Genomic DNA, 399,911 nt, shown 5'->3' with positions numbered 1-399,911 from the left:
CTGGCCATGAGTTCAATGGAGCAAAGCGTTGATTGCCTGTCCCAGCTCCACCGCGACCATCGGCAATGCGATAGCTACCCGCAGAGTGCCAGGCCATACGAATCATCAGGCCGCCGTAGTGACCCCAGTCTGCTGGCCACCAGGCTTGACTGTTGAGCAGCAACTCTTTCATGTCTTTCTTGAGTGCGCCTATATCGAGCTTTTTTAATTCATCTCGATAGTTAAATGACGGACCCATTGGGTTTGTCTTTGTATCTTGTTGATGAAGAATGTCTAGGTTCAGTGACTTTGGCCACCATGCCATTGGTGTGTTGCTGGATTCGGTATTGGCCCCGTGAGCAACTGGGCACATTCCTTGTGATGTCATTTAGATCTCCTAATAGGTAAATCATTTTTGGTTAAGTAACCTGACCAAATTAGGTTAACTGAAAAAACGATTTTGGTCAGTGCGGCTGAGCACGTTTTCTATTCGCCCGCCATAAATGCGATAAGAATATTCATAGAGAACCCCTTTTGGCGGATTCTGACTGCAAAATTGCTAGCAAGTCCTTTTCATATTGATGGTTGAGGAAGTACAAGCCTTCTGCAATCGTGGCCAATCTATTTTGGATTTTCATTTTTAACTCCCTTCATTGTGTGTTGCGATGGATTCATCTTGTTCTTAATGAAGTGATCTGTCTAATGAATTAATATGAAGTTGTTAATCTAATAAATAGATAACTAGATAGGGTCGTTCTTGCTGTGTGTACGCCTAAATCGGGTTGCTTGGGCTTGCGGGTAAATCAGAATGGATTGAAGCCCCATCAAAAGATAGTATTTGCCATCATTACGTGAATTCAATTTAGAACATATCCAGCGCTGACCCCGAGATAACAAGATGAGCAAGTCCCAATTAATTTCTGTGAGCTATATCAGCAAGGCGACGCAGGATATGGGCGTTTTGGCATTGATGCGCCTTACGGATCAAGCTGCACAACTTAATCAAAGGCTGGGCCTAACAGGGGTGCTCTTTTATGAGAACCAACATTTTGGTCAAATATTAGAGGGGCCTCGTGCAGAGGTCACGAAGATGTGGGAAAAAATTCAGCGAGATCCTCGCCATCAGCAGGTGCGCCTGTTGAAGATGGAAGAGATTGCGCAGAGAAGCTTTACTGCCTGGTCAATGCGCTTCTTCTTGGCAAAAGAAATTATTGCGAAGATGCCAAACCTTACCGGTGTATTAGATGGTCTGCCCGAGCATGATGATGAGTTATTAAGGCTAATGCGCACAGCAGCAAGCTAGGCCCACCATTGCTAGAAAGTAGCTTGCTTCAAGAGCAACTAAACTGTAGTTATGAAGCAGCTCCTACATTTTTTTCTTATTGCGTCCTTCGGCATCGCCTTCGCGCAAGAGGCTTCCAATACTTATGATCTAAAGGTTGCTGTCACGAGATCCGGAGATCGCTTCCAGGTGAATGCAAGCTATGAGGTACCGATTACCGTATGCGAAGCCTTTACATTTATTACGGACTACGAGGGCATTAAAAATTTACCTGGAGTTGTAGATTCGAAGGTGCTATCTAGGTCGGGAAATAAGGTGAAGGTTGCCCGCTTACTTGAAGAAAGAATTCTATTCATCCCATTTGAGATGCGGTCTGAATTAGAGTACGTTGAGGTGCCTAACAAAGCGCTGCTTTTTGAGCAGTTAAGTGGTGATACAAAATACTACAAGGGAAGTTGGCGACTGTCCCCGGAGAAAGATGCCACCCTCTTTAAATATGATGCCCAGGTTGAGCCAAATTCGATGGTGCCATCAGCAATAATTGATTTCTTCATCAAAAATATTGTGCGTCGACAGTTTGAATCAATGGCTGAACTGGCATCCCAAAGAAAGTCTTCCCAAAAGACGGCATGCAAGTTGTAATATGCAAACTTAGTTTAAAGAAATGCGAACATGACCAATCTCAATCAATTACCCACTGATTTACCTATTCCTCAAGATGATGGAGCTGCCGCTCACTTGGTGGGTATGCGCTTGCCCGCAATCTCATTGGGTACGACTAATGCTGGCCAATTTAATCTTGGCGAGAGTAAAGGCCGCTTGGTAATTTACTGTTATCCAATGACAGGGCAACCCAACGTTGCTTTGCCAGAAGGTTGGGATCAAATACCTGGAGCTAGGGGATGTACGCCACAAAGTTGCTCCTTTAGAGATCACTATCAAGAGTTACGCGATTTAGGTGCAGAGGTGGTTGGCTTGAGTGTGCAATCTACCGAATACCAAAAAGAGATGGCTGATCGTTTGCATTTGCCATTTCCGGTATTAAGTGATGCCGATTATCAATTTCAGAAAGCCTTGCAGTTGCCCACGTTTGTTGCTGCTGGAATGACTTTATTAAAGCGCATTACTTTGATTGTGAATGATGGTGTGATCGAGGCTGTGCACTATCCAATCTTTCCAAGTGACAGTGATCCGGCTTGGGTTATCAACTATTTAAAAAATATCCCTGCTTAATTTTATTTGGGCAAATTGTATTTAGCCCACGTGAATAAGACGTTGCCGACGTTTTGTCCGCCAGGCACGTAGGCAGTCTGAATGCTGAGATCTTTATAGCTGATTGAGGCAATAGGAAGGACGCCGGGGAAGGGGATGTAGTTCATGATGTCTTGCCGCGACATGATGAAAGCCGTCGCTCCAATGCCATACTTCCAGTCAGGGCTGTTGCCAATATTCCACATGGGTATCCATCCATATCCCACCATGTACTGATAAATGCCATGTGAATCTTTGAAGGTCATTCCATATATGCCTTCCCAATTACCACTCTCATTCATTAGACCCCTACCGAATCCAATTCCCATTGGATATTCGGTGTATTCATTGATTTTTTCCTGAGAATACGCGTAAGGCATGTGATAGGTGTAGAGGGGGACATAAAGCTCATTTCCACCTTTGTCCCAAACGGACTCGAGATGCGTTGTCGTGGTTTGGAACCAATCAGAGATACTTTCGGCGCAGGAGGCTGCGAATGGCATGCAAAGAACTAACAGAACAATGAATCTACGGCACATAACTAATAATTTCGGAAACAGGTGAAGCAAAACACCACTTAAGTGAGGCTTAATGCTGAAATTCATAACAAACCACTTGAACTGACAGAATTATATGTTGCCATGCAGCAATATTTCCTTGCTAAGCCCAAATTAAGCCATTAATATGGTGCAGTGCAACAAATAACCCTTTAAAGGAAATAACATGTTCAAAAATCAATTTGCAGAAAATCAAGCTAAATCCGTAGAAAGCGCCCGCGCTTTAGGTCAAACCGCCCTTGAGAATGCTCAAGAATTGGCAGAAATCAATTACCAGGCAGCGCAGCAGGCCGTAGCAAACGCGCAAGCCAAGGCTGCCGAGTTATTGAAGGGCAAAGATGCCAAGGCTGCTTTAGATCTCTTGCAAAGCCCAGAAGTACAAGAGGCTGTTGCTGAGGTAGCTGCTTATCAGAAAAAGGTGGCTGCAGTACTGCGTCGTGGTAACCAAGAATTGGTTGAGGCTGTAGAGGCGGCCATTGATCAATCACAGGATGATTTGAAGAGCTTTGTGGCTACAGCAACCTCAAAGGCGCCAGCTGGCACAGAAGCATATGTAAGTGCATTTACATCCGCATTTAATACGGCCATGCAAAACTTCGACCAAGTTCGATCCACCACTCAAGATGCCTTTGCAAACTTCGAAAAAAGTGTGGAAACAGCAATGAAGACTGCACAAGGTCAGTTTGGTCAGGCCCCTAAAGCAGCAAAAAGCCGCGCCAAGTAATTGGTAGATAATAGCCATTCAGAAAGCCCCGTGTATGCGGGGTTTTTTTGATGGTGTCACTTCAAATAAATTTGAGAAAATGCCAAGACAGTTTTTAAAAATGCTTTAAGAGGCATGCTTTTAATTCTTGAGGAAATCGTATGAATCGCATTATGTTGTTGGGAAAAATTCACAGAGCAACCGTTACAGAGGCGGATTTGCATTATGAAGGTTCTTGTGGAATCGATGAGGACTTGCTCGATGCTGCCGACATGCGTGAATTTGAAAAGATCGAGCTTTACAACATTAATAATGGCGAACGTTTTTCAACATACATCATCAAGGCAAAACGTGGCTCGGGGATTATTTCTTTGAATGGAGCTGCTGCACGTAAAGCTCATGTTGGCGATCATCTGATTATTTGTACATACGGGCAAGTCAGCAATGATGAAGTTGCAAAGCACGTTCCTAAAATTGTGTTGTTGGGCGAAGGCAATACCATTAAAGAAATTAAGAAGGTCAATTAATTTCTCAATAGACGCGGGGCTAGGTGTAAGTCAGTATTACAAAAATAATTACACAAGTTATACTGTTTACAAGCAGGAGAGTGAGGCCATAGGCCTCCACCGAAGGCGCAAACTCCCATGAACGCTCAGGTACCCACTAGGAAGGTACTGCTTATCCTAAACAGCCGTCTGGAGAGTCACCATGTTGATGGTGCACCGAAGGAGCAAGCGCTAAGCTAGGTCTTAGCGTGAATCTCTCAGGTATCAAGGACAGGGGGAGCGGCAAGCGGGTGACGCATTCAATTGCGCACGCGCATGTTAGGAGTCCTGAATGAATATCGCCCCAAGCTAGCTCAGTAAGAACGCACAACTAACCTCCATCTCCGGAGCCATTAAAAATCTTACTGAATTAGGTAAACAATATGAGCAATATCTATACAAAAGAAGCCCCGTACCATCCAGGCTATGAAGATGCATCCTTTCAACAAGAGACGCCCAAAGGTGTGTCGGAGTTAAGTGAGCTGAGAAGAGTGAATTCGCGTTACCTGAAGTTTGCAGACGCTATTGTAGATTTCTGTAAAGCAAGTCACGTGCCAAGTAAAAAAGCGACCACTGGATAATAAAATCAGAGGGTGAGCATTGAAAATTAAAAACCACCTTCGGGTGGTTTTTTGCATTCAATTCTTGATAAGATCATTTATCCAATTTAATTCTGAATACATCATGAGACTAGCACGCATCATTTCGATATTGTTTGTAACTTTATTTGTGCTTGGCGCCTGCTCCAAAGAAGAGCAGTCCAATGTGATTAAGGTTGCTATATCTCCTACGATACCCCCGATGCTTTTTGAAAAAGATGGCAAATATACGGGTATAGATTTGGAGATATTTGAAGGCTACTGTAAGTCACGGGGCTGTACATTCAAAATGACCGCCTATGATTGGCTTGGTATGTTGGGCGCGGTAACTAGTGGACAGGCTGATGTCGCATTCTCCGGGATCTCAATTACCGATAAGCGTAAAGAGGTGATGGATTTTTCTAATCCTTATTTCACCAGCACTTGGCAGTTGATCGGTTTAAACAAGCGCCATATCAAAATTACTGATTTGTCACAGCTAAAAAAATACACCATTGCCTATCCTACCGGTAGCGTGTTTGATGATTATGTAAAAACAGTCTTGCAGCCAAAGGGCTATTACTCAGTAAACCAGGTCAAGCTGTATCCATCACCTACAGAGGCCCTGATTGCCTTGCAAAATGGCAATGTGGACTTAGTATTTGTGGATAACGTTATGCTCGTCAATTACCAAAAATCCTTAAATCTCCCAGTCAGTAGCAGCTATCAAGTGGTTGGGTTTGACAATCTAGGGTTTGCCTTCAAAAAAGGCTCAAAATTGCGGGATGACTTTAATTTATATCTTGCCGAGTTGGGCCCAGAAAAGCTAAAGGCAATCATTAATCGCTGGACGCAATAATTTAGAGTAGTTTTCGTATATTGGGTTAAAGTGCTTCTTAAGCCGATTATTTCAATTATTCATAAGGAAAAATATGTCCCATCATGACAAGTTAATTGCTGCTTTTGAAGCCTACCAATCAGAGAATGAAAAGTTCCACGGTAAAGGAATCAAAGCTTCTGCTGCCAGAGCTCGTAAAGCATTGCAAGAGATTGCTGGTTCTTGCAAAGAGCGCCGCAAAGAAATCACTGCTGAAAAAGAAGCGCTTGAAGGTAAGCCAAAAGGCGAGGGCATGTCACAAGACGCTGCACGTCACGCACACATCAGAAAATAAATTCTTTCTGAAAAGTCAAAAGTCACCTACGGGTGACTTTTTTCTTAGAGGTCTACGTTTTCTAGGGCGGGCCCCTCCAGGTGGCGAGTGTCAGCCCATTGCCCCACCGACCATCCATCCCCTTGTCTATGGGAAATCCAATTTAAAGAGGCATTTGGTACCGAAGCTATTCTTTCGGCGCTGAGCGCTTGTTTACTCGCAATGCGATACATCATATCGAGCGTGCCGCCATGACTCACGATCAAAATAGTTTTACCAGCATGGCGCTCTTGAATTTTATCTAGCGCATTTTGCACTCGCAAAGCAAATTGTTGAATACTTTCGCCACCTTCAAGGTCATGCTCTAAGTCACGAGCAATATGGGCTTGCCAAACATCGGGTTGTATTGATGGCGCCTCGGTGATTGAAAGCCCTTGAAGTGCGCCAAAATGCCGCTCTCGCAGAGCCCCATCAACTTTAGCCTCGACCCCAAATATTTCAACAAGTGCATTTGCTGTATCGGCCGCTCTTTTAAGGTCGCTGGTATACAAGACATCAAATGAGAGGTTGATATCTTTTAGTGCTTGTGCCATTTGACGAGCTTGTAGAGCGCCTTTGGCATTTAGAGGAATATCGGTATGCCCCTGCAGGCGTCTTTCAGCATTCCAGGCGGTCTCGCCATGGCGTATAAGACAGAGTTTGGTTATAGACATATTGCAATATTAAGCGGAGTTATTTTTCATTGTCCAAGCGCGAGGATTATGTTCGAAACCAAGATGCTCGTAATAGGTGTTCGCTTTCGGGGCAGCAAGTAGCACAATCATGCAGCTAGGGCCCAGTCGCTTTTTAGTTTCTTCAATGAGTTGCTTGCCTATTCCTTGCCGCTGGTATTGTTCATCTACAGCAAGGTCAGCTAAATAAGCCACATAGGCAAAGTCTGTCAGGCTGCGACTGATTCCAACTAGTTTCTCATCATCCCATGCGGAAATAGTGAGGTTTGCATTGGCAAGCATTGCTGTAAAAGCCTCAATACTATTAATTGGGCGTCTTTCCCCAAGGGTGGAGCGGGTATATAGGTCGATCGCCTGCTCTGGGCTAATAGTGGCATGCTCGATATAAGTGATCATTTTTCTTGGCCGATAGAATGGGTAAGCAAGTCCCCATTGCCAAGAGTTCCGGACTCCAGCGCCTCCGCCCTAAGGCCACCCCTACTCTCAAATGCATTCATGAAGTCAGGTCTTTTGAGTAGATTGGCTGGTCGCTGGCAGGGCTCGCATAATTCAGTGCCCTTAAAAGTAAGACTCCCCAAATAGAAAGTCTTGCCAACAAGCGCATTGAGCTCTTCTGCGGAAATCCCGATGATGATCAGATTTCTTCGAGTATCGCCCGGATCAAAAACTGCTTGTTGCTTGGCAAGGAGTTGTTGATTGGCATGATCAATGCCGGATAGTGCAATCAGAGAAATATGTCGGATTTTAGGCTTGGTTTTAGAGAACGCACCTATGCCTAGTGCATAGCGATCACCAGCAATTCCCTCGCCAGCAATGATGCGGGCTTGTGCCAGCTGCATCATTGGTTCGCCTGCACGAGCTGAAACATAAATAGAGTGAATTTGAGCAGATGCTTTCATGATGAGAGCATATTACATAAGAAAAAGCCCCGGTAATTTCGGGGCTTAGCACTTAGGCTGCGACAGGCTCAGCGACAGGCGCTGGGATTGAAGGGCGCTTATTAAGAGCCCTTTGAATCTTTGCTTTCTCTTTAGGCTTGGTGCTTGAGTCAAGTAATTTGCTTAATTGAGCAGTATTCAGTGGGCCCAGTTTAGCTTTACCAGTTTTGCTAACCATGGGGTCATTTTTTCTATTTCTTTGATTTTGGCCAACAGCCATATTTTTTCCTAGAGTCTTGGAATGATGAACCTCTGAGCTTGCTCAGCAGACTCCCCTAAGTAGGGCGCGGAATAGTGATCACAAATCAGAATAACAGTTAAGCAGTCCAGGCGCTATGATTAGATGATGATGAATATTCCAAATCTTATTTTCGCCGCCATCATGGGCGGACTTATGTCATTGAGTATTACGCTGGCGACAACTTTAGTTCGAGTGGGCTTAGCGCAGAACTTCTTCTGGGTATGGCTGGAGGTTTGGTTGGTTGCCTATCCAGTTGCGATGATTTGTATTTTGATCTATCGCCCATTTGCTAGCAATCTGACCGCAAGACTGGTGAAGAGGTTTGTACTATGAGCGGGCTAATGCATTTACTAAGCAAGGGGATTCGTATGACACATCTCAAATATGTTTTGTTGCTTGGGATTATTGGATTGAGTGCTTGCGCAGCGGTTTACACCGATGCATCAGATGCGAATCATGTCACCTTTCTAAATAGTGATGGCGAATCTATCGCATCACTAACAACAAGGGCCAATGCCTATTGCGCGCAATATGGCAAAACTGCTGCTTTTAGAAAAAGCGATACTCAGTTAGTTGCAGTGTTCGATTGCAATTGGCCGCAATCAAGCCAACGCTAGATTTATCCAGCGAGGTCTGATTGGTAGATGAGGCCTGCATGCTCTCTGAGCGCATGGAATTGAATGGATTCCCAGCGCTGTTGAGCGACATCTAATTCGGATTTGTGGCTGGCCAAAAATACTGAAGCACCCACAACATCCTCTGCCATGCGATGAATATTTTCTTGTATAAATTTCTTAAGAGCTACAGGATCTTCAGAGCTGACCCAGCGAGCTAAGTTATAGCGCGCAGGCAGCAGACGTACTTCAGCGCCGTACTCTGTTTGTAGGCGATGACTCACCACTTCAAACTGCAATTGTCCAAATGCGCCAAGCAACATAGTTCCGCCAGTCATAGGGCGAAATACTTGAATAGCACCCTCTTCGCCAAGCTGCATTAAGCCTGTGCGCAATTGTTTAGAGCGCAGTGGATCTGCGGACTCAACCATGCGGAAAATTTCAGGCGCAAAAAACGGCAAGCCTGTGAATTGCAACTGCTCACCTTCGGTGAGCGTGTCGCCCAAGCGAAGTAGTCCGTGGTTTGGCAATCCAATAATGTCACCGGGAAAAGCTTCATCTAAGATGTCGCGGCGTTGTGACAAGAAAGACAGCGCATTATTGGTACGCACTTCTTTGCCGTTACGGCAAATCTTGAGCTTCATGCCGCGCTGGAAATGCCCTGAGCAAATTCTCAAGAAAGCAACACGATCTCGATGCGCTGGATCCATGTTGGCTTGAATCTTAAACACCACTGCGGAGAATTTATTTTCTGCTGGGCTGACTTCGCGCTGCAAGGCCTTGCGTGAACCTGGTGATGGTGCGAGCTCCACTAAAGTATTTAGAATCTCGCGCACACCAAAATTATTAATGGCTGAGCCAAAGAATACTGGTGATTGACGCCCAGCCAAAAAGGCTTCACGGTCAAACGCAGGCATCGCATTTTTAATGAGATCAACTTCTGCAAGTGCATTTTCGAGATCAGTGCCAAGGCGCTCTTTCAGCGCAGGGTCATTGACGTCAACAATGGCATGCGAATCTTCGGTCACACGATCTTCGCCCGCTTTGAACATGCGCATTTGTGAGTTGGCGATATCAATCACGCCGGCAAATGATTTGCCCATGCCCACTGGCCAAGTAAAAGGAACTACTTCAATACCTAGCGCAGTTTCAATTTCATCCATGAGCTCCATGGGGGGCTTTACCTCACGATCCATTTTATTAATGAAGGTCACGATTGGCGTATTGCGCGCGCGACAGACTTCAAGCAAGCGCAGGGTTTGTGACTCGACACCATTGGCGGCATCAATCACCATGAGGGCAGAATCAACCGCAGTTAAAACGCGATAGGTATCTTCGGAGAAGTCTTGGTGACCAGGGGTATCGAGAAGATTAATGATGCAGTCACGATATTCCATTTGCATCACCGAGCTCGCAACTGAAATGCCGCGTTGCTTCTCAATCTCCATCCAGTCAGAGGTTGCATGTCGACTGGCCTTGCGTGCTTTTACGCTACCTGCAATCTGAATGGCTCCTGCGTATAACAAGAGTTTTTCGGTAAGGGTGGTCTTGCCAGCGTCTGGGTGAGAGATGATGGCAAAGCTGCGGCGTCTTAAAACTTCTGCGCCAGGAGTGCTGGATGTGATGGTATCGATGGTAATTCTGCGTTTAATCTAACTGACAGAATTATAAGCGCGCTGAGCTTCTTAGAATTGCTCTTCTGGCCTCACAAAGCGCCATTTTCCAGGAGGTAGGGCGCCTAGAGAAATTCTACCCATACGCACGCGCTTGAGGCCTAAAACTCTCAGGCCAACCATTTCACACATGCGACGAATTTGACGTTTGCGACCCTCTCGCAAAACAAAGCGAAGTTGATCTTCGTTCTGCCAGCTAACTTGAGCAGGCTTCAAAACAACACCATCTAATTCCAGGCCATGCTTTAGGCGATCTAGATCTTCAAAAGAGAGGGCGCCTTCAACCCGAACCAAATACTCTTTTTCTATCGGACTGTTTTCACCAATGAGGAGTTTGGCAATACGGCCATCTTGAGTCAGCACTAGCATGCCAGTGGAGTCGATATCGAGTCGACCGGCAGGCGCCAGGCCGCGAGTATTAAATCGCGGGTTGCGGCCCTTATCAAGCGGGCTAGCAAAGTAATTGTCCGGAGTAATTAGTGAGGCAGCAGGTTGGTACTCTTGCTCATCATCATAGTGAGAGATAAAGCCGACTGGCTTATTGAGAATGACGGTAATCCGGGATGCCTGCTGAGCTTTGGCCCCGGACTGTAACTCAATCTTTTGATGACGAAAAGCACGCGAGCCCAGCTCATTGACCACTTCACCATCAACAGTAACCAAGCCCTGCTCGATGTAAGAGTCGGCCTCGCGACGAGAGCAAAGGCCTAGCTCAGAGAGCAGCTTGGAGACGCGTATTTTTTCTTCCATGACTGCATTATCGGGCAATTGCCCGGCTGAGACTAGGTTCTGACAATATGAACGCTGCAGGGGGCTTCCTCAACAATTTTTGTCATTGAAGTTCGCCAAGGCGTTACTTTATTTGGTAGCTTGTGGGACGCCCCAATCAGGATGAGCGCCGCATCATTGTCTTTTGCGAAATCCACTATTCGGGTGGCCGGATCAAGTGCCTCTAGTACGTGATACGAAATCCGTTCTGGCGGCAATTTTAGGGGTTTAGCCCACTCCATGAGCTGCACAAGATGGCCGCGCACAATGCCGCTAGCAGTTTCACTTTCCTGGTTGCCTTCAAAAGTTGGGGTGCTCGCAATAGTGCTCAGACATACGAGGCGACTTTCAGGGTAGGCCTGCAATAAATTTTTGGCAGTTGTTTGCATACGTTCACGCAAGTCCTCATCAGATTGGCGAGTATCAATCGCTGCAATCATTAATGGTGCATCGTAGTTTCCGATGCTGGGACGAGGACTTGGGGATGGCTCATAACCTGCCGCACGGAACATGCGTTTCAGGTTTTCCCAGAAACTAAGTGGGTCTACTCGATCCGCACGCTCAGTGAGGGTGACGCTCTCATGGTCGCGCAAGACCTGACGAAGACGTGCAGCGCTTTGATAGCGGTCGGCTGCTCGTGGCTCCAGACAACGTAAAACAATTTCTTGAAGCCAGCGGGGGATCTCTTTGCGGATAGCGCGCGGAGGAAATGCCTGTGCCCACATTCTTTTTCGCAAACCACTCATCGACTGTGGATTCCCAAAGGGAAGTTCGCCCGTTAGTAGCTCATACATAATGACGCCGATAGAGAAAATATCGCTGCGGTAGTCAGAGCGAATTCCAGTGACTTGCTCTGGCGAAATATAGGGAGCCGAACCAATTCCCTTGCGCATTTCTTCTGCAAGTAAGTCTGGAAAGCGAGCGTGATGCGATAAACCAAAATCAATTAAGGTGAGCTTGCCTTTATCGTCAATCAGAATATTTTCGGGCTTGATGTCTAAATGAATCGCATCTTGTGCATGAAGCGACTGCACTGCCTGTGCCAAGTCAGCTCCAATTTTTACTACCTCATCAATTGAAAAAACTTTACCTTCTTTGATGAAGTCCTCAAGCGGTCATCCTTCAACGCGCTCCATTGCAATATAGGGGCGTGTCGCCATATTGCCAGAGCCGAGATATTTTGGAACATAGGGGCTCTTCAGTGAGCGCAGAATGGTTAACTCAGTTTCAAAGCCAATGAGACTTTCAACGGGCTGGTCACGACCGACTCTCGGAATCTTGAGAAGAATGGGAACATCAATACCTTCTTTAGTTGCGGAGTACAGGCTGGCCATGCCGCCACGATGAACTTCAGCCCCCAATACAAATCCATCAACTACTTTGCCTTCTTGGAAAATCTCATCAACTGCTTCAATATCAGTATTAATCGACATAAATAAATTATTTGCCCGTGATTAGGCGGTTAGCAAGATCCTCTGGCAACCCCGCACGACGAACTTTCTCTGCTGCTGTAAATTGATCGTAAGGGGTCCGATGAAAAGTAAGCACTTCTAATGCGGGCTCAAAAACAGCAAAGCAAGCTTCGGGATTGCCATCGCGCGGCTGGCCAAGTGAGCCCACTACGCCAACCCATTGGCGATGATGCATTACCGGAACTTCGTCGCCGGGATGGGGCGCAAAACGAATGAGCTTACCAACAGCACTTTGATAGAAGAGCGCTTGTTCGTGAGCGTGGCCAACAAAGGTATATGGCTTTCCTGAACTTTGTACGCAACGCCATGCGCTCATACTGTCGGTGATGTAATTCCAGTCCGCGGGATTATGAGCCGATGCGTGAACAAAGCACATTGCATCCTCTTGAATCATTAGGGGTAAATCTTTGAGAAACTGAATCTGAGAAGAGTTGAGCTGGCTTTTGGTCCATTCAATTGCAGCATTAGCGCTTGCATTCATTTGATGGCGATGGTCTTCAAAAACCGCTTGATCATGATTTCCTAAAACAGCAATTGCTTTTTTATTGGCAACCATCTCTCCAATGCGATCAATTACAGCGCCAGGGTCTGCGTTGTAACCAACGAGGTCCCCTAAAAAAACCATGCGGGTAACGCCCAACTCTTTGGCTTGCTCCATGCAAGCATCAAAAGCTTCTAAATTACTATGTAGATCGGCAAATAGCCCAATGCGTTCAGTCATCCTTTAATGATAGGACAAAAGCGCAGCCAGAAGAAGGGCTAATAGGGGTTCGCCTCATTAAATGGACGATTTTTAAAGCGTTTATGAACCCAATAGTATTCAGCGGGCCTGAGTCTTATTTCTTGTTCAAAAATTTGGTTGAGACGTGCGGTATCTGCTTCAGGGTTCTCAGTCGGAAAATTCTCAAGCGGCTTACTAATAGCGCAAACATAGCCAGCCTCATTTTTTTTGAGCGTTGTGACCATCATGCAGACCTGAGCTCCTGTAATTTTGGCAAGGCGGGAAACGGCGGTGATCGTATTGGTTTGAATATTAAAAAAAGGAACGAAGGTTGAATCTTTGAGCCCTAAATCAATATCAGGTGCAATGATGATAAAGCTCCCTTTGCGGATTTCTCGAATGAGCTCAAGGGTGTTTCCTTGGCGGTCAATCGAGTTCCCGCCAAAGCGATTGCGCCACTCAATAATTTTTCTATTAAAGAAGGGGTTTTTCATTCTTTGGAAAAAGCCTGAGGTACGGGGCCAGCCTTTGTCGTGAGCAAGCGCACTCAAAATAATGCTGCCTTCAATACCAATAAAATGCATGTTCACTAAGATGCGAGGTTGCCTATCGCTGAGGTCGACCTCTGAGCGAACTTCAATCATATCGGCAAGTTGTTTTTTGCTGCCGAGCCAAATAATACTTTTTTCTGCCAAGCTGCGACCGAGTAGCCTCCAGTGTTCTTCTCTAAGTGCATTAATTTCTTCTGGGCTCAGCTCAGGAAAGCATAGTTCCAAATTTTTCTGAACTACGCGATTGCGCGAGCTAGGAATATGAGCTGCTAAGTAGCCCAAGCTATAGCCAATAGAGACTAGCGTCTTATAGGGAAGCGATACTAGAAATCTGAGGAGCGCTACTCCAGAGTAGTTTGAAAAGTTTTTAAACAAAACTCAATTTATTCAGCGTCGTAGCGAGATAAGGATTTAGCGTAGCGCACATTCATTTCTTCGTCGGAGCTAATCGACATGCCTAAATCATTTACCAAGCCAGTCTCCAGGCGGTAAGCCCAACCATGAATCGTTAGGTCTTGCCCTCTTGCCCATGCATCTTGAACAATGGTGGTTTCGCAAACATTGACAACTTGTTCAATCACATTGAGCTCGCATAATCGGTCTTGACGCCTTGCTGTTGGAATAGCTTCACCAAGGTAGCGCTCATGCTTTTGGTGCACATCTTTGACGTGACGTAACCAATTGTCAGCTAGACCTACACGTCTATCCGTCATCGCAGTGTGGACGCCAGAGCAGCCGTAATGACCAACAACCAAAATGTGTTTGACCTTTAAAAGATCAATTGCAAATTGAATTACGGATAAACAGTTCAGATCAGTGTGCACGACGACGTTGGCAACGTTGCGATGAACAAATAATTCGCCCGGTAGAAGATTAACGATTTCATTGGCTGGGACACGGCTATCGGAGCAGCCAATCCAAAGATATTCTGGTGCCTGTTGAGAAACTAGGCGCTTAAAGAAATCTGCATCTTGGGCGATCATGGCTTCCGCCCATTCGCGATTATTGGCAAATAACTGGTCTAAGGCGCTGGAGTTCTTCATAATCATGATTTGAGTTTAAAGTACTTTAATGATGCCCATTTGGTTAAACCAAACCCCCACCGGCATTGTTCTTAATTTACATTGCCAGCCAGGCGCTAAGCTGACCAAGATAGCTGGTCTGCATGACGGCTGCCTGAAGATATCCTTGCAGGCCCCTGCGCTTGAAAACAGGGCAAATGAGATGCTGCTATCTTGGTTATCTAAGCAGTTAAGGGTTCCGCAAAAACAAATTCAACTTCTATCCGGTCAAAATAGTCGCATTAAGCGGGTAGAAATCTGGGGTTCAATCACCCCAGAGCAAATTATTGAGGTGTTAAGCCCCTAGGGCTTACCAAAATATTGCCCACGCAATTCCTAAAATCAGAACCCATTTTCCGATGTAGTAAACGCTGCGATGTTTAGCTTTGAGCTTTTTTGCCTGCGCTCTTAAGTGGTAGAAATACTTAAAGAGGATGTTCACAAGTCCAACCCTCTCCCCTTCAACGTTTTGGGAAGAGGCGGCGCTCATGACGTAGCGTCCAAACCAGCGATTGAGTAATTGCACCAATTTGGTGTAAACGGGGCGCTCCACATCGCAAAATAAAACAATGCGCTGTTGATCGGTTTCATTTGCCGCATAGTGAATATAGGTTTCATCAAACATCACCGGCTCACCATCTTTCCAGAAATAGCGCTCCCCATCAACGTCAATAAAGCATTTAGGATCGTTTGGGGTGACAAGGCCGATGTGATAGCGCAGCGAGCCCGCATAAGGGTCCCGGTGGCGTACCAGCGTAGCTCCTGGGGGTAGCGAGGCAAACATCGCCGCCTTAATTGACGGGATTGATTTCAGAAGCGCAACAGTTTTAGGGCAATTGAGTTGTGCCGATGGCATTTCCTTGCCATACCAGTAGAGGTGAAAGCGCTTCCAGCCAGTTCGAAAAAAGGAGTTAAAGCCAATATCGTTATATCCAGTGGCTGCGGCAATGGCGCCGTCTGCATTCAAAGCAAGGGCTTCGTCACGGATGATTTGCCAATTTTCTTGAAGCGGCTTCATTTCAGGAAAGTCCGCAACGGGAATAAATGCCCCAGCTTTGGTTTTGGAGAATAAATAGAGCAGGCTGTTAATTGGTGCCAAAAGCACCTGATAGTCCGTCAGGGAGCGCACTACGCCAAATCGCACCTTGCCCCTGAAATAGACATAAATCGCTGAAATGACAAAGATCAAAAAGACGATATGACGAAGTTCCATGGGGTTTACCGATTAGCGTTAATACTGATATTTTAATTTGTATGAGGCTGCATTTCACCCCTATTTTTATAATGAATATGCTCAAATGTTGATTGGTGTCAAAACAGACCGCAATGAATGCACCCAATTAGGGCTGCAAAGATGATTTATTAAGGAAAACCACATGAATGGATTCGCAAAATGGCTTTTAAGCCTTGTATTGATTGGCTTAGCGGGTTTAGCGGCCTATACCTGGATTATGCTCAATTGGAGCTATGGTAGCGGTGAGCGTGCCGGCTACGTTCAAAAGTTTTCCAATCGCGGCTATATCTGTAAAACCTGGGAAGGCGAATTAGCGATGGTTTCTATGCCTGGCACCATGTCAGAAAAATTTCTCTTTACCGTGCGTGAAGATGCTGTAGCGCAAAAAATCAATGCCAATTTGGGAAAAAAGGTCGCACTTAAATACGATCAACATATTGGGTTACCTACAAGCTGTTTTGGCGATACCGAGTATTTTGTATCAGATGTGACAGTTATAGAAGAGTAAAAAAGCGGTAATAAAAAAATTTGCTGTGACGCAGCTTTATTTTTGTAATTTTTTGTGGTTAAAATCATGTAAGCGCAATGTGCGCTGATATCAATATCTATAAGGAGCTTCACTTGAACAAAGCAGAACTAATCGCAGCGATTGCTGACGACGCTGAGATCTCAAAAGCCAAAGCTGAATTTGCATTGAATTCTGCTATTGAGCAAATCATTAAAGCTGTTACTAAAGGCGACTCAGTACAACTGATCGGTTTCGGTACTTTTGCTTCTGGTAAGCGCGCTGCACGTATGGGCCGTAACCCAAAAACTGGCGAGCCACTCAAAATTGCTGCTGCTAAAACTGTTAAGTTTTCTGCTGGTAAAGCATTTAAAGATTCAGTTAACAAGCGTAAGAAGTAATTCTTGCTTTGTTGATGAAAAAGCCCGGCTTGCCGGGCTTTTTTGTCTCCAGAGATAGCGCAATAGTCTGCGCATACATTCAATCTGATTGCTTAGCTTTGCACCAGACGTCGATGGCGATGAATACTCATCAAAATGCCAGCCCCGAAGCCGAGCGTGACTAGAGCAGTACCTCCGTAGCTAATGAAAGGCAATGGGACGCCCACAACTGGTAATAGGCCACTTACCATGCCGATGTTGACAAATGCGTAGGTGAAAAAGATCAGGGTGACTGATGCGCCTAGCAATCGCGTAAATAGATTTGGTGCACTCGCGGAGATAGCGAGACCACGCTTAATCAAAGCAAAGAACAGTGCGAGCAAAACTAAGTTGCCCAGCAAGCCAAACTCTTCGGAGAAGACGGCAAATATAAAGTCGGTATGTTTTTCTGGAATAAATTCAAGATGCGCTTGCGTCCCTTGAAACCAACCTTTACCAAAAAATCCACCTGAGCCGATCGCGATCATGGATTGAATAGTATGAAAACCTTTTCCAAGGGGATCGCTACTTGGATCGAGCAAAGTACAAACCCGATGCTTTTGATAATTATGTACAAATGGCCATACAACATCATGCGCACAAATCGTATTGCCGAAAATAATGATGAGCAGAATCCCAAATGCGCCAATGCCTACGAATGGCAGAATCCATTTCCAAGGTAGCCCCGCCAAAATAATCACATACATGCCCGCGGCAAACACCAAGAGTGCGGTGCCCAAATCCGGTTGGCGCGCAATCAGGAGGACCGGAATTGCGAGAATGATTGCTGCAACTCCATAGTCCCAAGACTTTTGAATGCCCTCACGCTTTTGAAAGTACCAGGCCAACATGAGTGGCATTGCAATTTTCATCAACTCGGAAGGTTGAATCACAAAGCCAATATTAAGCCACCGCCTCGCACCTTTTTTAATGAGTCCAAATACGGCAACTGCGATTAGTAGCGCAACTCCAATCCCATAAATCCACACTGCGGCCATCTCTAGCCATTTTGGCGGGATGCGAGAAACGATCCACATGACGGCAAATGAAAGCGCTAAGTTACGCAGCTCATCTTCAAAACGAACAGGTGTATTTTGGCTTGCAGATAAAAATATAATAAATCCAATTCCCGCTAAGCCAAGTAAAATAAGGCCTAGCTGGCGATCAAGCCCGCTAAAAATACTCAGGAATAATTTTTTTGCTTTACCTATGGCGCTCTTTTCCATTCAGGAATCTCCCTTGGCCATTTACCCTCAAGATAAAAATCAAGTGCTTTACGTGCAATTGGTGCTGCGTGCTGCGCACCAAAACCGGCGTTCTCTACAACCATTGCAATCACAATCGTTGGTTTTTCTGCAGGAGCAAAAGCAATATATAAAGCATGGTCACGCAAAAATTCTGCAGTAGAGCCATGCTTATATTCTTTCGAATTCAAACTAAATACTTGTGCCGTTCCAGTCTTACCACCAACTTGATAGCCTGTGCCCTTAAATACAGAAGCAGATGTACCAGAATTGTTCACTTCAACCATGGCCTTCTTGATCACCTCAATATTCTCAGGAACAAGATCAATGCGATAGCTTTCTTTGGGTGTGGTGAGTGTGCGACTTCTTGTGAAAGGATCTTCGATCGCTTTTACTAAGTGCGGCTTCATGACGATGCCGTTATTAGCTAGATTTGCCATGGCATGCGCTAGCTGCAAAATCGTGAATGCGTTATAGCCTTGGCCAATTCCAAGGGAAATAGTTTCACCTTCATACCATTTTTGTTGCTCTGGTTTTTTAAAGGTATTTTTCTTCCATTCTGTGGATGGCAGTACGCCTTTAGATTCGCCCTGTAAATCGATGCCGGTAATTTGCCCAAAACCAAATGGCTTCATGAAGTCATGCATCATGTTGACGCCCATATCACGCGCTAACAGGTAGTAGTAGGTATCGCAAGACTCAACGATAGACTTTTGCATATCGACAATGCCATGCCCACCTTTTTTATCATCTCGGAAGGTGTGGTTTCCAAAATCAAAATAACCTGGATCTGAGATCGTTTGTGATGGCGTGCGCTTTTTAGTTTCTAAAGCTGCGAGCGCCATAAATGGTTTGTATGTAGATCCCGGAGGGTAGATTCCTTTGAGGGGGCGGTTGTAGAGCGGCTTCTGCGGGGAATCATTTAACTCTTTCCAAGTTACTGAATCAATGCCCTCAACAAAATCATTTGGATTGAAGTTGGGCTTAGATACAAATGCCAGAATATCGCCAGTTTCTGGCTCAATCGCTACAAATGCTCCACGGAAATTTCCATAGAGTTGTTCCACTAAATATTGCAATTTAATATCTACTGACAACACTACATTTTTTCCAGGCACTGATGGTGAGCTAGAAAGTGTGCGCACTGGTTTGCCGCCCGCAGTAATTTCTACTTGGTCATATCCTGGCACTCCACGAAGAACCGTTTCATAACTTTGTTCTAAGCCAATCTTTCCAACGTACTGTATGCCGGGTAAAAAAGATGTTTGTAGCGCATCTGGATCATCTGCCTTAGAGCTTTCAATTTCCGCCAGCATTTTCTCTTTATCTCGCTGAGAAACCCGTCCGATATAGCCAATTAAATGGGAGGCCAATTCGTTGTAGGGGTACTCTCGGAAGCTGCGGGCGCGGATCTCAACCCCCGGAAATCGATATCGATTAGCCATAAAACGGGCTGTTTCAGCTTCGGTGAGCATAGATCGGAGCGGAAAAGTCCCCATTTTTCGCGAATCTTCCAGGGAGCGCTTGAAATTTCGACGGTCCCGTGGCGAAATCAACACAATCTGAGAGAGCTCATCAATTAGCTCATCAACGTTACCTTTAACCTCCTCGGCATTCACGTCTAGGGTTAATGCGGAATAGTTCCTGCCAATCACGATGCCATTGCGATCTATCAGTAGGCCGCGATTAGCCGGAGCGGGTACCAGGGCAATGCGATTGTTCTCTGCCAGTAGGGCGTATTTCCCATGACTCACGAGTTGCAGCCACACTAATCTTGTAATTAATAATAAGAAGCAAAAGGTAACAAACAAGGTCGCAATATGAATGCGCTCTTGAAACGAGTCGAGGTTTGGTTTTTTAAATGAAACCATGCAGCGCTTTAAAGAGGGCGATTGTGATCAACGTCAATGGGTCGACGTTGGGGCGACAGCAAGATCCGGGTTGCTACTGGCCATAGCAATGCTTCAATAATTGCTTGAATGGCACCAGTGAGGGCCCACCAATACACTTCGCCACTCAATAGCCAATGAGCTAGCACTGGAAACAATGAGACCAATAAGAAGATTGGCAAAAGATGAAGTGCTTGCGTTAATACTGATAGGGCAATGATTCGGCGATGCCAAGAGATCGCAAGGTAGGCCACTAATGAATAGCTAAATGCGTGAATCCCTAATAGATCAGAGTTGTGAACATCCATTAATACGCCAAGAATGAATGCAGTGATCACGCCCACATATCGATGCTGATGGATGTTCCAGAACACGATGCAAATAATGAGCCAGTCCGGAACCCAGCCGTAATTACCAACTGGCAGTAGGTTCAGCAGTAGTGCGCAAAACAAGCTGAAATAGATAAAAACCGGATTTACCGGACGCAGAATGTAGCCGCTTTGAAAATCGATCATTGCATACCCCGCGCACGAGTTTGGCGGCGCCCCGGTGTATTTGTTAGTGGCGCACCAGGTTTGCTTATTCCAGTAGACGCTTTGGCGTCCCACTGTGGGTCATAAAGTAACGCCAAGGCCTGGCGATAGCGGTTGACGGGTGCTACTGGCACGCAAAATACATTGGAAGAGTTTTTATCGGCATTGCGCTCTATTCGACTAATCACTGCTACTGCAAATCCAGGCGGATAAATACCGTCGATACCTGACGTAATGAGTACATCACCCACTTCTAAATCGCTGGCTACTGGAAGGTAGCGCAACTCGAGTGGATTGCCGCGCCCTGCGCCAAATACTGCAGCCCTCAAACCATTTCGCGCTACCTGCACTGGAACGGCAAAGTCACGATCTTCTAGCAAAGAAACTTCAGCGGAGTTGTCATAGAGTCGCACTACCTGGCCAAGGATTCCAGAGTCGTTGGCGATAGGGTTGCCTAGCTTGAGGCCATCGCTGCTTCCGCGGTTCACCACAATTCGTTGAGAGATGGGATTCGGCGGGTTAAATAAAATTTCCACAGGCAGTGTTTTAAAAGACACTTGTTTTTGTAAATCCATCAACTGCCGGAGATTTTGATTTTCTACAAGAAGAAATTCTGATTGGTTGGCAAGCAAAGAGAGCTCTGCTTGACGTACTTTCATTTCTTGATTTTCTTTATCGAGAGTTCCACGGCTAGTGAAATATTCTGAAGTCGCTTCATACGCATTGCGCGGCATCATCATCACGTATTCAAGTGGACGCAATATCCAGTTGACGTTATTGCGAATCGGATCAAGTGCTTTAAAGCGAAAATCGATCAACATCAAGGCGATGCTGATCGATAGACAGACAATCAGTTTGACTAAAGCCGGAACGCCTTGTCTGAAAAGAGGAGGAGCGCTATGTTGCAATTCCCTAATCGACGCTTAGGTCAATTACTCTTGTGAGAACACGCCGCCCAACTTATCCATGCGCTCTAAGGCAATGCCACAACCACGAGCGACGCAAGTGAGGGGATCTTCTGCAACATGAATAGGAAGGCCAGTTTCTTCGAGCAGCAAGCGATCTAGGTCACGCAGTAGTGCACCACCACCGGTGAGCATCATGCCGCGTTCGGCAATGTCAGATGCAAGCTCGGGAGGAATTTGCTCTAGGGCTGCTTTAACTGCTGTCACGATTTGATTCAATGGATCAGTTAAAGCTTCCAAAATTTCATTACTAGTAACAGTGAAGCTGCGTGGAATACCTTCAGAAAGATTGCGACCTTTCACTTCCATCTCGCGTACTTCAGCACCAGGGAATGCAGAGCCAATTGTTTTCTTAATCAACTCAGCAGTTTGTTCGCCGATTAACATACCGTAGTTACGACGGATGTAGTTTGTGATGGCCTCATCAAACTTATCGCCACCAACGCGGACAGAGCCTTTGTAAACCATGCCGCCCAATGACATCACGCCAACTTCAGTTGTGCCGCCGCCAATATCAACAACCATCGAGCCCGCCGCTTCAGATACTGGTAGGCCTGCACCAATTGCAGCAGCCATTGGCTCTTCAATTAAAAATACTTGTGATGCGCCCGCGCCCAAAGCTGACTCGCGAATTGCGCGACGCTCAACTTGTGTGGAGCCGCAAGGAACGCAAATAATGATGCGTGGGCTTGGCTTCAGCAGCTTGCTCTCGTGCACCATTTTGATAAATTGCTTGAGCATTTGCTCGGTAATTGTGAAATCGGCAATAACACCGTCTTTCATTGGGCGAATCGCCTCAATATTTCCAGGAACGCGTCCCAACATCGCTTTTGCTTCTTTTCCGACTGCCAAAATGGTTTTTTTGCCATTTGGGCCGCCTTCGGTGCGAATTGCCACAACGGACGGTTCATCAAGCACAATACCCCGTTCACGCATGTAAATTAAGGTATTGGCTGTACCCAGGTCGATGGCCAGGTCATTAGAAAAGTAGCTGCGGAAAAAACCAAACATGATGTAGTGGGAAAATAAGTAAGTGTTAAAAAATATATATATGAATGATACTCTAGCGCCCCATGAAACTTGATGATGTCCAGCGCATTGCGCACCTTTCCAGTCTTGACTTAAGTCAGGCAGAAGCCGAGGCAGTATTGCCTCAATTACAGGCAGTTTTTGCCTTGGTTGAGGAGATGCAGGCGGTTGATACAAGTGGTCTTGCACCATTGGCTCACCCCATCCTCTTTTTGCGTGATTTAGCGCAACCTTTGCGTACGGACGTGGTTACTGAAACTGACCAGCGAGCTGAAAATATGCAATCTGCCCCTGCTGTGCAGGAAGGCTACTTCTTAGTCCCGCGGGTGATCGAATGAGTTGGCACCAAACCCCAATTGCCTTAATGGCAAAAGCATTGGCTGCTAAAGAGGTCTCTAGCACTGAGCTGACCAAGTACTTTCTGGAGCGTATTGAGGCTGGAAAACGCTGGAATGCATACCTTGATGTAAGTGCTCACTTAAGTTTAGAGCAAGCATCTAAAGCGGATAAAATTCTTGCTTCTGGTAAGGCTGGAAAATTAACAGGCATTCCAGTTGCCCATAAAGATGTCTTCGTAACGCGTGGCTGGAAATCAACAGCTGCATCCAAAATGCTTGAGGGTTACCTCAGTCCATTTGATGCCACGGTAGTTTCGAATCTCGGGATTCCGGATGAACTTAATCCCAATGGTGCCGGCATGGTTTGTCTTGGAAAGACCAATATGGATGAGTTTGCAATGGGCTCCTCTAATGAGAATTCAGCCTATGGCCCAGTCCTAAACCCCTGGAATTCAGAATATGTTGCTGGCGGATCTTCTGGAGGCTCTGCAGCGGCAGTAGCTGCAGGATTGGCTCCGATTGCAACAGGTACAGATACTGGTGGATCTATACGGCAGCCTGCCGCCTTTTGTGGGCTCACCGGAATTAAGCCGAGTTACGGGCGTGTCTCGCGCTACGGCATGATTGCTTATGCCTCATCCTTAGATCAGGCTGGCCCTATGGGCAAGAATGCGGAAGATTGCGCGCTATTACTCTCGGCAATGTCTTCTCATGATCCACGTGACTCCACCTCTCTAGCGGACTCTGGCGAGGACTACGGGCGTTATCTCACGCAGAATTGGAAAGAAGGTGGCTCCAATGCAGCTAAACCATTAGAGGGATTGCGGGTTGGTTTGCCAAAAGAATTTTTTGCGGAAGGACTTGCGCCAGAAGTGGCTAACGCAGTCAATGCTGCAGCCAAAGCACTGCAAGATTTAGGCGCAGAGTTAATAGAGGTTAGTCTGCCAAAAACCAAGTTGTCCATTCCGGTCTATTACGTGTTGGCTCCTGCTGAGGCCTCAAGTAATTTGAGTCGCTTTGATGGTGTGCGTTACGGACACCGAGCAAATGAATATCGTGATTTATCTGACATGTATAAGAAATCACGTACCGAAGGATTTGGTGCAGAAGTAAAACGTCGCATCATGGTTGGCACCTATGTCCTTTGTCATGGCTATTACGATGCCTATTACCTGCAAGCTCAAAAAATCCGTCGCATTATTGCTGCAGACTTTCAGGCGGCATTTGAAAAGTGTGATGTGATCTTGGGGCCGGTTGCCCCTGATGTTGCTTGGCGTCTAGGTGAAAAATCAAAAGATCCAGTACAGATGTACTTGGAAGATATTTATACGCTCTCAACGAACTTAGCAGGACTGCCAGCCATGAGCGCCCCATGTGGATTCAGTTCAAATAATTTACCAATTGGCATGCAATTAATTGGCAATTATTTTTCAGAGGCGCGCTTACTTCAGGTGGCGCATCAATATCAGCAAAGTACTGATTGGCATTTGCGTCAAGCAAGCGAGGTGGCATGATGCAATGGGAAATCGTTATAGGTCTAGAGACCCACGCACAGCTTCAAACGCAATCTAAAATTTTTAGTGGAGCAAGTACGCGTTTTGGAGCAGGGCCAAACACACAGGCCTGCGCAGTCGACTTGGCTTTGCCTGGTGTTTTGCCAGTCTTAAATCGTCAAGCAGTTGAGCATGCCATTCGTTTTGGTTTAGCTGTGGGCGCAAAGATTTCTCCAGCGAGTATTTTTGCGCGCAAGAATTATTTCTATCCTGACTTGCCAAAGGGATATCAGATTAGCCAGATGGATCTCCCGGTGGTTGTTGGCGGCCATTTGGAAATACTGGTTGGCGATCAAGTCAAAGTGGTTGAGCTCACGCGCGCCCATATGGAAGAGGACGCTGGTAAGTCAGTTCATGAAGAAGGTTTCTTGGGCCCACACGGTGAAGCATCAAGCGGCATCGATCTGAATCGTGCTGGCACACCATTGCTAGAAATTGTTACAGAGCCGGTGATGCGAAGTGCTGCTGAAGCAGTGGCTTATGCAAAAGCGCTGCACACATTAGTAGTTTGGTTGGGTGTGTGTGACGGCAATATGCAAGAAGGATCTTTCCGTTGCGATGCTAACGTATCTGTTCGACCTGTAGGTCAAAAAGAATTTGGCACCCGTTGCGAGATTAAGAACTTAAACTCCTTCCGCTTTTTGGAAGAGGCAATTCAATATGAAGTACGCCGACAAATTGAGTTGATTGAAGATGGCGGTGCAGTCGTTCAAGAAACGCGCTTGTACGATCCCGATCGTCAAGAAACGCGCAGTATGCGTAGCAAAGAAGATGCAAATGACTACCGCTATTTCCCGGACCCCGATTTATTACCAGTAGTCATTGATGATGCATGGATTGCTGATGTGCGTACCAAGATGCCTGCGCTCCCAGCGCAGCTTTGCGAGCAATGGCAAAGCGAGTTCGGCTTAAGCGCCTACGATGCGCAATTGCTCACACAAGATCGCGATACCGCCAAAGTATTTGAAGAGCTTTTGGCTATTGTTGGAAAACCGTTGGCAAAAGCTGCAGCCAATCTCATTGCGGGTGAGCTTGCTTCATCACTCAATCGTGCTGGCATTGCTACTGCAGATGCACCATTAAAAGCAAAGCATTTGGCACCATTATTAACTCGTGTAGCAGATGGAACTATCTCTAACAAGATCGCAAAAGATATCTTTGCAATTCTGTGGGAAGAGGCTATCGAAGGCAAAGCCATTAGCACTGTTGATCAAGTGATTGACGCAAAAGGCTTAAAACAGATTAGCGATAGTGGTGAGCTTGAAGCTATGATTGATAAGGTGTTGGCGGCCAACGAGAAGTCTGTTGAAGAGTTCCGCTCTGGCAAGGAAAAAGCATTTAATGCTTTGGTGGGCCAGATCATGAAAGCTTCAAAAGGCAAGGCCAATCCAGGTCAGGTGAACGAGCTGCTGCGTAAAAAACTGAGCTAAAAGTTAAATTAGAAAATAAGCAAGAAAGACATAGATGAGCGCAATCGATCCTAAGCAGGCCGAACAAGAAGAATTGGTGGCGGAGTGGTTGCGTGCCACCCCGGGTTTCTTTGAGCGCTATGCCAATCTATTAAATGAAATTCGTTTGAAGCATCCACATGAGGATCGCGCTATTTCATTGCAAGAGCGTCAGATGACTTTGTTGCGCACTCAGAACCAAGAATTGAATCGCCGTCTTAGTGAGATGCTGCACTTTGGTAGTCGAAATGACAAGACTCAACAGAGTTTGGTGGCTTGGTTATTGCGCTTGATGCGTGCAAATACAAAAGCGGATGTGGAGTCTGCGGTGACTGCGGGCTTGGCAGAAGTATTTGAAGTTGAGTCGGCACAACTACTGTCGCCTAATGCGGCATTTGGTCCGTGGATTGATACGCCGTTATGCGGTTCCGCTAAGGAGCTAGCAGCGGCGAGCGTAGATTTGTTGGCGACCCAAGTCAGCATTGATCCTGAGTGGCAAAGCATGGTGGCTATCGGCTTGCCACTAGGTAAAAGTATTGGCGTGGCGCAATCACCGGCCGTGCTTTTGCTGGCAAGTAAAGACGAATCTCGCTTTACTGCGGATATGGGCGCATTCTATTTACGTCAGATAGCAGAACTAACTGCTGCAGCTTTGGATCGTATCCAGGCTTATGAGCCAAGCACCAGCTGATCTTCATCCTTTGGTGCAAGAGTATTTGCACGAGCTGCATGTATTAAGGCAGCTATCACCTCATACGCTTAAAGCCTACCGCATGGATCTGGGCGAGTTGCAATTATTAGCAACAGATGATTCCATTGAATTATTAAAAGTCACAAATGCGCATGTGCGTCGCTGGGCTGGCCGTTTGCATTCCAAAGGAAAATCATCTCGTACGATTGCTAGAGCGCTCTCTGCGTGGCGAGGTTGGTACGACTGGTTGACTGTGAAGGATGCCCGTCGTGATGCGCAAGCGGGAAGGGTGACTGCAAACCTAGTCGCTAATCCAGTCGATGATGTGAAAGCGCCTAAACGTTTGAAGTCCCTACCGAAAGCACTTTCGGTTGAGCAGGCGCTTGCCCTGGTCAATCAAGCCGTAAAAGAAGCTGAAGAAAAAAAAGATCTAGAGACTGTGCGTGACGCTGCAATTATCGATTTGCTATATTCCTCCGGCCTACGTTTATCAGAGCTTCTGGGTATTGATGTGATGCAAAGCAAAGATCGTCAACATGAGTCGGCAGGTTGGTTGGACTGGGACGCCGCAGAAGTGACTGTGTTGGGTAAGGGTGGCAAGCGCCGCTCAGTCCCGATTGGTGGGCCTGCAATGCAATCCCTCAAAGTCTGGCGCTCGGTTCGCGAACAGCTGGAGCAGGCAGATGTGTCGATCGCTTTATTTATTTCCGCTGCGGGCGCGCGTTTATCTCCTCGTACAGTTCAAGCTCGTTTACGCACCTTAGCGATGCGCGCCGGGCTTCCAACCCATGTGCACCCTCACATGATGCGTCATAGCTTCGCCAGTCATGTCCTGCAATCATCCCAAGATTTGCGAGCGGTGCAGGAGATGCTGGGGCATGCCAGCATTGCGAGCACCCAGATTTATACCTCTTTAGATTTCCAACACCTAGCGCAGGCATACGATAAAGCCCATCCTCGCGCAAAGGCTGGCAAAGCTTGAGGAACTCGGTAAGATAGAAGGTTTCCCATTTGGGGAATGTATTTATAGATTTTGATAGGATCAATGATGGCGTTAATTCCGGTAACAATTCTTACGGGCTTTCTAGGTAGCGGCAAAACCACTTTGCTAAAACATATCTTGACGGAAGATCATGGCAAAAAAATTGCCGTCATTGAAAACGAGTTCGGCGAAGAGAATATTGATAACGACATCTTGGTTCAGGATAACCAAGAGAATATTGTGCAAATGAGCAATGGCTGTATTTGCTGCACCATTCGCGGTGACTTGGTTGAGGCGCTCAATTCACTTTGGGAACAGCGTAAAGATAAAAAGATTAGCTTTGATCGTGTATTCATTGAGACTACAGGCGTTGCTAATCCAGGCCCGGTGGCGCAAACCTTCTTTATGGATGATGATGTTGCGGATCATTACGTATTAGATGCGGTAGTGACCCTGGTCGATGCCAAGCATGGCCCACAACAGTTGACCGAACATGAAGAGGCTCAGCGCCAAGTGGGCTTTGCCGATCAAATCTTTATCACCAAGACCGATTTGGTGACACCTGCTGAAGTGGATGCCCTGCGTAATCGTTTGATGCACATGAATCCCCGCGCGCCGATTCAGGGAATTTCTAAGGGAGTGGTGCCTTTGGATGCCGTTTTGGATCTCAAGGGCTTTAATTTGAATGCGAAGCTCGATATAGACCCCCACTTCTTGGAGCAAGATGATCATGACCACGCTACTTGTGGCCACGATCACAGCCACGACCACCATGATCACAGCACTTGCGGTCATGATCACAGTCATGACCACCATGGCCATGCAGGCCATACAGACCGCATCCAATCCTTCGTTTTTCGTAGTGATAAACCCTTTGATCATAAAAAATTAGAAGACTTCCTGGGAGGCATTTTGGAGGTCTTTGGGGAGAAGATGCTGCGCTACAAAGGCGTCCTTTATGTGAAGGGTAGCAACCGAAAAGTCGTGTTCCAGGGCGTCCATCAGATGATGGGGAGTGATTTGGCCGGTTTATGGGGTGCCGAACCAAAGCAGACTAGGATGGTTTTTATTGGCATTGATTTGCCTAAGGACACCCTGCTGGCTGGGCTTGAGGGCTGCTTGGCCTAGGAAATATAAAGTACAATCCGGCGCCACGGTCAATATTGATAAATATTGGCAAAAGGGCAGTAAAACTTTGGCAGAATGAAGCAATAATGGTTTAGATCCATGGAAAGAATGAAATGACGGTAAAAACACCAACGAAATCTACGGCTACGGCAAAAGCACCTAGTAAGGCTGCAAGTGCGAAGGCTGCTAAGGGTGCCCCTTTAACAGAAGTTGAGTTGCTCAAGATGTCCGAAAAGGACTATATGAATGCAGCACAGCTGGATTTTTTCCGTCAAAAGCTTCTGGCCTTAAAAAACGACATTTTGAAAAACGCCTCTGAAACTACAGAGCATTTGCGTGAAAATATTTTGGTTCCCGATCCTGCTGACCGCGCAACGATTGAAGAGGAGCATGCTCTTGAGTTGCGTACGCGCGATCGTGAGCGCAAGCTCTTGAAAAAAGTAGAGCAGGCGCTAGCCCGCATTGAGTCTGGCGATTATGGTTGGTGTGAAGAGACTGGGGAGCCGATTGGTTTGAACCGTTTAATTGCCCGCCCAACAGCCAATCTTTCTCTTGAGGCGCAAGAGCGTCGTGAACTTCGTCAAAAGTTGTTTGGCGATTAATTACTAGACTGAATATAAAAGTAGCAATGACCAAGCAATCTCCATCTATTAGCGAAATCTCTCCTTTACTGAAGGCGGAGATTTTGGCCGAGGCCTTGCCTTATATTCGTGCGTATCACGGTAAGACTATCGTGATTAAGTACGGCGGAAACGCGATGGTCGAAGAGCGTCTCAAAGAAAGCTTTGCTCGCGATGTCATCCTGCTGAAGCTAGTTGGCATGAATCCAGTAGTAGTCCACGGAGGCGGCCCACAAATTGATGAGGCCCTCAAAAAGATTGGTAAGACTGGTACCTTTATTCAAGGTATGCGTGTGACCGATGAAGAAACTATGGAAGTGGTGGAGTGGGTTCTTGGCGGCGAAGTACAGCAAGACATCGTGATGTTGATTAATCACTTTGGCGGTCAGGCTGTTGGCTTGACTGGTAAAGATGGTGGCTTGATTCGTGCAAAGAAAATGTTGGTTGCTGATGAAAAGAAAGCTGGCGGAACGATTGATTTAGGTTTTGTTGGTGAAATCGAAGCCATTAACCCAGCAGTTGTAAAAGCATTGCAAGATGATGCCTTTATCCCAGTGATCTCCCCAATTGGATTTAGCGAAGAAGGCCAGGCATACAACATCAATGCTGACCTAGTGGCCGGCAAGATGGCGGAAATTTTGCATGCAGAGAAATTGGTCATGATGACCAATATTCCTGGAGTGATGGATAAAAATGGCACGCTCTTAACAGACTTAACGGCCCGTGAAATCGATGGCCTATTTGCTGATGGCACGATTTCTGGCGGAATGTTGCCAAAGATTTCTTCAGCCTTGGATGCAGCAAAGAGTGGCGTGAATTCTGTTCACATCATTGATGGTCGAATTGAGCACTCACTGTTGCTCGAGATTTTGACTGAACAAGCTTTTGGAACGATGATTCGCTCGCGCTAAGAGTTGGATAAGAGATATAGATATGCGTGATTCTTTAGACCCTAGTGCATCAGAGATTGAGGTAACAGTTGCCGAAGAGGGTAAGACACGTAAGCGTCCACGCCCTGGTGAGCGCCGCCTCCAAATCCTGCAAGTATTGGCTGAGATGTTGCAAAACCCTAAGGGTGAGCGCGTAACTACAGCAGCATTAGCCGCAAAAATTCAAGTTTCAGAAGCTGCCCTCTATCGACATTTCGCTAGTAAGGCGCAAATGTTTGAAGGCTTGATTTCATTCATCGAGCAAACAGTTTTTGGGCTGATTAATCAGATTAATCAAAAAGAAGAATCGGGCCTTGCGCAAGCTCGCGGTATTTTGCAGATGCTTTTATTCTTTGCAGAAAAGAACCCTGGCATGACCCGCGTTCTTTTAGGCGATGCTTTATTGCAAGAGGACGACCGTTTACAAGAACGAATTACTCAGGTTCTTGATCGTGTGGAGGCGTCTCTAAAGCAGTCTTTGCGCATTGCTCAAACCCAAGGCGGAGCTTGGGCGAATGTAAGTCAAGATGAGGTTAGCGTTCGAGCGGGTATGTTGATGAGTTGCGTCCTAGGGCGCTGGCATCGATTTGCTCGAAGTGGCTTTAAGAAGCTACCAACTGAAGCATCAGATATCAGCCTTCGCATTCTTCTATCCGAATGAGCGAGCTACACCTCTCTAGAAACACGATCCATTTTGCCGAGCCCTTGCCTTTGCAGAGTGGCGCCATCCTATCGGGCTACGATTTAGTTATTGAAACTTACGGCAAACTCAATGCCGATAAAAGTAATGCTGTGCTGGTTTGTCATGCACTAAATGCATCACACCATGTTGCCGGACCCAACCCAGATGATGCAGGCGATATAGGTTGGTGGGACAACATGATTGGGCCGGGCAAGCCGGTTGATACCGACCACTTCTTTGTGATTGGGGTGAATAACTTAGGCTCCTGCTTTGGCTCTACTGGGCCAATGAGTATTAATCCTGCCACCAGCAAGCCTTATGGCGCAGACTTCCCTGTAATCACGGTTGAGGATTGGGTAAACACCCAGGCACGCTTGGCTGATAAGTTGGGCATTCGACGTTTTGCTGCGGTGATGGGTGGAAGCTTGGGTGGTATGCAGGCATTAGCCTGGGCAATTCAGTTTCCAAAACGCCTTGCGCATTGCTTGGTCATTGCATCTACACCGAAACTCAGCGCACAAAATATTGCATTTAATGAAGTGGCACGTAATGCCATTTTGTCTGACCCAGATTTTCATGGTGGCAACTACTATGAGCATGGCGTCGTACCAAAGCGCGGCCTAAAACTAGCGCGCATGGTCGGCCACATCACTTATTTGTCGGATGATGATATGGCGGAAAAGTTTGGGCGCGAGCTGCAAAGACCGCAAGGCGAATCTCAAGACTACCGCTTTAGCTTTGATGTTGAATTCGAGGTTGAAAGTTATTTGCGTCACCAAGGTGATAAGTTTTCTACCTACTTTGATGCCAACACCTATTTGCTGATTACCAGAGCGCTAGATTATTTTGACCCTTCTCGTCGCTATGAAGGCAGTCTGAACCGCGCCCTAGCTGAAGTGCAAGCCAAGTTTTTAGTCGTGAGCTTCTCTACTGATTGGCGCTTCCCGCCAAATCGCAGTCGCGAGATTGTCGAATCTTTGCTCAGCAATAAGAGTGAAGTGAGTTATGCCGAGATTGATGCGCCCCATGGCCATGATGCCTTCTTGTTGGATGACCCGCGTTATCACAATCTGATTCGTGCTTATTTCGAACAAATGCTAGAGGCTAAATCATGAAACGCGCAGACTTTGCCGCAATAGCAAACTGGATTGCGCCGAATAGTGAAGTGCTTGATCTCGGTTGTGGTGATGGCAGCTTCCTAGAGTATTTGCAAAAGAAAAAACCCGTCCATGCTTACGGAGTTGAGATTGATGATGCGCGTGTACTTTCTTGCGTGCAAAAGGGCTTGAACGTCATTCAACAAAATCTTGAGGGGGGCTTAGCGCTCTTTGAGAACAACAGCTTTGATACGGTAGTGCTCTCACAGACATTGCAAACGATTCATGAAACCGAAAAGATCCTGCGTGAAGTGGTTCGGGTTGGCAAGGAGTCGATTGTTTCTTTCCCAAACTTTGGCCATTGGTCTCATCGCCTAGCGGTTGGCTTTGGTCGCATGCCCGTTTCTAAGAGCTTGCCATACCAGTGGTACAACACGCCTAATGTACGTGTTCTCACGGTGGCTGATTTTGAAAAGCTGGCTTCGAGCTTAGGATTGCAAATTTTGGATCAATGCATCTTGCATGAGGGTCGTCAGGTTACTTTGATGCCCAATCTTTTTGGAAGCCTAGCGCTGTTCCGCGTTCGACGTGCTTAGTACGATTGAGTCCTGGCTGAAAGATTTTCGGGTTTATCTCGAATGGCCTTGCCTCCGAATGCTCTTCTTGGGCTTCTCTGCAGGTTTACCTCTACTACTAATTTTAGGAACGCTGAGTTTTTGGCTAAGAGAAGCTGGCATTGATCGCAGCACAATTGGCTATCTCACTTGGGTTGGCTTAATCTACGCTTTTAAATGGGTGTGGGCTCCATTAGTGGATCGTCTATCCATTCCCTTTTTATCAATACTATTTGGTAGAAGGCGTAGTTGGCTACTCTTTGCCCAGTTGCTGATTGTTCTTGGTCTGGTGGGCATGGCCAGTATTGACCCCAAAGTTCAGCTTACACCGATTGTGTGGTGTGCGCTCTTGGTTGCTTTTGGTTCTGCAACGCAAGACATTGCTTTAGATGCTTTTCGAATTGAATCTGCCGATAGCGATCATCAGGCAGCTTTAGCCGCTACCTATCAAACGGGCTATCGATTGGCTTTAATTTGGTCGGGTGCTGGGGTGCTTTGGTTGGCTGCTCGCGCTGAGTCAGGTTCTGCTGGCTATGATCCTGCAGCATGGCAATTTGCCTATCTCTGTATGGCTCTCTCGATTGGTGTGGGTGTGATCACCACCTTGTTTAGTAAGGAGCCTGTTCGTATTGAGCTTGCTAAAGCCCGTAATGCAAAAGCATGGCTGCACCAAACTTTAATAGAGCCGTTTGCAGATTTTATTCAGCGCTATGGTTGGCACGCGATTTTAATTTTGTCCTTAATTGCCATCTATCGAATTAGTGATGTGGTGATGGGCATTATGGCTAACCCGTTTTATGTAGACATGGGATACACCAAAGATGAGGTGGCGGCGGTTAGCAAGGTCTTTGGCGTGGTGATGACATTAGTCGGCGCTTTCCTTGGTGGTGTACTCACTTTGCGATTTGGGGTGATGCGCATTTTGTTTTTGGGGGCGATCTTATCCGCCGTCAGTAATTTGTTATTTGCTTGGCTTGCCACTCAGGGCCATGATTTGCATGGCTTGATTTGGGTAATCTCTGCTGATAATTTGAGCTCCGGGATTGCTACGGCAGCCTTCATTGCATTCTTATCTGCACTGACAAACATTCAGTACTCCGCAACTCAGTACGCATTGTTCAGTTCGATGATGCTCTTATTGCCAAAGTGGCTGGCTGGATTCTCGGGCGTCTTTGTAAATAATTTTGGCTACTCCAGCTTTTTTATTAGCACCGCAATTATTGGTGCGCCAGTCTTAATTCTGATTTGGCTCACCATTCATTTCAAAGTAGTTGAGTTTAAAAAGCACGACTCACAGGTCGCTAAATAGACCAGTCGTAGTCTACAGTGAGGGGTGCGTGATCTGAAAATCGCTCATCTTTATAGACGGCAGTATTTTTAGCGCTTGCTGCAATTCCCGGGGTGGTGATGTGATAGTCGATGCGCCAGCCTACGTTCTTTGCATATGCTTGACCCCGATTGCTCCACCAGGTGTAACAGGCATCAGTTGCTTCAGGCTCTAGCTTTCTATAAACATCCACGTAGCCGACTTTGCCAAACAAGTTTGTTAGCCAAGCACGTTCTTCCGGTAAAAAGCCCGAGTTCTTCAGGTTGCCTTTCCAGTTCTTGAGGTCAATCTCATTATGGGCAATATTCACATCCCCGCACAGCACAATCTCGCGCCCTGACTTTTTGAGTTCAACTAGGTGTGGCAAGAAGGAGTCTAGATAACGATATTTAGCCTCCTGTCTTTCTGGCGAGCTAGAGCCTGAGGGCATATATACCGAGATTACTGAGAGCTTCTTGAATCGGGCCTCTACATAGCGCCCCTCCGCATCAAATTCCTCATTCCCATAGCCATAGAGCACCTCGTCAGGCTTATGTGGGGTGTAGATGCCGCAGCCGCTATAGCCTTTTTTCTCAGCATGATGAAAAAAGCCGTGTAGCCCATCCGGATTCAGAATCGCATCTTCTAAGTCATCCTGTTGAGCCTTGAGCTCCTGCATGCAGACAAAGTCTGCCCTTTGCTTTACAACCCAAGGCATAAAGCCTTTTTTGACTGCAGAACGGATACCGTTGAGGTTGGCAGAAATGATGCGTAACATATAGGCCTATGAGCTCAAAAAATTCTAATCAAGATAACTTTATTCAATTTGCCCTGGAGGCAAATGTTTTGTCGTTTGGGGAGTTTAAAACTAAAGCGGGTCGCCTTTCTCCCTATTTCTTTAATGCGGGTGGATTTAATGATGGGGCTCGCTTAAGTGCATTGGGTCGCTACTATGCCAAGGCTTTGCAAGAGTCTGGTCTGCAATACGACATGCTGTATGGGCCAGCCTATAAAGGCATCACTCTGGCTGCTGCGACTGCAATTGCTTTGGCTGATGCTGGCCGCAATGTCCCCTATGCCTACAACCGCAAAGAAGCCAAAGATCATGGCGAAGGAGGCACATTAGTGGGTGCTCCAGTTAAAGGCAAGGTAGTCATTATTGATGATGTGATTTCAGCTGGAACGTCTGTACGCGAGTCCGTAAAACTCATTCGTGATGCAGGTGCAGAGCCAGCGGCGGTATTGATTGCTTTGGATCGTATGGAAAAGTCAGGGACTGCTACAGAGATTGGTGATAAGTCAGCAGTTCAAGCGGTAGAACAGGAATTTGGATTGCCGGTAATAGCAATTGCAAACTTGGCAGACCTGATGGCCTTCTTAACCACCTCCAGCAATACCGAGTTAACAAACTATCTACCAGCAGTAAAAGCCTATCGCGAGAAATACGGTATTTAATCTAAAGAGCGGTAGCGGTAGTTTCTGCAGTTCTGCTATTTAGATTGTTGTTTCACCTTCGAACACGGTGATGGCTGGCCCAGTCATGATGACAGGCTGAGCAACTTCATTGATCATACCGCCCCAAGCAATTTGTAAATCGCCACCGCGGGTATGCACTTTGACGGGAGAGTCGAGTAAGCCGCGACGAATACCAGAGACCACTGCAGCGCACGCACCAGTGCCGCAGGCGAGAGTCTCACCAGCGCCACGCTCATAGACTCGCAACTTGATTTCATTGCGGTTCATAATTTGCATGTAGCCAGCATTTACTCTTTTCGGAAATGCTGCATCCTTTTCAATTGATGGGCCCTCTTCGAGTACGGGTGCACTATCAACATCACCTACTACTTGTACTGCGTGGGGATTGCCCATCGACAAGACGCCTATCCAGCTGTCGTGTGTAGCGGGCGTAGCAATAGGCAGCGCATAGAGCATTTCATGAAACTCTTGCTTGCTTGCTAAGCTGCCCGCATTAAATGGGATTTTGCTATGTTCAAAAATGGGCGCACCCATATCCACTTCCACCTGACCATCATCATGAGATCTCAAGGTAAGCACGGTATGCGCTACTTCTACGCGTAAGGGATTCTTGTTGGAAAGGCCTTGGTCAAGCACAAAGCGAACAAAGCAACGTGAACCGTTGCCGCATTGTTCAACTTCGCCGCCATCCGCATTAAAGATGCGATAACGAAAATCAGCATCTGAGCGTGTAGCTTTTTCAACGAGCAGAATTTGATCTGCACCAATCCCAAATTGGCGATGGGCTAGTTTTTGCCATTGCTCTCGAGTGATGTTGCTCAGATCTTGATCAATACCATTGAGCACAATGAAATCATTGCCAGCACCATGCATTTTGGTGAAGCGTAATGTGCGTGCGGACTTGTTTAAATTCGTGCTCAAAAGATTTCCAATTAGTTATAAAGACTAGGCTCGCCAGCTGGCCGATGCTTAAAGCGTTTATGTACCCAATAGTACTCTGCAGGCCTTTCGCGAACAAGGTCTTCGATATATTTATTCAGACGTGCGGTATCGGCTTCAACGTCATCGGTTGGAAAATTGGGTAGTGGTGCGCTGATATTGCAGGTATAACCCATGCGATCAGGATTTAATGTGGTGGTCATGAGGCAAACTTCTGCGCCACTGAGCCTAGCTAGGCGTGAGACTGAAGTGATCGTATTAGTTTGGATTCCAAAGAAGGGAACAAAAACAGAGTCACGGGGATCGAGATCAATATCAGGTGCAATAAAAATAAAGTTACCTGTTTGAATTTCACGAATCAAATCACGTAAGCGACTTTGACGCTCAATCGATTTACCACCGAAACGGTTTCTCCATTCAATCATCTTTTGATTAAAGAATGGGTTCTTCATGTTTTGGTAGAGGCCGGCACCACGAGGCCAATCATGCTGACTAGCCAAAACGGAAAGTGCCATAAAGCCGCCCTCAAGACCTACAAAGTGAGGATTGATTAAGAGGCGTGGCTTACGATCACCCAGCGTAATCGCAGAGTTAATGGTGACGATGTCGGTAATTTGTTTTCCGCTGCCAAGCCAAATTCGGCTTCTCTCAATGACACTGCGTCCAAATAATTTCCAATGCGCTAGTGCAAGCGAATTAATTTCACCTTCGCTCAGATTTGGGAAGCACAAACGCAAGTTCGTTTTCACAACCTTGGCGCGTTCGTTAGGAATATGGGCGGCTAGCCAGCCCAGCCCATAGCCAATATAGATGGTGAGGGCGTAAGGTAGAAAGGCAAAAAGACGCAGTAAGTTCAGCGCCAGAAAATTAAAAACGTTTTGTAACCAGGTCATGTTAAATAAATTATAAATTTATTAACTAATTGCTTGGTGGTAATTCTGCTCCGCTGGGGTGTTTGTAGCGGTTATAGGCCCAGATGAATTGATTGGGCGCTACTAGAATCGCATTCTCAATTGCAGCGTTGAGTTCGGCAGCAGCAAGCATGGAGTCTTCAGAGAGCGGCGCCAATCTCTTGGCCTGCATTAGCCAACCTTTGCCAAGACCTTTGCGTTTGGCGGTAAACATGACCACTGGTGTGTTGTTGCGATTGGCCAAGCGAGCCGGAAGTGGGGTTGTATAAGCAGGGCGCCCGAAGAAGGGTACCCAAACACCTTCGCCACCGCTAGGTACTTGATCCGGAAGAATGCCGATAGCTTCGCCGCGAGTGAGTGCTCGCGTCATTTGGCGCACGCCATTGAGGTTGGTTGGCACGAAATGCATATTCGGATATGCGCGACCCTCTTCCACCACTTCATTTAGCCAGTCTTGGCGTGAAGGGCGGTAAAGGATTGTGGCCGGGAAGTGCTGAGCTAAGACTCGGGGAATAATTTCAAAACCACCGAGGTGTGGTGTGAGCATGACTAAGCCATGCCCTTCGTTAATAGCTGTCTCGACGATGCCCCAATCCCTCACCTCGACTAGCTTGAGAGCTTTGGCTGGATTACGCCAGATCCATAGGCTGTCTGAGAAGAGTTGCCCTGATGCAGCTGCCGCACGCCAGATTTGCAGCGGTAGGTGATGGCTTTTAACGACCGCCTCATATTGGGGGCGAAAAAGCGATCGATATTGCTTCGAGCCTATATAGGCCAATATCCCTAAAGCTGCCCCAATTACCTGAACTAGGAATAAGGGCAAAACTGCAATTGCAGCGAGGGTTAGCTTGAGAAGGAGTTTGCGCACCCTCTAATGATATTCAATGCCAGCGCTAGGGCCAAATTTCCTGTGTCGCTTGATGAATAAGGCGTTTTTCGGATAGAATTCATGCATCGCTGAGTTAAGGCAACTTGCAGGGCGATTCATAAATTCTGCTAAAGCGTCGCCGTTGAAGTTCCTGGCACGTCGAGTTGTCCCATAGATCGTGTTAATTTTTAAAGGAATATGCAATGGCAAATGATTACTTCTTCACCTCAGAATCAGTTTCTGAAGGCCACCCCGATAAAGTAGCAGACCAAATCTCTGATGCCATTTTGGATTCAATCCTGGCTCAGGACCCAACTGCGCGCGTTGCGGCGGAAACATTGTGCAATACCGGCTTGGTGGTTCTGGCTGGTGAGATCACAACTAACGCCAATGTGGATTACATTCAGGTGGCTCGCAATACTTTGCGTGAAATTGGTTACGACAACACTGACTACGGTATTGATTACAAAGGTTGTGCCGTGTTGGTTGCTTATGACAAGCAAAGTCCTGACATCGCTCAGGGCGTAGATAAGGCGCATGATGACGGCTTAGATCAAGGTGCTGGTGACCAAGGTTTGATGTTTGGTTACGCCTGTGATGAAACTGCAGAACTCATGCCTTTGCCAATTCACTTGTCACACCGTTTGGTGGAGCGTCAGTCTCAATTGCGTCGTGATGGCCGTTTGAATTGGTTGCGTCCTGATGCGAAGTCACAAGTGACCTTGCGCTATGTGGATGGCAAGCCTGACTCAATCGATACAGTAGTTCTCTCTACGCAACATGATGAAGAAATTTCTCTCGAGAAATTGCGTGAAGCTGTAATCGAAGAAATTATCAAACCAGTATTGCCGAAGCACTTGATTAAAGGCGCGATTAACTTCTTGGTAAACCCAACAGGTCGATTTGTTATCGGCGGCCCGCAAGGCGATTGTGGTCTGACAGGTCGCAAGATCATTGTGGATACCTATGGCGGTGCGGCTCCTCACGGTGGTGGTGCGTTCTCTGGTAAGGATCCTTCCAAGGTTGACCGTTCTGCTGCCTATGCTGGTCGTTATGTAGCGAAGAACGTAGTTGCTGCTGGTTTAGCAAGCAAGTGCTTGATTCAGATTTCTTACGCGATTGGTGTTGCTAAACCAACTTCAGTGATGGTGAGCACCTTTGGTACCGGCAAGATCTCTGATGAGAAGATTGCGCAACTGGTATCTGAGCACTTTGACTTGCGTCCAAAAGGCATCGTCAAGATGTTGAATCTCTTGCGTCCGATTTATCGCAAGACTGCTGCCTATGGTCACTTTGGTCGTGAAGAGCCAGAATTTACTTGGGAACAGTGCGATAAGGCGCCTGCATTGCGTGCAGCTGCTGGCTTGTAATCTGCCTTCTAGGTAGTAAATTTGCAGTTTGTTTTGTATTGAGGCGAAATATGACGAAATTGATTACAATTTCGTCATACCTTCAAGGAGCGTTGCAAGGAATGCTGAGAACCAGCGTTTCCCCAGGCTTGAAGGGAGTGGACTCCTAGGTAACCCCAGAGTTTGCTAATTGCAACTGCGCTCGCTAACCCATGATTCAATGGCTAGCGAGTTTCTACTCCAGCATTGGATCGTATTTAGCTGGAGCATTCATGAGTACCGTTTCCGATTTAAACAACTTTGTAGCAACCCGTTGCGCTATTGCCGATATTTCTTTGGCTGACTTTGGTCGTAAAGAAATCGCCATTGCTGAAACTGAAATGCCAGGACTGATCGCGATTCGTGATGAGTTCGCATCACAGCAACCATTGCGTGGCGCACGTATTACTGGCTCATTGCACATGACCATTCAAACTGCAGTATTGATTGAGACTTTAGAGGCTCTCGGCGCTGAAGTGCAGTGGGCATCTTGCAATATTTTCTCTACACAAGATCACGCTGCTGCAGCAATTGCTGCTAACGGCACGCCAGTGTTTGCCATTAAGGGTGAAACCCTTGAGCAGTATTGGGATTACACCCACCGTATTTTTGAGTGGGCTGATGGTGGTTTCACCAACATGATTTTGGATGACGGCGGCGATGCTACTTTGTTATTGCACCTCGGTGCACGCGCTGAGAAAGATCAAGCTTGCTTGAATCACCCAACTAGCGAAGAAGAAACTATTTTGTTCGCAGCCATTAAAAAGAAATTGGCGCAAGATCCAACTTGGTACTCCACACGCCTAGAAAAAGTAAAAGGCGTAACTGAAGAAACTACTACCGGTGTACATCGCCTCTATCAGATGTTCGCAAAAGGTGACTTAAAGTTCCCAGCAATTAATGTGAACGACTCTGTTACTAAGAGCAAGTTCGATAACCTCTATGGTTGCCGTGAATCTTTAGTTGATGCGATCAAGCGAGCTACTGACGTCATGGTTGCTGGTAAGGTTGCAGTTGTTTGCGGTTACGGCGATGTGGGTAAAGGTTCAGCTCAAGCTCTACGTGCTTTGTCTGCTCAAGTTTGGGTTACTGAAGTAGATCCAATCTGCGCATTGCAAGCGGCCATGGAAGGCTACCGTGTTGTCACAATGGATTACGCCGCAGATAAGGCAGACATCTTTGTTTCTGCAACAGGTAACTACCATGTGATTACGCATGACCATATGGTGAAGATGAAGAATCAAGCCATTGTTTGTAACATTGGCCACTTCGATAACGAGATTGATGTTGCTGGTATCGAAAAATACAAGTGGGAAGAAATCAAGCCACAAGTAGATCACGTGATTTTCCCGGCAGCTAATGGCAATCCTGAGAAGCGCATCATCATCTTGGCTAAGGGCCGCTTAGTTAACTTGGGTTGCGGTACAGGACACCCATCTTATGTCATGAGCTCTTCATTTGCGAACCAAGTGATTGCACAGATCGAATTGTGGAATGCAGTTGGCACAGATAAATACCCAGTCGGTGTTTACACCTTGCCTAAGCATTTAGATGAGAAGGTTGCTCGTTTGCAGCTCAAGACATTGAATGCACAGTTAACTGTATTGTCAGATCAGCAAGCTTCTTACATTGGCGTAACGAAGGAAGGCCCATACAAGGCTGACCACTACCGTTATTAATTTGTACCCTTGCTGGATATTGTTCAATAGAGAAATAGAGATACAGGCCCAAGACCATGGAATTAAGCATTGAATTCTTCCCTCCAAAAACACCTGAAGGTGAGAGCAAGCTGCATCTCGTGCGCGAGCGTTTTAGTGAAACGCTCAAGCCCGCTTTTTATTCTGTGACCTTTGGTGCTGGTGGCTCTACTCAATCTGGCACATTAAAGGTGGTGAGCGACATTCATGCTGCAGGTGCAGCGGTTGCTCCCCACTTATCTTGTGTTGGTAGCTCACGTGAAAGCGTGCGCGAAATGTTGAAGCAATACCAAGCTTTAGGTGTTAAACGTATCGTAGCTTTACGTGGCGACTTACCATCTGGCATGGGTCAGTACGGTGAGTTCCATCACGCCAATGAATTGGTTGAGTTTATTCGTGCTGAAACTGGTGACTGGTTCCACATTGATGTAGCCGCTTATCCAGAAACTCATCCTCAGGCTAAGTCGCCAGCGACTGATGTGGATTTCTTTGTACAGAAGATGAAGGCTGGAGCCAATTCAGCAGTAACTCAGTATTTCTATAACAGCGATGCGTACTTCCGTTTTGTTGACGAGGCCTATGACTTGGGTGTTACTCAGCCAGTGATTGCTGGAATCATGCCAATCACTAACAGTACTCAGCTACTGCGTTTCTCTGATGCTTGTGGCGCCGAGATTCCGCGTTGGATTCGTTTGCGTTTGCAGTCCTATGGTGATGACACTGCTTCGATTCGTGCGTTTGGTGAAGAGGTGGTTACCGACCTTTGCGATCAGCTTTTAACTGCTGGTGCTCCAGGATTGCACTTCTATTCACTGAATCAGGCGGATGCTGTTCTAGCGATTGCAGACAATCTAAGTCTGAATAAGTAAGCCTGACTCAGTCAGCATGGCATCCAAAGGCTCATCATGTGTTTGGGCCTGCCATTGAGCATCATCTAATTTTTGCCAATCAAAGCCAATGCCTACACAGAGTAGGCTTGGTTTGGCTTTACGTAATTGGGCTAAGGTGCGGTCAAAGTAGCCACCCCCATACCCAAGCCGCCAATAGCGCGTTTTATCGCCCACCATCGATTCTGACCAGCCTACGCAGGGAATCAAGATGCAGTCTGGGGTGACTTGTGGTCTACGGGGATTATTGGGATCTGGCTCTGGTACACCGTGGCGACTTGGAATCAGTAGGTCACCTTCTTGCCAGGCATAAAAATCTAAATGTTTATCAGGGCGCGCAAAGGGAAGAGCTAGCGTTTTGCCTGTATGACTCTTCGCCCACGCCAATAGACTGGGGCGAGGATCAAGCTCATCTTGGATGGGGCAATACAGGGCGATAGATTGAACTTGAGAATCGTGGTCGGCTAGAAAGCTGACTAGGCTGGCCAAAATAGCTTCTTGTACCATGGGATAGCTTGCGCTAGCCGCAAACTGTTTTCTTTGGGCCAGTAAGTCCTGCCGTAGCGATTTTGGAGAATTGCCGTGCATATCGACCATTATCAGGCGAAAATTAAGAGATATAGTAAATCAACAAGGTAATACGGTGAAAAAGAGGTTTGATTTTTTTGGTGGTTGGCAAAGGGCATTGGGCGGAATGTTATTTTTGGCCCTAGCAGTTTCTGCGCCCAGCATTTCTGCGGAGAAGGCCAAGAAAACTGTTCCCGCTAAAGAAAGCAGAATTTCGGCCTTTGAGATTAATGAGGGTGATCGTACCTTTATTGAATTGCGTGAGGCTGCTAAACGAAATGATGTGGCTCGCGCGCAAACCCTAGCTGCCAGCCTCTCAAACTACCCATATGAGGACTACGTAGCCTACTTCCGCATCAAGCCCCAGTTATTTGATAGCGCAGGAGGCGCTCGCTCTGATAGCAATGCAGACCCACAAGTGATGGCATTTCTAAATCAATATCAAGGTACCGCTTTGGCTGATCGGATGCGCAATGATTGGTTGCTCGTTTTAGGTAAGCGTAAAGACTGGTCTCGCTTTGACGCCGAATATTCCAAGTTTGTTTTAGATGACGACACTCAGGTGAAGTGTTATTCACTGCAATCAAAGCTAGCCCAAGGTGAGAATCCAACAAAAGTTGCGATTGATGCGCGCGCAATATTGTTGGACCCACGCTATTTCGGTCAAGCTTGTCAGGAATTGGTGCCTATCTTGGTTGGTGCTGGAGGTATGACCCCTAGCGAAGCAAAAGCCATTGGTCGCGCTGCTAGCGAGATGGGCTTTGACACTATGTCTCGTCGCTTGGGTGGCGAAGATCCTATTGCCGATATTGTGAAAGCCGCCAAAGCCGATCCTGCAAAAGCGTTTAAAGATTTTTCACAAAATGCATCTCGCTATAGCAAAGAGAACCAGGCGGTAGCTTGGGGCGTGATTGGCCAATTTCTTGCCAAGAAATTAGATCCCAATGCAGATGATGCATATCGTCTACAACAAGAGCTGGGCTATAACGAACTACTCTCGACTGAAGGTCAGGAATGGAAGGTTCGTGCGGGCTTACGTGCCAAGGATTGGACGCTGGTAAAAAATGCAATTGAAGGCATGAATCCTGCGGTGCGTAGCAAAGATCCCGCTTGGACTTATTGGTATGCGCGTGCATTGAAAGTGGAGGGTCAAAATGAAAAAGCTCGCGAGAATCTTGAACTCGTTGCCGACCAGTACAACTTTTATGGACAGCTTGCACGAGAAGATCTAGGTAAATCAAATCATGCGCCTGCCCGCACCAAAGTTAGCGATGCAGAAATTGAGGCCATGTCCCAACGTAAAGGCTTTATCCGAGGTGAGCGCTTCTATGCCATGAATTTACGTTTTGAAGGCAACCGCGATTGGAATTGGGAGTTGCGCAATATGAGTGATAAGCAGTTGCTCGCAGCCGCTGAATATGCCAAGCGTATTGGCTTATATGACCGCGTGGTAAATACTGCAGATCGCACCAAGCAAGAGCACGACTTTAGCTTGCGTTACCCAACTCCATATCGTGATGAGCTATCACCCATTGCCAAGCAAATTGATTTGAACTTGGCTTGGGCTTATGGACTCATTCGTCAAGAGTCACGCTTCATCATGAATGCCTCTTCATCGGTTGGCGCTTCAGGCTTGATGCAGGTGATGCCCAATACTGCGAAGTATGTGGCCAAGAAAATTGGTATGACCTCCTATACCAATGACAAACTTGCCGATACCAATACCAACCTCACTTTGGGCAGCAATTACTTGAATATGGTCTTGGTAGATTTGGATGGCTCTTGGGTGTTGGCATCCGCAGCTTATAACGCCGGCCCATCACGATCTAAAACTTGGCGGGAAAAGCTCACCAGCCCAACAGAAGGGGCGATCTTTGCTGAAACTATCCCATTCAATGAAACACGAACTTATGTGAAAAACGTTTTGGCCAATGCAACGTATTATTCATCGGTGATGCATGGACAGACGCAGTCTTTAAAACAACGTTTAGGAGTAATTACTCCTAAAGCAGCAAACGCATCTGAGCTTCCTTAGTATTTCAACTACATTGGAGTTTTATGAAATATGACATTCTGCTAATTGGCGGTAACGGTTTTGTAGGCAGAGTCTTGGCTGCCCAATTGCAAGCAGAGGGCTATTCCGTTTTGTTGCCCACTAGACACTTAGCATCCGCACGTGAATTGCGCATGCTACCGAAGGTCCATTTAGAAGATGCCGACGTTCATGAGTTTAATGATTTGCAAGCACTTTGCTCACGAATTAAGCCTAATGGCGCAGTTATTAATTTGGTGGGCGTATTGCATGACAAGCCTGCACAGCCATACGGAAAAGTATTCGAAGCTGCACATGTAGAGCTCCCTAAAAATATCATTACTGCAATGCAGTTGCATGGTCTCAAGCGTTACTTGCACATGAGTGCATTGGGCGCGGATTCGAATGGTCCATCGATGTATCAGCGCAGTAAAGGTGATGGCGAAGCTGCAGTAAAAGCCAGCAAGCTCGATTGGACTATTTTTAGGCCTTCAGTGATTTTTGGTGCTCAAGATCAATTTATTAATTTGTTTTCCAAGTTAACGAAGTTATTTCCAGCGATGCCTTTGGCAAATTCTGGTGCACAGTTTCAGCCGGTGAGTGTTGATGATGTGGCTAGTGCATTTACCAAGTCTTTGAAAATGCCATCGACTATTCATCAATCTTATGATTTGGTGGGGCCTACCGTTTACACCATGAAAGAGATTGTGGAATTTGCTGCGCGCAAGGTCAATACAAAATGCGCGATCATTTCTGTGCCTGCTTTTGTTGGTTATCTTCAGGCTTTGGCTTTTGAATACCTGCCGGTTCCAACTCTGATGTCGCGCGACAATATTGCTTCAATGCAGGTACCAAATATCTTGCCGCTGAATGGTGTGGATGCCTTGACTAAAGTATTTGGCATTAGCCGTCGTACCTTAGAAGGCATGAAATAAACCCATGAAGATCTATGCAGTTGGTGGTGCTATTCGGGATACCCTCATGGGTTTGCCGGTACACGACATTGACTATGTAGTAGTTGGCTCAAGCGTAGAAGAAATGATTGCTCAGGGCTTTCGTCCGGTGGGCAAAGATTTTCCAGTCTTCTTGCACCCAGATACCCAAGCTGAATATGCCTTAGCTCGCACAGAGCGTAAAACAGGCAAGGGCTACAAAGGCTTTATGTTTTATGCAGACCCAACTGTCACCTTGGAGCAAGACTTAGAGCGTCGTGATTTGACGATTAATGCAATGGCGCAAGAGGTCGGTGCTGATGGTAAATGGGTGGGCCCTATTTTGGATCCCTACAACGGTCAGCAAGACTTGGCGGCTAGAGTATTTCGTCACGTGTCCGATGCGTTTGCTGAAGACCCTTTGCGTTTATTGCGTGTCGCTCGTTTTGCAGCGCGCTTTCCGGAGTTTACGGTTGCGCCAGAAACCATGGCTGCTTTGCAGGCTATCGTTCAGTCGAATGAATTGTCGGCACTCTCAGCTGAGAGAGTTTGGCAGGAGTTGGCTAGAGGCTTTACAGCCATCAAGCCCATGCGAATGTTCCAAGTTCTACTGGATACTGATGCAGCCAAGGTATTACTGCCGGTAATGCTGACATCCTGTTTGGCTAAAGAAGAATTCCGCGAACAGCTCATCGCACATTTACATGCAGTAGATAACCGTCTCGAAGATCGTTGCGCCGTTACTCTCATGTCTTTACCTGCTAGTGAAATTCGCTCATGGGCGGAGTGCGTCAAGATGCCAAATGAGGTGCGTGATTTCAGTGAAATATTTAGTGAGCTCAATATACTCATTGAGAAATCAGTCAATGATGCGGGTGTTAGCTATCAGCCTGCAGATATATTGACCTGGTTTAATCGTGCAGACGTTTGGCGTAAGCCTGAGCGTGGAAATGCTTTGTTGAATTTAGCAAAGCGTATTGGCTTGAATGTCAACGCTTTAATTTCAGCAATGCAAAATGCCCAATCGCTCAACACGGCCGAAATTATTGAAGGTGTTCCTGAAGACCAGAGAGCTAATGGTGAAAGAATTCGTAGTGCAGTAGATGCTGCGCGACTCTTGACTATTACTAAAGCAGTAAGTATTTAAAAGCTTACAGCCGATTTCTGCCTCGAAGGCCAGGTAGGTCTTCTAAGACGTGGTCTGGCAATACCTCAGACAGTTTCTTTGAGAATGCAAAGACTTTGAATAGCTCGCCCATCTCCGCTTCAGATAATAGTTTTTGCAGCGAGTTCGAAATAGGTAAGAAGGTTTCTGGGTTGCTAGGATCGCCAATCTCTAATGCAATATCGCCAATACCGGCATCTAGCAAATAAGACGCTTGATTGCTGAGATAGACATCATCAACTTCTTCCTTGAGTGCGCTGCGTGCAATCTGTGACCATTCCACGTGCGTTGTTAAATCGCATAGTCCCGGAAGGTGAAATGGATCTTGAATAGCGTGATGACGATGATGCGCCATGAGAGTGCCTTCTAGTCGTTGTGCATGGTAATACTCACTCTCCGGAAATCCGTAATCAAACGTGAGGAAAAGTCCGGTATCGAGATGCTTAGCTACTTGGCGCATCCAAGCATTTGCGGGCGCATGTAATTCAGTAACGTAGCCTTCAGAAAAGTTTCCGGTGAGCAAAGTCTCTGGAAGCAGTGACTGCTCAACGGGTTGTCCTGTCGACCAAGCAAGCTTGCCATCAATTACAGCGATGCCTTGTTGATACCAAAAGCCATTTTGAAAAATGATGGCGTCACAGGGGATGGCATCAATTACCTCGTTGGCCAGAATGATGCCCTTGAAGTTGCTAGGTAAAGAACTTAACCAATTGGATTGAGTAGATAGGGCTAGTTTCTCGGCAAGTTGCTTAAGGCGCGCTTCTTGTCTTTGGGTTAGGTCTGGCGAGATCTCAATGATGTCGTAGCGATCCAGGGAAAACTCAAGATCGTTCAGTCGGGTGAGAATGGATTCAGCCAATTTACCGGTGCCTGCGCCAAACTCCAGAATTTGGGTGGGGAGCCCTTGGGTTTGAAGGCCCTCCAGAATCGGTAAAAGGGTTTCTACGATGGCAGCGCCAAATAGGGGGGATAGCTCTGGGGCTGTCGTGAAATCACCGCCAGCACCCAATTTGTGGGCTCCAGCGCTGTAATAACCCATGCCTGGCTCATATAAAGCCATTTCCATATACCTTGAAAAGGGTATCCAGCCGCCATTAGAGGCGATTTCGGCCATTATTTTTTGGCTAAGAAGCTCTGTATGAGCCGTTTCTAGGCTGGTCAAGGTAATATCCATAGCTCGCTAGTCTAAGAGAATTTAAGTGAACTTGAGTTCAAACCTACAACCTCAGCAAAATAAAGCAGTTTTAGTGACCGGCGCTGCCAAGCGTCTTGGCCGAGAAATTGCCTTGGAATTTGCTCGTCAGGGCTGGGATATCGCGATTCATTATGGCCAGTCTGCCTCAGATGCCCAGGCTGCCGTTTCAGAAGTCCAAGGCTTGGGGCGTAAGGCTGTGGCATTTAAGGCTGACCTCGCTAGCGAAGCAGAAATCCATTCTCTGTTTTCCGCTGTTGTTGCTGAGTTTCAAAACCTCGAGTGTCTCGTGAATAGCGCTTCAATCTTTGAATATGATCGCGCTAATTCAGACACCCCACTCAGCGGTAAAAGTTTGCAAGACCACATGCAAGTCAATTTAGCAGCCCCTATTTTGCTATCTCAGTTGATGTTTGAATTTCAAAAGAGTCAGACAAAGAAAGCGGGGGAGAATAATTTATCAATCCCCTCGGTGATTCAACTGCTCGATCAAAAATTAATTAATCTCAATCCAGATTATTTGTCTTACACATTATCTAAAGCGGCACTGCTTACTTCAGTTGAGGTGCTGGCAGTAGATTTTGCTCCGCACTTGCGGGTGATTGGCTTGGCCCCTGGCATTACGCTGACTTCGGGCGATCAAACTGAATCAGGTTTTACTAAGGCGCATCAGATGACTCCATTAGGTAAGTCATCAACACCAAGTGATATTGCAAAAGCAGCCGTATTTTTAGCGAGCTCGAATGCGATCACTGGAACGACCTTATATGTGGATGGCGGACAACATCTGTTGCCATCATCACGCGATGTGATGTTTAAAACAAATTAAAAGTTAAAAAATTTATGCACGCTATTCTTTCTCATCCTGCTTTAGTTGATTGCCGCCGTTTATTTCTGCGTGACTATGAAATCTATATCAATATCGGTGTGCACGATTTTGAAAAGAAGGCTGAGCAGCGCGTCATTCTCAATGTAGATCTCTATATTCCTTTGAATATGAACACCCCTTCTAAAGACTTGTTGGAAGAGGTTGTAGATTACGACTTCATGCGTGAAACCATTAAGGCGCGGTCTTCCCAGGGCCATATCCATTTACAGGAAACTTTCTGCGATGACATCGTGACCGCAATGCTCTTGCATCCCAAGGTCATTGCTGCTCGAGTCAGCACGGCAAAGCCAGACGTTTATCCAGATTGCCACTCTGTTGGGGTTGAAGTATTTCGGATGAAGTAAGTTTAAAGAAAAGCCAGAAAAATTTAGTCGCTATGAGTGATATCCGTAAAGTCGTCTTCGAAGAAAACAAGCTTGAGAAAAAGCTCTGCCGTTTAGTTGGCCAGGCTATTGGTGACTTTGGCATGATCGAAGATGGTGACAAAGTGATGGTCTGTCTGTCAGGCGGCAAAGATAGCTATGCCATGCTCGATATTCTTTTGAAATTGCGCGAGCGCGCCCCAATTGATTTTGAAATTGTTGCTGTTAATTTGGATCAGAAGCAGCCAGGATTTCCGGCAGAAATTTTGCCTAACTATTTAAAAGCTTTGGGTGTTCAGTACCATATTGAAAATCAAGATACCTACAGCATCGTGAAGCGTGTAGTTCCGGAAGGTAAGACAACTTGTGGTCTTTGCTCTCGATTGCGTCGTGGGATTTTATATCGTGTTGCAGATGAGTTGGGTGCGACCAAAATTGCTTTAGGCCATCATCGCGATGACATCTTAGAAACATTGATGTTGAATATGTTCTTTGCGGGCAAGCTCAAAGGTATGCCACCAAAGTTGCGATCTGATGATGGCAAGCATATTGTTATTCGTCCTCTCGCTTACGTTCCTGAAAAGTTGCTTGAACGTTATGCGGTAGATATAAACTTCCCCATTATTCCGTGCAATCTCTGTGGCAGTCAGCCAAACTTGCAGCGCGGTGCTATGAAAGAGATGCTGCGCGATTGGGAGAAAAAGCACCCAGGGCGCGTCGAGAATCTATTCCGCTCAATGCACCATATCGTGCCATCCCATTTAATGGATGGAGAGGCTTTTGATTTCAAGAATCTCGAGATTTCTACAGAGCTATCGGGCATTGCCGCAAGATCGGCTGGCGACAAAGCGATTGATGAGACAGAAATTGATGAAATAGCCTGTGGAACGTTGATTCAGGGGTCTTATAATCCCTCTTTATGAACATCGTTATTTTGGCTGCTGGGCAGGGAAAGCGGATGAAGTCCGCATTACCCAAGGTTCTTCAAACCTTGGCCGGGAAACCCCTTCTTCAGCACGTGCTCAACACAGCCTTAGATCTGCAGGGTAAAAGCACTAAAACTGGCCCCATTGTTGTTGTTGGTCACGGCGCGGCCGATGTTAAAGAGTTTCTTCAAATTACCACCGAGCAGGATTCTCGCTTTGGCAAGGTTGGCACTGCATTGCAGGCCGAGCAAAAAGGAACGGGCCACGCTTTATTACAAGCGCTGCCTAAGCTGGATGTAAATGAACCTACTTTGGTTCTCTATGGCGATGTGCCTCTTACAAGTAAAAAGACGCTTTCTAAATTAGCTAAATTGGCTGATGGTGTACGTGGTCAAGATTCTGCTTTGGCGCTCCTGACTCAAAATCTCAGCAATCCAACAGGCTATGGCCGCATCGTGCGAGATATCGATGGTTCGGTAATGGCGATTGTCGAAGAAAAAGATGCATTGCCTGAGCAAAAGCGTATTCAAGAAATCAATACCGGCATCATGGTTCTGCCAACCAATTCACTTAAGAAATGGTTGAAGTCTTTGCGAGCCAGCAATGCCCAGGGCGAATACTATTTAACTGATGTTATCGCGATGGCGGTTAAAGACAGCGTGCCTATTCGCACTGCACAAGCCGATGCTGAGTATGAGATCGTTGGTGTCAATAGTCGAGATCAGTTGGCTGCGTTAGAGCGAGTACATCAACTCAATCAAGCGAATGCATTAATGGACGCCGGTGTTTCCTTGGCTGACCCAGCGCGCATCGATATCCGCGGAACGCTAGAGTGCGGTACCGATGTCTTTATTGATGTAGGTTGTGTATTTGAAGGTTGCGTAACTCTAGCTGCTGGCACAAAAGTGGGCCCGTACTGCATTATTCGCAATAGCGTGATTGGTAAGAATGTCACTATTCACCCATACAGCCATATTGACGGTGCAAAAGTTGGCGCAAGTTCGCTGATCGGGCCTTATGCTCGCTTACGCCCGGGTGCTGACTTGGCGAATGATGTGCACATTGGTAATTTTGTAGAAGTGAAGAACAGTAAGATTGCCGCCAGTAGCAAAGCTAATCACTTAGCTTATGTGGGTGATTCGATTGTTGGATCAAGAGTGAATATCGGTGCAGGTACGATTACCTGCAACTACGATGGTGTCAATAAACATCAAACGATTATTGAGGATGATGTCTTCATTGGTTCGGATACTCAGTTGGTTGCCCCAGTGCGTGTTGGCCGTGGCGCTACATTGGGTGCTGGCACGACCCTGACTAAAGATGCGCCACCGAATCAACTTACCGTGTCGCGCGCTAAGCAAATCTCTTTACAGTGGCAACGCCCGGTAAAGAAGGTGGTGACCAAGAAAGTTGCCACTAAAAAATCTGTGAAAGCTAAAAAATAATGTGCGGAATCGTTGGCGCAGCATCGCGCAAGAATATTGTTGAAGTATTGATCGAAGGCCTACGTCGCCTTGAATATCGCGGTTACGACTCATGTGGTTTTGCTGTAATTAATGGCGATGATGCCAAGCATCCAATTGAACGTGCCCGTACGACTGCTCGCGTTTCTGAGTTAGCAGAGCAGGGCAAGGATTTTCATGGCACTTTAGGTATTGCACATACCCGATGGGCAACACACGGCAAGCCCGATACACAAAATGCACATCCCCATATTTCTGGTGGACTAATCGCTGTAGTGCATAACGGCATTATTGAGAACTACGAATCACTGCGTACAGAGTTGAAGTCTGCGGGCTATGTATTTACATCTGAAACTGATACTGAGGTAATTGCGCATTTAGTTCATCAAGCCTATGTGTCTAGCAAGCAAGTTGATTTAGTGGCTTCTGTTCAATCGGTATTGCCGCGCTTACATGGCGCCTATGCGATCGGTGTGATTGCGCAAGATCGTCCAGATGTTTTAGTCGGTGCGCGCGTTGGCTCTCCATTGGTTGTTGCCCTTGGTAAAAATGAAAACTTCCTTGCGTCTGATGCACTAGCTTTAGCTGGCCGTGCACATTCGATGATGTATCTCGAAGAAGGTGATGTCGCCATTCTGAAGGCTGACGGTATTGAGATCCTTGATCAAGCTGGAAAATCTGTGCAGAGAGAGCATAAGGCTATGCCTGCACAAGCTGACTCAGTAGATCTAGGCCCTTATCAGCACTACATGCAAAAAGAGATTTTTGAGCAGCCAGGAGCGATCGGCGATACGCTAGCTAACATTGTCAGTTTTGGTCCGGAGCTCTTTAACGCTGATCCTGAGCAGTGGAAGAAGTTTGATCAAATTTTGATATTAGCTTGCGGCACTAGTTACTACTCTGCTTGTGTTGCTAAATATTGGTTAGAGGATTTGGCTGGTATTCCGACTCAAGTTGAGATTGCGAGCGAGTATCGCTATCGCACTACCGTTCCTAATCCGAATACATTAATTGTGGTGGTGTCCCAGTCTGGTGAGACTGCAGATACTTTGGCAGCCTTGCGTCATGCGCAGTCCTTGGGTCATCAATACACCCTGGCGATTTGCAACGTAGCTAGTAGCGCCATGGTTCGCGAAACGAATTGGAATTTCTTGACCAAGGCTGGCACTGAAATTGGCGTGGCTTCTACTAAAGCCTTCACCACTCAATTAGTTGCCCTCTATCTGCTGGCTGTTTCATTGGCTAAGCGCGCAGGCAAGGTCAGCCCCGAGCAAGAAAAAGAGCTTTTGCGTGACTTGCGCCATTTGCCAAAAGCGTTGCATGCAGTCTTAGCGCTTGAGCCGCAGATCATGGCTTGGAGTGCTGCATTTGCTAAATGTGAAAATGCTTTGTTTTTGGGCCGCGGCATGCATTACCCAATTGCCCTTGAAGGTGCGCTCAAGTTAAAAGAGATTTCATATATTCATGCTGAAGCTTATCCAGCAGGCGAGTTGAAGCATGGACCTCTTGCACTCGTTACCGAGAAGATGCCAGTTGTTACTGTAGCGCCTAATGATGACTTGCTGGAAAAGCTCAAATCCAATATGCAGGAAGTCAAAGCCCGTGGCGGTAAGTTGTACGTCTTTGCAGACCAAGATACCGAAATTACCAGTAGCGAAGGCATCAACGTGATTCGCTTGCCTGAGCACTATGGAAATCTTTCCCCAATCTTGCATGTAGTTCCACTGCAACTACTGGCGTATCACACCGCTTGCGCCCTGGGTACTGATGTAGACAAGCCGCGTAATCTCGCAAAGAGCGTTACCGTCGAGTAATTTCTCTGGGGTGGATTCACCTCAAAATTCCAAGTAACTTCATTAACCCAGGCGTAATCCAATCAACTGGGTTTATTCCCTTGATTCTGTAGGGTCTTGCAATTAGTACGAACTAGTACTAAACTAGTACGCATACAGACTAAATTGAGGTAATGAAATGAATCACCTATCCCTCGTTAAGGAATTAGTTCAGGCCTATCAGGCCTTTGAGGCTCACTCTGGAGCGCATATTAAAGAGATGGGCTTAACCACAACCCAGTTTGACATTGTGGCGACCTTAGGTAATCAGCCCCCAATGACTTGTAAGGAATTGGGTGAGAAGACACTAGTTTCTAAAGGCACTATGACGGGTGTTTTAGAAAGGCTCGAGGCGAAAGGCTTAATTGAAAAGTTTCTGAACGTTGAAGACGGCCGTAGTTACAAGATTGGCCTCTCAAAGTCTGGCGACAAATTATTTAAGAAGGTATTTCCGGAGCATGTGGAATACCTCGGCAAGGCGTTTAGCAAGCTCACCAAAAAAGAATTAGAACAAGCGGTAATGGTTTTAAAAGAAGTAAAAGCAATTTTTAATTAAACAATTTTTCAGTAAACATTACAAAGGAACATTACATGAACACATATCAAAGCATGCTTAACCTCGTTGGTCGATTGCTTATCGTTGCACTATTTTTACCGGCAGGTTTGGGAAAGATTGCTGGATTTGAGGGAACATTAGGCTACTTCGCTTCTTTGGGTATTACAGCTCCAGTATTCGCATTGGTAGCAACAATTGTGATTGAAGTTTTGGGAAGCATTGCATTGATCGTAGGTTTTCAGACACGTATCGTTGCAGTGATCATGGCGATCTTTACTTTAATCGCTGCTGCTACTGGGCATGCATTTTGGGCTGCTCCAGCAGATGCAGTATTTATCGCTCAATTGCTATTCTTTAAGAACATTGCGGTAATGGGTGGTTTATTGGTGTTGGCTTCTACTGGTGCTGGTAGATTCAGTATTGATGGTCGTAAAGCAGCGAAGTAATTTCATTCATTAAAGGAAAAGATCATGACTAAAGTAGCCGTTGTATTTCATAGTGGATATGGCCACACAGTTAAACAAGCTGAAGCCCTATCTAAGGGAGCAAATGGCACGCTAATAGCCATTGATTCCGAAGGCAATATTACTGATGCGCAGTGGGAAATTCTCAATACTGCTAATGCCATCGTATTTGGTTCGCCAACCTATATGGGCACAGTAAGCTGGCAGTTTAAGAAGTTCGCTGATGCCAGTTCTAAGCAATGGTTTTCACAGCAATGGAAAGACAAAGTATTCGGTGGTTTCACAAACTCTGCCACGATGAATGGTGATAAGCACTCCACCTTGCATTACTTCTTCACTCTGGCAATGCAGCATTCAGGTATCTGGGTTGGCACTGGTTTAATGCCTTCGAACTCCAAAGCCGCGAAGCGTGATGATGTGAACTATGTTGGCTCTTCTGCTGGTGCGATGATGCAGACTCCTTCAGACGCAAGTACTGATGAGGTAAATGTGGGCGATTTAGAAACAGCACGTCTCTATGGTGAGCGTATTGCCAAGATTGCCGCTGAACTTAAAGCTAAGTAAGCTTTTTATCTGAAAGAAATTGGGGGAATCATGAAAAAACTCATTGGTTTGCAAGGTAATGATCGAGGACACTGGGTGGGCGATGGATTTCCTGTGCGCACCCTATTCTTCTATCAAGACCTGGGAAAGCAAATGAGTCCATTCTTGATGTTGGACTATGCGGGTCCAGCAGAGTTTCCCCCAACAACTGAGCGTAAAGGCGTGGGCTCGCACCCTCATCGTGGATTTGAAACAGTCACCATTGTTTACGAAGGTGAGGTAGCTCATAAAGATTCAACAGGTCAGGGCGGTACTATTGGTCCTGGAGATGTTCAGTGGATGACCGCCGGCTCTGGCATCTTGCATGAAGAGTTTCATTCTGAAGACTTCGCCAAAAATGGTGGCAATCTAAATATGGTGCAGTTGTGGGTGAATTTGCCAGCAAAACTCAAAATGACTAAGCCTGGCTATCAAGCCATTCTGGATAAACAGATTCCTGCGATTGATTTGAAGAATGGCGCAGGACAAGCGCGCATCATTGCTGGAGAGTTTGATGGCCATACAGGGCCAGCCAATACCTTTACCCCTCTCAATGTGATTGATTTGAAGTTGAAGAAGGGTTCAACAACTATTCCTGTGCCTGAGGGTTGGAATACTTCCCTAGTTGTGCTGAAGGGTGCCGTCGAGGCTGGTGAGGGCGTGGTGGCCAAGGATGCCCAGATGCTGATGTTTGGCAATCAGGGTCGGGATATTCAAGTTAATGTGCTGGAGGATTCCATTGCATTGCTACTGAGCGGCGAGCCGATTAATGAGTCTATCGTGGGCTACGGCCCATTCGTCATGAATACCAAAGAAGAAATTGCTCGGGCAATGCAGGATTTCAATAGCGGAAATTTTGGAAAAATTGCTCATTAAGAATGTGGCTGCAGCCTAAAAAATCCGTTTGACTTCTACGCTTAGCTGTGAACAAAATTCATTAGTTAAATCAAGGCTTTACACAGACTGGATTGAAAAAGTATGTTCAAATATCAGCTGTAGAAAAGGAAATTTGTCACAGTACATGTTTGGTTCAAAAGAATTCTTTATTTTGCGTTGGCTTCCGTTGTTATCCGCGGGGTTTCTCTCTGCGTGTGCTGTTGGTCCTGACTTCAAGCAGCCTGATGCTCCAAATACATCTCGATATACCGAAACCGCACTTTCACAGAAATTGGCTACTGCACCGGGGGTGCCCGGTGGAACTGATCAAGAGTTTGTTGAGGGTGCCGATATTGAGGCTCAGTGGTGGGAATTATTTAAATCTCCCGAGCTGGATTTATTGATCAAAAAAGCTTTGCAACAGAACCCGAACTTAGGTGCAGCTGACGCTGCCTTGCGTTCCAGTCAAGAAAATGTCAGCGCACAAATTGGTGGTCAATACTTCCCAGCAGTTGGGCTAGGTGGTAACGCTACACGCCAGTTACAGCCGTCAGCTATTTATGGATTGCCTTATGGCTCCGATACCTACAATCTCTATAACGCTTCCGTAAACGTCACCTATAAGCTTGATGTTTTTGGTGGTGCGCGTCGTGCCGTTGAGGGGGCGAGAGCACAAGCAGAAATTGCCCAGTTTCAGTTAGAAGGCGCATACCTGTCTTTAACGGCCAATATTGTGACTAGTGCTGTACGTGAAGCTGCACTCCGTGCACAAATGCAAGCCACTGAAGAAATTCTAAAAGCGCAAACCAATTTGGCTGAAGTAACAGAGAAGCAATTAGTAATTGGCACAGTATCTCGAGTTGATGTGACATCGCAAAGAACTTTGGTATCTAACTCTCAAGTCGATTTATTTACATACGAACGCAATCTGTCCTTTGCGCGTAATCAGTTAGCGGTATTGGTGGGCGAGTTGCCTAGTAATGCCAACATCACTAAATTCGATTTAAAGTCTTTGCATTTGCCAGAAAAGTTACCGTTGTCCATCCCATCCAGTCTGGTGCGACAACGCCCAGACGTTCGTGCTGCAGAAGCGCAGCTTAAGGCTACTAATGCTTTGGTAGGCGTAGCCACTGCAAATTTATTGCCACAATTTAATATCACTGGCGCCGTCGGTTCTGCGGCGCTCACTAGTAGCGCACTGTTTGGGCCTAACGCAGCATTATGGTCAGTTGCTGGTGGCGTCTTCCAGCCGCTCTTTCAGGGTGGGCAATTATTGGCACAACGTCGTGGCGCTATTGCTAATTATGAACAAGCAGTTTTCCAATATCAAGCAACTGTGCTCAAGGCGTTCCAAGAGGTGGCTGATTCTTTGCGTGCACTAGAGACTGGTGCCCAGGCATTGAAGTCTGCATCGGATGCAGAGCGATACGCTTATGAAACGCTGGAGTTGGTTCAGCAGCAATATAAGTTAGGTACTGCAAGTTACTTGGCTGTTCTCTACTACCAAAATCAATATCAAATTGCTAAAGTCAAATCGGTTTCTGCTCAGGCTACCCGGTTCTCTGATACAGCAGCATTATTTGCAGCACTAGGCGGCGGCTGGTGGAATCGTACCGGCCCAGCCTTTCAACCAAAAGCCATAGCGAACAAAGATCAAAATGAAACTTCTGGAAACAATTAAAACCAAAGTGACTGCAGCGGCACTTGCCTTGTGGGCTTGGATGCGTGCGAAGGCAGTGGAATGGAAGCTTCGCGAGAGACTTATCGCTCTTTGGGAAAAGGCGAAAGGTGTATGGGTACGCTTACGCGAACGCTTTCTGCGGAGTAAGGCTAATGCCAAACTGCAATCAATGACGCCTTTGGGTCGACGCATGACCATTATGTTGTGCGGCGTATTTTTGTTATTGGGTTTGATTTTTGGGTTTAATCAACTCAAGACATTCATGATTAAGCATTTCATTGCTGGTATGGGTTTGCCGCCAGCAACGGTCTCGACGATGGTGGTGGAAGCAACAGCATGGCAACCCAAGCTATCTAGCGTTGGTAATATCCGCGCATTTAGGGGTGTAGAGCTCAGCACTGAAATTGGTGGTTTAGTACAAACCGTGCCTATTAAATCCGGCATGGATGTCAAGGAAGGTGATTTGCTGATTAAATTAAATGACGCCTCAGATGTTGCACAACTCAATTCATTAAAAGCGTTGGCAGATTTGGCTAAAGTAATTAATGAGCGCGATAGACAGCAATTAGAAATTCAGGCGATTAGTAAGAACGTATTCGACACCAGCAAAGCAGATGCAAAGTCAAAGCAGGCTCAGGTAGAGCAGCAAACGGCTTTAGTCGCGAAGAAGAATTTGAAAGCCCCTTTTAGTGGCCGTGTCGGCATCGTGATGATTAACCCTGGTCAATACGTTAATCCAGGCGATAAGTTACTCACTCTCCAAACCTTGGATCCAATTTTTGTGGATTTCAATCTCCCGCAGAGTAATGCTGAACAGATTCAGGTTGGCCAAGAAATTGTGGTGACGACTGATGCATTCAAAGGTACAAGCTTTACTGGCAAGGTTACTGCCGTGAGTCCTAAAGTGGATACAAATACTCGCAATATTCAGATCGAGGCTCAGTTGGCCAATCCAGATAAAAAGATTTTGCCGGGCATGTTTGCTAACGTGAATATTAAGTTGGGTGAAGAAGTGAAGTTGCTGACCTTGCCTCAAACTGCGGTGACTTATAACCCGTATGGCTCCACAGTCTTTATTGCTAAACCAACTGGTAAAAAGGATAAGCAGGGCAAACCTGCGCTTGAGGCTCAACAGGTTTTTGTAACTACAGGCCTAACGCGTGGCGATCAAGTGGCAATCCTCAAGGGGGTTGAGGAGGGTGCGACAGTGGTCACTAGTGGTCAGCTCAAGCTCAAGAACGGTACTCCATTGATTGTGAACAATAAGGTGCTGCCGTCTAATTCACCAAACCCGCAGCCACAGGAATAAGTCCTAGATGAATTGGACTGACATATTTATTCGTAGGCCAGTGCTCTCGCTGGTAGTGAGCGCACTTGTCTTGGTATTTGGTTTGAAGGCAGTTGGATCTTTGCCAGTAAATCAGTATCCGCAAACCCAAAATGCGATTGTGACGATTACGACGGCCTACTATGGTGCCGATCCTGAAACGATTGCAGGATTTATTACGCAGCCATTAGAGACGGCAATTGCTCAGTCTCAAGGTATTGATTATTTGTCATCGATGAGTGTGAGTGGTCTTTCGACGATTACCGCCACTCTGAAGCTCAACTACGACTCCAATGCAGCATTAACGCAAATCCAAACTCAGATTAGTTCGGTCAAGAATCAACTGCCACCACAAGCTCAGCAGCCTATATTGACTGTACAAATCGGTCAATCCACTGCGGCGATGTATATGGGCTTTTATAGCGATGACATTCCGAATAATGCGATTACCGATTACCTATTGAGGGTGGTTAAACCGAAGCTGGATGCCGTGGATGGCGTCCAAAATGCTGAAATCACTGGTGGTAGAAAGTTTGCTCTGCGGGCTTGGCTAGATCGCGAGAAGATGGCTGGCCTTGGTGTGGGTGCTGATGATGTCTATAGCGCAATGGCTGCCAATAACTATCTATCAGCGGTGGGTAGCACTAAGGGCGACATGGTTGCTGTCGATTTAGTGGCTGGTACAGATCTACACACGCTCGATGAGTTCCGCAAATTGGTTGTCAAAAAAGATGGCATCAATATTGTCTATTTAGATCAAGTGGCGACCGTGAGCATGGGGTCCGAGGACTACAACACGAATGTCGCATTTAGCGGTAAGCGCTCAGTCTTTATTGCCATCAAGGTCGCGCCTCAGGCGAACTTGCTTGATGTGGCAGAGCGTGTTCGTGCCGCAGTGCCAGATATACAGAAGCAGTTGCCAACTGGTATGTCGGGCAAAGTGGTGTACGACTCGACTAAGTTCATTACTACTTCGATTGATGAAGTGGTAGCCACCCTATTGGAAGCGCTGTTAATTGTGACGGTGGTGATTTACCTTTTCTTGGGAAGTGCGCGTGCAGTTGCAGTTCCTGTGATTGCGATGCCACTCTCTTTAATTGGCACGTTCTTCTTAATGCAGGTATTGGGCTACTCCATTAACTTACTAACACTACTAGCCCTAGTGCTTGCAATTGGCCTGGTAGTGGATGATGCGATTATTGTGGTTGAGAACGTTGACCGCCACATGAAGGAAGGCAAGTCTCCGCTGGAGGCCTCCTTAATTGCTGCACGCGAATTGGGTGGTCCAATTTTGGCAATGACGATTGTGTTGATCGCGGTCTATATTCCAATTGGCTTCCAGGGCGGTTTAACGGGCGCGCTCTTTACCGAATTTGCCTTTACTTTGGCTAGTGCCGTAGCGGTATCGGGATTGATTGCGTTAACGCTTTCTCCGATGATGTGCTCACGCATCTTTACTGAAGAGCAAGAAGCTTCATCGTTTGTGCAAAAGATCGATCGGATTTTTGATAAGGTACACCACAGTTATCAAACCACCTTGCGCGAGCTCTTGAGTACTTGGCAAGTCATTATTGTGATGGGTGTGATTTTGTTGGGTGGAGTCGCTTACCTTTACGCCACTGCCCGTGCTGAATTAGCGCCAACAGAAGACCAGGGTATTGTGTTGATGCAGGCTTCGGGCCCACCCAACAGTACAGTGAATCAGATGCAGACTTACGCTGATCAGATTTATCAAATATCTGCAGCAGAACCTGAGTATGAGCAGATGTTCCAGATCACCAGTCCAACCAGTAGCTTTGGTGGTGTATTACTCAAGGATTGGGATCAACGCAGTCGTAATGCCACGAAGTTCCAAGAAGATATGCAAAGTAAGTGGAATACGATCGCAGGCGCTCGCGTAGCAGCCTTCCAGTTCCCAGCTTTGCCTGGTGCACAGGGTTTACCGGTTCAAGTGGTAATCAACACTACCGAGTCTTACGAGCAGCTTAACGAAGTATCTCAGGCCGTTTTAGATAAGGCCCGTCGTAGTGGCAATTTCTTCTTCGTGGATTCAGATTTGAAGATTGATAAGCCGCAAGACGTTTTGGAAATCGATCGTGAAAAAGTGGCTGCATTGGGCATGACTCAGCAGCAGGTGGGTAGCGCACTCTCCGCTGCCTTGGGCGGTGGTTATGTTAATTATTTCTCTGTAGCTGGCCGTTCCTATCGCGTTATTCCGCAAGTAAAGCAGGTAGATCGTTTAAATCCAGATCAAATCTTGGATTACTACATCCGCACTCCAAGTGGACAAATGATTCAGGCGCGCACCATAGCGACAATTAAGCAAAAAGTAGTCCCTCAGTCCATTAATCACTTTCAGCAGTTGAACTCCGCAACGATCTCTGGTGTGAGTACGCCGTTTATTTCTCAAGCGGATTTACTAGAGTTCATGCGTCAAACCTTAAAAGAGGTGGCGCCGAATGGTTACACCATGGATTACGCTGGGCCATCCCGTCAGTTCATGGCAGAGTCTGGTGGATTTTTGGTGACGATGTTCTTTGCGATCTTAATTGTGTTCCTGGTCCTGGCTGCACAGTTTGAGAGTTTTCGAGATCCGATCGTCATCTTGGTTTCAGTACCGCTTGCTTTATTTGGCGCACTCATATTTATCAATCTCGGATTTACAACTTTGAATGTGTATACCCAGGTTGGTCTTGTTACGTTGATGGGTCTGATTAGTAAGCACGGTATTTTGATTGTGGAGTTTGCTAATGAATTGCAAGAGGCTGGACGCAGTAAGCTTGATGCCATCGTAGAGGCTAGTAGCGTACGTTTACGTCCGATCTTGATGACCACTGCAGCGATGGTCTTGGGCGTAGTGCCTCTAGTGATCGCCTCTGGAGCCGGTGCTGCTGGCCGTCAATCGATGGGTATCGTGATCTTTACTGGATTGTCGATCGGCACTCTGTTTACGCTCTTCGTGGTGCCTGCGATGTACTTATTTATTGGTGCCGATCACCACCAGAAGAAATTTAAGCAGCAGTAATAGATTCTGTAATCTACTAATTAAAAAGGGTGAATCAAGTTCACCCTTTTTAATTGAGTCCTTATCTTACTTCACTATATTGAGCTCTTTTTCAGCAACTATGCTGTATTTGGTTTCAGTTTCTATACGATGCATCCATGCATCAATATTGCTGAGCTGTGATCGTGCCCCAGTTTTTTCTGGAAAGGTTTGATTTAGCAGGATCCAGCGGCTTACGCACAATGCTAATGGAATATCTCCAATAGTAAATTTTTCACCTGAGCAGTAGGAATGATTTTCTAAATACTGGTCAAGCAAAGCTAATAGTGAGTCTGCTTCTTGATAAGACTTCTGAATTAGCTCATAGTTACGATCTGCTTCAGGGGTACGAGTAAGTCCAAGTAATGCAACTCGTAGCGGCGGCCACATGGTCCCCAGTTGCCAGTCCATCCACTTCTCTGACTGATACTGGGTAGCAATTGCATTCGTGAATCGGTTTGATCCATCGTACTGACGGATCAGATATCGCAAAATAGTATTGGACTCCCAGAGTACAAGATCACCGTCTTGAAGAGTTGGAACTAGGCCATTGGGATTGAGCGCTAAGAATTCAGGAGTACGATTTTTTCCAAAATGAAGGCCCGCATCAATGCGCTCAAAATCCCTGCCTTCCTCTAAGCCTAACTCCGCCAAGCACCACAATACCTTCTGGACATTGATTGAAGTTTTTCTTCCCCACAAACGCATCATGAGAACTCCTGTTTGGTTGTATTTAAAGGGGTGTATCTAGACCCATAAATTTGCTGTGAGCAAATATCAGTGGATGGCTTTCTGGGGTGTGCTTTAGATTGAGGACCTTGGCAACAATGATGTTGTGATCGCCCCCGGTATGAACCGAAACTGTCTCGCATTCAAAGTAGGCGCAGCATCCTTCAATCTGAGTGAGGCCGCTTGCTGCAATTTTGTGCGGAATGTTAACGAATTGATTTTCTTTGACGGTAGCAAAGTGCATTGCCATAGCTTCTTGCGAACGCTCGAGTATATGAATTAACTGTTTATGACCCACTTCAAAATTGGGCATTAGGCGTGAATGTTTCTTGAGACTCCATAAAATGAGTGGCGGCTCCAACGAAACTGTATTGAAAGAGCTGATGGTGATGCCATGAGCGCTTTGGTCTGCATCTAGGCAGGTGATGACTGTGACCCCAGTAGCAAAGGAAGAAAAGCCTTTGCGGAGCTCTTGGGAGGTAAATGGGGTCATCTTGCTTTGCTTATCGAATGGTTCAATTATTTTGCTGTCGCTGGAGTGGGGGCATCGTTTGGAATGGTTGTACCTGGAATTGGGACTAGGATTTCATTCTCTTCAGCTTTAACGCATTTAAAGCGATATTCCTTGCCAGCCTTGGAAAGGAAGCTTGCGCCTTGGTAGAAATCATTCTTACAAGTTGTATTAGCGAAATCCATGACATCTTGTGGTGCTGCGCTGGAGCTAATTAGGCGCATGTTGCCCATAGACATATTGATTTGGCTCGATGAGCAGCCGGCCAACACTAAGCCAGAAATCGTAGTTAATAGTAGAATTTTTTTCATGGAAACCTCCATAATCAGCAATGCTCGTTAGGATAAACCTATTACGCACTTGCTGCGGGGAATGCAGCGTATTTAAAAGGAAGAGACATGTTTAACGCTATTTTGGTAAATAAAGACGATCAAGCTTATAGGGCTGAGCTTGCTCAGGTTGATGAAGCTAGTTTGCCTGAGGGGGACGTCAGGGTTAAGGTGCTCTATTCCACACTGAATTACAAAGATGGTTTGGCGATCACTGGCAAAGGCCCAGTAGTGCGAAGCTTTCCTATGGTTCCCGGAATTGATTTTGCAGGGGAGGTCTTGGAGAGCGCTAGCCCAGAATTTAAAGCTGGCGACATGGTATTGCTCAATGGCTGGGGTGTTGGCGAAGGTCATTGGGGTGGGTTGGCTCAACAAGCGCGCGTGAAGTCAGAGTGGCTCATCCCCTTACCGAAGGGGTTTACTGCTAAGCAGGCCCTAGCTATTGGTACTGCTGGCTACACAGCAATGTTGTGTGTGATGGCGTTGCAAAAGCATGGCTTGAAGCCGAGTGATGGCGAGGTATTGGTCACTGGTGCAGCGGGTGGAGTAGGTAGCTTCGCAATTACTCTGTTGAGTAAATTAGGATTTACGGTTGTTGCCAGTACTGGACGCATGTCCGAGGCTGATTACTTGAAGAAATTAGGCGCAAGTGAAGTGATTGATCGTGCTGCTCTGTCTGCTCCTGGCAAGCCTTTGGCAAAAGAGCGTTGGGCAGCAGTAGTCGATAGCGTTGGTAGTCATACATTAGCTAATGCCTGTGCACAAACGAAGAGCGATGGTGCGGTTGCCGCTTGTGGTCTTGCTCAAGGAATGGATTTTCCATCGACTGTTGCGCCATTCATTTTGCGTGGCGTGACTTTGTATGGCATTAATAGTGTGACAGTGCCAAAGGCAAAACGTATTGCTGCTTATGAGCAATTAACTAAATTAGTTGATCTCAAAACTTTAGAGGAGATCTCTCACGAAATTAGCTTGGAAGATTCCATTAAATATGCAGCAGAACTGATGGCGGGCAATGTGCGCGGTCGTTTAATTGTGGATGTTAATAAATAAGCAATTGCTAATTGGCAATGCTTACTGTGGTGCTTGAGGTTTGCGCGTTTCTAGTTTTTCCCAAACTTCAAGTTTTTCAGGATTCGATAGTTCAGACCAGTCAGCAATTTCAGTAAGTGTGCGATAGCAGCCACGGCAAAAACCATTTTCAGGGTTGATGTCGCACCAGTTGATGCAGGGTGATGGAACTGTTATCAAAGCAAACCTAGAATAGAAATAGATGAATACCAAAAACCAATCCAGCGATCTTAGTTCTATTCATTATCCCTTAGCCGATGCTTTGCCGGAAGTGGGCAGCTCCATGGAGGTTGCGCCTGGTGTTCGTTGGTTGCGGATGCGTCTCCCGTTTGCTTTAGACCACATCAATTTATGGCTGCTGCGTGATCAGTTTGAAGGTGTTCAAGGTTGGACGATTGTGGATTGTGGCATTGCCAACGAAGAGACGAAAGCAGCATGGGATCAGATATTTGCTACTCAGCTAGAAGGCTTGCCAGTGCTGAGGGTGATCGTGACTCATATGCATCCAGATCACGTAGGGCTCTCCCAATGGCTATGCGAAAAATGGAATGCACCGCTCTGGATTTCTATGACGGATTATTTAACTGCGCAATGGTTGAGTCATAAAGAGGGTGGGGCTGCGGTTGGTGCTCGTGCTGGTGGCGGTGGTTCGGCAGACCACTTTCAAAAGCATGGACTCATTGCCCCCGAGGATTTAGAAAAAATTCGCGCGCGATCAAACTACTATAGCAATATGGTTCCAGGTGTGCCACGGCAATATCGTCGCATCATCGATGGTGAAATGATTTTGATTGGTGGGCATGAATGGCAAGTGATTATGGGGTTTGGTCACGCTCCGGAGCATGCTTCACTATTTTGCAAAGATCTTGATGTATTGATATCTGGTGATATGTTGTTACCGCGTATCTCTACGAATGTGAGCGTCTATGATGCGGATCCGGATGCAGACCCTTTGGGTTTGTATCTCAGCTCTTTAGATCGATATCTCCCGCTTCCCGATGACACTCTAGTGCTGCCATCACATGGCAAGCCCTTTAAAGGAATGAAGCCTCGAATTGATCAGTTGAAATTACACCACGATGAGCGTTTGGCAGAAACGCTTGGTGCATGTAAAAAACCGGCAACTGCTCGTGAGATAGTACCGGTTTTATTTAAGCGTGAATTAGATATTCACCAAATGACATTTGCCATGGGTGAGGCTATTGCTCATCTGAATTACCTACTTCGTCGAGGTAAGTTGAGTCGCCAGCTTTGCGACGACGGCGTGTTGCGGTTTTGCGTGGTTTAGACGCCTTTGTTCCAGATTCTTCAGATGATCCAGTTGCGGCAGCGGCAGTTGCTGAAACGGCATCTCCAAAGGATTTGAGTGCCATCATGGTGGCATGCTGCACCTCTAGGCCTTGAATCGTCGACTTCAAGATATTGAGGTTAAGGTTCAGCCAGTTTTCAACGCTTTTGAGGTCCTTGATGCGCTTTTCTAGCTCATCGGTATCTAGGCCTGGAAATGCGGAGCCGAACCCCCCTGCGGCCTTAGAGGCATCTGTAGTGAAGGGAAATTGCCCTGGCGTCGATCCGCCTGCCCCTTGGCCCCACATAGTTTTCATCATTTCAAGGCTTTGATTGAATTCAGGGATAGTGCCAAACATAGGGTGTGCTCCGGGTCAGATAAAAGTGGCTTATTGCCAATACAATAAGAGATTCTAGAGATTAATCCCGGTTAAGCAATGCAATCTAATGGTTTATCCCAGCCTTACACCCGCGGTCAGGCACTTCCTGAGCTTCTGAAGCAGCGCATTCTGATTTTGGATGGCGCGATGGGCACCATGATTCAGCAATACAAGCTCAATGAGGCCGATTACCGCGGATTACCAGCTAACAAGCGCTTCGAGACTCATCCTGGCGATATCAAGGGCAATAACGAACTCTTGGTGCTTACTCAGCCTCAAATCATCAGCAAGATCCATGAGCAGTATTTGGACGCTGGTGCAGACATTATTGAGACCAATACTTTTGGCGCCACCTCGGTCGCACAAGAGGATTACAAGATGGCCGGCTTGGCACGTGAGATGAATGTCATATCCGCTCAACTGGCACGTGCTGCATGTGAAAAATACTCTACGCCAGATAAGCCACGTTTTGCAGCGGGCGCAATTGGACCCACTCCAAAGACGGCCAGCATTTCTCCGGATGTAAATGATCCGGGTGCGCGCAATGTGACATTTGATGCATTACGAGCTTCCTATCGTGAACAGATTGAGGGCCTCTTTGAAGGCGGCGTTGACTTATTTTTAGTAGAAACTATTTTTGACACGCTCAATGCTAAAGCTGCATTGTTTGCGCTGGATGAATTCTTTGAAGAAACTGGTGAGCGTTTACCGGTGATGATTTCAGGAACAGTGACCGATGCTTCTGGTCGTATCTTATCTGGACAAACAGTCGAAGCGTTTTGGAATAGCTTGCGTCACATTAAGCCGCTAACTTTTGGTTTGAACTGTGCTTTAGGTGCAGCGCTGATGCGACCTTATATTGCTGAGCTTGCTCGCATTTGCGATGCCGCTGTTTCTTGCTATCCCAATGCAGGTTTGCCTAATCCAATGAGTGACACTGGCTTTGATGAAACTCCAGAAATTACTTCTAGTCTTGTTGATGGTTTTGCAAAAGATGGCTTAGTCAATCTCGTAGGTGGTTGCTGTGGAACGACGCCAGACCACATTCGTGCGATTGCTAACGCGGTTGCTAAGCGCAAGCCACGTGCCTTCTACCGTGAGAGTGCGGAGGTTTCAGCATGAGCAAGACTGAAAAATTAATACCAGCGATGAAGCTCTCAGGCTTAGAGCCTTTTAATGTCACGCCTGAAGTCGGTTTTGTAAACATTGGTGAGCGTACTAACGTTACAGGCTCCAAAGCATTTGCGCGCATGATTTTGAATAATCAATTTGATGAAGCCTTGGTAGTTGCAAGACAGCAAGTTGAGAATGGCGCTCAAGTAATTGACATCAATATGGATGAAGCGATGTTGGATTCTGAAGCGGCGATGACGCGCTTCTTGAATTTGATTGCTTCAGAACCAGACATTGCTCGTGTGCCGATCATGATTGACTCCTCCAAGTGGAGTGTGATCGAGGCAGGCCTGAAATGTATTCAAGGTAAGCCGATTGTTAACTCAATCTCCCTTAAAGAGGGCGAGGAGCCTTTCAGAAAACAAGCACGTTTGATTCGCCGTTACGGCGCAGCATCTGTGGTGATGGCATTTGATGAGGTGGGTCAAGCGGATACCTTTAAGCGTAAGACTGAAATTTGCCAGCGCTGCTATCAAATTCTTGTGAATGAGATTGGCTTCCCAGCAGAAGATATTATTTTTGACCCCAATATCTTTGCCATTGCGACTGGTATTGAAGAGCATGACAACTACGCAGTAGATTTCATCAATGCGACTCGCTGGATTAAAGAAAATCTACCGGGCGCGAAAGTGAGTGGCGGTGTCTCCAACGTCAGCTTCTCTTTCCGCGGTAACGATCGCGTACGTGAAGCTATTCATACTGTGTTCCTGTATCACGCTATTCAGGCGGGCATGGACATGGGCATTGTCAATGCCGGCCAGCTTGGCGTTTATGCAGATCTAGATCCTGAGTTGCGTGAGCGTGTTGAAGATGTGGTGCTCAACCGCTTCAAAGAAAAAGATGGTAAGACTCCAACCGAGCGCTTGCTGGATATTGCTGACCAATTTAAGGGTGGTGGCGCCAAGCAGGTAGAGAACCTGGCGTGGCGTGAGGCCCCTGTGCGTGAGCGCTTAACCCACGCTTTGGTGCATGGCATCACTACTTTTATTGAAGAAGATACAGAAGAGCTACGTGCCCAAATTATGGGTGCAGGCGGCCGTCCAATTGAGGTTATTGAAGGCCCTTTAATGGATGGCATGAACGTTGTTGGTGACTTGTTTGGCGCCGGCAAGATGTTTTTGCCTCAAGTAGTTAAAAGTGCGCGGGTGATGAAACAAGCAGTAGCGATTCTGATTCCCTATATTGAAGAAGAAAAGCGTCTACATATTGCTTCTGGTGGCGAAGCGAAAGCCAAAGGCAAGATTGTGATGGCGACCGTCAAAGGTGACGTGCACGATATTGGGAAAAATATTGTGACAGTGGTGTTGCAATGTAATAACTTTGAAGTTGCCAATATGGGCGTAATGGTGCCTTGCGCAGAAATTCTGAAGCGTGCCAAAGAAGAAAAGGCAGATATTGTTGGCCTTTCTGGTTTGATCACCCCATCTCTAGAAGAGATGACTTATGTTGCTCAAGAGATGCAACGTGATGATTATTTCCGTGAGCGTCAAATTCCATTGATGATTGGTGGTGCTACTACCTCTCGTGTGCATACTGCAGTGAAGATTGCGCCCCATTACGATGGTCCAGTAGTTTATGTACCTGATGCCTCCCGCTCTGTATCGGTAGCATCGAGCTTGCTATCGGATGAAAGTGCTAAGAAATTTATTCAAGACCTGCGCGATGACTATGTACGTATTCGTGAGCAGCATGCCAATAAAAAAGCATCTCCAACTATCTCGCTAGAAGCGGCACGCAAGAATCGAGAGCTGATTGATTGGGCTAGCTATGTGCCTGAGAAGCCTAAATTTATTGGGCGTCGCGTCTTTAAGAATTTTGCTTTAAGTGATATTGCTAAATACATTGACTGGACACCTTTTTTCCAGACTTGGGATTTGGCTGGCAAATTCCCGGCAATCTTAGATGACGAAGTTGTTGGCGTAGAGGCTTGTAAAGTCTTTGAAGACGGCCAGGCACTATTGGATAAATTAATCAAAGGTCAGTGGTTGCAGGCTGATGCGGTAGTCGCTTTCTATCCAGCAAACACGATAGGCGATGACATCGTCTTGTATAGCGACGAGTCACGCGAGCATCCATTATTTGTTTGGCATAACTTGCGTCAGCAGTCTGAACGCCCTGTAGTTGACGGTGTTCGCCGACCTAATCGTTGCTTGGCAGATTATGTGGCGCCAAAAGATTCTAATGTGGCTGATTACCTCGGTTGCTTTGCTGTGACGACTGGCCATGGTGTTGAGAAAAAAGTAGCTGAGTTTCATGCAAAGCATGATGACTACAGTGCAATCATGTTGCAATCCTTGGCGGATCGCTTGGCTGAAGCATTTGCAGAGTTAATGCACCACCGTGTTCGTACTGATCTGTGGGGTTATGCGACCGATGAGATGTTGACGAATGATCAAATGATCAACGAGGAGTACCGCGGCATCCGTCCGGCGCCAGGCTATCCAGCTTGTCCTGCGCATGAAGTCAAAAAAGATTTACTGCGCGTGATTGGTTCGGAAGATATTGGTATGACCTTGACTGAATCGATGGCCATGAACCCAGCTTCTAGTGTTAGCGGTTTTTACTTGGCACACCCAGATGCGCGTTATTTCAATGTGGGCAAGTTATCAACAGACCAGATTGAAGATCTTGCTAAACGTCGTAATGAGTCTGTTGAAGATATCCGTCGTCAGCTGGCAAGCTCTATAGACTAAGTTGGATTTGGGTGGGGAGGAGCGGGATCAGGTACTTAAACGCCCCACATCACCGGCTCATCCTTCGCTTTAGCCTGCTTCATGAGCTCTAAGAAAGGGTAGGCACGCTGTCCTAGCCTGTCGGCCAGCTTCGGTTTTTCAGTATTTTCTGCATCTGCCGTATTACTTTTAGCCCGCTCTTCAAGGTCTTTCAGAATGGCGGTTTCTAAGGCGATGATGAGGGCTGGCAGTTGCTCAACCGTCAAAATGCCTCTGGACTCTAATGGGCGGCCCAAAATTTCAAAGATTCGCTGGGTCAGATCAGCCAGCATGATGACGTCTGGACCTGCTTTGGAGCGAAATTGATAGATCATTTCGATAGCTTACCACCTGATAAACTCACTTATCTATGTTGTTAACTAATAAAAATCGTTTAATTCAAATGCTGAGCGCAGCCCTGCAGGGTTTGGCTCAGGAGCGTGGTTTGGGTGATGCCCCTGCGCCTCGTTTGGAGCGCCCTAAAGCGGTAGACCATGGCGATGTCGCTTGCAATATTGCTCTTCAGCTATCCAAAGCTTGGAAGCTGAATCCGAGGGAGTTGGCGCAAGCATTGGTTGAGCGTCTGGAGCAGCAGCCCGGCTATAGTGACCTCATCGCGTCTTGCGAGATCGCGGGCCCTGGATTTATTAACTTTCGCTTGAGCAATGCCGCTAAAACTGCAGTGGTGCAAGAGGTCCTCACGGCAGGATCCCAGTTCGGTCAGCTAGCACCAGAAGCGGCCCCAGTGTCCAGCGCCATGATTGAGTTTGTATCCGCCAATCCCACTGGACCACTACACGTTGGTCATGGCCGTCAGGCTGCACTCGGCGATGCCTTGGCAAACCTATTGGCAACGCAAGGCATTAAAGTGCACCGCGAGTTTTATTACAACGATGCTGGGGTTCAGATTGCGAACTTGGCGCTCTCAGTTCAGGCTCGATTAAATGGACTTAAGCCAGGCGATGCGGCTTGGCCAGAAAGCGCTTATAACGGTGAATACATTGCGGAGATTGCAGCTGCCTTTAAAGCTTCGCCTGGATATAAAGACGAGCTTGAAGCTATTCGTCAGTTTGCGGTTGCGTATTTGCGCAATGAACAAGATATCGATTTAAAAACATTTGGCGTGAAGTTTGATTGCTACTACCTAGAATCTTCTTTGTATACCGATGGTAGTGTTGCAAAAATTGTCGAAGAGCTGCAGGGCATTGGCAAGACCTACGAGTCTGAGGGCGCACTTTGGCTGAAGACGACAGATGATGGCGATGATAAAGATCGCGTCATGCGAAAGTCCGATGGTAGCTTTACCTACTTTGTGCCGGATGTCGCCTATCACACCAGTAAATGGAATCGCGGCTTTGAAAAGGTGATTAACGTGCAAGGCAGTGATCACCATGGCACGATCGCCCGTGTGCGCTCAGGCCTACAGGGCGTGGCTCAGAAGCGTGGTTGGGATATTCCAAAAACGTATCCAGAGTACGTATTGCATAAGATGGTGACGGTGATGCGCCATGGTGAAGAAGTCAAAATTTCTAAACGTGCAGGCTCCTATGTGACTGTGCGTGATTTAGTTGAGTGGTCTGGTGGTGTGACGCCAGAGATGACCTCTGATGAGCGTGAGTTAGCGCTTCAGCGTGGGCGAGATGCTGTACGTTTCTTCCTCATTTCCCGTAAAGCTGATACCGAATTTGTATTCGATGTGGATTTAGCCTTGCAACAGAATGATGAAAACCCTGTGTTCTATGTGCAATATGCTCATGCGCGTATTTGCTCAATCTTGACTCAATGGGGTGGACAAGCTTCTGATCTGAAGGGTGCAGACCTCTCCCTATTGCAAAGTAAAGCCTCAGATCATTTATTACGACGCTTAGCTGAATATCCAGAAATGCTTACTGATGCAGCAGCAGACTTGGCGCCACATGCTTTAGCTTTCTACTTACGTGATTTAGCGGGAGACTTCCATACTTTCTATAACGCGGACCGCGTTTTGGTGGATGACCCTGCACTTAAATTGGCTCGTCTCGCCTTACTTTCGGCGACTCGTCAAGTGCTTGAAAATGGATTAAAAGTATTAGGTGTATCAGCACCCGCTAAGATGTAAGCTGTAGTTCTTGCTAGCGCTTAAGAAGTAAAAAGAAGGATGGGGACACGATGAAAAAAAACAATCAACACGCCGGCTTTACTCCAAAGACAGAGGCTTTGAGTCCAGAGTATGGCGGCACTATTCTTGGTTTTATCTTAGGGCTTGGAGTTGGTCTGGGTGTTGCGTTTGTTATTGCCTTTTATCTCTCAAAAAATACACCCCAAGAGCGCCCTGGAGTTAGAGCCCCCAATCTTCCTTTAACTATTAAATCGGGATCAGCCCCAGCTGAAGGGGAGGCTGCTGCCCCAGCGGAGGCGCTAGACCTGAATAAGCCTTTGCAAGGCAAGTCTGCAGCACCTGCCGCTAATGCGCCAGATCCCATTGCTGATTTGGCCAATGGCAAAAAGCCAGCTGATGCAGCCTCGACTCCCGTTGCAAAATCGGACGCTATTTATTTCTTACAAGTAGGTGCGTTTAATAAGCGCGCGGATGCAGATGCGCAAAAAGCCAGTTTAGCTATTCAAGGTATTCAGTCTCAATTAAGTGAGATCACTAGTGAAGGCAACACGCTATGGCGAGTACGCGTTGGCCCCTATAACAGTGTTGAAGATAGCAATCCTGTGCGCGATAAGTTAAATGGCATGGGCATTAAACCAAGCGTTATTAAATCAAGCAAATCATGATTACATTATCTAAGTCTAAGAGAACTTTTTTATCTGCAGCTATTCTTGGATTAACTTTTTCCTTTTCAGGTTTTGTTACTGCCCAAAGCGCTAAGATCGAAGAGGGATTCGATTACCGTATTCTGCCTACTCCTCAGCCGGTTGAATCTAAGGGTAAGGTCGAGGTCATCGAATTCTTTTGGTATGGTTGCCCACATTGTTATGACTTTGAGCCAGAGTTAAATGCTTGGCTTAAGCGCCAACCAAAAGATGTGACCTTCCGCAAGGTGCCTGTTGCCTTCCGTGATGACTTTATGCCACACAGCCAATTGTTCTATGCTTTAGAGGCTATGGGCAAAGGTGAGGCGATGAATGACAAAGTGATGTACGCCATGCATAAAGAAAATAAGCGTCTCATGACAGAAAATGAGATTGCGGATTGGGTCGCCTCTCAGGGCATTGATCGCAATACTTTCTTGGCTACATACCGTTCATTTGCAGTCGTATCTAAAGCCCGTGCAGCAAGACAGATGGCTGATGCTTATCGCATTGATGGCGTACCAACTATTGTGATGCAGGGTCGCTACGTGACCTCTCCATCGATTGCTGGAACCAAAGCTAAAGCGATTGCAGTGATGGATTACTTGGAGCAAAAAATCCGCAAGGATAAGTACAAGTAATTCAGAGCCTTAGATTTTGACGAAGCGTCGTACGATCCAGAAGTACAGCGGGTAAGGAAGGATTCTGAGGAGCTTTAAGAATCCTGAAAACCTCTTAGGGAAGTGAATATCAAATTCTCCAGCTTGAAGTCCTGAGAGAATTTCTTTTGCGGCCTCATCAGCAGTAATGAGTGCTGGCATTTCAAAATCATTCTGTGCAGTCGCTTCGGTTGCTACAAACCCTGGTGAAATCATGTGCACACTCAGGCCCTGCGGCAGTAAGTCGTAGTACAGGGTTTCGCAGAAGTTAATAATTCCTGCTTTGCTCGGCCCATAGGCTAGGGCTTTCGGTAATCCACTATACCCAGCTACGCTACCAACGATGGCAATATGACCGGCATGCTTTTTGAGCATATTGGGTAAAACAATGCTCACTGCCCGCATAGGGCCAAGGAGGTTGGCATCAATTGTTTTCTGCGCAACTTCAAACTCAAAATTATCAGCGCGTAAGGGGGTGTATACGCCCGAAACAAACAGCAGCAGATCCAAGCCGCCCCAGGCCTCTAAGATTCCCTGGTAGGCAGAAATGAGTTGTTCTTGATGAGTGACATCTAGCGGCAAGACTAAGGCCTGCCCCGGTTCTGCGGATTGTGCGATGGAATTGAGTTTCTCAGCACGACGACTAGAAAGAGCAACTCTTGCGCCCGCCTTGATAAAGGCTTGTGTACAGGCCTCACCAATTCCGCTGGAAGCGCCAATGATCCAAATACGTTGATTTACAAATGAATCAAATCCTTTTTGTTTCATGGGCGCAGGGCATCGCTTGAGTGAATGGCATCTTGGTGTTTGAGGGTGTATTGCACGACATCGATATTCTTTTCAGAGAATCCAGCGGCGCAATACATGAGATAGAAATTCCACAGTCGGATAAAAGCCTCGTCAAAACCAAGGCGATAGATTTCTTCAATCTTGTGATTAAAGCTGTCACGCCATAGGCATAAGGTTTTGGCATAGTCAGCACCGAATGCAAACTCTGACTCAACCTCTAAACCCGCATTAGCTGCAGCAGCCTTAAATTTAGAGGGCGATGGCAACATACCGCCTGGGAAAACGTATTGCTGAATAAAGTCGGTGCTATGACGATAGCGATCAAATAAGTCTTCTGCAATGACGATAGTTTGGATGCAGGCTTTGCCACCTGCCTTGAGACGCTTTGCAACGGTTTGGAAATATTCACCCCAATGGTTTTCACCAACCGCTTCAAACATTTCAATGGAGGCAATGCCATCAAATTGTTCTTCACAGTCCCGATAGTCTTGAAGGCGTACCTCGAATTTCTGTTGATTGCCCGCTTCTGCATTGACCTTTTGAAGTCTAGTGTCCGCAAAAGCTTTTTGCTCTGTCGACAAAGTAAGGCCGGTCACTTGATTGCCATTACGTAAGGCTTCTTCCATAAAGCCACCCCAACCACAGCCAATCTCTAGAAGTTGGTCGCCAGGTTTAGCATGAATAGAGTCCAATATGCGGTTGATTTTTGCACGCTGTGCATCCACTAAGGATTGCTTATCTCCCTCAGAGAACCAAGCGCTTGAATAGCTCATCGACGGATCTAGCCATAGGGTATAGAACGCATTGCCTAGGTCATAGTGCGCATGAATATTTTTGCGGCTTCCAGATTTGGAGTTATCCCTAAACCAATGTCTCAGGCGATACGCTATGGAGCCCAACCAACTGCCATAGATTGCCTTTTCTAAAATGGTGCGGTTCCGAATAGCTAGCTCTAGAACAGACTTGAGGTCTGGCGTATTCCACTCGCCTCGAATATAGCTCTCGGCAAAGCCAATATCGCCATGGGATAGTACTTGTTTAAATACAGACCAATCTAGCACTTGAATTTCTGCATGCAGTTGGTCTGAATTGTCTCCAAACTCCCTTACCTCCTTGTTTGGTAATGTAAGAATCAAATGTCCGCTACGCAATTGCGAGAGCAGACCTAATAAAGTTTGTGTGCTCGCGCGATATTGTTGCTGCTTAGACTCCCGCTTCTCGGGGCGGGAGAATGTAAGTCGAGACAGTAGGGATTGACCGGGGCGATTCATCGAGTAATTTCAAGTTCTGGTGGTTTAGGTTTTGAATAAAAGGGTACTCCTTTTAGCCACAATTTCAATGCCTGCCAGTGAATCCGGCCGATGACACCCAGGCTCATTAGCGGGTACCTCAAGAAGGCAAGATAGAGGGTGCTTTTACTTAGTGCCTGAGAAAGGCCGCTGATACTGGTATTGATCAATGGGGCGCCATCTTCATGCAACTCAATTCGGCAAACGATATTCCGCTTTGAATGGCTATCCTGGGGAAATAAAAAGCGGAAGTGGTATTCCCCGCGAACGTCACAGAAAGGCGATACATGGAACACCTTCTTGCTGACTAGCGTCTCACCAGATTTCAGCGCTTCTCCAGAGTCGTGATGGAGTAGGTAGCAGTGTCTTTCGCCAAAGGTGTTATTCACCTCTGCTAGCACTGCTTGAACCTGACCATCAGCTCGGGTACAGATCCAAAAGCTAACAGGATTAAAGACATAGCCGAGTACGCGCGGGAAGGTTTGTAGCCAAATCTCGCCATCAAGATACTGGATCTTGTTTTCTTCAAGAATCGACTCTATCCAGGAAAGGCTATCCCCTTTGCCTAACCCATGGTCTTGATCGAAAAATGAAAAAAGTCCGAAGCGATTGTCTCTAAGACCATGTTTGCTGAGTAACGAAGGATTATTCCTGCGCATGCGCATTGGAATAGATAGAGTAAATACACCGTAGCCAAAGGCATTTTTAGCGGGACGAAAGCGCCGATGTCTTACCGATCCAAAGTTAATCGTTGGCACATTCATTTACTGTACATCTTTAACGGAGCTGGATTTAACGCGATGAGAGATGCTCTCCATTAGATCCATTGCCACTAATTCACCAGAGCGAAGACCATCTTCATGAAAACCAAACCCAGTCCATGCGCCGCAATACCAAATTGACGAAATACCCTGAATCAGAGGGAGTTCTTTTTGTGCCTGTACCGCACGCATGTCAAAAACTGGATGTGAGTAATGAATTTCTTCATGCACTAATCTTGGGCTTGGATCAGTCAGTGGATTTAAGCTCACAATAATCTGCGTGCTTTTGAATGCCTCAGGCAGAGGCTGCAGACGGTTAATTAAATAATTGACGCTGACGTGTTGTTGTGCGGTTGGTGTTGCACCAGATTTTGCAGTGTAGTTCCAGGCCGCCCAGCAGCGCTCGGTAGCTGGCAAGAAGTTGATATCAGTATGCAAAATTGCACGATTCTTTTGATAAGGAATCGAGGCCAAAATGTTGCGGGCATCTTGACCAATGCCATGAACTAACTCTAAAGTTTGATCGCTATGGCATGCCATAACTACTTCATCAAACAGGTATGACCTAGAAGCGGTAATCACCTCAACCGGAGAATTTTCGCTTTGACTCGCATTCACACGAGAAACAGATTCACGTACAAATTGGACGCGGTGCCTCTCCAAAGCTGCCACAAGGAGCTTGACATACTCTCTTGATCCGCCTTTAACAGTAAGCCATTGCGGACGATTTTGGATTTGCAAAAGGCCGTGGTTGTGGCAGAAGCGCACCATAGTCTGAATTGGAAACTCTAGCATCTGCTCAACAGAGCATGACCAAATAGCGCCAATCATGGGTAAAAAATAATTTTCTCTAAAGCTAGTGCTAAATCGATTTCGATCTAAGAAATCTTTAATGCGTTCATCTGGCTCTGAGTATTCCAGCTTCGAAGTGATTTGTTCTTCTGCGAGTCGCGTAGCAAGACGGTTAAAGCGCAAGATGTCAAAAGCCATTCTCCAAAATGAAAACGAGAGCAAATTAGATCGTTGCCCAAAAAACGAATTGAGATCGTTACCGGCCCATTCAATTTTTTTCCTGCGCCCAGTTTTTTCGCTAGCATCAATCGATACTGAGAAGGACATTTCTGATGGCGCAATCGGAACCTGAATTTCTTCAAATAGACGAACTAAGCGAGGATAAGTTTTCCGATTGAATACTAAAAATCCAGTATCAACACCATGGGTCATCTTGCCTTGACAGGTTTTTAGTGTGAGATCGACTGTATTACTGTGACCACCTATATGATTACCACCCTCGAATACGGTGATATCTAAATCCGGGTGTTGTCTTAATGCATAGGCGCATCCCAAGCCAGATATACCGGCGCCAATGATGGCAACTTTTTTCTTTCCCACTAAATTTTCTCTCCAAGAAGTTTTTCTATCTCGCCAGTAATGCTGCTGCTTGTTGGTTTGGTCATGCTGCCATATGAGTCCACAACATTGCCGTTGCGATCAATAAGGTATTTATAAAAATTCCATTTAGGAGTTGTACCAGTTTTGGCAATGAGCATCTTAAATAAAGGATTGGGATTACTGCCACTGACTGAGCTCTTAGCAAACATGGGGAACTTCACGTCATAGGTATTTTTACAGAAGTCGGCAATATCTTTATTACTGCCTGGCTCTTGCTGCCCAAAATCATTTGATGGAAATCCCAATACAACTAAGCCACGATCTTTATATTTGGCATACAGTTTCTCAAGGCCTTCATATTGACTGGTAAAGCCACAAAAACTGGCCGTATTAACAACCAAAACAACCTTCCCCTGGTACTGGCAAAGGTTTTGCGGTGCTTCATCCTGCAATCTTGGAAATGTGTGGGACAGCAGGGGGCTGCAGCTGGTCGATGCTGGCGGGGCTGCTTTTGCGAATTGCATTGCCGGTAGCAACAAAAGTAGTGCCAGTAAGTAGCGCGGCATAGTGCGAATCATCTTGAACCTTTTGGTGGGGCTGGGATGTCCAAGTCTAAGACATTCTGGCAAATATCGTTGAGCCGAGCTCAATGCCATTAAGATGGCGATATGAGTTCTCTACCTTTACCTACTTTTGAGTCCAAAGTCTGCGCCCCAGCAGAGTTAGAGGCTCGTATTGCTGCTCTTCCAAGACCGCTAGTATTTACCAATGGTGTTTTCGATATCCTGCATCGCGGACATGCCAGCTATTTGGCTCAAGCGCGCGCCTTAGGTGCTAGCTTGGTGGTGGGGGTCAACTCAGATGCCTCAGTAAAGATGCTAGGTAAGGGTGATGACAGGCCTATCAATACCGAGGCTGACCGCCAAGCTTTATTGGCGGCACTAGAGAGTGTGGATTTGGCGGTGCTATTTACAGAGCAGACCCCGGTGAATCTGATTGCCAAAATTCATCCGGATATCTATGTCAAGGGTGGAGATTATGAAATCGATACTCTTGAAGAAACCCGTTTAGTGAAGACATGGGGTGGTAAAGCGGTTGCAATTCCATTTTTATATGAGCGCTCTACAACGACTCTGTTGGGTAAGATCCGAACTAGCTAAAGATTTTGTAAGAGCCAAGCCCAAAGCCCACGTAGTACCAAACCTTCAATCGTCTCAACAGGAAGTGCTGCCAGTTCTGGAAACTGCTTAATTTCATTTGCCAAAATTTTGGCATTACCACCATCAAGCCAAATTCGCTCTACAGGATGATTCATAGTTTTAGCTAAATAAGCTGCGCGAAGTATCGCTCCTAATTGCGCCGCATCACAACCACCGGTAATTGCTTCATCCGTTGCTGTGCCAAAGCTTGCTTGGGCTTCAGGATTGCTGGCTCGAACGGCTAGTGGGAGTTGGGCTGTATTTTGTTGAAGGCTTTCTTGCATTAAACCAAGACCTGGCAGGATCCAGCCGCCATAATGAAGGCCATTGCCACCTAGTAAGTCAATGGTGGTGGCTGTCCCGGCATTAATTACCAATGTGTTGGTATTTGATAGTGCTCTTGCGCCAATCAGCGCAGCCCATCGATCTGCACCCAGCTTGCTTGGATCTTGATAGAGTGTTCGTAGACCATCGTAAGAGCTGCTGCCTGTGAATTGCTTCCACTCAAGGTCTTGCCATTGCGGAAAGAGGCTACGTAGATTTTCAATAGCGGCATCACCTGCTACACAGCAAAATGCAATTGCATCTGGCTTTGGCAATGTTTTAGAAATGTAGTCAGATAGCTCGGCGCGTAGCTCGGGAGATTGAAAAGATTTAGTGCTAATCGATCCAGAATAAGCCCATAGTTTTTTGTTGCGGTCCGAAATGTTTTGTGTAGATTCGACAGCGGCCCACTTCAGTCGAGTGTTACCAAGATCAAATACTAAATATAGACTCATGATTGAACTCGCAAAGAAACATCGCCTGCATGAATGGCAACCGATTTGTCGTGCTGTTTGAGAATAAGTGCACCAGCGTCATCAACTCCGGAAGAAATTCCCATGAGGGATTCTTTGCCAGCGCCCGATATGCAAACAGACTGACCATTGAAGGCATCCCACTGCGTCCAGGAATTTTTAAAATAGCTAAAGCTATGTTGTTCAAATTGAGTCAAATGTTTTTCAAATGACTCGATCAGTTTTAACCAAATGAACTCAGTATCAGGAACCGGCGCTTCGTGAGACATCAGTTGATCTAAGGCAGAAACTCCGAAAGGGGATTTCCCTTCCAAGCTCTTCTCAATCAGCGCTCCATTGCGTAAATTCAGGCCTAAGCCGATGACCATCCAGGTTGGTGACTGTGGATTGTTTTGTCCGCCTTCAATCAAAATGCCGCCAAGCTTGGCATTATTCAGCAGTAAATCGTTGGGCCACTTCAGTCGCAGACCTTGTTGATGCAGAGCCTCCTCAGTAGTTCCTAAAGCCATGGCAATGCCGGCAATCACTGCGAGGCCAATCACTAGACTAAGGCCGCTGAGTTCATTCGGGCGCTTTTGGAAAGGGTGGGCAAATGAAAAACACAAAGTGTCTTCAGGGTTAGAGAGCCATACTCTTCCAGCTCTACCCTTGCCTGAGGTCTGCTCATAGGCAAAGCGAGCAACGGGATCAATTAATTCTCCGGCACGCCAACGAGCCAATAAATCATCATTGGTTGATTTGGTGGTGGCTACCCGCTCTAGGATGCAATTCGAACTCATTTTCCTATTGTAGAAAGATCTGGCCAGGCTGACCTAGAATGGTGGAATGCATCACGAAGATCAGAGACCTCGCAAGTTTGTTTGGCCCCTCCAAGCTATGCCTTTAGCCAGAGCCATTAGTTTGAGCTATGCGCTTTTAATTGTCTATGTCAGCCTAAACCCCTTTGATTTTCACTTTGATAATGGCATTGCGGCATGGGCATGGTTAGCTGCTCCTTTGCCCCGCTTTATTACGCTCTTCGATGTCTCAGTCAATATCTTGGCCTATATCCCCCTGGGATTCTTGCTGGTCTTTGCCTGTTACCCACGTTGGCGTAATTTCGTCGCCCTAGGTATCGCCTTGAGTTTTAGTGCGGCACTGGCTTTTAGTGTGGAGTCCTTGCAAACTTGGCTGCCAACTCGCATTCCAAGTCAAATGGATTGGTGGGCTAATGTATTGGGTGGCTTGATGGGTGGCTTATTAGCAATTCCCTTGGGCCCCCAGTGGCTTTCTGGAAGTGCGGTACGCCGTCGTTTTGACCAGTGGTTTGGTTTGAACTGGGCTGCTTGCGCCTTGTTTCTGCTCTTCCCCTGGGCTCAAATCTACCCTCAGAGTTCTTGGTTGGGCACGGGGGTATGGGGACATGCAATTTTTGCCTCAGTCGACTGGGGGACTATGGTGGTGAATCATGTAGTCCAGGAATGTGTCATTACGGCGGTATGTTGGCTTGGTACGGGGCTTTTATTGTCCCTGGGTATGCGCGCAAAAGCGCCCCAGTGGAAAATCTTAAATAGCCTGCTTTGCTTTACTGTTTTGGTAAAAATTGCCTTTACTGCCTTGCAATTCGGGGCGGCATTTAGTTTACTTTGGCTCACAGCAGGAGCTATTTGGGGGATGGTGGTGGGAAGCCTGCTACTTAGATGGGCCCTACGACTTTCTGTGGGCAATAAGGCCTGGCTTGCAATTGCTTGCTTGGTAAGTGCCACTCTGGCGATCAATTTCTTGCCGGACAACCCCTACTTCAATTTGACATTGCGGCACTGGTACCAAGGTCGACTATTACACTTTAATGAATTAATGCAATGGGTTTCAGTAGTATGGTTGCCATTAGCTTTATTTTGGGTGCTCAGAAATAGGGCCACCTTTAATTCGAAAACTTAATTGAGATTGCATATGAGCTTTAAGCACCATGTTTTTTTCTGTCTAAATCAGCGTAAGAATGGCGAAGATTGTTGTGATCGTCATAACGCATTTGCATTATTTGAGTATGCAAAAAATCGCGTGAAAGAGTTAGGTCTATCTGGCCCAGGAAAAATCCGTATTAATAAAGCGGGATGTTTAGATCGCTGTGCTGACGGTCCAGTAATGGTGGTTTATCCAGAAGGTATTTGGTATACCTTTGTAGATGCTGAGGACGTTGAGGAAATTATCCAGTCACACTTGGTGCAAGGTCGCCCAGTAGAGCGCCTACAGTTAGTTTAAAAAAATTTCAGAAGGTTTCCCCCAATGAATAGCCGTACAAAAATAATTCATATTGATGGCGTAGTAGGTCAAATCGAAATGTCGATTGATCTTCCTGATGAATTAAAAAATAACCCTGATTTCTTAGTTAGAGGTTTAGCTCTGGTTGCCCACCCCCATCCACTCATGGGCGGAACAATGGATAACAAAGTTGCACAAACCATGGCACGCGCGTTTAATCAATTGGGTTACGTCAGCGTCCGTCCGAATTTTCGCGGAGTGGGTGCTACAGCTGGTGTTCATGATGACGGTGTTGGCGAAATGGAAGACTTGCTACACGTCACTGATTGGATGCGCACGCCTTCAAGCTGGAATCAATTTGAAGCGACTTCACAACAAGCATGGATACAAACTGCAAATACTTTACCTTTAGTCGTTTCTGGTTTTTCATTTGGAAGTTTTGTTGGCACCCATTTAGTGCAACGCTTGTCAGAGCTGGGACGCCCAGCTGAGCGACTTGTCATGGTGGGTAGCGCAGCAGGTAAGTGGGTTCTGGCACCAGTACCCGCTGATACGATTTTGATTCACGGCGAAGTGGATGAAACTATTCCTTTAATCGATGTTTTGGATTGGGCGCGCCCTCAAGAATTAACTGTTCAAGTAGTGCCTGGGGCCGATCATTTTTTCCATCGACGTTTACATTGCATCAGAAATATCATTACAAGCGCCTGGTTAGGCATGCCCGATCACCGCAATCAATAAAGAAAAAGAAAATAGAGAAAGATAAAAATGACTGAAGATAGAAATGACTGAAGATAGAAAATCCCTCATTGAATATCCATCAGAGTTTCCGATTAAGGTAATGGGCAAGACTAACCCAGAGTATTTGCCTGCGATCTTGCATATTGCTCGTCAATTTGATCCTACGCTTGATGAGAGCAAGGTTGAGCAGCGACCTTCTAAGGATGGAAATTATCTCGGTATTACTTTGCCAATTACTGCTACTAGTCGTGAGCAGTTAGATGAGTTGTATCGCACTTTATCCACGCATCCTTTGGTGAGTGTTGTCCTCTAAATTATTTCCATGAGTTTTTTGGTAAAACATTTAGGGATAGCTGACTACGAGTCAACATATCAAGCGATGCGGGATTTTACGCAGCAGCGAGATAGCAATACTTCAGATGAAATTTGGATTCTGGAGCATCCGCCAGTATTTACTTTAGGTTTGGCGGGAGATGTGAGCAACCTCCATTCCCCTAGCAATCAAATTCCACTAGTGCAGGTGGATCGCGGTGGTGAGATTACTTATCATGGGCCTGGACAAATAGTGGTGTATCTGCTGCTGGATCTGAGGCGTTTGGGAATTTTTGTAAAAGAGCTTGTCTCCCGAATTGAGCAGGCTTTAATTGATACCTTAGCGGATTTTGGTGTTCAGGCAGAAAGACATGCTGGTGCACCCGGCATTTATATTGCCCAGGACAGTGGGGCTTCGTTGGAGTATCGGGGTGCCAAGATTGCTGCTTTAGGCCTCAAAGTCTCTAAGGGGTGCTCTTATCATGGGCTAGCCCTGAATGTATCGACTGATTTGGCCGCTTTTGCCCGTATTCACCCATGTGGCTATGAGGGCTTAAAGACGGTGGATATGCAAACGCTTGGTATCAAGGACAATATAGACATTATTAGCCAGACCCTATTAGGGCATTTGCAAAAGCAACTGATTCCATCATGACCACCAATAAGCCGGATCTCGATACCGCAGCTACTAGTAATAGTCGCCAGGACCTTAATTACGATGCTTCGCGCAAGCAGAAGTCGAGCGAAAAAACTGCGCGTATTCCGATCAAGATTGTTCCCTTAGAGCAGGTACTCAAAAAGCCAGATTGGATTCGAGTCAAAGCTGCTTCTGGAAATTCCCGCTTTAATGAGATCAAAAAAATATTGCGTGAGAATGAGTTGGTTACGGTGTGCGAAGAAGCAAGCTGCCCCAATATTGGTGAATGTTTTGGTAAGGGCACAGCCACCTTCATGATCATGGGTGATAAATGTACGCGTCGTTGCCCATTCTGTGATGTGGGACATGGCAGACCAGATCCCTTGGATACTAAAGAGCCTGGTAATTTAGCGCGCACGATTGCCGCCCTGAAATTAAATTATGTGGTGATTACTAGCGTGGATCGTGATGATTTGCGTGATGGTGGAGCCATGCATTATGTCGATTGCATTTCTCAATCACGCGACCTTTCTCCAAATACACGTATTGAAGTTTTAGTTCCCGATTTTCGAGGCCGTTTAGATAAGGCTTTAGATATCTTTTCTGAGCATGCGCCACAAGGCCTGCCTGATGTCATGAATCACAACTTAGAAACAGTTCCGCGCTTATATAAAGAGGCGCGACCCGGGGCTGACTACGCACATTCTTTAAAGTTGCTGAAAGATTTTAAAGAGCGCTTTCCGCATATTCCAACCAAGAGCGGTTTAATGGTTGGCTTGGGGGAAACTGACGAAGAAATTTTAGAAGTCATGCGCGATATGCGTGAACACAATATTGATATGTTGACTATTGGTCAGTATCTAGCTCCTTCCGGACATCACCTGCCAGTTCGTCGCTATGTGCACCCCGACGTCTTTAAGCATTTTGAAGAAGAGGCATATGCAATGGGCTTCTCACATGCTGCCGTAGGTGCGATGGTGCGCTCTAGCTACCATGCAGACCAACAAGCTCATGGGGCTGGTGTTGTCTAAATCTATGCTCCAAAATTTTGGAGTAGTTTTTGCATTTGCATTTGCATTTTTACTTTCTGCTTGTAGTCCCAAGTTAGATTGGCGGACTGTGCAGGCCCAGCAAGAGGGTTATAGCGCTTTATTTCCGGGCAAGCCAGAAAAGATTGAGCGGAAACTCTCATATCAAAATCAAGAAATTCCACAAACTTTAGAAGCGGTAAAGATTGAAGATGATATTTATTCGGTGAGCACGATTCATCTGGCTAAAGATCAAGTTGCTCTAGCACCTAAATTATTGGAGCAACTGCAAAACAATCTTTTTAATCGCGCAAAGGTCAATGCAGAAAGCGCAGTTAGCTCTGATGCCTCTTATCAGGCAGCAAATCGCCAGCGCCTCTCCGCTAAGGATTATTTTTTAGAATTCAAATCCACTGGTGCAGTAGAGCAGTCAATGCGCGTCCGTTGGATCACTAGGGTGACGCCAGATAATGGGGTATGGATTTATCAGGTTTCAGTTTTGCATGCTGCCCCAGCAAGAGTGGATGCAAAACAATTTTTCTCTGAAGAGGCCTACTCAAATTTCTTTGATGAGTTTCATCCGGAATAGTTTCCAGATGAGACTGAAATTCTGGTTAAGACTTTTCTAAAGCAGCTACTTTAGCTTCGAGGGCTTCTAGTTTTTCTCTGGTCTTGGCAAGCACTTTAGATTGCAGATCGAACTCTTCGCGAGTAACTAAGTCCATTTTTTGAAAACCTTGATTCATCATCGCGCGCACATTCTTCTCAATCTCTTGTGCGGGTGAGTTGCGAATAGCATCCCCAACCTTGTTTTGCATATCGCTAGCAATCCGCTGAATTTGTTCTAGGATTTCGCCTGGTTTTTGCATAATGCCGCCCGCCGTTCTGTTGAGAGTTGCTTAAAAGATACAGAACCTATTTTATGTTGTTGGGCTAAAAACAGGCAAAACCAGCCAAAAATGCTGCAATTGCAGCAAAATGACCCAAATTGGTGCAAATATACGCACTAAAGGTGGGCATAAGCCTTATTTAGGGGAATTGCACCAAATTGAAAGGGCTGCCGAGATTCATGATCACTCCATGCAATAAAGCATTTATCCCTTTTTCATTACACACAGCAAGGAGCAACACATGAAAACTATTCAAAAGACAGCCATCGCTCTCGCAGCATCTGGCTTATTAAGCGGTCTAGCTACTCAATCGGCAATTGCTGCTGATGCTCCAGAAGTAAGCCCGGTAACAGCCAACGTTACTGTAACGAACGACTACCGTTATCGTGGTATCACTCAGTCAAACTATCAGCCAGCGATTCAAGGTGGCTTTGATTACGCTCATGAAAGTGGCCTCTATATCGGAAACTGGAATAGCTCGATTAACTGGGTTGGCAATGCAAATGCCAATACTGTGAATGCGCCAATTGAGATGGATTTCTATGGCGGCTTTAAGAAAGAATTGATTGCCCCAGGTTTTGCATCTGACTTCGGTGTGTTGCAGTACTACTATCCGTCAAAAGGTTCATATTCAGCAACTGTTAATGCAAATACAACAGAGTTGTATGCGGCACAGAACTTTACTTTTGGCCCATTAACCGGATTTGTGAAAGTGAACTATGCCTTAACAACTATTTTTGGTACGCCGAATAGTGCTGGATCCGTTTATCCTGATTTGACCGTGAACTATGACACTGGATTTTGGGGTATCTCTGCAAATGGTCACGTGGGTTATCAGTATGTCGCCGGTCAACCAAACACATCTGGTCCTTTAGGGCAGCCATATAACAATATTAGCTATACCGATTGGAAGCTTGGGCTAACTAAAGATTTCGGTGGTGGCTTAGCTCTCTCAGCGTCATATGTTGCTACTAATGCAAATCCTAATTACTGGAATACATTTACTGGAACAGGTAATGCTGCCAATAGTTCTGCCGGTCGTGGTGGTGCTGTAGTTGCCCTTACAAAAACTTTCTAATTCTTTCCTCTGAACGGAGAAACGTATGAAATTAATTACCGCAATCATCAAGCCCTTTAAGCTTGACGAAGTGCGCGAAGCTCTCTCAGAAGTGGGAGTTTCGGGTATTACCGTCACTGAAGTTAAAGGCTTTGGCCGTCAAAAAGGTCACACCGAGTTGTATCGCGGTGCTGAGTATGTTGTCGACTTTTTACCTAAAGTAAAAATTGAAGCTGCTGTTGAAGATGGCATCTTGGAGCGAGCGATTGAAGCAATTGAAAAATCTGCTCGTACTGGAAAAATTGGTGATGGCAAGATTTTTGTCTCCCCAGTTGAACACGTCATTCGCATTCGTACCGGTGAAACCGGCGCGTCAGCACTTTAAAGAGAGGTTCAAAATGTTAACTTGGATGAAACGACTCCTAGCTGGAAGCGCAATGGCCTTGGCTATTGGCGCAACTAGTGTGATGGTAGCTTCACCAGCTTTTGCTGATGAAGCTAAGCCAGTTGCCGCTGCCGCAGCTGCTGCAGTTGCCGCCGCTCCTGCATTGGTTCCTAACAAGGCTGATACAGCTTGGTTGCTAGTGTGTACTGCATTGGTGATCTTGATGACTTTGCCTGGTTTGGCTTTGTTCTACGGTGGTTTAACACGTAGCAAGAACATTCTTTCTGTACTCGTACAGTGTATGTTTATCTTTTCATTGGTAACTGTCTTGTGGTCGCTGTATGGCTACAGCTTTGCATTTAGCGAAGGCGGAGCATTTATTGGTGGATTAGATCGCTTGTTCTTGCAAGGCATTACTCCAGATTCAGTTGCAGCTACCTTTAGTAAGGGTGTTGTGATTCCTGAATTTGTATTTATGGCTTTCCAAGCTGCGTTTGCAACAATTACTTGCTGTTTAATCGTTGGTGCGTTTGCTGAGCGTGCAAAGTTCTCTGCAATCATTTTGTTTGTGATTCTTTGGTTTACTTTCAGCTACCTGCCAATCGCTCACATGGTTTGGTTTTGGCCTGGTCCTGATGACATTAAAGACGCTGCATCACTCGAAGCAATTACAGCGCGTGCTGGCTGGTTGTGGCAGAAGGGTGTTCTCGACTTCGCTGGCGGTACCGTTGTTCACATCAACGCTGCGATTGCAGGTTTGGTAGGTTCTTTTGTAATCGGTAAGCGCTTAGGTTACGGCAAAGAAGCAATGAAGCCACATAACTTAGTGTTCGTCATGATTGGTGCTTCACTCTTGTGGTTCGGTTGGTTCGGCTTTAATGCTGGTTCTGCTCTCGAAGCAAACGGCAGTGCAGTCTTGGCATTCGTAAACACATTGTTGGCAACAGCTGCTGCAGTATTGGGTTGGTCATTTGCTGAGTGGATTACTAAAGGCAAGCCTTCCATGTTGGGAGCTGCATCTGGTTGCGTAGCTGGTTTGGTTGCAATTACTCCAGCTGCTGGCTTTGTTGGTCCAATGGGTGCTCTCGTTATTGGTGCTCTTGCTGGCGTAGTTTGTTTATGGGGTGTTTCTGGTCTCAAGAAGATGTTGGGTTCAGATGACAGCCTGGACGTATTCGGTGTGCATGGCGTTGGCGGCATCTTGGGCGCTTTGTTAACTGGTGTGTTCGCAGACCCAGCTTTAGGTGGAACAGGTATCTGGGATTACGTAGCGAATGCCGCGTCTTCTGAGTACTCAATTCCTAGCCAGTTGTGGATTCAGAGCCAAGGCGTGATTGTTACTCTGATTTGGTCTGGCGTAGTTTCATATATCGCCTTCAAATTGGTAGATATCGTGATTGGTTTACGTGTCAAGGAAGATGCTGAGCGTGAAGGCTTGGATATCACTTCCCACGGTGAGTCTGCTTACGAGTCTTAATTAGTGCTTTTACCCCTCACTGGGCGGCTTTAGTTGGCTGCCCGGTTTTTAAGCGCGGGATCCTCGGATTCCGCGTCTTTCTTTTAAAAATCTTACAATGGTGAAATGGTTCCACATCTCATCACTGCCCTTAGCGGTCCTCTTCTCGATCTCGAGTCGAAGGTATTAGAAGCAACCCCAACAATCGAGCGCTGGTTTAGGCTTGAATGGCAGGAGCACACTCCGCCCTTCTACTGTTCGGTGGACTTGCGTAATGCAGGCTTTAAGCTGGCACCGGTCGATACCAATCTTTTCCCGGGTGGCTTTAATAACCTCTCACCCCAGATGTTGCCTTTAGCTGTTCAGGCGGCCATGGCGGCAATTGAGAAGATTTGTCCTGAAGCAAAAAATTTATTGTTAATACCTGAGCGACACACTCGTAATACTTTCTATCTACAGAATATTGCACGCCTGTCTTCAATCTTGCGTCAAGCCGGCTTGAATGTTCGTCTAGGTACTTTGTCGGATGAAATTAAAAAACCAACTTGGATTGATTTGCCCGATGGTAATCGCCTCTTGATGGAGCCTTTATCTCGCTTAGGCTTGAAGAAGCAGCGTTTAGGTTTAAAGGATTTTGATCCATGCTCTATTTTGCTGAACAATGATTTGTCAGCTGGCATCCCTCCGATCTTGGAAAACCTCCACGAGCAGTATCTCTTGCCAGGCCTGCATGCTGGTTGGCACGTCCGTCGCAAGTCAAATCACTTTGCAGCCTACGATGAAGTCGCTAAGAAATTTGCGAAGGTGGTTGATATTGATCCTTGGATGATTAATCCCTACTTTGCTAGTTGCTCCGACGTGAACTTCCATGAGCGTAAGGGTGAAGAAGAGCTGCAGGCGGCTGTAGAAAAAGTGCTTAAGAAGACTGCTAAGAAATATCGTGAGTACGGAATTAAAGAAAAGCCTTATGTCGTTGTTAAGGCGGATGCCGGTACGTATGGCATGGGCGTCATGGTAGTCAACGATCCTGCGCAGCTCAAAGGTTTAAATCGCAAAGATCGTAACAAGATGAGCGTAGTGAAAGAAGGTCTTGAGGTCAGCGACGTATTGATTCAAGAGGGTGTATACACCTTTGAGAAAGTAAATGAGGCGGTCGCTGAGCCAGTGGTGTACATGATTGACCGCTATGTGATTGGCGGCTTCTATCGCGTACATACCGATCGTGGCCCTGATGAGAATCTCAATGCGCCAGGCATGCATTTTGTGCCCTTAGCATTTGAGCAAAACTCCATGCCAGACCTGGGCGCCAAGCCTGGTAGCGCGCCGCCAAATCGTTTTTATCTATATGGCGTTGTTGCACGTCTAGCATTGTTGGCAGCCTCTTTAGAGTTGGAGCGTTCCGACCCTAATGCTGAAGCCGCTTAACTTTATTTGAATGCTCAGACATAAAATGAATCTCCTTTTCATTGCTGATCCTTTAGAGTCGTTTAAGGTTAGTAAAGACTCCACCTTGGCAATGATGCGAGTTGCGCAAGAGGCAGGACATCAACTGTGGTTTTGCGAAAGTCGCAATATTCTTTGGAGAGATGACTTTATAGTTGCTGATTGTCGGCCTCTCGAGATCAAGCCAAGTAGTACATCATGGTTTGAATTAGGTGTCATTGAAGGGCGCCCATTAAATACTTTTGACGCAGTCATGATGCGCACGGATCCACCATTCGATATTGAGTATCTGAATACCACTTGGTTGTTATCCGCTGCAGTTCGTCAGGGCGCAAAAGTATTTAACAATCCAACAGCTATCCGGGACCATTCCGAAAAAATATCCATTACTGAATTTCCGGAACTCATTCCGCCAACTTTAGTGACGCGTGAACTCAGTGCGATTGAGGTGTTTCATCAAGAGCATCAAGACATTGTGATTAAGCCTCTCGATGGTATGGGTGGTATGGGTGTATTCCGCGTGGGTCCAGATGGCTTAAACCTCGCCAGTATCGTAGAAACGCTTGGCGAGAATGGCGCGCGAACTTTGATGGTGCAGCGATTCTTGCCTGAGATAGCTCAGGGCGATAAACGTGTATTACTGATCGGTGGTGAAGTGGTGCCATTTGCATTGGCTCGTATTCCGCAGGGTAGCGAAATCCGCGGTAATTTAGCGGCTGGAGGCAAAGGCGTAGCTATGCCACTGACAGCTGCCGAGGAGAAGGTTGCAGAGCGCCTTGCCCCAATTTTGAATGCCCGAGGCTTGTTCTTGGTAGGATTAGATTTAATTGGTGCTTATGTCACAGAAATTAATGTGACCAGCCCAACATGTTTTGTAGAAATTACTGAGCAAAGTGAATTTGATGTTCCGAAGTTTTGGTTAACAGCGCTTGAAAAGGCATTGGCATAAACATGGTTGGAATCGTAATAGTTGCTCACACCCCAGTAGCAAACGCGATGCTTGGTTTTGCAGAGCATGCATTTGGTGTGGTGCCAGAGAGGGTGAGGGCTGTCGACATTCCGCCCTATGAAGATACAAAAGCTAGTTTTGATCGGGTTTTAAAGGCGGCCTACGGTGTCAATACTGGTCAAGGTGTTCTCATCTTGACCGATGTGATGGGCGCCACCCCTGCTAATGTGGCATCCAAACTTGAAGCTCTAGGACCATTGTCTGGACTGAATGCCCCTGTGATTGTCTTGGCAGGACTCAATTTACCCATGCTGATGCGTTGCATCTCTCATCGTGGCGAGGGTTTAGAAGAGTTAGCTCAAAAGGCGCTTCAAGGCGGTCAAAATGGCATTCTGCGCTTAGGTTCTAAAACCCCACAAGCCACTACGGAGAAATAGGACTCTCTATGCCTGTTGCTGAAATTGAAATTATTAATAAGTTGGGATTGCATGCGCGCGCTTCTGCAAAGTTATCTCAACTTGCCGCAGAATTTCCTTGCGAGATCTTCTTATCTCGAAATGGCCGTCAAATCAATGCCAAAAGCATTATGGGTGTCATGATGCTGGCTGCCGGTATTGGCAGCACAGTCACTTTAGAGACTGTTGGCGAAAAAGAGGACGAGGCAATGCATGCCCTCACTGCATTAATCAATGATCGATTTGGTGAAGGCGAATAAGGATGACTTTTGCTTTGCACGGTATTGCGGTATCTAAAGGCATTGCTATCGGCAAAGCCGTACTGATTTCACGTGCAGCATTAGAGGTTAGTCATTACTTAATTGAGGCTGGTAAAGAGGAGTCCGAGGCTCAAAAGTTATTAGATGCTTTTGAGCAGGTACGCTTAGAGTTGGCGCAGTTACGTCAAGGCTTACCTAAAGACGCGCCACAAGAAATGGCGGCGTTCTTAGATGTGCATGGCATGATTTTGGCGGATCCAGCCCTAGCCCAGAAGCCACTCAAACTAATTCGTACACAGCGTTTAAATGCTGCTTGGGCATTAACTACCGAGCTCAATGATCTCTTGGAACAATTTGCAGAGATTGAAGATGCATATTTAAAAGAGCGCGCGAATGATATTCGTCAGGTGGCGGAGCGAGTGTTGAAGGCGCTAAATGCACAGCAAAAAGATGCCTTAGGCGATTCTGATTTATTGTCACCAAGTGATGTTGGGGTGGATGCCATTATCGTGGCGCACGATATTGCACCGCATGACATGCTGCGCTTTAAAGAGCATGCCTTTACCGGATTCGTGACCGACTTGGGTGGAAAGACTTCACACACAGCGATTGTTGCGCGCAGCATGGAGATCCCAGCGGTAGTTGGTGTGCGCCATGCTAGCGAGATGATTCGTCATGGTGACTGGCTGGTCATTGATGGCGAGCATGGTGTGGTTGTTGTTGCTCCCGACGAACAGTTACTTTCTGAATACCGCCTATTGCAAGAGAAGGCTATTCAGGAGACTCGCAAGCTGCAGGAGCTAAAGCACTCGCGCACTACCACTGCCGATCATGTTGCTATTGAATTGCTGGCTAATATTGAATTGCCAGAAGATGCCACTCAGGCAGTCGATTTGGGTGCAATTGGTGTTGGCCTGTTCCGCTCAGAATTTTTATTCATGGATCGCAAGCAAGCGCTTCCAGATGAAGAGCAGCAGTATCAAGAATATCGTCGCGTAGTAGATCTGATGCATGGATTGCCAGTCAATATTCGTACGATTGACGTTGGCGCCGATAAAGCGCTGGGTTCAGGTTCAGATTTATCCGAGACGGGTACTTCACCTTTGGGTTTGCGAGCTATTCGCTGGTCATTGACTGAGCCTGAGATCTTCTTAACGCAGTTGCGGGCGATCTTAAGAGCCTCAGCTCATGGTCAGGCGCGGATTATGATTCCCATGCTAGCTCATGTCAAAGAGATTGATGAAACCTTACGCTTGATTGAAAAAGCGAAGCAGCAATTGCATCAACGTGGTCAGGCATTTAATCCCAATATCCAAGTGGGTGCCATGATTGAGATTCCGGCAGCCGCTTTGGTATTGCCTTTGTTTATTAATCGCTTTGATTTCTTATCCATTGGTACCAATGATTTGATTCAGTACACCTTGGCTATTGACCGGGCAGATCATGCAGTTGCACACCTCTATGATCCCTATCATCCAGCGATTCTGAATTTGTTATTCAACATCATTGATCAGGCTAAGCGAGCCAATATTCCTGTGGCAGTATGCGGAGAAATGGCGGGCGATCCCTCAATGACGAAATTGCTGCTCGGTTTGGGATTGACTGACTTTTCAATGCACTTTAGCCAGCTGTTATTGGTAAAGCGCGAGATCTTGAAGGCGGATGTGGGTTTGCTCAAGTCCCGTATTGGCGCAGTGCTCAAAGCTATCGAGCCTGAAGAGCAGGCCGCTGCACTTGAAAAGTTGCTCTCTTAAGTCTTTATTGGGTTTCGGTAATCAGGCTTAGTGAGATTTGCCGCAAACCAAGCACTCGGGATTTCTGGAGATGCGTATCTCATCAATTTGAGTATTGAGCGCATTCCAAAGCAGCATTCTCCCAACTAAAGGCTGACCAAAGCCAATTAATACCTGTAAGGCCTGAGCTGCTTGCATTGCTCCAATAATGCCTACTAAAGGCGAGAAGATGCCCATACTGGCACAACTCACTTCTTCGAGTTGCTCAGCAGGTGAAAAGAGGCAGGCGTAGCAGGGTGAGGCTTGATTGCGAAAATCAAAGACACTTAATTGACCATCAAATTTGAGGGCCGATCCAGAAACAAGTGGAGTCTGATGATTAAAACAGGCTGCATTAATGAGTTGACGGGTAGAAAAGTTATCAGTGCAATCTAACACGAGATCTACTGTTGGCAAGAGTTCGTTCAGTAAGTGGTCTGATGCCTTTTCTACGATTGCGCTAATCTCGAGCGCAGGATTAAGACTTTGTAAAAATTGTTTCCCTGAATCCACTTTATTTTTGCCAATGGAGTGTTGGGTATGCATGATTTGCCGCTGCAAATTGGTAAGCTCAACCTTGTCATGATCGACTAGTGTGATTCTTCCCACGCCAGCTGCGGCTAAATAAGGGGCGGCAGCACTACCTAATCCACCGGCGCCAATAATGAGGATGTGCGAGCCAAATAATTTTTCTTGGCCAGCAACATCAATTTCTTCTAGCAGTAAATGCCGCGAGTAGCGGAGTAGCTGCTCATCATTCATCTGTATGACCAATGCTAGAGCTTATTCTAGCTTTGAGGCCGAGCGCTTTACAGGCTCACCATTGATAAATGCGACCGCTTGAGAAAGCATAAAGTCATCCGCGCCACCGAGTTCAATTGGCTTCTTAGACTTATCCTTTTCCTTCTCTTCAGGAGTCTTCTTGGCATTTTTCTCTTCAATGCGCTGCAACTCTTCTAAGCGACGTTTCTCGCGATCGGCAACGAGCTTTTCTTCTGAAGATTGCTTGTTACGCAAATGCTTCTCACTGTCGATCTCGCGAGTGATGAGTACATCGTCAGGATCACCATCTTTATTTTGATCAACTGCAATATCCGGTTTGATGCCATAAGCCTGAATCGATTTTCCGCTCGGTGTGTAGTAATAAGCCGTAGTAATTTTCAATGCAGAATCATTGGTAAGCGGGCGAACTGTTTGCACCGAGCCTTTGCCGAAAGTCGTTTTACCAATAATGGTTGCGCGCTTGTAATCCTGTAATGCGCCAGCCACAATTTCAGATGCGGAAGCGGAGTAGGCGTTTACTAAAACTACCATCGGCAATTTTTTATACATTGCCGGCACGCTGGCTAAGGGATCGCCAGGCTCGCTGAGGCGATACATTGCAGGTGTTGCATTAAATACCTGCTTAGAGTCCGCTGTCTGACCTTTGGTTGAAACGATCACAGCGTCTGCTGGCAGGAAAGCAGCGGCAACACCGACTGCACCTTGAAGCAAGCCCCCGCCATTGTTCCTGAGGTCAAGAATGATGCCCTTCATTTTAGGATCTTGATTCGCGAGTTCAGTTAATTTCTTGGCAAGATCGGGAACAGTGCGTTCTTGAAAGCTTGTGACTCGGACCCAGGCAATGTTGTTATCCAAAATTTTGGCTTTAACAGATTGCACTTTAATTTCAGCGCGAGTAATTGTTACTGGAAAGCTACGCTCCTCGCTTTTACGAAAGACCGTCAAGGTAATTTTTGTACCTGGTGTGCCACGCATCGTACGCACTGCTTTATCGAGTGACATGCCACGAACAGGTTTGTCATCTAAGCGGGTAATGAGGTCGCCAGCTTGCAGTCCAGCGCGTGCAGCAGGACTATCTTCAATGGGATTGAGTACTTTGACAACGCCATCCTCTGAGGTGATCTCAATGCCGAGGCCAGCAAATTTTCCGCTGGTTTGTTCCTGCATTTCAGAGAAATCTTTTTTATCGAGATAGGTGGAGTGCGGATCAAGACTGCTCACCATCCCTTTGACAGCGTCTGTTAGTAACTGCTTATCTTCAATTGGCTCAACGTATTCACGTTTGATTTGAGCAAAGACATTGGATAGTGTGCGCAGTTCATCTAAAGGTAGCGTGGCACCCTGTTGGGCAGTAGCTGAGAACTGGATGGTGGCTGCAACCCCGGCGATAAGGCCAACAGAAATTAGGGCAAAGTTTTTAAAAAATACGCGCATGCCTCTGTTTTACCTTAATCCAAATAAAAATGTTGAATAGGTTTGAGGTTGTCATCAAGCTCATACACAAGCGGGATGCCATTAGGGACGTTAATTTCCATAATGTCTTCGTCAGAAACCTGGTCGAGATACTTAATCAAAGATCGAATGCTATTGCCATGTGCAACGAGCAATACACGTTTGCCCGCTTTGAGGGCGGGAGCAATAGATTCATTCCAAAGAGGTAGTACACGCTCTACGTTGTCTTTTAGGCACTCGCCTAAGGGGATGTCGGAGGCGCTGAGTTTTTCGTAACGACGATCATTCTGAGGGTTACGCTCATCACCTCGTTCTAAGAGTGGTGGACGCACATCGTAGGATCGACGCCAAATATGAACTTGGGCATCACCATACTGTTCGGCGGTTTCAGCCTTATTTAGACCTGTGAGAGCGCCATAATGACGCTCATTTAGTCTCCAGCTGTGGACTACAGGTAGCCACATGAGGTCCATTGTGTCTTGAACGTGCCAAAGGGTGCGGATAGCCCTTCTCAGGACTGAGGTGTAGGCCACGTCAAACTCATAGCCTGCCTTGCGAAGATTTTCGCCTGCAGCAAGGGCTTGTTCAGTGCCTTTGGGGGTTAAGTCAACGTCCGCCCAGCCAGTGAAGCGGTTTTCAAGGTTCCAGGCGGATTCGCCATGACGAATAAGGACAAGTTGTTTCATAGAGCCATTCTATAATCCGGTGATGAACTTTCTCACGCAAATTGATAATTTAGCGCTTATTGCCCTCCTGTTTGTTTCGGGCGCAGCGCTCTTCCTCCCCACATTATCTACGCTTATTAGCGGAAAAGGCTTATCGCCTTCAGAGGCAACGATTTGGATTAATCGTCGTAAAGCAGCCGTTTTGGACCTGCGTCCTGAGTCTGACTTCAAAGCAGGCCATCTTCCTGGATCAAAGCATGTCCTGGCAGATCGAATTTCTGCTGGAGTGGACAAGCTCAAACTAGACCGTAAAAACCCAGTTATTTTGGTATGTCACTCAGGCATGAGTGCCCGCAAGGTCGTTCCAGAGCTGAAAAAATTGGGATTCGCTGAAGTTGCCGTCCTAGATGGTGGCGTTCAAGGTTGGCAGGCTGCAGCTCTGCCATTGGTCAAATAATTCAGCGAGTTAGGTATGCCACCAGTCACGATGTATAGCACCCAAGTTTGCCCTTACTGCGTTATGGCAGAGAAGCTGTTGCAGAAAAAAGGCGTTGCAAATCTAGAGAAGATTTTGATTGATCGCGACCCTGCACAACGGGAAATCATGATGACTCGTACGGGTCGTCGTACTGTCCCGCAAATTTACATCGGTGAAACCCATGTTGGTGGTTATGACGATCTAGTTGCTCTAGACCGTGCCGGCCAACTTGATCCACTTTTAGCTTAAAAAAATTTACTCAGAAAGTTTTCAATGACTGAACAAGCCACTTCCAATCCAGATACAGCTGATAACTCAAAGGAGCCTGGTTTCCGTATTCAGCGGATCTATCTCAAAGATTTATCTTTAGAGCAGCCACATGCACCGCAAATTTTATTGGTCTCGGCTGAGCCTCAAGTAGAAGTTGAGGTGGATGTTGCTGTTACGCGTTTGAGCGATGAAATATTTGAGGTTGCCTTAATTGCGACAGTAACGGCTAAAGTCGACAACAAAGTACTTTTTTTGGTTGAAGCTAAGCAAGCTGGTATTTTTGAATTTAGTAATATTCCGCCCGAGCAAATTGATCCAATGTTGGGCATCGCTTGCCCAACAATTTTGTATCCTTACTTGCGCTCAAATATTGCCGACACCATCAGTCGTGCCGGTTTCCAGCCAATTCATCTGAATGAAATTAATTTCCACGGCATGTATGAGCATCGCATCATGCAGGCTCAGCAAGCTGCTACCGAGGAAGGCAAGGGAAAGCTTCCTAACTAAATCTACGCGAAAGATCCACAGATCATGAAAGTGACGCTGCTTGGAGCTGGTTCATGGGGTACGGCTATGGCTGCGCAAGCGGCGCGCCACCTTCAGTCGGGCGATGTTTGTCTTTGGTCGCGAAATGCTGAGCAGCTGGAGGGCATTCAGCAGTCAGGCGAGAACGCAGATTATTTACCCGGCATTGTTTTGCCATCGGGCTTGCAATTAGAAAGTAGTTTTGAGCGCGCCATTGAGCGTCTCTCCGAAAATGATCTTTTGGTTATTGCTACTCCGATGTCAGGTCTATCGGAAACAATAGCGCAGGTATTGCGCCTTGCTAAGCACCCACTCAATATTGTTTGGTTATGTAAAGGCCTAGAGCCCAGTACAACCTTATTACCCCATCAGGTGGTGGATCGCGAAAACCAGTTGCATAGTCATGGCCTGCATCATTCTTATGGCGCTCTATCGGGGCCCAGTTTTGCTCAAGAGGTTGGCAATGGAATGCCTTGTGCATTGACCATCGCCAGTAAATCGAATAGCTTATGTGACATCGTTCAGGGCGCTTTTCATCACGGCAATATGCGCGTCTATGCCAGCGATGATTTAGTTGGCGTGGAATTGGGTGGTGCGATTAAAAACGTACTAGCAATTGCAGCCGGCATTGGCGATGGCTTAGATCTGGGCTTAAATGCACGTGCCGCAGTATTAACTCGCGGCCTTGCGGAAATGATGCGTCTGGTAAAGGCTGCTGGCGGCAGACCAGAAACTTGTATGGGATTAACCGGAGTAGGTGATTTGATCTTGACTGCCACCGGCGATCTCTCTCGTAATCGTCGTGTTGGATTGGCGCTTGCTGCAGGAAAACCGTTGCCAGAAATTTTGGGTAGCTTGGGGCATGTTGCTGAGGGCGTGTTGTGCGCCTCTGCCGTTGGCAATCTTGCTACACGTCTAGGTGTTGAGATGCCAATAACTGCGATGATGGGGGAGGTCTTATCCGGAAAACTCTCACCACAAGAGGCGGTTAAAAAGCTGATGGGACGTGATCCCAAGGTCGAAGTCTAAGCTTCTTAACTTCCTCCAAGTAATTCGTTTTGGCGCCAAGCCTCATAAACCACAATCGCTACCGTATTTGAGAGATTCAAACTGCGACTGCTATCTTGCATCGCTAAGCGCATTTGATTGGGTTTGGGAATTGAGTTTCTCACTTCCTCAGTAATGCCTTTAGTTTCAGATCCAAAAATGAAATAGTCATTTGGTAAATAGCTGCCATCATGAAACTTTCCCGATCCTTTTGTAGTCAGAGCAAACATTCGCTCAGGCTTGGGTTGTTCATTTGCGAGAAATTGCGACCAGTTTTGATGAACTTTTACTTTAGCAAACTCGTGGTAATCCAGACCCGCCCTTCGAAGTTTGGCATCCTCCATCGGAAAGCCAAGTGGCTCGATGAGGTGCAACATTGCTCCCGTGTTAGCACATAGGCGAATGATGTTGCCTGTATTGGGTGGAATTTCTGGTTCGAATAAAACAATATTAAACATGCTCTGATCTTTGTGATGGACGAAGTGTTCTCAGTAGAACCCAATTAATAACTCGAGATACACCATTGTCCTTCAATACCCGAGCAATTTCATTTAAGGTTGCTCCGCTAGTCATGACATCATCAAACACAATGACTGAGGTGGATTTCAGTCTCTCCTGGTGCAGGGGGTTGATATAAAACATATCTTGAATGGCGATCTGACGATTGATGCGGCTCCCTTTTGCCTGATTCTGAGTATGGTGATGACGCTTCAAGATGTATGGGTTTTTATGAATACGTTCATCACAATCAATCCGTCTGGCTATTTCCCAGCTTTGATTAAAGCCTCTTGCGTATAGTTTTTCTTGGCTCAGTGGCACTGGCAGCAGATAGTCTGCTTGATTTGCCATTAAGCCCCTGGCAAGCAGTTCATTCCATGCAGATGCTAAGCCATGCGCACATGTAAGTCGACGTTGGTATTTCAATTGATGTAATGCGGGCTGCAGCTTGCCGTCGTATCGATGAAGGCAGTGTGTTTCGTCAAAGTAAGGTTGGTTAATGTCACACTCACGGCAATTCTTTTCTTGCAGCTCGCTTGCTTGAAGGGTAAGGCCGCATTGCTTACAGCATTCGTAATGTAATAGCTGTTCTGATTCTAGTAACTTAGAGCAATCGACGCAGAGAGTGCGCACTTGATGTACCCCGCAAACAATACAGGCGCTAGGCAATAGTCGAGAGGAAATTTGTTCGAAAATATTCTCTATTATTCGCATGGGTCGCTGAGTATACTGAGCCAATGACCCAATCAATCAGATGGCTTCAGGATGAAATTGCAGACCGTATGTTGCAGAAATTAGACGTCGTGAAGTTAGAGGCAAAAGATGTCTTGTTGATTCCAGATTTTCCTGGAGCGCACGCCTCTTTTCTGACAAAACGTTTTCCGGGAATTCGCTTTCACAGCGCACCAGAATCCGAACTAACGGGCTTTGATTTATTCAAATTAAGATTGACTCGTTTTTGGGGATCCAGAATGAAGTCTGCATCCTACATTTCTCTCGATGATTACAGGAAAGTAGGTCGAATTAATCTCCCTAATAATTCTGTCGATATGGTCGTGAGCACTCTATTTATTCAAGACTTGACTGACCCTAAGCATTTTTTGCAGGAGTGCTGGCGAGTGCTCAAAGAGGGCGGTTTACTTACCTTCAGTTATTTGGGCCCTGATACCGGTAAAGAGCTTCGCTCCGAATCCTCATCCCGTGAGCTGCCACTGCAGAAACTGGCAAGTCCTTGGGATATGCACGATATGGGGGATGCGCTCCTGGGTGAGCGTTTTTCAGATCCGGTAATGGATATGGAGTTTTTGAGTCTGGATTACGACTCTGATGCGCTCTTAATATCTGATGCTAGAGCCCTCAATTTGCTTGTTTCTGATGATCAGAATGACGTCCAGTTCACTCAATTGCCAAGAAAATTGACCTTAGAGGTGGTTTACGGGCATGCCTGGGCTTTAGGTAAGCACCTTGCCAAGGCTCAGGATCACGTTGCCTATATTGATCTAAATCAAATCGGACGCAAGACTAGGAGTGATTCTGCTTAAGTGTAAGCGCTTACTATCTTTTAAACCATTACCAAGATTGAGACTGACCTGGTTAACCCGGTTTGTTGTTGAACTTAATTGACCCTATAATCAGCGCTAGATGTATTGGCTTGACACCGCTTTTTTGGGCTTTCTGGAGCTTTATCGCTGCAGAAGTTCACGACAATAAACAGAGAATAAGATGAATTTATTTGGAAAAGTCACTAGGGCTTCGCTCTATCTAGTAGCAGCCTTCGGCACAGCATTTGCTCATGCAGCAGAAAACATGCCAGGCGGCCCAGCTGTGAATCAGTTGAACTTCACTGCTCCTGCGACAAAAATCATGCAAGAAATCCATTGGTTGCATTGGATGATGTTGATTATTTGTGCACTCATTTTCGTGGGTGTTTTTGGGGTGATGTTCTATTCCATCCTCAAGCATCGCAAATCCTTGGGTGCTAAATCTGCCTCTTTTCATGAGAGCACGACTGTTGAAATTATTTGGACAGTGATTCCACTGTTGATCGTGATTGGTATGGCGTTGCCTGCAACAAAAACTGTTGTGGCAATGAAGGACACCACGAATTCAGATATCACCATCAAGACCACTGGTTATCAGTGGAAATGGGGTTACGACTACATTAAGGGTGAGGGTGAAGGTATTAGCTTCTTGTCCACGATGTCTACTTCACGTGAAGCCATCAATAACCTGGCACCTAAATCCAATACGTATTTGATGGAAGTAGATAACGAGATGGTTGTGCCAGTTGGTAAAAAGATTCGTATGATTACCACTGCGAACGACGTCATCCACTCATGGACGATTCCAGCATTTGGCGTTAAACAAGATGCGATTCCTGGCTTCGTTCGTGACACTTGGTTCCGTGCCGAGACTATTGGTAAGTTCCGTGGCCAATGTTCAGAGTTGTGTGGTGCTGAGCATGCCTTTATGCCTATCGTGGTGAATGTGGTTTCACAAGACGACTACACCAAGTGGGTAGCAGAGAAGAAGAAAGAAATGGGCGCGGCTTCCGATGATCCTACTAAGGTTTACACCTTGGATGAGCAAAAAGAGCGTGGTGCCAAAGTCTATGCAGCTAACTGTGCAGCTTGTCATCAGCCTAACGGTAAAGGTGCAGGTACATTCCCGGCGCTTGAAGGCAGCAAAGTGGTGTTGGGACCAAAAGCAGCTCAATACAACATCCTTATCAATGGTAAGGGTGCAATGCCGAAGTGGGCTGGTATGATTTCTGATGGCGATATTGCTGCAGTGATGACCTATACCCGCAATGCTTGGGGCAATAAAACGGGTGAGGTTATTCAGACCCAAGATATTGTTTCTGCACGCGCTGGCAAGTAATTTATTTATTAATACAGATCAAACTAAACCGGAGTAATCCATGAGCACAGTCTCTACCACCCACGATCACGCACACGATCACGCACATGATGATCACACGCCACATGGTTGGCGTCGTTGGTTGTTTGCAACCAACCATAAAGACATTGGCACGATGTATCTGATCTTCTCATTCGTCAGCTTATTAGCTGGTGGTGTGATGGCTTTGGGTATTCGTTTGGAATTGTTCCAACCGGGTTTGCAATTCTTGCGTCCTGAGTTCTTCAATCAGTTGACCACTATGCACGGCTTGGTGATGGTATTCGGTGCGATCATGCCGGCATTCGTTGGATTTGCGAACTGGATGATTCCGGTGCAAATTGGCGCATCCGATATGGCCTTTGCTCGAATGAATAACTTTAGCTTCTGGATTCTTCCGGTAGCAGCTTGCTTGTTGTTTGGTTCATTTTTAGCGCCTGGCGGCGCACCTGCTGGTGGTTGGACTTTATACGCTCCATTGACATCGCAAATGGGCCCAGGTTTGGACATGGGTATTTTTGCACTCCATTTATTGGGTGCTTCTTCCATCATGGGTTCGATTAACATCATCGTGACCATCTTGAACATGCGCGCTCCTGGCTTGACCTTGATGAAGATGCCAATGTTCTGCTGGACTTGGTTGATCACAGCTTATTTATTGATTGCTGTAATGCCTGTATTGGCTGGTGCAATCACGATGGTTCTTACAGATCGTCATTTCGGTACTTCTTTCTTCTCCGCCGTTGGCGGTGGTGACCCAATTATGTTCCAGCACATTTTCTGGTTCTTTGGTCACCCAGAGGTGTACATCATGATTCTTCCGGCATTCGGAATTGTGAGTGAGATCATCCCTGCTTTCTCCAGAAAAACTTTGTTTGGTTACAGCTCAATGGTTTATGCAACTGCATCTATTGCGATCTTGTCATTCATTGTTTGGGCTCATCACATGTTTGCAACAGGTATGCCTGTAACTGGTCAACTATTCTTCATGTACGCCACAATGTTGATTGCTGTTCCAACCGGCGTGAAGATTTTTAACTGGGTTGCAACTATGTGGAAGGGTTCGATGACATTCGAAACCCCAATGTTGTGGGCGGTTGGCTTCATCTTCGTATTCACAATGGGTGGCTTTACAGGTTTGATCTTGGCGATGGCTCCAATTGATATTGGTGTGCAAGATACCTATTACGTTGTTGCTCACTTCCACTATGTGTTGGTAGCAGGTTCATTGTTCGCAATGTTTGCTGGCTTCTATTACTGGTGTCCAAAGTGGACTGGCTATATGGCTAATGAAACTCGCGGCAAGATCCACTTCTGGACTTCCATGATTTTCTTCAACATTACTTTCTTCCCAATGCATTTCTTGGGTTTAGCGGGTATGCCACGTCGCTATGCTGACTATCCAACTCAGTTTGCTGATTTCAATATGGTCGCCTCCATTGGCGCACTTGGTTTTGGTTTGTCCCAAGTATATTTCCTGCTCTTCGTTGTGTTGCCAGCTTATAACGGCAAAGGCGAAAAAGCATCTATGAAGCCATGGGATGGAGCCAAAGGTTTGGAGTGGACAATTCCATCGCCTGCGCCACACCATACATTTGAGACGCCTCCTGATGCTAAAGAGCTGCATGCCGCAGGAATCTAAGTTAACGGCAGTTCAAAAATCCCAATCTGCTAGCAATCGCAGATTGGGTTTTATCCTTTTGAGCGTTGCCGCTGTGTTCTTTATTGGCATTCTCCTGAAGCGGAGCATGTTGGGTTAAGCCCATCGATCTTTTATGACTGCTACGGCTTCTATTAACCGCCAAATCCTGCTGAAGCTATTGATCGCCTCGGTGATGATGTTTGGTTTTGGTTATGCATTAGTGCCGATGTATAAGGCCTTATGCGAAGTAACTGGTATTAATGTGGTCACTAGCAAGAACGACTATGGCATCCGCGCCTACAGTGCAAACAAGGTCGGCAATACTCAGGTGGACTATTCCCGCAAGGTGACCATCGAGTTTGATTCCAATAGTCGTGGACCTTTTACTTTTCGCCCAGTAAAAAACTTCCTAGAAGTGCACCCAGGTGAAATGACGGAGATTGTTTACGAAGTAACCAATAATTTGAATCGTACTGTCGAGGCCCAGGCTATACCAAGTTATGCGCCGAAGAGTGCCATGGAGTTCTTTACTAAATTAGAATGTTTTTGTTTTCAGCAGCAAACCTTGGCGGCCCATGAAATGAAGAAGATGCCGGTAATGTTTGTGATTGATGCGGGACTACCCGCTGATGTAAAAACTATTACCTTGTCATACACCTTCTTTGAGTTAGGTGTTGGCCAGCAACCTGCAGGCTCAACAACTCCTAAATCGAAAACGACGTCATGAGTAAGAAAAGTACTTTTATGCAATCCATGATCGCTGTATTGTGGGCTTTTTTGGGTGTGCGTAAGAAATCAGGATTGCAGGAAGATGTAGCTTCATTAAGTTTTGTCCATATTGTTATTGCGGGAGTTTTAGGTGCCTTGATTTTTATGGGCGTACTCCTTTTGATAGTTAAAGCAGTTGTGTCCCATTGATTATTTTTTGATTGAATAGAGAGAATAAGATGTCATCCAATTCAACCCCTTACTATTTTGTTCCTGGACTATCCAGTCATCCAGCATCTGCAGCTTTAGGCTTGCTGGCTTTTGGCGCTGGTATGTCTGGCTGGGTAAACCATGCAGCCTGGGGTGGCCCAGTGACTGCGGTTGGCGTACTCTGGGTTTTATTTGTTCTCTACAACTGGTTTGGCGACACGATTGCCGAGTCTAACTCCGGTAAAAACGGCATTAACGTAGATATCTCTTATCGCTGGTCGATGGCTTGGTTCATCTTCTCTGAGATCATGTTCTTCGGCGCATTCTTCGCAGCACTGTTCTATGCGCGAAATATCGCGATGCCTTGGATGGGCGATGTGGAGAGTAAGTTACTTTGGCCTGACTTCACAGCAGTTTGGCCTAATGATGGTCCTGCAGGCTTGGTAGAGAAATTTACGACCATGGGCCCATGGCCAATTCCTACCATCAACACATTGTTGCTTTTGTCTTCTGGTGTAACCGTTACTTATGCGCATCATGCGATTCGTGAGGGCCATATGAAGCAAGCCATCAATGGTTTGGCTGCTACTGTTGCTTTGGGAGTTGTGTTCTTGGGCTTCCAGATTTATGAGTATTACCATGCTTACCACGCCTTGAATTTGAAGTTAACTTCAGGCATTTATGGTTCAACATTCTTCATGCTGACTGGCTTCCACGGTTTCCACGTATTCCTGGGCGGCTTGATGTTGGCAATTGTGTTGCGCCGTATGATTCGCGGTGACTTCACTGCTGAAAATCATTTTGCATTTGAAGGTGCTGCTTGGTACTGGCACTTCGTTGACGTAGTCTGGCTTGGCCTCTACATCGCCGTTTATTGGATGTAAGAGTACAAAAAAATCGGGGCGTTAAGCCCCGATTTGTTTTGGATGCTTACTTTTATATTGTTTAGTTTGTACCTACCCGAACACCGGTAGCTTCAATGTAGCCAAAGTAGTGGGCAATTAAAATTCCCAAGAAGAGTACGATTGATAGTCCAATACGCAACATGAGTGACTGAACCATTCTTGAGCTGCCACCCCTATCTTTCATCATGAAGTAGAGAGCAGAGCCTAAGCTTCCTACAATCATTAGCAGTGCAACTGGAATAATCCATTTCATCTCAAAATACCCCTGTAAATATGTTTTCTAGCTTAATTACTAGTCGTATAGTCGCTACTTTATCAGCCCTGTTGGTGATTTTAGTGGGCTGTGGCGCTGGCATTTGGCAGTTGAATCGGGCAGAGCAAAAAATTCGCTTAGGTGACAATCTGGCCTCTAGGCTGCAAATGCCCTTACTCAATGCCAATGCCGATAGCTTGAGCTTAGAACAGGCTTCAGAGCGTCGCATTCTTGCCCGTGGCCGCTTTATTCCATCCGAGGCTATTTGGCTGGATAACCGCCCGCGTCCCATTCCGGATGGTGGGGCTGGCAGTGCGGGGCAATCTGGCTTTTATGTGATGATGCCGTTGAAATTAGATGGTCATGGTGCCGTTGTTTGGGTCAATCGAGGCTGGGCTCCTCGGAATAACGAGAATCGTACTGAGTTGCCTCCTGTCAGCACTGCAGATGAAGCGGTGACTATTGAGGGGGTTGCTTTCCCTCACCCTGGAAGGGTTTATGAATTGGGAAAAAAAGGCGATACGAAAGTGATTCCTAGAATTGAGCAAAATTTTGATTTATCGCTTGAGGCCGAAAGTCATGGGTGGAATCAGTTGCCATTTATTGTTCGTGAATCGGATTCAGCAAAAAAAGATGGTTTAGTCAGAAATTGGCCCTCTCCAACAAATGGAGTCGATCGCCATTATGCTTATGCATTTCAGTGGTTTGCTTTGGCATTGGCTGGATTTTTATTTTGGCTTATCAATGGGCTCATGAAATATCGGCGAGAGCTTGCTGTGAATGGAGATAGAGTGTGAGTGATAAAGAGTTATTGATCCCAGCTTCGCAAATGGATTCCTCGGCGATTGATGCGCAGACTCGCCGTGGCCGTCTACAGATGCTATTTTTATTGCTTGCTTGCGCGGCGCCAGTTATTGCCTCTTATTTCGCTTATTACGTCTTGAAACCTGAGGGCGGAAAAACGAATTTCGGCACCTTAGTTCAGCCTGTGCAGGATGTAAACCCCGCTTGGTTTGATATTCCTTTTAATGGCAAATGGACTTTGCTAGTGGCTAGGCCAGCCGGCGAATGCACCATTAAAAATGAATCTTGTCTTGAGGCCTTATTTTTAATGCGTCAGTTGCGTATTGCGGTCGGTCGCGAGAGTAGTCGCGTTCAGCTAGCTTGGGTGAACACAGATGGTAAGCCAGTAGACCCTGCAGTCTTGTTGGCCTACGACCAAAAGACTGCAGGCTTTCAGATTTTGACTTTGCCAGCAGATCCTAAGTTGAGATCCGAGTTTGATGCTTGGCTTAATCGTGATGGTGCAGGTCAGAAGATTCAGTTGATTGATCCAAGTCCGGCGAAGATGATGGTCTTCCCAGTGACGAATTCTCCAAAAGAATTTGGCAGCATTAAGAAAGATCTCGAGAAACTGCTGCGCCTCAATCGTAAGGGTGAGCAATTGCAATGAGTAGTTTGCTACTGCTCGCGGAGTTAGCTGCAATCGCAATTATTTTTGCGGGCTTGCCTTTGGTTTATCTTTGGACGAGACCGGGCTATAACTTTTTTCGAAAACTCAATTGGGTTTTGGTCTTTATGACCTTTGACTTGATTGTTTTTGGGGCTTTTACTCGCCTTACGGATTCCGGCTTGGGTTGTCCTGATTGGCCTGGTTGCTATGGAACATCCAATCCATGGCATGCGATTGGCGAGATACAGCTTGCTGAAGCCAATATGCCTACAGGTCCTGTAACCGTTATCAAGGCTTGGATAGAGATGATTCATCGCTATTTGGCAATGACAGTCGGAGCCTTAATTTTGATTCAGGTGGTAGTGGCTTGGAGTAAGTTGCGAAGCTTAGGTATGAAACCTTTGCTCGGCAGTCTCGGATTGCTGGTTTTGGTGTGCATTCAGGGCGCGTTTGGTGCTTGGACGGTAACGCTCAAATTGCAACCGATCATTGTCACCATTCACTTAATGTTGGCTTTGGTTTTGCTGGCTTGTTTAGTGACTTATGCGCAGCAAGAGTGGGGCGAGAAATCTTCTTCAGTGCTTCGCCTTCAGCCCAAGCCACTTTCTGCAAAGTTGCTCTTACTTGCCGCAGTGGCCTTATTCATCCAAGTCTTTCTGGGTGCTTGGGTGAGTACGAATTACGCAGTACTAGCCTGCCCTGATTTTCCGACCTGCATGGGCGCTCTTTGGCCGGAAACAGACTGGCAAGAGGGCTTTACTCTTTGGCGTGCTCTCGGCCTGAATGCTCAAGGCGAATCTATCGCCCCTGTTGCTTTGCAAACAATTCATTGGGCGCATCGTGTGTTTGCTGTAATTGCCATTGCAGCTTTAGGGCTTTTAGGAATTAGCGCGCTCCAGTTAAGCAATTCCTCAATGTTAAAAATGTGTCGTATCGCTAAATTGTTGTTAGGTTTGTTATTGCTTCAGGCGATAACTGGTATTTCTAATGTGGTTTTTCAGTGGCCCTTGCTTGCAGCTCTGTTGCATACCGCCGGCTCTGCTGCATTGGTATTTTGTTTAGTTCGCCTGACCGAATGGGCTTCCTGGAATGCCCCGATTCATATTAAGATGGTTAAATCATTATGAGTAGCCCCACCTCTTCCGCCCCTGTGGCGATGCCACGTTGGCGTCAATACTGGGTGCTCACCAAGCCCCGCGTCACTCAGTTAGCCGTGTTCTGTGCGGTGATTGGCATGTTCTTAGCTACCCCTGGCATGGTTCCCTATCCAGTTCTGATTGGTGGGATTGTTGGTATATGGTTATTGGCAGGCGCTGCTTTTGCCATGAACTGTTTGATTGAGCAAGCTGTTGATGCGAAGATGAAGCGCACATCTTGGAGGCCATCTGCAACAGGTGAAGTCACACCATTCCACATTACTATTTTTTCGATTGTTCTCGGTAGTTTGGGAATGGTTATCTTATGGAACTTCTGTAATCCATTAACCATGTGGCTCACCGTCGCAACCTTTGTTGGTTATGCGGTGATTTATACCTGGTTGCTTAAACCTGCGACACCACAGAACATTGTGATTGGTGGACTCTCTGGTGCGATGCCACCCGCTCTTGGTTGGGCGGCAGTCACGAATAGTTTATCGGCAGAAGCTTGGCTCTTAGTGCTGATTATTTTTGTTTGGACGCCACCACACTTCTGGGCGCTTGCACTATATCGTCGCGATGACTATGTGCAAAGTGGCTTGCCGATGCTGCCTGTCACACATGGTGAGCGATTTACGCTGCTCAATATTTTGCTGTACACCTTGATTTTGATAGCTGCGACTTTGCTACCTTATATCTATGGCATGAGCGGCATAGTGTATTTAGTTTCCGCAATCATTTTAGGTCTGATGTTCTTGGCTTATGTGATTGCTTTATTTGTTTCTTATAGCGACGAGTTGGCTAAGAAAACATTCCGTTTTTCGATTACCTATTTATCTCTGCTGTTTGCAGCGTTATTAATCGATCACTATTTCATTTGAAATGAGTATGAATTTATCAAAATTTTCTTTTTATGCTTTGCGCATCTTAGCGTTATCGCTCATTGGTTTCGCTTTGATGGCTTGTAGCCCGAAGCAGAGCTTCAAGAATGTCGATATCACTGGAAGTAAGGCATTTGGCACTGACTTTAGCTTGCTTGATCCCGATGGCAAAGTAAGAACCTTGGCTGACTTTAAAGGCAAAGCAGTTGTGATGTTCTTTGGTTATACGCAGTGCCCAGATATTTGTCCTACAACGCTCACAGAAATGCAGCAAGTCATGACTATCTTGGGCCCTCAGGCACACAAGGTTCAGGTGCTGTTTGTCACAGTGGATCCCGAACGAGATAGTGCAAATATTTTGAAGCAGTATGTTCCTGCATTTGATTCGCGCTTCTTGGGCTTGCGTCCAGCGGATGAGGCGGCTTTAGAAAAAGTCACCAAGGACTTTAAGATTTATTACAAGAAGGTGCCTGGCACGAGCCCTGGTTCATACACAATGGATCACACGGCGGGAAGTTATGCTTTTGATCCAGAGGGGCATTTACGCCTTTACATCAAGCATGCGCAAGGTGCTGAGACCTTGGCGCAAGACTTGAAAGAACTGCTGAAGTAAAAGCTGAGAAGAGAAGGCTGCTTTATGCAGCTTCAGTTTGTAAGAGGCTGCGCATCTTCTTGAGAGCAGCAGTCTCAATCTGACGAACACGCTCTGCTGAGATGCCGTATTCACTAGCTAGATCATGCAATGTTTTTGTGCCATTGCCATCGGCATCCATTGCTAACCAGCGTGATTGCACAATGTTGCGACTACGTTCATCCAATGCCATGAGCGCTTGATCAAGTTGTGGACCATGCAGTGCATCAGTTGCAGCAGCAGCCATCATCTCGGTAGGCTCTTGACTATTGTCTGCTAGCCATTGAATTGGTGCGTAGGCTGAGTCATCATCAGTGTCGTCACCTTCTAAGGCAACATCACCACCAGCAAGACGCATTTCCATTTCTTTAACGTCTGAGCCTTTGACATCTAGTGCTTTTGCTAATGCTTCAACCTCATTAGGTGTCAGAGCGGCTAGAGTGGGTTTATTGCTACGTAAATTAAAGAACAATTTACGTTGAGCTTTGGTTGTTGCAACTTTCACTAAACGCCAGTTCTTAAGAATGTACTCATGAATCTCCGCTTTAATCCAATGGATTGCGTAAGAGACTAAGCGTGCACCTTGGTTAGGATCGTAGCGTTTTACAGCCTTCATCAAGCCGATATTGCCTTCTTGAATGAGGTCGGCATGCGGAATGCCATAGCCTAAGTATTGACGTGCAACAGACACTACCAGGCGCAGGTGTGAGAGAACCAAAGTTTTCGCAGCATCCACATTTTCAGTGCGACGAAATTCTTGCGCGAGGTGAAGCTCTTCAGCGGCGCTGAGCATAGGCACGCGATTAACGTACGAGATATAAGAATCGAGTGTGCCAACCCCGAGGGAAGGCAGCATCGGAAAGGCAAGCGAAGCCGCAGCAGTCTGCGCTGCTGGCAATGTTTGCCCTGCTTGCAATTGCGGTTTGTATGCTTTCTTTTGAACCATTTTCTTTTTATATATTTTAGGTATTAATTGAGTTCTATTTTAGCACTCTTGTCAAGAGAGTGCTAATGGTTTTTTACTTCTATAAGTCTATGATTTAATTGAATAATTCAGAAGAATATTGGGCGGCTGTAAAGGGGGCTAAATCATCAATTCCCTCGCCTTTGCCTAAGGCTAAAACCGCAGGTTTCGGCCCATCACTGAGGGTGTGGGCGAGTGCGCAGATGACCCCGCCTTTAGCAGTGCCATCCAGCTTTGTCACGATTAGGGCGGAGAGCCCTAAAGCGGCATGAAAGGCCTTTACTTGGCTTAAGCCGTTTTGACCAGTATTGCCATCAAGAACGAGCAAAGTCTGGTGAGGCGCCCCAGGAAGGGCCTTGCCGATGACTCTTTTGACCTTCTTTAGTTCCTCCATGAGATGGTCTTGAGTGGCGAGTCTGCCTGCTGTATCAATAATCAGAATATCGCTCTTGCGAGAAATCGCTGCATGGATGGCGTCGTGTGCCACCGCTGCTGCATCACCACTTTCTTGCATGATGACGTCGACTTGATTACGGCCACCCCATTCCAGGAGTTGGTTGCGCGCTGCTGCACGAAATGTATCGCCAGCTGCCAGCAAGACGGATTTGCCTTGCGATTGGAAGAGTTTGCAGAGCTTGCCGATGGTGGTTGTTTTGCCTGCACCATTGACGCCAATCACTAACCATATCTCTGGGATGGTTTTTTGCTCATGTACATACAGCGGGTTGGGGCTTGGCTCTAAAGGCATTAAGAGGTTTGCGACCTCTTGAATAAGTAGTTGCTTCAAGTCTTCTGGACTATTAGCTTTCTCTGATTTAGCGGCTTTGCGAAGTTTGCTAATCAATTGTTCAGTCGTAGGGAGGCCCACGTCGCTCAGAATGAGAGATTCTTCAAGGGTATCAAACCAGGCTTCATCAGTCTGGTTTGATTTGAATAGGGATCCGAGGGTTTTACGTAGGCCGAACATAATCGATACAATTTAATCCTTGCATCTTATCAATTAAATTCTTGGGATAGGTGATCTTACAGATGCGCTCCACTTTATTGCGTTTTTCTTTCTCTTTGATGCTCTGCTGCTCCAGTGCCTGGGCGGCCACGGAAGCAGGTCAAGCAAATACCCACGAATTTCAACTTTCTAACGGCCTTAAGTTGATTGTGCGTGAGGATCATCGTGCGCCGACGGTTGCGCACATGGTTTGGTACCGCGCTGGCTCTATGGATGAGGTGAATGGTAAGACTGGTGTAGCCCATGTACTCGAGCACATGATGTTTAAGGGCACAGACAAGGTCAAGTCAGGAGAGTTCTCTCGTTTGGTTGCTGCAGTAGGCGGACGAGAAAATGCTTTCACCTCCCGTGATTACACGGCCTATTTTCAGCAGGTAGAAAAGTCCAAGCTAAATGAGGTGATGAAGCTAGAGGCAGACCGCATGTCTAACCTCAACTTTGATGATGCGGAATTTTTGAAAGAAATTCAGGTGGTGATGGAAGAGCGTCGTCTACGCACTGAAGATAACCCAAGTAGCCTACTGAATGAATCACTCATGGCTACTGCTTATATGAGTTCACCTTATCGTCATCCAGTAGTTGGGTGGATGAATGACCTAGTCAATATGAAGGCTGCTGATGCGCGTGAGTGGTATCGCAGTTGGTACAAGCCCAATAACGCTACAGTCGTTATTGCTGGTGATGTTGATCCTCAGGTTATTTTGCAAGCAGTAGAAAAATATTATGGGGTCGCTTCTGCAAGAGATTTGCCTGAGCGTAAACCACAGATCGAGCCACCACAAAAAGGTATTAAGCGGGTGCAGGTCAAAGCGCCGGCAGATAGCGCACAACTTGCAATGGCTTGGAAGGTTCCCAAATTGCAAGTAGGAAAGTTGGATGATGATGAGCCGTATGCGTTGGAGTTGTTGGCCGCAGTCCTCGATGGTTATGACAATGCCCGCTTGAATCGCACTCTGGTGAAGCAAGAGCGGGTAGTTAATGATGTGGGTGTGGGTTACGACATGATCTCCAGAGGGCCGGAACTCTTTTTAATTAGCACCAGCATGGCTAAGGGCAGAACAGTAGAGCAGGCTGAGAGCAGTATTCGGAAGGCTTTAAAAGAAATAGTCGATAAAGGTATTTTAGAGTCCGAGCTCAAACGTATCAAGGTACGCATTCTGTCCGATCAAATCTATAAGCGCGACTCGATCTTTGGCCAAGCAATGGAGATTGGTAGTACTGAGATGGCAGGATTTTCTTGGCGAGATATTGATGTGATGTTAGAGAGGATGCAGGCTATCACTCCGACACAAGTTCAAGCTGTTGCAAAAAAATATTTGGTTGATAAGGCGCTCACTATTGCAGTGCTAGATCCACAAGCGCGTCAGTCTAACGATAGTAAGCAAGGAGAAAATCGTGCTGCTCAATAACTTCTTAAAGCAAGCATGTCTTGCAATGGCATTGATAGTTGGAATGCTGTCGTCAGCTCATGCAATATTGCCGATTGAAAAGATCGACTCCTCTAAGGGCGCACAAGCCTATTTGGTTCAAACCAAAGCACTACCGATGGTCGATATTGAAATCAGTATTGATGCGGGAGATCGCTATGACCCAGCAGCAAAGAGCGGCTTAGCCACTGTGGTTGGGCAGTTAATGAACTATGGCGTCAAGTCTGAAAAAGGTTTACTGACTGAGGCGCAGATTGCTGATGAGATTGCTGATTTAGGTGCCAACCTTGGGGTCTCTGTCAGCGGAGAGCGCGCAATCATGCGCATTCGCACCTTAAGTCGCAAAGATTTACGTGACCGCGCCGTTCAATTAGCATCGGCCATGTTGAGTGCTCCTACATATGATGCCAAAATCTTGGCACGTGAGAAGCAAAGGATGACAACTGCATTGCTCGAGGCAGAGACGAAGCCAGAGTCAGTCCTCGATCGCCGTTTTAGAAAATCGGTTTATGGAAATTACCCATTAGCCAATTCACCAACAGTGCAAAGTATTGACAATATCAGCGCAACTGACTTGCAGCAGTTTCATAAGCAGTTCTACCGCGGCGATCGTATGATCGTCAGCATCGTGGGTGATGTGAGTAAAGCAGAGGCCGCTGAAATTGTTCAAGGTTTATTGCAAAGAGTGCCTCAGTCTGGTCCTGCTATTGCCAAGTTGCCAGAGTTTGAGCGTTCACCAGTGGAGCCTTTAAGTCAACGCGAAGTCACCATTCTATTTGATTCGCAACAAGCGCATATCGCCATGGGAATGACTGCGGTAACCCGTAGCAACTCCGATTATTTTCCATTGCTAGTCGGAAACTATGTCTTGGGTGGCGGAGGTTTTGTATCGCGCCTCATGTCAGAGGTTCGGGAAAAGCGTGGCCTTGCCTACAGCGTGTTTAGTTACTTTGCTCCCGGTAAGGATGTGGGGATATTTCAGGCAGGCCTTCAGACTAAGAATGATCAGGCTGTCTTAGCTCTAGATGTGATGAGTTCGACTATTGGACAATTTATTGCAAACGGCCCTACTCAATCTGAGCTCGATGCGGCCAAAGCTAATCTCATAAATGGCTACCCCTTAAGAATTGATAACAATCGCAAGTTGCTAGATAACGTTTCCTCAATCGCTTGGAATAATTTGCCGCTTGATACGATGGAGGTTTGGACTAAGCAGGTAGAGGCGGTGAGCTTAGAGCAAGTCAAGGCAGCATTCCAAAAATACTTAGCTATGGATCGAATGAAGATTGTGGTCTTGGGAGCTAAAAATAAATAAGTCAGTCAAGTCCGCTGCGCCAGGCAAGCGTTCCGAGCTCCCTCAGAAAATCCGCATTATTGGTGGAGTGTGGCGCAGTCGTTTACTGACTGTGCTGGATCTATCTGGTCTACGTCCCACCACAGATCGCGTTCGGGAAACCTTATTTAATTGGCTTGGACAGGATCTGGTGGGCTTGCGTTGCTTGGATTTATTTGCTGGTACTGGTGCTTTAGGTTTTGAGGCGGCTTCACGACAGGCTAATTCAGTAATCCTGCTAGAAAAAGACAAAAAAGCCCATGCAAAACTTCTAAATAATTTTGCTTTGCTACAGTCATCTCCTGCTCCTGGAGTGGTGGAGATTTTGCACCGAGACAGTTTGGAGTTCCTAAAGCAACAGGCTGATCGCTCTAGTAATCTGATCTTTATAGATCCACCCTTTCAGGAAGAGGGCTTATTGAACCAGGCCTTGATAGAGGCCGCTCGCGTTTGTGATGACAGCGCCGGCGGGGGGATTTACGTAGAGTTTCCCGCTAGCCGCTCTCGTGAGCAGATCGAGGCTATAGTGCCGGACTGGCATTGTGGAAAATACTTAGAGGCTGGGCAGGTAAAAGCCTGTCTATTTCGCTCTAAGAGGGGCTAAACTCTTGCCTGTAGCTGAAAAAGCCTTAGGAGCGTTATGACTGTAGCTGTATACCCCGGAACATTTGATCCCTTTACTCGTGGTCACGAGGATTTGGTACGTCGTGCTTCAAGTATTTTTGGCGAGCTTATTGTTGGTGTTGCCGATAGTCGTAGCAAGCGCCCCTTCTTTACTTTGGATGAGCGTATAGCGATCGCTAAAGAAGTCCTTGGCCACTATTCCAATGTGAAGATCGTTGGTTTTACTGGTTTGCTAAAAGATTTTGCCCGTGAACACAATGCGCGTGTGATTGTGCGTGGTTTGCGCGCAGTGTCTGATTTCGAATATGAATTTCAGATGGCTGGTATGAATCGCTATTTATTGCCTGATGTTGAAACGCTATTCCTTACGCCATCCGATCAATATCAGTTTATCTCTGGTACCTTTGTGCGTGAGATTGCTTCAATGGGTGGAGATGTGAGTAAGTTCGTATTTCCATCAGTAGAAAAGTGGTTGGTCAAAAAGATCGAAGCCAATAAGAGCAAAGAGTAAGGCTGGTAGGCAAACAAGATGGCTTTAATGATTACGGACGAGTGCATCAACTGCGATGTATGTGAGCCTGAATGTCCGAATGATGCAATCTACATGGGTCTCGAGATCTATGAGATTGATCCCAATAAATGCACTGAGTGCGTGGGGCACTACGATGCGCCACAGTGTCAGCAGGTTTGCCCGGTTGACTGCATTCCACTCAACCCCGCATTCTCAGAAAATCAAACGCAACTCATGGCGAAGTATCAAGCCTTAACTGCTGCCAAAAAAGCTCTAGCTACAAAGTAGCGCGCTAATTCGTTTTTGAATGCAACTCCAGCATCGCTGCCTGAGTGTCATCTTTCATAAATAATCCGAGAATCTTCAAGCCATCTTCAATGCTGGCATCAATCTGTTTTTGCTCTGCCTGCAAGGGTCTTCTCAAAACATAGTCAGCGACATCCATTGCTCGGGCGCCATCTGCAGCAAGGTCGCGAGGGTGGCCAATACCTAGACGCAAGCGCCAGTACTCGGCTGTTCCTAAGTGCGCTTGAATGTCTTTTAAGCCATTGTGCCCACCAGTGCCGCCGCCGAGTTTGATGCGTGCTGTGCCTGGCTTTAGGTCAAGCTCATCCTGCACCACCAGTACATCTTTGGGTGTAATTTTGTGAAAGCGGCATAGCGCTCCCACAGCCTGACCGCTGAGATTCATGAACGTGCTGGGCTTAAGCAAGAAAAGATCCTCGCCTTCCCATTTAGCCTTCGCCACTTTTCCATGAAAACGTTTTTCAGTTTCAAAGCGGGTACTCAATTGTTTTGCAAGGGCGTCAACAAACCAGAAGCCAGCATTGTGCCGATCTTCTATGTGTTCTTCGCCGGGATTGCCAAGGCCAACAATTAATTTAGTCATGATGTGTGGTTAAGGATAAAAGTATTTCCGCAAAAAAGAAAACCCGCTTGTAAGCGGGCTTCCTCTGTCGCAAAGATAAGGCTTAAATAATTAAGCTTTGTCCTTTGGGGCTTCAGCAGCAGGAGCCGCAGCAGCTGCAGGAGCAGCTTCAGTATCGGCAGATTTCACTGCTGGGATACGTGCGTTAGCTAATACTGGGTTTTCTTGCTCAACATGCAATACCAAGGTAACACCTTTTGGCAATGCGATGTCTTTAGCATGGATACCGTGACCAACTTCAATCTTGTTCAAATCCACTTCAATGAACTCTGGCAAGTCTGCTGGCAAGCAAGACACTTCCAATTCAGTTGAGATGTGGCTAATTACAGCGCCTTGCAATTTCACTGCAGCTGATGTGTCAGCGTTGATGAAGTGCAATGGAACGCGCATGTGAACTTTTTCAGTCGCAGAAACGCGCTGGAAGTCGATGTGCAGAACCAAAGGCTTAAATGGATGCATCTGGTAATCGCGCAACAACACTTTTTGTGCTTTGCCGCCGATTTCGAGATCAAGGATGGATGAGTGGAATGCTTCCTTACGGAGAGCATGGAACAGTGCGTTGTGATCCAACTCAATTACAGTTGCGGCGTCTTTACCGCCGTAGATGATGCCCGGAGTTTTACCGGAGTTGCGCAGACGGCGGCTCGCACCCGTTCCCTGTACGCTTCTTTCAAAGGCTACTACTTTCATATCGAATTCCTAAATTAAGGTTAATTTCCGTTCGCGACCAAACAGAAAAGCCTTTGATTATATCGTGGGAATGACGGTTTTTGCCTAGAAAAGGCTCAAAACTGCCAAAAACAGGGGTGGAAACGCTGTTTTTGGCTTATTCAGCGAACATCGACATCACTGAATCACCCTTGCTAATACGAGATAGGGTCTCAGCAAGGATGGGGGCAACGCTTAATTGACGAATTTTTGCCACTTTCATTGCTTCTGGAGTCAATGGAATGGTGTCGGTAACGACTAATTCATCTAATTCGGAGGCGGCAATACGGGCTACAGCACCGCCAGAAAGGACGGCATGAGTACAGTATGCGGTAACGCCCTTGGCACCACGCTCTTTTAGCGCCTCAGCGGCTTTACAGAGCGTTCCGCCGGTATCAATGATGTCGTCCATGATGACGCAATGGCGGCCTTCTACTTCGCCGATAAGGTGCATTACTTCTGATACGTTTGCCTTAGGGCGGCGTTTATCAATAATCGCCAAATCTGTGCCCAATTGCTTAGCCATTGCACGGGCGCGAACCACACCGCCGATATCTGGAGAAACGATGATGAGATCTTTTTTAGTTTTTTGAGCTTCTAAATCCGCCAATAGAACTGGAGAGGCATAAATGTTGTCTACTGGGATATCGAAGAAGCCTTGAATTTGGTCGGCATGGAGATCCATGGTTAAAACACGCTCAACGCCAGCAACCGACTGGAGCATGTTTGCAACGATTCTGGCGGAGATGGCAACCCGAGCTGAGCGTGGGCGGCGGTCTTGTCTGGCGTAACCGAAGTAAGGGATCACTGCGGTTATGCGACTTGCTGATGCTCGTTTTAGGGCATCAATCATGATCATCAGCTCCATCAAACTATCGTTCGTTGGAGCGCAAGTGGATTGGATAACAACAACGTTCTTACCACGAACGTTTTCTTGAATTTCTACCTGAATTTCACCATCTGAGAATCGACCAACAAATGCTTTTCCCATCGGGAGATTGAGCTCTTTGGCTACCGCATGGGCTAAAACCGGATTTGCATTGCCTGTGAAAAGAGTCAGTAAATCAGCGTTCATTGGGGCGGACATAGGTGATTTTGAGATTTTGGTAGGGGTCGAATGGATGTCTTTTGGTCGTATCTACAGTAGTTGGCAGGGGAAGAAGGATTCGAACCTTCGCATGCTGGAATCAAAATCCAGTGCCTTAACCAGCTTGGCGATTCCCCTACAGGTCAATCTGAAGAAATCAAATTGTAAGCGGGATTTTTATTTAGCCCCCGAACAATTCGACCTATCCATCCTTTTGGAAGATTTTGCAGAAGAATTTCCAGATTCGCAGTGTCCGTCTTAGGGTCTAAGGCGGCAAAAACGCTACTTCCAGAGCCGGACATGCAGGGCGCCGAGTTTGGCACTGCCTTGCAAATCCAATCTAATGCTTGCTTCACTTCAGGACATTTCTGCACCGCTACTGCCTGACAATCATTTGACTGATATGACCTTGGCGATGCAAGAAAGCGATCTATTGTAATCGGAGCGTGATCTCGGGTCAATTGAGGGTCTTGAAAAATTTGAGCAGTGGCAATCCCCTGGTTTGGGAAGATCACCACAAAGTCTTGGGTTTCCAGGGAAATTGCCTGTAATTTCTCTCCAACTCCCTCAACAAAGGCATTTTGGCCAAAAATGAAAAATGGCACGTCGGCACCGAGTTTTAGGCCAAGCTGGCAGAGTGTGGTGATATCGAGACGCAGATCCCAAAGCGTATTCAGGCCGACGAGAGTGGATGCCGCATCAGAGGACCCGCCGCCTAGGCCAGCGCCCATAGGAATTGTTTTCTTCAGGTCAATTTCAACACCCTGAGTAGTCCTGCAGAAATCTTTTAAGAGGCGGGCGGCACGAACCGCTAAATCTTGTTCAGGGGCGACGCCCAGAATCGGGTTGATGCGACGAATCTCATTTTCCGGAATAGGCTTTAAGTTGAGTACATCACACCAGTCAATCAACTGAAAAACAGATTGCAGTAGGTGGTAGCCATCATCACGGCGCCCAACGATGTGTAGAAAGAGATTGAGCTTTGCTGGGCAGCGGAGTTCTATCGCATTACGCATCATTCACGCTTCACTCATTCGGAGTATCAAATACAAGACGGATGTCAATTGACCCGATATTAGAGCTACGTGTCATTGTGAGTTTCTCCAATTGCTGCGTATTGCTCCAGTTGTAATTTAAGGTCCAACCATCTTGCGTGATTTTGCTCACCTGTCCCTTTTCATTTCGTTCAACACTCGCATTACTACCGGGACGCGTTTGTCCGCGCAACCAGTCAGATAAACCACGAGCGGGTAGCGGAAGACCTAATGCATTCTGAATGAGGGTGTCGGCATCAATAGCTGTAGTTAATTGACCATCGCGCTCAAGAATTGCTTCACCAGGTTTAATCGTAATCTTGGCAATTGATCCACCAACAGGATTACGAATTTCTAATACATCAGTCAGCGCATCTTGAGTCAAGGTAAATCCACCTGAGCCGCCCTGGTTTCTGCTTTCGGTAAGCCCAGTGACCTTGACTGCGAAACGCCCATCCCATGAGCCTTTGAGGGCGGTATCTGCCACTGACCAATCTGGTTTCAAGCGCTTCAAGGTTTCTTTAAGGGTGGGGTTGTTGGCATCCAATTGTTGACCCTTGCGCCACATATCTTCTGCCTCAATCGGGCGATTCATTACCCATAAGACTTCGCCAATATGCGCAGCAATGTCTGCTTCAGGCTTCATGCTAAATGCTTGTTGCAGCTGTTCAAGGGCTAGTGCATTTTTTCCCATGCGAAAGTTCACCCAACCAAGACTGTCCAAAATAAAACCGTCTTTAGGTGAGAGTTGATGCGCTTTGCTAATGAGCTTAAATGCATCTGGTAATTTCTGATTGCGATCAGCTAGTGAGTAACCAAGCGCATTAAGACTGTTGACATCATTCGGATTCTTGCGCAAGATTTCGCGCAGTGTTTGTTCCATTACATCAATGTGCCCAGATTTTTCGGCAGACATTGCGTAGGTATAAAGTAGCCCCGGATCTTTTGGCTCTGGTTTTATTGCTGAAACGATTTCGTAGAAAGCCCTTGAAGCATCTGATTCATTTGTTGCTTTGGCCAGTAGCGCCTGAATTTGCAACAAGGTAATTTCTCGTTGTGCTGGTGTTTGTTGATTCAATAGAGAAATGGCAGGCTTAACAGCATCTGACCAGCGTTGATTCAGAATTAAAAGAGTAACCAGCACTTCTTTGGGTTTAGTCTGCTTTGGTCCTGCCAAGCTATCCCAAGTTTGAGCTGCCTGCAATGCCTGATTAGGCGCGCCTGCTGTAATAGCAATTTCCATTGCCCTTTGTGCCAAGCGAGGATCATCCAGCTGGCGAGCAAGCTCCAAATAGGTGTTATAGGCTAAGCCCGCTTCACCTCGTTGTAAGGCGATTTCAGAGGCTAAGACCTCGAATACGGCTTGACCGCTATCAAGGCTACTATTTTTGGCAAAGGTATGACTGGAGGAGAGGCCTAGGCCAAGTCCAGCCGCGAGCAACAAGACACTTAAGGAAGGCTTGAATGAAAATTTGGTCATGAGCACATTCTAATCCGCGAATCTACAATCCATTTATGCCAGAGCTTCCAGAAGTCGAAGTTACCCGATTGGGTATCCGGCCCCATTTAGAGGGGCGAAGGGTGAGTGCGGTCAAAATTATTGATGGTCGATTGCGTTGGCCTGTGCCGAGCAATTTAAATACGCTGCTTTCTGGCCAGAAAGTTTTGGGAATAGAGCGCCGAGGTAAGTATCTCTTAATGGAGTTTGACGCTGGCCATCTATTGCTGCATCTCGGTATGACAGGCACATTGCGGGTGCTTCCAGGTAGTGATCCACTGAAAGTGCATGATCGAGTGACCTTTGAGTTTGGCAAGCTCAGTTTGCGATTGCATGATCCTCGAAAGTTTGGCGCTGTCTTATGGCACCCAAAATCTAAGGGACCAATTGAGAGTAATGCGCTTTTGCAAAAACTCGGGGTTGAACCTTTTTCATCGGAGTTTGAGGGCGAGCTTGGCGCAGATGTCTTATATCAATGCTCACGTAAACGTAGCGTTGCAGTTAAACAGTTTTTGCTGGCAGGGCAGGCGGTAGTAGGTGTTGGCAATATTTATTGCTCGGAAAGTTTGTTTGAGGCAGGTATTCACCCAGCAAGGGCTGCTGGGAAACTGACGCGTCCGCAGTGTTCCCGACTTGCTACTGCAGTGAGATTGATTTTGAAAAAAGCGATTGCTGCGGGCGGCAGTTCCTTGAAAGATTTTGTGAATAGTGAGGGTGACCCTGGACACTTCATGGTGCAAACCAAAGTTTATGATCGCAAAGATCAGCCTTGTAAGGTGTGCAAGACACCGATTAAGCAAATAGTACAGGGTCAACGATCTACCTATTTTTGTCCCCAATGTCAGAAGCGTTGATGAAGAACTTCGCTACCAAGCTAATTGCTTGGCATGGCAAGGACGGGCGTCAAGGTTTGCCTTGGCAAAGTATTCGAGATCCTTATGCAGTATGGGTTTCGGAAATCATGTTGCAACAAACTCAAGTAGCTACTGTTCTAGAGCGTTATCCCCGCTTCATGAAACGTTTTCCGACGGTTCAGAAGTTGGCTGATGCACCGTTGGACGATGTCTTGGCAGAATGGGCGGGACTTGGTTATTACACACGTGCTCGCAATCTTCATGCTTGTGCCAAGCAAGTCATGGCCGAGTTTGGAGGAAAGTTTCCGGCTGATCCAGTGTTGCTTGAACAACTCAAGGGCATTGGTAGGTCTACTGCTGGTGCCATTGCTGCTTTTGCATTTCATGAGCGTGCACCAATTTTGGACGCGAACGTCAAGCGCATTTTGGCAAGGCTATTTGGTATAGAGGGCGCCATCCAAGAAAAAGTAGTGAATGATGAACTGTGGTCACTAGCCAAAATACTCCTTCCTAAAAAAGCCACGGAGATGCCGGTGTACACCCAGGCTTTAATGGATTTTGGGGCAACTTGGTGCACCTCCCGAAAACCTGTGTGTATAGGTGGTGAAAAGAAATGCCCATTTGCAAAAGAATGCCAGGCCAATCTCAGTAATCAGGTTTTGTTATTGCCTCGTAAGGTAATCAAAGCAAAATCTCCTGAATTTAATTGCGACATGCTATTGCTCAGGCATGGTGATTCAGTGTTACTACAAAGGCGCCCAGATAAGGCCATATGGGGTGGACTATGGTCTTTACCGGAATCTGTGTGGAGACTCAAAGAAAAAAACTCCAAACCTTCAGCCAATAATTTAATGAATTTAACTACGAAAGAATTATTGCAACTAGTACTGCCAGATGAAAAGGTCTCTAGCGCTTTAAAGAGTTTTAAATCCATTGAGCGGGGAGTAGAGATTAAGCATGTCTTTACACATCGCCGTTTATGGATGCAGATTTGGTTTGTGACCTCAAGTGATGCCATGAAATTTTCAGGCGATAACTTAAAGTGGGTTCCTTTGCGTCAGCTCGGAAAATACGGTCTACCTCAACCAATCAAATTGCTACTGCAGGGATTGAGTCTAGCTCGCGGTGACGACTTAAGAAGTTAATCTGGAGTGCTGCCAAATCTTTTTGTGGCAGAAAATGCGCAATGATGCGACTCACAAGATAAACCGAACGATGTTGACCGCCTGTGCAGCCGATGGCAACAGTAAGGTAACTACGACCATCTGCTATGTAGTGTGGCAACCATTTTTCAATAAATTGAACAATGTCATTTTCCATGCTGACAACTTCAGGAATTTTTTCCAAGAACTCGCGAACAGGCTGGTCTTTGCCAGACAGAGTACGTAGCGCCTTGTCGTAGTGAGGGTTTGGTAGACAGCGAACATCAAATACAAGATCAGCTTCACTTGGCAAACCTTTTTTAAATCCAAAAGATTCAAAAATCACGGTAAGCCCTTGAGGCTTATCTTTCAGAAGGTCCTGTATCCAGGAGCGCAGCGCATGGGCAGGCAGATTGCTGGTATCAATACTGTGGGCTTGAGTGCGCAGGGGTTCTAAGAGATTACGCTCTTTATCAATTGCTTCAATCAGGGTGGCTGCTTGAGTCTGTTGCGTTTTTCCGGAGAGCGGATGACGTCGACGGGTTTCAGAGAAACGCTGGATCAACGTATTGGTATCAGCGTTTAAGAAAACAACTCGTACTTGATGGTTACGCCGTAGGTTTTCTAGGATCTGGGGTAGCTCTGCAATTGATTGACCGCGACGGGCATCAATAGCTACAGCAATGCGTTCACTCTTTTCACTCTCTAGTGTAGTGATGAGGTTTTCTAAGAGGGTGACCGGAAGGTTATCTACGCAGTCATAGCCTGCATCCTCAAAAGCTCTCAACGCAACGGATTTACCTGAGCCGGAGATGCCGGTAATCAGATTAATTTGCATATTAAATGAGCCGACCTTGTGACTTACTGGATTCCGCCTCTGCATTCATTTGCAAACGCTGGCGCTCCATAAATTCTTTCAGGGTATCAATGCCACGCAATTGCAAAATGGTGTTGCGGACCGCTGCCTCTACGAGAACTGCTAAGTTACGTCCTGCAGCCACCTGAATTTTTACAGTTCTAATTGGAATACCTAAAACATCAATATGCTGAGCTTCCAACGGGAGGCGCTCAAACTCTCCATCATTTCGACGAACCAACTGTACGATCAAGCGTAATTTCAATTTACGACGCACGGCCGTTTCACCAAAAATAGTGCGGATATCTAATAAGCCTAGTCCACGAACCTCTAGAAGATTGCGCAGAATGACGGGGCAGCGACCCTCGATGTAGTCTGGCCCAAGACGAGCAAAGTCTACTGCGTCATCAGCCACTAAACCGTGACCACGAGAAATCAGTTCTAAACCGAGCTCGCTTTTGCCTAAGCCAGATTCACCCATGATGAGGACTCCTAAGCCCAGGATGTCCATAAATACACCATGCATTGTGATCTGGGGAGCGCCAATCTTGGTGAGATAGGTGCGCAGGTGGTCAATCACTTCAGCAGCTGATATGGCTGTCGTAAAGAGGGGGGTGGAAGATCTTTGGCAGAAGAGCTGTAGGTCGGCATCGGCTACCTTGCCGTCCGCCACAATGACGCAAGGTGGTGTCTTGGAGATTAGGCTGGAAATCTGCTCTTGTCTTTGCTTGGGTTCGAGCTCGGCATGATAGTCAACTTCTTGCTCGCCAAAAATCTGAATACGGCTTGGGTGAATCAGGTTTAAGTGACCCACTAAGTCCGAGCTAGCCGCAGCCGCTTTAACAGCTTCTGCGGGAAATCTACGATCTGCCCCTTCTAGGCCGCCAATCCATGAGAGCTTTAAGTCGGAGACATTGTCATCAAAGATCTGTTGAGCGGTAACCCCCTCAAGGAGTAAGGGTTGAGTTGTCAAGCCGAGCCCCATGTTTGTAGTAGCTGGCACACCTTCTCTGGGCTGTCTTCCGAGGCAAGAGACTTACGAGCATCTTGGTCAGAAAGGAGTTGTGCAATCGAGGACAGAATTTCTAGATGTTGCTGAGTTGCTTTCTCTGGAACAAGTAAAAAAATCAAGATAGAGACAGCCTCACCATCGGGCGCGGCAAATTCAATCGGTTCTTTTAATTTGACGAATGCGGCAATCGGATGCTTGAGTCCCTTTACCCGACCATGTGGGATCGCAACTCCAGCACCTAGGGCGGTTGAGCCTAAGTCTTCGCGAGCATTTAAAAAGCCAACAATTGCCTCGGCTTCCAACCCTGCTTGCTTGGCAAATAGCTGCCCTACGGCCGCGAATGCCTCAGCCCGATTTTTAGAGGGGCTATTTAAGGCAATGCGGTCTAAAGCGAAAAGATCGGTCAGGGCATTCATATCAATTGATTATAGGTGTCCTGATGCTGAACATCACTCAAAATGCTTTTCGTGGTGGTGATCCTGGATCTTTTCTTTGTGCTTGACTACTTGACGCTCCAGTTTATCGACCACCGCATCCATAGCATGGTAAAGATCGGCGTTATGGGCCTCAGCAAAAAGATCCTTGCCTTTGAGGTGAATGGTGATCTCGGCTGCTTGACGAAGATTTTTTTCTTTAGCGTTATCGACAATCAAAAATGCAGAGGCATCTAAGACGTGGTCAAAGTGTTTGCGAATTTTGGCTAACCCAGCTTCAAGATGGGAACGCATAGCTGGAGTAACTTCAACATGACGGCTATTAATTTTTAGATTCATCAGCAGCTCCTATTCATAGCAAAACAAAACGCATGCGCAAATAATTACCCGGGGTGCGCAGCAGGCCCCTGTAATGTTGTACTTGTTTATACGGAAATGAACTTCATGAGCCTCCAGCGTATCAGCGATTTTGCTGAAAACCAAGGGGGCAGATCATTTTTATTTAATAAATATTCAAAAAACTCTGAATAGTTACATGCGGAAGTTTTCGCCTAGATAGACTCGTCTGACAGCATCATTCTCAATGATTTGGTCTGGCTTGCCTTCTGCCAGTACGCTACCCTCACTAATGATGTAGGCGTGGTCACAAATGCCTAAAGTTTCTCGAACGTTATGGTCGGTGATAAGAACACCAATCTGACGGTCTCTTAAGAAGCGCACAATCCGCTGAATTTCTCCAACTGCAATCGGGTCAACGCCAGCGAATGGCTCATCCAACAAGATAAATTTAGGTTGGGAGGCCAAGGCTCTAGCGATCTCAACTCGGCGACGTTCTCCGCCCGATAAAGAAAGTGCGGGGTTATCGCGCAGGTGACTAATTTGGAGTTCACCCAAGAGCTCATCTAAGCGATGCGCTATCTCAGCTTTGCTTAATGGTTTCCCGCCCTGAACTTGCAGCTCTAATACGGCCTGAATATTTTCAGCCACATTCAGTTTTCTGAAAACAGAAGCCTCTTGTGGGAGGTAGGACAAGCCCATGCGAGCTCGTTCATGAATCGGTAGATGGGTGATGTCCGTACCGTCGAGGACAATGCTGCCGCCGTCCAAAGGAACCAAGCCAACAATCATGTAGAAAGAGGTGGTTTTACCGGCCCCATTCGGCCCCAAGAGCCCAACTACTTCACCACACTTGACTTCAACAGATACATCTCGCACAACAGTGCGAGAGCCATAACGCTTTTGTAGGTGCTGAGCGCTGAGAGTTGCCGGCTTTTCAATGCCGCTGGTATCCGTGATCATTTTTCTAGTGTAGCTTTTCTTCTTGGTGAAAGGATGGCTTTAGCCAGGGGCAGGTCTTCTGCTTTGGCATTTGGAGGTGGCGTGACTTGGTAGCGTTGCAACACATCGTCATAATCAATTTTCCAACCGCGCAACTGATCTAGCATTTGCATATTGTGAAGACGTTTCAATTTGGCGTCTCCAGTGAGTGTCAGGAGCTCAGTTTTTGCATTGTAGGTAACCGTTTGTCCGTGACCTTGCATAAATTCATTGGCAGGACCTTCGCGTCTTTGTCTAAAGCTAGCAGTAGATTCAGGACTGCCTTGGACATCAACATATTCATAGCCTTCAGGATCAACTTTAATATTGCCCTTCTCGCCAGTAATCAAAATACTGCCTTTGGTTAAGAGCACTTGACCATCAAGCTCATATACCTGTTGTACGTCATTCACGGAAACTTTTTCTGCTTCCAAAACAATCGGTTTATCTTGATCTGCTTTTTCGGCGTAGGCAATAGTAATAAAGCAAGTTGTTAGGATTGCAACTTGCTTTATAAGATTGTGGAACAAGCTCATGGCTGTGCTCCAGGTTGAATGCGTTCGATACGACCTCTTACTTGTCCAGATAAAGCCATACTTTGTTCGATGTTATTGAATACGCCGCCATCAGTTGAGCGCATGACAGATACCCCTTGCTCAAGCGTAATGGGTTTGTCGGTCTCAATAATGTCATCATTAATGAGCACTTTGAAATAAGAAGAGCGCGCAAGCATGCGTGGTCTTGCTGGTTCAGTAGCGGTAGCGGCTTGAGGTGGCCGAAAAATTTCGGCGTTATTGAAGAGATCTAGTATGGTGATGTCTCCATCTAGATGACCCGTATCTGCTTTAACAGTAATGGGTGCCTTTTCAGGTGGAAATAAGCGTATGCGAGGTGTCTCAATATCAATTGAAGCATCGTCGTCGTAGTGAATTACTTTTTTGCCAAGTACTCGATATTTTGTGTTGCCAGATTCGTTGAGGGCGGAAAGTGCGCCATTGGTAATGGTGTAATCAGGCTCATGCAAGCGGATGCGCTCAGTGGCAGATTTTTCTACGGGACTGTTTTTCTTAACCAGCCAAAAAGTAACGAGAGTGAGTGCGCCCATCAAAATTAAGGGCATAAGGCGCAATGAAGTCCGCCAGATACCCAGTTTAATTTGTTGGACATTGAGCTCCATTAAGAAAGACCTTACGCACGCGCCTGAGCAAGCAATTCTTCATAGCAGTTTTGCGCTTTTAGGATTAGGTCGCAGACTTCGCGAACTGCGCCACTGCCGCCGGATCGATTTGTAACAAAGTGCGCCGTTTCTTTTACGGCATCATGCCCCTGAGCAGGGCATACTTTTAAGCCTGCGGACTTCATCATTTGAAAATCAGGCCAGTCATCGCCCATAACGGCGCAATCAGCTGGCTTGAGTCCAAGGGATTGCAGAATCTTTTCTAAAGCAGCAGCTTTATTTTCAACCCCCATATGGACATGCTTAATACCAAGCTCATCGCAGCGGGCTAAAACCATTTTGGAGCTACGCCCAGTAATGATGGCTGTGGAGACGCCAATTTTTTCTAAGAGCTTGATTCCCAATCCATCTTGGATATCAAAAGCCTTTAAAGATTCTTTACCGTTTTCACCAATAAATACTTGACCATTTGTTAGGACACCATCGACATCAAGAACAAGTAGCTTGACTGCCCCAGCCCGATCCCAGGCCTGCGGATACTGGCTCAGAGGGTTAGTGTTGTGAGTGCTAAAGGCGGTTGGCATGTGAGTGATTGAATGAATTATTAAAAAGTAAGTGGCTTAAATAACCTTGGCGGCAAATAAGTCATGAAGGTTGAGTGCCCCTAGCAATGTGCCCCTTGGATCAGTTACCACTAAATGGTTGATACGATGTTTTTCCATCATCTCAATAGCTTCTTCTGCCAACAACTCAGGAGGAATTGTGCGTGGCGCTGAAGTAATTGCTTTTTCTAAAGTGAGGCCATCCAAATTGGTGCTCTTCTCCAGTAGGCGACGTAAATCACCATCAGTAAAGATGCCGGCAACTTTATTGGCATTGTCCAAGGTAACCACCATGCCCATGCGTTTGTCTGTCATCTCCAGTAAGGCATCTTGTAAAGAGGCGGTAATCGCAATCTTAGGAGTCTCATCAAAGTTACGCATGACTTCACTGACATGCATCAGCTGCTTGCGACCCAAGCGACCGCCTGGGTGTGAGCGCTGAAAGTCTTCCGCCTGAAAGCCACGAGCATCCAAAAGAGCAACTGCTAGGGCATCACCCATAGCCAGTGCTGCAGTCGTACTGGTGGTTGGTGCTAGATTAAGTGGGCAAGCCTCTTTCTCGACGCTAGTATCTAAGTGAGCATCTGCCAATTTTGCTAACGAAGAGTTTGGTGCTCCAGTAAGAGCGATGAGTTTGGCGCCAGTGCGCTTGACGATTGGTACGATGGTGAGTAGCTCATCAGTCTCACCAGAATTAGAGAGTGCAACAAAGACATCGTCACGCGTCACCATGCCTAAGTCACCATGACTGGCTTCAGCAGGGTGTACAAAAAAGGCAGGGGAGCCTGTAGAGGCAAAGGTAGCTGCAATCTTGCGTGCAATATGACCTGACTTACCGATACCAGAAACAACGATTCGGCCTTTGCAGGAGTGCAGTAGATCTACCGCCAATACAAGGGCATCAGCGTTTTCGCCTTCAAGGCGATCACGCATTGTGTGCAGTGCAGCAGCCTCAATTGTGAGGGTGTCGCGCGCAAGCTTTAGGGTTCGGTCACGAGTCTTAGCTATCATGGGGTGAGTATATGCCGTCAGTCCTTCAGTTAACTCTCATCTTGCTGGCCTCCGGAGTGGCCGGGGTAGTTATTTTCCGCTATTTTGGGCTACCCCCTATTTTGGGCTATCTGGCCATTGGCGTCCTCATTGGGCCGCATGCCCTTGGTTTGGCCAATGATTCCGCCACAGTGAAGTATTTGGCTGAGTTTGGTGTGGTTTTCTTGATGTTCTCGATTGGCCTGGAATTCAACCTCCACAAGCTCCGAGCCATGAGAACCATCGTATTTGGCTTAGGTGGCAGCCAGGTTATTTTGACCATCCTGCTTGCTGTTCCTGCCAGCATGATGATGAACTGGATTTATCCCATTTCCTGGCAGGCTGCCATTGCTCTAGGGGGCGCCTTGGCCATGTCCTCGACCGCCATTGTTACCAAACTGATTGCAGATCGCTCGGAAATTGAAACCGAGCATGGGCGCAACATCATCGGTATTTTGCTATTCCAGGATTTGGCAGTGGTTTTCCTGCTCATTTTGATTCCCTCCTTGGGCAAAAATCCTGGAGACTTATTTTTAGCATTGACGGCAGCCTCCATCAAGATTTTGGTGGCCTTGGTCCTTATTTTCGTTATTGGTCAAACCTTAATGAGTCGCTGGTTCAGCTTGGTTGCCAAGTTGCGCTCCCAAGAATTATTCATGCTCAATTTGTTGCTCATTGTTTTAGGTATGGCTGGACTGACCGAACACTTTGGTTTATCGCTGGCGCTCGGTGCTTTCTTGGCCGGCATGTTGATTGCCGAGACCCCTTATCGCCATCAGGTAGAGGAAGACGTTAAGCCTTTTAGAGATGTGCTCTTAGGCCTTTTCTTCATTACCATTGGCATGCTACTGGATTTCGATGTGATCTATCAGCAGTGGATGCTGGTCTTACTCCTATTGATTGGCCCACTGGTTTTCAAGTTTGGCTTGATCGCTTTGCTGTCACGCGCTTTTGGTTCAAGTCCTGGAATCTCAATACGGACAGGGTTATGTTTGGCTCAGGCCGGTGAATTTGGTTTCGTTCTCTTAAACCAAATTGATGGCTTGGATTTAATTGATCCCGCTTTAAGTCAAGCGGTATTGGCGGCGATGTTGCTCTCGATGTTTGGTGCACCTTTCTTAATTCAATATAGCGATCGCATCGCGATGCGCTTCTCGAGTAATGAGTGGTTATTGCAATCGCTAGCACTGACACGTGTTGCCGCAAAAAGTGTCCGCACAGAAAACCATGTCGTCATTTGTGGGTTTGGTCGCTCAGGTCAAAGCTTAGCTCGCATGCTCGATCAAGAAAAGATTCCCTATATTGCTTTAGACATGGATCCAGATCGCGTGAAAGAGGCCGCAGCGGCAGGTGACAACGTGGTCTATGGCGATGCTAGTCGGGAAAATTATTTAGTCGCTGCTGGTTTATCGAGAGCAAAGGCAGTGGTGATTACTTATGCAGATACTCCAGCAACATTAAAAGTATTGCATCAAGTCGAGCACCTTCGTCCTGGCATGACGGTATTGGTGCGTACAAAAGACGATGCGGATTTGGCAAAGCTACAAGCTGCTGGCGCAACTGAGGTTGTACCTGAGTTAATTGAAGGCAGCCTCATGATGGCTTCACATGTCTTGTTAATGATGGGTGTGCCTATGCGCAAGGTAGTGCGTCGCATTACAAGCGCGCGTGAAGCCCGCTACAGCCTATTGCGTGGCTACTTCCGCGGGGTCGCAGATGAAGTGGATTCCAAGGAATCATGGCGTTTGCACTCAGTCACATTGCTGCCTGAGTCGGCCAGTATTGGCCAGACTCTTGAAGAATTGCATCTTGAGAATGAAGGTGTGAGCGTACAAGCTGTGAGACGCAAAGTCGGCGGCTCTGACTATGTCAAATTAGAGCTCACCCCAGAATTGCGTTTACAAGCGAATGACATCCTCGTGCTCTCGGGCAATTCAGAGGCGACTGATTTAGCCGAATCTAAATTGCTAGGATGATGTAATTCAACAGGTTTAGTTTGAATTACTTTTTCTTTTTGGCGGGAGCTGGTTTGCGCACCAGAAGCGGCGCTAAGTAGTGGCCGGTAAAACTAGCCTCATTCTTAGCAACTTCTTCTGGCGTACCAGTAGCAATAATTTGCCCACCCCCAGCTCCACCTTTAGGGCCCAAGTCAATAATCCAATCGGCGGTCTTGATCACATCTAAGTTATGTTCAATGATGACGATCGTATTGCCTTGCTTCTTCAAAGTCTGAAGAACGGTCAGTAGCAATTGAATGTCATGGAAATGTAAGCCGGTAGTCGGCTCATCTAGTATGTAGAGCGTTCTACCAGTATCGCGTTTAGAAAGCTCTAGGGAGAGTTTGACGCGTTGTGCCTCACCACCAGATAAGGTCGTGGCGCTTTGACCTAGCTTCACGTAACCCAAGCCAACATCAAGCAATGTTTTGAGTTTGCGTTTAACAATGGGAACTGCTTCAAAGAATTCATGGGCTTGTTCGATAGTCATCGATAGCACTTCATGAATATTTTTGCCTTTGTAGCGAATGTCTAAAGTCTCACGGTTGTAACGTTTGCCGTGACAGACGTCGCAAGGTACATAGACATCAGGTAGGAAATGCATTTCTACTTTAATAACGCCATCACCTTCGCAGGCGTCACAACGGCCACCTTTGACGTTGAAAGAAAAACGCCCAGCTTCATAGCCACGCTCACGCGCCGCGGGAACACCGCAAAAGAGTTCTCTGATTGGCGTAAATAATCCGGTGTAAGTAGCGGGGTTAGAGCGCGGCGTTCTACCAATTGGAGATTGGTCTACGCTAATGACCTTATCGAAGTTCTCAAGACCTTTGATGGCATCGTGTGCTGCTGGTTCTGCATTCGAGCCGTAGATATGCTGCGCAACTGCATGGTGCAGAGTGTCGTTAATCAGCGTTGATTTGCCAGAGCCAGATACGCCAGTGACACAGGTTAATAGGCCTACTGGAATCTTGGCGTGAACAGATTGCAAGTTGTTTCCACGTGCACCAACGATTTCTAAAAACCTGTCATTGACTGGGATGCGTTTTTCAGGGACTGCGATCCACTCACGACCAGATAAGTAAGCGCCTGTTAAAGATTTTGGGTTGGCTTCCACTTCTGCAGGAGTGCCTTCGGCCACGACTTCGCCACCATGCACACCAGCGCCAGGGCCAATATCAATGACATAGTCAGAAGCGCGAATCATGTCTTCATCATGTTCAACCACTAAAACGCTATTACCTAGATCGCGCAAATGTTTGAGCGTGCCAATGAGTCTATCGTTATCGCGTTGATGTAGGCCGATGGAGGGCTCATCTAAAACATACATGACGCCAGTTAAGCCAGAGCCAATCTGTGATGCCAGGCGGATACGTTGCGCTTCGCCACCGGAGAGGGTGTCCGCACTGCGCTCTAGTGATAAGTAATCCAAGCCCACATCATTGAGGAAGCGTAGACGTGAACCAATCTCTTTCACAATCTTGTCAGCGATTTCTCGTTTGGCACCTTTGAGTTCTAAGGATTCAAAATATTCTTTAGCTTCTTTTAATGGCAGTGCGCTGATTTCATAAATAGCGCGAGATTGTTTGCCATCACCCACTTTGACAAAGCGTGCCTCTTTGCGTAAACGACTACCGTTGCATGATGGACAGGTTTGTACATTTTGATAACGTGATAACTCTTCTCGAACTGTCGCTGAATCAGTCTCACGATAGCGACGCTCAAAGTTGGCAACAATGCCTTCAAAAGCATGCTCACGAATACTGTTCTTGCCGCGCTCGTTGATGTACTCAAATGGTATGGTGACATCACCTGACCCAAGCAGGATCAAATCCTGCTGTTTCTTGTTGAGAGTTTCAAAAGGCTTCTCAACATCAAAGCCGCCATGCTTTGCAAGGGTCTGCAAGAGTTTGAAGTAAAACTGATTACGACGATCCCAGCCCTTGATAGCACCGGATGCTAGCGATAAATCTGGGTGCGCAACAATACGTTTTGGATCGAAGAAGGATTGATGACCTAGACCATCACAGGATGGGCATGCACCCATCGGATTATTAAAAGAGAAGAGGCGTGGCTCAAGCTCTTGTAACGAGTACGAGCAAATTGGACAGGCAAACTTGCTGGAGAAAATCATTTCCTTGCCAGTATCCATATTGACGATCATGGCTTTGCCGTCAGCAAGGCGCAGGGCAGTCTCAAAAGATTCTGCCAAACGCTGTTGAATATCAGGGCGCACTTTAATGCGATCTACAACAACTTCAATGGAGTGCTTATCGTTCTTCTTCAAAGCTGGCAATTGATCCACTTCAAAGATCTCTGCTTTTGCGGTGTTGGTTGTGCCACCGCCAGAGCGAACACGAAAACGCACAAACCCCTGCGCTTGAAGATCCTGGAATAAATCGACGAACTCACCTTTGCGCTCACTCACTACTGGGGCCAAAATCATGAGCTTGGTATCTTCAGGCATGGCCAAAACGGTATCGACCATTTGTGAAACACTTTGCGCCTCTAAAGGCAGATCGTGGTCTGGGCAATGTGGGGTTCCAGCACGAGCAAACAATAAACGCAGGTAATCATGAATTTCTGTAACCGTACCTACGGTTGAGCGCGGATTGTGGCTAGTGGCTTTTTGCTCAATCGAGATCGCAGGAGAGAGGCCCTCAATCGTGTCGACATCGGGTTTTTCCATCAACTGTAGGAATTGGCGGGCATAAGCAGAAAGGGACTCTACGTAGCGACGTTGGCCTTCGGCGTACAAAGTGTCAAAAGCCAGCGAGCTTTTGCCAGAGCCGGACAGGCCGGTCAAAACGACCAATTTCTCTCTAGGTATATCTAGATTGATGTTTTTGAGGTTGTGCGTGCGCGCACCGCGGATCTTAATTTCGTTATTCATGATTTTTTAGCGTAACTTGTTAATATAGCCCTTTCCCATGAATCCTTCTGAACTTCGCTCCACTCTGGCCTTAGCAGGCATCTTTGGCCTCCGTATGCTGGGCCTATTTCTGCTTTTGCCGGTTTTCAGTATTCATGCGCGCGGCTTGCCTGGTGGCGAGCATGCCCTGTGGGTTGGCTTAACCCTCGGGATCTTCAACATTGTTCAGGCCTGCTTCTACATACCATTGGGCCGCCTTTCTGACCGAATTGGCCGAAAACCAGTCGTTTTATGGGGACTTTCTTTATTTGTAGCGGGCGCCTTAATTTGCGCAGCTCAAGACGATCTTCTCTGGATTGCTATTGGGCGTGGGGTAATGGGCGCCGGCGCTGTCTCAGCGGCAATCTCGGCTTGGGTTGCTGATTTAACGCGTGAGCAGGTCCGCACTCGGGCAATGGCATTAGTAGGGGGAAGTATTGCGCTTTCATTTGCCCTGTCCCTCGTCATTGCAGCGCCAATCTACCGCTTGATTAGCTTAAGTGGAATTTTTATGGTCTTGGCTGTGCTGGGTGTTGGTGCGATGTTTGTTGCTTATTACGTTTTGCCAAGCACCAAGCCTGAATTCAAGCTGCAACAAGCAAGCCTGAAAGATGTTTTTCTGCGGCCTGAATTAATGAGCCTTAATGCAGGCGTGTTTGTATTGCATGCAACACAAGTGGCAATGTTCTTAGTGGTACCTCGTTTATTAGTACAGGCAGGCTTACCCTTGGCATCCCATTGGCAGGTTTATCTACCGGTTGTTTTGCTATCTTTTTTCTTAATGGCGCCGATTCTGATTTTTGGCGAAAAGAAACAGCAGTTAAGAACCGTCCTATTAGTGGCAATTGTTTTGCTTTTGATTGCCGAAGTATTGTTTACGAATACCGCTTCGATTACATCTATCGCTATTGCCTTGTTAATTTACTTTGTTGGCTTTAACTTACTTGAAGCATTACAACCCTCATTAGTCTCTCGCTTTGCTAAGGAGTCTAAAGGAACTGCATTAGGGGTTTACAACACCACGCAGTCAATTGGCCTCTTTACAGGCGCTGTAATTGGGGGTTACCTGATGGATAGCCATGGTGATTTATCGGTCTTTGTGATGGGCGCAGCACTGCTTTTATGCTGGCTTATAATTGCTTGGTCGATGGGTTCAATGCCAACAAGAGCATCTGAATCAAAGGATGTAGCGGCAAGTACATAACCGTAGCTTCATTGGTTTAATTTAAGCGAGTAGTTTATTTTTAGTAGTAATAACAGCAGTAATTTTCTTCGGGAGACAACATGGCTTCGGTAAATAAGGTCATCATCGTAGGTAACGTAGGACGCGATCCAGAAACACGTTACATGCCAAGCGGCGACGCCGTTACAAACATTTCAGTAGCGACATCAGATCGTTACAAAGATAAGCAGTCGGGCGAAATGAAAGAGACCACAGAATGGCACCGCGTTGCGTTCTTTGGAAAGCTTGCAGAGATCGCTGGCCAATATCTCAAAAAAGGTTCACAGGTTTATGTTGAGGGCCGTTTGCGCACTCGTAAATGGACTGATGCAAGCGGTCAGGAAAAGTATTCCACTGAGATCGTTGCAGAAACAATGCAAATGCTTGGCGGCAAGCCAGTAGGCGGCAGTGGTGATGGTGGTGAAAGCTATAGTCGCTCAAAGCCGGCTGAGCAGTCTGCGCCAGCCTCTTCAAATGCCGCATCTCTAGGCGCAATGGATGACGATATTCCGTTTTAAATATTGCATTAATTAGTTTGCCTAATGTAAAAAGCCCTTCTGGAAGGGCTTTTTATTTATCTGAAGATTTTGCTACTGCCTTGCGTGCCGTGTGTTGTCTGGCCAAGGCGCATTGTGATCAGTACGAAATGGGTTGATGTCTAGACCACCGCGTCGGGTGTAGCGAGCGTAGACGGAAAGCTTCTCGGGTTTGCACTGGCGCTTGATGTCAGTGAAGATGGTTTCAACGCAGTGCTCATGAAACTCACCTTTTTGTCTGAATCCAATTAGATAGCGCAATAAACCTTCTTCCAAAATGGGACGACCCTGATAGCGAATTTGTACGCTCGCCCAATCTGGTTGACCCGTCACCGGGCAATTTGATTTGAGTAAATGCGAAACCAGGCATTGCTCGATTGGTCCAAAAGATTCATTCACCTCTAGCAAAGTAGGGTCAGCGGATAGGCTTGGATCGATCTCAATATCAAGGCGGTCCATAAGAACGCCACTCATCTCCTGCATTCCTTTTTTAGCAATCGCTTCAGTTGGATTAATTCGAGTAGCGATTTTGCTGCCAGCGACTGCCGATAAGTCCGTAATTAGTCTCTCGCGGACCTCCGCTTCATCTTCAAAGCGTGCGCTATTGAGGCTGTTCAGATACAGCTTGAATGATTTGGATTCAATCATGTTTGGCGAGTCGGCCGGAATCTGAAATTCTGCAAGAGCTATCTGGGGCTTGCCTTTTTTGTTGAGCCAGCCAAGCTCAAAGGCATTCCAAATATCAACACCTACAAAAGGCAGAGCTTGATTAGGTTTGATGTCGAGCTTGAGGCGATTCTCGGAGCGCGGAATAGGAAAGAGCAAACTCGGATCATATTGATCGGGATATTTCGTTGCTTGGCCAAGTGGAAGAATGGACATTAGTTTTTAGGTTTGTTGGATACGCCAGATACAACATGACCAGTCGGAGCAACAGATGCAGCAGATTGGCAGTGCCCTGTTTGATCATCAAAGAAAAAGTCTGGTTCAAACTCGCGCAGGAATTCGCTTTTGGAGAGTCCGCCGAGGAACATGGCTTCATCCACATCAATACCCCAAGCCATGAGCGTCCGAATTGCGCGTTCATGTGCTGGAGCAGAGCGAGCAGTAACCAAGGCAGTGCGAATACGCATCCCTTTCTCACTGGTAGATCGTTGCAAGCGATGTAGCGCTTCTAACAAAGGCTTGAATGGACCTGGTGGCAGAGGGATCGCAGCCTTCTTACTTTCATGATCTACAAACGCTACTAAACCTTCGCTTTGAAATACTTGCTCTGCTTCATCAGAAAACAGAACGGCATCTCCGTCAAAGGCAATACGAATTTCATTAGGATGGGACTCTGCAGTTTTGCTCGACTCTGGGTAAACGCGCGCCGCAGGAAAGCCTGCATCAATCGTAGCTCGTACATCATCTTCATTTGCCGAGAGAAACAAGTTGGCATGTAGCGAGCGAAGGTAGTGATAGGGTGGGCGTCCTCTAGTAAATACGCCACGCTCTAAATGCAGGCCATGGTGCTCAGCTGAGCGAAACACACGTAAGCCACTAACAGGATCATTGCGAGAAAGAATGACTACCTCAACACGCTGCTCACCTTCTTCATTAAAAGCGAGCAACTTCTTTACCAATGGAAAAGCAACTCCAGTTTGAGCAGCTTTGGATAAACGCTCTAATTGCAATTTCATGTAAGCACTGTCATCCGTTGATTCGAAAATGCGATTCTCTTCTTCGAAATCAAATAGTGCGCGCGATGAAATCGCAACGACGAGTTTCCCGGTGAGTGTGTATGACATTACGAGTTACATCTCATTTGAGGAATAAGCGATAAGCGGGGTTATCGGTTTCATTCCAGTGTGGGTAGCCGAGTGAAGCCAAGAAAGTTTGAAATTTCTTCTGCTCATTTTTGGGAACCTGAAGACCTACCAAGATTCGGCCATAGTCTGCGCCGTGATTTCGGTAATGGAAAAGACTGATATTCCAATTAGGTGCCATGCTGGTGAGGAACTTCATGAGTGCACCTGGGCGCTCCGGAAATTCAAAGCGATAGAGTAATTCATCTTGCGCAAGAGTAGATCGACCGCCCACCATGTGGCGCAGGTGAGATTTTGCTAACTCATCATGCGTCAGATCGATCGTTGCAAATTTTGCTTTGCGAAAATGCTTTGCAATAGCGGTGCTATCAGCGGCTTTTTGAGTGCCAATTCCAACAAAAATATGCGCTTCGCTTTGGTCGGCAATACGGTAGTTAAATTCAGTGACATTACGGTTACCAAGCAATTCGCAGAAGCGTCTGAATGAGCCACGCTCTTCAGGGATGGTGACTGCAAAAACGGCTTCGCGGAATTCACCAACATCAGCGCGTTCTGCAACAAAGCGTAGGCGACTGAAATTCATATTCGCGCCACAAGCGATCGCTACTAATGTTTTCTTTTTCAGGCGATGTTTCTCAACATACTTCTTCATGCCGGCAATAGCTAAAGCCCCAGCTGGCTCCAGAATGCTGCGGGTATCCGTGAAGACATCATTAATAGCAGCACAGATCTCATCAGTATCGACAGTGATGATGTCATCTACTACACGTTTACAAATACGAAAAGTTTCTTTGCCAACGAGCTTGACTGCCGTGCCATCCGAAAAAAGACCAACATCTTTCATTTCGATGCGTTTATTGGCTTCGAGCGACCTTCTCATTGCATCTGAATCAACCGACTGAACTCCGATCACTTTGGTCTTGGGGCTAACTGCTTTAACGTATTCGCCAATGCCAGCAATAAGACCACCACCACCGATGGCAACAAAAATGGCATCAATCGGTTCTTGGTACTGCTGAAAAATTTCTTGGGCAATTGTTCCCTGTCCAGCAATGACGTCTGGGTCATCGAAAGGGTGGACAAAGGTTAAACCCCGTTTTTTCTCTAAGAGTTCAGAGTATTTGAAGGCATCACTATAAGATTCACCATGCAAGATCACCTCGACCCAGGATCCACCACGGGCCTTCACGGCATCAATTTTGACGCTAGGGGTGGTGAGGGGCATCACGATGACCGCTTTGCACTTCATTTTGGCTGCTGCTAGGGCTACGCCTTGGGCATGATTGCCGGCTGAGGCTGCTATAACCCCCCGTTTTAGGGCTTCCGCGGGTAGATGGGCCATTTTGTTATAGGCGCCACGCAATTTGAAGGAGAAAACCGGCTGGTTATCCTCCCTTTTGAGCAAAACTTGGTTGCCTAAGCGCTTTGTGAGTTCGGGGGCTACTTGGAGCTCTGTTTCCCTGGCCACATCGTAGACTCGGGCCGATAAAATTTTCTTTAAATAGTTCGTTGCCATGCGATGAGCGTACCATGAATGGGCTCTAAGCCCTTAGATTTGCAAGGGTTTATCACCTTAGACCAACATCTTTCTTGGTTTCCTGCCAATATCAAGATCCCTCAATTAAAATGCATATTTATCAAATATGACGCTATGAACGCTCCATTAGCTTTGAACCAGTTGCTGGATGCCGAAGCGGGCTCACCCCGCCTCCGCGAAATCCCCTACAACTACACCTCCTTTTCCGATCGTGAAATCGTTATTCGCTTGCTGGGCGAGGAGTCATGGCGAGTTCTGAATGATTTGCGTGGGGTTCGCCGCACCGGCCGTTCAGCTCGCATGTTGTTCGAAGTCTTGGGTGATATTTGGGTGGTTCAACGCAATCCCTTTTTGCAAGATGACCTATTGGATAACGCCAACCGCCGTCAATTGTTGATTGACGCTCTATGGCATCGCCTTGGTGAAGTAAAGAAAAGATCTAGTGGGGAATCTGCTGAGCAAGTTCAGGTTTTATTAAAAGCTGCGCATCGCGCGGTTGAAAATTTTGAGCAAGGCTTTAAAGAAGTTGCGGAAATTCGTAAACGCGCTCGTAAAGAGCTGGGCCGTATTACTGCTTCTGACAATATTTGTTTTGATGGTGTTTCACGTGCAGCGCATGTGACTGATGCAACGGACTGGCGTGTTGAGTTTCCGTTGGTAGTTTTGAAGCCGGATTACGAATCTGAAATTCCCGGCTTAGTGAAAGCTTGCGTTGAATTAGGTTTAACTATTATTCCTCGTGGAGGTGGCACTGGTTACACCGGTGGTGCTATTCCTCTTTACGCTATGTCGGCAGTGATTAACACTGAGAAACTTGAGCAAATCGATACAGTCAAGCTCAAGCGTTTACCAGGCGTAGATCATGAAGTGTCTACGATTTTTACTGGTGCTGGCGTAGTAACCCGTAGAGTCTCAGACGCTGCGGAGCGGGCTGGGCTTGTGTTTGCGGTTGATCCGACTTCAGCGGATGCGAGCTGTATTGGTGGCAATATTGCTATGAACGCAGGTGGTAAAAAGGCGGTCTTATGGGGTACTGCACTTGATAACTTAGCTAGCTGGCGTATGGTGGATCCAGAGGGTAACTGGCTGGATGTCGAGCGCCTTGAACACAATCTGGGAAAAATTCACGTTGCAGAAAAAGTACGCTTTCAACTGACTTGGTCTGATGGCTCAAGTGAGCCAGGCGAACGTATTCTCAAAACAGAAATTTTGGAAGTTGAAGGTAAGCGCTTCCGTAAAGAAGGTTTAGGTAAGGATGTGACTGATAAGTTTTTATCAGGCTTACCTGGCGTTCAAAAAGAAGGTTGCGACGGATTAATTACGAGCGCCACTTGGATTTTGCATCGCATGCCTAAATTCATGCGTACTGTTTGCTTGGAGTTTTTTGGTCAGGCGCAAGAAGCAATTCCAAGCATTGTAGAAATCAAAGCTTATCTCGATGGCTTAAGCAAAAACGGCGGTCCAATCCTCGCCGGTTTAGAGCATTTGGACGATCGTTATTTAAGAGCGGTGGGTTACTCCACCAAGTCCAAGCGCAATGCTTTGCCCAAGATGGTATTGATTGGTGATATCGCTGGTGATGATGAAGAGGCCGTAGCTGCAGCGACTAGCGAAGTCGTGCGCATGGCTAACAACCGAGTGGGCGAAGGCTTTGTGGCGGTTAGTGCTGAAGCGCGCAAGAAGTTTTGGTTAGATCGTGCGCGCACTGCTGCGATTGCTCGTCATACCAACGCTTTTAAGATCAATGAAGACGTAGTTATTCCTTTGCCACGTATGGGTGAGTACACCAATGGTATTGAGCGGATCAATATCGAACTCTCCCTCAAAAACAAACTACAAGTTTTGGATGGTCTCGAAGCTTTCTTGAAAAAGAGTGCATTGCCACTAGGCAAGGCAACCGAAGATTATGAAATCCCTAGCGCTGAAATCTTGGGTGATCGCGTACAGCAAGCCCTTGAGCTCATTGCCAAGGTGCGGGCAAATTGGTCTGTGTGGCTCAAGGAGATGGATACCTATTTCCCAGGCTTGCAGAATTACAGTTTGCGCGCCTCATGGAAGACGGAAGTTCGCGCTGAACTGAGAATCATTTTTGGTGGTTTGGCGTTTGAGCCCATCCTTAATGAGCTAGAAGCTATTCATAAAAATATTTTGCGCAAGCGCGTGTTCGTAGCGCTGCATATGCATGCTGGTGACGGTAATGTGCATACCAATATTCCGGTGAATTCGGATGACTATGAGATGTTGCAGGATGCACATCGCGCTGTCGATCGGATTATGAAATTAGCCCGCTCATTGGATGGTGTGATTTCTGGTGAGCATGGCATTGGCATTACAAAGCTGGAGTACTTGACTGAGGAAGAGCTTAAGGATTTCCGTGCCTATAAGAAGCGCGTGGATCCTGAAGGTCGCTTCAATAAAGGCAAGTTAATGCCGCACGCTGATCTCAGTATTGCCTACACTCCGAGTTTTGGTTTGATGGGTCATGAGTCCATCATCATGCAGCAGAGTGATATTGGCGCGATTGCTGATAGCGTGAAAGATTGTTTACGCTGCGGTAAGTGCAAGCCAGTGTGTTCTACGCATGTGCCGCGCGCTAATTTGTTGTACAGCCCACGCGATAAAATTTTGGCAACTTCTTTATTGATCGAAGCTTTCTTATATGAAGAGCAAACGCGTCGTGGCGTCTCGATTCGCCATTGGGAAATGTTTGATGACGTTGCAGCGCATTGCACTGTTTGCCATAAGTGTTTAACGCCATGCCCAGTCAAAATTGACTTTGGCGATGTGACCATGAATATGCGTAACTTGTTACGCAAAATGGGTCAGCAGCGCTTTAATCCTGGGACAGCGGCATCCATGCTCTTCCTGAATGCTACCGATCCAGACACAATTAAGTTGGCTCGTAAGACCATGATTGGTTGGGGTTACAAGCTCCAGCGTTTGGGTAACGATGTTTTCCGCAAATTGGCTCGCAAGCAAACTGCGCATCCTCCTGCGACGGTCACAAAGCCCAATATAAAAGAGCAGGTAATTTTCTTTGTAAATAAGAAGATGCCTGGCAACTTACCTAAGAAAACGGCTCGCGCGCTCCTGGATATTGAGGATGCGAACTACGTTCCTATTATTCGTGATCCAAAAACCACTTCTGCAGATACAGAGGCCGTGTTTTATTTTCCGGGTTGTGGTTCTGAGCGTTTGTTCTCACAGGTTGGTTTAGCTACACAGGCAATGTTGTGGAATGTCGGCGTGCAGACTGTGTTGCCTCCGGGCTACCTCTGTTGCGGTTACCCACAGCGCGGTAATGGCGACTTTGATAAAGCAGAGAAGATGATTACGGACAATCGTGTTCTTTTCCATCGCGTTGCTAATACCCTGAACTACTTGGATATCAAGACTGTCGTAGTCTCATGCGGTACTTGCTATGACCAATTGGCGGGCTATCAGTTTGAACAAATCTTCCCAGGTTGCCGCATTATTGATATTCATGAGTATTTGCTTGAGAAGGGTGTCAAACTTTCAAATGTGACTGGCGTGAAGTACATGTATCACGATCCATGCCATTCACCCATGAAATTACAAGACCCAATGAAGACGGTAAATGAACTCATTCAATTAGAGGATGGCAAAGCCATTCAGAAGAATGATCGTTGCTGTGGTGAGTCCGGAACTCTTGCGGTGACACGCCCTGATATTTCAACCCAAGTGCGCTTCCGTAAGCAGATTGAGATGGAGAAAGCTGCAAATGAATTGCGCAAAGATGATTTCACTGGTGATGTCAAAGTACTAACTAGCTGCCCATCTTGCCTACAGGGCTTGACCCGTTTTGATGCTGATAGTGATACAACTGCTGATTACATCGTGGTTGAGATGGCGCAAAAATTATTGGGCCCCGACTGGATGCAGGATTACGTTGCCAAGGCAAACCAAGGTGGTATCGAGAGGGTATTGGTTTAATGATTCCAACTAATGTTGTAGTGCATCAGCAGTCGAAGGTGTTGGAACTCACCTATGAGGGTGGCAATACATACCGTCTTCCGTTTGAATTTTTAAGAGTCGTGTCTCCTTCTGCTGAGGTGCAAGGTCATGGCCCCGGGCAGGAGACTTTGCAAACGGGCAAGCGTGATGTACTCATCGCGAATATTGAACCAGTAGGCCACTACGCGCTGAAGCCTTCATTTTCGGACGGGCATGATTCTGGACTGTACTCTTGGGACTACCTGCAATTTTTATGCGAGAACCATGAATCACTTTGGAAAGAGCACTTGGACAAATTGGCTGCCGCTGGTTTAGACCGCGATACTCCAATGAGTGTTGCTGGTGGCAAGTCTTGCGGTAGTCATTGAGCATTTAATTAGATAGAGCAAAGAATATGAGTAAGACTCACTTTGGGTACCAAAGCGTTGATGAAGCTGAAAAAGCAGGTAAGGTCGCAGAGGTTTTTCATTCTGTAGCGAGTAAATACGATGTCATGAATGACTTGATGTCATTTGGCCTTCATCGCTTATGGAAGAAGGTTACGATTGCTCGTGCGCAAGTTCGTCCTGGACAAAAAGTATTAGATATCGCTGGCGGTACGGGCGACTTAGCAGCCGCCTTTGCACGTGCTGCAGCTTGGGGTCATAACCCAGAGGCTCAAGTGTGGTTAAGTGACATCAATGCTTCTATGTTGGGCGTTGGTCGCGATCGTCTGTTGGATAAAGGTTTGGCTTTACCTTGTGTTCAGTTTGATGCAGAAAAAATTCCTTTCCCAACTGCTCACTTTGATGTGGTGACGGTGGCCTTTGGTCTGCGCAATATGACTCATAAGGATGTTGCTTTAAAAGAGATGTTGCGGGTCATTAAACCGGGCGGCCGAGTGTTGGTGCTGGAGTTCTCTAAGCCGGATGCTTTTTTGCAGCCGGTTTACGACACCTATTCGTTCAAGGTATTGCCTTGGTTGGGTGAAAAGATTGCCCAAGATTCTGACAGCTATCGTTATTTGGCTGAATCAATTCGGATGCACCCGGATGCACAAACCCTCAAGGAAATGATGCTGGGGGTCGGTTTTGATGAGGTGGATACCCACAGAATGACTGGGGGTATCGTTGCCTTGCATATTGGTATTAAATACTAGTGAATTTGTAGTTTTTAGCGGTCCAGAATTAAAGTAGTTTTAAGGGAGACAAAAAGATGAATAAGCATTTTTTCAAAGCAGTCTTATTAAGCGTTAGCTTAATATTTGCCACTGTTGGCCATGCTGATGCTGCACGTTTGGGTGGCGGTAGAAGTATTGGTAAGGCACCAAGTGCACCAATGCAAAAACAAGCTGCTCCTGTACAAAAGCCAGCTCAACAAGCTCAACCAGCGACACCAGCTTCAGCTCCTCAGGCTCCAGCGCCGAGTCGTTTTGGCGGCATGGGTGGAATCCTGGGCGGTCTTGCCGCAGGTCTCGGTATTGGTTACCTCTTGTCTCACTTTGGTTTAGGTGAGGCAGCATCTTCATTAATTACTGGTTTATTGATCGCCGTTTTAGCTGGCTTTGTCATCATGTTTGTGATGAGAAGAATGATGCCTGCTTTATCTGGTGCCAACAAAGGTCCGCAGGTCACTTCACAAGGGATGCAGCGTGCCAATATGGATCAAGCCCCGAGACAGGAGCCTGCATTTACACCGGCTGCAAATGCATTTGGTGGTGTAGCAGCTGAGCCTGCACCGTTTCAATCAACATTGCCGCCGGGTTTTGATGAATATGCATTCTTGGACAACGCCAAGCAATATTTTTCAACTTTGCAAAAGGCATGGGACCAGGGTGACTTAGCAGCTTTGCGTGAGTACACAACGCCAGAGATGTTTGCGACGATTGAGCAGGATCTATCAGGTCGAGCTGATAGCGCTAATCAAACTGATGTTGTTACGCTGAACGCCCAGTTATTGGGAATCGAAACAGCTGACAATACTTATTACTGTAGCGTTCAGTTCACAGGCATGATTCGTGAGCAAGCGGGTGCTCAGGCAAATAACTTCTCTGAAATTTGGAACTTAAGTAAGCCTGTAAGTGGTCCTGGAGGCTGGGTACTGGCGGGTATCTCTCAGTTAGTTTAAGCTTGAGGTACTTTCCACTGAAAGCCCGCACTTGTGCGGGTTTTTTACACTTATGACCACCGCATCTCCCGCTACTCACCATATTGCAGCCTCTGCTGCTTGCCGAGGAATCAATCATGTCCTGAAGGCTGAGCCATGGGCTATGGCAGAGTTAGCCCGTCATGCTGGTAAAGTGATTTTGCTGAGTCTACCAATTGCTAAGCTCTGTTTTGAATTGACGCCCGAAGGCTCTTTAGTCTCTTTAACAAATATTGATGAGCCCTCTCTAGAATTGGAAGTCTCTCCTGAGGCGCTTAGTGCTTTAGCTGGTGGACCTGGCAATTTACGAGAGCAGGCAATGAAGTCAGTCAAAATTACTGGCGATGCAGACTTAGCACAATTATTGGGCCGTTTAGCAAGTCAAATTCGGTGGGAGTATGAGGAGGACCTAGCGCGTTTTATTGGGGATGCTCCAGCTAACTTTGCTGTGCGCCAAGGTAAGAAATTCGTTTCTGCTGGGAAGTCTGCTGCAACTGATCTACTTGAAAATGTAGTGGAATACGTTAGCGAAGAAAGAAAAGTGCTTTTAAATAAACGAGATTTTATGATTCGTAAAAATGAGTTGAGCGCATTGCGTGATTCGGTAGATCGTATAGAAAAGCGCATCCAACTTTTAGAGCGAAAAGGTTAATTCATTGTGCGTCGTTTAGCCCGCCTTACTTTTATTTTCTTCACTGCGTGGCGCTATGGCATGTTGCCATTGCTGCGCGATATTTTGAAGCCTGGCATTCGTCGTGGCCTGTTAACCATTCTTTGCTGGATTTCTCCAGGACAGTCACTGCCCAGAGGTGAGCGTATTCGTCTGACTTTAGAGGCGCTGGGGCCCATCTTCGTCAAGTTTGGGCAAGTACTATCTACTCGACGTGATTTATTGCCAGAAGATATTGCTAATGAACTGGCAAAGTTGCAGGATCAAGTACCGCCATTTTCGAATGATGAATCTTGTCGCCTGATTGAACAGGCGCTGGGTCAATCCATCGAAGAAGTATTTATTAGTTTTGATGCAACCCCCGTGGCTAGTGCCTCTGTGGCTCAAGTGCACTTTGGTTTATTGCGCGGTACCGAGAAGCATCCGGAGTGGGAAGGCCGTGCGGTGGCGGTTAAAGTTCTGCGCCCTGGCATTCTGCCAATCATTGATGGTGATCTTGCTTTGCTCTATGACTTAGCAAAAATTATTGAGCGACTCTCAGAGGATGGTCGTCGCTTAAAGCCCCGCGAGAACGTTGCAGAGTTTGACACCTATTTGCATGATGAATTAGATCTCATGCGTGAGGCAGCTAATGCAAGTCAGTTACGTCGCTATTTTGTTGATTCTAAAAAGTTAATGATTCCAGAGATGTATTGGGATTTATGTCACACCAATGTCATCGTGATGGAAAAGATGGATGGCATCTCGATTGGAAAAACAGCCGAGTTGCGCGCCGCAGGTGTTGACTTTAAAAAGCTTGCTGCTGATGGCGTTGAAATATTTTTCACGCAAGTATTTGAGCATGGTTTCTTTCATGCGGACATGCATCCTGGCAACATTATGATCAGTCTCGAGCCAGAAACATTCGGCCGATTTATTTCTTTGGATTTCGGTATTGTTGGTGCTTTAAGTCAATCCGATAAAAGTTATCTGGCATTAAATTTCCTGGCTTTCTTTAATCGCGATTACCGTCGTGTTGCTGAATTGCATATTGAGTCCGGTTGGGTTCCGGCAAATACGCGCGTTGAAGAGCTTGAGGGGGCAGTTCGTTCTGTTTGTGAGCCTTACTTTGATCGCCCTCTAAAAGAAATCTCCTTGGGGATCGTCTTGATGCGCTTGTTCCAAACTTCCCGCCGCTTCAAAGTAGAGATTCAGCCACAACTTACCTTGCTTCAGAAGACCTTATTGAACGTTGAAGGCCTTGCACGTCAGCTTGATCCAGACCTAGATCTCTGGAAAACCGCCAAGCCAATTTTAGAAAAATGGGTGAGCCAGCAGCTGGGTTGGAGAGCTTTAGTCGATGGCATTAAGGCCGAAGCGCCCAGTTGGGCGCAAATTTTGCCGACCTTGCCCCGCCTCATTGCGGAGAGTTTGGCGCAGGCGCGCGCCCCTCGCAAGGAGTCAAATGCTGAATTAGAGGTCTTAAAAGGGCTTTTATTGCAGGAAAGACGCACTCACCGCCTTTTGGTGGGTGCTTTGCTGTTCGCAGGCGGCTTTTTGGCTGGGATTTTGATAATAGGCCTTGGTCTTTACTAGTCTGTCGCCGGCCGTCGCTTAAACCGCTAAAATGCCAGGTTAGGCAAAGCGTAAGCATAGGCAAATGAAAAAATACTTTATCGCAGGCATTTTGGTGTGGGCACCGATGTCAATCACTATTTGGGTGATTGCATGGGGCTTGGGCCTGCTTGACGGAGTTTTTGGTTCTGTGATGCACGCGATTATTGCGGTATTCCCGAGTCAGTTTGCCGCTGATCTGCAGCATTTCCGTGAGCTGCCAGGCGTGGGTATTTTGATTGTCGTTTCAGTCATCATGATGACTGGGCTGATTGCAATTAGCTTTGCAGGTCAGTGGTGGATCAAGATGTGGAATAAACAGATGAATCGCATTCCGATTGTGCGATCAATCTATTCCAGTGTTCAGCAAGTTTCTTCCACCTTATTTTCTGGTAGCGGCCAGGCTTTTAGCAAAGCGTTATTAATTCGTTATCCCCATGCAGATTCTTGGGCAATTGCATTTCAGACTGGCATGCCAGCAAAAGAAGTTGCCGCGAAGTTGGGCGAAGACTATGTCAACGTGTTTCTACCAACCACGCCAAATCCGACTTCTGGATTCTTTATGATCGTCCCACGTGCACACACAATTGAGCTGCAGATGAGTGTCGAAGAGGCGCTCAAACATATTGTTTCAATGGGATCTGTTCCCCCCACTAGTTCAACTGGTTTGACCACTATTGGGTCAAACCATCATCTTTGATTTATAGGAAATTGTTATGTCGATGCGAAGCCATACCTGCGGTCAGGTAACTGAATCACTCATTGGTCAAGAAATTACTCTCTCAGGTTGGGTGAATCGTCGCCGTGACCACGGTGGTGTGATTTTTATTGACTTACGTGATCACCAAGGTTTTGTTCAGGTGGTTTGCGATCCAGATCGTCCAGAGATGTTTGCTTTGGCTGAGCAAGTTCGCAATGAGTTTTGTATTCAGATTAAAGGCTTGGTACGTGCGCGTCCAGCTGGTACTGAGAACAATGATTTAGTGAGTGGAAAGATTGAAGTACTTTGCCATAGCTTAGTCATTCTCAATGCGTCCATTACTCCTCCATTCCAATTGGAAGATGAAAACTTATCTGAGACCACTCGCTTAACCCATCGCGTACTTGATTTGCGTCGCCCGCAAATGCAAAAGAATTTGCGTTTGCGTTACAACGTTGCCATGGAATGCCGTCGCTACTTAGATGCCGCTGGTTTCATTGATATTGAAACACCGATGTTGACGAAGAGCACTCCTGAAGGTGCGCGCGACTATCTGGTACCTTCACGTGTTCATGATGGGCAGTTCTTTGCATTGCCGCAGTCTCCTCAGCTCTTTAAGCAGTTATTGATGGTGGCTGGTTTTGATCGCTACTACCAAATTACGAAGTGTTTCCGTGATGAAGATTTGCGCGCTGATCGTCAGCCTGAATTTACTCAGATCGACTGTGAAACAGCCTTCTTAGACGAATTAGAAATCCGTGAGCTATTTGAAAACATGATCCGTCATATTTTCAAAACCACGATGAATGTTGAGTTGCCAAATCCATTCCCAACAATGCCTTACTCAGAAGGTATGGCTCGCTTCGGTTCAGATAAGCCAGATCTGCGTGTGAATTTTGAGTTCACAGAATTGACTGACTTGATGAAAGATGTAGATTTCAAGGTGTTCTCTGGTGCAGCAAATCAAGAGGGTGGGCGCGTAGTTGGCTTGTGCGTACCTGGCGGTGCTGAAATTAGCCGTAGTGAAATTGATGACTACACACAATTTGTAGCAATCTATGGCGCTAAAGGTTTGGCATGGATCAAGGTGAACTCTGTTGCTGAAGGTCGCAATGGTTTGCAGTCACCAATCGTGAAGAACTTGCATGATGCTGCGATTGAAGGCATCTTGAAGCGTACCGGCGCTAAAGATGGCGACATTATTTTCTTCGGTGCTGATAAAGAAAAAGTAGTCAATGACGCTATCGGTGGCTTGCGTTTGAAGATTGGTCACTCCGCTTGGGGTAAAGAGCATGGCCTGTCTACTGAAGGTTGGAAGCCATTGTGGGTAGTTGATTTCCCAATGTTTGAATACGATGAAGACAATGCCCGCTGGGTTGCATGTCACCATCCATTCACCAGCCCTAAAGATGAGCACATGCAATACCTCGAATCAAATCCTGGTAAGTGCTTGGCTAAAGCCTATGACATGGTTTTGAATGGCAGTGAGATTGGCGGCGGATCAGTCCGTATTCACCAAGAAGTGGTTCAGAGTCAGGTATTCCGTGCATTGAAGATCGGTGCCGAAGAAGCGCAGGCCAAGTTTGGATTCTTGTTGGATGCCTTGCAATATGGTGCGCCTCCGCATGGTGGTATTGCATTTGGTTTGGATCGCATCGTCACGATGATGACCGGTGCTGAGTCTATTCGTGATGTGATCGCCTTCCCTAAAACGCAACGTGCACAGTGCTTATTGACACAGGCTCCTAGCCCAGTGGATGAGCGTCAGCTAAAAGAATTGCATATTCGTTTGCGCCAAGCTGCTCCGGCTGCTTAAGCAAGAAAGTCTTAAAGTATCTTGAAAATCCCCATTTCGGTTTTAGTAGTTATTTACAAATCGAATGGGGAGGTCTTGCTCATAGAGCGAGCTGACAAGGCCAATTTCTGGCAATCTGTGACTGGTAGTGTCGATTCCCTCGATGAGGATCTCCGGTTTGCTGCTGCGCGCGAAGTACTTGAAGAGACGGGAATTCATGTTGATGCTCTTCCGCTAGGTTCCTTACAAGATATGCATCATCAGATCGAGTACGAGATCTATCCACAGTGGCGTCACCGCTACGCTTCTGGGGTTACTAGAAATACTGAGCATTGGTTTTCATTGTTAGTGCCAGAAGATACTCAAGTGCATCTGGCGCCTAGAGAGCATGTAGCCTATCAATGGCTACCTTTTGCAGATGCCGCTAGCAAATGTTTTTCCCGGAGCAATGGCGATGCAATATTGAAGCTGTTCTCTGCGCGCTAGGCCAGAACTGACTAAGATAGAGTGATGAGACATTCATCAGGGCATCACCATTCAGCAGGAAATTCAAAGCCATCATCGGGAAACGACTGGAAAGTCATTCGTGATTTACTTCCCTATTTATTGGAATACAAATTTAGAGTTGCAATTGCGCTGACTTGTTTAGTGGCGGCTAAGGTTACCAACCTTGGCATCCCAATTCTGATGAAGCAATTGATTGATGCTCTCAATATCAAAGCAGATTCTCCTCAAGCCTTACTCGTTGTGCCAGTTGGATTAATTTTGGCTTACGGCCTATTGAGAATCTCCGCCTCCTTATTTACTGAGTTACGCGAATCTCTCTTTGCGCGCGTCACTCAAAATGCAGTACGGAAGGTAGCCCTTCAAGTCTTTGAGCACTTACATTCCTTGGCGCTCAGCTTCCATTTGGCTCGTCAGACCGGTGGAGTCAGTCGGGATATTGAGCGTGGCACGCGTGGCATTCAGTCGCTAATCTCCTATTCGCTTTACAGCATTCTGCCGACCTTAATTGAGTTCTGCTTAGTGCTGGGCTACTTTGCGTATGCCTACGATATTTGGTTTGCTGCTATTACGCTGGTTGCATTAGTCCTCTATATCGGCTTTACAGTTGTCGTGACTGAATGGCGAACGCATTTCCGTCGCACGATGAACGACATGGACTCCAAAGCCAATCAAAAGGCGATTGATTCCCTCCTAAATTTTGAGACCGTAAAGTATTTTGGTAACGAGGCTTTTGAAGCGAGTCGATATGATCAGAATTTAGTGCGCTATCAAGCTGCAGCTGTCAAATCTCAAAAATCTTTAGCAGTGTTGAATTTTGGACAGCAGACCATCATTGCGGTCGGCTTGGTTCTCATACTTTGGCGTGCGACCTTAGGCGTGATCGATGGCTCTATGACCTTGGGTGATTTGGTCTTGGTTAATACCTTAATGATTCAGCTATACATTCCATTGAATTTCTTAGGGGTGATCTACCGAGAGATCAAGCAGGCTTTGACTGATATGGATCGTATGTTCTCACTTCTCAATACAGAGAAAGAGATTGCAGATGCGCCCAATGCGAAGTCTCTAGTTATTGGCAATCAAGGTTGTGGACCTGATGTTCGTTTTGAGAATGTCTCCTTTCATTACGATGCCAAGCGTGAAATTCTCAAAAATGTAAGTTTTAATATTCCAGCGGGAACCATTACCGCCGTTGTAGGCCAAAGTGGAGCGGGTAAGAGTACGCTAGCTCGTTTACTGTTTCGTTTTTATGATGTTCAATCTGGAAATATTTTGATTGATGATCAAAATATTGTGGATGTCACTCAATCGAGCTTGCGTAAGGCGATTGGTATCGTTCCGCAAGATACCGTTTTATTTAATGACACGATTGGTTACAACATTGCTTATGGCAATCCCAATGCTTCAATTGAAGAAGTGCATGAGGCTGCAAGAGCTGCGCAGATCGATCGTTTTATTCAGCATCTTCCAGATGGCTATAACACTCAAGTGGGTGAGCGTGGCCTGAAGTTGTCGGGTGGTGAGAAACAGCGTGTTGCGATTGCGCGCACCCTTTTAAAGAAGCCAGCGATGCTCATTTTTGATGAGGCGACTTCAGCCCTGGATTCCAAAACAGAGCGAGCGTTTCAGGAGGAGTTGCTTGGCTTGGCTAAGAATCGCACGACTTTAATCATCGCTCATAGGCTTTCTACGATTGTTCATGCTGATCAAATATTGGTTATGGATCATGGTCAGATTGTGGAGCGTGGAACGCATGCTGAGCTTTTAGCTGCCAATGGTCGATATGCCGAGATGTGGCAAATGCAGGAGCGGATAGCTCTTGATTAGAATATCTGCATGAGCCAGCAAGAAACTATTCTCAAAAATGCCTTTGCAGCTGCTTTAGCAGTTGCTGACCCCAAGAAAATCGTTCCAGAATATCTTGCCAAGATCTTTCCTTCAGGCTCAGAGCCCACAGGAAGGTGTCTAGTGGTTGGTGCGGGCAAGGCAAGTGCATCTATGGCAACGGCCCTCGAGTCTCATGCGAAGAATCATTGGCCTAATGCAACTCTTGAGGGTGTCGTGTTGACTAGATACGGGCACCACTCGCCAACTAGCCATATCCAAATTATTGAAGCGGGTCACCCGGTGCCCGATCAGGCGGGTATGGATGGCGCTCAAGAAATCTACCGCTTAGTGAGTGAATTGAATCAAGGCGATATTCTGATTGCCTTGATCTCTGGCGGCGGGTCTAGCTTACTGACTTTGCCTCAGGCTGGCATCAGTATCGAAGATATGCGCAAGACTACTGAAGCACTATTACGTTCTGGCGCGCCCATCGAAGAGATGAATGTTGTTCGCAAACACTTGTCAGCGATTCAGGGTGGAAATTTGGCTAGACTGGCGATTGCACGAGGTGCTCGAGTCGAGGCTTTGCTGATTTCTGATGTCACGGGAGATGCACCTTCGGATATCGCTAGCGGTCCTTGTGCACCAGATTGCTCAAGCTATCAAGATGCTCTCAATATTCTGGATCAACATCACTTGGGCTCTGACTCTATTCCACTATCTGTTTTATCTCACTTGCAGCGCGGTGTTACTGGTGAAGTTCCGGAAACTTTAAAAGAAGCCGATCTAAAAAATACTGCAGTAAGTAACCATGTGATTGCCACTGCTTATAAGAGTCTTGAGGCGGCCGCTGCTTATGTCTACGCACAAGGATACGAGCCCGTCATTTTGGGTGACACTATTACTGGTGAGGCGCAGGATGTGGGCATAGAGCAAGCTGCCTTGGCACGCCAGTATTTGCTCGCTAAGGGTAGCAAGTCCATCGCACTCATCTCGGGTGGCGAATGTACTGTAACTATTCCAAATGGAGTCAAAGGTCGTGGTGGCCGCTGTAGCGAATACCTGCTTTCACTTTTTGCAGCTTCTGCAGATATCCCTAATATTTCTGCTCTAGCTGCGGACACCGATGGTATCGATGGCAGCGAGAAGAATGCCGGTGCGTGGTTTACCCCTGAGATTCGCCAAGCCGCCATTACGCAAGACTTGATCCCTTCGCAGTATCTAGATCTGCATGATTGCTATGGTTTTTTTGCGCAATTAGATGCTTTGGTGGAAACTGGCCCTACACTGACGAATGTGAATGATTTCCGCATCATCTTGCTAGATAAATAATTATGACTAATACCTCAACCCAAATTCAACTGATTCAGCCTGATGATTGGCATTTGCATATTCGTGATGGTGACGTCATGAAAGATGTATTGGCAGATACTGCGCGCCAGTTTGCTCGTGCCATCATCATGCCGAACTTGAAGCCACCAGTGACTACGGTTGATTTGGCAAATGCGTACCGTGGACGTATTGAGGTCAACCTTCAATCTTTGGGTGTGACTAGCTTTACTCCACTGATGACTTTATATCTCACCGATAACACTTCAGCTGATGAGGTTCGCAAGGCAAAGGCTGCTGGTATTGTTGGATTTAAGCTTTACCCTGCTGGAGCCACAACCAATAGCGATGCGGGTGTGAGCGATATCAAGCGTTGCTATGCCGCGCTTGAAGCAATGCAGGCTGTCGGTATGCCTTTGTTAGTGCACGGTGAAGTAACAAGTGCTGAGATTGATATCTTTGATCGTGAGGCAGTTTTCATTGATCAAGTGCTCGAGCCTTTGCGCAAAGATTTTCCGGAGCTCAAGATTGTGTTTGAACACATCACCACCAAGCAGGCTGCGCACTATGTACGTGATGCACAAACTGCTGGAAAAAATAGCCTAGCTGCCACAATCACTCCACAACATCTATTGATGAATCGCAATGCAATTTTTACTGGTGGTATTCGTCCACATAATTATTGCTTGCCAGTATTGAAGCGTGAAGAACACCGTGTTGCATTGGTAGAGGCGGCAACGAGTGGCAGCCCTAGATTTTTCTTGGGCACTGATAGTGCGCCACATGCCAAGGGTGCCAAAGAGGCTGCTTGTGGTTGCGCCGGTTGTTACAGCGCTTTCAATGCCTTGGGTTTATATGCTGAGGCATTTGAGGGTGTTGGCAAGCTAGATAAGCTTGAGGGCTTTGCTAGTTTTTATGGCCCTGACTTTTATTCATTACCGCGTAATACCAATAAAATTACTCTGGTGAAGCAGGCGCAAAGCATTCCTGCAGAACTTCCATTGGGTGATGCCACGATTGTGCCGCTACGTGCTGGTGAGACTATCGCCTGGACTTTGGCTTAAGCCAATCTATATTCCCATATTGCGTTTTTAAGATAATTTTCTGCGACTGCGTTAGACTGCAGTCGCAGAGTCAATTGGGCAATCGCCGCCTCTTTATTGAGGGGGAGGAAAGTCCGGACTCCATAGGGAAGGGTGATGGCTAACGGCCATCCACGGTGACGTGAGGAATAGGGCCACAGAGACGAGCGTATTTAGTTACGGTGAAACGCGGTAACCTCCACCTGGAGCAATCCCAAGTAAGCAGGCGATGAGGCGTCCCGCTGAGTCTGCGGGTAGGGAGCTTGAGCCGTCAGGTAACTGCCGGCCTAGAGGAATGATTGCCCCTAGATGCAAATCTAGGCGACAGAATCCGGCTTATCGATTGACTCTGCACTTTTCAAATACTTATTCGTCATTCACAACATCAATTGAATAGGTAATCTCGGCTGTTTTAGCGAGCATCGTCGTAGCGGAGCAGTACTTTTCGTGCGATAGCTTCACTGCACGCTCAACTTTGGCTAAATCGAGGTTTTTGCCTTTGACCGTGAAATGCAGATTAATTTTCGTAAAGACCTTGGGCTCAGTCTCCGCCCGCTCGGCTGTGAGCCGAACATCACAGGCGCTGATCTCCTGGCGTGCCTTCTGTAGGATCAAAACCACATCAAAGGCAGAGCAGCCGCCAGTCCCTGCCAAAAGTAGCTCCATAGGCCTTGGGGCGCTATTTTTACCGCCAGCTTCAGGTGGACCATCCATTGTGACTTGGTGGCCGCTACCGGTTTCTGCTGAAAAGGCCATGCCGCCATTACCCAACCAAGTTACTCGACATTCCATGCTAGAGACCCCTAAATTCGAAAATTAATCAATATTATCAATAGTTTACCAATAATGACGTACTTTAGTTACTAGCCAAATTTTGCAAAAAAGCATCAAAAACTTGATTTTGGTCAATTTTCTTGCGTCGCACCATATATCTTGTGTAGAATAACCATATTGGTAGTCAGTCTTATACAAGACTGCGACTTACCTCCCAGTGTCTCCTCCACTTAAACATAGGTGGATTCCAACCCAGGACTCGTTCCTGGGTTTTTTTTAGGTTACAATTCAAGGCTTTACTGAATTACCGAACCAGTCAGCGGTAATTGTTGTACCAAGTGAATTACAGAATCTGCGAGCTTGCAAACATAAGCAGGGCCAAGGTGGACGTAGTTTGATTGGAGTAATTTTTTTTGACTATAACAATTTGAGAAATCATGAAAACTTTTTCTGCAAAATCCCATGAGGTAGTGCATGAATGGTTCGTGATTGACGCTACGGACAAAGTCCTCGGTCGTGTCGCCAGTGAAGTGGCACTCCGTCTACGCGGCAAGCACAAGCCTGAATACACCCCACACGTTGATACCGGCGACTTCATTGTTGTCATCAACTCTTCTAAGCTGCGTGTTACAGGCACAAAAGGCTTGAACAAAATTTATTACCGTCACAGCGGATACCCAGGTGGTATTAGCTCGACTAACTTCGACAAGATGCAAGATCGTTTCCCAGGTCGCGCTTTGGAGAAGGCTGTGAAGGGTATGTTGCCAAAAGGCCCACTAGGTTATGCCATGATTAAGAAATTAAAAGTCTATGGCGACGCCAGTCATCCGCATGCGGCTCAACAGCCAAAAGCGTTAGAGATTTAAGGAAACCAAATGGCTATTAATTACGGAAATTGGAATTACGGTACAGGTCGTCGCAAGAGCTCTGTAGCACGTGTATTCATTAAATCTGGCAAAGGTGAGATTACTGTTAACGGTAAACCTATCGATGCTTACTTTGCTCGCGAAACATCACGCATGATCGCTCGTCAGCCTTTGGCTCTCACAGCCCACCTAACAACCTTTGATATCAAAGTAAACGTTAGTGGCGGCGGTGAAACTGGCCAAGCTGGTGCAGTTCGTCACGGTGTTACTCGTGCATTGATCGACTACGACAACGCATTGAAGCCAACCCTGTCTAAAGCAGGTTTGGTAACTCGCGATGCCCGTGAAGTTGAGCGTAAAAAAGTTGGTCTGCACGGCGCGCGTCGTCGTAAGCAGTTCAGCAAGCGCTAATTCTTTCAGTCGCTTAAGTTTTATCGAAAGGGTCGCGCAAGCGGCCCTTTTTGTTTCTACAATCTAGGTATTAAAGAAATAAAATTCATCTATTGGTATTTTGGAGAATGGCATGATTAAAGTTGGCATCGTAGGTGGCACTGGATATACCGGAGTGGAATTGCTGCGCTTATTGGCGCAACACCCTGAGGTAAAGATTCAGGCAATCACTTCTCGTACAGAAGCTGGCATGCCAGTGGCTGAGATGTTTCCATCTTTACGTGGCCGCATTGATCTGAAATTCACAACACCAGATGAAGCCAAGTTAACTGAATGCGATGTAGTGTTCTTTGCAACACCACATGGCGTAGCAATGGCACAAGCCAAAGAGTTGCTGGCTAATAACGTAAAGATTTTGGATCTGGCTGCTGATTTCCGTTTGAAGGACATCAAGGAATTTGCCAAGTGGTACGGCATGGAGCATGGCTGCCCAGAAATTTTGGCAGAGGCAGTTTATGGTTTGGCAGAAATTAATCGCGAAGAAATTAAAAAAGCACGTGTAGTGGGTTTAGCTGGTTGCTACCCTACGTCTGTCCAATTAGGTCTTGCTCCATTGCTTTCACCAAAGTCTACTGGTGGTAAACAGCTGATTGATGGCACACATATTATTTCTGACTCTAAGTCAGGTACATCTGGCGCTGGCCGTAAAGCTGAGATCGGCACCCTATTGTCTGAAGCGGGAGATAACTTCAAAGCCTATGGCGTTAAAGGACATCGTCATCTTCCAGAAATCGTCCAGGGCTTGAAGGCTATCGCTGGTCACGACCAGATTGGTCTGACATTTGTACCCCATTTGACGCCAATGATTAGAGGTATTCATTCAACCTTGTATGTTCGCTTGACTGAGGCTGGCATGAAGGTAGATTTCCAAAAGCTGTATGAGGATTTCTATAAAGGCGAGCCTTTTGTAGATGTGATGCCGGCTGGCAGTCATCCAGAAACACGTTCTGTGCGGGGCAGTAATGGCTTAAGAATCGCCATTCATCGCCCTGGAGATGGTGATACTTTGGTTATTTTGGTGGTGGAAGATAACCTGGTGAAGGGTGCCTCAGGCCAGGGCGTTCAGTGTATGAACCTCATGTTTGGCCTGCCTGAGACCACTGGATTAACGCAGATTGCTGTTTCACCATAATCAGGCGCGCTGGAAAGACCCTTCAGCACACTTGGAATTAAAAGCCTAAAATAAGTTATTGCCTTTTGAATTAGGAGTAAATCATGACCCAACTAGCTACGCAAGAAACTGCACAACCCGCACAAGATTTAGCCGAACCACCAACCCCATTGGTGTTTACGGATAGCGCTGCTGCAAAAGTGGCTGACTTGATTGCCGAAGAAGGTAATCCTGAATTGAAACTGCGCGTGTTTGTTCAAGGTGGTGGTTGCTCAGGATTTCAGTATGGCTTCACATTTGATGATGCTGTGAATGAAGATGACACACTCTTTGAAAAGAATGGCGTCACCCTATTGGTAGATTCAATGAGCTTCCAATATCTAGTTGGCGCTGAGATTGATTACAAAGAAGATATCAATGGTTCACAGTTCGTAATCAAAAATCCAAATGCGCAAACCACTTGTGGTTGCGGATCTTCTTTCTCTGCTTAAAGAGAGAAAGCAATTTAATTACGCAGGATAGCAAGCGCCTAGAATTCTAGGACCCTTCGCTCCCGTAACGGCTGGCAAATTTGCTGGCCGTTTTTCTTTGTGGGCCCAAGCAAGCCATGCGAACGCGAGGCCTTCTACAAGTTGCGGATCAATGCCAAGCGCATCGCTGGTCACAATCTCCAGTGAGTTTTTGAATAAGTCTTCAGCTCTCGCTTTAAATAAATCCAATAAGGCATCGTTGCGCGCACCACCGCCACAGATAATCAGAGTCTGGGTTTTCGGGGCATAAACCTCTAAAGCTTGCAGGGCTGCGTCCACAGTTAATTGCAATAGTGTGGCTTGTACATCTTCAGCATTGATGTTGTCCGAGCCAACTTGCTTTTGCAACCACTCTAGATGAAAGTCATCACGCCCCGTGCTTTTTGGCGGCGCCTTTGAAAAAAATGGATCAGCCATCATTTTGCTAAGCAGTGCTCGATTCGCTATTCCTTGTAATGCCCAGGTACCGTTCTCATCAAAGACGTGTCCTTGCTGATCCGCAATCCAAGCATCCATCAACATATTGCCGGGACCGCAATCAAATCCTTTTACTTCACCATCTTTGGGTAATAGGGTTAGGTTGGCAATACCGCCAAGGTTGAGTACGGCGATATTTTTATCTGTAGCAAACTGTTGCGCATGAAATGCTGGCACTAGAGGCGCACCATGACCGCCTGCTGCTAAATCACGACTTCTAAAGTCTGCAATGACATCAATTCCAGTGAGCTCTGCCAAAAGGGCTGGATTGAGAGTTTGATGGGTATAGGCAAGGTGATGAGCAAGATCGGCTTGGTGACGAATGGTCTGACCATGTGCGCCAATTGCACTGATATCTGCAGTAGATAGCTTGGCCTGAGTAAGCAATTGTTTGACTACATCCGCATAGGCTACTGACAGGGCATTAGCGGCCTGGTTTTCTCGGTGGATCTCATTTGGCCCAGGGGTCTGGAGATCTAGTAGGGCTTTGCGTAACTCCGGACTAAAGGGGGCGCTTACGGAGTCCAGAAGGCATGCATCCCCAGAGGCTTCAATCTTTGTCAGCACGGCATCTATCCCATCTAGGCTGGTGCCAGACATCAGGCCAATATAGAGGGATTGGGACTTATTCATGCGGTATCAGGACTTTATTCTCAGGAATGCGACAATTATGCTTTAGCAATTTAAATACTAATTTAACCGAATCAGTTACCCAATTTCGCATGACGGCTAAACCAGAACAAAAATACCCACTGACCCCCGAAGTTTTTGCAGCCCTTGAAGTAACCAAAAGGGGTTGTGATGAGTTATTGGTCGAGGCGGATTGGATTCAAAAGCTAGCTAAGAGCCAGGCGACAGGTACGCCTTTGCGTATTAAGTTGGGTTTAGACCCAACTGCGCCTGATATTCATTTGGGCCATACGGTTGTTTTGAATAAATTGCGTCAGCTACAAGATTTAGGCCACACTGTGATTTTCTTGATTGGTGACTTCACCAGTATGATTGGCGACCCCTCTGGGCGTAATGCAACTCGCCCACCCCTGACCGCCGAAGAAATTGCTGTCAATGCTCAGACCTACTACCGTCAAGCGAGCATGGTGCTGGACCCTACTAAAACGGAAGTTCGTTACAACAGCGAGTGGTGCGATCCCCTTGGTGCACGCGGCATGATCCAGTTGGCAGCGCGATATACCGTTGCACAAATGTTGGAGCGCGATGACTTTACAAAACGTTACCGCAGTGGTGTACCTATCTCTGTGCATGAGTTTTTATATCCATTGATGCAGGGTTATGACTCTGTTGCTCTGAAGAGTGACTTAGAGCTCGGTGGTACGGATCAGAAATTTAATCTTTTAGTTGGGCGCGAGCTCCAACGTGAGTACGGCCAAGAGCCGCAATGTATTTTGACTATGCCTCTCCTTGTTGGCTTGGATGGCGTAGACAAGATGAGTAAATCCAAAGGTAATTACATTGGTATTAGTGAGCCTGCTGGCGAGATGTTCGGCAAGCTCTTGAGTATCTCCGATGAATTGATGTGGGATTACTTTACATTGCTGTCATTCCGCCCTATGGCTGAAATTGATTTAATGAAGCAAGAAGTAGCTGCTGGTAGAAATCCTAAAGATTGCAAAGTGCTGCTCGCACAAGAAATCGTTGCACGCTTTCATTCGCAGGCGGCTGCAGAAAAAGCTTTGGAAGACTTTAATCATCGTGCAAAAGGTGGAATCCCGGATGACATTCCGGAAGTAAGCCTCTCTGGTGCTCCAATGGGAATCGCTAGCCTTTTGAAGGCTGCGGGCCTTGCCCCATCAACATCAGAAGCTATGCGTAACATTGAGCAAAACGGCGTGAAGATTGATGGCTCAACAGTTGCTGATAAGCAATTAAAAGTCGAGGCTGGCACTTACGTGGTGCAGGTAGGCAAACGTAAGTTCGCTAAGGTAACTCTGGGCTAAGTCTTAGGGCTCTATTGCGGAGTTGCTTGGTGGCGTCAGGCCAAAGTGCTCATAAGCCTGACGTGTTGCTACTCTTCCCCTAGAAGTTCTTTGTAGGTAGCCTTGTTGAATCAAGTAGGGCTCTAAGACATCCTCAATGGTGTCACGCTCTTCACCAATCGCTGCAGCCAAGTTGTCAATACCTACCGGGCCACCATCAAACTTATGCAAGATGGCTTCGAGTAATTTACGGTCCATCACATCAAAGCCACTCGGGTCGACATCGAGCATCTTCAATGCTGCATCGGCCATGGCTTTAGTAATAGTGCCAGTACCTTTGACTTCAGCATAGTCGCGTACGCGACGTAATAGGCGATTAGCGATACGTGGAGTGCCTCTAGCACGCTTCGCAATCTCAATTGATCCCTCTGGGTCAATATCGGCTTTGAGTAGGCTGGCAGAGCGCGTAATGATTTTGGTGAGCTCTTCAGTGGTGTAGAACTCTAGTCTTGCCACAATGCCAAAGCGGTCACGTAGAGGATTGGTGAGCATGCCAGCACGAGTGGTCGCGCCAATCAAAGTGAATGGCTTGAGATCAATCTTGACACTACGTGCTGCAGGACCTTCGCCAATCATGATGTCTAAGCTGTAGTCCTCAAGTGCCGGGTACAGAATCTCTTCAACTACTGGAGAGAGTCGATGAATCTCATCAATAAAGAGTACATCGTTTGCTTCTAAATTAGTCAGTAAAGCGGCGAGGTCACCAGGTCTATCCAGAACGGGGCCGCTAGTTTGGCGCAAGTTCACACCAAGCTCTCTAGCGATGATGTGAGCTAAGGTAGTTTTTCCAAGACCAGGAGGGCCAAACAAGAGAACGTGATCTAGAGCTTCTTGACGAGCTCGAGTTGCAGTAATAAAGATTTCTAATTGAGCGCGTGCCTTAGTTTGGCCAACATACTCGTCTAACTGTTTTGGGCGCAAGGCTCTTTCGAAAACAGCTTCTGAGTTACCGGCTGCACCGCTAACGATGCGGTCATTACCTTCCGGTAAGTCTTCGGGAATTGAGCTGAGATCTTCGGTGTGGATTGCCATACTGCAAGTGTAGTGGTGTTTGGGGACTAGTTATGAAGACTTTGAGAGGTATTTCAAGCCCATACGAATACCATCAGAAACGGAGGTGTCAGGCGGTATTTGTTTGAGGGCAAGATGCGCTTCTTTTTCTGAATAACCCAGCGCCAAGAGAGCCTGCAAGACTTCACTGCTTGCTTCAATTGCCTGTGGTTTGCCGCCCACAATTCCTAAATCTGGAGCCAACTTGCCTTTGAGCTCAAGGCAAAGACGTTCAGCAGTCTTTTTGCCAATGCCGGGAACTTGAGTTAGACGTCCTGCTTCTTGCATAGCAATAGCTTGAGCCAATTCGTTAACGCTCATTCCAGAAAGTACGGCAAGGGCAGTACGTGAACCGACGCCGCTAATCTTGATCAGCTGTCTAAAAGCTTCACGCTCTGTTTCAGTGGCAAAACCAAAAAGTTGCTGGGCATCTTCACGAACTTGGAAGTGTGTGAGAAGCGTAATTTTTTGATTGGTTTCTGGTAATTGATACAGGGTGCTCATTGGCACATCGATCTCATAGCCGACACCTTGGCAATCGACCAGGAGGCGGGGTGGATGAACTGAAACGAGAATACCTTGTATGCGACCAATCATGTAAAGATCTTAACCTGTTTGTATTGTTATTTCTTGCCACTCTTTTTGGGTGCAGGAGCAGTGGTAATTGCTTTCGGAATCTGGGCATGATGTGCAGCACAAATCGCCACCCCTAAAGCATCGGCTGCGTCCGTTCCCGGGGCACGGCTTAGGCGCAGCAAGCGTTTCACCATTTCTTGAACTTGAGGCTTAGTCGCTCTACCAGTCCCCACGATGGACTGCTTCACCCTGAGTGCGCTGAACTCTGCAACAGGGAGCTTGTCCGAAACTAGGGCTGCAATCACCGCGCCTCGTGCCTGACCCAGCATTAGGGTAGAGCGAGGATTGACGTTCAGAAATACTTCTTCGATAGCTGCTTGTTCTGGATGATAGGTCCCCAGTACTTCTTTAATGCCGGCGTACAAGATTCCCAATCTCACAGGAAGGCCTTGGTCTGGATCTCCACTTTCAATCGTCCCAGAGGCTACGTAGCTCAGTTTTTGGCCATCAACATCAATAACCCCAAAACCAGTTGTTCGTAGACCCGGGTCGATTCCTATCCAGCGCATAAGTGATTAGTGGCGGAAGTGACGTGTGCCAGTAAAGATCATGGCAATGCCATGCTCATCAGCTGCGGCGATGATTTCATCATCACGCATGCTGCCACCAGGCTGGATGGCACAGCTTGCACCACCATTCACAACGACATCCAAACCATCGCGGAATGGGAAGAAGGCGTCACTTGCAACTGCAGAACCTTTGAGACTTAAGCCTGCGTTTTCAGCTTTAATGCTTGCCATACGCGCAGAATCTACGCGGCTCATTTGGCCAGCGCCAATACCAAGGGTCATACCATTAGCGCAATACACAATCGCATTGGACTTCACAAACTTGGCAACGCGCCATGCAAACATCATGTCGTGCATTTCGCTTGTAGTTGGGAGGCGTTTGCTCACAACGCGCATTTCGCTCTCAAGGACGTTCTTCGCATCTGGGGACTGAACTAGTAAGCCACCACCAACACGCTTGAAGTCAAAAGTATTAAATGCGGTGCCCAGAGGAATTTCTAAGAGACGTACATTTTGCTTGGCGGCAAAGATGGTCTTTGCTTCAGCACTAAAGCTTGGAGCAATCAATACTTCCACAAACTGTTTAGAAATTGCTTCAGCTGCGGCACCATCACATGGCACATTGAGGGCAATGATTCCGCCAAAGGCTGAACTTGGATCTGTTTTGAATGCTTTTTGATACGCCTCGAGGGCGTTGGCAGCAACAGCTACGCCGCAAGGGTTTGCATGCTTGATGATGACGCATGCTGCAGCACCGCCAGCATTACCAGTGAAGCTTTTGACACACTCCCAAGCAGAGTCAGCGTCAGCGATATTGTTGTAGGAGAGCTCTTTGCCTTGTAATTGTTTGTAGTTAGCAAGTGCGCCATCGACAGGGTAGATATCTTTGTAGAAAGCCGCTGATTGGTGTGGGTTCTCGCCATAACGCATCTCTTGTACTTTTTCAAAGGCAAGGTGCAGGGTTTCTGGGTAAGCAGAACGCTTTTTGTGATCGAGGTCATCACCTAATGCAGATAGGTAATTTGCAATCGCCCCGTCGTATTGGGCGGTATGGGCAAATACTTTTTTAGCTAGACTCAAATTGGTCTTATATGAAACTACGTTCTTATTGGCTTTCATTTCTTCGAGTACAGGTGCGTAATCTTCTGGCGAAATGAGTACGGTCACATCTTGATGGTTCTTGGCAGCGGCACGCAACATTGCTGGACCGCCAATATCAATGTTCTCAACCGCATCTTCAAATGAACAATCTGCTTTAGCAACTGTTTCATTAAATGGGTAGAGGTTAATCACGAGCATATCGATCGTATCGATACCATGTTCTTTCAAAGCAGCCATATGCTCAGGGAAATCTCTGCGAGCTAATAAACCGCCATGGACCATTGGGTGCAATGTCTTTACACGACCGTCCAGCATCTCTGGAAACTTGGTAAGTGAAGATACTTCCACTACGGGTAAATTATTTTCAGCTAAGAGTTTTGCTGTACCGCCAGTAGAGATCAGCTTGACACCTTGCTCATGAAGGGATTTGGCGAACGGCACAATGCCATTTTTATCGGAAACAGAGAGTAGGGCTGTACGGATCATATTTTTCAGAAGGATTAATTAATAAAGAATTTGCAAACAGGGTCGGACTTATTTCAGAAGCTGGTGTTCGACCAATTTCTTGTGTAGCGTATTGCGGTTAATGCCAAGGTACTGCGCAGCTAAAGACTGATTCTGCTTCGCGTGCTGCATGACTAGTTCGAGCATCGGCTTCTCTACTACTGCAAGAACCATTTGGTACAAATTAGATGGAGGTGTTCCTTTGAGATCATCCAAATAACCTTGGAGTTGGGTCTCAATACATTCAGTGATGGGGTGTTTGGTGGTCATGGATAAATTAAATAACTAAAGAACTAAATTTAGGCTGCTTCTAAAAATAACAAACGATCTGAATGGGATTTCATTTCATTGAAAAAATCATTCACCATCTGTAATTGGGTTTTGCAATCATCGGCGGTATTCATTCTTTGGCGAAAGGCATGAGAATCACGTAAGCCCTTGCAATACCAGCCGATATGTTTGCGCGCTGTACGTAAGCCGATATATTCACCATAGAACTCATAGTGATCGATGAGGTGCGCGTTCATGATTTCTTGAATCTCATTAATCTGTGGTGTGGGTAACTTGCCACCTGTTTCCAGAAAATGATTAATTTCACGAAAAATCCAAGGACGCCCTTGAGCGGCGCGGCCAATCATGATGGCATCGGCACCAGTTTCTTTTAAAACAAATTCTGCTTTTTCTGGAGTGGTGATATCACCATTAGCAACTACCGGAATGGCGACGCTATTCTTCACTGCAGTAATGGTTTCGTACTCAGCCTCCCCTTGATAAAGATCGGCTCTCGTACGGCCGTGAACGGTCAACATAGAGATGCCAGATTTTTCGGCGAGACGTGCAATGTCTATTGCATTTTTATGTTCGCGATCCCATCCTGTTCGAATCTTTAAGGTCACGGGAACTGCATTGGGACCAACACCTACAGCTTGCACTACAGCTTCCAAAATTTGCTGAACTAAAGGTTCATCCCTTAATAACGCAGACCCAGCCGCAACATTGCATACTTTTTTGGCTGGGCAACCCATATTGATATCAATAATTTGAGCGCCATGATCAACATTGAGCTTGGCTGCTGCCGCCATCATCTTTGGATCAGCGCCAGCGATTTGGACCGCGATAGGCTTAAATTCGCCTTGGTGATTAGCGCGACGCTGGGTTTTTTCGCTCTTCCAAAGCAATGCATTTGAGGCAATCATTTCAGATACGGCATAGCCAGCACCAAGCTTTTTGCAAAGCTGACGAAATGGCCGATCTGTTACTCCAGCCATTGGGGCAACAAATAACCTATTTGCGAGGAGGTGTGGGCCAATCTTCATGTGTTTCAGGCTGGATTCTGGAGAGCTTCTAGTGCTTGGGAAAGGGTGTCACTTTAGCACAAGTCAGCTTAAATCTGCCTAAAAAATAGGCAGATTCTGTGATTTAGATCAAATGGAGAATGCTTGTATTTTGAGGGCTGTTTCAGCCCCTTAGCGCCTACCAAACATCATCTGGCGAGCTAAGGCTGTTTTGACTGGTGGGAGCCATTGGAGGGCCGATAAAGCCAATCCACGACCGATCACAATGGGAAATAGGTTGGAAGTGAAGATTCTGGCCATGAAGTCGGTTAAGCCTATGGTGGCTGACCGATCCGCCTTGCGGCTTTGGGCATAGTCATTCAACATTACCTCAATAGCCGTGGCGGTTTTTTGATCTTCGGATTTAGAGAAGAGGATGCTGAGTTTTTCGGCCAAGAGATAAGCATCCCTTAATCCCAGGTTAAGACCTTGCCCTGCAACGGGATGCAAGGTTTGGGCGGCATTACCAATCCAAACTTCATTGCCCTGAGTAATTTCTTTACGGTAATTCAGTCCCAACTCATAGAGGCGGCGATCTTGGATTTTGATAAATTGTCCAATCCGCGAACCAAACTCAGCTTGCAGGCTTTTCAGAAATTCAGCATCACTTAAAGAGAGGCGCGCTTGTGAAGAGCTTGGAGTCCCGCACCAAACCAGATTCAAAATATTCGGGCCGTAGTGACTTGGCAATACTGCCAAAGGCCCTTCAGAGGTAAAGCGTTCCCAAGCTTGATAAGGCGCCGCATTTTCAACTTCAACCAAGCCAACTAAAGCTGATTGCTCGTAGTCTCGACCGGACTCCACCCAATCCTGGGTTTTAAATAAACCACCTTCAGCATGCACTACACATTTGGCTTGAATATTTGAAGTAATAGTATCTGTATTAATGTGCTGCCAAACAAAATTGGGGCTCTTTGCTTGAATCATTCTTAATGCCTGGCGCAGTGTGAGATGAATATCGCGATAGCGAATGATATGACCTAAGGCATCTTCCCCAAGCTCTTCGCGAGTCATTAGGGCGCGACCAAAGCGACCTGCCTGTGATACATGCACTCGATGAATGTCTGCGCATTCAGTAGGCCACGCGTCGATGGTATCAAGTAATAATTTGCTGCCGTGCGATAAAGCTATCCCCCTGCTATCAGCAGAAGCTAAATCAGCATCATTTATAGGGTTGCGATCAAGCAAGGCAATCTTAGCTTCTGGAGATTTTTGTAAGCACCATGCTGCGCAGGCTAAACCAACTGGTCCACCGCCCTGAATCAAAATGTCGAAGTTCTTTACTGGCATGCTTGGTAATCTAATTATTCTTCATTAGCGCTTCGATTTCATCGGCTTTGACTGGTACACCGCGAGAAATCAATTCACATCCAGAGTCGTTGACAGCGGCATCATCTTCGATACGAATGCCGATATTCCAAAAGCGTTCATCTACATCGTCTGCTGGACGAACGTATAAACCTGGCTCAATAGTAAGAACCATGCCAGGCTTGAGAAGGCGCCATGGTTTTTCTGAAGAGTCGGTTGCTGTGCCGAGTGGCTCGCGATAGGAGCCGACATCGTGAACATCCATACCCAACCAGTGTGAGGTACGGTGCATATAGAAGCGACGATAGGCGCCAGTCTCAATTGCATTATCTAAAGAACCTAGTTCTGCAAGCTTGAGAAGCTTCTCATCAAGCAGGCCTTGAGTGAGCACCTTTAAGGCTGCCTCATGCGGCTGCATAAATGTATTGCCAGGTTTGGTTGCGGCAATCGCTGCTTCTTGTGATGCCAGGGTAATATCATACAGCGCACGTTGTGGCCCTGTGAACTTGCCGTTCACTGGAAATGTACGGGTGATATCAGAGGCGTAGCCATCAAGTTCGCAACCAGCATCAATCAGGCATAACTCACCACTGCGAAGTTCGGTATCACCAGCGCGGTAATGCAGGATGCAGGAGTTGGCACCACTAGCAACAATGCTGTTGTATGCAACGCTTTGTGCACCGCTATATCGGAACTCATGAAGGAGTTCGGCTTCGAGATGATATTCACGCATACCAGGTTTGCAGGCTTGCATTGCACGAATATGGGCGCGCGCAGAAATTTGGGCGGCACGACGCATGATGTCAATTTCATGTGTATCTTTAAAGAGCCGCATTTCATGAATCAAACTCTCTACATCATGAAACTCTGACGGTGGGTCTACACCAGCGCGCGCTTGAGATCTCACTTGTTTCATCCAATGACGCAAGCGACGATCTGTTTCTGCACTTTCCGAGAGGCGAATATAGACTGCATCTTGATCGGCTAGCAACTCACCCAGTTTTTTATCTAACTCATGATTGCTATGCGCATACTCCACGCCCAAGATTGAAGGTGCTGCATCTGGCCCTAAACGAATGCCATCCCAAATCTCTCGCTCCGCGTCTTTAGGTCTGCAGAAAATATGGGACTCAAGTTGAGGCTTTGAACTTGATCCAGCAATTTTGAGTACCAATGTTGCACCCGGTTCTTCAAAGCCGGTGAGGTAGAAAAAATCACTGTCGTGACGATAGGGAAATTCGCTATCTCGATTGCGGGAAGTCTCGGGTGCCGTGGTAATGATGGCGATGCCCCCACCAGTTTTGGCGCAGATCAGTTTTGCTAATTCAATCCGACGTTGTTGGTAAATATTGGACTTATTCATGCGCTGCATTGAGCTCTTGTAATCGTTGGGGCGTACCTACATCGTGCCACGGACCGGTATATTTTTCACCGGAGACTCTATTTTTGACCATTGCCTCTCTAAGGAGTGGGGCTAACTTTTCGGGCGTACCCAGCTCTAGATCCTTGAAGAGGTCTCGATGGTAGATCCCGATGCCGGAAAAAGTCAGTTTTTCGGCATCGGCTAGGGGTTCAGAAGCTACTTGGGAGCCCTTGAGATAAAAGTCCCCCTCAGGGTGCTGAACTGGATTGGGAACCATCAAAAGATGTGCCAAAGGTAGATTTGGCATGCTTCGTAAACTAGAAACTTGCTCCAAAAGCTGCTCAATCGGCAGATTTGGGCTAAAAACATCCCCGTTGATGACAAGGAAATAATCGCTAGGGTTGAGCAAAGGCAGCGCCTTGCGAATCCCACCTGCCGTTTCTAGGGCGCTAGTTTCTGGGGAGTAGGTGATGTTGAGGTCGAATTGGCTACCGTCACCTAAAGCCTTCTCAATCTTTTGGCCAAGCCAGGCATGGTTAATGACAACGTCTTTAATGCCTGCTGCACTCAGTGCTTCCAAATGCCATGCAAGCAGAGATTTTTTCTTAATCGTGAGGAGTGGCTTAGGCAATTCATCTGTCAGTGGACGCATGCGCTCACCTCGACCGGCGGCCAGTAAAAAGCACGGAATGAGATTGCGCTTATTCATGACAGTTTGCTGTTATTCCTTAGTAGGGCGTGTCGACTCTAATAAGCGTGCCAAGGGCTTTAATTCGATATAACGATTGGCAGTTGCAATCGCATATTCAAGAACCAATGGAATATCTTTGAGATAGCCATCTTTGCCATCGCGATGAAACAGCCTTGCAAAAATACCTAAGACTTTCAGATGGCGTTGTAAACCCATCCACTCAAAGTCACGATAGAACTGACCAAAATCATCTGGCATTGGTAACCCTGCTTCACGGCCCGCCTCCCAAAATTTAATTACCCAATCAATTACGCGCTCTTCAGGCCATGCAATGTAAGCATCGCGCCAGAGTGAAGCTGCATCGTAAGTGATGGGGCCATAAACCGCGTCTTGAAAATCGATCACTCCAGGATTATTCTTTTCAGTCACCATCAGATTGCGTGAATGGTAGTCACGATGGACGTAGACTTTTTCTTGTGCAAGATTGTTTTGAATAATGAGCTCAAATGCTTGCTCGATTTGAGAGTTTTGAAGTTCAGTTAATTCGATATGCAAATGTTTCTTGAGATACCACTCGGGAAATAAATTTAACTCACGTTGTAAGAGTGCTTCATCGTAGTTTGGTAGGACATCCGGTTTGCTTGCTAACTGCATTTTTACCAAAGCGTGTGTTGCATCCTTGTAGAGATGATCGGCGCTCTCAGAATTGAGTTCTGCAAGGTAAGTTTTAGTCCCAAGATCATTGAGCAAAAGAAAGCCTTCGGCTATGTTCTTTTCTAATATTTTTGGAACGTTAAGGCCGGCATTTTCGAGTAGTAAATCAACCTGAATAAAGGTATCCAAGGGCTCATGTTGGGGCGGAGCGTCCATTACGATCAAAGTCGGAAAATCCGGCTTTTTGGACGCAATTCGGAAATACCGTCGAAAGCTGGCATCTGCCGAGGCAGGGGTTAAAGTGGCGAGATCTAATTGCCAGCTAGGTTCAAGGCCTTTTAGCCAGCTACGGAGGGTGTCTAAGCGAGAGTCAGTCATGGTCGATTCGTATAATAAGGCGGGTCTGGATCTATGAGTCATTATCGCCGTCGCGCCGGCCTTTGCGCCCCTCTTTTTTTAGCTGTTACCCTGCGCGTAATGATGGGGGTTGGATTGTCGCAATTTGCCCTTCCAAGTACCGCTCAAGCGCCCGCACCTTTACCTCCTTCCGCGCAGTCTTTAGGTAGCTCCGCTAACTCCGTTTTAATTCCCGATCGTGGCGATGTCACTGTCTTAAGGTTGGATGATCAATTGCGGGCCGGTAAGCCTATCGATGACGGCAGCGCCTTGACGTTTACCTCAAGCGATTCAATTGATGGAATTGTCGATCGCGAAATGCGTTTAAAAGGGCGCGCACAAATTCGTCGTAATGGCGCGGTTATGAAGGCGGATGAAATTAAATACGACCCAGATTCTGATGTAGCAAATTTATCTGGCAATACGGAATTTTCAAAAGGTAATGCATCCTTTAAAGGACCTAAAGCTCGTTTTCGAGTTGATGCGCGTGATGGTGAGATGGAGTCGCCGAATTACGAATTACGTGATAACCGAGCTAGTGGCAATGCAAAAAAATTAACAATTGAAACTTCAGATGTATTTGTATTTGATAAAGCGACCTATACAACCTGTACTCCGGAAAATTTAGATTGGTATTTCACGGCCAGTACTCTGGAGATTGATAACGAACAAAAAGAAATGGTTGGCACACATGGCGTCATGCGATTCTTTGATGTACCCATTGCTTACATTCCTTACTTCACTGCACCAACCTCGAATCAAAGACGTTCTGGAATATTGGCGCCTGTAGCGGGTTACAACTCTAATAATGGTATTGATGTAACGCAGCCTTACTACGTGAATATCGCCCCGAATCGTGACTTGCTGTTATTGCCTCGGGTAATGGGTCAGCGTGGCGTTCAGTTAGGCGCCAAGTATCAATTCTTGGATAAACAGTATGTGGGAAGTTTGGGTGGCGACTACCTTCCTTATGACCGGAAAACTGGCACAGATCGTTGGCGTTATGACTGGCAGCAAAGACAGAACTTTAGTGGCGACTTATTGGGGGTAGGGGGCATTCCTATTGCTGGCGCATGGACTGGCTACGCCAACATTGCTCGAGTTTCGGATAACCTATATCCAACAGATTTTTCCCAAAGTCTCGCTGGCGCTGTGACTAGTCAGTTTCGTCAAGAGGTGGGCACCACTAAGAACTTGACTGGAAGCTTAAGTAATTGGACTGTTGCTGCGAGAGCAATGACCTTTCAGACTTTGCAGCCCGATCCAACCGTAACAGTGCAGTCCCCATACAATATTTTGCCGAACATCACGGCAACTTATAACAATCGTTTAACTCCAGCAGTGGCTGACGTAAGCGGTAAATACATCACCCTGCCTTCTGGCCCTGTAACAACGTTTTCAACGGATTTCACCCGTTTTGCTTACAACATTGGTGGGAACTTAGCGGCTACTGCCCCAGGCGCATACAGTCAGGCGGATCGAACGGTAATTAAAGGAGCCATGGCGCTGCCACAAATTACGCCTGGCTATTACATTACCCCTAAGGTGAGCTTTCAGTCGAACACCTATAACGCAACTCCATATAACCCTGTGGGCGCGCCGGCTGCTCAGGGTTTTACGATCCCAACGTTGAGCTTGGATTCTGGTTTGTCATTTGAAAGAGATGCCACTGAACTAAAAGGCTTCTTTGGGCGCGATATGCTTCTCACAATGGAACCGAGGGCGTTTTATGTTTATACCCCTTACGAAAGTCAAGCCCAAACCCCATTGTTTGATACGGCGGATGCTGGCTTTGGTGTAACTCAAATTTTTAGTGAAAATACATTTATTGGTAATGACCGTATTGCGGATAACAACAAGCTCACGGGTGGTTTAACTAGTCGCATGATTGAGGCCAATACAGGCGCAGAGCGAGCCAACGTGACCCTTGCACAACGCCAAGCTTTCACGGGGCAGAGGGTTGGTTTGAATGGCAATATTGCGAACCCCACAACGTATTCTGATACCTTGGGCTCAGCTTCTGTGCGCCTATTGGGTAACTTTAGTGCGGATATGTTTGGGCAGTACAACACCCAGTTAAATAAATTTGTTCAGACGACCGTAGGTGGAAGCTGGCGCCCAACTCCAGGCAGGAATTTAAATTTTGGCTATAGAAATGTATGGTCGCCCCCCACTCAACCATCATTGCAAAACAATACGCCGGGTACGCTGGCTCAAACCACCACGGATCAGTACAACATTTCTGGCCAGTGGCCGCTTACCAGAGAGGTTTCAGCATTAGGGCGATGGGGTTATGATGCGCTAACGACTAAAACGCTAAATACCTTGGTGGGTTTGGAGTGGATGCGAGACTGCTGGACTTTGCGCGGTGCCTACTCACAAATGCTGAATACCTCACAAATAACCACAACTCAGGTTTTATTCCAAATAGAATTTAGGGGCTTTGGTAGCGCTGGTAGCAATCCAGTTGATATCATGAAGCTCAATGTTCCCGGATATATGCCTACTACCAAGCCTATACCACCTTCAATATATGAGAACTATCAATGATGCGTAGGAATCGAATCAACCAAGCTCTTGCAACCATGATTCTGGTTGGAGTTGCCTTACTATCTCAATTCGCGTTAGCGCAAGATAGTTCAAAGACTTCGGCTGATAGCAAAATTCGCAATATTGATGGTGTTGCAGCTGTAGTCAATACGGGTTACGTGACACGTAAGGAGATTGACGATCGAATCGCAGCTCTTCAAAAACAGGGCTCTAAGCTTCCTGATTCTGCGAATTTGCGTAAGACAGTCCTGGAGCGTCTCATTATCGAAAAGATTCAGTTGCAAAATGCTACGCAAGAGGGTGTTGTAGTTACCAATAAAGAGCTCGACAAAATTATTGGTGATGTTGCTGCCAAAAATAAATTAACACTTGCGGAATTGAAGGTAAAAATTGCAGCCACTGGAAGTACTTACGAGCGCTATCGCGAAATGCTGCTTGAAGAAGTGATTATCAGCCGTTACCGTGAACGTGAAGTAGAGGGCAAGATCAAAATTTCTGACGCTGAGGTAGATAATTTCATTGCTGATCGCAATCGTATGGCTGCTGGTGGTGGAAGGCAAACACGCTCGACTCCAGCAGCAAAAGGTGAGCCAGAAGAAATCGATGTTGCACAAATTTTTATTCCTGCTGATGCAAATGCCGGTGCAGGTGCTCAGGCTGAGGCAAAGAAAAAGGCAGAATCATTATTACGTGAAGCGCGTGGCGATGTTGATTTCTTGCAGCTGGGTGCAATGGCCGCAAAAGACAATCCAAAAATTAAGTTTCAAGAATTGGGTTACCGTCCCCCAGACCGTTTGCCGCAACTTTTTTATGAGGCTGTGAGGAATACAGGTAGCGGACAGTTAGCTAACGCAGTCGTTAAGAGTCCTGCTGGCTATCACGTTCTGAAGGTTCTAGATCGTCGCGCATTGGTTTCTGGTGCGCCTGAACCTCAACAAGCTGCATCTCAAGAGAATGCGTCGACTCCACAAAATATTATGGTTACGCAAACTTTATCTCGTCATATCTTGCTGCGTAATCGTGCAGGTTTGACGGATCAAGACGCTGAAAGACGCCTAGCAGGTTATCGTGATCAGGTTCGTGCAAAGACCGCCGATTTTGGCGACTTAGCTAAAAAGCACTCCGAGGATGGCTCTGCGGCAAATGGCGGCAATCTAGGTTGGATGGGTCCTGGCGATTTAGTTCCTGAATTTGATCAAGCAATGAATCGCTTGCAAATTGGTGAAGTTAGTAACCCAGTCAAGACTGAATTTGGCTGGCATTTGATACAAGTTCTCGAGCGTCGTGAAGCGCAACTAACCCTTGAGAAGCAGCGTCAATTTGCTCGTGCAGCAATTCGTGAGCGTAAATTTGAGCAGGCCTATCAAGATTGGTTACGCGAATTACGCGACACCGCTACGGTGAAGATCATTAACGCCGATGATCCAGCAGCCAGCCCCCGTTAACCTAGTTATTAGCTCTGGAGAGCCTGCAGGGGTTGGTCCAGAGATCTCGATTGCAGCTGCGCTAGCTTTTTTGCAAGAGCAGCCCGCAAGTACGATTACGTTGCTTGGGGATCCAAGCTTACTTTCAGTAGTCGATATTTCTAAAGAGTTATCCACTCGCCTGCACGTGGAGCCTATTCCACTTGCTGCTCCAGTAATTGCTGGCTGTCTTAACCCCGCCAATGCGCAGTATGTTCTCAATATTCTAGATGTTGCAGTTAAGGGGTGTTTACAGGGTCGATTTGATGCCATGATTACTGCACCAATACAAAAGAGTGTGATTAACGAGGGGGATCCTTCAAGTGAAATCATATTTACTGGACATACGGAATATCTAGCTAAACTTTGCAAGCAAGAACATGTTGTCATGATGTTGTGTGCCGTATTACCTGCTGGATTTCTGGGTTTGCAGAAAAGTCACGACCTTCGAGTAGCCTTGGTTACAACGCATCTACCTTTGAGTGCAGTTCCTGAGGCACTCAACTATCGGCATATTCTGGAAACTATTCAGATTGTTGATCAGGACCTGCGAACAAAATTCGGCATTACCAAGCCAGTGATTCGGGTGGCAGGACTCAACCCACATGCAGGTGAATCCGGTTATCTCGGGCGCGAGGAGATTGATGTCATTGCGCCAGCTATCGAAGCTGCGAGAGACTTGGGGATTCAGGTTAGCGGACCTTATCCGGGTGACACGATGTTTGATGCCAAAGTCCTAGATAGTGTGGATGCATTTATTGCGATGTATCACGATCAAGGTCTAGCACCATTTAAGTTCGTCAGTTTTGGCGGTGGCGTGAATATCACTTTAGGGTTGCCAATTATTCGTACCTCGGTAGACCATGGCACTGCACTAGACATTGCTGGGAAAGGCCTTGCAGATTCAGGCAGCATGTTAGAGGCCCTACGCCTAGCCTATCAATTAGCTGTTAATGTAAAGAACACAAAGAATCCAAAAACATGACGCATCGCGCCCGTAAACGATTTGGCCAAAACTTTTTGCAGGACTCCGGAGTAATTTATTCCATCATTGCAGCTATTAATCCCAGTGAAAATATGCACGTGATTGAAATTGGTCCTGGCCTTGGCGCGTTAACAAGACCCTTATTAAATAATCTCGATCATTTAGACCTTTTGGAAATTGATCGAGATTTGGTGGCTTATTGGAATCAAGAGAATCTCAAGGGGCTTAATGTCATTGAGGGGGATGCACTTAAGTTTGATTTCTTGGAATGGGCTAATGCGCGTCCAGCCAACAGCGGTCTATGTAAGGTGGTTGGTAACCTGCCTTACAACATCTCCTCCCCATTACTCTTTCATCTTGTTTCTGCTGCCCATGCAATTGATGAACAGGTATTCATGCTTCAAGCTGAAGTTGTCGAGCGCATGGTATCTAAGGCTGGTGGCTCAGAATTCAGCAGGCTTTCTGTCATGTTGCAAGCGCGCTATGACATGGAACAAGTTTTAGAAGTCCCGCCTGAGGCATTTGACCCGCAACCTAAAGTCAATTCAGCTGTAGTGCGCATGATTCCGCGAAGGGATTTTGATTTAAGCAATGCGCAGTGGCACGCTTTAGAAAAAGTAGTGGCGGCTGCATTTTCCCAAAGAAGAAAAATGCTGCGTACAAACTTATCCGCCTTTGCTGATCGATTATCGTTATCTGAGTCTGAATTAAAAGCGCGTGCCCAGGATATTCCGGTAGAGCGCTATATTGAGTGGGCCAAGGTTTTAGCCCACTAAACTTGTAGTTTTACTGGTAAGCCGTAGGATCAATCACCCGCATTTCAGCTTCAATCCACTTTTCTACCTCTTGATGAAGTTGCCCGCCAGTTTTTCCAGCGGAGGTGATTGCAGGTCCAATCGAGAAGATCACTGTTCCAGGTTGCTTTAGAAAACTGTTTTTAGGCCAGCAACGACCTGCATTGTGGGCAATTGGAATCACTAGCGCCTCGGTAGCACTTGCTAGCCTTGCGCCACCCTTGCTATAGGGTTTGTGGGAGCCGGTAGGTGTTCTGGTTCCTTCTGGAAATAACAATATCCACTTACCTTCACTTAGGCGTTTTTTGCCTTGACCAACAACGGATAGAGCGGCTGTTTCTTTGCTATTGCGATTGATGTGAATCATCTTGAGTAAAGCCAAGGCCCATCCAAAGAAAGGAATCCAAAGCAATTCTCTTTTGAAAACAAAGCAGACCTGCTTAGGAAGCTTAGCGATATAGAAAATAGTTTCGTAAGCAGATTGATGTTTACTCAAAACGACAACAGGTTTATCCAAAACCGCCATCATATTTTCCATGCCGCGAATCTCATAACGAATACCGCAGAGGGGTTGCAAGATCCAGATCACGACCTTATTCCAAAGTCCGATAAAGCGATAGCGATTCTCAGGGCTGAGGAATGGAAAAACGAGGATGCAAAGCACCGACCAGATTGGGGTAAAAATCAGCAAAAAGAGGGTAAATAGGGCTGAGCGAATAAAAGTCATATTTGCATTAAACCTTATCTTCTAAGAGTGCATTTGCAAATGCCATCAAATCTGCATGAATCTGCGTTCCTTCTGGTAGGCCGCCCTTATCCAAAGTCTTACTGCCTTTGCCGGTCAATACCAAATGTGGGCTAGCACCAAGAGCAACCCCTGCTTGCAGGTCGCGTAAGGAGTCACCCACAATTGGCACCCCCAATAGTGGTGTAGCACTCTGATTCTTTTTGTAGCGCAGGGCAATTTCTTTCATCATTCCTGGCAGAGGCTTACGGCAATCACATGCATTGGCATCGGTATGTGGACAAAAGAAAATGCTATCGATATGACCGCCCAAAGGTTTAAGCAGTCTATCCATCTTGCTATGCATGGCATGGAGATCATTGATATTGAAATATCCCCGCGCTAAACCAGACTGGTTAGTCGCTACAGCAATTTGGTAGCCGGCTTGATTGAGTAGTGCGATTGCCTCAAGGCTTCCTGGCAAAGGAATCCACTCATCACTCGATTTCACATAATCATCACGATCTTCGTTAATCACACCATCGCGATCAAGAATGATGAGTTTAGAAGAGCTGGTGCTCATGCTAATTTGCCGAGGTCGGCAATGAGATTCATTTTCTGGTGAAGTTGTTGCAGGAGAGCGAGGCGGTTATCGCGTAACTCTGGATTGGGATCCATCACCATGACATCGGCAAAGAATTGATCAATTGGGGCACTTAAGGCTACCAGCGCTTTTAATAAGTCTACAAACTGACGTTTTTCATAAGCTGCTGTCAGTGTTGGAGTCAGTTTCTCAAGTGCCTGATGCAGATTGATTTCAGCAGGAACTTGTAAGAGCTTGCTTGAACAGGTCGCTGGAATAGCTGTTGCATTTTTTTTCAAGATATTGCTGATGCGCTTATTGGCAGAAGCTAACTGAGCTGCTTCTGCCAAGGCATTAAATTCACGTAAGGCAGTTAAGCGATCAATTAAATCATTGAGCTGTGCAGGTGACTGACTTAATACGGCATCAATCTCTTCTGTAGTAAACGGCTTACCTGCAACGGCTTGGTCGCGTAAGTAAGCGCGGAGACGATCAATGATGAAGGCATAAACATCTTCAGGCTTAGCTTTTTCTTGAACGTCTTTTTGCGGAAACTGTTTGCGAGCCAGTTCAATTAAGTCAGGCAGGCTGAGGCCAAGATTCTTTTCTAGCAAAAGCCGACAAATTCCTAAGGCATGACGACGTAAGGCATAGGGGTCTTTGTCTCCGGTGGGAGCAAGACCAACACCCCAAATTCCAACAAGAGTTTCTAGCTTGTCCGCAATCGCTAGGATGGTGCCAGTTTGACTCTGTGGCAAAGCATCACCAGCAAAGCGAGGCATGTAATGTTCGCTACAAGCAGATGCTACTTCTACATTTTCGCCATCATGCGTTGCATAGTAGCGACCCATAATGCCCTGAAGCTCTGGGAACTCACCAACCATATCAGTTAGCAAATCGGTTTTAGCAATTTCAGCGGCACGACTAGCTAGTGTCTCGTCAGCGGATAAGGCTTTGGCAATGCCTACTGCGATTCCTTGAACACGCTTAGTGCGATCCAATTGATTGCCGAGCTGATTGTGGTAGACCACTTTTCCAAGATCGGCCACACGGGAAGCTAGCGGACGCTTTTGATCTTGCTGAAAGAAGAAGCGTGCATCAGAAAGACGTGGGCGCACTACTCGCTCGTTACCAGAAATGATGGCTTCTGGCTTATCGGTCTCGATATTGGAAACAATGAGGAAGCGATTACGTAACTTACCCTGCTTATCAGTCAAGGCAAAGTATTTTTGATTAGTCTGCATGGTCAGAATCAAACATTCTTGTGGAACTTCCAAGAATTCCTGATCAAAGTGACATTCATAAATTGCTGGCCACTCAACCAAAGCCGTTACTTCATCTAATAAGCTATCTGGCATCAACACTAAATCATTGCCGGCAGCTTTTAATAATGCGGATTCGATAACTTCACGACGCTTGTTAAAGTTTGGCAATACTTTAGCCTTGCTGGTGAGGTCAGATTCATATTGATCTGCAGAGCTGATTGCGATGACGCCTGGGGCCATAAAGCGGTGCCCCTCTGTTTGATTGGCTGCATCTATACCCAGTGCGCTGATATTTAAAGCTTGTTTGCCATGCAGAGCAATGATGCGGTGTGCAGGTCGAGCAAACTCAACATCCGCTAATTCGCCATTTTTTTGAAGCACTTGATAGTGCATCATTTTGGCGATGGGTAATTTGCCGAGTGTTTGCTCAAGCGCTTGTTGAGCAGTCTGTTCTAGTGCCGCTCCCTTGGCAACGACATTGAGATATAAAGCCTCATTCTTTCCTTCGCCTGCTTTTTCTAAAGTAGAGAGGTCAATGTCAGCGCAACCCAAGGAAGCTAATTTTTTTTGTAGTGGTGCAGTAGGTTTGCCATCTGCATCAAAAGCAATGCTTGTCGGCAGTAATTTTTCACGTATCGGATAGTCCGGCGCTTGACTCAAGACATGGGTCACCTGAACAGCAAGGCGGCGCGGTGTAGCGTAGCCAGTCGCAACGGAATTTTCACTCAAGAGGCCAGCTGACTTCAGTGCGGAATAAATGCCATCACTGAAGGCGTCACCTAAACGGCGCAATGATTTTGGTGGAAGCTCTTCGGTAAATACTTCAATCAGAAGATTATCTGATTGAGAGAGGGAATTCGGTGTACTCATAATTAGATCGAGCTGATTAAGCTTTGGGTTGACGTTGGCACATCGGGAAGCCCAACTTCTCACGAGACTCGAAATAAGCCTGCGCTACTGCGCGCGAGAGATTTCGGATGCGTCCGATATAGGCCGCACGCTCAGTCACTGAGATTGCGCCACGGGCATCCAGTAAGTTGAAGGTATGTCCAGCCTTAAGTACCATTTCATAAGCGGGTAATGCTAGTGGAACTTCCATCAAACGCTTAGCTTCACTTTCATAGTTGGTGAAGTTTGCAAATAATAGGTCGGTGTTGGAGTGTTCAAAGTTGTAGCAAGACTGCTCCACTTCGTTCTGGTGGTACACATCACCATAAGAGATGCCATCCGCCCAAACAAGGTCGTATACGTTTGAGCAATTTTGGATGTACATCGCCAAGCGCTCGATACCGTAAGTGATTTCGCCTAAAACAGGTTTACAGTCAATACCGCCAACTTGTTGGAAATAGGTGAACTGTGTGACTTCCATGCCGTTAAGCCAAACTTCCCAACCTAAACCCCATGCGCCTAAGGTTGGGTTTTCCCAGTCGTCTTCAACAAAGCGTACATCGTTCTTTTGAAGATCAAGACCTAAAGCGGCAAGTGAGCCCAGGTAGAGTTCAAGAATATTTTCTGGTGCAGGCTTCAGTACTACCTGATATTGGTAGTAGTGCTGCAAACGGTTCGGATTTTCTCCGTATCGACCATCTTTTGGTCTCCGTGAGGGCTGGACGTAAGCGGCTTTCCATGGCTCAGGGCCAATGGCCCTCAAGAAAGTGGCTGTATGAGATGTACCGGCACCGACCTCAAGGTCAATAGGTTGCAATAGGGCACAACCTTGTTGGTCCCAGTAATCTTGGAGTTTGAGAATGATTTGCTGAAAAGTAAGCATGATTTACCTGGCTAAGCCTTTGATTTTACATGGCTAAGCTAGTGAACTATGAAATAGTGATTAGATTCGTTTTTGGCGAATGATGCCTAAGATAAGCAGTAGGCAAGAAAGGCTCAAAATAGGGGCATTTCCCCAAATCACATAAGGAGTTGTGCCTGAGTAGGCTTGAATCTTGAGGCTAAGTACACCTTGGGTAAATTCGTCTAATTGGGACAGTATTTTGCCGTCAGGACCAAGCGCTGCGGTAATGCCCGTATTTGTGGCGCGTAGTGCTGGTAGTCCGGTCTCTAAGGAGCGTAACTGCGACAGCCTTAATTGCTGTGCTGGCGCTTGAGAATTCCCAAACCAGGCCAAGTTAGTCATATTGATCAACAGGTTGATGGGCTGTTTGCTATGGTGGAGGCGGGAAGCTAATTCCCCACCAAAGACATCTTCGTAGCAAATGGTGATGGCTGCATGAAGCGCATCTTTACCAGAGCGAATAATGCTGAAAGGGGCTTGATCTAATGCGCCACGCGCAAAGTCACTCATGGGCACATTGAAGGCATTCACAAACCAATGAAAGCCGGGTGGAATAAATTCCCCAAAAGGCACCAAGTGAGACTTGTCATATTGATAGCTCGGCATACCGGGAGAAATTCCAAGTGCACGATTGGTGTATTTGATTTCAGTGGAGTCACGCGATTCCCCAATGACGCCTAGCAAGACATTACTTGAGGTATTAGCAGAAAACTGTTGCAGTGATTCCAATAAGCCAATTGGTAGATTACCCTGGGGCCAGGGATAAGCAGTTTCTGGAGTAATGATGAGGTCAGCAGATTTACTCTCTATAGCATTGGTATAAAAGCTAAATTGCTCTTCAATGGCCTTGGGATCAAACTTGAGGCTCTGCTCAAAATTACCCTGAATTAAACGGACACTTAGCGGTTCACCAATGGGTTTTGTGAAGGTCCAGAAACTCGCGAGTTGCGCAAGTGCGACGGCGAAAATAATGCAGGCGGAGCTAAAGACAATATTTTTCCTTAGCTGCGTAATCTCCCAAGAAATCCACACCACTAAAAATGTGCAGGCTAGGCCGCCGAAGAATGGCGCTGCTGGCGCGAAGGGACCATTGAATTGTGCTTCCGCAAATCCCATCCAAGGAAAGCCAGTCAATACTACGCTGCGCAGGTATTCAATGAGTACCCAAGATGCTGCTAGCACTAGGCCCGTTAGATATCTACGCCTAGGTAAACAGAGGGTGAGAGAGGCGCTAGAGAAAAATAAGGCCATGCCTCCAGCCAATAAAAAAACAGCCAAGCAAGAAATCACAGCATGCATCCCGCCTACATCATGCAAGCTAATGTAGATCCACCAGAGTCCCAGAACAAAGTAGCCTAGGCCAAACGACATCCCGAAAAAAAATTGATTTTTAATAGAAGGGTTTGATTGTTGACTCAATCGCCACCAAATCAAACTGAGGATCGGGATTTGTATCCAGCCACCATACGGCAGCTCTGCAGCAGTAGCCAGTAAGACCCCTAAAAAAAATAGCAGCAATACGTTGACGCTATTGCTTAGTCTTGCTGATTGCCGATCAATCAAAGTAATTCTCAGGAAGGTTTCTTTGGGAGTTGGCGTGCGAGCAGGATATGAATCTGTCTTGGGTCAGCGCGTTGAATCTCAAACTCAACACCATCGATCTCAATGAGCTCACCCATCTTAGGCACTCGACCAAGATGCTGAATGACTAAGCCGGCCACTGTTTCAATATCTTCATCATGAAATTGAGTACCTAGCGTCTCATTAAATTGCTCAAGCTCAGTGATACCTTTAACTCGGATATCGCCATTATCCAAAGAGATTAGGTTATCGGCCTCTTCATCAATATCATGCTCGTCTTCAATATCACCAACAATTTGTTCCAGTACGTCTTCAATCGTAATTACACCGGCAACGCCACTGTACTCATCCACAACAATTGCCAAGTGATTCCGATTGTCTTTGAAGTCACGCAGTAAAACGCTTAAACGTTTTGATTCTGGAATAAATACAGCTGGGCGAAGCCAGTCTCGAACCTGAAAATCTTTTTCAGTGGAGTGGCGCAATAAATCTTTTGCTAGCAAGGTGCCAATGACGTTGTCGCGGCTACCTTCAAATACGGGAAAGCGTGAATGAGCTGCAGTAATCACACTCTTGATAATTTCAGATAGCGGTTGGTTGATGTCAATCCAATCAATCTGAGCCCTGGGAATCAAAATATCGCGAGCGCACAATTGCCCTACCTGAAACACGCCCTCGATCATGGAGAGGGCATCTGCATCTATTAAGCCCTCAGTTTGAGCTTCTCTGAGGGTGTCAATGAGTTCTTGACGACGTTCTGCTGGGCTGGTTGGCTGTGGCGTTAAAAAATCAGCCAAGCGTTCTAAAAGGGATTTATTGGGGTCAGGCATATAGCAAGAATATCGCAGAAATCAGTAAATTCAGTAAAGGAAGGCTTAAAGATGCTTTAAATAGGTGAGTAGGGATTGGTAAATCCTAAAGATTTCAGGAGGATGATTTCCTTACCTTCCATCTTCTTCGCTTCTTTATCGTTTTCATGGTCAAGACCTTGGGCATGTAGGCAGCCATGAATAATCAGATGCGCTAAGTGAGCTTTAATGGCTTTGCCTTGCTCGGACGACTCTTTTTGAATGACAGGAAGACAAAAAATAATATCGGCAGCCAAAGTCTTTTTGTTGAGCTCATAGGGAAAGGTCAGTACATTGGTCGCATAGTCTTTATTGCGAAATGCAAAATTCAATTTTTTGCCTTCAGCTTTATTGACAAAGCGTAAGGTGACAAGCCCATTCAATTGAACTGCTGATTTCACCCATTTTTTAATTGCCGTTAGAGATGTTATTGCCAGAACTTTGTCTTCAATGCTTGCGTTAGCAAATTGAATATCAATCTCGAGTTTAGAGGGTGATGATTGCTTAGTTGTCATCTTAATGGGCATGGGTGAGGGTGGACTCATCAATGAGATCACCTCGAAGCGTGTAGTTCAGTACTTCGGTAATGCGGATGTCTACCATTTGGCCGATGAGCGATTCGGTGTCTTCATTTGGGGCATTAAAGTGAATCACTCGATTATTGGTGGCGCGACCTTGCAAGTTGACACCATCCTTTGCGAGTCCTTCAACAAGCACTCGCTCAATATTGCCCATCATATTTTTGCTAATCTGATTTGCTTGTGATTCCACTAGAGCAAGCAGTGTTTGTAGGCGCTTGAGTTTGACCTCATAAGGAGTGTCATCACTCAAGTTGGCTGCGGGGGTGCCAGGGCGCGCACTGAAGATAAAGCAAAAGCTGTTATCAAAATTGAGTTCTTCAACCATCTTGAGCAGTTTTGCAAAGTCCTCATCGGTCTCTCCAGGAAAGCCAACAATAAAATCACTGGACAGTGTCAGATCTGGCCGTACAGCACGCATTTTGCGGATAATGCTTTTATATTCCAGGGCCGTATAGCCACGTTTCATGGCGGATAAAACAGAGTCGGACGCATGCTGCACGGGCAGGTGGAGATGACTTACCAGCTTAGGAACTTTTGCGTAGACATCAATCAAGCGCTGAGTAAATTCTTTTGGGTGGCTAGTGGTAAAACGAATTCTCTCTACGCCAGGAATTTCGGCAATGTACTCAATTAGTAGAGCAAAGTCTGCAAGCTCCTCACTGCCACCCATCTTGCCAAGATAGGCATTGACGTTTTGACCTAGTAAAACAATTTCTTTGACGCCTTGAGTTGCAAGGCCAGCCACTTCAGTCAATACATCATCAAAGGGGCGCGATACTTCTTCGCCTCGAGTGTAGGGAACCACGCAGTAGCTGCAATATTTTGAACAGCCCTCCATGATGGAGACGTAAGCTGAGCCACGCGTTTGGCGAGAAGCGGGAAGGTGATCAAACTTTTCTATTTCGGGAAAAGAAATGTCTACCTGAGATCTGCCGGTTTCGCGGCGCTGCACAATCAAATCCGATAAGCGGTGTAAGGTTTGCGGACCAAAGACTACGTCAACATATGGTGCCCTGCTAATAATTTGCTGACCTTCTTGGCTAGCAACGCAACCGCCCACACCAATTAATAAATTGGGCTTGGTTTTCTTGAGCTCACGTAGGCGCCCTAAGTCTGAAAATACTTTGTCTTCCGCTTTTTCTCGAATCGAGCAGGTGTTTAGTAGAACAACATCTGCATCTTCTGGTGTATCGGTCATGACCATGCCTTCATCGGCATGTAGGAGGTCAGCCATCTTGCCCGAGTCATACTCGTTCATTTGGCAGCCAAAGGTTTTGATATAGAGCTTTTTCATATGCCGTTCTCAGGTTTATAGCTGGGGGCGAAGCTCAGATTTTACGGGATAAGACGTTTAGAGCAGACGTAGGGCCAGAATCGCAATAATGGTCGGTGGAATAGCAGCTACAAACAACAAGCCTGCCGAAACTGCGGCATTTGGGAAGTAACTACGCAAAATAGCTAATCCGGCAGGGTTTGGCGCATTTGCAATCACGGTTAAGCCGCCGCCTGCCACTGCGCCACCCACTAAAGCCAGCTTGAACTCGGGGGAAGTTCCCTGCACCAGGGATCCCAGATACGTGAGCGCAGCATTGTCGGTAATCGCTGTTAACGCCAAGCTGCCATAGAACACAGCGGTAGGGCTCATGGTTTCGAGGATCGGTTGCAGCCACCATCCTTGCAGTGCGCCCAGAAAAACTAACCCGCCTAAGAAGAATCCCACTAGTAATGCTTCACGCAAAATCAACGGACTCTGGTGTTTTGGATAAGCGGTAGTGAAGCCAATAAAAAAGAGTAGCAACCACATAAAGATGACTGGATCGTGTGCAAAACCCACAATGCCCAATAAGAAGAGTAGATGAATTGCTGTAATCGTCAGTGGAATGCGAACCTGATCCGATTTGCTCGTTGGCTCAATGAGTTGCTTATGAAAGAGTAATGTTGCAATCGTCGCATTAACAAAAATAGCAATCGTTGCTTCATGTCCAAAATTAGCAAACATGAATGCGCTATCCCAGCCCCATGTTGAGGCTACCATCAGCACTGGTGGTGCAGCAAAATTAGTTAGCGTGCCACCAATTGAAATATTGACGAACAGCACACCTAGGGTGCCATACAAAAGTGGGGCGGAGCATTTATGGCGATAGACCAGGTCTCGCAATAAGAATGCTGCCAGTGTCATTGCTGCAGGCTCAGTAATGAGTGAGCCTAGTAAGGGGGTGATGCTCAGTGTTAAGAAATACAGGGTTGGAGCTTGCTTAGTGCGCAAGACCAATTGAATTACCTTGCCAAGCTTATAGAGTAGCTGAGTTGCAAAATGGAGAATAGGCTTGCTACCGGCAACAACCATGATGGCAAAAACAAATAGTGGCTCCGTAAAGTTCCGCTCATTAGCGTACTGTTTTGCCGTAGCCAAATCATTTGCAAGCCACATGAAAATAATTAGAATTGCAGCCCAAAATCCAAAGACAATTTCCACTTCGCCTAGTAGGTGCCATAAACCCGCGTGCCTTGGGGATTTTTTGGCGAGAAGTTCAAAATATGAAGTGCAAAAAGTATGCAACACCGCGATGGCAAAAATAATGCTCGCACCAAGTTCTGTAGGGGTAAAGTTCATGGGTAGATATTATCAGGGTAGTGTTAAAAAGCCGTTCTTAATATGAAGCAAATAAAAGTGCTGGCAATTTAGGAGATTTTGATGAAATTGAAATTAGGCTATCAAGAGTTAATTGCAAATGCGATGGCTCAAATTGAGACTGTTCCATTAGAACAAGCCCAAAAACTCCTAGGTGATGAAAATACTGTTTTTGTGGATATACGAGACGTGAGGGAGTTGGAGCGTGAGGGCATGATTCCAAATGCCATTCATGCGCCTCGGGGGATGCTGGAGTTTTGGGTCGATCCAGACAGTCCTTATTACAAGCCGGTTTTTGGCGAGGGTAAGCGTTTGGTGCTCTATTGCGCATCTGCATGGCGTTCTGCCCTGGCGACTGAAACTCTACAAAAGATGGGGGTTCCCGGTATTTGTCACCTAGAAGGGGGTTTTAGCGCCTGGAAAAAGGCCGCACTACCAGTGGTGGAAAAACATTCAAAGCCACATCTTGGTTAAATTTCTGCCCTGATAGATCTTGAAATCGCTTAAATAGCCCCCAATTACAGGGGGTTATATTCATTGATTAAGAGGGTATTTGCATGACTGTAGCCAGTAAAGAAACCTTAGGTTTTCAGGCCGAGGTAAAACAACTTTTACAACTGATGATCCATTCCTTGTATTCCAACAAGGAAATTTTTCTTCGTGAATTGATTTCAAATGCTTCTGATGCTTCAGACAAACTCCGCTTTGAGGGTATCGAGCATCCTGATTGGTATGGTGATGATCCTGAACTGAAGATTAAGGTCAGTTTCGATAAGGCTGCCAGAACTGTGACCATTTCTGATAATGGAATTGGCATGAGTCGTGACGAAGTAATTTCCAATCTGGGAACTATCGCCCGCTCTGGTACGAAAGAATTTTTCTCTAAGTTATCGGGTGATCAACAAAAAGATGCTGCCTTGATTGGCCAGTTTGGTGTGGGCTTCTATTCCGCATTTATTGTGGCCGACCGTATCACTGTAGAGACACGTCGAGCAGGTCTACCAGCAGCTGACGGCGTGCGCTGGGAGTCTGATGGCTCGGGTGAGTTTACGGTTGAAAGTATCGATCGTCCACAACGTGGCACATCGATCACGATGCATCTTCGTGAAGGTGAGGATGATTTCCTCTCCACTCATAAACTCAAGTCAATTATTCGTAAGTATTCCGATCACATCTCCTTGCCCATTCAAATGAATAAAGAGGAATGGGATGCGGATAAAAAAGAGCAAGTCATTAAGGACGAGCTTGAGAGCATTAATCAATCTAGCGCTTTATGGGCACGATCTAAGTCTGAAATCACTGAAGAGCAGTACGACGAGTTTTATAAACACTTGTCACATGACTATGAGAATCCTTTGTGCTATTCCCTCAATCGGGTTGAGGGGCGTAGTGAGTTTACGCAGCTACTGTATGTACCTGCACGTGCACCATTTGATTTGTGGGACCGCAATAAGCGGGGTGGTATTAAGTTGTACGTGAAGCGGGTATTCATCATGGATGATGCCGAACAATTGATGCCCATGTACTTGCGCTTTGTCACCGGCGTGATTGACTCAACGGATCTACCTCTAAACGTCTCCCGTGAGATCCTGCAAGAATCGCGCGACGTCAAAATCATCCGCGAGAGTTCTACCAAGCGTGTGCTGAGTATGTTGGAGGAGCTCGCCAATAGCGATGATGAGGCTAAGAAAGAAAAATATCGCACCTTCTGGACCCACTTTGGGCAGGTACTTAAAGAGGGTATTGGCGAGGATCAGGCAAATCAAGAGCGCATCTTAAAGCTCTTGCGTTTTGCAAGTACGCATACCGATTCCGCTGATCAAGCTGTTTCTTTGGCTGAATATATTTCCCGCATGAAAGAGGGTCAGGATAAGATTTATTACGTCACTGGCGATACTTTTAATGCGGCTAAAAATAGTCCGCATTTAGAGATCTTCCGCAAGAAAGGTGTTGAAGTTCTATTACTCTCCGATCGTGTTGACGAGTGGATGCTTTCTTTCTTCACTGAATTCGATGGCAAACAGATGACCTCAGTGGCTAAAGGCGGTCTTGATCTTGGCAATCTTAGTGATGAAAAAGAAAAGAAAGAGCATGAAGAAACTGAGAAGAATTTCAAAGATTTGCTTGATCGCATGAAGTTGGCATTAGAAGAGAAAGTGAAAGATGTGCGCGTCACCTTCCGCTTGACTGACTCTCCGGCATGTTTGGTTTCTGATGAAAATGAACTCTCTGGAAATCTATTGCGCATGCTCAAGGCCGCGGGTCAGCAAGCGCCTGATACCAAGCCTATTCTGGAAATTAATCCCGAGCATCCATTGCTCTTAAAGTTGAAGGCTGATGACCAGCATTTTGATGAGTGGACTCAGGTCTTATTTGATCAAGCCCTTTTGGCCGAGGGTGGTCAGCTAAATGACCCAGCTGCTTATGTAAAGCGCATTAATCATCTCTTGCTTTCTTAATCTTCAGGAGTTAAAAAAGAAAAACCCGACTTGCATTACGCAGGTCGGGTTTTTTATTTTGCTGCAACTAGAACTAAATCTAGTATGTAAAGCTACCTAGAAATTACTGCGGAGCTTTAGCTGGTTGATTATTTTTGCCAGCGTTGTAACCAGAGTTGTACTCAGAAGCCTGATCTTTTTTATATGCATCGTATACATAACCAGAGGCTGCACCAACTGCTGCACCACCTACTGCTCCCCAGATTGGGTTGCCGTGGAAAATGGCAGTGCCAACTGCACCAGCAGCAGCGCCGATACCAGCACCAGATAAAGTGCGTTGTTCTGTATTGCTCATGTTAGAGCAGCCTGCGATTGCTAGGGTTGCAGCAGTAATAGCGATAATTTTTTTCATATCAACTGTTCCTTATGTCTTTAGATTGATTGGCTAAGTAGCTTGGATTATTTTCTGGCGCAAGGAAAGCGTGCTGCCAAGAAGCCCAAGAAAACACCTGCCGCTGGTTTGTCAGCAACTTGTTGATTGGTTTGGCCAAATTTCACAAATTCACCAATAACTTCATCACGCGAAGGGGCTGGTTGTTTTACGCAGATGTACGGCTTAGCGCGCTGTGGGTGACGTGTAGCTAAATAAGTGTCGTAAATAGCGGTTGTATAGCCTACGCAAAAGCTACGAGATTCTGGGCTTGAGGGAAATTTACAGACATTCACGAGCTCTTGTGTGCTCAGTACTTGAACTTTTTCTTGAGCTTGTACTAAGCCAGAAAATGCGGCTAAAGCGGCCAATAGAACTAAAACTTTTTTCATGGGTTCTCCCTGGGGTGTATGTAAATTTGATAATAAACCATATTGAAGGCCTTAAATTGCACTAAATGAGTGCATTAGTGCATGAATTCAGTCCTTATATTCCCCATAATGATGCAAAAAACATGGGGGGTTATTTCAGTGGAAACTTTGAAATCAGGCAGTGATGTCTTATTTATTTTGTTGGGCGCCATCATGGTTCTCGCGATGCATGCAGGGTTTGCATTCCTTGAGCTAGGTACCGTTCGTAAAAAGAACCAAGTCAACGCTTTGGTCAAAATTTTGGTCGACTTTGCGGTATCTACCATTGCTTATTTCTTTATTGGCTACAGCATTGCTTATGGAGTTGATTTTTTCTCCGGCGCAGAACTATTAGCGGAGAAGAATGGCTATGAATTGGTTAAATTCTTTTTCCTACTTACTTTTGCTGCTGCTATCCCTGCAATTATTTCTGGTGGTATTGCTGAGCGCGCAAAGTTCAATCCCCAATTAATTGCTACCTTTATTTTGGTTGGCTTTGTTTACCCCTTCTTTGAAGGTATTGCCTGGAATCAGCATTACGGCATCCAGGCGTGGATTAAGTCGTTCACTGGTGAAGAGTTCCATGACTTTGCGGGTTCGATTGTGGTGCACGCGGTTGGTGGTTGGATTGCACTCCCAGCAGTCATCCTCCTGGGCGCGCGTCGCGGTCGTTACACCAAAGATGGCAACGTTGCAGCACATCCGCCATCAAGCATTCCATTCTTAGCATTAGGTGCCTGGATTTTGGCGGTAGGTTGGTTTGGATTTAACGTCATGAGCGCGCAGACCATTGATAAGGTCAGCGGCTTGGTTGCCATGAATTCTTTGATGGCGATGGTTGGTGGTACTTTGGCTGCATGGGTGATTGGTCGTAACGATCCAGGCTTTACCTATAACGGCCCTCTGGCTGGCTTGGTAGCAGTTTGTGCTGGCTCAGACTTAATGCATCCGATGGGCGCTTTGGTGGTTGGCTTAATTGCCGGTGCTCTGTTTGTATATATGTTTACCTTGGTGCAAAACCGTTGGAAGATTGACGATGTTTTAGGTGTCTGGCCTCTACACGGTTTGTGCGGTTTATGGGGTGGATTGGCTGCGGGAATCTTTGGTGCAAAAGCCCTTGGTGGTCTTGGCGGCGTTACTTTCTTAAGTCAGTTGATTGGTAGTAGCCTAGGCGTCGTTATTGCACTTGTCAGTGGTTTCGTGGTCTATGGGTTGCTCAAGGCTGTTTTAGGCATACGGATGTCACAAGAGGAAGAATATGAAGGCGCGGATTTGAGTATTCACCGTATTTCTTCAACCCCTGATCGTGAGCCTAACTGGTAGGCTTTCTTAAATATAGCCATTACCTATAATGAGTCATGGCTATATTTGAACTAGATGGAAATGCTCCCCGCTTAGATGGGGGAGCTTGGGTTGCCGAGAGTGCAGAAGTGATCGGCAGGGTCGAGCTACATAAGAATGCGAGCGTGTGGCCCAAAGTAGTTATCCGTGGCGATAACGATCTCATTCAAATTGGCGAGGGCAGCAATGTGCAAGATGCTTCAATTTTGCATACTGACCCTGGCTACCCCCTCATCATTGGTAAGAATGTCACTGTTGGTCACCAGGTAATGCTGCATGGTTGTCATGTTGGTGATGGCAGCTTGATTGGTATTGGTGCCGTGATTTTGAATGGCGCCAAAATCGGCAAGAACTGTTTGGTAGGTGCTGGTGCATTAGTTACCGAGGGAAAAGAATTTCCGGATGGCTCAATGATCTTGGGTTCACCCGCCAAGGCAGTCAAGACATTAACCCCAGAGCAGATTGCTGGCATCGAAGATATTGCCGGACGTTATGTCAAAAATGCCCAGCGCTACCAGCAGACTTTGAAGAAAATTACTTGACCTAAAAAAGCGCGCCTAAATTGTTCTACGTCTTCAATGTAGTCTTTCCAGTATTTGCTCTAATCCTGATTGGCTATATTTGTGGACGAACAGGCAAATTAGGCGAAAGCGCATCTATAGAATTAAATCGCTTTGTGGTGTGGCTTGCATTACCTGCCCAGTTATTTAATTTCGCATCCAGTAGTAGTTGGCAAACGCTCTGGCAGCCGGGCTTTATCACTGCTTTTTTTCTGAGTTGCTTAATAGTATTTATTCTCGTATTGGTAATAAGTTGGATGCGCAATCGAGATTTAGCAGCCGCCAGTTTTTCAGGGTTGAGTGCGTCTTACTCCAATACAGGCTATATGGGCATTCCACTCTGTGTTTTAGCTCTTGGCCAAGATGGTTTAGCGCCAGCAATTATTTCTACTTTTATTGTGTTTGTGATGTTTGCCTTAGCCACCATCCTTATTGAGATTGGCATACAGTCCCACAAAAAATCCCATGAAATTGTTTGGAATGTTCTCAAGTCGCTTTGCACCAATCCATTATTAATTGCCCCGGTAGTCGGTTTGTTGTGGTCCTCTACAGACTTGGTTTTATACGATCCATTAGCGCAAGTGATTTCTTTCTTGGCTGCGGCAGCTACGCCTTGTGCGCTAGTTTCTATTGGCCTATTTTTAATGCAGAAGGGGCAGTCAGCACCCCAGCAGGCATGGGGTATTAGTTTTGCCAAGCTGGTTATTCAGCCGCTAGTTGCCTGGTTGATCGCCGGTCCACTCCTAGATTTGCCAGCTCTTTGGGTAGGTGCTGTCGTGATTCTGGCGGCCCTCCCAACTGGAACAGGGCCATTTATGTTGGCGCAGTATTACAACGCGGATAGCAGAATAATTTCGCGAGTAGTGCTCTTAAGTACGATCGGATCTTTGCTAACACTGTCTTTATTTCTGTGGTGGAGTAAGGGGGTTTGATCCCTCGGCATCCATTTGATTCTCCCAAGACGCGTCAATAAATGCTGGTAGCGTCATACATTGATGAAATATTTTCATCAATGTTGGATAGGCCTTCATATCCATCTTTACACTGAGTGCATTAAAGATTTGCGGTACTAGGCAAATATCAATCAAGCCTGGTTGATCCCCATAGGCAAAGAAGCCTACTCTCGTATCTGTGCTTAATTGCTTCTCTAGACTCTCTAAGCCCAGAGCCATCCAATGTTGACTCCAGAAGTCTTTTGTCTCTGCGCTCACGCCTAAGGTTTTCATGAGATAGCGCAATACTCTTAAATTATTTAGCGGGTGAATTTCAATCGCGATATCCATTGCTACTGCACGTACCCAGGCGCGATCAATTGGAGAATGCGGTAGTAGTGGCGGATTTTCTTGAATCTCCTCGAGATACTCAATGATGGCAAGAGATTGATGGATGTGATGTTCACCATGACTCAAGACGGGTACCAGTCGGTTTGGATTTTTGTTGGCGTATTCACCAGCAGTTTGGGCGCCTCCACTTTTAACTATATTGACCGGAATGACTTCGCAATCCATGCCTTTTAAGTTCAGGGCAATGCGCACCCGAAAAGCTGCTGAGCTACGCCAAAAACTATAAAGCTGAGTTTTCATGAAAGATTCCTTGATCGCATTACCCTCAGTATATTGAGGACTTCATTGATTGGCTGATGTCGGTGATTTAGACTAGAGCCTATGGATCAAATCAATTTCTGGATTGGCATTATTGCTACGGTCGCTTTTGCGGTGACGGGAGTTCTAGCTATCGCCGATCGAGGTGTCGATCTTTTTGGCGTAATGGTATTGGGCGTCATTACCGCTATTGGAGGCGGAACTCTGCGAGACATCATTTTGGATGTCCCTGCATTTTGGTCGATTGCACAAATATATATTTGGGTTGCTTTGGGTGCGTGCATCGTCACCTTTGTGGCTGAATCTTTTTTTACTCAACCGCAGATTTATCGCTGGATGCTCTATATCGATGGTCTTGGCGCAGCCTTGTTTGGTATTCAGGGCGCCGATAAGGTTTGGAATTTAGGGTTTGGTTTGCCGGTTGCACCAGTACTCTTGGGGGTAGTCACTGCTATTGGCGGTGGCTTATTGCGTGACATCTTAGCCGGTAGAAAAACCTTGCTCATGTCGCACGAGCTTTATGCAATTCCCGTGACACTTGGCTGCTTTTTCTATGTCTTGATTTTGAACTTCGCTCCCGAGTACACCCTTGAGGGATCGGTAATTTGTATGCTCGCCATTTTTGGATTACGCGCAGCTGCCATTTACTGGGACCTGCGCGTACCCAAATTATTTATTACTAAAACGCGCTAACAGCCCCATCGCTTCGAGGATCCCAGCCACCATGCAGTGTGCCGGATGGATCTCGAATAATGCAGCCGGCATGGCCAACAGTTTCATCAAAGGCATCGAGCATTTCAATTTCATGTCCCAGTGCATATAACTCTTTTGCCACCCATGGACTAAAGCGTGACTCTAATTTCAAGCTATCACTGGTTTGGCCCCAGGTTCTGCCAAGCAACCATCGAGGACGGCTAATTGCATCTTGTGGATCGAGACCATACGTCGCTGTACGAGTGAAGACTGCACATTGTGTTTGAGGTTGACCATCCCCACCCATGGTGCCATAGACCATTGACCGCCCATCCTTAAATAAAGCCATCGCCGGGTTCAGCGTATGAAATGGTTTGCGATAGGGCTCAAGGTGATTCAGTGTTTTCGGGTCAAGCGAGAAGCTGCATCCGCGGTTCTGCCAGTTCACGCCAGACTTGGGCAGCACAATACCAGCGCCAAACTCGTGATAAATACTTTGAATAAAGGAAACACAATTTCCGTTGCCATCAATCACGCCCATCCAAATCGTATCTGCGGGACCTTTACCTTGACCCCAGGGTAATGCTTTTTCAGGATCGATATTTTTAGCCAACTTCTTTAAGAAGGTAGGCGATAAAAATGACTGTGCATGCTTAGTCATATACGCAGGGTCAGTCACGTATTTATCCCTGACCATGAAGGCCTGCTTCGTAGCTTCTACACAGTGATGGACGTATTCAGCACTATCGACTTTGAAGCGCTTGAGATTGAGTTGATCCAAGATGCCGATGATCATTAAAGACACCACGCCTTGAGTTGGTGGGGTCATGTTGTACACATTGCCCATGCTGTGTTTGAGTTCAAGCGGGTCAATGAGTTTCGCTTGATGGCGATGAAGGTCAGATACCCTGAGAGGGCTACCGATATCTGTAAGTTCTTTAGCGAGAAGGTCGGCTAAATCACCACGGTAATAATCCTCCGTTCCTTTGCGAGAGATTTGGCGCAAGGTTTTTGCAAGAAGCTCTTGCTTAAAGATGCTGCCCACTTCAGGAGCTTTGTCATTAACTAGAAATGTTTCTGCAAATCCGGGAATATCAATCAGTTCAGAACGCTTCTTGGCGGTGAGGCTAGACTGACTAAAAGTTACTGGCACCCCAGCTTCAGCGTAGTGAATCGCATCTGACAATAAGCGGGAGAGAGGGAGTCTTCCACCCAAACCTTGCTTTGAAATTTGTTGTGCCGCGCCCCAACCAGAGATGGTGCCGGCAACCGTATTGGCTGCAACGGCGCCCCTGAAGGGAATAGTGGAAGTAATGCCACGCTCGGCGTACCACTGCTTCGTTGCAAGACCAGCAGCCGCACCGCAGGCATCAATTCCGCCCATGGCTTTACCAGGGGAGTGGATTACCCAAAACGAGTCACCGCCTATGGAGTTCATGTGAGGGTAAACAACTGCAATCGTAGCTGCGGCAGCGATCATGGCCTCTAAGGCGTTGCCGCCTTCACGCAGTACAGCTAAAGCTGATTCAGAAGCTAGTGAATGTGGCGCTACCGCCATCCCCCGAATACCCCATTTTTGTTGCATGGTTATTAGTTCCAAATAATGAATGTTTGTTATTGCTCGATGTTTCTATTAGACGCTAGGCCAATAAATGTTGCTTTATCACCTCTAGTTTGTGGTTTTCTCGGGAAAACCCCGATTCGATTTGATGGGGAATTACCCTAACTAGTGGATTTCTTTGATTTTTTTCAAAGCATAATCGACCCGTTGTTTTTTATTTCAATAAAAATAGTTAGGAGCTACTGATGTCAACATCAACTAAAGCAGCCCCAATGACCGCTGAAGAACGCAAAGTTATTTTTGCTTCATCTTTAGGTACGGTTTTTGAGTGGTATGACTTTTATCTTTACGGTTCATTGGCTGCCGTTATCGCCAAGCAATTCTTCTCAGGCTTAGATGCAGGCTCTGCCTTCATTTTCGCTTTGCTAGCGTTTGCTGCCGGTTTTATCGTTCGCCCATTTGGCGCTCTGGTATTCGGTCGCTTAGGCGATTTGATTGGTCGTAAATACACCTTCTTGGTGACGATCCTCATCATGGGTGGTGCTACGTTTATCGTTGGTATCCTGCCTAACTACGCCACTATCGGTGTTGCTGCTCCTGTGATCTTGATCGCATTGCGTATGCTTCAAGGTTTGGCTTTGGGTGGTGAGTACGGTGGTGCTGCAACTTATGTTGCTGAGCACGCTCCTCACGGTCGTCGTGGTGCATACACAGCCTGGATTCAGACAACAGCTACTCTTGGCTTGTTCTTGTCCTTGTTAGTGATTTTGTTCACACGCGAACTCACTGGTCCAGACTTTGACGTTTGGGGCTGGCGCGTTCCATTCATCCTTTCTATCGCTTTGTTAGCTATTTCTGTTTGGATCCGTTTGTCAATGAACGAATCCCCAGCTTTCAAGAAGATGAAAGATGAAGGCAAATTGTCTAAAGCTCCTTTGACAGAGTCATTCGGTCAATGGAAGAACTTGAAGATTGTTATCTTGGCATTGTTTGGTCTGGTTGCAGGTCAAGCGGTGGTTTGGTACACAGGTCAGTTCTACGCTTTGTTCTACCTCACACAAGTGTTGAAGGTAGATGCTAAGACTGCAAACTTATTGATTGCTGCTTCATTGGTAATCGGTACACCATTCTTTGTGATCTTCGGTAGCTTGTCAGACAAGATTGGCCGTAAGGTCATCATCATGGGTGGCTTGTTATTGGCTGTTATTACATACATTCCAAATACACCAGTTTCCGTATTTAATGCTTTGACACACTTTGCTAACCCAGCGTTAGAAAAAGCGATGGCAAATGCACCAGCTACGATTACTGCTGATTTGAACGAATGTACATTCCAGTTCAACCCAACAGGTACAGCTAAGTTCACAAGTTCTTGCGATATCGCAAAACAAGTGATGGCTTCTAACTCTGCTAGTTACAGCACTATTGCTGGTCCTGCAGGTGGTACGGCTGTTGTGAAGATTGGTGATACAGAAATCACTGGTTACTCTGCAAAAGGCTTGGCACCTGCTGATGCAAAAGCTAAAGATGCTGAGTTCAAAAAGCAAATTCGTGAAGCGTTGAATGCTGCTGGCTACCCAGCTAAAGCAAATCCAGCTGACATTAACTATGTTGCTGTATTGCTCTTGTTGGTGTACTTGGTGATTTTGGTAACCATGGTTTATGGTCCAATCGCGGCGATGTTAGTTGAGATGTTCCCAACTCGCATTCGTTACACATCTATGTCCTTGCCATACCATATTGGTAACGGTTGGTTCGGTGGCTTGCTGCCAACGATCTCCTTCGCCTTGGTAGCGCAAAACGGTAACATTTACTACGGTCTCTGGTACCCAATCATCATCGCTGCGATGACATTGGTAATCGGTACACTGTTTGTTAAAGAAACCAAAGACGTGGATATCTACGCAAAAGACTAAGCTTTACTAGTCTGTTTCAAAAAACTAAACCCGACCACTATGTGGTCGGGTTTTTTATTGCTTAAGTTGATCCCTGAGTTAGTCCCAAAGATTTTTTTGATTACCACGATTAAAGAGGGCTTGATTCTGATCGGCGATGGATGTCAGCCTTTGGCCTGGCAATACTTTGATTGCGGTTCCTGCTGTGAGAAGGCCAACTTGATTTACGCGGAGATACCACCCACTAAAGCCTGATTGCAACATGGCTTTGGCTGCACCTTTGTATTGCATTTTGGCATTGAACTTAAAGCAGGGTTCACGAAGTTTGACAACGGTAAATTGAAGATCACCAATTTGCATTTGATCCCCAATAAATATCTCGGTTTCCAGCAAGCCTTCAATGGTGAAGTTTTCCCCGAAAGCACCCAGTGGAAGATCAACAGATCTTTTAGTTTCGCGAGAAAGCAGCTCACTCCAAAAAGCATAGTGCTCCATTGGGTAGACATAAATCGCTTTCTCTATTCCCCCATGCACTGATGGGTCTGCCTGCTCATCACCTACAACACCAAGTCTTGTAATTTCAACGGAGGTGGGGGAGGTGAGATTGCTGATAGATTGCTTGTTGATGGCTGAGGCTACTTTTGAGTAATTTGGGTGATGAGATCCAAAGAGTGGCATTACTTTGCCGGAGGAGATTGAGAGAAGTCGCATAGGCTCAGATGGCTGATAAGATGAAATGATTGAACTCGGAAAGTAAATGATGCATCTTTATAGATTACTGGTGGTGGCAATCCTTTGCGTACTTACCAGCCCGACTGCATTTGCCAAGTGGGATGAGGAGCGGGACGTCACCACCAATGGTAAGGATGAGCTGGTTTATTACTACAAGACCAATGAACAGGGGCAGAAGCTCGTGTTGGATAAGTATGTCAAGCGCCTAATCTTTATTCAGCCTGACCGTCTGTATAAACGTACCATTCGCCTGATTAAGGTGGATGGACAGCCTATTGAGGTGATGAGCGACCCCTTTTCTCGCTTTCCAGAGCAAACAGCCATCATCTTTGAAAACAAGGACGAGGTTCTGAAAAAGCTCTTTTTGGCTAAGAAAATTGAGGTTTTTGTCCGTTACAACCGAGATGAGGCGGTGAGCATCTTTCAGATTAAGTAATTCCAGTCCTTTTGGTTTAGACAGAAGGCGTCCGATCATTTACAATTACGAGTTCGGCGAATTAGCTCAGCTGGTTAGAGCGACGGAATCATAATCCGCAGGTCCGGGGTTCAAATCCCTGATTCGCCACCATATCAAGAGGCCATTGCCCACCGGCAGTGGCCTTTTTCTTAAGTAATCTCGCTTGGGTTCAATCGATGGCTAAATTTTGGAATTTCGTCTTTTTCCAAGCTGGTTGGTTTGCCTGCGTTATTGGAGCAGCCAATCAACAGGTCTTTTGGCCGGTGATTGCTACTTTGCTCTACCTTGCAATTCATGTTTGGTTTGCGCCACGACCAATTTTGGAGCTAAGGCTGCTCCTGAAGGCAGCTCTATTTGGGGCTGTGGTCGATACGCTTATTGCTAATTGGGGCTTTTTAAGTTTTGAGAACTCCTGGCCTAGCCCCCATCTCTCACCGATATGGATGTGGACTCTTTGGGCCTTAGTTGCCAGCACCATTAATAGTTCTTTAGCCTGGTTGCGGAGTAGACCCCTCTTGGGCGCTGTTTTAGGCGCGATTACTGGTCCGATGTCCTATGAGGCGGGAGTCAGGATGGGCGCGGGGGCGTGGGGTACAAATGGTCAAATTGGCGGGTTGATCCTGCTTGGGCTAGCCTGGGGCATCGCTATTCCCCTCTTTTTCTACTGGGATCGCACCTCAATCAAGGATGACCTAGTAAAAAATCCGTAAATTCCTTTAAAAAGCCGCTTGCAAATACTACTGTTTTTATATACAGTAACTTCTGAGTTGTTGAAAAGCACAAAAACTTCGGGAAATAGCCCAATACATAGCGAAAAGGAATTAAAAAATGGCCTTGGATGATAAGAAAAAATCAGCCTCATCAGAATTTGACGGCATGAGCGGAGACAAGCAAAAGGCACTTACTGCAGCCTTGGCGCAAATTGAGAAGCAATTTGGTAAGGGCTCAATCATGAGATTGGGCGATGCAGAGATTCATCAAGATATTCAGGTGGTTTCTAGTGGTTCATTGGGCTTAGACATTGCTCTTGGAGTCGGTGGTTTAGCGCGTGGACGTGTGATCGAGATCTACGGCCCAGAATCTTCAGGTAAGACAACATTAACTTTGCATGCAATTGCAGAGATGCAAAAGATTGGCGGAACTTGTGCCTTTATTGATGCTGAGCATGCGTTGGATGTTCAGTACGCCTCACGCTTAGGTGTGGACGTAAATAATTTGTTGATCTCTCAGCCAGACACTGGTGAGCAAGCTTTGGAAATTGCCGACGCTTTAGTGCGCTCGGGCTCCATTGATTTAATCGTTATTGACTCAGTAGCAGCTTTGGTTCCAAGAGCAGAGATTGAGGGTGATATGGGCGATTCATTGCCAGGCCTCCAAGCTCGTTTGATGAGTCAAGCCTTGCGTAAGTTGACTGGCGCGATTAAGCGTACTAATACAACAGTGATTTTTATTAACCAGATTCGTATGAAGATTGGCGTGATGTTCGGTTCGCCTGAAACAACTACTGGTGGTAATGCATTGAAGTTCTACGCCTCTATGCGTTTAGATATCCGTCGTATCGGTAGCATCAAGAAGGGCGATGAGGTTGTCGGTAATGAGACCCGTGTGAAGGTGGTAAAGAACAAGGTATCTCCACCATTCCGCGAAGCGATCTTTGACATCATGTACGGTGCTGGAATTTCCCGAGAAGGTGAAATTATCGATATGGGTGTTGAAGCCGATATCGTTGAAAAATCAGGCTCTTGGTACGCTTACAACGGCGATCGCATTGGCCAAGGAAAAGACAATGTGCGCGAGTTCTTAAAAGAAAACCCAGCTATCGCTCAAGATATTGAATCTAAGATTCGCGCTAAATTAGGCGTGAAGGCTGGCACAGCAGTAGTTAGTGATGTTTTGAGCGAAGAAGAGGAAGCGTAATTCTTCGATGTCAGAATTAGGTAGCGCCGCTAAGAAAAGCAAAAAACAAAGCCCGAGTCTCAAAGCTCGGGCTTTGCGCCTTTTATCCATGCGGGAGTACAGCCGAAAGGGGTTGGCAGCAAAGCTTGAAGAGTCTGCAGCAAGGATGCTGAAACTCAAGTCCCCGGATGGGGATTCTGAGGAGATTATTCCGGTCATTCCTCTGGCTATCCAGATTGAAGCTGTTTTGGATGATTTTGAGGCTCGCGGTTGGCTTTCTGACCAACGCTTTGCGGAGGCTTTGGTTCGGCGCCGCAGTGAGCGGTTTGGAACACGAAAAATACAGGATGAGCTTGCTCAGGCTGGGGTAGACAGCTCAAAGACGGCAGACTTACTTAAGAACCTCAAAGAAACTGAATATCAACGCGCTCATGAGCTGTGGATGCGCAAGTTTGGTGCGCTAGCAACTGAGCAAAAGGAGCGCGCGCGTCAGTACAGGTTTTTGGCCTCCAAGGGCTTCAGCTCAGATGTTGTATCTAAGGTAGTGGCTGGGCGTCCTGACTAGGGCAATTACGGAGCCAAAAGGTGATGTTGCCGCATTGCAGCATGATAGACTTATGGAGTCGGCTAAACCGCTCCCATTTATTCAGATGAACGCCTATGAGTTGTCCATTGATTAGATAGGTGATTAAGGTGAAACCGGTTTTACTAATCCTCATCGCTTGCTAAAAAAGATACCGTTTCGGGAGTAATAATGAAAATTCACGAGTACCAAGGCAAAGAATTACTACGCCAATTTAATGTGCCTGTTCCAAATGGCATCCCTGCATTTAGTGTTGATGAGGCAATTAAAGCCGCTGAAAAATTAGGTGGACCAGTATGGGTTGTGAAGGCACAAATTCATGCAGGCGGTCGCGGTAAAGGTGGCGGCGTTAAATTAGCTCGAAGCATGGATGAAGTGAAAAAGTACGCTTCTGAAATCTTGGGTATGCAGTTAAAAACCCACCAAACTGGCCCAGAAGGTCAAAAAGTCAATCGCCTCTTAATTGAAGATGGCGCTGATATCAAAAAAGAGAACTACTTCAGTATCGTTACCGATCGTGGCACGCAAAAGAATGTAATCATGGCGTCCAGCGAAGGCGGTATGGATATCGAGGAAGTAGCGGAGTCCCACCCAGAAAAAATTATTAAGGTGTTTGTTGATCCATTAATTGGTTTGACAGATGCTGATTGCCAAATCATTGCAAAAGGCATTGGAGTTCCAGATGCTTCCATTCCAATGGCAAGCGATGTTTTCAAGAATTTGTATAAGACCTATTGGGAAACTGATGCGTCTTTGGTTGAGATCAACCCATTGATCCTCGAAGGCAATGGCAAGATCAAGGCGCTTGATGCTAAATTCAATTTCGATCCAAATGCTTTATACCGTCATCCAGAAATCGTGGCTTACCGCGATATCGATGAAGAAGATGCTGCTGAGATCGAAGCTTCTAAATTTGACTTGGCTTACATTTCACTCGACGGCAATATTGGTTGCTTGGTGAATGGTGCTGGCTTGGCAATGGCGACGATGGACACTATTAAGTTGTTTGGCGGCGAGCCAGCAAACTTCTTAGACGTTGGTGGTGGCGCGACTGCAGAGAAAGTAACGGAAGCATTCAAGATCATGCTCAAGAACAAGAGCGTTGAAGCGATTTTGGTTAATATTTTCGGCGGCATCATGCGTTGCGACGTGATCGCTGATGGCGTAGTTACTGCATGTAAAGCGGTGAACTTGACTGTACCTTTGGTTGTGCGCATGAAGGGTACCAATGAGGAGTTGGGCAAGAAGATTCTTGCGGACTCTGGCTTGCCAATCATTAGCGCCGATTCAATGGCAGAAGCCGCTACTAAGGTAGTTGCCGCTGTTGCGAAAAACAAATAATCAAGGAACTTCAATATGTCTATTTTGGTAAATAAAAATACTAAAGTAATTACTCAAGGTATTACTGGTAAGACTGGCCAATTCCACACTGAGAAGTGCCAGGAATACGCAAACGGTAAGAACTGTTTTGTGGCTGGTGTAAATCCTAAAAAAGCAGGCGAATCCATTTTCAACATTCCAATTTATGGAACTGTTAAAGAAGCTGCGCAACAAACTGGTGCCACTACTTCTGTAATTTATGTTCCGCCTCCTGGCGCAGCCGCTGCAATTTGGGAAGCTGTTGAGGCTGATCTCGATTTTGTTATCTGTATCACTGAAGGCATTCCAGTCAAGGATATGTTGGAAGTGCGTAACAAGATGCATGCAAAAGAAGCTGCTGGTGGCAAGAAGACTTTATTGCTTGGCCCAAATTGCCCTGGAATTATTACTCCAGACGAAATCAAAATCGGCATCATGCCTGGCCATATTCATAAAAAGGGTCGTATCGGTGTAGTTAGCCGTTCCGGTACCCTGACTTATGAGGCGGTTGGTCAGTTGACATCAATTGGTCTGGGTCAGTCCACAGCGGTTGGTATTGGTGGCGATCCAATTAATGGCTTGAAGCACATTGATGTGATGCGTATGTTTAACGAAGATCCTGAGACTGATGCAGTCATCATGATTGGTGAAATTGGTGGACCTGACGAAGCTGAAGCAGCTCGCTGGTGCAAAGACAATATGAAGAAGCCAGTTGTTGGCTTTATTGCAGGCGTAACAGCGCCTCCTGGAAAGCGTATGGGCCATGCTGGCGCATTGATTTCTGGTGGTGCCGATACAGCAGATGCCAAGCTTGCCGTTATGGAAGAGTGTGGCTTTAAAGTTACAAGAAACCCATCTGAAATGGCTGCTTTACTCAAAGCCATGTTGTAATCAAAAAAGCATGCCGATTCGTCGGCATGCTTTTTGTAGCACCCAGTAGTTAAAACTAAAACATATAAAAGTACGGAGACATCATGGATTTATCAGCTTTTTCTGACGCAACGTTTTGGGCGGCATTGCTCTCAATCATCGTAGCCAATATTTTGTTATCAGGCGATAACGCGGTTGTCATTGCTTTGGCATCCCGCAACTTGCCTCCTGCCCAACAAAAGAAGGCTATTTTTTGGGGTAGCGCTGCAGCCATTATTTTGCGTGTCGTTCTCACGATTACCGCAGTTGCCTTATTAACCCTACCGTACCTAAAAATTGTTGGCGGTTTGTTATTGCTCTATATCGGTATTCAGCTTTTGTCTGATAGCGGTGGTGAGGAGCATATGGAAGCCAAGACAAGTATCTGGGCAGCTATTCGTACTATTCTGATTGCTGACCTAGTAATGAGTTTGGATAACGTTTTGGCAGTTGCAGCAGCAGCCCAAAAAGGCCCAGAAGAAACTCGCTTACTTTTGTTGATTATTGGTTTGGGCATGTCTATCCCATTGATCATTTTTGGTAGCGCTATGTTGCTAAAAGTAATGGAGCGTTTCCCAATCATCATCACCCTAGGCGCAGGTCTATTGGGCTTGTTGGCTGGCGGAATGTTGGTAGATGACCCAGCAATCAAAGACAGCATTCAGGCTGCTATGGGCGATGCTAAATTGGCCTTTGAAATTATTGGTGTAGCGATAGTTATTTTGGTTGGTACTTACTTTAAGAAAAGAAATGCAGCTAAAGCAGCACATTAATTTTCTTTCGCGTTAATCAGAAAAGCCAGCCCATAAAGCTGGCTTTTCTTACATTTGGACGCCTTGAGTCTCTTGGGTATAGACTGGATGATGAGGCATTAAACCTCAGGAGCCAATATATATGTCTACACATGACCAGCAGCAAGAATCCGGTTTTACCTTAATAGAAGTGATGGTGGTTGTCGCCATCATTGGTATTTTGGTTGCCGTTGCCGTTCCGCAATATCAAGATTACATTGCCCGCAGTCGGATCGTAGAGGGCATGAATCTCTCATCAAGTGCAAAGCTTGCAGTGACGGAGGCTTTTGCTAGCAGAGGCACTGTGCCAATGGATGAAGCTACTCAGGGCTCGTTTACCTTTGTGCCAACACGCAGCGTGAAGTTAATTGAGATCACCCCATCTGGTGCGATTGCCATCGACTTTCAGAATAACGTCGCCCCAGAAAACAAAAACACATTACATCTCATTCCAACAAATGATCCAGATGCCAATATTCCTAAGGCAATTGATTTATCTAAGCCAGAGGGATCAACGTGGGCTGGTGGGTGGTCTTGCCGTTCCGCTGAAACTAATCTGCTGCCCCAGCTACTACCTTCTGAGTGCCGCATCACGAAGTAAACTAGTGATCGGTGCTTCATAAGAAATTAAGCCACCCCTGGGGTGGCTTAATCTTTAAAACGAGTAGCTAATGAATTAAGCTTTCCATTCCCCGCTTTTTCCGCCACTCTTTTCTAGTAGGCGAACATCACCCATCACCATGCCGCGGTCTACTGCCTTTGCCATATCGTAGATTGTGAGGAGGGCGACTTGCACTGCGGTAAGGGCTTCCATTTCCACACCAGTAGGCCCGGTAGTCTCAGCTCTAACTTGGCAGCTAATACTGCTAGTGCCTTTATTCAATGCAAACTCTAAGCTGACGTGCGTCAGAGCTAGCGGGTGACAAAGAGGGATCAAATCCGACGTCTTTTTGGAAGCCTGAATGCCAGCAATGCGGGCAATGCCTAAAACATCCCCCTTTTTATGGGTACCTGCCTCGATCATTACGAAGGTTTCTGGCAGCATGGTGATCTTGCCTGTAGCAATCGCAATCCGATGGGTATTGGGCTTGTCTCCAACGTTCACCATATGGGCTTGCCCGCTGGCATCAAAATGAGTTAGTTTGTTCATGGGATAAGTTTTACCATATAGGGATGCAAGTCATAAAGACAGGACAAAAATCATCGCTATTTAAGCGAATTTTGGCTGGCCAGCTCATTCTAGCCTTGGCTTGGCCAAGTACTGGCTTCGTTTATGCGGCTGGACCCATACCATCACCGGTGACGGGGGATGTATCGGTGCAAGGTGATTCGGCAGCTTTGCAAAACTTGGGCCGAGCGGTTCAGTCACCCGATGCGCGCTCTTCAAATTTGCCGTCACGCAATACGCCTCAAACTCAACCAAGCTTTGTTCTCCCGGATATGGGTGATCCTGGCGGTGATAGCTTAAGTCGTATGGATGAGAAAAAGTATGGCGAGATGATCATGCGCCAGATTCGTCCGGATCCAGATTACTCGAACGACCTACCAATTTATGATTTTTTAAATCAAATGGAGCGACGCTTATTGCAAGCTGCAAAACGTTTGCAATTAGGTGGTGCCGGCGAGCAGGGGGGGAGCGCTTATAACTTTGAGGTGTTCGCTGTTAAAGATAGCAGCATTAATGCGTTTGCATTGCCTGGTGGGTTTATTGGTTTTCATACGGGGCTGCTAGTTAGTGCCGAGACTGACTCTGAGGTTGCCTCAGTTATGGGTCATGAGACTGGTCACGTTTTACAGCGCCATCTAGCGCGTCAAATGGACAAGCAGGCTACGAATACCATGATTGCCCTCGCTGGTATGTTATTAGGAGCCTTAGCTGCTTCACGTAATCCAGGCGCTGCTGCTGGATTGATGCAGGGTGGTCAAGCGGTGGCAGTGAATAACCAGCTCTCGTATTCAAGAGATGCTGAGCGCGAGGCTGATCGCATTGGTTTTCAGATTTTGGCTGCAAGCGGGTATGACGTAAATGGTGCACCAGGATTTTTCCAGCGCTTACAAAAGGCTACGGGCATCATGGATAGCGGTGTTCCATCCTACGTTCGTACTCACCCCTTAACCACTGATCGTATTGCTGATATGCAAGATCGTGCTCGTAATATTTCCAACAGAAATGTGCCAACAGCAGTGGAGTTTTATTTCATTAAGGCGCGTGCTCGCATGGAGCAGTCTGGAAATTCTAGTCAGATGTATGACTTAAGGAATACCTTTGATGCTTTAAGCAAGCAGACAGCCCCAGGAAAGCAGATGGAAGGCTTCTATGGACTTGCGCTGGTTGCTCAAAAGCAGGGAAAGTTTGATCAGGCCGCAGGCTATTTGCAACAAGCGCGCAATCTTGCCAACAGCGCTAGTGCGCCAGGCTCACCCATATTGCGACAAAGCTTGTCCTTAGACATTACCTCCTCCGAGTTGGCATTAGCTAAAGGTAAGGGTGAGGAGGCGCTACAAATTGCTCAGGCAACTTTAAAGGCTTATCCACAGTCTTACGCTGCCGGCGCCGCAATGATGAATGCTTATCTCAAGCTAGGTCGTACTAATGACGCCATTACCTGGCTAAAGGCGCGTACGAGATTGCAGCCCAATGAAGTGGTATGGTGGGCATTATTATCGAATGCCTATGACCAAGCTAAAAATGTGCCGATGCGCCATTACGCCCTTGGAGAAAAGTATGCGCTTGAGGGTGCATGGCCTTCAGCAATTGAGCAGCTAAAAATTGCGAGATCTTCTGGCGGCGCCGACTTTTATCAGGCTTCCAGTATTGATGCGCGCCTTCGTGAAATGCAAAAACAGTATCAAGAAGAATTAAAGGAGCAGGGTAAAAATATGCCCAGCTAATTAATTGGTGGGCGTTTTGATGAAGTGAAAGCGCTCACTGAGTTCCGCTGAGTGGGTAGGTTCGATTGGTAGATCCCTGCCTTCCCATTGCCAAGAGCCTCTAAAGCTACAGGCATCCTCCATCACTTTCGACTGATCTGAGAATAGATCTAAATCATGGTCATGTAGCAGTGCAAGTGACAGAGATTCTGTTTGGGTAAATACCGTTCCATCATTTTGCTCAGAGAGCGATTGTGGAATGATTCCGGTGACATAGATGTTGCCTTTTTCATCGCTCAGGGCGCCATGTGGTTTTATTGCTGTACCGCACTGCGTTAATAGTTGGGAGCCGTTTTCACTGGGAATGATTCTGGCTATCCATGGAGTAGCATCTAGAGTGATGAAAACTCTTTGAGGGCCGTTCTGGAAAAAATACCTACCTAAGGAATCGCAGGCGTAATTTCTGGAGATAAATTCATTGAGGGCTGCGTGCTGAATAAGGCTCCCCGCCAATTGATTAGCTTGCGCGAATTCATCTCGCATACGCCATTGACCACGACGATCAAGAGCCAGCCAGCCAAAGCAGTGTGGAACATTTGGCCACTTAATGAGAGATCGTAGAACTTGCTCATCCATGAGATGGCAACCTTTGTACTATCACTAATTAATGCAGTCCGTGTGGAGTTGATGGTGCATCAAACGTATCTTCAGTGGAGTGACTTGCATGTAGGTGTGCGATACGCCAGCCTTGACTATCTTGTAACAAGACCAGGGTGATGTTGAGAAAAAACTCAGCCTCAATTTGATCATCGCGCAAATGTACTGCTTCGGTGGTGTCGTATACCGCGGCACCCAATACGGAGTGACTAATGCAGGCAATCGGCTCCAAAAATAAAGCTTGCTTAGCCAAGAGGCGCTCTAGACCTGCCCGAATTTCAGCATGACCACTCAGGCGTTGACCTTCTGGCAGCACGCAAGTGATTGAGTCGTCATCTAGCCAAATTGCCAAAGCACCTTTGACATCACGATGTTTTAAGGCATCACGCCAAGCATCCACCACATCATCGGCATTATGAAAAAGTCTGGCTAGTTTTGGCATGGCTTACTTTCTGGTAACTGATGTTGATGTGATATTAGTGAAGGTTCTGAATAGCTTCAAATACATTCTCTGGCGAGATGTCTTTTAAGCACTTGAGGTGACCTAATGGACACTCTCTCTTATGGCAAGGGCTACATGGTAAGTTAAGCCAAATCACTTTTGCTTTATCGGATAGCGGTGGCGTATGGTGCGGATCGCTTGAGCCAAAGATAGCCACTTGTGGAACTTTTAATGCTGCGCCGATATGCATTAAGCCAGAGTCGTTGCTGATTAGCGCTTTACTCATGCCAATGAGTGCAATAGCCTCATCGAGTGATGTGTTGCCGCACCAATTATGTATTTTCTGATCATTATTGGCTTTGGCTCTAATATCCTCACCCAATTCACGATCCCCTTTACTACCTAAAAGAATTACATGGGCATCTGATTTGTTCGCGATTAATTCTTGTGCAAGATTGGCGAAGTGGTCGGCAGGCCAACGCTTTGTCACTCCATACTCTGCACCCGGACAAAATACGTAGATTATTTTTTCCTTAATGGCCGCCGCTACTAGCTTCGCGTCAATAGCTTTTTGGCTTGCAAGTGAGATATTGAGTTTTGGGTCTGCAGACTGATTGATATCAAGATTTTGTGAGTGATCCAATACATTGGAAAGTGCAAGGTAATGGTTGGCCATGGGCGGACGATTAGTCTTGCTCGGATTGGCCAAAGAAAAATTGATTAGTCCAAAGCGCATCTCTCCGCGATAACCAATGCGTAGCGGAATGTTGGCAAGCCAAGGAATCAGCGCAGACTTCAGGCTATTGGGCAGTACAAAGCAAGCATCGTATTGATTTAGCTCCAATTGCTTTGCGAGTTGCTTGCGTAAGCCCCATTGCAATTGCTTGTGCTCTAGTCGCGCTTCAATGACTTGGCGAACTTCTGTGCACGCGCGATAGATGGGTGCAACCCAAGGACTTGCTAAAACATCAATCTGAGACTGCGGGTAGATGACTTTGAGATTCGCCAGCAGGAGCTGGGACATTACTGCATCGCCAATCCAGTTAGGGGCGATGATCAGAATACGATTCATGTGAGGTATCCCGACACAGCACCCCGCTCTGGGGTGCTGATGGGTTTAGTGCCCGTGGGGCTCTGTACCTGGAATGAGTTTGTACTCAGTGCCGCAATAAGGGCACTTCGCTTCACCCGTTTTAGCAACATCCAAAAAAACACGTGGATGTGAATTCCAGTTAGGGGTTTTATTGGTTGGGCAATGCAAAGGCAAATCTGTATTGCCATTCACCATTACAACTTGAGCTTCACTCATTCTCTGATTTCCTATTACTTAACGTAAGTTAACCAAGACTTGTATTTATCACTTCTGCCGTAGACCGCATCAAAGTAGGTCTTCTGAATTTTCTCGGTAATGGGGCCACGCTTACCGTCACCAATAGTGCGATCATCCAACTCGCGAATTGGTGTTACTTCGGCGGCAGTACCAGTAAAGAAAGCTTCATCAGCTGAATACACTTCATCGCGAGTAATGCGTTTCTCACGCAATTCGTAGCCCAAATCTTTTGCGATTTGCATGATGGAGTTACGAGTGATGCCATCTAAGCAAGAGGCTAGATCTGGAGTGTAAATAATGCCGTTATTAACGATAAAGATGTTCTCACCGGAACCCTCAGACACATAGCCTTCTGTATCAAGCAGTAGGGCTTCGTCATATCCATTAGCAGTGACTTCTTGGTTCGCCAAAATGGAGTTGATGTAGTAGCCGGAGGCTTTGGCGCGAACCAAGGAGGAGTTCACGAAGTGGCGGGTAAATGAGGAGGTTTTAACGCGGATGCCCTTGTTAATACCGTCTTCACCCAAATAAGCACCCCATTCCCAGGCAGCGATCGCGGTATGGATGCTATTGCCTTTTGGAGAGATTCCAAGCTTTTGGGAGCCAATAAAGATAATTGGGCGGATGTAGCAAGATTCCAGCTTATTGCTATTAACGACATCAATAATGCCGCTGGTAATCTGATCAGGGGTCCATGGCATGGTCATCTGGAAGATCTTGGTTCCATTGAAAAGGCGCTTAACGTGCTCTGGAAGGCGGAAAATGGCGGTACCTTGGGGGGTTTTATAGGCACGAATACCCTCAAAAACACCCATTCCGTAGTGGAGACTGTGGGTTAGCACATGAATATTGGCCTCACGCCAGGGAATGAGCTTCCCATCGGACCAAATAAAGCCATCGCGGTCGGACATCGACATTTTCTCTACCTTTTAAATATGTAATAAATTGGGTGATTCAATTCGTTAAAACAGGGTGCCAAGCCACTAGGGAGCCCCAGGGTCTGGAAATACGTCTCAGCCTTTATTGTAGAGCAGGGAGCGTGGTGAGGCAGCCCAATTCCTTTGGGGTAGAAAGCCCGGACGATTTAGAATGGAGCATTCCCCGTAAACCACTAAATTTGCCTATTCTCATGCCGGAAACCCTCTTTAAAGTAAAACGCCTTAGTGAACTAGCCGCAGCAGGTCTGCTTAAGGGAAAACGGGTTTTAATCCGTGCCGACCTCAATGTTCCTCAGGATGATGTAGGTAATATCACCGAAGACACCCGAATTAGAGCTTCTATGCCGGCAGTGCAAATGTGTTTGGATGCGGGTGCTGCAGTCATGGTGACCTCCCACTTAGGTCGCCCAACCGAAGGCGAATTCAAACCTGAAGATAGTTTGGCGCCAGTAGCCGATCGAATTGCTACGCTCCTAAATCGCAAAGTCCCTTTAATTAGTGATTGGGTAGACGGTGGATTTGAGGTCAATCCAGGCGAATTGGTTTTACTGGAGAACTGTCGCCTGAATGTGGGTGAGAAAAAGAATAACGACGAGTTGGCCAAGAAGATTGCCGCTTTGTGTGATGTCTATGTCAATGATGCATTTGGTACTGCGCATCGCGCTGAGGCAACGACTAATGGCGTGGCTAAATTTGCCCCAATCGCTTGTGCTGGTCCTTTGATGGCTGCAGAGTTAGATGCCTTGAGTCGTGCGTTAGCAAGTCCTAAGCGCCCACTGGTAGCGATTGTGGCGGGCTCTAAAGTATCTTCAAAGCTCACTATCCTTAAGGCTTTGGCTGACAAGGTGGATGAATTAATTGTGGGTGGCGGCATTGCAAATACGTTTATGTTGGCCAAAGGCTTACCCATTGGCAAGTCATTAGCAGAGCCAGACTTGGTTGATGAGGCGCGAGAAATCATGGAGATTATGGAAAAGCGCGGTGCGCATGTTCCTATTCCTGAAGATGTCGTGGTTGCCAATGAACTCTCTCCACTAGCGCGTGCGAATCGTGTACCCGCAGATCAAGTTGCAGAAGATGACATGATTTTGGATATTGGTCCTAAGACTGCTGCGCGTCTATCGATTATGTTGGCACATGCCGGCACCATTGTTTGGAATGGCCCATTAGGTGTATTTGAGATTGATCAGTTTGGTGGCGGCACTAAAATGTTGGCAGCAGCGATTGCACATTCGCCAGCGTTCTCGATTGCAGGTGGCGGCGATACCTTAGCTGCAATTGCAAAGTACGGTATTGAAAATCAAGTGGATTACATCTCTACTGGTGGCGGTGCCTTTTTGGAATTCTTAGAAGGCAAAACCTTGCCAGCCTTTGCAGTACTAGCTGAAAGAGCGAAAGACTAAATATGTTGAGAGCAACAAAGATCATTGCCACATTGGGGCCTGCATCAGAAAAGCCTGAAGTTTTGCGCGAAATGATTCGTGCAGGTGTGGATGTTGTGAGGATGAACTTTTCTCATGGCACTGTTGCTGACCATAAAGCACGTCATGATTTAGTGCGCAGTATTTCTGCTGAAGTTGGTAAAGAGGTTGGCATCATGGCCGATCTTCAGGGCCCAAAAATCCGCGTGGGTAAATTTGTTGATAGCAAAATTCTTCTAAAAGAAGGTGCGCAATTTATTCTGGATGTTGCGTGTGAGCTTGGCAATCAAGAGCGCGTGGGATTGGATTACAAGGAGCTGCCACAAGATGTTAAGCCGGGCGATCGTCTTTTATTGAACGATGGTTTGGTTGTGCTGCGCGTCGAGGGCGTAAAGGGTGGTGAGATCTTTACCCTGGTAGAGCAAGGTGGCCCACTCTCGAATAACAAAGGTATTAATCGTGCTGGTGGTGGTTTAACTGCTCCAGCGCTGACAGAAAAAGATATTGCTGATTTGGATGCAGCTATTGCGATGGGCGTGGATTTCCTCGCGATTAGCTTTCCAAAAGATGGCGCAGATATGGCCTATGCTCGCAAGCTGGCGGATGCTGCTAGTGCAAAGCATGGTGTTGGCAAAGTGCGCACGATTGCAAAAGTGGAGCGTGCTGAGGCTATTGAGCCTGATGCGCTTAATAGCATTATTGCGGAGAGCGACGGCATTATGGTCGCACGCGGAGATTTAGCCATTGAGGTTGGCAATGCTGCTGTCCCGGCTTTGCAAAAGCGCATGATCAAGCTAGCGCTTGAAGCTGATAAATTTACAATCACGGCAACGCAAATGATGGAGTCCATGATTAATGCTCCAGTGCCTACTCGCGCTGAAGTGAGTGATGTAGCTAATGCAGTATTGGATGGTACGGATGCAGTCATGCTGTCTGCTGAATCTGCTGCAGGTATGTACCCGGTACAAACGATCAAGGCGATGGCAGAGATTTGTGTTGAAGCAGAAAAGTCAGATCGCGTAAAACTAGATACCGATTTCTTGGATCAAACCTTCTCACGCATTGATCAAACGATTGCTTTGGGCGCGCTATTTACAGCACATCATCTTAATGCCAATGCGATTGCTGCTCTGACAGACTCAGGATCAACTGCAGTTTGGATGAGCCGCCACAATATTCATTTACCCATCTTTGCCTTAACTTCAAAGATTGCAACTCAGCGCGCCTTGAGCACCTATCGCAATGTATTCCCTATTGGCTTGGATTACACCAAGCAACGTGATACTGCCTTACAAGAAGTAGAGGATTGCCTCAAGAAGTTAGGGGCGGTGAAGAAGGGTGATGTAGTAGTGTTGACTTCAGGTGAGCCTATGGGTGAGCCTGGCGGCACCAATTCACTCAAGATTATTCAGGTGAAGTAATTCACTTTCTAATATATTGATTCACATTATTTATTACTAACATTTTTAATTAAGAGACCATCATGGCTTTAGTATCTTTACGACAACTCTTGGATCACGCTGCTGAAAATGGCTATGGCTTGCCGGCGTTTAACGTTAACAATTTAGAGCAAGTAACAGCGATCATGGAGGCGGCTAATGAAGCAGATTCTCCAGTCATCATGCAAGCATCTGCTGGTGCTCGTAAATATGCGGGTGAATCATTCTTACGTCATTTGATTTCTGCTGCAGTTGAGGCTTACCCACATATTCCAGTTGTGATGCATCAAGATCATGGTCAAAGCCCAGCAGTCTGTATGGCTGCGATTAAGAGTGGCTTTACTAGTGTGATGATGGATGGCTCTTTAGAGGCTGATGGTAAGACGGTTGCCAGTTATGAATACAACGTCGATGTATCTAGAGAAGTGGTGAAGTTCTCCCACTCTATTGGAGTTACCGTTGAAGCTGAGTTAGGTGTTCTCGGTTCGTTAGAGACTATGCAGGGCGATAAAGAAGATGGTCATGGTGCCGATGGCAAGATGACGCGCGAACAATTGTTGACAGACGTTGAGCAGGCTGCTGATTTTGTGAAGGCTACACAGTGTGATGCATTAGCCATTGCGATTGGTACTAGTCATGGTGCCTATAAATTTACTAAGAAGCCTACTGGCGACATCTTGGCAATCGAGCGCATTAAAGAAATTCACACTCGTATTCCGAATACGCATTTAGTAATGCATGGTTCTTCTAGCGTTCCACAAGAATTACTTGCAGAGATTCGTGAGTTTGGTGGCGATATGAAAGAAACTTACGGTGTGCCTGTTGAGGAAATTCAAGAAGGCATTAAAAATGGTGTTCGCAAAATTAATATTGATACCGATATTCGCTTGGCAATGACTGGCGCTATCCGCCGTTACATGTTCGAGAACCCAAGTAAGTTTGATCCACGCGATTATTTAAAGCCTGCACGTGAAGCTGCCAAGAAAGTATGTATTGCCCGCTTCAATGCATTTGGTAGTTCAGGCCAAGCGTCCAAAATTAAGCCAATTCCCCTGGAAAAAATGGCTGAGTTGTACAAGAGTGGCAAATTAGCCCAGATCATTAAGTGAGATAAATATGCGAGCTTTGTATGCCACTTCTATCAAGTCATTGCCTTTACTCTCAAAAGGAAAAGTGCGTGATGTATACGCACTGGGTGATGACAAGCTACTCATGATCACCACCGATCGCTTATCTGCTTTTGATGTTGTCATGGGTCAGCCTATTCCTGAGAAGGGCGTTGTGCTCAATCAAATGGCTAACTTTTGGTTCGAGAAGCTGGCTAAGGTGATACCAAATCATTTGACTGGTGTTGATCCTGAAAGCGTTGTACCTGCTGACGAAGTTGATCAAGTTAAAGGTCGTGCAGTCGTGGCTAAACGATTGAAGCCAATCTTGGTCGAGGCAGTAGTGCGCGGTTACCTCGCTGGAAGCGGCTGGAAAGACTATAAGGAAACTGGTAAGGTTTGTGGTATTGCGTTGCCCGAGGGCTTGGAAAATGCCCAGAAGTTGCCAGAGCCAATTTTTACCCCCGCTGCTAAAGCTGAGGTAGGTGAGCATGATGAAAATATCTCCTTTGAAAAAGTAATCGAGATGATTGGTGAGAAGTTGGCTAATCAGATTCGTGAAGTCAGCATTCGTTTGTACAAAGAAGCTTCTGAATTTGCTGCGACTCGTGGAATCATCATTGCTGATACCAAGTTTGAATTTGGTTTAGATGATGCTGGTCAGTTGGTCTTGATGGATGAAATCCTTACTGCTGATTCTTCCCGATTTTGGCCTGCTGAAACCTACTATGTAGGCGCAAATCCCCCTTCATATGACAAGCAATTTGTCCGCGATTGGCTTGAAACAGCCATGGTTGACGGTAAGCTATGGCCAAAAACAGCCCCAGCACCTGAATTACCGGCGGATGTAATTGATAAAACAGCAGAAAAGTATCGCGAAGCCCTTGCTCGCTTAACTAAGGCGTAATTTTCTTGAGGGCCTAAAAAGGCTGGGATAATGAGGCCTTAGATAAATTAACGATGTAAATCAGGGCATTTGGAGAGGTAAATGAGCAAAAAGCCAGTAGTCGGAATTGTCATGGGATCCAATTCGGATTGGGACACCATGCAGCACGCAGCTCAAATGCTAGAGCAATTTGGTATTGCTCATGAAGCTAAAGTGGTTTCAGCTCATCGCATGCCAGACGATATGTTTGTGTATGCAGAAAATGCTTCCAAAAATGGACTTAAGGCGATTATTGCTGGTGCAGGTGGTGCTGCGCATTTGCCAGGCATGCTGGCATCAAAAACCATTGTTCCAATCTACGGCGTTCCAGTTGCCAGCAAATATTTGCGTGGTGAAGATTCTTTGTATTCCATCGTGCAAATGCCTAAGGGCATTCCAGTGGCGACGTTTGCTATTGGTGAAGCGGGAGCTGCAAATGCAGCTTTGCATGTGATTGCTAATTTAGCAGTCAATGATGCTGCTTTAGCAAAACAGTTAGAAGAGTTTCGTGCAAAGCAGTCCGATACTGCGCGCTCCATGAATTTGCCAGGATATTAAGAAGATGGCGGATCATTTAGAGCCCATTTTGCCGGGCTCGTATTTAGGAATTTTGGGTGGCGGTCAATTGGGGCGTATGTTTACGCAGGCCGCTCAAGCGATGGGCTACAAGGTCTGCGTTCTAGATCCTGGATCAGATAGTCCTGCCGGCTCTATTGCAGAAAAATTCATTCAAGCTGATTACACCAACTCTGCTGCATTGAAAGAGATGGCGACATTGTGCAAATCTGTAAGCACCGAATTTGAAAATGTTCCTGCTCAAGCTTTAGATGAGCTCGAGTCTTTAGGCGTATTCGTTGCGCCTCGCAGTAGTTGCGTTTCTTTGGCTCAAAATCGCGTTGCTGAGAAAAAGTTCTTAGCTACCTGGAAAGCAGAAACCAATATTGGCCCTGCTCCCTATTGTGTAGTTGAACGTGATGCAGATATTGAGCATGTTCCTGGCGATTTATTTCCGGGCATTCTGAAAACCGCTCGTATGGGTTACGACGGCAAAGGTCAAATAACGGTTTATGACTCTGCCAATCTAGTTGCTGCTTGGGCTGAATTGGGTAAAGTGCCTTGCGTTCTTGAAAAGCGCATGGATTTAGATTTTGAGGTGTCTGCTTTGGTGGTACGTGGATATGATGATGCGGTAGTGGCATATCCTGTTTCTCAAAATATCCATCGCGACGGTATTTTGCATACCTCGACTGTGCCGGCGCCATCACTGAAGCCTGCTCAAGAGAAAAAAATTATTGAAGCAGCTAAAGCGCTCATTCGTAAGATTGATTACGTGGGTGTACTGTGTGTGGAGTTCTTCGTACTCAAGAGTGGCGACATCGTTGCAAATGAAATCGCTCCGCGTCCACATAATTCAGGCCATTACACTATGGATGCCTCTGTCAGCAGTCAGTTTGAGCAGCAGGTTCGAAGCATGGCTCGTCTACCCCTGGGTGATACCCGCTTGCTAGCACCCGTTTCTATGCTTAATCTCTTGGGTGATCTTTGGTACGAGGGTAGTGAAGATAAAACAAGAGAGCCAGCTTGGGATAAGGTGCTTTCACATCCGGATGCGAAGTTACATCTGTATGGAAAATCCGATCCACGCATGGGTCGCAAGATGGGTCATATCAACTGTTTGGGTGAGTCGCTGAATCAAGCGCGCCAAAATTGCGCAGCCGTCGCTGTTGAATTAGGGATCGAGCCCTAGAAATGTCCAGCGAGAGTAGTGCACTGCAAACATCTGCAGTAATTAACGAAGCAGTTCAAACTTTGCGAGATGGTGGCTTAGTTGCCTTCCCAACTGAGACGGTTTATGGCTTGGGTGCTGATGCGAAGAACCCTGAGGCAATCAAACAAATTTTCACTGCCAAGGGAAGGCCATCCAATCACCCGCTCATTGTTCACTTGGCAGCCCCTGATAAATTTGATCAAGCACAAGTCGATTGGGTTCCGGTACTAGCGCCCTGGGTAAGGGATTTATCGGAAGATGCATTAAAACTGATCAATGCTTTTTGGCCTGGCCCACTAACCTTAGTCTTTAAAAAAGATAAAAGTGTTTTAAATGAACTAACTGGTGGCCAAGATACTGTAGCGATTCGGGCGCCTGCCCACCCAATCGCACAAGAATTGTTGCGTAAATTTAAAGGCGGAGTAGTTGCTCCTTCGGCTAACCGCTTCGGAAAAGTGTCTCCTACGAGCGCTGCTGATGTCCGAAGTGAATTTGAGGGCATGCTGGATCTCATGATTTTGGATGGTGGCGATTGCGAAGTCGGTATTGAATCAACCATCATTGATTTATCCTCAGGCGATCATCCAGTCTTATTGCGCCCAGGCCTCATTACTCCCGGAGAGATTTTTTCCAAGACTGGTATCAAGGTCTATTTGCCTGGTGAAGCTAATGCAACTAAGCAAGATGATGGCCTGCCAAGGGTCTCTGGCAGTCTGCGTGCCCATTACGCCCCGACAACCCCCTTAAGAATGTATGCCCCAGGCAGAGTCTTGGATGCACTCAGTGAGTTTCCGGATATCAAGTCTAGGGTCGCAGTTGCGGTATGGGATTCAGATTCCTCATTAAGTGAAGATGGGCATCCATCAGTACATTTTGAGGAAGTAATCGTGCCTAGCGATAGCGCTTCATTTGCAAGTCGGCTGTATCGCTCATTACGAGACTTGGATCAGCAGGGCTGGGATTTAATTCTTTTTCCAGAGCCGCCAGCAGGGGAAGAGTGGGATGGTGTGAGAGATCGGCTTCAGCGCGCGTGTTTTGGTTCCGGACCATCGTCCAGTAGCCACGCCAATAATTGATCGTGCGACTCTAAGCCTCGCCATGCATTGGGGTGGTTTATGAATGAGGTCACCGCATACATCTTTCCGGACTTACTCATTACATAGCCTGATATCGCTCTGACGTCGGCAAGTGAACCTGTTTTGATGCGTGCCTCAGGCTTTTTCTTCAAATGCAGAAATTTTCGTAGATGTGCCATGAGTCTATTACGCATCGTGCCATCGGTTCCTGCTATCGGGAGGCTGTTGTAGAACACTTCTGCTACGGGAAGATTGCGCGCTGTTAAGAGAAGTTGATTCATTTGCTCCGCAGAGATAGCCTCATTGCGAGATAGCCCAGACCCATTTTCAATTACTAAGTCCGTAAAATTCAAGCCGTTTTGCTTTAACCAACTCTGAATTACTAAATCACCATTAGCAGTTGTTGCGGGTTTACCCATTTTCTCTAATGCCAAAGTCAAAAGAACTTGGCGTGCCATTACATTGTTAGAGTATTTATTGATGTCTACAACATCATCAGCAAGCTTGATGCCTTCAAACTGCAATAAAAGTCGAGCTGCCAGTGGTACAGTACCGTCTTTGCCAATTGGGGGTTGAGTCCACGCCCCACCTGCTAGCTCCCATGCAGCTGCAAAACCTTGCGTTAAAAAAGTATTGGCATCTAAAGCGACAATATTAAAGTTCACGCCTTTGCAGGCACTCGGAAATGCGCCAGAGAACTGGGCTGTTAGAGCTTGATCGGTATTGCTGATACCCTCTGGATCTAAATTAAAACGAATATTACTTTTCCAGTTATCGCAGGAACGATCAACCAGCTGCATTTGATTGACTACCTTCAGTTGCGATAGTGCTGGCGTGTAACTCAGATCAATAAAGTCCGCAGTACGTGATTTACTTAACTGAAAGGAAAGGGTTCTAAAGGCATAGAGCAATGGATCTGGCGGAACGTTATAAGCGCGCAAAGATTCACCATCGATCGTGTTGTGCTCCATGACGCTGGGCGCATAGGCACTCCGATCAAAAAAGAGGTTGCCATCAATTTTCTGAATGCCAAGATTTTGTAATTCCTTCATCATCTTGGCAAGTTCTTCGGGAACTAGTTTAGGGTCGCCAGTACCCTGTAAATACAAATTACCCTTCAATACTCCCTGTCGAATAATGCCGTCGGTATAAATATTGGTGCGCCAACGATATTGCGGCCCCAAAATATCCAAACCGCTCAAGGTAGTTAATAGCTTCATCGTGGAGGCAGGATTCATTGCCTGCTTGGAGCGCCAATCTACTTCTTTTTTTGCTGTGACTTTCCCTGGTCGACCTTGCTCAATCTCCACCACTGAAATGCTGATTGCCTCTTTGGGGATCTGATTTTTTTCAAGACTAGCAGCTACAGTCTTAGGGATGTATTGAGGTGCAGCCTCTTGGGAGGCTGGCTCTACAGCATACGACTGCAGGCTAATCACCAGAATAGCTAGGCTAGCCAATAGGATGGTTGGCAGGGCAAGGGCAGAGGACAAGGGGTTCTGAGTACGCATTCCCCATAGGATAAACCTTGGCGACCATCAACATAAAGTAGCCCTAAATTACTGTTGATAACTTTTCTTATAAGTTCGAATGATTTGGTTTTGCTTCTCAAGAAGAGCAATAAATTGCTCAATACGTTCAGAAATCGGACCATTAAGCTCAAGGACTTGGCAGTCATGGATGAATTGGGTGGCCTGCAACAGTTGCGCCCCACCTTTGACTTTATGAACCAGGCCCTGAAACTGCGCTTCATCAATGGGGGTTTGCATCCCACCCGAACCTAATTGACTTAGAGTATCTAGGTGGACTTTTTCAATTTCGTCCAAGATCACCATGATTTGGAGTGGATCGTCTTTAATGAGATTGGAGAAGGCGTCAAATGAATAGACCTCATTAGCGCAGACAGAATCTTGACTGCTTTCAAAATAGCGCATTAGTTCATTCTCAAGAGCGCCCAAACTTAGCGGCTTGATGAGTACACCATTCATACCAGATGATAAAAATTGATGACGTGAGTCTAGGGCATAAATATCAGCCGTGACGCCAATAATGACCAAGTCACGATTACCTAGAGATCGAATTTGTTTAGCTAATTCAGAGCCTTGCATGCCAGGCATAGATTGATCTGTCAGCATGAGATCAAAGTGATGGTCTTTCAGCAACGCTAGCGCAATGGCGGCATTTTCACAAACGCAAGTATTGATTCCGAGTGCTTCTAATTGCAGAGACAAAATTTGACGGCTCGCTGGGTGATCTTCAACCACCAGAGCACGGATGCCACATTTCTTTCGCCCTACTGTTTTGGAAATTAAGTTTCTGGATACTGTTGCAAGTGAATCAAAACTGGCGGTCTGGGGAGCTGCAATGCTAGTCCTGGGAAAGGCCACTGAAAAATGAACATTACTTCCAAATCCAGGAGCGCTTTCAAAATAGAGGTGGCTGTTCATCGAGCTCACTAGATGACTGGTGATGGTGAGCCCAAGGCCCGTACCTCTTTCTTGCTCGGATTGGTAAGACTCATGCGTCAATGGCACCTGCTCAAAGGCTTCTAGAGCCACTTTGATTTGCTCTTCGCCCATACCAATTCCAGTATCAATTACCCTGAACTCGATTAATTGACCAGCATGATCATCTGCGAGTACGGTAATTGAAAAATACACCTCACCCTTGTTGGTGAACTTAATTGCATTGCTGAGTAAATTTTGCAGAACTTGTCGTAGACGCAAGGAATCAATCATCAGTACTTCGGCAATTCTGGGATCAATCGAGGTGTGGAGTAGTAGATTCTGCTTCTGAGCCACCGTAGAAAATGCCGCATGAATATCCATCAGCAATTGATGTGGATTGCAGGGTTCTAAATTGAGCGTGAGTTTGCCAGCCTCAATCTTGGAGATGTCCAATACTTGATTTAGCATCCCCAAAAGAGACTCAGCTGAGGCTTGGGCACTCTTTAGTAAAGACTTATCTTTCTTGGGGAACTGCGAGCTGCCCAGCAGCAGCTCTTGGACTCCGAGAATGGCATTCATAGGCGTACGAATTTCGTGACTCATCGTTGCCAAAAATGCAGATTTGGCAGCATTTGCTTTTTCAGCCGCCTCCTTAGAGTGCAGCAATTCAAGAGCAACTTGCTTCTGATGAAAATATTTTCTTTGGAGTTGATAGAACATCACTCCACCAATAATGAGTGCAAAAATAGTGCTTAGCCACAGTAGTGCGTTTGACTTTGGATTGGGCTCATCGCCTAAAGAAAAAAGCTGACGTGATGCAATGGGATCCAAGTCATTTAGGAAGTGATTTAGTACATCATGTAAGGGAGCATCTTGATCAGAGATTAACCAGCGATAGGCAAATGGCTCTCGACTGTATAGACCATCAATTTTTAGATCTGAATTTTGAGTTTCCTGTATCAATCGACGCGCTAAGCGAATAGGCATGACTAGTGCCTCGATATCACTTTTGATAAGCGATTGAATTAAGTCATCGGGGGACTGCGTCTCATTGCTCTTGTTAGGGTCATCAACGGCGATGGGCGTATTCTCGAGCCCACGATCGAAGTAAGCAATTTTTGGGTTGGGCGAGTCCAGTCTAGTGGAGGCTTTGGTGACAACTGCATCATGACCCCAGAAGATGGCTTCTGATAGGGAGCCAAACTGCAATACGTGGCTGTTAATACTTGGGGGGTCGATGATGAAATCTACCTCGCCTTTACTGAGTTGTCTTAAACCTTCGTGATCGGATTTTCTCCATACTGCTACATATTGCTGTCGCGTGCATTCTTCAATTTTTGACAGTAGTGCTTTAAAGGGCCCCGTATCCCCTTGAGTGTTTTTTGGCGTGAGATAGGGCGCATATTTTTCGTGAATACTAAATCGTACAACTGGATGGGCATCGATCCATGATTGCTCTGCAGTGCTAAAAGGTCCGGCATACGTGAGTCCCACATAAGCAGAGCAGAGTGCGAGTGCTTTTTTCAAAATGAATCGATGCATACCGTTTTAGCTTTCGATGATGTTGTTCATACGGCAGAACAAGATCAAATCAGCAATATTGTTAATGCCTAGTTTGTCAAAGACTCTTGTCTTGTAGGTTGCTACAGTCTTATTGCTAATATGCAGTAAGTCCGATATCTGTTGGTTGGTATTGCCTTTACCTAGATATTTCATGACCTGCAGCTCTCGATCAGATATCAATGCCAACTTATCGTTATCGCTCAAGGAAGTATTTCCGTTCTTCCCGTGCGTGAAGAAGGTATATCCCTGCGAAATAGCAACGCATGCAGCCAAAATGACATCGGCACCGGCAGTCTTATTGACAAATCCATGGGCACCCAAAGATCGAACTCTGCCGCCGTACACTGCTTCATCTAGGCTAGATAGAACCAGTATGCGAACTTCTGGATGCATCAACCCAATTCGGCGGATCACATCAAAGCCATCCGTCTTGGGCATGTCTAAATCTAAGATCACCATATTGGGATTAACTTCTTTGATTGAGCGAAGGCACTCTTCTCCATGTTGCGCTTGCCCTGCTATCTCAAAAAGCAATTGATCTTGCAGCATACTTTTCAATGCCATCAACATAGCTGGATGGTCATCTACCAACATCACGCGTTTTCTCATTACTTGTCTCCGTTTGGGTTTTTATGAGGGTGCAGCGAAAAAATGGCTTTTGCGATGCGGCTATCACTTGTGTGTAGCATTTGATGTCGGCTTACCGGCGGCATCATCAGCCCGCCATAACAGTGGTGTGATCCAATTGCCATGGCATTTTCCAAATCTTTCACCAGGGTGATGTTGCTGGCATAGATTTGCGCGTGGAATTTTTGATCGAGAGAAATCATTGCATTTGGCAAGCCATCCACTCTAAATTGCCCCATCTCAATATGAATGCCCTCGGGCTCCATCTCCTTGATCCAGTGGATTTGCGAACCAGCTACAGAAAAATCCAGAAGATGGATTAAGACGCCAAGACGGCGCATGCGCAATAGCCCCTCTACGCAGGAATCCATGGAGTCAGAATCATTGACTTGATGCACACCTAAACTTACGAGACCAACAGGAAGCCGTGAGTTCAGAATGAGGTCACTTAATGCGTCTATGAAGTTGTTGGATGCTAGGTGTTTCGCCGGTAGAGGCAAGATGCTTGGTATGAAACGGCCGCTACGGTACCAATACGTAATCGTATCCAAACCCTCCATAAACAATCTGAGGAACTGCGTGTCGGTGGCGGTCAGTAATGGCCTAAATAAAGAGCTCGTCAGCTTAGTTCCTTGACTGTTAAAGATGGGTTCGTTACTAATCTCTTGTCGCTGGGACCAGGATTGGTGTTCTTCGAGCGCTTCACCACCAAGACCTAGCCAGGGCTGGCCGCAGGCGTCGCGCACTTCTTGGAAGGGTTTGTTCTTCCAAGCCTTTACAAGCGTGTACAGCCGGGATTTCGGGCTCATCAGCATTCTCCAATCGTTGAATAGCCAGTCTAGGCAGGACAGATTGGAGCAGTAAGGGCTTAAGGCTTATTTATATGTAGGAATCTACCTACTTGCCTGCCTTCATTATAGAAAGTGCGCGATGCCCAGTTGAAATTTAAGGTGAATCTGCCCTTGAAATCCCTGGTTTCAGACCTATATAATCAGCACTCCCTACACGCGAGTGCTAAAACAGGCTTATTCAGCTGAAAAGCTTGTTGCCTTCGTGTTAAGAGATTGCAACATATTGATTTATATTGGTTTTTTAATTAGTTAACACTTACTAACATAGGAGAAGGAATGAATCTGCGTCCTTTACATGATCGCGTAATCATTAAACGTTTAGATCAAGAATCAAAAACTGCCTCTGGAATCATCATTCCGGATGCTGCTGCTGAAAAGCCAGACCAAGGCGAAGTATTGGCAGTTGGCCCAGGCAAACGTGATGACAGTGGCAAGTTGAATGCACCAGACGTCAAAGTTGGCGATCGCGTGTTATTCGGCAAATATGCAGGTCAAACAGTTAAGGTCGGCAGCGACGAGCTTCTCGTAATGCGCGAAGAAGACATCATGGCTGTTGTACAGAAGTAATCGGTACCTAAGAAAGGAACTCAATCATGGCAGCAAAAGACGTCGTATTTGGAGATAACGCCCGTACCAAGATGGTAGAAGGCGTAAACATTCTTGCGAACGCAGTAAAAACAACTTTGGGACCAAAAGGTCGCAACGTCGTTATCGAGCGTTCATTTGGCGGCCCAACCATCACTAAAGATGGTGTATCCGTAGCAAAAGAAATCGAACTCAAAGACAAACTCCAGAACATGGGTGCTCAGATGGTGAAGGAAGTTGCTTCCAAAACTAATGACATCGCTGGTGACGGTACAACTACCGCTACTGTATTGGCTCAGTCTATCGTTCGCGAAGGCATGAAATACGTAGTTTCAGGTCACAACCCAATGGACTTGAAGCGCGGTATTGATAAAGCGGTTGCAGCTGCAATCGAAGAGCTCAAGAAAATCAGCAAGCCTTGCACAACTACTAAAGAAATCGCTCAAGTTGGTTCAATCTCAGCTAACAGCGACCACAGCATTGGTCAGCGTATTGCTGAAGCAATGGAAAAAGTAGGTAAAGAGGGTGTCATTACTGTTGAAGATGGTAAGTCTTTGGAAGATGAGCTTGAAGTTGTGGAGGGTATGCAGTTTGATCGTGGTTACCTCTCTCCATACTTCATCAACCAGCCTGAAAAGCAAGTTGCCGTATTGGAAACCCCATACGTTCTCTTGTTTGACAAGAAAGTTAGCAACATTCGTGATTTGCTCCCAGTACTCGAGCAAGTAGCGAAGTCTGGTCGCCCATTGTTGATCATTGCAGAAGATGTTGAAGGCGAAGCCTTGGCAACTTTGGTTGTGAACAACATCCGCGGCATCATCAAGACTTGTGCTGTTAAGGCTCCAGGCTTTGGTGATCGTCGTAAAGCGATGTTGGAAGATATCGCGATTTTGACTGGCGGTACAGTGATCGCTGAAGAAATCGGCCTCACACTTGAGAAAACAACTCTTGAGCATTTAGGTCAAGCGAAGCGCATCGAAGTTGGCAAAGAAAACACCATCATTATTGACGGTGCTGGCGATGCTAAAGCAATCGAAGCGCGCGTGAAGAACATCCGTGTTCAGATCGAAGAGGCGACTAGCGACTACGACAAAGAGAAATTGCAAGAGCGCGTTGCCAAATTGGCAGGCGGTGTTGCAGTGATTCGTGTTGGTGCTGCTACTGAAGTTGAAATGAAAGAAAAGAAAGACCGCGTTGACGATGCATTGCATGCAACTCGTGCAGCAGTTGAAGAAGGTATTGTTCCTGGCGGTGGCGTAGCATTGTTACGTGCGATGCAGGGTATCAAGGGCTTGAAAGGCGATAACGCTGACCAAGACGCAGGTATCAACATCGTATTGCGCGCAATGGAAGAGCCAATCCGTATCATCGTTTCAAACGCAGGTGATGAAGCTAGCGTAGTTGTTAACGCAGTATTAGCCAGCAAGGGCAATAACGGTTACAACGCAGCAACTGGTGAATACGGTGATCTCGTAGCTCAAGGCGTTATCGATCCAACCAAGGTAACAAAAACTGCATTGGTTAATGCCGCTTCTGTTGCAGCCTTGTTGTTGACAACCGATTGCGCAATCTGCGAAGCACCAAAGGATGATTCCGCTGGCGGTGGCATGCCTGATATGGGCGGCATGGGTGGTATGGGTGGAATGGGCGGCATGATGTAATAGCCGTAATTCCATCGGCTACTAAGCTGTAGAAACTAAAACGCCTGGTTCAAAAGACTGGGCGTTTTTTTTGGTACAGTTGACGCATATATTATTTTGTATGGCCAACTTTTTAGTTTAATTATCTCGCTGTAATATTCAAATATGAATCCACAAATAGGTTTTCTTTTACACAAATCAATTGAATCCCTTGAGAATTCTAATTTAGTATCAGCGGAATTATATTTAAAGCAAGCCCTCAAGTTAGAAGCTAAAAATCCTCATGTTTTGGGGCTCTTGGGAATTGTTTCTGCGAAGAAAGGGCTCTATCCAGAGGCTTTGAAATATACAAATGATTCTCTAAAGGCTCTGCCCAAGAATCCAATAACCTTGAGCAATCTAGGTAATATTTATCTTGAGCTGAAGGAGTTTGAAAAAGCTCTTGATGCTTATGATAAATCTATAAAGATAGAGCCAAAATATGCCGAGGCTTGGTCTAACAAAGGTAATGTTCTACAGGAGCTCAAGCGTTTTGAAGAGGCAATTACTCATTACGATCAGGCGATAACTTTAACGCCTAACTCAGCCGAGGCTTGGTCCAATAAGGGAAATGCTCTTCAAGAGGTAAAGCGTTTTGAAGAGGCTCTTACTCATTATGACCAGGCACTACAGTTAAGGCCTAACTATGCTGAGGCTTGGTCTAATAAAGGCAATGCTCTTCAAGAGGTAAAGCGTTTTGAAGAGGCAATTGCCCATTATGATCAGGCCCTTGGCCTAAAGCCTGAATATGTAAAAGCATATGCCAGCAAAGGCAATACTCTTCAGAAAATGAAGCGTTTTGAAGAGGCAATTGCTTATTATGATCATGCCCTTAGTCTTGATTCTGCCTTTGCAGAGGCCTATTCATGTAAAGGCTATGCTTTGCATGACCTAAAGCAGTTTGATGAGGCAATAACACAGCATGATAAAGCCCTAGCCCTGAATTCTGACAGGGCTGAGAGTTGGCTGAATAAGGGTCTGACCTTAAATGCACTTGCTCGTTATGATGAAGCTATTACTTGCTGTCAAAAGGCCCTCAGCTTGGTGCCCGACCTAGACTGGGTGGATGGATACTTGATTCATCTGAGAATGAAAATAGCCAGCTGGTCAGGATTTGCAGGCATATTAGAAAATATTTTTATAAAAATATTGGCAAATAAGAAAGCGATTAGACCTTTTGATTTGCTATCTTTGAATGATGATCCTGTATTGAATAGGCAAGCCGCTAATATTTTTGCCAAAAATCAATTTTTATCAAACTTGGATCTTGAGCCGATTCCTAAGCATGGAAAAAACGAGAAAATTCGGATTGCATATTTTTCGCCAGATTTTCGTAATCACCCCGTTTCTTTTTTAACTGCCGAACTTTTTGAAATACATGATCGATCTCGGTTTGAGGTAGTCGCTTTTGCATTACAAAAAGCTCCTGTTGGTGATGAGATGAATTTACGTCTCAAGCAAGGATTTGATAAATTCATTGAGGTTGATAATCTGTCGGATCAAGAAATTGCTGGGCTAGCTCGTGATCTGGGTATTGATATTGCAATTGATTTAGCTGGCTTCACGCAGAACTCAAGAGTGGGAATTTTCTCCTATAGGGCCGCGCCTATTCAAGTTAACTGGCTGGGTTATCCGGGAACAATTGGGGCTGACTTTATAGACTATATCGTGGCTGATAGAGCAATTATTCCTGAATCTCATCGGGATTTTTATGCTGAAAAAATAGTACATCTTCCTGATACATACATGGTTGATGATTCCATGAGACTGCCTTCTTCTAGGGTATTTACAAGAGAGGAGTGTGGTTTGCCAGAAGATGCATTTATTTTCTGTTGCTTTAATAATGACTTCAAATTTAATCCACACGTCCTAGATGTTTGGTCAAGAATTTTGCTGACAGTAGAAAATAGTGTTTTATGGATCTCGAAAAATAACAAAGATTTTCAAGAAAATATCAAAGCCGAATTCGAAAAATGTCACATTGCGTCATCCAGAATTATTTTTGCCCAAAGAGTGGATTCAATGGCTGACTATTTAGCAAGATATAGATTGGCAGATCTATTTTTGGATACATACCCCTATGGTGCTCATACTACAGCGGTTGATTCTCTGAAGGCAGGAGTACCACTCCTCACCCTAATGGGCCAGTCTTTCCCTAGTCGGGTTGCTGCCAGCTTGTTAAATGCAATTGGTTTGCCTGAGCTCATCACTACAAATGAGGAAGAATATGCAGCTTTGGCAATAGAGCTGGCTACAAAGCCTGAGAAATTGGCGGATATCAAACTTAAATTGGCCAGCAATCTGTTGACGGCCCCTTTATTTGATACCCCCCTCTTTACTAAAAATCTTGAAGCAGTGTATTTGAGAATGTATGAGCGATATCAGTTAGATTTGCCGCCAGACCATATCTCTATTGGGGCATAAGTCTGGCATACAGCAAGATTTCATTAAGTTTTTCTGCTGCCAAGCCCTACTGAGTAAGGCTGGCACCAGTTAACTTACAGACTTCACCATATCTTCAACAACTTTTTTCGCATCACCGAAGACATATCAATATTTTACGAGTGTAATAAGAATCAACAACTTACAGCAATAAAAAAATTATCTTTCAATTCCTTGGGACTAAATATTAACGTATTTAATGCTGTGACTTGGACAGAATTTGGACAAGCATAATCCATATCAGACCTGTATAGAAATTTAGTTAATTAATGCGAGTTCTTTATATATGCCTTGGGCAGGTGGGCTAGATGGAGGGTGGGATGGACCATTTAACGCATGCTAGGGGGGTAGGTTTAGGCATCTCATATAGAGCACTGGTAAAAATAAGACGCATACACACGTTGCAGCATTTTCTTAATTTTTCAGATTGTCTTTATCAAAGCTTAAGGTTTTCAAAAAGCTTGCCACCTGAGAAACCTCTTCTGGTGTTAAGTACCCAACTCGACTAGTGCTGTCTGCATAACCGAGTCTCTTTGCAAGCTCATAACGATCAAATCTATTGAGCTTATCCACGGATACTAGAGACAAAGGGTCGTAGTGGGCAACTATTGCCTCATTTAAAGTATTAACAGAGCCTGAGTGTCCATATGGCGCAGTCTTTTCAACGTTATACAAAGGCGCTGTTCTGAACTTGTAAAGGTCCTTAGTGTTAAAGGTGGTGTTATATCTTCCGTAATCAACACCAAAACCATTTTTACCAAACCCCAATTGCGGAAATGGCACGGTATAAAAACTAAAGTCTGAAAAATGTGGGCCAGAATGACAGGTAACACAAGCGCCTTTCCCATAAAAAATACGAGCCCCTTTTAATTCAGCCTCTGAAAAGCCCTCAGAACCACGCATAACCCTCTCTAGCTTAGTTTCCTTTAGTCTAAATTCACTTCTAATGAAGGAAGCTATTGCCCTTGCATAGTCGACATACTCTAAATTTTGAGGTTTTTTATTTAATCTATTTGCTAGGTCCTGACTTGCCTTGGATTCAACGGACCTTAAATTATTAGCAATTGCTTGATATACCGCCTTGGATTTTTCTACAGACTCAACCTTATGCTTTCTAACAAAGTCATCCTCGTCTAGCATTTCTCGCACTTCGACAACCGGTAAGTGAACGGCAGTAATAAGCGCATCATTTGAAGGTATTTTAGAGCCAAACTGAGTAAGCTTCTTTGACGAGGAAAAATCTACCCGACCATCCCAAAAGAAAACATCAAACCCCTTTGCACCCCTACCCCAGAAAGCCAGAGTATTCCTTGGTAGTTGTTTTGCGCCATTCATCAACCTCTCTGGACCCACTTTTGTAGCTCCGTCGCCACCACCAATTGCTGCAGCATTAGGAATTCCATCTGCTGAGCCAAATTTATCTTGATGACAAGTTCTGCACGAAATATTGCCGTTTAGACTTAGTCCTTTATTACTTTCAAAGAACACCTTACCGAGATCGAACAGTGATTCATCGGGGTTCCGATATAAATCCGCGGCCGGAACAAAACCTGCAGCTTTAATTTGTTCTTTGACTATTTTTTCTTCAGCAGTTACAGCAACAGCAAGATTACTGCAATGAATTATGAAAAAACTTAAAAGTAAGGTTTTAGTATTTAAATTCATGTGTTCTCACAAAAGTTCTTACATCCTCCGACTTTTCTTCAATCGCCTCTAATCCGTACATTGACAATCTACCTTCGGAAACTCCTAAATCAATCATTTTCTTTCGCAGCCTATCGTAATCATCACAAGTTAATAGGCCAAGTTCAGCAGCCTTGAGCTGCTTTATAGATTGCTCTGATTTTTCGTTGACTACCTTATTTTTTGCTATTAAATGGTCTCTCATGACATTGTCACAAGCAAATACCAGTTCTTTATATCTTTCCTTGTAGATACCGGAGGCTGCATAAGGTACCGCAATATATTTGAGTGCCAATGAAATACAGGCAATTGATGCTAGAACGTTTAACGCGATTAAATATTTGTCAAATTTCATTAACAACCCATCCTTTTCCTAGTCTCGACATCAGGAACGCCAGTAACTTTCAAGTTATTAGCTTTTTGATACTCAATTACTGCCCTGATATATGTTGCATTAAATGAGGCGTCCATGTCATCAATTTGATAGCCCATATCTCGCAACTTACTGATACATTTCTCACTACTCAGCCCAGCACGTAGCTCTTTAGCTCTTTGCTCTTGCTCAATGGCTATAGCGGGAGTTGCGGGCAGGACAAATGATCTTGGGGTACTCTGCTCATTTCTTTCAGGATCAGACTCATCCGAAACTGCATATCTTGGGTTATCAAAAAGAAATATCTGATACAAAGAGTAAGCCGATACCCCAATGAATGCCGTTGTTAAAAAGGTTACTAATTTTCTAACTTTACTTTGCATGACTAGTAAAAGGGCTAATGTTGTCGCTGTATCTATGAATTTTTGATGAGGAAAAGAACCCGCCACACTCAGACTTTCTCAAGCAGGGCTCACACTCATCAACAAACTCATTTTTCCAGTCACTTATAGACTTCACATAATTTGGCAAAACATCCGGATTAACCAAACATAACTGATGGTTATATACCGAAGCTCTAATGCCGTAAGCATTAAGAACTTTCACTGCTCTACTTAATATATCTTTATATTCCAATGGGTCAATCCACAAGCTATCCAGATTTGCCCTAGTAAACCCCATCATTTCAAGACCCATTAGTGCAACATGATCAACGAACAATAAGTTACGAGCAATAAATTCGCAGGTCTCAACTAAGCGTCCTATAGTCTGCTTATGAATAACTATCCGAATTTCAACCTTTTGCCCATATTTTTTTAAGTTCAATATGCCTTTAATGGTTTCATCAAATGCCCCATCAGCCTGCACAACATAGTTGTGCCTCACTGGATCATCCGAATAAATCGGAATACCCAATAAGCAGTCTGGGTGATTGATATCTGCATATGCTTTGGCAAATTTTGGATCGCTAAATCTTCTGCCGTTAGTCAATACATCAATTGCGGTATTTGGAAGGCTTGATTTGGCCTTTTTAATCAAGCTTATGAAGTCATCACCATACAAAGTAGGCTCACCACCAGAAAAACCAATATTTCCTGTTTCCTTTGGTATTAAATCTAATAGCTTCATCGCCTCATTCATCAGCCATGAATCATCAACATCCTTTGGTGGCTGCGAACACATAAGGCAATAATGATTGCATCGCTCGGTCAGTAAGATGGTGTTATGAGGGGAATTGCGTCGAAACACTACGTTGGTGTGACCAGATGACTCCACGCTAATAATGTCACCCTCTTCTAGATAGCCCATCTCAAGCGGTAAATTTAAATATCCATCAATTGACGAAAAATTATTCAATCGCCCGCCGAAATCCAAATAACAGCCATAACCAGAATCGGGGGTTTGTCCATCCATCAAATAGGCATATGAGCCTTTAGCTTCATCAGAGCAATTTGTCCGAGTAACCGTCAGAAGGGAATGGTTACCCAGTTTTATCTTTGCACTTAATGCATTTCCATGAAGCTTAAGCATGAGGTTGCCCCCATTTCATAAAAAGCTCTTTCACAAACTGATCTGATTCCATGCGGTTAATCAGATACATAAATATGGTCATATTTCGATTGCAGAACTGAGATTCAGGCTTTCTAGCGACAAAATCCTTGTGAACGCCATGGTGAAATACTGGGTCAGCACCGCAATAATCCTCAAACGCACACTCATTACACATGGGTACGCTATATGCAAATGACTCTTCGATTGGTCCTAGCAAAGCCTCATTTAGAAAAATTTCTTCATAACTATTGGTTAAGACATTCCCCAACCTAAATGAGTGATCGCCCATCTCAGCAAGCATTCTGCTTTCATCGGATGGATAAACTACTCCGTCGTAGTTATAAATTATGGCGCTTATTCCAATGCCAGCAGGACTCATTAAATCCACATAACCAGGATCTTGACTGGTAAACATTTTGGCAAGAATGGTGGCAGTATAGTATTCCTTGAACTCCACACCTTTTTTATTGAGTTCAATAATATATTCAAGCCCTTGTTCATAGAACTTATTCCATTCCTCAACACCATACGCTTTAAATGATTTGGTTTTTAATGCAAAACCATAGGGCGACAGAGGCCTAAGGAAGATCCCTTCCATGTCTTGATCAAGATATTCATCAATAATTTCTTTAACTCGATTCAAGCTAGATCTTGTTGTTGTCATTAAAGCTGAAACTGCATCAACGCCTAAATATTCTCTGACCATTTTGATGCCTGAAATAGCCTTCTCGTAGCTATTCTTTCCAGGCCTAGGGCGATTATTATTATGCAGATCTTCTGGGCCATCCAAAGAAGTAGAGATTTGAATAGACTTCTCTTTGCAATACTTCAATATGTTTTTATCAATCAAGGCGAGATTCGTAGCTATCACATAACTAACGTTCTTATCATTTTTCCTTCGATTGGCTTCCTCAACAACATATTGAATGATTGGGAAATTCAATAGCGGCTCACCACCTTGAAACTCAATCTTTATAGCCCTAGCTGGCGAACGAAGTGCGAAATCAATAGCCTTATCAGCTATTTCTTCTGTCATATCAAATTTCAGCTTGTCATCTGATTGCCTTGAGACCTGACAATATGGGCAACTATGTTCACACCTCAGCGTAACAACGAACATATGCAATGCAGTGAATTCAGATAAATTTGAGTATTTTGTTCGTAGTTTGATTTCTAAGAGCTCTTTAGCCATCTCGCTCTTTTCGTCAATCAAAAAATGTTTCGCTCTCAGATTTATATAAGCATCTGATTGCTCTTCTAGTGCATGATTAACGAAAGCCTTTAACTCACCTTCATTAATAACAAGATATTCACCAGCTAAGTTAGTTAAAACTCGCCTCTGATCATCCAGTCTTTCGAACCTAAATGGCAACAGCGAATATTCATTTTTCTTTTTCTTGAAAAACTCAACACTCTGAAACTTACTCATCCCCAGTAAGCCCTGTCTTTGAAAAGGCATGAGACAAAATTAGATTTCTAACCCCTTCAGTTTCTCGCTTGATGATTTCGCGCAAGTCTTGATCAAGCACTTCCTTTTTGAAATCATCCAAATATTCTAGGACTTTTTCATCTGAGGTTTTGGCTGGAAATGAAAAAAGGCACTCCAACTGAGCACCTTCTTTTTTTATTACTACTGAATAGTTTGCAATGTTTCTATATGAAGCTTTTTTTAAGGCCTCAATGGAATACACATTTTTATCAAACAGCAACCTTGATTCCATTAACGACTTTCATTTATCTTCCAGATCTATGCGAGCTGTGTGAGGCGTGAGAAGCATGCGAAGAGTGATATGCGAGTACTTGTCCAGCATCAATCTTCTTCATCATTAGGAGGTGGGCCTCTCCATTTTTTACATACTCTACGGATTGGATTGGACTACCACTCATCAAGCTTGAACTTGTTGTGTTTACTGGGCGGCTTGCCAAATCTTGACTACCCACTGTCGGCGCTGTAGCACTTGCATTATTGCCAGCCAAAGCTGCAATAGCCGCACTTACAGGAACTAGGAATTTTTTAGACATAAGTGACCCCGATTAAAAAAGTAACTTCATTATGGATTTTAGAACATAAAGACTAATCTGGGGTGAGCAAAGTTTAAAATTTATTTCTAAGGGTAGTCCCTGATAAGCCAGCAAAGCCGTCTACTGATTTCAAAATACTTATTTGCCTTCAATCTAGAGCCGCCATCGATCCGAATATCTAGTAACAAAGAATTTTCTTAATGATTAAAGTAGGCCAAAGAAGTATGCTGAAAGTGAAAGCGAATAGATGCCCCAGGATGTTGGCACTTTGAAATGAGAATGAACCATCATCACGTAACTCATGTAATTTATCGTGAACAACCTCGGAAATATCTTTTTCTTTATGCTCGTAAGATATATAAGATGCTGCTGTAACAATAACTCCTATTGCTAAATAAAAGTAGATGTAAATCATTTAAAAAGCTTTCTCTATTTTTGAGCATTGGAATATGTCGTCGGATGGCATTTCTGGATACTTCATTTGTAAGGTGTACCTATTAATTTCGATTGATTTATAGCTTAATGAGTGAGACTCGCCAAAAATTGTTTCGTCATTAATTTTGGTGATCTTAAATATGGTGGCACTTTTATCAGGGTTAAATGGTTGAGTTTTATACTCCTTGCCTTTTTCGCGATAATATTTCTCGTTCCATCTCTCAAGATAGTCAGCAGATGCCTTTTGAAGAACATTCTTATCAATTATTGTTTTTTGCTTTAAGTCTATCTTTAGTGTTCCCCATTCCTTTCCACTAGGAAGGTTGCATGCCAGAGAAGTGGTTTGCGCATATGTAGGCAGAGGTAAGATAAGTAACAGTGAAAGCAAGGAGGTAGGTATCAATTTCATATGGGTCACATTGTTTGATCAGGTAATTAGAACTGCCTTGTTCGTGCAGGTGTTTGATTTGGTATTTGTGGATCTGACCCACTTAGTTGTCCAAAGATTTCTCGTAGTCTAGCGTCTGAATTCTTTTCTAAAGCATCTAATCTTTGTATTTCTCTTGTACCGTATTGCTTCCTGTTTTCTAGACGTTGCTGCAGGATAAGCATTTGGACATTTGCAGCATTTGACCCACTAGATAGCCCTCGATTTAAGCCATCTGTAAAACCCCCAGCAAATGCGCCTGCATTCTGCGCTTGGACATTACTTGTAATTAACATCGTCACCAGTAGGCTTGAATATAAAAAGTTTTTTTTCATTGAGTTACCTTATTTTGGCGCTCTATCAAATAGGGTCGTAACAGCAATATTTACATTTTCAACAGTATTATTGTTCTTGCTATCTATTGATAGTTTTGCTTTGTAAACCTGCTGTGGTGGATTTGTTGATGAGTAGGCAATTAAAAGAAAAACTTGCTCATAGTTAGCCGCTATTCCCAACTCATTCGCATAATCAAATAAAACGAAATATGTTGGCACTTCTTGACGTGGATTAACTGATTTCACCCCCATTTTATTGAGTTCAGTTGTTATGTGGTTCTGTATAGCTACGGTTTCAATTTTCCCCGCTTTATCTTTATCTAATGGGTAAATGGCCACAGTTGAGCCTTGCAGGCTGGCTGGCAGAGTACTTAATACTTTTGAGTGCGCCCAGTCGATGCTTGAGTTTGCACAACCCTGTAGTCCAACAATTAATGCACTGCAAGCAAGTATTATTTTTATGTTTGAGAAGCTCATTGAACTAATCTGCCTTTCTTAGCTTCAAGTGATAGTCGGTCGGTATGGTGTGGTTTGGAATTCGATTGATAATTAGCTTCGGCTTATAGGTTCCATCAGTTATTTTTGCCTTTACTTCTGCATTCAGTAATGCCCTGCGAGCTGAAAATTGCACAGAGAGCGGGTAGTCATTTATATCTTCTGGGTCATCTTCTATCAAACTGTGATTATTTCTATTCATTCATACCCTTAAATTGATTTGTATTTCCATTCCAAAAGTCTCTCAGCATAGTTATCAATGAATCGAGCAAAGTTATGCTTGCCGCCATTGACCTCAAGTTCCTCAACCATGTGGTCTTCCAGCACAATATCCAGCAAATCAATATATTTAGTCGTTTCCTCTTCTGAGTGATTTGGGAGATCGAGCCTCAATTGGGCGACTATTGAGTCAAATTTATGTTTATCCAGGATATCCATTTATCTTCCATAAGGCCTTATTGGCTGGATGGGGGCGGGCCCTATAGTTGTTGCTGAACCTTGCGGCATCCCATATTGATTGTTGTAGTAGGTGGTGCCCCCCGACTGTGTGGCAGTCCCTTGCGGCATCCCATATTGATTACTGTAGTAAGTTGTATTTCCTGACTGGGTAGCCGTTCCCTGGGGCATTCCATATTGGTTCGAGTAGTAAGTAGTGTTGCCTGTCCGTGTTGCGGATCCCTGAGGCATGCCATATTGATCAGAGTAATAGGTTGTTTGAGCGAGAGATATGCTTGAGATAAAAACAGTCATAAGGAATATATTTTTCACCTTAAATGTCCCCAATGTAAGTTAAGTCTTGTTTACTAATACCCAGCGCTTTTCGTCTTGCTAATGTCTTTACTTCGACCCCCCCTAATCAGTATCTTGATCTAGCCATCTACTGAATGACCCGCTGGGTGTAAATCTGCAAATAATTTTTTCTGGCTTGCAAGTACCGTCTGTAATTTTTGCCTGAGTAACAGCATTTAGTATGGCTCTAGTGGCTTTAAATCGTGCTGAGAGGGTGGGTACATCTTCAATGTGCTCTGAGTCATCTTCAGTTGAGTAAGAACTATTCATATGCGCTTCCTACGGGTAGTTATATTGGGGTTAGATAATTTGATTTATGTGCTTCAGGTTGCGAAGATCTAATTGTTTTTGTAGTTTGATGAGTGCCTTGGCCTCTATTTGCCGAACTCGTTCACGAGTGACACCAATAACATCTCCTACTTCTTTGAGTGTTAAGCCATCGGATGGGGACTTGGGTTTGATCTGGTGTTCCATATGCCAGGCAGATTCCTAAGTGCTTATAAAAAATAGTCTTATAACCAGCATACGCTATCTTCATTTCACTATATGAGATAGATGAATAAACTTACCAATAGGTCTCACATCGCTAGCCGTAGAGAGGTGTAGTAAGGATTGCGGAGTTTTTAACCCATAAATTGGCTAAATAGAGCTTTGCAGCTACGGTATTTCAGTGCATCAGTTGGGCTGAATATCTGTTCTGGAGTCTTGCCACTGTTTTCTACTAGACCAAAACATTCTCGCAATCTTTTACCCAAAATGGGGTGATCCCAGTATTCCTTTGCTTGCTTTTCGTCTTCTATTGCATAACGTACTGACATGGGGCTAGTGCCAAGGCCTTTTGGTTGTGGATAAATAAACCACATCCAGTGAGTTTGCTTGCGGCAATTACGTAGTTCATTAAGAACTTGATCATATATTGGGTTTTGAGCTTCAAGGAAGTGATCGAGCATAAAACTCCTTTAAGGATGTGATGGATGGCTTTATTCCCTGGGCAGGGTGTTAAGTGGCGGGGGTTATTCGTTGTTTTGGCGCTTAAATGCCTCCTCTAGAATTTTTTCGCATAAATTTCTAGTGCTCTCCAGATATTCTTTGGCTGCAGGGTTGTACTTAAACAAGCGTTTGGCGTATTTGCCCTTTCCAGTCGAATAGTTAACGTCAGCTGAATCGAGGGCGACTATAAATGCCCTTTGCAATTTTTTGTATTCAGATCTTATGGTGTGCAGGGGATCAGCTGAATCTAAGGCGATAAATGCAGGCGAGAGCCTATCAAAAATTGAGCTATCTAAATTCTTGATGATGCGACATGCATCTTGATCTGTTTCAAAATACGATTTCTCTCCCTTTATGTACCATTGATTTTGGTAATACCTTATTTTTGTCAGCGCCTCATAAATATGGTGTTCTGCTAATAGGATTTGCCCTTGGAATGACTCCCCACTTATTTCACATTCCCTTAGTTTGCGGGTGAAGTCCAGTCTTTTACCGCGATAGGTCTTAGCGAAAGCTGCCGAGTCAAATGCGCCACTACGTGGGTAGTTAAAGACTGATTGGTTTTGTAGCCTCGCGGCCACTCTTGCTGCAATAGTATTGTCTTTATTGATCATTTTTTGTTCCTATAAATTTCCAATAACGTTGATTTCGACTGGCATTAGTCCAGCTGCGCTTATGTTCAAACCCATGCTTTCGCAGTAACTGAGCCACTTCTTGCAGTGCAGGGCGGCTTCGGTATTTACCAGTGAGCAAAGCTAGTTTGATGACTTCTATAGTTGTGTAAGATCTTTGTAGCTGCGCTGGCGTGAGCGATTGAATCCACAGCACTAACTTTTCTTCAAGTGTGTATGTGGGTAGGGTGCTGGCTGAGCCCTTCTTTAAGTCAGATGCAGCCTCTTCTTTTAGGCGTTGAATCTGGAGATACAAAGGGATGTTTGTGAGTGGTGGCAGCATAGGGTTAGAGCGCATGCAAAGTCCCCTTAGACGAAGGATCGGTGACGTGTGGGTAAGGGCACGCACCGTCCGTAAGGACGTAAGAGAAAATTACCCGGCGCAAACCCTTATATTTATTGGCCCCGGCGCCAGGTTTTGAGATGCTTAATTTACCTGGGGGTAAAAACCCGGCGCAAACGTATATCCAGCTTGGTTTTACGCCTGGTTTTTGAGTCTTCCGCAATGTTGCACTTGGCAGTTTTCTTACCTGGGGGATGTGATGTAGCGTCATTTAAACCCCCTCCGAAACAATCAGAACTCCTGCAGTATTTTTGGGCAAACCCAACTCTTTACGTTGCTCATCTGAAGGTATTTCTAGTTTGACCATGTCTTTGTCAATCAACTCTTGAATGGCAGAGATAACTGCTTTTTCACTGGCCTTAAATACACCTTTGGTACCTGCAAATCCCTTGATCTTGTTGATAGTTAGGCCTGAATGACTTTTCAGGTATTCAATGAGTCGTTTTTCAAGAGCGTTATCTCCTGGCTTTGATAGGGTGGGTTTAGCTAACTCAACAGGCTCGAGCACTGATACCGAGTGATGCTCCACAGTGCGTTTTAAAAACCAACCAACTCTTCCCATTGCACAATAGTTAGTCTTAATAATTTCCAGTGAAACGTAGTTTTGTCTTGCCTCTACTTCGATCCCAAGAGATTTAGCGTCTGCATCACCCATGGTGCGAACTAAAGCAACCCAACGAGCGTTATCAACAATTGCAGTAGAGCCTGAGACATCCCCTTGATTGGAATTGTGATCAGCCTTCATTGAAGCTTTATTGGTATGGGTTAAAACAACTAAACCTGCGCCAGTCTCTGAAGCAATGTGCTGCATCTCTCTTGTAAAGACAGTTGCTTGAGCGGAGTCATTCCAATCTACGCTGGCAATCATCCGGGCATGATCAATGATGACAAGACACCTATCAACACCAGTTTGCTGTTTAAGCTCATTTACCGCATTGATCAGCACGATGGATTTTCCAGTCGGTTCGGCATTTCTTCCGACCATCTTCACCATATGCACATCTTGACCAACCAGACTAAATACCCTAGTGTTTCTGAGCGCCTGCTCCTGCTTTTCCTTGGGAAGGTTTTCGATAGCAGCGCAAAATCGAGCATTAATCTCAGCTTCACTATCTTCACAGGCGAGCATGAGTACACACGTTTCTTTGCATACCCTGTCTGCGAATGATCCACCAATTGATGCTTGTGTCGCTAGAGATATGATGAGGTTAGTCTTTCCAACCCCACCCCAGCCTGCTAGTGCGCTGTATGTACCAAGGGGAATAACATCAATCCCAGCAATAAATGGTCTTTTAGGTGATGAGGCAACAAGCTTAATGAGCCCTGAATTTAAATTGAGCTCAAACTCTTTCTTGGTGGTGTGTGCAGCGTCAATTGGTTCCACTATGTAGGGGGTCGATTTTTCTTCAGCGTAGCGTCTAGCAATATCTAATACTTGCCATTCTTCTAAAGGAGGATTTAGCTTTTTGTGATTAAAGGCCAGACACGCTTCTTCAATTTCGTCTTGAGATAATCCCTGCGCTCTTAAGTGTCCGGCATGCTTTAGGATCCCAATATTACGTCCTTCACCATCATTGATTAGTTCTGGCTCTTGATATGACTCTCTTTGAAGATGCGCCAGTAGATCGCCATTAATGTCTGCAGATTTGGTTGATCTAAACCACTCTTGCTCCAGAGCTTCGATATTAGATGGTAGGGTAGTTATTTGGCCGCCTTTGCTCTTCCCGGTGACAGTTAAGAACCGACCGCTCGAATACATTTCACGACCATTTTTATTGCCACCTTTAAGTGGCCTTGTATGTAAGCCGAACCATCTAATTCCAGTGCCAGAGGGTGAGATTTCCCAATATGGCTGACACAGCGCCTTTAAATCACTCTTTGCTTGTTCGCTTATTACCAGTTTGCTGTCTTTAATGGTTATGCACTCATCGATGTCTCCACCAATCAGGTACAAAGGCTCGCCATCATCGGTATAACCGTAAATACCTGGGTTGGTCGGAAGATCGATGGCAATTCCGGCGAGTTGGAACTTATTTGAGTCGTAGCTTTGGTATGCGGTCTCTAGATCAACATGATGGTTAACATCGTGAGCATTAATTACTGTGCCCTTGATATTGGCGGGTAATTTTCCATACCTACCATTTGGTTTTGCACCACTTTTTTTCCAACAAATCCAGTTTGACCGCTTTTTTAAGAGCTCCGGAATTTTGCTTGGGGTTGGTGTTAATACATTTATTTGTTGGTTCACTTGAATCTCCAAAACTTTCTAGTTTTAAAAGTTGGAGGTCAAGCTATAAAAGACAAGCCCCCCAACGCTGTTGGAGACCAATCTTTTTTAAGCTACCGTTTGGACTAAGGCAAACGACTACCGCTGGCTAGTTTATGCTCTGCATTTTGGGACAGCCGCCCCGTTCGATGGTCAATGCAATTTTCATTGTACCCCTAGATTCAACCATAAATTAATAGACATTGCTCAACTTTCTTATGCTATGAAAATATACACACCTTTGATTGAATTAATTACCCAAGCTTTTGTGCGAGAAGTTCGGGGTTTGGATGATAGTAGCGCTTAAGCATTGCAAGGCTCTTATGGCCAGACACGGCTGATAGTTCAATGAGGTTTGGGAGCTTTTCAGCAAGTCGTGTTATGGCCATGTGTCTCAGGTCGTGGAAATGAAAATCACTAAGTTCCGCTTTTATCCTGGCTCTCTCTATTGCTGCTGACAAAGCTGTACGATTTACTGGAAAAACTTCTCCATGTAGATTTCTTGGCAGGGTTTTCAGTATTTCAACTGCAGCCGTGCTGAGTGGCACTGTGCGTGACTCACCATTTTTAGTGAGTGGAATAAAGGCTATGCGTTTTTCGAGATCGATCTCCTCCCAACGTAGCCCCAGTATTTCGCCTCGTCTCATGGCGCTCTCCAAGGCAAATTTTGTCAAGGGCAGTATCCAGTGGTTCGCATTCTTTACCCTGGGAGTAAGTGCTGTATACAGTCGACTAAGCTCCTCTTCATTGAGAATTCGATTTCGCCCCTGAGGCATTGGGGGCTTTTTAACCATCGGAATTGGATTGATGATGCTAATACCCCATTCCCGCTTTGCATGGTTGATGATGGCAGAAAAGTAAGCGAGTTCATGAATCAGTGTGGCTGGAGCGATAACCTTTGCCCTCTCATCACGATACTCCGCTACTTTTAAAGGGGTGAGGGCAGTCATGCGTAGTTGAGCTATGGGACGTTTTGCTAGCGCTTTAAGCCGGTAGGAATGTTCCTTATAGCCACGACCCTTGCTTACGACCTCCTGAATATAGCGCTGTATAACTTCGCTAAACGTCGTTCTGTCGGCGAATACCGAATTGGTGTAGCTGCCCTTATCTATATCGGATTCAATTTGCCTTGCCCACCGTTCAGCATCTTGCTTAGCTAAAAAAGATTTGGTGATTGGTGCATAGCCTTTTCTGATAATTCGGGCTTGCCATTTGCCTTGACGATTGCGTATTGATGCCATGTTTCCTCTCCAGTTGGACAGGAATTGGACAGAATCGTTTTTATGCTGATTTGTAGGTGTGAAAATGGAGTGGAAAGTAAGTTATTGCTAACCCGCTTTTAACCACCCCATCTGATTCTTATTACATTTAGGTTTGGACTAAATGCATCTCGCTGTTTAATTAACTTACAGACTTCACCATATCTTCAACAACTTTTTTCGCATCACCGAAGACCATCATGGTTTTATCCATATAGAAGAGTTCGTTATCAAGGCCGGCATAACCAGCCGCCATTGAACGCTTGTTCACAATAATGGTTTTAGCTTTAAAGGCTTCTAAAATTGGCATTCCAAAGATTGGGCTACCTGGCGTACGAGCGGCTGGGTTAACAACGTCGTTTGCGCCAAGTACTAACACCACATCAGCCTGACCAAAATCGCTGTTGATGTCTTCCATCTCAAACACTTGATCATAAGGAACTTCAGCCTCAGCTAGGAGTACGTTCATGTGACCAGGCATACGACCTGCCACTGGGTGAATCGCATACTTCACGGTCACGCCATGATGAGTTAACTTCTCTGTCAATTCTTTAAGAGCATGCTGAGCACGAGCAACCGCTAAACCGTAACCAGGAACAATCACCACGGTGTCAGCATTCTCCATGAGAAAAGCTGCATCTTCTGGAGAGCCAGTTTTGTAGTTCTTTGGACCACCATCATCAGCGCCGCCAGCAGAAGCTTCAGCGCCAAAGCCGCCAAGCAATACTGCCAAGATGGAGCGGTTCATTGCCTTACACATGATGTAAGACAAGATCGCACCAGAGGAGCCTACGCAAGCACCAGCAATAATGAGTACTGGGTTATTCAATGTGAAACCAATACCTGCTGCTGCCCAGCCGGAGTAGCTATTGAGCATAGACACAACAACTGGCATATCAGCACCGCCGATTGGGATGATCAAAGTCACGCCCAATACCAAAGCAATCGCACACATTACTAGGAATGCTTCGTGGCTGCCGGTCATGAAGTACATCACGCCACCAGAAACCATGCCAACAGCAAGAATCAGATTGAGTAAATGTTGACCAGCAAAAGTTACTGGCTTGCCACTAACCTTGCCGGATAGTTTTCCGAAGGCGATGACAGAGGCGGTAAAGGTAATTGCGCCGATAAATGCGCCGATAAAGAGTTCAATCTTTTGCGCGCCGGTATGGTCATGAGCTGGGTTGTATACCGCTGCAATCGCAATCAACACGGCTGATAAACCAACAAAGGAGTGCATAAGCGCTACGAGCTCTGGCATCTTGGTCATCTGGACGCGCTTAGCGGCAAGCGTTCCAATGATGGCGCCACCAACAATCGCACCAATAATCAATGAGAAGACTGGCTTAAAGTCGGGGATCATAAAGGTGGTGATCACGGCAAGTAGCATGCCGATCATGCCGAAGGTATTGCCTTGGCGTGATGTTGTTGGTGATGACAGTCCACGCAAAGCGAGGATGAACAATACCGATGAAATGAGATAGGAAATCGCTGTTATGTTTGACATTATTGTGGTCTCTATAAGATCTTGTTCTAGTTTTACTTAGTTCCTGCCGCATCAGCTTTAGGGGCTTTTTTCTTGAACATTTCAAGCATGCGACGGGTGACCATAAAGCCACCAAAAATATTGATGGATGCCAAGAAGACCGCCACTGCACCAATGATGCTGGTGAGGGTGATCTCATCGCCACCAATCACTTCAGTTTGAAGTAAGGCACCAACAATAATGATTCCAGAGATGGCATTAGTAACTGCCATGAGTGGCGTATGCAGTGCAGGAGTGACATTCCAGACCACGTGGTAACCAACAAATATAGCCAGCACAAACACGGTGATGTTTTGGACTGTGAGGATGCTTTGAAAAGCAGCGAGATCCATGATATTTCCTTTGAAAATTCTGTATTAGTTTTTGCGGACAGCTTGGCCGTCACGACACATGAGGCAGGCAGTGACGATGTCGTCATCGGTTGGGATGACTAACTTCGCTTCTGGATCAACAATGAGTTTCATGAAGTCGAGTAGGTTGCGTGCGTACAAAGCAGAGGCATCTGCAGCCACCATGCTCGCAAGATTCGTGTAACCAATGATCTTCACACCATTTTTTTCAACAATCTTATCTGCCTCTGTCAAAGGACAGTTACCTGAACCGTTATCACCACGACCAGCTGCTAAGTCGATCACGATAGAGCCCGGTTTCATATTGGCAACGGTATCGCTATGCAGTAAGACTGGTGGCTTGCGACCTGGAATCAAAGCAGTAGTAATCACGATGTCAGCCTGCTGGGCACGTTCGGCAACCAGGGCTGCTTGACGCTTCATCCAGGCTTCTGGCATTGGGCGGGCATAGCCACCAACACCTTGAGCGATTTCACGTTCTTCATCAGTCTCATAGGGAACATCAACAAACTTCGCGCCGAGAGATTCGATTTGCTCTTTAGCGGCAGGGCGTACATCAGATGCTTCGATGACAGCGCCTAAGCGCTTCGCTGTTGCGATGGCTTGAAGACCGGCAACACCAGCACCCAAGATCAGCACGCGTGCAGCTTTAACTGTTCCTGCTGCAGTCATGAGCATTGGCATAAAGCGCTGATATTCATTAGCGGCAACCATTACCGCTTTGTATCCTGCGATATTGGCTTGTGAAGATAAGACGTCCATACTTTGAGCGCGTGTAGTACGAGGGGCAGCCTCTAGCGAGAATGCAGTCACGCCTTGTGCGGCCATAGCGGCAATGTTGTCGTTATCAAATGGATCGAGCATGCCAATCAGCACGCTGCCAGATTTAATTTGTTTGAGCTCAGCAGCTTCAGGTGCGCGCACCTTGAGAACGATTTCTGCTCCAAAGGCATCGGCTGCACTTCCAATGCTTGCGCCAACTGCTTCATACGCAGAGTCTGGTTGACTGGCTGTAACGCCTGCATCCTTTTGAACAACTACTGTATGGCCTTGGCTAATCAGTTTCTTTACAGTTTCTGGTGTGGCGGCAACACGAGTTTCCCCGGTTCTCATTTCCAGCGGTACGCCTATGCGCATGGCATGTCTCCAAATGCTAATGTTTCAAAAAATCTATTTTAGGTATATATACGCGAATACACATATATATGGATACCCTTATGTTTTATCCACCTCAGTTCAGCTCTCGAGGCTAACTTGAGTTAAGGCTTCTACAATGGGGTTTTCAGCTTATATTGAATTCTCGCATTTTTTGATGATCCCGCTCAATTCTTCCTCAATACCCGCTTCAAAGCCATCCAAAGTCGTCGTTGGGATGTCTGGAGGGGTTGATTCGTCCGTTGCAGCCTGGATGCTGAAGCAGCAAGGCTATGAGGTAATTGGCCTTTTCATGAAAAACTGGGAAGACGATGACAGTGATGAATACTGTTCCGCACGCCAGGATTGGCTTGATGTTGTTTCGGTAGCCGATCTCATTGGGATAGATGTTGAGGCAGTGAACTTTGCCGAGGAATATCGTGAGCGCGTATTTGCGGAGTTTTTACGTGAATATGCCGCTGGTAGGACACCCAATCCAGATGTATTGTGCAATGCGGAAATTAAGTTCAAAGCCTTTTTAGATCATGCTATGAGCTTGGGTGCAGATGCCATTGCGACGGGGCACTATGCGCGGGTGCGTCATGAGGGTGGTCAGACACAATTATTAAAGGCGCTTGATGCAAGCAAAGATCAAAGTTATTTCTTACATCGTTTAACCCAAAGTCAGTTAGCAAATGTTCTTTTCCCTCTGGGGGAGATCCCAAAGACGGAAGTGCGGAAGATCGCTGAGCAAATTGGTTTACACAATGCGCGTAAAAAAGATTCGACAGGGATTTGCTTTATCGGCGAGCGTCCCTTCCGTGAGTTCTTAAATCGATACTTGCCCCGCACGCCTGGACCCATCAAAACCCCTGAAGGTAAAACGGTGGGAGAGCATATGGGTCTTGCCTTCTTTACCTTGGGGCAGCGTAAAGGCATTGGCCTAGGCGGTAGTCAAGATGGCAATGGCGATGCTTGGTATGTTGCACGCAAAGATGTTCTTAACAACACCCTTTATGTTGCTCAAGGCCATGAGCATCCATGGCTACTGGCTAATCAGCTATCTGCGATTGACGCTAGTTGGGTTGCTGGCGCAGCTCCTACGCCAGGACAATATTCAGCAAAAACCCGATATCGCCAAGCAGACTCTGCGTGCTCGCTTGCAGCAGGATTGGAAGGGCCCCTCAGTTTTGAATTGGCTTTTCCGGAGGCCCAGTGGGCAGTGACCCCAGGTCAGTCTGCCGTTTTGTACGACGGTGAAATTTGCCTAGGCGGCGGAATTATTTCCGCCTAAATAAACCTTTCCCAATATTTCACGAGCAACTCACGATTTAGGCGGCTGGAGGCGTTGTTTCTGCAAAGGAAGGTCTTTGCATCAACCTTTGATATAGAGCGTCTAGATTCGGATATTGGGCTTGCCAAGCGATATTTGGGAAGCGGAACAGCATGTAACCCAAGGCACACCCTACCGCAATGTCAGCCAAAGTCATCTGATTGCCATGACACCAGGCGTTTTCGCCTAATTCACGGGACATTTGAGCTAAAGCGGCATCTATTTTGCCCATTTGGCGCTCTAGCCAGACTGAACTCTGTTGCTCAGGCGTATGAAATGTATGTTCTAAACGAGCCAAAATGCCAGCATCCTTAATGCCATCAGCCAAAGCCTCCCAGGTCTTGACGGCGGCACGTTCGCGGCTGCCTGCTGGAATAAGCTTGCCTACTGGGCTGAGGGTATCGGCATATTCCGCAATCACGCGGGAGTCATAGATAGCGTCGCCATCATCCAGAAGCAAGCAGGGAATCTTGCCCAAAGGATTGTTATGGGCAATTTTGGTATCTGCAGCCCAGACATTCTCAAGTTCAAGGTCGACATCAACCTTTTTTTCCAAGAAAACGATGCGTACCTTGCGTACGTAGGGGCTAGTGAGGGATCCGATAAGTTTCATACGGCTCAGTATAGCGATCCCAGTCAAATTGGGTTGCACCCAAGAACGATTAAAATCAGGGTTTATTGACATATTCAATGTAAAGGCAATATTCGTGAGTCAGCCGATTTCTACTCTTAATGCACTTTCCCCTCTAGATGGCCGTTATGCTGGAAAGCTAGATGCCTTACGCCCTTGGTTATCCGAAGCTGCATTTATGCGCCAGCGGGTGTTTGTGGAGATTCACTGGCTTTTGGCTTTGGCTTCTGCAGGCCTGCCAGATGTACCTAAAATCAGTGCAGCCGATGAGGCCTTTTTATTGTCTTTGCCAGAAAACTTTTCTGATGCTGATGCGCAACGCATTAAGGATATCGAGGCAGTTACTAATCATGATGTGAAAGCGGTTGAGTATTTCTTAAAAGAAAAAGTAGCTGGTCGCCCAGATCTATTGAAAGCCAGTGAATTTATTCACTTCGCTTGCACCTCTGAAGACATTAACAATACTTCGCATGGTTTGATGTTGCGTGGTGCTCGTGATGAAGTGCTATTGCCGCAACTCAGAAAAGTACTTTCTGTATTAACGGATTTAGCGATTGAGAATGCCAAAGTGCCTTTGTTGTCACGCACGCATGGTCAGCCCGCCTCCCCAAGTACGTTGGGTAAAGAGTTGGCCAATATTGCTAAACGTTTAGAGCGTGCGATTGCTACGATTGCCGCAGTTCCGCTCCTGGGGAAAATGAACGGTGCAGTGGGTAACTACAATGCGCATTTATCCGCTTACCCGAATTTTGATTGGGAAAATTTTTCCAAGAACGTGGTTGAAAAGCGTTTGGGTCTCACATTTAATCCGTATACGATTCAGATTGAGCCACACGATGGTATGGCTGAGTTGTTTGATGCAATTGCTCGCGCCAACACAATTTTGCTCGATATGGACCGTGACTTCTGGGCCTATATTTCTATTGGTTACTTTAAGCAACGTACTAAAGCGGGTGAGATTGGTTCTTCAACCATGCCGCATAAAGTAAACCCAATCGACTTTGAAAATTCTGAGGGTAACTTGGGCGTAGCAAATGCCTTGTTACGTCATCTAGCTGAGAAGTTGCCGATTTCTCGTTGGCAGCGTGATCTGACTGATTCAACAGTATTGCGTAACCTAGGCCCAGCTTTTGGTCACAGCGTTTTAGCTTATGACAGCGCCTTGCGTGGTTTAGGTAAGTTAGAGGTGAACCATGCAGCGATTGCAGCAGACTTAGACGAGTGCTGGGAAGTATTGGCTGAGCCAGTGCAAACCGTAATGCGTCGCTATGGTATTGAGAATCCGTATGAGCAACTCAAAGAGCTTACGCGTGGCAAAGGTATCAACCAGGCTGATTTACAAGCCTTTATCCGTGGTTTGAAGATCCCAGATGATGCAAAAGCTTTATTGCTCGAGATGACCCCATCTTCTTATTTAGGTAAGGCAGTCGAATTGACTGAACGTCTGAAAAAGTGAGTTTGACTCCTGCTTCAGAATACGGGGCGCGTCCTCGGGTTTGGTTTGCTGCGTATCAATTGCTTTGGCATCTCTTATTGCCATTAGCTTTCATCCGTCTTGCATGGCGATCACGCCATGCCTTTTCTTACTTGCATCACATCCCCGAGCGTCTTGGCTTTGGCTATAGCAAGCCTGTCGCTAAGGGTGGGGTATGGATTCATGCGGTATCCGTAGGTGAAACCCGAGCAGCGCAACCCCTGATTGAGGCTTATCTTGCCAAAGGCGAACCTATTTTGCTTACGCACATGACGCTTAACGGTCGTCGCACTGGTAAGCAGTTATTCGGCAAGGAGATTGCAGTAGGACGTATTCGTCAGGTGTATTTGCCTTATGACTTATGCTGGTCGGTTGAGCACTTCTTGAATACCTTTGCACCCAAGCTTGGCCTTTTCATGGAGACTGAAGCTTGGCCAACTGTAGTGTTCCGATGTGCCGATAAAGGTTTGCCACTGTTCTTGGTCAATGCGCGTCTTTCCGAAAGAAGTGCGCGTCGCGTAAATCAATTTGGTAAAGCAGGAAGATCTTTGTTTCAAGCATTCAAAGGCATCTTGGCTCAAACAGAATTTGATGCCGCACGCTATCGCAGCCTTGGCGTTAAGAATGTGGAGATTGTTGGTAACCTGAAGTTTGATGTACCGCTTGATCCAAATCTAGTTCAACAAGGCCAATCTTGGAAGCAGGAGCTGCATTCAGATCAGCGTCTGATGGTCTGTGCTGCCAGTACTCGTGATGGTGAGGAGGCAATCATTCTGCAGGCATGGAAGGATTTGCTCCTCAGCAATGCCTTTGATGTTGCTCCATTACTTTGCTTGGTCCCCCGTCACCCTGAGCGTTTTTTGGAAGTGGCAAATTACATTCAGGACGCTGGGTTGAAATTTCGCCGCCGTACAGAATGGATTGAAACGCCGAAGGGCGATGTAAATGTAGAGGTGATTCTTGGTGATTCCATGGGCGAGATGCCAATGTATTACAGCGCCTCTGATTTGGTAGTGATGGGTGGTAGTCTCTTGCCGTTTGGCGGTCAGAATTTAATTGAAGCTTGTGCTGCTGGATGTCCGGTATTGCTGGGTGAGCATACTTATAACTTTCAGCAAGCTGCATTAGATGCTATTGAGATAGGCGCAGCAAAGCGGATTAAGGGTGAGCTCATCTTGAGTGAGCCGATTGCCTTGATGGAAGCTTTAAAAGCATTGCTATTAAATACTGCTGAGTTGGCAAAGATGTCGAGTGCTGCAAAGGCCTACTCGATTGAGCATCAAGGCGCGACTAAGAAAATACTAGCCGCCCTTGAGCATCAGAATTTCACGCTAAGTTAACGACTCAGGTAAAACTTAGACCTGCGCCCCAAAGTTCGGATCATCATTACGGGCAGCATCGTCAGGCTTACGTTCACCCTTTACCAAATCTTCACGAGTTACGCCAAGCCACATGGCCAATGCTGCTGCCACGAATACTGAAGAGTAGATGCCGAACAAGATACCAATGGTGAGCGCCAGGGCAAAGTAGAAGAGGGTAGGGCCACCAAAAATCAACATTGCCAAGACCATCATTTCTGTACTACCGTGAGTAATCACAGTACGGCTGATCGTGCTGGTAATGGCGTTATCAATAATCTCGCGAGTATTCATCTTGCGGTATTTGCGGAAGTTTTCGCGAATACGGTCAAAGATCACCACAGACTCGTTTACCGAGTAACCCAATACAGCCAATACGGCAGCCAAGACGGAGAGCGAGAATTCCCATTGGAAGAACGCGAAGAAGCCAAGAATAATGACGATGTCATGCAAGTTCGCGATGATGCCGGCGACGGCAAATTTCCACTCAAAACGGAAAGAGAGGTAAATCACAATGCCGATGATCACAAATAAGAGCGCCATCAATCCATCGATTGCCAGCTCACGCCCAACCTGTGGACCGACGAACTCGACTCGTTGTAATTTCACTCCAGAAGTTGCTGGTTCAAGCGCCTTCATCACTGCTGCACTTTGATCTGCGGAGGAAATCATTTTTCCTTCAGCATCTTTTTGTAGTGGCAGGCGAATCATCACATCACGTGAGCTACCAAAGTTCTGAATCTGGGTATCAGAGTAACCTAACTTTTCTACATTCGTTCTAATGGAGTCCAAGGGGGCGGTCTGAGGATAAGTCACCTCCATCACCGTACCGCCAGTGAACTCAATCGACAGATGAAGGCCGTTATGCCAAAGGAAGAAAACAGCAGCTAAGAAGGTAATGAGAGAAACCGCATTGAGCGCCAATGCATGGCGCATAAAGGGAATATCTTTTTTAATCCGGAAAAATTCCATGGCTTATTTCTCCTGTGGACGCCAAACTTGGCCGATAGCGAGTTTCTGAACTTTTTTACCTCTGCCGTACCAGAGATTAACCAGGCCACGTGAGAAAAATACTGCTGAAAACATAGAAGTCAAAATACCAAGGCAATGCACTACCGCGAAGCCTTTGATTGGGCCAGAGCCAAATGCGAGTAATGCAAGACCAGCAATTAAGGTAGTGACGTTTGAATCCAGGATGGTTGCCCAAGCTTTATCAAAGCCCACAGCAATGGCTGTTTGCGGGGCAGCGCCATTGCGCAACTCTTCACGAATACGTTCGTTAATCAAGACGTTGGAGTCAATCGCCATACCGAGTGCCAAGGCCATCGCAGCGATACCTGGCAAGGTCAGGGTAGCCTGCAACATCGACAATACAGAAATCAAGAGCAGTAAGTTCACTGCCAGAGCTACTACTGAGAAGGTGCCAAACAGCAAGTAGTAAGCAATCATGAAGATGGAAATAGCACCAAAGCCAATGATGAGGGATTTGAAGCCTTTCTCAATATTTTCTGCGCCTAGGCTTGGCCCAATCGTACGCTCTTCAATGATTTCCATTGGTGCTGCTAGTGAACCTGCACGCAACAAGAGGGCTAAGTCATTTGCGCTCTCGGTAGTTGGTTGGCCAGTAATTTGAAACTTAGAGCCAAACTCACCTTGAATTGTGGCGATGGTGAGAACCTCGCCCTTACCTTTTTCAAACAAGATCATGCCCATCGGTTTGCCGATGTTTTCACGGGTTACTTCTTGCATCACGCGACCACCGGCAGCATCCAGGGAGATGTTGACAGCAGGACGTTGGTTCTGATCGAAGCCGGCGCTTGCATCGGTAATGCGATCGCCACTGAAGATGACGGATTTTTTAAATACACCTTGACGGTTTTCGCCAAAGCGGAAAACATCCATGCCTGGGGGAGGGGTCTCACCAATGGCGATGGTAGAAACAATGGGGTCTGCCAATCTCGATTCGAGTGTTGCGGTACGCCCGATAATGTCCTTAGCGCGCGCAGTGTCTTGAACGCCCGGTAATTGCACCACGATACGCTCAGCGCCTTGTTGCTGGATTACTGGCTCTTTAACAGCCAATTCATTCACGCGCTTATTGAGTGTGACGATATTTTGTTTTACGGCGTTATCTTGAATTTCTTTTAAGGCGGTAGGTTTAAATTCGCCAACGAGTTTTGGAGATAAGCCAGTAGGCTTGATTTGCCAGGTGAGATCAGGCTGGCTAGTCATCAAGACAGAGCGCGCCTTTTCAGCATCTTCAGTGCTGCCGAAAGTCAAAGTGATGGAGTCTTGGCCGCGCTCGATACCTTGCTGACGAATTGATTTGTCACGTAACTGGCTGCGAATATCAGTTGCTAAAGAAGTCACCTTCTTTTGAACTGCGCCCTTCATATCCACTTGCAGCAGAAAGTAAACGCCGCCACGCAAGTCAAGACCAAGCGGCATTGGTAAAGCATTCAGTGCATTCAACCAGCTCGGAGTATTAGAGAGCAGATTTAACGCAACCGTGAAATTGGGTTCGTTCTGATCGATGTTCAATTTTTGTTGCAGCAAATCGCGGGCACGCAATTGAATGTCGGTATTGTTAAAACGAATTTTGATTGAACCTACGTTGCCTGCGGATTCAAAGAAGATGCCGGTATTGCTAATGTTGTCATCAGTCAGAATCTTTTCAACTCGAGACTGTGTCGCCAAATCAACCTTGATGGTTGGCTTGGCGGACGAGACTTGAACCGCTGGAGCCTCTCCGTAGAAATTGGGTAATGAATATAGTCCCCCAATTAATAAAGCAAATAGGATGACTATGTATTTCCAGAGAGGGTAGCGATTCATATTGAGGTACTTTTAAACAAACGTATTAAGCAGACTTCAGTGAGCCTTTTGGCAATACTGTTGTGATTGCACCTTTTTGCATTTGCACTTCAGTGCCAGCAGAAATTTCAACAGTCACTACTTGATCTTTCAATGCAGTCACTTTGCCGATGATGCCGCCAACTGTCACTACTTCATCGCCGACGGAGAGAGACTCAAGCATTGCTTTAGTTTCTTTTTGACGCTTCATTTGTGGGCGAATCATGATGAAGTACAGCACTGCAAACATCAAAATCAAAGGAAGGAAGCTCATCAAGCCACCAGAATCTGCGCCCGCAGCTGGAGCCTGGGCAAAAGCGTTACTAATCCACATACAAAACCTCCATTAATTACCAATTGGAAACTGCTTCAGTTTTAGGCTGTTAAAGCGAAGCCGTAAACCCGCAATTCTAAACTGTATGGGGCTTTGAGGGCTGATTTACTGCCCTAGGGGTATTAATCCTGCCCAGGCTCTACGCCCCGTTGGCGATTCCGATGAAATTCCTCTCGATAGGCGCTAAAACGGTCTTTAGCCAGGGATTCTCTGACCTCTTCCATGAGTTGAAGGTAATAGGAGAGATTGTGGATGGTATTGAGCTGTGATCCGAGGATCTCATTCGCCTTTTGGAGGTGGTTTAAGTAAGATCTGGTGAAGTTTTTGCAGGTATAGCAGGCGCAAGTAGGGTCGACGGGGCGATCATCGTCCTTGTATCCTGAATTACGGAGCTTAAGGTCGCCAAAACGGGTGAATAACCAGCCATTCCGGGCATTGCGGGTAGGCATGACACAGTCAAACATATCAATGCCCAGGCTGATACCAAGCATGAGGTCTTCGGGTGTCCCAACTCCCATCAGGTAATGGGGCATATGCTCTGGCAGCTTGGGTGCTGTGAAATTGAGAATGCGCTCAAACTCAGGCTTTGGCTCGCCCACAGAAAGGCCGCCAATGGCAATGCCATCAAAACCCTGTTGACTGACAGCATCCAAAGAGAATTCACGTAGGTTTTCAAACATCCCGCCTTGAACAATGCCAAAGAGGCCATTACCAGTTTCGAGCTCGCGAAAGCGTTTTAATGAACGGTCTCCCCAGCGCAGTGACATTTCGAGTGAAGCGCGTGCAGTTTTTTCTGAAGTTGCCTGACCCTTAACTTCATAAGGGGTACATTCATCAAACTGCATGGCGATATCACTATTGAGAACTGCCTGAATTTCCATCGAAACTTCTGGAGACATAAATAATTTATCGCCATTAATTGGAGATGCAAAGGTCACACCCTCTTCGGAGATTTTTCGCAGAGCCCCCAAGCTAAAGACTTGAAAGCCGCCTGAGTCGGTCAGGATCGGCTTATCCCAACCCATAAAGCGATGCAAGCCACCATGTTTTTTAATGACATCTAAACCTGGTCGCAACCAAAGATGAAAGGTGTTGCCCAAAATAATTTGTGCTTTGGCCTCATTTAAATCCCGTGGAGTCATTGCTTTCACGGTGCCATAAGTTCCTACTGGCATAAAGATTGGTGTCTGTACGCTACCGTGAGGAAGGTCAAGCTGGCCAAGGCGTGCAGGGCTCGCTGAGTCACGCGCGAGGATATTGAAGTGAACGGGTTTAGTCATGAGCTTGTCTAGTTAAGAACATCGCATCGCCGTAGCTAAAAAAGCGATATTCATTTTGAATGGCATGTTGATAGGCGTTGCGAATATTGTCTACGCCGGCAAAGGCGCTCACCAACATTAATAAGGTTGATTTTGGCAGATGAAAGTTTGTGAGCAAGCAATCGACAGTTTTGAATGTGTAGCCAGGTGTAATAAATAAATTGGTTTCGCCGCTGGCTTGTTGGCTTTGAGCTTGACTCTCTAGGGCACGCAGACTGGTTGTCCCGACAGCAATGACTCTGCCGCCTGCTTTGTGAGTAGCCTCTATTGCCTCAATAGTTTCTACTGGAACAGAAAACCACTCGTAATGCATTTTATGTTTGGTGAGATCCTCTTCGCGAACCGGCGTAAAGGTACCTGCGCCTACGTGAAGGGTGACACTAGCTTGTTTGGCGCCGAGTTCGTTAAGTCGTTTGAGAATCGCTTCATCAAAGTGCAAGCCTGCAGTAGGGGCTGCAACAGCGCCGGGGTTCTTGGCAACGACCGTTTGATAGCGATTGGCATCCTCCTGATCTGGCTGATGTTCAATGTACGGTGGTAGCGGTAGTTCACCGAAGCGCTCAAGCAAATCAAACACATTTTCTGGAAAGCGCACTTCATAGAATCGGCCGTCATAGCCAATCATTTCCACGGGAAAGGTTTCGCCTGCTTTGTTATGCACATGAATAATGCTGCCAGTCTTGGGAACCTTGGAGGCTCTAATTTGTACCCAGGCTTGCTTATCCCCACTGATACGTTCAATGAGGAGCTCTACATTGCCACCCGTCTCTTTTTTGCCGTGGAGGCGGGCAGGGATGACTTTGGTGTCGTTAAAGACGAGTAAATCCCCAGGCTTAATAAGGTTAAGGATGTCAGGAAACTGCCGATCGATCAATTGGGCGGCATCATCCCCATTCGCCCTCAGCTCTAGGAGGCGACTATCCGTTCTATTGGCCAGGGGATGCTGGGCAATTAGTTCGGGTGGGAGGTCGTAATTAAAGTCGGAAAGTTGCATAGCATTACCATCAGGTATTGGATTTTAACGATGACGACTAAGCGACCGCCAACTGCACTCGAAAAAATGGGTTTAAACAGCCCTATGGCACTTGCTTTGCACTTGCCATCCCGTTACGAGGATGAGACTGAACTCTTCACCATCGAGGAAGCCCTAGGCTTGGGAAGGTTTCACTCTATTCAAACTCAAGGCATCGTCATACGCAATCAAGTCATGTTTCGCCCCAGAAGGCAGCTCTTGGTCACGATTGAGGATGACACCGCTTCATTGCAACTCCGTTTCCTGAATTTCTACCCCAGCCAGCAAAAGCAAATGGCAGTGGGTGCTCATGTGCGGGTGCGGGGGGAGGTTCGAGAGGGTTATCAAGGGGCTGAGATGGTTCATCCCACTGTTCGCGCTGTCCCACCTGACTCCCCATTGCCAGCGAGCTTAACGCCGGTGTATCCGGCCAGCGCTGGTGTCTCACAAGCAATTATTCGCAAGGCAGTTTTACAAGCTTTACGTGATGCAAGTCTGAAAGAAAGTTTGGCAGAGTTTCTGCCGCCCAAATTGATGGCAGCAATATTGCCAACCAATGATTGGCCGCCGCTGCAAGATGCGATTGCCTATTTGCACCAGCCGCCGGCTGACGCCAACACTCAATCACTACTAGAGCGCACTCATCCAGCGTGGCGTCGTGTGCAGTTCGAAGAATTGCTTGCGCAGCAGATTTCTCTCAAGCGGGCTCATGCCATTCGGAGGGAAAGACGTGCCCCTAGTTTTGCGAAGACAGCGCAAAAAACCACCAGTATTGAAGACGGTTTACTGAAAGTCCTGCCGTTCGAGCTAACTGGTGCTCAAGCCCGCGTTTGGTCTGAGATTGGATTTGATTTATCCAACACCTTTCCAATGAATCGTTTACTACAAGGTGATGTAGGTAGTGGAAAAACGGTGATTGCCGCATTAGCTGCTGCGCGTGCGATGGATCACGGCTATCAGGCCGCCATCATGGCGCCTACAGAAATCTTGGCGGAGCAGCACTATCTCAAAATGCAGGAGTGGTTTGGGCCTTTAGGAGTCAAGATTGCATGGCTCTCGGGTAGCTTGAAGGCTAAGGAAAAAAGACTTGCCCAGGAAATGATTGAGAGCGGTGATGCACAGCTCATCATAGGTACGCATGCGCTGATTCAGGATAAGGTAAGTTTTGCCAAGCTAGGTTTAGCGGTAATCGACGAACAACATCGATTTGGTGTGAGACAGCGTTTAGAGATTCAGCAACGCGTTGGTTCTGAATTATTTTATTGCCACCAATTGATGATGTCAGCCACTCCAATTCCACGTACCTTGGCGATGACCTATTACGCCGATTTAGATGTATCTGTTATTGATGAATTGCCTCCGGGAAGAAAGCCCATCACTACCAAGGTAGTCAAAGCTTCGCGTAGGGACGAGGTGATAAGCGGCCTACATGATTGGTTAGCAAAAGGACTGCAAGCTTATTGGGTCTGTCCTTTAATTGAAGAGTCAGAAGTATTGCAATTACAAACGGCCGTTGAGAGTTTTGAACAACTCACTCAAGCATTGCCAACTTTCAAAGTGGGATTAGTGCATGGCCGCTTAAAGAGTGAAGAGAAGGCTGCAGTGATGGCTGCATTCAAGGCCAATGAGATTCAGCTGTTGGTAGCAACTACGGTGATTGAAGTTGGTGTGGATGTGCCTAATGCGGCGCTGATGGTGATCGAGCATGCCGAACGTTTCGGTTATGCGCAAATTCATCAGTTGCGTGGACGCGTTGGACGTGGCTCAGCAGATTCAGTTTGTATCTTGATGTATGCCGAGCCCTTGTCTATGGCCGCCAAGGAGCGACTGCAAACTTTACGAGAAACTTCAGATGGCTTTGTAATTGCTGAGAGAGACCTGTCATTGCGCGGTCCTGGAGAGTTATTGGGAGCTAAACAATCTGGCGATGCCATGTTGCGATTTGTGGATCTACAGCGAGATGCCTGGTTGATTGAGCTAGCGCAGACCGCAGCAGGGCGCTTGCTAGCTGAGCATGGCGACCTAGTGGAAAGACATCTTGAGCGCTGGCTGGGATCTCGTACAGAATTTCTAAAAGCTTGATAATTACCTCATGCTCATGATTGCCAATAAAGAAAGACCATTTATCTGATGCGTGATCGTATTGTTGCTTACAGCTATCTGATCCGTCTGGATAAGCCTATTGGAACGCTGCTGCTATTGTGGCCAACTTTGTGGGCACTTTGGCTGGCGAGTGGCGGCCTTCCTGAGTGGCATCTGTTTGTTATTTTTACTCTGGGTACATTTTTGATGCGTAGTGCAGGGTGCGCTATCAATGACTATGCAGATCAAGATTTTGATCGCTATGTCTTAAGGACCAAAGATCGTCCCATTACCAGCGGCAAGATTTCTGGCAAAGAGGCGTTGATGGTGGCTGGAACTCTTGCTCTATTAGCTTTCCTGTTGATACAGCCTTTAAATGCACTCACTAAAGAGCTTTCTTTTTTTGCGCTGGCGGTTGCGATTGTTTATCCATTTACCAAGCGTTTCTTTGCAATTCCACAAGCGGTTCTTGGTATTGCGTTTGGCTTTGGGATTCCGATGTCCTATGCAGCAGTATTGGACTTTATTCCGCTGGAGGCATGGGTTTTATTTGTCGGCAATATCTTCTGGGCTATTGCGTATGACACGGCTTATGCCATGGTTGACCGTGATGATGATTTACGCTTAGGTTTACGTACCTCCGCGATTACCTTTGGTCGCTTTGATGTGCTCGCAATTGCGCTGAGTTATGGTGTGCTATTCCTGAGTCAAGTTTGGGTTGCTCAGCTAGCAAATCTTAATAATTACTTTTGGGCGGGCTGGTGCCTGGCTTTAGCTTGCGCTGTATATCATCTGAAATTAGTATCTACTCGCAAGCGCGATGACTGCTTCAGGGCATTTCGTCATAACAACTGGCTGGGCGGATTCCTATTCTTGGGAATCCTATTGGGACTGGCTCGCTTTTAGCTCTTGCCTAGTTCATCACCCATGGCTTTGCCACGTTGACTTGCAGCATCAATCGCTTTTTCTAGCGCGCCATGCCAATCGAGTTGCTTAAGCATATCGAGAGCAGCAGCGGTTGTGCCGCCCTTTGAGGTAACTCGCTCGCGCAACACGCCTGCATGCTCATCGGAGTTATGGGCCAGTTGTGTGGCGCCTTCTAAAGTCGCATAAGCTAATTTACGAGCGGTAGCCGCATCAAGCCCAAGTTTCTCGCCGCTCGATTGCATGGCTTCTAAGAAAGCAAAAACATAGGCGGGGCCACTTCCAGATACAGCGGTAACAGCATCCATCAGTTTTTCTTCATTAACCCATACTGCTTGTCCAACTGCATTGCAAATGGTTTCCGCTAGAGTGCGGTCGGAAGCGTTGATAGCAGCATCTGCAAATAAACCAGTAATGCCTTTGCCGATCAGGGCGGGGGTATTGGGCATCGCACGTACGCAGCGCTCGTGGTCAAGCCAACGACTCATGTCTTTGAGGCGGATACCTGCAGCAATGCTCAGAATCAGGGGGCCTGGAGCCGTTGCATGTTTAAGTTTGGCATTAAGGGATTTGGCAACTACATTGAAGTCCTGGGGCTTGATAGCCATAACTACAACATTGTTCTTGGAAAAATCAAAAGCAATTTGATCTAAAGCGCTGATGATCTGTACGCCAAAATCTTGATGTAATTGCAGGCCGGTACTGGCGTTAGCTTCGACTACAGAAAGTTGATTAGCTTCAAAACCATTGGCTAGCAATCCACTAATTAATGCGCGACCCATGTTGCCACCACCAATAAAGGTGATGTGGGCATTTTTGTTTGTTTGTTGTGTGCTCATGCTTTTATCTTATCGCGCTTCCCAAAAATAGCACTTCCAATACGTACTATGGTACTGCCCTCAGCTATAGCTGCCTCCATATCATCTGACATTCCCATGGAGAGGGTATCAAAGAAATCATAGCCAATATCATTGCTGTGCTTTGCTTTAATCCCGATAAAACACTCCCGAACAGCCGCAAAGGCTTGGCGCTGTTGAATTGCATCATCGCTAGGTGCGGGAATAGCCATGAGTCCACGAAGTACAAGCTTTGGAAGCTTGGCAACAGCATCGCAAAGGGCTTCCACTTCCTGAAGTGCTATACCGCTTTTGGACTCTTCTTCACTCACATTGATTTGAACGCATATCTGCAAGTCGCCCAAGTCTGGAAACTCTCCGCGCTGACTAGATAGACGTTCAGCAATTTTGAGTCTATCGATACTATGAACCCAATCAAAGTGTTCTGCGACATCGCGTGTCTTATTGCTTTGAAGAGGGCCAATGAAATGCCACTCTAACCATGGACGCAATTTAGCTAGTTGTTGAATTTTCTCAACACCCTCTTGGACGTAATTCTCGCCAAAAGCAGTTTGCCCCGCGTGCATGGCTTCCTCAACAGCGATTGCCGGAAAAGTTTTGCTAACGGCAAGCAGTTGAATATCTTCAGGCTCACGTTTTGCTGCTAGCGCAGCTAACTCCAGTCTTTGCTTTACCAACATTAAGTTGGCGGTAACTTGGCTCATTGTTTTATGAGACTCTTCTGGGCAATCAGTTGATCCACGATCTCAATCCAATGCACAACTGGATTTTCTTCTTGCTGAAGATGGGTGATGCAACCAATGTTTCCAGAAACAATCACTTCAGCGCCGGACTCTTCACATGCAGCATTGAGATGGGTGAGTTTATTGTGGCGCAACTGCTCTGATAGCTCTGGCTGAGTAACGGAGTAAGTTCCTGCTGAGCCACAGCAAAGATGGCTATCAGCACAAAGGCGTACACCAATGCCAATACTAGACAAAAGACTTTCAACCTTACCCCGAATTTGCTGGCCATGTTGCAGGGTGCATGGCGGGTGATACACCACGCCAGGCTTAGGATCTGCTCCTACAAGAGAAACAAGCTCACCCTCAAGTGCTGGCAAGATTTCTGAAATATCTTTAGTGAGATCGGAGATCTTTTTTGCTTTACTTGCATATTGAGGGTCATTTGCAAATAGATGTCCATAGTCTTTGACCATCACGCCGCAACCAGAGGCTGTCATCACAATGGCTTCTACACCTTGCTCGACTTGTGGCCACCAAGCGTCGATATTCTGTTTGGCGTTATCTAAGCCCCCAGCTTGATCGTTTAGGTGATAACGCAATGCGCCACAGCAAGTGGCATTAGGCGCGCTAATCAATTCAATCTTGAGTGCATCTAAAACGCGTGCGGTTGCTGAGTTGATGTTTGGCAACATGCCTGGCTGTACGCAACCCTCGAGCAAGAGCATCTTACGAGAGTGACTTACTTGTGGCCTGGCATAGGGGTCAGTGTTACTTGATAGTGCTTTATTTTTTGCTTCTGGAATTTTTCGCTGGATACCAGCTGGCATGAGTGGGCGAACTAAGCGACCAATTGCCATTGCAGAGTTAAATAACTTGGGACTGGTTAAGCCCTCTTTCAGGGCCCAGCGAGTGAGTCGCTGACCAATAGGGCGTTCAGGCGTATTTTCTTCTGCCCACTTTCGACCAATATCTACTAAGTTGCCATATTGCACGCCGCTTGGGCAAGTGCTTTCGCAATTGCGGCAAGTTAGGCAGCGATCTAAATGCATGCGCGTTTTTTCAGTCGGGACTTGGCCTTCTGCAATCTGCTTAATTAGGTAGATGCGACCACGCGGACCATCGAGTTCATCACCTAGAATTTGATAGGTGGGGCAAGTAGCAGTGCAGAAGCCACAGTGCACGCACTTTCCAAGAATTCTGGCGGCCTCTATACCTTCAGGAGTATTGGCGAATTGGGGGGCGAGTTGAGTTTGCATAGGAAGACTAAAAGTACTTAAGGTAGGCGTGAAGTAGCAAATACGCCTGCTGGATCAAAGGCGGCTCTTAGGCGTGCTTGTACTGCCTCTAAAGCAGTTGAGTGCGCTTGCTCGCTTAGAAGGGTAAAACGTTGCTTGCTTGGATCAACATTGTTTCCTTGCTTGAAGCGAGTGGCATGTCCACCATTAGCATTGGCTAAAGCTTTGATGGATGCAAAAGTGGCATCATCGCCCGGCGCTTTAATCCAGCGCTGCTGACCATGCCATTCCAAGGCAATATCGCCCACGGCATTCTCAATTGCTAGTGGGCCACATGCGGCTGGTAGGGCTAAGCGATAGAGTGTGTCAGCACTATCTAGGTCTGTGAAAACAGCTAAGCGCTGTTCACGTAAGTCACTCCAAAACACCTGCGCAACTGCTGGGTCTATTTCAGTGGCATCGATTGCGGCATTCATTAGTGGAATCGCAGCTTTAACAGCGGCAGCTGCACCAGCCAAGCGAATCGTAAGTTCGCCATCACCACCTTTGGGATTTCCTATCCAGCAACTAGCTGAGAGTGGTAAGGGCTGTCCTGCCCATTTATTTAAGAGGCGCAAAGTTTTTTCTTGGCTGAGCTGGCAGCGCAAGGTGGCTGTCGCCGCTGGCTTTGGTAGTACTTTTACAGAAGCTTCTAGTAACAGTGACAAGGTTCCCATGGATCCAGGTAGCAAACGTGAAACGTCATACCCAGCAACGTTCTTCATGACCTTGCCGCCAAAAGACAGGTCCTGACCTTTGCCATCCAAGATGCGTGCACCCAGAACAAAATCACGTAAGTTGCCAACGCTAATGCGGCCAGGTCCCGCTAAGCCTGCGGCGATGGCGCCACCAAAAGTAGCGTTATCACCAAAATGGGGTGGCTCAAAAGCCAGCACTTGATTCTTCTCGGTCAGAGCCGCTTCAATTTCCTTTAATGGTGTGCCGGTACGGGCTGTAATTACCAGCTCCTCAGGTTGGTACTCCAAGATGCCAGAGTAAAGCCGAGTATCCAGCTTGGCATAGGAGTTGGCATTGCCATACCAAGACTTCGTGCCACCACCTTCAATGGATAAGGGTGTTTTGTTTTTAGCTGCTGCCAGAATCTGTTCGCGAAATAAATCAATGTGCATATTATTAGCCGTAGACATTAGAAGCGCTCCAACTCAGGATGCGGTAAGTTGCCACCACTAATGCGCATGCGACCATATTCAGCGCAACGATTTAATGTTGGGATAGCCTTGTCGGGATTTAATAATCGCTCAGGATCAAATGCTGCTTTAACGCCCCAGAAGGATTCGCGTTCACCTTCACCGAATTGAACGCACATGGAGTTAATCTTTTCAATACCAACACCATGTTCACCAGTAATCGTGCCATCTAACTCAACGCAGGCTTCCAAAATTTCAGTGCCGAACTCTTCGGCGCGATGCCACTCTTCTTGATCGGCACCATTAAACAAAATAAGTGGATGCATATTGCCATCGCCCGCATGAAATACGTTTAAGCAAGCAAGGCCATATTTCTTTTCCATACCCTGAATGCGTCTTAGGAGGGTGCCAATATTTCTGCGTGGGATTGTTCCGTCCATACAGTAGTAATCGGGTGCCAAGCGTCCTGCTGCAGGGAAGGCGTTCTTCCGACCGCTCCAGAACTTGAGGCGCTCAGCTTCATTCTGAGAAATCTGAATACCGCTGGCGCCAGCCTGTTCCAACACTTTAGTCATGCGCTCAATCTCTTCGGCAACCTCTTCCGGCGTACCGTCGGACTCACACAGGAGAATGGTCTCGGCTTCAAGGTCATATCCCGCATGAACGAATTCTTCGACTGCGCGAGTGGTGGCTTTATCCATCATTTCTAAGCCAGCAGGAATAATGCCGGCTGCAATGATGGCAGCAACTGCATCAGCACCTTTTTCAATGTCATCGAAACTGGCCATGATGACGCGCGCTAATTTTGGTTTGGCAATCAGCTTCACCGTAACCTCAGTGACAACCGCAAGCATGCCTTCGCTACCCATCACAATTGCTAGTAAATCGAGTCCTGGAGAATCTGGCGCGAGGCTGCCAAATTCCACAATCTCGCCGTTCATCAAAATGCCGCGAACTTTTAATACGTTATGTAGCGTGAGGCCATACTTAAGGCAGTGCACACCGCCAGAGTTCTCATTCACATTGCCGCCAATCGAGCAGGCAATCTGTGATGATGGATCTGGTGCGTAATAGAGTCCAAGATGGGCGACTGCTTCGGAGATGGCCAAATTACGTACCCCCGGTTGAACCACCGCAGTTCTGGTGAATGGGTCAATGCTGATGATCTTTTTGAGCTTGGCTAGTGAGAGCACTAAACCCTGGGAAATAGGCATTGCGCCGCCAGATAAGCCTGTGCCAGATCCGCGTGGAACGATGGGCACTTGCATCTCAAAGCAAACCTTCAGAATCTCGGCAACCTGCTCCTCAGTCTCTGGAAGGGCAACTGCCAGTGGCATGCGCCGATAGGCTGCTAAGCCGTCACATTCGTAGGGAATCGTGTCCTCAGCCTCCCACAGCAATGCATGCTCCGGGAGTATGGGGCGCAGGGCCGATACCAATTTGGACTGAAGGGCGGCAATTGCCGCAAGCTCGGGGGGTGGGGTCACCATATTCATAGGAATCATTTTAGCCATTTACCTATAATTAGTTTTATGGGAAATCGACTTTCAAAAATAGCCACCAGAACTGGTGATGCGGGCATGACCGGGCTTGGTGATGGAAGCCGAGTAGAAAAAGATCATTTGCGCATTTGCGCTATGGGCGATGTGGATGAATTGAACTCCGAAATCGGTGTTTTGATGACTGAATCGATCCCAGAGAGTCTTGCTGAGGAGTTAAAAACTTTATTTTTGCAAGTGCAGCATGATTTATTTGATTTGGGTGGTGAACTTTGTATTCCTAATTACACCTTGCTCAAACCAGAGCATGTCGCCCAACTTGATGTCTGGCTTGAAAAATACAATGCGACTTTGCCGCCTCTCACTGAATTTATTCTCCCGGGTGGAACGCGTGCTGCTGCTCAGGCCCACGTATGCAGAACAGTTTGCAGGCGTGCCGAGCGCTCGATCGTGCGTTTGGGTTGGGAAGAGCCTTTGTACGACGCTCCGCGTCAATACGTCAATCGCTTATCCGATCTCTTGTTTGTATTAGCACGCGTACTCAATCGTGCAGCCGGTGGTCAAGACGTTCTTTGGAAGCACGAAAAAAAAGAGACTAAATAAATTAGTCTCTTTTGTATTCAATAAAGCAACCTCGCTTTATTTCACAACTTCTTATTTCTTTGCTTTTCTGCGGTTCTTTACAGCCAAAGCTAAGCGTTGCAATACATTAACTGAGTCTTCCCAGTTAATGCAGGCATCAGTAATGCTTTTGCCATACTCCAGTTTGCTCGGATCATCTTTTCCAGGTGAGAACTTCTGAGCGCCATCATTCAAGTGGCTCTCGATCATCACACCAAAAATTTGATTTGAGCCAGATTCAATTTGCTCGGCAATATTTTCCGCCACCACAATTTGACGCTCATGTTTTTTGCTGGAGTTTGCATGTGATAAGTCAACCATCAAGCTGGCTGGAAGCTTTGCTGCTTCTAGCTCCGAGCAGGCTGCCTGTACATATTGAGCTTCATAGTTAGGCTCTTTGCCGCCACGCAAAATAACGTGACAGTCTTTGTTGCCTTTAGTTTCCACGATAGAAACTTGACCATTCTTATGTACTGATAAGAAATGGTGTGGGCGGCTGGCTGCTTGAATAGCATCGGTAGCAATTTTGATATTGCCATCAGTGCCGTTCTTAAATCCGATTGGTGCGGAGAGGCCTGAAGCGAGTTCGCGATGAACTTGACTTTCTGTTGTTCGTGCTCCAATAGCGCCCCAAGAAATGAGGTCGGCAATATATTGCGGAGAGATAACGTCCAAGAATTCGCTACCCGCAGGCATGCCGAGACGGTTGATTTCCATCAACACTTGACGAGCAATGCGTAGACCCTCTTCAATGCGATAGCTCTCGTCTAAGTATGGGTCGTTAATTAAACCCTTCCAACCCACAGTTGTGCGTGGTTTTTCAAAATAGACGCGCATCACAATTTCGAGTTCACCAGAAAAACGATCGCGCTCTGCGAGCAGTCGTTGGCAGTACTCTACTGCTGCACGGGGATCGTGAATCGAGCAAGGTCCGATGATGACGAGTAGGCGATCATCTTTTCCATGAATGATGTCGCGAATCTTTTTACGAGTTTTGCTGATCAGGGCTTCGGTTGGAGTTCCTGAGATCGGAAAGAAGCGAATCAAATGCTCTGGTGGTGGCAGAACAGTAATGTTATGAATGCGTTGATCATCCGTATCTGACGTTTTATCAACGGCAGCGTACCAGTTTGCGGGATTGGTGTTTTGTTGGCTCATACGGCTATTTTAAGCCGTATTAAGCGGTTCCCCCGACAGTCAGGCTGTCAATACGTAAAGTTGGCTGTCCAACACCCACTGGAACGCTCTGTCCTTCTTTGCCACAAACCCCAATGCCACCGTCTAATTTCAGGTCATTTCCGATCATGGAAACCTGTTTTAAGGACTCAGGACCGCTGCCAATGATGGTCGCGCCTTTGACGGGGTATTGAATTTTGCCGTTTTCCACCCAATAGGCTTCGGAAGCTGAAAAGACAAATTTACCGCTTGTAATGTCGACTTGACCACCCCCAAAGTTCACCGCATAAAGACCGCGCTTAATGCTGGCGACGATCTCTTGGGGATCATCCTTGCCGGCTAGCATGTAAGTATTCGTCATGCGGGGCATGGGTAGTGAGGCAAAGCTTTCGCGTCGACCATTTCCGGTAAGAGGCATATTCATTAGTCGGGCATTCAGGCTGTCCTGAATATATCCCTTCAAAATACCATCTTCAATCAGGGTGGTGCACTGGGTAGGCGTGCCCTCATCATCAATATTGAGCGAGCCCCGACGACCGGAAAGTGTTCCGTCATCGACCACGGTGACGCCTTTAGCGGCAACGCGCTGCCCGATACAACCTGCAAAAGCAGATGAGCCCTTGCGATTAAAGTCGCCTTCAAGGCCATGACCTACCGCTTCATGTAATAACACTCCTGGCCATCCAGGCCCCATAACTACTGTCATTGGGCCGGCAGGAGCAGGGCGAGAGTCTAAGTTAATCAGTGCGCCATCCACAGCCTCATCAACATATTGATTGATGAGTTCTGTATTGAAGTAATGGTAATCATGACGAGCACCACCACCCGAGGATCCAGATTCGCGACGGCCATTTTGTTCGGCGATCACATGCACTGATACTCGTACTAGAGGGCGCACGTCGGCCGCTAATAAGCCATCAGCTCGAACTACAAGCACCACATCAAACTCACCAGCCAAGCTAGCCATCACTTGAATGATGCGGGGATCACGGGCTTTTGCGCGACGCTCAATGCCTTCAAGTAAGGCAATCTTTTCTTGTGGTGACAGTGAATCTAAGGGATTTAAATCTGAGTAGAGTTCATTGGATACGGGTGTAAATATTTTGCTCGCAACAGCACGTGTACCGCCTTGAGGCCCAATCACACGGGTAGATTTAGCCGCCTTGTTGAGAGCTTCTAAATTAATTTCGTCAGAGTAAGCAAAGGCGGTTTTATCACCATAAATTGCGCGCACTCCAACACCTTGATCAATGCTAAAGCTACCGGATTTCACAATGCCTTCCTCCAGGCTCCAACTCTCACTACGGGTGTGCTGGAAGTAAAGATCGGCATCGTCTAGCTGGTGCGTAAACATATTGCCAAAGGTGTGATGTAAATCTTGCTCAGAAAGACCGGTTGGCTCAAGCAGAATAGATTTGGCCAGCTTAAGAAGGTCGGCCTGCTTTTTAGGCTTCGTCCAATCACTCGGAAATAATGCTTCTGGTGCTCTCATCTTAATTTTGCTGAACTTTCTGTATTAAAGCCTGCGGTGTTTTAGTGCGGGTAGCTTAGAGCGTACCTCTTTTAATTTATCTTTGCTGAGTGTGCCTTGAATAAAGCCTTCGCCTTCAGAAAGATTGCTCAATATCTCACCCCAAGGATCAATTAGCATGCTCTGACCCCAGGTGCGACGTTGATTTAGATGAAGTCCACCTTGGGCCGAAGCCAAGACATAGCATTGGTTTTCAATAGCGCGAGCGCGTAGCAGGATTTCCCAATGGTCCTTACCTGTGGTGTAAGTAAATGCAGCTGGAATAATGTGGCAATCCACTTGCCCGAGAGCGCGATATAACTCTGGAAAACGTAAGTCATAACAAATGCTTAAGCCAAAGGCCCAATCGATACCATTGGTGTTGATGGTGAACTGACCCGGTTGACTGCCAGCCGCAATAGTTTCAGATTCTTCGTAACGTTCCGTTTCGGTTTGAAAGCCAAATAAATGCATTTTGTCGTAGCGAGCGATTTGCTGACCCAATGGATCAAACACCAGAGAGGTATTGAGCACCTTATTGGACTCTTTTGCTTCTAAAGGAATACTGCCAGCAACCAGATAAATACAATTTTCTTCTGCCATTGCAGCTATCCGTTCTTGAATCGGGCCGGATCCAGGTGCCTCTCGTACATTTACCTTGTCGGTATCTTTCAATCCCATTAAACAAAAATATTCCGGCAGAACTGCAATTTGAGCGCCACAATTCGCAGCAGCTTTAATCAAGCGTGCAGCAGTCTCAAGATTTTCATTGAGGTTAGGGGTCGATACCATCTGTATCGATGCCATATTAAATTCAGAATTATTGCTGGGCATATCTATTTATTTAGCCTGGACTTTGGGTGGCATTGTTTTGGTTTGTAGGTGGGTTTGCAGGAGCAGAATTGGGTGAGTCTGGTTTAGTTTGTTCTTTTAATAGATTTTTAGTGCGAATCGTCTCTAAGGTTTTTGCATCAAGTGGTTGACCCTTCTGATCGAGGGGTATCACTTCAGGATTTTCCCAAGACCCCTGAATTAAATAATCACTTTGCATGCTGCGGTTTATTTGATTGGTAATAAGGTATTGGCCTACGACGGCCCCTAGGCCGATGATGGGATTAATCATAAATGCAGCCAGCGAGCCAGCTGTGGCATCAATTGTTGGGAAAATAGTAATGCGTAAATCTTGAGTTTCTTTGGGCACATTAATTTGCCCTGTCATCGCCACACGGGCTTGATCGAGAATCATAGTGAACTGTTTTGTTTGCGCGATGCCTTGAGTAATTTCAAAATTACTAGTAATGGAATTAAATGGGGTGCCTTTAGTGGCTAGATTTCCTAGACTGCCTTTTAAGTCCAGAGTTGCAAATCTAAACAAACTTTGCAGACTCAAAACATCAAGTAATTTTGCTCCATCACTGTTGACTTCAAGCAAACGACCTTTGGCAAGATCAAGGCTGACGTCACCGGTAAGAGAGCCGAAGTCAGGAGCAAAGAGCGGCCCAGACCATGAGAGAGAGGCGTTTAGTTTTCCCTCTCCCCCCTCTACAGATTTGGCATTACTCCAGTGCGCAATAATCTGGCCTGCATCTTTGATATTCATATCTACTGAGACGGCGCTTTGCTCGGCAGCATTTGGAGTGCGCGCATTCCATTGCCCTTTAATTGTCGAGTTACCTTGAGGATTGTTAATCTGAATAGACTCGACCTTCATCAGGTCCTGACTAGTTCTGGATTTAATCTTCGCTGCACCGAGTTTTGCCCTTGTCCAGCTTAAATCATCAATCGCCAAATCTAGACTGGGAATAGCATTTGGACTGACTGGGACTTTTAGAGAGGATATTTTTTGAGGACCATCATCTTTGGCAGGAGCGTCTGGCGATGGACGTTGGTCTGGCACCTTTAGGCGCGAAAGTCTTCCAGCAATCAGCCCGCTCGGGTGATCGCTGCTGGTAGGGTGCCATTGAACTTGACCAGCAATTTGGGGTGCATTTAAACGTAGTTGCCAGATCATGTTCTTTTTCTGGGACTGCAAGCTTACTTCGGTCCAATCTCGATCTAGGGCAATTAATTTATTAACTTGAGCGGAGATCTGTATATCTTCTTCTGGGGTATCTGACCGTTTGATGTCGCTAGACTTGGTTTGGGGTTTTCCTGCCCCCAAAAACTCTACCCATTGATCAAGATTGAGTTCGTTGCTTGTTAGGTGAAGTGAAGTGCCTTTTTGAGGTAATGGTATTGGCGATCCCACCCCTAATGCATTTTTTACTTCATTGGCGGAATTCAGGTTGCCTTGAATGAAATATTGATCCCCCAATTTTCCAGACCAATCAGCACGCATTAGATTATTTTTGCTTACTGGGTAAGTTTTTACATTGAACTCACCAAACATCGGAGCTCCTGCTGATTTCTTTGCGGGAGCAGGGGCGGAGCTGGCCCAATTTCGTAAATCAAACTTTAGACTGGTTTGACTTCCTGCTTTATTAAAGTTGATCAAGCCTTCATATTTAGCTGATCCACTCATTGCACTCAGCAACGCTGGATGGGCGCGAGATTTTAGATTTCCTGAAACATAATCTTTAATGAAGCTGGCATTGATGTCCCCCCCAATGTTGAAACTAGTATTTCCAGTTGCAGAGGGTGCGCTCGTGATCTTAAAGGCTCCCCCCAAAAAGTTTGCCGTAACATCTTCAAACTCGGGATTGACTTCAGTAATGCGCACTTTGCCCTTGAGGTTTTCAAGCGGAGGAACTTCTCCCCATTGCACCTGATTTCCCGGAAGGGTAATTTTTGCATCAAAGTTCACATCATCACTTCCAGATAGTGGAATCTTTAGATCAAGACCCAGGCTAACTGGACCCTTTAAGGTGAGATTCTTAGCTAGATTGGCTTGTTGTAAGCCTACTGGTGATGTGAATACATATTCGAGGATTTCGGAGCCATCACCATCAACTGAGCCTCCAATAAGTAGAGTCAGGTTTTTAGCGCTGAGGTTGGGTATTTGTGATTTGACATTCGTAAGCGCGACTTTTTTATAGTTTGCTTTATCAACATTCACATTCAGAATCGCTTGCTTCATTTGAATATTGCCGCTGACATTACTGAATGCCTGCCAAACCCCTTGGCTTTTGGGGAGTAAGGGGGCTGGCTTAAAGGTGGCCTTTGAGAAAGGCAAATTGAGGGCAAGTTCGCCAGTTGTTCCTGTGGGGAAAGGTACTTGATCAGGGTCCCCTTTAATGCGGAGGGAGCCGTTTTGAATTTCACCAGACTCAAAAGCTTTGCTTAGGTATAGGCGGCTATCCTTATCCATCCCAACCGGAAGATAGCGATGCGCTGTTGCTAATTTAGCCTTAACGAATTCCATGTCCAGCGTCATTTGATCAGGTTGGTTGGGGGCGCCAATCAAATAGCTCAGATCAAAGTTGGTCGTGATTTCGGGGTTACTGAGCTGCATTTTCTTGGCATTAATTTGCCAACCACCTTTTTGTTTGGACCAGCTAATCTCACCTCTTGCGCGATCTAATTGAATCTCGGGATCAGACAAGAAATCATTCATCTCCAATTCAAGATTGCTGGAATTTAGTGTGAAGTTACCTTGCTTCTGATTGCTGACTAAGTTGCCGGACAAATGCGAGGCCGAGGGCATTGATTTGTTGACCCCGGTAAAGCTAATGTCATTGAGCTTTGCACTGATTGTGAAATCGAGCTTATTAGAAGAAAACCAATTTCCCGGTATTGGTAGAGCTGATAGAGCAGATTGGCTTTCGGACCAATTCATATCTAAATTCTGTAGTTCACCATCCGCCTCAGAAATCTTAATCCACTGATGAATTTTTTTCGGCAAAGGAAGATTGAGTGCAAAGAGTGCAATATCTTCTACCTGTATTTTTGGCGAGGAGAAGCCAAACTCTTTAATCTCACCACCATCTTTTGGTGGACGCCAGCGGAAAGTAATTGGGCTTAATTTATCCAGGGGTGCATTGCTGGGGCTGTCGATACTACGCCAAGACAAGGTTTTTGTTGTAATGGAATTGAGGCCGCCATCCGTCTCTTGAACAAGATCGGTTTCCAGTCTGCCAAATTCAACGGGCTCCTCACCTTTATTTAACTGTAGCCGGAGATTGTCGGCTACCAAAGACATTTGTCCACCATTTGCCTTGCCACCGTCGAGCTTTAGGCTACCCTTAGAGTTGATATTGCCATCGAGATCATGGAGTGGCAGGCTGAGATCTTTGGCAATTTGATTGAGCTTGAGTTCAGCAAAGTCCCATGAAAATTTTCCTACCCAATCGCGCCAATCGCCTGCTTGCCCACCAAGATGATGTACAAAGTCGGCTTGGAGCTTAATTGGATTTGGACTCCAGGGAGTTTGAGCGACTAATTGAGCCTCATGACTGCGCATACCATTGCTGATGTGAAGGCTTTGAACCTCAATCGAGGTCTTTAAATTTCGACCCTGTTGGTCTTCCCAAAAAATTTGGGCATTGTTAATTTGAATATCGTTTCGAGCAAGCAGCCAGTTCTCAGTTGCAAAATTATCCCCGCTGCTGTGAATCGGAATTCCAGCAATAGAGACAATGCCTTTTGCATCTCTTTGTGCGTACAGTTGAATCTGATCAAATGTGATCTCGTGAAAGTAGGGTGCTAAATGGTAAAAAGATATCCAGCTGAGCTGCCCTTTGATGCTTTTAACAACTAAGGCTTGGGTAGGGGTGCTTTCATTATTAAAGCGTAAGCCTTCAATTGCGAAGCTGGGGCGAATTCCGGTCCAGGAAACTTGCACTGCATCCATCGTGACATTGGTGCCCAAGCGAGCGCTCATTAAGCGCTCTAAAGCGGGCTTAGATTTCTCAATCTGAGGCCATAAAACAAAGCGCACTCCAAGGTGGCCAAGTACAAAAAAAGCTGCAGTAAAACCGGCAAGAATCAGGGCGCGTTTGCGCCAACGACCGCCAGAACCTGGAGGACGTTTTTGAAGCACGCTCTGCAGGCGAGTCCGGATAATGTTTCGAAGCATAGGCTCTATTATCCGTCAGCTATTGGGCTATCGCCAAGCTTCTGCGAGTTTGAGTTTGGAGTCGGATTAAGATGGAGAAATGAGCAATTTTCCTGACCAAATTGAATTTCTAAAGCAGCACTCTAGCTACGCTCAGCGTTGGCTCCATTCTCGCCCTGAATGGGTGGATTGGCTCCGGTCCCAAGGCGCTTCTAAAGTCGATGTCGCAGGAATTCGGGGTTTATTAAGACCTTGTCAGGAAGCTCTGGGGGCTCCAGAGCAAGACGAGGCTCAGTTTATGGCCGATCTAAGGTTAGCAAGACAACGTCTCATGCTTTGGGTTGCCTATCGAGATCTGAATGGGATGGCTGATCTCGGTGAAGTGACCCACGCATTGAGTCATTTTGCTGAGGAGGTTGTAGCCCTTTCAATTGCCTACATTCGCGGAGATCTGCAGCGTCGTTTCGGCTTACCTTGGAGCTCAGTGACGGATTCAGAGATGCCCTTGATGGTCGTGGGTATGGGCAAGTTGGGTGGTCTAGAGCTCAACCTTTCTTCTGATATTGACCTAATCTTTTTATATGAGCACGAAGGCGATACTCAAGGCGGACCTAAGAGCTTGTCCCATCACGAATGGTTTACACGAATGGGTAAGCGCCTGATTAAGTTATTGGCTGAGCATGATGCAAACGGTTTTGTATTTCGGGTGGATATGCGCCTGAGACCTAATGGAGATTCTGGGCCGCTGGTTTGCAGTCTTGACATGCTTGAGGAGTATTTATTGGTACAGGGTAGGGAGTGGGAGCGCTACGCTTGGATTAAGGGTAGGTTAATTTCACCTTTGCCTGACTCACCTGCATTTGCCTATTGCGAGCGTGAGCTCGATCAATTGATTCGCCCCTTTGTCTATCGCCGCCATTTAGATTATGGCGTGATTGCATCTATCCGTGAGTTACATGCGCAGATACAGCATGAAGCTGAGAAACGCTCATCCAATCATCACGGCCGATCAAGGGATATTAAATTAGGCCGCGGTGGTATCCGAGAGATTGAATTCTTGGCGCAAATGTTTCAGTTGATGCGAGGCGGAACGGATCCTCGCTTCCGTATTCGCCCTACATTAGAAGTCTTGGAGTTGCTAAAGCAACAAGGAATCTTGCCTGTCGATGAAGTAGATGACTTAAAGATGGCTTATATTTATTTGCGTCGCTTAGAGCATCGCATTCAAGTATGGGAAGACCAGCAGACACACTATTTGCCTGAGGATGAAGATGCTCGTACTCGCTTAGCTGCCAGTATGGTTGGCCCCAATCAAATTCAAGAACGAGATGCTTCCTTATCTGAACTTGATGCCCACCAAGCGGCAGTAGCCCAGCATTTTGAAAAAGCGTTTGTGCTCGATGATGCTGTGCGTCTCGATAGCGCCTCCTTACCTGCGGGATGGGAGCCTGATAAGAAATTGTTCCCAGAGTCTGCAGCGCGTTGGCTGGCTTGGGCCGATAGCTCCAAGCAAAGACAGTTGCCCGAGAAAAGCAGGATCATTTTCAATAATCTCATTCGTAAGGCTGCAGATAGTTTGCAAGCAGATCAGCCTATTGGGATTAGTGCAGACCAGACCTTGCTGCGCTTCTTTGATTTGTTGGAAGCAGTTGCACGACGCAGCGCCTATTTGTCCATCCTTGCGGAGTATCCACAGGCGCTATCGAATGTATTGGCTTTGCTAAAAGCTTCCCAATGGGGTGCAGAGTATCTAACTAGACACCCCCATCTCCTGGACTACTTGCTGAACTCGCGTACTGAAAAGGCCTTGATTGAGAATCCTGAGCAATATTGGCGGGAAGTAAAGTCGACTTTAGATATGCGTCTTGATGACGTGATGGCTGATGGTGATGGTTCAGAGCAGGCGATGGATATTTTGCGCATCACTCACCACACCGAAACCTTTATTACTTTGCTAGCAGATTTGGGAATTGGTGTTGATCGTGAGCTTTCAGTTGAGAAAGTAAGCGATCATTTATCTGCGCTAGCGGATTTAATAGTGCAGACCACCTTTGAGAGGGTGTGGCCTAGCGTTGTCAAAAAATTTAATTTACCGATCGATGCAAGAGCGCCATTTGCGGTGATTTCCTACGGCAAGTTAGGTGGTAAAGAGTTGGGATATGCATCCGATTTGGATCTCGTTTTTCTATATCAAGCCGAAGAAGCTGATTTTGCAGCTCAAGAGATTTACGCCTTACTCGCCAAGCGCATGATTAATTGGTTAACTGCCTATACATCGGCTGGCAGTCTGTTTGAGATTGATACCCGCCTTCGTCCAAATGGCTCTGCAGGATTTTTAGTAACGAATGCCGATGCGTTTAAGAAATATCAATTGCGTCAAGGTGATAACGCTGCATGGGTTTGGGAGCATCAAGCTCTCACGCGCGCAAGATTTTCCGCGGGCAGTAAGGTGGTTGGCGAATACTTTGACGATGTGCGTTCTGAGGTTTTAAGTCAAAGACGCGATGTTGATCAGTTACGTCATGAGATTTTGGAAATGCGTCGCAAGGTTCATGCTGGACATCCAAATCCTAGTTCTGATTTTGATTTAAAGCATGACGCCGGCGGTATGGTGGATATTGAATTTATTGTTCAATTTTTAGTCTTGGCATTTGCAAATGCTCACCCCAAACTCATTGGCAACTTAGGCAATATTGCCTTACTTCGGATTGCTGGTGAGGCGGGCTTAATCCAAGCCTCAATGGCTCAAGAGGTGGGGGATGCTTATCGTCTATTGCGAGCGCGTCAACATCGCTTGCGTTTGGATGGCGCAGAAAAGACCCGAGTAGATTTAGGGCTTGAGCCTCGACTAGTTGAAGCAAGGGAGGTAGTGCTGGCCTTATGGCAGGAAATCTTTCTTGCCCCTTCGGATGCTTAAGAAAGTCAGTTTTGCTCTAGTAGCTCACGAGCATGTCGACGCGTAGTGTCGGTGATGGTTGCTCCGCCTAGCATGCGAGCAACTTCTTCTACGCGCTCAGACCTTCCTAATGGTGTAACTTGGGAAAGAGTTTTATCACCCGCCTGAGATTTGCTAACTTTGAGGTGGTGGTTACCTTGTGCAGCTACTTGTGGCAAATGGGTGACGCAAAGAATTTGATGTGACTCACCAAGTTGACGCAATAGCTTTCCAACCGTTTCCGCAACAGCTCCGCCGATACCGGCATCAACTTCATCAAATATCAGTGTTGGTGTAAATGATGCTTTGCTGGTGATCACGCTAATGGCTAAGCTGATGCGAGCTAATTCGCCGCCGGAGGCTACTTTCGCCAATGGGCGTGGGGTGCTGCCAGCATGGCCAGCAACTAGAAAGTCAATTTGCTCAAGACCGTGAGCGCCACCTTCTGCCAAAGGAAGTAAGGCGATTTCTAGCTGTCCGCCTGCCATCGATAAGTCTTGCATTGCAGCGGTAACTTGTTCGCCTAAATCAAGCGCAGCTTTGTTGCGTTTTTGTGTGAGTTGCTTTGCTTGCTTGAGATAGGCTAACTCCTCTTGCTTCACCCTCTCGCGCAAAGCTTCTATATTTTGAGATGCAGTCAATGCATCTAAGCGTTCAGTAGTGTCGAGCAATAGCTTTGGCAAATCATCTGCTTCGGTACGATATTTCCTGGCTGCGCCATGGAGGGCCTGCATACGCTCTTCCACTTCACTGAGGCGTGCAGGATCTAAGTCGAGTTTTTGTAGGTAGCGATTGAGGCTATGTGCTGCTTCATCAATCTGAATTTGTGCTGACTCTAGTGCCTGACTGATATCGCTAAGCGCGGAGTCATGCTCTGCCAATGCGCTCATATTGGCACTAGCTTTAGAGAGGGTTGACTCTACAGAGTTGTCAGCATCACTTAGAACATCAATCGCCTCTTGGCAACCACTCATAATTTTTGCGCCGTTGGCTAGGCGAGCATGCTCACTTTGAATAGCCGTCCATTCGCCTTCTTGCGGAGAGAGCTCGGTGAGTTCCTCTAGCTGCCATTCCAAACGCTCGCGCTCACGTTCAATATCTTGCCCAGCATTTTCTGCTTGCTCTAGTCTGCGACGAGATTCATTCAGAATTTTAAATAATTTAGAGACTTCAGTCACAAGATCCATGTGATTTGCATGTCGATCCAGTAGTTCACGTTGCGCACCACCTTTCAGTAGTAGCTGATGTGCATGTTGCCCATGGATATCCACTAGCTGATCACCCGCTTCACGGAGTTGCACTAAGGTAGCTACACTGCCATTAATGAAGGCGCGACTGCGACCATTGGCCTCCACAGTTCTTTTTAGGAATAGACTTTGACCTTCATCTTCGATGGGAAAGCCTTGCTCATCCAGCCATTGATTGAAGTGATTGATTTGTTCTGAAGTAATTCGAAAGAGGGCGCTAACTTCAGCTCTGTTACAGCCCTCGCGTATCTGGCTGCTATCAGCACGCTCACCCAATACCAGGCTGAGTGCATCTAAGAGGATTGATTTACCCGCGCCGGTTTCACCAGTCAGGACTGTAAAACCCGAGGAAAAGTCTAACTCTAGCTGGTCAACAATGACAAAGTCGCGAAGCGATAGTGTTTGAAGCATGCCTTAGCGTACCGAAAAATTCGACATCAGAATGTCGAGGGGTACTCATTCCAATGTAACTTCTCTCGCAATGTTTTGTAGTCGCTATGGCTGCGAGGGTGAAGTAGGGTAATCGTTTTTTTAGATTGACTGACTTCGATGGTGTCGCCTGTTTGCAAGTCAGTTTGGGATTGCATATCAAAGTTGACAATTACTTCTCTGCCGTCTACCACCTCGATGCTCACCACAATGTCTTGTGGCAATACGATGGGGCGATTTGATAAAGAGTGAGGCGCAATTGGGGCTAATAGAATTCCGGCTACCCGCGGGTGCAGAATGGGTCCACCAGCAGAGAGGGCATAAGCAGTTGAGCCAGTAGGGGTCGAGACAATCAACCCATCAGAGCGTTGGTTGTACATGAATGAACCATTGACACGCACCGCTAGCTCGACCATTCCAGAAATTCCGGAGCGATTAACAACAACATCATTCAAGGCGAGAGCCTGATTAATCTCTTTGCCATTACGTAATACAACCGCATCAAGCAAGGTTCTAGTATCTGCCTCGTATTCACCGGCAATAATTTGCGGCAAGATGGTTTGAACGTTTTGAATGGGAATATCGGTCATGTAGCCCAAGCGACCCATATTGATACCAACCAGAGGCACGTTACTGCCAGCCAGTTGACGTCCAATACCGAGCATCGTGCCATCACCACCCAAAACTACCGCCAAATCAATGGTGCCAGCAAACTCCTCCACTTTTTTGGTGGGGTAAGCGGTCAATCCAAGGTGGCTTGCTGTAGCGTTCTCGACATAGACTTCACAACCTTGCTGGCCAAGGAGTGCTGCTAGGTCCATAAGGCGTTCTTGCATGCCGTCAGCCTGATATTTGCCGACGAGCGCAACCCGGCTAAATGCCTTTTTGCTGGAATTTGGGGATGGGCTTAACATATAACGATTAAACCATACGCATAAAATCCCTTCCACTATGGATGATCGTTCCCGCGCCTTACTGAAAACCCTCATCGAGCGCTATATCGAAGAGGGGCAGCCTATTGGCTCACGCACCCTATCTCGATTCTCGGGGTTGGATCTTTCTGCGGCTACGATTCGCAATGTCATGGCGGATTTGGAGGAAATGGGCCTGGTTACCAGCCCCCATACCTCTGCTGGTCGTATCCCCACCCCCAGAGGCTACCGTCTCTTTGTGGATACGATGGTGACTGTTCGCCCTTTAGAGGAAATCGCCACTCGTGAGATGGAAAAAGGGCTCTTGCCAGATTCCCCGCAAAGGGTCATGAACTCCGCAGCCCAAATTCTGTCTAATTTGACCCATTTTGCTGGGGTAGTCATGACGCCTAAACGGGCTCAAGTCTTTAAACATATCGAATTCTTGCGGCTTGGCGAAGGCAAGATTTTGCTCATCATGGTGACCCCAGAGGGTGATGTTCAAAACCGCATACTTCCTACTACACAGGATTACACCCCAAGCCAGTTGGTAGAGGCAGGTAATTACATTAATGCCCAGTTCGCCGGCAAGAGTTTTGCTGAAGTACGCGCGCATTTAGCCTCTGATCTGGATAACTTGCGCAGCGATATCTCTGGCTTGATGGCCTTGGCGCTTCATAGCGGTGTAAGCGATTACGGCATGGGCCAGGGGGATATGCTGCTATCGGGCGAGCGACGCTTACTCAATGTTGGCGACCTCAGCACTAATTTAGACAAGCTGCGTAAGATGTTCGATATGCTGGAGCAAAAGTCAGTGCTCATGCAGTTACTAGATGTATCTAGTCATGCTGATGGTATTCAAATCTTTATTGGCGGCGAAAGTGATTTGCTGCCGTACGAAGATTTAGCGGTCATCAGTGCACCCTACAGCGTGGATGGACAGATTGTTGGAACGCTTGGCGTCATTGGCCCTACTCGCATGGCATACGATCGGGTGATTCCGATTGTTGACATTACTTCTAAGTTGTTATCAGGCGCATTGAGCTCCTCAATCAACTCTTAATAGCAATTTATTTTTTTAGCTCTCTTACATAAGACGGATCTTCCTTGAATCAAAATCCCCACTTACGCCCTTCCAAGACAGCAGTGCTATTGCTGAACTTAGGAACACCTTCTGCGCCAACTGCTAAAGCAGTGAGAGCTTATCTCAAAGAATTTCTATCCGATCCTCGCGTTGTAGAAATCCCCCGCATTATTTGGTGGTGCATTTTGAACGGTATTATTTTGCCGATCCGTAGTGGGGCCTCTGCAAAGAAATACGCTTCTATTTGGTTGCCAAAATTAGGCTCCCCATTGATGCATTACTCGCGCCTTCAAGCAAAAGAGTTGAGTGAGAAATTTGCTAACCACGGTGAGGTAGTGTTGGTGGATTTGGCTATGCGCTATGGCGAGCCTTCTACTCAGCAAGCACTTGAGGCCCTTCAGGCGCAGGGTATGGAGCGCCTCTTATTGTTGCCACTGTATCCTCAGTACTCAGCCACAACTACTGCTTCCAGTTTTGATGAGGTATTTCGTGTTCTCGGAACTTGGCGCAACCAACCTGAGCTGCGCTTGATAAAGCACTATCACGACAACCCTGCCTACATTAGCGCGCTGCGCGACCAAGTATTAACCGCATGGGATAAAGATGGTCGCCCAGATTTCGCTGCTGGCGATCGTCTCGTGATGTCTTTTCATGGCTTGCCTAAGCGCAATTTAATGAAGGGCGATCCCTATCATTGTGAGTGTTTAAAAACAGGCCGTTTACTAGGTGAATCTTTGGGTCTAGAGTCTGGACAATATTTGGTCACTTTCCAATCTCGCTTTGGTAAAGCAGAGTGGCTGAAGCCTTACACGGCCCCAATGATTGAAGAATTGGGCAAACAAGGTTGCAAGCGAGTAGATATTTTTTGCCCAGGCTTTCCAGCAGATTGCTTGGAGACCCTAGAAGAGATTGCCATGGAAGCGCGCGAGATTTTCTTAGAGCATGGTGGCAAAGACTACCGTTACATACCTTGCCTTAATAGCAATCCAAAATGGATTGATGCGATGTACGACATTGCTCATCAGCATTTATCTGGTTGGAGCCTGGGTGTCGAGTCTGATGCGGTGCTACAGGAACGTAATCGCTTAGCTGAGTTGGCTAAAGCAAAAATTGCTTAAACTCAGTCGCACTTGAAATTGCTTTAATCGACCCCATATTGTTGAGAAGTAGCCATTCTGATAGAAAAGTGAATTTGTACCCATGACCCAAGAAAATCAAAATCCATCCCCTGAGCAGGAAAATATTGCCACTGATCCTCAGGCCGATGCTGTTCCTGCAGAAGCTGAAGCAAAAACGCCGGAGCAAGAGATTGCCGAGTTAAATCAAAAGCTAACGGAAATGCAAGACAACTACCTCCGCGCAAAAGCTGAGGGTGAGAATATTCGTCGCCGTGCTGCCGAGGATGTTTCTAAGGCGCATAAGTTTGCGATTGAGAGTTTTGCTGAGCATCTCGTGCCGGTAACGGATAGCTTATACGCAGCCTTGAATGCAGAGGCAGTAGATGCCAAAGCTTTTAAAGAGGGTCTGGAAATCACCTTAAAACAGTTGCTTTCAGCCTTTGAAAAAGGCCGGATGACCGAGATTAATCCAGCAGTTGGCGATAAGTTCGATCCGCACCATCACCAAGCCATCGCTTCGGTGCCTTCAGATCAAGAGGCTAATACTGTAGTTTCAGTACTTCAGAGGGGGTATTCCATTGCTGATCGCATTCTGCGCCCAGCTTTAGTGACCGTTAGCGCGCCTAAATAAGTCTTTAAAACCCCTAAATTGGGGGTTTATGGTGAAAAAGGGCATGAAAAAGGCAGATTTCTGCCTTTTTTGCATTTTTAGCCCTTGAATTCCCTCTTTTTGACCCCATTTATTGGATATCGATTTATTCACAGTTTTACGAAATTACACATAACTTAATTTTTGGAGCCATTATGGGAAAGATTATCGGAATTGACTTAGGAACCACAAACTCGTGCGTTTCAGTTGTTGAAAACAATGCACCTAAAGTTGTCGAGAACGCCGAAGGCGGTCGCACAACTCCTTCCATCATTGCTTACGTTGAGGATGGCGAAGTATTGGTTGGCGCACCTGCAAAACGCCAATCAGTTACCAATCCTAAAAACACCATCTACGCGGTGAAGCGTTTGATGGGTCGTAAGTTTACTGATGCCGAAGTACAAAAAGATATCGGTTTGATGCCTTACAAAATTGTTCAAGCTGACAATGGCGATGCTTGGGTTGAAGCGCGTGATAAAAAAATGGCGCCACAACAAGTGTCAGCAGAAATTCTGCGTAAGATGAAAAAGACTGCCGAAGACTATCTCGGCGAAGAAGTGACTGAGGCAGTGATTACTGTGCCAGCTTACTTTAACGATAGCCAACGTCAAGCAACTAAAGATGCTGGCCGTATTGCTGGTTTGGATGTGAAGCGCATCATCAATGAGCCAACTGCAGCGGCATTGGCGTTTGGCTTGGACAAGCAAGACAAGGTGGATCGTAAGATCGCTGTGTATGACTTGGGTGGCGGCACATTTGACGTATCCATTATTGAAATTGCTAACGTTGATGGTGAGAAGCAGTTCGAAGTGCTCTCTACTAACGGTGATACCTTCTTGGGTGGCGAAGACTTTGACCAACGCATCATTGATTGGATCATTGCTGAGTTCAAGAAAGAGCAAGGCGTAGATTTGAGTAAAGACGTATTGGCATTGCAACGTTTAAAAGACGCTGCTGAAAAAGCCAAGATCGAACTGTCATCTGCACAACAAACTGAAATCAACTTGCCTTACGTGACTGCTGATGCAGGCGGTCCTAAGCATTTGAACTTGAAGCTCACTCGCGCTAAGTTGGAGTCTTTGGTAGAAGAGTTGATCAACCGTACGGCTGGTCCTTGCTTGACTGCAATTAAAGACGCTGGTGTAAATGTGGCTGACATCGATGACGTGATTTTGGTTGGTGGTCAAACCCGCATGCCTGCAGTTCAGGACAAGGTAAAAGAGATTTTCGGTAAAGAGCCGCGTAAAGATGTGAACCCGGACGAAGCTGTTGCTGTTGGTGCCGCGATCCAGGGCTCAGTATTATCTGGCGATCGTAAGGACGTATTGCTCTTGGACGTAACCCCATTGTCATTGGGTATCGAAACCTTGGGCGGTGTAATGACCAAGATGATTCCGAAGAACACCACTATCCCTACTAAGCATTCACAGGTTTACTCCACAGCGGAAGATAACCAACCTGCGGTAACAATTAAGTGCTTCCAGGGTGAGCGTGAGATGGCTGCTGCCAACAAATTGCTTGGTGAGTTTAATTTAGAAGGTATTGCTCCAGCGCAACGCGGTATGCCACAAATTGAAGTGACTTTTGATATTGATGCCAACGGTATTTTGCATGTAACTGCAAAAGACAAAACCACTGGCAAAGAGAACAAGATCACCATCAAAGCAAACTCTGGTTTGACTGAAGAAGAAATTCAACGCATGGTGAAAGATGCTGAAGCGAATGCTGATGAAGATAAAAAAGCATTGGAACTAGTAACAGCTCGCAATACCGCTGATGCTTTGGCGCACTCAACCAAGAAAGCCTTGGAAGAGCACGGCTCAACTTTGGAGGCTTCTGAGAAAGAAGCAATCGAAGCTGCCTTGAAGGATTTGGATGAGGCAATCAAGGGTAGCGATAAAGCTGCTATTGAAGCTAAGACCGAAGCCTTGGGTAAAGCAAGTCAGAAGTTGGGCGAAAAAGCGATGGCTGCTGAACAAGCTAAAGCTGGTGGTGCTGCTCCTGGCACAGCTCCTGGTGGTGCGCAAGCTGCCGCCCCGGATGCTGACGTAGTGGATGCGGATTTCAAAGAAGTGGATGACAAGAAGTAATCCCCGGAGATTGAAAGCCATTTAACGTAGTCTAGAAGTACTTAAATAACAAGTCGGCCTCGTGCCGACTTGTGTCATTCAGGTTGTTGAGAGGAATTTTGTGCCTAAAAGTAAACGCGATCATTACGAAGTGCTTGGTGTTGCGAAAGGTGCCAGCGATGAGGAGCTAAAAAAGGCTTATCGGAAAATGGCAATGAAGCATCACCCCGATCGCAATCCCGATAGCAAAACAGCAGAAGCGCAATTCAAAGAAGTTAAAGAAGCTTACGAAACTCTTACGGATCCTAACAAGCGTGCTGCGTACGATCAGTACGGTCATGCGGGCGTGGATCAATCGAGTGGGTTTGGTGGAGGCGGCTTTGGCGGCGGCGGTTTTGCAGATGCCTTCGGCGATATCTTCGGCGATATCTTTGGTCAGGGTGGCGGACGCCAGTCAGGCCCACAAGTGTATAAAGGCGCTGATTTACGTTACAACATGGAGATCACTCTCGAGCAAGCTGCTGAGGGTTACACCACGCAAATTCGGGTGCCAAGCTGGAGTGATTGCAAGCCATGTCATGGCACGGGCGCTGAGCCTGGTAGCAAAGCTGAGAGATGTACTACTTGCGATGGTCATGGTCAGGTTCGTGTCCAGCAAGGCTTCTTCTCAATGCAACAAACTTGCCCTAAGTGCCGCGGCACTGGTGAATACATTCCTAAGCCATGCAAGACTTGCCATGGTAGCGGCAAACATAAAGAGCAAAAAACACTCGAAATCAAAATCCCTGCGGGTATTGATGATGGCATGCGCGTGCGCTCTGTTGGTAACGGCGAGCCAGGTGTGAATGGCGGTCCATCTGGCGATCTTTATGTAGAGGTTAGAGTAAAACCCCATAAGGTATTTGAGCGTGATGGCAGTGACCTGCATGTACAGATGCCAATCTCTTTTGCGACCGCAACGATTGGTGGCGATATTGAAGTGCCAACCCTTTCGGGGCGCGTTGAGTTTCCGATTCCTGAGGGCACGCAAACTGGTAAAACATTCCGTTTGCGCAACAAAGGCATTAAAGGTTTGCGCTCCACTATGGTTGGCGATCTCTTCGTTCACGTTGCTGTTGAGACCCCAGTGAAGCTGACTGATGAGCAGAAGAAATTGCTGCAAAAGTTTGATGACAGCTTGAAGTCAGGCGGAGACAAACACAACCCTCATCAAAAGGGTTGGTTTGATGGTGTGAAGAGTTTCTTTAGTTAGCCAGTAGCTAAAAATTATCCAGCAAAGCCATGTTCGGGTCCGGGGAACTTTCCGGATTTCACTTCTCGAACATAGGCTTTGACTGCCGCCTCAATGGAGGCGTGACCATCCAAAAAGTTTTTGACAAACTTCGGAGGTTTTCCAGGGCTAATGCCCAGCATATCCTGTAATACCAATACTTGACCGGAGCAATCTGCACCGGCACCAATTCCTATTGTGGGGATATGGAGTTCAGCGGTGATGCGTTCGCCTAAAGAAGAGGGGATCGCCTCTAGAACCACCATTTGCGCACCAGCTTCCTGACAAGCGAGCGCTTGTTCGAGCATGATGGTGGCGGCATCTTTTGATTTACCTTGCACTTTGTAGCCGCCGAGGATGTGCACTGATTGTGGCAACAAGCCTAAGTGCGCACAGACCGGAACACTGCGTTCTACTAGGTGACGAATCACGTCAACCTGCCAATCACCGCCACCTTCAAGTTTGACCATATCAGCGCCAGCGCGCATGAGTTCTGCAGCTGAATCTAAGGCTTGAACTGGGTCGCCATAGCTGGCAAAGGGAAGATCGGCGATGATGAAAGCATGGGAGTTTGCACGAGCTACGCATTCAGTGTGGTACGCAACTTGCCCTACAGTTACGGGCGTGGTGCTCGAGTGACCTTGGATGACGTTGCCCAAGGAGTCCCCAACCAGAATCGTCTCTACTCCGCAGCGATTTAACAGTGCTGACATTGTGGAATCGTATGCCGTAAGCATGGCGATTTTCTCGCCCTCGGCACGCATGGCGAGGAGTTTAGAAATCGTAATTGGCTTTTCGCCTTGTAAGTAACTCATGGCGTGAGTTTAATGAATTAATGAGCCGATTGGCTATAAACCTCTTTTTCACCACAATTACAGTTGCGACAAGGGAGTTTCTCGATGCGCTGATCAGCAACCTGAGGAAGGTAGGCCTTTAATTCACCCCAGTTAGGTAGAAAGAAATCCGGGGCAATTTCCAGTAAAGGGAGGAGGACAAAAGAGCGCTCAATAATTCTGGGGTGAGGCAGGGTTAGCTCAGTATCTGTTTGGGACACGCCCTCAAATGCCAGAATATCCAGGTCAATAGTACGGGGAGCATTAGCGTAAGGACGCTCACGGCCAAATTCTTGTTCAACTGCTTGGCAGACATGCAGTAGGCCATAAGGGCTCAATTGCGTTTCAATTTCTATTACTGCGTTGATATAGTCGCCACCGGTGGCTTGGAAGGGTGCGCTTTGGTAGAAGCAGCTTTTGGTAATAATTTGGAGTTCACAACGCTGCGCAAGGCACACAATCGCGTCAGTAATGAGCTGACGCGTGTCACCGATATTGCCACCAAATCCAATAAAAGCTCGAGCCATGCTCATTCCAAACAAGAGAAAACTACACGAAACTATCGGGCTACTTTACCGAATTTTTCTCAAGTCTGCTTAGTCTGCTGCGCCCTCTCCTGGAGTCGCTGCTTTGGGTTTTCTGCGGCGGCGTCGTTTTGCCGGGGAGGGGCTATTGCCAGTCTCATTTTTGACGCTGGCCATCAAAGCTTCCTGACCGGCTGGGTCGGCAGTGATGAAGTCGGTCCACCATTGACCCAGGGCTGGGTTTTTCTCACCTGTGGCGCAGCGCAGCAACATAAAGTCATAACCCGCTCTAAAACGTGGAGATTCAATCAGGCGATAAGGGTAGCGCCCAACTCGCTTTTCAAAGCGGGGCTGCATAGACCAGATTTCTCGCATATCGCTTTCGAAGCGACGTTGAATTACCATGCCGCTACTTTGGCTGGCGATGGTCTCATCCATCGCATCATGCAGTGCTGGAATGTTAGAAATCCCCTTAGCAATATTCTTTTTCCAATTGCTTAGTAGGTCAGGCCAGAGTAATGTCGCAAATAAAAATCCAGCAGAAACACTTTTGCCAGATTGAATACGTTGATCGGTATTGGCTAGTGCAATGCGAACAAAATCATTTGCCTCTTTAGAGTCCGCATTCTTGTCGAGGATGTGATCTAGTAAAGGGAGAAGCCCATGGTGTAGTCCTGCATCTTTCAGGCCCTGAATCGCAGCCCATGAATAACCAGACATGAGCAGCTTAAGGATTTCATCGAAGAGACGAGCTGATGGAACATCATGAATTAGTTTGCCCAATTTGGCGATAGGCGCACTTGTTGCTGCATCTAAGGTAAAGCCAGTCTTGGCGGCAAAACGAATCGCACGCAGCATGCGAATTGGATCTTCGCGATAGCGCTTGGCAGGATCGCCAATCATGCGCAATGTTTTCTTCTGCATATCCGCCATGCCGCCGTGATAGTCGAGTACAGTCTCGGTGGCGGGGTCGTAGTACATTGCGTTAATGCTGAAATCTCTGCGAGCAGCATCTTCATGTTGGCTGCCCCAGACGTTATCGCGCAAGATGCGGCCATTTTCAGCGACATGCTCGCCAGCGTTTTCCAGCAAGGCTCTAAAGGTGGAGACCTCGATGATTTCAGGCTGTCCTTTGCCAAAGAAAGTCACATGCACAATCTGAAAGCGACGGCCAATGAGGCGTGCCTTGCGGAATAATTTTTGTACCTGCTCGGGCGTGGCATTGGTTGCCACATCGAAATCCTTTGGGCCAATACCCAAGGCTAAATCTCGTACTGCGCCACCAACAATAAAGGCATCGTAGCCAGCCTGCTGTAATGTCTGAGTCACCTTCACAGCATTTTTAGATAATAAATGCGGGTCAATCCGATGTGATTTTTTTGGGATTCGTTTGGGAGCGCCAGAAGTATGGGCTGCAGTATGTCGGACCATTGGGTCGCGACGCAAAATACGTTTAATAAATTTGGTAATCATGCAAACAGTTCAAGTATGGGCCAGTGACGTTTTGAAGCTTCATCACGAAGGCGAGCATCTGGATTGGTAGCAATTGGGTTGCTAACTTTTTCCAGGAGAGGTAAATCGTTCATAGAGTCTGAATAAAAATAACTATGTGGCAACTGATTCAATGCGAGATTTTGAGTGGCAAGCCAATCATGTACTCGTTGAATCTTGCCTTCCCGAAAACTCGGAATACCCTTCACCTCGCCAGTGAAATCAGCGAGAGGGTTATCGTCTATGGTGGCGGGCTCAGTGGCAACAAGATGTTCGATGCCAAAGCTTTCTACGATGGGGCGAGTAACAAAGCTATTGGTTGCGGTCACAACGCAGCAAAGATCGCCAGCATCTTGGTGGCGTTTCACGAGATCAATGGCCTCTTGACGCAGCTGGCCAGTAATGACTTCTTGCATGAACGCGTCATGCCATTCTTTGAGTTGTGCACGAGAGTGCTCCGAGAGGGGCTTCAAAGCAAAGCGTAAGAACTCTTGAATATTGAGCTTGCCATCTTTGTAATCTTGATAGAAGCGTTCATTTTGTTGCGCATAGTATTTGCTATCCACTACGCCAATGCGTGCCAAAAACTGACCCCATTCGTAATCGCTGTCGCAGGGGAGAAGGGTGTGATCTAAGTCGAACAGTGCTAATTGAGTCATTAATGTTTATTTGGGCTGTAAGAGCTCTCTAACGAGAGGTAAGGTCACGGCACGTTTTGTTTCTAGTGAATAGGCATCCAAAGCATCAATCAAAGCCATGAGGTTAGGCATATCGCGATAAAAGCGATTTAATAGCCAAGGTAGTACATCTGGCGATAAAACCAAGCCACGCGCTTGCGCTGCTTGCTGTAAGGCCTCTATTTTCTCATCATCGCCTAAAAGGTGAGTTTGAAAGATCAAACCCCAACCCAATCTAGTGCGCAAGTCCTCTCTGAGCCTTAAGGCACCAGGGGCAGCATTGCCAGCCATGAAAATATGAACCGCTTTGCTACCTTGAATGGCATTCAGAATACGAAATAAGGACGCTACCAAGCGTTCATCTAGTCGATCCACGTCATCTACAGTGATTACGGATGGCTTATCACTTAAGCAGAGGGTGGGCAGGCTTTCTTCTAGGCGTACCCAGGAAATCGGCTCATTGGGGGTGAGGGGGAAGTGCTCCAAACCCAATTCCTGGGCGGCATCGCCAATAGCGCTAAGCAAATGGGTGCGACCAGAGCCTTCTGGTCCCCACCAATAGATCCAGCGTTTGTTCAGAAGGTTTTCACTAGCCTCTCTTGGGGTGTTTATTTCCCAAGCTTTAACTAAAGCTAGTAAGGCTGAGTGCAGTGCTAGATTTTCTCCGGCTAAAAAATTACTTAAGCTGGGCTTGGGCGTATGACCAATGTCGAGCGCAAACTGTTTTGGTAGTGAGGAGTTATTCATTACTGCTGAAATTTACTTTTGATACCAAGAGCTTTGAGTGTAGCGTGACCAACCGTATTGCAAAAGCACTAAGCCGACTGCGCTTGTGGGTAATGCTAGTAGTACGCCAAAGAAGCCAAACAACTTTCCGAATAACAACAAGGCAAAGAGCACGGCGACTGGATGTAAACCAATTCGCTCCCCGACCAGGCGAGGTGTAAGGAAGAAGCCTTCAATGAATTGCCCTAGTCCGTATAAGATCAGGACGCCAATGATTGCACCACCAGGCCCAAACTGTAAAAGAGCTGCGAGGATGGCCAAGGTGAAACCTAAGGTAATGCCAATATAGGGGATCACAATCATGAGTGCGGTGAAGACGCCTAAGGCCACAGAACCTTTAATGCCAATCGCACTTAATCCAACGCTATAGAAAACTGACATGATGGAAATGACGATCAGCATGCCACGGAGATATTGCGATAACAAACCATCGGTATGCATGGCGAGGTGATGAACAGTTTCTTGCGCACGCAGAGGCACAATTTTTTTAACTAGTTGAAAAAAATGATCCCAGTCGATTAATAGATAAAACATCACAAAAAGGATCAGAACTGCATTCACAAATCCGGCGATAACAGAGCTGCCTGAAGTCAGAACCGTCTCCAAAGTGGAGGATATGAGTGCCTCAGAATTGTCATTGAAGTGCTCGGTAATCTTTTGGGTGGCGCTGAACTTGAGGGCACTCCAATCCATATGGATGTTTAATTCGCTTAACTTAGGTCCAAGCCAGGATTGGGTATTTTGGATCCAGGTCGGAAATTGAGCCTTGATGAGGGGAATTTCAGTTTTGAGGAGGGTGATAAACAGGCTCAAAATCAAAAAACACACTCCCAAGCCAATAATCATGGCAATCCCAGCCGCGGCGGCGCGGGGTAGGCGATGCCTCTCAAGCCACAAGCAAACTGGGCGTAAGGCATAAGCCAGAATAAATGCAGTTAGAAAAGGGGTAAAAATTTCAGCCATCGTGCTCGAATCCTCTAGAATTCAATGATTCTACCGACCAAGTAACGTTTTTTACTAATCTTCTATCTCTGCCATGAACTCACCTACCAATTCTTCCTCAAAAGGCCTTTCCTACCGTGACGCTGGTGTCGACATCGACGCTGGGGATGATTTGGTAGATCGCATCAAGCCTTTGGCCAAGAAAACCATGCGCGAAGGCGTATTGGCGGGTATTGGTGGCTTTGGTGCCCTGTTTGAGGTGCCAAAACGCTACAAAGAGCCAGTATTGGTATCTGGCACTGACGGTGTGGGTACAAAACTCAGATTGGCCTTTGAGTGGAATCGTCATGACACGATCGGTCAAGATTTAGTGGCAATGAGTGTGAATGACATTTTGGTTCAGGGTGCTGAACCCCTCTTTTTCTTGGATTACTTTGCTTGCGGCAAGCTCACTGTTGATACTGCTGCGACGGTAGTTGGCGGAATTGCTAAAGGTTGTGAATTGTCAGGTTGCGCACTCATTGGTGGCGAAACTGCTGAAATGCCTGGCATGTATCCTCCAGGTGAATACGACTTGGCTGGCTTTGCCGTTGGCGCAGTTGAAAAATCGAAAATTATTACTGGCGCAACAATTACTCCTGGCGATGTAGTTTTAGCGATTGCTTCGAGTGGCGCACATTCCAATGGTTATTCATTGGTTCGTAAGATTATTGAGCGTGCTGGCGCCAAGCCAACTGATGATTTAGGTGGCCGTTCTTTGGGTGATGTTGTAATGGCCCCTACACAAATTTATGTCAAGCAGTTGTTGAAGTTGATCGGTGAGGTCAATGTGAAGGGCATGGCGCACATCACTGGTGGTGGCTTAGTGGACAACGTACCACGCGTACTCCCAGAAAATACGCAAGCTGTATTGCATCGCGATAGCTGGCAAATGCCAGAGCTCTTCCGCTGGTTGCAGATGAAGGGTGGCGTAGCAGATGCAGAAATGGTGCGCGTGTTTAATTGCGGTATCGGTATGGTGGTGATCGTTACTGCCGATCAAGCGGATGCTGCAATCCAATCACTCAAAGCTGAAGGTTTGCATGCTTGGACTGTTGGCGAGGTTGTAGAGCGTCCAGCTGGCGCACCGCAAACTATCGTTATTTAATATTCAGCAAAGCCTATTTGCTTAGGCTTTGTTTGCAGTACTCTATGGCCGCTTTCAACTCATCTGGGTTGAAGGGGTCAAATGTTTTTCTTCCTGCAATTGCGCGTAACCAAGTTAACTGTCGTTTGCCAAGCTGTCTAGTCGCGGCCAGTGCTTTGTAGCGCATTTCTGCATGATCCACTTCGCCAGATAAATATTCCCAGACTTGTCGATAGCCAACGGAGCGAATCGCGGGTAGGTCGCCATGTAAGCCTGGATTCTTTCTGAGTAACTCAACTTCCTCTAATAGTCCCCCGACAAGCATTTCATCAAATCGTCTTTCTAGATTCTGATGCAGACGTGATCGATCGCTTGGCTCTAGTGAGATCAGATTAATCCATTCTGGAATGGCTGAACCTTCTCTGCCATCTTCGCTTGGCGACTCTGCCAGCAGTTCTGACATCGCTTTACCAGTGATTTCATAAACCTCTAAAGCGCGCTGCACCCTTTGAGAATCATTCGGCTGTAAACGTGCGGCAGTAATAGGGTCTACTTTGGCTAATTCAGAATGCATCGCGGGCCAACCAATAACCTTGCCTTGCCCATCTAGGCGGGCACGGATTATTGGGTCTGCTGGCGGTAGGGAGGATAGGCCGTATGCCCAAGCTCGCCAATACAACATCGTGCCCCCCACCACAACGGGAATATGTCCGCGATGACGAATTTCTTCGCATAGTCGCTTAGCATCATTGGCAAAGCGCGCCGCTGAATAGGATTCGGTAGGCTCCAAGATGTCGATCAAGTGGTGCTGAACTGCAGCTTGTTCAGCCTTGGTTGGTTTGGCGCTGCCAATATCTAGGCCACGATATACCAAGGCGGAGTCCATGCTGATTAATTCAACGGTATGGCCAATAGATTTGGCATGTTCTGCCAATGTCATAGCGAGATGGGTTTTGCCTGCGCCTGTAGGGCCAACAATACAGAGTACGGGTGGCCGATCAAGAGAATGCGTAGGCTGAATGTGAAGTTCAGTTTGCATATCTCATTATAGGAATGAATTCTCTGAATCTGTGTGGCTGGCCTGTTAATATTCTTGCAACAAATACATGGAGCATGATTTGATCGATACCTTATTGCAGTTGGGCGATTTGCTGTTACACATTGATCGTCATTTGGATGTGGTGATTCAGCAATACGGCTATTGGGCTTATGGACTACTCTTTGCTATCGTTTTTGCAGAGACTGGTTTAGTAGTTGCTCCATTTTTGCCAGGTGATTCATTATTGTTTATTGCTGGAGCCTATTGTGCTACTGAGCATTTCAATCTCTGGACTCTTTGCATTGGATTGTTAATCGCTGCCATTGCTGGCAATACCGTGAATTACTTTATTGGTCGCTGGATTGGTGAAAGAATTTTTAGTAGCCAGTCACGCTGGATTGATCAAGCAGCTTTGCGTAAGACGCACTCTTTTTATGAGAAGCATGGCGGCAAGACAATTATCGTGGCCCGCTTTTTACCGATCATTCGCACCTTTGCACCTTTTGTTGCAGGTGTTTCAGCAATGAACTTCTCTCGCTTCCAGCTATTCAATGTGACTGGCGCACTCTTGTGGGTTTTTGGTTTAGTTGTTGCCGGTTACTTCTTTGGCAACATTCCCATCATTCGTCAAAACCTGAATGTGATTGTGTTGATTGGTATTGGTGCGGCAGCTATTCCAATTGTGCTGGCCGCGCTATACAAAATATTTCAGCGCAAAAAGAAATAAAAAATAAGATTACTCAAGAGGACTGCTTAGTGCAGCTTGGTTTGGCTTTCAAGCGTGGCGATGTGCTCACGAATATCTGCCGCATCTTCTGCACCCGGCATTTCACTTAAGTAGTGATGAAGATCGGCTAGTGCAGGGCGAACATACTCTAGTTGCGCAAAGATCAAGCCCCGATCACGAACCTCTTCGGTTGAATCTGGCAACAAGATCACTAGACGCTCTTGAATGCCTAGCAGTCGCTCCCAGCGCTCATCTTCTGAATAAATCATTTTGAGATTTCTCATAAAGCGCGAGAGAATTTCTCGAGAGCTCGAGGCTCTTAAGAAAATATTCAATGGCAGGCTGAGCTCACCACGATAGCCTTTGGCATCAAGATATGGGTCGAGCATTTCTTGCAATTGATTTTTTGAAAGAGATTCGCCATTTAATGGATCCATGATGATTTCACCTTGTTGCAGGGAGATGCGCATCATGAAGTGGTTAGGGAAAGATACACCACGAATATTCAAGCCAATTTGCTGCCCGAGCTCCATCATCAAGATCGCCAATGAGATTGGAATTCCGCGACGATTTTCAATGATCTGATGAAGATAAGAATTTTCGGGCGCGTAGAAGTCATTCGGGTTGGGGCCAAAACCCAACTCGTTATAAAAGAAATGCTTGAGCAACTGTAGGCGCTGAATGGGTGGCGTATCTGGAGTAATGCGTTGCTTGAGCTTGTTGCCCCATTGATCAATCTGATCTAGCACCCCCTGAACATCAAGGTCCGGGTAGGCATGCTGTGCAACTGCTACTGTCGCCTCGGTTAAGGGGAAGTGTTCGTCTTCAGCAACGAGGGAGGTGAAATAGTCGAGTTGTTGTGTTGGCATAAAAGCTATTTTGCATGACGTAGGAATTTTTGCCAGCGAATACCAACAAGCCCTAAGGCAGCAAAATAAATCACGGCAGCGGCAGCTAGCCAGGCAGCTACTAGCCCTATCCGAGTCCAGGGAGTGGATTGCAGTGCTATCCAATTATGGGCACTAGCCGCGTAATACAAGAGGAATGTAAAGGGGATCAGGGCAAGCAAGAGCTGTCCTAAATACTTTAACCAAGCGGCGCTTGGCAGAGCGCCACGTCGATGCAGACCCACCCACAGCAGTGCGGCATTCAGGCATGCGCCAGCACCAACGGAGAGTGCAAGTCCAGCATGTCCTAACCAAGGAACGAAAACCAAATTGGCTAATTGGGTTGCCACTAAGACAAGCAAGCCAATTTTGACTGGCGTGCGAATATCTTGTCGAGAGTAAAAGCCAGGAGCCAAGATCTTCACCAAAATGAGGCCAATTAGTCCAACGCCATAGGCTGCCAGCGCACGCTGTGTCATTAAGACATCCAAGGCATTGAACTTACCGTAGTGATACAGCACTGCTGCTAGAGGCTCCCCAAAGATAAATAGAGCTATCGCGCAAGGGGCGGCTAGTAAAAAGGTGAGCTGCAAACCCCAGATTAGGAGTTCACCGGCATGCACCAAATCATTTTTTGCATTGGCCTTGCTTAAGCTTGGCAGTAAGACTGTTCCCAGCGCAACACCCAAGAGGGCCGTAGGAAACTCCATCAGGCGATCTGCATAAGATAGCCAGGACACACTCCCCGCCTGTAAGCGAGAGGCAATATTGGTGTTGATGATGAGGGAAATTTGGGCGACTGATACTGCAAATACGGCAGGCCCCATGAGTTTCATGACGCGCCTTGCATCCGGATTTTTAACTGCTGCTTTTATTGCGCCTGGCAAAAGGCCCACTCGAGGCAATAGGCCTAGGCGGGAGAGTGCTGGAACCTGAATCGCAAGCTGCAAGAATCCGCCCAAGAGAACTCCAATGCTCAAGGCATAAATTGGCTGATCTAGATGGGGCGCCAAAAAGATGGCGCTACCGATGAGGGCTAAATTGAGTAAAACAGGGGTAAATGCTGGAATGGCAAAGCGGCCAAAGGTATTGAGGATCCCAGCAGACAGGGAAACCATGGAAATGAGACCAATGTAGGGGAACATGATGCGGGTCATGACTACGCTCGCCTCATAGGCAGGGCCACCCTCAAAGCCGGTGGCAATCACCAGAATCAGCAAGGGCGCGCCAATGACTCCAAGTAGTACCGTGAGCAGCAAAGCCCAAAATAAGAGCGTAGCAACGGCATTTACGAGGATCTGGGACTGTTTTACATCCCCTTTGCTCGAAATTTCCCCCAAAATGGGCACAAATGCCTGGGAAAAGGCCCCTTCGGCGAAGAGTCGACGTAGCAAATTAGGAAGCCTGAAGGCCACATTAAAGGCGTCAGTCCACTCTGAAGCCCCAAAACTACGGGCAATCAGGGTCTCCCGGAGAAGTCCGGTAATCCTGGAGAGCATTGTGAGTGAACTAACCTTGGCGGCAGCAGAAAGCAGATTCATGGGCCAATTTTCCCCTATTTATCAAGCGACTGGGCTTTTTTAGTCCTTTAATGTAAAATCTTGGGTTTTGGTGAGTCAGCTTACAAATTTGGCGAACCCACGCAGATTTTCAGTTAATCGTATTTTGTAATTTTTATATAGCAAGGTTTAAAGATGGCCAATACCGCACAAGCGCGTAAACGCGCACGGCAGGCAGTAAAACAGAATGAACACAACTCCAGTTTGCGTTCAAAGCTTCGCACTTCCATTAAGGCAGTTCGTAAAGCAATTGAAACTGGCGACAAGGCTGCTGCAGCTAAAGTGTTCGCAGCAACTCAATCAACAATCGATAAGATTGCTGATAAAAAGATTGCTCACAAAAATACTGCATCACGTCAGAAGTCACGTTTGTCTGCAGCCATTAAGGCAATGGCAGCGTAAGACTTTTATAGTTTTAGGCAGACTCTAGAGTAATCTGAGTCTAAGCCCGCTCCTTATCAGAGCGGGTTTTTGTTTTTAGGACTGGGATTGCGAATTCGGTTCGAACTCGCAGGCCTCTTCGATTGGCAGGCTATTGTCTTTGGCAAAGTTCATGACAAAGTCGAGTGCTCTCGGATCGAGGTCTCTTAGTCTGGTATCAATAACAACGCATTTCACTTTTGCAATAACCACTGGTCTGACATAAGGCGAGTAAGTGAAGCGGGGGTCGCCAGCATCGCCTGGTGGGCGAAAAGTGGCCATTACTCCGCAAAGGCGTTCGGCCCAGTCGCTGGGGCGAAAAGGTTTGCCAGAAGTTGTAATGCCTTGAATGAAAAGCTTTTTGTGGTTCAAGTTGGCGTAAAAATCGTTGTAAGGAATCAGTGTTGCTCAGCCCTCTAGCTTAACAGTCTGCGAAGGCCTTAAGATGACTTTAGGAACTATTTTCGTGCAGTTCGATGCTCAAAACAAAAAATGCAAGCTAAAACTCTAGTAGAAAGCTCAACAATGACATCTTTGGCAAAGCCCCAAGTGCCTGGCCAGGTTAAGCATTACTTGCAGTTTGCTGATCTGACGCGCGAAGAGTATGACTACCTCCTTAAACGCTCTGCTTGGCTCAAGACCAAGTTTAAGAGTTATGAGACTTGGCATCCCTTGCATGATCGCACTCTAGCGATGATCTTTGAGAAGCACTCAACTCGCACTCGCCTTTCTTTTGAGGCGGGCATACATCAGCTTGGTGGCCACGCCGTTTACCTGAATACCCGCGATACCCAGTTGGGCCGTGGTGAGCCTGTAGAGGATGCTGCGCAGGTGATTTCCAGGATGACTGACATCATCATGATTCGCACCTTTGGGCAAGAAATTATTGAGCGCTTTGCCGCCAATTCTCGTGTGCCCGTGATCAACGGCTTAACTAATGAATATCATCCTTGCCAAGTCTTGGCTGACATCTTTACCTTTGTGGAGGCGCGCGGTCCAATTCAAGGTAAAACAGTTGCTTGGGTGGGTGATGCCAATAATATGGCTTACACCTGGATTCAGGCGGCAGAGTGTTTAGATTTTCAAATCCGCTTCTCTGCTCCTGGCGGTTATCAGCTCGATGACTCCAGATTGACTGCTAAAGCATTAAAGCATCTCACCGTTTGTAGCGATCCAAAAGACGCTTGCAAAGGCGCTGACTTGGTTACCACTGATGTATGGACCAGTATGGGCTATGAGGATGAAAATACTTCTCGTATGGCCGCCTTCAAAGACTGGATGGTGGATGAGGAGTTAATGTCTTTGGCCAAGCCAGATGCGTTGTTCATGCATTGCTTGCCAGCACATCGCGGTGAAGAGGTTTCTGCAGAAGTGATCGATGGCCCTCAGAGTATTGTTTGGGAAGAGGCTGAAAATCGTTTGCATGTTCAAAAGGCTTTGATGGAGTATTTACTCTGCGGTCGTTTGGATTAATTTTTTAAGAAATTTGTTTTGTTAGTTATTGGTTAATTTTTTTGATTGAATAGAAATCATGTCTGATATTAAAAAAGTAGTTCTAGCGTATTCCGGCGGTCTTGACACTAGCGTGATCTTGAAATGGCTTCAAGATACTTATCAGTGTGAGATCGTCACCTTTACTGCCGATTTAGGTCAGGGCGAAGAGCTTGAGCCGGCACGCGCTAAAGCGCTGCAGTTCGGCATCAAGCCGGAAAATATTTTTATCGATGACTTGCGTGAAGAGTTTGTACGTGACTTTGTATTCCCGATGTTCCGTGCCAATACGATTTATGAAGGTGAGTATCTCTTAGGTACTTCTATTGCACGTCCTTTGATTGCTAAACGCCAAATTGAAATTGCTCGCCAAACTGGTGCTGATTCTGTATCGCATGGTGCTACCGGAAAAGGTAATGATCAGGTCCGTTTTGAGCTAGGCTACTACGCACTCGAGCCAGGAATCAAAGTAATCGCCCCTTGGCGTGAATGGGATTTACTCTCTCGTGAAAAATTGATGGCCTATGCGGAGAAGCATGGCATTCCTGTTGAGATGAAGCATAAGCAAGGTGGCTCACCATATTCTATGGATGCCAACTTGTTGCATATCAGCTATGAAGGTCGTCATCTTGAGAACCCAAATGCTGAAGCTGAAGAGTCGATGTGGCGTTGGACGGTTTCTCCTGAGAAGGCTCCAGACACCCCAGAAATTATTGAAATTGAATTCCGCGCTGGTGATCCAGTTGCTATTAACGGTAAGGCATACAAGCCGCACGAGTTGTTAGCTGAGCTCAACCGCATCGGTGGTATGCATGGCATTGGCCGCCTTGATTTGGTTGAGAACCGGTTCGTGGGTATGAAGAGCCGTGGCTGCTATGAGACTCCTGGCGGCACTATCTTGCTAAAAGCGCACCGCGGTATTGAGAGTATTACCTTGGATCGTGAGGTAGCTCACCTCAAGGATGACTTGATGCCACGTTACGCTAGTTTGATCTACAACGGTTTATGGTGGGCGCCAGAGCGTCTAGCTTTGCAAACCTTGATTGATCACACTCAACAGATGGTCAATGGTGTTGTTCGCTTGAAGCTCTACAAAGGATCCGTCTCCGTGATCTCACGTGATTCAGCGAACACGCTGTTTGATCAGACTATCGCAACCTTTGATGATGACGGTGGTGCATACAACCAAGCCGACGCCGGTGGATTTATTAAGCTCAATGCTTTGCGTATGCGAATTGCTGAAACTGCAAGACGTAAGCGCGCTAAATAATTCAAATAAATAACAAACTAGTAATTCAGATTAGAAAGAATAAAGATGCAATTTGATCAAGTTTCTGTAGGCAAAAAAGCCAATGTATTTTTTGATGGTAAGTGTGTATCTCATACCGTGACTTTGCCAAACGGCATTCGCAAGTCAGTTGGCGTTGTACTGCCAAGCACTTTACGTTTTGACCTCAGCACTAAAGAAGTTATGGAAGTGGTTGACGGTAATGCGTTTGTTAGCATCAACGGCGCTCCAGAAGTCGAGTTCAAGGCTGGCCAAAGCTGGGAAGTGGAAAAGGGTGGTTATTTCATCATTCGCGCCGAGTCTCCAGTGCACTATGTTTGTCACTTTGAATAAGTAGTTGAGCAAGCAAGAGGAGCGCTCCTCTTGTATCCAAAAGAAAACGCAGACCGAGGTCTGCGTTTTTGTTTCTATAGACGAAAGACAAACTTTTATTTCTTGGGTAACCCTTGAATGACTGTACCTGGCACGATGACTCTCTCAGAGAACCACTGTTTGTTCATCTCTAGGGCATAGCGAACGGGCGCTTTAGGGCAGTGGTTATTGGTGGTCTCGGCTTGCATCTCTTCGATATTCACAATCTTGCCATCATCAGCAATAAACGCAATCGACAGCGGAATCTTGGTGTTGTTCATCCAGAAACAATGCCCAGCTTTTTGTTCAAAGACAAATAACATCCCGGAGTTGGTGGGCATGCTAGTCCGATTCATGAGTCCAACTTCGCGGGCCTTTGGTGTATCAGCTAACTCCGCCTGTATGCGATAGATGCCAGTCTTGAGTTCAATCGTTGGTAGGCCAACATTCTGTTGTGCAAACGTAGTGCTTGAAAAGCTGCTGACAATCACTGCCAATGAAAATACGAATTGTTTGATATTGGGTAAGCGCATGTTATTTTAAGTGATGGGTGTAAGTGGGAGTAATTCTAAGGCAGGGCTGGTAAGACAAGAAAATACAGGCGAAAAAAAACCCAGGAACAAGTCCTGGGTTTTTAGTAATGATCTAAAGCAGATTAAGCTGCTTGGATATTAGTAGCTTGTTTGCCTTTAGGGCCTTGGGTAATGTCAAACGTTACCTTTTGGTTTTCCTTGAGGGTTTTGAACCCAGGCATTGTGATTGCGCTGAAATGCGCAAACAACTCTTCTTCACCATCATCAGGTTTGATAAAGCCAAAACCTTTTGCATCATTGAACCACTTAACAATTCCGGTCGCCATGCGAACTCCATTACATAAACTTAAAACAACCGTGATGAGGGTGAATACTTTTTAATCAGTCTCGCTCTACAACACGCCTAAATAGGACTTCAAATAAAGCCTACCCCCTGATTGTTTGCCCTTTATGGTGGGGTGTCAAGGGGTTGAGTAAAGATAGTTACTGCTAAAGACCCCTTTTTTTATCGAAAAATGCCCCAATATGGGGTTAAGGGGCCTTTCTTGATGGTTTTTTGCAACAAAGCCCCCAAATCCAAATTTTTATATCTGTGTTTAGAATGATTCACATGAGTCGTACAACGAAAAATCCTACGGTTGGCAATCCAAACAACCCCCATATTGAAGACACCATTCTTCTCGAAAAGCAGGCCGAGAAACTAAAGGCGCCTTCGATGTATAAAGTTTTACTATTGAATGACGATTACACGCCAATGGAATTTGTGGTGATGGTTATTCAGGAGTATTTTAATAAAGATCATGAGACAGCTACACGGATCATGTTGCAGGTTCATTTAGTTGGCAAAGGCATTTGCGGTGTATTTACACGTGATGTTGCGGCAACAAAAGTGCATCAAGTTATCGAGCTCTCCCGCGAAGCGGGTCACCCACTACAGTGCACTATGGAGGAAGCATGATTGCCCAGGAACTAGAAGTCAGTTTGCACATGGCGTTTGTTGACGCACGAGCTTCAAGACATGAATTCATTACGGTCGAGCATTTGCTTGCCGCCTTGTTGGATAACGCAACCGCAGTCGAGGTTTTAAAAGCCTGCGCTGCCAATATTGCTGAGCTGCGTGCGCAACTTAAAAACTTTATTAATGACAACACGCCTGTTGTCCCTGGTAACGATGAAGTTGATACGCAGCCAACCTTAGGTTTTCAGCGCGTGATTCAGCGCGCCATCATGCATGTGCAATCTACTTCAAATGGCAAGAAAGAGGTTACTGGCGCTAACGTGCTCGTCGCTATCTTTGGTGAAAAGGATTCGCATGCGGTTTACTTCTTGCAGCAGCAGGGTGTGACTCGTTTAGATGTGGTGAACTTTATTAGCCATGGTGTTCGCAAAGATCAGGCTGAGCAAGTGAAGCCTGCCGAATCTACTCAAGAGGCTGAAGAGGCTGGTTCTGGCGGCAAAGAGAGCCCTCTAGAGCAATACACCCAGAACCTCAATGTTCTGGCTAAGCAGGGCAAGATTGACCCTCTAATTGGGCGCGATAGCGAAGTCGAGCGAGTGATTCAGGTGCTGTGCCGTCGTCGTAAAAATAACCCACTATTGGTGGGTGAGGCTGGCGTTGGTAAGACTGCAATCGCAGAAGGTCTGGCCTGGAGAATTGTGAAGGGCGATGTGCCTGAGATCTTGGCGGATGCGACAGTCTACTCATTGGATATGGGTGCGCTATTAGCCGGTACTAAGTACCGTGGAGATTTTGAGCAACGCTTGAAGAGTGTGCTGAAGTCTTTAAAAGACAGTGCGCATGGCGTTTTATTTATCGACGAAATTCATACGCTTATAGGTGCTGGCGCTGCATCGGGTGGGACATTGGATGCAAGCAATTTATTGAAGCCTGCACTGTCAAATGGTCAGCTCAAATGTATCGGTGCAACTACCTTTACCGAATACCGTGGCATTTTCGAAAAAGATGCAGCCTTGTCACGTCGATTCCAGAAGGTGGATGTAGTTGAGCCAACGGTTGATCAGACTGTGCAAATCTTGCGTGGCTTGAAGTCACGCTTTGAAGAGCATCATGGTGTTAAATACGCCTCCGCCGCTTTGGTAGCCGCGGCTGAACTATCTTCCCGCTATATCAATGATCGCCATTTACCAGACAAGGCAATTGATGTGATTGATGAGGCTGGTGCGGCTCAGCGCATCCTGCCAAAATCTAAGCAGAAGAAAACCATTGGTCGTCCTGAGATTGAGGAGATCGTTGCGAAGATTGCTCGGATACCACCGCAGTCTGTCACTGTAGATGACCGTAGTAAGTTGCAAACACTAGATCGCGATATTAAGAGTGTCGTATTTGGTCAGGATCCTGCAATTGAAGCTTTGGCGAGCGCCATCAAAATGACTCGTGCTGGTCTTGGCAAGATCGATAGGCCAATTGGATCATTCTTGTTCTCTGGCCCAACTGGTGTGGGTAAGACTGAAGTTGCTAAGCAGCTTGCGTACATCTTGGGTATTGAGCTTCTACGCTTTGATATGTCTGAGTATATGGAGCGTCATGCTGTCAGCCGCTTAATTGGCGCGCCTCCAGGGTATGTTGGCTTTGATCAAGGTGGCTTGCTAACTGAGGCCGTCAACAAGAAGCCGCATTGCGTTCTATTGCTCGATGAGATTGAAAAAGCGCATCCAGATATTTTCAATATTCTCTTGCAGGTAATGGATCATGGCACCTTGACCGATAACAACGGTCGCAAGACTGATTTCCGCAATGTCATCATCATCATGACAACCAATGCTGGAGCAGAAGCCATGCAGAAGTCCACCATTGGCTTTACCAATGCGCGTGAGTCTGGTGATGAGATGGCGGATATCAAGAAATTCTTTACTCCAGAGTTCCGTAACCGCTTGGATGCGATTGTTTCCTTCAAGGCTCTTGATGAAACCATCATCATGCGTGTAGTAGATAAGTTCTTGATGCAGTTGGAAGAGCAATTGCATGAGAAGAAAGTCGATGCGACCTTTAGCCCAGCATTGCGTGCGCATCTAGCCAAGCATGGCTTTGACCCGCTCATGGGTGCAAGACCAATGCAGCGCATTATTCAGGATACGGTTCGTAAAGCCTTGGCTGATGAATTGCTATTCGGTAGATTGGCACAGGGCGGTCATGTGGACGTTGATATTGATGCTGATGGCAAAGTTCAGCTTCAGTTTGATGCCCCGGTCTTGAGAGGTAAAGCTCCCAAGGCAGATGTAGCGCCAGTTGAAGAAATTTAACTACTTCTATCGCTAAAGCTAGATTACTAAAAAGCCACCTTCGGGTGGTTTTTTAGTTCTGCGATGATGTGTGGGGCTTAAAATTGCGGCATCAAATTTTTTGCCTGCTAAAACTGGATTTGTATGACGTCTAAAAAATTAACGCACTTTATTCTTGCTGCAATGATCTTGGGGATTATTGCGGGATATCTCATCTATCAATTTGGGGCTGAGTCTGGTTTGGCTAATCAGTATGTGAGTTATGTATCCATATTGACGGATATTTTCTTGCGACTAATCAAGATGATTATTGCGCCACTAGTATTCGCGACATTGGTGGTCGGAATAGCTCGAATGGGTGATGCATCCACTATTGGACGTGTTGGATTAAAAACCTTTAGCTGGTTTATCGCGATGTCCGGCGTATCCCTGCTTTTAGGGCTCTTAATGGTGAATTTGCTTGATCCTGGTGTTGGTGTAAATCTGCCCATTCCTGAACTAGGTGCCAGTACGGGACTTAGCAAGGGTGGATTTAACTTAGCCCAATTTATTCAGCATATTTTCCCAACCAGCATTGTTGACTCGATGGCGAAAAATGAGATTTTGCAGATTGTTGTTTTCGCCTTATTTTTTGGTGTTGCGGCGGGCAGTATGGGGCCGCGGGCAGAGGAATTAGTTCGTAATTTAGACATGCTCTCACACATCATGTTGAAAATTACTACCGCAGTAATGAAGTTTGCTCCAGTGGCAGTATTTGCCGCAGTCTCTACTGTAATTGCTGAAAATGGTGTTGGAATACTGATGACTTACGGCAAGTTCATGTTGAGTTTTTATTGTTCTATTTTGTTATTGTGGCTAGTCATTATTTTGATCAGCGCATTGGTCTTAAAAGGCCGCACCTTCCAATTGGTATCCATGCTTCGCCAGCCCGTCCTTTTGGCGTTTTCAACTGCAAGCTCAGAAGCTGCCTATCCTATGACCCTTGAGCAAGTCGAGCGATTTGGTTGTAAGAATAAAATTGCTTCTTTTGTTTTGCCTGTGGGCTATTCATTTAATTTGGATGGCTCAATGATGTATTGCTCATTTGCTGCCCTCTTTATTGCCCAGGTTTATTCCATAGAAATGGAGATCTCTCAGCAACTCATGATGTTGCTTGTCTTAATGATTACATCCAAAGGGATAGCTGGGGTTCCTCGCGCGTCATTAGTGGTGATTGCTGCAACCTTGACGCAATTTAATTTGCCTGAGGCGGGCGTCTTATTAATTCTGGGGGTTGATCACTTCTTGGATATGGCGCGCTCTGCAACCAATGTATTGGGTAATGGATTGGCTACTGCGGTAATTTCTAAATGGGAGGGTGAATTAGACCCTCACCAATCCAATCTATAAAGTGCGGATTTAGCCTCTTCCTGTGCTGCCAAAGCCACCTGCGCCGCGGCTACTTTCTGTGAACTCTTCAACTACTTTGAGTTGCACGTGTTGCACTGGCATCACTACTAACTGAGCCAGGCGCTCCATAGGCTCGAGCTTGAATGTTGTGGAGCCGCGATTCCAAGTACTGACCATGAGTTGGCCTTGGTAGTCAGAGTCAATTAATCCCACTAGATTTCCGAGAACGATGCCATGCTTATGGCCTAGGCCAGAGCGCGGGAGGATGAAGGCGGCATAGCTTGGGTCTTCTACATAAATCGCTAAACCTGTTGGCACAAGTACAGTTTGGCCGGGAGCAATTTCAATGGCATCATCAATGCAGGCGCGCAAATCTAAACCAGCACTCCCTGGTGTGCCATAGCTTGGCAACTGATCGCGCATACGTTCATCGAGAATTTTGACTTGAAGTTGTTGCATGAAATTTCCTAAATCAGAATAAAAATAATTGGGATTGCGGCGAAATTGAAATTAGATTTTTTTGGCAACCAGCTGAATAAGCTGACGTGCCAGTTGCAGCTTTTCAGCTTTGGCAATTTTCTTGATACCACCCTCATCAATGATGAGGAGTTGGTTGAGATCGCTGCCAAAAGTATCTGGACCAATATTGCCCGCTACCATCGGGATGGCTTTGCGCTTACGCTTCTCTTCGGCATGCTTTTGCAGATCGGTAGATTCAGCCGCAAAGCCCACGCAATAAGGGTGTACCTTGCCAGCTTTGGTTTTGACCGTTTTAGCCATATCGGCAAGAATGTCTGGGTTGGCTACAAACTCTAAGTTTGGAGCTTGCTTACCTTGGCGTTTAATCTTTTCTTTCGCTGGCTTGGCAATGCCCCAGTCAGCCACCGCAGCAACTGCAAAGAAAATATCGCAGTCGGAAGATTGCATTGTGGCTGCGTGCATTTCTTTGGCGCTGACCACATTAGTGCGCGTAATTTTTCCAGTTGCTTCTAGTGGAGTTTCCAGGTCACAAGGACCTGCAATGATATGAACTTCTGCGCCAGCCTCTACAGCGGCACGTGCAATTGCAAAACCCATCTTTCCGGAGCTGCGATTAGTGATGCCGCGAACGGGGTCAATAGCCTCAAATGTAGGGCCAGCAGTAATGAGTACACGCTTGCCTGCCAAAGGTTTCTTCTGAAAGAAGGCAACGAGTTGTTCGGTAATTTCTGCAGGCTCGAGCATGCGTCCGTAGCCTACTTCGCCACATGCCTGAAAGCCACTTGCTGGACCAAGTAAAGCAACTTTATCTTCAAGCAGGCGTTGCGCACTTCTTTGAGTCGCATCATGTTCCCACATCTGCTTGTTCATGGCGGGTGCAAGTAATAGCGGGCAATCTCTCGCTAGGCAGAGAGTAGTAAGCAAATCATCTGCCAAGCCGAGAGAGAGCTTGGCCATCAGATCCGCACTTGCTGGCGCAATCAGAATGGCATCTGCCGCTCTAGAGAGTTCAATATGGGCCATATTATTAGCAATGCTGCTATCCCATTGGCTGGTGTAAACCGGATTACCTGTAAGCGCCTGCATGGTGACTGGCGTCACAAATTGCTGAGCAGCCTCTGTCATTACTACTTGGACGCTGGCACCCTCTTGCATCAACTGACGTGCCAGCTCAGCAGCCTTGTAGGCAGCAATGCCGCCAGAAATGCCCAGAACGATTTTCTTATTTAAAAGTGATTGCATGGCACCAGCTTAATGGGGTTGAGGGGTTTTGCCAAATGACTTGCGTAGCTCGGACCAGATGATGAGCCCAGCGCCAATGCAAATGGCGCTATCGGCAATATTGAATGCTGGCCAATGCCAATTGGCGTAATGCAGGTCAATAAAGTCCACTACAGCCCCATACATAATGCGATCCAGGACGTTGCCTAGTGCACCCCCTAGGATCAGGCTAAGAGCCCAGCAAAGCATTTTGTCGCCGAGGCTCTTGCGCAGTAGCCAAAGGATATAAGCAGATGCTGCTAAACCAAGGGCCGTAAAGAACCAGCGCTGCCAACCCGAGCTCTGCGCTAAAAAAGAAAATGCCGCGCCGGGATTAAAAAGCAGTAACCAGTTCATGAATGGCAGAACGGGTTCAGGAATGCCCAGCTGAAGATTACTGAGCGCAGACCATTTACTCAGTTGGTCTAGTAAAAGCGTCACGATCGCAATCGCTAGATAACGAAGAAAAGTTAGGTTTGTGCTCATTTACCTTGATTGGTTTGCTGATTCGCTTGTTTATTAAGCAAACAAGCGCGCTTCACCATCCCCAAAGAGATTGCTGATGCAGCGGCCGCATAACTCTGGATGTTCAGCATTTCCACCAACATCGGCAGTGTGATGCCAGCAACGACCACATTTCTTATATTGACTGCCTCGCACAAGGACTTCTAGACCACCATTACTCAATTCAATATTGGCACTAGAGGTAATGGTGACAAAGCGCAAGTCATCTTCAAGAGAATGCAAAATTGCAAAATCAACATCACCCACTTTAATGGTAAGTTCTGCTTGCAAAGATGAGCCTACATTGCCAGCTTCACGCTCAATCTCAATTGCCTTGGTTACCTCGGAGCGAATTTCTCGAACACGGTTCCATTTGGCTAGAAGTTCGTTGGCGTGAGCGATTTCTGGGAAAGTGCCGAATTCTTCCATGAAGATGGATTCACTTAACTTCTCATCCGCACCATGCGGGAATGACAACCATGCTTCCTCAGCTGTAAAGGAGAGGAATGGGGCAAGCCATTTCAGTAGATTGCGAGTGATGTGAAAGAGGGCATTCTGTGCTGCGCGACGCTCTTTAGAGTCTGGCGCGCTTGTATAGAGGCGGTCTTTCAGAATATCTAAGTAGAAGCCGCCCAAATCTTCTGAGCAGAAGGTAAGCATGCGCGCTACAGCTGGCTGGAACTCATAAGCCTTGTAGTGGGCCTGAACATCCTGCTGCAACTGATTGGCGAGTGCAACAGCATAGCGATCAATCTCTAGCCATTCACTTGGGGGCATTGCATGCTTGCTTGGATCAAAGTCAGATAAATTGGCCAATAAGAAACGCAATGTATTGCGAATACGGCGATAGCTTTCCACCACCCGTTTCAGAATCTCATCGGAGATAGTCATCTCGCCGGAGTAGTCGGTAGATGCAACCCAGAGACGAATAATTTCCGCACCCAACTTATCGGCAACCTGCTGAGGGGCAATCACGTTGCCTACAGACTTACTCATCTTGCGACCTTGACCATCAACAGTAAAGCCGTGCGTCAGGAGGGCCTTGTATGGTGGCTTGCCATCGAGCATAGCGCCCGTAAGAAGGGAGGAGTGGAACCAGCCGCGATGTTGATCTGAACCCTCAAGATATAAATCAGCTAAACGACCATTGGCGCTTTCGGCCTCAGGGCGATAGAGCTCGTTGCGGTGTGAGCCACGAATAACGTGCCAGTGTGTAGTGCCGGAATCAAACCAGACATCCAGGGTATCGCGATTCTTTTCGTATTGAGCGGCTTCTTCGCCAAGCAGTTCAGCCACTTCGAGTTTTTGCCAAGCTTCGATACCTTCTTTCTCAACACGCTTTGCAATTTCTTCAAGCAATTCAACCGTGCGTGGATGAGGCTCACCACTTTCCTTGTGAACAAAGAAAGCCATTGGAACACCCCATTGGCGCTGACGTGACAAGGTCCAGTCTGGGCGGTTAGCAATCATGCTGTTTAAGCGCTGCTTACCCCAAGCCGGGAAGAACTCCGTGTTCTCGATACCCGCTAATGCAGTCTCACGCAAACTTGCGCTGCCATCGGATGGCTTCTTGTCCATGCTCGCAAACCACTGTGAGGTCGCGCGATAAATGATCGGCGACTTGTGGCGCCAGCAGTGCATGTAAGAGTGGGTGTAAGTTTTATCTCGCAAGAGGCTGCCTGCTTCACGCATGGCTTCAACAATCTTCGGATTGGCTTTCCAAATATATTCATTGGCAAAGAGTGGTAACCAAGATGCGTAGACGCCATTACCCATGACTGGGTTCAAGATATCTTTATCAGCCAATTTATTTGCCTTGCAAGACTTAAAGTCTTCTTCGCCATATGCTGGGGCAGAGTGCACAACACCTGTACCAGTATCTAAGGTGACGTATTCAGCAGGGTAGATTGGTGAGAGGCGTTTGTATCCCTCATGCAATGGAGCGAGCGGATGCCAGAAAGAGATATTGGCTAACTGACTACCTAAACAAGTGCCAATCACCTTGCCTTCAAGACCAAAATCTTCCAGGCAAGTTTCTACGCGGTCTTCTGCCAAGATGAGTAATTTATCGCCCGTGTCTACCAAGGCATAGCTGAGCTCCGGGTGAACATTGAGCGCTTGGTTCGATGGAATGGTCCAAGGAGTTGTTGTCCAAATCACAATCATTCCAGGCTTTGCTGGAATTTCAGATAGGCCAAATGCTTTAGCTAGTTGAGGACGCTGTGCATCATCAAAGGCAAATCCAACATCTACTGTTGGATCAGTTTTATCTTGATATTCCACTTCAGCTTCAGCCAATGCAGAGCCGCAATCAAAACACCAGTTGACAGGCTTTAGTCCGCGGAAGACATATCCCTTTTCCCAGATCTTCCCAAGCGCACGAATTTCATCCGCTTCATTGCGGAAGTTCATGGTGAGGTAGGGGTTGTTCCAGTCGCCCAGAACACCTAAACGCTCAAAATCTTTCTTTTGCTTATCTACTTGCACCTTAGCGTAGGCGCGCGCTTTTGATTGAACTTCAGCAGTCGGTAAATTTTTGCCAAATTCTTTTTCAATCTGAATCTCAATCGGCATGCCATGGCAATCCCAGCCTGGAACGTATGCAGAGTCGAAGCCCATTAACCAGCGAGACTTCACGATCATATCTTTGAGGATCTTATTTACCGCATGACCAATATGAATATCACCGTTTGCATATGGGGGGCCATCATGCAAGATGAACTTTGGTTGATTGGCATGAGCCGCACGAATCTTTTCGTAGAGTTTATTTTTCTGCCACTGTGCAACCCATTGCGGTTCACGTTTCGGTAAATCTCCACGCATCGGAAACGATGTTTCTAGAAGATTGACGGGATAAGAGTTTTCTTTTTCAGACATAAGTTTTTTTCTGGAAATAATTTCTGGCATGCGCTGCATCAGATGCAATCGCTTTAGTAAGAGTGTCGAGGTCGGAGTATTTCGCCTCATCACGGATTTTTTCTAAGAGCTCTACGGTAATAATTTTTCCGTAGACATCTGCGTTGTAATCAAAGATGTGAGTCTCAAGCAATACGCGACCCTCATCTTCGACCGTTGGCCTAACGCCGAGACTGGCTACAGCAGGCAAGGGCTTATCTCCAAGACCCAATACTTGGGCGGTAAAGATACCGGAGCATGCAGGCTTACGATGATGTAGGTGATTGGCAACAGCGAGATTGAGTGTGGGGAAGCCTAAAGTGCGACCCAGCTTTTGTCCATGAATGACGTGGCCAGAGATGCCATAAGAGCGCCCTAATAATTTGCTAGCTTGGCTCATGTCGCCATTGGCTAATGCATTGCGCAGTGCTGAGCTAGAAATTCGTTCACCATCTTCTTGTACGGTGTGAATACTGGAAACCTCAAAACCAAATTGTTCGCCCGCTGCTTTGAGGCTTGCAAAATTGCCCGCGCGCTTTGCGCCGTAGCAAAAATCATCGCCAATCAAAATCCATTTGGCATTGAGCTGTTTGACAATAATTTCAGAAACGAACTCTTCGGGGGTGAGGCGGGCAAATGCGGAATTAAAGTGCTCGACCACAACGCGATCGATGCCAATGTCAGCAAAGGCAGCAAGCTTGTCGCGTAAATTGAGAATCCGAGGGGGCGCTTGTTCTGGGGAGAAGAATTCTTTTGGGTGTGGCTCGAAAGTCATGACACAGCTCACTAGACCGCGTTCTTGGGCGCCATCCTTCAGTTGCTTGAGCAGGGCGCGATGACCCCTGTGCACGCCATCGAAATTACCGATGGTTAAGGCACAAGCCGGTCCTGCAGAAAACTGGGTAGGGCCACGGAATACGTTCACTAAATCGCTTTCAGGGTCGCTTTCGGGGTAACCATCAATTATATTGTGGGCATGCCATCTATCGTCACCTTAATCTCAGGCCGCGGATCTAATTTCGAAGCCATCGTCAAAACAGCTCAAAAAGAGCAGTGGCCCGTCACTTTTGCGGGGGTGATTGCTAATCACTCTGCAGCTAAGGGCCTTGATTTTGCTCGCTCCCAAGGCATTCCTGCCTTTGCCATTGAGCACAAAGAGCATGCCACTCGCGAGTCCTTTGATGCTGCCCTAATCCAGAAAATCGATGAATTGGGGGCTGATTTAGTGGTTTTAGCCGGTTTCATGAGAATTCTGACCCCGGGCTTTATTCGTCATTTTGAGGGTCGCCTCATCAATATTCACCCAGCTCTGCTACCAGCCTTCCCGGGTTTGCATACCCACGAGCGGGCTTTGGAGGCTGGCGTAGCTGAGCATGGAGCCAGCGTGCATTTTGTAACTGAGGGTGTGGACGAAGGTCCCATCATCTGCCAGGCCTCAGTGCCAGTGCTTCCAGGCGATGATGCGGATAGTTTGGCAGCGCGAGTTTTGGCTGCCGAGCATCAGATTTACCCGCGGGCCGTAAAATGGTTCCTAGATGGACGATTGCGAATAGAAGGTAATCAAGTTCAGGTTCAACCACCGGAGTCGCAATTAATAAAATTATGAGTAAAGAACGTTCATCCCGCGGAGCCGGTGTTGGCTCAAAGTCTGGATCTAGATCTGGATCACGCCTAGGCCCACAAAAAAGTTACGCTGCTAAATCTAAAGATCCATTGCGCCGTCCGGAGCGTCGTAATGCGAGTGGCAACATCATTGCGCCAGAAGGTCAGAAAAACTTTTCTAATGCAAAAGCATTGCCACAGCATGCCATTCATTTAGAGCGCCTTCTACCGGAGTTGCTCAATTTCGAGCAACCTGCCGATCGTGTTGTGAGTCGGTATTTCCGCTCCGAGCCGCAACTAGGTAATCGTGATCGCGCCTTAATTGCTGAGAGTGCTTTTGCTATCTTGCGTCGTAAAAATGAGTTCTCACAATTTGCTTCAAGTGGTGAGGGATCACAGGCTAGACGCTTAGCCCTATTGGGTTTGCTGTCCGCTCTGTCTGAAGGTGGGCTTGGTTCTGCCAATCGTGCAGAAAGTGCCATTGCCGACTTAGCTCACGTGTTGAAGACAGGTGAGTATGAATGGTTGCAACGTTTTGCAACGGTCGACCCATCAGCACTCAATCCTTTAGTTCGAAACAATTTGCCAGAATGGTTGTGGGAAGCTTTTGGAAAATATCCTGGCGAAGAATCACGTGAAGAGTTAGCCAAATCATTGATGCACCCAGCTCTTTTGGATTTACGTGCGAACACCATGAAGACAACTCGTGAGCAATTGCTTGCTGAGATGAATGCTTTGGGTGGTCGCTATCAAGCAATCCCAACTCCTTATGCGCCAGATGGTGTTCGCATCATGGGTAAACCCGCTTTACAAAATACGGTTGGCTTTAAAGCGGGGATGTTTGAAGTGCAAGATGAAGGCAGTCAGTTGTTGGCTTACTTACTTGCCCCGAAACGTGGTGAGATGGTGGTGGACTTTTGTGCGGGTGCTGGCGGCAAGACTTTGGCGATAGGAGCAATCATGCGCTCCACAGGCCGTTTATATGCTCTTGATACATCAGAGCGTCGTTTGTCAAATTTGAAGCCGCGACAAGCTCGTAGCGGCCTCTCTAACGTCCATCCCGTATGGATTGATAGCGAGAATGACACCAAGATCAAACGTCTAGCCGGCAAGATTGATCGTGTTTTAGTAGACGCCCCTTGTAGCGGCATGGGTACTTTGCGCCGCAACCCCGATCTCAAATGGCGTCAGACTCCAGAGGGCGTTCTGGAGCTGAATCAGAAGCAAATGAATATCTTGGCCTCCGCAAGTCGTTTGCTAAAGCCGGGAGGCCGCTTGGTTTATGCCACCTGTAGCTTGTTGCCGCAAGAAAACCAGCAAATTGCAGAGGATTTCCTGGCAAAGAACCCTAATTTTGAGGCTGTTCCAGCCGCAGAAGTTCTTAAACCATTGTTTCCAAAGGATAAAATGCCTTTAGGATGTAGTCCGGATAACCCGTGGTGGCAGTTATGGCCCCATATTCACGGTACGGATGGCTTTTTCGGGGCTGTTTTCCAGAAGAAAGCCGCGGCCCCGACCCCTAAGGTCGATAAAGATGATCTAAAAGGCGAGAAAAAAGAGATCCAAGTCAAAACCAAGAAAGTTGCTAAAGAACTAAAATAAGGGTTTACACCACCTTTTAAGGAAACCCTTTTGAACTCAGCTTCAGTTTCAGGTTTTGATGCTTTTCTCAGCTGGCTTGCCAACGGCTACTTAGATTGGTCTTGGTGGCAGATCCTGGTTTTTACATTGGTGGCCACCCACATCACCATTGCAAGCGTCACTATCTTTCTGCATCGCTGCCAAGCGCACCGCGCTTTGGAATTGCATCCAGTCATGTCTCACTTTTTTCGGTTTTGGTTATGGCTAACCACCGGAATGGTGACTAAAGAGTGGGCGGCAATTCATCGCAAACACCATGCCAAGTGTGAGACTGTAGATGATCCACATAGCCCGCAAGTTCTCGGCATCAATACGGTGCTGTCTCGTGGCGCTGAGCTTTATAAAAAAGAATCCCACAATCAAGAGACCTTGGAGAAGTTTGGTCATGGCACGCCAGATGATTGGCTCGAGCACAACATTTACTCCAAATTTTCTTGGCAAGGTGTTGCCCTTATGTTGATCATTGATGTGTTCTTGTTTGGCGCTATTGGTTTAACCGTGTGGGCGGTACAGATGTTGTGGATCCCAATTACTGCTGCCGGAATTATTAATGGTATTGGGCACTACTGGGGCTATCGCAATTACGACTGTGAAGATGCTTCGACTAATATTTTCCCTTGGGGTATTTTGATTGGTGGCGAAGAACTACATAACAACCATCACACCTTTGCTACCAGCGCTAAGCTCTCTAGTAAGTGGTATGAGTTTGATATTGGCTGGATGTACATTCAGATGATGAGTGCTGTTGGCTTGGCTAAAGTGAAGAAGACTTCCCCTAAGCCGGTACTGAGCGACTTGCGTCCAGCCGATCAAGGTACGCTCGAAGCCATCATTGCTAACCGCTACGAAATCATGGCCCGCTATAGCAAGACCCTAAGCACCTTCTTTAACAACGAAGTTCAGCATATGCAAGTGTTAGCTGCCCACTTAAAAGATGCGCGCACTTGGTTGGGCAAGGATGAATCCCGCTTGACTGCGGATGAAAAAATTAAACTAGAAGAGTTGATGGCAACAAATGCGCAGTTGCGTAAGATGATTGAAATGCGCCGTGATTTGCAAGCCATCTGGAGCCGCTCTAATGCCACAGGTGATCAATTAGTTTCTCAGCTGCATACTTGGTGTCAGCGTGCTGAAGAAAGTGGTTTATCGAGTCTGCGTGACTTCTCTCTGAGATTGCGTCGCTACGCTTAAGGAAATAACTAAGGCAATAAAAAACCCGCTGGTTTAGCGGGTTTTTTATTTGCAGCAAATAAATATCGAATCGATGAATTACTTGAGCTTTGTTTCTTTGTAAGCAACGTGCTTGCGAATGGTTGGATCGAATTTCATGATCTCCATTTTCTCAGGCTTTGTACGCTTGTTTTTTGAAGTTGTATAGAAGTGACCAGTACCAGCTGATGACTCTAATTTGATTTTTTCTCTGCCGCCTTTAGCCATTTGTGCGCTCCTTAAATTTCGCCACGTGCACGGAGATCAGACAACACAGCATCAATGCCGTTCTTGTCGATAACGCGCAATCCAGCATTGGTTAAGCGCAAGCTAATCCAACGGTTTTCAGATTCAACCCAGAAACGACGGTTTTGCAAATTCGGCAAAAAGCGACGCTTCGTTTTATTGTTTGCATGGGATACATTGTTGCCAACCATCGGCTTCTTCCCAGTGACTTGGCAAACTTTTGCCATGACATAACTCCATTAATTGCGAAAAAAGAAGATTGTATCAGTCTCCGAGCACTTTGATCTACCCCTAATTGGCTTTAGTTTTAAGGATTTAGGCGACTTACGGTCAATACTGGTCAAAAATATCCAATAAGTTAGTGATTACTTCTAATTTAGATCATTCTTCATAAGGCCTGCATCTGAAAATGAGAAAAAACCGCTCTCACTCACAATACAGTGATCGAGCAGTGGAATATCCACTAGCTGCAAGGTTTTGGCTAGCATCTTGGTTAATTCCTGATCGGCAACACTGGGCAGTGGGTTTCCGCTAGGGTGGTTATGAGCCACGATGAGGGCGCTGGCGTTCCTGGCAAGGGCTTCCTTGAGGATTTCTCGGGGGTAGACGGCAGTGTGGGTTAGGGAGCCCCTAAAGAGCTCCTGGCACTCAATTAGGTGCAGACGGGAGTCAAGGTACAGGCAAAGAAAGACTTCATGCGGTAAGCGCCCAAATCTGGCCTGTAAGAACTCTCGGACATAGCCTGGAGAGGAGAAAACGGAGTCCTGGGAGAGGGTTTCCTCGAGACTGCGCTTGACGAGCTCATAGGCAGCCTGAATTTGTGACCATTTAGAAATACCCATGCCGTGAATCTGGGTTAATTCTTCTGGGGTACAGGAGAGTAGACGGGGCAAATTACCGAAATGATGGAGAAGGTCCTCGGCCAAGGCCACGGCAGTTTTGCCTTTGACGCCAACGCGTAAAAAGATCGCCAGTAGCTCGGCATCACTCAGGGCTGCTGCTCCAAGAGCGCGCAGTTTCTCGCGTGGCTGCTCCATTTTTGGCCAATCGGTAATGGGTAAGTGCACGCTAGGGTTGGGCCTAGATACAATTACCTTATGACTAAGCTTACGGTTTTGCCCAATTCCTTCCTGACCCTCAACTATCGGCTGACCTTGCCTAGCGGGGACGATTACATCAATACTTTTATCGATCGTCCTGCGACGGTGTTGATGGGTTCGGGTCAATTTGCGCCTTGTTTTGAAAAGGTATTAATCGGATTGGCTGTTGGTGAAAAGAAAAGTGCCTTGTTGCCGCCCGAAGAAAGTTTTGGCGAGCGTAAGGAAGAATTGATTCAGTGGGTTTCTTTGGGCGCGCTGAAGGAAGGTCGCGATGATGATGTGGAATTTAATCCTGGCGACGTGATTGAATTTAATGCGCCTGGTGGCGCGCAATATGCTGGTGTATTGCAATCGATTAACGAAGAGGGTGCATGGTTTGATTTCAATCACCCGCTGGCTGGAAGGCCTGTTACTTTCGAAGCTGAAATCGTTGCGATTCTGTAACTCATGAGCAATCAAGACCAAGCAGAAATTTTGATGGCGCAACCCCGTGGCTTTTGTGCGGGCGTAGATCGTGCAATCAATATTGTCAATGAAGCGCTGACACGTTTTGGCGCACCAATTTATGTACGTCATGAAATTGTTCACAACGCTTATGTTGTGAATGGACTCCGTGAAAAAGGTGCAGTGTTTGTCGATGAATTGCATGAAGTTCCTAAGGGCGGCATTGTGGTGTTTAGTGCCCATGGTGTTTCTCAAGAGGTTCGTCAAGATGCAGAGGCGCGTGGCCTGCAGGTATACGACGCTACCTGCCCTTTGGTTACCAAGGTTCATCTTGAGGTAGTCAAGATGTGTAAGGATGGTTTCACTGTCTTGATGATTGGTCATGCGGGCCACCCGGAGGTCGAGGGTACGATGGGGCAGGTAAAAGAGGGTGTTCATCTGATTGAAAAAGTAGCTGATGTTGCTAATCTGCCTTTTGCTGAGAATGAAAAAATTGCCTTTGTAACGCAGACCACACTCTCCGTAGATGAGACAAAAGAAATCGTCGATGCCTTAACCCAAAAATTCCCAAATATTGTTCAGCCACGCAAGCAAGATATTTGTTACGCCACTCAAAACCGCCAAGATGCTGTGAAATTTATGGCGCCTCAGGTTGAGGTGGTTATTGTGGTGGGTAGCAAGGCAAGCTCGAACTCGAATCGCTTGCGTGAATTAGCTGAAAAGCTTGGGGTACCGGCTTACATGGTTGATGCACCTGAACAACTTCAAGCTGATTGGTTTGTAGGCAAGAAGCGAGTGGGGCTTACTGCGGGCGCATCAGCCCCTGAAAGTCTCGCGCTCGCGATTGTGGAAAAGATTCAAGAATTCGGCCCGCGTAGTATTCGTAATCTAGACGGTGTTGTCGAAGACGTTACATTCTCGTTACCAAAGAATTTAGTCGATTAACTTAAAAGATAAAAGGGGCGCTAGGCCCCTTTACTACATTCCATCTAGATGCTTTTAGGCAACCTGCTTTAGTAACTCTCTCAAGATGTTGCACATCTGGCGGATTTCATCATCAGATACATTCAGTGCTGGCATAAAGCGCAGGAGATTGGGTCTTGGTGAGTTGATCAACAATCCTTCTGGGCCTCTATCGCGAGCAAGTTCAACTAACTTGGCGCCAATATCACTGCTCAGCATAAGGGCGCGCAATAAGCCTTCACCACGTTCACCATTCAGATTAAATTCTGCAGAGATAGAGAGCAGCTCTTTGCTCAGCAACTCCCCTTTTGACCGGACTGCATCCAAGAAGCCTGGTGCCAATAACTGCTCGATCACACTAATGCCTACTGCGGTCATGAGTGGGTTGCCGTTATAGGTTCCACCTTGGTCACCAGGGACAAAACAAGCGACAGCATCAGTAGCCATGAGCGCTGCCAAAGGAACGCCACCACCAATGCCTTTACCTAGGGTCATGATGTCTGGTTCGATGTCGTAATGTTGATAGGCGAAGAGTTTCCCAGTGCGACCACAGCCTGCTTGCACTTCATCCACAATCAACAAAATATTGTTTTCTTTGGTGAACTTACGCAGGCCTTGCATAAATTCTTTAGTGACAGGGATTACGCCACCTTCACCTTGCACTGGCTCAAGCATTACTGCAACCGTTTTATCGGTCACCAGTTTTTTAACGGATTCCAAATCATTTAAATCCGCCTTTGGAAAACCTGGAACTTGTGGAGCAAACATCGTGTCCCAACCTGGCTTACCAGATGCGCTCATCGTCGCTAAGGTGCGACCATGAAAGCTGTGATCAAAAGTAATGATTTCAAAGGCGCCTGATTTATTCAGCTGACCCCATTTACGAGCTAGCTTAATAGCGCCTTCATTTGCTTCAGCGCCGCTATTCGCAAAAAACACTTTATTGAAACAGCTGTTATCAGTCAGTAGATTCGATAAGCGAATCATCGGCTCGTTATAAAAAGCCGGACTCGGATTAATGAGTTTCTTAGCTTGCGCATTGAGCGCTTCAATCATGCCGGGATTGCTATGGCCCAAGCAATTTACTGCCCAACCCTGTAAAAAGTCCAAGTAACGCTTGCCATTGTTATCAGTAAGCCATGAGCCTTTACCCTCGACCATGACTAACTCTGGGCGTGGGGTAATAAACATCACTGAATGGGCATCTACAGATTGGGCTAGCTTATTCATATCGTATGCAAAGTGAGAGCAAATGAGGTTTCTATTATCGCGCTTAGTGGCTTAGTTTGTTGCGAGATCAGCCGCGCTGGTAAAGGAGTCTGCAAAGAATTCGTCTTCAGGCAGCTTGCACTGAGATGCAAAGTCCTGACGGGCTGCATTGACCATGACGGGTGCGCCACAGGCATAGACCTGGTAATGACTCATATCAGGATGGTCAGCGATTACAGCTTGATGGACAAAGCCTGTGCGTCCAGTCCATTGATCCTCTGGGAGGGCATCAGAAATAACCGGGATGAAATTGAAGTCAGGAATGACTTTGGCCCATGACTGGCATAGCTCATTGAGGTAGAGATCGCTCGGGCGACGACCACCCCAATACAGGTGAATCGGGCGATGAATCTTTTTGAGCTGCATTTGCTCAACGATAGACTTGATTGGTGCAAAACCAGTGCCTGCAGCAACAAAGATGATGGGCTTCTTGGAGTCTTCCCTGAGGAAGAAGCTACCCAGGGGTCCTTCAAAACGCAGAATATCTTTTTCTTTTAATGCAGGATCCTTTGCGCCAAAAACAAAATCGGTAAAGAGTCCGCCTGGTAAGTGACGAATATGTAGCTCGAGAGGACCTTCTTGATCGGGGGCATTGGCAATGGAATAAGCACGACGTTGCCCATCTTTGAGTAGGAACTCTAAATATTGCCCAGCCAAAAATTGAAAGCGCTCAGCAGCCGGTAATTGCAATTTCAGGATCGCCACATCGGCACTCGGTTTTGTAATGCTGTTCACGCGACAGGGAACCTTGCGGACAGCAATATCGCCAGCGCCTTGAACTTCGCGTGCTTCAATGAGGAGGTCTGATTTAGGGTGGGCGCAGCAAAACAAGGTGCCCCCAGCGGCTTCATCAGCAGGGCTTAAGGCGGCGGCACTATGCTGGCCATGCTCTACCTGACCCTCTAGTACCTTGCCCTTGCAAGAACCGCAGGCACCGTTTTTACAGCCATAGGGAAGGGTGATGCCCTGTTGTAGCGCTGCTTCAAGTAGGGTTTCATCCTTCTGGACAGTAAATTGTTTGCCGCTCGCCTTGAGCGTGACTTGGTAAGACACTCTCATTCCTTTCAATAAATCGTTACGATGTGACCTATGCAATCTTTTGGTAAATCTCGAATCCTGATCGTCGGCTGCGGCGACATTGGCCTGCGTGTTGCCAAGCAGCTTGCCCGAAGTCATCGCGTATATGCCCTAACTTCCCAGAAAGCACGTTTTCAGGAGTTGAGAGCGGTTGGCGCGATTCCGATTTTGGGGGATCTGGATAAGCCCGATAGCTTGTGGCGCTTAAGTGGATTGGCACAAACCGTAATCCACTTGGCACCACCCCAAAATGCAGGTCATCGTGATTGCCGAACTCGCAACCTCTTACGAATTTTATCCCAAGGCTCCGATACTGTTGGGCGCTTGATTTATGTGAGCACTACCGGTGTTTATGGGGATCATGGGGGCGCTAGGGTGAGTGAAGTGACGCCCGTGAATCCCCAAAGCGAGCGCGCCAAGCGACGGGTAGGTGCAGAAAATTGTCTGCGTCTTTGGGCTCCAGCGCATGGAGTTGTTCTCACCATTCTGCGAGTACCAGGGATTTATGCTGCTGATAGATTGCCGGTTGAGCGGATTCAGGCGGGCACACCAGCCTTAATTGCTAACGAGGATGCCTACTCAAATCATATTCAGAGTGATGACTTGGCAAGACTGGTTTGTGCTGCCGTTTATCACGGTAAGCCACAGCGTGTCATTAACGCCTGTGATGGTGGTGAAACCAAGATGGGTGATTACTTTGATGAAGTAGCTGATGCATTTGGTTTGGAGCGACCACCAAGATTGCCGTCTGAGCAGTTGGAGAAAATTGTATCCCCGATGCTGTGGTCTTTTATGCGGGAGTCACGCCGCGTCACGAATACTCGACTACCCGAACTAAAAACTCCACTACGCTATCCCAGCGTCGCAGAGTTTCTGAAAACTATTTCCAAGAATCCTTAAGTCCGACCGTACGATTAAATACCGGCTGACCAGGTTTGGAGTCGCTCTGGTCTGCAACAAAGTAGCCATGACGCTCAAACTGAAAACGATCTTCTGCTTTAGCATCTTTCATGCAAGGCTCTAAGTACGCAGTAATCGTTTGCTTAGAGTTTGGATTGATGGCATCAAGGAAATTCTTATCACCACTATCTGGATGCGGGTCATTAAACAAGTGGTCATAAAGACGTACTTGTGCTGGGATGGCTTCAGCCGCGCTTACCCAATGAATGTTGCCTTTGACCTTGTAGTTATTTGATCCGGGAGTGCCGCTCTTACTATCGGGGAAATGAGTTGCATTCACCTGAATTACGTTGCCTTTGGCATCCATTTCAAACCCAGTGCACTCGATCACAAAGCCATGACGCAAGCGCACACGTCCACCAGGCTGATCACCGATTGGCGGATAGAGCCTGAAGAATCCCTTAATGGGCTCCTTCATAAAGTCATCTTCTTCGATCCACAATTCTTTTGTGAAATGAAACTCGCGATTACCCCACTCAGGATGTTGTGGATGGCGCGGGGCTGAACAAGGCTCGCTAGCTGAAGCATCAAAGTTTTCAATCACGAGCTTGAGCGGCTTAAGGACTGCTGTTGCCCGTGGGGCCTTGGCTTCTAGATCATCCCGCAGGGCTTGGTCTAAGGTGCTCATATCAATCCAGCTATCTGCTTTAGAAACGCCAATGCGTTCACAGAACAAGCGAATACTGTCTGGTGTGTAACCTCTGCGGCGGATGCCGACGATGGTTGGCATCCGAGGATCATCCCAGCCATCAACATGCTTTTCTTCCACCAATTGCAGTAGCTTGCGTTTGCTGGTGATGGTGTAAGTGAGGTTAAGGCGGGCGAATTCATACTGATGCGGAACGGGATTTTTGAAGATCCCCAGCTCTGCTAATGAGGCTACGATCCAGTCGTAGAGTGGGCGATTATTTTCAAACTCCAATGTGCAGATGGAGTGTGAAACATTTTCCAATGCATCCGAAATGCAATGTGTGAAATCATATAAAGGATAGATGCACCACTTGCTACCAGTGCGATGGTGATCGGTGTGGCGAATACGATAGACCACAGGATCGCGCATCACAATATTTGGATGAGCCATATCGATCTTCAGGCGCAGAACATGTTCACCGTCTTTAAATTTTCCATCACGCATCTCGCGAAATAAAGCCAGATTCTCATCGGGCGTGCGATCGCGGTATGGACTATTTTTTCCAACTTGGCCAAAGTTGCCGCGATTGGTATGAATGTCGTCAGCACTTTGACTATCCACATACGCTTTGCCATTCTGAATCAGAATTTCCGCAAACTCATAGAGTTGGTCAAAGTAATCACTCGCGTGATACAGGTGTGTGCCCCAATCGAATCCCAACCATTTAACGGCATCCAAAATACTGTCTGCGTACTCAACATCTTCTTTAACCGGATTGGTGTCATCCAGGCGCATATTGCAACGTGCACCACCCGCTTGATTGTTGTAATCAGCGGCTAAGCCAAAGTTCAAGCAGATACTTTTGGCGTGACCAATATGGAGGTAGCCATTGGGCTCTGGTGGAAAACGCGTGATGATAGAGGGGACAGCTTGACCATTGCGATCGCTGCGGTTCTGGTAGGCGCCACTCGCCAAGTCATGATCAATGATCTGGCGCAAAAAGTTAGAGGGCTCAGCAACGGTGCCAGCAGGCGATTTGGAGGGTTTGCTATCTTGGGACATGCGCCCATTGTAGAGAAAACCCCAGTCTATAAAGAAAAAAGCCCGCAAACTGCTGCGGGCTCGTTTCTGGGAAGCAGTCGAGAATTACTCTTCTACGAAAGCCTCTTCACGGGTTTTCTTAACCGCGGGCAGAGCCACAATTACCACCAAGAGTGCTGCTGCAATGAGTAGACCTAAAGACAGTGGACGGGTAAAGAAGGTGGTGAAATCACCGCGAGATAGCAATAGCGCGCGACGGAAGTTCTCTTCCATCATTGGCCCCAGTACAAAACCTAGGAGCAATGGAGGAGGTTCGCAACCCAGTTTGAAGAAAAGGTAACCGATCAGGCCAAAAATTGCGGTTACATAAACATCAAATACGGTGTTGTTCACTGTGTATACGCCGATACAGCAAAATACCAAAATCGCTGGATACATGAGGCGATAAGGGATTTTGAGTAGCTTTACCCAAATACCAATGAGTGGCAGATTCAATAGAATCAACATCACGTTACCAATCCACATGGAGGCGATCAGACCCCAGAACAAGGCTGGGTTGCTGGTCATTACCTGTGGACCTGGTTGAATGTTGTGAATGGTCATTGCGCCAACCATCAATGCCATCACGGCATTTGGTGGAATGCCCAAAGTGAGCAATGGAATGAAGGAAGTTTGAGCTGCAGCATTGTTAGCCGCTTCTGGACCTGCTACACCTTCAATTGCACCCTTACCAAACTCATGACTGTACTTGGAGGATTTCTTCTCTACTGAGTAAGCACCGAAAGCTGCCAAAGCAGCGCCACCACCTGGCAGGATGCCAAGAATGGATCCAATAGTGGTGCCGCGTAGGATAGATGGAATCATGCGCTTCAAATCTTGCTTGGTAGGCATCATGGAGGTAACTTTGTTGAGGAAGCCCTCTTCATCGTCTTTCTTCTCCAAATTACCCATGATTTCAGCAAAGCCGAATACACCCATTGCCACGCTGACAAAGCCAATACCATCACTCAGCTCAGGGATATCAAATGCATAGCGAGATACACCAGAGTTCACGTCGGTACCAATCAAGCCCATCAAGAGGCCGAGGATGATCATGCCGATCGCCTTGATCAAAGAGCCTGATGCAAGTACAACAGCACCAATCAAGCCCAAGACCATCAGAGAGAAGTACTCTGCTGGACCAAACTTAAAGGCAAGTTGAGACAGTGGGGCAGCAAATGCAGCCAATACGAGGGTCGCTACGCAACCAGCAAAGAAAGAGCCCATGCCGGCAGTAAACAAGGCAACGCCGCCACGACCATTTTTGGCCATTTGGTAACCGTCAATTGCCGTCACCACCGAGGACGTTTCCCCTGGGATGTTGAGCAAAATCGCAGTTGTGGATCCTCCGTACTGTGATCCGTAGTAAATACCTGCCAACATGATTAAAGCTGCAATTGGGGGCAATGCGTAGGTTGCTGGGAGGAGCATGGCAATCGTTGCCACAGGTCCCAAGCCTGGGAGTACGCCAATCAGCGTGCCCAATAGGCAGCCGAGGAAGCAGTACATCAAATTTTGAAGGGTGAACGCGGTATCAAAGCCGAGAGCGAGATTATTAAATAATTCCATTTTTCTGTTTCCCGGTAGTTATTGAATGAAGAAAGGCAGTACTGGGAAAGTTAGCTTGAGGCCAACGATAAATACCAGGTATGTAAAGCCAATTAAAACGACTGAATTCAGCGTTGCTGCTTTCCAGCTAAATTCTCTGCTGGCTGTTGAGGCTACGAAAACTAGGGTAAAAATCGCCACTAGAACGCCCATAGTTGGCAAAAGAATGCCAAATAGACAAATAGAGCCGGTAATGATTGAAATCACCTTCCAGTTGAATGGAGGTATTTTGTCTATAGTTGCTTTGGCGCCTAGAGACTTCACTAGGATTAAGAGTCCCAAGAGGGTCATGAGGATGCCTAAGCAGAATGGGAAGTAACCGGGGCCCATTTTGGCTGCAGTGCCCATTGGGTACTGTGTAGCTACTAGCGTAAAGAATAGGCCAATAACCATGTACATGATTCCAGCACCAAAATCCCTTTGATTGCGAATTTTCAAGTTCAGCTCCTTATATATCGACTTAAATGCCGATCTATTTATTAATGTTACGGGATTGTAAGGCAGGATTAGGGAGCTTTGCCTAGGGTTTGCCCCCGACTAGTGCCAATGCGATAATTATTCGCATGAAAGTCTCCCAAATCCGCCAGGCGTACCTGGACTACTTCGCCCAAAAAGGCCACCAAATTGTCCCTTCCAGCCCAGTTGTGCCGGGTGACGATCCAACCCTGCTCTTTACTAATGCCGGGATGAATCAGTTCAAGGACGTCTTTTTGGGCTTTGATAAGCGTCCTTATAACCGCGCAACCACCGCTCAAAAATGTATTCGTGCCGGGGGCAAACATAATGACCTAGATAACGTTGGCTATACAGCCCGTCATCACACCTTCTTTGAAATGCTGGGCAACTTCTCCTTTGGGGACTACTTTAAGAAAGATGCAATCCAGTTTGCGTGGGGTTTATTGACTGAAGTCTTTAAGCTCCCAGAAGAAAAGCTGCTCGTTACGGTGTACGCAGAAGACGACGAGGCGTACGAGATTTGGAATAAGCAAATTGGTGTGCCTGCTGAGCGGATTATTCGCATCGGCGATAACAAGGGCGCGCGTTATGCCTCAGATAACTTCTGGATGATGGGTGACACAGGCCCATGCGGTCCTTGTACTGAAATCTTCTACGACCATGGTCCTCACATTGCTGGTGGTCCTCCAGGAAGTCCTGATGAAGATGGCGATCGCTATATTGAGATCTGGAACAACGTATTTATGCAGTTCAATCGCGATGAAGCGGGCAATATGCATCCATTGCCTAAGCCTAGCGTGGATACCGGTATGGGTCTTGAGCGTATCGCTGCTGTCTTGCAGCATGTGCACTCCAACTACGAAATCGATCTCTTTGTTAATTTGCTGAAGGCAGCTAAAGAAGCTGTTGACGCAGCTGGTGGGGAAAATTACGATCCAGCCAGCCCATCACTTAAGGTGATTGCTGACCATATTAGAGCCTGTAGTTTTATCGTAGTAGATGGCGTGATTCCAGGTAATGCGGGTCGCGGCTATGTGCTTCGTCGTATTACACGCCGTGCGATTCGTCATGGCTACAAACTCGGTGCGCGTAAACCATTCTTCTATCAACTTGTTCCTGCTCTCGTAAAAGAGATGGGCCTAGCTTATCCAGAGTTGCAGGCAGCAAAAGACAAGGTGAGTGATGTGATTAAGCAGGAGGAAGAGCGTTTCTTCCAGACAATCGCTAACGGTATGGAAATTTTGGAAGGCGCGCTTGCTGGTGGGGCTAAGACGGTTGATGGTGAAACCGCTTTCCGCTTACACGATACCTTTGGCTTCCCATTGGATTTGACTGCAGACGTTTGCCGTGAGCGCGATGTCACGGTTGACGCTGAAGGTTTTGATTTGGCTATGCAAAAGCAGCGCGATCAAGCAAGGGCTGCTGGTAAGTTCAAAGTGGCCCAAGGTTTGGAATACTCCGGCAAGCCAACTCAGTTTCATGGCTATGACACCTTGAAACATGAAGGCGCCAAAGTAACCGCACTTTATGTTGACGGCTCTGCTGTGCAATCTATCAAAGCTGGCGATGCCGCAGTGATCGTTTTAGATAACACCCCTTTCTACGCTGAGTCTGGTGGACAGGTTGGCGATAAGGGTGAGTTACGTAATGAAGCGGTGCGTTTTGCAGTTGAAGATACCTTCAAGATTCAGGCTGATGTTTTTGGTCATCAAGGTGAAGTGCAAGAAGGCGAGCTCAAGGTGGGTGATGCAGTCAACGCTTTGGTGGACATTGAGCAAAGAACTGAAACGATGCGTAACCATAGTGCTACGCATATTTTGCATAAAGCATTGCGCGAGGTATTAGGCGACCATGTGCAGCAAAAGGGATCTTTGGTTGATGCTAGCAAAACCCGTTTTGACTTTACTCACAATGCACCCATTACTGCAGCAGAGATCCGTCGAATAGAAGATATTGTGAATGCGGAGATCTTGGCTAACACTGCGACTTCCGGAAAAGTAATGTCTTTAGATGATGCTCAAAAGACTGGTGCGATGATGCTCTTTGGTGAGAAGTATGGCGACGAGGTGCGCGTTCTAGAAATCGGTAGCTCTAAAGAGTTATGTGGTGGAACCCACGTTGGACGTACAGGTGATATCGGTAGCTTGAAGATTGTTTCTGAAAGTGGTGTAGCTGCTGGCATCCGTCGAGTTGAAGCAGTCACCGGCAGAAATGCCTTGAATTTCCTGCAAGGCTTGGAAGACAAAATTAATGAAGCTGCAACGATTCTGAAAACCCACCCCGGTGATCTAGTAAATCGTGTTGCGCAGCTCCAAGAAAGCCTGCGTCAAGCCGAGCGTGAGTTGGATAAAGTGAATTCCAAACTTGCTGCAAGCCAGGGCGATGAATTAGCGACACAAGCAATCGATGTCAATGGCCTTAAGGTATTGGCAGCACGCTTGGATGGTGCTGATGCGCAAGTCCTCCGCGAGACCATGGATGCACTCAAGGCGAAGCTGAAAACAGCGGCAATTGTGTTGGCTTCTGTCCAGGGCGATAAAGTCAGTTTGATCGCTGGCGTGACTGCAGATTCGATTGCCAAAGTAAAGGCAGGCGACTTGGTGAATTTTGTGGCTCAGCAAGTGGGTGGTAAGGGCGGTGGTAAACCAGAGATGGCGATGGCTGGCGGTACCGATCCGAGCAAGCTGGGCGCGGCTTTGGCTGGCGTGAAAGATTGGGTGGCTTCTAAGTGAGCGATGCCATCGAATTTAACCTCGAGGTTGATGCCATTGGCATGAACTGCCCACTTCCTATTTTGCGTACCAAGAAAGCTTTAGCCACAATGCAGTCTGGCGAAGTGCTCAAAGTGAAGGCAACGGATTCTGGTGCGGCCCATGACTTTCCTGCATTCGCAAAGCAGACTGGAAATGAACTCTTGTCCAGCACAACTGAGGGTGATGTATTGGTTTTCTTCCTTAAGAGAAGATAACGAGTACTAAGCGCTGAACAATTCCAGCATAAAACAAAAAAGGCAGAGAGTGATTTCTGCCTTTTTTGTTTTCCTCTTGCGAGGTGTAGGTTGTTAGCCTCAGGTTAAAGAGCGACTCTTCAGGTAAGCCGCAAACTCAGTTTTGACCTCTGGATGACGTAAAGCAAACTCTACTGAGGCCTTGAGGTAACCCAGCTTGCTTCCGCAGTCATAACGAACGCCATCGTATTCATAAGCAAATACCGACTCTTCCTTAAGCAAAGAGGCAATCGCATCAGTCAGCTGAATTTCGCCACCGGCACCCGGCTTAAGATTGCGAATGTGGTTAAAAATATCGGACGACAGAACATAGCGACCAACTACCGCTAAGTTAGATGGCGCGTCTTTGGGTTGCGGCTTCTCCACAATTCCATTTAAACGATAGATCCCTTTAGATACTTCCGCTCCGGAAATAATGCCGTAGGAACTGCTTTTTGAAGGGTCAATTTTTTCTACCGCCAAGACTGAACCATTTTGCTCATCAAACACTTTAAGCATCTGCTTGAGTACTGGAGGCTGACCGTCTAGCAGGTCATCCGCAAGGATGATGGCGAAGGGTTCGTCACGAACAAGTTTTTCTGCGCACAAGACAGCATGACCTAAGCCAAGCGCCTCAGGTTGACGAACATAAACACAATCCACATGGCTTGGCTTCACGCTGCGCACGATCTCAAGTAGAGCCTGCTTATTTTTTGCTTCGAGTTCAGCCTCTAATTCATAAGCTTTATCAAAGTGATCTTCGATGGCGCGTTTGCTGCGACCGGTAACAAAGATCATTTCAGTGATACCGGCAGCAATTGCTTCCTCAACCGCATACTGAATGAGGGGCTTATCCACCACATTGAGCATCTCTTTTGGGCTAGCCTTGGTGGCCGGCAAAAAGCGTGTGCCGAGGCCTGCAACAGGGAATACAGCTTTGGTAACGGCTTTAGTGCTTAAAGGCATGGCGATTCCTATCAGTTTTAACGCTGCTTTATTTCAGTCGCTCTAATTGTGCAACAAGCTTCTCATGGTTTTGCTCAAAGCCAGCAAGACGCTGCTTCTCTTGGGCGACTACCTCTTCTGGGGCGCGAGCTACGAAGCTTTCGTTACCAAGCTTGCTGCGGGCTTTACTAATTTCATTGGCTAGGCGCTCAATTTCTTTGCCTAGACGAATTCTTTCAGCTGCGACGTCCACTTCAATTTTGAGTAATAACTTGAGATTGCCAACTAAGGCCATTGGTGCGCCTGGAGCATCCTTTTCAAGGGCGGATTCATCATCGTAGATTTTGACTTCGGATAGTTTGGCTAATGCAGTCAAGTAAGGGCTCGCCTGTTTCAGGAAGTCCTGTGGCCCACTAATCCAAAGAGGCACTTTGAGTGCAGGGGAGACTTGCATCTCGCCACGCAAATTACGACAAGCATCCACAATCGATTTAATCTGGGTCACCCAAGCTTCGCTCTGCTCATCAATCTTATCGAGCTGAGCAACAGGGTAGGGCTGCAGAGCAATGGTTTGTTTATCTTGCTTGGCCAACTCCTTACCAACCTTAGGCCCAACAGTTTGCCAGAGGGTTTCAGTAATGAATGGAATTAGTGGATGAGCCATGCGCAAGATAGTTTCCAAAACGCGCAGAAGGGTGCGGCGAGTAGCGCGTTGCTGCGCGGGGGTACCGGTTTGCAGTTGAACCTTGGCTAGCTCCAAATACCAATCGCAATACTCATCCCAAACAAACTGATAAATACTGGTAGCAATATTATCGAAGCGATAGTTTTGGAAACCCTTGGCAACATCAGCCTCGGTTCTTTGCAGCAGAGAAACAATCCATCGGTCTGCTGGCGAGAAGTCTAGTTGCCCTTCTGGACCACATTGGTTGTCACAAGGAGCAAAACCGTTTTCTTGATCATTGCCAGGGCAGTTCATCAGCACGAAGCGTGTAGCGTTCCAGAGCTTATTGCAGAAGTTGCGATAACCCTCACAGCGCTTCTGGTCAAAGTTAATGTTGCGACCCAGCGATGCAAGCGAGGCAAAAGTAAAGCGTAGAGCATCCGTGCCAAACGCCGGAATACCTTCCGGAAATTCTTTCTTAGTTTTCTTGCCAATGCTTTCAGCTTGCTTAGGATTCATCAAGCCGGTGGTGCGCTTAGCAACTAAGTCTTCAATCTTGATGCCATCAATGAGATCGATTGGATCCAAAGTATTTCCTTTGGACTTGCTCATCTTCTGACCTTCCGCATCACGTACTAAGCCGTGTACATAAACGGTATTGAATGGCACCTTGCCTGTGAAATGGCAAGTCATCATCACCATTCTGGCTACCCAGAAGAAGATGATGTCAAAGCCAGTTACCAGTACCGAGGATGGCAGGAAGTGGTTGAGGGCGGGCGTTTCTTCTGGCCAACCTAAAGAGCTAAAAGGCACTAGAGCAGAGCTAAACCAAGTGTCTAAAACATCAGGGTCGCGGTTGAGTTGACCTTTGTATCCGGCAGCAGCAGCTTTAGCTGTGGCTTCTTCTTCAGAGCGAGCGACAAAGATCTGCCCATCATCACCGTACCAGGCGGGGATTTGATGGCCCCACCAGAGTTGGCGCGAGATACACCAGTCTTGAATGTTCTCTAGCCACTGTGTGTAAGTGCTAATCCAGTTTTCTGGAACGAGCTTGATATCGCCTTTGGTAACGGCATCTAATGCGGCGCCAGCAATGGATGAGCCTGGTTGATATTTGTTATCAGGGCTTGGCTTTGAGACTGCAACAAACCATTGGTCGGTGAGCATGGGCTCAATAATGGTTTGAGTACGATCGCCACGTGGCACCATCAATTTATGTGGCTGCACTTTTTCTAGTAATCCAGCTGTATCTAAATCGGCAACGATTTGTTTGCGTGCAGCAAAACGCTCAAGACCTTGATAGACAGCAGGCGCATTTTCATTAATCTTGGCATCGAGTGTCAAAATATTAATGAGTGGCAATTGGTGGCGTTGTCCGACGGCATAGTCGTTGAAGTCATGCGCAGGCGTCACTTTCACTACGCCAGTACCAAAAGCTAAATCAACATAATCATCTGCAATGATTGGAATTTCGCGATCGCACAGCGGCAGCTTTACTGACTTGCCAATCAGGTGTTTGTAGCGCTCGTCCTCTGGGTTGACCATGACGGCCACGTCACCCAATAAGGTCTCCGGGCGAGTGGTGGCAACGGTCAGGTGTCCGGAGCCATCTGACAATGGATAGCGGATGTGCCACATGGAGCCGTCTTCTTCTTCGCTCACTACTTCTAGATCGGAGACTGCAGTTCCCAAAACAGGATCCCAGTTCACTAAACGTTTGCCGCGGTAAATTAATCCTTGCTCATGCAAGCGAACAAATACTTCGACAACCGCTTTGGACATCTTGCTGTCCATCGTGAAATATTCTTTACCCCAATCAATTGACGCACCTAAGCGACGAATTTGACGAGTAATCGTATTGCCGGAAGTTTCTTTCCACTCCCACACTTTTTCTAAGAATTTCTCACGACCTAAATCGTGACGAGAAACTTTTTGTGCATCGAGTTGACGCTCAACAACGATTTGCGTTGCAATACCAGCGTGATCGGTACCCGGAACCCATAAGGTATTTTTTCCAGACATACGAGCATGACGCACTAAGCCATCCATGATGGTTTGATTGAATGCGTGACCCATATGAAGGGTGCCTGTCACATTTGGTGGCGGCAATTGAATCGAGAAATCTCCCTTACCCTCATCCAGGGAAGCGTCGGCAATGCCTCGGCGTTCCCATTCCGGGCCCCAATAAGCTTCAATTGGGGCGGGTTCGTAGGATTTAGCTAGTTCGTCTAAGGAACTGGCCGCTGGTGAATTAGGGGTATTCGAAGCATTTGGCATAAGAGGCAAATTATAATTGGGGCGATGTACTCAGACTTGCTCGCAAACCTTAATCCAGAACAACGCGAGGCAGTGACCCTCCCGCCTGTCAATTCAAATGGCCAGGCCCAGTCAGCCCTGATTTTGGCTGGTGCAGGCAGTGGAAAAACCCGCGTCCTCACGACCCGTATAGCCTGGTTGATCCAAACGGGCCAGGTTTCGCCTATTGGCGTCCTCGCCGTGACCTTCACCAATAAGGCCGCCAAGGAGATGATGTTGCGCTTAAGCGCCATGTTGCCCATTAATACTCGGGGTATGTGGATCGGTACTTTCCACGGTCTTTGTAACCGCTTACTGCGTGCCCATTACAAAGAAGCAGGTTTACCATCGACTTTCCAGATTCTGGACACCCAAGATCAGCTTTCTGCCATTAAGCGTCTTTTGAAGGGCTTAAAGGTTGATGATGAGAAATATCCTGCTAAGCAGTTGCAATACTTTATTGCGCATGCCAAAGAGCGAGGTCAGCGCGCCAAAGAATTATCCGTAGGGGATGATTTTCAGGCCAAGATGGCTCAGTTGTATGAAGCTTACGATGAGCAATGCCAACGCGAAGGCGTAGTCGACTTTGCTGAACTTTTATTACGTAGCTATGAATTGCTTAAACACAACGAAGCGATTCGCACGCACTATCAAGAGCGCTTCCGTCATATCTTGATTGATGAGTTCCAAGATACCAACGCCTTGCAATACGCCTGGCTCAAATTACTTTCTGGCCATGATGCTAGTCGCGTGAATGTCAGCGGCATGGGAAGTAGTGCAGTCTTTGCTGTGGGTGATGATGATCAAAGTATTTATGCTTTCCGTGGTGCAGACGTAGAAAACATGCGCCTTTATGAAAAGCAATATCACCCAATGATGGTCAAGCTTGAGCAGAACTACCGTTCGCACGGCCATATCTTGGATACAGCTAACTATCTGATTTCCAACAACACGGATCGTTTAGGAAAAAACCTGCGCACCGATGCAGGTCATGGCGAGCCAGTCCGCATATATGATGCGCCAAGTGATCATGCTGAAGCCGCTTGGCTTGTAGATGAGATCAAGGCTTTAGTAAACAGTGGCATCAAGCGTACTGAAATTGCCCTGCTCTATCGCAGCAATGCTCAGTCACGCATCATCGAGCACGCCTTATTTTCTGCGGCAATTCCGTATCGTGTATATGGTGGACTGCGCTTCTTTGAGCGCGCCGAGATTAAACACGCTTTGGCTTACCTCCGTCTTTTAGAAAATCCAAACGATGACACTTCCTTCTCACGCGTAGTAAACTTTCCGACGCGCGGTATTGGAGCAAGATCGATTGAAGCTGTGCAAGATGCGGCCCGTGCGCAAAACAGTTCTTTGTATTTGGCTGCATCAACATTGGATGGTAAGGCGGGCGCAGCATTAGGTGGTTTTGTGCGTTTGGTTGATCACATGCGTGAAGCCACTCGCCATAACACCTTGCCCGAGACGGTGGAGTTTGTGATTCAACATAGTGGCTTGATTCAGCACTACCTTTCAGAGCGTGAAGGTCAAGATCGTGTAGAAAACTTACAAGAACTCATTAATGCCGCAACTGCATTTATTGCGGAAGAGGGTTATGGCCAAGATGCTACTGCAGCCACGCTACCGGGTGAGAATGCGCCTGGCGTAGTAGAGGTCTCGCCACTAGCAGCCTTTCTCTCTCATGCCTCACTTGAGGCCGGCGATAACCAGGCCCAGGCAGGTCAAGACGCTGTGCAGCTGATGACAGTGCACTCTGCTAAAGGTTTGGAGTTCACCTCTGTATTCATTACGGGCTTAGAGGAGGGTCTGTTCCCTCATGAGAACAGCATCAACGAACAGAATGGTTTGGAAGAAGAGCGACGCTTAATGTATGTCGCGATTACTCGCGCCAAGGAGCGCCTCTACCTCTCTCACACCCAGTCACGGATGCTGCACGGTCAAGTGCGCTACAACATGCCATCTCGCTTCTTAGAAGAATTGCCATCTGATTCATTAAAGTGGCTCACACCAAAAGTGAAGGATGCACGCTGGGGTAGCGCTACCGGTGGAAACAGTGGTCGTTCAGGATCAACTTGGCAAGATGGCTACACGCGTCAGCGCGAGTTTGGATCTAATGACTTCTTTGATTCCGGCAATGAGCGTGAGCGACCTGCAAGACAAATCGGGCGTGTTGGCTCTGCGTCTACGTCAGTAACCAGGATGGCTTCACCTCCGCGAGGTAATTACCCGTTTACGATTGGGCAGAATGTTTTCCACACCAAGTTTGGTGAGGGGCGCGTGACCGGCTTAGAGGGGAATGACGCTGATGCGCGCGCTCAGGTGAACTTCAAGCGCCATGGTGTCAAATGGCTACAGCTCAGTATTGCTAAGCTTGCTGCGATAGACTGATTGGGTAATTTAAATAAGAGGCTAAGCAATCAAAGTTGCTGATTCTTTTTCAGCAAAGCAGGCTTTCCAAGTGGCAAAGAAAGAGCAGTGCATAACAGTGAGTCCTGCCATAGAAATCGGGGCGATGATAAATGATGCTGCTTGGCCTAAATCCACAGCATCAAGGATGGAGCCAATCGTTAGGGGAATGGCAATTAAGATTGCACCCCAAATCGCAATATACAAAAAGAAGGCGCCACGATTTGCCCAGCAAGCAATAGCGCTAGAAAAGAGTGCCTGCGCTACTGACATATCAGCCCAGGCAACGAGTACTGGAGAGAACCACATCAGCATTGCTACCGGCACATAAAGCAGGCCGCCAAAAAATAGAATGAGATAAATCTGACGCACTACCTCTGGAGTAATGGGTTTGTCGTTCGTCATGAGTGGGATAAGCAACTCAAAATCCACCAACATACTTAAGATACAGCTGAGAGCCAGAATAAGCGCGGCATAGATCAAGCCCAATTGAAGAATGCGTTTACGAATTAAGGGAGTCGATTGGAGAGCAATCACATACACCGATGGACGAATGCGTTCTTTTTGGATTGCTTGCCGACAGGCAGTCATAAAGCCGACAGATAAAGTGGGTGTTAATAGCAGGACCGCAAAGACGCCGATGACGGGAACTAGAACGGCTAGCTGCGCCACAAATACATACATGAATACCAGCATCAAAAAGCCCAAAGGATTTTGCTTGAACAGCCAAATGCCTTGACGTATCCAGGTGTAGCCTTCTTTTGGGGCGACGGAGTTTAGTTTCATATTGCTTTGCGGCTTAAGAGAATGTTTTCGAAATGACGAGGGTCGTGCGGCGTGAGCATTTGAGCGTCACGTGGCAAGTAAAAATCCCACAGGCGTGAAATCCAGAAACGCAGGGCTGCTGCACGAATCATCAGGGGCCAGCTTGCTTGTTCTTCGCTGGTCAGGGGGCGAACACGCTGATATGCGTCCATCAATGCCTTGAAGCGAGAAGGATCTAAATCTTGCTTATTATCTGCAAGGCACCAATCATTCGCAGTGACCGCTAGGTCAAATAACCATTTATCCGTTCCGGCGAAATAAAAGTCGAAGAAGCCGCCGAGCTGATCTTGAGAGCTATCGCTTGCACCCTGAGGGTCGAACAACACATTATCTCGAAATAGATCGCAATGACTTGCACCTTGTGGCAATGAAGCATAGTCTGCGGAGCTAAAGAATTTCTCCTGAGTACTCAGTTCGCTAGTGAGCAATTCTTTTTGTGCATCACTTAAATGCGATAAGACTTGCGGTACTGTTTTTTTCCACCAAGAAAGACTCCGAAGATTTTCTTGGGTGCGCTGAAAGTCCGTGCTGGCTAAATGCATCTTGGCTAAATTCTCACCTACCAAGGCGCAATGCCTTGCTTCGGGAGCGAGTCGGGAAAGCCCTGGAAGCTTGCTGACAATGGCTGCAGGCTTGCCTTTGAGGACAAATAGAATCTGACCCTGTTTGTTTTCAAGTGGCTTAGGCACTGGAATGCCCTTGTTAGCCAAGTGACGCATCAACTCCAAGTAGTAAGGAAGTTGCTCTGCCGACAGTCTTTCAAAAATAGTCAGAACATATTCTTGTTTCTTGCCGTCTTTCTCTGTATCGAGAAAGAAATTGGAGTTCTCGATACCACCATGAATGCCGCGAATATCGACGGCTTCTCCAATATCAAAATCGGCCGCAATCCAATCAGAGATATCGCTTAATTCAACAGGTGTGAAGACGGCCATGACTAAAGATTAAAAAGGAATGCTGATACTCGGTACGCTGATGAGATCAGTTTCTTTTGGAACGCCAGGCATTACAGTTGCTGGGGGTGCCATTTCATAGCTGGTATAGCGCGTCTTTACGTCCACCTGAGTGGGTGCATTTGTATCTTTGTATTCGGTAATTTCAGTACCAGTAGCCTCTTTGTGCTGAAAGCTGGGTTTACGACCTTCAGGCGCATTGGTTGATTGAGATGCGCTGACTGCAGGTGCGAGGGGCTGGTTATTAATGCGCTGCAACTCAGATGGGCTTAGCGCTTGAGAATTGTTCTGGGCATGCGCTGAATTCAGTCCAAAAGAGGCAAAAGCCACTAAAAAGCTTGTTAGAACAAGGGTTTGGCTCAAGGAAGAGTGGAGTAAGTTAGTTAGAGCATGCATCATTTTTCACCTTTTTAGGCCTCTTTTCAGGGGGATTTGAACCTGATCTGTAGGCAGTTAGCAACTAGATTGTACGATTGCGGTATGACTAAACATAGACTCTTGTTGGTAGACGGTTCTAGCTACCTCTATCGCGCCTTTCATGCCATGCCAGACCTCAGAAATGGTGCTGGTGACCCAACCGGGGCAATCTATGGGATGGTCAACATGATGCGCCGAGCTCGCTCGGAACTCAAGGCCGATCATATTGCCTGTGTTTTTGACGCCAAAGGCAAGACTTTCCGAGATGAAATGTACTCTGAGTACAAGGCTCATCGCTCTCCCATGCCTGAAGACTTAGTTAAACAGATTGAACCTATACATGCCATGGTGAAGGCTCTAGGTTGGCCGGTTCTGATGGTTTCTGGGGTTGAAGCGGATGATGTGATCGGCACCCTGGCTTGTCAAGCAACTCAGGCTGGTTGGGAGACGATTATTTCTACTGGCGACAAAGATTTGGCCCAGTTAGTGAATTCTTCCGTCACTCTGATTAATACGATGACCGATGAGAAATTGGATATCGATGGCGTCATTGCTAAATTCGGAGTGCCTCCAGAGCGCATCGTAGATTACCTGTCGATCATCGGAGACACTGTTGACAACGTGCCAGGTGTTCCGAAGGCGGGGCCTAAAACAGCTAATAAATGGTTGGCTGAGTTTGGTGACCTAGACAACTTGATGGCGAATGCTGATCAAGTAAAAGGTGTGGTTGGGGAGAATCTGCGCAATAGTTTGCAATGGCTTCCGCAAGCGCGCCAACTCATTACCGTCAAAACCGATTGCGATTTATCTCCGCACCTTCCAGGTTTGGATGACCTTCATGCGAAACCAGAGGATGCGCCACTCTTACGCGAATTATTTGAGCGTTATGCATTTAAGACTTGGCTGCGCGATGTAGAGAAGCAGTTGGGTGGAGCGGCCTCTGAATCTGTCAGCAGCCTTGATTTGGCTGGAAGCCCCATTAAAAATGCTGTCGAAGAAAATGCCAAAGTTGCGACTAAGAAATTTGGCCCCACCGCTACGGAAGCGACAACCGCCTTATCGCAAGAAACGACGGATCTGCAAGCTGGAATTGCTAAGCACTATGAATGTGTTCTTGATGAAGTAGCCTTAGACCGCTGGATTAAAAAAATTGAAGGTGCACAGCTGACGGCTGTGGATACTGAGACTACTAGCCTAGATGCGCTCGCTGCAGAGCTTGTCGGCATCTCGCTTTGCGTCACCCCTGGAGAGGCTTGCTATATACCTGTGGCTCATCGTAACGGTGAGATACAGCTCAGTCGCGAATTAGTTTTGGCACGCATGAAGCCCTGGCTAGAAAGTACTACTCATCTCAAGGTTGGTCAAAACCTGAAGTACGACAGCCATATTTTTGCGAACTACGACATTACTTTGCAGGGTGTTGCCTTTGACACCATGCTGGAGTCTTACGTGCTTGAATCGCACATGCCGCACAACATGGATAACCTTGCTGAGCGTCATCTCGGTATGAAAACCATCAAGTATGAAGAGGTATGCGGTAAAGGTGTGCATCAGATTGGCTTTGATCAAGTTGATCTCAAGATCGCTACAGACTACGCGGCGGAAGACGCCGACATTACCCTGCGCTTGCATCAAGTGCTATGGCCGCAAATCCAGGCAAGCTCAGGTCTCCTATACGTTTATGAAAATATCGAGATGCCAGCGATGCGCGTCCTTGGCATCATGGAGCGTAATGGGATTCGGATTGATTCAGTGCTACTGTCCCAGCAGGGTCAAGAGGTAGGTAAACGCCTGCTTGCCTTAGAGGGTGAGATTCATAAGCTGGCTGGACAACCCTTCAACATTCAATCTCCTAAGCAGATCGCAGAAATTTTGTTTGGGCAGTTGGAGCTGCCGGTGATTAAAAAGACGCCATCGGGTGCACCATCAACGGATGAAGAAGTTTTGCAAAAACTGGCTGAAGACTATCCTTTGCCAGCACGTATTTTGGATTACCGCAGTCTCGCTAAATTGATGTCAACCTATATTGAGAAGCTGCCACGTATGGCTGACCCTAAGACGGGGCGCGTCCACACCAGTTTTTCTCAAGCGACTGCAGTGACAGGCCGCTTGGCTTCTAGCGATCCAAACTTACAAAATATTCCAGTGCGTACAGAAGAGGGTCGTCGAATTCGAGAGGCATTTATTCCGGCCGAAGGCTGCAAACTTCTATCTGCTGACTATTCTCAAATTGAATTGCGCATCATGGCGCATATCGCCGAAGATGAAAATCTACTAGCCGCATTTGCTGCCGGCAAAGATGTGCACCAGGCTACAGCTGCTGAGATTTTTGGCGTGCCACTGGAGAGCGTTAATTCAGAGCAGCGTCGTTATGCCAAGGTCATCAACTTTGGTTTGATTTATGGCATGAGTGCTTTCGGACTGGCGGGCAATTTGGGTATTGAGCGCTCAGCAGCCCAAAACTACATCGCTAAGTATTTTGATCGCTACCCCGGAGTTGCTCAATACATGGAGCGTACTCGCTTAGAAGCGAGAGAAAATGGCTATGTCGAGACAGTCTTTGGTAGGCGTCTATGGTTGCCTGAGATTAAGGGCTCGAATGGCCCTCGTCGCCAAGGTGCGGAGCGGGCTGCGATTAATGCCCCAATGCAAGGAACGGCTGCCGACCTGATTAAATTGGCCATGGTGGCCGTTGAGAATTGGCTGGAAAAGGAACAGCTGAAGACCCGTATGTTGCTCCAGGTGCATGATGAATTGGTATTTGACGTACCCTTGGATGAATTGGAGCTCTTACAGGCAAAGCTGCCTGATTTAATGTGTAAGGTGGCTGAGCTGAAGGTTCCTTTGGTGGTAGGCATTGGGATTGGTGATAATTGGGAAGAGGCGCACTAAATGAGGAGACTAAAAAATGACAACTAAAAAAGATCAAGATTCAAAAATGGTGTCTAGCGATAGAAGGGGCTTCATCAAAGCTTCCGCTATTACTGCAACTTCAATTGGGGTTGGGTTTGTAGCGGCTTCAGAGCCTGTAATGGCGCAAGCAATCGAAACCGATTTCACGGGCATTAAAGCTGGTGAGCAAATGATTTCAGTAGGCAGCTTCCAGATGCCTGCTTATGTTTCTCGCCCAGATAAGGCTAAAGGTAATTTGCCTATCGTGATTGTTGCTAGCGAAATTTTTGGGGTGCATGAATATATTGCTGACGTTACGAGACGTTTTGCAAAATTGGGTTACCTGGCTATTGCTCCAGAATTCTTTATTCGTGCGGGTGATCCCAATACTTATGGCACTACCGCGGAAATCATGAGCAATATTGTTGCTAAGACTCCGGATTCTCAAGTCTTAAATGATTTACAGGCGGCCATTCAATGGGCTGGCAAAAATGGCGGAGATGTGAAAAAAGTTGGCGTTACTGGTTTCTGTTGGGGCGGCCGCATTACTTGGCTATCCGCTACGCTCCCACAAGTGCGTGCAGGCGTTGCTTGGTATGGTCGCTTGGTTGGTGAAAAAACTGAAGGTAACCCTCGCCATCCAGTCGATATTGCTGCTGACCTGAAGGCCCCAGTATTGGGTTTATATGGTGGGGCGGATGCTGGCATCTCATTAGAAACAGTTGAGCAGATGCGCCAAGCGCTTGCAAAAGCTGCACCAAAAAATCCAGCAGCCAAAGCCTCGCGTTTTGAAATTTATCCAGATGCACCTCACGGTTTTCATGCGGACTATCGTGCTCTATATCGTGAGGGACCTGCTAAAGATGGCTGGGAAAAATGCATTGCCTGGTTTAAACAAAACGGGGTTGCCTAATTTTCATGTCAGTACTACAAAGCATCTTGTTGGTAACAACGCTAGCCGGAACCGTTAGCGTTCTTGTTGCTGCGAGCTTTTCTTTGTCCTTGCTGTCGAAGATGGTTCACAGCATGGTCAGTGTGTCGGTTGGTATTTTGCTGGCCACTGCCCTGCTGCACTCACTTCCTGAGGCATTTACGATGCCGGGCGTCAATCCTCAGTTGCTATTCGCAACCTTGCTGGCGGGACTCTTGGGTTTTTTCTTGCTTGAGAAAATTGCTTTACTGCGCCACAGCCATCACCATGAAGGAGATGGTCATGGTCACCATCACGGCCATGATGCAGAAGTGGCTGGTCGCAGTGGCTGGATGATTTTAGTCGGCGATGGATTGCATAACTTTGTTGACGGTGTTTTGATTGCTGCTGCATTTATGGCTGATTATCAAGTTGGCATCTTTACTGCGATTGCCATCATTGCTCATGAAATTCCACAGGAGATTGGCGATTTCATTGTCCTACTGAATGCTGGGTTCACTCGAACCCGTGCATTAATGTACAACCTCATTTGCGGCTTATCTGCTGTGGTGGGTGGGGTATTGGCCTATTTCTTCTTGGAGAGAGCAAATGCGGCAATGCCTTATTTGCTCGTGATTGCTGCAAGTAGTTTTATTTACATTGCAGTGAGTGACCTCATTCCACAAATGCATCGTCGTCCACATTGGGCCGAGTCTTTACGTCAAACGATTTTGATTGCTTGTGGTGTTGGTTTTGTAATCTTGCTCTCGCTACTGCATTAAAGCGCAACCGGTCTACTTGGGTCGGCACACCATTCACTCCAGCTGCCTGCATACAGACGTGAGCCTTTGAGGCCGGCGATTTCCATGGCCAATAAGTTATGGCAGGCTGTCACTCCTGAGCCGCATTGATGGATTACTTCAGAAGCTTTAGTTGAGCCCAAGAGGCCTACAAAGTCTTTGAAAAGTTGTTCTGGGGCCTTAAAACTTTTTCTGGATAGGTTTTCTCTGAAGCAATAATTGATCGCGTTGGGGATATGTCCGCCAACCGGATCTAAGGTTTCATTTTGTCCATGGAATCGGTCATTGGCGCGAGCGTCAACAATGACATTCAGTTTGGCCTGGAGGTTGTGAACAACCTCCTCTACTGTCACTAAGCCAACATAAGGCATTGCGGGTACTGGTGTTGTTGTTGGTTTTGCTTCACGTGGCATTGTGCCAATCGGGCCATTCCAAGCATCGAGACCACCATCTAAAATTTGCACATTGGCATGACCCGTGGCTTTGAGCATCCACCATAAACGACTGGCATATACAGAGCCTTGATTATCGTAAGCAACTACCAAGGTATTTGAATCAATACCTAAGCGTGATTTAGTTTGTGCCCAAGCCTCTGGAGTAGGAAGTGGGTGACGACCATTCTTGCCTGTCTTTTCACCGGATAAATCGTGATCAAGGTCGACATAGAGTGCGCCTGGAATGTGACCCTCGAGATAAGACTTTTTGCCAGCTAGGGGGTCGACTAAATCAAAGCGGCAATCGCAGAGTAAAACATTCTCGCCACTATTAAGGATTTCTTCTAACTGATTTGCAGTGATAAGAGGTGTCATGATGGCTTCCTGTCTAGAGCGGGTGAATGTGACTGAATTATGCGCCTTGGTAGTTCATAGCACGACGGTACCATTCATGAAAATGCTGCATGCCATCTTCCATCGGGCTTTGGTATGGTCCCACCTCATTTTGACCGCGGGCTAGCAGGGCGGCACGACCAGCATCCATGCGCTCCGCAATTTCATCATCCTCAATGCAGGTTTCCATATAGGCCGCACGTTCTGCTTCTACGAACTCGCGCTCAAAAAGGGCGATCTCTTCTGGGTAATAAAACTCGACGATGTTGCGAGTCTTGTTCGGGCCCATTGGGTGTAGTGTCGAGACGCACAAAACGCCTGGGTACCACTCCACCATCACATTAGGATAGTAGGTCAGCCAGATGGCGCCATGGCGCGGTGTCTTGCCTTCATGGTGGCGCAACACCGCTTCGTGCCACTTTTGGTAAACCGGTGAGCCAGGTTTCTCTAGGTTCTTGTGAATGCCAACTGTTTGCACGCTATGCCAGTCACCGAATTCCCAGCGCAGATCTTCGCAGGAAACAAATTTACCTAAACCTGGATGGAAAGGGACAACGTGATAGTCCTCAAGATAGACCTCAATAAAAGTCTTCCAGTTGTAATTACATTCATGGACTTCAACATGATCTAGAACGTAGCCTTCAAAGTTGAGATCATCAGCAACGCCGAGTTTGGCAAGATCGGCGCGCACATCACGCGGACCTTCAAATAAAAGTCCTTGCCAATTTTGCAAAGGTGATTTGCCAAGGTTGAGACAGGGCTTGTCTTCAAAATGGGGTGCACCCATGAGTTGGCCATTTAAATCATAGGTCCAGCGATGCAAGGGGCAGACAATGTTGTCCGTCTTACCTTTGCCATTGAGCATCAGTGCTTGGCGATGACGGCAGACATTAGATAGGAGTTCAACACCTTCTTGATTGCGAACCAAGAGGCGACCTTCATTTTCCGAGCTCAGGGTTTGATAAGAGCCAATTTCAGGAACCATGAGTGCGTGACCAACATAGCCTGGGCCCTGCTTAAAAAGCAGTTCAATTTCACGCTGATAGAGTTCAACGTCAAAATAAGCCGAAACCGGCAGTTGTAAATTGGACGGCGCAAGCTGCTGCGCGGTAGCCAGATTAGTCATTCTCCCCACCCCCGAAAACGTCAGCCGAAGCTAAGCGGAATAACCAATCCAACCATCGACGGATCGATATTGGAAAGGAAGGAGGGGATTATACCCATCTGACCCCCGTCTCGCTTTAATATGTAGGGCTACACAGGTAAGAAATTTGAAGGAAACAAGCTAATGCCAGCAAAGAAATCTGAGGGTCAGAAACCCGGTCTTGAGGTTCAAATCGACCCTAACTTGCGTTATGAGCAGGCGGTAAAGGAGTTAGAAAAGCTCATTTCTGACATGGAGTCTGGCAAATTCTCCCTTGAGGAGACGCTTTTGGCCTACCAACGTGGTGCAGCACTCCTTAAGCATTGCCAGGCTACGCTGGCTCAAGTTGAGCAGCAAGTTCGGGTATTTGAAGCGTAAGCATCGCCGAGATTTGATCTTTATGAACAACGCACATGCATTCGAGGATTGGGTTCGCACTCACGGGCAGCGAACTGAATTGGCTTTAGAGAGCTTGCTTGATGCTGCCAATACCAACCCTGCGCGTTTGCATGAAGCCATGCGTTACGCCGCTCAAGGTGGTGGTAAGCGCATTCGTCCTTTATTGGTTTATGCCGCTGGCGCCTTGAGTGATGATGCAAATCAAAATGCATTGGATGCTGCTGCAGTGGCGATTGAATGCGTTCATGCTTATTCATTGGTGCATGATGATTTGCCTTGCATGGATGATGATGATTTACGTCGTGGTCGACCTACAGTACATAAAGCTTATGACGAGGCGACTGCTTTGTTAGTTGGCGACGCATTGCAAACCCGTGCATTTGAAGTTTTAGCAAATGCGCAGTGCGATGCTGACAAGCGCTTGGCGATGATCAGTATCTTAGCCGGAGCGTCTGGTTCGCGAGGAATGGCAGGCGGGCAAGCAATTGACCTGGAAAGCGTGGGAAAGAAATTAGATCTTGCGGGCTTAAAGCAAATGCATGCGATGAAAACGGGGGCTCTGCTTTCTTGTTCGGTACAGATGGGTGGGATTGCTGCCAAACTTAATTCGATTCAGATGCAACACCTTCAAAATTACGCCCAAGCTTTAGGTTTGGCCTTTCAAATTGTGGATGATGTTCTTGATGCCACTGCGGACAGCCAAACCCTGGGTAAAACCGCTGGAAAAGATGCTGCGAACGACAAGCCTACCTATGTGACCTTGATGGGTTTAGACTATGCCAAGAAAGCAGCAAAAGATTTACAAGAAACGGCGATTGCTAGCTTAGAGAGTTTTGGTGCTAAAGCCCAGGCTCTGAAAGATTTGGCTCTGTTGGTGGTTAATAGAGGCAAATAAGATTACTGAAGATTTGATGACTTTAAATTCCATTCACTCCCCCGCAGACTTAAAGAAACTTCCACGTGAGCAGTTGCCTGCGCTCGCAGATGAGTTGCGCCAGTTTGTATTGGATTCTGTTTCTAAAACGGGCGGACATCTTTCATCTAATTTAGGAACGGTTGAGTTATCGATTGCGCTGCATTATGTCTTCGATACGCCACAAGATCGAATCGTGTGGGATGTGGGTCATCAAAGCTATCCCCACAAAATTTTGACTGGTCGTCGTGAGCGCATGAGTACCTTGCGTCAGTTCGATGGCTTATCTGGTTTTCCGCGCCGTAGCGAGAGCGAATACGATGCTTTTGGTACTGGCCACTCCTCAACGAGTATTTCTGCGGCAATGGGAATGGCGCGCGCCTTCCAAACCAAAGGTGAGAAACAGGTTGCTGTAGCAGTGATTGGCGATAGCGCGATGACTGGCGGTATGGCATTTGAGGCCATGAACAATGCCGGCGTGTATGACGACTTGCCACTAGTAGTGATTCTGAATGACAACGATATGTCGATCTCGCCGGCAGTGGGCGCGCTCAATCGACACCTCGCCAGATTGTTGAGCGGCAATATTTATTCAGCTACTAAGAAGGGTATTGATAGCGTCTTATCTATTGCCCCACCATTACGCGAATTTGCAAAGCGCTTAGAAGATCATGCCAAGGGCATGGTCTCGCCATCAACCATTTTTCAAGAATTTGGATTCAATTATTTTGGCCCAATCGATGGCCATGACTTGGATGCATTGATACCAATGCTACAAAACGTGCGTCGTTTAGCGCTCGAGGGTCGCGGCCCACAGTTTTTACATGTTGTGACTCGCAAGGGTCAGGGTTATGAGTTAGCGGAAGCAGACCCAGTGCTGTATCACGGCCCAAGTAAGTTCAATCCAGTGGAGGGTGTTCAGAAATCTGCGACTCCTTCGCCTAAAACTTTTACACAAGTTTTTGGTGAGTGGTTGTGCGATATGGCGCACGCCGATCCGTTATTGATTGGTATCACTCCAGCAATGCGTGAAGGCTCTGGTCTCGTTGAGTTTGAAAAGAATTTCCCTAAGCGTTATTACGATGTTGGTATTGCAGAACAGCATGCAGTGACTTTTGCTGCTGGTATGGCATGCGAAGGTATGAAGCCAGTGGTAGCAATCTACTCAACCTTCTTGCAACGCGCCTACGATCAACTCATTCATGATGTGGCGATTCAGGATCTGCCAGTGTTATTTGCGTTAGATCGTGCTGGCTTAGTTGGTGCAGACGGCGCAACCCATGCAGGTGCATATGACATCCCATTTTTACGCTGCATTCCAAATATGTTGGTGTTGACGCCTGCTGACGAAGCAGAGTGCCGTGATTTATTGACAACAGCTTTTCATCAGCCACATCCAAGTGCAGTGCGTTACCCGCGTGGCGCTGGCGTTGGAACAATTCCTTCAAAAGAATTACGTACCGTGCCATTAGGTAAAGGTGAATTGCGTTGTAAGTCCAGCGCGCCTGCTGGTCAGCGCATTGCGATTTTGGCTTTTGGCACTTTGCTCTACCCAGCGCTTGAAGTGGCTGAACAAATCGATGCCTCTGTTGCCAATATGCGTTTTGTAAAGCCATTGGATCTGGAGCTTCTCAAGTCCTTGGCGCAAGACCATGATTATTTTGTGACGATTGAAGATGGCGCGATTCAGGGTGGTGCCGGTAGCGCATGTTTAGAGGCACTCTCTGCAATGGGTATCAATAAGCCCTTATTGCAACTAGGTCTTCCGGATGAATTTGTTGAGCATGGCGATTACAAGCTCTTGATGAGCAAGTGTGGCCTGGACTCTAAGGGAATTGCAAAGGCGATTTCCCTGCGTTTCCCTATCAAAAATGCCGTAAATCCTGTGGCTGCAGGCAAATAAGTCATTTTTGCCTGAAAATAGAGCCATGAACGATATCAACACTGCCTTTCTCAAGACGCAAACTATGCCGGACGTACAGTCCTCGCATGATGAGCGTGCTTTGCCAATTGAGCAGGTGGGGATTCGGGGATTGCGTCATCCATTGAGCGTCCGTACTCAGACGGGTGTGATGCCAGCTGTTGGTAATTTTGAAATGGATGTGGCTTTGCCTGCGCACGTGAAGGGCACGCATATGTCCCGTTTCATTGCGCTATTACAAAAACATAATGAACCGATTGATAGTGCGTCTGTAGTTGCCATGGTGCACGAGATGTTGCCGCTACTCAATGCAACAGAGGGTCGCATTCAATTCACTTACACACACTTTGTTAAAAAAGCAGCACCAGTTTCTGGTGTGGAAAGTTTGATGGATTACGAAGTGACTTGGGTTGCGAAGGCAAAACAAAATACATCGGGTGCAATCGATGTTGAGTTAAACCTACGTGCTTTAGTTCCAGTCATGAGTTTGTGCCCTTGCTCGAAAGAGATTTCTGAGTACGGTGCGCATAATCAACGTTCGCATGTAACGATGTCGGTAGAGCTTGATCCAAAGACCAAGATGACGGTAGAGGATTTGGTTGCAGCCGCTGAGAGTCAAGCCTCTAGCGAGTTGTGGGGCTTGCTGAAGCGCCCTGACGAGAAGTGGGTTACCGAGCGCGCATATGACAATCCAAAGTTTGTAGAAGACTTGGTGCGCGATGTTGCTGGTCAGCTCAAAAACGATGATCGTATTTTGTCTTTAGTGGTTGAGGCTGAGAACTTTGAGTCGATTCACAATCACAGCGCCTACGCCAAAATTAGTCTGACTAAGTAATTAGTACTAAAACGAGATGTGCTTAAGCGAGATTGTTGCTCGCCAAATCCCAACGGGGTTTGATATCAAAAGCACCTGAAGTGGTTGATCCATTATTTTCTGCCAACATGCGTAGTGCTCCAGCAAATGCAATCATCACGCCGTTATCGGTGCATAGATCGACTGGTGGGTAGTGCACTTCAAATCGATTCTTCTTGGCGCTGGCATTAAGGGCTGCGCGTAATTGCAAATTGGCTCCCACGCCACCAGCCAGCACCAAATGTTTGCAACCTGTTTGTTTGAGGGCTTTCTCAGATTTGCTGACCAATACTGCCACCAAAGAATCGACAAAGCTGCGTGCGAGATCCGCATGAAATGTTGCAATTTCAGTAGGATCTGAAATTCCGAGTGCCTCAAACTTTTTGACTTGATTGAGAACGGCTGTTTTAAGTCCTGAGAAGGAAAAATCCAAATCTCCCGAGTGCAGCATCGGTTTGGGCAGGTCAAATCTTCCAGATTGGCCTTTTTCTGCCAATTTGGAGATGGCGGCGCCACCCGGGTAGTCCAAGCCTAGCAATTTGGCCGTTTTATCAAAGGCTTCGCCAGCAGCATCATCCAAGGTTTCGCCCAGAAGTTGGTATTTACCAACCCCGCTGACCAGCATTAACTGGGTATGCCCACCTGAGACAAGGAGGGCGATAAATGGGAATTCCGGTACGGAGACCCCTAAAAGTGGAGAAAGCAGGTGCCCTTCCAGGTGATGCACTCCAATCGATGGCAAATTGAGCCCTTGAGCTAGGGATTTAGCAAAAGCGCTGCCCACAAGTAGGGCACCAGCTAAGCCGGGACCCTGGGTATAGGCCACGGCATCTATATCCTTTAATTTGAGCCCAGCTTCATGCAAAGCATCGTCTAAAAGGGGTAAAACCCGCCTTATATGGTCTCTGGAGGCCAATTCTGGGACAACACCCCCGTAATCTCGATGCATCGCGATTTGGGAGTGCAAAGCCTGTCCCAGGATGCCCTGATGGGCTGGGGCGCGGTTTTCCCAGGGGGAGGTGTCGTAAAGGGCTACCCCGGTCTCGTCACAAGAAGTTTCTATGCCTAAAACAATCATTTTTTTGCTTGGTCGTGCTAGAATCGCGTTTCAGTTAATTTTTCGATATTTTTCGAGCATATACGAGTTAAACAAGTATGACTACAGTCCGCCTCCGTGAGAACGAACCTTTTGAAGTGGCATTGCGCCGTTTCAAGCGCACCATTGAAAAAAATGGTCTTTTGACAGACTTGCGTGCCCGCGAGTTCTACGAGAAGCCAACGGCTGAACGTAAGCGTAAGAAGGCCGCTGCTGCTAAACGCCATTACAAGCGTATTCGCAGCCAGATGTTGCCTAAAAAGCTTTACTAATCGAATTTAAAAGCTCTCCTCACCGAGAGGCTTTGAAACCCGCTGACGGTGAAACGCAGCGGGTTTTTGCTTTTGAATCACCAGCAATTTATTAGATATTGAATACCGGGGAAAAATGCCATGAGTCTGAAAGATCAAATCACTGAAGATATGAAAAACGCGATGCGTGCGAAAGAAGTGGCGCGCTTGGGAACTATCCGTCTTTTACTGGCAGCCATTAAGCAACGTGAAGTGGATGATCGTATCGTGATGGATGACGCTAGCGTCATTGCTACTGTTGAGAAGATGATTAAGCAGCGTAAAGATTCAATCTCTCAATTTGAAAAAGCCAATCGCGATGATTTGGTAGCAATTGAAGCGGCTGAGATGGATATTCTTCAAGACTATTTGCCAGCACAGTTATCCGATACTGAAGTAGAGGCTGCAGTAGCTGCAGCAGTTGCATCAACAGGGGCAGCTGGCCCACAAGATATGGGTAAAGTAATCGGCGTTCTTAAGGGCCAGTTAGCTGGTAAAGCTGATATGGGTAAAGTTTCTGGTTTAGTCAAAGCTGCGCTCGCTAAATAAGTTAAAAACAAAGCCTCATCCATAACTGATGGCTCTTATCCCTCAATCCTTCATTGCCGATTTGTTAAATCGGGTTGACATCGTTGATGTGGTTGGGCAGCACGTGAAGTTAAAAAAAGCGGGCGCGAACTTTCAAGGTTTGTGCCCCTTCCATTCTGAGAAATCCCCTTCATTTTCAGTGTCACCTACCAAGCAGTTTTATCACTGCTTTGGTTGCGGGGCACACGGCTCTGCGATTAGTTTCCTCATGGAGTATTCCGGTCTTGGTTACGTAGATGCCATTGAAGACTTGGCACGTTCCGCAGGTTTGGATGTACCGCGTGAAGAGCGCACTGCGAATGATGTTGCACGTCAACAGCAGACCATGGCCTTAAGTGAGGTCATGAGTGCAGCAGCCGATTGGTATCGCCAACAACTCAAAGTAGCGCCTCGTGCAGTCGATTACCTTAAGGGGCGCGGCCTGACTGGTGAGATCGCTAAACGCTATGCATTGGGTTATGCCCCCGATGGTTGGCAGGGTCTTGAATCAGTCTTTGGTACTTATGCCAATGATGAAGTGGCAAAGACTTTGCTTGAAGGCGGTTTACTGATTCAGAGCGAGCAGACTGAAAACAATCAAACTGCAAGACGCTACGATCGCTTCCGTGATCGCATCATGTTCCCGATTCGCAATCCCAAAGGTCAGACCATTGGCTTTGGTGGGCGCATCTTAGATCAAGGTGAGCCAAAGTATTTAAATTCACCCGAGACACCACTGTTTTCTAAAGGCAATACGCTGTATGGATTGTTCGAAGCAAGACAGGCCATTCGTTCGCAAGAATATGTTCTCGTATGTGAGGGCTATATGGATGTCGTGGCACTCGCGCAATTGGGATTCCCTAATGCGGTAGCTACCTTGGGTACAGCTTGTACCGCTAATCACGTACGGATGTTGTTGCGCCAAACCGATCGCATCGTGTTTTCGTTTGATGGCGACTCTGCTGGCCAGCGTGCTGCGCAGCGCGCACTAGAAGCATGTCTGCCATTGATGTCTGACGACAAGGAGATTCGTTTTTTATTCCTGCCGACAGAGCATGATCCCGATAGCTATGTACGTGCTTATGGTGCGCCTGCCTTCGAAAAAGTTATTAAAGAGGCCATGTCGATTTCGAGCTTCTTCTTCAAGATAGTGAGTCAAGATCACGAGCTGACAACTCCAGAGGGTAGAGCGCAAACCCATCACGCTGCAAAACCGTTGTTGCTATCGATGCCACCAATTGCTTTGCGTACACAAATTTTGCGCGAGCTGGCTATTCGTACAAATTCAACGCCTGCAGAGCTGGAGTCTTTCTGTGGATTGACGGTAGCGCCTGCACCAGTGCAGCAAGGCTCTTATTCAGCAACGAATCAACGCGCACCTAACTTTGTGCAGGCCAATAGCGGTAACAGGACGCAGGGTGCACCTTGGCAGGCATCTAAAGGGTCAGCGAAAAGAGCTCCCATACAAAATATTCCTCCACCTCAGGCGCCCACCGATCTAGCCGAGCAGATGCTACGCGTCTTAATTCAGTTTCCGCATTTGGGAAAAGCCTTGGATGCTAATAAGAGGGCGCTTGCTTTACAAGCTTCCGAATTACGTTCTGTAAAAGCATTGGAGCTCATGAAGGATCTACTGGCTCAATGTGACCAGGTTGAGTTGATTCCTGGTGAGAATGGCAAGCCACCTACAGTAGGTGCTGGAGCATTTGCACTATTCCAAGATCAGCTATCCCGCAGTGAGCTTGCCCCACTCTATGAAGTATTGAGAAAGCGGGTGATGGGTTCTGATTTAGACCTTGATGGTGCTGTTGCTGATCTTGATGGGGCATTTAAAAAACTGGAACTTACCCATCTCAAGATGGAAATGACAGAAATCGCCCAAAAGATCGCTGCAAGTACGGCCACTGAGCAAGATCGGGCTCGATATCGCGAGTTGGGCGAAAGATTGAAATTCTCCTAAGAATTTTCTGATTTAGCCCTAGAAAAACTCGAAATTTACCCCATATTTTTAGTGGTGGAGGGGGTAAAAAAGTCGCAATCGACTATAATCCTCTATTCCCAGAAAAAAACCGATTTAATTCAGCCACTTGCGCTTTATTTTGAAGAAATTTGGGGCAAGTGGACAGCGAGACTGTATTTAGTCAGTCAAGATCAATCATCAGTAACGTGAGTAAGTGCTAATAAATGCCAAATATTAAGAAAAAACCAGCAGCTAAACCAGCTAAGCCTGTAGCGAAAGCTAAAGCACCAGCAAAGCCAGCGGCAAAAGCCAAGGCACCCGCTAAACCAGTTGCTAAAGCAAAAGCGCCAGCTAAGCCAGTAAAGGCAGCTGCTAAACCAGTGAAAGCCCCGGCTAAAGCGCCAGCTAAACCAGCACCGAAAGCCAAGGCTCCAGCCAAGCTTGTAGCTAAAGCGAAGACGCCTGCTAAGTCCGTGAAAGCTCCAGCTAAACCAGCTAAGCCTGTAGTTAAAGCGAAGACGCCTGCTAAGCCCGTGAAAGCTCCAGCTAAACCAGCCAAGCCTGTAGCGAAAGCGAAGGCACCAGTAAAGCCTGCAGCTAAAGCGCCAGCACCAACTAAAGTAGTAGCTAAGACTGCAGCTAAAGCACAAGCAAAAGCACCAGCTAAGGCCGAGAAAGTTGAAGCCCCTAAAAAAGGTAAGGTTGTCGCCCCTAAAGTTGTTGCGGTGAAAGAAGTTAAGCCGGCAAAAGAAGCTAAAGGTAAAAAAGCGAAGGAGGTTGAAGTTGAGGCAGTAGCAACTGAGGAAGTAAAAAAAGGCCGCAAGCCAAAAGCGGATGCTCCTGCTGAAGGTGCTGAACCAGTTTTAACTGATCGTCAAAAAGCACGTGAGCGTAAAGCAAAAGAAAAGGCGCTCTTAAAAGAATTCGCAGCACAACAGTTAGGCTCTGAAGAGCAACAAGAATTACGCCGTACCCGCCTCAAGACATTGATCAAGATGGGTAAGTCCAAGGGTTATTTAACTCATGGCGAAATGAATGACGTGATGTCAGATGAGTTATCTGATGCGGATGCATTGGAAACGTTGATCAGCCTTTTAAACGACATCAACATTACTGTTTATGAGCAGGCTCCAGACGCTGAAACATTGTTGCTCAATGAAAATGCTTCAGCAACAACTTCTGAAGAAGAGGCTGAGGAAGAAGCAGAAGCTGCTTTAGCTACTGTTGATTCAGAGTTCGGACGTACAACCGATCCAGTGCGTATGTACATGCGCGAGATGGGTACCGTTGACCTCTTGACCCGTGAAGGCGAGATCGTCATTGCGAAGAAGATTGAAGCAGGCCTTAAAGACATGGTGATGGCTTTGGCTGCTTGCCCTGTCACGATTGGCGAGATCTTGGCTAACGTAGACAAGATTGCTAGCGGTGAGATGGAGATTGATCAGTTCGTAGACGGATTGGTCGACCCTAATGCTGAAGATATTAAGCTTGGACCAGAAGAGCCAGAAGTTGACCCAGATGCTGAAGAGGGTGACGAAGAAGGTGGAGAAGATGAAGGCGGCGGTGGCGGCGGTGGCGCAGCTACAGCTAATGCTAAGCAATTAGAGGAACTCAAGCAGATCTCACTAGAGAAGTTTGCAATTGTTCGCACTCAAGCTGACAAGATGCGTCGTGCTTTTGATAAAGAAGGCTATAACTGCCCAGCGTATATCAAGGCGCAAGAGGCTATTCGTGGTGAGTTGCTTGGTTTCCGTTTGACTGCCAAGAGTGTTGAGAAGTTATGCGACACCATGCGTTCACAAGTAGACCAAGTTTGGAAACTCGAGCGTGGCATTGTGAGTTTGTTGGTGGATAAGGTTGGCGTCAATCGTGGTGATGTACTTAAAGACTTCCCTAAGATGTCCATGAACCTAGAGTGGACCGCTAAGTTACTCAAAGAGAACAAGCCATACACAGCATTGCTACAGCGTAACGTTCCAGCGATCCAGGAACTTCAACAAAAGTTAATTGATATTCAGACTCGTGTTGTATTGCCACTTCCAGAATTAAAAGAAGTGAACAAGCAAATGATTGCTGGTGAGAAGCGTGCACGTGAAGCAAAACGTGAGATGGCTGTAGCCAACTTACGTTTGGTTATCTCGATTGCTAAGAAATACACCAACCGTGGTTTGCAGTTCTTGGATTTGATCCAAGAAGGTAATATCGGTTTGATGAAGGCGGTAGACAAGTTTGAATACCGTCGTGGTTATAAGTTCTCGACTTATGCAACTTGGTGGATTCGTCAGGCAATTACCCGTTCTATTGCTGACCAAGCACGTACGATTCGTATTCCAGTGCATATGATTGAAACAATCAACAAGATGAATCGTATTAGCCGTCAAATCTTGCAAGAAACTGGTCATGAGCCAGATGCTGCAACCTTGGCACTCAAGATGGAAATTCCTGAGGACAAGATTCGTAAGATTATGAAGATCGCTAAAGAGCCAATCTCCATGGAGACACCAATTGGTGACGATGAAGATTCTCATTTGGGTGACTTCATTGAGGATGGCAATACCTTGGCTCCAGCTGAAGCGGCATTGCATGACTCTATGCGCGATGTAGTTAAGGATGTTCTCGATTCATTAACACCACGTGAAGCAAAAGTATTGCGTATGCGCTTCGGTGTTGAGATGAGCACAGACCACACTCTCGAAGAAGTTGGTAAACAGTTTGACGTAACACGTGAGCGTATCCGTCAGATCGAAGCCAAAGCCCTGAGAAAAATGCGTCATCCAAGCCGCAGCGACAAACTCAAGACCTTCCTCGAAGAAGATTGATCCAAAGACTAACGGGCCTATAGCTCAGTTGGTTAGAGCAGAGGACTCATAATCCTTTGGTCCCAGGTTCAAGTCCTGGTGGGCCCACCAGAAATGAAAATACCAACCTTCGGGTTGGTATTTTTTTAGCTAGTTCGTAGTATTAAATCTGACTATATTGGCATCTGATATAGTTTTTAAATCAAACCAATCCATCTAGTTCATGAAAAAATCCACAGCAACCCTCATTACTTTTTTAGCCCTATTTCCAGTCATTATTCATGCCGTAGAAATTAAAGTTGCTGCCGTTGAATTTAATCCTGCTGAACAGAATGTGCAGGCTAATATTGATGGGATAGCAGCTAAAGTAACTACAGCTTCTCAGAATGGGGCTAAGTTAATTGTTCTGCCAGAGGTTGCTGTAACGGGTTGGATTATCGGAAGCAAAAAGGACTCAGATACGATTCCAGGCAAAGCGACTGCAGCAATGGAAAGGATTACGAAAAAATATAACAACTATGTTGTGATTGGCTTATATGAGAATGATCCTGTAACTGGATTAACGCACAATGCTGCCGCCCTTATCGGGCCAAAGGGATATATTGGTAAATATCGTAAAAATCAATTGCCACCTGGTGACTTTAGTACTGCTACGCCAGGTAATTTAGGCTTCCCTGTATTTGATACTGATATTGGCAGAATAGGAATGCTGATTTGTTTTGACGATAGCCGTCTGCAATCTTTATTGGTTCCTAGTTTGCGTGGAATAGATATATTGGCGATGCCAATTGGTTCCGATACGACACCTAAGTTTGAAAAAGTGAGCAATGGCAATCACTCAACCATTGCAAACATAGCAACCTTGTCTCCTTGGATTGGCATTAATACTGTGGCCACAAATCAAGCGGGGATAGTTAAGATGCCCCAAGTCAAATTTGTCGATCAATTTACGGGGGGATCCTCTATCTGGGATAGCAGTGGAAAACAACTCACTAGTTCAAAGGCAGGTACATGGACCAATCCTCAGGAGCCCACAATCATTTATGCCACTATAGATACCAATAAGAAAAGTGAACAAAAAGAGTTTTGGCTAAAGCATCGTCGCCCAGAGCTCTATGGTATCTACAACCTATATAAAGCACCTGTTGATCCTGTAGCTAATAATGCCCAGAATCAAATCGGTGCACTGTTAATTCAATATGATCCGGTTAACGGGGATGTAGATGCGAATGCTAAAAAAGTAGAGAGCTTGATTAGGGCCAATCCTAATGGCTTTAATCTCGCAGTATTGCCATTCAATTCATTTATAGGAAAAGTGGCCCTCAATAAAGCGAATATTTCTCAATATGCTGAGACTCTTGATGGCAAGAGTGCCACATTGGCATCCAACCTGGCAAAAAATTACAAGACTTATCTTTTATTTTCCATGCCTGAGATAAGAGGTGGAAAGTATTACGAAACTGCAGTTCTTTTTGATTTCAACGGCAAACAAGCTGGGGTTTATCGCAAATCTCATTTAAATGATGGTGAGCAGCAGTGGGCTACGCCAGGTAATGATCTTCCTGTTTTTAGTACTAACGACTTGGGTCGAGTCGCAGTCATGCTCAATGATGAAGTGCGTATACCTGAGTTAACTGAGGTTTATGCATTAAATAGGGCCGACCTCATCCTTATTCCAGCAATGTATGACGGAAAAGCATATGGTGGTGAAGTGAATATCCCCAAGGGCTTAGTGCCGGCAGCCAGCAATCGAGGCATGTATATGTGGTTTGATATTGCAAAGTACTCTCAAGCCTATACGCTGGTAGCAAACTATCTTCCAAAGGGGTCTAGCGAATTTGCTGCTAGTGCCTTGTATTCCTTGGTGCCAGAGGAGGGTTTTTACCCTCCCAATATTGCACCCAATAAAGAAACTGCACATCAAGTGCTGTTTACAACTCACCTGCAAAACAATCTATGGATAGACCAACAGAAGTTGGTGGTGGGTAGACGTTATGATCTTGCTGCCCCCTTGACCCTTGATTCTCAAGGCGCTTGTTTTAAGGAGTGGCAAAAAGATTCGACTAGTAAAGATGTTTGCCCAAAGACAGCAGGTGGAAGATAAAAATATTCAGGTAATTTTATTTGAGATTTATGGTGAATAAATATTGCCATCAACTGGGGATATCGTGTCTGATAAAAATAGTAATTTAACTCTTTGGCTGCTAGTTGTTCTTTCTGCAGCGCTGGCCATTTTTGGAGCAATGCCGTTTGCAATTGGTTTTGCAGGGACCTTGAGCATTATTGGCACGATTGCTAGGCTGATATTTGCTTTAATCCACGGCTCCCAAAGACTAGGCTGGCGAAACCTGGGAATCATGTTTGTTATTACATGTGTTGTTAGCTGGTGCTATGAATCACTTAGCATTGCAACTGGTTTCCCATTTGGTCATTATGAGTACACATCAGAATTGGGACCAAAGCTGGGAACCGTTCCGGTGATGATCATGCCAGCGTATTTCGGTGTGTGTTACCTCGCCTGGGTTTTAGCTCATGTACTTTTAGACAAATTTGATCGACAAGCTGATTCACGTTTGACCTTCGCCATCCCTGTAATAGCAAGCTTTGTTATGGTGATGTGGGATATGAGCATTGATCCATCATCATCGACAGTGAAGCATGAGTGGATTTGGCAGGATGGTGGCAGCTATTTTGGAGTCCCATTTTCTAATTTCCTTGGATGGTATCTATGTGTCTATACCATCTTCCAGTTTTGGGCTATTTATTTAATGCGCGCAAAGCCGATGAAGAATTGTGCCGCCGATGAAAAGAAGTCAAGCTGGTACCTTCCTATTGCGTTCTACGGCACTATTTTCCTGGGGTCCATTGCGATTGCTGCTTTGGCTGGGGATGGCACTATTACGGATGCAGCTTCTCAGGTTTGGTCTGTAAAGGCGCTCAGTCGCTCTTTGGGTCTCGTGTCTATATTCTCGATGCTTTTTGTAACCTGCTTAGCCTTTTTCAAGGTGCGAAATAATGATCATTTGCGCTAGTAACTCGCTGATTATTTCTTAATAATTATTAATAGTATTGAATTTACCAAAAGGATTTTTATGAAGATGTTGGCGCGCCACCTATTTCTGGCTACCCTTTTAATATCAACGACGGTATTTGCTGATCCGCCAATGCAGCCTTTTTACTCCTCTGTTATGAAAATGGCTCCTGATGGTAAGTTGGGGCAAGTAATTAAGAAGGAAAAGATTGAGACTTCCGTTCAAGGCGCGCAGGCTTGGAGAATTGCCTACATCTCATCTGATGTTGGTGAGCGCAAGACAATTGCTACTGGAGTCATCATTGCCCCAAATGGAGTCGCTCCCAAAGAGGGCAGGCCTATTATGTCCTGGGCTCATGGCACAACCGGCTCAGCTCAAAATTGCGGACCTTCTCAAGTGATTGATCCAACGGCCCCTCTGAATGAATATTTTTTGATGGATGGCAACTCTTGGACTGATTACGGCATTCCGAATGTGGAGCAATTTATTAAAGAGGGCTATGTGATTGTTGCTACTGACTACCAGGGTTTAGGTGGCGGTGGCAAGCATCAATATGCGGTGGCTGGGACAAATGGTAGGGATGTGATTAACGCTGCAAGGGCTGCTAGCTCTATGAAGGAAGTGGCAGCTGGTAAAAAGACTGTTGTGTATGGTTGGTCACAGGGTGGTGGAGCGACTATTGCTGCTGCAAGCTTGCTGGACTATCAGGCTCTTAAAGGTACTGCTGCTGATGATCTGCAATACCTTGCTTATGTTGCCTTGGCGCCGGATGATATCGCAGCTATGTTGCCAGTAGTTCCAAGTGATGAAGCCGGGGCGAAGAAGCTCATGAATGAGTTTACGCAAGCCAATGTCCCGAATGTGTTCTTATTTGCTCATTATGTAATGGGACTTTGGGGTGCACAAGCCGCATATCCCAATTTACAGTTAAACGATGTGCTAACTGATGAAGGCGCAAAGGTTGTTGATAAGCTCTCCAGAAATAAATGTATGCATGTGCTGGCTGATACTTTTAGCTATGCCTATGGAGACAAATACAAATCATTATTAAAGCCCGAGCCAAGCAACTCTTTAGCGTGGGTAAAAGCATTTGTTGATGGTAGTGTGAAGCCGGTAAAGCCAATAGCACCAGTTGTGATTTACTGGGGCACTAAAGATACCGCGGTTCCTCCAGTCATGCATGAGCTTTATCAAAAGCAGATGTGTGCCATGGGGGCAAATATCGGCAGAGTTCAGCTTCCAGGAGAGCAAACGCACTTTTCAACGCCTGGTGTCTCAGCGCCCATGTATCTGGAGTGGGTCAAAGACCGCATTGCTGGAAAACCATTGACGAATGGTTGCCCTCAAAACTAAGCAAATGAATTTGTCGTAATAGGAAAGCCACCCTCGGGTGGTTTTTTATCTTTTGAGCAACAATTCTGTTCCATTGTTATTCTTGTATCTAATAATTTGTTACTAAAAAGATTTTTATGGATATGCATTCTGACTACAGTAAGCGTGTAGTGCTTCATCATCATGAATTGCCATGGGTCTCAAGCCCCACAAAAGGTGTTGAGAGACGCATGCTTGATCGTCAGGGTGATGAGGTGGCGAGGGCTACCTCGATCGTTCGATACGAAGCTGGAGCGAAGTTTCCAGCCCATACCCATGAATTTGGAGAAGAGATCTTGGTGTTAGAGGGGGTATTTAGTGATGAGACTGGTAACTATCCAGCTGGCACATACATCATGAATCCCCCTGGATCATCTCATGCGCCATTTAGTGAGGATGGCTGCACTCTTTTTGTTAAGTTGAGACATCTTGGGCCGGAACAGACTGAGCGTGAGATTGTGGATACGCATTCTGCGCCGTGGTTTCAGGGAATGGTGCCTGGTTTAACCGTAATGCCTCTGATGAGGCAGGGCACAGGCTCTACATTAGTCAGGTGGGCGCCTCAAACCTACTTCAATCCCCATAAGCACTATGGTGGCGAAGAGATTTTTGTAGTTGAGGGTGTATTCGAAGATGAGCATGGGCGCTATCCTGCGGGCTCATGGATTAGAAGTCCCCACATGAGCATGCATCAACCTTTTAGCAAAGAAGGTTGCACAATCTTGGTTAAGACTGGGCACCTAATATAGCTTGAATGTAGGCCAATATTGCATTATTTTATCCAAGCGCTAAATTGCTCTTTAGCTCATCGGGCAAAGCCATTTAAAATAACTGTTGTAATTTTTATCACCTTTTAAATTCAGCTTAATTTATTCGCCCATTATGAAAAACACGCTACTCAAGACTCTTTTTGGGATCTCTGCAGTATTTTCACTTGCTGCTCATTCTTACGCTGCTGAGGAGTTATCTCCGATTCCTAAGGTTTCAGATCAATGGCGCTTTGAAGTAACTCCCTACCTTTGGGCTCCTGCGATCAATGGCACGCTTGGTTTAGATAGTGGTCTGTCTAAATCTGCTGACTTTACATCTAGCAATATAGTGAGCAATCTCAAGTCGGGAGGCATGATTTCGGCTGAGGCTCATCAGGGCCGTTGGGGTGTGATGGGAGATGTAGTCTCCGCAACACTGCAAAAAACTGGTGCGATTCCAAACACTGGCGGCGTCATCGGTGACAAGATTACTCTTCAGCAAACTATCTTAACGGGAGTTGCCACCTATACAGTGGCCAATACCAAAGAAGCATATTTAGATGCTCTGCTCGGAGCGCGTGCAATTTATGCAACCGCAACCTTGAATGTGAGTGGGTATGGAACAGTATCTAAAACAACCTCTACTGTTGATCCCATTGTTGGCGCAAAAGGTCGCTATCGCATTGCAGATTCCACTTGGTATGTTCCGTTCTATGGAGATATCGGTAGTGGTGGGGGTACAACTAACTTAACTTGGCAAGCTATGGCAGGGGTAGGTAAAACATTTAATCAGTTGGTAGACGCATCCTTGACCTATCGCGCCCTGTACTACGATATGAAGGACGGCGGCGTCCTGCAAAAAACGACTATGTTCGGTCCGCAGGTAGCGGTGACATTCAAATTTTAAATAAGTCTCAACTAAGCCTCAAATAATCGCTGTTCACATTTAGGAAGTAAATATGAAATTCGCACCCAAGTTACTCACATCCCTATTGATTGCGCACTGTGCTTTTGCCTTTGCTAAAGGCAATGCGGACACTATTTTCTACGGTGGTCCTATCGTTACTGTTAATGCGAAGAATGAAGAAGTTCAAGCATTGGCCATCCAGAATGGCAAGATTGTTGCCGCTGGGACTAAAGATGCAGTTACCAAAGAGTGGCAAGCTAGCACTACTAGGGTGATTGATCTTCAAGGCCAAACGCTGATGCCAGGATTTGTAGAGCCTCATGTGCACATCATGGTGACCGCTGTCTTTGAAGGCTTAGGATTAAATTTAAGTAACTTCACTTTGCCTTATGACACTAAAGAAACGTTAATCCAAAAAATGAAAGCAGGGTTAAAGAATGTACCCGCTGGCGGTTGGTTATTTGGCTTTGGTGTTGATCCATCACGTACAACTCCATTTATGGCAGAACTCACTGCTGATGATTTAGATAAAGTATCAACTACTGTTCCCATTTTTATCGTGAACCAATCTGGCCATATTGGCTACGTAAATCACAAGGCTTTAGAGCTTGCTGGTGTTACAAATAAAACTCCAAACCCTGCTGGTGGTGGTATTTATGTGAAGGATGCAAAGGGTCGACTCACTGGCAAGCTGGTGGAGCCACCAACTTATTTGCCATTTATGGCCAAAATGCCGAACCCAACGGAAGAGCAATTATTTGCTGCTATCCAAGGCACTATGAAGAAAATGGCATCCACTGGAGTAACGACAGCCTCTGACATGAGTGTTGGAGGTAATTTTGGAGTGGATAAAGAAATAGCAATTTATAAAGCAATTTTTGCGAAGAATGCATCGCCGATCCGGGTGCGCGGATACTTATTTAGCGAGACTTTACCTGTTGGATATAACGCAATTAAGCCTAATGAGGGCGATGATAATTTACGCTTCATTGGCATTAAATATATTACCGATGGTTCTACCCAGGGTTTAACGGCCGCACTAAATGAGCCATATAGCTATCCAAAGAACTCTACATGGACTGGCTCACTCAACTATAAAGATGCGGATATTTATGCATCTATGAAGTCATATTTTGATCAAGGCTGGCAAATTTCCTCGCACTCAAATGGTGATAAAGCGATTGATCAAGCTTTAAATAGCTACTCCAAATTATTGGCAGGCAATCCCAATCCACAAGAGCGTCGTTTGCGTATTGAGCATTTCACAGTCAATCATCCAGAGCATGTTAAAACGGCGGTCAAATTAGGTGTGGTGCCAAGCTTTACTATTGGTCACGTTGATTACTGGGGTGCAGCATTTAATAACCACATTATTGGGTCTAAGCGCGCTGAACGTATTGATCCTGCTGGGGACTTCAAGCGTGCAGGTGGCAAATTTACGCTCCATAGTGACTCGCCAGTTTCCAATGTCGGCCCGTTGAATTATGTAAGCGAAGAGGTAACGCGCCTATGGCAACTGCCCCCACAGAAAGTACTTGGACCAACTCAAGCAGTTTCTGTTGATGATGCAATTCGTGCAATTACGATCGATGCTGCATACCAAATCTTTGCTGACAATATTGTTGGTAGCTTAGAAGTTGGCAAGCAAGCCGACTTGGTGGTGCTCGAGAAGAATCCTCGCAAAACTCCGCCAGCAGAGATTCGTAATATCAAAGTCAAAGAAACTTGGATCGATGGTAAGCAAGTGAGTCTTAAGTAAAACGATTTACTGCCTACCATCAAAGAAGATGCCCGCTGCCGCGGGCTTTTTCTTGGCTTGAATCGATGTTGTTCAAGCTCCTCCAAGCCAATTAAAGAATTAAGGGCTTTATGATGAGGGATGTCTCTCATCCAATCAACGGGAATCCAAGCTCTTAAAGAGGGCCTTTCTAAATTAAAAGAAAGGTTTGACGGTACCCAAGGCGAGCCCTATATCGTCGAGAGCAAAAAGTTCAAAGCACTCTATTTCGATAGTGAGTCTACTCAAAGCCTGATGGATATGCAGGCGCCCATTCGCTTGGTAGTGAGTTACACCGAAACTATGATGGGATTTTTACTTTTCCATGCAACCCCCAAGAGCATTGCCATGATTGGTTTGGGTGGGGGCTCTCTTGCAAAGTATTGCCACCATCATTTGCCAAATGCATTTATCTTGGTTTTGGAAAACAACCCTAAAGTGATTGCGCTGAAAGATAAATTTCACGTCCCTGAAAATAGCGAACACTTCAGGGTACTTGAGGCTGATGGTGCCGCCTATTTGAGGAATACTGAAGAAAAATTTGATGTATTACTTGTTGATGGGTATACCAAACTAGGGCAAGCGGCACAGCTTTGTAGTGAGGATTTTTATGCCAGTTGCCTAGAGTGCTTAAACCCAGATGGTGTTTTGGTGATTAACTTCTCTGGTGCGGCAGGGCTGAATCAGGTCTATCAAGAGCGAATTGATCGAGTCTTTGATCATCCATCCGTATTGGTGGTGGAAGACGATCGAATGAACCAGATTCTATTTGTGAGTAAAGATTCAAGTCTGAATACCCCATCTGAGGATCTCTTGAGGAGATCTTCCGCGTTAACTAAAGTTCATGATATTCATCTGGCCAGAACCACTCAGAACTTTTTGTCCCAACGAAAACTCGATTCGCGCTAGTGAAGAACCTGGAATTTGATATATATCAAGTACACTTTGTCCATTAGGGTCAAACTATTAGATTAATTTGACTATTTTTAATAAAGTGAGTCCCCCATGAAGCTTGAATTTGTTGGTCCTGCATCCGTTTTAGAGAATGGCGATGTCTCTTATCCGGCAACGCTAGATGGTAAGCCCCTTAAATGCAGCTTTAGTTATGAAGCCCTACAGGACTTAGATCCTGATGCTGTTGAGACAAATGCTTTGCAATTGTTTAAAAATCATCAGCTGAAGTTACTCTCGATTGCTGAGCAAAAGATATTGAATGGTCATGCTGTGGATGGTGCTGTGCATTTATTCAGTCACGATCTAGTTTTAGATTAATCATTTCAACCGTATTTAGTACCCTGTTTTTTAATTAGAAAGAGAAGATATGTCATTTAATCACGCTGTTATTTGGATTGATCATCAAGAAGCACACGTTATTTATTTCAATCCCACCGCTAGTGAGAGCGAAGTCATCAAGACTAGATCTACCCATAAAAACGTGCATCACAAAAGTGGCTCCGTCAGTGGCGCACGCGCTGAACCAGATCAACATTATCTGCATGAAGTTATTCAAGCTGTGATGGAATCTAAAGAGATTTTGATTGTTGGGCCTGGCTCTGCAAAATTAGATTTAATGAAGCATGCTACTAAGCATGATCACAACATTGCTGAAAAAGTTGTTGGTATTGAGACTGTTGATCATCCTACTGATGGACAGTTGCTGGCTTATGCTAAAAAGTATTTTGCTAGAGTAGATGCTTTAAAAGGCGATACCGTCATTACTGGTTAATATATTTATCCCCCTGAAAATGGGGGATAATTTATTTATGCTGCTGATTACTGCCTTCACCATCAATGGATCTCTAGCTCTTCTTGCGATCCTGCTTCATTACGAAGCTCTTTTCCAGTTGGATAAGTTATTGCCAAAATTGGCGCATATTGCACCCCGTTTTCGGGTCTTGATAGGTGTTGGCGCCATCTTCATGGCACACGTCATTGAGATCTGGCTATTTGCCCTGGGTTATTTCTTTACTTTGCAATTTCCAATGATGGGTGAGCTTGTTGGCAACCTCTCTGGTCATGGAATATTGCTAGATTGTGCTTATTTGTCGTTCGTGACCTTTACCACTCTGGGTTACGGTGAGATTGTGGCGCAAGGCTATTTACGTTATTTGACTGGAGTGGAAGCCTTGACTGGCTTCATTCTGATCACTTGGTCCGCTTCATTTCTATTTATTGAGATGCAGAAATATTGGACCAACTCTAAAAATACACAGATTTAGTAGTTTTTATAGATACCACTTGGCATTAAAACTCTTTCATTAGACGCAGCACTAATACCCGAGTTTGTACGTATCCATTTTTGATTTCCATATCTCTGCCATATTGCAAAGAAAATCTTCCGATGGGGGTATGCGCCTGACCGCTCAGTAAAAATCTTTGGGTGTTAACTACGTTATTGATGTAAGTGTTATTAATCGAGGTTGCACCACCCGCAACATAAAAATAGGATGCGCCAACGGTGAAGATTTGGTTGATGCGATAGATTGGACCAAGTTGAGTGGTGGTGAGAGGTTTCTGAGTGAGTGAGCCATTGGTGCTGAGTCCACAAGTGGCTCCACACTGACTATTGCCCCCAAACCACATCGTATCAACTGCGATCATGCCATCGATGCTTTCGGTAATAGGTGATTGAAAGCCCATTTGCAGGTCTGTCCGAAATCGATTCTCACCGACATTAAAAGCCCTTTGGCTTGAGTAGCTTCCAGTAGGACTGATTAAGTAGCCTGCCACTCCAAAATAGGTTCTAGTATTTTTATTTGCGTAAGGCCAAATGGCGGTAGCAATGGTGAGGTCGCCAATACCGCTATCACTCGACAGACTGGAGAGTGACCCAGCTGGGCGAATCGTTCCGTAGGGAAGCTGTAGGTAAGTGACGGCGGGTAATTCACCAAGGGTATAGGTTCTAGCGCCTCGTAATATGGCACTTTGAGTGTCAATGACTGGGCTGGCATTGGGTGGATTGCTTGCTACGGCACCATTTCTATAGAGCGTGGAGTTCTCAGTGTTGAGGTAGCTGACCGTAAGGTAATTTTTATTTGGCGCTGGGGCAACAATGTCATTGGGCTGTAAATCAATCGCCCATGCTAAAGCCGGCCCAAAAGCCGCTAACAGGAGGAGATTTTTAATCCTAAACATAGTGCGTGGATTTTAATGTGCATTTCTATATCTTTTATAAAACTTGTCTAGGCCCTATAAAATAGGGTTTCTGAACTTATTTTTTAATGTTGTTCTTTTCTTTGGTGGCCATGACCTATCGCTCAAACGTATTCCTTGCCCTATGCATGGCATTTAGCTTGGTGATGTTATCCGGCTGCCAGTCAACTGGCAGTGATGGTAAGCCTTTAACTACCCAGCAGATTGCACAGAAGAGAGGCGCAACGCTTGAAATGTCTAAGGTTGGTTTGGCTGCCTTAATTAAGCAAAACCCGGCAATCAAGAGAGATATAGAAACAGCACCAGGATATGCAGTGTTCAGTACTACCAATGTCAATGTGGTGTTATTGGTCTTAGCTAGAGGCGAGGGCGTCTTGTTTGATAAGCGCCGATCAGAGCCTATCTTTATGCAGGCCATGAAAACTGGCGAGGGTATTGGTGCGGGATATCAAGATCAGTACCAGATTATTATTTTTAAAAACACGGATGCAATTGATCAGTTTTTGTTGACCTCAATTGATGGTCATCGTGGTGGCATGGATGTGGACGCTAATTTTTCCGCTGGCTCTGGCGGTACTGTTCGGTCCTTTAACCCCTACATCACAATCTACACGGTTGGGCTTTCGGGTTATGACTTGCAGGCCAACTATGGTGGAACACTCTATTTGGTTGATCAGCAACTCAATGATGCTAAGACGCTCAATAATTTACCTAAGAAGAAGCAGTAGAAAACTTGAGCGCAGTTTGAATGGATTGGAGATGAATATCGACTGTAGTATTGATTTCCTTTCCGTATCCACCAGCCATTGAAAAGGCTATTGGAATCTGGCGATCTGCGCCATACTGAAAGACGTACTCATCTCTTAGGCGCATGCCTGCTTTACTGATGTTTAACTTTCCCAGCCTATCCCCTTCATGGGGGTCAGCTCCAGCCAAGTAAATAATAAAGTCCGGCTTAAATGCATCCAGTATCTCCATGCCTTGATGCAGCGCCTTCAGATAGTCGTCATCCTCGCAGCCATTTGCTAGCCCAATATCCAAATCACTCTGCTCTTTGGTGAATGGGAAGTTATTCTCCCCATGTATCGATAGGGTGAAAATAGAGCTGTCATGCTGAAGAATAGATGCGGTGCCATTGCCCTGGTGCACATCTAAATCAACTACGGCTACTTTGAGTTTTGGATGCACCTCTTTTTGCAAGGCCCTGGCTGCAATAGCTGAGTCATTAAATACGCAAAAGCCGCTACCCATATTGCGATAAGCATGGTGGGTTCCTCCCGCAAGATTTGCTGCCAAGCCTTCATTCAGCGCTGCCTTTGCTGCGGCAACGGTAGCGCCCGCAGAGCGCCTAGAGCGTTCTACCATCAGCTCGCTCCAAGGAAAGCCAATCTCCTGCTGTTCCTTGGCATTTAATTCGCCTGAAACAACTTTAACAAGGTATCTAGGATCGTGCGCATACAGAATTTGTGTGTCGGTAGCGGCAGGCGCTTCTACAAGCTCAATGCCCTCAAGTCCGGCTACTAGGTTGCGGAGCTGGCTGTACTTTTCCATCGGAAAGCGGTGTCCCGGTGGAAGTGGTAAAACATAGTGGTCGGTATAAAAAGCTTTCAAGGGCTGTCTCACATATGCAGAATGCATATGAGTCTATTCGTTTTTCTATAGGTAGGTATGTCTCGATCTGAAAAATCCAGTTTTAAAGGAAACAAAGCATTCTTGCCCAGCAAAACCTGCTTGGTTTGTGGCAAAGAGATGACCTGGCGTAAGTCTTGGGCTAAAAACTGGGATGAGGTCAAATATTGTTCTGACGCTTGTCGCTCTAAAAAACCTGCTACAGGCAGGGCTGAGTCGTAATTTATGAGTACATTGATTTATTGGTTTCGCAATGATTTGCGTCTGTCTGATAATCCAGCTTTTGCGCAAGCATGTCTAAATGCCGAACATCTGTTGCCAGTCTACGTGCATGACTGCAAAGAGCAAAAAACGGTGTACGGTTTTGAGCGACAGGGCTTACATCGAAAAACCTTTTTACGAGCCTCCTTGGATGATTTGAGGGTTGAGCTCCAAGCGCAGGGATCAGATCTCTTAGAGCTTTATGGCGAACCCCAAGTAATACTCCAGAAATTACTGACTGACACTGTCGCGAAGTCAGTCTATTGTGAGCAAATAGAGGCCCCTGAAGAAATGGAGCTAGTAAGAGTGTTGCGAGATCAGGGTATGGATATTCGGGAGTTTTGGCAATCAAGCATGTTGGAGCCACAAGACTTGCCATTCGCTTTAGAAAAAATGCCCGATATGTTTACGGCATTTAGACGCGAGGTGGAGCGGGCACAGCTCAAGTTTGCAAAGCCTATACCGACGCCACAGCATATTCCTGCGCTACCAGCATTTTTGCCTCAAGGCTCAATATTGCCCTCTAGCACTCAATCATTTGCGCACCCGTATTTTTTGGGAGGTGCTAGTCATGCGCAAACGCACCTCAAGCAATATCTAGAGCGACGTCTTCCTGATGACTATAAGGAAACTCGCAATCAACTGATTGGAATGGATTACTCCAGTAAGTTTTCAGCATGGCTTGCCTTGGGTTGTATTTCAGTAAGAGATATTGCAGCTCAACTCAACGAGTATGAAAATTGCTACGGTGCCAATGATGGGACCTATTGGCTTTGGTTTGAATTACTTTGGCGCGATTATTTCCGCTTTATTCATTTCAAGTATGGCCAAAGCTTGTATCGTGCAGGCGGCTTAACAGGCTTGCCCGTTAAGCCATCATCCCTGGCTAGCTTTGAGCAATGGCGCTCTGGTAACACTGGTACGGAGTTAGTGGATGCAGGTGTGCGTGAGTTGCATCACACTGGCTATCTCTCCAATCGGATGAGGCAAATCGTTGCAAGTTACTGGATATACGATATGAACGGCGATTGGCGTGCTGGTGCTGCCTGGTTTGAGTCTCAGTTAATTGACTATGACGTTTATAGCAACCAGGGTAATTGGTTATATATCGCAGGTCGCGGTACAGACCCCAGGGGAGGCAGGCCTTTTAACGTGGCCAAGCAAACCCAAGATCATGATCCTCATGGCGTTTATCGCAAGCTTTGGTTGTCAGCCGGCTAGCCCTATATCTCTGCTACTTCAGCGTACCGTTGAAGCACTTCTAGAGAGACCTTCTCCAAAGCTTTGATATTGGTGCTTTCGAGCTTAATCATTGGCGCGCAATTTGCTTCTAAGGCCTCGAGCCAGCGGTTCAGGCAAAGACACCATTGGTCGCCTGCAATCAAGCCAGGAAATTGATACTCCGGTCTAGGGGTAATGAGATCATTGCCGCGCTTAAGGCTAAATTGCAGGAAATCATTGCTGACTACTGCGCAAACTAAATGACTGCCTGCATCTTGTTCATTAGTCTTGCAGCATCCATCTCTAAAGAATCCAGTGAGCGGTTCAAAAGAGCAGGGTACCAGCGGTTGCCCTAAAACATTAAGCGGTAAGTCAGTCATGATGCGTGCTCTCGATTGCGTGAAGTTCGTTAAATAAAAAGAAATTTATGGGCTTGGATATAGCGTATGGGATAGAGCCCTGCCGGAAGAATCTACTTTGACCAAAATCATGTCTCCCGAGCCCAACACTTTGCCAGTAAAAGATTCAATATTGACATGGTGGGTAACCATGATGATGGGGGTAGTGGGGTGTTGCTTGCGCTCAAGTTGAATGAGGTTCATCAATTCTTGAGTTTGCTTTTGTGCTTGACTCATGTTGTCAAAGAAAGACCCAAGCGCAGCCTCTTTGGTAACGGGGCCCTTATTAAGTAAAGTTGCCGTGTCAAAGCAACGACACCAGGCGCTGCTGTAGACCTTAGCCTGTTGAATGCCTTGCTTGGCAATCCAATCACCAATCGCTTGAGCTTGTTTCTTGCCGCGCTCCCCAAGATTGCGTTGCGAAGAGCATTGATTTAATTGGTAGCCCTGCGGATCGCCATATCCAGGGGCATCTGCATGGCGCATCAATAAAACATGTTGACCATCTTGCATAGCGCGGGCAAATGGAGTTTGAGCCTGCGTGAGGCTGCTTGCACTAAACAGGGTAATTAGAGTGAAGAGGGTTGAGAGGAAGAATTTCATGGATTTAAATGGATTACCAAGGCAATCTTTCGCCGGAGTAGCTAATAAAACTTCCAGAATCCTCTTTGTTAAGTGAGAGAAGGATTTTTAACATATCTGCGGCAGCCTCTAAGGGAGGTCTGCCAATTTGCTCACCCTTGAAGGGCTTGGATAGGCGAGAATTCACCGTCCCTGGATGCAGGGCTACTAATGCCGTATTGGGCTTGGTTCTAGAGAATTCAATAGACGCTGTCTTGATCAGCATATTTAAAGCGGCCTTAGAGGCGCGATAGCTAAACCAGCCGCCCAGGCGATTATCTTCAATGCTCCCCACTTTGGCGGAGAGGGTCGCCATCACTGATCCTGCCGGATCAAGTAATTTGGAGAAATGTTTGATCGTTAACCCAGGCCCAATGGCATTAATTTGCATCAACATTTGCAGCTGCTCAGTATTGAGATCATCCAATTTCTTCTCGGGCATCCAGTGTTCAGAATGCAGCACTCCAATCGTATTAATGATGAGTTGAAAGGGGCCCTCTTGAGTGAGGCTGGCGGCAGCTGATTCAATAGTGCCCAGATCTTGGTAATCAATCGGATTAGCTGATTGGCGATTCAGGCCATAGACCACCTCACAATCTGGAGAGGTCTCTAATAAGTCCATAAATGCTGCTCCAATGGTTCCGGAGGATCCAATAATCAAAGCGCGAAAGGGTTTCAGAACTAGGGGCATATGGGCTGCGCCAAAAAGGGAAATAAAAAGGTGCTCAGCTAGTTTATTGAATAAGTCTTAAACTTGCTCGATGGGTATCCAAACTTCTCAATCACTCTCCGCACCCGATCTCTCGCGCCTAATCGAGATGGCGTGGGAAGACCGCACCCCATTTGATGCGATTGAGCAAAGTTTTGGGCTATCTGAACCGCAAGTGATTGCGCTGATGCGGAAAGAGCTTAAGAGGAGCTCATTTAATTTATGGCGTAAGCGGGTCACTGGAAGAGCAACCAAGCATGTCGCCTTAAGAAGTAAGTTTGTTACCCGTGCCTACTGCTCAATGCAATATAAGCAGAGGTAATGACCATGAAAAAACTTACCATGTTCTATGATGGTCTTTGCCCTTTATGTCAGGCAGAGATTCTATTTCTATCGGGTCGCAATCAAGCGGGATTACTGAGCTTTGTAGACGTCAACTCAGATCGTTACAGTGCTGATGCGATTGGCGTATCTTGCCAGCAGGCTTTAGATTCCATGTACGCCCAGTATGATGATGGCGAGCTTATCAATGGTGTGGATGTTTTCTCGGCTGCTTATGAAAGAGCAAACCTACCGAAGCTGGCCTGGTTGTTTTCTCGACCAAGCCTACGACCCACTTTAACTTGGGCCTATCGTTTTTTTGCCAACAACCGACATACGATTTCGGGTTTATTTGGGCCATCCGCTTTATGGTTGGTGAATGTAACTAGTAAGCATAAATAAAGGGGCGATGATGAAAATGATTTCACGGGGTAGTGCTGTCCTATTGATTGCTTTAACGTTATTTAGTAATTCTGGCTCTGCAAAAAATCTTGCTCACATTGAGGGTGCAATTAATCAAGCGCAGCCTCAGGGCACTGGTCGCTTGAACTTCTGGGGCTTTCATGTGTATGACGCAACCCTGTATCGCTCGGCAGGCAGAGATTCTGCTGAGTTTGCTCTGGATATTAAATATCAAAAATCATTTTCTGGGGCATCCATTGCCAGCCGCACTGCTGATGAAATGAAAAATATTGGTGTGTCTGAAGCGCAATCAGCTATCTGGGGGAAAGAGCTTGCTGCCATCTTGCCCAATGTGGAGCCGGGACAAACGCTTACTGGAGTTTACTCACCAAAACAAGGAACTACTTTGTTTTATGACGGCAAGAAAATTGCACAAATTCCGGGGGCAGATTTTTCAAAAGCATTTTTTGGGATTTGGTTGGACTCTAAAACGAGCGTGCCAAAGTTAAGAGCAGAGCTACTTGGAAATGGTTGTCCACCCCCACTCATTACAGGAGCATGTTAATGCGCAAAATTCATTTCACTTCAAAGTTACTGAGCATCTGCTTAATCATGTTTGGTTTATTCGGTTGCTCTTCACCTTCGGTCAATCAATACGCACAAGAGAAACCAAATTTAGATCTTAGTGAATACTTCAATGGCACGATTGATGCTTATGGCATTTTTACCGATCGAAGTGGTGAGGTTAAAAAACGGTTCACCGTTCTCTTGGTGGCGCAATGGAAAGTGGTTGATGGTAAAAAAGTGGGCACCCTCGATGAAAGCTTTGAGTACTCTGATGGCACGAAGCAAAAGCGTATTTGGACTTTGACTGAAACTGCGCCAGGAAAATTTATTGGCAGAGCGGATGATGTGGTGGGGGATGCGATTGGCGAATCAGCAGGAAATGCACTTAATTGGGCTTATACCTTGGCATTGCCAGTAGATGGCACGATTTACCACGTTCAGTTTAATGATTGGATGTATCTCGTCACACCTAAGGTCATGCTTAATAAAGCCAAGATGAGTAAATTTGGCATTGATCTTGGCGAAGTGACCCTCAGCTTTTACAAGCGCTAAGCTTAGTCATTCATGAGGGCGGTTCTTTGAAAAAGCTTGTTCTGATTCTGGGTGATCAGCTAGATATCAATAGTCCGGTATTAAAAAATCTCAATCCGAAGACTGATCAGGTAGTCATGATTGAGTCTGCGAATGAGGCTGAGTATGTTTGGTCCCATAAAGCCAAGATTGTTTTGTTTTTGTCGGCCATGCGCCACTTTGCCAAGCAATTAGAAGAGTTTGGCGTGCCCTTGCAATATATCCATCAGTCTCCTAAATCGATCAGCGATACCCTGAGAGACATTATTGCTAAAGAAAAATACACCCATTTAATTTGTCTTGAGCCTGGGGAATATCGACTCAAGTGTGAAATTGAGCTGTTGGCCTCTGATTTAAAGATTGCATTAGGGATGCAAGAGGATCCCCATTTTTATTGCTCACGCCATGATTTCACCAATTGGGTTGCTGGTAAAAAAGAATTGCGTTTGGAATATTTCTATCGGCTGATGCGCAAGACTCATAACATCCTGGTGGACAAGGAAGGCAATCCCGAAGGGGGGCAATGGAATTTCGATCGGGATAATCGCAAACCTTTCCCCAAAAAGGGGCCAGGCTTAATTCCATCGCCAGAGTTATTTGAGCCTGATGACATCACTCAAGAAGTCATAGCCTTGGTTGAGAAAAACTTTCCCGATCATCCTGGTTCCTTAAGGCAGTTTCAGTGGCCCGTAACTCGTGAGCAGGCCTTGCAGGCTTTGGAGGGCTTTGTAGAGCATCGCTTGGCGACCTTTGGGATTCATGAGGATGCCATGTGGACGGGTACGCCTTTTGGGTGGCATTCCCTGCTCTCCAGTTCGCTGAACTTAAAGTTACTCAATCCCCGGGAGGTAATTGCTGCTGTTTTGCAGGCCTGGAAGAAGCATGATTTAGATCTTTCAACGGTAGAGGGATTTATTCGCCAGATTTTAGGGTGGCGTGAATTCGTTCGAGGCATGTATTACTTAGACATGCCACAAATGGCTAAGGATAATTTTTACAGTCACCACAATCCTCTTCCTGATTGGTACTGGACTGGCGATACCAAGATGCGCTGCATGCAAGAGGCGATTGGTCAAACGCTCGAGTATGGATATGCCCATCACATTCAACGCCTGATGGTCACTGGAAATTTTGCACTGCTAGCAGAAGTGTTGCCAAAGGAAGTATGTGATTGGTACTTGGCAATTTATATTGATGCGATTGAGTGGGTAGAGCTACCCAACACTGCTGGTATGGCCTTATTTGCTAGTGGCGGCCGCTTTACTAGCAAGCCTTATATTGCGAGTGGGGCATATATAAAGCGTATGAGTAATTACTGCAATTCTTGCCAATACAAACCAGATGTCCGATTTGGTGAGGAGGCCTGCCCGATGACTAATCTGTATTGGAATTTCTTAATTAAGCATCGCAAGCAGTTTGAGGCAAGCCCTCGAACTCGCTTGATGACTGCCAATTTATCCAGAATTGACGAGGCTGATCAGCGCTCTATTCAGGAGCACGCTAAAGCCATTCTGGGTAATCTGAACGCCTTATAGGCGTAGGCGGCACATTTCTTGGTTTTGTGTCACACTTTTAGCAATTAAATCAACGGCTCAAAGATTGCAATGCGAATAGAAGATACTGATCCAGCAAGGCATGCTGGCATTGAATACCCCATGGAAGTGGGTGCACCTGTATTTGCGCCCATCAAAGTTTTGGAGGAGAAAGACAAAGCAGTTAATGTCGCTCGTCAAAATGCCAAACTCGAATACGATCGCATCATGGAGCAGGCTGAGGTATTAATGAAGCAAGCTCGTGCTCTTCAAGCAAGATTAGATGCTACAGAAATGGTACACAGCGCTAAATACAGCTTTAATCCGCTTCATGGAAAAACCTACCACTTGTATTTTGACAGCCGGATTGGTGCTAATGTCTTAATTCAAAATGGCCCAGATCAATGGAGTTGCGGCATTCCTGATTCTTGGACCTATTCCATGGCCGTCAAGAAATTGGGTGATAGTACTTGGGCAGTGGTTGAAGATGAAGAGGTGTCAGAGGCGGCACTTGCGGTAAGATAATTTTTCTATAAAAAATACAAAAGGTGACTTGTGACTACTGCTCGAATTGTTAGTCTTTCAGAACTTGGCAATGCTGATGTAATTAAATTGATTGATAAAGAGCTACCTGCTCCTGCTAAAGGTGAGGTGCAACTCCGTCAAACAGCTATAGGCTTCAACTTTATTGATGTATACCAGCGCTCTGGTGTTTACCCATTGGAATTGCCTACTGGTCTTGGCCACGAAGCGGTTGGCGTTGTGGAAGCGGTTGGAGAGGGTGTCACCCGATTTAAGGTGGGTGATCGCGCGATGTATATGAATGCCGGTATCGGTGCTTATGCTAGCGCACGCAATGTCGCGGTTGATAAATTAGTTTCCGTTCCAGACAATGTTTCAGATGAGGTAGCTGCAGCAGTATTTTTTAAGGCAATGACTGCGCAATATCTCGTGCAAAAAACCTATAAAGTTAAAGCTGGTGATGTTGTCTTGGTGCATGCTGCTGCTGGTGGTGTAGGGCAGATCTTAGCTGGCTGGGCAAAGTCATTGGGCGCCTTTGTAGTCGGCACCGTGGGCTCTGAAGCCAAGTTTGCCGCAGCCAGAGAGGCTGGATGCGATGCGGTAGTGGATTACTCAAAGCCCAATTGGGTTGAAGAGGTCATTAAGGCAACTGGTGGTCGCAAGGCAAATATTGTGTATGACTCTGTTGCTAAAACTACTTTCTTAGGTTCGCTCGATTGCGCTGCGCCATTTGGTACGGTTGCTTTGTTTGGTGCAGCATCCGGTCCGGCACCAGAGATTCATCCAGAGATTTTGAATAAGAAAGGCTGCCTCTTTTTAACAAGGCCTTCTGTGTTTCCACACAACGCTACACCAGAGTTACTCCAAGAAAATGCACGAGCTGTATTTGATGCTATTGCACAAGGTCGGGTCAAAGTGCAAATCGGCGCTAAGTTCTCACTCGAGCAAGCGGCTGAGGCACACAAAGCAGCTGAAGGAAGAAAAGTTTCTGGTGCGATTGTCATCACTCCTTAATGTGGGTTACCGAACATAGAGTTCAATCAGTCTTTTTTTGAAGAGCCCCGCTGGTGCGGGGCTTTTTCTTTTAGCTTGTGCGGCTAATGTGTTGGTCTTGACTGTAGAATGAGTTAGGCATATCTGCACTAACTTAGAGGTATCAACATGAACTCGCATATCAAGAATTTTCTTATTGCCGCCTGCATCACTTTTGGCTCGGTGGCCTATGCGCAAATTCCAAGCACGCAATATTCCCAAGGAATTTCTTATATCACTGGTGGGGTAGGTGAAGAGGAGTCACAGGCAATTTTGGCGGAGGCGAAGCAATGGCCTTTGCTGCTGGAGTTGTCTCAACTGGAAAGTGGTCGTGGTGTTTGGATTTCTGGTGCAATGATCAAAATTTTGAATTCCCAAAATCAAGTGGTATTCGATGCACAAGCTGATGGTCCTTATATTTTGATTAATTTAACTGGCGGTCAATATCAGATTGAAGCTGCTTACCTAGGGGTGACCCAGAAGAAGACTGTCAACATTCAGTCATCTACACCTCAAAAATTGGTTATTTTCTGGAAATAATTCCTTAGGGCTGGGCTTGGCTTGTTTAAGTAGGTTGAGCTAACTGCTATAAATAGCCTTTATAATCATCTAAGCTATTGAATTAAATGAATTTTCTTCTTTAAGTACTGTTTTAGGCTGTTTGACAGTCCCAAGTGGGTCTTGGACAATGCCTGAGGTGGTTTGATTCAAGCCATTTCTTCCGATGACAGCCATTAATTCCTCCCTTCCAGCATCTGCAGCCATGACCCTTGAGGCTCGTGCTATCACCTGCGTGCGCGGTGAGCGAGAGCTATTTTCTGGTTTGGATTTACAGGTATTTTCGGGTCAGTGCCTTCATATTCGCGGTGAGAATGGTGTTGGAAAAACGAGCCTATTACGCTTGCTCACTGGCCTAGCTTCCCCTGAGTCGGGAGAGGTACTTTGGAATGGCAGCTCCATCAAAAAAGAAGCGTCTGAATACCACAGCAAATTATTGTTTTTAGGTCATCGTGATGCCCTCAAAGAAGATCTCAGTGCCCTTGAGAATTTGCGCATGTATGCAGCGATTGATGGCATTGCGCTTTCGGAGCAAGATATTTTTTCTGCGCTTTGGCGTTTTGGTCTAAAAGGCCGCGAAGACCTACCCGTGAATTGCTTATCTGCTGGTCAGAAAAAACGTGTCTTAATGGCTCGAATGGTGACGCGACGCGCGCAGGTCTGGATTCTGGATGAGCCTTTTAATGCTCTAGATACTCAGGCTGTGCAGGAGCTGCTAGGTTTGATAGCAGAGCATTTGGAGGGGAGCGGCTTGGTGGTACTGACAAGTCATCAGCCTCTATCAATTCCTGGTCTCAGGGTGTTAGATCTATGAATGCTTTTATTGCTATCGTCCATCGCGATTTATTGCTGGTGATGCGTCGCAAGAGCGAGGTTTTAACCGCATTATTTTTCTTCGTCATTGTGACAAGCTTGTTCCCATTGGGAATCGGTGCCGATACCGCTTTACTCAGAAAGATCGCGCCTGGGATTATTTGGGTTGCTGCCTTGCTTTCAACATTGCTCGGTTTGCAGCGAATGTTTGCGGCTGATTACGCAGATGGCACATTGGAACAATTAGTCTTATCTCCGAATTCGTTTACGGCATTGGTATTTGGCAAGATTGTTGCGCATTGGCTGGTCTGTGGACTTCCCTTGGTTTTGCTGGCGCCCGTGATTGGTATTCAATTTGATTTGGATGCCCAGTCCTTAAAGGTGTTGATGGCTGCATTACTGCTGGGAACGCCGGTATTGTCCTTATTGGGATCAATTGGAGCAGCTTTAACTCTTGGGGTCAGAGGCGGTAGCGTTTTGATGAGTCTCCTCATATTGCCGCTCTATATTCCTGTATTGATTTTTGGCGCTGGCGCTGTCTACGCTAGCAGTGTGGGTCTTGATATCACAGGGCATTTTTCCCTATTGGGCGCTTTATTCATTTTGGCATTAGCATTTATGCCTTGGGTGAGTGCAAATGCAGTAAAGATTGCTATCGAATGAGTAATGTAAATAATTTATCTTCTAGTCGCATCATGAACTGGTTCAAGTTCTCGAGTCCGAGTGCTTTTTATCCGCTCGCTGGAAAAATGATCCCCTGGTTCTGGGCGCTCACAATTATTTTTGGGGTTGCTGGTTTATGGGTGAGCTTTTTTGTGGCGCCGGTAGATGCAGTTCAGGGACAGGGCTACCGGATTATTTTTGTTCATGTACCGGCATCTTGGATGTCCATGGTGATTTATTTGGCGATGGCTGCTTGGGCTGGATTGGGCTTGATATTTAATACCCGTCTATCAGCCATGATGGCTCAGGCACTGGCTCCCATCGGCGCTTGGATGGCTTTCCTGTCTTTGTGGACGGGCGCCTTTTGGGGTAAGCCAATGTGGGGTGCTTGGTGGGTGTGGGATGCGCGCTTAACCTCTGAACTCATTCTACTTTTCTTGTATCTTGGATTTATTGCTTTGCAAGCCTCTATTGATAATGCTCGCCGTGCTGATAAAGCGGGTGCAATCCTGGCTTTAGTCGGCGTAGTGAACGTGCCTATTATTTATTTTTCAGTGAAGTGGTGGAATACCTTGCATCAAGGTGCATCCGTTTCATTAACTAAGGCTCCAGCAATGGCTCAGACCATGCTTTGGGGAATGCTGTTGATGGCTTTATGCTTCTGGATGTACTCAATCGCAGTAGGGTTAATGCGTGTGCGCGCCATCATTTTGGAGCGCGAGGCTCATACTGATTGGGTTAAGGAATTAAATGAGGTCAAGCATTGATGTGGAATAGTCCGGCTGAATTTTTTGCGATGGGTGGTTATGCGCTGTATGTATGGTGCAGCTTCGGTGTTTGCGCCTTAGTACTATTTTTCGAGCCTCTGGCTGTTCGTGTACGCCACAAGGCGATCGTTCGCAGACTGCAGCGTGAAGTGATGGCAGAACGTTTTGAGCAAAAGGGTAGCAAGTGAAACCAAGACATAAGCGGGCAGTCATTATTGTTGGTGCGCTCATTGCCATTGGCATTGCAGCAGTACTCATTTTGAATGCGCTGAATAGCAACATTGCTTTATACGTTACCCCAAGTGAAGTAGCTGCTGGTAAGTCTCCCGCTGGCCAAGTTTTCCGAATTGGTGGCATGGTCAAGGATGGATCAGTTAAGCGGGATGGTTTAACGGTGAACTTTGTCATTACCGATATGGTGAAAGATATTCCTGTGGCTTACACCGGCATTCTTCCGGATTTATTTAAGGAAGGTAAGGGCGCCGTCATTCAAGGTCGACTAAATCCAAATGGGCAATTTATTGCTAGCGAAGTATTGGCTAAGCATGATGAAAACTATATGCCTCCAGAGGCGAAGCATGCTTTAGAGCAAGCTCAAAAAAATGGAAATAAATAATGATTCCTGAGTTTGGGCATTACGCATTAATTCTGGCTTTATGTGTTGCCATCATTCAAGCAATTCTTCCATTAGTCGGTGCTCACCAAGGTCGCCGCGAATGGATTTTGTTGGCAAGACCGGCAGCGCAAACCGTTTTCCTATTGCTAGCCATTGCATTTGTGATTTTGGCCTGGAGCTTTTATACGAATGATTTTTCCGTTCTCTATGTAGCAGAGCATTCCAACTCACAAATGCCAGTCATTTACCGCTTGGGTGCTGTATGGGGTGGTCATGAAGGCTCTTTATTGCTATGGGTTTTCTTGCTATCGACCTGGACATTTTTAGTGGCTCAGCTTTCTAAGGCACTAGATGAGTTTATGGTTGCTCGAGTGATTGGCGTCTTGGGTTTGGTTATTACTGGTCTACTTTTATTTGTTCTGATGACCTCCAATCCTTTTGAGCGACTATTGCCAGCCGCTCAGGACGGACGATCTCTCAATCCATTGCTACAAGATCCAGGCTTGGTATTCCATCCACCTATGTTGTACATGGGTTACGTTGGTTTCTCCGTAGCCTTTGCATTTGCAATTGCCTCTTTATTGTCGGGTCGCTTAGATGCGGCTTGGGCGCGTTGGTCACGCCCTTGGACGACCGCTGCCTGGGTATTTTTGACTCTAGGTATTGCGCTGGGTTCCTGGTGGGCCTATTACGAATTAGGTTGGGGTGGTTGGTGGTTCTGGGATCCCGTAGAGAACGCTTCATTCATTCCCTGGTTGGTGGGCACTGCCTTACTCCACTCTCTAGCAGTGACTGAGAAGCGTGGCGGCTTTAAGAGCTGGACAGTGCTGCTGGCGATTACTGCTTTCTCACTATCACTTCTGGGGACATTCTTAGTGCGCTCAGGAGTGCTCACTTCAGTGCATGCATTTGCAACTGACCCTAAGCGCGGCATCTTTATTTTGATTTTCTTAGTGTTGGTAGTTGGATCCTCTTTAACCCTCTACGCTTGGCGTGCTCCAAAGAGCACGCTTGGTGGTAAGTTCAGCTTAACTTCGCGCGAGACCTTTATCTTGCTGGGCAATGTGTTCTTGGTGGTATCAGCTGCATCTGTTCTCTTGGGTACCTTGTATCCCTTGCTAATTGATGCCTTGCATTTAGGCAAGATCTCGGTAGGACCTCCGTACTTCAATAGTGTTTTTGTACCCATCATGATTCCTTTGTTGGTATTAATGGGAATTGGCCCCTGGACTAGCTGGAAAAATTCCAATCTTTTAGATGTGATTAAGCGCTTATGGATCGCAGCCGTGGTGGCCGTGATTGCTGCAGCTTTAATTCCATTTGCCATGGGTGAATTTACTTGGCTGAGCAGTCTTGGTTTCTTATTGGCTTTCTGGGTCATTGCTTCAGGCGTGTTGCAAATCATTCGCCAAGCAAAAGCAGGTAAGCCTACGCGTTCATTTATTGGCATGCAGGTAGCGCATCTTGGTATAGCGGTCTTCGTGATTGGTGTCACCATGGTAGGCGCCTATCAAGAAGAGAAAGATGTGCGCATGTTAGCGGGTGAAAGTGTGAGTGTTGGCGGCTATCAAATTCAACTGCAAGGCGTTGCTGCAGTTCCTGGACCAAACTACAAAGCGATGCAGGGAACTTTCTTGCTGACCCGTAATGGGAAAGTAGAAGCCACGATGTATCCAGAAAAGCGTAGTTACTTTTCTTCAAGCATGCCGATGACGGAGGCAGCTATTGATGCCGGTCTCACTCGGGATATTTATGTTTCCTTGGGTGAGGAGCTGGAAGATAAAGCATGGGCTGTGCGTGTCTATTACAAACCTTTTGTCGATTGGATTTGGGGTGGTTGTTTGTTGATGGCATTGGGCGGTGTACTAGCAATGTCGGATAAACGTTATCGTATGAAATTACGTAAGGCCGTAGCATGAAGGCGAAGTTTTTAATTCCACTCCTCTTATTTGTAATTTTGGTTGGATTTTTAGCGGTCGGCTTAAATCGTGACCCACATGAAGTGCCCTCACCTTTGATTGGCAAGCAAGCTCCCTCCTTTGAATTGCCTCAGCTGGCAGATCCCCAAAAAACCTTTTCACCAGAAAGCATGAAGGGTAAGCCTTGGATTTTGAATGTATGGGCCTCCTGGTGTGTCGCTTGTCGTGAGGAGCACCCGGTTCTGGTTGAGCTAGGTAAGTTGAAGGTTGCACCTATCATTGGCTTGGATTACAAAGATAAGCGCGATGATGCTATGGCCATGCTTAATCGCCAAGGAAACCCTTACGATTTATCAGCGTTTGATGCCAATGGTCGCGTTGGCATTGATTACGGCGTATATGGCGTTCCAGAGACATATGTGATTGATAAGGCTGGCGTAATTCGGTTTAAGCATATTGGCCCCATTACGATGGAATTGCTCAATAAGAAGATCATTCCTTTGTTGGGTGAGCTCAAGTGATTTTGAAAAAGCTTTCCATTTCAACTTTTGTGGCGATTGCACTTGCTTGTGCAGTCTATAGCGCTTCAGCTAAAGATGCTGTTCCGCTAGCAGATGATCCAGTTACTGAGCAGCGCCTTATTACAATTTCAGAAGAAATGCGTTGCCTAGTTTGTCAGAATGAATCTCTTGCGGGATCGCGTTCCGATTTGGCGAATGACTTGCGTCGAGAAATTCGCATCCTCATTAATGAGGGTAAGACGGACGAGCAAATTCGAAATTTTATGGTGGAGCGCTATGGTGACTTTGTTTTATATCGCCCACCTGTAAAGCCAATCACCTGGCTTCTCTGGATTGGCCCTTTTGTAATTCTGCTCGCAGGCATTATCGGCCTCATGATTTATCTGCGTCGTAGAAATCAGAGCGTACCCAGCACCACCTTATCCGAAGAAGATAACCGTCGTATTGATGCACTACTTCAGGATGCAAAATCCAGCTCAACAGAAAATGCACATGACTAGTTTTTTAATACCCGCTCTCCTTTTGTTGATCTTGGTCTTGGTGCTACTACTGCGCCCCTTATTTTTCCCAGCAAAAGAATCTGCAACATCCCGACGTCAGATGAACGCGGCGATTTATCGAGAAGAGTTGGATAAGCTTGAGGCAGATCGCCTGGGGGGCACTGTTGATGCTAGTAGCTATGAACAGGCTCACGCAGAAATGCGTCAGCGACTTTTTCAGGATACTAATGAAGCAGATGATCTGGCGGTATTAGGCTCTCCCAAGAAAACCATTATTGGGATTTGTCTTTTTGTGGCATTGCTATCAGCAGGCTTTTATTTCTATCTCGGTGACGCCTCCCGCATAGCCGAAAAGAATGCTGAAAAGCCAATGACTCAAGAGTCTGTTGAGAAGATGGTTGCAGAGTTTGCCGCCCAGATGGAAAAGGAACCTGATAATTTGAAGGGTTGGGCTATGTTGGCGCGCTCCTATCGAATCTTAGGTCGAAATGCTGAAGCTGCAAATGCTTATGCTCGCGCAGGATCTTTTGTGGATGCTGATCCGCAATTATTGGCTGACTATGCTGATGTATTGGCAGCAAATGCGGATGGTAATTTCGCGGGCAAGCCGCAGCAACTGATTAATAAAGCCTTGACGCTTGATCCCAATAATTTATTGGCTTTATGGCTCTCGGGAACTGCAGCTTTTAATGCACAAAACTACAAAGCTGCAGTGCAGTCCTGGGAAAAGCTAGCCAAGCAAATACCTCCTGAAACCGATGAGGCGCGTGCAATTGCGGCATCTATTGCCGAAGCGCGCAACAAGGGAGGGCTTCCCCCAGCTAGCGCCCCCGTGATCAGCAAACAAGGTGTGAGTGGGCAGGTGGGTATTGCATCGGATCTTCAATCCAAGATCAAGGCGGGACATGTCTTGATGGTAATTGCGCGAAAGCCAGGTGAGCGCATGCCGGTAGCGGTTCTCAAAACTGCAGTGACTAGTTTCCCAATCAGTTTTGTCCTGAATGATGCTTTGGCAATGAGTGCAAATACATTGATTTCTCAATTGCCTGAAGTATCAGTTGAAGTGCGCATCTCAAAAACAGGGATGGCGATGCCAGAGTCTGGAGACTTGATATCTGCACCACAAACAATCAAGGTGGGTACTACCAATGCCCGTTTATTGATTGATCAAGTTAGGCCTTAATTAGCCCCGACCAACAAATGGCATATTGCTTGCCATGATGGTCATTGAGAGAATATTGCTCTCTAGGGGCAATTGGGCCATGTGCAGCACAGCTTGCCCGACATGATCTACGTCCATTAGCGGCTCAACCTTTTTTGAACCATCTGGTTGCAAAATTCCAGCAGCCATGGGGATGGTCATTTCAGTGCCTGCATTACCAATATCGATTTGACCGCAGGTAATGTGAAATGGACGACCATCTAGCGCAATAGATTTGGTTAAGCCAGTGATGGCATGCTTGGTGGCGGTGTATGGAGCAGACATCGGACGAGGTGCGTGTGCCGAGATGGAGCCGTTATTGATGATTCTGCCGCCTTGTGGCGATTGCGCCTTCATCATGCGAATGGCCTCCTGAGAGCATAGGAATGCCCCGCAGAGATTGGCATTAACTACATTCGTCCACTGTTCGTAACTGAGCTCCTCCATAGGGATTGCTGGTGCACCCATGCCGGCATTATTAAAGAGCACATCAATTCGTCCAAAGTGATTTTGGATTTGTGAGAATAAGTTCTTTACTTGCTCTGGCTTACCTACATCACAAGCAATCGCTAGACAGTTTTGACTATCTCCACCGATGGCCCGAATAGCTTGATTCAGTTTCTCTAGGTTTCTGCCGGTCAGGACGACATGAAATCCTCCCTGCAAAAGCGCTTTTGCCGCAGCCTTGCCGATACCTGTTCCAGCCCCTGTAACTAGGGCTACTTTGTTGAGGTTTTGGTCCATCGCAATCCTAATGGTTTTCTGAAAACCCCATCTTATCCTGAAACAATTTGTATGAATTCATTCTGCTCTTGATCCCAAGGCTCGGGGCATAATGGCAAAAACAAAAGAACTCTTATGGACTTCATACGTAAAAATATCTACAACCCAATAGCAGTTGGGATTGCCTTTTTAATTCTTGTTGGCATATTGTTTGCCACGCTTTGGGTATTGGTGCCGCCTCCACCCCGCTCGATTGAATTGGCAACCGGTTTTCCTACTGGCCTGTATCAGCAGTTTGGTGAAAAACTTCAAGCGGAGCTTGCTGAGGAGGGGATTTCTTTGCGACTTCGAACTACTGGTGGCACAAGCGATAACTTAGCTTTGTTGCATGATCCAAATTCAGGGGTTGATTTTGCGATGGTGCAAGGTGGTGTGGCTGACTTATCTAAGCACCGCGATTTTGTTTCAATAGCTGGAGTTTTTTATGAGCCAGTGTGGGTTTGGTATCGAGAGTCTAGCTTCTCAAATGAATCTGGAAAACTAGGATTACTAAGTCAATTAAAAGGTAAGCGCGTTTCAATTGGAAATGAGGGGAGTGGAACCCTGGCCCTGGCATCTCAATTGCTTGAGGCAAGTGGATTAAGTTTGACGGATGTGCGCGCAGAAAAACTCAAGCCACTAGAAGCGCTTGATAAGTTCAAAAAAGGTGAGTTGGATGCTATCTTTTTAGTGAGTGCTGCTGAAGCCCCTTTACTTAAAAACTTTTATGAAACCCCAGGTATTCGCTTAATGAGTTTCGAGCAGGCCGAGGCCTACGTTCATTTGTTTCCTTTTCTCTCGAAGGTGACGGTGCCGCGTGGGGTGGTAAGTATTGCTTATGACTTGCCTCGCCAGGATATTCAGGTTTTGGCAGCAACAGCTACTTTGGTGGGCAAACAAAATATCAGCCCTGCTTTAGTGACCCTATTGCTTGGTGATACCTACGATGTTCTTAAAACCTATACCTACCTCCAAAAGCCAGGAGAGTTTCCATCCGGTACGGGCCTTGATTTCCCATTGCATGTTGATGCAGAAATCTACTTAAAAGATGGGCCATCTTTCTTGCATCGCCACCTGCCTTTCTGGACTGCGGTCTGGATTGGGCGTTTCGCAAAAATTGTGATTCCGCTATTAGTCATTTTGATTCCTTTGTTTACCTATATCCCCGCTGCAAAGAATTTATTGCTGCGACTCAAACTATCGCAGGTCTATGAAGAGTTGAAGGTAATTGAGAGAAATGCTTCTAACCCAGCTTTAAAGGAAAAGAACTTTAAGGAGTTGGAGGATATTGAGCGAAGGGTGGGTAATATCAAAGTCTCCATGCTAGATGCGAAGGAGTTATATGACCTTAAGGGCCATGTGGGTGAAGTTCGCGGCCGCTTAAATTTACATTCCTAAATTTTTTGCTCGTAAGAGCCTAAAATAAGCCCATGACCATTTCCAGCCTTTCGCCCCCGCTGACACCCGTGAAGGAGTTGACCCAATCCTTGAAGGATGACGGTTTTGCAGTAGTCTCTGCTCGGGACGTGGCGCAAATTTCCCATGTTGACCTTGAGCAGCTACTCAATCTCAGTCAATTTTGGGAGGGCTTGCCGCGTGATCCCTATTTGAAGGATGGTGGGCGATATCGCTTCCGTCGTCATTCCAGCTTTGAAGTCAAAGGCGAATCCTTGCTGATGGTGCCGCATCGTGCTCATTGGCAGTCTGTCGATTACAACGCATTGCATGGTGGTATTGAACGTTGGTTTGAGCCTTCACAGGCGCAGCTGACAAATAACCCGGCCTGGCAATCCCTTTTACTGGGGTTGGCTCATGTTCTTAATGGTGTTAAGCAGGTCAACACCTGGTTTATTGAAGCGCATCAGTTTCGAATTGATACGACTGATGGAATTGGGCGCCCAACACCTGAGGGTGCACATCGCGACGGCGTCGATTTTGTAGCTGTCTTTTTGCTCAATCGCGTTGATATCAAGGGCGGTGAGACTCGCATCTTTGATGCTGCTGGTTCTACTGGCTTAAGATTTACGCTGTCTGAGCCCTGGTCTTTATTGCTCATGAATGATGAGCGCATGATTCATGAATCCACTCCTATACAGCCATTAGGGCCTCACGGTTATAGAGATACTCTGGTGCTGACTTTCCGTTCGAATGGGTTTCAAGATTCACCGAATCGTAGTCAGCAGTAAGGTCTTATGCGCTTTAAACCTACCGGTTACACCCCATTCATGCTCATGGCGCAAACCTGTGCGCTGCTAGGGTTTGCTTGCTACGCTGTAGTGCTAACTACTTTGCAAGATGAGTGGCGCCTCAGTAATTTGCAGTCCGGTTTAATTGCTAGTGCTTTCTTCTTTGGCTACATGCTGGCGGTTCCATTGGCAACAGCCCTGACAGATCGCGTTGATGCAAAAAAAGTCTATCTCATGGGTGGCCTTTCGGCGACTTGCGGATTACTCGGCATGGGTTTATTGGCCAACAACTTTTGGACCGCCTTAATTTTTATGGCGCTCAATGGGGCTGGTCTGGCGGGCACTTATATGCCAGGCTTAAAAATTCTGTCGGATCGAATTAAGACTGGTGAGTTGAGCCGTCACATTGCTTTCTATACAGCTTTCTTTGGCATTGGTACTGGTTTTTCATATCTTTGCTCGGGCTGGATCTTGGATGGTTTGGGCTGGCGCTATGTGTTTGGAATCATCGCCTTAGGCCCATTCACCGCATTGTTGATTGTGCTGATATTTATCCCTGCACTCGCCCATGAAAAGTGGCATGGCCCTATTCGGATTCGATTGCGTGACATTTTTCCAGTTGATAAATGGCGCTTAGTCCTACAAGATAAAACAGCATCAGGTTTTATTTTTGGTTATACCGTGCACTCGATAGAATTATTTGCTTCCCGCAGCTGGATAGTCGCTTTTTTTGGCTTCTGTGCCATCGTGACGGGGGAGCCATTTTTCTTAACTGCAACTACGATTGCAGGAGTGATTAACTTCTTTGGCGTTCCCGCATCTATTATCGGAAACGAGATTGCCTTAAGAATTGGTCGTCAAAAATGGATTTTCTTTGTCATGCTAACTAGCGCAGCATTTGGAGTGGCACTTGCTTTGTCAACCGGGCAGTCCTGGTGGTTGATTATTGCTTTGGCAGTTGGGCATACCATTTTTATCATGGCCGATTCTGCTACCTTAACGGCAGGTCTAGTTGTGAGTGCTCAAGAAAATATTAAAGGCGCTGCAATGGGTCTCCACTCCTTGATGGGTTTTGGAGGCGGCTTGTTAGGTCCAGCTATTTTTGGTTTCGTTCTCGATTTAACTGGTTCACGTGCCTCACAAATTTCTTGGGTCTGGGCCTATGCAGCAGTAGTTATCTGGGGTGTTCTGTTTGTTTTTTATGAACGTCGTAACGGCTGGGTAAACAAGTCTGTAAGCCGAAATTAGTGGTGCGTTCATGAGCTCTAGCTTATCAAGTAATAGCTGTTATCACTGCGGAAGTTTTATCCTTCCAGGTGATTCATACGAGCTTGAATTAGCTGGTATCAATAGAAAATTCTGTTGCGCTGGTTGCATGGCAATTGCGCAAACTATTCATGGTGAAGGTCTTGAGGTGTTCTACGCGCGTCGTGTGCAGTCAAGTGATAAGCCTGCAGCTTATCTCGCCTCAAATGAAATTCCAGAGAGTCTTGCCCCTTATGATGATCCCTCCTTGCTTGGGAGATACACTCGACCTGGTGGTGCAGGGGGCAATCTAGAAACGACTTTACGGCTTGAGAAGATTCGCTGTGCTGCGTGTGTGTGGTTATGCGAGCAACATTTGCGACGCATTCCTGGTGTGAAAGATGTGCAGATCAACTACGTAAGTCAGAAAGTAAAAGCAGAATTTTCACCTGAGCAAACTAGTCTAGCTCGCCTACTGTTTGAAGTTGAGCGTATTGGCTACGAGGCCTGGCCATTTGAGCCTTCGCTATCGATTGAAAAATCCAAAAAAGAACGTCGCCAACTACTCACAAGACTAGGCGTTGCTTTGCTCGGCATGATGCAAGTCATGATGTATGCATGGCCAACATACGTCGGTGACAGTGACATCACTGCGGAATATGATCTTTTATTAGGTTGGACTAGTTGGGCTCTCACTGTTCCGGTGATGGTTTATTCAGCTGGACCTATTTTCCAGGCTGCCTGGCGCAGCGTTGCTTCATTTCGTCAGACGCATATGTTGAGCATGGACGTTCCAATTGCCTTGGCTCTAGCTCTGGCATTCTCTGCCGGCACTGTGAATCTTGCGACTGGTTCGGGGCAAGGTTACTTTGATTCCATCACGATGTTTGTTGCCTTTATTTTGGCTGCTCGCTATGTTGAGTTATTGGCTCGTCAAGATGCACAGGGTGGAGCAGAGGCTTTAGCAAAACAATTGCCAGCCACTTGTGAGAGGGTGCCAAACTATCCCGCATCTCAGCAGGTAGAAATTGTTCCTGTAGTCAATTGCAACCCTGGTGAGATTCTGCGTATTCCACCAGGGGATGTTGTTCCTGCTGATGGCATTTTGATCGAGTATGAGAGCGCTCTAGATGAGTCACTACTGACAGGTGAATCCAAGCCGATTGATAAGAGAATTGGTGATCGCGTTTATGCGGGCACCCATAATATTTTGAATCCCATGTTAATGAGAATTGATGCTGTGGGGCAATCCACTCGTATCGCAGGTATTGCTTCCTTGCTGGACCAGGCACTGCAGGCCAAGCCTTTGATGGTGAGTCTCGCAGAAAAGTGGGCTGGATATTTTGTCGGATTTTTATTGATCGCTGCTTTTCTGTCTTCGGCGATTTGGTGGTACGTAGATCCTAGTAGAGCGTGGACAGTGCTGGTGTCTGTGCTGGTCGCTAGTTGCCCGTGCGCTTTATCTCTTGCAGTACCAACAGCAATGGCCGCAGCTCAAGGTGCTGTAACAAAACTGGGTTTATTAATTGTGCGAGGACATGTTCTCGAAGGATTAGTCAAATCCACTGACTTAGTGCTAGATAAAACTGGCACGCTCACTATGGGTCAGCCAGAATTGAAAGAAGTTCTGATTGCGCGTCCAGAGTTTTCTAGGGCAGATGTGCTTAGCCTCGCTGCGTCAATAGAGGCAGGTCAAAAACATCCCCTTGCACTTTCTATATTGCGTGCTGCTGAAGCAGAGAATTGCTTGCCAACCGTTTTATCCGAAGCGGTTGCTAATCAATTGGGCAAAGGCCTGAGCTCAGGCGAATATCGATTGGGAAGCGCTGCTTGGACGGGTGCTCAACAGGTTGCGCAAGAAGGGCAGTATGGTCAAGTCCATTTGGCGGATGACAAAGGCGTAATTGCCAGTTTTCTATTTCTGGATACTCCAAGGGTTGGTCTTGAAAAATTATTGGCGGCTGCAAAATCTCGCAAGATCACCGTGCATTTAGTTTCCGGCGATGATCCTGCGACCGTAGCATGGTGGGCAGATCGTGTAGGTATCGACAGATTCAAGGGTGCCTGCTCGCCAGAAGATAAATATCTTTACATTGAGCAGTTGCAAAATGCGGGCCACTTTGTTTGGGCTATTGGCGATGGCATTAACGATGCGCCCTTGTTGGCAAAAGCAGATGTCTCGATTGCCGTTGGTGCCGGCGCACCCCTTGCTACCGCAGGCGCAGATGCGATTTTGACTGCGAGCTTCTTAGCTCCTTTAGCGCAATCTCTATTGTTGGCGGATAAAACCCAGCGGATTATTAAAGAAAACCTCATCTGGGCTTTGGTTTACAACTTGCTAGCGATTCCGGCGGCCATGATGGGTTGGGTCAACCCCTGGGTCGCAGGCATCGGCATGTCCTTATCCTCCCTAGCGGTCACATTAAACGCCTGGCGCCTCAGAAAGGCCTAGACTAGAGGTATGGAAAGCCTTTTTCTCTTAATCCCCATTTCACTGCTATTAATTGGCCTTTTAGCCTGGATTTTCTATTGGTCGGTGAAGGCAGGGCAGTTTGACGATTTAGAGGGTCCTGGTGAGGCAATTTTGATGGATGATGACACTCCTAGATCCAATAATGTTAGTGAACGCTCACAAAAATAGCTATATTTTTTAACGATTTAGCCAATACACCTAAATAAATAGAGTTGTAAAAAGCGTAAATGCACGCATCCTTTTTGATATAGATCAAAACGCCCCCTTAGGCTTACTTTGATAATGGCTTCAGTCTATTTGGATTATGTCGCTGTTTGGTCACAAAAAAAGGAGAAACCATGGGACTTACCGTGGGGAACAATCAAGATACCTTCAATTACAAGGTTGTCAGCCAATTTGCCATCGTTACGGTACTTTGGGGAATTGTGGGCATGCTCGTGGGGGTTATCCTCGCTGCGCAGCTCATTTGGCCTGATATCACTTTTAATATTCCATGGCTAAGCTACGGCCGCTTGCGTCCATTGCATACCAATGCGGTGATTTTTGCATTCGGTGGATCGGCGTTATTTGCAACGTCCTATTACATCGTCCAGCGCACCTGCCAAGCAAGACTCTTTTGTGACAAGCTTGCAGCTTTTACCTTTTGGGGCTGGCAACTAGTTATCGTGTTGGCGGCAGTAACACTGCCATTGGGTATTTCTACTTCTAAGGAATACGCAGAACTTGAGTGGCCAATTGACATTCTGATTACATTGGTTTGGGTTGCCTATGCTGTGGTGTTCTTTGGCACCATCATGAAGCGCAAAACAAAACATATTTATGTTTCCAATTGGTTCTTTGGTGCATACATCCTGACCATTGCCATTTTGCATATTTTTAATAACTTAGAAATGCCAGCAAGCTTATGGAAGTCCTATTCTGCATATGCTGGTGTACAAGATGCCATGGTTCAGTGGTGGTATGGCCATAATGCAGTTGGCTTCTTCTTGACTACCAGCTTCTTGGGCATGATGTACTACTTCATCCCTAAGCAAGCCGAGCGTCCAATCTATTCATATCGTTTGTCCATCGTCCACTTCTGGGCTTTGAACTTCACATACATGTGGGCGGGCCCTCACCATTTGCAACATACTTCCTTGCCGGACTGGACTCAGTCACTTGGAACCGTGTTCTCTATTATTTTGTTGGCTCCATCATGGGGTGGCATGATCAACGGCATCATGACTTTGTCTGGCGCTTGGTTTAAATTGCGCACCGACCCAATCTTGAAATTCTTGGTAGTGGCATTGTCTTTCTACGGTATGTCTACCTTTGAAGGTTCAATGATGTCTATCAAAACTGTGAACAGCTTGTCACATTACACGGACTGGACTATCGGTCACGTTCACTCAGGCGCTCTTGGTTGGGTTGCCATGATTACGATCGGTTCTTTGTACTACCTCATTCCACGTTTAGTCGGCCAAAAAGAGATGTACAGCACACGTTTGATTGAGGTGCATTTCTGGATCGCTACGATTGGTGTTGTTCTGTATATCGCCGCAATGTGGATTGCTGGAGTAATGCAAGGTTTAATGTGGAGAGCTTTTGAGCCGGATGGAACCTTGACTTATAGCTTCGTTGAATCTGTAAAGGCAACATTCCCCTTCTATGTGATCCGTTTGTTGGGCGGCCTCTGCTATTTAAGCGGCATGTTCCTGATGGCATACAACGTTTACAAAACTGTCATTGGTAAAACATTCGTGAATGCACCGATTCCACAAACATCTGCAACTGCTCACTAAGGAGAAGAAAAATGTCTAACGAAAATAAATTCTTTTCCCATGGAACGCTTGAGAAAAACGTTGGCTGGTTAATTATTGCCACCATCATTGTGGTTTCGATTGCTGGCTTAGTTCAAATCGTTCCGCTATTTTTTCAGCACACCACAACTGAGCCAAGTCCGGGTGTAGCGCCATACACAGCATTGCGTTTGGCTGGTCGTGATATTTATCAGCGCGAAGGTTGTGTTGGTTGCCACTCACAGCAAATTCGTACATTGCGCTCAGAAGTTGAGCGTTACGGTCCTTACTCCTTGGCCGGTGAGTCAGTATTTGATCATCCATTCTTGTGGGGTAGTAAGCGTACGGGTCCCGATTTAGCGCGTGTTGGAGCTCGCTATTCTGATGATTGGCATCGTATTCACCTCCGCAACCCGCGTGATGTGGTTCCTGAGTCAAATATGCCTGGATATCCTTGGTTGCAAAAAAATGCTGCTGATGCCTCTTCGATTCAGTCTCATATGGTTGCAATGCGTCGCTTGGGCGTTCCTTACACCGATGAAATGATTGCAGAAGCGCCTAAAGAGCTGGAAGGCAAGACTGAAGAAGATGCCTTAATTGCTTATCTTCAAGGTTTAGGTGTTAATCGTCGCTACATCATGGTTGATGAAGTGGTAGCGAAGTAATTACCAAGGTTATTAATTTAAAACTATATAAATCAAATGGAACAGATCACAGCTTATCTCTCCGCCTTTTCAACAGTCATTGGACTTGTCTTTTTTGTTGGAATTGTTTGGTGGGCTTGGTCTCCAGGTAGAAAGTCAGCTAATGAAGAGTCAGCTGAACTTCCATTTGATCTTCCAGATGAATTTAGTAAGGACAAATCATGAGTGACTTTTTTAATAACGGTTGGAGCAACTACATCGCACTAGTTTCATTAGTCGGTATTGTTTGGTGTATCTGGCTTCTGTTTTCTCAGCGTAAGGCTAAGGTAGTTCACACAGCTGATGGCGCAGTGGCTGATACTGGACACGTTTGGGACGGCAATTTGCGTGAGCTCAACAACCCATTGCCACGTTGGTGGATGTGGATGTTCTTACTCTCTTGTATCTTTGCATTGGTATATCTGGTTCTATTTCCGGGTTTAGGTTCATTTCCTGGTGTTGTGGGTTATTCCACTGATGGTGCTTTGATGAGCTCCATGACTGAAGCAAACGATGAGTTGAAGCCGGTATATGCTAAGTACGTGAAGATGGATATTGAGCAAGTTGCTGCAGATCCAAAGGCGCGTGAAATGGGTCAGCGTTTGTTCTTGAATTCCTGCGCCCAGTGCCATGGTTCAGATGCAGGCGGTGCAAAAGGCTTCCCGAATTTAACTGACGGCGACTGGCTGTATGGTGGCTCTCCAGAAAATATCAAAACTACATTAATCAATGGTCGTGCAGGTGTTATGCCTCCGTTCCCACAGCTCGATAGCAAGCAAATTGTGGACGTTGCTAATTACGTACGTAGCCTTTCTGGTTTGCCGGCCGATGACTTAAAGGCAGCACGTGGTGCAGAAGTATTTAAATCCAATTGCGCAGCTTGTCATGGTGCGGACGGCAAAGGCAATATCGCTTTGGGTGCGCCTAATTTGACCGATAAGACATGGTTGTATGGTGGATCAGAGGCAACGATTGTTGAGACTGTCACTAAAGGCCGCATGGCAATGATGCCTGCCCAAGATAAAGTATTGAGTCCAGAAAAGATTCATCTCTTGACAGCTTATGTTTGGGGTTTATCTAACAATAAGACGGCTGCGGCTAAATAATTCGTGTCAGATAATTCGCCGGTAGGGAAGCCTATTCCCATAGATGTCATCGAGGAATCTCTTTATGAGGTCCGGCGAAAGATTTACCCACGATCTGTTAGCGGGCTGTTTGCCCGCTGGCGTTTCATCTTAGTATTTGCGACTCAAATACTGTTTTATGGCCTTCCGTGGATAAGCTGGAATGGGCGCCAAGCGGTTCTATTTGATTTAATTCAGCGTAAGTTTTATATTTTTGGCCTTGTACTTTGGCCGCAGGATGTGATCTACCTCACACTCCTATTAATTCTTTCTGCCTTAGCACTCTTCCTGTTTACAGCAATCGCTGGCCGACTATTTTGTGGTTACGCCTGTCCCCAAACGGTCTACACCGAAATCTTTATGTGGATCGAGCGTAAGGTTGAGGGTGATCGATTTGCGCGTATTCGTTTGGATGGTGAGGAATGGCCTTGGAGTGTCCGCAAGTGGCGCCTCAAAATTACCAAGCATTTCCTATGGCTTCTGATTGCCTTCTGGACGGGCTTTACTTTCATTGGTTATTTCACGCCGATTGAAACTCTGAGCGCAGCGATTCTGCATTTATCACTCGGTCCATGGCAAACCTTCTGGTTATGCTTCTATAGCTTTGCGACTTGGGGTAACGCAGGATTTATGCGTGAGCAGGTTTGCAAATACATGTGTCCCTATGCTCGCTTCCAGAGCGTGATGGTGGATAAAGATACTTTCCTGGTGACCTACGATAAAGTTCGCGGCGAACCACGAGGCAGTCGCAGCAAGTCAGTTGATCATGAGACTTTGGGTCTGGGAGATTGCGTTGATTGCAGTATTTGTGTGCAAGTCTGCCCAACCGGAATTGATATTCGTGATGGTTTGCAATACATGTGCATTGGTTGTGGCGCCTGTATAGATGCCTGCGATCAAGTTATGGAGAAGGTAGATTATCCAAAAGGATTGATTCGCTATACAACTGAGCGAGCCATTGAGGATAAAGAAACCAATCAAAGTGCGATTCGCCATATATTGCGACCACGTGTTTTGATTTACATGGCCTTCATTACCGTTCTTACAAGTGCATTCCTCATTTCCTTGATTACTCGAAATCCATTGCGTGTGGATGTGATGCGAGACCGCGGGGCATTAGCTCGCGAGGTCGACGGTGTTCGTATTGAGAATATCTACCGCATTCAAATCATGAATGCCTCTGAAAATAATATGAATGTTCAGGTAAAGGCAACGGGTTTAGACGACCTAAAAATCCTCAATTCACAAGGACAAGTTGTTACTGAGATTCAAGTGGGCCCAGCCAGCAATCTGTTGATTCCGGTTAAAGTAAGCACTACTGTAGGTGCGCATGAGCCTGGTAACTATCCAATTCATTTTGATGTTATTGGCCAAGAGAAGTCTGGTAACGAGTTGATTACCAGAACGCGCGATGAAAAATCAAGCTTTATTGTTCCCCGCTAAGCTGCACAGCGAAAGATGGAGAGGATGAATATGTCAGAACATGAAACAAATAAGCCCTGGTTTAAACAGCTCTGGCCCTGGTTGTTAATTAGCGGACCAGCTGTAGCAGCCATTGGTTGCATCATCACTATTTATTTGGCTGTAACATTGTATGTAGATAAGCCAGTGCGCGATGGCGTTGTTAAGCGCGGACTCAAAGTCGAACAACTTAAAGTAGAGCAGGATCACAAATGAAGTACCGCCTATTTATTTGGATCATGTGGCCATCATTTTTGGTTTCTATTCTGGCCGAAGGTTTACTCTTTAGCATCGTGCATCCTGCCGAACTCTTATTTTTTGGGTATCACCCAAATATTTCTGATGAAGGTATTTACACCATCGGATTTTTTGTTATTTGGATCTTTTGCTCTTTCTCGAGCGCCTTAACTGCTTACATTCTGCCTGGTATCGATGAGAGTGGCAGCAAAGGTCCGGATCGCGGCTTAATTTAAGTGATATTACTTAAGCGCTAACAGGCTTGATCTGAAGTGTGCGGTCTGGGTTGGGGATGCTAGCTAATTCATAAAGACCATCCATATCAATGAGCTTGATATGACGTTGCTTAATTTGAATCAATCCTGATTCAGCAAAGCGTGAGAGCATGCGGCTCACAGTTTCAATCTGAATACCCAGATAGCTACCAATCTCCACGCGACTCATGCGTAAATCAAATTCATTATTTTGGTAGCCACGAGCTGCTAGGCGTTGAGAAAGATTCAATAAGAATGCTGCTAAACGCTCTTCAGCACGCAAGCTGCCTAATGACAGTAGGTGACGTTGATCTTGAGTAATCTCACGGCTCAGAATGCGGTGGAACTGCTTTTGTAGTACTGGAATTTGGCGCGCTAAATCCTCAAATGCTTCATAGCGAATAATGCAGACTTCACTCTCTTCAAGCGCAATCGCTTCGGATTGATAGCTGCCTTCGCCAATGCCATCAAGCCCCAGTATCTCGCCGGGAAGGTGAAAGCCAATCACTTGTTGACGCCCATCTTCAAGGCCGTATTCAGTCTTGAGGGTGCCAAAGCGGACGCTGTACACTGCGGAAAGTGGGTCGCCATGACGATATAAGCTCTCACCTTTTTGTAGGTGGACACGGTCTTTTACGAGGGTATCGATCTTGGCAATATCGCTTGAACTGATTCCTACTGGCAGGCAAAACTGACCCAGTACGCAGACTGAGCATTTGCTACCTGGGACATCTGAGTTGGTGTAATTCATATTGGATCAAGTTATCAGATCAGTTTATTCTACTCGGATAATGTGCCATTTTAATATTTCTCTGAAGTACTGGGTGTCAATATGCTGACCACCAGCCTTCTATTGGCCGTCTTTTTGGGGGCTCTTGTCAGTGGGTGGCACTGCGCCTTAATGTGTGGCGGCATTGCGGCAGCGATTGAGCGCCAAGAAAGCCCTCGAGTGGCTACTTACGCCCCATTGCAAAGCAAGTCCCAACTCTTTTATCTACAACTCATCATGCACCTGGGGCGTCTGACAACCTATGTTTTGCTGGGTGCGGTTGCTGCATCGGCGGGCGCCGTTCTTTGGCAGCAAAATGTTGTGCCTATTCAGCGACCTTTATTTGCTTTGACATCCCTCATCTTGCTGGTGATGGGTGTGCGTCTTTTGCGTCAGGGATCGAATAACCCTATTTTGCTTGGAAAGTGGCTTGGCGCGCGGATGGCTACCTATTGGGCTAAATACTTAGGAAGCTTCACTGGCCGCTCATCCCGTTGGTTTAGTGGAATGGTATGGGGCTTAGTTCCGTGCGGCTTGGTCTATAGCGTTTTACCCCTTGCCTTTCTATCGGGAGATGTCTTAACGGGCGCTGCACTGATGTTGGCATTTGGATTGGGTACCTTACCCAATCTATTGCTGATCTCTAAATTTTCAGCCGCTCTTACCCAATTTGGTCAATACATCTGGGTGAGATACATAGCTGCAGGTCTCTTATTGACCGCTGGAATATTCGGCCTTTATCGAGCTTGGTATTTGCCTGAAGCCTTACTAAAAGGTGGATTCTGTATCAGTTAATGTGACTGACTAATTGCTGAGGCAATACCTTGCTTCAGGTCTGGGTAGATATTATCTTTTGACAATCGTTCAAAGAGGCCTGCGCGAACCGCCATCTCATGTGGTTGATGTAATAGCCCGCAAATCAAGAGTCTGATACCTCTGGCTTTACAAGCCTCCTCAAGCTCGAGCAAAGCATCCATTCCGGAAACATCGATGTAGATTACATTTTTCAAATCCAGCACCAATACTTTTGAAGGCAACTCATTTTCGATATTCTCCAGAATTTTGACTGCGCCAAAAAAGATGGCACCATAAATTCTGAAGGCAGAGATGCTTCCTTGGTATTGCTGCAGTTCTGGAAAATCAACTGCACTTGCTGATTCATAGCGAGATAAGCTGGAGATGCGATAGACGAAGGTAATAAATGCTAAAAGTAGTCCTACTTGTATTGCTACCGTGAGATCCAAAATGATTGTCAGAAAAAAGACGCTCAACATGGTTAAGCGATAAGGCAGACGAAATTGTTTGAGGTCTGCAAACTTGCGCCACTCACCCATATTCCAAGCAACAAACATCAGGATTGCAGCCAGACTAGCTAAGGGAATATTTTTTGCGAGTGGTGCTCCAAACAAAACTATCACCAGTAAAGTTGCCGAGTGAGCTATGCCGGCAACTGGTGTGCTTGCACCACTCTGTATGTTCGTAACCGTTCGCGCAATAGTTCCTGTAGCAGGCATGCCGCCAAAGAAAGGAGTAACTAGGTTGGCGATACCTTGCGCCATAAGTTCTTGGTTGGACTCATGGCGATCATGAATGAGTCCGTCGGCGATGCGGGCGCAGAGCAAAGATTCAATTGCCCCAAGCAAGGCGAGCGTGATAGCAGGCACAATCACAAACTGTGCGGTACTCCAGCTAATGGGGATCCACTCAAAACTAGGTAGACCCGAAGGAATGCCACCAAAGCGACTCCCAATCGTATCTACAGGAAGGCTGAGGGCGCTAGTCACTATAGTAGCTGCGGCCATCGCAATCACTGTTCCGGGTATATGGCTCAGGTAGCCAAGACGTTTTTGAAAAGCTCTCCAGGTAATTAAAAGAGTGAGACTGCCTACCGATAACATCAGTGCAATCGGATTCACCGTATCGGCGGCGGCATACAACGTTTGGACTGCTTGAAAAAATTCAGCAGGCATCTTGGTAATTTGCAGGCCAAAAAATTCTTTAACTTGGGATAGGCCAATGAGTACAGCGATGCCATTAGTAAATCCAATAATCACGGCTACTGGAATAAATCGAATTAATGTTCCGAGGCGAAAGAGCCCCATCAGAAATAAAAATACTCCAGACATGGCAGTTGCCAAGAGCAAATTGGCAATACCGTAATGATCCACAATGCCATAAACAATCACAATGAATGCGCCGGCTGGCCCACCTATTTGCACACGACTACCGCCCAAAACAGAAATGAGCCCACCCGCAATAATGGCCGTAAAAATACCCGCCTCTGGTTTGAGTCCACTAGCAATCGCAAACGCCATTGCTAAAGGTAGAGCAACTACGCCAACCGTAATGCCTGCTAATACATCTTTACTAAATAGGGCGCCGTTATAGCCCTTGAAAGAATCGAGTAGTTTTGGGTGGAAAAGATTCATCGGAGCGAAGATTTTCAGGCTATGCGACTACCAACCCAGTGGGCAATAGTTGCGGAAAGTGCCGTTACTGCAGATCCCCAGGCGATATCGACAAATGCCAAGCGCATAGGGAAGTCACGAATAACTGCAAGATTGGTGAGGTCGTAAGTCATGTAGCAAAAAAAGCCAAATAGGGCGCCATATTGCACCGCATATATCCAGGACTGTTTTGAGATTGCCGGAAGAATGACAAAAATTGATGCACCAAGTGCATACAGCAGATAAAAGCCAAGCCCAGCCAATAGTTTGGGTTCGCTTGCCATGAGTGAGCCCATATCGTCGCGGTAGAGATTTTTGGCTATACCAAGCAGCCATATCAAATCAACCACAACTAAAGTCAGTAGAAATGAAAAATACACAGTTAAATACTTGAGCAATTCAGTTTCCTTTTTATGCTTTTACAGGGGAATAATAAGGATTATGATGGAATGAAAGGCATTCGGGTTTAATTTAACAGGAGTCAAATATGTTCAAGCACTTGTTGGTACCGGTTGATGGTTCGGATGTGAGTAAAAAGGCATTAAAAAAGGTGGCGGAGCTCGCTAAGGCGGATAAGGCTGCTGTGACATTGGTATATGTTTCTGATCCAATGCCGCCGATGGTGTATTCCGATAGTACGATGGGGTACGGTATTTCTCAAAAAGATCACAAGAAGGTCTGCGCGGCATTTGCTGCAGATATCTTTAAAAAGGCTGTGCTTGCTTTGGGCGCCGGTATTAAGGCTAATACGCTTCATATTGCAGACAGTAATTTATCTGAAGGTATTTTGGAGGGCGCCAAGAAAGCTAAGGCTGATGTCATTGTGATGGCCTCTCATAAACGTACCGGCATTAAGAGTGTATTGTTGGGCAGTGAGACGCATGAGGTAATAGTGCACTCTAAGTTGCCTGTATTGGTTCTTGGCTAATGCTGATAGCTTGAAAAAAAGGGGGTCCATTTGGACCCCCTTTTTTTATCTCGAATTAGTTTCCATGGATTAATTCACTAGAGGTGTCCCCAGCAATAGAATTTCTCTAGTGAGTAAGCCGCTATCGCTATCGCGCATGTTCCACAAATCGAGTTGAGTTTTGGAAGCGTAAGGATCAACGTAGATGCCATCTTTTCTTAATTCAAAATGCAGGTGAGGTCCAGTGGATCGTCCGGTTGAGCCGACGTAACCAATCTCTAGGCCACGCCGAACTTCATTACCCACCTCAAGTTCAACGTTGTAGTTACTTAAGTGAGCATAGTAGGTCCGATAGTTTCCAGGATGCTCGAGGATGATGAGATTTCCAAAGGCGCCGCTATAACCCAAATGCACCACCTTGCCAGTAGCCACGCTAAAAATTGGAGTCCCAATTGGGGCTGAATAATCAATACCCATATGGGTGCGATAGCGCTGTTTGGGTGCTGCTACAGGGGCCCCATTCTTGGATGGGGCAGCCTTCTTACTCGACGCTCGCACGCTACCGACACCTCGTGATATGCGTCGATAACTCAGGGGGTTGGTCCAAAAAGTGCGCTCTATCGATTCCCCGCTAGCCGTGTAAAAGCCACCAGGAATATCATTTCTCTCCACCCAAAATGCACTCGAAAAGACTTCACCGGATGTTGGATCAATAATTTCTGCAGCCCAAATTTGTGCCCAGCGTTCTTTATCACCAAAATCCACGATCAATCGAACAATGCTATTGGTGTTTTCAAGCGCATTCGTTTCTTCCGGATAAATTTGCTTGATGACGGAGTTCAACTCCCAAACTAACTCAACAGGTAATTTATCGCCTACTTTTTTAGGGTCATACAGAACATCTTTTAGCGGCAATTGAATCTCTGTAAAGCGTTTGGATTCATCTTTGAGGTAGTCCTGCTGAATCAAGAAACTACCTGCCGCCGAGGGTGTAAAGGTCCAAATCTCTGTCTTAGCATCCTGGATGGGGCCGTTCATGATGCTCAGTGACTCAAAGCGATTTCGGCTTCCTAGTGCTAGGGCGTAGGGAATGCAATCGCCACGCATCCGATCAAAAAATCCCTTGGTTTGAGATCTAAAGAAATCATTGAAGTTGCGATCATCTAGACCAAGATTGGATGGGAGATTCTCTTCGTTATAGCTGCGGCGTAGGCAGCCACGTTGGACGCGGTAATCTAGATTCGAGCTACCTTCGCTGCTATACACACCTTCAATTCGCTTAAATAGCTCAGGATTTAAGCTCATACTTTTCGAGGATTGACTTAGTGAGCTACCGTTTACTTTGAGGCCGGCCTGCTTGTTATTTTGAGCCACGTTCTTCGGTTTAATTTGAGGCGCTTTATTAGCTTTAGTATTCTGGCTTGCAGTTTGTGCCAGAGCGCTAGAGACGAGCTCCACCTCCGGCAGTTGAAACAGGCCAACTAGAGCGAATCCAATTACTTTGATTGCCCCTTTAAAAAAGAGGTGCCGAACACAGACATTTTTCTTCACGCTTCAATTATCCAATATTGTGGCTAAAGGGCTGGGTATTTTGAGCGGTGCTGTGCTGCAACAATATTGAGTTAATTTAGTTCGGGCGCTATTTTTAGCACTTCAAATGCTGCCTTAAGGCGCGTCTCGTAAGCTTCTCTCATGCGCTGCGCCTCTTCTGGCGACCATTCTCTAAACCCTGCACCTTTGGCCATACCGGTTTTACCGCTGTTTACTAATTCCATGACGCAAGCTGGTGGTGCTGTGATGTTGGAGAGAGAGGGATAGATTACCTCTGCAGCTAGTGTCATGCCCTCCCATCCTGAGATTTCTTTTTGAGTCATGGGGCCAACTGCCGCATAGCGAAAGCCAAAGCTGTAGCGTACTGCAGTATCGACATCATCTGGCGTGGCAATTCCTTCTTGCACTAGGGATAGTGCTTCACGCATTAAGGCATGTTGAATACGGTTCGCTAGAAAACCCGGAATATCACGCTTGACCAATACTGGCTTTTTGCCATGAGAGCGATACAGAGTGCAAATCTGCTCAGCTAATTGAGGGTCTGATTTTTCGCCCAGCACGACCTCTACCAAGGGAACGATATGTGCCGGCATGAAGTAGTGGGTATTGAACATGCGATGGCTTGTTTTCAGGCCTTGTGCAATATCGCTTATGGGAAAGCCGGAGCTATTACTACCAATCGGAATGTTGGGAGGTACGCTGCAATCAAGCTCGCTAAAGATTGCCTTTTTCAGCTCCAGGCGTTCGGAGATGGTTTCAATGATGAGATCCGTATTTTCCCAATCTGACCAATCCGCGATCGCGCCGGCAATGAGTTGGGCATCAGTGTCACGCCATGCGGGGTTAATAGAGTCAGCGCAAGCCTCAACCTTAGCAAGACTTAACTTTGCTTTCTGTAAATCTCTTCCCAGCAAAATTGTATTGGCGCCAAAGGCCAGAAAGCCGGCGGCAATACCCACCCCCATAGTGCCCGTACCCATTACAACGACCTTACTCATAGCGCCTCCCATTCGTAAATGAAGCATATTGATTAGCGACTCATTATTCCTTATTTGGGAGCCGTCAGACATTCTCAATTATGGCTACAATAATTTTTTGAATATAGGAGCCTCTATGCCCATCATTGAGTCAGTATCAGTAGCTGCAGTAGCGGTGCCTCTAGATAAGGTCACCTCCTTTTCCACGCGGACGGTTTCAGAGCGTCACTATTGCTTAGTGAAGGTGCGCGGCAAGGATGGCAATGAGGGTATTGGATTTTGCTATGTTGGTAGTGCAGGTGGAGATATTGCCAAGATTGCAGTAGAGCAATTACTTGCTCCAAAACTCATTGGTCAAAATAGTCATCGTAGCGAAGGCCTGTGGATGGATATGTATAACGAGTCCATTTTGCAGGGGCGCGCTGGTGCAGTCATGCGTGGGATCTCAATCTTGGATACCGCACTTTGGGATTTAAATGCCCGCTCTGCAAAGTTACCTCTGCATCAATACTTGGGATCGGTTGTGGATGATCGTGTTCCGGCTTATGCGAGTGGTGGCTACTATTTAGATGGTAAAACACCTGCTAAGTTGGGTAAGGAGATGGAGTCCTACGTTAAACAGGGCTTTAAGGCCGTCAAGATGAAAGTAGGGCGCCTGTCCCCAAGGGAAGAGGAGGCACGTGTTAAAGCCGCTCGTAAGGCCGTAGGCGAGGATGTTTTGTTGACCCTAGATGCCAATAACGCCTGGCGTGATCTACCGACTGCCCTGGAATATATCCGTCGCTTTGAGGCCTACAACCCATACTGGATTGAAGAGCCATTCTCTCCGGATGCTATTGACTTACATGCAGCCTTGGCGCGTCAAACCAAGATTAACGTTGCCACTGGTGAGATGGAGGCTGGGCGCTGGCGCTTCAGGGAGCTCATTGATGCCGGTGGTGCGGCTATTTTGCAGTCAGATGCAGCGGTGTGTGGCGGGATTACTGAATGGCGGCGTATTTCTGCTTATGCAGATTTAAAGGGTGTAATTGTTTGCCCGCATTGGATGCATGACTTGCATGCGCCTTTAGTGGCTGCTACCCCTAATGCGCGCTTTGTGGAA

Annotated in this window: 405 protein-coding genes, 3 tRNA genes, 1 other RNA gene, 3 pseudogenes and 2 riboswitches (1 of these 414 cut by a window edge); of the genes and pseudogenes, 229 read left to right on the top strand and 183 right to left on the bottom strand. The window is 46.6% G+C overall.

The genetic code is table 11. The features are described from left to right. Positions 1-367 (bottom strand): annotated as a pseudogene (locus tag ICN16_RS06115) (catalase-peroxidase); the annotation flags it as partial. 510 nt (positions 368-877) lie between these two features. Between ICN16_RS06115 and ICN16_RS06110 the strand changes: the two are divergent. Genes ICN16_RS06110 through ICN16_RS06100 form a run of 3 tightly spaced genes read left to right on the top strand, consistent with a single transcriptional unit; the run spans position 878 to position 2,494 of the window. Then, complete coding sequence (locus ICN16_RS06110) at positions 878-1,282, top strand: BLUF domain-containing protein (RefSeq protein WP_216135519.1); 405 nt, start codon at positions 878-880, stop codon at positions 1,280-1,282. Between the two features lie 51 nt (positions 1,283-1,333). Continuing rightward, positions 1,334-1,903, top strand: a complete 570-nt coding sequence (locus ICN16_RS06105; protein WP_216135516.1) for an SRPBCC family protein — start codon at positions 1,334-1,336, stop codon at positions 1,901-1,903. Positions 1,904-1,933: 30 nt separating this feature from the next. Beyond that, on the top strand, positions 1,934-2,494 hold the full coding sequence (locus tag ICN16_RS06100; protein ID WP_216135513.1) for a peroxiredoxin: 561 nt from the start codon (positions 1,934-1,936) through the stop codon (positions 2,492-2,494). Between the two features lie 2 nt (positions 2,495-2,496). Here ICN16_RS06100 and pagP read toward each other — a convergent pair whose 3' ends face one another. Continuing rightward, positions 2,497-3,051: a lipid IV(A) palmitoyltransferase PagP gene (gene pagP, locus ICN16_RS06095; protein WP_255533628.1), complete on the bottom strand. Its 555-nt coding sequence runs from the start codon at positions 3,049-3,051 to the stop codon at positions 2,497-2,499. Between the two features lie 184 nt (positions 3,052-3,235). Between pagP and ICN16_RS06090 the strand changes: the two genes are divergently transcribed. The 5 genes from ICN16_RS06090 (at position 3,236) to ICN16_RS06070 (ending at position 6,067) form a co-directional block, all read left to right on the top strand. After that, entirely contained in the window at positions 3,236-3,793 is a 558-nt protein-coding gene (locus ICN16_RS06090; protein WP_216135507.1) for a phasin family protein, read from the top strand. Between the two features lie 140 nt (positions 3,794-3,933). Next, positions 3,934-4,299 (top strand): aspartate 1-decarboxylase, encoded by a 366-nt coding sequence (gene panD, locus ICN16_RS06085; protein ID WP_216135504.1) that lies wholly within the window; start codon positions 3,934-3,936, stop codon positions 4,297-4,299. 158 nt (positions 4,300-4,457) lie between these two features. Continuing rightward, a riboswitch (glycine riboswitch) is annotated at positions 4,458-4,562 on the top strand. 138 nt (positions 4,563-4,700) lie between these two features. Further along, positions 4,701-4,898 (top strand): hypothetical protein, encoded by a 198-nt coding sequence (locus ICN16_RS06080; protein WP_216135502.1) that lies wholly within the window; start codon positions 4,701-4,703, stop codon positions 4,896-4,898. Positions 4,899-5,001: 103 nt separating this feature from the next. Then, positions 5,002-5,754, top strand: coding sequence for a transporter substrate-binding domain-containing protein (locus ICN16_RS06075; protein WP_216135499.1), 753 nt, complete (start codon positions 5,002-5,004; stop codon positions 5,752-5,754). A 73-nt stretch (positions 5,755-5,827) separates the two neighbouring features. Next, the gene (locus tag ICN16_RS06070; RefSeq protein WP_216135496.1) at positions 5,828-6,067 is read left to right on the top strand and encodes a hypothetical protein; all 240 of its coding nucleotides are present in this window, start codon (positions 5,828-5,830) and stop codon (positions 6,065-6,067) included. Between the two features lie 44 nt (positions 6,068-6,111). Here the strand turns inward: ICN16_RS06070 and ICN16_RS06065 are convergent, their stop codons facing one another. The 3 genes from ICN16_RS06065 to ICN16_RS06055 are packed head-to-tail and all read right to left on the bottom strand — an operon-like array spanning position 6,112 to position 7,676. Further along, a complete protein-coding gene (locus ICN16_RS06065; RefSeq protein ID WP_216135493.1) occupies positions 6,112-6,759 on the bottom strand; it encodes a histidine phosphatase family protein in 648 nt (215 codons plus the stop codon). Between the two features lie 9 nt (positions 6,760-6,768). Beyond that, positions 6,769-7,173 (bottom strand): GNAT family N-acetyltransferase, encoded by a 405-nt coding sequence (locus ICN16_RS06060; RefSeq protein WP_216135490.1) that lies wholly within the window; start codon positions 7,171-7,173, stop codon positions 6,769-6,771. Further along, the gene (locus ICN16_RS06055; protein WP_255533625.1) at positions 7,170-7,676 is read right to left on the bottom strand and encodes an MOSC domain-containing protein; all 507 of its coding nucleotides are present in this window, start codon (positions 7,674-7,676) and stop codon (positions 7,170-7,172) included. Before ICN16_RS06055 ends, ICN16_RS06060 begins: the two co-directional genes overlap by 4 nt. A gap of 382 nt (positions 7,677-8,058) precedes the next feature. On the opposite strand from ICN16_RS06055, the gene ICN16_RS06050 reads away from it, so the two are divergent. Together ICN16_RS06050 and ICN16_RS06045 are read left to right on the top strand one after the other, a co-directional pair. Next, on the top strand, positions 8,059-8,289 hold the full coding sequence (locus tag ICN16_RS06050; RefSeq protein ID WP_255533624.1) for a DUF2798 domain-containing protein: 231 nt from the start codon (positions 8,059-8,061) through the stop codon (positions 8,287-8,289). Between the two features lie 35 nt (positions 8,290-8,324). After that, entirely contained in the window at positions 8,325-8,573 is a 249-nt protein-coding gene (locus ICN16_RS06045; protein ID WP_216135488.1) for a hypothetical protein, read from the top strand. Positions 8,574-8,575: 2 nt separating this feature from the next. Here the strand turns inward: ICN16_RS06045 and ICN16_RS06040 are convergent, their stop codons facing one another. From ICN16_RS06040 to can, 7 genes are read right to left on the bottom strand one after another with little or no spacing between them, the layout of a single operon-like run. Continuing rightward, positions 8,576-10,195: a peptide chain release factor 3 gene (locus ICN16_RS06040; protein ID WP_370625615.1), complete on the bottom strand. Its 1,620-nt coding sequence runs from the start codon at positions 10,193-10,195 to the stop codon at positions 8,576-8,578. Between the two features lie 60 nt (positions 10,196-10,255). Further along, positions 10,256-10,993 (bottom strand): pseudouridine synthase, encoded by a 738-nt coding sequence (locus ICN16_RS06035; protein ID WP_215334090.1) that lies wholly within the window; start codon positions 10,991-10,993, stop codon positions 10,256-10,258. Positions 10,994-11,025: 32 nt separating this feature from the next. Then, positions 11,026-12,111 carry a protein kinase gene (locus tag ICN16_RS09925; RefSeq protein ID WP_216135697.1) on the bottom strand — a complete coding sequence of 362 codons (1,086 nt, stop codon included), beginning with the start codon at positions 12,109-12,111 and terminating at the stop codon, positions 11,026-11,028. A gap of 15 nt (positions 12,112-12,126) precedes the next feature. Then, a complete protein-coding gene (locus ICN16_RS06025) occupies positions 12,127-12,444 on the bottom strand; it encodes a hypothetical protein (protein ID WP_216135485.1) in 318 nt (105 codons plus the stop codon). A gap of 7 nt (positions 12,445-12,451) precedes the next feature. Further along, a complete protein-coding gene (locus ICN16_RS06020) occupies positions 12,452-13,204 on the bottom strand; it encodes a metallophosphoesterase (RefSeq protein ID WP_216135482.1) in 753 nt (250 codons plus the stop codon). Between the two features lie 38 nt (positions 13,205-13,242). Then, a complete protein-coding gene (locus ICN16_RS06015; RefSeq protein WP_216135481.1) occupies positions 13,243-14,130 on the bottom strand; it encodes a lipid A biosynthesis acyltransferase in 888 nt (295 codons plus the stop codon). 8 nt (positions 14,131-14,138) lie between these two features. Then, entirely contained in the window at positions 14,139-14,804 is a 666-nt protein-coding gene (can, locus tag ICN16_RS06010) for a carbonate dehydratase (RefSeq protein WP_216135480.1), read from the bottom strand. 22 nt (positions 14,805-14,826) lie between these two features. On the opposite strand from can, the gene ICN16_RS06005 reads away from it, so the two are divergent. Further along, complete coding sequence (locus ICN16_RS06005) at positions 14,827-15,123, top strand: DUF167 domain-containing protein (RefSeq protein ID WP_216135479.1); 297 nt, start codon at positions 14,827-14,829, stop codon at positions 15,121-15,123. Between the two features lie 3 nt (positions 15,124-15,126). Here the strand turns inward: ICN16_RS06005 and ICN16_RS06000 are convergent, their stop codons facing one another. Continuing rightward, positions 15,127-16,029, bottom strand: a complete 903-nt coding sequence (locus tag ICN16_RS06000) for an aspartyl/asparaginyl beta-hydroxylase domain-containing protein (protein WP_216135478.1) — start codon at positions 16,027-16,029, stop codon at positions 15,127-15,129. A gap of 163 nt (positions 16,030-16,192) precedes the next feature. On the opposite strand from ICN16_RS06000, the gene ICN16_RS05995 reads away from it, so the two are divergent. Then, positions 16,193-16,558, top strand: coding sequence for a hypothetical protein (locus tag ICN16_RS05995; protein WP_216135477.1), 366 nt, complete (start codon positions 16,193-16,195; stop codon positions 16,556-16,558). A gap of 77 nt (positions 16,559-16,635) precedes the next feature. Beyond that, positions 16,636-16,956, top strand: a complete 321-nt coding sequence (locus ICN16_RS05990) for an HU family DNA-binding protein (RefSeq protein ID WP_143742185.1) — start codon at positions 16,636-16,638, stop codon at positions 16,954-16,956. Positions 16,957-17,048: 92 nt separating this feature from the next. On the opposite strand, the gene rodA is transcribed toward ICN16_RS05990, so the two are convergent. Genes rodA through ICN16_RS05965 form a run of 5 tightly spaced genes read right to left on the bottom strand, consistent with a single transcriptional unit; the run spans position 17,049 to position 22,616 of the window. Beyond that, positions 17,049-18,200, bottom strand: a complete 1,152-nt coding sequence (rodA, locus tag ICN16_RS05985; RefSeq protein ID WP_216135476.1) for a rod shape-determining protein RodA — start codon at positions 18,198-18,200, stop codon at positions 17,049-17,051. Continuing rightward, positions 18,182-20,089, bottom strand: a complete 1,908-nt coding sequence (mrdA, locus tag ICN16_RS05980) for a penicillin-binding protein 2 (RefSeq protein ID WP_216135473.1) — start codon at positions 20,087-20,089, stop codon at positions 18,182-18,184. Before mrdA ends, rodA begins: the two co-directional genes overlap by 19 nt. Before the next feature lie 8 nt (positions 20,090-20,097). After that, positions 20,098-20,622, bottom strand: coding sequence for a rod shape-determining protein MreD (mreD, locus tag ICN16_RS05975; protein WP_216135472.1), 525 nt, complete (start codon positions 20,620-20,622; stop codon positions 20,098-20,100). Beyond that, entirely contained in the window at positions 20,619-21,548 is a 930-nt protein-coding gene (gene mreC, locus ICN16_RS05970; protein WP_216135471.1) for a rod shape-determining protein MreC, read from the bottom strand. The genes mreD and mreC overlap by 4 nt, the downstream gene beginning before the upstream one ends. 24 nt (positions 21,549-21,572) lie before the next feature. Continuing rightward, the gene (locus ICN16_RS05965) at positions 21,573-22,616 is read right to left on the bottom strand and encodes a rod shape-determining protein (protein ID WP_046330974.1); all 1,044 of its coding nucleotides are present in this window, start codon (positions 22,614-22,616) and stop codon (positions 21,573-21,575) included. Between the two features lie 62 nt (positions 22,617-22,678). Here ICN16_RS05965 and gatC point away from each other — a divergent pair, with 62 nt between their 5' ends. The 12 genes from gatC to ICN16_RS05905 all read left to right on the top strand — a co-directional run bounded on the left by gatC (position 22,679) and on the right by ICN16_RS05905 (position 34,025). Beyond that, entirely contained in the window at positions 22,679-22,972 is a 294-nt protein-coding gene (gatC, locus tag ICN16_RS05960) for an Asp-tRNA(Asn)/Glu-tRNA(Gln) amidotransferase subunit GatC (protein ID WP_216135470.1), read from the top strand. After that, complete coding sequence (gene gatA, locus ICN16_RS05955) at positions 22,969-24,486, top strand: Asp-tRNA(Asn)/Glu-tRNA(Gln) amidotransferase subunit GatA (protein WP_216135469.1); 1,518 nt, start codon at positions 22,969-22,971, stop codon at positions 24,484-24,486. Before gatC ends, gatA begins: the two co-directional genes overlap by 4 nt. Further along, the gene (gatB, locus tag ICN16_RS05950) at positions 24,486-25,955 is read left to right on the top strand and encodes an Asp-tRNA(Asn)/Glu-tRNA(Gln) amidotransferase subunit GatB (protein WP_216135694.1); all 1,470 of its coding nucleotides are present in this window, start codon (positions 24,486-24,488) and stop codon (positions 25,953-25,955) included. Before gatA ends, gatB begins: the two co-directional genes overlap by 1 nt. A gap of 34 nt (positions 25,956-25,989) precedes the next feature. After that, positions 25,990-26,664 carry a DUF484 family protein gene (locus ICN16_RS05945; protein WP_216135468.1) on the top strand — a complete coding sequence of 225 codons (675 nt, stop codon included), beginning with the start codon at positions 25,990-25,992 and terminating at the stop codon, positions 26,662-26,664. After that, the gene (locus tag ICN16_RS05940) at positions 26,645-27,646 is read left to right on the top strand and encodes a tyrosine recombinase XerC (protein WP_216135466.1); all 1,002 of its coding nucleotides are present in this window, start codon (positions 26,645-26,647) and stop codon (positions 27,644-27,646) included. The genes ICN16_RS05945 and ICN16_RS05940 overlap by 20 nt, the downstream gene beginning before the upstream one ends. 63 nt (positions 27,647-27,709) lie before the next feature. Continuing rightward, a complete protein-coding gene (locus ICN16_RS05935; RefSeq protein ID WP_216135463.1) occupies positions 27,710-28,774 on the top strand; it encodes a GTP-binding protein in 1,065 nt (354 codons plus the stop codon). Between the two features lie 224 nt (positions 28,775-28,998). Further along, positions 28,999-29,376: an RNA polymerase-binding protein DksA gene (gene dksA / locus ICN16_RS05930; protein WP_216135692.1), complete on the top strand. Its 378-nt coding sequence runs from the start codon at positions 28,999-29,001 to the stop codon at positions 29,374-29,376. A 26-nt stretch (positions 29,377-29,402) separates the two neighbouring features. Then, positions 29,403-30,305, top strand: coding sequence for an acetylglutamate kinase (gene argB / locus ICN16_RS05925; RefSeq protein ID WP_216135460.1), 903 nt, complete (start codon positions 29,403-29,405; stop codon positions 30,303-30,305). A 22-nt stretch (positions 30,306-30,327) separates the two neighbouring features. Beyond that, on the top strand, positions 30,328-30,984 hold the full coding sequence (slmA, locus tag ICN16_RS05920) for a nucleoid occlusion factor SlmA (protein ID WP_216135457.1): 657 nt from the start codon (positions 30,328-30,330) through the stop codon (positions 30,982-30,984). Continuing rightward, complete coding sequence (locus ICN16_RS05915; protein WP_216135454.1) at positions 30,981-32,120, top strand: homoserine O-acetyltransferase; 1,140 nt, start codon at positions 30,981-30,983, stop codon at positions 32,118-32,120. The genes slmA and ICN16_RS05915 overlap by 4 nt, the downstream gene beginning before the upstream one ends. Next, complete coding sequence (gene metW, locus ICN16_RS05910) at positions 32,117-32,698, top strand: methionine biosynthesis protein MetW (RefSeq protein WP_216135451.1); 582 nt, start codon at positions 32,117-32,119, stop codon at positions 32,696-32,698. The genes ICN16_RS05915 and metW overlap by 4 nt, the downstream gene beginning before the upstream one ends. Beyond that, positions 32,691-34,025, top strand: a complete 1,335-nt coding sequence (locus ICN16_RS05905) for an AmpG family muropeptide MFS transporter (protein WP_370625608.1) — start codon at positions 32,691-32,693, stop codon at positions 34,023-34,025. The genes metW and ICN16_RS05905 overlap by 8 nt, the downstream gene beginning before the upstream one ends. Here ICN16_RS05905 and ICN16_RS05900 read toward each other — a convergent pair. Continuing rightward, on the bottom strand, positions 34,018-34,800 hold the full coding sequence (locus ICN16_RS05900) for an exodeoxyribonuclease III (protein WP_216135447.1): 783 nt from the start codon (positions 34,798-34,800) through the stop codon (positions 34,018-34,020). The two genes, ICN16_RS05905 and ICN16_RS05900, sit on opposite strands and share 8 nt — an antisense overlap. A gap of 8 nt (positions 34,801-34,808) precedes the next feature. On the opposite strand from ICN16_RS05900, the gene pyrE reads away from it, so the two are divergent. Continuing rightward, positions 34,809-35,477, top strand: a complete 669-nt coding sequence (gene pyrE, locus ICN16_RS05895) for an orotate phosphoribosyltransferase (RefSeq protein WP_216135446.1) — start codon at positions 34,809-34,811, stop codon at positions 35,475-35,477. Positions 35,478-35,516: 39 nt separating this feature from the next. On the opposite strand, the gene dapF is transcribed toward pyrE, so the two are convergent. The 3 genes from dapF to ICN16_RS05880 are packed head-to-tail and all read right to left on the bottom strand — an operon-like array spanning position 35,517 to position 38,216. After that, positions 35,517-36,371: a diaminopimelate epimerase gene (gene dapF, locus ICN16_RS05890; RefSeq protein ID WP_216135690.1), complete on the bottom strand. Its 855-nt coding sequence runs from the start codon at positions 36,369-36,371 to the stop codon at positions 35,517-35,519. 59 nt (positions 36,372-36,430) lie between these two features. Continuing rightward, complete coding sequence (locus ICN16_RS05885) at positions 36,431-37,330, bottom strand: lipid A biosynthesis acyltransferase (protein WP_216135445.1); 900 nt, start codon at positions 37,328-37,330, stop codon at positions 36,431-36,433. Between the two features lie 25 nt (positions 37,331-37,355). Next, positions 37,356-38,216 carry a lysophospholipid acyltransferase family protein gene (locus ICN16_RS05880; RefSeq protein ID WP_216135444.1) on the bottom strand — a complete coding sequence of 287 codons (861 nt, stop codon included), beginning with the start codon at positions 38,214-38,216 and terminating at the stop codon, positions 37,356-37,358. A gap of 203 nt (positions 38,217-38,419) precedes the next feature. Between ICN16_RS05880 and metK the strand changes: the two genes are divergently transcribed. The 3 genes from metK (at position 38,420) to metF (ending at position 42,170) form a co-directional block, all read left to right on the top strand. Then, positions 38,420-39,586, top strand: coding sequence for a methionine adenosyltransferase (gene metK, locus ICN16_RS05875; protein WP_215302209.1), 1,167 nt, complete (start codon positions 38,420-38,422; stop codon positions 39,584-39,586). Between the two features lie 78 nt (positions 39,587-39,664). After that, positions 39,665-39,776: riboswitch (S-adenosyl-L-homocysteine riboswitch) on the top strand. Between the two features lie 61 nt (positions 39,777-39,837). Next, on the top strand, positions 39,838-41,283 hold the full coding sequence (gene ahcY, locus ICN16_RS05870; protein ID WP_215334063.1) for an adenosylhomocysteinase: 1,446 nt from the start codon (positions 39,838-39,840) through the stop codon (positions 41,281-41,283). 56 nt (positions 41,284-41,339) lie between these two features. Beyond that, positions 41,340-42,170, top strand: a complete 831-nt coding sequence (metF, locus tag ICN16_RS05865) for a methylenetetrahydrofolate reductase [NAD(P)H] (RefSeq protein WP_216135443.1) — start codon at positions 41,340-41,342, stop codon at positions 42,168-42,170. Here the strand turns inward: metF and ICN16_RS05860 are convergent. Beyond that, positions 42,153-42,776, bottom strand: coding sequence for a 5-formyltetrahydrofolate cyclo-ligase (locus ICN16_RS05860; protein ID WP_255533622.1), 624 nt, complete (start codon positions 42,774-42,776; stop codon positions 42,153-42,155). The genes metF and ICN16_RS05860 overlap by 18 nt on opposite strands. A gap of 106 nt (positions 42,777-42,882) precedes the next feature. Here ICN16_RS05860 and ICN16_RS05855 point away from each other — a divergent pair, with 106 nt between their 5' ends. Genes ICN16_RS05855 through ICN16_RS05845 form a run of 3 tightly spaced genes read left to right on the top strand, consistent with a single transcriptional unit; the run spans position 42,883 to position 46,866 of the window. Then, entirely contained in the window at positions 42,883-44,790 is a 1,908-nt protein-coding gene (locus ICN16_RS05855; RefSeq protein WP_216135689.1) for a lytic transglycosylase domain-containing protein, read from the top strand. A 23-nt stretch (positions 44,791-44,813) separates the two neighbouring features. Beyond that, entirely contained in the window at positions 44,814-45,722 is a 909-nt protein-coding gene (locus ICN16_RS05850; RefSeq protein ID WP_216135439.1) for a complex I NDUFA9 subunit family protein, read from the top strand. Between the two features lie 4 nt (positions 45,723-45,726). Further along, positions 45,727-46,866: a polynucleotide adenylyltransferase gene (locus ICN16_RS05845; protein ID WP_216135436.1), complete on the top strand. Its 1,140-nt coding sequence runs from the start codon at positions 45,727-45,729 to the stop codon at positions 46,864-46,866. A 4-nt stretch (positions 46,867-46,870) separates the two neighbouring features. On the opposite strand, the gene ICN16_RS05840 is transcribed toward ICN16_RS05845, so the two are convergent. Then, on the bottom strand, positions 46,871-47,950 hold the full coding sequence (locus tag ICN16_RS05840) for a class I SAM-dependent methyltransferase (RefSeq protein ID WP_255533621.1): 1,080 nt from the start codon (positions 47,948-47,950) through the stop codon (positions 46,871-46,873). Between the two features lie 133 nt (positions 47,951-48,083). Between ICN16_RS05840 and ICN16_RS05835 the strand changes: the two genes are divergently transcribed. The 12 genes from ICN16_RS05835 (at position 48,084) to ICN16_RS05780 (ending at position 62,059) form a co-directional block, all read left to right on the top strand. After that, complete coding sequence (locus ICN16_RS05835; protein ID WP_216135434.1) at positions 48,084-48,905, top strand: SDR family oxidoreductase; 822 nt, start codon at positions 48,084-48,086, stop codon at positions 48,903-48,905. A 14-nt stretch (positions 48,906-48,919) separates the two neighbouring features. Beyond that, positions 48,920-49,309: a dihydroneopterin aldolase gene (locus tag ICN16_RS05830; RefSeq protein WP_216135433.1), complete on the top strand. Its 390-nt coding sequence runs from the start codon at positions 48,920-48,922 to the stop codon at positions 49,307-49,309. Between the two features lie 32 nt (positions 49,310-49,341). Further along, a complete protein-coding gene (gene ttcA, locus ICN16_RS05825; RefSeq protein ID WP_216135432.1) occupies positions 49,342-50,250 on the top strand; it encodes a tRNA 2-thiocytidine(32) synthetase TtcA in 909 nt (302 codons plus the stop codon). After that, positions 50,247-51,698, top strand: a complete 1,452-nt coding sequence (gene glmU / locus ICN16_RS05820) for a bifunctional UDP-N-acetylglucosamine diphosphorylase/glucosamine-1-phosphate N-acetyltransferase GlmU (protein ID WP_216135431.1) — start codon at positions 50,247-50,249, stop codon at positions 51,696-51,698. The genes ttcA and glmU overlap by 4 nt, the downstream gene beginning before the upstream one ends. Then, the gene (gene glmS, locus ICN16_RS05815; protein WP_216135429.1) at positions 51,698-53,530 is read left to right on the top strand and encodes a glutamine--fructose-6-phosphate transaminase (isomerizing); all 1,833 of its coding nucleotides are present in this window, start codon (positions 51,698-51,700) and stop codon (positions 53,528-53,530) included. The genes glmU and glmS overlap by 1 nt, the downstream gene beginning before the upstream one ends. A 157-nt stretch (positions 53,531-53,687) precedes the next feature. Further along, the gene (locus tag ICN16_RS05810; protein WP_216135427.1) at positions 53,688-54,104 is read left to right on the top strand and encodes a MarR family winged helix-turn-helix transcriptional regulator; all 417 of its coding nucleotides are present in this window, start codon (positions 53,688-53,690) and stop codon (positions 54,102-54,104) included. Positions 54,105-54,139: 35 nt separating this feature from the next. After that, positions 54,140-54,550, top strand: a complete 411-nt coding sequence (locus ICN16_RS05805) for a DoxX family protein (RefSeq protein WP_216135424.1) — start codon at positions 54,140-54,142, stop codon at positions 54,548-54,550. Positions 54,551-54,574: 24 nt separating this feature from the next. Further along, a complete protein-coding gene (locus ICN16_RS05800) occupies positions 54,575-55,132 on the top strand; it encodes a flavodoxin family protein (protein ID WP_216135421.1) in 558 nt (185 codons plus the stop codon). 30 nt (positions 55,133-55,162) lie between these two features. Next, positions 55,163-56,026 carry a pirin family protein gene (locus ICN16_RS05795; RefSeq protein ID WP_216135418.1) on the top strand — a complete coding sequence of 288 codons (864 nt, stop codon included), beginning with the start codon at positions 55,163-55,165 and terminating at the stop codon, positions 56,024-56,026. A 145-nt stretch (positions 56,027-56,171) separates the two neighbouring features. After that, entirely contained in the window at positions 56,172-57,707 is a 1,536-nt protein-coding gene (locus ICN16_RS05790) for an efflux transporter outer membrane subunit (RefSeq protein ID WP_216135415.1), read from the top strand. Between the two features lie 169 nt (positions 57,708-57,876). Further along, positions 57,877-59,016, top strand: coding sequence for an efflux RND transporter periplasmic adaptor subunit (locus tag ICN16_RS05785; protein WP_216135688.1), 1,140 nt, complete (start codon positions 57,877-57,879; stop codon positions 59,014-59,016). A 7-nt stretch (positions 59,017-59,023) separates the two neighbouring features. Further along, on the top strand, positions 59,024-62,059 hold the full coding sequence (locus ICN16_RS05780; RefSeq protein ID WP_216135412.1) for an efflux RND transporter permease subunit: 3,036 nt from the start codon (positions 59,024-59,026) through the stop codon (positions 62,057-62,059). 66 nt (positions 62,060-62,125) lie between these two features. Here the strand turns inward: ICN16_RS05780 and ICN16_RS05775 are convergent, their stop codons facing one another. The 3 genes from ICN16_RS05775 to ICN16_RS05765 are packed head-to-tail and all read right to left on the bottom strand — an operon-like array spanning position 62,126 to position 63,628. After that, positions 62,126-62,788 (bottom strand): glutathione S-transferase family protein, encoded by a 663-nt coding sequence (locus ICN16_RS05775; protein WP_255533620.1) that lies wholly within the window; start codon positions 62,786-62,788, stop codon positions 62,126-62,128. 22 nt (positions 62,789-62,810) lie between these two features. Next, positions 62,811-63,299 (bottom strand): flavin reductase family protein, encoded by a 489-nt coding sequence (locus tag ICN16_RS05770; RefSeq protein ID WP_216135409.1) that lies wholly within the window; start codon positions 63,297-63,299, stop codon positions 62,811-62,813. Positions 63,300-63,325: 26 nt separating this feature from the next. After that, on the bottom strand, positions 63,326-63,628 hold the full coding sequence (locus ICN16_RS05765) for a hypothetical protein (RefSeq protein ID WP_216135407.1): 303 nt from the start codon (positions 63,626-63,628) through the stop codon (positions 63,326-63,328). Between the two features lie 87 nt (positions 63,629-63,715). Between ICN16_RS05765 and ICN16_RS05760 the strand changes: the two genes are divergently transcribed. After that, the gene (locus ICN16_RS05760) at positions 63,716-64,699 is read left to right on the top strand and encodes an MDR family oxidoreductase (RefSeq protein ID WP_216135406.1); all 984 of its coding nucleotides are present in this window, start codon (positions 63,716-63,718) and stop codon (positions 64,697-64,699) included. Positions 64,700-64,720: 21 nt separating this feature from the next. Here ICN16_RS05760 and ICN16_RS05755 read toward each other — a convergent pair whose 3' ends face one another. Beyond that, positions 64,721-64,897 carry a DUF1289 domain-containing protein gene (locus ICN16_RS05755; RefSeq protein WP_216135405.1) on the bottom strand — a complete coding sequence of 59 codons (177 nt, stop codon included), beginning with the start codon at positions 64,895-64,897 and terminating at the stop codon, positions 64,721-64,723. Positions 64,898-64,919: 22 nt separating this feature from the next. Here ICN16_RS05755 and ICN16_RS05750 point away from each other — a divergent pair, with 22 nt between their 5' ends. After that, positions 64,920-66,005, top strand: coding sequence for an MBL fold metallo-hydrolase (locus ICN16_RS05750; RefSeq protein WP_216135404.1), 1,086 nt, complete (start codon positions 64,920-64,922; stop codon positions 66,003-66,005). Here ICN16_RS05750 and ICN16_RS05745 read toward each other — a convergent pair. After that, a complete protein-coding gene (locus ICN16_RS05745) occupies positions 65,917-66,363 on the bottom strand; it encodes a PhaM family polyhydroxyalkanoate granule multifunctional regulatory protein (protein WP_216135403.1) in 447 nt (148 codons plus the stop codon). The two genes, ICN16_RS05750 and ICN16_RS05745, sit on opposite strands and share 89 nt — an antisense overlap. 78 nt (positions 66,364-66,441) lie before the next feature. Here ICN16_RS05745 and ICN16_RS05740 point away from each other — a divergent pair, with 78 nt between their 5' ends. Next, complete coding sequence (locus tag ICN16_RS05740) at positions 66,442-67,506, top strand: homocysteine S-methyltransferase family protein (protein ID WP_216135402.1); 1,065 nt, start codon at positions 66,442-66,444, stop codon at positions 67,504-67,506. After that, on the top strand, positions 67,503-70,250 hold the full coding sequence (metH, locus tag ICN16_RS05735; RefSeq protein ID WP_216135400.1) for a methionine synthase: 2,748 nt from the start codon (positions 67,503-67,505) through the stop codon (positions 70,248-70,250). Before ICN16_RS05740 ends, metH begins: the two co-directional genes overlap by 4 nt. A 35-nt stretch (positions 70,251-70,285) precedes the next feature. Here metH and ICN16_RS05730 read toward each other — a convergent pair whose 3' ends face one another. Next, positions 70,286-70,603 (bottom strand): DUF1840 domain-containing protein, encoded by a 318-nt coding sequence (locus ICN16_RS05730; RefSeq protein ID WP_216135398.1) that lies wholly within the window; start codon positions 70,601-70,603, stop codon positions 70,286-70,288. A 35-nt stretch (positions 70,604-70,638) separates the two neighbouring features. Between ICN16_RS05730 and argS the strand changes: the two genes are divergently transcribed. Genes argS through ICN16_RS05715 form a run of 3 tightly spaced genes read left to right on the top strand, consistent with a single transcriptional unit; the run spans position 70,639 to position 73,690 of the window. Further along, positions 70,639-72,366, top strand: a complete 1,728-nt coding sequence (argS, locus tag ICN16_RS05725) for an arginine--tRNA ligase (protein WP_216135394.1) — start codon at positions 70,639-70,641, stop codon at positions 72,364-72,366. A gap of 50 nt (positions 72,367-72,416) precedes the next feature. Continuing rightward, positions 72,417-73,031, top strand: a complete 615-nt coding sequence (locus ICN16_RS05720) for an SPOR domain-containing protein (protein WP_216135392.1) — start codon at positions 72,417-72,419, stop codon at positions 73,029-73,031. Then, complete coding sequence (locus ICN16_RS05715) at positions 73,028-73,690, top strand: thiol:disulfide interchange protein DsbA/DsbL (RefSeq protein ID WP_216135389.1); 663 nt, start codon at positions 73,028-73,030, stop codon at positions 73,688-73,690. Before ICN16_RS05720 ends, ICN16_RS05715 begins: the two co-directional genes overlap by 4 nt. A 9-nt stretch (positions 73,691-73,699) precedes the next feature. On the opposite strand, the gene ICN16_RS05710 is transcribed toward ICN16_RS05715, so the two are convergent. From ICN16_RS05710 to ICN16_RS05690, 5 genes are read right to left on the bottom strand one after another with little or no spacing between them, the layout of a single operon-like run. Continuing rightward, entirely contained in the window at positions 73,700-74,476 is a 777-nt protein-coding gene (locus ICN16_RS05710) for an SDR family oxidoreductase (RefSeq protein ID WP_216135386.1), read from the bottom strand. Further along, positions 74,473-75,768 (bottom strand): cyclopropane-fatty-acyl-phospholipid synthase family protein, encoded by a 1,296-nt coding sequence (locus ICN16_RS05705; protein ID WP_216135382.1) that lies wholly within the window; start codon positions 75,766-75,768, stop codon positions 74,473-74,475. Before ICN16_RS05705 ends, ICN16_RS05710 begins: the two co-directional genes overlap by 4 nt. Continuing rightward, on the bottom strand, positions 75,765-76,550 hold the full coding sequence (locus tag ICN16_RS05700) for a DUF1365 domain-containing protein (protein ID WP_216135380.1): 786 nt from the start codon (positions 76,548-76,550) through the stop codon (positions 75,765-75,767). Before ICN16_RS05700 ends, ICN16_RS05705 begins: the two co-directional genes overlap by 4 nt. After that, positions 76,551-77,939 (bottom strand): FAD-dependent oxidoreductase, encoded by a 1,389-nt coding sequence (locus ICN16_RS05695; protein WP_216135376.1) that lies wholly within the window; start codon positions 77,937-77,939, stop codon positions 76,551-76,553. Beyond that, entirely contained in the window at positions 77,939-78,517 is a 579-nt protein-coding gene (locus tag ICN16_RS05690; RefSeq protein WP_216135373.1) for a glutathione peroxidase, read from the bottom strand. Before ICN16_RS05690 ends, ICN16_RS05695 begins: the two co-directional genes overlap by 1 nt. Positions 78,518-78,607: 90 nt before the next feature. On the opposite strand from ICN16_RS05690, the gene rfaE2 reads away from it, so the two are divergent. Further along, on the top strand, positions 78,608-79,099 hold the full coding sequence (rfaE2, locus tag ICN16_RS05685; RefSeq protein ID WP_216135371.1) for a D-glycero-beta-D-manno-heptose 1-phosphate adenylyltransferase: 492 nt from the start codon (positions 78,608-78,610) through the stop codon (positions 79,097-79,099). Here rfaE2 and ICN16_RS05680 read toward each other — a convergent pair. Continuing rightward, a complete protein-coding gene (locus ICN16_RS05680; RefSeq protein ID WP_216135370.1) occupies positions 79,096-79,917 on the bottom strand; it encodes a type III pantothenate kinase in 822 nt (273 codons plus the stop codon). The genes rfaE2 and ICN16_RS05680 overlap by 4 nt on opposite strands. Beyond that, entirely contained in the window at positions 79,914-80,714 is an 801-nt protein-coding gene (locus ICN16_RS05675; RefSeq protein WP_216135369.1) for a biotin--[acetyl-CoA-carboxylase] ligase, read from the bottom strand. The genes ICN16_RS05680 and ICN16_RS05675 overlap by 4 nt, the downstream gene beginning before the upstream one ends. Positions 80,715-80,760: 46 nt before the next feature. On the opposite strand from ICN16_RS05675, the gene ICN16_RS05670 reads away from it, so the two are divergent. The 7 genes from ICN16_RS05670 to ICN16_RS05640 are packed head-to-tail and all read left to right on the top strand — an operon-like array spanning position 80,761 to position 85,483. Beyond that, positions 80,761-81,855: a VanZ family protein gene (locus ICN16_RS05670; RefSeq protein WP_216135368.1), complete on the top strand. Its 1,095-nt coding sequence runs from the start codon at positions 80,761-80,763 to the stop codon at positions 81,853-81,855. Positions 81,856-81,867: 12 nt separating this feature from the next. After that, positions 81,868-82,176 carry a ferredoxin gene (locus tag ICN16_RS05665; protein ID WP_216135367.1) on the top strand — a complete coding sequence of 103 codons (309 nt, stop codon included), beginning with the start codon at positions 81,868-81,870 and terminating at the stop codon, positions 82,174-82,176. Positions 82,177-82,200: 24 nt separating this feature from the next. Continuing rightward, positions 82,201-82,917 carry an alpha/beta hydrolase gene (locus tag ICN16_RS05660; protein WP_216135366.1) on the top strand — a complete coding sequence of 239 codons (717 nt, stop codon included), beginning with the start codon at positions 82,201-82,203 and terminating at the stop codon, positions 82,915-82,917. 43 nt (positions 82,918-82,960) lie between these two features. Next, positions 82,961-83,230, top strand: a complete 270-nt coding sequence (locus tag ICN16_RS05655) for a YbeD family protein (RefSeq protein ID WP_114654086.1) — start codon at positions 82,961-82,963, stop codon at positions 83,228-83,230. 9 nt (positions 83,231-83,239) lie between these two features. Next, entirely contained in the window at positions 83,240-83,884 is a 645-nt protein-coding gene (lipB, locus tag ICN16_RS05650; RefSeq protein WP_216135365.1) for a lipoyl(octanoyl) transferase LipB, read from the top strand. After that, positions 83,881-84,897 carry a lipoyl synthase gene (lipA, locus tag ICN16_RS05645; protein WP_216135364.1) on the top strand — a complete coding sequence of 339 codons (1,017 nt, stop codon included), beginning with the start codon at positions 83,881-83,883 and terminating at the stop codon, positions 84,895-84,897. The genes lipB and lipA overlap by 4 nt, the downstream gene beginning before the upstream one ends. Before the next feature lie 4 nt (positions 84,898-84,901). Next, positions 84,902-85,483, top strand: a complete 582-nt coding sequence (locus ICN16_RS05640) for a hypothetical protein (RefSeq protein WP_216135362.1) — start codon at positions 84,902-84,904, stop codon at positions 85,481-85,483. Between the two features lie 25 nt (positions 85,484-85,508). On the opposite strand, the gene ICN16_RS05635 is transcribed toward ICN16_RS05640, so the two are convergent. Beyond that, positions 85,509-85,763 carry an accessory factor UbiK family protein gene (locus ICN16_RS05635; RefSeq protein ID WP_015422110.1) on the bottom strand — a complete coding sequence of 85 codons (255 nt, stop codon included), beginning with the start codon at positions 85,761-85,763 and terminating at the stop codon, positions 85,509-85,511. 262 nt (positions 85,764-86,025) lie between these two features. Between ICN16_RS05635 and ICN16_RS05630 the strand changes: the two genes are divergently transcribed. The 8 genes from ICN16_RS05630 to ptsP all read left to right on the top strand — a co-directional run bounded on the left by ICN16_RS05630 (position 86,026) and on the right by ptsP (position 93,543). After that, the gene (locus ICN16_RS05630; RefSeq protein WP_216135360.1) at positions 86,026-86,862 is read left to right on the top strand and encodes a TorF family putative porin; all 837 of its coding nucleotides are present in this window, start codon (positions 86,026-86,028) and stop codon (positions 86,860-86,862) included. Positions 86,863-86,887: 25 nt separating this feature from the next. Continuing rightward, positions 86,888-87,226: a P-II family nitrogen regulator gene (locus ICN16_RS05625; protein WP_011903792.1), complete on the top strand. Its 339-nt coding sequence runs from the start codon at positions 86,888-86,890 to the stop codon at positions 87,224-87,226. Positions 87,227-87,239: 13 nt separating this feature from the next. Further along, positions 87,240-88,703 (top strand): ammonium transporter, encoded by a 1,464-nt coding sequence (locus tag ICN16_RS05620; RefSeq protein ID WP_216135358.1) that lies wholly within the window; start codon positions 87,240-87,242, stop codon positions 88,701-88,703. A 105-nt stretch (positions 88,704-88,808) separates the two neighbouring features. Beyond that, positions 88,809-90,107 (top strand): glutamate--cysteine ligase, encoded by a 1,299-nt coding sequence (gshA, locus tag ICN16_RS05615; RefSeq protein WP_216135356.1) that lies wholly within the window; start codon positions 88,809-88,811, stop codon positions 90,105-90,107. 25 nt (positions 90,108-90,132) lie between these two features. Further along, positions 90,133-91,074, top strand: coding sequence for a glutathione synthase (gene gshB / locus ICN16_RS05610; protein ID WP_216135353.1), 942 nt, complete (start codon positions 90,133-90,135; stop codon positions 91,072-91,074). A 2-nt stretch (positions 91,075-91,076) separates the two neighbouring features. Then, entirely contained in the window at positions 91,077-91,511 is a 435-nt protein-coding gene (locus ICN16_RS05605) for a PTS sugar transporter subunit IIA (RefSeq protein ID WP_216135350.1), read from the top strand. An 8-nt stretch (positions 91,512-91,519) separates the two neighbouring features. Continuing rightward, positions 91,520-91,789 (top strand): HPr family phosphocarrier protein, encoded by a 270-nt coding sequence (locus tag ICN16_RS05600; RefSeq protein WP_216135347.1) that lies wholly within the window; start codon positions 91,520-91,522, stop codon positions 91,787-91,789. Between the two features lie 2 nt (positions 91,790-91,791). Then, entirely contained in the window at positions 91,792-93,543 is a 1,752-nt protein-coding gene (gene ptsP, locus ICN16_RS05595; protein WP_216135344.1) for a phosphoenolpyruvate--protein phosphotransferase, read from the top strand. A gap of 27 nt (positions 93,544-93,570) precedes the next feature. On the opposite strand, the gene ICN16_RS05590 is transcribed toward ptsP, so the two are convergent. From ICN16_RS05590 to gpmA, 3 genes are read right to left on the bottom strand one after another with little or no spacing between them, the layout of a single operon-like run. After that, entirely contained in the window at positions 93,571-94,323 is a 753-nt protein-coding gene (locus ICN16_RS05590; RefSeq protein WP_216135342.1) for a molybdopterin-synthase adenylyltransferase MoeB, read from the bottom strand. Positions 94,324-94,344: 21 nt separating this feature from the next. Then, positions 94,345-95,778, bottom strand: coding sequence for a S41 family peptidase (locus tag ICN16_RS05585; protein ID WP_216135340.1), 1,434 nt, complete (start codon positions 95,776-95,778; stop codon positions 94,345-94,347). 14 nt (positions 95,779-95,792) lie between these two features. After that, a complete protein-coding gene (gene gpmA, locus ICN16_RS05580; RefSeq protein ID WP_216135338.1) occupies positions 95,793-96,482 on the bottom strand; it encodes a 2,3-diphosphoglycerate-dependent phosphoglycerate mutase in 690 nt (229 codons plus the stop codon). Between the two features lie 22 nt (positions 96,483-96,504). On the opposite strand from gpmA, the gene ICN16_RS05575 reads away from it, so the two are divergent. The 4 genes from ICN16_RS05575 to ICN16_RS05560 are packed head-to-tail and all read left to right on the top strand — an operon-like array spanning position 96,505 to position 98,763. Beyond that, complete coding sequence (locus ICN16_RS05575) at positions 96,505-96,918, top strand: rhodanese-like domain-containing protein (RefSeq protein ID WP_216135335.1); 414 nt, start codon at positions 96,505-96,507, stop codon at positions 96,916-96,918. A 15-nt stretch (positions 96,919-96,933) separates the two neighbouring features. Further along, positions 96,934-97,188: a glutaredoxin 3 gene (gene grxC / locus ICN16_RS05570; protein ID WP_215376059.1), complete on the top strand. Its 255-nt coding sequence runs from the start codon at positions 96,934-96,936 to the stop codon at positions 97,186-97,188. 24 nt (positions 97,189-97,212) lie between these two features. Continuing rightward, on the top strand, positions 97,213-97,716 hold the full coding sequence (gene secB / locus ICN16_RS05565) for a protein-export chaperone SecB (protein WP_216135331.1): 504 nt from the start codon (positions 97,213-97,215) through the stop codon (positions 97,714-97,716). Between the two features lie 24 nt (positions 97,717-97,740). After that, the gene (locus tag ICN16_RS05560) at positions 97,741-98,763 is read left to right on the top strand and encodes an NAD(P)H-dependent glycerol-3-phosphate dehydrogenase (RefSeq protein WP_216135328.1); all 1,023 of its coding nucleotides are present in this window, start codon (positions 97,741-97,743) and stop codon (positions 98,761-98,763) included. A gap of 5 nt (positions 98,764-98,768) precedes the next feature. Here the strand turns inward: ICN16_RS05560 and trmL are convergent, their stop codons facing one another. Both trmL and ICN16_RS05550 read right to left on the bottom strand, forming a co-directional pair. Then, a complete protein-coding gene (gene trmL / locus ICN16_RS05555) occupies positions 98,769-99,239 on the bottom strand; it encodes a tRNA (uridine(34)/cytosine(34)/5-carboxymethylaminomethyluridine(34)-2'-O)-methyltransferase TrmL (RefSeq protein WP_216135325.1) in 471 nt (156 codons plus the stop codon). Continuing rightward, a complete protein-coding gene (locus tag ICN16_RS05550; RefSeq protein ID WP_216135323.1) occupies positions 99,232-99,993 on the bottom strand; it encodes a ComF family protein in 762 nt (253 codons plus the stop codon). Before ICN16_RS05550 ends, trmL begins: the two co-directional genes overlap by 8 nt. A gap of 23 nt (positions 99,994-100,016) precedes the next feature. Here ICN16_RS05550 and ICN16_RS05545 point away from each other — a divergent pair, with 23 nt between their 5' ends. From ICN16_RS05545 to ICN16_RS05515, 7 genes are all read left to right on the top strand, one after another. After that, positions 100,017-100,820, top strand: coding sequence for a class I SAM-dependent methyltransferase (locus tag ICN16_RS05545; protein ID WP_216135320.1), 804 nt, complete (start codon positions 100,017-100,019; stop codon positions 100,818-100,820). A gap of 181 nt (positions 100,821-101,001) precedes the next feature. Then, positions 101,002-102,159 carry a cytochrome c oxidase subunit II gene (gene coxB, locus ICN16_RS05540; RefSeq protein ID WP_216135317.1) on the top strand — a complete coding sequence of 386 codons (1,158 nt, stop codon included), beginning with the start codon at positions 101,002-101,004 and terminating at the stop codon, positions 102,157-102,159. A gap of 40 nt (positions 102,160-102,199) precedes the next feature. Further along, complete coding sequence (ctaD, locus tag ICN16_RS05535; protein WP_216135314.1) at positions 102,200-103,819, top strand: cytochrome c oxidase subunit I; 1,620 nt, start codon at positions 102,200-102,202, stop codon at positions 103,817-103,819. Continuing rightward, positions 103,803-103,937 (top strand): cytochrome oxidase small assembly protein, encoded by a 135-nt coding sequence (locus ICN16_RS05530; RefSeq protein ID WP_216135311.1) that lies wholly within the window; start codon positions 103,803-103,805, stop codon positions 103,935-103,937. Before ctaD ends, ICN16_RS05530 begins: the two co-directional genes overlap by 17 nt. A gap of 15 nt (positions 103,938-103,952) precedes the next feature. Beyond that, positions 103,953-104,546 (top strand): cytochrome c oxidase assembly protein, encoded by a 594-nt coding sequence (locus ICN16_RS05525; RefSeq protein ID WP_216135308.1) that lies wholly within the window; start codon positions 103,953-103,955, stop codon positions 104,544-104,546. Beyond that, a complete protein-coding gene (locus ICN16_RS05520; RefSeq protein WP_197712874.1) occupies positions 104,543-104,737 on the top strand; it encodes a DUF2970 domain-containing protein in 195 nt (64 codons plus the stop codon). Before ICN16_RS05525 ends, ICN16_RS05520 begins: the two co-directional genes overlap by 4 nt. Positions 104,738-104,766: 29 nt before the next feature. Further along, positions 104,767-105,621: a cytochrome c oxidase subunit 3 gene (locus ICN16_RS05515; protein WP_216135305.1), complete on the top strand. Its 855-nt coding sequence runs from the start codon at positions 104,767-104,769 to the stop codon at positions 105,619-105,621. Between the two features lie 61 nt (positions 105,622-105,682). Here the strand turns inward: ICN16_RS05515 and ICN16_RS05510 are convergent, their stop codons facing one another. Beyond that, a complete protein-coding gene (locus ICN16_RS05510; protein WP_216135302.1) occupies positions 105,683-105,895 on the bottom strand; it encodes a twin transmembrane helix small protein in 213 nt (70 codons plus the stop codon). Positions 105,896-105,915: 20 nt separating this feature from the next. On the opposite strand from ICN16_RS05510, the gene ICN16_RS05505 reads away from it, so the two are divergent. The 5 genes from ICN16_RS05505 (at position 105,916) to ICN16_RS05485 (ending at position 109,978) form a co-directional block, all read left to right on the top strand. After that, positions 105,916-106,692, top strand: a complete 777-nt coding sequence (locus ICN16_RS05505) for an SURF1 family protein (RefSeq protein ID WP_216861872.1) — start codon at positions 105,916-105,918, stop codon at positions 106,690-106,692. Continuing rightward, the gene (locus tag ICN16_RS05500) at positions 106,689-107,348 is read left to right on the top strand and encodes a hypothetical protein (protein WP_216135300.1); all 660 of its coding nucleotides are present in this window, start codon (positions 106,689-106,691) and stop codon (positions 107,346-107,348) included. Before ICN16_RS05505 ends, ICN16_RS05500 begins: the two co-directional genes overlap by 4 nt. Further along, on the top strand, positions 107,345-108,475 hold the full coding sequence (locus ICN16_RS05495) for a heme A synthase (protein WP_216135298.1): 1,131 nt from the start codon (positions 107,345-107,347) through the stop codon (positions 108,473-108,475). Before ICN16_RS05500 ends, ICN16_RS05495 begins: the two co-directional genes overlap by 4 nt. Further along, positions 108,472-109,365, top strand: a complete 894-nt coding sequence (cyoE, locus tag ICN16_RS05490; RefSeq protein ID WP_216135296.1) for a heme o synthase — start codon at positions 108,472-108,474, stop codon at positions 109,363-109,365. The genes ICN16_RS05495 and cyoE overlap by 4 nt, the downstream gene beginning before the upstream one ends. Positions 109,366-109,441: 76 nt before the next feature. Further along, on the top strand, positions 109,442-109,978 hold the full coding sequence (locus ICN16_RS05485) for an SCO family protein (protein WP_370625614.1): 537 nt from the start codon (positions 109,442-109,444) through the stop codon (positions 109,976-109,978). Positions 109,979-110,000: 22 nt separating this feature from the next. On the opposite strand, the gene rpoH is transcribed toward ICN16_RS05485, so the two are convergent. Further along, positions 110,001-110,942 carry an RNA polymerase sigma factor RpoH gene (rpoH, locus tag ICN16_RS05480; protein WP_216135291.1) on the bottom strand — a complete coding sequence of 314 codons (942 nt, stop codon included), beginning with the start codon at positions 110,940-110,942 and terminating at the stop codon, positions 110,001-110,003. A 94-nt stretch (positions 110,943-111,036) separates the two neighbouring features. Continuing rightward, on the bottom strand, positions 111,037-111,927 hold the full coding sequence (gene ftsY, locus ICN16_RS05475; RefSeq protein ID WP_216135290.1) for a signal recognition particle-docking protein FtsY: 891 nt from the start codon (positions 111,925-111,927) through the stop codon (positions 111,037-111,039). Between the two features lie 62 nt (positions 111,928-111,989). On the opposite strand from ftsY, the gene ICN16_RS05470 reads away from it, so the two are divergent. Genes ICN16_RS05470 through ICN16_RS05450 form a run of 5 tightly spaced genes read left to right on the top strand, consistent with a single transcriptional unit; the run spans position 111,990 to position 116,149 of the window. Beyond that, positions 111,990-113,375, top strand: coding sequence for a pitrilysin family protein (locus ICN16_RS05470; RefSeq protein WP_216135289.1), 1,386 nt, complete (start codon positions 111,990-111,992; stop codon positions 113,373-113,375). Then, entirely contained in the window at positions 113,362-114,708 is a 1,347-nt protein-coding gene (locus ICN16_RS05465) for a M16 family metallopeptidase (RefSeq protein ID WP_370625607.1), read from the top strand. Before ICN16_RS05470 ends, ICN16_RS05465 begins: the two co-directional genes overlap by 14 nt. Continuing rightward, entirely contained in the window at positions 114,680-115,330 is a 651-nt protein-coding gene (rsmD, locus tag ICN16_RS05460) for a 16S rRNA (guanine(966)-N(2))-methyltransferase RsmD (RefSeq protein WP_216861871.1), read from the top strand. Before ICN16_RS05465 ends, rsmD begins: the two co-directional genes overlap by 29 nt. A 36-nt stretch (positions 115,331-115,366) precedes the next feature. Next, entirely contained in the window at positions 115,367-115,861 is a 495-nt protein-coding gene (gene coaD, locus ICN16_RS05455) for a pantetheine-phosphate adenylyltransferase (protein WP_216135288.1), read from the top strand. An 18-nt stretch (positions 115,862-115,879) separates the two neighbouring features. Beyond that, on the top strand, positions 115,880-116,149 hold the full coding sequence (locus tag ICN16_RS05450) for a YfhL family 4Fe-4S dicluster ferredoxin (RefSeq protein ID WP_216135287.1): 270 nt from the start codon (positions 115,880-115,882) through the stop codon (positions 116,147-116,149). A 4-nt stretch (positions 116,150-116,153) separates the two neighbouring features. Here the strand turns inward: ICN16_RS05450 and pth are convergent, their stop codons facing one another. From pth to ICN16_RS05420, 6 genes are all read right to left on the bottom strand, one after another. Continuing rightward, entirely contained in the window at positions 116,154-116,750 is a 597-nt protein-coding gene (pth, locus tag ICN16_RS05445; RefSeq protein ID WP_216135286.1) for an aminoacyl-tRNA hydrolase, read from the bottom strand. 90 nt (positions 116,751-116,840) lie between these two features. After that, a complete protein-coding gene (locus ICN16_RS05440) occupies positions 116,841-117,479 on the bottom strand; it encodes a 50S ribosomal protein L25/general stress protein Ctc (protein ID WP_216135285.1) in 639 nt (212 codons plus the stop codon). A gap of 136 nt (positions 117,480-117,615) precedes the next feature. Beyond that, entirely contained in the window at positions 117,616-118,572 is a 957-nt protein-coding gene (locus ICN16_RS05435; RefSeq protein WP_216135680.1) for a ribose-phosphate pyrophosphokinase, read from the bottom strand. Positions 118,573-118,645: 73 nt separating this feature from the next. After that, positions 118,646-118,722, bottom strand: a tRNA-Gln gene (locus tag ICN16_RS05430). 5 nt (positions 118,723-118,727) lie between these two features. Next, positions 118,728-119,603 (bottom strand): 4-(cytidine 5'-diphospho)-2-C-methyl-D-erythritol kinase, encoded by an 876-nt coding sequence (gene ispE / locus ICN16_RS05425; RefSeq protein WP_216135284.1) that lies wholly within the window; start codon positions 119,601-119,603, stop codon positions 118,728-118,730. Between the two features lie 7 nt (positions 119,604-119,610). After that, positions 119,611-121,098: a lipoprotein insertase outer membrane protein LolB gene (locus ICN16_RS05420; protein WP_216135281.1), complete on the bottom strand. Its 1,488-nt coding sequence runs from the start codon at positions 121,096-121,098 to the stop codon at positions 119,611-119,613. A 35-nt stretch (positions 121,099-121,133) separates the two neighbouring features. Between ICN16_RS05420 and mutM the strand changes: the two genes are divergently transcribed. Both mutM and mutY read left to right on the top strand, forming a co-directional pair. Then, entirely contained in the window at positions 121,134-121,970 is an 837-nt protein-coding gene (gene mutM, locus ICN16_RS05415; RefSeq protein ID WP_216135278.1) for a bifunctional DNA-formamidopyrimidine glycosylase/DNA-(apurinic or apyrimidinic site) lyase, read from the top strand. Next, a complete protein-coding gene (gene mutY, locus ICN16_RS05410) occupies positions 121,970-123,115 on the top strand; it encodes an A/G-specific adenine glycosylase (RefSeq protein ID WP_255533619.1) in 1,146 nt (381 codons plus the stop codon). The genes mutM and mutY overlap by 1 nt, the downstream gene beginning before the upstream one ends. On the opposite strand, the gene rapZ is transcribed toward mutY, so the two are convergent. The 9 genes from rapZ to ICN16_RS05365 all read right to left on the bottom strand — a co-directional run bounded on the left by rapZ (position 123,060) and on the right by ICN16_RS05365 (position 129,521). Beyond that, positions 123,060-123,950, bottom strand: coding sequence for an RNase adapter RapZ (rapZ, locus tag ICN16_RS05405; protein WP_216135275.1), 891 nt, complete (start codon positions 123,948-123,950; stop codon positions 123,060-123,062). The two genes, mutY and rapZ, sit on opposite strands and share 56 nt — an antisense overlap. Before the next feature lies 1 nt (position 123,951). Beyond that, positions 123,952-124,953 (bottom strand): HPr(Ser) kinase/phosphatase, encoded by a 1,002-nt coding sequence (hprK, locus tag ICN16_RS05400; protein WP_216135272.1) that lies wholly within the window; start codon positions 124,951-124,953, stop codon positions 123,952-123,954. Then, positions 124,938-125,396, bottom strand: a complete 459-nt coding sequence (locus ICN16_RS05395) for a PTS sugar transporter subunit IIA (protein ID WP_216135270.1) — start codon at positions 125,394-125,396, stop codon at positions 124,938-124,940. The genes hprK and ICN16_RS05395 overlap by 16 nt, the downstream gene beginning before the upstream one ends. Before the next feature lie 33 nt (positions 125,397-125,429). Further along, complete coding sequence (gene hpf, locus ICN16_RS05390) at positions 125,430-125,753, bottom strand: ribosome hibernation-promoting factor, HPF/YfiA family (RefSeq protein ID WP_114692000.1); 324 nt, start codon at positions 125,751-125,753, stop codon at positions 125,430-125,432. A 192-nt stretch (positions 125,754-125,945) separates the two neighbouring features. Continuing rightward, positions 125,946-126,713, bottom strand: coding sequence for an LPS export ABC transporter ATP-binding protein (gene lptB / locus ICN16_RS05385; protein WP_216135268.1), 768 nt, complete (start codon positions 126,711-126,713; stop codon positions 125,946-125,948). Continuing rightward, a complete protein-coding gene (lptA, locus tag ICN16_RS05380) occupies positions 126,710-127,267 on the bottom strand; it encodes a lipopolysaccharide transport periplasmic protein LptA (RefSeq protein WP_216135266.1) in 558 nt (185 codons plus the stop codon). Before lptA ends, lptB begins: the two co-directional genes overlap by 4 nt. Continuing rightward, the gene (lptC, locus tag ICN16_RS05375; protein ID WP_216135263.1) at positions 127,264-127,908 is read right to left on the bottom strand and encodes an LPS export ABC transporter periplasmic protein LptC; all 645 of its coding nucleotides are present in this window, start codon (positions 127,906-127,908) and stop codon (positions 127,264-127,266) included. The genes lptA and lptC overlap by 4 nt, the downstream gene beginning before the upstream one ends. Before the next feature lie 11 nt (positions 127,909-127,919). Beyond that, a complete protein-coding gene (locus tag ICN16_RS05370) occupies positions 127,920-128,492 on the bottom strand; it encodes an HAD family hydrolase (RefSeq protein WP_216135262.1) in 573 nt (190 codons plus the stop codon). Positions 128,493-128,528: 36 nt separating this feature from the next. Beyond that, positions 128,529-129,521 carry an SIS domain-containing protein gene (locus tag ICN16_RS05365; protein ID WP_216135261.1) on the bottom strand — a complete coding sequence of 331 codons (993 nt, stop codon included), beginning with the start codon at positions 129,519-129,521 and terminating at the stop codon, positions 128,529-128,531. A gap of 11 nt (positions 129,522-129,532) precedes the next feature. Between ICN16_RS05365 and ICN16_RS05360 the strand changes: the two genes are divergently transcribed. Further along, a complete protein-coding gene (locus ICN16_RS05360) occupies positions 129,533-131,515 on the top strand; it encodes a monovalent cation:proton antiporter family protein (protein ID WP_216135260.1) in 1,983 nt (660 codons plus the stop codon). A gap of 25 nt (positions 131,516-131,540) precedes the next feature. Here the strand turns inward: ICN16_RS05360 and uvrA are convergent, their stop codons facing one another. Next, entirely contained in the window at positions 131,541-134,429 is a 2,889-nt protein-coding gene (gene uvrA / locus ICN16_RS05355) for an excinuclease ABC subunit UvrA (protein ID WP_216135259.1), read from the bottom strand. Positions 134,430-134,466: 37 nt separating this feature from the next. On the opposite strand from uvrA, the gene ICN16_RS05350 reads away from it, so the two are divergent. Together ICN16_RS05350 and ssb are read left to right on the top strand one after the other, a co-directional pair. Further along, on the top strand, positions 134,467-135,651 hold the full coding sequence (locus tag ICN16_RS05350) for an MFS transporter (protein WP_216135258.1): 1,185 nt from the start codon (positions 134,467-134,469) through the stop codon (positions 135,649-135,651). A gap of 80 nt (positions 135,652-135,731) precedes the next feature. Beyond that, a complete protein-coding gene (gene ssb, locus ICN16_RS05345) occupies positions 135,732-136,187 on the top strand; it encodes a single-stranded DNA-binding protein (RefSeq protein ID WP_215333974.1) in 456 nt (151 codons plus the stop codon). A 72-nt stretch (positions 136,188-136,259) separates the two neighbouring features. On the opposite strand, the gene queF is transcribed toward ssb, so the two are convergent. The 3 genes from queF to ilvA are packed head-to-tail and all read right to left on the bottom strand — an operon-like array spanning position 136,260 to position 139,529. Next, positions 136,260-137,087, bottom strand: a complete 828-nt coding sequence (gene queF / locus ICN16_RS05340; protein ID WP_216135257.1) for an NADPH-dependent 7-cyano-7-deazaguanine reductase QueF — start codon at positions 137,085-137,087, stop codon at positions 136,260-136,262. Next, positions 137,087-137,995: a 5'-nucleotidase gene (locus tag ICN16_RS05335; protein ID WP_216135256.1), complete on the bottom strand. Its 909-nt coding sequence runs from the start codon at positions 137,993-137,995 to the stop codon at positions 137,087-137,089. Before ICN16_RS05335 ends, queF begins: the two co-directional genes overlap by 1 nt. 13 nt (positions 137,996-138,008) lie before the next feature. Then, the gene (ilvA, locus tag ICN16_RS05330) at positions 138,009-139,529 is read right to left on the bottom strand and encodes a threonine ammonia-lyase, biosynthetic (protein ID WP_216135254.1); all 1,521 of its coding nucleotides are present in this window, start codon (positions 139,527-139,529) and stop codon (positions 138,009-138,011) included. 135 nt (positions 139,530-139,664) lie between these two features. Between ilvA and ICN16_RS05325 the strand changes: the two genes are divergently transcribed. From ICN16_RS05325 to rnpB, 13 genes are all read left to right on the top strand, one after another. After that, complete coding sequence (locus ICN16_RS05325; RefSeq protein ID WP_216135253.1) at positions 139,665-143,504, top strand: FAD/FMN-binding oxidoreductase; 3,840 nt, start codon at positions 139,665-139,667, stop codon at positions 143,502-143,504. Further along, positions 143,504-143,893, top strand: a complete 390-nt coding sequence (locus ICN16_RS05320; RefSeq protein ID WP_216135251.1) for a gamma-butyrobetaine hydroxylase-like domain-containing protein — start codon at positions 143,504-143,506, stop codon at positions 143,891-143,893. The genes ICN16_RS05325 and ICN16_RS05320 overlap by 1 nt, the downstream gene beginning before the upstream one ends. A 26-nt stretch (positions 143,894-143,919) precedes the next feature. Continuing rightward, a complete protein-coding gene (gene ubiE, locus ICN16_RS05315) occupies positions 143,920-144,663 on the top strand; it encodes a bifunctional demethylmenaquinone methyltransferase/2-methoxy-6-polyprenyl-1,4-benzoquinol methylase UbiE (protein ID WP_216135248.1) in 744 nt (247 codons plus the stop codon). Between the two features lie 56 nt (positions 144,664-144,719). Further along, on the top strand, positions 144,720-145,631 hold the full coding sequence (locus tag ICN16_RS05310) for a Tim44 domain-containing protein (protein WP_216135245.1): 912 nt from the start codon (positions 144,720-144,722) through the stop codon (positions 145,629-145,631). 52 nt (positions 145,632-145,683) lie between these two features. Beyond that, positions 145,684-146,301 (top strand): SCP2 domain-containing protein, encoded by a 618-nt coding sequence (locus ICN16_RS05305; protein WP_216135244.1) that lies wholly within the window; start codon positions 145,684-145,686, stop codon positions 146,299-146,301. 6 nt (positions 146,302-146,307) lie between these two features. Next, positions 146,308-147,894 carry a ubiquinone biosynthesis regulatory protein kinase UbiB gene (gene ubiB, locus ICN16_RS05300; RefSeq protein ID WP_216135243.1) on the top strand — a complete coding sequence of 529 codons (1,587 nt, stop codon included), beginning with the start codon at positions 146,308-146,310 and terminating at the stop codon, positions 147,892-147,894. Between the two features lie 64 nt (positions 147,895-147,958). After that, positions 147,959-148,612, top strand: coding sequence for a DUF502 domain-containing protein (locus tag ICN16_RS05295; protein WP_216135242.1), 654 nt, complete (start codon positions 147,959-147,961; stop codon positions 148,610-148,612). 16 nt (positions 148,613-148,628) lie between these two features. Continuing rightward, a complete protein-coding gene (gene aspS / locus ICN16_RS05290; protein WP_015422041.1) occupies positions 148,629-150,428 on the top strand; it encodes an aspartate--tRNA ligase in 1,800 nt (599 codons plus the stop codon). A gap of 21 nt (positions 150,429-150,449) precedes the next feature. Continuing rightward, complete coding sequence (nudB, locus tag ICN16_RS05285; protein WP_216135241.1) at positions 150,450-150,893, top strand: dihydroneopterin triphosphate diphosphatase; 444 nt, start codon at positions 150,450-150,452, stop codon at positions 150,891-150,893. A 24-nt stretch (positions 150,894-150,917) separates the two neighbouring features. Further along, complete coding sequence (locus tag ICN16_RS05280) at positions 150,918-152,741, top strand: ABC transporter ATP-binding protein/permease (protein ID WP_216135240.1); 1,824 nt, start codon at positions 150,918-150,920, stop codon at positions 152,739-152,741. Positions 152,742-152,750: 9 nt separating this feature from the next. Further along, positions 152,751-154,073: a glycerate kinase gene (locus ICN16_RS05275; protein WP_216135229.1), complete on the top strand. Its 1,323-nt coding sequence runs from the start codon at positions 152,751-152,753 to the stop codon at positions 154,071-154,073. 2 nt (positions 154,074-154,075) lie between these two features. Further along, a complete protein-coding gene (gene pyrC / locus ICN16_RS05270) occupies positions 154,076-155,134 on the top strand; it encodes a dihydroorotase (RefSeq protein WP_216135226.1) in 1,059 nt (352 codons plus the stop codon). 66 nt (positions 155,135-155,200) lie between these two features. Further along, positions 155,201-155,507, top strand: an RNA gene (rnpB, locus tag ICN16_RS05265) — RNase P RNA component class A. An 11-nt stretch (positions 155,508-155,518) separates the two neighbouring features. Here the strand turns inward: rnpB and ICN16_RS05260 are convergent. Continuing rightward, entirely contained in the window at positions 155,519-155,944 is a 426-nt protein-coding gene (locus ICN16_RS05260) for an OsmC family protein (RefSeq protein WP_216135223.1), read from the bottom strand. 419 nt (positions 155,945-156,363) lie between these two features. Between ICN16_RS05260 and rplM the strand changes: the two genes are divergently transcribed. The 4 genes from rplM (at position 156,364) to erpA (ending at position 158,844) form a co-directional block, all read left to right on the top strand. Beyond that, positions 156,364-156,792, top strand: a complete 429-nt coding sequence (gene rplM, locus ICN16_RS05255; protein WP_015422034.1) for a 50S ribosomal protein L13 — start codon at positions 156,364-156,366, stop codon at positions 156,790-156,792. 9 nt (positions 156,793-156,801) lie between these two features. Further along, on the top strand, positions 156,802-157,203 hold the full coding sequence (gene rpsI / locus ICN16_RS05250; protein ID WP_015422033.1) for a 30S ribosomal protein S9: 402 nt from the start codon (positions 156,802-156,804) through the stop codon (positions 157,201-157,203). 112 nt (positions 157,204-157,315) lie between these two features. After that, positions 157,316-158,374: an N-acetyl-gamma-glutamyl-phosphate reductase gene (gene argC, locus ICN16_RS05245; RefSeq protein ID WP_216135220.1), complete on the top strand. Its 1,059-nt coding sequence runs from the start codon at positions 157,316-157,318 to the stop codon at positions 158,372-158,374. A gap of 83 nt (positions 158,375-158,457) precedes the next feature. Then, positions 158,458-158,844, top strand: a complete 387-nt coding sequence (erpA, locus tag ICN16_RS05240; protein WP_012358423.1) for an iron-sulfur cluster insertion protein ErpA — start codon at positions 158,458-158,460, stop codon at positions 158,842-158,844. 18 nt (positions 158,845-158,862) lie between these two features. On the opposite strand, the gene ICN16_RS05235 is transcribed toward erpA, so the two are convergent. Then, positions 158,863-159,993: an anhydro-N-acetylmuramic acid kinase gene (locus ICN16_RS05235; protein WP_216135216.1), complete on the bottom strand. Its 1,131-nt coding sequence runs from the start codon at positions 159,991-159,993 to the stop codon at positions 158,863-158,865. Between the two features lie 89 nt (positions 159,994-160,082). On the opposite strand from ICN16_RS05235, the gene tyrS reads away from it, so the two are divergent. Beyond that, positions 160,083-161,315 carry a tyrosine--tRNA ligase gene (gene tyrS, locus ICN16_RS05230; protein WP_216135206.1) on the top strand — a complete coding sequence of 411 codons (1,233 nt, stop codon included), beginning with the start codon at positions 160,083-160,085 and terminating at the stop codon, positions 161,313-161,315. Between the two features lie 3 nt (positions 161,316-161,318). On the opposite strand, the gene ruvB is transcribed toward tyrS, so the two are convergent. The 10 genes from ruvB to ICN16_RS05180 all read right to left on the bottom strand — a co-directional run bounded on the left by ruvB (position 161,319) and on the right by ICN16_RS05180 (position 170,882). Continuing rightward, positions 161,319-162,386: a Holliday junction branch migration DNA helicase RuvB gene (ruvB, locus tag ICN16_RS05225; RefSeq protein WP_216135203.1), complete on the bottom strand. Its 1,068-nt coding sequence runs from the start codon at positions 162,384-162,386 to the stop codon at positions 161,319-161,321. A gap of 30 nt (positions 162,387-162,416) precedes the next feature. Next, the gene (ruvA, locus tag ICN16_RS05220; RefSeq protein WP_216135193.1) at positions 162,417-163,001 is read right to left on the bottom strand and encodes a Holliday junction branch migration protein RuvA; all 585 of its coding nucleotides are present in this window, start codon (positions 162,999-163,001) and stop codon (positions 162,417-162,419) included. A 26-nt stretch (positions 163,002-163,027) separates the two neighbouring features. After that, positions 163,028-163,549: a crossover junction endodeoxyribonuclease RuvC gene (gene ruvC, locus ICN16_RS05215; protein WP_216135190.1), complete on the bottom strand. Its 522-nt coding sequence runs from the start codon at positions 163,547-163,549 to the stop codon at positions 163,028-163,030. 6 nt (positions 163,550-163,555) lie between these two features. Next, complete coding sequence (gene purH, locus ICN16_RS05210; protein WP_216135187.1) at positions 163,556-165,136, bottom strand: bifunctional phosphoribosylaminoimidazolecarboxamide formyltransferase/IMP cyclohydrolase; 1,581 nt, start codon at positions 165,134-165,136, stop codon at positions 163,556-163,558. Between the two features lie 48 nt (positions 165,137-165,184). Then, on the bottom strand, positions 165,185-165,424 hold the full coding sequence (locus ICN16_RS05205) for a helix-turn-helix domain-containing protein (protein WP_216135185.1): 240 nt from the start codon (positions 165,422-165,424) through the stop codon (positions 165,185-165,187). A 29-nt stretch (positions 165,425-165,453) separates the two neighbouring features. Then, positions 165,454-166,470 carry a tRNA dihydrouridine synthase DusB gene (dusB, locus tag ICN16_RS05200; protein ID WP_216135182.1) on the bottom strand — a complete coding sequence of 339 codons (1,017 nt, stop codon included), beginning with the start codon at positions 166,468-166,470 and terminating at the stop codon, positions 165,454-165,456. A gap of 150 nt (positions 166,471-166,620) precedes the next feature. Then, positions 166,621-167,778, bottom strand: coding sequence for an FAD-dependent monooxygenase (locus ICN16_RS05195; protein WP_216135179.1), 1,158 nt, complete (start codon positions 167,776-167,778; stop codon positions 166,621-166,623). Positions 167,779-167,788: 10 nt separating this feature from the next. Further along, a complete protein-coding gene (locus ICN16_RS05190; RefSeq protein ID WP_370625606.1) occupies positions 167,789-169,159 on the bottom strand; it encodes an aminopeptidase P N-terminal domain-containing protein in 1,371 nt (456 codons plus the stop codon). Further along, positions 169,152-169,868, bottom strand: coding sequence for an N-acetylmuramate alpha-1-phosphate uridylyltransferase MurU (gene murU, locus ICN16_RS05185; RefSeq protein ID WP_216135173.1), 717 nt, complete (start codon positions 169,866-169,868; stop codon positions 169,152-169,154). Before murU ends, ICN16_RS05190 begins: the two co-directional genes overlap by 8 nt. A 12-nt stretch (positions 169,869-169,880) precedes the next feature. Beyond that, positions 169,881-170,882 carry an aminoglycoside phosphotransferase family protein gene (locus ICN16_RS05180; protein WP_216135171.1) on the bottom strand — a complete coding sequence of 334 codons (1,002 nt, stop codon included), beginning with the start codon at positions 170,880-170,882 and terminating at the stop codon, positions 169,881-169,883. A 33-nt stretch (positions 170,883-170,915) separates the two neighbouring features. On the opposite strand from ICN16_RS05180, the gene ICN16_RS05175 reads away from it, so the two are divergent. Genes ICN16_RS05175 through rsmA form a run of 4 tightly spaced genes read left to right on the top strand, consistent with a single transcriptional unit; the run spans position 170,916 to position 176,674 of the window. Beyond that, positions 170,916-173,450 (top strand): LPS-assembly protein LptD, encoded by a 2,535-nt coding sequence (locus ICN16_RS05175; RefSeq protein WP_216135169.1) that lies wholly within the window; start codon positions 170,916-170,918, stop codon positions 173,448-173,450. Continuing rightward, the gene (locus ICN16_RS05170) at positions 173,447-174,895 is read left to right on the top strand and encodes a peptidylprolyl isomerase (protein ID WP_216135157.1); all 1,449 of its coding nucleotides are present in this window, start codon (positions 173,447-173,449) and stop codon (positions 174,893-174,895) included. Before ICN16_RS05175 ends, ICN16_RS05170 begins: the two co-directional genes overlap by 4 nt. After that, positions 174,870-175,898, top strand: a complete 1,029-nt coding sequence (gene pdxA / locus ICN16_RS05165; RefSeq protein WP_216135154.1) for a 4-hydroxythreonine-4-phosphate dehydrogenase PdxA — start codon at positions 174,870-174,872, stop codon at positions 175,896-175,898. Before ICN16_RS05170 ends, pdxA begins: the two co-directional genes overlap by 26 nt. Continuing rightward, positions 175,895-176,674: a 16S rRNA (adenine(1518)-N(6)/adenine(1519)-N(6))-dimethyltransferase RsmA gene (rsmA, locus tag ICN16_RS05160; protein WP_216135152.1), complete on the top strand. Its 780-nt coding sequence runs from the start codon at positions 175,895-175,897 to the stop codon at positions 176,672-176,674. The genes pdxA and rsmA overlap by 4 nt, the downstream gene beginning before the upstream one ends. A gap of 10 nt (positions 176,675-176,684) precedes the next feature. On the opposite strand, the gene ICN16_RS05155 is transcribed toward rsmA, so the two are convergent. Genes ICN16_RS05155 through ICN16_RS05115 form a run of 9 tightly spaced genes read right to left on the bottom strand, consistent with a single transcriptional unit; the run spans position 176,685 to position 186,680 of the window. Next, positions 176,685-177,419, bottom strand: coding sequence for a 1-acyl-sn-glycerol-3-phosphate acyltransferase (locus tag ICN16_RS05155; protein ID WP_216135149.1), 735 nt, complete (start codon positions 177,417-177,419; stop codon positions 176,685-176,687). Between the two features lie 7 nt (positions 177,420-177,426). Continuing rightward, positions 177,427-177,999 (bottom strand): D-glycero-beta-D-manno-heptose 1,7-bisphosphate 7-phosphatase, encoded by a 573-nt coding sequence (gene gmhB, locus ICN16_RS05150; RefSeq protein ID WP_216135144.1) that lies wholly within the window; start codon positions 177,997-177,999, stop codon positions 177,427-177,429. Then, positions 177,996-180,134, bottom strand: a complete 2,139-nt coding sequence (gene glyS, locus ICN16_RS05145; protein WP_216135143.1) for a glycine--tRNA ligase subunit beta — start codon at positions 180,132-180,134, stop codon at positions 177,996-177,998. Before glyS ends, gmhB begins: the two co-directional genes overlap by 4 nt. 16 nt (positions 180,135-180,150) lie before the next feature. Continuing rightward, a complete protein-coding gene (gene glyQ, locus ICN16_RS05140; protein WP_216135140.1) occupies positions 180,151-181,035 on the bottom strand; it encodes a glycine--tRNA ligase subunit alpha in 885 nt (294 codons plus the stop codon). A gap of 60 nt (positions 181,036-181,095) precedes the next feature. Continuing rightward, positions 181,096-182,574 (bottom strand): apolipoprotein N-acyltransferase, encoded by a 1,479-nt coding sequence (gene lnt / locus ICN16_RS05135; protein WP_255533657.1) that lies wholly within the window; start codon positions 182,572-182,574, stop codon positions 181,096-181,098. A gap of 53 nt (positions 182,575-182,627) precedes the next feature. Beyond that, positions 182,628-183,467, bottom strand: a complete 840-nt coding sequence (locus ICN16_RS05130; protein ID WP_216135137.1) for an HlyC/CorC family transporter — start codon at positions 183,465-183,467, stop codon at positions 182,628-182,630. Positions 183,468-183,523: 56 nt separating this feature from the next. Next, positions 183,524-184,000: an rRNA maturation RNase YbeY gene (gene ybeY / locus ICN16_RS05125; RefSeq protein WP_216135134.1), complete on the bottom strand. Its 477-nt coding sequence runs from the start codon at positions 183,998-184,000 to the stop codon at positions 183,524-183,526. Position 184,001: 1 nt separating this feature from the next. Continuing rightward, on the bottom strand, positions 184,002-185,360 hold the full coding sequence (gene miaB, locus ICN16_RS05120; RefSeq protein WP_216135131.1) for a tRNA (N6-isopentenyl adenosine(37)-C2)-methylthiotransferase MiaB: 1,359 nt from the start codon (positions 185,358-185,360) through the stop codon (positions 184,002-184,004). A gap of 57 nt (positions 185,361-185,417) precedes the next feature. Next, positions 185,418-186,680, bottom strand: a complete 1,263-nt coding sequence (locus ICN16_RS05115) for a putative Na+/H+ antiporter (RefSeq protein WP_216135129.1) — start codon at positions 186,678-186,680, stop codon at positions 185,418-185,420. An 81-nt stretch (positions 186,681-186,761) separates the two neighbouring features. Here ICN16_RS05115 and ICN16_RS05110 point away from each other — a divergent pair, with 81 nt between their 5' ends. Next, on the top strand, positions 186,762-187,172 hold the full coding sequence (locus ICN16_RS05110) for a rhodanese-like domain-containing protein (protein ID WP_216135127.1): 411 nt from the start codon (positions 186,762-186,764) through the stop codon (positions 187,170-187,172). Positions 187,173-187,255: 83 nt separating this feature from the next. After that, positions 187,256-189,157: a molecular chaperone HtpG gene (gene htpG / locus ICN16_RS05105; protein ID WP_216135125.1), complete on the top strand. Its 1,902-nt coding sequence runs from the start codon at positions 187,256-187,258 to the stop codon at positions 189,155-189,157. Between the two features lie 103 nt (positions 189,158-189,260). Here the strand turns inward: htpG and ICN16_RS05100 are convergent, their stop codons facing one another. Then, positions 189,261-189,548: a glycine zipper domain-containing protein gene (locus ICN16_RS05100; RefSeq protein WP_216135112.1), complete on the bottom strand. Its 288-nt coding sequence runs from the start codon at positions 189,546-189,548 to the stop codon at positions 189,261-189,263. A gap of 47 nt (positions 189,549-189,595) precedes the next feature. Beyond that, positions 189,596-189,958: a Rap1a/Tai family immunity protein gene (locus ICN16_RS05095; protein ID WP_216135109.1), complete on the bottom strand. Its 363-nt coding sequence runs from the start codon at positions 189,956-189,958 to the stop codon at positions 189,596-189,598. Positions 189,959-190,069: 111 nt separating this feature from the next. Between ICN16_RS05095 and ICN16_RS05090 the strand changes: the two genes are divergently transcribed. Genes ICN16_RS05090 through ICN16_RS05080 form a run of 3 tightly spaced genes read left to right on the top strand, consistent with a single transcriptional unit; the run spans position 190,070 to position 192,809 of the window. Beyond that, complete coding sequence (locus ICN16_RS05090) at positions 190,070-191,299, top strand: ammonium transporter (RefSeq protein WP_216861899.1); 1,230 nt, start codon at positions 190,070-190,072, stop codon at positions 191,297-191,299. Between the two features lie 35 nt (positions 191,300-191,334). Continuing rightward, positions 191,335-191,859 carry a gamma carbonic anhydrase family protein gene (locus tag ICN16_RS05085; RefSeq protein ID WP_216135106.1) on the top strand — a complete coding sequence of 175 codons (525 nt, stop codon included), beginning with the start codon at positions 191,335-191,337 and terminating at the stop codon, positions 191,857-191,859. Between the two features lie 20 nt (positions 191,860-191,879). Next, complete coding sequence (locus ICN16_RS05080; RefSeq protein WP_216135104.1) at positions 191,880-192,809, top strand: AEC family transporter; 930 nt, start codon at positions 191,880-191,882, stop codon at positions 192,807-192,809. On the opposite strand, the gene maiA is transcribed toward ICN16_RS05080, so the two are convergent. Further along, complete coding sequence (maiA, locus tag ICN16_RS05075) at positions 192,780-193,460, bottom strand: maleylacetoacetate isomerase (protein WP_216135102.1); 681 nt, start codon at positions 193,458-193,460, stop codon at positions 192,780-192,782. The genes ICN16_RS05080 and maiA overlap by 30 nt on opposite strands. Positions 193,461-193,541: 81 nt before the next feature. On the opposite strand from maiA, the gene ICN16_RS05070 reads away from it, so the two are divergent. Next, complete coding sequence (locus tag ICN16_RS05070; protein WP_216135101.1) at positions 193,542-194,171, top strand: trimeric intracellular cation channel family protein; 630 nt, start codon at positions 193,542-193,544, stop codon at positions 194,169-194,171. Here ICN16_RS05070 and ICN16_RS05065 read toward each other — a convergent pair. After that, positions 194,158-195,756, bottom strand: a complete 1,599-nt coding sequence (locus ICN16_RS05065; protein ID WP_216135099.1) for a gamma-glutamyltransferase family protein — start codon at positions 195,754-195,756, stop codon at positions 194,158-194,160. The two genes, ICN16_RS05070 and ICN16_RS05065, sit on opposite strands and share 14 nt — an antisense overlap. 221 nt (positions 195,757-195,977) lie before the next feature. On the opposite strand from ICN16_RS05065, the gene ICN16_RS05060 reads away from it, so the two are divergent. Next, on the top strand, positions 195,978-197,648 hold the full coding sequence (locus ICN16_RS05060) for an MFS transporter (RefSeq protein WP_216135097.1): 1,671 nt from the start codon (positions 195,978-195,980) through the stop codon (positions 197,646-197,648). A gap of 78 nt (positions 197,649-197,726) precedes the next feature. Here the strand turns inward: ICN16_RS05060 and ICN16_RS05055 are convergent, their stop codons facing one another. After that, the gene (locus ICN16_RS05055) at positions 197,727-198,338 is read right to left on the bottom strand and encodes an MOSC domain-containing protein (protein WP_216135096.1); all 612 of its coding nucleotides are present in this window, start codon (positions 198,336-198,338) and stop codon (positions 197,727-197,729) included. A 46-nt stretch (positions 198,339-198,384) separates the two neighbouring features. On the opposite strand from ICN16_RS05055, the gene ICN16_RS05050 reads away from it, so the two are divergent. The 9 genes from ICN16_RS05050 (at position 198,385) to ICN16_RS05010 (ending at position 204,955) form a co-directional block, all read left to right on the top strand. Then, the gene (locus ICN16_RS05050; protein ID WP_216135094.1) at positions 198,385-198,795 is read left to right on the top strand and encodes a hypothetical protein; all 411 of its coding nucleotides are present in this window, start codon (positions 198,385-198,387) and stop codon (positions 198,793-198,795) included. A gap of 55 nt (positions 198,796-198,850) precedes the next feature. Continuing rightward, positions 198,851-198,927: transfer RNA gene (locus tag ICN16_RS05045), tRNA-Met, on the top strand. Between the two features lie 65 nt (positions 198,928-198,992). Further along, positions 198,993-199,526 carry a DUF2878 domain-containing protein gene (locus ICN16_RS05040; protein WP_216135091.1) on the top strand — a complete coding sequence of 178 codons (534 nt, stop codon included), beginning with the start codon at positions 198,993-198,995 and terminating at the stop codon, positions 199,524-199,526. 124 nt (positions 199,527-199,650) lie between these two features. Beyond that, the gene (recA, locus tag ICN16_RS05035) at positions 199,651-200,733 is read left to right on the top strand and encodes a recombinase RecA (RefSeq protein WP_041485194.1); all 1,083 of its coding nucleotides are present in this window, start codon (positions 199,651-199,653) and stop codon (positions 200,731-200,733) included. 7 nt (positions 200,734-200,740) lie between these two features. Next, on the top strand, positions 200,741-201,277 hold the full coding sequence (recX, locus tag ICN16_RS05030; protein ID WP_216135088.1) for a recombination regulator RecX: 537 nt from the start codon (positions 200,741-200,743) through the stop codon (positions 201,275-201,277). A 189-nt stretch (positions 201,278-201,466) separates the two neighbouring features. Continuing rightward, positions 201,467-202,636: an ADP-forming succinate--CoA ligase subunit beta gene (gene sucC, locus ICN16_RS05025; RefSeq protein ID WP_216135085.1), complete on the top strand. Its 1,170-nt coding sequence runs from the start codon at positions 201,467-201,469 to the stop codon at positions 202,634-202,636. Between the two features lie 15 nt (positions 202,637-202,651). After that, positions 202,652-203,545, top strand: a complete 894-nt coding sequence (sucD, locus tag ICN16_RS05020) for a succinate--CoA ligase subunit alpha (RefSeq protein ID WP_216135082.1) — start codon at positions 202,652-202,654, stop codon at positions 203,543-203,545. A gap of 83 nt (positions 203,546-203,628) precedes the next feature. Continuing rightward, a complete protein-coding gene (locus tag ICN16_RS05015; protein WP_216135079.1) occupies positions 203,629-204,336 on the top strand; it encodes a TerC family protein in 708 nt (235 codons plus the stop codon). Positions 204,337-204,457: 121 nt separating this feature from the next. Further along, positions 204,458-204,955 (top strand): pilin, encoded by a 498-nt coding sequence (locus ICN16_RS05010; protein WP_216135076.1) that lies wholly within the window; start codon positions 204,458-204,460, stop codon positions 204,953-204,955. Positions 204,956-205,030: 75 nt separating this feature from the next. Here the strand turns inward: ICN16_RS05010 and moaC are convergent, their stop codons facing one another. Continuing rightward, positions 205,031-205,504, bottom strand: coding sequence for a cyclic pyranopterin monophosphate synthase MoaC (gene moaC, locus ICN16_RS05005; RefSeq protein WP_216135064.1), 474 nt, complete (start codon positions 205,502-205,504; stop codon positions 205,031-205,033). Positions 205,505-205,527: 23 nt separating this feature from the next. Between moaC and ICN16_RS05000 the strand changes: the two genes are divergently transcribed. Then, on the top strand, positions 205,528-207,246 hold the full coding sequence (locus ICN16_RS05000) for a M48 family metalloprotease (RefSeq protein ID WP_216135062.1): 1,719 nt from the start codon (positions 205,528-205,530) through the stop codon (positions 207,244-207,246). Here the strand turns inward: ICN16_RS05000 and ICN16_RS04995 are convergent, their stop codons facing one another. Genes ICN16_RS04995 through ICN16_RS04975 form a run of 5 tightly spaced genes read right to left on the bottom strand, consistent with a single transcriptional unit; the run spans position 207,247 to position 210,571 of the window. Further along, positions 207,247-207,861 (bottom strand): DUF2946 family protein, encoded by a 615-nt coding sequence (locus tag ICN16_RS04995; RefSeq protein WP_216135058.1) that lies wholly within the window; start codon positions 207,859-207,861, stop codon positions 207,247-207,249. A 28-nt stretch (positions 207,862-207,889) separates the two neighbouring features. Next, on the bottom strand, positions 207,890-208,324 hold the full coding sequence (locus ICN16_RS04990) for a nuclear transport factor 2 family protein (protein ID WP_216135056.1): 435 nt from the start codon (positions 208,322-208,324) through the stop codon (positions 207,890-207,892). A gap of 34 nt (positions 208,325-208,358) precedes the next feature. After that, a complete protein-coding gene (waaF, locus tag ICN16_RS04985; protein WP_216135053.1) occupies positions 208,359-209,396 on the bottom strand; it encodes a lipopolysaccharide heptosyltransferase II in 1,038 nt (345 codons plus the stop codon). 45 nt (positions 209,397-209,441) lie between these two features. Next, positions 209,442-209,633 carry a zinc-finger domain-containing protein gene (locus ICN16_RS04980; RefSeq protein WP_216135051.1) on the bottom strand — a complete coding sequence of 64 codons (192 nt, stop codon included), beginning with the start codon at positions 209,631-209,633 and terminating at the stop codon, positions 209,442-209,444. Between the two features lie 14 nt (positions 209,634-209,647). Beyond that, the gene (locus ICN16_RS04975) at positions 209,648-210,571 is read right to left on the bottom strand and encodes a branched-chain amino acid transaminase (protein ID WP_216135048.1); all 924 of its coding nucleotides are present in this window, start codon (positions 210,569-210,571) and stop codon (positions 209,648-209,650) included. 212 nt (positions 210,572-210,783) lie between these two features. Here ICN16_RS04975 and ICN16_RS04970 point away from each other — a divergent pair, with 212 nt between their 5' ends. The 7 genes from ICN16_RS04970 (at position 210,784) to ICN16_RS04940 (ending at position 218,327) form a co-directional block, all read left to right on the top strand. Further along, complete coding sequence (locus ICN16_RS04970; protein ID WP_216135045.1) at positions 210,784-211,995, top strand: phosphoglycerate kinase; 1,212 nt, start codon at positions 210,784-210,786, stop codon at positions 211,993-211,995. Positions 211,996-211,997: 2 nt separating this feature from the next. After that, on the top strand, positions 211,998-213,434 hold the full coding sequence (pyk, locus tag ICN16_RS04965; protein WP_216135043.1) for a pyruvate kinase: 1,437 nt from the start codon (positions 211,998-212,000) through the stop codon (positions 213,432-213,434). A 62-nt stretch (positions 213,435-213,496) separates the two neighbouring features. Further along, on the top strand, positions 213,497-214,561 hold the full coding sequence (fba, locus tag ICN16_RS04960) for a class II fructose-bisphosphate aldolase (RefSeq protein ID WP_216135039.1): 1,065 nt from the start codon (positions 213,497-213,499) through the stop codon (positions 214,559-214,561). A 7-nt stretch (positions 214,562-214,568) separates the two neighbouring features. Beyond that, positions 214,569-215,465: a phosphoribosylaminoimidazolesuccinocarboxamide synthase gene (locus tag ICN16_RS04955; protein WP_216135036.1), complete on the top strand. Its 897-nt coding sequence runs from the start codon at positions 214,569-214,571 to the stop codon at positions 215,463-215,465. Positions 215,466-215,546: 81 nt separating this feature from the next. After that, complete coding sequence (gene purE / locus ICN16_RS04950) at positions 215,547-216,041, top strand: 5-(carboxyamino)imidazole ribonucleotide mutase (RefSeq protein ID WP_216135032.1); 495 nt, start codon at positions 215,547-215,549, stop codon at positions 216,039-216,041. 4 nt (positions 216,042-216,045) lie between these two features. Next, a complete protein-coding gene (locus ICN16_RS04945) occupies positions 216,046-217,230 on the top strand; it encodes a 5-(carboxyamino)imidazole ribonucleotide synthase (protein WP_216135029.1) in 1,185 nt (394 codons plus the stop codon). Positions 217,231-217,232: 2 nt separating this feature from the next. Further along, entirely contained in the window at positions 217,233-218,327 is a 1,095-nt protein-coding gene (locus ICN16_RS04940; protein WP_216135027.1) for an L-threonylcarbamoyladenylate synthase, read from the top strand. Here the strand turns inward: ICN16_RS04940 and dacB are convergent. From dacB to ICN16_RS04920, 4 genes are read right to left on the bottom strand one after another with little or no spacing between them, the layout of a single operon-like run. Then, positions 218,273-219,838, bottom strand: a complete 1,566-nt coding sequence (gene dacB / locus ICN16_RS04935; RefSeq protein ID WP_216135024.1) for a D-alanyl-D-alanine carboxypeptidase/D-alanyl-D-alanine-endopeptidase — start codon at positions 219,836-219,838, stop codon at positions 218,273-218,275. The genes ICN16_RS04940 and dacB overlap by 55 nt on opposite strands. A 48-nt stretch (positions 219,839-219,886) precedes the next feature. After that, on the bottom strand, positions 219,887-222,316 hold the full coding sequence (locus tag ICN16_RS04930) for an ATP-binding protein (RefSeq protein WP_216135010.1): 2,430 nt from the start codon (positions 222,314-222,316) through the stop codon (positions 219,887-219,889). Between the two features lie 6 nt (positions 222,317-222,322). After that, positions 222,323-222,946 carry a response regulator transcription factor gene (locus ICN16_RS04925; protein WP_046330786.1) on the bottom strand — a complete coding sequence of 208 codons (624 nt, stop codon included), beginning with the start codon at positions 222,944-222,946 and terminating at the stop codon, positions 222,323-222,325. Beyond that, entirely contained in the window at positions 222,946-223,773 is an 828-nt protein-coding gene (locus ICN16_RS04920; RefSeq protein ID WP_216135008.1) for a diguanylate phosphodiesterase, read from the bottom strand. Before ICN16_RS04920 ends, ICN16_RS04925 begins: the two co-directional genes overlap by 1 nt. Positions 223,774-224,091: 318 nt before the next feature. On the opposite strand from ICN16_RS04920, the gene ICN16_RS04915 reads away from it, so the two are divergent. From ICN16_RS04915 to ICN16_RS04905, 3 genes are all read left to right on the top strand, one after another. Beyond that, positions 224,092-224,382, top strand: coding sequence for a co-chaperone GroES (locus ICN16_RS04915; RefSeq protein ID WP_015421939.1), 291 nt, complete (start codon positions 224,092-224,094; stop codon positions 224,380-224,382). A 26-nt stretch (positions 224,383-224,408) separates the two neighbouring features. Beyond that, on the top strand, positions 224,409-226,061 hold the full coding sequence (gene groL, locus ICN16_RS04910; protein ID WP_015421938.1) for a chaperonin GroEL: 1,653 nt from the start codon (positions 224,409-224,411) through the stop codon (positions 226,059-226,061). Between the two features lie 144 nt (positions 226,062-226,205). Beyond that, positions 226,206-228,503, top strand: coding sequence for a tetratricopeptide repeat protein (locus tag ICN16_RS04905; RefSeq protein ID WP_216135006.1), 2,298 nt, complete (start codon positions 226,206-226,208; stop codon positions 228,501-228,503). Between the two features lie 432 nt (positions 228,504-228,935). Here ICN16_RS04905 and ICN16_RS04900 read toward each other — a convergent pair whose 3' ends face one another. The 21 genes and pseudogenes from ICN16_RS04900 to ICN16_RS04800 all read right to left on the bottom strand — a co-directional run bounded on the left by ICN16_RS04900 (position 228,936) and on the right by ICN16_RS04800 (position 245,196). After that, a complete protein-coding gene (locus ICN16_RS04900; protein WP_216135003.1) occupies positions 228,936-230,186 on the bottom strand; it encodes a cytochrome-c peroxidase in 1,251 nt (416 codons plus the stop codon). After that, a complete protein-coding gene (locus ICN16_RS04895) occupies positions 230,170-230,559 on the bottom strand; it encodes a TIGR03982 family His-Xaa-Ser system protein (RefSeq protein WP_216135001.1) in 390 nt (129 codons plus the stop codon). Before ICN16_RS04895 ends, ICN16_RS04900 begins: the two co-directional genes overlap by 17 nt. Further along, positions 230,559-230,960 carry a peptidoglycan-binding domain-containing protein gene (locus ICN16_RS04890; RefSeq protein ID WP_216134998.1) on the bottom strand — a complete coding sequence of 134 codons (402 nt, stop codon included), beginning with the start codon at positions 230,958-230,960 and terminating at the stop codon, positions 230,559-230,561. The genes ICN16_RS04895 and ICN16_RS04890 overlap by 1 nt, the downstream gene beginning before the upstream one ends. After that, entirely contained in the window at positions 230,950-232,107 is a 1,158-nt protein-coding gene (gene hxsC / locus ICN16_RS04885) for a His-Xaa-Ser system radical SAM maturase HxsC (protein ID WP_216134996.1), read from the bottom strand. Before hxsC ends, ICN16_RS04890 begins: the two co-directional genes overlap by 11 nt. Next, entirely contained in the window at positions 232,100-233,557 is a 1,458-nt protein-coding gene (gene hxsB, locus ICN16_RS04880; RefSeq protein ID WP_216134986.1) for a His-Xaa-Ser system radical SAM maturase HxsB, read from the bottom strand. Before hxsB ends, hxsC begins: the two co-directional genes overlap by 8 nt. Further along, entirely contained in the window at positions 233,550-233,849 is a 300-nt protein-coding gene (gene hxsD, locus ICN16_RS04875) for a His-Xaa-Ser system protein HxsD (RefSeq protein ID WP_216134977.1), read from the bottom strand. The genes hxsB and hxsD overlap by 8 nt, the downstream gene beginning before the upstream one ends. 13 nt (positions 233,850-233,862) lie before the next feature. Next, a complete protein-coding gene (hxsA2, locus tag ICN16_RS04870) occupies positions 233,863-234,150 on the bottom strand; it encodes a His-Xaa-Ser repeat protein HxsA2 (protein ID WP_216134975.1) in 288 nt (95 codons plus the stop codon). Positions 234,151-234,565: 415 nt separating this feature from the next. Beyond that, a complete protein-coding gene (locus tag ICN16_RS04865) occupies positions 234,566-234,994 on the bottom strand; it encodes a hypothetical protein (protein ID WP_216134972.1) in 429 nt (142 codons plus the stop codon). Between the two features lie 26 nt (positions 234,995-235,020). Continuing rightward, positions 235,021-235,347 carry a hypothetical protein gene (locus ICN16_RS04860; protein WP_216134970.1) on the bottom strand — a complete coding sequence of 109 codons (327 nt, stop codon included), beginning with the start codon at positions 235,345-235,347 and terminating at the stop codon, positions 235,021-235,023. Positions 235,348-235,356: 9 nt separating this feature from the next. After that, positions 235,357-235,824: a hypothetical protein gene (locus ICN16_RS04855; RefSeq protein ID WP_216134967.1), complete on the bottom strand. Its 468-nt coding sequence runs from the start codon at positions 235,822-235,824 to the stop codon at positions 235,357-235,359. Positions 235,825-236,052: 228 nt separating this feature from the next. Continuing rightward, positions 236,053-236,280, bottom strand: a complete 228-nt coding sequence (locus tag ICN16_RS04850) for a hypothetical protein (RefSeq protein ID WP_216134964.1) — start codon at positions 236,278-236,280, stop codon at positions 236,053-236,055. A gap of 414 nt (positions 236,281-236,694) precedes the next feature. After that, on the bottom strand, positions 236,695-236,901 hold the full coding sequence (locus ICN16_RS04845) for a hypothetical protein (protein WP_216134961.1): 207 nt from the start codon (positions 236,899-236,901) through the stop codon (positions 236,695-236,697). A 30-nt stretch (positions 236,902-236,931) separates the two neighbouring features. Continuing rightward, positions 236,932-237,075 (bottom strand): annotated as a pseudogene (locus tag ICN16_RS04840) (sigma factor-like helix-turn-helix DNA-binding protein); the annotation flags it as partial. A 179-nt stretch (positions 237,076-237,254) separates the two neighbouring features. Then, the gene (locus ICN16_RS04835; protein ID WP_216134955.1) at positions 237,255-237,581 is read right to left on the bottom strand and encodes a DUF1810 domain-containing protein; all 327 of its coding nucleotides are present in this window, start codon (positions 237,579-237,581) and stop codon (positions 237,255-237,257) included. A 63-nt stretch (positions 237,582-237,644) separates the two neighbouring features. Continuing rightward, a complete protein-coding gene (locus ICN16_RS04830) occupies positions 237,645-238,235 on the bottom strand; it encodes a hypothetical protein (protein ID WP_216134952.1) in 591 nt (196 codons plus the stop codon). Continuing rightward, on the bottom strand, positions 238,225-238,590 hold the full coding sequence (locus ICN16_RS04825; protein WP_216134950.1) for a hypothetical protein: 366 nt from the start codon (positions 238,588-238,590) through the stop codon (positions 238,225-238,227). The genes ICN16_RS04830 and ICN16_RS04825 overlap by 11 nt, the downstream gene beginning before the upstream one ends. Positions 238,591-238,846: 256 nt before the next feature. Then, positions 238,847-240,883, bottom strand: a complete 2,037-nt coding sequence (locus tag ICN16_RS04820) for an AAA family ATPase (protein ID WP_216134947.1) — start codon at positions 240,881-240,883, stop codon at positions 238,847-238,849. Positions 240,884-241,155: 272 nt separating this feature from the next. Then, the gene (locus ICN16_RS04815; protein WP_216134932.1) at positions 241,156-242,142 is read right to left on the bottom strand and encodes a site-specific integrase; all 987 of its coding nucleotides are present in this window, start codon (positions 242,140-242,142) and stop codon (positions 241,156-241,158) included. Positions 242,143-242,302: 160 nt separating this feature from the next. After that, positions 242,303-243,670 (bottom strand): NAD(P)(+) transhydrogenase (Re/Si-specific) subunit beta, encoded by a 1,368-nt coding sequence (locus tag ICN16_RS04810; protein ID WP_216134929.1) that lies wholly within the window; start codon positions 243,668-243,670, stop codon positions 242,303-242,305. Between the two features lie 32 nt (positions 243,671-243,702). Continuing rightward, positions 243,703-244,041 (bottom strand): proton-translocating transhydrogenase family protein, encoded by a 339-nt coding sequence (locus ICN16_RS04805; RefSeq protein WP_011903634.1) that lies wholly within the window; start codon positions 244,039-244,041, stop codon positions 243,703-243,705. Positions 244,042-244,065: 24 nt separating this feature from the next. Further along, complete coding sequence (locus tag ICN16_RS04800) at positions 244,066-245,196, bottom strand: Re/Si-specific NAD(P)(+) transhydrogenase subunit alpha (RefSeq protein ID WP_216134926.1); 1,131 nt, start codon at positions 245,194-245,196, stop codon at positions 244,066-244,068. 175 nt (positions 245,197-245,371) lie between these two features. Between ICN16_RS04800 and mnmA the strand changes: the two genes are divergently transcribed. Continuing rightward, positions 245,372-246,487, top strand: coding sequence for a tRNA 2-thiouridine(34) synthase MnmA (gene mnmA, locus ICN16_RS04795; RefSeq protein ID WP_216134908.1), 1,116 nt, complete (start codon positions 245,372-245,374; stop codon positions 246,485-246,487). A 37-nt stretch (positions 246,488-246,524) separates the two neighbouring features. Here mnmA and ICN16_RS04790 read toward each other — a convergent pair whose 3' ends face one another. Next, positions 246,525-247,139: a glutathione S-transferase C-terminal domain-containing protein gene (locus ICN16_RS04790; RefSeq protein ID WP_216134905.1), complete on the bottom strand. Its 615-nt coding sequence runs from the start codon at positions 247,137-247,139 to the stop codon at positions 246,525-246,527. Between the two features lie 94 nt (positions 247,140-247,233). Here ICN16_RS04790 and purB point away from each other — a divergent pair, with 94 nt between their 5' ends. Together purB and ICN16_RS04780 are read left to right on the top strand one after the other, a co-directional pair. Next, entirely contained in the window at positions 247,234-248,613 is a 1,380-nt protein-coding gene (gene purB, locus ICN16_RS04785) for an adenylosuccinate lyase (RefSeq protein WP_216134900.1), read from the top strand. Beyond that, a complete protein-coding gene (locus tag ICN16_RS04780; RefSeq protein ID WP_216134898.1) occupies positions 248,610-249,971 on the top strand; it encodes a 3-deoxy-D-manno-octulosonic acid transferase in 1,362 nt (453 codons plus the stop codon). The genes purB and ICN16_RS04780 overlap by 4 nt, the downstream gene beginning before the upstream one ends. Before the next feature lie 15 nt (positions 249,972-249,986). Here the strand turns inward: ICN16_RS04780 and secF are convergent, their stop codons facing one another. From secF to queA, 5 genes are all read right to left on the bottom strand, one after another. Next, positions 249,987-250,961, bottom strand: a complete 975-nt coding sequence (secF, locus tag ICN16_RS04775; RefSeq protein ID WP_216134896.1) for a protein translocase subunit SecF — start codon at positions 250,959-250,961, stop codon at positions 249,987-249,989. A gap of 3 nt (positions 250,962-250,964) precedes the next feature. Continuing rightward, positions 250,965-252,824, bottom strand: a complete 1,860-nt coding sequence (secD, locus tag ICN16_RS04770; protein WP_216134894.1) for a protein translocase subunit SecD — start codon at positions 252,822-252,824, stop codon at positions 250,965-250,967. Positions 252,825-252,849: 25 nt separating this feature from the next. Then, on the bottom strand, positions 252,850-253,176 hold the full coding sequence (yajC, locus tag ICN16_RS04765; protein WP_215375725.1) for a preprotein translocase subunit YajC: 327 nt from the start codon (positions 253,174-253,176) through the stop codon (positions 252,850-252,852). 122 nt (positions 253,177-253,298) lie between these two features. Next, the gene (gene tgt, locus ICN16_RS04760) at positions 253,299-254,456 is read right to left on the bottom strand and encodes a tRNA guanosine(34) transglycosylase Tgt (RefSeq protein WP_216134874.1); all 1,158 of its coding nucleotides are present in this window, start codon (positions 254,454-254,456) and stop codon (positions 253,299-253,301) included. Beyond that, positions 254,449-255,489 carry a tRNA preQ1(34) S-adenosylmethionine ribosyltransferase-isomerase QueA gene (gene queA, locus ICN16_RS04755; protein ID WP_216134871.1) on the bottom strand — a complete coding sequence of 347 codons (1,041 nt, stop codon included), beginning with the start codon at positions 255,487-255,489 and terminating at the stop codon, positions 254,449-254,451. The genes tgt and queA overlap by 8 nt, the downstream gene beginning before the upstream one ends. A 30-nt stretch (positions 255,490-255,519) precedes the next feature. Here queA and recG point away from each other — a divergent pair, with 30 nt between their 5' ends. Both recG and ubiA read left to right on the top strand, forming a co-directional pair. Continuing rightward, positions 255,520-257,589, top strand: a complete 2,070-nt coding sequence (gene recG / locus ICN16_RS04750) for an ATP-dependent DNA helicase RecG (RefSeq protein ID WP_216134868.1) — start codon at positions 255,520-255,522, stop codon at positions 257,587-257,589. Between the two features lie 48 nt (positions 257,590-257,637). After that, positions 257,638-258,495 (top strand): 4-hydroxybenzoate octaprenyltransferase, encoded by an 858-nt coding sequence (gene ubiA, locus ICN16_RS04745; protein ID WP_216134865.1) that lies wholly within the window; start codon positions 257,638-257,640, stop codon positions 258,493-258,495. Here the strand turns inward: ubiA and proC are convergent. Genes proC through ICN16_RS04720 form a run of 5 tightly spaced genes read right to left on the bottom strand, consistent with a single transcriptional unit; the run spans position 258,492 to position 264,022 of the window. Beyond that, positions 258,492-259,352: a pyrroline-5-carboxylate reductase gene (proC, locus tag ICN16_RS04740; RefSeq protein WP_216134862.1), complete on the bottom strand. Its 861-nt coding sequence runs from the start codon at positions 259,350-259,352 to the stop codon at positions 258,492-258,494. The genes ubiA and proC overlap by 4 nt on opposite strands. Then, the gene (locus ICN16_RS04735) at positions 259,349-260,074 is read right to left on the bottom strand and encodes a YggS family pyridoxal phosphate-dependent enzyme (RefSeq protein WP_216134859.1); all 726 of its coding nucleotides are present in this window, start codon (positions 260,072-260,074) and stop codon (positions 259,349-259,351) included. Before ICN16_RS04735 ends, proC begins: the two co-directional genes overlap by 4 nt. Beyond that, positions 260,071-261,351: a glycolate oxidase subunit GlcF gene (gene glcF, locus ICN16_RS04730; protein WP_216134856.1), complete on the bottom strand. Its 1,281-nt coding sequence runs from the start codon at positions 261,349-261,351 to the stop codon at positions 260,071-260,073. The genes ICN16_RS04735 and glcF overlap by 4 nt, the downstream gene beginning before the upstream one ends. 17 nt (positions 261,352-261,368) lie before the next feature. Next, the gene (gene glcE, locus ICN16_RS04725; protein WP_216134853.1) at positions 261,369-262,517 is read right to left on the bottom strand and encodes a glycolate oxidase subunit GlcE; all 1,149 of its coding nucleotides are present in this window, start codon (positions 262,515-262,517) and stop codon (positions 261,369-261,371) included. Further along, a complete protein-coding gene (locus tag ICN16_RS04720) occupies positions 262,517-264,022 on the bottom strand; it encodes an FAD-linked oxidase C-terminal domain-containing protein (RefSeq protein ID WP_370625613.1) in 1,506 nt (501 codons plus the stop codon). Before ICN16_RS04720 ends, glcE begins: the two co-directional genes overlap by 1 nt. A gap of 27 nt (positions 264,023-264,049) precedes the next feature. On the opposite strand from ICN16_RS04720, the gene ICN16_RS04715 reads away from it, so the two are divergent. Further along, positions 264,050-264,619 (top strand): cob(I)yrinic acid a,c-diamide adenosyltransferase, encoded by a 570-nt coding sequence (locus ICN16_RS04715; RefSeq protein WP_216134850.1) that lies wholly within the window; start codon positions 264,050-264,052, stop codon positions 264,617-264,619. 51 nt (positions 264,620-264,670) lie between these two features. Here the strand turns inward: ICN16_RS04715 and ICN16_RS04710 are convergent, their stop codons facing one another. The 4 genes from ICN16_RS04710 to ICN16_RS04695 are packed head-to-tail and all read right to left on the bottom strand — an operon-like array spanning position 264,671 to position 272,337. Continuing rightward, positions 264,671-265,795: a 3-deoxy-7-phosphoheptulonate synthase gene (locus tag ICN16_RS04710; protein WP_216134848.1), complete on the bottom strand. Its 1,125-nt coding sequence runs from the start codon at positions 265,793-265,795 to the stop codon at positions 264,671-264,673. Between the two features lie 19 nt (positions 265,796-265,814). Beyond that, positions 265,815-267,305 carry a metalloprotease TldD gene (tldD, locus tag ICN16_RS04705; protein ID WP_255533603.1) on the bottom strand — a complete coding sequence of 497 codons (1,491 nt, stop codon included), beginning with the start codon at positions 267,303-267,305 and terminating at the stop codon, positions 265,815-265,817. Between the two features lie 24 nt (positions 267,306-267,329). Next, positions 267,330-268,157, bottom strand: a complete 828-nt coding sequence (locus ICN16_RS04700; protein WP_216134846.1) for a carbon-nitrogen hydrolase family protein — start codon at positions 268,155-268,157, stop codon at positions 267,330-267,332. Between the two features lie 10 nt (positions 268,158-268,167). Then, on the bottom strand, positions 268,168-272,337 hold the full coding sequence (locus ICN16_RS04695) for a YhdP family protein (protein WP_216134844.1): 4,170 nt from the start codon (positions 272,335-272,337) through the stop codon (positions 268,168-268,170). Between the two features lie 79 nt (positions 272,338-272,416). Here ICN16_RS04695 and glnE point away from each other — a divergent pair, with 79 nt between their 5' ends. Beyond that, positions 272,417-275,233, top strand: coding sequence for a bifunctional [glutamate--ammonia ligase]-adenylyl-L-tyrosine phosphorylase/[glutamate--ammonia-ligase] adenylyltransferase (glnE, locus tag ICN16_RS04690; RefSeq protein WP_216134842.1), 2,817 nt, complete (start codon positions 272,417-272,419; stop codon positions 275,231-275,233). A 5-nt stretch (positions 275,234-275,238) separates the two neighbouring features. On the opposite strand, the gene recN is transcribed toward glnE, so the two are convergent. After that, the gene (gene recN / locus ICN16_RS04685; protein WP_216134830.1) at positions 275,239-276,909 is read right to left on the bottom strand and encodes a DNA repair protein RecN; all 1,671 of its coding nucleotides are present in this window, start codon (positions 276,907-276,909) and stop codon (positions 275,239-275,241) included. A 26-nt stretch (positions 276,910-276,935) separates the two neighbouring features. Further along, positions 276,936-277,841: an NAD kinase gene (locus ICN16_RS04680; RefSeq protein ID WP_216134828.1), complete on the bottom strand. Its 906-nt coding sequence runs from the start codon at positions 277,839-277,841 to the stop codon at positions 276,936-276,938. 37 nt (positions 277,842-277,878) lie between these two features. Here ICN16_RS04680 and hrcA point away from each other — a divergent pair, with 37 nt between their 5' ends. From hrcA to dnaJ, 5 genes are all read left to right on the top strand, one after another. Further along, on the top strand, positions 277,879-278,901 hold the full coding sequence (gene hrcA, locus ICN16_RS04675) for a heat-inducible transcriptional repressor HrcA (protein WP_216134826.1): 1,023 nt from the start codon (positions 277,879-277,881) through the stop codon (positions 278,899-278,901). Between the two features lie 44 nt (positions 278,902-278,945). Then, a complete protein-coding gene (hemH, locus tag ICN16_RS04670; protein ID WP_216134824.1) occupies positions 278,946-280,040 on the top strand; it encodes a ferrochelatase in 1,095 nt (364 codons plus the stop codon). Between the two features lie 82 nt (positions 280,041-280,122). After that, complete coding sequence (gene grpE / locus ICN16_RS04665; RefSeq protein ID WP_216134822.1) at positions 280,123-280,671, top strand: nucleotide exchange factor GrpE; 549 nt, start codon at positions 280,123-280,125, stop codon at positions 280,669-280,671. Between the two features lie 173 nt (positions 280,672-280,844). Further along, a complete protein-coding gene (dnaK, locus tag ICN16_RS04660) occupies positions 280,845-282,779 on the top strand; it encodes a molecular chaperone DnaK (RefSeq protein ID WP_216134820.1) in 1,935 nt (644 codons plus the stop codon). 100 nt (positions 282,780-282,879) lie between these two features. Then, entirely contained in the window at positions 282,880-284,010 is a 1,131-nt protein-coding gene (dnaJ, locus tag ICN16_RS04655) for a molecular chaperone DnaJ (RefSeq protein ID WP_216134817.1), read from the top strand. 14 nt (positions 284,011-284,024) lie between these two features. On the opposite strand, the gene panB is transcribed toward dnaJ, so the two are convergent. The 6 genes from panB to ICN16_RS04625 form a co-directional block, all read right to left on the bottom strand. Beyond that, entirely contained in the window at positions 284,025-284,843 is an 819-nt protein-coding gene (gene panB / locus ICN16_RS04650; RefSeq protein WP_216134814.1) for a 3-methyl-2-oxobutanoate hydroxymethyltransferase, read from the bottom strand. 17 nt (positions 284,844-284,860) lie between these two features. Further along, positions 284,861-285,388, bottom strand: a complete 528-nt coding sequence (folK, locus tag ICN16_RS04645) for a 2-amino-4-hydroxy-6-hydroxymethyldihydropteridine diphosphokinase (protein WP_216134811.1) — start codon at positions 285,386-285,388, stop codon at positions 284,861-284,863. 69 nt (positions 285,389-285,457) lie between these two features. Then, complete coding sequence (gene pcnB / locus ICN16_RS04640) at positions 285,458-286,858, bottom strand: polynucleotide adenylyltransferase PcnB (protein ID WP_216134808.1); 1,401 nt, start codon at positions 286,856-286,858, stop codon at positions 285,458-285,460. Continuing rightward, positions 286,855-287,535 (bottom strand): HAD family phosphatase, encoded by a 681-nt coding sequence (locus ICN16_RS04635; RefSeq protein WP_216134805.1) that lies wholly within the window; start codon positions 287,533-287,535, stop codon positions 286,855-286,857. Before ICN16_RS04635 ends, pcnB begins: the two co-directional genes overlap by 4 nt. A gap of 6 nt (positions 287,536-287,541) precedes the next feature. After that, complete coding sequence (gene hda / locus ICN16_RS04630; protein WP_216134802.1) at positions 287,542-288,300, bottom strand: DnaA regulatory inactivator Hda; 759 nt, start codon at positions 288,298-288,300, stop codon at positions 287,542-287,544. Between the two features lie 12 nt (positions 288,301-288,312). Further along, positions 288,313-289,302, bottom strand: a complete 990-nt coding sequence (locus ICN16_RS04625) for an AI-2E family transporter (protein WP_216134799.1) — start codon at positions 289,300-289,302, stop codon at positions 288,313-288,315. 73 nt (positions 289,303-289,375) lie between these two features. On the opposite strand from ICN16_RS04625, the gene purM reads away from it, so the two are divergent. Continuing rightward, positions 289,376-290,428, top strand: coding sequence for a phosphoribosylformylglycinamidine cyclo-ligase (gene purM / locus ICN16_RS04620; protein WP_216134797.1), 1,053 nt, complete (start codon positions 289,376-289,378; stop codon positions 290,426-290,428). 13 nt (positions 290,429-290,441) lie between these two features. On the opposite strand, the gene miaA is transcribed toward purM, so the two are convergent. Continuing rightward, positions 290,442-291,446 carry a tRNA (adenosine(37)-N6)-dimethylallyltransferase MiaA gene (gene miaA, locus ICN16_RS04615; protein WP_216134794.1) on the bottom strand — a complete coding sequence of 335 codons (1,005 nt, stop codon included), beginning with the start codon at positions 291,444-291,446 and terminating at the stop codon, positions 290,442-290,444. Between the two features lie 67 nt (positions 291,447-291,513). Between miaA and ICN16_RS04610 the strand changes: the two genes are divergently transcribed. Then, positions 291,514-292,173 (top strand): DedA family protein, encoded by a 660-nt coding sequence (locus tag ICN16_RS04610; protein WP_216134791.1) that lies wholly within the window; start codon positions 291,514-291,516, stop codon positions 292,171-292,173. Between the two features lie 26 nt (positions 292,174-292,199). On the opposite strand, the gene ICN16_RS04605 is transcribed toward ICN16_RS04610, so the two are convergent. After that, positions 292,200-293,042, bottom strand: a complete 843-nt coding sequence (locus tag ICN16_RS04605) for a SirB1 family protein (protein WP_216134783.1) — start codon at positions 293,040-293,042, stop codon at positions 292,200-292,202. Between the two features lie 5 nt (positions 293,043-293,047). Beyond that, entirely contained in the window at positions 293,048-294,601 is a 1,554-nt protein-coding gene (murJ, locus tag ICN16_RS04600) for a murein biosynthesis integral membrane protein MurJ (protein WP_216134776.1), read from the bottom strand. 153 nt (positions 294,602-294,754) lie between these two features. Here murJ and rpsT point away from each other — a divergent pair, with 153 nt between their 5' ends. Continuing rightward, positions 294,755-295,021, top strand: coding sequence for a 30S ribosomal protein S20 (rpsT, locus tag ICN16_RS04595; RefSeq protein WP_015421893.1), 267 nt, complete (start codon positions 294,755-294,757; stop codon positions 295,019-295,021). 75 nt (positions 295,022-295,096) lie between these two features. On the opposite strand, the gene ICN16_RS04590 is transcribed toward rpsT, so the two are convergent. Continuing rightward, a complete protein-coding gene (locus ICN16_RS04590; protein ID WP_114691861.1) occupies positions 295,097-295,411 on the bottom strand; it encodes a DUF3579 domain-containing protein in 315 nt (104 codons plus the stop codon). Positions 295,412-295,564: 153 nt separating this feature from the next. Here ICN16_RS04590 and argF point away from each other — a divergent pair, with 153 nt between their 5' ends. The 3 genes from argF to ICN16_RS04575 are packed head-to-tail and all read left to right on the top strand — an operon-like array spanning position 295,565 to position 298,151. Beyond that, positions 295,565-296,512, top strand: a complete 948-nt coding sequence (gene argF / locus ICN16_RS04585) for an ornithine carbamoyltransferase (RefSeq protein ID WP_216134726.1) — start codon at positions 295,565-295,567, stop codon at positions 296,510-296,512. A 58-nt stretch (positions 296,513-296,570) separates the two neighbouring features. Then, a complete protein-coding gene (locus tag ICN16_RS04580; RefSeq protein WP_114653916.1) occupies positions 296,571-297,800 on the top strand; it encodes an argininosuccinate synthase in 1,230 nt (409 codons plus the stop codon). A 45-nt stretch (positions 297,801-297,845) separates the two neighbouring features. Then, positions 297,846-298,151, top strand: coding sequence for a pyrimidine/purine nucleoside phosphorylase (locus ICN16_RS04575; RefSeq protein ID WP_216134724.1), 306 nt, complete (start codon positions 297,846-297,848; stop codon positions 298,149-298,151). A gap of 95 nt (positions 298,152-298,246) precedes the next feature. Here ICN16_RS04575 and ICN16_RS04570 read toward each other — a convergent pair whose 3' ends face one another. After that, complete coding sequence (locus tag ICN16_RS04570) at positions 298,247-298,702, bottom strand: DUF192 domain-containing protein (RefSeq protein ID WP_255533600.1); 456 nt, start codon at positions 298,700-298,702, stop codon at positions 298,247-298,249. A gap of 122 nt (positions 298,703-298,824) precedes the next feature. After that, positions 298,825-299,028 (bottom strand): cold-shock protein, encoded by a 204-nt coding sequence (locus tag ICN16_RS04565; RefSeq protein WP_011903586.1) that lies wholly within the window; start codon positions 299,026-299,028, stop codon positions 298,825-298,827. Between the two features lie 374 nt (positions 299,029-299,402). Here ICN16_RS04565 and clpS point away from each other — a divergent pair. The 3 genes and pseudogenes from clpS to ICN16_RS04550 form a co-directional block, all read left to right on the top strand. Further along, positions 299,403-299,660: pseudogene (gene clpS / locus ICN16_RS04560) on the top strand (ATP-dependent Clp protease adapter ClpS); the annotation flags it as partial. Beyond that, positions 299,657-301,963, top strand: a complete 2,307-nt coding sequence (gene clpA, locus ICN16_RS04555) for an ATP-dependent Clp protease ATP-binding subunit ClpA (protein WP_216134714.1) — start codon at positions 299,657-299,659, stop codon at positions 301,961-301,963. The pseudogene clpS and the gene clpA, both read left to right, overlap by 4 nt. A 123-nt stretch (positions 301,964-302,086) precedes the next feature. Continuing rightward, positions 302,087-303,331 carry a dicarboxylate/amino acid:cation symporter gene (locus ICN16_RS04550; protein ID WP_216134711.1) on the top strand — a complete coding sequence of 415 codons (1,245 nt, stop codon included), beginning with the start codon at positions 302,087-302,089 and terminating at the stop codon, positions 303,329-303,331. Positions 303,332-303,340: 9 nt separating this feature from the next. On the opposite strand, the gene dut is transcribed toward ICN16_RS04550, so the two are convergent. Genes dut through ICN16_RS04525 form a run of 5 tightly spaced genes read right to left on the bottom strand, consistent with a single transcriptional unit; the run spans position 303,341 to position 309,395 of the window. Next, on the bottom strand, positions 303,341-303,790 hold the full coding sequence (gene dut, locus ICN16_RS04545; protein WP_216134708.1) for a dUTP diphosphatase: 450 nt from the start codon (positions 303,788-303,790) through the stop codon (positions 303,341-303,343). Positions 303,791-303,841: 51 nt separating this feature from the next. Further along, positions 303,842-305,053 (bottom strand): bifunctional phosphopantothenoylcysteine decarboxylase/phosphopantothenate--cysteine ligase CoaBC, encoded by a 1,212-nt coding sequence (gene coaBC, locus ICN16_RS04540; protein WP_216134705.1) that lies wholly within the window; start codon positions 305,051-305,053, stop codon positions 303,842-303,844. A 9-nt stretch (positions 305,054-305,062) separates the two neighbouring features. Continuing rightward, complete coding sequence (gene lspA / locus ICN16_RS04535) at positions 305,063-305,557, bottom strand: signal peptidase II (RefSeq protein WP_216134702.1); 495 nt, start codon at positions 305,555-305,557, stop codon at positions 305,063-305,065. A gap of 33 nt (positions 305,558-305,590) precedes the next feature. Continuing rightward, positions 305,591-308,470 carry an isoleucine--tRNA ligase gene (gene ileS / locus ICN16_RS04530; protein WP_370625612.1) on the bottom strand — a complete coding sequence of 960 codons (2,880 nt, stop codon included), beginning with the start codon at positions 308,468-308,470 and terminating at the stop codon, positions 305,591-305,593. Beyond that, positions 308,445-309,395: a bifunctional riboflavin kinase/FAD synthetase gene (locus ICN16_RS04525; RefSeq protein WP_216134696.1), complete on the bottom strand. Its 951-nt coding sequence runs from the start codon at positions 309,393-309,395 to the stop codon at positions 308,445-308,447. The genes ileS and ICN16_RS04525 overlap by 26 nt, the downstream gene beginning before the upstream one ends. A 51-nt stretch (positions 309,396-309,446) precedes the next feature. Between ICN16_RS04525 and purN the strand changes: the two genes are divergently transcribed. From purN to ICN16_RS04510, 3 genes are read left to right on the top strand one after another with little or no spacing between them, the layout of a single operon-like run. Then, on the top strand, positions 309,447-310,076 hold the full coding sequence (gene purN / locus ICN16_RS04520) for a phosphoribosylglycinamide formyltransferase (RefSeq protein ID WP_216134686.1): 630 nt from the start codon (positions 309,447-309,449) through the stop codon (positions 310,074-310,076). Further along, positions 310,073-311,674: an RsmB/NOP family class I SAM-dependent RNA methyltransferase gene (locus ICN16_RS04515; protein WP_216134683.1), complete on the top strand. Its 1,602-nt coding sequence runs from the start codon at positions 310,073-310,075 to the stop codon at positions 311,672-311,674. The genes purN and ICN16_RS04515 overlap by 4 nt, the downstream gene beginning before the upstream one ends. 30 nt (positions 311,675-311,704) lie before the next feature. Then, positions 311,705-312,904, top strand: coding sequence for an acyl-CoA desaturase (locus ICN16_RS04510; protein WP_216134680.1), 1,200 nt, complete (start codon positions 311,705-311,707; stop codon positions 312,902-312,904). 78 nt (positions 312,905-312,982) lie between these two features. Here the strand turns inward: ICN16_RS04510 and rpmG are convergent, their stop codons facing one another. The 3 genes from rpmG to radC form a co-directional block, all read right to left on the bottom strand. Further along, on the bottom strand, positions 312,983-313,150 hold the full coding sequence (gene rpmG / locus ICN16_RS04505; protein WP_015421876.1) for a 50S ribosomal protein L33: 168 nt from the start codon (positions 313,148-313,150) through the stop codon (positions 312,983-312,985). 11 nt (positions 313,151-313,161) lie between these two features. Next, positions 313,162-313,395, bottom strand: a complete 234-nt coding sequence (gene rpmB, locus ICN16_RS04500; protein WP_011903570.1) for a 50S ribosomal protein L28 — start codon at positions 313,393-313,395, stop codon at positions 313,162-313,164. Between the two features lie 144 nt (positions 313,396-313,539). Then, on the bottom strand, positions 313,540-314,235 hold the full coding sequence (gene radC, locus ICN16_RS04495; protein ID WP_370625605.1) for a DNA repair protein RadC: 696 nt from the start codon (positions 314,233-314,235) through the stop codon (positions 313,540-313,542). A gap of 30 nt (positions 314,236-314,265) precedes the next feature. Between radC and ICN16_RS04490 the strand changes: the two genes are divergently transcribed. After that, a complete protein-coding gene (locus ICN16_RS04490; RefSeq protein WP_041484945.1) occupies positions 314,266-314,712 on the top strand; it encodes a peptidylprolyl isomerase in 447 nt (148 codons plus the stop codon). 3 nt (positions 314,713-314,715) lie between these two features. Next, positions 314,716-315,657 (top strand): 4-hydroxy-3-methylbut-2-enyl diphosphate reductase, encoded by a 942-nt coding sequence (ispH, locus tag ICN16_RS04485; RefSeq protein WP_216134677.1) that lies wholly within the window; start codon positions 314,716-314,718, stop codon positions 315,655-315,657. A 54-nt stretch (positions 315,658-315,711) separates the two neighbouring features. On the opposite strand, the gene ICN16_RS04480 is transcribed toward ispH, so the two are convergent. Together ICN16_RS04480 and ICN16_RS04475 are read right to left on the bottom strand one after the other, a co-directional pair. Continuing rightward, positions 315,712-316,905 (bottom strand): acetylornithine transaminase, encoded by a 1,194-nt coding sequence (locus ICN16_RS04480; protein WP_216134674.1) that lies wholly within the window; start codon positions 316,903-316,905, stop codon positions 315,712-315,714. Positions 316,906-316,956: 51 nt separating this feature from the next. Continuing rightward, on the bottom strand, positions 316,957-317,997 hold the full coding sequence (locus tag ICN16_RS04475) for a 2Fe-2S iron-sulfur cluster-binding protein (RefSeq protein ID WP_216134661.1): 1,041 nt from the start codon (positions 317,995-317,997) through the stop codon (positions 316,957-316,959). A gap of 36 nt (positions 317,998-318,033) precedes the next feature. Between ICN16_RS04475 and ICN16_RS04470 the strand changes: the two genes are divergently transcribed. After that, positions 318,034-318,921 carry an SDR family oxidoreductase gene (locus tag ICN16_RS04470; RefSeq protein ID WP_216134659.1) on the top strand — a complete coding sequence of 296 codons (888 nt, stop codon included), beginning with the start codon at positions 318,034-318,036 and terminating at the stop codon, positions 318,919-318,921. Here ICN16_RS04470 and ICN16_RS04465 read toward each other — a convergent pair. From ICN16_RS04465 to ICN16_RS04455, 3 genes are all read right to left on the bottom strand, one after another. Beyond that, a complete protein-coding gene (locus ICN16_RS04465) occupies positions 318,902-320,674 on the bottom strand; it encodes a glutamine--tRNA ligase/YqeY domain fusion protein (protein WP_216134657.1) in 1,773 nt (590 codons plus the stop codon). The genes ICN16_RS04470 and ICN16_RS04465 overlap by 20 nt on opposite strands. Before the next feature lie 84 nt (positions 320,675-320,758). Then, positions 320,759-322,261, bottom strand: coding sequence for a tripartite tricarboxylate transporter permease (locus ICN16_RS04460; RefSeq protein ID WP_216134655.1), 1,503 nt, complete (start codon positions 322,259-322,261; stop codon positions 320,759-320,761). Positions 322,262-322,279: 18 nt separating this feature from the next. Beyond that, on the bottom strand, positions 322,280-322,738 hold the full coding sequence (locus ICN16_RS04455; protein ID WP_216134653.1) for a tripartite tricarboxylate transporter TctB family protein: 459 nt from the start codon (positions 322,736-322,738) through the stop codon (positions 322,280-322,282). 125 nt (positions 322,739-322,863) lie between these two features. On the opposite strand from ICN16_RS04455, the gene alaS reads away from it, so the two are divergent. Continuing rightward, entirely contained in the window at positions 322,864-325,488 is a 2,625-nt protein-coding gene (gene alaS / locus ICN16_RS04450; protein WP_216134651.1) for an alanine--tRNA ligase, read from the top strand. 8 nt (positions 325,489-325,496) lie between these two features. After that, entirely contained in the window at positions 325,497-325,724 is a 228-nt protein-coding gene (locus ICN16_RS04445) for a sulfurtransferase TusA family protein (RefSeq protein WP_041485182.1), read from the top strand. 99 nt (positions 325,725-325,823) lie between these two features. Here ICN16_RS04445 and galU read toward each other — a convergent pair whose 3' ends face one another. Further along, positions 325,824-326,708 carry a UTP--glucose-1-phosphate uridylyltransferase GalU gene (gene galU, locus ICN16_RS04440; RefSeq protein WP_216134649.1) on the bottom strand — a complete coding sequence of 295 codons (885 nt, stop codon included), beginning with the start codon at positions 326,706-326,708 and terminating at the stop codon, positions 325,824-325,826. A gap of 28 nt (positions 326,709-326,736) precedes the next feature. Next, a complete protein-coding gene (locus tag ICN16_RS04435; RefSeq protein WP_216134645.1) occupies positions 326,737-329,628 on the bottom strand; it encodes a valine--tRNA ligase in 2,892 nt (963 codons plus the stop codon). A gap of 24 nt (positions 329,629-329,652) precedes the next feature. Between ICN16_RS04435 and ICN16_RS04430 the strand changes: the two genes are divergently transcribed. Further along, positions 329,653-332,040: a UvrD-helicase domain-containing protein gene (locus ICN16_RS04430; protein WP_216134642.1), complete on the top strand. Its 2,388-nt coding sequence runs from the start codon at positions 329,653-329,655 to the stop codon at positions 332,038-332,040. Between the two features lie 21 nt (positions 332,041-332,061). Here the strand turns inward: ICN16_RS04430 and ICN16_RS04425 are convergent, their stop codons facing one another. From ICN16_RS04425 to ICN16_RS04415, 3 genes are read right to left on the bottom strand one after another with little or no spacing between them, the layout of a single operon-like run. Then, positions 332,062-332,844 carry a BPSS1780 family membrane protein gene (locus tag ICN16_RS04425; protein WP_216134639.1) on the bottom strand — a complete coding sequence of 261 codons (783 nt, stop codon included), beginning with the start codon at positions 332,842-332,844 and terminating at the stop codon, positions 332,062-332,064. Continuing rightward, positions 332,841-333,818: a homoserine kinase gene (locus ICN16_RS04420; protein ID WP_216134637.1), complete on the bottom strand. Its 978-nt coding sequence runs from the start codon at positions 333,816-333,818 to the stop codon at positions 332,841-332,843. The genes ICN16_RS04425 and ICN16_RS04420 overlap by 4 nt, the downstream gene beginning before the upstream one ends. Before the next feature lie 9 nt (positions 333,819-333,827). Then, entirely contained in the window at positions 333,828-334,235 is a 408-nt protein-coding gene (locus ICN16_RS04415) for a hypothetical protein (protein ID WP_255533599.1), read from the bottom strand. Positions 334,236-334,316: 81 nt separating this feature from the next. On the opposite strand from ICN16_RS04415, the gene polA reads away from it, so the two are divergent. Genes polA through ICN16_RS04400 form a run of 3 tightly spaced genes read left to right on the top strand, consistent with a single transcriptional unit; the run spans position 334,317 to position 338,837 of the window. Further along, positions 334,317-337,145, top strand: coding sequence for a DNA polymerase I (gene polA, locus ICN16_RS04410; protein WP_216134635.1), 2,829 nt, complete (start codon positions 334,317-334,319; stop codon positions 337,143-337,145). 16 nt (positions 337,146-337,161) lie between these two features. After that, positions 337,162-338,058 (top strand): dienelactone hydrolase family protein, encoded by an 897-nt coding sequence (locus ICN16_RS04405; protein WP_216134632.1) that lies wholly within the window; start codon positions 337,162-337,164, stop codon positions 338,056-338,058. 5 nt (positions 338,059-338,063) lie between these two features. Further along, positions 338,064-338,837 (top strand): ZIP family metal transporter, encoded by a 774-nt coding sequence (locus ICN16_RS04400; RefSeq protein ID WP_216134629.1) that lies wholly within the window; start codon positions 338,064-338,066, stop codon positions 338,835-338,837. Here ICN16_RS04400 and ICN16_RS04395 read toward each other — a convergent pair. Next, a complete protein-coding gene (locus tag ICN16_RS04395) occupies positions 338,834-339,664 on the bottom strand; it encodes a sulfurtransferase (protein ID WP_216134627.1) in 831 nt (276 codons plus the stop codon). The two genes, ICN16_RS04400 and ICN16_RS04395, sit on opposite strands and share 4 nt — an antisense overlap. A 37-nt stretch (positions 339,665-339,701) precedes the next feature. Next, positions 339,702-340,808, bottom strand: coding sequence for an aromatic ring-hydroxylating dioxygenase subunit alpha (locus ICN16_RS04390; RefSeq protein WP_216134624.1), 1,107 nt, complete (start codon positions 340,806-340,808; stop codon positions 339,702-339,704). A 162-nt stretch (positions 340,809-340,970) separates the two neighbouring features. Here ICN16_RS04390 and xseB point away from each other — a divergent pair, with 162 nt between their 5' ends. Genes xseB through folE2 form a run of 4 tightly spaced genes read left to right on the top strand, consistent with a single transcriptional unit; the run spans position 340,971 to position 344,894 of the window. Continuing rightward, positions 340,971-341,204: an exodeoxyribonuclease VII small subunit gene (xseB, locus tag ICN16_RS04385; RefSeq protein ID WP_216134621.1), complete on the top strand. Its 234-nt coding sequence runs from the start codon at positions 340,971-340,973 to the stop codon at positions 341,202-341,204. 22 nt (positions 341,205-341,226) lie between these two features. Continuing rightward, complete coding sequence (locus ICN16_RS04380) at positions 341,227-342,120, top strand: polyprenyl synthetase family protein (RefSeq protein WP_216134616.1); 894 nt, start codon at positions 341,227-341,229, stop codon at positions 342,118-342,120. Between the two features lie 16 nt (positions 342,121-342,136). Continuing rightward, the gene (dxs, locus tag ICN16_RS04375) at positions 342,137-344,041 is read left to right on the top strand and encodes a 1-deoxy-D-xylulose-5-phosphate synthase (protein WP_216134613.1); all 1,905 of its coding nucleotides are present in this window, start codon (positions 342,137-342,139) and stop codon (positions 344,039-344,041) included. Between the two features lie 25 nt (positions 344,042-344,066). Continuing rightward, positions 344,067-344,894: a GTP cyclohydrolase FolE2 gene (gene folE2 / locus ICN16_RS04370; RefSeq protein ID WP_216134608.1), complete on the top strand. Its 828-nt coding sequence runs from the start codon at positions 344,067-344,069 to the stop codon at positions 344,892-344,894. 22 nt (positions 344,895-344,916) lie between these two features. Here the strand turns inward: folE2 and tsaD are convergent, their stop codons facing one another. Continuing rightward, positions 344,917-345,990: a tRNA (adenosine(37)-N6)-threonylcarbamoyltransferase complex transferase subunit TsaD gene (tsaD, locus tag ICN16_RS04365; protein WP_216134605.1), complete on the bottom strand. Its 1,074-nt coding sequence runs from the start codon at positions 345,988-345,990 to the stop codon at positions 344,917-344,919. A gap of 77 nt (positions 345,991-346,067) precedes the next feature. Here tsaD and rpsU point away from each other — a divergent pair, with 77 nt between their 5' ends. From rpsU to ICN16_RS04290, 15 genes are all read left to right on the top strand, one after another. Continuing rightward, on the top strand, positions 346,068-346,280 hold the full coding sequence (gene rpsU, locus ICN16_RS04360) for a 30S ribosomal protein S21 (protein WP_011903537.1): 213 nt from the start codon (positions 346,068-346,070) through the stop codon (positions 346,278-346,280). A gap of 120 nt (positions 346,281-346,400) precedes the next feature. Continuing rightward, complete coding sequence (locus tag ICN16_RS04355) at positions 346,401-346,847, top strand: GatB/YqeY domain-containing protein (RefSeq protein ID WP_216134603.1); 447 nt, start codon at positions 346,401-346,403, stop codon at positions 346,845-346,847. A gap of 28 nt (positions 346,848-346,875) precedes the next feature. Next, positions 346,876-348,825 (top strand): DNA primase, encoded by a 1,950-nt coding sequence (gene dnaG / locus ICN16_RS04350; RefSeq protein WP_216134601.1) that lies wholly within the window; start codon positions 346,876-346,878, stop codon positions 348,823-348,825. 224 nt (positions 348,826-349,049) lie between these two features. Further along, positions 349,050-351,644, top strand: coding sequence for an RNA polymerase sigma factor RpoD (gene rpoD, locus ICN16_RS04345; RefSeq protein ID WP_216134599.1), 2,595 nt, complete (start codon positions 349,050-349,052; stop codon positions 351,642-351,644). A gap of 13 nt (positions 351,645-351,657) precedes the next feature. Continuing rightward, positions 351,658-351,734, top strand: a tRNA-Ile gene (locus ICN16_RS04340). Positions 351,735-351,846: 112 nt separating this feature from the next. Continuing rightward, the gene (locus tag ICN16_RS04335) at positions 351,847-353,727 is read left to right on the top strand and encodes a carbon-nitrogen hydrolase family protein (RefSeq protein WP_216134597.1); all 1,881 of its coding nucleotides are present in this window, start codon (positions 351,847-351,849) and stop codon (positions 353,725-353,727) included. Positions 353,728-353,791: 64 nt separating this feature from the next. Then, positions 353,792-354,655: a carotenoid biosynthesis protein gene (locus ICN16_RS04330; protein ID WP_216134595.1), complete on the top strand. Its 864-nt coding sequence runs from the start codon at positions 353,792-353,794 to the stop codon at positions 354,653-354,655. A gap of 60 nt (positions 354,656-354,715) precedes the next feature. After that, entirely contained in the window at positions 354,716-356,008 is a 1,293-nt protein-coding gene (locus ICN16_RS04325; protein ID WP_216134593.1) for a lipase family protein, read from the top strand. 116 nt (positions 356,009-356,124) lie between these two features. Beyond that, positions 356,125-356,775: a cupin domain-containing protein gene (locus ICN16_RS04320; protein WP_216134591.1), complete on the top strand. Its 651-nt coding sequence runs from the start codon at positions 356,125-356,127 to the stop codon at positions 356,773-356,775. A 133-nt stretch (positions 356,776-356,908) separates the two neighbouring features. Then, positions 356,909-357,682 (top strand): hypothetical protein, encoded by a 774-nt coding sequence (locus ICN16_RS04315; RefSeq protein ID WP_216134589.1) that lies wholly within the window; start codon positions 356,909-356,911, stop codon positions 357,680-357,682. A 52-nt stretch (positions 357,683-357,734) separates the two neighbouring features. Further along, positions 357,735-359,441, top strand: coding sequence for an amidohydrolase (locus ICN16_RS04310; protein WP_216134576.1), 1,707 nt, complete (start codon positions 357,735-357,737; stop codon positions 359,439-359,441). A gap of 120 nt (positions 359,442-359,561) precedes the next feature. Beyond that, the gene (locus ICN16_RS04305; protein WP_216134573.1) at positions 359,562-360,368 is read left to right on the top strand and encodes a fused MFS/spermidine synthase; all 807 of its coding nucleotides are present in this window, start codon (positions 359,562-359,564) and stop codon (positions 360,366-360,368) included. A gap of 96 nt (positions 360,369-360,464) precedes the next feature. Beyond that, positions 360,465-360,731 carry a DUF1488 family protein gene (locus ICN16_RS04300; RefSeq protein WP_216134570.1) on the top strand — a complete coding sequence of 89 codons (267 nt, stop codon included), beginning with the start codon at positions 360,465-360,467 and terminating at the stop codon, positions 360,729-360,731. A gap of 49 nt (positions 360,732-360,780) precedes the next feature. After that, on the top strand, positions 360,781-361,185 hold the full coding sequence (locus tag ICN16_RS04295; protein ID WP_216134567.1) for a translational machinery protein: 405 nt from the start codon (positions 360,781-360,783) through the stop codon (positions 361,183-361,185). Between the two features lie 37 nt (positions 361,186-361,222). Then, a complete protein-coding gene (locus tag ICN16_RS04290) occupies positions 361,223-361,678 on the top strand; it encodes an ion channel (RefSeq protein ID WP_216134556.1) in 456 nt (151 codons plus the stop codon). A gap of 25 nt (positions 361,679-361,703) precedes the next feature. Here the strand turns inward: ICN16_RS04290 and ICN16_RS04285 are convergent, their stop codons facing one another. Next, positions 361,704-362,594, bottom strand: a complete 891-nt coding sequence (locus ICN16_RS04285; protein WP_216134553.1) for a transporter — start codon at positions 362,592-362,594, stop codon at positions 361,704-361,706. 86 nt (positions 362,595-362,680) lie between these two features. Here ICN16_RS04285 and ICN16_RS04280 point away from each other — a divergent pair, with 86 nt between their 5' ends. Beyond that, positions 362,681-363,340: a hypothetical protein gene (locus ICN16_RS04280; RefSeq protein ID WP_255533595.1), complete on the top strand. Its 660-nt coding sequence runs from the start codon at positions 362,681-362,683 to the stop codon at positions 363,338-363,340. Here ICN16_RS04280 and ICN16_RS04275 read toward each other — a convergent pair. After that, positions 363,324-364,250, bottom strand: a complete 927-nt coding sequence (locus ICN16_RS04275) for a histone deacetylase (RefSeq protein ID WP_255533594.1) — start codon at positions 364,248-364,250, stop codon at positions 363,324-363,326. The two genes, ICN16_RS04280 and ICN16_RS04275, sit on opposite strands and share 17 nt — an antisense overlap. A gap of 30 nt (positions 364,251-364,280) precedes the next feature. On the opposite strand from ICN16_RS04275, the gene ICN16_RS04270 reads away from it, so the two are divergent. After that, on the top strand, positions 364,281-364,463 hold the full coding sequence (locus tag ICN16_RS04270) for a DUF2256 domain-containing protein (protein ID WP_216134550.1): 183 nt from the start codon (positions 364,281-364,283) through the stop codon (positions 364,461-364,463). A gap of 3 nt (positions 364,464-364,466) precedes the next feature. Beyond that, positions 364,467-365,723, top strand: a complete 1,257-nt coding sequence (locus ICN16_RS04265; protein WP_216134548.1) for a DASH family cryptochrome — start codon at positions 364,467-364,469, stop codon at positions 365,721-365,723. Positions 365,724-365,725: 2 nt separating this feature from the next. Here the strand turns inward: ICN16_RS04265 and ICN16_RS04260 are convergent, their stop codons facing one another. From ICN16_RS04260 to ICN16_RS04250, 3 genes are read right to left on the bottom strand one after another with little or no spacing between them, the layout of a single operon-like run. Continuing rightward, positions 365,726-366,103 (bottom strand): DUF2237 family protein, encoded by a 378-nt coding sequence (locus ICN16_RS04260; RefSeq protein ID WP_216134540.1) that lies wholly within the window; start codon positions 366,101-366,103, stop codon positions 365,726-365,728. Between the two features lie 45 nt (positions 366,104-366,148). Then, positions 366,149-366,724, bottom strand: a complete 576-nt coding sequence (locus tag ICN16_RS04255; protein WP_216134537.1) for a histidine phosphatase family protein — start codon at positions 366,722-366,724, stop codon at positions 366,149-366,151. A gap of 13 nt (positions 366,725-366,737) precedes the next feature. Then, a complete protein-coding gene (locus tag ICN16_RS04250; protein WP_216134534.1) occupies positions 366,738-367,433 on the bottom strand; it encodes an SDR family NAD(P)-dependent oxidoreductase in 696 nt (231 codons plus the stop codon). 70 nt (positions 367,434-367,503) lie between these two features. Between ICN16_RS04250 and ICN16_RS04245 the strand changes: the two genes are divergently transcribed. From ICN16_RS04245 to ccmI, 17 genes are all read left to right on the top strand, one after another. Further along, a complete protein-coding gene (locus tag ICN16_RS04245) occupies positions 367,504-367,773 on the top strand; it encodes a TIGR03643 family protein (RefSeq protein WP_216134532.1) in 270 nt (89 codons plus the stop codon). Between the two features lie 5 nt (positions 367,774-367,778). Continuing rightward, positions 367,779-368,174 carry a thiol-disulfide oxidoreductase DCC family protein gene (locus ICN16_RS04240; protein ID WP_255533593.1) on the top strand — a complete coding sequence of 132 codons (396 nt, stop codon included), beginning with the start codon at positions 367,779-367,781 and terminating at the stop codon, positions 368,172-368,174. A 7-nt stretch (positions 368,175-368,181) separates the two neighbouring features. Further along, a complete protein-coding gene (locus ICN16_RS04235) occupies positions 368,182-368,739 on the top strand; it encodes a chalcone isomerase family protein (RefSeq protein WP_255533591.1) in 558 nt (185 codons plus the stop codon). Beyond that, positions 368,739-369,293 carry a DUF3833 domain-containing protein gene (locus ICN16_RS04230; protein WP_216134528.1) on the top strand — a complete coding sequence of 185 codons (555 nt, stop codon included), beginning with the start codon at positions 368,739-368,741 and terminating at the stop codon, positions 369,291-369,293. The genes ICN16_RS04235 and ICN16_RS04230 overlap by 1 nt, the downstream gene beginning before the upstream one ends. A 26-nt stretch (positions 369,294-369,319) precedes the next feature. Further along, positions 369,320-370,846 carry a cryptochrome/photolyase family protein gene (locus ICN16_RS04225; protein ID WP_216861866.1) on the top strand — a complete coding sequence of 509 codons (1,527 nt, stop codon included), beginning with the start codon at positions 369,320-369,322 and terminating at the stop codon, positions 370,844-370,846. 69 nt (positions 370,847-370,915) lie between these two features. Next, entirely contained in the window at positions 370,916-371,368 is a 453-nt protein-coding gene (locus ICN16_RS04220) for a DUF2452 domain-containing protein (protein WP_216134516.1), read from the top strand. Between the two features lie 30 nt (positions 371,369-371,398). Then, positions 371,399-372,379 (top strand): zinc-binding dehydrogenase, encoded by a 981-nt coding sequence (locus tag ICN16_RS04215; protein WP_216134513.1) that lies wholly within the window; start codon positions 371,399-371,401, stop codon positions 372,377-372,379. Between the two features lie 147 nt (positions 372,380-372,526). Continuing rightward, complete coding sequence (locus ICN16_RS04210) at positions 372,527-372,937, top strand: carboxypeptidase-like regulatory domain-containing protein (protein ID WP_216134511.1); 411 nt, start codon at positions 372,527-372,529, stop codon at positions 372,935-372,937. A gap of 184 nt (positions 372,938-373,121) precedes the next feature. Beyond that, positions 373,122-373,769, top strand: a complete 648-nt coding sequence (gene ccmA, locus ICN16_RS04205) for a cytochrome c biogenesis heme-transporting ATPase CcmA (RefSeq protein WP_255533590.1) — start codon at positions 373,122-373,124, stop codon at positions 373,767-373,769. Continuing rightward, positions 373,766-374,431 carry a heme exporter protein CcmB gene (gene ccmB / locus ICN16_RS04200; RefSeq protein ID WP_216134508.1) on the top strand — a complete coding sequence of 222 codons (666 nt, stop codon included), beginning with the start codon at positions 373,766-373,768 and terminating at the stop codon, positions 374,429-374,431. Before ccmA ends, ccmB begins: the two co-directional genes overlap by 4 nt. Beyond that, complete coding sequence (ccmC, locus tag ICN16_RS04195) at positions 374,428-375,198, top strand: heme ABC transporter permease CcmC (protein ID WP_216134506.1); 771 nt, start codon at positions 374,428-374,430, stop codon at positions 375,196-375,198. The genes ccmB and ccmC overlap by 4 nt, the downstream gene beginning before the upstream one ends. Next, positions 375,198-375,386: a heme exporter protein CcmD gene (ccmD, locus tag ICN16_RS04190; RefSeq protein WP_216135651.1), complete on the top strand. Its 189-nt coding sequence runs from the start codon at positions 375,198-375,200 to the stop codon at positions 375,384-375,386. The genes ccmC and ccmD overlap by 1 nt, the downstream gene beginning before the upstream one ends. After that, complete coding sequence (gene ccmE, locus ICN16_RS04185; protein WP_216134504.1) at positions 375,383-375,814, top strand: cytochrome c maturation protein CcmE; 432 nt, start codon at positions 375,383-375,385, stop codon at positions 375,812-375,814. Before ccmD ends, ccmE begins: the two co-directional genes overlap by 4 nt. Continuing rightward, entirely contained in the window at positions 375,814-377,733 is a 1,920-nt protein-coding gene (locus tag ICN16_RS04180) for a heme lyase CcmF/NrfE family subunit (protein WP_216134502.1), read from the top strand. The genes ccmE and ICN16_RS04180 overlap by 1 nt, the downstream gene beginning before the upstream one ends. Continuing rightward, positions 377,730-378,254, top strand: coding sequence for a DsbE family thiol:disulfide interchange protein (locus ICN16_RS04175; RefSeq protein WP_216134490.1), 525 nt, complete (start codon positions 377,730-377,732; stop codon positions 378,252-378,254). The genes ICN16_RS04180 and ICN16_RS04175 overlap by 4 nt, the downstream gene beginning before the upstream one ends. After that, positions 378,251-378,754 (top strand): cytochrome c-type biogenesis protein CcmH, encoded by a 504-nt coding sequence (locus ICN16_RS04170; protein WP_370625604.1) that lies wholly within the window; start codon positions 378,251-378,253, stop codon positions 378,752-378,754. The genes ICN16_RS04175 and ICN16_RS04170 overlap by 4 nt, the downstream gene beginning before the upstream one ends. After that, entirely contained in the window at positions 378,747-379,937 is a 1,191-nt protein-coding gene (gene ccmI, locus ICN16_RS04165) for a c-type cytochrome biogenesis protein CcmI (protein ID WP_216134487.1), read from the top strand. The genes ICN16_RS04170 and ccmI overlap by 8 nt, the downstream gene beginning before the upstream one ends. Here the strand turns inward: ccmI and ICN16_RS04160 are convergent, their stop codons facing one another. After that, a complete protein-coding gene (locus ICN16_RS04160) occupies positions 379,938-380,699 on the bottom strand; it encodes an SDR family oxidoreductase (RefSeq protein WP_216134484.1) in 762 nt (253 codons plus the stop codon). A gap of 114 nt (positions 380,700-380,813) precedes the next feature. Here ICN16_RS04160 and ICN16_RS04155 point away from each other — a divergent pair, with 114 nt between their 5' ends. The 12 genes from ICN16_RS04155 (at position 380,814) to ICN16_RS04100 (ending at position 392,140) form a co-directional block, all read left to right on the top strand. Continuing rightward, positions 380,814-382,115 (top strand): TAXI family TRAP transporter solute-binding subunit, encoded by a 1,302-nt coding sequence (locus ICN16_RS04155; RefSeq protein WP_216134481.1) that lies wholly within the window; start codon positions 380,814-380,816, stop codon positions 382,113-382,115. A gap of 32 nt (positions 382,116-382,147) precedes the next feature. Then, positions 382,148-382,903, top strand: coding sequence for a 2OG-Fe dioxygenase family protein (locus ICN16_RS04150; protein WP_216134478.1), 756 nt, complete (start codon positions 382,148-382,150; stop codon positions 382,901-382,903). A 6-nt stretch (positions 382,904-382,909) separates the two neighbouring features. Continuing rightward, positions 382,910-384,151: an MFS transporter gene (locus tag ICN16_RS04145; RefSeq protein ID WP_216134475.1), complete on the top strand. Its 1,242-nt coding sequence runs from the start codon at positions 382,910-382,912 to the stop codon at positions 384,149-384,151. A gap of 10 nt (positions 384,152-384,161) precedes the next feature. After that, a complete protein-coding gene (locus tag ICN16_RS04140; protein ID WP_216134472.1) occupies positions 384,162-386,600 on the top strand; it encodes a heavy metal translocating P-type ATPase in 2,439 nt (812 codons plus the stop codon). Between the two features lie 9 nt (positions 386,601-386,609). Further along, positions 386,610-386,789: a cbb3-type cytochrome oxidase assembly protein CcoS gene (gene ccoS / locus ICN16_RS04135; protein WP_216134470.1), complete on the top strand. Its 180-nt coding sequence runs from the start codon at positions 386,610-386,612 to the stop codon at positions 386,787-386,789. A gap of 170 nt (positions 386,790-386,959) precedes the next feature. After that, the gene (ccoN, locus tag ICN16_RS04130; RefSeq protein ID WP_216134462.1) at positions 386,960-388,402 is read left to right on the top strand and encodes a cytochrome-c oxidase, cbb3-type subunit I; all 1,443 of its coding nucleotides are present in this window, start codon (positions 386,960-386,962) and stop codon (positions 388,400-388,402) included. Between the two features lie 11 nt (positions 388,403-388,413). Further along, positions 388,414-389,064 carry a cytochrome-c oxidase, cbb3-type subunit II gene (ccoO, locus tag ICN16_RS04125; RefSeq protein WP_216134459.1) on the top strand — a complete coding sequence of 217 codons (651 nt, stop codon included), beginning with the start codon at positions 388,414-388,416 and terminating at the stop codon, positions 389,062-389,064. A gap of 36 nt (positions 389,065-389,100) precedes the next feature. After that, positions 389,101-389,268 carry a cbb3-type cytochrome c oxidase subunit 3 gene (locus tag ICN16_RS04120; protein WP_114653815.1) on the top strand — a complete coding sequence of 56 codons (168 nt, stop codon included), beginning with the start codon at positions 389,101-389,103 and terminating at the stop codon, positions 389,266-389,268. Beyond that, a complete protein-coding gene (gene ccoP / locus ICN16_RS04115) occupies positions 389,265-390,188 on the top strand; it encodes a cytochrome-c oxidase, cbb3-type subunit III (protein ID WP_216134446.1) in 924 nt (307 codons plus the stop codon). Before ICN16_RS04120 ends, ccoP begins: the two co-directional genes overlap by 4 nt. A 3-nt stretch (positions 390,189-390,191) precedes the next feature. Then, entirely contained in the window at positions 390,192-391,649 is a 1,458-nt protein-coding gene (ccoG, locus tag ICN16_RS04110) for a cytochrome c oxidase accessory protein CcoG (protein ID WP_216134443.1), read from the top strand. Between the two features lie 24 nt (positions 391,650-391,673). Beyond that, complete coding sequence (locus ICN16_RS04105; RefSeq protein WP_370625603.1) at positions 391,674-391,883, top strand: hypothetical protein; 210 nt, start codon at positions 391,674-391,676, stop codon at positions 391,881-391,883. Continuing rightward, positions 391,880-392,140, top strand: coding sequence for a hypothetical protein (locus ICN16_RS04100; protein WP_216134420.1), 261 nt, complete (start codon positions 391,880-391,882; stop codon positions 392,138-392,140). Before ICN16_RS04105 ends, ICN16_RS04100 begins: the two co-directional genes overlap by 4 nt. Before the next feature lie 10 nt (positions 392,141-392,150). Here the strand turns inward: ICN16_RS04100 and ICN16_RS04095 are convergent, their stop codons facing one another. Next, positions 392,151-392,909, bottom strand: a complete 759-nt coding sequence (locus ICN16_RS04095; RefSeq protein ID WP_216134417.1) for a helix-turn-helix domain-containing protein — start codon at positions 392,907-392,909, stop codon at positions 392,151-392,153. Between the two features lie 81 nt (positions 392,910-392,990). On the opposite strand from ICN16_RS04095, the gene ICN16_RS04090 reads away from it, so the two are divergent. Further along, positions 392,991-393,722: a sulfite exporter TauE/SafE family protein gene (locus ICN16_RS04090; RefSeq protein WP_216134414.1), complete on the top strand. Its 732-nt coding sequence runs from the start codon at positions 392,991-392,993 to the stop codon at positions 393,720-393,722. Here the strand turns inward: ICN16_RS04090 and ICN16_RS04085 are convergent. Then, positions 393,719-395,356, bottom strand: a complete 1,638-nt coding sequence (locus ICN16_RS04085; protein WP_216134411.1) for a SulP family inorganic anion transporter — start codon at positions 395,354-395,356, stop codon at positions 393,719-393,721. The two genes, ICN16_RS04090 and ICN16_RS04085, sit on opposite strands and share 4 nt — an antisense overlap. 14 nt (positions 395,357-395,370) lie before the next feature. Continuing rightward, the gene (locus tag ICN16_RS04080; RefSeq protein ID WP_216134400.1) at positions 395,371-395,772 is read right to left on the bottom strand and encodes a DUF2177 family protein; all 402 of its coding nucleotides are present in this window, start codon (positions 395,770-395,772) and stop codon (positions 395,371-395,373) included. An 89-nt stretch (positions 395,773-395,861) separates the two neighbouring features. On the opposite strand from ICN16_RS04080, the gene ICN16_RS04075 reads away from it, so the two are divergent. Then, a complete protein-coding gene (locus ICN16_RS04075; RefSeq protein ID WP_216134397.1) occupies positions 395,862-396,302 on the top strand; it encodes a universal stress protein in 441 nt (146 codons plus the stop codon). Positions 396,303-396,371: 69 nt separating this feature from the next. Here the strand turns inward: ICN16_RS04075 and ICN16_RS04070 are convergent, their stop codons facing one another. Together ICN16_RS04070 and ICN16_RS04065 are read right to left on the bottom strand one after the other, a co-directional pair. After that, positions 396,372-397,832: a M23 family metallopeptidase gene (locus ICN16_RS04070; RefSeq protein WP_370625602.1), complete on the bottom strand. Its 1,461-nt coding sequence runs from the start codon at positions 397,830-397,832 to the stop codon at positions 396,372-396,374. 71 nt (positions 397,833-397,903) lie between these two features. Next, positions 397,904-398,830: a 3-hydroxyacyl-CoA dehydrogenase NAD-binding domain-containing protein gene (locus ICN16_RS04065; protein ID WP_216134387.1), complete on the bottom strand. Its 927-nt coding sequence runs from the start codon at positions 398,828-398,830 to the stop codon at positions 397,904-397,906. Between the two features lie 115 nt (positions 398,831-398,945). Between ICN16_RS04065 and ICN16_RS04060 the strand changes: the two genes are divergently transcribed. Further along, positions 398,946-399,911: the 5' portion of a mandelate racemase/muconate lactonizing enzyme family protein gene (locus tag ICN16_RS04060; protein ID WP_216134384.1), read on the top strand. It continues 168 nt past the right edge of the window; the window shows 966 of its 1,134 coding nt (coding positions 1-966); the start codon lies at positions 398,946-398,948; its stop codon lies beyond the right edge, outside the window.

It is taken from the genome of Polynucleobacter sp. es-MAR-4 (assembly GCF_018882055.1).
GTDB lineage: Bacteria > Pseudomonadota > Gammaproteobacteria > Burkholderiales > Burkholderiaceae > Polynucleobacter.
This window is presented reverse-complemented; position numbering and strand designations above follow the sequence as displayed.

What these genes read in the sequence shown, in the direction of transcription:
- ICN16_RS06060 (WP_216135490.1), bottom strand. Translation starts at nt 7,173, where the DNA reads ATGATCACTTATATCGAGCATGCCACTATTAGCCCAGAGCAGGCGATC.
- ICN16_RS05670 (WP_216135368.1), top strand. Translation starts at nt 80,761, where the DNA reads ATGCATCACGAAGATCAGAGACCTCGCAAGTTTGTTTGGCCCCTCCAA.
- hda (WP_216134802.1), bottom strand. Translation starts at nt 288,300, where the DNA reads ATGAATAACTCCTCACTACCAAAACAGTTTGCGCTCGACATTGGTCAT.
- ICN16_RS05850 (WP_216135439.1), top strand. Translation starts at nt 44,814, where the DNA reads ATGAAATATGACATTCTGCTAATTGGCGGTAACGGTTTTGTAGGCAGA.
- ybeY (WP_216135134.1), bottom strand. Translation starts at nt 184,000, where the DNA reads ATGACAACTAAGCAATCATCACCCTCTAAACTCGAGATTGATATTCAA.
- ICN16_RS04295 (WP_216134567.1), top strand. Translation starts at nt 360,781, where the DNA reads ATGTCATTTAATCACGCTGTTATTTGGATTGATCATCAAGAAGCACAC.
- ICN16_RS04980 (WP_216135051.1), bottom strand. Translation starts at nt 209,633, where the DNA reads ATGAGTGAAGCTCAAGTTGTAATGGTGAATGGCAATACAGATTTGCCT.
- ahcY (WP_215334063.1), top strand. Translation starts at nt 39,838, where the DNA reads ATGAGTACCGTTTCCGATTTAAACAACTTTGTAGCAACCCGTTGCGCT.
- ICN16_RS06000 (WP_216135478.1), bottom strand. Translation starts at nt 16,029, where the DNA reads ATGGAACTTCGTCATATCGTCTTTTTGATCTTTGTCATTTCAGCGATT.
- ICN16_RS04270 (WP_216134550.1), top strand. Translation starts at nt 364,281, where the DNA reads ATGTCTCGATCTGAAAAATCCAGTTTTAAAGGAAACAAAGCATTCTTG.
- ICN16_RS05745 (WP_216135403.1), bottom strand. Translation starts at nt 66,363, where the DNA reads ATGTTTGGCACTATCCCTGAATTCAATCAAAGCCTTGAAATGATGAAA.
- ICN16_RS04335 (WP_216134597.1), top strand. Translation starts at nt 351,847, where the DNA reads ATGAAAAAATCCACAGCAACCCTCATTACTTTTTTAGCCCTATTTCCA.
- ICN16_RS04625 (WP_216134799.1), bottom strand. Translation starts at nt 289,302, where the DNA reads ATGGCTGAAATTTTTACCCCTTTTCTAACTGCATTTATTCTGGCTTAT.
- groL (WP_015421938.1), top strand. Translation starts at nt 224,409, where the DNA reads ATGGCAGCAAAAGACGTCGTATTTGGAGATAACGCCCGTACCAAGATG.
- ICN16_RS06070 (WP_216135496.1), top strand. Translation starts at nt 5,828, where the DNA reads ATGTCCCATCATGACAAGTTAATTGCTGCTTTTGAAGCCTACCAATCA.
- dxs (WP_216134613.1), top strand. Translation starts at nt 342,137, where the DNA reads ATGACTTTAAATTCCATTCACTCCCCCGCAGACTTAAAGAAACTTCCA.
- rpmG (WP_015421876.1), bottom strand. Translation starts at nt 313,150, where the DNA reads ATGGCTAAAGGCGGCAGAGAAAAAATCAAATTAGAGTCATCAGCTGGT.
- ICN16_RS04105 (WP_370625603.1), top strand. Translation starts at nt 391,674, where the DNA reads ATGAATATGTCAGAACATGAAACAAATAAGCCCTGGTTTAAACAGCTC.
- ICN16_RS04715 (WP_216134850.1), top strand. Translation starts at nt 264,050, where the DNA reads ATGGGAAATCGACTTTCAAAAATAGCCACCAGAACTGGTGATGCGGGC.
- coaD (WP_216135288.1), top strand. Translation starts at nt 115,367, where the DNA reads ATGACTGTAGCTGTATACCCCGGAACATTTGATCCCTTTACTCGTGGT.
- ccoS (WP_216134470.1), top strand. Translation starts at nt 386,610, where the DNA reads ATGGAAAGCCTTTTTCTCTTAATCCCCATTTCACTGCTATTAATTGGC.
- rpsU (WP_011903537.1), top strand. Translation starts at nt 346,068, where the DNA reads ATGACTACAGTCCGCCTCCGTGAGAACGAACCTTTTGAAGTGGCATTG.
- ICN16_RS05575 (WP_216135335.1), top strand. Translation starts at nt 96,505, where the DNA reads ATGAACTTTCTCACGCAAATTGATAATTTAGCGCTTATTGCCCTCCTG.
- ICN16_RS04515 (WP_216134683.1), top strand. Translation starts at nt 310,073, where the DNA reads ATGAGTAAAGAACGTTCATCCCGCGGAGCCGGTGTTGGCTCAAAGTCT.
- purN (WP_216134686.1), top strand. Translation starts at nt 309,447, where the DNA reads ATGCCATCTATCGTCACCTTAATCTCAGGCCGCGGATCTAATTTCGAA.
- ICN16_RS04930 (WP_216135010.1), bottom strand. Translation starts at nt 222,316, where the DNA reads ATGCATCGATTCATTTTGAAAAAAGCACTCGCACTCTGCTCTGCTTAT.
- ICN16_RS04955 (WP_216135036.1), top strand. Translation starts at nt 214,569, where the DNA reads ATGCGAGCTTTGTATGCCACTTCTATCAAGTCATTGCCTTTACTCTCA.
- panB (WP_216134814.1), bottom strand. Translation starts at nt 284,843, where the DNA reads ATGAGTTACTTACAAGGCGAAAAGCCAATTACGATTTCTAAACTCCTC.
- ICN16_RS04315 (WP_216134589.1), top strand. Translation starts at nt 356,909, where the DNA reads ATGAAAAACACGCTACTCAAGACTCTTTTTGGGATCTCTGCAGTATTT.
- ICN16_RS05420 (WP_216135281.1), bottom strand. Translation starts at nt 121,098, where the DNA reads ATGACCAAATTTTCATTCAAGCCTTCCTTAAGTGTCTTGTTGCTCGCG.
- lspA (WP_216134702.1), bottom strand. Translation starts at nt 305,557, where the DNA reads ATGAGCACAAACCTAACTTTTCTTCGTTATCTAGCGATTGCGATCGTG.
- mreD (WP_216135472.1), bottom strand. Translation starts at nt 20,622, where the DNA reads ATGATCGATTTTCAAAGCGGCTACATTCTGCGTCCGGTAAATCCGGTT.
- ICN16_RS05750 (WP_216135404.1), top strand. Translation starts at nt 64,920, where the DNA reads ATGAATACCAAAAACCAATCCAGCGATCTTAGTTCTATTCATTATCCC.
- ICN16_RS05370 (WP_216135262.1), bottom strand. Translation starts at nt 128,492, where the DNA reads ATGCCAACCGCCTTTAGCACTCACAACACTAACCCTCTGAGCCAGTAT.
- ICN16_RS04975 (WP_216135048.1), bottom strand. Translation starts at nt 210,571, where the DNA reads ATGTCGATGTCCGACCGCGATGGCTTTATTTGGTCCGATGGGAAGCTC.
- ICN16_RS05770 (WP_216135409.1), bottom strand. Translation starts at nt 63,299, where the DNA reads ATGACCCCATTTACCTCCCAAGAGCTCCGCAAAGGCTTTTCTTCCTTT.
- ICN16_RS04575 (WP_216134724.1), top strand. Translation starts at nt 297,846, where the DNA reads ATGCAATTTGATCAAGTTTCTGTAGGCAAAAAAGCCAATGTATTTTTT.
- ttcA (WP_216135432.1), top strand. Translation starts at nt 49,342, where the DNA reads ATGAGTGATATCCGTAAAGTCGTCTTCGAAGAAAACAAGCTTGAGAAA.
- ICN16_RS04900 (WP_216135003.1), bottom strand. Translation starts at nt 230,186, where the DNA reads ATGAATTTAAATACTAAAACCTTACTTTTAAGTTTTTTCATAATTCAT.
- ICN16_RS04435 (WP_216134645.1), bottom strand. Translation starts at nt 329,628, where the DNA reads ATGCCAAATGCTTCGAATACCCCTAATTCACCAGCGGCCAGTTCCTTA.
- ICN16_RS05550 (WP_216135323.1), bottom strand. Translation starts at nt 99,993, where the DNA reads ATGCGAATAATAGAGAATATTTTCGAACAAATTTCCTCTCGACTATTG.
- uvrA (WP_216135259.1), bottom strand. Translation starts at nt 134,429, where the DNA reads ATGAATAACGAAATTAAGATCCGCGGTGCGCGCACGCACAACCTCAAA.
- ICN16_RS04460 (WP_216134655.1), bottom strand. Translation starts at nt 322,261, where the DNA reads ATGGAATTATTTAATAATCTCGCTCTCGGCTTTGATACCGCGTTCACC.
- pcnB (WP_216134808.1), bottom strand. Translation starts at nt 286,858, where the DNA reads ATGATTACCAAATTTATTAAACGTATTTTGCGTCGCGACCCAATGGTC.
- hpf (WP_114692000.1), bottom strand. Translation starts at nt 125,753, where the DNA reads ATGAATCTAAAAATTAATAGCCGTCATGTTGAAGTTACTCCAGCTATG.
- ICN16_RS04230 (WP_216134528.1), top strand. Translation starts at nt 368,739, where the DNA reads ATGCGCAAAATTCATTTCACTTCAAAGTTACTGAGCATCTGCTTAATC.
- ICN16_RS05995 (WP_216135477.1), top strand. Translation starts at nt 16,193, where the DNA reads ATGAATGGATTCGCAAAATGGCTTTTAAGCCTTGTATTGATTGGCTTA.
- ICN16_RS05810 (WP_216135427.1), top strand. Translation starts at nt 53,688, where the DNA reads ATGAATCACCTATCCCTCGTTAAGGAATTAGTTCAGGCCTATCAGGCC.
- pth (WP_216135286.1), bottom strand. Translation starts at nt 116,750, where the DNA reads ATGACTAAATTAATTGTTGGCCTTGGCAATCCCGGCGAAGAACACATA.
- ICN16_RS05015 (WP_216135079.1), top strand. Translation starts at nt 203,629, where the DNA reads ATGGATTTATCAGCTTTTTCTGACGCAACGTTTTGGGCGGCATTGCTC.
- ICN16_RS04300 (WP_216134570.1), top strand. Translation starts at nt 360,465, where the DNA reads ATGAAGCTTGAATTTGTTGGTCCTGCATCCGTTTTAGAGAATGGCGAT.
- ICN16_RS05235 (WP_216135216.1), bottom strand. Translation starts at nt 159,993, where the DNA reads ATGAATAAGTCCCAATCCCTCTATATTGGCCTGATGTCTGGCACCAGC.
- ICN16_RS05885 (WP_216135445.1), bottom strand. Translation starts at nt 37,330, where the DNA reads ATGACCTGGTTACAAAACGTTTTTAATTTTCTGGCGCTGAACTTACTG.
- ICN16_RS05665 (WP_216135367.1), top strand. Translation starts at nt 81,868, where the DNA reads ATGAGCTTTAAGCACCATGTTTTTTTCTGTCTAAATCAGCGTAAGAAT.
- ICN16_RS05485 (WP_370625614.1), top strand. Translation starts at nt 109,442, where the DNA reads ATGGCTTGTAGCCCGAAGCAGAGCTTCAAGAATGTCGATATCACTGGA.
- purM (WP_216134797.1), top strand. Translation starts at nt 289,376, where the DNA reads ATGAACTCACCTACCAATTCTTCCTCAAAAGGCCTTTCCTACCGTGAC.
- ICN16_RS06075 (WP_216135499.1), top strand. Translation starts at nt 5,002, where the DNA reads ATGAGACTAGCACGCATCATTTCGATATTGTTTGTAACTTTATTTGTG.
- ICN16_RS04580 (WP_114653916.1), top strand. Translation starts at nt 296,571, where the DNA reads ATGTCTGATATTAAAAAAGTAGTTCTAGCGTATTCCGGCGGTCTTGAC.
- argF (WP_216134726.1), top strand. Translation starts at nt 295,565, where the DNA reads ATGACATCTTTGGCAAAGCCCCAAGTGCCTGGCCAGGTTAAGCATTAC.
- ICN16_RS05085 (WP_216135106.1), top strand. Translation starts at nt 191,335, where the DNA reads ATGGCTATATTTGAACTAGATGGAAATGCTCCCCGCTTAGATGGGGGA.
- erpA (WP_012358423.1), top strand. Translation starts at nt 158,458, where the DNA reads ATGACCCAACTAGCTACGCAAGAAACTGCACAACCCGCACAAGATTTA.
- ICN16_RS05640 (WP_216135362.1), top strand. Translation starts at nt 84,902, where the DNA reads ATGCTCCAAAATTTTGGAGTAGTTTTTGCATTTGCATTTGCATTTTTA.
- ICN16_RS04855 (WP_216134967.1), bottom strand. Translation starts at nt 235,824, where the DNA reads ATGAGCTTCTCAAACATAAAAATAATACTTGCTTGCAGTGCATTAATT.
- ICN16_RS05305 (WP_216135244.1), top strand. Translation starts at nt 145,684, where the DNA reads ATGACCACCGCATCTCCCGCTACTCACCATATTGCAGCCTCTGCTGCT.
- ICN16_RS04490 (WP_041484945.1), top strand. Translation starts at nt 314,266, where the DNA reads ATGACTAAGCTTACGGTTTTGCCCAATTCCTTCCTGACCCTCAACTAT.
- ICN16_RS05560 (WP_216135328.1), top strand. Translation starts at nt 97,741, where the DNA reads ATGAAAGTGACGCTGCTTGGAGCTGGTTCATGGGGTACGGCTATGGCT.
- ICN16_RS05730 (WP_216135398.1), bottom strand. Translation starts at nt 70,603, where the DNA reads ATGATCTATCAATTTCGCTCCAAAGCAGGTCCAGACGTCATCATGCTG.
- ICN16_RS04250 (WP_216134534.1), bottom strand. Translation starts at nt 367,433, where the DNA reads ATGCCCCTAGTTCTGAAACCCTTTCGCGCTTTGATTATTGGATCCTCC.
- ICN16_RS05155 (WP_216135149.1), bottom strand. Translation starts at nt 177,419, where the DNA reads ATGACTTTTATTCGCTCAGCCCTATTTACCCTCTTTTTGCTGATTTTT.
- glcF (WP_216134856.1), bottom strand. Translation starts at nt 261,351, where the DNA reads ATGCAAACTCAACTCGCCCCCCAATTCGCCAATACTCCTGAAGGTATA.
- ICN16_RS04860 (WP_216134970.1), bottom strand. Translation starts at nt 235,347, where the DNA reads ATGAAAAAAAACTTTTTATATTCAAGCCTACTGGTGACGATGTTAATT.
- ICN16_RS05605 (WP_216135350.1), top strand. Translation starts at nt 91,077, where the DNA reads ATGGTTGGAATCGTAATAGTTGCTCACACCCCAGTAGCAAACGCGATG.
- pyk (WP_216135043.1), top strand. Translation starts at nt 211,998, where the DNA reads ATGTTGAGAGCAACAAAGATCATTGCCACATTGGGGCCTGCATCAGAA.
- ICN16_RS05110 (WP_216135127.1), top strand. Translation starts at nt 186,762, where the DNA reads ATGAAATTGAAATTAGGCTATCAAGAGTTAATTGCAAATGCGATGGCT.
- ICN16_RS04310 (WP_216134576.1), top strand. Translation starts at nt 357,735, where the DNA reads ATGAAATTCGCACCCAAGTTACTCACATCCCTATTGATTGCGCACTGT.
- ICN16_RS04280 (WP_255533595.1), top strand. Translation starts at nt 362,681, where the DNA reads ATGTTGTTCTTTTCTTTGGTGGCCATGACCTATCGCTCAAACGTATTC.
- ICN16_RS05090 (WP_216861899.1), top strand. Translation starts at nt 190,070, where the DNA reads ATGCAAAAAACATGGGGGGTTATTTCAGTGGAAACTTTGAAATCAGGC.
- polA (WP_216134635.1), top strand. Translation starts at nt 334,317, where the DNA reads ATGACTAAACATAGACTCTTGTTGGTAGACGGTTCTAGCTACCTCTAT.
- ICN16_RS05740 (WP_216135402.1), top strand. Translation starts at nt 66,442, where the DNA reads ATGCAATCTAATGGTTTATCCCAGCCTTACACCCGCGGTCAGGCACTT.
- ICN16_RS04480 (WP_216134674.1), bottom strand. Translation starts at nt 316,905, where the DNA reads ATGAATAAGCTAGCCCAATCTGTAGATGCCCATTCAGTGATGTTTATT.
- ICN16_RS05505 (WP_216861872.1), top strand. Translation starts at nt 105,916, where the DNA reads ATGTTTTCTAGCTTAATTACTAGTCGTATAGTCGCTACTTTATCAGCC.
- hxsA2 (WP_216134975.1), bottom strand. Translation starts at nt 234,150, where the DNA reads ATGTCTAAAAAATTCCTAGTTCCTGTAAGTGCGGCTATTGCAGCTTTG.
- mutY (WP_255533619.1), top strand. Translation starts at nt 121,970, where the DNA reads ATGAAGAACTTCGCTACCAAGCTAATTGCTTGGCATGGCAAGGACGGG.
- purE (WP_216135032.1), top strand. Translation starts at nt 215,547, where the DNA reads ATGAGCAAAAAGCCAGTAGTCGGAATTGTCATGGGATCCAATTCGGAT.
- ICN16_RS05660 (WP_216135366.1), top strand. Translation starts at nt 82,201, where the DNA reads ATGAATAGCCGTACAAAAATAATTCATATTGATGGCGTAGTAGGTCAA.
- ICN16_RS04790 (WP_216134905.1), bottom strand. Translation starts at nt 247,139, where the DNA reads ATGAAACTTATCGGATCCCTCACTAGCCCCTACGTACGCAAGGTACGC.
- grpE (WP_216134822.1), top strand. Translation starts at nt 280,123, where the DNA reads ATGACCCAAGAAAATCAAAATCCATCCCCTGAGCAGGAAAATATTGCC.
- ICN16_RS05365 (WP_216135261.1), bottom strand. Translation starts at nt 129,521, where the DNA reads ATGATAGCTAAGACTCGTGACCGAACCCTAAAGCTTGCGCGCGACACC.
- ICN16_RS05435 (WP_216135680.1), bottom strand. Translation starts at nt 118,572, where the DNA reads ATGAACGCTGATTTACTGACTCTTTTCACAGGCAATGCAAATCCGGTT.
- ruvA (WP_216135193.1), bottom strand. Translation starts at nt 163,001, where the DNA reads ATGATTGGTCGCATACAAGGTATTCTCGTTTCAGTTCATCCACCCCGC.
- ICN16_RS05795 (WP_216135418.1), top strand. Translation starts at nt 55,163, where the DNA reads ATGAAAAAACTCATTGGTTTGCAAGGTAATGATCGAGGACACTGGGTG.
- ptsP (WP_216135344.1), top strand. Translation starts at nt 91,792, where the DNA reads ATGACTTTTGCTTTGCACGGTATTGCGGTATCTAAAGGCATTGCTATC.
- ICN16_RS04380 (WP_216134616.1), top strand. Translation starts at nt 341,227, where the DNA reads ATGAACAACGCACATGCATTCGAGGATTGGGTTCGCACTCACGGGCAG.
- ICN16_RS05590 (WP_216135342.1), bottom strand. Translation starts at nt 94,323, where the DNA reads ATGAATGATGAGCAGCTACTCCGCTACTCGCGGCATTTACTGCTAGAA.
- argS (WP_216135394.1), top strand. Translation starts at nt 70,639, where the DNA reads ATGTTGTTAACTAATAAAAATCGTTTAATTCAAATGCTGAGCGCAGCC.
- ICN16_RS05295 (WP_216135242.1), top strand. Translation starts at nt 147,959, where the DNA reads ATGAAAAAATACTTTATCGCAGGCATTTTGGTGTGGGCACCGATGTCA.
- ICN16_RS05130 (WP_216135137.1), bottom strand. Translation starts at nt 183,467, where the DNA reads ATGCCTGACCCCAATAAATCCCTTTTAGAACGCTTGGCTGATTTTTTA.
- hxsB (WP_216134986.1), bottom strand. Translation starts at nt 233,557, where the DNA reads ATGAGTAAGTTTCAGAGTGTTGAGTTTTTCAAGAAAAAGAAAAATGAA.
- recG (WP_216134868.1), top strand. Translation starts at nt 255,520, where the DNA reads ATGACGACTAAGCGACCGCCAACTGCACTCGAAAAAATGGGTTTAAAC.
- ICN16_RS04140 (WP_216134472.1), top strand. Translation starts at nt 384,162, where the DNA reads ATGAGCTCTAGCTTATCAAGTAATAGCTGTTATCACTGCGGAAGTTTT.
- ICN16_RS05635 (WP_015422110.1), bottom strand. Translation starts at nt 85,763, where the DNA reads ATGCAAAAACCAGGCGAAATCCTAGAACAAATTCAGCGGATTGCTAGC.
- ICN16_RS05195 (WP_216135179.1), bottom strand. Translation starts at nt 167,778, where the DNA reads ATGCCAGTAAAGAACTTCGACATTTTGATTCAGGGCGGTGGACCAGTT.
- ICN16_RS04635 (WP_216134805.1), bottom strand. Translation starts at nt 287,535, where the DNA reads ATGACTCAATTAGCACTGTTCGACTTAGATCACACCCTTCTCCCCTGC.
- sucC (WP_216135085.1), top strand. Translation starts at nt 201,467, where the DNA reads ATGAAAATTCACGAGTACCAAGGCAAAGAATTACTACGCCAATTTAAT.
- ICN16_RS04425 (WP_216134639.1), bottom strand. Translation starts at nt 332,844, where the DNA reads ATGAAACTAAACTCCGTCGCCCCAAAAGAAGGCTACACCTGGATACGT.
- ICN16_RS06090 (WP_216135507.1), top strand. Translation starts at nt 3,236, where the DNA reads ATGTTCAAAAATCAATTTGCAGAAAATCAAGCTAAATCCGTAGAAAGC.
- lptB (WP_216135268.1), bottom strand. Translation starts at nt 126,713, where the DNA reads ATGATCACGGATACCAGCGGCATTGAAAAGCCGGCAACTCTCAGCGCT.
- pyrC (WP_216135226.1), top strand. Translation starts at nt 154,076, where the DNA reads ATGACTAATACCTCAACCCAAATTCAACTGATTCAGCCTGATGATTGG.
- ICN16_RS04260 (WP_216134540.1), bottom strand. Translation starts at nt 366,103, where the DNA reads ATGACTGACTTACCGCTTAATGTTTTAGGGCAACCGCTGGTACCCTGC.
- ICN16_RS06080 (WP_216135502.1), top strand. Translation starts at nt 4,701, where the DNA reads ATGAGCAATATCTATACAAAAGAAGCCCCGTACCATCCAGGCTATGAA.
- ICN16_RS05360 (WP_216135260.1), top strand. Translation starts at nt 129,533, where the DNA reads ATGCCGTCAGTCCTTCAGTTAACTCTCATCTTGCTGGCCTCCGGAGTG.
- waaF (WP_216135053.1), bottom strand. Translation starts at nt 209,396, where the DNA reads ATGAATCGTATTCTGATCATCGCCCCTAACTGGATTGGCGATGCAGTA.
- ICN16_RS04150 (WP_216134478.1), top strand. Translation starts at nt 382,148, where the DNA reads ATGACCATTTCCAGCCTTTCGCCCCCGCTGACACCCGTGAAGGAGTTG.
- ICN16_RS05900 (WP_216135447.1), bottom strand. Translation starts at nt 34,800, where the DNA reads ATGTTACGCATCATTTCTGCCAACCTCAACGGTATCCGTTCTGCAGTC.
- ICN16_RS05655 (WP_114654086.1), top strand. Translation starts at nt 82,961, where the DNA reads ATGACTGAAGATAGAAAATCCCTCATTGAATATCCATCAGAGTTTCCG.
- ICN16_RS06025 (WP_216135485.1), bottom strand. Translation starts at nt 12,444, where the DNA reads ATGTCGATTAATACTGATATTGAAGCAGTTGATGAGATTTTCCAAGAA.
- ICN16_RS04815 (WP_216134932.1), bottom strand. Translation starts at nt 242,142, where the DNA reads ATGGCATCAATACGCAATCGTCAAGGCAAATGGCAAGCCCGAATTATC.
- alaS (WP_216134651.1), top strand. Translation starts at nt 322,864, where the DNA reads ATGAAAGTCTCCCAAATCCGCCAGGCGTACCTGGACTACTTCGCCCAA.
- ICN16_RS05600 (WP_216135347.1), top strand. Translation starts at nt 91,520, where the DNA reads ATGCCTGTTGCTGAAATTGAAATTATTAATAAGTTGGGATTGCATGCG.
- ICN16_RS05395 (WP_216135270.1), bottom strand. Translation starts at nt 125,396, where the DNA reads ATGAATGCCCTGACCGATCTTTTCGCTTTAGACCGCATTGCCTTAAAT.
- ICN16_RS04805 (WP_011903634.1), bottom strand. Translation starts at nt 244,041, where the DNA reads ATGGATCTCGCTGCTTTTCAAAGCATCCTCACAGTCCAAAACATCACC.
- ICN16_RS06105 (WP_216135516.1), top strand. Translation starts at nt 1,334, where the DNA reads ATGAAGCAGCTCCTACATTTTTTTCTTATTGCGTCCTTCGGCATCGCC.
- ICN16_RS05940 (WP_216135466.1), top strand. Translation starts at nt 26,645, where the DNA reads ATGAGCCAAGCACCAGCTGATCTTCATCCTTTGGTGCAAGAGTATTTG.
- argC (WP_216135220.1), top strand. Translation starts at nt 157,316, where the DNA reads ATGATTAAAGTTGGCATCGTAGGTGGCACTGGATATACCGGAGTGGAA.
- tgt (WP_216134874.1), bottom strand. Translation starts at nt 254,456, where the DNA reads ATGACTAAACCCGTTCACTTCAATATCCTCGCGCGTGACTCAGCGAGC.
- pagP (WP_255533628.1), bottom strand. Translation starts at nt 3,051, where the DNA reads ATGTGCCGTAGATTCATTGTTCTGTTAGTTCTTTGCATGCCATTCGCA.
- ubiE (WP_216135248.1), top strand. Translation starts at nt 143,920, where the DNA reads ATGAGTAAGACTCACTTTGGGTACCAAAGCGTTGATGAAGCTGAAAAA.
- grxC (WP_215376059.1), top strand. Translation starts at nt 96,934, where the DNA reads ATGCCACCAGTCACGATGTATAGCACCCAAGTTTGCCCTTACTGCGTT.
- dksA (WP_216135692.1), top strand. Translation starts at nt 28,999, where the DNA reads ATGTCCGAAAAGGACTATATGAATGCAGCACAGCTGGATTTTTTCCGT.
- ICN16_RS05040 (WP_216135091.1), top strand. Translation starts at nt 198,993, where the DNA reads ATGGCTAAATTTTGGAATTTCGTCTTTTTCCAAGCTGGTTGGTTTGCC.
- ICN16_RS06065 (WP_216135493.1), bottom strand. Translation starts at nt 6,759, where the DNA reads ATGTCTATAACCAAACTCTGTCTTATACGCCATGGCGAGACCGCCTGG.
- gmhB (WP_216135144.1), bottom strand. Translation starts at nt 177,999, where the DNA reads ATGAGCACCAGCTCTTCTAAACTCATCATTCTTGATCGCGATGGTGTG.
- rapZ (WP_216135275.1), bottom strand. Translation starts at nt 123,950, where the DNA reads ATGCAAATTAATCTGATTACCGGCATCTCCGGCTCAGGTAAATCCGTT.
- gpmA (WP_216135338.1), bottom strand. Translation starts at nt 96,482, where the DNA reads ATGAAACAACTTGTCCTTATTCGTCATGGCGAATCCGCCTGGAACCTT.
- proC (WP_216134862.1), bottom strand. Translation starts at nt 259,352, where the DNA reads ATGAGCACACAACAAACAAACAAAAATGCCCACATCACCTTTATTGGT.
- pdxA (WP_216135154.1), top strand. Translation starts at nt 174,870, where the DNA reads ATGATCCAGCAGCCAGCCCCCGTTAACCTAGTTATTAGCTCTGGAGAG.
- ICN16_RS05710 (WP_216135386.1), bottom strand. Translation starts at nt 74,476, where the DNA reads ATGAAACAAAAAGGATTTGATTCATTTGTAAATCAACGTATTTGGATC.
- ICN16_RS05680 (WP_216135370.1), bottom strand. Translation starts at nt 79,917, where the DNA reads ATGAGTCTATATTTAGTATTTGATCTTGGTAACACTCGACTGAAGTGG.
- ICN16_RS04800 (WP_216134926.1), bottom strand. Translation starts at nt 245,196, where the DNA reads ATGCGCATAGGCGTACCGCTGGAAATGAGAACCGGGGAAACTCGTGTT.
- ICN16_RS04305 (WP_216134573.1), top strand. Translation starts at nt 359,562, where the DNA reads ATGTCTCTCATCCAATCAACGGGAATCCAAGCTCTTAAAGAGGGCCTT.
- queA (WP_216134871.1), bottom strand. Translation starts at nt 255,489, where the DNA reads ATGCAACTTTCCGACTTTAATTACGACCTCCCACCCGAACTAATTGCC.
- ruvC (WP_216135190.1), bottom strand. Translation starts at nt 163,549, where the DNA reads ATGCGCTGGATAGGAATCGACCCGGGTCTACGAACAACTGGTTTTGGG.
- dut (WP_216134708.1), bottom strand. Translation starts at nt 303,790, where the DNA reads ATGCAACAACTTCAAGTCAAAATTCTCGATGAACGTATGCGCGATCAG.
- ICN16_RS04180 (WP_216134502.1), top strand. Translation starts at nt 375,814, where the DNA reads ATGATTCCTGAGTTTGGGCATTACGCATTAATTCTGGCTTTATGTGTT.
- ICN16_RS04890 (WP_216134998.1), bottom strand. Translation starts at nt 230,960, where the DNA reads ATGCAAAGTAAAGTTAGAAAATTAGTAACCTTTTTAACAACGGCATTC.
- ICN16_RS06050 (WP_255533624.1), top strand. Translation starts at nt 8,059, where the DNA reads ATGATGATGAATATTCCAAATCTTATTTTCGCCGCCATCATGGGCGGA.
- ICN16_RS05620 (WP_216135358.1), top strand. Translation starts at nt 87,240, where the DNA reads ATGTTAACTTGGATGAAACGACTCCTAGCTGGAAGCGCAATGGCCTTG.
- sucD (WP_216135082.1), top strand. Translation starts at nt 202,652, where the DNA reads ATGTCTATTTTGGTAAATAAAAATACTAAAGTAATTACTCAAGGTATT.
- rpoH (WP_216135291.1), bottom strand. Translation starts at nt 110,942, where the DNA reads ATGGTTCAAAAGAAAGCATACAAACCGCAATTGCAAGCAGGGCAAACA.
- ICN16_RS05780 (WP_216135412.1), top strand. Translation starts at nt 59,024, where the DNA reads ATGAATTGGACTGACATATTTATTCGTAGGCCAGTGCTCTCGCTGGTA.
- recX (WP_216135088.1), top strand. Translation starts at nt 200,741, where the DNA reads ATGTCAGAATTAGGTAGCGCCGCTAAGAAAAGCAAAAAACAAAGCCCG.
- mrdA (WP_216135473.1), bottom strand. Translation starts at nt 20,089, where the DNA reads ATGGTTTCATTTAAAAAACCAAACCTCGACTCGTTTCAAGAGCGCATT.
- ICN16_RS05830 (WP_216135433.1), top strand. Translation starts at nt 48,920, where the DNA reads ATGCACGCTATTCTTTCTCATCCTGCTTTAGTTGATTGCCGCCGTTTA.
- pyrE (WP_216135446.1), top strand. Translation starts at nt 34,809, where the DNA reads ATGAGCTCAAAAAATTCTAATCAAGATAACTTTATTCAATTTGCCCTG.
- ICN16_RS05765 (WP_216135407.1), bottom strand. Translation starts at nt 63,628, where the DNA reads ATGAAAAAAATTCTACTATTAACTACGATTTCTGGCTTAGTGTTGGCC.
- ispE (WP_216135284.1), bottom strand. Translation starts at nt 119,603, where the DNA reads ATGATGCGTAATGCGATAGAACTCCGCTGCCCAGCAAAGCTCAATCTC.
- ICN16_RS04610 (WP_216134791.1), top strand. Translation starts at nt 291,514, where the DNA reads ATGGAGCATGATTTGATCGATACCTTATTGCAGTTGGGCGATTTGCTG.
- dapF (WP_216135690.1), bottom strand. Translation starts at nt 36,371, where the DNA reads ATGCATGGTGCTGGCAATGATTTCATTGTGCTCAATGGTATTGATCAA.
- ICN16_RS05055 (WP_216135096.1), bottom strand. Translation starts at nt 198,338, where the DNA reads ATGCGACTTCTCTCAATCTCCTCCGGCAAAGTAATGCCACTCTTTGGA.
- recN (WP_216134830.1), bottom strand. Translation starts at nt 276,909, where the DNA reads ATGCTTCAAACACTATCGCTTCGCGACTTTGTCATTGTTGACCAGCTA.
- ICN16_RS05175 (WP_216135169.1), top strand. Translation starts at nt 170,916, where the DNA reads ATGAGTCATTATCGCCGTCGCGCCGGCCTTTGCGCCCCTCTTTTTTTA.
- ICN16_RS04265 (WP_216134548.1), top strand. Translation starts at nt 364,467, where the DNA reads ATGAGTACATTGATTTATTGGTTTCGCAATGATTTGCGTCTGTCTGAT.
- ruvB (WP_216135203.1), bottom strand. Translation starts at nt 162,386, where the DNA reads ATGGCAATCCACACCGAAGATCTCAGCTCAATTCCCGAAGACTTACCG.
- ICN16_RS05965 (WP_046330974.1), bottom strand. Translation starts at nt 22,616, where the DNA reads ATGTTTGGTTTTTTCCGCAGCTACTTTTCTAATGACCTGGCCATCGAC.
- ctaD (WP_216135314.1), top strand. Translation starts at nt 102,200, where the DNA reads ATGAGCACAGTCTCTACCACCCACGATCACGCACACGATCACGCACAT.
- metF (WP_216135443.1), top strand. Translation starts at nt 41,340, where the DNA reads ATGGAATTAAGCATTGAATTCTTCCCTCCAAAAACACCTGAAGGTGAG.
- ICN16_RS05720 (WP_216135392.1), top strand. Translation starts at nt 72,417, where the DNA reads ATGAAAAAAAACAATCAACACGCCGGCTTTACTCCAAAGACAGAGGCT.
- ICN16_RS04990 (WP_216135056.1), bottom strand. Translation starts at nt 208,324, where the DNA reads ATGCCAAAACTAGCCAGACTTTTTCATAATGCCGATGATGTGGTGGAT.
- panD (WP_216135504.1), top strand. Translation starts at nt 3,934, where the DNA reads ATGAATCGCATTATGTTGTTGGGAAAAATTCACAGAGCAACCGTTACA.
- ICN16_RS05520 (WP_197712874.1), top strand. Translation starts at nt 104,543, where the DNA reads ATGAGTAAGAAAAGTACTTTTATGCAATCCATGATCGCTGTATTGTGG.
- ICN16_RS04850 (WP_216134964.1), bottom strand. Translation starts at nt 236,280, where the DNA reads ATGGATATCCTGGATAAACATAAATTTGACTCAATAGTCGCCCAATTG.
- ICN16_RS06005 (WP_216135479.1), top strand. Translation starts at nt 14,827, where the DNA reads ATGATGCCCATTTGGTTAAACCAAACCCCCACCGGCATTGTTCTTAAT.
- ccmD (WP_216135651.1), top strand. Translation starts at nt 375,198, where the DNA reads ATGTGGAATAGTCCGGCTGAATTTTTTGCGATGGGTGGTTATGCGCTG.
- ICN16_RS04235 (WP_255533591.1), top strand. Translation starts at nt 368,182, where the DNA reads ATGATGAAAATGATTTCACGGGGTAGTGCTGTCCTATTGATTGCTTTA.
- ftsY (WP_216135290.1), bottom strand. Translation starts at nt 111,927, where the DNA reads ATGTTCGGCCTACGTAAAACCCTCGGATCCCTATTCAAATCAAACCAG.
- ICN16_RS05010 (WP_216135076.1), top strand. Translation starts at nt 204,458, where the DNA reads ATGTCTACACATGACCAGCAGCAAGAATCCGGTTTTACCTTAATAGAA.
- folK (WP_216134811.1), bottom strand. Translation starts at nt 285,388, where the DNA reads ATGGCTCGAGCTTTTATTGGATTTGGTGGCAATATCGGTGACACGCGT.
- ICN16_RS04905 (WP_216135006.1), top strand. Translation starts at nt 226,206, where the DNA reads ATGAATCCACAAATAGGTTTTCTTTTACACAAATCAATTGAATCCCTT.
- ICN16_RS05845 (WP_216135436.1), top strand. Translation starts at nt 45,727, where the DNA reads ATGAAGATCTATGCAGTTGGTGGTGCTATTCGGGATACCCTCATGGGT.
- ICN16_RS04720 (WP_370625613.1), bottom strand. Translation starts at nt 264,022, where the DNA reads ATGATTCCTATGAATATGGTGACCCCACCCCCCGAGCTTGCGGCAATT.
- ICN16_RS05000 (WP_216135062.1), top strand. Translation starts at nt 205,528, where the DNA reads ATGCAAGTCATAAAGACAGGACAAAAATCATCGCTATTTAAGCGAATT.
- ICN16_RS05190 (WP_370625606.1), bottom strand. Translation starts at nt 169,159, where the DNA reads ATGAATAAGTCCAATATTTACCAACAACGTCGGATTGAATTAGCAAAA.
- rpsI (WP_015422033.1), top strand. Translation starts at nt 156,802, where the DNA reads ATGGCTATTAATTACGGAAATTGGAATTACGGTACAGGTCGTCGCAAG.
- slmA (WP_216135457.1), top strand. Translation starts at nt 30,328, where the DNA reads ATGCGTGATTCTTTAGACCCTAGTGCATCAGAGATTGAGGTAACAGTT.
- ICN16_RS05675 (WP_216135369.1), bottom strand. Translation starts at nt 80,714, where the DNA reads ATGAGTTCGAATTGCATCCTAGAGCGGGTAGCCACCACCAAATCAACC.
- maiA (WP_216135102.1), bottom strand. Translation starts at nt 193,460, where the DNA reads ATGAAAACTCAGCTTTATAGTTTTTGGCGTAGCTCAGCAGCTTTTCGG.
- metW (WP_216135451.1), top strand. Translation starts at nt 32,117, where the DNA reads ATGAAACGCGCAGACTTTGCCGCAATAGCAAACTGGATTGCGCCGAAT.
- glmS (WP_216135429.1), top strand. Translation starts at nt 51,698, where the DNA reads ATGTGCGGAATCGTTGGCGCAGCATCGCGCAAGAATATTGTTGAAGTA.
- ICN16_RS05775 (WP_255533620.1), bottom strand. Translation starts at nt 62,788, where the DNA reads ATGATGCGTTTGTGGGGAAGAAAAACTTCAATCAATGTCCAGAAGGTA.
- ICN16_RS05310 (WP_216135245.1), top strand. Translation starts at nt 144,720, where the DNA reads ATGAATAAGCATTTTTTCAAAGCAGTCTTATTAAGCGTTAGCTTAATA.
- ICN16_RS05945 (WP_216135468.1), top strand. Translation starts at nt 25,990, where the DNA reads ATGAGCGCAATCGATCCTAAGCAGGCCGAACAAGAAGAATTGGTGGCG.
- ICN16_RS05935 (WP_216135463.1), top strand. Translation starts at nt 27,710, where the DNA reads ATGATGGCGTTAATTCCGGTAACAATTCTTACGGGCTTTCTAGGTAGC.
- lipA (WP_216135364.1), top strand. Translation starts at nt 83,881, where the DNA reads ATGACCACCAATAAGCCGGATCTCGATACCGCAGCTACTAGTAATAGT.
- ICN16_RS05350 (WP_216135258.1), top strand. Translation starts at nt 134,467, where the DNA reads ATGAATCCTTCTGAACTTCGCTCCACTCTGGCCTTAGCAGGCATCTTT.
- ICN16_RS04940 (WP_216135027.1), top strand. Translation starts at nt 217,233, where the DNA reads ATGTCCAGCGAGAGTAGTGCACTGCAAACATCTGCAGTAATTAACGAA.
- ICN16_RS04145 (WP_216134475.1), top strand. Translation starts at nt 382,910, where the DNA reads ATGCGCTTTAAACCTACCGGTTACACCCCATTCATGCTCATGGCGCAA.
- ICN16_RS05800 (WP_216135421.1), top strand. Translation starts at nt 54,575, where the DNA reads ATGACTAAAGTAGCCGTTGTATTTCATAGTGGATATGGCCACACAGTT.
- ICN16_RS04570 (WP_255533600.1), bottom strand. Translation starts at nt 298,702, where the DNA reads ATGCGCTTACCCAATATCAAACAATTCGTATTTTCATTGGCAGTGATT.
- aspS (WP_015422041.1), top strand. Translation starts at nt 148,629, where the DNA reads ATGTCGATGCGAAGCCATACCTGCGGTCAGGTAACTGAATCACTCATT.
- hxsD (WP_216134977.1), bottom strand. Translation starts at nt 233,849, where the DNA reads ATGGAATCAAGGTTGCTGTTTGATAAAAATGTGTATTCCATTGAGGCC.
- ICN16_RS05115 (WP_216135129.1), bottom strand. Translation starts at nt 186,680, where the DNA reads ATGAACTTTACCCCTACAGAACTTGGTGCGAGCATTATTTTTGCCATC.
- ccmC (WP_216134506.1), top strand. Translation starts at nt 374,428, where the DNA reads ATGAGTAATGTAAATAATTTATCTTCTAGTCGCATCATGAACTGGTTC.
- ICN16_RS05065 (WP_216135099.1), bottom strand. Translation starts at nt 195,756, where the DNA reads ATGCAACAAAAATGGGGTATTCGGGGGATGGCGGTAGCGCCACATTCA.
- rplM (WP_015422034.1), top strand. Translation starts at nt 156,364, where the DNA reads ATGAAAACTTTTTCTGCAAAATCCCATGAGGTAGTGCATGAATGGTTC.
- ICN16_RS04695 (WP_216134844.1), bottom strand. Translation starts at nt 272,337, where the DNA reads ATGCTTCGAAACATTATCCGGACTCGCCTGCAGAGCGTGCTTCAAAAA.
- argB (WP_216135460.1), top strand. Translation starts at nt 29,403, where the DNA reads ATGACCAAGCAATCTCCATCTATTAGCGAAATCTCTCCTTTACTGAAG.
- ICN16_RS05990 (WP_143742185.1), top strand. Translation starts at nt 16,636, where the DNA reads ATGTGCGCTGATATCAATATCTATAAGGAGCTTCACTTGAACAAAGCA.
- ICN16_RS04405 (WP_216134632.1), top strand. Translation starts at nt 337,162, where the DNA reads ATGACAACTAAAAAAGATCAAGATTCAAAAATGGTGTCTAGCGATAGA.
- ICN16_RS04465 (WP_216134657.1), bottom strand. Translation starts at nt 320,674, where the DNA reads ATGTCCCAAGATAGCAAACCCTCCAAATCGCCTGCTGGCACCGTTGCT.
- ccoP (WP_216134446.1), top strand. Translation starts at nt 389,265, where the DNA reads ATGAGTGACTTTTTTAATAACGGTTGGAGCAACTACATCGCACTAGTT.
- folE2 (WP_216134608.1), top strand. Translation starts at nt 344,067, where the DNA reads ATGAACGATATCAACACTGCCTTTCTCAAGACGCAAACTATGCCGGAC.
- gatA (WP_216135469.1), top strand. Translation starts at nt 22,969, where the DNA reads ATGAGTTGGCACCAAACCCCAATTGCCTTAATGGCAAAAGCATTGGCT.
- dnaK (WP_216134820.1), top strand. Translation starts at nt 280,845, where the DNA reads ATGGGAAAGATTATCGGAATTGACTTAGGAACCACAAACTCGTGCGTT.
- ICN16_RS05525 (WP_216135308.1), top strand. Translation starts at nt 103,953, where the DNA reads ATGACTGCTACGGCTTCTATTAACCGCCAAATCCTGCTGAAGCTATTG.
- hxsC (WP_216134996.1), bottom strand. Translation starts at nt 232,107, where the DNA reads ATGCTTAAGCTTCATGGAAATGCATTAAGTGCAAAGATAAAACTGGGT.
- ubiA (WP_216134865.1), top strand. Translation starts at nt 257,638, where the DNA reads ATGCGTGATCGTATTGTTGCTTACAGCTATCTGATCCGTCTGGATAAG.
- ICN16_RS05705 (WP_216135382.1), bottom strand. Translation starts at nt 75,768, where the DNA reads ATGAATCGCCCCGGTCAATCCCTACTGTCTCGACTTACATTCTCCCGC.
- ICN16_RS05335 (WP_216135256.1), bottom strand. Translation starts at nt 137,995, where the DNA reads ATGTCATACACACTCACCGGGAAACTCGTCGTTGCGATTTCATCGCGC.
- ICN16_RS04550 (WP_216134711.1), top strand. Translation starts at nt 302,087, where the DNA reads ATGACGTCTAAAAAATTAACGCACTTTATTCTTGCTGCAATGATCTTG.
- ICN16_RS04155 (WP_216134481.1), top strand. Translation starts at nt 380,814, where the DNA reads ATGGACTTCATACGTAAAAATATCTACAACCCAATAGCAGTTGGGATT.
- ICN16_RS05860 (WP_255533622.1), bottom strand. Translation starts at nt 42,776, where the DNA reads ATGCACGGCAATTCTCCAAAATCGCTACGGCAGGACTTACTGGCCCAA.
- ICN16_RS06100 (WP_216135513.1), top strand. Translation starts at nt 1,934, where the DNA reads ATGACCAATCTCAATCAATTACCCACTGATTTACCTATTCCTCAAGAT.
- ICN16_RS04810 (WP_216134929.1), bottom strand. Translation starts at nt 243,670, where the DNA reads ATGTCAAACATAACAGCGATTTCCTATCTCATTTCATCGGTATTGTTC.
- ICN16_RS04995 (WP_216135058.1), bottom strand. Translation starts at nt 207,861, where the DNA reads ATGGATGAGCAAGTTCTACGATCTCTCATTAAGTGGCCAAATGTTCCA.
- ICN16_RS06110 (WP_216135519.1), top strand. Translation starts at nt 878, where the DNA reads ATGAGCAAGTCCCAATTAATTTCTGTGAGCTATATCAGCAAGGCGACG.
- ccmB (WP_216134508.1), top strand. Translation starts at nt 373,766, where the DNA reads ATGAATGCTTTTATTGCTATCGTCCATCGCGATTTATTGCTGGTGATG.
- glcE (WP_216134853.1), bottom strand. Translation starts at nt 262,517, where the DNA reads ATGTCTACGGCTAATAATATGCACATTGATTTATTTCGCGAACAGATT.
- ICN16_RS05260 (WP_216135223.1), bottom strand. Translation starts at nt 155,944, where the DNA reads ATGGAATGTCGAGTAACTTGGTTGGGTAATGGCGGCATGGCCTTTTCA.
- ICN16_RS06035 (WP_215334090.1), bottom strand. Translation starts at nt 10,993, where the DNA reads ATGGAAGAAAAAATACGCGTCTCCAAGCTGCTCTCTGAGCTAGGCCTT.
- rpoD (WP_216134599.1), top strand. Translation starts at nt 349,050, where the DNA reads ATGCCAAATATTAAGAAAAAACCAGCAGCTAAACCAGCTAAGCCTGTA.
- rpsT (WP_015421893.1), top strand. Translation starts at nt 294,755, where the DNA reads ATGGCCAATACCGCACAAGCGCGTAAACGCGCACGGCAGGCAGTAAAA.
- ICN16_RS04355 (WP_216134603.1), top strand. Translation starts at nt 346,401, where the DNA reads ATGAGTCTGAAAGATCAAATCACTGAAGATATGAAAAACGCGATGCGT.
- ICN16_RS04605 (WP_216134783.1), bottom strand. Translation starts at nt 293,042, where the DNA reads ATGCCAACACAACAACTCGACTATTTCACCTCCCTCGTTGCTGAAGAC.
- ICN16_RS05715 (WP_216135389.1), top strand. Translation starts at nt 73,028, where the DNA reads ATGATTACATTATCTAAGTCTAAGAGAACTTTTTTATCTGCAGCTATT.
- ICN16_RS04680 (WP_216134828.1), bottom strand. Translation starts at nt 277,841, where the DNA reads ATGTTAAGCCCATCCCCAAATTCCAGCAAAAAGGCATTTAGCCGGGTT.
- secF (WP_216134896.1), bottom strand. Translation starts at nt 250,961, where the DNA reads ATGGAATTTTTCCGGATTAAAAAAGATATTCCCTTTATGCGCCATGCA.
- ICN16_RS05545 (WP_216135320.1), top strand. Translation starts at nt 100,017, where the DNA reads ATGACCCAATCAATCAGATGGCTTCAGGATGAAATTGCAGACCGTATG.
- rpmB (WP_011903570.1), bottom strand. Translation starts at nt 313,395, where the DNA reads ATGGCAAAAGTTTGCCAAGTCACTGGGAAGAAGCCGATGGTTGGCAAC.
- miaB (WP_216135131.1), bottom strand. Translation starts at nt 185,360, where the DNA reads ATGAAAAAGCTCTATATCAAAACCTTTGGCTGCCAAATGAACGAGTAT.
- glyS (WP_216135143.1), bottom strand. Translation starts at nt 180,134, where the DNA reads ATGAGTACACCGAATTCCCTCTCTCAATCAGATAATCTTCTGATTGAA.
- ICN16_RS05440 (WP_216135285.1), bottom strand. Translation starts at nt 117,479, where the DNA reads ATGAAAGTAGTAGCCTTTGAAAGAAGCGTACAGGGAACGGGTGCGAGC.
- clpA (WP_216134714.1), top strand. Translation starts at nt 299,657, where the DNA reads ATGATTGCCCAGGAACTAGAAGTCAGTTTGCACATGGCGTTTGTTGAC.
- glnE (WP_216134842.1), top strand. Translation starts at nt 272,417, where the DNA reads ATGAGCAATTTTCCTGACCAAATTGAATTTCTAAAGCAGCACTCTAGC.
- ICN16_RS05060 (WP_216135097.1), top strand. Translation starts at nt 195,978, where the DNA reads ATGTCAACATCAACTAAAGCAGCCCCAATGACCGCTGAAGAACGCAAA.
- ICN16_RS04915 (WP_015421939.1), top strand. Translation starts at nt 224,092, where the DNA reads ATGAATCTGCGTCCTTTACATGATCGCGTAATCATTAAACGTTTAGAT.
- ICN16_RS05760 (WP_216135406.1), top strand. Translation starts at nt 63,716, where the DNA reads ATGTTTAACGCTATTTTGGTAAATAAAGACGATCAAGCTTATAGGGCT.
- dacB (WP_216135024.1), bottom strand. Translation starts at nt 219,838, where the DNA reads ATGCGTACTCAGAACCCCTTGTCCTCTGCCCTTGCCCTGCCAACCATC.
- ICN16_RS04420 (WP_216134637.1), bottom strand. Translation starts at nt 333,818, where the DNA reads ATGGCCGTCTTCACACCTGTTGAATTAAGCGATATCTCTGATTGGATT.
- ICN16_RS04400 (WP_216134629.1), top strand. Translation starts at nt 338,064, where the DNA reads ATGTCAGTACTACAAAGCATCTTGTTGGTAACAACGCTAGCCGGAACC.
- ICN16_RS05690 (WP_216135373.1), bottom strand. Translation starts at nt 78,517, where the DNA reads ATGATTCGCACTATGCCGCGCTACTTACTGGCACTACTTTTGTTGCTA.
- ICN16_RS06055 (WP_255533625.1), bottom strand. Translation starts at nt 7,676, where the DNA reads ATGAAAGCATCTGCTCAAATTCACTCTATTTATGTTTCAGCTCGTGCA.
- ICN16_RS04075 (WP_216134397.1), top strand. Translation starts at nt 395,862, where the DNA reads ATGTTCAAGCACTTGTTGGTACCGGTTGATGGTTCGGATGTGAGTAAA.
- dnaG (WP_216134601.1), top strand. Translation starts at nt 346,876, where the DNA reads ATGGCTCTTATCCCTCAATCCTTCATTGCCGATTTGTTAAATCGGGTT.
- ICN16_RS04090 (WP_216134414.1), top strand. Translation starts at nt 392,991, where the DNA reads ATGCTGACCACCAGCCTTCTATTGGCCGTCTTTTTGGGGGCTCTTGTC.
- ICN16_RS05805 (WP_216135424.1), top strand. Translation starts at nt 54,140, where the DNA reads ATGAACACATATCAAAGCATGCTTAACCTCGTTGGTCGATTGCTTATC.
- ICN16_RS04320 (WP_216134591.1), top strand. Translation starts at nt 356,125, where the DNA reads ATGGATATGCATTCTGACTACAGTAAGCGTGTAGTGCTTCATCATCAT.
- trmL (WP_216135325.1), bottom strand. Translation starts at nt 99,239, where the DNA reads ATGTTTAATATTGTTTTATTCGAACCAGAAATTCCACCCAATACAGGC.
- ICN16_RS04290 (WP_216134556.1), top strand. Translation starts at nt 361,223, where the DNA reads ATGCTGCTGATTACTGCCTTCACCATCAATGGATCTCTAGCTCTTCTT.
- rodA (WP_216135476.1), bottom strand. Translation starts at nt 18,200, where the DNA reads ATGGAAAAGAGCGCCATAGGTAAAGCAAAAAAATTATTCCTGAGTATT.
- hrcA (WP_216134826.1), top strand. Translation starts at nt 277,879, where the DNA reads ATGGATGATCGTTCCCGCGCCTTACTGAAAACCCTCATCGAGCGCTAT.
- rsmA (WP_216135152.1), top strand. Translation starts at nt 175,895, where the DNA reads ATGACGCATCGCGCCCGTAAACGATTTGGCCAAAACTTTTTGCAGGAC.
- ICN16_RS04065 (WP_216134387.1), bottom strand. Translation starts at nt 398,830, where the DNA reads ATGAGTAAGGTCGTTGTAATGGGTACGGGCACTATGGGGGTGGGTATT.
- gshB (WP_216135353.1), top strand. Translation starts at nt 90,133, where the DNA reads ATGAATCTCCTTTTCATTGCTGATCCTTTAGAGTCGTTTAAGGTTAGT.
- ICN16_RS04430 (WP_216134642.1), top strand. Translation starts at nt 329,653, where the DNA reads ATGTACTCAGACTTGCTCGCAAACCTTAATCCAGAACAACGCGAGGCA.
- gatB (WP_216135694.1), top strand. Translation starts at nt 24,486, where the DNA reads ATGCAATGGGAAATCGTTATAGGTCTAGAGACCCACGCACAGCTTCAA.
- ICN16_RS05205 (WP_216135185.1), bottom strand. Translation starts at nt 165,424, where the DNA reads ATGACCACCAAACACCCCATCACTGAATGTATTGAGACCCAACTCCAA.
- mutM (WP_216135278.1), top strand. Translation starts at nt 121,134, where the DNA reads ATGCCAGAGCTTCCAGAAGTCGAAGTTACCCGATTGGGTATCCGGCCC.
- ICN16_RS05495 (WP_216135298.1), top strand. Translation starts at nt 107,345, where the DNA reads ATGAGTAGTTTGCTACTGCTCGCGGAGTTAGCTGCAATCGCAATTATT.
- ICN16_RS05450 (WP_216135287.1), top strand. Translation starts at nt 115,880, where the DNA reads ATGGCTTTAATGATTACGGACGAGTGCATCAACTGCGATGTATGTGAG.
- ICN16_RS04120 (WP_114653815.1), top strand. Translation starts at nt 389,101, where the DNA reads ATGGAACAGATCACAGCTTATCTCTCCGCCTTTTCAACAGTCATTGGA.
- ICN16_RS04390 (WP_216134624.1), bottom strand. Translation starts at nt 340,808, where the DNA reads ATGACTAATCTGGCTACCGCGCAGCAGCTTGCGCCGTCCAATTTACAA.
- ICN16_RS04210 (WP_216134511.1), top strand. Translation starts at nt 372,527, where the DNA reads ATGAACTCGCATATCAAGAATTTTCTTATTGCCGCCTGCATCACTTTT.
- ICN16_RS04895 (WP_216135001.1), bottom strand. Translation starts at nt 230,559, where the DNA reads ATGAAATTTGACAAATATTTAATCGCGTTAAACGTTCTAGCATCAATT.
- ICN16_RS05280 (WP_216135240.1), top strand. Translation starts at nt 150,918, where the DNA reads ATGAGACATTCATCAGGGCATCACCATTCAGCAGGAAATTCAAAGCCA.
- ICN16_RS06020 (WP_216135482.1), bottom strand. Translation starts at nt 13,204, where the DNA reads ATGACTGAACGCATTGGGCTATTTGCCGATCTACATAGTAATTTAGAA.
- ICN16_RS04945 (WP_216135029.1), top strand. Translation starts at nt 216,046, where the DNA reads ATGGCGGATCATTTAGAGCCCATTTTGCCGGGCTCGTATTTAGGAATT.
- metH (WP_216135400.1), top strand. Translation starts at nt 67,503, where the DNA reads ATGAGCAAGACTGAAAAATTAATACCAGCGATGAAGCTCTCAGGCTTA.
- secB (WP_216135331.1), top strand. Translation starts at nt 97,213, where the DNA reads ATGACTGAACAAGCCACTTCCAATCCAGATACAGCTGATAACTCAAAG.
- ICN16_RS04085 (WP_216134411.1), bottom strand. Translation starts at nt 395,356, where the DNA reads ATGAATCTTTTCCACCCAAAACTACTCGATTCTTTCAAGGGCTATAAC.
- ICN16_RS05785 (WP_216135688.1), top strand. Translation starts at nt 57,877, where the DNA reads ATGACGCCTTTGGGTCGACGCATGACCATTATGTTGTGCGGCGTATTT.
- murU (WP_216135173.1), bottom strand. Translation starts at nt 169,868, where the DNA reads ATGAATAAGCGCAATCTCATTCCGTGCTTTTTACTGGCCGCCGGTCGA.
- can (WP_216135480.1), bottom strand. Translation starts at nt 14,804, where the DNA reads ATGATTATGAAGAACTCCAGCGCCTTAGACCAGTTATTTGCCAATAAT.
- ICN16_RS05180 (WP_216135171.1), bottom strand. Translation starts at nt 170,882, where the DNA reads ATGACTGACTCTCGCTTAGACACCCTCCGTAGCTGGCTAAAAGGCCTT.
- glyQ (WP_216135140.1), bottom strand. Translation starts at nt 181,035, where the DNA reads ATGCTTACTTTTCAGCAAATCATTCTCAAACTCCAAGATTACTGGGAC.
- xseB (WP_216134621.1), top strand. Translation starts at nt 340,971, where the DNA reads ATGCCAGCAAAGAAATCTGAGGGTCAGAAACCCGGTCTTGAGGTTCAA.
- ICN16_RS05100 (WP_216135112.1), bottom strand. Translation starts at nt 189,548, where the DNA reads ATGAAAAAAATTATCGCTATTACTGCTGCAACCCTAGCAATCGCAGGC.
- ICN16_RS04220 (WP_216134516.1), top strand. Translation starts at nt 370,916, where the DNA reads ATGCGAATAGAAGATACTGATCCAGCAAGGCATGCTGGCATTGAATAC.
- galU (WP_216134649.1), bottom strand. Translation starts at nt 326,708, where the DNA reads ATGCCTTTAAGCACTAAAGCCGTTACCAAAGCTGTATTCCCTGTTGCA.
- hprK (WP_216135272.1), bottom strand. Translation starts at nt 124,953, where the DNA reads ATGGGGCTCGGCTTGACAACTCAACCCTTACTCCTTGAGGGGGTTACC.
- ICN16_RS04095 (WP_216134417.1), bottom strand. Translation starts at nt 392,909, where the DNA reads ATGAATTACACCAACTCAGATGTCCCAGGTAGCAAATGCTCAGTCTGC.
- ilvA (WP_216135254.1), bottom strand. Translation starts at nt 139,529, where the DNA reads ATGGCAACGAACTATTTAAAGAAAATTTTATCGGCCCGAGTCTACGAT.
- ICN16_RS04245 (WP_216134532.1), top strand. Translation starts at nt 367,504, where the DNA reads ATGGGTATCCAAACTTCTCAATCACTCTCCGCACCCGATCTCTCGCGC.
- yajC (WP_215375725.1), bottom strand. Translation starts at nt 253,176, where the DNA reads ATGTGGATTAGTAACGCTTTTGCCCAGGCTCCAGCTGCGGGCGCAGAT.
- ICN16_RS04830 (WP_216134952.1), bottom strand. Translation starts at nt 238,235, where the DNA reads ATGATCAATAAAGACAATACTATTGCAGCAAGAGTGGCCGCGAGGCTA.
- ICN16_RS04710 (WP_216134848.1), bottom strand. Translation starts at nt 265,795, where the DNA reads ATGAGCCAACAAAACACCAATCCCGCAAACTGGTACGCTGCCGTTGAT.
- ICN16_RS04970 (WP_216135045.1), top strand. Translation starts at nt 210,784, where the DNA reads ATGCCGGAAACCCTCTTTAAAGTAAAACGCCTTAGTGAACTAGCCGCA.
- ICN16_RS05915 (WP_216135454.1), top strand. Translation starts at nt 30,981, where the DNA reads ATGAGCGAGCTACACCTCTCTAGAAACACGATCCATTTTGCCGAGCCC.
- ccmI (WP_216134487.1), top strand. Translation starts at nt 378,747, where the DNA reads ATGACTAGTTTTTTAATACCCGCTCTCCTTTTGTTGATCTTGGTCTTG.
- ICN16_RS05070 (WP_216135101.1), top strand. Translation starts at nt 193,542, where the DNA reads ATGGATCAAATCAATTTCTGGATTGGCATTATTGCTACGGTCGCTTTT.
- ICN16_RS06045 (WP_216135488.1), top strand. Translation starts at nt 8,325, where the DNA reads ATGACACATCTCAAATATGTTTTGTTGCTTGGGATTATTGGATTGAGT.
- ICN16_RS04275 (WP_255533594.1), bottom strand. Translation starts at nt 364,250, where the DNA reads ATGCATTCTGCATATGTGAGACAGCCCTTGAAAGCTTTTTATACCGAC.
- ICN16_RS04240 (WP_255533593.1), top strand. Translation starts at nt 367,779, where the DNA reads ATGAAAAAACTTACCATGTTCTATGATGGTCTTTGCCCTTTATGTCAG.
- ICN16_RS04325 (WP_216134593.1), top strand. Translation starts at nt 354,716, where the DNA reads ATGAAGATGTTGGCGCGCCACCTATTTCTGGCTACCCTTTTAATATCA.
- mnmA (WP_216134908.1), top strand. Translation starts at nt 245,372, where the DNA reads ATGATCCCGCTCAATTCTTCCTCAATACCCGCTTCAAAGCCATCCAAA.
- tsaD (WP_216134605.1), bottom strand. Translation starts at nt 345,990, where the DNA reads ATGATTGTTTTAGGCATAGAAACTTCTTGTGACGAGACCGGGGTAGCC.
- ICN16_RS04175 (WP_216134490.1), top strand. Translation starts at nt 377,730, where the DNA reads ATGAAGGCGAAGTTTTTAATTCCACTCCTCTTATTTGTAATTTTGGTT.
- ICN16_RS05855 (WP_216135689.1), top strand. Translation starts at nt 42,883, where the DNA reads ATGTTATTTTTGGCCCTAGCAGTTTCTGCGCCCAGCATTTCTGCGGAG.
- ICN16_RS04160 (WP_216134484.1), bottom strand. Translation starts at nt 380,699, where the DNA reads ATGGACCAAAACCTCAACAAAGTAGCCCTAGTTACAGGGGCTGGAACA.
- ICN16_RS04735 (WP_216134859.1), bottom strand. Translation starts at nt 260,074, where the DNA reads ATGAGCCAAGTTACCGCCAACTTAATGTTGGTAAAGCAAAGACTGGAG.
- ICN16_RS05530 (WP_216135311.1), top strand. Translation starts at nt 103,803, where the DNA reads ATGCCGCAGGAATCTAAGTTAACGGCAGTTCAAAAATCCCAATCTGCT.
- lptC (WP_216135263.1), bottom strand. Translation starts at nt 127,908, where the DNA reads ATGGAGCTCAATGTCCAACAAATTAAACTGGGTATCTGGCGGACTTCA.
- htpG (WP_216135125.1), top strand. Translation starts at nt 187,256, where the DNA reads ATGACTGTAGCCAGTAAAGAAACCTTAGGTTTTCAGGCCGAGGTAAAA.
- ssb (WP_215333974.1), top strand. Translation starts at nt 135,732, where the DNA reads ATGGCTTCGGTAAATAAGGTCATCATCGTAGGTAACGTAGGACGCGAT.
- ICN16_RS05275 (WP_216135229.1), top strand. Translation starts at nt 152,751, where the DNA reads ATGAGCCAGCAAGAAACTATTCTCAAAAATGCCTTTGCAGCTGCTTTA.
- ICN16_RS05470 (WP_216135289.1), top strand. Translation starts at nt 111,990, where the DNA reads ATGCGCTCCACTTTATTGCGTTTTTCTTTCTCTTTGATGCTCTGCTGC.
- coaBC (WP_216134705.1), bottom strand. Translation starts at nt 305,053, where the DNA reads ATGCAATCACTTTTAAATAAGAAAATCGTTCTGGGCATTTCTGGCGGC.
- purH (WP_216135187.1), bottom strand. Translation starts at nt 165,136, where the DNA reads ATGATCCGTACAGCCCTACTCTCTGTTTCCGATAAAAATGGCATTGTG.
- ICN16_RS05510 (WP_216135302.1), bottom strand. Translation starts at nt 105,895, where the DNA reads ATGAAATGGATTATTCCAGTTGCACTGCTAATGATTGTAGGAAGCTTA.
- ccoN (WP_216134462.1), top strand. Translation starts at nt 386,960, where the DNA reads ATGGGACTTACCGTGGGGAACAATCAAGATACCTTCAATTACAAGGTT.
- ICN16_RS04865 (WP_216134972.1), bottom strand. Translation starts at nt 234,994, where the DNA reads ATGAAATTGATACCTACCTCCTTGCTTTCACTGTTACTTATCTTACCT.
- cyoE (WP_216135296.1), top strand. Translation starts at nt 108,472, where the DNA reads ATGAGTAGCCCCACCTCTTCCGCCCCTGTGGCGATGCCACGTTGGCGT.
- ccmA (WP_255533590.1), top strand. Translation starts at nt 373,122, where the DNA reads ATGACAGCCATTAATTCCTCCCTTCCAGCATCTGCAGCCATGACCCTT.
- ICN16_RS05515 (WP_216135305.1), top strand. Translation starts at nt 104,767, where the DNA reads ATGTCATCCAATTCAACCCCTTACTATTTTGTTCCTGGACTATCCAGT.
- ICN16_RS04100 (WP_216134420.1), top strand. Translation starts at nt 391,880, where the DNA reads ATGAAGTACCGCCTATTTATTTGGATCATGTGGCCATCATTTTTGGTT.
- queF (WP_216135257.1), bottom strand. Translation starts at nt 137,087, where the DNA reads ATGTCCATTCTTCCACTTGGCCAAGCAACGAAATATCCCGATCAATAT.
- dusB (WP_216135182.1), bottom strand. Translation starts at nt 166,470, where the DNA reads ATGAAGATTGGCCCACACCTCCTCGCAAATAGGTTATTTGTTGCCCCA.
- lptA (WP_216135266.1), bottom strand. Translation starts at nt 127,267, where the DNA reads ATGAGCTTGTTCCACAATCTTATAAAGCAAGTTGCAATCCTAACAACT.
- ccoO (WP_216134459.1), top strand. Translation starts at nt 388,414, where the DNA reads ATGTCTAACGAAAATAAATTCTTTTCCCATGGAACGCTTGAGAAAAAC.
- ICN16_RS04255 (WP_216134537.1), bottom strand. Translation starts at nt 366,724, where the DNA reads ATGAAATTCTTCCTCTCAACCCTCTTCACTCTAATTACCCTGTTTAGT.
- ICN16_RS05170 (WP_216135157.1), top strand. Translation starts at nt 173,447, where the DNA reads ATGATGCGTAGGAATCGAATCAACCAAGCTCTTGCAACCATGATTCTG.
- ICN16_RS05585 (WP_216135340.1), bottom strand. Translation starts at nt 95,778, where the DNA reads ATGCGCGTATTTTTTAAAAACTTTGCCCTAATTTCTGTTGGCCTTATC.
- ICN16_RS05840 (WP_255533621.1), bottom strand. Translation starts at nt 47,950, where the DNA reads ATGGAAATGGCTTTATATGAGCCAGGCATGGGTTATTACAGCGCTGGA.
- ICN16_RS05095 (WP_216135109.1), bottom strand. Translation starts at nt 189,958, where the DNA reads ATGAAAAAAGTTTTAGTTCTATTGGCCGCTTTAGCCGCATTTTCTGGC.
- ICN16_RS04470 (WP_216134659.1), top strand. Translation starts at nt 318,034, where the DNA reads ATGCAATCTTTTGGTAAATCTCGAATCCTGATCGTCGGCTGCGGCGAC.
- ICN16_RS04700 (WP_216134846.1), bottom strand. Translation starts at nt 268,157, where the DNA reads ATGCCCAGCAATAATTCTGAATTTAATATGGCATCGATACAGATGGTA.
- gatC (WP_216135470.1), top strand. Translation starts at nt 22,679, where the DNA reads ATGAAACTTGATGATGTCCAGCGCATTGCGCACCTTTCCAGTCTTGAC.
- ICN16_RS05050 (WP_216135094.1), top strand. Translation starts at nt 198,385, where the DNA reads ATGATGCATCTTTATAGATTACTGGTGGTGGCAATCCTTTGCGTACTT.
- ICN16_RS05320 (WP_216135251.1), top strand. Translation starts at nt 143,504, where the DNA reads ATGATTCCAACTAATGTTGTAGTGCATCAGCAGTCGAAGGTGTTGGAA.
- murJ (WP_216134776.1), bottom strand. Translation starts at nt 294,601, where the DNA reads ATGAATCTGCTTTCTGCTGCCGCCAAGGTTAGTTCACTCACAATGCTC.
- ICN16_RS05625 (WP_011903792.1), top strand. Translation starts at nt 86,888, where the DNA reads ATGAAATTAATTACCGCAATCATCAAGCCCTTTAAGCTTGACGAAGTG.
- ICN16_RS05790 (WP_216135415.1), top strand. Translation starts at nt 56,172, where the DNA reads ATGTTTGGTTCAAAAGAATTCTTTATTTTGCGTTGGCTTCCGTTGTTA.
- fba (WP_216135039.1), top strand. Translation starts at nt 213,497, where the DNA reads ATGGCTTTAGTATCTTTACGACAACTCTTGGATCACGCTGCTGAAAAT.
- ICN16_RS04285 (WP_216134553.1), bottom strand. Translation starts at nt 362,594, where the DNA reads ATGTTTAGGATTAAAAATCTCCTCCTGTTAGCGGCTTTTGGGCCGGCT.
- glmU (WP_216135431.1), top strand. Translation starts at nt 50,247, where the DNA reads ATGAACATCGTTATTTTGGCTGCTGGGCAGGGAAAGCGGATGAAGTCC.
- tldD (WP_255533603.1), bottom strand. Translation starts at nt 267,305, where the DNA reads ATGAGAGCACCAGAAGCATTATTTCCGAGTGATTGGACGAAGCCTAAA.
- tyrS (WP_216135206.1), top strand. Translation starts at nt 160,083, where the DNA reads ATGACGGCTAAACCAGAACAAAAATACCCACTGACCCCCGAAGTTTTT.
- gshA (WP_216135356.1), top strand. Translation starts at nt 88,809, where the DNA reads ATGGTTCCACATCTCATCACTGCCCTTAGCGGTCCTCTTCTCGATCTC.
- metK (WP_215302209.1), top strand. Translation starts at nt 38,420, where the DNA reads ATGGCAAATGATTACTTCTTCACCTCAGAATCAGTTTCTGAAGGCCAC.
- ICN16_RS04395 (WP_216134627.1), bottom strand. Translation starts at nt 339,664, where the DNA reads ATGACACCTCTTATCACTGCAAATCAGTTAGAAGAAATCCTTAATAGT.
- ICN16_RS05700 (WP_216135380.1), bottom strand. Translation starts at nt 76,550, where the DNA reads ATGAATGTGCCAACGATTAACTTTGGATCGGTAAGACATCGGCGCTTT.
- ICN16_RS05325 (WP_216135253.1), top strand. Translation starts at nt 139,665, where the DNA reads ATGAACGCTCCATTAGCTTTGAACCAGTTGCTGGATGCCGAAGCGGGC.
- ICN16_RS04835 (WP_216134955.1), bottom strand. Translation starts at nt 237,581, where the DNA reads ATGCTCGATCACTTCCTTGAAGCTCAAAACCCAATATATGATCAAGTT.
- coxB (WP_216135317.1), top strand. Translation starts at nt 101,002, where the DNA reads ATGAATTTATTTGGAAAAGTCACTAGGGCTTCGCTCTATCTAGTAGCA.
- ICN16_RS04565 (WP_011903586.1), bottom strand. Translation starts at nt 299,028, where the DNA reads ATGGCGACCGGAATTGTTAAGTGGTTCAATGATGCAAAAGGTTTTGGC.
- ICN16_RS04825 (WP_216134950.1), bottom strand. Translation starts at nt 238,590, where the DNA reads ATGCGCTCTAACCCTATGCTGCCACCACTCACAAACATCCCTTTGTAT.
- ICN16_RS05630 (WP_216135360.1), top strand. Translation starts at nt 86,026, where the DNA reads ATGAAAACTATTCAAAAGACAGCCATCGCTCTCGCAGCATCTGGCTTA.
- moaC (WP_216135064.1), bottom strand. Translation starts at nt 205,504, where the DNA reads ATGAACAAACTAACTCATTTTGATGCCAGCGGGCAAGCCCATATGGTG.
- lipB (WP_216135365.1), top strand. Translation starts at nt 83,240, where the DNA reads ATGAGTTTTTTGGTAAAACATTTAGGGATAGCTGACTACGAGTCAACA.
- ispH (WP_216134677.1), top strand. Translation starts at nt 314,716, where the DNA reads ATGAGCAATCAAGACCAAGCAGAAATTTTGATGGCGCAACCCCGTGGC.
- miaA (WP_216134794.1), bottom strand. Translation starts at nt 291,446, where the DNA reads ATGCAAACTGAACTTCACATTCAGCCTACGCATTCTCTTGATCGGCCA.
- ICN16_RS04415 (WP_255533599.1), bottom strand. Translation starts at nt 334,235, where the DNA reads ATGATGCATGCTCTAACTAACTTACTCCACTCTTCCTTGAGCCAAACC.
- ICN16_RS04845 (WP_216134961.1), bottom strand. Translation starts at nt 236,901, where the DNA reads ATGAATAGTTCTTACTCAACTGAAGATGACTCAGAGCACATTGAAGAT.
- rfaE2 (WP_216135371.1), top strand. Translation starts at nt 78,608, where the DNA reads ATGAGTTCTCTACCTTTACCTACTTTTGAGTCCAAAGTCTGCGCCCCA.
- ICN16_RS04920 (WP_216135008.1), bottom strand. Translation starts at nt 223,773, where the DNA reads ATGAGCCCGAAATCCCGGCTGTACACGCTTGTAAAGGCTTGGAAGAAC.
- secD (WP_216134894.1), bottom strand. Translation starts at nt 252,824, where the DNA reads ATGAATCGCTACCCTCTCTGGAAATACATAGTCATCCTATTTGCTTTA.
- ICN16_RS04925 (WP_046330786.1), bottom strand. Translation starts at nt 222,946, where the DNA reads ATGAGAAAACGCGTGATGTTGGTAGATGACCATCCAGCTATGTTGATG.